Source organism: Rhizobium sp. 05N430 (genome assembly GCF_056396985.1).
Genome location: NZ_JBFTMO010000003.1, coordinates 55095 through 500622, shown reverse-complemented (window position 1 = coordinate 500622; position 445528 = coordinate 55095). Strand labels below are relative to the sequence as shown.

General features: G+C 61.4%; 439 protein-coding genes, 6 tRNA genes and 1 pseudogene (2 of these 446 only partly in view). 255 read left to right on the top strand and 191 right to left on the bottom strand.

All coding sequences use genetic code 11. From position 1 onward, the window contains the following. Positions 1-871: the 3' portion of a glycosyltransferase family 2 protein gene (locus AC1DJO_RS09900; RefSeq protein ID WP_477970183.1), read on the top strand. Its footprint begins 128 nt before the window's first position; only the last 871 of its 999 coding nucleotides appear in the window; its start codon lies off the left edge, out of view; the stop codon is at positions 869-871. A gap of 21 nt (positions 872-892) precedes the next feature. Here the strand turns inward: AC1DJO_RS09900 and AC1DJO_RS09895 are convergent, their stop codons facing one another. From AC1DJO_RS09895 to AC1DJO_RS09885, 3 genes are all read right to left on the bottom strand, one after another. After that, entirely contained in the window at positions 893-2638 is a 1746-nt protein-coding gene (locus tag AC1DJO_RS09895) for a glycosyltransferase family 2 protein (RefSeq protein WP_477970181.1), read from the bottom strand. A gap of 36 nt (positions 2639-2674) precedes the next feature. Next, positions 2675-3535, bottom strand: coding sequence for a class I SAM-dependent methyltransferase (locus AC1DJO_RS09890; RefSeq protein WP_477970179.1), 861 nt, complete (start codon positions 3533-3535; stop codon positions 2675-2677). Positions 3536-3826: 291 nt separating this feature from the next. Then, positions 3827-5167, bottom strand: a complete 1341-nt coding sequence (locus AC1DJO_RS09885) for an ABC transporter ATP-binding protein (protein WP_477970177.1) — start codon at positions 5165-5167, stop codon at positions 3827-3829. A gap of 331 nt (positions 5168-5498) precedes the next feature. Between AC1DJO_RS09885 and AC1DJO_RS09880 the strand changes: the two genes are divergently transcribed. The 3 genes from AC1DJO_RS09880 (at position 5499) to AC1DJO_RS09870 (ending at position 6832) form a co-directional block, all read left to right on the top strand. Next, the gene (locus tag AC1DJO_RS09880) at positions 5499-5990 is read left to right on the top strand and encodes a hypothetical protein (protein WP_477970175.1); all 492 of its coding nucleotides are present in this window, start codon (positions 5499-5501) and stop codon (positions 5988-5990) included. Positions 5991-6125: 135 nt separating this feature from the next. Further along, complete coding sequence (locus AC1DJO_RS09875) at positions 6126-6455, top strand: hypothetical protein (RefSeq protein WP_477970173.1); 330 nt, start codon at positions 6126-6128, stop codon at positions 6453-6455. 188 nt (positions 6456-6643) lie between these two features. After that, complete coding sequence (locus AC1DJO_RS09870; RefSeq protein ID WP_477970171.1) at positions 6644-6832, top strand: hypothetical protein; 189 nt, start codon at positions 6644-6646, stop codon at positions 6830-6832. A 390-nt stretch (positions 6833-7222) separates the two neighbouring features. Here AC1DJO_RS09870 and AC1DJO_RS09865 read toward each other — a convergent pair whose 3' ends face one another. Next, the gene (locus AC1DJO_RS09865) at positions 7223-9241 is read right to left on the bottom strand and encodes a methyl-accepting chemotaxis protein (protein ID WP_477970169.1); all 2019 of its coding nucleotides are present in this window, start codon (positions 9239-9241) and stop codon (positions 7223-7225) included. A gap of 270 nt (positions 9242-9511) precedes the next feature. After that, positions 9512-11413, bottom strand: a complete 1902-nt coding sequence (locus tag AC1DJO_RS09860; protein WP_477970167.1) for a glycosyltransferase family 2 protein — start codon at positions 11411-11413, stop codon at positions 9512-9514. A gap of 61 nt (positions 11414-11474) precedes the next feature. On the opposite strand from AC1DJO_RS09860, the gene AC1DJO_RS09855 reads away from it, so the two are divergent. Continuing rightward, entirely contained in the window at positions 11475-12347 is an 873-nt protein-coding gene (locus tag AC1DJO_RS09855; protein ID WP_112387496.1) for a transporter substrate-binding domain-containing protein, read from the top strand. Here the strand turns inward: AC1DJO_RS09855 and AC1DJO_RS09850 are convergent. The 5 genes from AC1DJO_RS09850 to AC1DJO_RS09830 form a co-directional block, all read right to left on the bottom strand. Then, on the bottom strand, positions 12344-12757 hold the full coding sequence (locus AC1DJO_RS09850) for a tellurite resistance TerB family protein (RefSeq protein WP_112387497.1): 414 nt from the start codon (positions 12755-12757) through the stop codon (positions 12344-12346). The two genes, AC1DJO_RS09855 and AC1DJO_RS09850, sit on opposite strands and share 4 nt — an antisense overlap. A 61-nt stretch (positions 12758-12818) precedes the next feature. Beyond that, on the bottom strand, positions 12819-13568 hold the full coding sequence (locus AC1DJO_RS09845) for a thermonuclease family protein (protein WP_477970165.1): 750 nt from the start codon (positions 13566-13568) through the stop codon (positions 12819-12821). 11 nt (positions 13569-13579) lie between these two features. After that, a complete protein-coding gene (locus AC1DJO_RS09840; protein WP_477970163.1) occupies positions 13580-14245 on the bottom strand; it encodes a S24 family peptidase in 666 nt (221 codons plus the stop codon). 104 nt (positions 14246-14349) lie between these two features. Beyond that, the gene (locus AC1DJO_RS09835; RefSeq protein ID WP_112387500.1) at positions 14350-14997 is read right to left on the bottom strand and encodes a response regulator transcription factor; all 648 of its coding nucleotides are present in this window, start codon (positions 14995-14997) and stop codon (positions 14350-14352) included. 89 nt (positions 14998-15086) lie between these two features. Continuing rightward, positions 15087-15485, bottom strand: coding sequence for a hypothetical protein (locus AC1DJO_RS09830; RefSeq protein ID WP_477970161.1), 399 nt, complete (start codon positions 15483-15485; stop codon positions 15087-15089). A gap of 116 nt (positions 15486-15601) precedes the next feature. Here AC1DJO_RS09830 and AC1DJO_RS09825 point away from each other — a divergent pair, with 116 nt between their 5' ends. Both AC1DJO_RS09825 and AC1DJO_RS09820 read left to right on the top strand, forming a co-directional pair. Next, complete coding sequence (locus AC1DJO_RS09825) at positions 15602-15952, top strand: DUF952 domain-containing protein (protein ID WP_477970159.1); 351 nt, start codon at positions 15602-15604, stop codon at positions 15950-15952. Further along, positions 15952-17040 carry a quinone-dependent dihydroorotate dehydrogenase gene (locus AC1DJO_RS09820; RefSeq protein WP_477970157.1) on the top strand — a complete coding sequence of 363 codons (1089 nt, stop codon included), beginning with the start codon at positions 15952-15954 and terminating at the stop codon, positions 17038-17040. Before AC1DJO_RS09825 ends, AC1DJO_RS09820 begins: the two co-directional genes overlap by 1 nt. Here the strand turns inward: AC1DJO_RS09820 and AC1DJO_RS09815 are convergent. The 3 genes from AC1DJO_RS09815 to AC1DJO_RS09805 are packed head-to-tail and all read right to left on the bottom strand — an operon-like array spanning position 17016 to position 19159. Next, on the bottom strand, positions 17016-18362 hold the full coding sequence (locus tag AC1DJO_RS09815; protein ID WP_477970155.1) for an MATE family efflux transporter: 1347 nt from the start codon (positions 18360-18362) through the stop codon (positions 17016-17018). The two genes, AC1DJO_RS09820 and AC1DJO_RS09815, sit on opposite strands and share 25 nt — an antisense overlap. A gap of 30 nt (positions 18363-18392) precedes the next feature. Then, positions 18393-18890: a CAP domain-containing protein gene (locus AC1DJO_RS09810; RefSeq protein ID WP_477970153.1), complete on the bottom strand. Its 498-nt coding sequence runs from the start codon at positions 18888-18890 to the stop codon at positions 18393-18395. Positions 18891-18892: 2 nt separating this feature from the next. Further along, positions 18893-19159, bottom strand: coding sequence for a DUF6460 domain-containing protein (locus tag AC1DJO_RS09805; protein WP_477970151.1), 267 nt, complete (start codon positions 19157-19159; stop codon positions 18893-18895). Positions 19160-19301: 142 nt separating this feature from the next. Between AC1DJO_RS09805 and AC1DJO_RS09800 the strand changes: the two genes are divergently transcribed. From AC1DJO_RS09800 to AC1DJO_RS09790, 3 genes are all read left to right on the top strand, one after another. Then, positions 19302-20234, top strand: coding sequence for a class I SAM-dependent DNA methyltransferase (locus AC1DJO_RS09800; RefSeq protein ID WP_477970149.1), 933 nt, complete (start codon positions 19302-19304; stop codon positions 20232-20234). 208 nt (positions 20235-20442) lie between these two features. Further along, the gene (locus tag AC1DJO_RS09795; RefSeq protein WP_112387507.1) at positions 20443-21078 is read left to right on the top strand and encodes a YitT family protein; all 636 of its coding nucleotides are present in this window, start codon (positions 20443-20445) and stop codon (positions 21076-21078) included. A gap of 82 nt (positions 21079-21160) precedes the next feature. After that, positions 21161-21316 (top strand): hypothetical protein, encoded by a 156-nt coding sequence (locus tag AC1DJO_RS09790; RefSeq protein WP_310293121.1) that lies wholly within the window; start codon positions 21161-21163, stop codon positions 21314-21316. 43 nt (positions 21317-21359) lie between these two features. On the opposite strand, the gene AC1DJO_RS09785 is transcribed toward AC1DJO_RS09790, so the two are convergent. The 3 genes from AC1DJO_RS09785 to AC1DJO_RS09775 all read right to left on the bottom strand — a co-directional run bounded on the left by AC1DJO_RS09785 (position 21360) and on the right by AC1DJO_RS09775 (position 23362). After that, on the bottom strand, positions 21360-21821 hold the full coding sequence (locus AC1DJO_RS09785) for a carboxymuconolactone decarboxylase family protein (protein ID WP_112387508.1): 462 nt from the start codon (positions 21819-21821) through the stop codon (positions 21360-21362). A gap of 25 nt (positions 21822-21846) precedes the next feature. Beyond that, positions 21847-22347 (bottom strand): RrF2 family transcriptional regulator, encoded by a 501-nt coding sequence (locus AC1DJO_RS09780; RefSeq protein ID WP_477970147.1) that lies wholly within the window; start codon positions 22345-22347, stop codon positions 21847-21849. Positions 22348-22429: 82 nt separating this feature from the next. Then, entirely contained in the window at positions 22430-23362 is a 933-nt protein-coding gene (locus tag AC1DJO_RS09775; protein WP_477970145.1) for an alpha/beta hydrolase, read from the bottom strand. Between the two features lie 129 nt (positions 23363-23491). Between AC1DJO_RS09775 and AC1DJO_RS09770 the strand changes: the two genes are divergently transcribed. The 3 genes from AC1DJO_RS09770 to pdeM are packed head-to-tail and all read left to right on the top strand — an operon-like array spanning position 23492 to position 27418. After that, on the top strand, positions 23492-24115 hold the full coding sequence (locus AC1DJO_RS09770; RefSeq protein WP_477970143.1) for a YitT family protein: 624 nt from the start codon (positions 23492-23494) through the stop codon (positions 24113-24115). A 44-nt stretch (positions 24116-24159) separates the two neighbouring features. Further along, entirely contained in the window at positions 24160-26670 is a 2511-nt protein-coding gene (locus AC1DJO_RS09765) for a ligase-associated DNA damage response DEXH box helicase (protein WP_477970141.1), read from the top strand. Positions 26671-26692: 22 nt separating this feature from the next. Next, positions 26693-27418, top strand: a complete 726-nt coding sequence (gene pdeM, locus AC1DJO_RS09760; RefSeq protein WP_477970139.1) for a ligase-associated DNA damage response endonuclease PdeM — start codon at positions 26693-26695, stop codon at positions 27416-27418. A 9-nt stretch (positions 27419-27427) separates the two neighbouring features. Here pdeM and AC1DJO_RS09755 read toward each other — a convergent pair whose 3' ends face one another. Next, positions 27428-28009, bottom strand: a complete 582-nt coding sequence (locus tag AC1DJO_RS09755; RefSeq protein ID WP_477970137.1) for a transglycosylase SLT domain-containing protein — start codon at positions 28007-28009, stop codon at positions 27428-27430. A 290-nt stretch (positions 28010-28299) separates the two neighbouring features. Beyond that, positions 28300-28860 (bottom strand): dihydrofolate reductase family protein, encoded by a 561-nt coding sequence (locus tag AC1DJO_RS09750; protein ID WP_477970135.1) that lies wholly within the window; start codon positions 28858-28860, stop codon positions 28300-28302. A gap of 117 nt (positions 28861-28977) precedes the next feature. On the opposite strand from AC1DJO_RS09750, the gene AC1DJO_RS09745 reads away from it, so the two are divergent. Continuing rightward, positions 28978-29481, top strand: a complete 504-nt coding sequence (locus AC1DJO_RS09745; protein WP_477970133.1) for a winged helix-turn-helix transcriptional regulator — start codon at positions 28978-28980, stop codon at positions 29479-29481. Here AC1DJO_RS09745 and AC1DJO_RS09740 read toward each other — a convergent pair whose 3' ends face one another. The 6 genes from AC1DJO_RS09740 to AC1DJO_RS09715 all read right to left on the bottom strand — a co-directional run bounded on the left by AC1DJO_RS09740 (position 29482) and on the right by AC1DJO_RS09715 (position 37757). Continuing rightward, entirely contained in the window at positions 29482-30288 is an 807-nt protein-coding gene (locus tag AC1DJO_RS09740; protein WP_112538581.1) for a TIGR02186 family protein, read from the bottom strand. Further along, complete coding sequence (locus AC1DJO_RS09735; RefSeq protein WP_112387518.1) at positions 30288-31208, bottom strand: sulfite exporter TauE/SafE family protein; 921 nt, start codon at positions 31206-31208, stop codon at positions 30288-30290. Before AC1DJO_RS09735 ends, AC1DJO_RS09740 begins: the two co-directional genes overlap by 1 nt. Positions 31209-31448: 240 nt before the next feature. Further along, positions 31449-32516 (bottom strand): D-alanine--D-alanine ligase family protein, encoded by a 1068-nt coding sequence (locus tag AC1DJO_RS09730; protein ID WP_477970131.1) that lies wholly within the window; start codon positions 32514-32516, stop codon positions 31449-31451. A gap of 33 nt (positions 32517-32549) precedes the next feature. Then, positions 32550-33164 carry a C39 family peptidase gene (locus tag AC1DJO_RS09725; protein ID WP_477970327.1) on the bottom strand — a complete coding sequence of 205 codons (615 nt, stop codon included), beginning with the start codon at positions 33162-33164 and terminating at the stop codon, positions 32550-32552. 114 nt (positions 33165-33278) lie between these two features. Next, positions 33279-37043 (bottom strand): peptidoglycan-binding protein, encoded by a 3765-nt coding sequence (locus tag AC1DJO_RS09720; RefSeq protein ID WP_477970129.1) that lies wholly within the window; start codon positions 37041-37043, stop codon positions 33279-33281. A 255-nt stretch (positions 37044-37298) separates the two neighbouring features. Beyond that, positions 37299-37757 carry an Lrp/AsnC family transcriptional regulator gene (locus AC1DJO_RS09715; protein WP_112387521.1) on the bottom strand — a complete coding sequence of 153 codons (459 nt, stop codon included), beginning with the start codon at positions 37755-37757 and terminating at the stop codon, positions 37299-37301. A 125-nt stretch (positions 37758-37882) separates the two neighbouring features. Between AC1DJO_RS09715 and AC1DJO_RS09710 the strand changes: the two genes are divergently transcribed. Beyond that, positions 37883-39166: a cystathionine gamma-synthase family protein gene (locus tag AC1DJO_RS09710; RefSeq protein WP_477970127.1), complete on the top strand. Its 1284-nt coding sequence runs from the start codon at positions 37883-37885 to the stop codon at positions 39164-39166. A 12-nt stretch (positions 39167-39178) separates the two neighbouring features. Here AC1DJO_RS09710 and AC1DJO_RS09705 read toward each other — a convergent pair whose 3' ends face one another. Together AC1DJO_RS09705 and AC1DJO_RS09700 are read right to left on the bottom strand one after the other, a co-directional pair. Then, positions 39179-39550: a hypothetical protein gene (locus AC1DJO_RS09705; RefSeq protein ID WP_112387523.1), complete on the bottom strand. Its 372-nt coding sequence runs from the start codon at positions 39548-39550 to the stop codon at positions 39179-39181. 76 nt (positions 39551-39626) lie between these two features. Next, positions 39627-40046, bottom strand: a complete 420-nt coding sequence (locus tag AC1DJO_RS09700) for a hypothetical protein (protein WP_112514003.1) — start codon at positions 40044-40046, stop codon at positions 39627-39629. Positions 40047-40218: 172 nt separating this feature from the next. On the opposite strand from AC1DJO_RS09700, the gene AC1DJO_RS09695 reads away from it, so the two are divergent. Further along, on the top strand, positions 40219-41247 hold the full coding sequence (locus AC1DJO_RS09695; RefSeq protein WP_477970125.1) for a diguanylate cyclase domain-containing protein: 1029 nt from the start codon (positions 40219-40221) through the stop codon (positions 41245-41247). On the opposite strand, the gene AC1DJO_RS09690 is transcribed toward AC1DJO_RS09695, so the two are convergent. Further along, entirely contained in the window at positions 41226-42671 is a 1446-nt protein-coding gene (locus tag AC1DJO_RS09690; protein ID WP_477970123.1) for an aminotransferase-like domain-containing protein, read from the bottom strand. The two genes, AC1DJO_RS09695 and AC1DJO_RS09690, sit on opposite strands and share 22 nt — an antisense overlap. Positions 42672-42754: 83 nt before the next feature. On the opposite strand from AC1DJO_RS09690, the gene AC1DJO_RS09685 reads away from it, so the two are divergent. The 6 genes from AC1DJO_RS09685 (at position 42755) to AC1DJO_RS09660 (ending at position 49914) form a co-directional block, all read left to right on the top strand. Beyond that, a complete protein-coding gene (locus AC1DJO_RS09685) occupies positions 42755-43654 on the top strand; it encodes a DMT family transporter (protein WP_477970121.1) in 900 nt (299 codons plus the stop codon). Positions 43655-43792: 138 nt separating this feature from the next. Next, on the top strand, positions 43793-43981 hold the full coding sequence (locus AC1DJO_RS09680) for a hypothetical protein (protein ID WP_112387526.1): 189 nt from the start codon (positions 43793-43795) through the stop codon (positions 43979-43981). 46 nt (positions 43982-44027) lie between these two features. Continuing rightward, positions 44028-44345, top strand: a complete 318-nt coding sequence (locus AC1DJO_RS09675) for a hypothetical protein (protein WP_477970119.1) — start codon at positions 44028-44030, stop codon at positions 44343-44345. Between the two features lie 154 nt (positions 44346-44499). Further along, the gene (locus AC1DJO_RS09670) at positions 44500-46296 is read left to right on the top strand and encodes an acyl-CoA dehydrogenase C-terminal domain-containing protein (RefSeq protein ID WP_477970117.1); all 1797 of its coding nucleotides are present in this window, start codon (positions 44500-44502) and stop codon (positions 46294-46296) included. Positions 46297-46478: 182 nt separating this feature from the next. Beyond that, positions 46479-47687 carry an acetyl-CoA C-acetyltransferase gene (locus AC1DJO_RS09665; RefSeq protein WP_477970115.1) on the top strand — a complete coding sequence of 403 codons (1209 nt, stop codon included), beginning with the start codon at positions 46479-46481 and terminating at the stop codon, positions 47685-47687. A 13-nt stretch (positions 47688-47700) separates the two neighbouring features. Continuing rightward, positions 47701-49914, top strand: coding sequence for a 3-hydroxyacyl-CoA dehydrogenase NAD-binding domain-containing protein (locus AC1DJO_RS09660; protein ID WP_477970113.1), 2214 nt, complete (start codon positions 47701-47703; stop codon positions 49912-49914). A gap of 155 nt (positions 49915-50069) precedes the next feature. Here AC1DJO_RS09660 and greA read toward each other — a convergent pair whose 3' ends face one another. From greA to AC1DJO_RS09630, 6 genes are all read right to left on the bottom strand, one after another. After that, on the bottom strand, positions 50070-50552 hold the full coding sequence (gene greA, locus AC1DJO_RS09655; RefSeq protein WP_477970111.1) for a transcription elongation factor GreA: 483 nt from the start codon (positions 50550-50552) through the stop codon (positions 50070-50072). A 68-nt stretch (positions 50553-50620) separates the two neighbouring features. After that, positions 50621-51976, bottom strand: a complete 1356-nt coding sequence (locus AC1DJO_RS09650; protein WP_477970109.1) for a peptidoglycan L,D-endopeptidase MepK — start codon at positions 51974-51976, stop codon at positions 50621-50623. Between the two features lie 119 nt (positions 51977-52095). Next, positions 52096-53025 (bottom strand): hypothetical protein, encoded by a 930-nt coding sequence (locus tag AC1DJO_RS09645; protein WP_477970107.1) that lies wholly within the window; start codon positions 53023-53025, stop codon positions 52096-52098. Between the two features lie 347 nt (positions 53026-53372). Next, positions 53373-54347, bottom strand: a complete 975-nt coding sequence (locus tag AC1DJO_RS09640) for an NAD-dependent epimerase/dehydratase family protein (protein WP_477970105.1) — start codon at positions 54345-54347, stop codon at positions 53373-53375. An 8-nt stretch (positions 54348-54355) separates the two neighbouring features. Further along, positions 54356-55567 (bottom strand): glycosyltransferase family 4 protein, encoded by a 1212-nt coding sequence (locus AC1DJO_RS09635; RefSeq protein ID WP_477970103.1) that lies wholly within the window; start codon positions 55565-55567, stop codon positions 54356-54358. Between the two features lie 221 nt (positions 55568-55788). Beyond that, positions 55789-59286, bottom strand: coding sequence for a hybrid sensor histidine kinase/response regulator (locus AC1DJO_RS09630; RefSeq protein ID WP_477970101.1), 3498 nt, complete (start codon positions 59284-59286; stop codon positions 55789-55791). A gap of 211 nt (positions 59287-59497) precedes the next feature. On the opposite strand from AC1DJO_RS09630, the gene mscL reads away from it, so the two are divergent. The 5 genes from mscL (at position 59498) to AC1DJO_RS09605 (ending at position 65666) form a co-directional block, all read left to right on the top strand. Beyond that, positions 59498-59929 carry a large conductance mechanosensitive channel protein MscL gene (gene mscL / locus AC1DJO_RS09625; RefSeq protein ID WP_112387538.1) on the top strand — a complete coding sequence of 144 codons (432 nt, stop codon included), beginning with the start codon at positions 59498-59500 and terminating at the stop codon, positions 59927-59929. 127 nt (positions 59930-60056) lie between these two features. Then, complete coding sequence (locus AC1DJO_RS09620; RefSeq protein ID WP_477970099.1) at positions 60057-61223, top strand: pyridoxal phosphate-dependent aminotransferase; 1167 nt, start codon at positions 60057-60059, stop codon at positions 61221-61223. Positions 61224-61425: 202 nt separating this feature from the next. Beyond that, positions 61426-62460, top strand: a complete 1035-nt coding sequence (galE, locus tag AC1DJO_RS09615; RefSeq protein WP_477970097.1) for a UDP-glucose 4-epimerase GalE — start codon at positions 61426-61428, stop codon at positions 62458-62460. Positions 62461-62571: 111 nt separating this feature from the next. Then, positions 62572-64545 carry a putative bifunctional diguanylate cyclase/phosphodiesterase gene (locus AC1DJO_RS09610; RefSeq protein ID WP_477970095.1) on the top strand — a complete coding sequence of 658 codons (1974 nt, stop codon included), beginning with the start codon at positions 62572-62574 and terminating at the stop codon, positions 64543-64545. Positions 64546-64607: 62 nt separating this feature from the next. Next, on the top strand, positions 64608-65666 hold the full coding sequence (locus tag AC1DJO_RS09605; protein ID WP_477970093.1) for an enoyl-CoA hydratase/isomerase family protein: 1059 nt from the start codon (positions 64608-64610) through the stop codon (positions 65664-65666). On the opposite strand, the gene AC1DJO_RS09600 is transcribed toward AC1DJO_RS09605, so the two are convergent. From AC1DJO_RS09600 to AC1DJO_RS09590, 3 genes are all read right to left on the bottom strand, one after another. After that, positions 65663-67723 (bottom strand): ATP-dependent helicase, encoded by a 2061-nt coding sequence (locus AC1DJO_RS09600; protein ID WP_477970091.1) that lies wholly within the window; start codon positions 67721-67723, stop codon positions 65663-65665. The two genes, AC1DJO_RS09605 and AC1DJO_RS09600, sit on opposite strands and share 4 nt — an antisense overlap. 93 nt (positions 67724-67816) lie before the next feature. After that, the gene (locus AC1DJO_RS09595; protein ID WP_477831509.1) at positions 67817-68050 is read right to left on the bottom strand and encodes a hypothetical protein; all 234 of its coding nucleotides are present in this window, start codon (positions 68048-68050) and stop codon (positions 67817-67819) included. Between the two features lie 133 nt (positions 68051-68183). Further along, positions 68184-68321: a hypothetical protein gene (locus AC1DJO_RS09590; RefSeq protein ID WP_162698714.1), complete on the bottom strand. Its 138-nt coding sequence runs from the start codon at positions 68319-68321 to the stop codon at positions 68184-68186. A gap of 162 nt (positions 68322-68483) precedes the next feature. Between AC1DJO_RS09590 and AC1DJO_RS09585 the strand changes: the two genes are divergently transcribed. Continuing rightward, the gene (locus AC1DJO_RS09585; protein ID WP_477970089.1) at positions 68484-68750 is read left to right on the top strand and encodes a hypothetical protein; all 267 of its coding nucleotides are present in this window, start codon (positions 68484-68486) and stop codon (positions 68748-68750) included. A gap of 252 nt (positions 68751-69002) precedes the next feature. On the opposite strand, the gene AC1DJO_RS09580 is transcribed toward AC1DJO_RS09585, so the two are convergent. The 3 genes from AC1DJO_RS09580 to AC1DJO_RS09570 all read right to left on the bottom strand — a co-directional run bounded on the left by AC1DJO_RS09580 (position 69003) and on the right by AC1DJO_RS09570 (position 69915). Then, on the bottom strand, positions 69003-69245 hold the full coding sequence (locus AC1DJO_RS09580) for a DUF982 domain-containing protein (RefSeq protein WP_112387545.1): 243 nt from the start codon (positions 69243-69245) through the stop codon (positions 69003-69005). Between the two features lie 226 nt (positions 69246-69471). Beyond that, the gene (locus AC1DJO_RS09575) at positions 69472-69639 is read right to left on the bottom strand and encodes a Thivi_2564 family membrane protein (protein WP_112387546.1); all 168 of its coding nucleotides are present in this window, start codon (positions 69637-69639) and stop codon (positions 69472-69474) included. Between the two features lie 201 nt (positions 69640-69840). Further along, positions 69841-69915: transfer RNA gene (locus tag AC1DJO_RS09570), tRNA-Thr, on the bottom strand. Between the two features lie 154 nt (positions 69916-70069). Here AC1DJO_RS09570 and AC1DJO_RS09565 point away from each other — a divergent pair. From AC1DJO_RS09565 to AC1DJO_RS09515, 11 genes are all read left to right on the top strand, one after another. After that, positions 70070-70264 carry a hypothetical protein gene (locus AC1DJO_RS09565; RefSeq protein WP_477970087.1) on the top strand — a complete coding sequence of 65 codons (195 nt, stop codon included), beginning with the start codon at positions 70070-70072 and terminating at the stop codon, positions 70262-70264. 106 nt (positions 70265-70370) lie between these two features. Continuing rightward, entirely contained in the window at positions 70371-71663 is a 1293-nt protein-coding gene (gene murA / locus AC1DJO_RS09560) for a UDP-N-acetylglucosamine 1-carboxyvinyltransferase (protein WP_477939131.1), read from the top strand. A gap of 143 nt (positions 71664-71806) precedes the next feature. Continuing rightward, on the top strand, positions 71807-72244 hold the full coding sequence (locus AC1DJO_RS09555) for a DUF2948 family protein (protein ID WP_112387549.1): 438 nt from the start codon (positions 71807-71809) through the stop codon (positions 72242-72244). A gap of 53 nt (positions 72245-72297) precedes the next feature. Next, positions 72298-73596, top strand: a complete 1299-nt coding sequence (hisD, locus tag AC1DJO_RS09550) for a histidinol dehydrogenase (protein ID WP_477970085.1) — start codon at positions 72298-72300, stop codon at positions 73594-73596. A 3-nt stretch (positions 73597-73599) separates the two neighbouring features. Beyond that, positions 73600-74073, top strand: coding sequence for a UPF0262 family protein (locus tag AC1DJO_RS09545; RefSeq protein WP_112387551.1), 474 nt, complete (start codon positions 73600-73602; stop codon positions 74071-74073). Beyond that, positions 74070-74555: an arsenate-mycothiol transferase ArsC gene (locus AC1DJO_RS09540; RefSeq protein WP_477970083.1), complete on the top strand. Its 486-nt coding sequence runs from the start codon at positions 74070-74072 to the stop codon at positions 74553-74555. The genes AC1DJO_RS09545 and AC1DJO_RS09540 overlap by 4 nt, the downstream gene beginning before the upstream one ends. Positions 74556-74675: 120 nt before the next feature. Beyond that, on the top strand, positions 74676-74894 hold the full coding sequence (infA, locus tag AC1DJO_RS09535; RefSeq protein WP_003545338.1) for a translation initiation factor IF-1: 219 nt from the start codon (positions 74676-74678) through the stop codon (positions 74892-74894). 45 nt (positions 74895-74939) lie between these two features. After that, positions 74940-75560, top strand: coding sequence for a Maf-like protein (locus tag AC1DJO_RS09530; RefSeq protein WP_112387553.1), 621 nt, complete (start codon positions 74940-74942; stop codon positions 75558-75560). Positions 75561-75575: 15 nt separating this feature from the next. Further along, entirely contained in the window at positions 75576-75788 is a 213-nt protein-coding gene (yacG, locus tag AC1DJO_RS09525) for a DNA gyrase inhibitor YacG (protein WP_477950970.1), read from the top strand. A 182-nt stretch (positions 75789-75970) separates the two neighbouring features. Next, positions 75971-76046 (top strand) — tRNA-Phe (locus AC1DJO_RS09520). A gap of 125 nt (positions 76047-76171) precedes the next feature. Beyond that, positions 76172-76528, top strand: coding sequence for a VanZ family protein (locus AC1DJO_RS09515; RefSeq protein ID WP_310293019.1), 357 nt, complete (start codon positions 76172-76174; stop codon positions 76526-76528). A gap of 13 nt (positions 76529-76541) precedes the next feature. Here the strand turns inward: AC1DJO_RS09515 and AC1DJO_RS09510 are convergent, their stop codons facing one another. Beyond that, entirely contained in the window at positions 76542-77753 is a 1212-nt protein-coding gene (locus AC1DJO_RS09510; protein ID WP_477950972.1) for a TIGR03862 family flavoprotein, read from the bottom strand. Positions 77754-77869: 116 nt separating this feature from the next. Between AC1DJO_RS09510 and AC1DJO_RS09505 the strand changes: the two genes are divergently transcribed. Both AC1DJO_RS09505 and AC1DJO_RS09500 read left to right on the top strand, forming a co-directional pair. Continuing rightward, the gene (locus AC1DJO_RS09505) at positions 77870-78298 is read left to right on the top strand and encodes an OsmC family protein (RefSeq protein ID WP_477950973.1); all 429 of its coding nucleotides are present in this window, start codon (positions 77870-77872) and stop codon (positions 78296-78298) included. A gap of 109 nt (positions 78299-78407) precedes the next feature. After that, positions 78408-79301 carry a DMT family transporter gene (locus AC1DJO_RS09500; protein WP_112514335.1) on the top strand — a complete coding sequence of 298 codons (894 nt, stop codon included), beginning with the start codon at positions 78408-78410 and terminating at the stop codon, positions 79299-79301. Positions 79302-79304: 3 nt separating this feature from the next. On the opposite strand, the gene AC1DJO_RS09495 is transcribed toward AC1DJO_RS09500, so the two are convergent. The 7 genes from AC1DJO_RS09495 to AC1DJO_RS09465 form a co-directional block, all read right to left on the bottom strand. Next, complete coding sequence (locus AC1DJO_RS09495) at positions 79305-80330, bottom strand: polysaccharide pyruvyl transferase family protein (protein ID WP_477950975.1); 1026 nt, start codon at positions 80328-80330, stop codon at positions 79305-79307. Between the two features lie 39 nt (positions 80331-80369). Further along, positions 80370-81860, bottom strand: a complete 1491-nt coding sequence (locus AC1DJO_RS09490) for a lipopolysaccharide biosynthesis protein (protein ID WP_477970080.1) — start codon at positions 81858-81860, stop codon at positions 80370-80372. A 59-nt stretch (positions 81861-81919) separates the two neighbouring features. Next, positions 81920-82849 carry a glycosyltransferase family 2 protein gene (locus AC1DJO_RS09485; protein WP_477970078.1) on the bottom strand — a complete coding sequence of 310 codons (930 nt, stop codon included), beginning with the start codon at positions 82847-82849 and terminating at the stop codon, positions 81920-81922. Positions 82850-83363: 514 nt separating this feature from the next. Continuing rightward, positions 83364-84923, bottom strand: coding sequence for a VOC family protein (locus AC1DJO_RS09480; protein ID WP_477970076.1), 1560 nt, complete (start codon positions 84921-84923; stop codon positions 83364-83366). A gap of 62 nt (positions 84924-84985) precedes the next feature. Then, on the bottom strand, positions 84986-86608 hold the full coding sequence (locus AC1DJO_RS09475) for a response regulator (RefSeq protein WP_112387562.1): 1623 nt from the start codon (positions 86606-86608) through the stop codon (positions 84986-84988). 4 nt (positions 86609-86612) lie between these two features. After that, a complete protein-coding gene (locus AC1DJO_RS09470) occupies positions 86613-87038 on the bottom strand; it encodes a response regulator (RefSeq protein WP_112387563.1) in 426 nt (141 codons plus the stop codon). After that, complete coding sequence (locus AC1DJO_RS09465) at positions 87025-89166, bottom strand: sensor histidine kinase (protein ID WP_477970074.1); 2142 nt, start codon at positions 89164-89166, stop codon at positions 87025-87027. The genes AC1DJO_RS09470 and AC1DJO_RS09465 overlap by 14 nt, the downstream gene beginning before the upstream one ends. 188 nt (positions 89167-89354) lie before the next feature. Between AC1DJO_RS09465 and AC1DJO_RS09460 the strand changes: the two genes are divergently transcribed. The 3 genes from AC1DJO_RS09460 (at position 89355) to AC1DJO_RS09450 (ending at position 91348) form a co-directional block, all read left to right on the top strand. Beyond that, entirely contained in the window at positions 89355-89732 is a 378-nt protein-coding gene (locus AC1DJO_RS09460; protein ID WP_310292991.1) for a response regulator, read from the top strand. Between the two features lie 459 nt (positions 89733-90191). Then, on the top strand, positions 90192-90896 hold the full coding sequence (locus AC1DJO_RS09455; protein WP_112387566.1) for a response regulator transcription factor: 705 nt from the start codon (positions 90192-90194) through the stop codon (positions 90894-90896). A gap of 14 nt (positions 90897-90910) precedes the next feature. After that, a complete protein-coding gene (locus tag AC1DJO_RS09450; protein WP_477939149.1) occupies positions 90911-91348 on the top strand; it encodes a response regulator in 438 nt (145 codons plus the stop codon). Between the two features lie 4 nt (positions 91349-91352). Here the strand turns inward: AC1DJO_RS09450 and AC1DJO_RS09445 are convergent, their stop codons facing one another. From AC1DJO_RS09445 to ybaL, 4 genes are all read right to left on the bottom strand, one after another. Beyond that, on the bottom strand, positions 91353-92054 hold the full coding sequence (locus AC1DJO_RS09445; RefSeq protein WP_477970072.1) for a sensor histidine kinase: 702 nt from the start codon (positions 92052-92054) through the stop codon (positions 91353-91355). Between the two features lie 94 nt (positions 92055-92148). Further along, positions 92149-94704 (bottom strand): protein translocase subunit SecD, encoded by a 2556-nt coding sequence (gene secD / locus AC1DJO_RS09440; RefSeq protein WP_477970070.1) that lies wholly within the window; start codon positions 94702-94704, stop codon positions 92149-92151. An 86-nt stretch (positions 94705-94790) separates the two neighbouring features. Then, positions 94791-95168 (bottom strand): hypothetical protein, encoded by a 378-nt coding sequence (locus tag AC1DJO_RS09435; RefSeq protein WP_477970068.1) that lies wholly within the window; start codon positions 95166-95168, stop codon positions 94791-94793. A 57-nt stretch (positions 95169-95225) separates the two neighbouring features. Further along, positions 95226-97022: a YbaL family putative K(+) efflux transporter gene (gene ybaL, locus AC1DJO_RS09430; protein WP_477970066.1), complete on the bottom strand. Its 1797-nt coding sequence runs from the start codon at positions 97020-97022 to the stop codon at positions 95226-95228. Positions 97023-97101: 79 nt separating this feature from the next. Between ybaL and AC1DJO_RS09425 the strand changes: the two genes are divergently transcribed. Further along, positions 97102-97365 carry a helix-turn-helix transcriptional regulator gene (locus AC1DJO_RS09425; protein ID WP_112513973.1) on the top strand — a complete coding sequence of 88 codons (264 nt, stop codon included), beginning with the start codon at positions 97102-97104 and terminating at the stop codon, positions 97363-97365. Between the two features lie 8 nt (positions 97366-97373). Here the strand turns inward: AC1DJO_RS09425 and AC1DJO_RS09420 are convergent, their stop codons facing one another. Next, the gene (locus AC1DJO_RS09420; protein WP_477970064.1) at positions 97374-98804 is read right to left on the bottom strand and encodes an ArnT family glycosyltransferase; all 1431 of its coding nucleotides are present in this window, start codon (positions 98802-98804) and stop codon (positions 97374-97376) included. Between the two features lie 643 nt (positions 98805-99447). Here AC1DJO_RS09420 and AC1DJO_RS09415 point away from each other — a divergent pair. The 13 genes from AC1DJO_RS09415 to visR all read left to right on the top strand — a co-directional run bounded on the left by AC1DJO_RS09415 (position 99448) and on the right by visR (position 111763). After that, a complete protein-coding gene (locus tag AC1DJO_RS09415; RefSeq protein WP_112387574.1) occupies positions 99448-101079 on the top strand; it encodes a globin-coupled sensor protein in 1632 nt (543 codons plus the stop codon). Positions 101080-101142: 63 nt separating this feature from the next. After that, positions 101143-101439, top strand: a complete 297-nt coding sequence (locus AC1DJO_RS09410; protein WP_112387575.1) for an STAS domain-containing protein — start codon at positions 101143-101145, stop codon at positions 101437-101439. Further along, on the top strand, positions 101436-101801 hold the full coding sequence (cheY1, locus tag AC1DJO_RS09405; RefSeq protein ID WP_003570362.1) for a chemotaxis response regulator CheY1: 366 nt from the start codon (positions 101436-101438) through the stop codon (positions 101799-101801). Before AC1DJO_RS09410 ends, cheY1 begins: the two co-directional genes overlap by 4 nt. A 17-nt stretch (positions 101802-101818) precedes the next feature. Continuing rightward, the gene (locus AC1DJO_RS09400) at positions 101819-104107 is read left to right on the top strand and encodes a chemotaxis protein CheA (protein ID WP_477970062.1); all 2289 of its coding nucleotides are present in this window, start codon (positions 101819-101821) and stop codon (positions 104105-104107) included. Between the two features lie 4 nt (positions 104108-104111). After that, the gene (locus AC1DJO_RS09395) at positions 104112-104579 is read left to right on the top strand and encodes a chemotaxis protein CheW (RefSeq protein ID WP_112387577.1); all 468 of its coding nucleotides are present in this window, start codon (positions 104112-104114) and stop codon (positions 104577-104579) included. Beyond that, a complete protein-coding gene (gene cheR, locus AC1DJO_RS09390; RefSeq protein WP_477970060.1) occupies positions 104576-105487 on the top strand; it encodes a protein-glutamate O-methyltransferase CheR in 912 nt (303 codons plus the stop codon). Before AC1DJO_RS09395 ends, cheR begins: the two co-directional genes overlap by 4 nt. Continuing rightward, a complete protein-coding gene (cheB, locus tag AC1DJO_RS09385) occupies positions 105484-106530 on the top strand; it encodes a protein-glutamate O-methylesterase CheB (RefSeq protein ID WP_477970058.1) in 1047 nt (348 codons plus the stop codon). The genes cheR and cheB overlap by 4 nt, the downstream gene beginning before the upstream one ends. Then, a complete protein-coding gene (locus tag AC1DJO_RS09380) occupies positions 106530-106919 on the top strand; it encodes a response regulator (RefSeq protein WP_112387580.1) in 390 nt (129 codons plus the stop codon). The genes cheB and AC1DJO_RS09380 overlap by 1 nt, the downstream gene beginning before the upstream one ends. Continuing rightward, positions 106916-107470, top strand: a complete 555-nt coding sequence (cheD, locus tag AC1DJO_RS09375) for a chemoreceptor glutamine deamidase CheD (RefSeq protein WP_112387581.1) — start codon at positions 106916-106918, stop codon at positions 107468-107470. Before AC1DJO_RS09380 ends, cheD begins: the two co-directional genes overlap by 4 nt. Before the next feature lie 16 nt (positions 107471-107486). Continuing rightward, a complete protein-coding gene (cheT, locus tag AC1DJO_RS09370; RefSeq protein WP_477970056.1) occupies positions 107487-107876 on the top strand; it encodes a chemotaxis protein CheT in 390 nt (129 codons plus the stop codon). A 109-nt stretch (positions 107877-107985) separates the two neighbouring features. After that, the gene (fliF, locus tag AC1DJO_RS09365; protein ID WP_112513969.1) at positions 107986-109680 is read left to right on the top strand and encodes a flagellar basal-body MS-ring/collar protein FliF; all 1695 of its coding nucleotides are present in this window, start codon (positions 107986-107988) and stop codon (positions 109678-109680) included. 583 nt (positions 109681-110263) lie between these two features. Next, positions 110264-111010 (top strand): transcriptional regulator VisN, encoded by a 747-nt coding sequence (gene visN, locus AC1DJO_RS09360; RefSeq protein ID WP_112387584.1) that lies wholly within the window; start codon positions 110264-110266, stop codon positions 111008-111010. A 9-nt stretch (positions 111011-111019) separates the two neighbouring features. Beyond that, positions 111020-111763 carry a transcriptional regulator VisR gene (gene visR / locus AC1DJO_RS09355; protein ID WP_112387585.1) on the top strand — a complete coding sequence of 248 codons (744 nt, stop codon included), beginning with the start codon at positions 111020-111022 and terminating at the stop codon, positions 111761-111763. A 57-nt stretch (positions 111764-111820) separates the two neighbouring features. Here the strand turns inward: visR and AC1DJO_RS09350 are convergent, their stop codons facing one another. The 6 genes from AC1DJO_RS09350 to motA all read right to left on the bottom strand — a co-directional run bounded on the left by AC1DJO_RS09350 (position 111821) and on the right by motA (position 117004). After that, positions 111821-112264: a hypothetical protein gene (locus AC1DJO_RS09350; protein ID WP_112513968.1), complete on the bottom strand. Its 444-nt coding sequence runs from the start codon at positions 112262-112264 to the stop codon at positions 111821-111823. A gap of 5 nt (positions 112265-112269) precedes the next feature. Then, on the bottom strand, positions 112270-113352 hold the full coding sequence (gene flhB / locus AC1DJO_RS09345; protein WP_112513967.1) for a flagellar biosynthesis protein FlhB: 1083 nt from the start codon (positions 113350-113352) through the stop codon (positions 112270-112272). A gap of 129 nt (positions 113353-113481) precedes the next feature. After that, complete coding sequence (fliG, locus tag AC1DJO_RS09340) at positions 113482-114522, bottom strand: flagellar motor switch protein FliG (RefSeq protein ID WP_112387588.1); 1041 nt, start codon at positions 114520-114522, stop codon at positions 113482-113484. A gap of 30 nt (positions 114523-114552) precedes the next feature. Then, positions 114553-115119, bottom strand: a complete 567-nt coding sequence (fliN, locus tag AC1DJO_RS09335; protein WP_477970053.1) for a flagellar motor switch protein FliN — start codon at positions 115117-115119, stop codon at positions 114553-114555. Positions 115120-115183: 64 nt separating this feature from the next. After that, complete coding sequence (locus tag AC1DJO_RS09330; RefSeq protein WP_112387590.1) at positions 115184-116125, bottom strand: FliM/FliN family flagellar motor switch protein; 942 nt, start codon at positions 116123-116125, stop codon at positions 115184-115186. A gap of 6 nt (positions 116126-116131) precedes the next feature. Next, positions 116132-117004, bottom strand: a complete 873-nt coding sequence (motA, locus tag AC1DJO_RS09325) for a flagellar motor stator protein MotA (protein ID WP_112387591.1) — start codon at positions 117002-117004, stop codon at positions 116132-116134. Between the two features lie 247 nt (positions 117005-117251). Here motA and flgF point away from each other — a divergent pair, with 247 nt between their 5' ends. The 13 genes from flgF (at position 117252) to fliP (ending at position 126207) form a co-directional block, all read left to right on the top strand. Next, positions 117252-117986: a flagellar basal-body rod protein FlgF gene (gene flgF, locus AC1DJO_RS09320; protein WP_112387592.1), complete on the top strand. Its 735-nt coding sequence runs from the start codon at positions 117252-117254 to the stop codon at positions 117984-117986. A gap of 16 nt (positions 117987-118002) precedes the next feature. Then, complete coding sequence (fliI, locus tag AC1DJO_RS09315) at positions 118003-119400, top strand: flagellar protein export ATPase FliI (RefSeq protein WP_112538621.1); 1398 nt, start codon at positions 118003-118005, stop codon at positions 119398-119400. A gap of 68 nt (positions 119401-119468) precedes the next feature. Beyond that, a complete protein-coding gene (locus AC1DJO_RS09310; RefSeq protein ID WP_442207998.1) occupies positions 119469-119951 on the top strand; it encodes a flagellar protein in 483 nt (160 codons plus the stop codon). A gap of 166 nt (positions 119952-120117) precedes the next feature. Beyond that, positions 120118-120510: a flagellar basal body rod protein FlgB gene (gene flgB, locus AC1DJO_RS09305; protein ID WP_112387594.1), complete on the top strand. Its 393-nt coding sequence runs from the start codon at positions 120118-120120 to the stop codon at positions 120508-120510. A gap of 4 nt (positions 120511-120514) precedes the next feature. Next, on the top strand, positions 120515-120931 hold the full coding sequence (flgC, locus tag AC1DJO_RS09300; protein ID WP_477970051.1) for a flagellar basal body rod protein FlgC: 417 nt from the start codon (positions 120515-120517) through the stop codon (positions 120929-120931). Next, positions 120931-121263, top strand: coding sequence for a flagellar hook-basal body complex protein FliE (fliE, locus tag AC1DJO_RS09295; RefSeq protein WP_112387596.1), 333 nt, complete (start codon positions 120931-120933; stop codon positions 121261-121263). Before flgC ends, fliE begins: the two co-directional genes overlap by 1 nt. Positions 121264-121281: 18 nt before the next feature. Beyond that, complete coding sequence (gene flgG, locus AC1DJO_RS09290) at positions 121282-122070, top strand: flagellar basal-body rod protein FlgG (protein WP_112387597.1); 789 nt, start codon at positions 121282-121284, stop codon at positions 122068-122070. Positions 122071-122088: 18 nt separating this feature from the next. Further along, positions 122089-122571 carry a flagellar basal body P-ring formation chaperone FlgA gene (flgA, locus tag AC1DJO_RS09285; protein WP_477970049.1) on the top strand — a complete coding sequence of 161 codons (483 nt, stop codon included), beginning with the start codon at positions 122089-122091 and terminating at the stop codon, positions 122569-122571. Next, on the top strand, positions 122568-123689 hold the full coding sequence (locus AC1DJO_RS09280; RefSeq protein WP_112513962.1) for a flagellar basal body P-ring protein FlgI: 1122 nt from the start codon (positions 122568-122570) through the stop codon (positions 123687-123689). The genes flgA and AC1DJO_RS09280 overlap by 4 nt, the downstream gene beginning before the upstream one ends. Continuing rightward, positions 123686-124228, top strand: coding sequence for a MotE family protein (locus AC1DJO_RS09275; protein WP_112513961.1), 543 nt, complete (start codon positions 123686-123688; stop codon positions 124226-124228). Before AC1DJO_RS09280 ends, AC1DJO_RS09275 begins: the two co-directional genes overlap by 4 nt. Continuing rightward, positions 124225-124941, top strand: coding sequence for a flagellar basal body L-ring protein FlgH (gene flgH / locus AC1DJO_RS09270; RefSeq protein ID WP_112387601.1), 717 nt, complete (start codon positions 124225-124227; stop codon positions 124939-124941). The genes AC1DJO_RS09275 and flgH overlap by 4 nt, the downstream gene beginning before the upstream one ends. A 10-nt stretch (positions 124942-124951) precedes the next feature. Then, complete coding sequence (locus AC1DJO_RS09265) at positions 124952-125473, top strand: flagellar basal body-associated FliL family protein (RefSeq protein WP_477970047.1); 522 nt, start codon at positions 124952-124954, stop codon at positions 125471-125473. Beyond that, positions 125470-126207 carry a flagellar type III secretion system pore protein FliP gene (fliP, locus tag AC1DJO_RS09260; protein WP_112387603.1) on the top strand — a complete coding sequence of 246 codons (738 nt, stop codon included), beginning with the start codon at positions 125470-125472 and terminating at the stop codon, positions 126205-126207. Before AC1DJO_RS09265 ends, fliP begins: the two co-directional genes overlap by 4 nt. A gap of 90 nt (positions 126208-126297) precedes the next feature. Here fliP and AC1DJO_RS09255 read toward each other — a convergent pair whose 3' ends face one another. Continuing rightward, positions 126298-128169, bottom strand: coding sequence for an O-linked N-acetylglucosamine transferase, SPINDLY family protein (locus AC1DJO_RS09255; RefSeq protein WP_477970325.1), 1872 nt, complete (start codon positions 128167-128169; stop codon positions 126298-126300). Between the two features lie 439 nt (positions 128170-128608). Between AC1DJO_RS09255 and AC1DJO_RS09250 the strand changes: the two genes are divergently transcribed. From AC1DJO_RS09250 to folD, 26 genes are all read left to right on the top strand, one after another. Beyond that, complete coding sequence (locus tag AC1DJO_RS09250; RefSeq protein ID WP_112387606.1) at positions 128609-129505, top strand: flagellin N-terminal helical domain-containing protein; 897 nt, start codon at positions 128609-128611, stop codon at positions 129503-129505. Between the two features lie 269 nt (positions 129506-129774). Next, positions 129775-130674, top strand: a complete 900-nt coding sequence (locus AC1DJO_RS09245) for a flagellin N-terminal helical domain-containing protein (RefSeq protein WP_112387607.1) — start codon at positions 129775-129777, stop codon at positions 130672-130674. A gap of 247 nt (positions 130675-130921) precedes the next feature. Continuing rightward, the gene (locus AC1DJO_RS09240) at positions 130922-131827 is read left to right on the top strand and encodes a flagellin N-terminal helical domain-containing protein (RefSeq protein WP_112387608.1); all 906 of its coding nucleotides are present in this window, start codon (positions 130922-130924) and stop codon (positions 131825-131827) included. Positions 131828-132126: 299 nt separating this feature from the next. Next, positions 132127-133074, top strand: a complete 948-nt coding sequence (locus tag AC1DJO_RS09235; protein ID WP_112538203.1) for a flagellin N-terminal helical domain-containing protein — start codon at positions 132127-132129, stop codon at positions 133072-133074. A gap of 164 nt (positions 133075-133238) precedes the next feature. Next, a complete protein-coding gene (locus AC1DJO_RS09230) occupies positions 133239-133877 on the top strand; it encodes a hypothetical protein (protein WP_477970045.1) in 639 nt (212 codons plus the stop codon). Next, positions 133874-135142, top strand: a complete 1269-nt coding sequence (locus tag AC1DJO_RS09225) for a MotB family protein (protein ID WP_477970043.1) — start codon at positions 133874-133876, stop codon at positions 135140-135142. The genes AC1DJO_RS09230 and AC1DJO_RS09225 overlap by 4 nt, the downstream gene beginning before the upstream one ends. 3 nt (positions 135143-135145) lie before the next feature. After that, positions 135146-136456: a chemotaxis protein MotC gene (motC, locus tag AC1DJO_RS09220; RefSeq protein WP_310292894.1), complete on the top strand. Its 1311-nt coding sequence runs from the start codon at positions 135146-135148 to the stop codon at positions 136454-136456. A gap of 1 nt (position 136457) precedes the next feature. Continuing rightward, positions 136458-137867: a flagellar hook-length control protein FliK gene (fliK, locus tag AC1DJO_RS09215; protein WP_477970041.1), complete on the top strand. Its 1410-nt coding sequence runs from the start codon at positions 136458-136460 to the stop codon at positions 137865-137867. Further along, positions 137788-138372, top strand: a complete 585-nt coding sequence (locus AC1DJO_RS09210; protein ID WP_112513952.1) for a transglycosylase SLT domain-containing protein — start codon at positions 137788-137790, stop codon at positions 138370-138372. The genes fliK and AC1DJO_RS09210 overlap by 80 nt, the downstream gene beginning before the upstream one ends. A gap of 281 nt (positions 138373-138653) precedes the next feature. Continuing rightward, a complete protein-coding gene (rem, locus tag AC1DJO_RS09205) occupies positions 138654-139325 on the top strand; it encodes a transcriptional activator Rem (protein WP_112387615.1) in 672 nt (223 codons plus the stop codon). Positions 139326-139451: 126 nt separating this feature from the next. Further along, positions 139452-140813, top strand: coding sequence for a flagellar hook protein FlgE (locus AC1DJO_RS09200; RefSeq protein WP_477970040.1), 1362 nt, complete (start codon positions 139452-139454; stop codon positions 140811-140813). A 21-nt stretch (positions 140814-140834) separates the two neighbouring features. Beyond that, positions 140835-142382: a flagellar hook-associated protein FlgK gene (gene flgK / locus AC1DJO_RS09195; protein ID WP_112387617.1), complete on the top strand. Its 1548-nt coding sequence runs from the start codon at positions 140835-140837 to the stop codon at positions 142380-142382. 3 nt (positions 142383-142385) lie between these two features. Then, positions 142386-143513: a flagellar hook-associated family protein gene (locus tag AC1DJO_RS09190; protein WP_112387618.1), complete on the top strand. Its 1128-nt coding sequence runs from the start codon at positions 142386-142388 to the stop codon at positions 143511-143513. Between the two features lie 36 nt (positions 143514-143549). Then, the gene (gene flaF / locus AC1DJO_RS09185; RefSeq protein ID WP_112387619.1) at positions 143550-143897 is read left to right on the top strand and encodes a flagellar biosynthesis regulator FlaF; all 348 of its coding nucleotides are present in this window, start codon (positions 143550-143552) and stop codon (positions 143895-143897) included. Next, positions 143894-144343: a flagellar biosynthesis repressor FlbT gene (flbT, locus tag AC1DJO_RS09180; protein ID WP_112387620.1), complete on the top strand. Its 450-nt coding sequence runs from the start codon at positions 143894-143896 to the stop codon at positions 144341-144343. Before flaF ends, flbT begins: the two co-directional genes overlap by 4 nt. Next, a complete protein-coding gene (flgD, locus tag AC1DJO_RS09175; protein WP_477970039.1) occupies positions 144334-144780 on the top strand; it encodes a flagellar hook assembly protein FlgD in 447 nt (148 codons plus the stop codon). Before flbT ends, flgD begins: the two co-directional genes overlap by 10 nt. Before the next feature lie 78 nt (positions 144781-144858). Then, positions 144859-145125 carry a flagellar biosynthesis protein FliQ gene (gene fliQ, locus AC1DJO_RS09170; protein ID WP_112387622.1) on the top strand — a complete coding sequence of 89 codons (267 nt, stop codon included), beginning with the start codon at positions 144859-144861 and terminating at the stop codon, positions 145123-145125. A 92-nt stretch (positions 145126-145217) separates the two neighbouring features. Next, a complete protein-coding gene (gene flhA, locus AC1DJO_RS09165; RefSeq protein ID WP_112387623.1) occupies positions 145218-147305 on the top strand; it encodes a flagellar biosynthesis protein FlhA in 2088 nt (695 codons plus the stop codon). After that, positions 147302-148054: a flagellar biosynthetic protein FliR gene (locus AC1DJO_RS09160; RefSeq protein ID WP_477970037.1), complete on the top strand. Its 753-nt coding sequence runs from the start codon at positions 147302-147304 to the stop codon at positions 148052-148054. The genes flhA and AC1DJO_RS09160 overlap by 4 nt, the downstream gene beginning before the upstream one ends. Before the next feature lie 4 nt (positions 148055-148058). Further along, positions 148059-148469 (top strand): hypothetical protein, encoded by a 411-nt coding sequence (locus AC1DJO_RS09155; protein ID WP_112387625.1) that lies wholly within the window; start codon positions 148059-148061, stop codon positions 148467-148469. A gap of 35 nt (positions 148470-148504) precedes the next feature. Beyond that, a complete protein-coding gene (locus tag AC1DJO_RS09150) occupies positions 148505-149068 on the top strand; it encodes a rod-binding protein (protein WP_477939183.1) in 564 nt (187 codons plus the stop codon). 11 nt (positions 149069-149079) lie between these two features. Beyond that, the gene (locus tag AC1DJO_RS09145) at positions 149080-149445 is read left to right on the top strand and encodes a hypothetical protein (protein WP_112387627.1); all 366 of its coding nucleotides are present in this window, start codon (positions 149080-149082) and stop codon (positions 149443-149445) included. Continuing rightward, positions 149445-149984, top strand: a complete 540-nt coding sequence (locus AC1DJO_RS09140) for a hypothetical protein (protein WP_112387628.1) — start codon at positions 149445-149447, stop codon at positions 149982-149984. The genes AC1DJO_RS09145 and AC1DJO_RS09140 overlap by 1 nt, the downstream gene beginning before the upstream one ends. Before the next feature lie 283 nt (positions 149985-150267). Then, entirely contained in the window at positions 150268-151107 is an 840-nt protein-coding gene (locus tag AC1DJO_RS09135) for a WecB/TagA/CpsF family glycosyltransferase (protein WP_477970035.1), read from the top strand. A 115-nt stretch (positions 151108-151222) separates the two neighbouring features. Further along, complete coding sequence (locus AC1DJO_RS09130) at positions 151223-152953, top strand: succinoglycan biosynthesis protein exop (protein WP_477970033.1); 1731 nt, start codon at positions 151223-151225, stop codon at positions 152951-152953. 136 nt (positions 152954-153089) lie between these two features. Further along, on the top strand, positions 153090-153989 hold the full coding sequence (folD, locus tag AC1DJO_RS09125; protein WP_477970031.1) for a bifunctional methylenetetrahydrofolate dehydrogenase/methenyltetrahydrofolate cyclohydrolase FolD: 900 nt from the start codon (positions 153090-153092) through the stop codon (positions 153987-153989). Here the strand turns inward: folD and AC1DJO_RS09120 are convergent, their stop codons facing one another. After that, the gene (locus tag AC1DJO_RS09120; RefSeq protein WP_477970029.1) at positions 153990-155015 is read right to left on the bottom strand and encodes a LacI family DNA-binding transcriptional regulator; all 1026 of its coding nucleotides are present in this window, start codon (positions 155013-155015) and stop codon (positions 153990-153992) included. A gap of 284 nt (positions 155016-155299) precedes the next feature. Here AC1DJO_RS09120 and AC1DJO_RS09115 point away from each other — a divergent pair, with 284 nt between their 5' ends. From AC1DJO_RS09115 to AC1DJO_RS09090, 6 genes are all read left to right on the top strand, one after another. Next, positions 155300-156661, top strand: a complete 1362-nt coding sequence (locus tag AC1DJO_RS09115) for an ABC transporter substrate-binding protein (protein WP_477970027.1) — start codon at positions 155300-155302, stop codon at positions 156659-156661. A 165-nt stretch (positions 156662-156826) separates the two neighbouring features. Further along, positions 156827-157840, top strand: a complete 1014-nt coding sequence (locus tag AC1DJO_RS09110) for a carbohydrate ABC transporter permease (protein WP_112387634.1) — start codon at positions 156827-156829, stop codon at positions 157838-157840. 1 nt (position 157841) lies between these two features. Further along, positions 157842-159008, top strand: coding sequence for a carbohydrate ABC transporter permease (locus AC1DJO_RS09105; protein WP_112387635.1), 1167 nt, complete (start codon positions 157842-157844; stop codon positions 159006-159008). A 36-nt stretch (positions 159009-159044) separates the two neighbouring features. After that, positions 159045-160697: a beta-galactosidase BglA gene (bglA, locus tag AC1DJO_RS09100; protein ID WP_112513940.1), complete on the top strand. Its 1653-nt coding sequence runs from the start codon at positions 159045-159047 to the stop codon at positions 160695-160697. A 19-nt stretch (positions 160698-160716) separates the two neighbouring features. Continuing rightward, complete coding sequence (locus AC1DJO_RS09095; RefSeq protein ID WP_477970024.1) at positions 160717-161805, top strand: ABC transporter ATP-binding protein; 1089 nt, start codon at positions 160717-160719, stop codon at positions 161803-161805. Between the two features lie 168 nt (positions 161806-161973). Continuing rightward, on the top strand, positions 161974-162327 hold the full coding sequence (locus tag AC1DJO_RS09090; RefSeq protein WP_112514332.1) for a hypothetical protein: 354 nt from the start codon (positions 161974-161976) through the stop codon (positions 162325-162327). A 56-nt stretch (positions 162328-162383) separates the two neighbouring features. On the opposite strand, the gene edd is transcribed toward AC1DJO_RS09090, so the two are convergent. The 5 genes from edd to AC1DJO_RS09065 form a co-directional block, all read right to left on the bottom strand. Further along, positions 162384-164204, bottom strand: a complete 1821-nt coding sequence (gene edd, locus AC1DJO_RS09085; protein ID WP_310292853.1) for a phosphogluconate dehydratase — start codon at positions 164202-164204, stop codon at positions 162384-162386. Between the two features lie 64 nt (positions 164205-164268). Beyond that, on the bottom strand, positions 164269-164967 hold the full coding sequence (gene pgl / locus AC1DJO_RS09080) for a 6-phosphogluconolactonase (RefSeq protein WP_477970022.1): 699 nt from the start codon (positions 164965-164967) through the stop codon (positions 164269-164271). Positions 164968-164978: 11 nt separating this feature from the next. After that, positions 164979-166454 carry a glucose-6-phosphate dehydrogenase gene (gene zwf / locus AC1DJO_RS09075; protein ID WP_112387641.1) on the bottom strand — a complete coding sequence of 492 codons (1476 nt, stop codon included), beginning with the start codon at positions 166452-166454 and terminating at the stop codon, positions 164979-164981. Between the two features lie 135 nt (positions 166455-166589). After that, the gene (locus AC1DJO_RS09070) at positions 166590-167888 is read right to left on the bottom strand and encodes an NAD(P)/FAD-dependent oxidoreductase (RefSeq protein ID WP_477970020.1); all 1299 of its coding nucleotides are present in this window, start codon (positions 167886-167888) and stop codon (positions 166590-166592) included. A 13-nt stretch (positions 167889-167901) separates the two neighbouring features. Further along, the gene (locus tag AC1DJO_RS09065) at positions 167902-169338 is read right to left on the bottom strand and encodes a glutamine synthetase family protein (protein WP_112387643.1); all 1437 of its coding nucleotides are present in this window, start codon (positions 169336-169338) and stop codon (positions 167902-167904) included. Positions 169339-169512: 174 nt separating this feature from the next. Between AC1DJO_RS09065 and AC1DJO_RS09060 the strand changes: the two genes are divergently transcribed. The 4 genes from AC1DJO_RS09060 to AC1DJO_RS09045 all read left to right on the top strand — a co-directional run bounded on the left by AC1DJO_RS09060 (position 169513) and on the right by AC1DJO_RS09045 (position 175860). After that, positions 169513-170646, top strand: coding sequence for a BaiN/RdsA family NAD(P)/FAD-dependent oxidoreductase (locus AC1DJO_RS09060; protein ID WP_477970323.1), 1134 nt, complete (start codon positions 169513-169515; stop codon positions 170644-170646). 152 nt (positions 170647-170798) lie between these two features. Then, positions 170799-170942 (top strand): hypothetical protein, encoded by a 144-nt coding sequence (locus AC1DJO_RS09055; protein ID WP_477970018.1) that lies wholly within the window; start codon positions 170799-170801, stop codon positions 170940-170942. A gap of 285 nt (positions 170943-171227) precedes the next feature. Continuing rightward, on the top strand, positions 171228-173756 hold the full coding sequence (locus tag AC1DJO_RS09050) for a methyl-accepting chemotaxis protein (RefSeq protein WP_477970016.1): 2529 nt from the start codon (positions 171228-171230) through the stop codon (positions 173754-173756). A 259-nt stretch (positions 173757-174015) separates the two neighbouring features. Then, positions 174016-175860: a methyl-accepting chemotaxis protein gene (locus tag AC1DJO_RS09045; RefSeq protein ID WP_477970014.1), complete on the top strand. Its 1845-nt coding sequence runs from the start codon at positions 174016-174018 to the stop codon at positions 175858-175860. On the opposite strand, the gene AC1DJO_RS09040 is transcribed toward AC1DJO_RS09045, so the two are convergent. Then, the gene (locus AC1DJO_RS09040; RefSeq protein WP_477970012.1) at positions 175833-176066 is read right to left on the bottom strand and encodes a hypothetical protein; all 234 of its coding nucleotides are present in this window, start codon (positions 176064-176066) and stop codon (positions 175833-175835) included. The two genes, AC1DJO_RS09045 and AC1DJO_RS09040, sit on opposite strands and share 28 nt — an antisense overlap. Positions 176067-176156: 90 nt before the next feature. Between AC1DJO_RS09040 and AC1DJO_RS09035 the strand changes: the two genes are divergently transcribed. After that, on the top strand, positions 176157-177026 hold the full coding sequence (locus AC1DJO_RS09035; protein WP_477970010.1) for a LysR family transcriptional regulator: 870 nt from the start codon (positions 176157-176159) through the stop codon (positions 177024-177026). 2 nt (positions 177027-177028) lie between these two features. Here the strand turns inward: AC1DJO_RS09035 and AC1DJO_RS09030 are convergent, their stop codons facing one another. From AC1DJO_RS09030 to aceA, 3 genes are all read right to left on the bottom strand, one after another. Next, the gene (locus AC1DJO_RS09030; protein ID WP_477970008.1) at positions 177029-178105 is read right to left on the bottom strand and encodes a helix-turn-helix transcriptional regulator; all 1077 of its coding nucleotides are present in this window, start codon (positions 178103-178105) and stop codon (positions 177029-177031) included. 106 nt (positions 178106-178211) lie between these two features. Next, positions 178212-178448, bottom strand: a complete 237-nt coding sequence (locus tag AC1DJO_RS09025) for an SMc00767 family acetate metabolism repressor (RefSeq protein ID WP_112387649.1) — start codon at positions 178446-178448, stop codon at positions 178212-178214. Positions 178449-178471: 23 nt separating this feature from the next. Then, positions 178472-179788, bottom strand: coding sequence for an isocitrate lyase (gene aceA, locus AC1DJO_RS09020; RefSeq protein WP_477970006.1), 1317 nt, complete (start codon positions 179786-179788; stop codon positions 178472-178474). Between the two features lie 133 nt (positions 179789-179921). Here aceA and AC1DJO_RS09015 point away from each other — a divergent pair, with 133 nt between their 5' ends. From AC1DJO_RS09015 to AC1DJO_RS08995, 5 genes are all read left to right on the top strand, one after another. Beyond that, positions 179922-181331, top strand: coding sequence for a helix-turn-helix domain-containing protein (locus AC1DJO_RS09015; protein ID WP_477970004.1), 1410 nt, complete (start codon positions 179922-179924; stop codon positions 181329-181331). Between the two features lie 135 nt (positions 181332-181466). Then, positions 181467-182564: a polyamine ABC transporter substrate-binding protein gene (locus AC1DJO_RS09010; protein ID WP_477939207.1), complete on the top strand. Its 1098-nt coding sequence runs from the start codon at positions 181467-181469 to the stop codon at positions 182562-182564. A gap of 97 nt (positions 182565-182661) precedes the next feature. Continuing rightward, positions 182662-183804 carry an ABC transporter ATP-binding protein gene (locus AC1DJO_RS09005; RefSeq protein WP_112513926.1) on the top strand — a complete coding sequence of 381 codons (1143 nt, stop codon included), beginning with the start codon at positions 182662-182664 and terminating at the stop codon, positions 183802-183804. Positions 183805-183806: 2 nt separating this feature from the next. Then, positions 183807-184718, top strand: coding sequence for an ABC transporter permease subunit (locus tag AC1DJO_RS09000; protein WP_112387654.1), 912 nt, complete (start codon positions 183807-183809; stop codon positions 184716-184718). Positions 184719-184721: 3 nt separating this feature from the next. After that, positions 184722-185540, top strand: coding sequence for an ABC transporter permease (locus AC1DJO_RS08995; protein WP_112387655.1), 819 nt, complete (start codon positions 184722-184724; stop codon positions 185538-185540). Here AC1DJO_RS08995 and AC1DJO_RS08990 read toward each other — a convergent pair whose 3' ends face one another. Continuing rightward, positions 185541-187430, bottom strand: coding sequence for an AsmA family protein (locus AC1DJO_RS08990; RefSeq protein WP_477970002.1), 1890 nt, complete (start codon positions 187428-187430; stop codon positions 185541-185543). Between the two features lie 163 nt (positions 187431-187593). Here AC1DJO_RS08990 and AC1DJO_RS08985 point away from each other — a divergent pair, with 163 nt between their 5' ends. Beyond that, on the top strand, positions 187594-189546 hold the full coding sequence (locus AC1DJO_RS08985; protein WP_477970000.1) for an acetoacetate--CoA ligase: 1953 nt from the start codon (positions 187594-187596) through the stop codon (positions 189544-189546). A 255-nt stretch (positions 189547-189801) separates the two neighbouring features. Here the strand turns inward: AC1DJO_RS08985 and AC1DJO_RS08980 are convergent, their stop codons facing one another. Continuing rightward, positions 189802-193464 (bottom strand): PAS domain-containing sensor histidine kinase, encoded by a 3663-nt coding sequence (locus tag AC1DJO_RS08980; protein WP_477969998.1) that lies wholly within the window; start codon positions 193462-193464, stop codon positions 189802-189804. 212 nt (positions 193465-193676) lie between these two features. Here AC1DJO_RS08980 and AC1DJO_RS08975 point away from each other — a divergent pair, with 212 nt between their 5' ends. The 5 genes from AC1DJO_RS08975 (at position 193677) to AC1DJO_RS08955 (ending at position 195535) form a co-directional block, all read left to right on the top strand. Beyond that, positions 193677-194126 carry a phasin gene (locus AC1DJO_RS08975; RefSeq protein ID WP_112387659.1) on the top strand — a complete coding sequence of 150 codons (450 nt, stop codon included), beginning with the start codon at positions 193677-193679 and terminating at the stop codon, positions 194124-194126. A gap of 130 nt (positions 194127-194256) precedes the next feature. Next, positions 194257-194333, top strand: a tRNA-His gene (locus AC1DJO_RS08970). 205 nt (positions 194334-194538) lie between these two features. After that, a complete protein-coding gene (locus AC1DJO_RS08965; protein WP_112444522.1) occupies positions 194539-194784 on the top strand; it encodes a helix-turn-helix domain-containing protein in 246 nt (81 codons plus the stop codon). A 127-nt stretch (positions 194785-194911) separates the two neighbouring features. Beyond that, positions 194912-195349, top strand: coding sequence for a DUF4174 domain-containing protein (locus tag AC1DJO_RS08960; protein ID WP_477969996.1), 438 nt, complete (start codon positions 194912-194914; stop codon positions 195347-195349). A 27-nt stretch (positions 195350-195376) separates the two neighbouring features. Then, positions 195377-195535: a hypothetical protein gene (locus tag AC1DJO_RS08955; protein ID WP_310292806.1), complete on the top strand. Its 159-nt coding sequence runs from the start codon at positions 195377-195379 to the stop codon at positions 195533-195535. On the opposite strand, the gene AC1DJO_RS08950 is transcribed toward AC1DJO_RS08955, so the two are convergent. Continuing rightward, positions 195530-196411 carry a LysR family transcriptional regulator gene (locus AC1DJO_RS08950; RefSeq protein ID WP_477969994.1) on the bottom strand — a complete coding sequence of 294 codons (882 nt, stop codon included), beginning with the start codon at positions 196409-196411 and terminating at the stop codon, positions 195530-195532. The genes AC1DJO_RS08955 and AC1DJO_RS08950 overlap by 6 nt on opposite strands. Next, on the bottom strand, positions 196408-196722 hold the full coding sequence (locus AC1DJO_RS08945) for a putative quinol monooxygenase (protein WP_477969992.1): 315 nt from the start codon (positions 196720-196722) through the stop codon (positions 196408-196410). Before AC1DJO_RS08945 ends, AC1DJO_RS08950 begins: the two co-directional genes overlap by 4 nt. Before the next feature lie 184 nt (positions 196723-196906). On the opposite strand from AC1DJO_RS08945, the gene AC1DJO_RS08940 reads away from it, so the two are divergent. From AC1DJO_RS08940 to AC1DJO_RS08905, 8 genes are all read left to right on the top strand, one after another. Further along, a complete protein-coding gene (locus tag AC1DJO_RS08940; RefSeq protein ID WP_112387707.1) occupies positions 196907-198403 on the top strand; it encodes a CoA-acylating methylmalonate-semialdehyde dehydrogenase in 1497 nt (498 codons plus the stop codon). A 173-nt stretch (positions 198404-198576) separates the two neighbouring features. After that, on the top strand, positions 198577-199056 hold the full coding sequence (rirA, locus tag AC1DJO_RS08935; RefSeq protein ID WP_112387664.1) for an iron-responsive transcriptional regulator RirA: 480 nt from the start codon (positions 198577-198579) through the stop codon (positions 199054-199056). 348 nt (positions 199057-199404) lie between these two features. Beyond that, positions 199405-201000 (top strand): ABC transporter substrate-binding protein, encoded by a 1596-nt coding sequence (locus AC1DJO_RS08930; RefSeq protein ID WP_112387665.1) that lies wholly within the window; start codon positions 199405-199407, stop codon positions 200998-201000. Between the two features lie 87 nt (positions 201001-201087). Next, complete coding sequence (locus AC1DJO_RS08925; RefSeq protein WP_112387666.1) at positions 201088-202092, top strand: ABC transporter permease subunit; 1005 nt, start codon at positions 201088-201090, stop codon at positions 202090-202092. A 9-nt stretch (positions 202093-202101) separates the two neighbouring features. Further along, positions 202102-202992: an ABC transporter permease subunit gene (locus AC1DJO_RS08920; RefSeq protein WP_477969990.1), complete on the top strand. Its 891-nt coding sequence runs from the start codon at positions 202102-202104 to the stop codon at positions 202990-202992. A gap of 1 nt (position 202993) precedes the next feature. Further along, complete coding sequence (locus tag AC1DJO_RS08915; RefSeq protein WP_112387668.1) at positions 202994-203833, top strand: ABC transporter ATP-binding protein; 840 nt, start codon at positions 202994-202996, stop codon at positions 203831-203833. Further along, on the top strand, positions 203830-204663 hold the full coding sequence (locus tag AC1DJO_RS08910) for a dipeptide ABC transporter ATP-binding protein (RefSeq protein ID WP_112387669.1): 834 nt from the start codon (positions 203830-203832) through the stop codon (positions 204661-204663). Before AC1DJO_RS08915 ends, AC1DJO_RS08910 begins: the two co-directional genes overlap by 4 nt. 34 nt (positions 204664-204697) lie before the next feature. Next, positions 204698-205231, top strand: a complete 534-nt coding sequence (locus AC1DJO_RS08905; RefSeq protein ID WP_477969988.1) for a gluconokinase — start codon at positions 204698-204700, stop codon at positions 205229-205231. Here AC1DJO_RS08905 and AC1DJO_RS08900 read toward each other — a convergent pair. From AC1DJO_RS08900 to AC1DJO_RS08885, 4 genes are all read right to left on the bottom strand, one after another. Further along, the gene (locus AC1DJO_RS08900; protein ID WP_477969986.1) at positions 205228-206448 is read right to left on the bottom strand and encodes a YeeE/YedE family protein; all 1221 of its coding nucleotides are present in this window, start codon (positions 206446-206448) and stop codon (positions 205228-205230) included. The genes AC1DJO_RS08905 and AC1DJO_RS08900 overlap by 4 nt on opposite strands. A 124-nt stretch (positions 206449-206572) precedes the next feature. Further along, positions 206573-207820 carry an NAD(P)/FAD-dependent oxidoreductase gene (locus AC1DJO_RS08895; RefSeq protein ID WP_477969984.1) on the bottom strand — a complete coding sequence of 416 codons (1248 nt, stop codon included), beginning with the start codon at positions 207818-207820 and terminating at the stop codon, positions 206573-206575. 88 nt (positions 207821-207908) lie between these two features. Further along, positions 207909-208397 carry an isoprenylcysteine carboxyl methyltransferase family protein gene (locus tag AC1DJO_RS08890; RefSeq protein ID WP_477969982.1) on the bottom strand — a complete coding sequence of 163 codons (489 nt, stop codon included), beginning with the start codon at positions 208395-208397 and terminating at the stop codon, positions 207909-207911. Then, positions 208397-209449 carry a type III polyketide synthase gene (locus AC1DJO_RS08885; RefSeq protein ID WP_477969980.1) on the bottom strand — a complete coding sequence of 351 codons (1053 nt, stop codon included), beginning with the start codon at positions 209447-209449 and terminating at the stop codon, positions 208397-208399. The genes AC1DJO_RS08890 and AC1DJO_RS08885 overlap by 1 nt, the downstream gene beginning before the upstream one ends. 167 nt (positions 209450-209616) lie before the next feature. Here AC1DJO_RS08885 and AC1DJO_RS08880 point away from each other — a divergent pair, with 167 nt between their 5' ends. The 6 genes from AC1DJO_RS08880 (at position 209617) to AC1DJO_RS08855 (ending at position 213716) form a co-directional block, all read left to right on the top strand. Continuing rightward, the gene (locus tag AC1DJO_RS08880; RefSeq protein WP_310292771.1) at positions 209617-210153 is read left to right on the top strand and encodes a tetratricopeptide repeat protein; all 537 of its coding nucleotides are present in this window, start codon (positions 209617-209619) and stop codon (positions 210151-210153) included. Between the two features lie 42 nt (positions 210154-210195). Then, complete coding sequence (locus AC1DJO_RS08875; protein WP_477969978.1) at positions 210196-210801, top strand: RNA polymerase sigma factor; 606 nt, start codon at positions 210196-210198, stop codon at positions 210799-210801. Beyond that, positions 210798-211598, top strand: coding sequence for an anti-sigma factor family protein (locus AC1DJO_RS08870; protein ID WP_477969976.1), 801 nt, complete (start codon positions 210798-210800; stop codon positions 211596-211598). Before AC1DJO_RS08875 ends, AC1DJO_RS08870 begins: the two co-directional genes overlap by 4 nt. Positions 211599-211653: 55 nt before the next feature. Further along, positions 211654-212193 (top strand): hypothetical protein, encoded by a 540-nt coding sequence (locus AC1DJO_RS08865; RefSeq protein ID WP_477969974.1) that lies wholly within the window; start codon positions 211654-211656, stop codon positions 212191-212193. A gap of 94 nt (positions 212194-212287) precedes the next feature. Next, positions 212288-212449, top strand: a complete 162-nt coding sequence (locus tag AC1DJO_RS08860; RefSeq protein WP_112387679.1) for a DUF1328 domain-containing protein — start codon at positions 212288-212290, stop codon at positions 212447-212449. A 220-nt stretch (positions 212450-212669) separates the two neighbouring features. Beyond that, complete coding sequence (locus AC1DJO_RS08855; protein WP_477969972.1) at positions 212670-213716, top strand: glycoside hydrolase family 25 protein; 1047 nt, start codon at positions 212670-212672, stop codon at positions 213714-213716. A 154-nt stretch (positions 213717-213870) separates the two neighbouring features. Here AC1DJO_RS08855 and AC1DJO_RS08850 read toward each other — a convergent pair whose 3' ends face one another. Together AC1DJO_RS08850 and AC1DJO_RS08845 are read right to left on the bottom strand one after the other, a co-directional pair. After that, positions 213871-214497: a hypothetical protein gene (locus AC1DJO_RS08850; protein ID WP_477969970.1), complete on the bottom strand. Its 627-nt coding sequence runs from the start codon at positions 214495-214497 to the stop codon at positions 213871-213873. Positions 214498-214800: 303 nt separating this feature from the next. After that, a tRNA-Gln gene (locus AC1DJO_RS08845) sits at positions 214801-214874 on the bottom strand. Between the two features lie 245 nt (positions 214875-215119). Between AC1DJO_RS08845 and AC1DJO_RS08840 the strand changes: the two genes are divergently transcribed. The 3 genes from AC1DJO_RS08840 to AC1DJO_RS08830 are packed head-to-tail and all read left to right on the top strand — an operon-like array spanning position 215120 to position 217827. Beyond that, the gene (locus tag AC1DJO_RS08840; RefSeq protein WP_477969968.1) at positions 215120-216658 is read left to right on the top strand and encodes a Ppx/GppA phosphatase family protein; all 1539 of its coding nucleotides are present in this window, start codon (positions 215120-215122) and stop codon (positions 216656-216658) included. Positions 216659-216665: 7 nt separating this feature from the next. Further along, positions 216666-217385, top strand: a complete 720-nt coding sequence (locus tag AC1DJO_RS08835) for an RlmE family RNA methyltransferase (protein WP_477969966.1) — start codon at positions 216666-216668, stop codon at positions 217383-217385. Between the two features lie 58 nt (positions 217386-217443). After that, positions 217444-217827: a VOC family protein gene (locus AC1DJO_RS08830; protein ID WP_477969964.1), complete on the top strand. Its 384-nt coding sequence runs from the start codon at positions 217444-217446 to the stop codon at positions 217825-217827. Position 217828: 1 nt separating this feature from the next. On the opposite strand, the gene AC1DJO_RS08825 is transcribed toward AC1DJO_RS08830, so the two are convergent. Beyond that, positions 217829-219253, bottom strand: coding sequence for a DHA2 family efflux MFS transporter permease subunit (locus AC1DJO_RS08825; protein ID WP_477969962.1), 1425 nt, complete (start codon positions 219251-219253; stop codon positions 217829-217831). Positions 219254-219488: 235 nt separating this feature from the next. On the opposite strand from AC1DJO_RS08825, the gene AC1DJO_RS08820 reads away from it, so the two are divergent. Beyond that, entirely contained in the window at positions 219489-220478 is a 990-nt protein-coding gene (locus AC1DJO_RS08820) for an MBL fold metallo-hydrolase (RefSeq protein ID WP_477969960.1), read from the top strand. Positions 220479-220521: 43 nt separating this feature from the next. On the opposite strand, the gene AC1DJO_RS08815 is transcribed toward AC1DJO_RS08820, so the two are convergent. Further along, the gene (locus AC1DJO_RS08815) at positions 220522-221121 is read right to left on the bottom strand and encodes a class I SAM-dependent methyltransferase (protein WP_477970321.1); all 600 of its coding nucleotides are present in this window, start codon (positions 221119-221121) and stop codon (positions 220522-220524) included. A 297-nt stretch (positions 221122-221418) separates the two neighbouring features. On the opposite strand from AC1DJO_RS08815, the gene guaB reads away from it, so the two are divergent. Then, complete coding sequence (guaB, locus tag AC1DJO_RS08810; RefSeq protein WP_112513905.1) at positions 221419-222903, top strand: IMP dehydrogenase; 1485 nt, start codon at positions 221419-221421, stop codon at positions 222901-222903. Between the two features lie 2 nt (positions 222904-222905). Continuing rightward, positions 222906-223460 (top strand): hypothetical protein, encoded by a 555-nt coding sequence (locus tag AC1DJO_RS08805; protein WP_477969958.1) that lies wholly within the window; start codon positions 222906-222908, stop codon positions 223458-223460. On the opposite strand, the gene AC1DJO_RS08800 is transcribed toward AC1DJO_RS08805, so the two are convergent. Further along, a complete protein-coding gene (locus AC1DJO_RS08800) occupies positions 223457-224371 on the bottom strand; it encodes a LysR family transcriptional regulator (RefSeq protein WP_477969956.1) in 915 nt (304 codons plus the stop codon). The two genes, AC1DJO_RS08805 and AC1DJO_RS08800, sit on opposite strands and share 4 nt — an antisense overlap. 98 nt (positions 224372-224469) lie before the next feature. Between AC1DJO_RS08800 and AC1DJO_RS08795 the strand changes: the two genes are divergently transcribed. The 4 genes from AC1DJO_RS08795 to AC1DJO_RS08780 all read left to right on the top strand — a co-directional run bounded on the left by AC1DJO_RS08795 (position 224470) and on the right by AC1DJO_RS08780 (position 227538). After that, a complete protein-coding gene (locus AC1DJO_RS08795) occupies positions 224470-225225 on the top strand; it encodes an SDR family oxidoreductase (protein WP_477969954.1) in 756 nt (251 codons plus the stop codon). Between the two features lie 107 nt (positions 225226-225332). Continuing rightward, on the top strand, positions 225333-225752 hold the full coding sequence (locus AC1DJO_RS08790) for an MAPEG family protein (RefSeq protein WP_112513902.1): 420 nt from the start codon (positions 225333-225335) through the stop codon (positions 225750-225752). An 80-nt stretch (positions 225753-225832) separates the two neighbouring features. Continuing rightward, the gene (locus AC1DJO_RS08785; protein ID WP_477969951.1) at positions 225833-226708 is read left to right on the top strand and encodes a dienelactone hydrolase family protein; all 876 of its coding nucleotides are present in this window, start codon (positions 225833-225835) and stop codon (positions 226706-226708) included. A 200-nt stretch (positions 226709-226908) separates the two neighbouring features. Continuing rightward, positions 226909-227538, top strand: a complete 630-nt coding sequence (locus AC1DJO_RS08780) for a TetR/AcrR family transcriptional regulator (RefSeq protein WP_477969949.1) — start codon at positions 226909-226911, stop codon at positions 227536-227538. A 3-nt stretch (positions 227539-227541) separates the two neighbouring features. Here AC1DJO_RS08780 and AC1DJO_RS08775 read toward each other — a convergent pair whose 3' ends face one another. Further along, on the bottom strand, positions 227542-228498 hold the full coding sequence (locus AC1DJO_RS08775; RefSeq protein ID WP_112387692.1) for a LysR substrate-binding domain-containing protein: 957 nt from the start codon (positions 228496-228498) through the stop codon (positions 227542-227544). A 203-nt stretch (positions 228499-228701) separates the two neighbouring features. Between AC1DJO_RS08775 and AC1DJO_RS08770 the strand changes: the two genes are divergently transcribed. Further along, a complete protein-coding gene (locus AC1DJO_RS08770) occupies positions 228702-229001 on the top strand; it encodes a DUF1127 domain-containing protein (protein ID WP_112513899.1) in 300 nt (99 codons plus the stop codon). An 88-nt stretch (positions 229002-229089) separates the two neighbouring features. On the opposite strand, the gene AC1DJO_RS08765 is transcribed toward AC1DJO_RS08770, so the two are convergent. From AC1DJO_RS08765 to AC1DJO_RS08745, 5 genes are all read right to left on the bottom strand, one after another. Further along, a complete protein-coding gene (locus AC1DJO_RS08765; RefSeq protein ID WP_477969947.1) occupies positions 229090-229953 on the bottom strand; it encodes a DUF937 domain-containing protein in 864 nt (287 codons plus the stop codon). Between the two features lie 84 nt (positions 229954-230037). Further along, positions 230038-231411, bottom strand: a complete 1374-nt coding sequence (locus tag AC1DJO_RS08760) for a glutamate--cysteine ligase (RefSeq protein WP_477969945.1) — start codon at positions 231409-231411, stop codon at positions 230038-230040. Between the two features lie 149 nt (positions 231412-231560). Then, positions 231561-232298: a 16S rRNA (uracil(1498)-N(3))-methyltransferase gene (locus AC1DJO_RS08755; protein WP_477969943.1), complete on the bottom strand. Its 738-nt coding sequence runs from the start codon at positions 232296-232298 to the stop codon at positions 231561-231563. A gap of 14 nt (positions 232299-232312) precedes the next feature. After that, positions 232313-233812 carry an inorganic phosphate transporter gene (locus AC1DJO_RS08750; protein WP_477969941.1) on the bottom strand — a complete coding sequence of 500 codons (1500 nt, stop codon included), beginning with the start codon at positions 233810-233812 and terminating at the stop codon, positions 232313-232315. Positions 233813-233875: 63 nt separating this feature from the next. Then, positions 233876-234388, bottom strand: a complete 513-nt coding sequence (locus AC1DJO_RS08745) for an NUDIX hydrolase (RefSeq protein ID WP_112538148.1) — start codon at positions 234386-234388, stop codon at positions 233876-233878. 260 nt (positions 234389-234648) lie between these two features. Here AC1DJO_RS08745 and AC1DJO_RS08740 point away from each other — a divergent pair, with 260 nt between their 5' ends. After that, positions 234649-235530: a LysR substrate-binding domain-containing protein gene (locus tag AC1DJO_RS08740; RefSeq protein WP_477970319.1), complete on the top strand. Its 882-nt coding sequence runs from the start codon at positions 234649-234651 to the stop codon at positions 235528-235530. A 35-nt stretch (positions 235531-235565) separates the two neighbouring features. Beyond that, a complete protein-coding gene (locus tag AC1DJO_RS08735; protein WP_477969939.1) occupies positions 235566-236777 on the top strand; it encodes an adenosylhomocysteinase in 1212 nt (403 codons plus the stop codon). A gap of 2 nt (positions 236778-236779) precedes the next feature. Here the strand turns inward: AC1DJO_RS08735 and AC1DJO_RS08730 are convergent, their stop codons facing one another. Both AC1DJO_RS08730 and AC1DJO_RS08725 read right to left on the bottom strand, forming a co-directional pair. After that, positions 236780-237691 carry an agmatinase gene (locus AC1DJO_RS08730; protein WP_477969937.1) on the bottom strand — a complete coding sequence of 304 codons (912 nt, stop codon included), beginning with the start codon at positions 237689-237691 and terminating at the stop codon, positions 236780-236782. A gap of 33 nt (positions 237692-237724) precedes the next feature. Beyond that, positions 237725-238621: a LysR family transcriptional regulator gene (locus AC1DJO_RS08725; protein WP_477969935.1), complete on the bottom strand. Its 897-nt coding sequence runs from the start codon at positions 238619-238621 to the stop codon at positions 237725-237727. A 132-nt stretch (positions 238622-238753) separates the two neighbouring features. Here AC1DJO_RS08725 and AC1DJO_RS08720 point away from each other — a divergent pair, with 132 nt between their 5' ends. The 4 genes from AC1DJO_RS08720 to AC1DJO_RS08705 all read left to right on the top strand — a co-directional run bounded on the left by AC1DJO_RS08720 (position 238754) and on the right by AC1DJO_RS08705 (position 243378). Then, entirely contained in the window at positions 238754-240193 is a 1440-nt protein-coding gene (locus AC1DJO_RS08720) for an FAD-linked oxidase C-terminal domain-containing protein (protein WP_477969932.1), read from the top strand. Next, the gene (locus tag AC1DJO_RS08715) at positions 240190-241392 is read left to right on the top strand and encodes an FAD-binding protein (protein WP_477969930.1); all 1203 of its coding nucleotides are present in this window, start codon (positions 240190-240192) and stop codon (positions 241390-241392) included. The genes AC1DJO_RS08720 and AC1DJO_RS08715 overlap by 4 nt, the downstream gene beginning before the upstream one ends. A gap of 205 nt (positions 241393-241597) precedes the next feature. Further along, positions 241598-242908 carry a glycolate oxidase subunit GlcF gene (gene glcF, locus AC1DJO_RS08710; protein ID WP_477969928.1) on the top strand — a complete coding sequence of 437 codons (1311 nt, stop codon included), beginning with the start codon at positions 241598-241600 and terminating at the stop codon, positions 242906-242908. A 38-nt stretch (positions 242909-242946) separates the two neighbouring features. Then, the gene (locus tag AC1DJO_RS08705; RefSeq protein WP_477969926.1) at positions 242947-243378 is read left to right on the top strand and encodes a hypothetical protein; all 432 of its coding nucleotides are present in this window, start codon (positions 242947-242949) and stop codon (positions 243376-243378) included. A gap of 9 nt (positions 243379-243387) precedes the next feature. On the opposite strand, the gene AC1DJO_RS08700 is transcribed toward AC1DJO_RS08705, so the two are convergent. From AC1DJO_RS08700 to AC1DJO_RS08690, 3 genes are all read right to left on the bottom strand, one after another. Next, complete coding sequence (locus AC1DJO_RS08700) at positions 243388-244050, bottom strand: outer membrane protein (RefSeq protein ID WP_477969924.1); 663 nt, start codon at positions 244048-244050, stop codon at positions 243388-243390. 280 nt (positions 244051-244330) lie between these two features. After that, a complete protein-coding gene (locus AC1DJO_RS08695) occupies positions 244331-244993 on the bottom strand; it encodes a L,D-transpeptidase (protein WP_310293759.1) in 663 nt (220 codons plus the stop codon). A 144-nt stretch (positions 244994-245137) separates the two neighbouring features. Further along, a complete protein-coding gene (locus AC1DJO_RS08690) occupies positions 245138-245896 on the bottom strand; it encodes a L,D-transpeptidase (RefSeq protein ID WP_477969922.1) in 759 nt (252 codons plus the stop codon). A gap of 211 nt (positions 245897-246107) precedes the next feature. On the opposite strand from AC1DJO_RS08690, the gene AC1DJO_RS08685 reads away from it, so the two are divergent. Further along, a complete protein-coding gene (locus AC1DJO_RS08685) occupies positions 246108-246737 on the top strand; it encodes a DNA-3-methyladenine glycosylase I (protein WP_310292685.1) in 630 nt (209 codons plus the stop codon). Further along, entirely contained in the window at positions 246734-247237 is a 504-nt protein-coding gene (locus AC1DJO_RS08680; RefSeq protein ID WP_477969920.1) for a hypothetical protein, read from the top strand. The genes AC1DJO_RS08685 and AC1DJO_RS08680 overlap by 4 nt, the downstream gene beginning before the upstream one ends. Position 247238: 1 nt before the next feature. Here the strand turns inward: AC1DJO_RS08680 and AC1DJO_RS08675 are convergent, their stop codons facing one another. After that, the gene (locus AC1DJO_RS08675) at positions 247239-247943 is read right to left on the bottom strand and encodes an HAD family hydrolase (RefSeq protein ID WP_477969918.1); all 705 of its coding nucleotides are present in this window, start codon (positions 247941-247943) and stop codon (positions 247239-247241) included. A 240-nt stretch (positions 247944-248183) separates the two neighbouring features. On the opposite strand from AC1DJO_RS08675, the gene AC1DJO_RS08670 reads away from it, so the two are divergent. Further along, a complete protein-coding gene (locus AC1DJO_RS08670) occupies positions 248184-249233 on the top strand; it encodes an aldo/keto reductase (RefSeq protein ID WP_112390598.1) in 1050 nt (349 codons plus the stop codon). A 7-nt stretch (positions 249234-249240) separates the two neighbouring features. Here AC1DJO_RS08670 and AC1DJO_RS08665 read toward each other — a convergent pair whose 3' ends face one another. From AC1DJO_RS08665 to relB, 9 genes are all read right to left on the bottom strand, one after another. Then, positions 249241-249762: a TadE/TadG family type IV pilus assembly protein gene (locus AC1DJO_RS08665; RefSeq protein ID WP_477969916.1), complete on the bottom strand. Its 522-nt coding sequence runs from the start codon at positions 249760-249762 to the stop codon at positions 249241-249243. A 2-nt stretch (positions 249763-249764) separates the two neighbouring features. Continuing rightward, the gene (locus AC1DJO_RS08660; RefSeq protein ID WP_477969914.1) at positions 249765-250283 is read right to left on the bottom strand and encodes a TadE/TadG family type IV pilus assembly protein; all 519 of its coding nucleotides are present in this window, start codon (positions 250281-250283) and stop codon (positions 249765-249767) included. Then, on the bottom strand, positions 250280-251584 hold the full coding sequence (locus AC1DJO_RS08655; protein WP_477969912.1) for a TadE/TadG family type IV pilus assembly protein: 1305 nt from the start codon (positions 251582-251584) through the stop codon (positions 250280-250282). The genes AC1DJO_RS08660 and AC1DJO_RS08655 overlap by 4 nt, the downstream gene beginning before the upstream one ends. Positions 251585-251768: 184 nt before the next feature. Next, entirely contained in the window at positions 251769-252125 is a 357-nt protein-coding gene (gene copM / locus AC1DJO_RS08650; protein WP_477969910.1) for a CopM family metallochaperone, read from the bottom strand. A 481-nt stretch (positions 252126-252606) separates the two neighbouring features. Continuing rightward, complete coding sequence (locus AC1DJO_RS08645; RefSeq protein WP_477969908.1) at positions 252607-252918, bottom strand: BrnA antitoxin family protein; 312 nt, start codon at positions 252916-252918, stop codon at positions 252607-252609. Further along, on the bottom strand, positions 252899-253162 hold the full coding sequence (locus tag AC1DJO_RS08640; RefSeq protein ID WP_477969906.1) for a BrnT family toxin: 264 nt from the start codon (positions 253160-253162) through the stop codon (positions 252899-252901). Before AC1DJO_RS08640 ends, AC1DJO_RS08645 begins: the two co-directional genes overlap by 20 nt. 66 nt (positions 253163-253228) lie before the next feature. Then, positions 253229-253990 (bottom strand): hypothetical protein, encoded by a 762-nt coding sequence (locus AC1DJO_RS08635; protein ID WP_477969904.1) that lies wholly within the window; start codon positions 253988-253990, stop codon positions 253229-253231. Between the two features lie 6 nt (positions 253991-253996). Beyond that, a complete protein-coding gene (locus tag AC1DJO_RS08630; RefSeq protein ID WP_477969902.1) occupies positions 253997-254266 on the bottom strand; it encodes a type II toxin-antitoxin system RelE family toxin in 270 nt (89 codons plus the stop codon). Next, positions 254250-254477: a type II toxin-antitoxin system RelB family antitoxin gene (gene relB / locus AC1DJO_RS08625; RefSeq protein WP_477969900.1), complete on the bottom strand. Its 228-nt coding sequence runs from the start codon at positions 254475-254477 to the stop codon at positions 254250-254252. Before relB ends, AC1DJO_RS08630 begins: the two co-directional genes overlap by 17 nt. A gap of 123 nt (positions 254478-254600) precedes the next feature. On the opposite strand from relB, the gene hisS reads away from it, so the two are divergent. From hisS to hisG, 3 genes are all read left to right on the top strand, one after another. Beyond that, on the top strand, positions 254601-256121 hold the full coding sequence (gene hisS, locus AC1DJO_RS08620) for a histidine--tRNA ligase (protein ID WP_477969898.1): 1521 nt from the start codon (positions 254601-254603) through the stop codon (positions 256119-256121). Between the two features lie 180 nt (positions 256122-256301). Then, positions 256302-257423, top strand: a complete 1122-nt coding sequence (locus tag AC1DJO_RS08615; protein WP_477970317.1) for an ATP phosphoribosyltransferase regulatory subunit — start codon at positions 256302-256304, stop codon at positions 257421-257423. Continuing rightward, positions 257420-258115 (top strand): ATP phosphoribosyltransferase, encoded by a 696-nt coding sequence (gene hisG / locus AC1DJO_RS08610; RefSeq protein ID WP_477969896.1) that lies wholly within the window; start codon positions 257420-257422, stop codon positions 258113-258115. The genes AC1DJO_RS08615 and hisG overlap by 4 nt, the downstream gene beginning before the upstream one ends. Before the next feature lie 79 nt (positions 258116-258194). On the opposite strand, the gene AC1DJO_RS08605 is transcribed toward hisG, so the two are convergent. Next, entirely contained in the window at positions 258195-258641 is a 447-nt protein-coding gene (locus AC1DJO_RS08605) for a DoxX family protein (RefSeq protein WP_112390586.1), read from the bottom strand. Between the two features lie 197 nt (positions 258642-258838). Between AC1DJO_RS08605 and AC1DJO_RS08600 the strand changes: the two genes are divergently transcribed. Continuing rightward, positions 258839-259549, top strand: a complete 711-nt coding sequence (locus tag AC1DJO_RS08600; RefSeq protein WP_442207944.1) for a glutathione binding-like protein — start codon at positions 258839-258841, stop codon at positions 259547-259549. 57 nt (positions 259550-259606) lie between these two features. Here AC1DJO_RS08600 and AC1DJO_RS08595 read toward each other — a convergent pair whose 3' ends face one another. Next, on the bottom strand, positions 259607-260053 hold the full coding sequence (locus AC1DJO_RS08595; protein WP_112390584.1) for a hypothetical protein: 447 nt from the start codon (positions 260051-260053) through the stop codon (positions 259607-259609). A gap of 82 nt (positions 260054-260135) precedes the next feature. Between AC1DJO_RS08595 and AC1DJO_RS08590 the strand changes: the two genes are divergently transcribed. Continuing rightward, positions 260136-260507, top strand: a complete 372-nt coding sequence (locus tag AC1DJO_RS08590; protein WP_477969894.1) for a hypothetical protein — start codon at positions 260136-260138, stop codon at positions 260505-260507. Positions 260508-260816: 309 nt separating this feature from the next. Here the strand turns inward: AC1DJO_RS08590 and groL are convergent, their stop codons facing one another. Both groL and groES read right to left on the bottom strand, forming a co-directional pair. Beyond that, positions 260817-262457: a chaperonin GroEL gene (gene groL / locus AC1DJO_RS08585; protein ID WP_112390583.1), complete on the bottom strand. Its 1641-nt coding sequence runs from the start codon at positions 262455-262457 to the stop codon at positions 260817-260819. 56 nt (positions 262458-262513) lie between these two features. Next, positions 262514-262810 (bottom strand): co-chaperone GroES, encoded by a 297-nt coding sequence (groES, locus tag AC1DJO_RS08580; RefSeq protein WP_004675403.1) that lies wholly within the window; start codon positions 262808-262810, stop codon positions 262514-262516. Between the two features lie 168 nt (positions 262811-262978). Here groES and chrA point away from each other — a divergent pair, with 168 nt between their 5' ends. The 3 genes from chrA to AC1DJO_RS08565 all read left to right on the top strand — a co-directional run bounded on the left by chrA (position 262979) and on the right by AC1DJO_RS08565 (position 266334). Next, positions 262979-264388, top strand: a complete 1410-nt coding sequence (chrA, locus tag AC1DJO_RS08575) for a chromate efflux transporter (RefSeq protein WP_477969892.1) — start codon at positions 262979-262981, stop codon at positions 264386-264388. A gap of 99 nt (positions 264389-264487) precedes the next feature. Continuing rightward, complete coding sequence (locus tag AC1DJO_RS08570; protein ID WP_477969890.1) at positions 264488-265336, top strand: TIGR01459 family HAD-type hydrolase; 849 nt, start codon at positions 264488-264490, stop codon at positions 265334-265336. Positions 265337-265350: 14 nt separating this feature from the next. Further along, complete coding sequence (locus AC1DJO_RS08565) at positions 265351-266334, top strand: bifunctional riboflavin kinase/FAD synthetase (protein WP_477969888.1); 984 nt, start codon at positions 265351-265353, stop codon at positions 266332-266334. Positions 266335-266436: 102 nt separating this feature from the next. On the opposite strand, the gene AC1DJO_RS08560 is transcribed toward AC1DJO_RS08565, so the two are convergent. The 3 genes from AC1DJO_RS08560 to AC1DJO_RS08550 all read right to left on the bottom strand — a co-directional run bounded on the left by AC1DJO_RS08560 (position 266437) and on the right by AC1DJO_RS08550 (position 268504). After that, positions 266437-267648, bottom strand: coding sequence for an MFS transporter (locus AC1DJO_RS08560; protein WP_477969886.1), 1212 nt, complete (start codon positions 267646-267648; stop codon positions 266437-266439). Between the two features lie 146 nt (positions 267649-267794). After that, complete coding sequence (locus AC1DJO_RS08555) at positions 267795-268253, bottom strand: PIN domain-containing protein (protein ID WP_477969884.1); 459 nt, start codon at positions 268251-268253, stop codon at positions 267795-267797. Continuing rightward, a complete protein-coding gene (locus AC1DJO_RS08550) occupies positions 268250-268504 on the bottom strand; it encodes a type II toxin-antitoxin system prevent-host-death family antitoxin (protein WP_477969882.1) in 255 nt (84 codons plus the stop codon). The genes AC1DJO_RS08555 and AC1DJO_RS08550 overlap by 4 nt, the downstream gene beginning before the upstream one ends. Before the next feature lie 306 nt (positions 268505-268810). Here AC1DJO_RS08550 and ileS point away from each other — a divergent pair, with 306 nt between their 5' ends. Together ileS and AC1DJO_RS08540 are read left to right on the top strand one after the other, a co-directional pair. Further along, positions 268811-271717, top strand: a complete 2907-nt coding sequence (gene ileS / locus AC1DJO_RS08545; RefSeq protein WP_112518426.1) for an isoleucine--tRNA ligase — start codon at positions 268811-268813, stop codon at positions 271715-271717. 140 nt (positions 271718-271857) lie between these two features. After that, positions 271858-272487: a hypothetical protein gene (locus tag AC1DJO_RS08540; RefSeq protein ID WP_112390577.1), complete on the top strand. Its 630-nt coding sequence runs from the start codon at positions 271858-271860 to the stop codon at positions 272485-272487. Positions 272488-272495: 8 nt separating this feature from the next. Here the strand turns inward: AC1DJO_RS08540 and AC1DJO_RS08535 are convergent, their stop codons facing one another. Both AC1DJO_RS08535 and AC1DJO_RS08530 read right to left on the bottom strand, forming a co-directional pair. Further along, positions 272496-272789: a hypothetical protein gene (locus AC1DJO_RS08535; RefSeq protein WP_112518427.1), complete on the bottom strand. Its 294-nt coding sequence runs from the start codon at positions 272787-272789 to the stop codon at positions 272496-272498. Then, positions 272786-273223, bottom strand: a complete 438-nt coding sequence (locus AC1DJO_RS08530) for a nucleoside deaminase (RefSeq protein ID WP_112518428.1) — start codon at positions 273221-273223, stop codon at positions 272786-272788. Before AC1DJO_RS08530 ends, AC1DJO_RS08535 begins: the two co-directional genes overlap by 4 nt. A gap of 91 nt (positions 273224-273314) precedes the next feature. Between AC1DJO_RS08530 and AC1DJO_RS08525 the strand changes: the two genes are divergently transcribed. The 3 genes from AC1DJO_RS08525 (at position 273315) to AC1DJO_RS08515 (ending at position 276807) form a co-directional block, all read left to right on the top strand. After that, positions 273315-275354 carry a pseudouridine synthase gene (locus AC1DJO_RS08525; RefSeq protein WP_477969879.1) on the top strand — a complete coding sequence of 680 codons (2040 nt, stop codon included), beginning with the start codon at positions 273315-273317 and terminating at the stop codon, positions 275352-275354. Beyond that, positions 275335-275895: a 16S rRNA (guanine(966)-N(2))-methyltransferase RsmD gene (gene rsmD / locus AC1DJO_RS08520; protein ID WP_112390573.1), complete on the top strand. Its 561-nt coding sequence runs from the start codon at positions 275335-275337 to the stop codon at positions 275893-275895. Before AC1DJO_RS08525 ends, rsmD begins: the two co-directional genes overlap by 20 nt. Before the next feature lie 78 nt (positions 275896-275973). Then, complete coding sequence (locus AC1DJO_RS08515) at positions 275974-276807, top strand: patatin-like phospholipase family protein (RefSeq protein ID WP_477831433.1); 834 nt, start codon at positions 275974-275976, stop codon at positions 276805-276807. Here AC1DJO_RS08515 and AC1DJO_RS08510 read toward each other — a convergent pair. After that, on the bottom strand, positions 276804-278615 hold the full coding sequence (locus AC1DJO_RS08510) for a monovalent cation:proton antiporter-2 (CPA2) family protein (RefSeq protein WP_477969877.1): 1812 nt from the start codon (positions 278613-278615) through the stop codon (positions 276804-276806). The two genes, AC1DJO_RS08515 and AC1DJO_RS08510, sit on opposite strands and share 4 nt — an antisense overlap. A 119-nt stretch (positions 278616-278734) precedes the next feature. On the opposite strand from AC1DJO_RS08510, the gene AC1DJO_RS08505 reads away from it, so the two are divergent. The 6 genes from AC1DJO_RS08505 (at position 278735) to lpxK (ending at position 284581) form a co-directional block, all read left to right on the top strand. Continuing rightward, a complete protein-coding gene (locus AC1DJO_RS08505; protein ID WP_477969875.1) occupies positions 278735-280081 on the top strand; it encodes a TldD/PmbA family protein in 1347 nt (448 codons plus the stop codon). Positions 280082-280096: 15 nt separating this feature from the next. Then, positions 280097-280906, top strand: a complete 810-nt coding sequence (locus AC1DJO_RS08500) for a 3'(2'),5'-bisphosphate nucleotidase CysQ (RefSeq protein WP_477969873.1) — start codon at positions 280097-280099, stop codon at positions 280904-280906. Positions 280907-280967: 61 nt separating this feature from the next. After that, positions 280968-281216, top strand: coding sequence for a DUF4170 domain-containing protein (locus AC1DJO_RS08495; RefSeq protein ID WP_112390568.1), 249 nt, complete (start codon positions 280968-280970; stop codon positions 281214-281216). A gap of 175 nt (positions 281217-281391) precedes the next feature. Further along, complete coding sequence (gene waaA / locus AC1DJO_RS08490; protein ID WP_310292482.1) at positions 281392-282708, top strand: lipid IV(A) 3-deoxy-D-manno-octulosonic acid transferase; 1317 nt, start codon at positions 281392-281394, stop codon at positions 282706-282708. Positions 282709-282716: 8 nt separating this feature from the next. After that, the gene (locus tag AC1DJO_RS08485; RefSeq protein WP_477969870.1) at positions 282717-283436 is read left to right on the top strand and encodes an HAD family hydrolase; all 720 of its coding nucleotides are present in this window, start codon (positions 282717-282719) and stop codon (positions 283434-283436) included. Positions 283437-283540: 104 nt separating this feature from the next. Continuing rightward, positions 283541-284581, top strand: a complete 1041-nt coding sequence (gene lpxK, locus AC1DJO_RS08480; RefSeq protein ID WP_477969868.1) for a tetraacyldisaccharide 4'-kinase — start codon at positions 283541-283543, stop codon at positions 284579-284581. A gap of 3 nt (positions 284582-284584) precedes the next feature. Here the strand turns inward: lpxK and AC1DJO_RS08475 are convergent, their stop codons facing one another. Next, the gene (locus AC1DJO_RS08475; protein ID WP_112390564.1) at positions 284585-284815 is read right to left on the bottom strand and encodes a DUF2093 domain-containing protein; all 231 of its coding nucleotides are present in this window, start codon (positions 284813-284815) and stop codon (positions 284585-284587) included. Between the two features lie 79 nt (positions 284816-284894). Further along, complete coding sequence (gene mutL / locus AC1DJO_RS08470) at positions 284895-286724, bottom strand: DNA mismatch repair endonuclease MutL (protein WP_477969866.1); 1830 nt, start codon at positions 286722-286724, stop codon at positions 284895-284897. A 182-nt stretch (positions 286725-286906) separates the two neighbouring features. Here mutL and AC1DJO_RS08465 point away from each other — a divergent pair, with 182 nt between their 5' ends. Both AC1DJO_RS08465 and AC1DJO_RS08460 read left to right on the top strand, forming a co-directional pair. Further along, complete coding sequence (locus AC1DJO_RS08465; RefSeq protein WP_477969864.1) at positions 286907-288628, top strand: response regulator; 1722 nt, start codon at positions 286907-286909, stop codon at positions 288626-288628. A 124-nt stretch (positions 288629-288752) separates the two neighbouring features. Continuing rightward, entirely contained in the window at positions 288753-290114 is a 1362-nt protein-coding gene (locus AC1DJO_RS08460) for a putative bifunctional diguanylate cyclase/phosphodiesterase (protein WP_477969862.1), read from the top strand. A gap of 63 nt (positions 290115-290177) precedes the next feature. Here AC1DJO_RS08460 and AC1DJO_RS08455 read toward each other — a convergent pair whose 3' ends face one another. From AC1DJO_RS08455 to AC1DJO_RS08435, 5 genes are all read right to left on the bottom strand, one after another. Beyond that, complete coding sequence (locus tag AC1DJO_RS08455) at positions 290178-290792, bottom strand: PRC-barrel domain-containing protein (protein ID WP_477969860.1); 615 nt, start codon at positions 290790-290792, stop codon at positions 290178-290180. A gap of 244 nt (positions 290793-291036) precedes the next feature. Beyond that, positions 291037-291927 (bottom strand): SMP-30/gluconolactonase/LRE family protein, encoded by an 891-nt coding sequence (locus AC1DJO_RS08450; RefSeq protein WP_477969858.1) that lies wholly within the window; start codon positions 291925-291927, stop codon positions 291037-291039. Positions 291928-291932: 5 nt separating this feature from the next. Further along, the gene (locus AC1DJO_RS08445) at positions 291933-292565 is read right to left on the bottom strand and encodes a 2-dehydro-3-deoxy-6-phosphogalactonate aldolase (RefSeq protein WP_112518439.1); all 633 of its coding nucleotides are present in this window, start codon (positions 292563-292565) and stop codon (positions 291933-291935) included. A gap of 14 nt (positions 292566-292579) precedes the next feature. After that, positions 292580-293497: a 2-dehydro-3-deoxygalactonokinase gene (locus AC1DJO_RS08440; RefSeq protein WP_477969856.1), complete on the bottom strand. Its 918-nt coding sequence runs from the start codon at positions 293495-293497 to the stop codon at positions 292580-292582. Further along, entirely contained in the window at positions 293497-294267 is a 771-nt protein-coding gene (locus AC1DJO_RS08435; protein WP_477969854.1) for an SDR family NAD(P)-dependent oxidoreductase, read from the bottom strand. Before AC1DJO_RS08435 ends, AC1DJO_RS08440 begins: the two co-directional genes overlap by 1 nt. 111 nt (positions 294268-294378) lie before the next feature. Here AC1DJO_RS08435 and AC1DJO_RS08430 point away from each other — a divergent pair, with 111 nt between their 5' ends. Together AC1DJO_RS08430 and AC1DJO_RS08425 are read left to right on the top strand one after the other, a co-directional pair. Further along, positions 294379-295173 (top strand): IclR family transcriptional regulator, encoded by a 795-nt coding sequence (locus AC1DJO_RS08430; RefSeq protein ID WP_477969852.1) that lies wholly within the window; start codon positions 294379-294381, stop codon positions 295171-295173. Positions 295174-295400: 227 nt separating this feature from the next. Then, positions 295401-296129 (top strand): helix-turn-helix transcriptional regulator, encoded by a 729-nt coding sequence (locus tag AC1DJO_RS08425; RefSeq protein WP_112390554.1) that lies wholly within the window; start codon positions 295401-295403, stop codon positions 296127-296129. 45 nt (positions 296130-296174) lie between these two features. Here the strand turns inward: AC1DJO_RS08425 and AC1DJO_RS08420 are convergent, their stop codons facing one another. Continuing rightward, positions 296175-297149: a small ribosomal subunit Rsm22 family protein gene (locus AC1DJO_RS08420; protein WP_477939315.1), complete on the bottom strand. Its 975-nt coding sequence runs from the start codon at positions 297147-297149 to the stop codon at positions 296175-296177. Between the two features lie 475 nt (positions 297150-297624). Here AC1DJO_RS08420 and apbC point away from each other — a divergent pair, with 475 nt between their 5' ends. From apbC to AC1DJO_RS08375, 9 genes are all read left to right on the top strand, one after another. Then, complete coding sequence (apbC, locus tag AC1DJO_RS08415) at positions 297625-298791, top strand: iron-sulfur cluster carrier protein ApbC (protein ID WP_477939317.1); 1167 nt, start codon at positions 297625-297627, stop codon at positions 298789-298791. Positions 298792-299214: 423 nt separating this feature from the next. After that, positions 299215-300192, top strand: coding sequence for a magnesium transporter CorA family protein (locus AC1DJO_RS08410; RefSeq protein WP_112538102.1), 978 nt, complete (start codon positions 299215-299217; stop codon positions 300190-300192). Between the two features lie 18 nt (positions 300193-300210). Further along, positions 300211-302109, top strand: a complete 1899-nt coding sequence (locus AC1DJO_RS08405) for a potassium transporter Kup (RefSeq protein WP_477969850.1) — start codon at positions 300211-300213, stop codon at positions 302107-302109. A gap of 172 nt (positions 302110-302281) precedes the next feature. After that, positions 302282-303463: a cell wall hydrolase gene (locus AC1DJO_RS08400; RefSeq protein WP_477969848.1), complete on the top strand. Its 1182-nt coding sequence runs from the start codon at positions 302282-302284 to the stop codon at positions 303461-303463. 281 nt (positions 303464-303744) lie between these two features. Further along, on the top strand, positions 303745-304086 hold the full coding sequence (locus tag AC1DJO_RS08395) for an AtpZ/AtpI family protein (RefSeq protein WP_112390548.1): 342 nt from the start codon (positions 303745-303747) through the stop codon (positions 304084-304086). 71 nt (positions 304087-304157) lie between these two features. Then, positions 304158-304910 (top strand): F0F1 ATP synthase subunit A, encoded by a 753-nt coding sequence (locus AC1DJO_RS08390; protein WP_112390547.1) that lies wholly within the window; start codon positions 304158-304160, stop codon positions 304908-304910. Positions 304911-304976: 66 nt separating this feature from the next. Beyond that, entirely contained in the window at positions 304977-305204 is a 228-nt protein-coding gene (locus AC1DJO_RS08385; RefSeq protein ID WP_003588243.1) for a F0F1 ATP synthase subunit C, read from the top strand. Positions 305205-305282: 78 nt separating this feature from the next. Continuing rightward, positions 305283-305924: a F0F1 ATP synthase subunit B gene (locus AC1DJO_RS08380; protein ID WP_112390546.1), complete on the top strand. Its 642-nt coding sequence runs from the start codon at positions 305283-305285 to the stop codon at positions 305922-305924. 3 nt (positions 305925-305927) lie between these two features. Further along, positions 305928-306419, top strand: coding sequence for a F0F1 ATP synthase subunit B (locus AC1DJO_RS08375; protein ID WP_112390545.1), 492 nt, complete (start codon positions 305928-305930; stop codon positions 306417-306419). A 325-nt stretch (positions 306420-306744) separates the two neighbouring features. Here the strand turns inward: AC1DJO_RS08375 and AC1DJO_RS08370 are convergent, their stop codons facing one another. Further along, positions 306745-307437 carry a ribonuclease HII gene (locus AC1DJO_RS08370; protein WP_477969846.1) on the bottom strand — a complete coding sequence of 231 codons (693 nt, stop codon included), beginning with the start codon at positions 307435-307437 and terminating at the stop codon, positions 306745-306747. Positions 307438-307655: 218 nt separating this feature from the next. Further along, complete coding sequence (locus tag AC1DJO_RS08365; RefSeq protein ID WP_477969844.1) at positions 307656-308813, bottom strand: PA0069 family radical SAM protein; 1158 nt, start codon at positions 308811-308813, stop codon at positions 307656-307658. 138 nt (positions 308814-308951) lie between these two features. Here AC1DJO_RS08365 and AC1DJO_RS08360 point away from each other — a divergent pair, with 138 nt between their 5' ends. Then, positions 308952-309470 (top strand): glycosyltransferase family 2 protein, encoded by a 519-nt coding sequence (locus AC1DJO_RS08360; protein WP_112390542.1) that lies wholly within the window; start codon positions 308952-308954, stop codon positions 309468-309470. Positions 309471-309472: 2 nt separating this feature from the next. Here AC1DJO_RS08360 and moaB read toward each other — a convergent pair whose 3' ends face one another. From moaB to AC1DJO_RS08340, 4 genes are all read right to left on the bottom strand, one after another. Next, a complete protein-coding gene (gene moaB, locus AC1DJO_RS08355; protein ID WP_477969842.1) occupies positions 309473-310018 on the bottom strand; it encodes a molybdenum cofactor biosynthesis protein B in 546 nt (181 codons plus the stop codon). A gap of 1 nt (position 310019) precedes the next feature. Beyond that, positions 310020-310901, bottom strand: coding sequence for a 4-(cytidine 5'-diphospho)-2-C-methyl-D-erythritol kinase (locus AC1DJO_RS08350; RefSeq protein ID WP_477969840.1), 882 nt, complete (start codon positions 310899-310901; stop codon positions 310020-310022). Between the two features lie 6 nt (positions 310902-310907). Beyond that, entirely contained in the window at positions 310908-312740 is a 1833-nt protein-coding gene (locus AC1DJO_RS08345) for a tetratricopeptide repeat protein (protein WP_477969838.1), read from the bottom strand. Between the two features lie 130 nt (positions 312741-312870). Beyond that, positions 312871-313887 (bottom strand): polyprenyl synthetase family protein, encoded by a 1017-nt coding sequence (locus tag AC1DJO_RS08340; protein WP_112390538.1) that lies wholly within the window; start codon positions 313885-313887, stop codon positions 312871-312873. Between the two features lie 108 nt (positions 313888-313995). Here AC1DJO_RS08340 and AC1DJO_RS08335 point away from each other — a divergent pair, with 108 nt between their 5' ends. Both AC1DJO_RS08335 and AC1DJO_RS08330 read left to right on the top strand, forming a co-directional pair. Continuing rightward, positions 313996-314223, top strand: coding sequence for a putative signal transducing protein (locus AC1DJO_RS08335; protein WP_112390537.1), 228 nt, complete (start codon positions 313996-313998; stop codon positions 314221-314223). 4 nt (positions 314224-314227) lie between these two features. Continuing rightward, positions 314228-315004, top strand: coding sequence for a tRNA1(Val) (adenine(37)-N6)-methyltransferase (locus AC1DJO_RS08330; RefSeq protein WP_477969836.1), 777 nt, complete (start codon positions 314228-314230; stop codon positions 315002-315004). On the opposite strand, the gene AC1DJO_RS08325 is transcribed toward AC1DJO_RS08330, so the two are convergent. After that, positions 315001-316341, bottom strand: a complete 1341-nt coding sequence (locus AC1DJO_RS08325; RefSeq protein WP_477969834.1) for an Nramp family divalent metal transporter — start codon at positions 316339-316341, stop codon at positions 315001-315003. The two genes, AC1DJO_RS08330 and AC1DJO_RS08325, sit on opposite strands and share 4 nt — an antisense overlap. A gap of 187 nt (positions 316342-316528) precedes the next feature. Here AC1DJO_RS08325 and AC1DJO_RS08320 point away from each other — a divergent pair, with 187 nt between their 5' ends. Continuing rightward, positions 316529-317389: a S49 family peptidase gene (locus AC1DJO_RS08320; RefSeq protein WP_112538088.1), complete on the top strand. Its 861-nt coding sequence runs from the start codon at positions 316529-316531 to the stop codon at positions 317387-317389. Positions 317390-317410: 21 nt separating this feature from the next. Continuing rightward, positions 317411-317602 carry a hypothetical protein gene (locus AC1DJO_RS08315; RefSeq protein ID WP_112390532.1) on the top strand — a complete coding sequence of 64 codons (192 nt, stop codon included), beginning with the start codon at positions 317411-317413 and terminating at the stop codon, positions 317600-317602. Between the two features lie 64 nt (positions 317603-317666). On the opposite strand, the gene AC1DJO_RS08310 is transcribed toward AC1DJO_RS08315, so the two are convergent. Beyond that, complete coding sequence (locus AC1DJO_RS08310) at positions 317667-317927, bottom strand: type II toxin-antitoxin system RelE/ParE family toxin (RefSeq protein ID WP_477969831.1); 261 nt, start codon at positions 317925-317927, stop codon at positions 317667-317669. After that, positions 317924-318196, bottom strand: a complete 273-nt coding sequence (locus AC1DJO_RS08305; protein WP_477969829.1) for a ribbon-helix-helix domain-containing protein — start codon at positions 318194-318196, stop codon at positions 317924-317926. Before AC1DJO_RS08305 ends, AC1DJO_RS08310 begins: the two co-directional genes overlap by 4 nt. Before the next feature lie 102 nt (positions 318197-318298). Here AC1DJO_RS08305 and AC1DJO_RS08300 point away from each other — a divergent pair, with 102 nt between their 5' ends. From AC1DJO_RS08300 to AC1DJO_RS08285, 4 genes are all read left to right on the top strand, one after another. Continuing rightward, entirely contained in the window at positions 318299-319258 is a 960-nt protein-coding gene (locus AC1DJO_RS08300; protein WP_112390529.1) for a glycine--tRNA ligase subunit alpha, read from the top strand. Between the two features lie 106 nt (positions 319259-319364). Further along, positions 319365-319916 (top strand): LemA family protein, encoded by a 552-nt coding sequence (locus tag AC1DJO_RS08295; protein WP_477969827.1) that lies wholly within the window; start codon positions 319365-319367, stop codon positions 319914-319916. Positions 319917-319990: 74 nt separating this feature from the next. Next, a complete protein-coding gene (gene aroA / locus AC1DJO_RS08290; RefSeq protein ID WP_477969825.1) occupies positions 319991-321253 on the top strand; it encodes a 3-phosphoshikimate 1-carboxyvinyltransferase in 1263 nt (420 codons plus the stop codon). Positions 321254-321293: 40 nt separating this feature from the next. Further along, positions 321294-323228 (top strand): DUF2207 domain-containing protein, encoded by a 1935-nt coding sequence (locus AC1DJO_RS08285; RefSeq protein ID WP_477969823.1) that lies wholly within the window; start codon positions 321294-321296, stop codon positions 323226-323228. Between the two features lie 22 nt (positions 323229-323250). Here AC1DJO_RS08285 and AC1DJO_RS08280 read toward each other — a convergent pair. Next, positions 323251-323367, bottom strand: a pseudogene (locus AC1DJO_RS08280) (endonuclease domain-containing protein); the annotation flags it as partial. Between the two features lie 95 nt (positions 323368-323462). On the opposite strand from AC1DJO_RS08280, the gene purD reads away from it, so the two are divergent. From purD to AC1DJO_RS08260, 4 genes are all read left to right on the top strand, one after another. Further along, the gene (gene purD, locus AC1DJO_RS08275) at positions 323463-324734 is read left to right on the top strand and encodes a phosphoribosylamine--glycine ligase (protein ID WP_477969821.1); all 1272 of its coding nucleotides are present in this window, start codon (positions 323463-323465) and stop codon (positions 324732-324734) included. A gap of 108 nt (positions 324735-324842) precedes the next feature. Continuing rightward, positions 324843-325310 (top strand): plant virulence effector HPE1-like domain-containing protein, encoded by a 468-nt coding sequence (locus tag AC1DJO_RS08270; protein WP_112386505.1) that lies wholly within the window; start codon positions 324843-324845, stop codon positions 325308-325310. A 345-nt stretch (positions 325311-325655) separates the two neighbouring features. Continuing rightward, positions 325656-327473 carry a methyl-accepting chemotaxis protein gene (locus tag AC1DJO_RS08265; protein WP_112537125.1) on the top strand — a complete coding sequence of 606 codons (1818 nt, stop codon included), beginning with the start codon at positions 325656-325658 and terminating at the stop codon, positions 327471-327473. Positions 327474-327740: 267 nt separating this feature from the next. Continuing rightward, positions 327741-329564, top strand: coding sequence for a methyl-accepting chemotaxis protein (locus tag AC1DJO_RS08260; protein WP_477969819.1), 1824 nt, complete (start codon positions 327741-327743; stop codon positions 329562-329564). 84 nt (positions 329565-329648) lie between these two features. On the opposite strand, the gene AC1DJO_RS08255 is transcribed toward AC1DJO_RS08260, so the two are convergent. Next, a complete protein-coding gene (locus AC1DJO_RS08255; protein ID WP_477969817.1) occupies positions 329649-330563 on the bottom strand; it encodes a LysR family transcriptional regulator in 915 nt (304 codons plus the stop codon). 96 nt (positions 330564-330659) lie between these two features. Between AC1DJO_RS08255 and AC1DJO_RS08250 the strand changes: the two genes are divergently transcribed. Next, positions 330660-330872 carry a tautomerase family protein gene (locus AC1DJO_RS08250; protein WP_477969815.1) on the top strand — a complete coding sequence of 71 codons (213 nt, stop codon included), beginning with the start codon at positions 330660-330662 and terminating at the stop codon, positions 330870-330872. 37 nt (positions 330873-330909) lie between these two features. Here AC1DJO_RS08250 and AC1DJO_RS08245 read toward each other — a convergent pair whose 3' ends face one another. The 3 genes from AC1DJO_RS08245 to glyS all read right to left on the bottom strand — a co-directional run bounded on the left by AC1DJO_RS08245 (position 330910) and on the right by glyS (position 334570). Then, positions 330910-331287: a cupin domain-containing protein gene (locus AC1DJO_RS08245; RefSeq protein WP_477969813.1), complete on the bottom strand. Its 378-nt coding sequence runs from the start codon at positions 331285-331287 to the stop codon at positions 330910-330912. Between the two features lie 70 nt (positions 331288-331357). Continuing rightward, positions 331358-332263 carry a hypothetical protein gene (locus AC1DJO_RS08240; RefSeq protein ID WP_477969811.1) on the bottom strand — a complete coding sequence of 302 codons (906 nt, stop codon included), beginning with the start codon at positions 332261-332263 and terminating at the stop codon, positions 331358-331360. Positions 332264-332374: 111 nt separating this feature from the next. Further along, the gene (gene glyS / locus AC1DJO_RS08235) at positions 332375-334570 is read right to left on the bottom strand and encodes a glycine--tRNA ligase subunit beta (protein ID WP_477969809.1); all 2196 of its coding nucleotides are present in this window, start codon (positions 334568-334570) and stop codon (positions 332375-332377) included. A gap of 389 nt (positions 334571-334959) precedes the next feature. Between glyS and AC1DJO_RS08230 the strand changes: the two genes are divergently transcribed. The 4 genes from AC1DJO_RS08230 (at position 334960) to ubiA (ending at position 340317) form a co-directional block, all read left to right on the top strand. Then, positions 334960-337266 (top strand): Tex family protein, encoded by a 2307-nt coding sequence (locus tag AC1DJO_RS08230; RefSeq protein WP_477969807.1) that lies wholly within the window; start codon positions 334960-334962, stop codon positions 337264-337266. Between the two features lie 134 nt (positions 337267-337400). Further along, positions 337401-338660 (top strand): SAM-dependent methyltransferase, encoded by a 1260-nt coding sequence (locus AC1DJO_RS08225; RefSeq protein WP_112386496.1) that lies wholly within the window; start codon positions 337401-337403, stop codon positions 338658-338660. Between the two features lie 53 nt (positions 338661-338713). Continuing rightward, positions 338714-339295, top strand: coding sequence for a histidine phosphatase family protein (locus AC1DJO_RS08220; protein WP_477969805.1), 582 nt, complete (start codon positions 338714-338716; stop codon positions 339293-339295). Positions 339296-339357: 62 nt separating this feature from the next. Next, positions 339358-340317: a 4-hydroxybenzoate octaprenyltransferase gene (gene ubiA / locus AC1DJO_RS08215; protein ID WP_477969803.1), complete on the top strand. Its 960-nt coding sequence runs from the start codon at positions 339358-339360 to the stop codon at positions 340315-340317. Between the two features lie 57 nt (positions 340318-340374). Here the strand turns inward: ubiA and AC1DJO_RS08210 are convergent, their stop codons facing one another. Further along, positions 340375-340941: a DUF6101 family protein gene (locus AC1DJO_RS08210; RefSeq protein WP_112386520.1), complete on the bottom strand. Its 567-nt coding sequence runs from the start codon at positions 340939-340941 to the stop codon at positions 340375-340377. Between the two features lie 313 nt (positions 340942-341254). Between AC1DJO_RS08210 and AC1DJO_RS08205 the strand changes: the two genes are divergently transcribed. Beyond that, a complete protein-coding gene (locus AC1DJO_RS08205) occupies positions 341255-344083 on the top strand; it encodes a DUF1217 domain-containing protein (protein WP_477969801.1) in 2829 nt (942 codons plus the stop codon). Here the strand turns inward: AC1DJO_RS08205 and AC1DJO_RS08200 are convergent. Genes AC1DJO_RS08200 through AC1DJO_RS08190 form a run of 3 tightly spaced genes read right to left on the bottom strand, consistent with a single transcriptional unit; the run spans position 344080 to position 347156 of the window. Continuing rightward, on the bottom strand, positions 344080-345504 hold the full coding sequence (locus tag AC1DJO_RS08200; RefSeq protein WP_477969799.1) for an FAD-binding oxidoreductase: 1425 nt from the start codon (positions 345502-345504) through the stop codon (positions 344080-344082). The genes AC1DJO_RS08205 and AC1DJO_RS08200 overlap by 4 nt on opposite strands. Positions 345505-345520: 16 nt before the next feature. Continuing rightward, a complete protein-coding gene (locus AC1DJO_RS08195; RefSeq protein ID WP_477969797.1) occupies positions 345521-346495 on the bottom strand; it encodes an L-threonylcarbamoyladenylate synthase in 975 nt (324 codons plus the stop codon). Between the two features lie 55 nt (positions 346496-346550). Next, entirely contained in the window at positions 346551-347156 is a 606-nt protein-coding gene (locus tag AC1DJO_RS08190; protein ID WP_477969795.1) for a DUF6656 family protein, read from the bottom strand. Between the two features lie 395 nt (positions 347157-347551). On the opposite strand from AC1DJO_RS08190, the gene AC1DJO_RS08185 reads away from it, so the two are divergent. Both AC1DJO_RS08185 and AC1DJO_RS08180 read left to right on the top strand, forming a co-directional pair. Continuing rightward, positions 347552-348796 (top strand): aromatic ring-hydroxylating oxygenase subunit alpha, encoded by a 1245-nt coding sequence (locus AC1DJO_RS08185; RefSeq protein WP_477969793.1) that lies wholly within the window; start codon positions 347552-347554, stop codon positions 348794-348796. A gap of 160 nt (positions 348797-348956) precedes the next feature. Further along, positions 348957-349418, top strand: coding sequence for a BA14K family protein (locus tag AC1DJO_RS08180; RefSeq protein WP_112386488.1), 462 nt, complete (start codon positions 348957-348959; stop codon positions 349416-349418). A gap of 54 nt (positions 349419-349472) precedes the next feature. Here AC1DJO_RS08180 and AC1DJO_RS08175 read toward each other — a convergent pair whose 3' ends face one another. Then, positions 349473-350468: a transporter gene (locus AC1DJO_RS08175; RefSeq protein WP_112386487.1), complete on the bottom strand. Its 996-nt coding sequence runs from the start codon at positions 350466-350468 to the stop codon at positions 349473-349475. Between the two features lie 226 nt (positions 350469-350694). On the opposite strand from AC1DJO_RS08175, the gene AC1DJO_RS08170 reads away from it, so the two are divergent. The 3 genes from AC1DJO_RS08170 to mcpU all read left to right on the top strand — a co-directional run bounded on the left by AC1DJO_RS08170 (position 350695) and on the right by mcpU (position 355521). Continuing rightward, the gene (locus tag AC1DJO_RS08170) at positions 350695-352473 is read left to right on the top strand and encodes an acyl-CoA dehydrogenase (protein WP_477969791.1); all 1779 of its coding nucleotides are present in this window, start codon (positions 350695-350697) and stop codon (positions 352471-352473) included. Positions 352474-352481: 8 nt separating this feature from the next. Continuing rightward, positions 352482-353234, top strand: coding sequence for a crotonase/enoyl-CoA hydratase family protein (locus AC1DJO_RS08165; protein WP_477969789.1), 753 nt, complete (start codon positions 352482-352484; stop codon positions 353232-353234). A gap of 217 nt (positions 353235-353451) precedes the next feature. Beyond that, complete coding sequence (mcpU, locus tag AC1DJO_RS08160; RefSeq protein ID WP_477969787.1) at positions 353452-355521, top strand: methyl-accepting chemotaxis protein McpU; 2070 nt, start codon at positions 353452-353454, stop codon at positions 355519-355521. Between the two features lie 230 nt (positions 355522-355751). Here mcpU and AC1DJO_RS08155 read toward each other — a convergent pair whose 3' ends face one another. After that, positions 355752-357002, bottom strand: a complete 1251-nt coding sequence (locus AC1DJO_RS08155) for a class I SAM-dependent RNA methyltransferase (RefSeq protein WP_477969785.1) — start codon at positions 357000-357002, stop codon at positions 355752-355754. After that, positions 356999-357748 (bottom strand): TlyA family RNA methyltransferase, encoded by a 750-nt coding sequence (locus tag AC1DJO_RS08150; RefSeq protein ID WP_477969783.1) that lies wholly within the window; start codon positions 357746-357748, stop codon positions 356999-357001. Before AC1DJO_RS08150 ends, AC1DJO_RS08155 begins: the two co-directional genes overlap by 4 nt. A gap of 128 nt (positions 357749-357876) precedes the next feature. On the opposite strand from AC1DJO_RS08150, the gene AC1DJO_RS08145 reads away from it, so the two are divergent. Both AC1DJO_RS08145 and AC1DJO_RS08140 read left to right on the top strand, forming a co-directional pair. After that, positions 357877-358878 (top strand): DUF4424 domain-containing protein, encoded by a 1002-nt coding sequence (locus tag AC1DJO_RS08145; RefSeq protein ID WP_477970315.1) that lies wholly within the window; start codon positions 357877-357879, stop codon positions 358876-358878. 214 nt (positions 358879-359092) lie between these two features. Then, entirely contained in the window at positions 359093-361036 is a 1944-nt protein-coding gene (locus AC1DJO_RS08140) for a methyl-accepting chemotaxis protein (RefSeq protein ID WP_477969781.1), read from the top strand. A 252-nt stretch (positions 361037-361288) separates the two neighbouring features. On the opposite strand, the gene dxs is transcribed toward AC1DJO_RS08140, so the two are convergent. Together dxs and AC1DJO_RS08130 are read right to left on the bottom strand one after the other, a co-directional pair. Then, positions 361289-363205: a 1-deoxy-D-xylulose-5-phosphate synthase gene (dxs, locus tag AC1DJO_RS08135; RefSeq protein ID WP_477969779.1), complete on the bottom strand. Its 1917-nt coding sequence runs from the start codon at positions 363203-363205 to the stop codon at positions 361289-361291. A gap of 104 nt (positions 363206-363309) precedes the next feature. Then, positions 363310-364233, bottom strand: a complete 924-nt coding sequence (locus tag AC1DJO_RS08130; protein ID WP_477969777.1) for a pirin family protein — start codon at positions 364231-364233, stop codon at positions 363310-363312. Positions 364234-364341: 108 nt separating this feature from the next. Here AC1DJO_RS08130 and AC1DJO_RS08125 point away from each other — a divergent pair, with 108 nt between their 5' ends. Continuing rightward, entirely contained in the window at positions 364342-364632 is a 291-nt protein-coding gene (locus tag AC1DJO_RS08125; RefSeq protein WP_477969775.1) for a toxin-antitoxin system TumE family protein, read from the top strand. After that, on the top strand, positions 364629-364979 hold the full coding sequence (locus AC1DJO_RS08120; protein ID WP_477969773.1) for an HVO_A0114 family putative DNA-binding protein: 351 nt from the start codon (positions 364629-364631) through the stop codon (positions 364977-364979). Before AC1DJO_RS08125 ends, AC1DJO_RS08120 begins: the two co-directional genes overlap by 4 nt. Positions 364980-364982: 3 nt before the next feature. Here the strand turns inward: AC1DJO_RS08120 and AC1DJO_RS08115 are convergent, their stop codons facing one another. Beyond that, entirely contained in the window at positions 364983-365234 is a 252-nt protein-coding gene (locus AC1DJO_RS08115) for an exodeoxyribonuclease VII small subunit (RefSeq protein ID WP_003545921.1), read from the bottom strand. Positions 365235-365236: 2 nt separating this feature from the next. After that, positions 365237-366172, bottom strand: a complete 936-nt coding sequence (locus AC1DJO_RS08110; RefSeq protein ID WP_477969771.1) for a histone deacetylase family protein — start codon at positions 366170-366172, stop codon at positions 365237-365239. 160 nt (positions 366173-366332) lie between these two features. On the opposite strand from AC1DJO_RS08110, the gene AC1DJO_RS08105 reads away from it, so the two are divergent. Further along, on the top strand, positions 366333-366734 hold the full coding sequence (locus AC1DJO_RS08105) for an acyl-CoA thioesterase (protein WP_477969769.1): 402 nt from the start codon (positions 366333-366335) through the stop codon (positions 366732-366734). Here the strand turns inward: AC1DJO_RS08105 and AC1DJO_RS08100 are convergent. From AC1DJO_RS08100 to AC1DJO_RS08090, 3 genes are read right to left on the bottom strand one after another with little or no spacing between them, the layout of a single operon-like run. Further along, a complete protein-coding gene (locus AC1DJO_RS08100; RefSeq protein WP_477949074.1) occupies positions 366731-367294 on the bottom strand; it encodes a biotin transporter BioY in 564 nt (187 codons plus the stop codon). The two genes, AC1DJO_RS08105 and AC1DJO_RS08100, sit on opposite strands and share 4 nt — an antisense overlap. A 24-nt stretch (positions 367295-367318) precedes the next feature. Beyond that, positions 367319-367927: an energy-coupling factor transporter transmembrane component T family protein gene (locus tag AC1DJO_RS08095; protein WP_477969767.1), complete on the bottom strand. Its 609-nt coding sequence runs from the start codon at positions 367925-367927 to the stop codon at positions 367319-367321. Beyond that, positions 367927-368601, bottom strand: a complete 675-nt coding sequence (locus AC1DJO_RS08090; RefSeq protein WP_477969765.1) for an energy-coupling factor ABC transporter ATP-binding protein — start codon at positions 368599-368601, stop codon at positions 367927-367929. Before AC1DJO_RS08090 ends, AC1DJO_RS08095 begins: the two co-directional genes overlap by 1 nt. Positions 368602-368699: 98 nt before the next feature. On the opposite strand from AC1DJO_RS08090, the gene AC1DJO_RS08085 reads away from it, so the two are divergent. Both AC1DJO_RS08085 and AC1DJO_RS08080 read left to right on the top strand, forming a co-directional pair. Next, positions 368700-369890, top strand: a complete 1191-nt coding sequence (locus AC1DJO_RS08085; RefSeq protein ID WP_477969763.1) for a winged helix-turn-helix domain-containing protein — start codon at positions 368700-368702, stop codon at positions 369888-369890. A gap of 118 nt (positions 369891-370008) precedes the next feature. Then, on the top strand, positions 370009-370359 hold the full coding sequence (locus AC1DJO_RS08080) for a KTSC domain-containing protein (RefSeq protein ID WP_477969761.1): 351 nt from the start codon (positions 370009-370011) through the stop codon (positions 370357-370359). Between the two features lie 21 nt (positions 370360-370380). Here AC1DJO_RS08080 and ribB read toward each other — a convergent pair whose 3' ends face one another. The 3 genes from ribB to AC1DJO_RS08065 form a co-directional block, all read right to left on the bottom strand. Then, entirely contained in the window at positions 370381-371484 is a 1104-nt protein-coding gene (gene ribB, locus AC1DJO_RS08075; protein WP_477969760.1) for a 3,4-dihydroxy-2-butanone-4-phosphate synthase, read from the bottom strand. Between the two features lie 10 nt (positions 371485-371494). Then, positions 371495-372592: a chorismate synthase gene (aroC, locus tag AC1DJO_RS08070; protein ID WP_477969759.1), complete on the bottom strand. Its 1098-nt coding sequence runs from the start codon at positions 372590-372592 to the stop codon at positions 371495-371497. A 164-nt stretch (positions 372593-372756) separates the two neighbouring features. Further along, positions 372757-375933, bottom strand: coding sequence for a bifunctional diguanylate cyclase/phosphodiesterase (locus AC1DJO_RS08065; protein WP_477969757.1), 3177 nt, complete (start codon positions 375931-375933; stop codon positions 372757-372759). Between the two features lie 245 nt (positions 375934-376178). On the opposite strand from AC1DJO_RS08065, the gene AC1DJO_RS08060 reads away from it, so the two are divergent. Then, positions 376179-376439 (top strand): DUF1344 domain-containing protein, encoded by a 261-nt coding sequence (locus AC1DJO_RS08060; protein WP_112386465.1) that lies wholly within the window; start codon positions 376179-376181, stop codon positions 376437-376439. Between the two features lie 6 nt (positions 376440-376445). On the opposite strand, the gene AC1DJO_RS08055 is transcribed toward AC1DJO_RS08060, so the two are convergent. The 4 genes from AC1DJO_RS08055 to AC1DJO_RS08040 all read right to left on the bottom strand — a co-directional run bounded on the left by AC1DJO_RS08055 (position 376446) and on the right by AC1DJO_RS08040 (position 379885). Beyond that, positions 376446-377036, bottom strand: coding sequence for a histidine phosphatase family protein (locus tag AC1DJO_RS08055; RefSeq protein WP_477969755.1), 591 nt, complete (start codon positions 377034-377036; stop codon positions 376446-376448). Positions 377037-377062: 26 nt separating this feature from the next. Beyond that, positions 377063-377881, bottom strand: coding sequence for an enoyl-ACP reductase FabI (gene fabI, locus AC1DJO_RS08050; RefSeq protein ID WP_112386463.1), 819 nt, complete (start codon positions 377879-377881; stop codon positions 377063-377065). Between the two features lie 122 nt (positions 377882-378003). Continuing rightward, positions 378004-379185, bottom strand: coding sequence for a DnaJ C-terminal domain-containing protein (locus AC1DJO_RS08045; protein WP_477969753.1), 1182 nt, complete (start codon positions 379183-379185; stop codon positions 378004-378006). A 241-nt stretch (positions 379186-379426) separates the two neighbouring features. Next, the gene (locus tag AC1DJO_RS08040) at positions 379427-379885 is read right to left on the bottom strand and encodes an RT0821/Lpp0805 family surface protein (protein WP_112518182.1); all 459 of its coding nucleotides are present in this window, start codon (positions 379883-379885) and stop codon (positions 379427-379429) included. A 66-nt stretch (positions 379886-379951) separates the two neighbouring features. On the opposite strand from AC1DJO_RS08040, the gene pdxH reads away from it, so the two are divergent. Next, a complete protein-coding gene (gene pdxH, locus AC1DJO_RS08035) occupies positions 379952-380572 on the top strand; it encodes a pyridoxamine 5'-phosphate oxidase (RefSeq protein WP_112386460.1) in 621 nt (206 codons plus the stop codon). Positions 380573-380576: 4 nt separating this feature from the next. Here the strand turns inward: pdxH and AC1DJO_RS08030 are convergent, their stop codons facing one another. Beyond that, positions 380577-381623: a polysaccharide deacetylase family protein gene (locus AC1DJO_RS08030; RefSeq protein WP_477969751.1), complete on the bottom strand. Its 1047-nt coding sequence runs from the start codon at positions 381621-381623 to the stop codon at positions 380577-380579. A gap of 221 nt (positions 381624-381844) precedes the next feature. On the opposite strand from AC1DJO_RS08030, the gene AC1DJO_RS08025 reads away from it, so the two are divergent. Both AC1DJO_RS08025 and AC1DJO_RS08020 read left to right on the top strand, forming a co-directional pair. Beyond that, positions 381845-383122 (top strand): D-alanyl-D-alanine carboxypeptidase family protein, encoded by a 1278-nt coding sequence (locus AC1DJO_RS08025; protein ID WP_477969749.1) that lies wholly within the window; start codon positions 381845-381847, stop codon positions 383120-383122. Positions 383123-383183: 61 nt separating this feature from the next. Further along, positions 383184-383483 carry a pyrophosphohydrolase domain-containing protein gene (locus tag AC1DJO_RS08020; protein WP_477969747.1) on the top strand — a complete coding sequence of 100 codons (300 nt, stop codon included), beginning with the start codon at positions 383184-383186 and terminating at the stop codon, positions 383481-383483. Between the two features lie 10 nt (positions 383484-383493). Here the strand turns inward: AC1DJO_RS08020 and AC1DJO_RS08015 are convergent, their stop codons facing one another. The 3 genes from AC1DJO_RS08015 to AC1DJO_RS08005 form a co-directional block, all read right to left on the bottom strand. Further along, entirely contained in the window at positions 383494-383988 is a 495-nt protein-coding gene (locus tag AC1DJO_RS08015; protein WP_442207957.1) for a GNAT family N-acetyltransferase, read from the bottom strand. A gap of 18 nt (positions 383989-384006) precedes the next feature. After that, positions 384007-385422 carry a metalloprotease TldD gene (tldD, locus tag AC1DJO_RS08010; protein WP_112537164.1) on the bottom strand — a complete coding sequence of 472 codons (1416 nt, stop codon included), beginning with the start codon at positions 385420-385422 and terminating at the stop codon, positions 384007-384009. 86 nt (positions 385423-385508) lie between these two features. Further along, the gene (locus tag AC1DJO_RS08005; RefSeq protein WP_477969744.1) at positions 385509-386114 is read right to left on the bottom strand and encodes an invasion associated locus B family protein; all 606 of its coding nucleotides are present in this window, start codon (positions 386112-386114) and stop codon (positions 385509-385511) included. 340 nt (positions 386115-386454) lie between these two features. On the opposite strand from AC1DJO_RS08005, the gene coxB reads away from it, so the two are divergent. The 6 genes from coxB (at position 386455) to AC1DJO_RS07975 (ending at position 391773) form a co-directional block, all read left to right on the top strand. Next, on the top strand, positions 386455-387342 hold the full coding sequence (gene coxB / locus AC1DJO_RS08000; RefSeq protein ID WP_112386453.1) for a cytochrome c oxidase subunit II: 888 nt from the start codon (positions 386455-386457) through the stop codon (positions 387340-387342). Positions 387343-387362: 20 nt separating this feature from the next. Then, complete coding sequence (ctaD, locus tag AC1DJO_RS07995; RefSeq protein ID WP_112386452.1) at positions 387363-389063, top strand: cytochrome c oxidase subunit I; 1701 nt, start codon at positions 387363-387365, stop codon at positions 389061-389063. A 66-nt stretch (positions 389064-389129) separates the two neighbouring features. Beyond that, positions 389130-390086, top strand: a complete 957-nt coding sequence (locus AC1DJO_RS07990) for a heme o synthase (protein ID WP_477939420.1) — start codon at positions 389130-389132, stop codon at positions 390084-390086. After that, positions 390083-390223: a hypothetical protein gene (locus AC1DJO_RS07985; protein WP_162698648.1), complete on the top strand. Its 141-nt coding sequence runs from the start codon at positions 390083-390085 to the stop codon at positions 390221-390223. Before AC1DJO_RS07990 ends, AC1DJO_RS07985 begins: the two co-directional genes overlap by 4 nt. 4 nt (positions 390224-390227) lie before the next feature. Then, positions 390228-390836 (top strand): cytochrome c oxidase assembly protein, encoded by a 609-nt coding sequence (locus AC1DJO_RS07980; RefSeq protein WP_477939421.1) that lies wholly within the window; start codon positions 390228-390230, stop codon positions 390834-390836. 58 nt (positions 390837-390894) lie between these two features. Beyond that, entirely contained in the window at positions 390895-391773 is an 879-nt protein-coding gene (locus tag AC1DJO_RS07975; RefSeq protein ID WP_112386518.1) for a cytochrome c oxidase subunit 3, read from the top strand. A gap of 61 nt (positions 391774-391834) precedes the next feature. Here the strand turns inward: AC1DJO_RS07975 and AC1DJO_RS07970 are convergent, their stop codons facing one another. After that, the gene (locus AC1DJO_RS07970; protein WP_112386449.1) at positions 391835-392476 is read right to left on the bottom strand and encodes a chloramphenicol phosphotransferase CPT family protein; all 642 of its coding nucleotides are present in this window, start codon (positions 392474-392476) and stop codon (positions 391835-391837) included. Between the two features lie 128 nt (positions 392477-392604). On the opposite strand from AC1DJO_RS07970, the gene AC1DJO_RS07965 reads away from it, so the two are divergent. The 6 genes from AC1DJO_RS07965 (at position 392605) to AC1DJO_RS07940 (ending at position 397523) form a co-directional block, all read left to right on the top strand. Continuing rightward, entirely contained in the window at positions 392605-392985 is a 381-nt protein-coding gene (locus AC1DJO_RS07965) for a DUF983 domain-containing protein (RefSeq protein WP_112386517.1), read from the top strand. Between the two features lies 1 nt (position 392986). Then, positions 392987-393736, top strand: coding sequence for an SURF1 family protein (locus tag AC1DJO_RS07960; RefSeq protein WP_477970313.1), 750 nt, complete (start codon positions 392987-392989; stop codon positions 393734-393736). 332 nt (positions 393737-394068) lie between these two features. Next, positions 394069-395070: a 4-hydroxy-3-methylbut-2-enyl diphosphate reductase gene (gene ispH, locus AC1DJO_RS07955; protein WP_477969742.1), complete on the top strand. Its 1002-nt coding sequence runs from the start codon at positions 394069-394071 to the stop codon at positions 395068-395070. A 222-nt stretch (positions 395071-395292) separates the two neighbouring features. Continuing rightward, positions 395293-396258 (top strand): homoserine kinase, encoded by a 966-nt coding sequence (locus AC1DJO_RS07950; protein ID WP_477969740.1) that lies wholly within the window; start codon positions 395293-395295, stop codon positions 396256-396258. After that, positions 396255-396695 (top strand): ribonuclease HI, encoded by a 441-nt coding sequence (gene rnhA, locus AC1DJO_RS07945; protein ID WP_112386446.1) that lies wholly within the window; start codon positions 396255-396257, stop codon positions 396693-396695. Before AC1DJO_RS07950 ends, rnhA begins: the two co-directional genes overlap by 4 nt. Positions 396696-396719: 24 nt before the next feature. Then, entirely contained in the window at positions 396720-397523 is an 804-nt protein-coding gene (locus AC1DJO_RS07940) for an endonuclease/exonuclease/phosphatase family protein (protein WP_477969738.1), read from the top strand. On the opposite strand, the gene AC1DJO_RS07935 is transcribed toward AC1DJO_RS07940, so the two are convergent. Then, a complete protein-coding gene (locus tag AC1DJO_RS07935) occupies positions 397520-399415 on the bottom strand; it encodes a diguanylate cyclase (RefSeq protein WP_477969736.1) in 1896 nt (631 codons plus the stop codon). The two genes, AC1DJO_RS07940 and AC1DJO_RS07935, sit on opposite strands and share 4 nt — an antisense overlap. A 198-nt stretch (positions 399416-399613) precedes the next feature. On the opposite strand from AC1DJO_RS07935, the gene AC1DJO_RS07930 reads away from it, so the two are divergent. After that, complete coding sequence (locus tag AC1DJO_RS07930) at positions 399614-400051, top strand: DoxX family protein (RefSeq protein ID WP_477969734.1); 438 nt, start codon at positions 399614-399616, stop codon at positions 400049-400051. 60 nt (positions 400052-400111) lie between these two features. Here AC1DJO_RS07930 and AC1DJO_RS07925 read toward each other — a convergent pair whose 3' ends face one another. Then, positions 400112-401554 carry an FAD-binding oxidoreductase gene (locus AC1DJO_RS07925; RefSeq protein WP_477969732.1) on the bottom strand — a complete coding sequence of 481 codons (1443 nt, stop codon included), beginning with the start codon at positions 401552-401554 and terminating at the stop codon, positions 400112-400114. A gap of 248 nt (positions 401555-401802) precedes the next feature. On the opposite strand from AC1DJO_RS07925, the gene AC1DJO_RS07920 reads away from it, so the two are divergent. Beyond that, the gene (locus tag AC1DJO_RS07920; RefSeq protein WP_112518169.1) at positions 401803-402111 is read left to right on the top strand and encodes a Dabb family protein; all 309 of its coding nucleotides are present in this window, start codon (positions 401803-401805) and stop codon (positions 402109-402111) included. A 37-nt stretch (positions 402112-402148) separates the two neighbouring features. Here AC1DJO_RS07920 and AC1DJO_RS07915 read toward each other — a convergent pair whose 3' ends face one another. The 3 genes from AC1DJO_RS07915 to AC1DJO_RS07905 are packed head-to-tail and all read right to left on the bottom strand — an operon-like array spanning position 402149 to position 404673. Next, positions 402149-403048 carry a metal ABC transporter solute-binding protein, Zn/Mn family gene (locus tag AC1DJO_RS07915; RefSeq protein WP_477969730.1) on the bottom strand — a complete coding sequence of 300 codons (900 nt, stop codon included), beginning with the start codon at positions 403046-403048 and terminating at the stop codon, positions 402149-402151. 15 nt (positions 403049-403063) lie between these two features. Continuing rightward, positions 403064-403936 carry a metal ABC transporter permease gene (locus tag AC1DJO_RS07910; RefSeq protein WP_112386439.1) on the bottom strand — a complete coding sequence of 291 codons (873 nt, stop codon included), beginning with the start codon at positions 403934-403936 and terminating at the stop codon, positions 403064-403066. Next, positions 403933-404673, bottom strand: a complete 741-nt coding sequence (locus tag AC1DJO_RS07905) for a metal ABC transporter ATP-binding protein (RefSeq protein ID WP_477969728.1) — start codon at positions 404671-404673, stop codon at positions 403933-403935. Before AC1DJO_RS07905 ends, AC1DJO_RS07910 begins: the two co-directional genes overlap by 4 nt. Before the next feature lie 243 nt (positions 404674-404916). Here AC1DJO_RS07905 and AC1DJO_RS07900 point away from each other — a divergent pair, with 243 nt between their 5' ends. Beyond that, entirely contained in the window at positions 404917-405159 is a 243-nt protein-coding gene (locus tag AC1DJO_RS07900) for a type II toxin-antitoxin system ParD family antitoxin (RefSeq protein WP_477969726.1), read from the top strand. A gap of 358 nt (positions 405160-405517) precedes the next feature. Here the strand turns inward: AC1DJO_RS07900 and AC1DJO_RS07895 are convergent, their stop codons facing one another. After that, the gene (locus tag AC1DJO_RS07895) at positions 405518-406003 is read right to left on the bottom strand and encodes a redoxin family protein (protein WP_477969724.1); all 486 of its coding nucleotides are present in this window, start codon (positions 406001-406003) and stop codon (positions 405518-405520) included. Between the two features lie 66 nt (positions 406004-406069). After that, positions 406070-406906 carry a protein-disulfide reductase DsbD domain-containing protein gene (locus tag AC1DJO_RS07890; RefSeq protein ID WP_477969722.1) on the bottom strand — a complete coding sequence of 279 codons (837 nt, stop codon included), beginning with the start codon at positions 406904-406906 and terminating at the stop codon, positions 406070-406072. A 142-nt stretch (positions 406907-407048) separates the two neighbouring features. Here AC1DJO_RS07890 and AC1DJO_RS07885 point away from each other — a divergent pair, with 142 nt between their 5' ends. The 3 genes from AC1DJO_RS07885 (at position 407049) to AC1DJO_RS07875 (ending at position 409104) form a co-directional block, all read left to right on the top strand. Further along, positions 407049-407654: a YqgE/AlgH family protein gene (locus AC1DJO_RS07885; RefSeq protein ID WP_112386436.1), complete on the top strand. Its 606-nt coding sequence runs from the start codon at positions 407049-407051 to the stop codon at positions 407652-407654. A gap of 87 nt (positions 407655-407741) precedes the next feature. Continuing rightward, positions 407742-407933, top strand: a complete 192-nt coding sequence (locus tag AC1DJO_RS07880; protein ID WP_112386435.1) for a CsbD family protein — start codon at positions 407742-407744, stop codon at positions 407931-407933. An 85-nt stretch (positions 407934-408018) separates the two neighbouring features. Continuing rightward, positions 408019-409104, top strand: a complete 1086-nt coding sequence (locus tag AC1DJO_RS07875; RefSeq protein WP_477969720.1) for a zinc-binding metallopeptidase family protein — start codon at positions 408019-408021, stop codon at positions 409102-409104. On the opposite strand, the gene AC1DJO_RS07870 is transcribed toward AC1DJO_RS07875, so the two are convergent. Beyond that, a complete protein-coding gene (locus AC1DJO_RS07870) occupies positions 409101-409694 on the bottom strand; it encodes a TetR/AcrR family transcriptional regulator (RefSeq protein WP_477969718.1) in 594 nt (197 codons plus the stop codon). The two genes, AC1DJO_RS07875 and AC1DJO_RS07870, sit on opposite strands and share 4 nt — an antisense overlap. A gap of 196 nt (positions 409695-409890) precedes the next feature. Between AC1DJO_RS07870 and AC1DJO_RS07865 the strand changes: the two genes are divergently transcribed. After that, entirely contained in the window at positions 409891-410289 is a 399-nt protein-coding gene (locus AC1DJO_RS07865) for a RidA family protein (protein WP_477969716.1), read from the top strand. A 68-nt stretch (positions 410290-410357) separates the two neighbouring features. Here AC1DJO_RS07865 and AC1DJO_RS07860 read toward each other — a convergent pair whose 3' ends face one another. The 5 genes from AC1DJO_RS07860 to thrC form a co-directional block, all read right to left on the bottom strand. After that, positions 410358-411458: a porin gene (locus tag AC1DJO_RS07860; protein WP_477969714.1), complete on the bottom strand. Its 1101-nt coding sequence runs from the start codon at positions 411456-411458 to the stop codon at positions 410358-410360. A gap of 278 nt (positions 411459-411736) precedes the next feature. Beyond that, positions 411737-414649: an EAL domain-containing protein gene (locus AC1DJO_RS07855; RefSeq protein WP_477969712.1), complete on the bottom strand. Its 2913-nt coding sequence runs from the start codon at positions 414647-414649 to the stop codon at positions 411737-411739. After that, a complete protein-coding gene (locus tag AC1DJO_RS07850) occupies positions 414646-415260 on the bottom strand; it encodes a GNAT family N-acetyltransferase (RefSeq protein WP_477969710.1) in 615 nt (204 codons plus the stop codon). The genes AC1DJO_RS07855 and AC1DJO_RS07850 overlap by 4 nt, the downstream gene beginning before the upstream one ends. Positions 415261-415288: 28 nt before the next feature. Beyond that, positions 415289-416587 carry a M16 family metallopeptidase gene (locus AC1DJO_RS07845; RefSeq protein WP_112537179.1) on the bottom strand — a complete coding sequence of 433 codons (1299 nt, stop codon included), beginning with the start codon at positions 416585-416587 and terminating at the stop codon, positions 415289-415291. Between the two features lie 24 nt (positions 416588-416611). Beyond that, complete coding sequence (gene thrC / locus AC1DJO_RS07840) at positions 416612-418012, bottom strand: threonine synthase (RefSeq protein WP_477948926.1); 1401 nt, start codon at positions 418010-418012, stop codon at positions 416612-416614. A 198-nt stretch (positions 418013-418210) separates the two neighbouring features. On the opposite strand from thrC, the gene AC1DJO_RS07835 reads away from it, so the two are divergent. Further along, complete coding sequence (locus AC1DJO_RS07835; RefSeq protein WP_477970311.1) at positions 418211-418909, top strand: hypothetical protein; 699 nt, start codon at positions 418211-418213, stop codon at positions 418907-418909. Between the two features lie 60 nt (positions 418910-418969). After that, positions 418970-419887, top strand: coding sequence for a diacylglycerol/lipid kinase family protein (locus AC1DJO_RS07830; protein ID WP_477969708.1), 918 nt, complete (start codon positions 418970-418972; stop codon positions 419885-419887). Here AC1DJO_RS07830 and AC1DJO_RS07825 read toward each other — a convergent pair whose 3' ends face one another. After that, positions 419888-420577 (bottom strand): HAD family hydrolase, encoded by a 690-nt coding sequence (locus tag AC1DJO_RS07825; RefSeq protein WP_112386425.1) that lies wholly within the window; start codon positions 420575-420577, stop codon positions 419888-419890. Between the two features lie 180 nt (positions 420578-420757). Between AC1DJO_RS07825 and AC1DJO_RS07820 the strand changes: the two genes are divergently transcribed. Continuing rightward, a complete protein-coding gene (locus AC1DJO_RS07820) occupies positions 420758-421423 on the top strand; it encodes a GntR family transcriptional regulator (protein WP_477969706.1) in 666 nt (221 codons plus the stop codon). 5 nt (positions 421424-421428) lie between these two features. Here the strand turns inward: AC1DJO_RS07820 and AC1DJO_RS07815 are convergent, their stop codons facing one another. Beyond that, the gene (locus tag AC1DJO_RS07815; RefSeq protein ID WP_112386423.1) at positions 421429-422115 is read right to left on the bottom strand and encodes an ArsR/SmtB family transcription factor; all 687 of its coding nucleotides are present in this window, start codon (positions 422113-422115) and stop codon (positions 421429-421431) included. 71 nt (positions 422116-422186) lie between these two features. Here AC1DJO_RS07815 and AC1DJO_RS07810 point away from each other — a divergent pair, with 71 nt between their 5' ends. The 5 genes from AC1DJO_RS07810 (at position 422187) to AC1DJO_RS07790 (ending at position 426365) form a co-directional block, all read left to right on the top strand. Beyond that, complete coding sequence (locus tag AC1DJO_RS07810; protein ID WP_112386422.1) at positions 422187-422516, top strand: NIPSNAP family protein; 330 nt, start codon at positions 422187-422189, stop codon at positions 422514-422516. Further along, positions 422513-422869: an antibiotic biosynthesis monooxygenase family protein gene (locus AC1DJO_RS07805; RefSeq protein WP_477969704.1), complete on the top strand. Its 357-nt coding sequence runs from the start codon at positions 422513-422515 to the stop codon at positions 422867-422869. The genes AC1DJO_RS07810 and AC1DJO_RS07805 overlap by 4 nt, the downstream gene beginning before the upstream one ends. A 203-nt stretch (positions 422870-423072) precedes the next feature. Further along, positions 423073-424446, top strand: coding sequence for a pilus assembly protein TadG-related protein (locus tag AC1DJO_RS07800; protein ID WP_477969702.1), 1374 nt, complete (start codon positions 423073-423075; stop codon positions 424444-424446). A gap of 148 nt (positions 424447-424594) precedes the next feature. Beyond that, positions 424595-425725 carry a site-specific DNA-methyltransferase gene (locus AC1DJO_RS07795; RefSeq protein WP_112386419.1) on the top strand — a complete coding sequence of 377 codons (1131 nt, stop codon included), beginning with the start codon at positions 424595-424597 and terminating at the stop codon, positions 425723-425725. A gap of 169 nt (positions 425726-425894) precedes the next feature. After that, positions 425895-426365 carry a DUF6790 family protein gene (locus AC1DJO_RS07790; RefSeq protein ID WP_477969700.1) on the top strand — a complete coding sequence of 157 codons (471 nt, stop codon included), beginning with the start codon at positions 425895-425897 and terminating at the stop codon, positions 426363-426365. Between the two features lie 75 nt (positions 426366-426440). On the opposite strand, the gene AC1DJO_RS07785 is transcribed toward AC1DJO_RS07790, so the two are convergent. From AC1DJO_RS07785 to mutY, 4 genes are all read right to left on the bottom strand, one after another. Continuing rightward, a complete protein-coding gene (locus tag AC1DJO_RS07785; protein ID WP_477969698.1) occupies positions 426441-427361 on the bottom strand; it encodes a hypothetical protein in 921 nt (306 codons plus the stop codon). A gap of 254 nt (positions 427362-427615) precedes the next feature. After that, on the bottom strand, positions 427616-427981 hold the full coding sequence (locus tag AC1DJO_RS07780) for a nuclear transport factor 2 family protein (RefSeq protein WP_477969696.1): 366 nt from the start codon (positions 427979-427981) through the stop codon (positions 427616-427618). A gap of 2 nt (positions 427982-427983) precedes the next feature. Beyond that, positions 427984-428592: an HAD family hydrolase gene (locus AC1DJO_RS07775; RefSeq protein WP_477969694.1), complete on the bottom strand. Its 609-nt coding sequence runs from the start codon at positions 428590-428592 to the stop codon at positions 427984-427986. A gap of 3 nt (positions 428593-428595) precedes the next feature. Further along, complete coding sequence (gene mutY / locus AC1DJO_RS07770) at positions 428596-429687, bottom strand: A/G-specific adenine glycosylase (RefSeq protein ID WP_477969692.1); 1092 nt, start codon at positions 429685-429687, stop codon at positions 428596-428598. 95 nt (positions 429688-429782) lie between these two features. Here mutY and AC1DJO_RS07765 point away from each other — a divergent pair, with 95 nt between their 5' ends. Beyond that, on the top strand, positions 429783-430268 hold the full coding sequence (locus AC1DJO_RS07765) for a DUF721 domain-containing protein (RefSeq protein ID WP_477969690.1): 486 nt from the start codon (positions 429783-429785) through the stop codon (positions 430266-430268). 5 nt (positions 430269-430273) lie between these two features. Here the strand turns inward: AC1DJO_RS07765 and AC1DJO_RS07760 are convergent, their stop codons facing one another. After that, positions 430274-430693, bottom strand: coding sequence for a PIN domain-containing protein (locus tag AC1DJO_RS07760; protein ID WP_477969688.1), 420 nt, complete (start codon positions 430691-430693; stop codon positions 430274-430276). Then, positions 430690-430929, bottom strand: a complete 240-nt coding sequence (locus AC1DJO_RS07755) for a FitA-like ribbon-helix-helix domain-containing protein (protein WP_477969686.1) — start codon at positions 430927-430929, stop codon at positions 430690-430692. Before AC1DJO_RS07755 ends, AC1DJO_RS07760 begins: the two co-directional genes overlap by 4 nt. A gap of 209 nt (positions 430930-431138) precedes the next feature. On the opposite strand from AC1DJO_RS07755, the gene AC1DJO_RS07750 reads away from it, so the two are divergent. From AC1DJO_RS07750 to ppdK, 3 genes are all read left to right on the top strand, one after another. Beyond that, positions 431139-431831, top strand: coding sequence for a DsbA family protein (locus AC1DJO_RS07750; protein WP_112518146.1), 693 nt, complete (start codon positions 431139-431141; stop codon positions 431829-431831). A gap of 90 nt (positions 431832-431921) precedes the next feature. Then, the gene (locus AC1DJO_RS07745) at positions 431922-435383 is read left to right on the top strand and encodes a chromosome segregation SMC family protein (RefSeq protein ID WP_477969684.1); all 3462 of its coding nucleotides are present in this window, start codon (positions 431922-431924) and stop codon (positions 435381-435383) included. A gap of 414 nt (positions 435384-435797) precedes the next feature. Next, on the top strand, positions 435798-438464 hold the full coding sequence (gene ppdK / locus AC1DJO_RS07740; RefSeq protein ID WP_477969682.1) for a pyruvate, phosphate dikinase: 2667 nt from the start codon (positions 435798-435800) through the stop codon (positions 438462-438464). A gap of 8 nt (positions 438465-438472) precedes the next feature. Here the strand turns inward: ppdK and AC1DJO_RS07735 are convergent, their stop codons facing one another. Together AC1DJO_RS07735 and AC1DJO_RS07730 are read right to left on the bottom strand one after the other, a co-directional pair. Beyond that, positions 438473-438748: a hypothetical protein gene (locus tag AC1DJO_RS07735; protein ID WP_112537192.1), complete on the bottom strand. Its 276-nt coding sequence runs from the start codon at positions 438746-438748 to the stop codon at positions 438473-438475. Between the two features lie 99 nt (positions 438749-438847). Then, positions 438848-439237 carry a hypothetical protein gene (locus AC1DJO_RS07730; RefSeq protein WP_112386409.1) on the bottom strand — a complete coding sequence of 130 codons (390 nt, stop codon included), beginning with the start codon at positions 439235-439237 and terminating at the stop codon, positions 438848-438850. Positions 439238-439496: 259 nt separating this feature from the next. On the opposite strand from AC1DJO_RS07730, the gene AC1DJO_RS07725 reads away from it, so the two are divergent. Beyond that, positions 439497-440405: a DUF1499 domain-containing protein gene (locus tag AC1DJO_RS07725; RefSeq protein WP_112386408.1), complete on the top strand. Its 909-nt coding sequence runs from the start codon at positions 439497-439499 to the stop codon at positions 440403-440405. On the opposite strand, the gene AC1DJO_RS07720 is transcribed toward AC1DJO_RS07725, so the two are convergent. From AC1DJO_RS07720 to AC1DJO_RS07705, 4 genes are read right to left on the bottom strand one after another with little or no spacing between them, the layout of a single operon-like run. Further along, positions 440357-442090, bottom strand: coding sequence for an SDR family oxidoreductase (locus AC1DJO_RS07720; protein ID WP_477969680.1), 1734 nt, complete (start codon positions 442088-442090; stop codon positions 440357-440359). The genes AC1DJO_RS07725 and AC1DJO_RS07720 overlap by 49 nt on opposite strands. Beyond that, on the bottom strand, positions 442087-442545 hold the full coding sequence (locus tag AC1DJO_RS07715) for a thiol-disulfide oxidoreductase DCC family protein (RefSeq protein ID WP_477969679.1): 459 nt from the start codon (positions 442543-442545) through the stop codon (positions 442087-442089). The genes AC1DJO_RS07720 and AC1DJO_RS07715 overlap by 4 nt, the downstream gene beginning before the upstream one ends. Further along, positions 442545-443459 carry an MBL fold metallo-hydrolase gene (locus AC1DJO_RS07710; protein ID WP_477969677.1) on the bottom strand — a complete coding sequence of 305 codons (915 nt, stop codon included), beginning with the start codon at positions 443457-443459 and terminating at the stop codon, positions 442545-442547. Before AC1DJO_RS07710 ends, AC1DJO_RS07715 begins: the two co-directional genes overlap by 1 nt. A gap of 3 nt (positions 443460-443462) precedes the next feature. Beyond that, entirely contained in the window at positions 443463-443759 is a 297-nt protein-coding gene (locus AC1DJO_RS07705; protein WP_112386405.1) for a cupin domain-containing protein, read from the bottom strand. A 161-nt stretch (positions 443760-443920) separates the two neighbouring features. On the opposite strand from AC1DJO_RS07705, the gene AC1DJO_RS07700 reads away from it, so the two are divergent. Further along, a tRNA-Gln gene (locus tag AC1DJO_RS07700) sits at positions 443921-443995 on the top strand. Here AC1DJO_RS07700 and AC1DJO_RS07695 read toward each other — a convergent pair. The 3 genes from AC1DJO_RS07695 to AC1DJO_RS07685 form a co-directional block, all read right to left on the bottom strand. Continuing rightward, the gene (locus AC1DJO_RS07695) at positions 443996-444253 is read right to left on the bottom strand and encodes a BrnA antitoxin family protein (RefSeq protein WP_477948961.1); all 258 of its coding nucleotides are present in this window, start codon (positions 444251-444253) and stop codon (positions 443996-443998) included. Then, complete coding sequence (locus AC1DJO_RS07690; RefSeq protein WP_477969675.1) at positions 444219-444506, bottom strand: BrnT family toxin; 288 nt, start codon at positions 444504-444506, stop codon at positions 444219-444221. Before AC1DJO_RS07690 ends, AC1DJO_RS07695 begins: the two co-directional genes overlap by 35 nt. A gap of 105 nt (positions 444507-444611) precedes the next feature. Beyond that, complete coding sequence (locus tag AC1DJO_RS07685) at positions 444612-445025, bottom strand: hypothetical protein (protein WP_112386511.1); 414 nt, start codon at positions 445023-445025, stop codon at positions 444612-444614. A gap of 271 nt (positions 445026-445296) precedes the next feature. Here AC1DJO_RS07685 and AC1DJO_RS07680 point away from each other — a divergent pair. Together AC1DJO_RS07680 and AC1DJO_RS07675 are read left to right on the top strand one after the other, a co-directional pair. Beyond that, positions 445297-445373: transfer RNA gene (locus AC1DJO_RS07680), tRNA-Pro, on the top strand. Positions 445374-445431: 58 nt separating this feature from the next. Next, positions 445432-445528 carry the start of a hypothetical protein gene (locus AC1DJO_RS07675; RefSeq protein ID WP_477969673.1) on the top strand. The gene runs 146 nt beyond the window's last position, so 97 of the gene's 243 nt are visible here — the first part of the coding sequence; its start codon is at positions 445432-445434; its stop codon lies beyond the right edge, outside the window.

The following is a 445528-nucleotide window of genomic DNA, read 5'->3' as shown; positions in this document are numbered from 1 at the left end:
CGACACGTTGGCTGTCTTGGCGACAATTGAGGATAAACGCCTTCGCGTATACCCTAGTGTTAACATCGGGAGATCAAGCGCACGAAACATGGCCCTGAGTTTCGCCACAGGCGAGTTCATTGCTTTCAACGATAGTGACGATCTCTATTTGCCGGGCAAGCTGGAGATGCAAGTCAAGTACATGCGGGAGAATCCGAAGGTTGCAATGATCTACACCGCGGCAACCCACATCGATGACAACGGCAACCAACTGCCTGGTCGATACGACGCGAGGGCGTCTGGTGACATTTACTACAAAGTCGCCTTTTTTCGTCCGATAACGATCGCTTTGCCGACCGTATTGGTTCGGGCTGAAACCGTGCGGGACGTCGGGGGATTTGATAGAGATCAGACCCGCTTCGAGGACACGGATTTGTGGCGCCGCATATCAAGGGATTACCGAGTGGATGGTATCGACACCGAGACCTGCGCGATAAGGACACACGGCGGTAACGCCCTGCGAGGCTTGGATCCTGACGACATTTGGACACAACTAATTTATTACGTTGTCAAGATAAAAGCAGAAGATAGGGATCACCGTAGGTTCACGCGCTTGGGGATTTCCAGATTATACATGTACTACTCAAACGCGTTCGCGACTGTGCCTGAGTGGGGAAATCGATGGGAAAAGCTGTTCAACGATAGCTGGCGAGAGATTCCGTTTGGCCGCTATATTTTGCCGATCGCGATGTACAGGCGCAAAAATCGAGACTTTTTCCCTATCATAGTCGCAAGAGTGCTTTACTATTTATACGCCAGAAAGATGCACTTTCTGAACTTCGCTTACCAGCACTTTGCCAAACTGCGAAACCGGCTGCGCTCGCTCAGGTAGGTTTGCAGCCAGCGTTCAAAATCAGGCGACAAGTCTGCGAAGCTTCCTGACATAGGGTCTGATAGTGACGACCAAGCGGTGCAATATCGTGACCTTAGCAAGCTTTCCCCGCACATAGCCCCACACAATGACCTTCAACTTCGGCTTGGGTAGTATCAGTCGCTCGAGTTTGGGATCAAGTTTGACCGCAGCCGCGAGTATGATGCCTTTGAGGTTTTCAGCATTCTTACCGTGGTCGTCGTGGGCGGCGACATAGGACGCGATGTTGAGATGCCCCAACACAGCTTTTGCCTGGCTTACTGACGCACTGGTCGGCATGACGCGAATGCGGGAGAGCGGCGCGTCAAGTCCAAGAACCTCTGTCTCAGCTGCGATGTCTATCCAGGTGCAGATGTCCTCACCATACGAGATGGTGGATGGAAATGGATGTCGGGCCAATAACTCCTTGGTGGCCATCACGGTAGGCATCGCAATCGGGCATTGATCGATAATCTTCGGGTAGACGTTACCGGAGAAGCGGCCCGAGGGCGCAATATCAGTATTGGCCACACCGCTCTCACACATCGTTGAATACGATGTGTGAGAGAAACGAACGCCTTTTTGCAACATCGCCCCAAGCTGTTGTTGCACCTTCTCAGGAACAAAGACGTCATCAGAGTCGAGAAACGCCACGTAGGCAGCGGTAGCCTCCGCCACGCCTCGGTTTCTAGCAGCGCCGGCTCCACTATTTGGCGTGAAAACGTATCGGACTCGCTGGTCCTCAGATGCAGCGGCTTTCAAGTCGGTAACGTCGTCGGTCGATCCGTCGTCGATCAACAATATCTCGATGTTCTGATGTGTCTGTGCCCGAGCGCTGGCAAGGGCTTCTTTTGTCCATTCGATCCGGTTGAAGAACGGGATGACGATCGACACCTTGACTGTGGTCAAAATCTCATCGGCTAGAGAGGTGCAGAAACGCTCCGCGTCAGTGAGGTTGGCACCCTTCATGATATCGGCAGTGTTGCGGTAGAAACGGAACGGACTATCGTCTACCCCGATTGCCTCGTCGGGCGAAACGGACCGCACCATATCGATCCAGAGTTCATTCGCCTCGTCGTTGCGGCTGGGTATTGAGGTCGTACCCTGGTTTGGATGAACGCGACTCTTGATCAAAATCTCTGGCTCATATGAGAACCGGCAGCAACGGGCCATCTTGAACCAGAGGGCATAGTCCTGCGTCGTCTTCAGAGTCGGATCGAAAGGCCCGACGCGTTCGAAGCACTCTTTCGCAATCAGCATGGCGCAGCCGTTCAGTAGTCCACGAAGGACCGGGAACAGCGGCGTATTCAGCTTCTTGATTCCCGCGACATTATGAGGCAAAACCTGCGTCATCGGCTTGCCATTCTCTTTGATGAGTTGGTAGCCGCCATAGACGATTGTGGTCTTGTCATCTATCTTCGCAAGGTGGGCCACTTGGTGCTCCACTTTGTTCGGCAAGTAGAGATCATCGTGACTAAGCCAGGAGAAGTATTCACCTCGCATGTGCGAGATTCCGGTATTCAAAGCGGCGCCGCACCCGCCGTTTTCCTGCGCGATATAGCGGATCTTATTCCCGTATCGGTGCGCTACAGCTTCTGTCTTTCCGCCATCCGTCGACCCGTCGTTTACAACGATGATTTCAAGGTTCTGGTAGGTCTGCGCGAGAGCAGAGTCGATGGCCTCGGCAAGGAAATTTGACCCGTTATAGACAGGGATCACAATCGAGACGAGCGGATTGAAGTCGGTCACATCGATGCCTTTAAAGTTCTGCTTTTAAAAGCCGCATTATTTGAAATTGGAGAGAAATGCAGCGAGTTTTAGTGCTGCTTTAACAGATCTGCGGTCGAGAAGAAGCTGGTGTTGCTCTTTCAATGCATCGTATTGGAGTTGGAGCGCATCGTAATTTTCAGCCGCTTCTTCCTTTACCTTAGCAATTTCAATGTCAAAACGCAGGCCGATCTGCTCGAGCCTGTTGGGAGCCCACGGTTCGAATGGGAGCTGTATCAACGATGAGATGGGCGGGAGATCCGATGCGTTGGAAACGCAGATAATCGAATTCGCACTCTCCGGATCAATCTTCGTCTGTCCCGCCAAGTCCTCGTAAAAAAACTCCCGGTGAGGGTAAGCTGCAAAATCCTTCTCGGAGATGTCGTTCAGCTCGTGGTGAGGATTGGTCTCGCGATCATCCTCGTCATGTGCGGGCTCGAGATACGGGACGTTTACGATCAGCCGGCTGGAAAATCTGAACTGAAGGGCGAGTGAAAGCCCACCGGGGATATGCTCGAGCGCGTGACGAGAAACGATGTAGTCAAAAGCCTCGCCGGCTTTTTGATACTCTTGAGCCGTCGCCGCGTAGAAGCTGATATTAGGAGCGGAGTAATTCAGCTGCGCATAGTCGATTGCGTCAGCACTGGCATCGATACCAACGACCTGGCAATCAGGTATTTCAGCCAGAGTTCGGCTGCCATGGCCCACACCGCAGCCTAGGTCAAGAATTCGTAACTGCCTGCTTCCCACGCGCGCTACGTCGGCCTCGATAATCGCCTTGAAGAAGCGGTAACTGCTCTTGTGCCTGATCGTTTCTTTGGTGTCGTGGGATTCGCCTGGGACCAAGCGCTCGCCGTGGTTATCGAGAGGTGTTGTCAAAAGAAACTCCGGTCAATTCTTCGATGTGCTCGGCGGCATAGCCGCGCTGGCAACGGCCAAGCCGATCATCCGTTGCAGTTCATTCGCCAAAGACAAAGGCATTGCTATCTGGACGGTGGAAGGCTTGGTTTTGCCCTTTCCGGACGTCTGCGGAGATGAGCTGTTGTAGTCGAGTTTCAGGACAACTGTATTTGGTCCAGTCGCGACGACTCCGACCCCTGCAATGATGTCGAGCCGAAGTCTCCCGTCTTCGGTGCGCCCCCCATCCCTCCGTCGATTGCGGTTCTGCTTTCATACGTGGGTGCCTCCGGTGACGAGTTCTATTGTGGTATTGACGCCCAACATCCCCAAAATCGGCTTGTCGGGAGCGCAGTGGATCGGTAGGAATGTGTCGTACCACCTCAACTGCACATGCTTCGGCAGGTCTCCAAGAGCAATAGCCACGCTGAGATAATACTGACCTTCTGCAAGCGAAGGCATCACAAATTCGAAGCGGAGCGTTGTGCCGTCCCGCTCTCTGCTGTCGATCCGCAAATCCTTGTCGAACCCGTTCAAGCCGAAAATATAGATACCCTTCGTATTTGCCAGTGAGATCCCTAGAGTGATGTTTGGCTCAACACCATCTGACTCGACTATCTTGGCGACGGCTTCTCGGTCCCACTTGAAGTCGGCGATGGCAGTTATTTTGGATCCGCCCACGAGATTGCCGTGGGCGTCAGCGCCGATGATGCGCAAATGTGCCAGTGACGCGCCACCGAGCCCAAATGTCTTTGTTGCGTAACGCGTAATGTCACTGACGACGATATCCCCGTTCTCATCAAGAGCCTCCGAATGATCGATCGACGGCTGATGTTGAGATCCACCGAAGGTGCCCATATGCTCCTCGGGAAAAATCGTTTCAAGATACTTAATCGTGGCCGACTTCACGTCACCGAGAAAAACGACCTTGCCAGCTTCGAGTACCAAAGCGTTGTCGCACAGCGATCGAATCTGCTCAGTGGAGTGAGACACGAACAGGATCGTCGTTCCGTTCTTCTTCAATTGCTCGATGCGACGGAAGCATTTCAACTGAAATAGGGCGTCACCTACGGCCAGGGCTTCGTCAACAATCAGGATATCGGGGTTCACGGCCACCTGCACGGCGAATGCTAGTCGAAGCATCATACCGCTAGAGTACGTTTTCACGGGCAGGTTCACATGTTCGCCGATTTCCGCAAAGTCAATAATGGCAGGTAGCTTAGCTTCGATCTCTTTCTTGGATAGACCGAGCATCGCTGCATTCAGTTGCACGTTCTCGATCCCGGTGAACTCCGGATTGAACCCGGATCCAAGCTCGAGTAGCGCAGCAATGCGACCGTTGACTTCAACGCCACCTGCGTTCGGGGTGAGTATGCCTGCTAGAACCTGCAGCAGCGTGCTTTTGCCGCTGCCGTTGCGGCCCATAACGCCGAAGGTAGTGCCGCGAGGAACATCGAATGAAATACCTTCAAGCGCGACAAATTCGTTTTTTCCCTTACCGGCTGCGACAGGCAGCAGGTAATGCGCCATTTGCTTCGCGGGAGAAGTTAACATCGGGAACGATTTAGAAACGCCGTTCACACGGATGGCGATGTCTGAACTGGCCTTGGACAATGAAACCTCTCAACTGCGGGCCATGCCCCTAGCAGCTGCGAGTAATACGTAAACGGCTGCTCGCCAGCAAGCGCCGAATTGCGTCAACCACAGGGGCTCGCTTCTGCGGGCCATTTTTTCATATCAGGACATCCCATGAAACTCATCCCCAACTGGCGCCGGGTGCTTTCGCGCGCCTGGCCGCTGCGGTCCATCGAGCTCGTGGCGCCGGCCCGACCTTGGGTTAATTAAGCCAAGGACACCGCGAAGTAGTGCGAAATGACAACCGCATGGCAGCAACCCCCTGCGGTGCTGACGCGCCCTACACGCGAAATACGCAGTCGAGACTAGCTTGACGCCTGACTACCATCAACATTGGACATATCTCATGAATGTGCAGGTAACTGCGCAGCAGCTTCGTGCTGCGGCAAAAGGCCATGTCAATGCCCAGAATATGAGCTCGGTTTTGGTTGCCGTTGACCGCTATGCTGCGGATCTCGGTATGGACCGGCCCCATCGAGCGGTCCAGTTCTATGCCCAGATCATGCATGAGAGCGGCGACTTCCGCTTCGATCGCGAGATCTGGAGACCAACGCCACAGCAGGCCCGTTACGATACGTGCACCGATCTCGGGAACAGCCCGGCGGCCGATGGCGACGGCAAGCTCCGTACGGCGATGCAGCTGACCGGCAAGGCGAACTATCTGGCGTTCGAGGACTGGTGTGTGGAGCGCGGCTTCAATCCTCCGGATTTCATCAAGCACCCCGACCTGGTCAACACCGATCCATGGGAGGGCCTCGTCCCTCTGGTATTGGAGCAGCCGCAGCCTCAATCGCTGGGCTGATCAGGGGACATCGAGACCATCACCAAGAAAGTCAACGGCGGCATCAACGGGCTTGCAGATCGGATTGACCACTATGTCCGCCTGGCTCTCGCTGTTCTCGGCTACGCGCCTGACGCGGTCAGGCAGTTTCAGGCAATGGCGGGCCTCGATGCCGATGGCGATCGGGGACCGAAGACGCGCGCGGCCTTACACAAGGCACTCCTCGCGCTCTCCGGAGCGACGACGCAAAAGCAGGTCGTGCCTCAAGCTGTGGAGGCGACCGTGAAGAAGAAGTTCAATCTACTTGGCTGGGTGTCTGGCGCCTTTGGCGGCGGCGGGTTCGGCATTGCAGCGCTCGCTGGTTTCGACTGGCGCGCTCTCATCGTCATCATCGGTTTCGCCGCGGTCCTGACGATCGGCGTCCTTATCGCCCGCAAATGGGTGATCAGCGCGATCAAGGATATCCGCCTAGCGGTTGAGAATTGAACGCCGATGAGCATCGCAGATGCAATCAAGGTTGGTCTGGGAGCGTTTTGTGGCGCTCTCCTGATTTGCCCATCTACGGGACGCTGAACGCTCTCGTGTGGCTTGCCCAGGCCGAACCGCGCGGCCGCGATCTGGAGTCGTAGGAAATCCCACCGCCGCCACCAACAAAGCAATCGGAGAATTGAGCAATGCAGCGGATCAAGCTCGCGTTCGTCGTCGCCTGTGCTCTGAACGTGGCGGCGTGTTCGACTTCGCAGAAAGTCAGTGCATCGAAGCAAAGCCTGTCGGCAACGACTAGGGCGATCGTTGGCACCCCGCTGATCGGAGCGAAAGGCGCGACGCCAAAAGACCAGGACGCGATAGATATGCGTCGTTAGCTCCGATCTCGTCAACCAACTGCCTGTTTGCGAGCAGCGCGTCTTCCATTTTCATTTTATTGCCTGTCCCCTTACACACTGCTGATTTCATAAATCAAAAAGCTTATGACATACAAGATGCAGCGGTCTTCCCTGGTAAAGCCAAGGTATGATTTCAAATCGTTGTGCTTAAGGGGGCGTTAAAGCCCGATCTGGCGTTTCAAACCCTCGCCAGACATGTTAGGCGAGGGCCGGTAGTAGTGAAACGCCGCTTTGATTTCGCTTAATGTTCTCGAATCTTCCCAAGCTGAATACGAGGGTTCGATTCCCTTCAGCCGCTCCAGTTTTCCCTACATTGAAAATGAAATGAGCGGCCGGAGCCGCTCATTTGACGTTTTGATTTCCGGTTGCTCAGAACTCCGTCCAGTCGGCTTCCTTGCTTTCCGCCGCCGGGCTGCTCTTGCCAAAGGCGCTGGCGAGTTTCTGGCCGAGTGCACGCGCCGGTGATGCGGCGGGCCTTGCGGTTCCTTCGTTGGCGACGCGGATCGAGGCCGGGCGCGGGTTGGCTGCGCGGGCCGGTGCTGGGCGGGGTGCTGCGGCCGGGCGGGGAGCGGAATGTGAGGCGGGCGCAGCGGCGGCGAAGCCACCGGTTCCGGTCAGCCTGAACTCTGAAAGAAGGTTGTTCAGCGATGCCGCTTCGGTTGCCAGGCTGTGGCTGGCGGCGGTGCTTTCCTCGACCATCGCGGCATTCTGCTGCGTGCCCTGGTCCATGGTGTTCACGGCCGTGTTGATCTCCTGCAAGCCGGTCGATTGCTCGCGCGCGGCCTCGGCGATCGCGTGGACGTGCTGGTTGATCTCCTGCACTTCCTGGACGATCGCATCCAGCGCCTTCCCGGTCTCGCCAACAAGCGCCACACCGGTCTGCACATGCGTGCCGGAATTGGTGATCAGCGCCTTGATTTCCTTGGCAGCATTGGCGGAACGCTGGGCGAGTTCACGGACTTCCTGGGCAACGACCGCAAAGCCCTTGCCGGCTTCCCCGGCACGCGCCGCCTCGACACCTGCATTGAGGGCCAGCAGGTTGGTCTGGAAGGCGATGTCGTCGATGACGCCGATGATGTTGCCGATTTCCACCGACGACTGCTCGATCTGCTGCATTGCGCCGACCGCCTTTTGCACGATGGCGCCGGATTTTTCGGCGCCGCTGCGCATGCGGGTCACCAGTTCGCTGGCTTCCTGCGCGCGGCGGGCGGCATCTCTCACCGTCGTGGTGATCTGCTCGAGCGCTGCGGCCGTCTGTTCGACGGAGGCCGCCTGCTGTTCGGTGCGGCGCGACAGCTCGTCGGCCGAGGAGCGGATTTCGTTGGCACCGGCGCCGATGGCGCGGGCATTGGCGCCGACGGCATTCATCGTGCCGTTGAGCTTGCTGACCGAGCTGTTGAAATCGGCGCGCAGGCCTTCGAGATGTTCCGGGAAAGGAGTCTCGATATGGGCGACGAGATCGCCTGATGACAGGCGCTTCAGGCCATTTGCCAATTCGTCCACGGTGCGGGCGAGTTCGTTGGCTTCGCGGATCTTTTCGGCTTCGCGCTGGCGGCGCTCGTTGTCGCTGAGATTGCGCTCGCTCTCGGCGTGCGCCTCGATCTGCTTGCGCTCGAGGGCGTTGTCGCGGAAGACCGCAAGTGCTGCGGCCATCTGGCCGACTTCGTCGCTGCGGTCGAGGCCGGGCACGTCACGCTCCGTCTCTCCTTCGGCAAGCATTGTCATGCGCTCGCGCAGCTGCACCATCGGCCCGGCAATACCTGCCTGGGCGATGTAGAAGCCCAGCGCCATCGCACCGGCGATCGATGCGGCAATGACGGCGAGGCAGATGTTGATCCGCGTGCGAACGGCAACGGAGAGCGCATCGCCGCCGTCGTTGAGCATCGACATCATCGCGTCGTTGTTGGCGGTCATTTTCGGTGTCAGGGCGTTCAGCTTTGTCGTCATCATGACAGCTGCCAATTGGGCGCTGGTCATGTCGCCGGATTTTCCAGCTTCGACGACTTTCGCCGACAGGGCTTCGATTTCGTCGATACCCTTCAGGAGCTCATCGATCGCGCTCTTGCGCGCTGGAACCAGATCGGAGGCCTGCTGCAGACGGTCGCGGGCCTGCGGGATCTTGCTGGGCACCGACAGAGCCGTCTTGAAGGCAGGCGTATCCGGCTTCATGTTCGAGAGCGTAGTTGTCTGAAGCACAGAGGAAATCAGCGAGGCGCTTGCGCGCGAGCCCTGCATGGCCGCCAGTGCCTCATGATCGATGAAGGCACTGTAATTGGCGTCGGCGCGGAGGAATTCGGAGATGATATATCCCACGCCGGCGACGGTGATCACGCCGAGAAGCGCAATGACGGAAAGGATCTTGGTCCGGATTTTCAGATGTTTGAGCATGGAAAAAGCCCGTTGCGTTCGGCGCGGCCTGTTGCTTGCCGCAGCGCGTTTGAAATCAATGTGTGAAACTCAGCGAAATCTGCTGCGGTTCTTGCGGCATTCCGAAATACCTCGGAGAGGCTCGACAGCGCGCATCATGCAAGCGGCGGGAGGGGGCCGGTGTCGTCGCCGGCGATAAGAATCCAGATTGCTTAATGCTGCCCTAACGCCGCGGGGCAAACCACAGAAAAGATGGCAAGCAATGCGCGGCGGGCAAATGGCCCGGGCGGTCTATGCAGGTTTCCGGCAGGGCACGTGCGGGGTTTTGTCCCAGAAAAACGGATTGCTGCGAAGCTGCCAGACGGCACGCCACGCAGCCGCCGAGAGCATCAGCCAATAAAGCGGCAATGCCAGCCAGCGCATCCTGAGCGCCCGGCGCTCCCAGCGCGTCATTGCCTTGCGCCCAAGCAGGACGAAAAGCACGTAGCTAGCGATGACATTGCAACTATCGACGGCAAGCAGGATCCAGTGGACCAGATCTTTCTCGCTGTTTCGTTCGGCGAGGTCGAGCAAAGCCGCGCTTATGAAGAACAGCATCCACGGATGCGCGAGCGCAGACAAAAGCATTCCGGCGATCAGCAACTGAAACACCGCAAAGCCCGCGGGGCCCATCTCCCGCATAAGCAGCGCGGGATCGCGCATCAACACCAGCCACGTCTGCAGCCAGCCCTTGAACCAGCGGGTGCGCTGGTGAAGCCAGGTCGCGGCAGTGACAGGCGAGTCTTCCAGCGTCTGGGAACTCAGCACGCCGCAGCGATATCCCCTGCGGTAAAGCCGCATGCCGAGGTCGGCATCCTCGGTCACATTGTGCGGATCCCAGCCACCTGTTTCTTTGAGGATGCTGGTCTTGAAGTGGTTTGAGGTGCCGCCGAGCGGCATCGGCAGGCGCATCAGGGCCAGCATCGGCAACAGCATGCGGAAGAGCGCGGAATATTCGAGCGCAAACGCAGCCGATATCCAGGAGTCGCGGGCATTGGCGATGATCAGCGGCGCCTGCAGGCAGACGACGTCATCAGGGGAAGCCCGGAAGGTCGCATAGGCCTCGCGCAGCTGGTCCGGATGCGGCCGGTCTTCGGCATCGTAAACGGCGAGCAGCTCGCCGCGTGCAGAAGCGAGCGCATAGTTCAGCGCCTTTGGCTTCGTTCGCGGCCGGGCAGGCGGAACCTCTATGATTTCGAATTGCGTGCCGAGTGCCTGCGCCTTCAGCGCTGCAATCGTCTCGCTATCGTCAGCCTCGCAGACGAGCTTGATATCGAGTTTCGAGACCGGCCAATTCAGCCGCTTGAGACAGGTGATCAGCTGCTCGGCGACCGCCGCCTCACGGTAGAGACCGACCATGACCGTATAGACAGGCAGCGGATCACCATCTGCTGTTCGGAGATTGAAACGCGGCACCGGTTTCTTGAGTGCCATGAAGCGGATCAGCATCGATGCCAGATAGAATAGCGAAACGAAGATATGCGCTACGAGCAAGACATTTGCATTCGCCAGAATTCCAGCAGCAAGGGCCGTCACGGCTACACCGGCAATGAAACCCTGCTTTCCAAGCAGCACGATACGCGCGCTCACATCCGGGTCGCGCTCGAAAAGCGTATTAACGCTCTGCTTTACCCGTCGCTGGGCGCCACGTTCCCAGATCGCCCGGCGCATCTCCGCCGGGGTCGTAATCAGCAGCTGCTCGCGCAAATCCGGGCGGGCGGCCAGCCGCGCCTGCAGGGCTGGAATCTGCCGGGCTTGCGGCACAATCGCATGGGCATGCTGCGGCAGGTATTGGAGCTTGAGAACCTTGGTCTCGATAAGCTGCGTATCGAGGACATCACTGTCGTGAATGAGTTCCGGATTTAGCCGGTCGATAAATTCCAGCCGGAGCAACCGCGCCAATCCGGCATAATAGTTCTCGGCAAGAATCCAGCCGCTGGACAGCAGTTCTTGCTCGATCGTCGTCCCGTTTTGCCGCGCCAGTCCGGCGGCCTCAGCGATCATCGGTTTCCCGATGCCAAGTTCCTGCAGCACGCGAGCCTCTGTGCGGAAAAGCTCATCGTCCTCAATCTCAAGGACGACCCGGTCATTCTGGCTGTGATTTGTTCGCAGGCGGTCGATGGCGCCGCCCGGCGCATATTCCCCGATACGCATGACTCTGATACACCTTCACCGAAGCGGCGACACCCTGCCCCTGATCCGAGGCTGGATAGTAATGACACAATCCTCAATTGCATCCCTAGCTTTTAAGGGATTGTTAACTTTTTGGTTGTCGCTGGTTGTATTTTTTCCTGTGACGGCCGGGGCGCAGCAGGCCTCGCCCTCTCTGCCGCTACTTTTCGATTCCCGCGAGCGCCTTGCCAAGCCGGACCTCTCATCGCTGGTGCGGCTGCGATTCCTGACATCCGTGGATTTTCCACCGTTCAACTTTACCGATCAAAACGGAAAGCTGTCGGGTTTTAATGTCGATCTGGCACGCGATATCTGCAATGAACTCGAGATTGCGGATAAATGCGAAATCCAGGCCTTGCCCTTCGCCGATCTTGCGGAGGCGCTTGCAGCGTCGCAGGGCGACGCGGTTATCGCAGGCCTGGCGGTGACGCCGGATCTGCGCGGCAAGTTCACATTTTCACGGCCCTATCTGATGCTTCCGGCCCGCTTTGCCCGAAACGGCAAGGCAGAGATCAAGGGCGATACGGCAGCGGCATTGGCGGGCAAGCCAGTCGGCGTCGTCAAGTCGACTGTCCATGAAGCGATGCTCGCCGCCTATTTCCCGGCCATCAAGGCGGTGCCGTTCGACAACAAGGAAGCGCTGCTGACGGCGCTGAAAGACGGCAAGGTAGATGCTGCCTTCGCCGACGCGCTGCAGCTTTCCTTCTGGGTGTCGTCACAGGCATCGGCAAAATGCTGCTCGCTGTTCGACGGCCCCTATCCGTCGGAGCAGTTCCTGGGCGAGGGGATGACGATCATGCTGCGCCGGAACGATGCTATCCTGACGGCTGCACTCGATCACGCTCTCGCGGCACTGTCGCGCAACGGCCGCCTGCAGGAAATCTACCTGCGTTATTTCCCGAATGGTCTCTATTAGCCCTTGCGGAAGCGGGCGATCGCGCTGCGCTCGATGGCAGCGCAGGTGAGCTTGTCGAGACCCAGTCGGTCGCGCAGCATGCTGAGAAGGCGCAATTCCTCGGCCTTGACCGAAAGGTCGGCCGACGCCACTTCGACGGCCAGCGCATAGGCGGTGTCGTAGAGCTTTGCTGGCAGCGTATCCTTGACCGTCTCCAGCACCACATCGAGTCCCTCGGGGCCGGAAAGCAGCGAAGCGCAGTCGCGGGCGATCGGGATCAGCTTGTCATCATCGAAATCCCGGAAGACCGGCAGAAAGCCGATCAGCTGGCCGATACGCTCCATCTCCCGGTCGTTCATCGTGCTGTCGACGGCGGAGGCCATCACCATCACGTAGATCAGGGCGTCATGGGCGGAAAGCGGCTTGTTCATTCGGTCATTCCCTCTGTTCTCCCGAAGTTTAGGAATTGGTCTGTGTCATTACAAGGGATCGTCAGGTCGGATCGAGGGGATTGTCGTCAGGCGGCGGATCGGCTGGCGGTGCGATCGGCGCACCCTTGCGCGGGTCGTCGCCGAAGATGCCTTTCTTGTCCGCCCTGGCCGTCTCGGAGACTGCAGCAAAGGCGGAGCCCGGCGCTGCTTCCGCCCAGCCGTTTTCGGCGAGCCATTCCGAAAGATCCTGCGTGCCGATCTTGCAGCTGGCCGTCGCCGTGCCCTTCCAGTTGGCGTCGTCGAGATCGCAGGTCACCGAGCGCAGGCGAAGGAACAGCCGAAAATTCGTCTTCGCAAGCATGCCGCATGGCCAATCGCTGCCATCGTCATCCTTGCAGCTCTTGTCATCAGGCGTCGGCAGGATACCGGCAAGCGCCAGCTTCCGGTCGCCGAAGGCAAGCATGCCGGCGCTTTCGGCAACCGGCCGCGGCAGCACGGCACCCTTTTTCGGTTCGGGTTTCGGCTTTTCCGGCTCGGGCGCCGCAACGCGTTCCAAGGGCTTTCCGTCGACCGCTGCCGGATAGAACTGGCTGCCGTTGTCAACAGGTCTGGCATTCATGCTGACTTCGGGGGCAGGCGGCTTCTGAGCAGGCGGCGGTGCAGCACTTGCGGCCTCTGAGGTAGCCGGAGCGGGCGCTTCGCTTTCTACTGCCGCGGCATCATCCCCGGAAAACCGCTCCCGCCCGGCTGCCAGCATGCCCGCAACAATGGCGATCCCCGCAACAGCTGTCAGAAGTGCCGCAGGCCGCATGGAAGATTTTCCTATTGGCTGGCCCAGATGATGCGGGCAATCCAATCCACATCGGAGAGCTCGAATATCCGGTTCGGGTGCTCGGGGTTGAGCGACATCAGCTCGATCGACCGCGGGCTCTGGCGCAAGAGCACTTTTGCCATCACCTCACCCTCGCGCGTCTTGACGACGACGCGGTCATTGCGGCGCACCTGTGCGCCGGGCTCGACAATCAGCACATCGCCATCCCGGTAGAGCGGCATCATGCTGTCGCCCTGGACTTCGAGCGCGTAGACACCGGCCTTTTGTGAGGCAGCAGCCGGGAATTCCACGACGTCCCAGCCTTGACCGGCCGGAAAGCCGCCATCGTCGAAAAAGCCGCCTGCGCCCGCCTGTGCGAAGCCGAGAAGCGGTATCGAACTGCCCTGAGCCGGAAAGGCGCCCTCGGGAATGCCGGAAAAGCCGGTGGCCGGGCGCATGAAGGTCAGGAACTGCTCCATGGTCGCGCCGGTCGCATCCAGCACCTTGGCGATGGATTCGGTCGAAGGCCAGCGCATCCTGCCGTCAGTGGAAAGCCTTTTGGACTTGTTGAAGGAGGTGGGGTCGAGCCCCGCACGGCGGGCAAGACCCGAGGGCGTCAGGTCGTGCCGTTCGGCAAGCCTGTCGATCGCTCCCCAAATCTGCTCGTGTGACAGCATCGTGCATGATCCTGCGCGCTGAGCGCTACTCTCCAGTCGGCGCAAAGATTAACGCCAACAGTAAGGAGAGTAAAGAGCAAAGAGGAATAAAATCCTGTTTTGGATCAGGCGACCATCGCCATGTTGATCTTGCCGAGCTGGATCACCGCCTGGGTGCGGCTGTCGACATTGAGTTTCAGCAGGATAGCCGAAACATGCGCCTTGATCGTCGCTTCGGAGACGCCGAGTTCATAGGCGATCTGCTTGTTGAGCAGGCCTTCGCCCAGCATGGTGAGAACGCGGCTCTGCTGCGGCGTCAGCGTATGCAGGCGGTGGATGAGATCGGCAACGTCAGGGTCCTGCTCCTGCCCGTCGCGATAATTCTCAGGCGTGGCGATATCGCCGGCTAGCACCGTCTGGATGCCGCGCCGGATATCCTCGATACCGGATGATTTCGAAATGAAGCCCGAAGCGCCGAGTTCCAGCGCCCGGCGGATCGTCGTCGCGTCGTCTGTTGCCGAGATGATGACGATCGGCAGGCTGGCGAACTCCGAACGCAGCGACATCAGGCCGGAAAACCCGCTGACCCCTGGCATGGCCAGATCGAGCAGCATCAGGTCGGCATCAGGATGATCGCCGGCGGCAGCACGCGCCGCGCTGAAATCACCGGCCTCGATAATCGATTGCTGTCCGTCCATGCCGGATACGGCCTGACGCAGCGCATCCCGGAAAAGCGGGTGATCGTCTGCAATGATGATCGTCTGTTCCTGCATCGATCACTCCCTCCCAAGAGCCGATCCCGTCCTCCCACATGCGGCGGCGCGCGCCACACATGTCTCCATTCTTATATGACTATATCAAATCAGGTCTTTTGCGGAAGGGGCGCCGTCTTCTCATCCTCCTGGAATTGCTTCACGACGCCCATGAAGCTCTTCATCATCTTTTCCATGATGCTGATCGAGCGGTCGATCTCGGCATCCGAGGGCAGGGCCTTGTTGACGATGCTCTTGTTCTCGAGCGCGCCGACGCGCTCCGAGAGCCGGTCGAGCTCATCCTCGTAGGCGGCCCGCTCATCGGCTGCCATACGGCAGACCAGCGATCCCTCTTTCTCCTCGCAAAGCGACATCGCGCCGGTCTGCTTGTCGAGACGGATGAAGTGGTCGCCGCTGCGCTCCAGCTGAAAGCGCGCCGCGTCAGCTTCGGCGGCAGAAAGAGTGGCGGGGATAAGCAAGGCTGCAAGTCCGATTGCGATCGTCTTCATAAGATCATCCTCCGGATTTTGGGTGCGGCTGTCGTTTTTCGCCTGCGGGCCGTGGACATCGCCGTCTCTTTGCGGCAAAGCGCTGGCAACCAGGATCAGCCATTCGTGAGGTTATCATGACCGTGACACCGGCCGTTTACAAGATCGTGACGGAAACGCTCTGGCAGCAGGCGCGGGAAGCAGGCGTCTTCCTCGGCGCCGGTATCGATCTCAACGATGGTTTCATTCACCTCTCGACCGCCGCCCAGGCGCGCCAGACGGCAGCGTTCTATTTCGCAGGGCAGACGGGGCTGATGCTCGTTGCGATCGACGGCGCAAGGCTCGGCGACAAGCTGATCTTCGAGGCCTCGCGCGGCGGCGATCTCTTCCCGCATCTCTATGGCGAGCTGCCGCTTTCGGCGGTGATCTCGGAAAAGCCGCTGCTGCTCGATGAGGCAGGCAATCACATCTTTCCGGAGCTTATCTGATGCTGGACCTTTTCAAGCAGGCCACCCGTAAGGGCCTCTTCCTCTTCGATCCGGAAACGGCGCATGGCATGTCGATCGCCGGGCTGAAATCGGGCCTCGTACCGGCTTGCCGCATTCCTGCCGATCCGCGGCTTGCGCAAACGGTCGCCGGCCTGACATTCGCCAATCCGCTCGGCATGGCAGCCGGATATGACAAGAATGCCGAGGTTCCGGAAGCGCTTCTGCGGCTCGGCTTCGGCTTCACGGAAATCGGCACGGTGACGCCCAAGCCGCAATCCGGCAATCCGCGCCCGCGCATATTCCGCCTGGTCGAAGACAACGCCGTCATCAACCGGCTCGGCTTCAACAACGAAGGCCACGAGGCGGCCTTCCAGCGCCTCTCGGCGATCCGAGGCGATGGCATTATCGGCGTCAACATCGGCGCCAACAAGGATAGCGAAGACCGGATCGGCGATTACGTCACCGGCATCCGCCGCTTCTATTCCGTCGCCCGCTATTTCACCGCCAATATCTCCTCGCCCAACACGCCCGGCCTGCGCGATCTGCAGGCGCGCGAAAGCCTTGCGGCCCTTCTGTCCGCCGTTCTCGCCGCCCGCGACGAGGAAGCGAAGAAGGCTGGCCGCCGCGTGCCGGTTTTCCTGAAGATCGCGCCTGATCTGACGGAAGAAGGCATGGACGATATCGCCGCCGAAGCCCTGGCGCATGCGCTGGATGGTCTGATCGTTTCCAACACCACGCTCGCCCGCGATGGCCTGAAGGATCAGCGGCAGGCGAAGGAGGCCGGCGGGCTTTCCGGCGCACCGCTGTTTGCCAAATCGACGGCGGTTCTGGCGCGGATGCGCAAGCGCGTCGGTCCGTCCCTGCCGATCATCGGCGTCGGCGGCGTCTCCTCGGCTGAAACCGCGCTGGAGAAGATCAAGGCCGGCGCGGACCTCGTGCAGCTCTATTCCTGCATGGTCTATGAAGGCCCGGGGCTAGCTGGCGACATCATCCGCGGTCTCTCGAAGCTTGTTGACCGCGAGAAGGTCTCATCGATCCGCGAGCTGCGCGACAGCAGGCTCGATCACTGGGCTGCCGCGAAGGTCTGATCGGCGCGCGGCTTGACCAGCATCGCCAGGAAGATGCCGCGAAACAGCAGGAAGGCGTTCATCGCCAGCCAGAGGCCGTGATTGCCGAACAGCGGCACGAAGATCGCCAGCGCTGCCAGATATCCGGCAAAGGACATCAGCATGCGATTGCGCATGTCTGAAGACCACGTCGCGCCGATGAAGACCCCGTCCATCAGGAAGGCGAGAGCTCCGGTCAGCCCGGTGATCGCTGCCCAGGGCATGTAGGTGTTCGCGGCCTCGCGGACATCGGGCGATGTGGTCAGCACCGAGATCAGCCACGGGCCGGCCGCAAAGAAGAAGGCCGAAACGGCGGCCGCAAGTCCGAACGACCAGATCGCCGTCAGCTTCAGGCCGCGATCGAAAGCCGGACGGTGGGCAGCGCCGATTGCCCGGCCGGTGATCTGCTCGGCAGCGTTGGCAAGGCCATCGAGATAATAACCGGACAGCAGAAAGAAGTTCATCAGCACCGCATTGGCCGCCAGCGTCACGGCGCCGAAGCTGGTGCCGATTCGGGTCATGATGGCGAAGGAGCCAATCAGCACAAAGGTGCGGATCAGGATATCGCGGTTCAGCGCGAAAAGCTCTGCAAGCCGGTGCCGCGACAGAATTTCGGCGCGTTGCGGCCGTTGACTTCCTCTGAAGCTGCGCAACACGATTGCCAGACCGGCGAGCGCACCGACCGTTTCGCCGACCATCGTGCCCCAGGCGACGCCTGCGACACCCCATTCAAGCTCCAGACCGAGATAGATGGCGAGCACGATGTTGATGCCGTTGATGAGGATTTGCAGCGAAAGCCCGATCGTGCCCTGGCCGCGTCCGAGGACGAAGCCGAGAATGGCATAATTTGCGAGTGCGGCGGGCGCCGCCAGGATGCGGATCGAGAAATAGGTGCTGGTCGCCTGCGCCACGGCCGCTTCCGGTCCCATCAGCTTCAGCCCCGCTGCCAGAAGCAGCGGGGACAGACAGAGCAACAATACGCCGCAGCCGATCGCCGAAATCATCGCCCGCCAGAACACGCCCTGCTGCTCCCGCAGATCACGCCGGCCAAGCGCCTGCGCCGTCAGGCCGGTCGTCGAGGCTCTTAGAAAGTTGAAGCTGCCGAGGAGGAGGTCGAACAGCATGGCGCCGATGGCAAGACCGGCAAGCGCGTCGGGTTGGCCCATATGGCCGACGACGCCGGTATCGACAAGGCCGAGCAACGGCGTCGTCATGAAGCCAAGGGTCATCGGGATGGCAATCGACAGCACCAGCCGGTGCGTCACGTCGAATGCCAATGGGGCGTGGTCTTCAGTCCTGCTCATGCCTGCCTCGAAACGGGAGGCAGAATCGCCTCAGTTCGAGAGCACCATGGCCCAATAGGGCCAGTTGTTGGAAGATGCATTATGCGCGACGGCAACGCCGACGCCGCTATAGCGGCCGAGCATGTTTTCCAGATGATGCGGCGAGTTGATCCACGCCTGAACGATGCCATCGACAGACTTCTGGCCGACGCCGATATTCTCGGCGGCAGGAAGCTGTACCCCGCTCGCCTTCACGCGGGCGCCGAAGCTGTCGGACATGCCTATGAGATGCGCCATCTTGCCGGCGCTCGCCATGCGCTTCGCCTGGAAGATTGCCGCCGCACTTGCCGCCGGATCGATGCTGAGCGGCGGCAGGCCGTTCTTGGCACGCAGCTGATTGACGAGCGGCAGGGCCGCCGCTGTCTCATCCTGACCGTCCGAGGGCGTCGACGACATCTTCGGTGTGGTGGTGCAGCTTGCAACGCCCGCGACAAGTGCAAGGCCGGAAAGGCGCAGCAACCCGCGCCGGGAGACGATTGTGACGGTCATGATCAGCGGCGATACTTGAAGAGACGGATGATGACGAAGATCGGAATGACGATCGTGGCGCCGAGCAGCAGATAATCGCCGACGCGGCCGAGGGCCGAGAAGCCGCGATACCAGATTTCCCGGATGAAATCGCGAATGCCGTAGACGATCTCATACGGCGTCCAGCCGAAGATCGTCATGACGAAGCCGACGATCAGCGAAACCACCAAGAGCTTCACCAAAGTTCGGCCGAGCGAGTCGCCGAGAAACTTGTTCACCTGATCGGACATTCACATCTCCTGTTTGCCCTGAGATACGGTCGCGAATCATTGCTCGCAAGCCTTTTCCAGAGCTGTCCGCCCCGCCTCTGAAATAGGACTTGAGTTTTTTTGTGGCCACCGCCAAATGCGCGAGCATTCAACAGGGCCCATCATGCAGCAGAGCCAGCTCTCTTCAGGCGACGTCATTGCCGACCGCCGCGCCGATTACGCCAAGATGCTCGATGAGGGCGGCGAGCCGGAGGCGGCGGCGGAACTCATGGAACAGGCCCTGGAACTGACGCCATCCTGGGCGGCCGGTTGGTACCGGCTGGCGACCTACCGGGAAAAGGCCGGCAACACGGCTGGCGCAGCCGATGGCTACAGGCAGACCGTCGCGCTCGACCCCGAGGATGTCTTCGGCGCGGGTCTCAAGCTCGCGCTGCTCGGCGAAGCGGCCACACCGGACCAGCCGCCGAGCCGCTATGTCGAGCGTCTCTTCGACGATTATGCCGGGCGCTTCGAGACATCGCTTGTCGAAAAGCTCGACTATTCAGTCCCGCAGAAGCTGGCGGCCCTCGTGGCATCCACCGGCCGCCGCTATACGCTGGCCGTCGATCTCGGCTGCGGCACAGGCCTCCTCGGGCCGGAAATCCGCGACACCGTCGATGTGCTTGAGGGCTATGATCTCTCGCAGAACATGCTGGCCAAGGCGGAAGAGAAGGCGATCTACGATCATCTGGCCCAGGCCGATCTCTCGCGCTCTCCCGAAAGCTCCGGCATCTTTTCAGGCAGAAGCGAAACCCGCGCTGACCTGATCACCGCTGCCGACGTCCTGATGTATCTCGGCAATCTCGAAAGCGTCTTCGTGATCGCCGAACAGCTTGCGGTGCCGGGCGGCGATTTCGCCTTCTCTGTCGAGGATGCAGGCGAGGGCGATAGCTTTCATCTGGCGCCTTCGCTGCGATATGCCCACACGGAAACCTATGTCCGAGCCCTCTCCGCTCGCCACGGCTTCGATGTGCTGAAAATCGAGAAAACCACCATTCGCAAAGATGGCGGAAAACCGGTTTCCGGTATTTTGTTCCTTACGCGCCGGGGCAAGTGAACGCACAAATCTTGCGAATTTGAAATAGGTCAGCATTGCTTACATATTTCACTTGCTCGCAAGTGCGAAAAGCCCAATAATTCCCCCATAAGCCGACCGGCGCCGCGATCGAAAGCAGGAACGCCCCGGCTCTCTCATCATCGAAAATCCATCGCGCAGGAGTGTCTCCGGCGCTCTTGAACTCGTCTGCCGTTTGGAGATTAGCGACATGACCCAGCTCATCAGTGCCCTCGGTTTCTGGAACACCAGCGCCACGCGTCACACGGCAGTCGAGGATGTCCAGGGCATCTTCACCGGCAGCCTCGTCTCCGCGCTCGGCCTTTATGTTCTCGCCAGCGCCGGCCTCCTGACCGGCAGTACCGCGGGTATCGCCTTCCTGCTCCACTATGCGTTCGGCATCAATTTCGGTCTGGCCTTCTTCTTTCTGAACGTGCCGTTCTTCTATCTCTCCTGGAAGCGTCTCGGCATCGCCTTCACGCTGAAGACCTTCATCGCCATCGGCCTCACCTCGGCGCTGACAAGCCTGCAGCCGAAGGTCATGGCGATCGCCACGATCCAGCCGGCATGGGCGGCCCTTCTCGGCGGCCTGCTGCTCGGCTTCGGCCTTCTGGCGCTTTACCGCCACCGCGCCAGCCTCGGCGGCGTCGGCATTCTCGGCATCTATATGCAGGAGCGTTTCGGCATCCGCGCCGGTCTTGTTCAGCTCGCCATCGATATGTGCGTGCTGGCGGCAGCCTTCTTCGTCACCACGCCGCCGGTTGTCTTCTATTCGGTGCTGGGCGCGGTGGTGCTCAATCTGTTTTTGACGATCAACCATCGCGCCGATCGCTACATCGCGCTGTGAGCGCGCGTGAACAAATCGTAACTTGCCTCATCCATGCTGCAGCGCGAAAATGACCTCGCGCCGGAAATGATGAGGTGACGATATGTCAGAACTGGAAAAGCTTGTCAGACGCCGCATGAAGGAAGAATACGCGAAGGGTGCCTCAGCCGAGGAAATCTCCCAGACCCTCCGCCAGGTCTTCAACAGCGTCGATCCCTCCGCCGAACGGCCGGTCCAGACCGCACCCAAGACGAATTGATGAATGAACCCCTCTCCCCGTTTGGAGAGAGGGGCTCGTAGCCTCAGGCAGCCTTTGCCGGCTGGTCGATCGGGTGCTGTGCCCGGAAGCCTACGGCGAGGCGGTTCCAGACATTGATCGCGCCGATCGCCACGGTAATCTTGGTGATTTCTTCTTCGCCGAAATGCGCCTTCAGCGCTTCGTAATCGGCATCCGGAGCGCCGGTCGAAGCGATGTTCGTGACAGCATCGACCCAGCCGAGCAGCGCACGTTCCCTGGCATCATAGACCGGCGATTCACGCCAGACGCACATCAGGTTGATCCACTGTTCCGAGAGACCGTCGTGGCGCGATTCCTTCACATGCATGTCGACGCAGTAAGCGCAGCCGTTGATCTGCGAGGCACGCAGCTTGATCAGGTGGATGAAGCGGCGCTCGAGACCTGAGGTCTGGACATACTGCTCCAATGCAGCGACGGCCTTGTAAGCATCAGGGGCAGCCTTGGCGAAATTGAAACGGGGTTGCATCGTCATTCTCCTTTGGGGGTAAGGCTCATCGAGCCGCTTTGCGTTCGTTCAAGTCCATGAAGGCGCAACCGCGGGCGGCGATGCCTCCGTCATCATCGGCGGCAAGGTCCGCCAGAATGTCTGAGATCTTTGTCTTGGCGAGTTCGGCGCGATAGGCGCGCTCGGCTTTCAGCATCGCCGCCGTGACCTGGCACGGCTTGGTGAAGTAGCGCTGCGGCAGCGGGTTTGGCCCGCGCTGACGAATTTCGCTGCAGCGGAAGGCGGGCGCCGGGCCCTCGACGGCAAGCACGATATCGAGCAGCGAAATAGCATCGGGTCTCTTCGCCAGCCGGTACCCGCCTTTCGGCCCCGGCACAGTTTTGACGAGACCAGCCCCCGAAAGAGCCTGCAGATGCTTCAGGAGATAACTCGTCGAAACACCGTGAAATTCGGCGAGTGCGGCGGCCGAGAGCACGCCTTCGGCAGAAAGGCCGGCAAGCACCGCGACGCAATGAATGGCCTGCTCGACACCATCGCTGAGTTTCATCGAAGTCACCTCCTCAATTCGTGGATAAAAAATATCCATGATTATCGCGGGAGTCAAGCGTGTTGTGAAAAAGGAGGAAATTTCAGCCGCGAGGCGGGATTTTCTTGTCGAGCCAGGTGGCAAAATAGTCCGGCCATGCGCCCGTATCAGTGCCCGGCACGCCCATGCCGAAGCCATGGCCGCCACTCGCCAGCCGGTGCAGCTCGACCGGCACACCCGCCTTCTCGCAGGCGGCTTGCATGATCAGCGTATTCTGCGGATCGGAAATCGGATCGTCTTGCGCCTGCACGAGGAAAACCGCCGGGCAACGCGCCTTCACATGATCTTCCACCGACCACTCCGAACTGAGGGCCGGGCTCGGATGGCTGCCGATCAGCACCTTTCGCGTCGAGGTATGATCGAAGGGCGGTTTCAGGGTGATGACGGGATAGATCAATGCCGCAAGATCCGGCCGCGCCGAAAGCCTGTCGGCCGCATCGATCGGCTCATAGGAAGCGAAAGCCGATCGCGTCGCCGCCAGGCCAAGAAGATGGCCGCCGGCGGAAAAGCCGAGGACTCCAAGGCGGTCAGGATTGATTTGGAAGGTTCCGGCATTTGCCCGGATCAGCCGCAGCGCACGCTGCGCGTCCTGCAGCGGCGCCAGTGGCCCGGCCTCCCAACCTTCGGCCGGAAGCCGGTAGGAAAGCACGAAGGCGGTGATCCCGCGATCGTTCAGCCATTGCGCGGCCGGTAGCGCCTCGCTCCGCATCTCGATGCGCTTGTAGCCGCCGCCCGCCGCGATCAGGAAGGCCGTTCCATTGGGACTTTGCGGCGCAAAGACATCGATCTTAGGAATGCCGATGTTGCTCACCGCCCCCTTGGAATTCTGCCGCACATCGCCCGACGGACCACCACCGCCCGGAGGAGAGCCTGGCCAAAGCGTCAGGCTGGCGGGCGCCGCGGCTGCCGCTCTCGATATCCGGGGAAGAAGGGCGAGTGCGCCGATGGCAGCAAGGATCGAGCGGCGTGTCGGCATCTTCTGTCTCTCTTCTGTGTCAGCCGTCAGGCCGCTCCAGCAATGCGGCGAAAATGCAGATCGCTGACTGGGACATCTTGCCAAGCGGCTCCGTCAGGATAGAAAGAGCCAAACCGGGAGGGGGGAATAATGGCATTCACAGGCGTCTTGAATTCTTCGGCAGACCGCCACTCGCTCCTGGACGATGCCCAGGGCCTGGTTGCCGGAAGCATGCTTGCGGTGCTCGGCGTCTCGCTGCTTTCAGGCGCTGGCCTTCTGACGGGCGGCACGGCCGGCATGGCCTTCCTGTTGCATTACGCCACCGGCTGGAGCTTCGGCCTCTGCTTCTTCGCCGTAAACCTGCCCTTCTATTATCTCGCCTTTCGCCGCCTCGGGCCTGCCTTCACGGTCAAGACCTTTATTGCGATCGCCATGACCTCGGCACTGTCCGAGGTTGCGCCTCGCTTCATCAGTCTTTCGCATGTCGATCCGATCGTCGGTGCCCTCTTCGGCGGCCTGGTCATCGGCGCGGGCATGCTGGCGCTCTTCCGCCATCGCGCCAGCCTGGGCGGCGTCGGTATTCTGGCGCTCTATATCCAGGATCGTTTCGGCTGGCGGGCAGGCCTCGTCCAGCTCGGCTTCGACGGCATCATTCTGGCGCTGTCCTTCTTTGTCGCCAGCCCGTTCATCATCGCCTGCTCGGTGCTTGGCGCAGTGGTCCTGAACCTCACGCTCGCCATCAATCACCGCAAGGACCGCTATATCGCGATGTGAGATCGCGCTCTTCTCTTTCGCCCTGATTTCACTACCTTTATGGCGTGGACCAAGTCGATGCCGATACCAGCCTTGCCCTGCCTGCCCCTTTTCTCCGCTGGTTTGCGGAAAAGGGCTGGCGGCCGCGCACGCATCAGCTGGAATTGCTGGCTCGCGCCGAAACCGGCGAGAGCACGCTGCTGATCGCACCAACGGGCGCCGGCAAGACGCTGGCCGGTTTTCTGCCGGCGCTGATCGATCTGACCCGCCGCGGCAAGATCCCGCCGGGCTCGGCCTTCACCGGCATCCACACGCTCTATGTCTCGCCGCTGAAGGCGCTCGCCGTCGATATCGAGCGCAATCTGACCAAGCCTGTGGAAGAGATGGGCCTGCCCGTCAGCATCGAAAACCGCACCGGCGACACGCCGAATGCCAAGCGCCAGCGCCAGAAGCTCAACCCGCCCGATATCCTGCTGACGACGCCGGAGCAGGTGGCATTGCTGCTCGCCAATGGCGAGGCCGAGCGCTTCTTCAAGGACCTGAAGTATATCGTGCTGGACGAGCTTCACTCGCTTGTGACGTCCAAGCGCGGCCACATGCTCTCCCTCGGCATCGCCAGACTTCGCATGCTCGCTCCCGATCTGCAGACCATTGGCCTTTCCGCCACCGTCGCCGAGCCGATGGACCTGCAAAAATGGCTGGTGGCCCAGGAAGAGGGCGAGGAGAGACATGCCGGTCTCGTCACCGTCGAAGGCGGCGCGAAGCCGGATATCTCGATCCTGAAAACCGAGGAACGCATTCCCTGGTCGGGTCACTCCGCCAAATACGCCATTCCTGATGTCTACAAACAGCTTCTCGATCACCAGACGACGCTGCTCTTCGTCAACACCCGCTCGCAGGCGGAAATGCTCTTCCAGGAACTCTGGACGATCAACGAGGACAATCTGCCGATCGCCCTGCATCACGGTTCGCTCGATGTCAGCCAGCGGCGCAAGGTGGAAGCGGCGATGGCCGCCAACAAGCTGCGCGCCGTCGTCGCCACCTCGACGCTCGATCTCGGTATCGACTGGGGCGACGTCGACCTCGTCATCCATGTCGGCGCGCCCAAGGGTGCTTCGCGTCTCGCCCAGCGCATCGGCCGTGCAAACCACCGAATGGACGAACCGTCGAAGGCGATCCTCGTGCCCGCCAACCGCTTCGAGGTGATGGAATGCCAGGCGGCGCTCGATGCGAATTACATCGGTGCGCAGGACACCCCGCCGGTTGGCCGTGGCGCGCTGGATGTGCTGGCCCAGCACGTGCTCGGCATGGCCTGCGCCGAACCGTTCGATATGCTGCAGCTCTATGACGAGATCCGGACCGCGTCCCCCTATGCCGATCTCGCCTGGAAAACTTTCGAGCAGATCGTCGATTTCGTCGCCACCGGCGGCTATGCGCTGCGCACCTACGAGCGCTACGCCCGCATCCGCAAAACCAGCGACGGTCTCTGGCGCGTCTCCAATCCACAGGTGGCCCAGCAATACCGGCTCAATCTCGGCACCATCGTCGAAAGCCCGATGCTGAACCTGAAGATGGTCAAGCGTGGCGAGGGCGGGCGTATCGGCCGCGGCGGCGCGGTGCTCGGCAAGATGGAGGAGTATTTCTTCGAGCAGCTGTCTCCGGGCGATACCTTCATCTTCTCCGGCAAGGTGCTGCGCTTCGAGGGCATCCGCGAGAACGAGGCGCTCGCCTCGCAGGCATTCTCGCTCGACCCCAAGATCCCATCCTATGCCGGCGGCAAGTTTCCGCTCTCGACCTATCTCGCCGATCAAGTCCGCTCGATGATCGCCGATCCTGACCGTTGGGACCATCTGCCGGATCAGGTGCGCGACTGGCTGTCGCTGCAGAAGGACAAGTCGATGCTGCCGAAGCGCGACGAGCTGCTAATCGAAACGTTCCCGCGCGGCAGCCGCTGCTACATGGTCGCCTATCCCTTCGAAGGGCGGCTCGCCCATCAGACGCTCGGCATGCTGCTGACACGGCGGCTGGAGCGGGCAGGTGCCAAGCCGCTCGGCTTCGTCTGTACCGATTATTCGCTCGGCATCTGGGGCTTGGAGGATATGGGCCAGATGATCTCAAGTGGCCGCCTCAGCCTTGCCGATCTCTTCGATGAGGACATGCTCGGTGACGACCTTGAATCCTGGCTCGACGAATCCTTCCTTTTGAAGCGCACCTTCCGCAATTGCGCCGTGATTGCAGGTTTGATCGAGCGCCGTCACCCGGGCAAGGAAAAGAGCGGCAGACAGGTCACCGTTTCCGCGGATCTGATCTATGACGTGCTGCGCAGCCACGAGCCTGATCACATCCTGCTGCAGGCGACCAGGCAGGATGCGGGCACCGGGCTTTTGGATATTTCCCGGCTTGGCGATATGCTGAGACGAATCAAGGGTCACATCACGCATCGTGCGCTGGACCATATTTCGCCGCTCGCCGTGCCCGTCATGCTCGAGATCGGCAAGGAGGCGGTGCCGGGCGTAGCCCATGATGCGCTGCTGGCCGAAGCGGCAGACGACCTCATCGCCGAGGCGATGAGCTGAAGATTTAGGATAGAAGACCGCAATGAACCGCCTGGCGCTGGCGCGCGAACTCAACGGATTGGTCCCGATGCCCGGCGTGGAAACGTCGGTCGCAGGCATTGCTGCGGTCTGCGATCCCCTGGGCGCCCTCTACCTGCCTGAAACAGGTATGCTCGTCGTCTCCGACCTGCATCTGGAGAAGGGCGCCGCCTTCGCCCGCCGCGGCATGATGCTGCCGCCCTATGACACACTGGCGACGCTCACCGTTCTCTCGGCCGTCATTGCCCGCTACGATCCGAAGATCGTCGTCTCGCTCGGCGATAATTTTCATGACCGCGTCGGTTCGCAGCACCTGCCGGAACCCTTCCGCATGCTGATTGCGGACATGGCCCGCGGCCGTGAATGGATATGGATCAACGGCAACCATGACCCTGACGGCACCGTCGATCTGCCCGGCATCTGCGCCGACGAGATCCACTATGGCGGCCTCACCTTCCGCCACGAGCCGAAGGGCGGATTGCAGCAGGGCGAAATCGCCGGTCACCTGCACCCAGCCGCCACCGTCCGCCGCCGCGAAAAATCGATCCGCCGTCCCTGCTTTGCCACGGATGGTTCCCGCCTGCTGATGCCTGCCTTCGGCGTGATGAGCGGCGGCCTCGATCTCGGCCACAAGGCGATGAAGGGCCTGTTCGATCACGCATCGCTCGTCGCCCATCTCCTGGGCCGCGACCGCATCTATTCCGTCAGGTTCGGAAACCTGCGCGGTTAAGCTCGCGCCTCAATCGCATCCATTCAGCTGCTGCTGATAGGTTGCGGCCATGTTCGCAAACTTCTGCGCCGTCTTCTGCAGCTGGCCGTTCGAGCGCCAGTCGCCGCGCTTGTAGCCGGTCGGGCCGGAATAATAGGCGAGGTAGAGATTGTAGGCATCGTTGCGCTGGATGCCGGTCGCCTGACTGTTGCTGTAGTGGTACCAGGCGATGAAATCGATCGCGTCGGCGAAGTTGGTGCGGCGGCCGGTCCAGTTTCCTGTTTCGGACTGGTAATGATCCCAGGTGCCGTCAAGCGCCTGGGAATATCCATAGGCGGTCGATTGCCGCGTCCAGGGAATGAAGCCGAAGAGTTTCGTGCGCGGCGGACGGGCGTTCGGCTGGAAGCCCGATTCCACATACATCGTCGCCATCAGGATCGGCACGGGAATGCCGTATTTCTTTTCGGCGCGCTCGGCCTCGCGCTGCCAGTTGGTAAACAGGCCGTCGCGCTGGTCGAAGACCGCGCAGATATTTCGTGTCTGACGGGGCGCCGTCGCACAGCCGGCAACAAGTGCCAGCAGCACCAGGGCGAGAAGTGTACGGATACGCAAAACTGAACCTCTCGTTTCGAGAGATTACTAACTCGTAAATCTTAAAGAGCCGTTTTTATTCAAAGGCGAAGTTGTGTCCCTCAAAAGGCGGGATGTGGACGCACTGGCGCGGCCAGGGATTGGCGCCATCTCTCAGCCACAGAACCGTCTCCAGCCAGAAGCCGGCTGCGTGGCGGGAGTGAAACAGGCTGAAATGGCCGATTCTATCGAAGCACAGATCGGCAGGCGTAAGAGTCAGCTGTTCGGCTGCTTGACGACGCCCGCCTTCTTGGCCGCACTTTCGACGAAACTTAAGCCGCTTTCGGCACCGCGTAGCGCAGAATGACGCCGCCGTTCTTGGTGGTTGTGCTCTCGATAAGCGTCAGGGCGCGCTGTTCGCTGGCGGGCTTGAAATGGGGATTGCCGCTGCCGAGGATGACCGGCACGAGGCAGATGCGGATCTCATCGACCAGCCCGGCCTTCAGCATCCCATCGGCGAGTTCGGCGCTGCCGAAGATGAAGATCGTCTTGCCATCCTGCCGTTTCAGCTTCGTGAGCTCTGCGACGGGATCGCTGACGACGCGCGTGTTGTTCCAGGTCGCCTCGGTCAGGGTGCGGGAAACGGCGATCTTGGCGATGCTGTTCATATAGGGCTTGATATTGTCTTCGTCCTCGGTGGTCGTCCAATAGGCCGCCATCCCCTCATAGGTCTTGCGGCCGAAGATCAGCAGATCGCCCTCCTTGCCGAACTGCTCGGAATAGGCTTCCAGTTCCGGCCCCCAGACCAGCGTATGAAATCCGATGTCCCAAGGCTTCGTGCCCTCGAAATAGCCATCAAGCGTCATCAGATTCCAGACAACGAGCTTGCGCATTTGCATTTCCTCCCTTTGAACGTCTAAATCTATCATAGTCAAAACCGATTGCGAAAAGCAATCGGTTGAGCACGGGGTAAACCACCGGCAAAATGCAATCGGTTTTGGGGGCTGGGAATGAATGAGTTGCACCGCTCGGGTTGCCCGATCAATCTGACGCTCGAGGTCCTCGGCGACAGATGGAGCCTGATCGTTATCCGAGACATCATGTTCGGCAATCGCCGCCATTTTCGCGAGCTGCTGCAGAATTCGGTGGAGGGGATCGCCTCCAACATCCTGGCAGACCGCCTTCGCCGTCTCGTCGACAAAGGGTTGCTTACCAAGGAAGACGATCCGAGCCACAAGCAGAAGTCGGTCTATAGCCTCACCGAAATATCGATCGATCTCGTGCCCTTGTTGGCGCAGATGGGCGCCTGGGGGCGAAAGCACATGCCTGTTTCAGAGGAGCTGGCGATCCGCGCCGAACTGCTGGAAAATGGTGGAGCGCAGCTGTGGAACGATTTCATGGATGAGCTGCGCGCCAAGCATCTCGGCATGGAGCTTCCACCGGGAACGCCTTCGGTCCTCGGGCGGCTGACGGAAGCCTATCTTGAGGTCGTCGCGCGGAAGAAAAGCGCCTGATCAGTCCTTGCGGAAGACGATGCTGGCCAGCCAGCCTGTGATCAGCGCCAGGAACACCGAGAAGGCACCGTAAAGGATCGGCTTCTCGTGCGCTGCATCGGTGATCATCTGCTCGATGCCGGTTTTGATGACGCGCAGCGGCACGGATTTCTGCGTCACCAGCTTTCCGCTCTTGAACAGGTAGGCGCGCACCGTATGCACGCCGTTCGGAATATTGGCTGGAAGCCGCAGGCTCGCCTTGAAGAGGTTGGAGCTGACGAAGCGGACCCCCGAGGGATCACGCTCATAAAGGCCGCCGCTCTGCTGCAGCCGACGGAAGGACTCGCGGAATTCGCCGAGACTGCTGCCGTCGCCGACATAGCCGACCGGCGTCAGCGGAATATGGTCGATGCCGATCCCCTCGTCGGTGAGGTCGAGCGGCGTCGTGACGTCATCGATCGCCCGTGAGCTCGACATCGAATAGGAATGCGGCACCGCCTCGAAGGTCATCGAGCTGGTGTTGATCCAGATGCCGAAGACGCGTTGCTTCTTGCGCACCGTGGCGTTCTCGCGCGGACCCTCCAGAACGACGACCACGTCATATTGCCCTACGGCCAACAGCAGCTGGTCGGTCTCGGTGACGGCGCCGAAGATCGTCAGGTCCGCGCCGCGGAAATCGGAGGTGATGGCGATTTCGCTGGTCGAGGTGCCGATCTCCAGGCCTTCGCGGGAGCTCTCGGAATTCTGCCCGGGCAGTAGCATCTGTGCCGATGCGAGGCCGGGCAGGAGGAGGGCGAGCGACAGCGCGAAGGCCGGAAGGCAGCGCATCAATTGCCTCCCATCACGATCGAGTAGATATCGGCAGGCGTGACGACCAGCGAAATCGCCAGACGAATGCCGACCGCAAGAACCAGTAGGCCGAGAAGGGCGCGCAGCTGCTCGCCGCGCAGCTTCTGGCCGACCCGCACGCCATATTGCGCGCCGATCACGCCTGCGACCATCAGGATGAAGGCCAGTACGATATCGACGGAAAAGTTCGTCGCGGCCTGCACGATCGTCGTGTAGGCGGTGACGAAGATGATCTGGAACAGCGAGGTGCCGACGACGACATTCGTGGGGATACGCAGCAGGTAGATCATCGCCGGAACCATGATGAAGCCGCCGCCGACACCCATGACGGATGTCAGGATGCCGATCCCGAAGCCGAGCGCGATCACCGGGATGACGCTGAGATAGATCTTCGATTTCTTGAAGCGCACCTTGAAGGGCAGGCGATGCACCCAGTGGTGATGCCCGGGCTTTCGCGGCGCCGGCGCCTCGTTCTTTGCCGCGCGGCGCATCGCGTTGACGCTTTCGAGCAGCATCAGCCCGCCGACGGTGCCGAGGAACACAACGTAAAGCAGCGAGATGAACAAGTCGAGCTGACCGAGACGGCGCAAGAGCGAGAAGATCCAGATACCGACGGTCGCGCCGGAAAGGCCGCCGATCAGCAGCACCGATCCCAGTTTGACGTCGAGCGTGCCGCGCCGGAAATGCGTGATCGCGCCGGAGATGGACGATGCCACGACCTGATTGGCACCGGTGGCGACGGCAACGACGGGCGGTATGTTGTAGAAGATCAGGAGTGGCGTGATCAGGAAGCCGCCGCCAACGCCAAACATGCCCGACAGGAAGCCGACCGCGGCGCCCATGCCAAGAATGATGAAGATGTTCACCGACAACTCTGCGATGGGCAGATAAATTGCCACAACCGACCCCGATTACTCACTGCCCCCGCCGGGCAGACGCGCTTGTCCTATTCGAATGGCGCATCATACTTGGAAATCGTTGCCAGAGGCTTTCGAGAAACGACATCCGTTCCGCACATTCCGCGGCGATAACTCCCGAATAATCCGGCTTTTTTCAGGATTTATGACAGGCCTTCGCGAAGTCCCGATGTTTTCTTGCCCGGCACCGGTCTGTGGCGTCGGGCAAGGACCATCTCTTGCCTAGATACCGGCCCGTGCCAGCCCATGTTCGACAAGCCGGTCGATGACCTCGGGATAGCTGACGCCGCTTGCCGCCATCGCCTTCGAATACATGCTGATATCGGTAAATCCGGGGATGGTGTTCACTTCGTTGATCAGGAAGCGCATGTCTTCTGTCAGGAAGAAATCGACGCGAGCCATGCCGTCGCAGCCAAGCGCGCGGAAGGCGAGTGCCGCGGTCTCGCGGATCTTTGCCTCGATCTCCGGCGGCAGCTCCGCAGGAACTTTCAGCGCCGCGCCGTCCTCGTCGATATATTTGGCATCGTAGCTGTAGAAGCCATGGCTTTCGGCCGGGATGATCTCGCCGGGGCGCGAAACGAATAGCCCGCCCTTGGTGTCTTCAAGCACGCTGCATTCGATCTCGCGTGCGCGAATGAATTCTTCGGCGAGCAGTTTCCGGTCATGCTTGAAGCCTTCGGCAAGCGCGGGGCCGAATTCTTGGCTGCCGGAAACCTTGCGGACACCGACCGACGAACCCTGCCGCGCCGGCTTGATGAACAGCGGCAGGCCGAGTTCATTTTCGAGGGCGTCGAATGTGGGTGCCTTTCCCTCATGGATGGTCACTGCGCGGGCAACCGGCAGGCCGGCTGCGCGCAGCAGCTGCTTGGCGATATCCTTGTCGAGCGCTGTTGCCGAGCCAAGGATGCCGCAGCCCACCAGCGGCACGCGGGCGACCTCGGCCAGTCCCTGTACCGATCCGTCCTCGCCATGGATCCCGTGCAGCACCGGAAACAGGATGTCGATCTTGCCGGCATCGCTCATCTTGCCTGCGTCGATCGCGATCATCCGTCCAAATCCGCCCGGCACAAGCGCTAGCTCGGTGCCGCTGAGAGGCTTGGTCAGGTTTCCATTCTCGAAACGGCTGAGCAGCCACTGACCCTCGCGGGTGACGAACACCGGAACCGCTTCGTATTTCGAAGGCTCCAGCGCCCGCATCACGTTCGTTGCCGATAGCACCGAAACGTCATGTTCCGCCGAGCGGCCGCCGAAGAGTACGGCGATGCGCAGCTTGCTGCGGGAAGATGTCATGAGAACCTCCGGAATGATCTGGTGTTGAAATCGTCAGAAGCCGACGGCGATGCCGCGATTGGCGAAGAAGCGGTCGAAGACGGCAAGCGGCATCATCACGTCGGCCTGACTCGCAGCATCGTGGCCGGATGGATTGTGGAAGCGGATCGTCTCCGGCGAGGCAGCCGTGACCAGAACCAGATGTCCGCCCTTCGACGGCGGCATGCGGTCCGGCCAGCGAATGCCGCTATTGACCGAGGCGATGAAGAACGGTCGCTCCACCAGAAGTGCCGGGATAGCTGATGTCTGGACGCCGGTCATTGTCTCGGCGGCAAGTCCGAAATGCTCGCGCACATAGGTTACGAAGGGCGCATAGATCAGCCCCTTGATCGAGGCGTCGAGCTCGTTGACGACATAGCCGCCATAGGCGGTGCAGGCCCGCGCTAATGCCAGCGTCGGATGGATCTCGCCGCGGGCGGCAAGCACCATCTTCAGGCAGGCCATGCCGCAGACGTTGACGGCCCAGCGCGCGTATTCCTCTACGGTCTCCGCGCCCGACCGCTGCCAGAGCGGATCGCGCAATAGCGCCGCGGAGCCCTCGGCAAGTACGGGCAACGTCATGTCAGCCGTTTCCCACTGGCTGAAATAGGGCACGTTGTCCAGCTGAATGCTCACGAATCCCCCGGCTGACAATCAATCACGGTGGCGAAACTCCAAAAGCAAAACGACCCTTTTGCGGCGAAGGCAAAAGGGCCGTTCCGATTTCACGCTTTTACGCCGGCGTTATGCCTTGGTGGCGTTCTTGGCGTTGCGCTCCAGCAGAGCCTTGACGGTGTCGTCGTTGATCTTGCCGGAGGGATCCTGGCCGATCGACTTCTGGAAGCTCTTGATCGCCGAGACGGTCTTGGCGCCCATCTCGCCGTCAGGCGTACCGGCGTCGAAGCCGTTATTGTTCAGGATCGCCTGAATGTTGCGGATCGCCTTCTTCATGTCGACGCTGGAGGTGCTGGTGCCCTTGCCGGTCCAGGCGTCGGGCACGTCGATGCCGTTGGCCTTGTTGTCGAGCTGCTGCGGTTTCCAGGCATCGGTGGTGGCGCGCGCCTTGTCGAGATCGGCAGGCTTCATCGCCTTGGCCACTTCGTCGCGCTTGGCACCAGCGTCCTTGTCGCCACCCTTGGCGGCGATCGCGAACCACTTGTAGCTCTCGCCGAGATCCTGCGTCACGCCATTGCCGCGGGCGCAGAGGATGGCGAGGTTGAACTGGCTGTCGGTGATGCCGAGATTGGCAGCCTTGGTAAACCAGTTCGCCGCCGTCGCATAATCCTGCTGGCCGAGCGCGCCGGAGGCGTAGAGCACGGCAAGATTGTGCATGGCGCTGGCATTGCCCTGGTTGGCCGCCTGCTCGTAATAGTCCTTGGCCTTGTTGATGTCGCGTGCGACACCGGTGCCCTTTTCGTAGATGCTGCCGAGGCGGTACTGCGCCGGGGCAAAGCCCTTGTCCGCAGAAAGCTGGTACCACTTGACGGCATCGGCTTCGCTGACCGTCACGCCGTTGCGGCCTTCGCTGTAACGGGCAGCGATTTCGAACAGGGCGAGTGCATCGCCAGCGCGCGCAGCGTCGGCAAGGGCCGCCGGCTGGATCACGTCAGGAATGGTCAGGCCCGGCTGGGCCGGTGCCGCGTTGGTCGAGGCCGGGGCATCCTTCGGCGCGAAGGCCGTGGCGTCCTGCGTCGGGGCGCCCGGCGTCAGGGTCGCAGCGCCTTCGCCGTCGAGCGGCGCCGCATCGGTCAGGTGCTCGGTTGGTGCAGCTGGCGGAACGGCGGTCTGAGCCGCAGCTTCGGGAGCAGCCGGTGCTTCATTCTGGGCGGCTACAGGTGCATCGGCCTGCGGAGCGGCCGAGGTGTCGGCCGTTGCCGGGGTCTGCGTGGCATCGCTCAGCACGGCCACTTCGGCCGGCGGTGCGCTTTGGCCGGATGTCAGCGTCCGGGCAAGCGGGAACGCCATGATCGCCAGAAGAACGGCGCCGACGGCGAGAAGCAGCGGACGGCGGAAGCGCGAGAACGAGCTCGCGCCACCGGCAGGCTTCGGAGCCTTCGCCTTCTTCTCACCCTTGACCGGCTGTGCCTTCGGGTCGGATTCGATTGCGGCAGCCTGTGCCGCGCGGCGGGCGGCCGCGATATAGTCGGCGCGATCGTTTTCGGTCGCGGGCTTTGGATTGGCACGCGCTGCACTCTGGCTGGCGCGAACCCGCTCCAGGATCTTCTTGACGTCAGGGGCGCCGGAGCCCGGCTCCAGCAGCTCGTTGGCCTCTTCGGACGGCACGACATCGACAGGATCGATCGACGGGACCGGATCGATGATGGTGCGCTCGCCAGCCTGGGCCTTCGGCGCCTTCTTGCCCGGCATCAGCTTCTTGCCGAGCGCCAGGAACAGGCTCTTGCTCTGCTTGGCGTCAGCGGCGGGCTTGGTAGCGGCCTCGATGGCGATTGCGCTGGTGTGGCTGACGGCAGGCTGCATCGGCTGTGGCGCAGCCGGTTCGCTGACGGCGCGGGCAGCGGGTGCGGCAGCGGCAGTCTTCGTTCCAAACACTGCAGGCCTTTCGGCCTCAGCGCCGGCCGGGATCAGCGAATAGGGATCGACTTCGAAATCGGCATTGGCGGCCGGCATCCGTGCAGCCGGCCTGCTGTTGCGCGTTTCCATGTCGTCAAGCCGGTCGGCAATGTGGACGAGCGTTTCATGCAGGGCCTGGAACGTCTTGTGGGTGCGTTCCTCGCCGCTGCGGCTCAGATCCTCGAGTTGGCGAAGATCGGCGGCAAGGGCGTTCAGCGCCGACATGTCGGCGGCCGGGACGGAGCCGGCCTGCAGGTTGCCATTGCGGGAATAGGCATCGACCACCGCTTCTGCGGCCTGGCGTGCGGCTTCGATGATATATTCGTCGCTCGTTGCCATGTAATCTTCGATCGCGCCCATGCGACGGTCGAGATCGATCGACAGGCCCTCGTTGCCGCGCGGTTCGTGCAGCAGCGCCGAAAGATTGGCGATCTGGTCCTCGAGGCTCTTCAGCGCGCGCGAGTCGGTTGCCGGTGCCGCCGTGCTTTCTTCCAGCCGGGCGGCGATGTCGCTAAGGCGGCCCTCGATGCGGCGGAAGGCGCTGTCATCGACAGGCGCCTGGGCCACCGGCGCAGGCTGCATTTCCATTTGGTCGATACGGCGGGCGAAATAATCGAGACGCTCGGCCAGAACATCGTTGACCGCACCGATTTCGAGCGCATCGATCTTGCGGGAAATATCGGCCAGCGCGCCGTTCAACTCAGGCTGGGCAGCGGCCTTGTGGGTTCGCTCCAGCATGTAGGACAGCTGTTCCAGCCGTTCGTCCAGGCGCGAGCTTGCCTTGGTGTTTGCCAGTTCCTCGACGCGGCGCGTCAGCATTTCCAGCCGGTCGGCCATGCCATCGGCAGGGTTCGAGCGGCTCTCCACGCTGCGGCCCATCAGGTCGATCTGTTCGGCCAGCGCGTTCAGGCGGCCTTCGAGGCGGTGCATCAGCGCCGGATCGCCGCTGGTGGCATTGCGGCTGCTGGCGGCGATCGCCCGGCTGATTTCGTCGAGGCGCGTATCCATTGCCGCGAACTGCTCTGACATTGCCCGGTCATGCGGCTGGATCATGCTGCCGAACTGTTCCATCGCGCTGGCAATGGAGATCAGCTTGTCTTCGAGTGCCCGCACGGCCGGGCTTTCGCCCATGCCGCCGATGTGGCGCTTGATATCGTCAAGGCGGTAGGCGAGCGTCACCAGCTCTTCCTGCAGGCCCGCCGTGTCGAGCGCGTGCAGCTGGTTTTCGAAACCATCCCAGCGGCTTTCCATGTGACGCACGGAATCTTCGCGGGCGAGGCCGTCCATCAGCGAGCGCAGTTCGTCGAATTCGCTGCGCAGTCCCGCGGCTTCCGGACCGGCAGAGCGGTGCGACAGCTGGTCGATGCTCTCGGCCAGGCGGCCCATGTCTTCGCGGATGTCGTCGGCAAAGCGGCGATCTTGCGCCGATGACTTGAGGTCGCGAAGCTCGCTCCGCAGCGCACTCATTTCGCGGGTTACACCTTCGGAAATATCGCGCTTGAGATCCTGGCGCAGGTTGACGAGCGCCTGGGCGATCTCGGTCATCGTATCGCTGGAGGCGCCATAGGCGGGAGCCGGTGCTGCGGCCGGCGCCGGAGCGCGGATCGTCGGCGCCGGTTCGCGATAGGCGGCAGCAGCTGCCGCGCGTTCGGCGGCGGCGCGTTCTCGTCCCTGTTCCAGCATGCGCTGGCGCTGGCGGATTTCGGCGAGCGGATCGGGACGTGCTGCTGCGGGAGCGGCGTAGGCCGGTCGCGGCTGCTCGTAGGATCGCACATAGGCGTCACGCTCCGGCGGCGCGTTGCGGGGCGCAACGTCGCGCGGGCCATTGCCGCCCATCAGTCCTTCGATGCGCGCCTCCAGGCCTTCGATCGTGCGATTAAGCGCGTCGAGAGACGACCTTTCGGGGCTCCGGGGAGAATTTGATCGCGATCCGTTCATCTTCTTGCTCGCTTCGTCTGCCTCAACCCTCGTCAGGGTTCGGCTATTGGCTTGAGAGACCGTACATCCGAGTTTAGTTTTTTAGACTTTCCTCAAGCTGGACGGCGTAGCGGCATTCCGAAGAAACGCGAGACTTGAAAACGGAATGCGGATTACCACTGCTCACCGCGCACCTTTCACGAAACGTGGTAAACAACCCGTTAACTTGCGTGAGAATTTTTTAACGTTTGGATCTTTGCTGCGCTTTTCTGGGGCTTAGGAGCGCCGCGCCTTGATCGTGTTCATCACGAAGCTGGTCTCGATCGTATCGACGCATTTGAGCTTGGCGATCTTGTCCTTGATGAAACGTTCGTACTGTTCGAGCCCGGCACTCATCACCTTCAGCACATAGTCTTTCGAGCCGGTTACCAGATGGCACTCCAATACTTCGTCCCAGCCGCGTACTGCATTCTCGAACATCTGGATCTCATCCTCGTGCTGGCGGCTGAGCCGGATCGAGGCGATCGCCGTCATCGTCCAGCCCTCGACGGCGGGATCGATCAGCGCCGTGTAACCCTTGATCACACCGGTCTCCTCCAGCCGCCGCAACCGCCTCAGGCAGGCGGAAGCCGATAGCCCGACGCGCTCGGCCAGCTCGTTGTTGGTGATACGTGCATCGGCTGCCAACTCCCGGAGGATGCGGCGATCGATCTCGTCGGCAATTTTCTGCGTCATGCTGATGAAACTCCGCAATAAGTTGCTCTGTGGAACATCATACCGCGCGAAATAGCAAGAAAGTGCCGCCGCATTTGATATAATTTGCGGTGCGAAAACCGTGACATCGATCGAGGAGACATCCGATGACTGCGCCACACCCTTCGAGAACCCATATCGGCAATCATGCCCTGCATCCGGAAACCCAGATGCTGAACTATGGCTATGATCCCGAACTCTCCGAAGGCGCCGTCAAGCCGCCGGTCTTCCTAACCTCCACCTTCGTCTTCAAGTCCGCCGAAGATGGCCGCGACTTCTTCGACTACGTCTCCGGTCGGAAGGAGCCGCCGGAAGGCAAGGGAGCTGGTCTCGTCTATTCGCGCTTCAACCACCCGAACAGCGAGATCGTCGAGGATCGTCTTGCCGTCTATGAGCGGACGGAAAGCTGCGTGCTGTTTTCATCGGGCATGTCGGCGATCGCCACGACGCTGCTGGCCTTCGTTCGCCCCGGCGATACAGTGCTCCACTCCCAGCCGCTCTACGGCGGCACCGAAACGCTGCTCGCAAGGACCTTCCTCAATCTCGGCGTCTCGGCTGTTGGTTTTGCCGATGGTGTCAGCGAAACCTCGGTCGAGGCGGCAGCCGAAGAGGCCATGGCCAAAGGCCGTGTTTCGGTCATTCTGATCGAAACGCCGGCCAATCCGACCAACAGCCTGGTCGATGTCGCGATGATCCGCCGCGTCGCCGATGCGATCGGCAGGAAGCAGGGTCACACCCCGATCGTCGCCTGCGACAACACGCTGCTCGGCCCGGTCTTCCAGCGGCCGATCGAGCATGGCGCCGACATCTCGCTCTATTCGTTGACCAAATATGTCGGCGGGCACTCGGACCTGATCGCCGGTGCCGCCCTTGGCCGCAAGGCTGTGATGAAGCAGGTGAAGGCGCTGCGCGGTGCCATCGGCACGCAGCTCGATCCGCATTCCTGCTGGATGCTCGGGCGGTCGCTGGAAACGCTGCAGATCCGCATGGAGCGGGCAAACAGCAATGCCGAGGCGGTTGCCGGTTTCCTGCGCGATCACCCGAAGGTCGAGCGGATTCACTATCTGCCCTACAATGACGCGCAGTCGCCGGTTGGGCAGACATTCGCCGCGCAATGCAGCGGCGCGGGTTCGACCTTCTCTTTCGACATCAAGGGCGGCCAGCCGGCCTCGTTCAAATTCCTGAACGCCTTGAAGATCTTCAAGCTCGCCGTCAGCCTCGGCGGAACGGAATCCCTGGCCTCTCACCCGGCAACGATGACGCATTCGGGCGTTCCTGCGGATGTGCGCCAGCGCATCGGCGTACTGGAATCGACGATCCGGCTGTCGATCGGCATAGAGCATCCCGACGACCTGATCGCCGATCTGGCATTGGCGCTCGACGAAGCGTGAGGGCGGGCGGCCTCAGGCCGCCGCTACCTCCCTGACGTCATCGAGGAGAAAATGCACGACGACATATTTCGTCGTGTAGTGCCTGCCGCTATCCGACGTCAGGTCGGCGCTGCCGCCGTCGGCCGGATGCCAGGCATGATAATGGGGGTTGGTGGTGATAAGGGTAATCGCCTTGCCGGCAAATCGGCCGTCGAGGCGATAACGGGCCTCGGCCAGAGGCCAGATCCGCTCGTAGTCTTCCTGTGGAATACGAACCTTCAGCGCGTTGCGACGGGTTGCGGCGCCATGCGTCCCATCCTCGTGGGTCACCGCTGGAAGGTCCAGCACCACTTCCTCCGCATCCTTGAGAACGAAATTGAATTCCTCAGGCCACATGCGTCTCATGAAATCGCTCCTCCCAAGCTCATTCTTCGGTTAGCCAGCGAAATGTAACGCGTCTGTCGGCGGAAGCAACAGCCGGTTATGAAAGCCAGTCCGGAAAGTCCTCGCCGGCGGGGACCCGGTCCCATGCCTGGGCGGCAATCTTCCAGCCGTCACTGCCCTTCACCAGCAGCATCATCTCGACATTGTTGCTGCGATCCCGTCCATTCTCGATCGCCTCGCAACTGGCAACGGCGACGGCGATATTGCCGAAAACCAGGATCTTGCTTGCAGGACAGCGCTCGGCAAAGGCCCGAAGGGAGGTCTGCGACAGGCCTTCCATGCGCTCGAGAAACTTGGCTGCCGTCTGCGCTCTTGCCGGGCGCGCCGATGCGAATAGCTGGGCATCCGGATGGAAGTCCTCCATGAAGCCATCGGCTTCAGGCCCAGCACCGTAAGTCCAGCTCAGATGGGCAAACTGGCGTGCGATGAGATCTGCAATGGCGCGATGGTCGTCCATGCGCTCCTCCGGTTGCAAGTGCAGTTCAAGTTTACCAGCTTTCCGGGCCAATGTCCGCTGTCGGAGATTGCTGCCAGCAAGGCATTGTTAATATTCGTGGAACTTCAGCACTTGCGTTCGCGAATCATGGCATCATGTTTAAGCAGTTCGTGACTGACGACGGAGGTTTGGAATGGGACAGGTTGTCCGGCTCCCCGCCAATGAAGCTGAAAGATTGCTCGCTGTTCGCGCCTTGAATGCTGCGAGCCGCAGTCCGACGCCGGAACTTGCCGCCCTGGCCGAGCTCGCCCGCGGCGTCTTCGGCACGCCGTTTGCCGCCATCAACATCATCGACGAGGATTGGCAGCGGATCGCCGGCCAGGCCGGAATGCAGCTCGCCGAGTGCTCGCGCGATCTCTCCATCTGCACCCGCGTCGTCTACGCCAACGATCTCGTCATCGTCCCCGACCTGCAGCGCCATCCGGAATTGTCGCGCATGCCCTATGTCGAGGGTCATCCGCATTTTCGCTTCTACGCCGGCGCGCCGATCGAAACCGAGGACAGCCTCGCTGTCGGCGCCTTCTGCATTCTCGATACGAGGCCGCGGGATCTCTCGGAAGTCGAAATCGACAGCCTCCGCCGCTTCGCGCTGGTCGCAAGCGCCCTGCTCCGCCTGCAGAAGGCCAACATGATCATGGGCCTCGCCGAAACCAGTCTAAGGGCTGCGGCGATGACCGATCCGCTCACCGGCTTCTACAATCGCTCGGCTCTCGCGGCGCTGGTCGATGGCGAACTCGACAGATCGCTTGCGGCAGGCCAGACCTTCGGCGCTCTCTATCTCGATATGGATGGCTTCAAGGGCATCAACGACCGTCTCGGCCACCATGCTGGCGACGAAGTGCTGCGCGAAGCCGCAAACCGCATCCGCGCCGTCGTCCGGGCAGGTGATATCGCGGTGCGCATGGGCGGCGACGAATTTGCGCTCTTCGTTCCCAATCCGCCGAATGCAGCCGCTCTATCCTCGGTCGCCGACCGGCTGGTGGCGGCGTTCCGCCAGCCTTTCGAGGTCGAGGGCCAGACAGTTTTTGCCCGCCTCAGCATCGGTGGGGCCTTGGCACCGCAGGCCGGGACGAACCGTATCGATCTTCTCAAGGTCGTCGATACCGCGCTCTACCAAGCGAAGGCTGCGGGCCGTGACCGCTACCTGATCGCGGGCATCTGACGGGCCGCTTTCAGCGCTCTTTCCAGCGAGTGGTAGATGCGCGGATCATCGCATTGCGCGGCGTTGAAGCGCAGGTAGCTGTTGGATGTCTGCGAGAGGCTGAAGGCGTTGCCGGGCGCCAGCACAACATTATCGGCAAGGCAGGCCTGCGCGATGTCTCCGGCATTGATCCCATCAGGCAGCCGGCACCACAGGAAAATCCCGGATCGTGGCCGGATCCATGGCTCGATGCCGAGCCCGGCTAATCGGCCGATCGTGTCGTCCATGGCCTTGGAAAGCCGGACCTTCAGCGTATCGAGATGCTTGCGGTAGCTGCCGTCGGTCAGAAGCAGCAGTATGAGTTCGGCATTGAGCCTGCCGCCGCCAATGCTCGTCACCAGCTTGAGATCAATCAGCGGTTCGACCCATTCCGGCTTTGCCGCGATGAACCCGCAACGCACCGAAGTCGAAATTGTCTTCGAGAAGCTGCCGACATGCACGACCCGCTCCAAACCATCGAAAGCAGCCAGCCGCGGCGAGGGTTCATGCTCCAGATCGGCGAAGATATCGTCCTCGATGATTGTCATGTTGGCCCGCTCGGCCAGCTTCAGCAGCTTGTGCGCGACAACGGCGGAGCAGGTGGCGCCGGTTGGGTTGTGGATGGCCGAGTTGGTGATGTAGAGCCGCGGCCGGTGCTGTTCGATCGCCTGCTCGAAGGCTTCGATATCGGGGCCATGCGGTGTCATCGGCACCGCGACGGCCCTAGCGCGATTGGCTCGCAGCAGCGCATGAAAGTTGAAGTAACAGGGATCGTCGACGATCACTGTATCGCCCGGCTCGATCAGGAACCGGCAGACCAGATCGATCGCCTGGGTGCCGGATTCCGTCAGGATGATTTGATCAGGCGAGGCCGGGATGCCGCGTTCGTTCATCCGCCGGGACAGCAGTTGCCGCAGTGGAAGCTGGCCGAGCGGCGTTCCGTAATTGGCAAGAACGGCATCCTCGCCGCGGGCAATGGTCCGCAGCGCCTTTCGCATCGCATCGACGGGCATCCAGCTTTCCGGCAGCCACCCGCATCCGGGCTTCAGCAGGGCCGGGCTGTCTTCCAGCGATTGCCGGTAGACCCAGAGCGGATCGATCGCCCGGTCGAGTTTCGGCCCGATATCGGACAGCGTCAGCGGTGCTGGTGGGCTGGATGCGTAAAAGCCCGATCCCGGGCGTGAGCGAATAAGGCCTTCGGCCGCCAACCGCTCGTAGGCCTCGACCACGGTCGAGGCGGAGACATGCATGGTCTTGGCGAAGGCCCGCACCGAAGGCAGCCGTGAACCCGCCACCAGTTCCCGCCCGGATATCCGCCTGCGTATCTCCGTCATCACGGCGCCGATGCGCTTGCCGCTCTCCGGATTCTTGATCGTCTGATCCATCTGTACTGCATCTGTGTCCATAACAGTTTGTGCGAACTGTACCGCACTGTTGCTGGCAATGCCATGCCCTCGGGTTCATAGCAGGCGAGAACAGGAGCATGCAGATGGACAGAACGGCAGCCGGTTGGCTCAGTGGCTTTGTGGGGATCCTCATTTTCAGCGGCTCGCTGCCTGCGACACGTGTTGCCGTGGCGAGTTTCGACCCAGTGTTCCTCACTGTGGCGCGCGGCGCGATCGCCGGCATCCTGGCCGGCGGGCTTCTGCTTCTGTTTCGCGAGAAGCGCCCGCAGCGTGGTGATCTGCTGCCGCTCGTCGTCGTTGCCCTCGGCGTTGTCGTTGGCTTTCCGCTGTTGACGGCGCTGGCGCTGAAACACATCACCTCCGCACATTCCACCGTCTTTATCGGCCTGTTGCCGCTCTCGACGGCGATCTTCGGCGTGCTGCGCGGTGGCGAGCGGCCGCAGCCGGTCTTCTGGCTTTTCTCCTCCCTGGGCAGTGCCATCGTTGCCGGTTTTGCCCTGATCCAGAGCGACGGCGCAATATCGCCAAGCGATCTCTTGATGCTTGCCGCGATCATCGTCTGCGGTCTCGGCTATGCCGAGGGCGCGCGCCTTTCCCGCAAGCTCGGCGGCTGGCAGGTGATTTCCTGGGCACTGGTCCTCTCTCTGCCGCTCATGCTGGTGCTCTCGGTCGTGGCCATGCCTGAAACGCTACCCTCTATAAGCAACCCATCCTGGCTTGGTCTCGCCTATGTCTCGCTGTTCAGCATGCTGATCGGCTTCATCTTCTGGTATCACGGCCTGGCGCTCGGCGGCATTGCCGGGGTCGGCCAGCTGCAGCTGTTGCAGCCGTTCTTCAGCCTGGTGCTCGCTGCAACTCTGCTCGGGGAAAGTGTCAGCTGGGGCATGCTGGCGGCAACCCTTGCCGTCGTTGCCTGTGTTGCCGGCGCGAAGAAATTTGCCAAGGCCGCACCGCCGCTGGCGCAACCCGCGCTCAGCGCCTGAAGGCTCGCCTCGAGCGGCGTGATCACACATTTCGCCGCCGCTTTGCCTGCGTCAGAATAGCGCTCAAAAACTCCTGTCCAGCAGGAACTCCGGCGCCGCCTTCCGCGTTGATATGACGCCTTGAAGGAGGGCATTCTCATGAGCTCGCATATCGACCCCAAGATCACCTCGCTGCTCGATGCCAGAAAAGTGTGGAGCGTCAGCGATTTCGCCCGCAAACAGGGGTTGGACAAGAAGCAGGAGCGCGAGCTCGTTCAGCTCTTCGGGCACTTCGCGACGAAGCAGGAACTGATGGCAAATTGCCTGCGCCCGCGGCTCACACGATAGCGTTACAAAAGCCGGATATGGTGAGCCAGCTCACGGGGACCATTTCTTGTTTACAGACCTGATGTCCGAAATCCGGCATGCGCAGAAAAACATCGTCAACATGCATCGCTGGCAGCGCCGCTGGCTGATCCGCAAGATCGTCGATGAGCTTCATACGCTCCGCGACGACGATCTCTGCGACGGCGTCTTCGATCGCAACGACAATCTCGACAAGTTGATCTTCAACGCCTGCACCTCCGTCAGCGCTCTGGCGGAGACCGACGACGCCTATTTCGGTCTGGTGCTCGAGGAGTTTTCCACTCTTCTGAAAGCCATGAGCGACGTGATCCGCAGGCAGTCCGCCCTCTCGGCCGAGCTTCACTGACGTATTGGTGCTTTCAGGTTGAAGCCGGATCGCCTCGGGCTCTTCACAAATTCGCGCGAATGCAGAATTTGACGTTTACGCAAACGTCAATATTTTGTAAGACACTCCCATGTGCCGGTCTCTGTCCGGTCTGCGAATTGGAGGAATTCGAACGATGCCAGTCTACAAGGCCCCGGTTAACGACACGCTCTTCGTGCTGAACGACGTGCTGGGTCTGGAACGCTACAATAACCTCCCGGGCTTCGCCGACGCCACGCCTGACATGATCGAGGCCATTCTCGGCGAGGCGGCAAAGGTCGCCGAGGAAGTGCTTTTCCCGCTGAATTATTCGGGCGATCAGGAAGGCTGCAAGCGCGGAGACGATGGCTCGGTCACCGTCCCCAAGGGCTTCAAGGAAGCTTACGACGCCTATTGCCAGGGCGGCTGGACCGGCCTTGCCGTGCCGGAAGAGTTCGGCGGCCAGGGCCTGCCTTACACACTGCACGCCGCCGTCGGCGAATATACCTCCGCCGCCAACATGTCGCTGATGATGTATCCCGGCCTGACCCAGGGCGCGATCGCCGCGATCCTCGTTCATGGCTCCGACGAGCAGAAACAGACCTATCTGCCGAAAATGGTTTCCGGCGAATGGTCCGGCACCATGAACCTCACGGAGCCGCATTGCGGCACCGATCTCGGCCTGCTGCGCACCAAGGCCGTGCCGCAGGGTGACGGCAGCTACAAGATTTCAGGCCAGAAAATCTTCATCTCTGCCGGCGAACACGGCATGACCGGCAATATCGTCCATCTCGTGCTCGCCCGCATCGAGGGCGCCCCTGAAGGCACCAAGGGCATCTCGCTCTTCATCGTCCCGAAATTCATCGTCAAGGATGACGGCACGCCGGGTGACCGCAACGCCGTTTCCTGCGGCGCCATCGAGCACAAGATGGGCATCCACGGCAACGCGACCTGCGTCATGAATTATGACGAGGCGACCGGCTATCTGATCGGCGCGGAAAACCGCGGCCTCAATGCCATGTTCGTGATGATGAACGAGGCCCGCCTCGGCGTCGGCCTGCAGGGCCTGTCGATCTCCGAAATCGCCTATCAGAACGCCGTCAATTATGCCCGCGAGCGCATCCAGGGCCGTTCACTCTCGGGCCCGAAAGCGCCCGACAAAAAGGCCGACCCGATCATCGTTCACCCGGATATCCGCCGCTCGCTGATGACGATCCGCGCCTTCAATGAGGCCGGCCGCGCCTTCCTGCTCTGGACCGCGCTGAAATCCGATATCGCCCACCGCTCGGCGGACGACAAGGAACGGCAGACGGCCGACGATATCCTCGGTCTCGTCACCCCGATACTTAAGGGTGTCTTGACCGACAAGGGCTTCGACCACGCCGTCATGGCCCAGCAGGTCTTCGGTGGGCACGGCTATATCGAAGAACACGGCATGAGCCAGTATGTCCGCGATGCCCGCATCGCCATGATCTATGAAGGTGCCAACGGCATCCAGGCACTCGATCTCGTCGGCCGCAAGCTCGGCCTCAACGGCGGCCGCGCGGTCATGGCGCTGTTCAAGGAGATCGGTGATTTCTGCGAGGAAAACCGCAACGACGAGAAGCTCGCCTTCTTCACCAAGCATCTGAAGAAGGGCTTGGACGACGTCCAGGCGGCAACCATGTGGTTCATGCAGAATGCCATGGCCAAGCCCGACAATGCCGGTGCCGGCTCGACCGACTACATGCACCTCTTCGGCCTCGTGGTCCTGGGCTACATGTGGGCGAAGATGGCCAAGGCCGCCGAAGACGCGCTTGCGAATGGCGATAGCGCCCGTGCCGATTACCTGAAGAACAAGCTCGTCACCGGCAGGTTCTACATGGAGCGTATCATGCCCGAGACGGCGCTGCGCAAGGCCCGCATCGAAACCGGCGCCGAAACGATGATGGAACTCGCCGCCGAGGCGTTTTGATAGGCGTTCCTTCTCCCCAGCGGGGAGAAGATGTCCGAAGGACAGATGAGGGGGTGAGCGCGAACGGCCGACAGGCCGAGCCCTGGCCCCCTCATCCGACCCCTTCGGGGCCACCTTCTCCCCGCTGGGGAGAAAGGAAAAGGACAGATTTTCCGGCTAAGGGCCGCGAGGGAGATGAGACGATGACCGAGGTATTCATTTACGACCACGTGCGCACGCCGCGCGGCCGCGGCAAGAAGGATGGCTCGCTGCATGAAGTGCCGTCCGTGCGCCTTGCCGCCAAGACGCTGGAAGCGATCCGCGACCGCAACGGCCTCGATACCAACACCGTCGATGACATCATCATGGGCTGCGTCGATCCGGTCATGGATGCCGGCGCCGTCATACCGAAGGCCGCCGCCTTCGAGGCCGGTTATTCCACCCGGGCGCCCGGCATGCAGATCTCGCGCTTCTGCGCCTCCGGCCTTGATGCCGTGAACTTCGCGGCCGGCAAGATCGCCCAGGGCGCCGATGACATCGTCATCGCCGGTGGCGTCGAGAGCATGTCGCGCGTCGGCCTCGGCATGTCCGGCGGCGCCTGGTTCATGGATCCTTCGGTCAACTTCCCGGCCTATTTCATGCCGCAGGGCGTCTCCGCCGATCTGATCGCCACCAAATATGGTTTCAGCCGCGACGACGTCGATGCTTATGCCGTCGAAAGCCAGAAGCGCGCCGCAAACGCCTGGGAAAAGGGCTACTTCAAGAACTCAGTCATCCCGGTTAAGGACCAGAATGGGCTGACGATCCTGGCTCATGACGAGCACATGCGCCCCGGCACCGACATGCAGGCGCTGGCCTCGCTGAACCCCTCCTTCCAGATGCCGGGCGAAATGGGCGGCTTTGAAGCCGTCGGCATCCAGGCCCATCCCGAGGTCGAGCGGATCAACTACGTCCACCACGCCGGCAATTCCTCCGGCATCGTCGATGGCGCAGCCGCCGTCCTGCTCGGCTCCAAGGCCGGTGGCGAGAGCCTCGGCAAGAAGCCGCGCGGCCGCATCAAGGCCTTCGCCAATATCGGCTCCGACCCGGCGCTGATGCTGACCGGCCCCGTCGACGTCACCGAGAAGCTTTTGAAGCGCACCGGCATGTCGCTTGCCGATATCGACCTCTTCGAACTCAACGAAGCCTTCGCCGCCGTCGTGCTGCGCTACATGCAGGCTTTCGACATTGCCCACGACAAGATCAACGTCAACGGCGGCGCCATCGCCATGGGCCATCCGCTCGGCGCCACCGGTGCGATGATTCTCGGTACCGTGCTGGACGAGCTGGAACGCCGCGACCTGAACACCGCGCTCGTCACGCTCTGCATCGGCGCCGGCATGGGCACGGCCACCGTCATTGAACGCGTCTGAGGGAGGAAAGACCATGACCTACAAGAATTTCACCCTCGCGACCGATGCCGATGGCATCGCCCTCGTCACCTGGGACATGCCCGGCAAGTCGATGAACGTCTTCACCACCGAGGTGATGGAAGAGCTGAACGCCATCGTCGACGCCACCGTCGCAGACAGCGCTGTGAAGGGCGTGGTCATCACCTCGGGCAAGTCGTCCTTCTCGGGCGGCGCCGATCTGTCGATGATCAAGGCGATGTTCACCTTCTACAACGACGAGAAGGCCGCCAATCCCGATACCGCCGCGCAAAAACTGTTCGATCTCGTCGGCCGCATGACCGGTCTGTTCCGCAAGCTCGAAACATGTGGCAAGCCGTGGGTCTCGGCGATCAACGGCACTTGCATGGGTGGCGCACTCGAAATGTCGCTCGCCTGCCACGGCCGCGTCGCCTCGAATGCCAAGTCGGTGAAGATCGCACTTCCCGAGGTCAAGGTCGGCATCTTCCCGGGCGCAGGCGGCACGCAGCGTGTCGCGCGCCTTGCCGATGCGCAGTCCGCCCTGCAGATGATGACGACGGGTCAGTCGCTGACCGCCTCGCGCGCCAAGGCGATGAACCTCGTGCATCAGGTGGTCGAGGCGGACCAGCTGATCCCGGCCGCCAAGCAGATGATCAAGGATGGCCTGAAGCCGGTTGCCCCCTGGGACGAGAAGGGCTTCAAGGTTCCGGGCGGCGGCATCTGGACGCCGGCCTCCGCGCAGCTCTGGCCCGCAGCCCCGGCAATCCTGCGCCGCGAGACGGCAGGCAATTATCCGGGCGCGCTTGCGATACTGAAATGCGTCTATGAAGGCCTGCAGGTGCCCTTCGATACGGCGCTGAAGATCGAGCAGCGCTATTTCACCCAGGTGCTGCAGACCACCGAAGCCTTCTCGATGATCCGCTCGCTGTTCGTCTCGATGCAGGAACTCGGCAAGGGCGCGCGCCGCCCCGCCGGTCAGCCGAAGACCGAACTGAAGAAGATCGGCGTCGTCGGCGCCGGCTTCATGGGCGCCTCGATCGCCTATGTCTCGGCCGCCGCCGGTCTCGAGGTCACGCTCATCGACCGCGACATCGACGCTGCGAACAAGGGCAAGGCGACAGGCGAGGGCCTCGCGAAGGATTCCGTCGGCAAGGGCCGGCTGACGCAGGATGAAGCGGCCGCGATCCTCGCCCGCATCACGCCCTCCGCCGATTACGCCGATCTCAAGGATGCCAGCCTTGTCATCGAAGCCGTCTTCGAGGACCGGGATGTCAAGAAAGCGGTCATCGAGGCGGTTGAGGAAGTGCTGGCCGAAGGCGCCATCTTCGCCTCCAATACCTCGACGCTGCCGATCTCGGGTCTCGCCAAGAACTCCAAGCGCCCCGCCGATTTCATCGGCATCCATTTCTTCTCCCCCGTGGAGAAGATGATGCTGACCGAAGTGATCCTCGGCAAGGAAACCGGCGACAAGGCGCTCGCCGTGGCGCTCGATTATGTCGCCGCGATCAAGAAGACGCCGATCGTCGTCAACGATACCCGCGGCTTCTTCGTCAACCGCTGCGTCCTGCGCTACATGTCGGAAAGCTACGACATGCTGATCGAGGGCGTGCCGCCGGCGATGATCGAGAATGCCGCCAAGATGGCGGGCATGCCGGTCGGCCCGCTGGCGCTGAACGACGAAGTGGCGATCGACCTGTCGCTCAAGATCCTCAAGGCCACCGTTGCCGATCTGGGCGACAAGGCCATCGATCCGCGCCACATGGAGCTCGTCTCCCGCATGGTCGAGAAGGAAGGCCGCTTCGGCCGCAAGAATTCGAAGGGCTTCTACGACTACCCGCCGAAGCCCGCCAAGAAGTCGCTCTGGCCTGAATTGAAGACCTTCTATCCGCAGAAGAAGGCCGATGATCTCGATGTCGAAGTGCTGAAGCAGCGCTTCCTCGTCACCATCGCGCTGGAAGCGGCCCGCACGGTCGAAGAAGGCATCGTCACCGATCCGCGCGAGGCCGATGTCGGCTCCATCCTCGGCTTTGGTTTCGCGCCCTATACCGGTGGTGCGCTGAGCTATATCGACGGCATGGGCGCCAAGGCCTTCGTCGAACTGGCGGAAAAGCTGGCGGCGAGCTACGGCCCGCATTTTAAGCCGACGCCGCTCCTAAAGGACATGGCCGCCAAGGGCGAGACCTTCTACGGCCGCTTCGATCCCTATCGTGGAGAGAAGGAGGCGGCCTAAGCCGCCTCTGACAGGGTGCCCGCACTAAGCAGCCACCCACTACGCCGTCATGCTCGGGCTTGTCCCGAGTATCCACAACGGCAGGCACGGCGTAAGAAGGTTGCGTAGATCCTCGGCCCAAGGCCGAGGATGACGTCCCTCTCTGGAGGCGCCCCTCAAGCGATCGCCGTAATCTCCAGCTCCTGATCGCCCACCATCGCGAGATCGCCAACACCCTTGCCCATCAGCCCTCGCGCCACAGGCGAAACAAAAGAAATCGACCCCGCCTTCGGATCCGCCTCATCCTCGCCGACGATCCGGTATGTCTGCACTCTGCCGTCATCGCGGCTGAAGGTCACCTTGCTGCCGAAGGCGACGATGTCATCAGAGGCGGGCGCCGGCATCACCTGCGCGGTGCGCACGCGCTCGGCAAAATAGCGGAAATCGCGCAGCGGAATGGCCGTCTGCCGCCGCTTTTCGTTGACGTCCTCGATCCCCGCGGCGGCTTCCACGCCGTCGCGTGCCTGCTGCAGCTGCTCTTCCAGCGCCTTCAGGCCGGCTTCGGTGACGAGGTTCGGATGTGGCGAGATCGGGCGGTCGGGCAGATGGGTTTCCGCAGCCGTTTCCGCGCTCTCTTCCTTGACGAAAGCGGTACTCAATTCTCAAACTCCATTCAGGCTGGCGCCGTCATCGGGCGCAGGCGGGCGCTTGATCCGCGCCCATCCCCTCAGCCTGCCTGATCGGACCCGAAGCGGTCAACATCGAACTCGGCTTCGTCACCTTCCTCTTCGTCATCCATGACCTCGTAGGCCATGCTGTGATCGGCAAGGATCGCCCGGCGGATGATCCGCGGCGCGCTCATGCCGAGCTCGCGGCCATTGACATGCAGCGCCCAGCCGATCAGTGCCTCGTCGGAGATGGCGGAAACGCCGCCATCGAGGTCAGGCGATTTCGCCATCGGCAATGCCGCCATCAGCTCGGCCCGGGCGCCGGGCATCGAGCTCGGCTTCAGCGAGGCGAGTGCGCTGGCGCCGAAGGAGGGCACGGAAGGCCGGATCTCGGGCCGGATGGCAACGGGATCGATCGACGCCGTCTGGACCGGATCGACCGGTGCCGCGGCGTTCTCACTGCCCGGCCGGAAGGCCGGCAGCGGCACGCTCAGCGAAGCCAGATTGGTGAAGGTTTCAGGAGCAGGCTTTTCCGGCACAGGCGCCGCTGCCAGCATCGGGATCTCGCGCCGGACGCTGCGCGGCGTCGGCACCATCGCCGTCGCCAGCTTGCTCGGAAGCGTCGCGCTGCTGCCCGTATCCTCGTCGTCCTCGGCCGAGGCGATCTCGACGGTCTTCACGCTGCCGCGCTTCTTGTATTCGGCCACCGCCTGGTTGTAGCCCGGCAGCGGCCGTCCGTCGGCCGGCACATGCATGGTTCTGCCGCTTGGGAAGATGCGCGCCAGCTCCTGGCGCGACATGCGCGGCCAGGCGCGTACCCGGCCGACATCGAGATGCACGAAGGGCGAGCCGGATTTCGGATAATAGCCGACGCCGCCGCCCTGCATCTGCATGGCGATGCCGCGCAGCTTGGAAAGCTGTACACCCGGAATATAGAAATCCATCGCCTTGCCCAGCATGTGCTGGCTGTTCTTGGCAACACCGGTTAGCCGCGAGCGGGTGCGCAGCATGTTGTTGGTGGCGGGCGAACGGTAGGCGGAAACGATATGGATGTAATCGCGCCCGCCGGCCTTCTGATAGACCTCCCAGACGAGATCGAGCAGCCGCGGATCCATCCGCGCCGGCTCGTTGCGGCGCCAGTCGCGCAGGAAACGGTTGATCTGCGTCAGCCCGCGCTGATCGAACTTGCCGTTGCGTTTGAAGGTGATTGTAGCCTTCTCGCCGGTATGGGTGAAATAGAGCTTCAGCGCCCGGTCTTCGGCAGCCGCGCCAACCTCGGAGCCAAGAAAGGCAGGCACCGCCAGAAACGCAGCCACAAGAGCCCGGGCCGCACGCCGCGCCAGCGCCGAAAGGAAGCCAAGCCCCTCGCGCTCCCCAACCGCCCGCGTTTCCGCCGCATATTCCATCATGACCATCTCCGTCTTACGCGGGAACAAAGGCAGCAGAGGTCCGGTGAACGCCTACAATACCGCGCCTGAAGCGGTGATTATGGTCAATAAAGGTTTAACAAGGGGTTGATGGGTGGCGTGATGCTTCAATCATCCACGTCGCGCTCCACGGCAGAAACATCGACTGTAGTATCAGCACGTTTCCTGTTGGTGGTGTTTTTTCGTTCGTGATGCTGAATAACTTTCAGAGTTTCAGCGAGATCCCAATTTATCCGATTCATGAACAGGTCAAAATCGACCGATTGGATAATCTCTTCAAGGAATATATCCAGCCAAGAGTAATACTGCCAGCCTCCTTGAGACAGCATCCAAAATGGGCGAAATTTTATACTTATATCAATTGTGGTTTTTTGGAGATGAAGATCTTTGTGATTCTTATTCAGGTAAAAGTGAGAAAATGAAGGCGGAACTATTGTTGAGTAAGGCGTCATATGACATGATATATCGATGCTAAATCTTTTCATCGCAAGGCGAATACTCCCGTCGTCCGTACGGGTTACGTGAGCGCCGAAAGGAAGCGTAAGTTCAAAATTATCATAAATTTGGCCGTCTTTGCCCACTGCATATACTATTTTTCCGTTTTGGTCTTTTATTTGCATGTCGAAATCGTCTCTCTCGTCGAGGGGGCGAGAGAAGAGTTCAACGAATCTATTGCTCAATAGAACCTGAGGGATGTCTTTTCTTGTTAAATTTACAATCCTATTTTTATCATGATCCGCGTGATTGAAGTAATCAATAAGTTTTGTGGATAAAATAGAAAGAACAAAGTATTCTATAGACTCAGATAAAAGCTTTCCTTTTGGTGTTATTTCAAAGTTTCCGTCCTTCTCTTCGAAGGATTTTTTCTCCGACAGGGTTTTTCCTAGTGATTTGTTCTGGGCAGATATGGCCTTTATGCTGTCGAATATTTTCTCACTAAATTCATATCTGTAAACAGATATCGGTTTATTATCTTTTCCGCAGAAAAAGATTCCATCGATCTTTATGGATTTATTGCTGCTATAGCTGATGCGCATCAGAAGGAGAAGTATGCCCCCAGGACAATTATTGCTCCTATCAACAGCTGTGTAAGGGAGTTCGACCCCAAATAAGTCGTTATTCCTGTCGAGAAGATTCCCGCTCCCACGGCAACCATAATGGCTACCAGAAGAATTTCATGGAGATTTGATCGTGCGTCGAACAACGACTGTAAGTGCTTGGTATTTTTGAGTTCTGTCATATAAGTAGAAGTTATCGAATCTAAATTCTATGATCTGCAAGTAAGGATATCAATTCGTATTGCTTTTGCAACGCGACGTTACAAGGGAAATGCAACGAGGTCGGTAGCTTTGAGTTATGAGCTTCGCGATCGTAGCGCCTTGTCCTAAGCCATCACCTCCATCTCCCGATGAAACTCCAGCGACCGGCGGATCCCCTCTTCAAGGCTCACCTTCGGCGCCAGCCCGAGCCCCCGCTGCAGCGCCGTATCCCCACACCGGTAGAACACGCCTTCCGGGCGGCTCGCGGTGCCGCTCACCTTCGGTGACCAGCCGAGCTGACGGCTGATGCGTTCGGCGAGTTCGATGAAGGAGGTGGCGTCTCCGGTCGAGAGGTTCAGGGTCGCGCCTGAGGTCATGGCGTCCATCGTCTCGATGACGAAGCCGACGCAGTCGGAGATGTGGATGAAGTCGCGGCACTGGTGGCCGCTGCCCCAGACGGCGACTTCGGGGGCGCCGCGTTCGCGGAGCAGGCGGCGGCAGATGGCGGGGAAGGGATAGGCGAGGTCCTGGTCTTCGCCATAGCCGCTGAACGGGCGGTAGGCGACGGCGCGGCCGTCATAGCGCTCGACATAGAGCTTCATCAGATATTCGCCGGTCAGCTTCGTCCAGCCATAGCTGAGATCAGGCACGCCGATCGGCCGGTCGAAGGAGATCATCTCTTCGGAAAGGATGGTCTGTGCCTCGAAGGTCTGCAACGAGACGGGGTAGGCGGCACTCGAGCTGAAATAGACGACATTGCCGGGCCGGTTTTCGCCCGCCCAGCGCCAGAGTGCTGCATCGACGGCCAGATCCTCGGCAACGAGCAGCGTCTGGTTCTCCAGCGTCATCCGCCCGCCGACGAGGGCGGCGAGATGGAAGACATAGTCGAAATGCTCGCGGCTACGGTCGAAATAGCTGCGGCAATCCTCCTGCAGGAAGGTCAAATGGCGGTTGGACAGCTGCTTTTGCGATGGCGCAAGCGCGCCCGTCCCCGGTTTCAGGAGATCGACGGAGACGACGTCCATTCCTTCGGCAAGCAGCCGCTCGCTCAGATGCCGGCCGACAAAGCCGCATCCCCCAGTCACCAATGCACGTGCCATGATCCCTCCTAGGCCGCAAGAAAGGCATTTTCCCCCGTGTAGATCGCGATCATCTTCCGGTCCCATTCCTGGCGGGAGGGCGCGATCTTCTTTCCGAAGGCGCGGGCGCCCTCGGTGAGCTTTTCGACAAGACTGTCGTTCTTCACCTTGCCGAGTGCGTCGGCGAGCGAGGCGGCATCGCCGCTCTTGAACACCAGCCCGGCGCCATTCGCTGCGATCTCTTCGGAGATCAGCGCATTGCTGCTGACGATCAGCGGTATCCCGCTCATGATCGCCTCGGCGGCAACAAGCCCATAGGGCTCCGGCATGCGCGACGGCATGATGAAAACGCGCGCCTCGCCGGCAAGCCTGGCGACGGTCGCATCATCCAGCCAGCCGGGAACCCAGCAATGCGGCAGGGTCTTCTGCATCTCCTCGAGCAGCGGCCCGCGACCGATCAGCGTCGCGGCCTGGCCGGTCATCCTGAGCGCCTCGCCGAGCGTGCGCACGCCTTTCTCCCAGGTCATGCGGCCGAGAAACATGATGCGCTCGCGAAGCCACGGTTCGGTCGGCTGGCGGGTCAGCGGTTCGGTTGGCGTTCGCAGTGTCTGAAAATGCTTGAGCGGCCCGGGCGTCAGATAGACTTCCATGTTCTCATGCGCGAGGATTACCTCGATCCGCTCCCAGAAGGCCTCGCCGACACCGGCCTGCGCCAGCGTTCGGCGGAAGCGCCAGAGCTTGTGCAGATAGTTGCGCTTGTCGCAATTGGTGGTCAGGCAGCCGAAAGACATCGGCGTCACGCCGCAAATCTCGCCGCTCTTGTAGTTCAACAGGCCGCCATTCGGGCAGTTGAGGAAGAAGTCATGGGCGGTGATGATGACGCGCGCATTGCTCTGCGACAGCGCATGGAAGATCGAGGGCGAGAGGATCTGGTTCCAGCCGTGAACATGAACCACCGTCTCGTCGGTGGATTCCTTGAGCAGCCCTGAGAGCGCCTCATAGGCCCGCTTGTTGAAATGCCGGTCGAAGATATTGGCGATCGCAGGGCCGTCGCGCAGCGGCTTCTCGCCGAGCGCGATGGTGCGCACATCAAGCCCGTATTCCTTCAGCCCCGCCCCGTCGTCGCCGACGAAGAAGGTGCAGTTGACCCCGGCATCGACACAGGCTTCCAGGCATTGGATGGCAACCTTGGTGGCGCCACCCCGGACAACGGAAACGTCATTGACGACAATCAGGCGCATATGTGGAACCAAAGCTTTGCCAGGGCCCAGGGCGGACCCGTGTCGATGAGGTGGAGAAGATTGCCCGGCTCAATGAGGCGATGGATCGCACGCTATTGCAATTCAGCCTTTTGCATTAGCCTACCATTGCGGGCACCGGCGGTGATCTTTTGTACAACCGCCGCGCTTGCGTTTTCGCGCATGGCAACGGCGGTCCGGCAGGCAGGTTCTCTGGGGAGACTTTATTCCGCGGCTGCCCGCTTCTGGCCCGAAATCTGCGTGATGAAGGCGCGCAGTGCCGCCGGGCGTACCGGCTTGTGCTGCACGGCAATCCCGTGGCGTTCGGCTTCAGCCCGGATTTCGAGTGTCCGGTCGGCTGTCAGAAGCAGTGCCGGAAGCTCGGCGCCGAAGCGCTGGCGCAGATCGAGGATCGCGGCAATGCCGGTCCCGTCGTCGAGGTGATAGTCGGCGATAACAAGGTCCGGCGCCGGCGCATGGAAGTCCGCCACTTCGGCGAGTGAAGCCAGCGATTGCACCTCACAGCCCCAGCCGGAAATCAGAAGGCGCATGCCCTCGATAATATTCGGTTCGTTGTCGATGCAGAGGATCTTCAGGCCACGGAGCGTCTGCGCCTGACGTTCAGTGCTGACGGCCGCAACCTGCGCTGCCCCGAGCTTCGTCGTGTCGAGCGGCATGGCGATGCGGAAATCGGTTCCCTTGCCATGCGTCGAGTGCAGTTCCACCGGATGGTTCAGAACGCGGGCGATGCGATCGACGATCGAAAGCCCAAGCCCCAGCCCGGTTGCCGTCTTGGCGCCTTCGTCGAGGCGGGCGAATTCCTTGAAGACGGTGCGGAATTTCGAGGGCGGAATGCCGATGCCCGAATCCATCACCTGGATCACCACCTTGTCGCCGCGCCGGCGCACGCCGACGAGCACTTTGCCGGTCAGCGTATACTTGATGGCGTTGGAGACGAGGTTCTGCACCAGGCGGCGCAACAGGTTCGGGTCGGAGCGCACCTTGAGCGTGGTCGGCATCACCACCAGCTTCAGCTTCTTCTCGCGGGCGATCGGCGCGAAATCGGTCTCGATCCGCTGGAGAAGATCCGACAACGGCACCGTCGTCAGCCGCGGCCGCATGGCGCCGGTATCGAGCCGCGAGATATCGAGTACGGCGCCGAGAATGGTCTCGACGGATTCAAGCGCCGAGTCGATGTTGCGGACGATCGGCCCGTTGTCGGATTGCGCCATGCGCTCGACCAGCGCCGATGAATAGAGCCGCGCGGCATTCAGCGGCTGCAGGATGTCGTGGCCGGCTGCGGCAAAGAACCGGGTCTTGCCGATATTGGCCTCGTCGGCCGAAGCACGCGCTTCGCCGAGCTCGTGGTTCACCCGCGTCAGCTCGGCGGTGCGTTCGGCAACGCGCTGCTCCAGCGTTTCGTTCGCCTGCTTCAGCGCCCTGTCGGCCTCGACGCGCTGGGTAATGTCTGTGAAGGTGGCGACGATGCCCTTGTCAGGCATGGCGTTGGAGCGCACTTCGATGATGCTGTCGCCGCCGCCGAGCACCAGCGAGAACGGCTTGTCGAGCGTCTGGAAGTGGCGGACCGTCTGCGCCAGATCGGCGGCCGGAATATCGCCGCGCTGGCCGAGAATGGCGACGATCTCGGATAGCGGAAATCCGACGCGGCCGACATCTTCAGGCAGGTCGAGCAACTGGCGGAAGCGCCGGTTCCAGATCGTCAGCCGGTTGGAACTGTCGAAGACGGCGATGCCCTGGTCCATCTGCGACAACGCCGTCTGCAGCATGTCCTGGTTATATTGCAGCGCCTCGCTGGCCTGATCGAGCAGCCAGGCCGTATCCGACGACGCATCCTCGATCTTCTGAAGGATCAGCGACAGCACCAGCCTTGCCGAAGACGAGCCGATGGCGCTGCCGAGCAGCTGTTCGCTGAAATGGATCAGCGCCATGTCGGCCGGCTGGTCGTCTTCCAGCTTGCGGCCGGAGCTTTGCTCGTAGGTGGCAAGCGAGCGTTGCATCCGTTCCTCGCCGAGATAGCGGGCGATGGCGGCCTTCAGATCGCCGACGCTGATCCGCGTTTTCCAGCCGCGCGTCGCAAACTGCGAGCGCGACTGCCGCTTGACGAAGATGCCCGCTTGGATGCGCTCCAGCGGCCGGGCATTGCGCGTCATAGAGCCGACGATGAAGAAAGCCGTGTTGACCAGCAGGCTCATCGTGGTTGCGTTGACGAGAGGGTCGGCATCCGGTGCGGTGAAAACGGTCGTTCCGGGAAACAGGAAACCCAGGAAGCCGCTGGCGATATAGGAATAATCAGGCCCGCCGAGCGACGGCAGGAACAGCAGATAGAACCAGATGACGAAGCCGGAGGTCAGCCCGAGGATCGCGCCGCGGGCATTTGCCCGCCGCCACACGAGGCCGCCGAAGAGCGCCGGCGCGATCTGTCCGATCGCCGCAAAAGAGAGCAGGCCGATCGAGGCGAGGCCCGCCGTACTGTCGGTCGAGCGGTAATAGGCATAGCCGAGCAGCAGGACGGCGAAGATGGCGCTGCGGCGGATGTTGAGCAGTGTCTTGGCAAAGTCGTCGCGCTGGTTGGCGCGCCCGGCGAGCTTCCGGCGCAGGAAGATCGGCATGATGATGTCGTTCGACACCATGATCGACAGCGCCACGGAATCGACGATCACCATCGCGGTCGCCGCCGAAAAGCCGCCGATGAAGGTGATCAGCGAGACCACGGGCATCTGCCCGGCAAGCGGCAGCGAGAGCACATAGAGGTCGGCATTGCCGGCGCCGCCGAAGGTCAGCAGCCCGCCGATCGCCACCGGCAGGACGAAGAGATTGATAGCGACGAGATAGAGCGGGAACAGATAGCCCGCGAGCCTCAGCTGCTTGGCCGTCCTGTTCTCGACGACGGTCACATGGAACTGCCGCGGCAGCATGATGATCGCAAAGGCTGAGAGCAGCGTCAGCACGATCCAGCGGCTGATCGGCGTCTGGTAATCCAGCGCTGCTGTGACCAAGGGGTTCGCCGCACTTTTCTCCCAGAGGTCCATTGGCCCGTCGAACAGGAACCAGATGACGCAGATGCCGGCTGTGAGAAAGGCGATGAGCTTGACGACGGATTCCATCGAGACGGCGAGGATCAGCCCGTCTTGATGCTCGGTCGCATCCGTGTGGCGGGTGCCGAACATCACCGCGAAACAGGCAAGCATGAGGGTGACGATCAGCGGCAGATCGAGGAAGTAGAGATTGCCGCTGCCGATGCCGTAATCCCGCGGGTTCACGACAACAGAAACGGTGCTGGAAATCGCCTTCAGCTGCAGCGCGATATAGGGAATGACGCCGACCAGCGAGATCAGTGCCACGATCGTCGCGACGGTCGAATTTTTCCCGTAGCGCGCCGCGATGAAGTCGGCGACCGACGTCAGCTTCTCGGCTTTGGCAAGCTCGATGATCCGCCGCAGGAACGGCATGCCGAGCGTGAAGACCAGGATCGGTCCGATATAGATCCCGGCAAATTCGAGACCGTGCTGGGAGGCAAGGCCGACGCCGCCGAAATAGGTCCAGGACGTGCAATAGATCGCCAGGCTGAGCGCATAGACAACCGGCCAGCCGCCCTCCTGCGTGCCGAGCCGGCGGCTTTTGCGATCGCCATAGCTCGCGACGGCAAACAGCAGCAGCATGTAGCCGAAGGCAGACGCGATTATGACCCAGCCAGGAAGCATCGATCCTCCACCGGCGAACTGTTCGCCGGGCCCCTTGAGTTTCAAAGATTAGGGGAAATGCCCGCCTTTGGAAATCGGGGCGGTCTAGACCTTAAGTCCAAGACGCCGGAAGAAGTGGTTATTCAAAATTAACAATTGAATAATTATGGCGGACATGTAGCTAATAAAGCACGGACTGTCAGTGAGTGCGCATCAGAGGGAGACAGATCGGATGCTCAACGAATTCAAAGCGTTTATTGCCCGCGGTAACGTCATGGACCTGGCGGTCGGTGTCATTATCGGCGGCGCTTTCGGCGGTATCGTCAAGTCGCTTGTCGACGACATCATCATGCCGATCGTCGGTGCTATCTTCGGCGGCTTCGACTTCTCGAACTATTTCATTGGTCTCTCATCGGCCGTCAACGCACCGACGCTGGCTGCCGCCCGCGCGCAGGGCGCCGTCTTTGCCTATGGCAATTTCATCACCGTCCTCATCAACTTCCTCATCCTCGCATGGATCATCTTCCTGATGGTCAAGGCCGTAAACATGCTGCGTAAGCAGATCGAGCGTAACGAGGAGAAGGCTGCGGAAGACGCGCCGCCGCCGGCAGACGTGGCGCTGCTGACGGAAATCCGCGATCTTCTGGCCAAGCGTCCGGCCTGATTTCAGTGCCTTTGAGCCCTGCCATCAGGCAGGGCTCGATCCATCACGAAAATCGATGTGACATCACGCTTTCTCATTGGGATTTGCGCCGGGTTTTGTTCTATGAAGTCCAAAACCGGAGTCCTTCATGTCGATCGTCAATAGCCTCAGCCCGCGCGCCATCACGGCACCCGAAAGCGGGATCGTCGAAGTCGTCAATTACGCCCGCGGCCGCGAAGGTCTGCTGCCCCTTTGGGTCGGTGAGGGCGATCTTCCGACCCCTGATTTTATCAGCAAGGCGGCGATGGATGCACTGGCGGCCGGGGAAACCTTCTACACCTGGCAGCGCGGCATACCAGAGCTTCGCCAGGCACTCTCCGATTACTACGCCCGCCATTTCGGCGTGACGCTCTCGCCGGAACATTTCTACGTCACCGGCTCCGGCATGCAGGCGATCCAGATCGCCGTGCAGGCGATGACCTCGCCGGGCGACGAGATCGCCTATCTGACGCCCGCCTGGCCGAATATCGCAGCCGCACTCGAAATCGCCGGCGCCCGTTCGGTGGGCGTCGAGCTTCAGTTCGAAGGCGGCAAATGGGCGGTTGATCTCGACCGCATCGAAGCCGCGATCACGCCGAAGACCAAGGGCCTCTTCGTTAACACGCCGTCGAACCCGACGGGCTGGACGGCGACGAAGCAGGATCTGACACAGATTCTCGAGATTGCCCGCAAGCACGGCCTATGGATCATGGCCGACGAGATCTATGCGCGCTACTTCTACGCCGGCGGCCGCGCGCCCTCGTTCTTCGACGTCATGGAACCGGGCGACAAGATCTTCTTCGTCAATTCCTTCTCGAAGAACTGGTCGATGACCGGCTGGCGCGTCGGCTGGATCGTTGGTCCGCCGGAAACCGGACAGGTGCTGGAAAACCTGATCCAATATTCGACCTCGGGCGTTGCGCAGTTCATGCAGAAGGGCGCCGTCGCAGCGCTCAACCACGGCGACGATTTCGTCGCCGCCAACGTTCGCAAGGCCACCGAAGCCCGCGATATCCTCTGCGACGCCCTGATTGCCACCAATCGCGTCGAGACGCTGAAGCCCGATGGCGCTCTCTATGCCTTCCTCAAGATTGACGGCGTCACCGACAGCCGCAAGGCGGCGTTGGATATCGTCGACAAGACCGGTGTCGGCCTGGCGCCGGGTGCGGCTTTCGGCGCGGGCGGCGAGCTCTTCCTGCGCGCCTGTTTCCTGCGCGATCCGGCCCAGGTTCGCACCGCCGCCGAGCGCCTTTGCGACTACATCATGACCCGCTGAGATCGGAATGCCCGGCGCCATCAGCCGGGCATCTGCCCCGTATTTGGCCGGTTCGATAAAATTGTAGCGAAAGCCGAAATCGGCCTCTAACCACAGCCGCAAACTTACCCGCCGGAACGGCCCAAAACGGGCCTTTGATAAGAGAATCCGAAAGGTAAAATCCGTCTGATGCCCCTGTGCGACAAAACAGGGAATGCGGGACATGGCAATCTTGGTGACGGGCGGCGCTGGCTATATCGGCAGCCATATGGTCTGGACACTGCTTGAGGCGGGTGAAGAGGTGGTCGTGCTCGATCGCCTATCCACCGGCTTCCGTTGGGCCGTGGCGCCTGCCGCCCGCTTCTATCTCGGCGACGTCGCGGACCCCGAAATCCTCCGCACCATCTTCATCGAAAACGATATCGAGGCGATCATCCATTTCGCCGGTTCCGCTGTCGTGCCGGTGTCGGTTTCAGATCCGCTCTCCTATTACGACAACAATTCCGGCAAGACGCGCGCGTTGCTCAGCGCGTCTATCGAAGCCGGCGTGCGCCATTTCGTCTTCTCATCGACCGCTGCGGTTTATGGACCGCAGCCGAGTTCCGATCCGGTCAAGGAGACCGCCAGCCTCAGTCCGGAAAACCCTTACGGCCAGTCGAAGCTGATGACCGAGTTCATGCTGCGCGATGCGGCTGCAGCCTATGACTTCGACTACGTGGCCCTACGCTATTTCAACGTTGCGGGTGCCGATCCCGAGGGTCGCGCCGGTCAGTCCGCCAATGGCGCAACACATCTGATCAAAGTCGCCTGCGAGGCGGCACTCGGCAAGCGCGACAGCGTCGCCGTCTATGGCGTCGACTATCCAACGCATGATGGCACCGGTGTGCGCGACTACATCCATGTGACCGATCTCGCCGAGGCGCATCTGAAGGCGCTGCAGCACCTCCGCAAGGGCAAGGGTTCGCTGGTCGCCAATTGTGGTTATGGTTCAGGCTATTCGGTTCTCGATGTGCTGAACATGGTCACCCGCGTCCACGGCCACTCGTTCAAGATCCACATGGCGCCACGCCGCCCGGGCGATTCCGCCAGCGTCGTTGCCGATGCAACGCTGGCGCGACGCTTGCTCGATTGGGCTCCGAAGCATGACTCGCTGGAAACCATCGTTCGCAGCGCGCTTGATTGGGAATTGGAACTGACCCAGCGCCGCGTCGGCGATCTCCAGGGCATCTACCGCGAACTCGCCGCCGCATCGTTCTGATCGCGCTAACATGGTGTTTACCATCTGTCTGAGGATAGAGGGCTAGCGCTGGCGTAAATAAGAAAAAATCAAGCTTTCTCTGGCTGTTTTATGGTCAAGGGAAAAGGGACAATGAAAAGCTTCATCGCTTCGCTACGGCTGCAAAAAGACAACCCGAAGTTCTTGATGGCACAGTTTCAGGCTCTGTCGACACAGATCCCGATTCTCTATGTCCTGCTGATCATCAATTCGCTGGCTGTCGCGATCACCCACATCAAGACCGCGCCGCTCTGGCTGTCGCTCTATATCCCGACCGGCCTCAGTGTCGCCTGTCTGTTCCGCCTCTGCTGGTGGGAGATCAACGGCAAGGAAAACGTCACGCCTGAACGCGCCTACAAGGTGATGCGCGTGACGATCGCCGGCTCCTGCATTCTCACCATCGCCTTCGGCGCCTGGGCCGTTGCGCTCTACAGCTACGGCGATGCCTACCAGCAGGGCCAGATCGCCTACTTCCTCGTTGTGACAGGTATCTCCTGCGTCTTCTGTCTCATGCACCTGCCGGTCGCGGCGATGATCACCACGGTCATCACCTTCACGGCCATGGTGCTGACCTTCCTGTCGTCAGGAAATCCTGTCTTCATCGCCACCGCCGTCAGCGGTCTGTTCCTGATCCTTCCGTTCCTGCGGGTGATCAACAGCTACTTCCAGAATTTCGCCGGTCTCGTGCAGATGACCGAGGAGCTGGAGAAGAAGCAGGCCGAAGCCCATGAGCTGAACCTCGTCAACAGCCGCAACGCGCTTCAGGATCAATTGACCGGCCTTGCCAATCGCCGCAGCTTCTTCCTGTCGCTGGAGCGCATTCTGCAAGAGCAGCCAAAGGAGCCGCCGGTTATCGGCATCATCGACCTCGACGGCTTCAAGCCCGTCAACGATATCTTCGGCCATTCGGCGGGCGATCTCGTGCTTAAGGAAACCGCGCGCCGCTTCACCGCGCTTGCCGGCAGCGAGGCTGTCGTTTCCCGTCTCGGCGGCGATGAGTTCGGCATTATTTTCCCGCAAGGCATCAGCCGCAGAGCGACTGCCGATCTCGGCCAGGCCCTCTGCGCCTCCGTTCACGAGGCCTTCGAAATCCCCGACGGCTCGGTGCGCGTCTCGGGATCCTGCGGCATCGTCTATCCCGAGGGTGGCGATCTCTCGGCCGAAGACCTCTACGAAAAGGCCGACTTCGCGCTCTATCAGGTGAAGAGCAAGCGCCGCGGCGGCGTCGAATTCTTCTCGGCTGAACACGAGAAAATCCTGACCCAGCGCTATCTCATCGAGCTTGAGCTGCAGGCCAACGATTTCGCCAGCGAATTGTCGCTTGAATACCAGCCGATCATCGAGCTCAAGAGCGGCCGCGTCGTCGGCTACGAGGCCTTGGCGCGCTGGGACAGTGCCCGCTTCGGCCGCATCAGCCCGGATGCCTTCATTCCAGCCGCCGAGCGTACGGCCGTCATCGGCCGGATGACCCGTGTGCTGTTTGGTCAGGCGCTCGACGCGCTGAAGCAGATCCCCGATCATCTGCGCCTGTCGTTCAACCTTTCGGCCCGCGATATCTGCGACCACGAGACATCGATGGCTCTCCTGGCGATGATCCATCGCTCCGGCGTTGATCCCAAGCGTATCGAGTTCGAGATCACCGAGACGGCGCTGCTTTCCGATTTCGACACGGCCGACCAAGTGATCGGCGTCCTGCGCGCCGCCGGCATTTCGATTGCGCTCGACGATTTCGGCACCGGCTTTTCCAGCCTCAGCCACATCCATCGTCTCGCCTTCGACAAGCTGAAAATCGACAAGGCCTTCGTGATGAATTTCGATCGCGACATCCGTTCGATGAACATCACCCGCTCCGTCGCCAATCTCTGCCAGAACCTCGGCATCGCATCGGTTGCCGAAGGCGTGGAGAGCGAAGAGGTTGCCGACGGTCTTCGGGCGATGGGCGTGCGGCTGGCGCAGGGCTACCATTTCTCGCGACCGCTGAAGCTCGATGCGGCGATCGACTATGCGCTGCAGCGCGACGGCCTGATGATCGGCCAGGAACCTCTGCACGCGATGCTGCCTTACTGATCCCACTGGAACGAAGTGCCGCGCCTGTCTATTGATATCTGATCAACAAAGGCGTGGCGACCATGCATAAAACATCCGACCGGGAAGTCTTCATCGAACGGCGCGGCAGCGCGGGTATCATCCGCCTCAACCGTCCCAAGGCGCTGAATAGCCTGACGCTGACCATGGTGCGCATGCTGGACACGGCGCTCGACGAGTTTGAGGCCGATCCTTCGGTTGCGAGCATCGTCGTCACAGGCGAGGGCGAGCGCGGCTTCTGCGCCGGCGGCGATATCCGTGCCCTCCACCAGAGCGGCCTTGCGGGCTCAGAGGAGGCTGAAACCTTCTGGCGTGAGGAATTCGCGCTCAACCATCGCATCGCCCATTTCCCCAAACCCTATATCGCCGTCATGGACGGTATCACCATGGGCGGCGGCGTCGGTCTCTCGGCGCATGGCCGCCACCGGGTTGTGACCGAGCGCACGCGGCTTGCGATGCCCGAAACCGGGATCGGCTATTTTCCGGATGTCGGCGCCACATGGCTGCTGCCGCGCATGCCCGGCGAAACCGGCACCTGGGCAGGGCTGACCGGTCTGGAAATGAATGCCACGGATGCGCTCTATGTCGGGCTTGCCGACGTCAAGATTGCTTCTGGCCGCTTGCCCGAGATGATCGATGCTTTGGCCCGCATGCCGATCAGATCGTCTTCGACCGCGGTCGATGCGCTGCTGAAACATCTCGCCATCCATCCGCATGCCGGCCGCCTGCAGCATCATCGTGAGGTCATCGACCGGACCTTCGGCTTCGACAGCGTCGAGGAGATCGTTGCGGCACTGGAGGCGGAGGAGGACGATTTCGCTGCCGAGACGCGCGCCACCATCCTCAAGCGCTCGCCGACCAGTCTGAAGGTCACGCTGAGGCTCCTGCGCGCTGGCAAGGTCAGCGCCGATCTAGCCGAATGTCTGAACCGGGAACTGGCTGCCTGCATGCAGATCCTGAAGACGCCCGACTTCTATGAGGGCGTTCGCGCCGCCGTCATCGACAAGGATCGCAATCCGAAATGGAAACCGGCGGATGTCTCGGCGGTCGGCCCTGAAGCCCTCGCGCCGTTTTTCGGCCGCGTCGAGCCCTTGGTCTTTTAGCGCCACATGCCGCGCATGCGTGCGCCGACATCGATCCGCACCTGGCGCGCCTGCTGGCTGGCCGCCGTTTCGGCCTTCGCTTGCTGCCAGCCGCAGACCTCGAAGAATTGCAGCAGCGTTGCCGGGATGAAGCGGGTGCGGGAGGCATAGACATGCCGGTCGCCTTGCGCATTCTGTCCGTGGGTGAAGAAGCGCTGCGGCACGACGAGATCGAGATTGTCCTTGGCCCGTGTCATCGCGACGTAAAGCAGGCGGCGCTCTTCCTCGATCTCCGCGCTGCTGCCGACCGCGAGGTCGGAGGGAATGCAGCCATCCACCACGTTCAGCATGAACACCTTGGTCCATTCCTGCCCCTTGGCCGAATGGATGGTGGAGAGGATCAGGTAATCCTCGTCGAGCAGCGGCACACCCGCCTGATCGCTGGTCGCGTCCGGCGGATCGAGCGTCAGTTCCGTCAGGAAGCGCTCGCGGGACGGATAGCCCGCGGCGATCTGCTCAAGCTGCAGCAGATCGGCCTGACGCGTCGAGGCATCCTCGTGCAGCCGCTCTAGATGCGGCTGATACCATTCGCGCACCAGCCCGATCTCGGCCGGCCACCCGGCCTTGCCAGTCTTCAGCTCCTGCATCACGGAAACGAAAGCCGTCCAATCGTCGCCCGAGCGCGGCGGTGCGGCCAGTTCGGCAAGCGCCTGGATCGGGCTCGGATCGGCGGCCATGTGATCAAGCGTCTTTTGCGCCGTCGAGGGGCCGACGCCCGGCAGGATCTGCATCAGCCGGAACCCGGCGACACGGTCGCGCGGATTGAGCGCAAAGCGCAATGCCGCCAGCATGTCCTTGACATGCGCGCTATCCAAAAACTTCAGCCCGCCGAACTTGACGAAGGGAATGTTGCGCCGAGTGAGTTCCACCTCCAGCGCACCGCTGTGATGCGAGGCGCGAAACAGCACCGCTTGGCTCTTCAGCTTGACGCCTTCCTCGCGGTTCTCCAGCACCTTGTCGGCGACGAAGCGCGCCTGATCGGCCTCGTCGCGAACGGTCACCAGGCGCGGCCGCTCGGCCGATTGCCGCTCCGTCCAGAGGTTCTTGGTGAAACGCTCGGAGGCAAGGTCGATGACGGCATTGGCGGCTGCCAGGATCGGCTGCGTCGAGCGGTAATTGCGGTCGAGCGTGACGATATTGGCGGCAGGCGTAAACGAGGCCGGGAAGTCGAGAATGTTGCGCACCGTCGCGGCGCGGAAGGAATAGATCGACTGCGCATCGTCGCCGACGACGGTCAGGCCCTGTCCGCCTGGTTTCAGCGCCAGCAGAATAGAGGACTGCAGCCGGTTGGTGTCCTGATATTCGTCGACCAGCACATGATCGAAGCGGCTGCCGATATCCTCGGCAATCATTGGCTCTGCCACCATCTGCGCCCAGTAGAGCAGCAGATCGTCGTAATCGAGCACGTTCTGCGCCTGCTTGGCTTCGACATAGGCGCCGAAGAGATCGCGCAGCTGGTTCTCCCAGGTGGCGCACCAGGGAAAGGCATCGCGCAGCACCAGCGGCAGCTCACCCTCCGAATTGACGACGCGGGAATAGATCGCGAGGCACGTCCCCTTGGTCGGGAAGCGGTTCTCGGTTTTCGAGAAGCCGAAATCGTGCCGGATGATGTTCATCAGGTCGGCGCTGTCTTCCCGATCGTGGATGGTGAAGGCAGGATCGACACCGATCTGCTCGGCATAGTCGCGCAACAGCCGCGCGCCGATACCGTGAAACGTGCCGCTCCAGGCGAGCGCATCGGCCATGATGCCGGAATTGGCGCCGAGAACTTCGGCGCAGATTCGCTCGACGCGCCGCGCCATCTCGGAGGCCGCCCGCCGTGAAAAGGTCATCAGCAGGATGCGGCGCGGATCCGCACCCTTGACGATCAGATGCGCGACACGGTGCGCCAGCGTGTTCGTCTTGCCGGAACCGGCACCGGCAATGACCAGCAGCGGTCCCGCGACATGGCTGCCCTCGGTGAGCGTTCCATGCTCCACGGCCATGCGCTGTTGCGGGTTGAGCTTCTCGAGATACATCCAGCCGTCCGGTTGGCGCCCGCGCGGCAGAGCGGCACGGACAAATAAGACGTTCCTTGAATGTTCTTGATAGTGATTCCTGTCAAGCGCGCGTCAGTAGACGAAGTCGGAAACCACTTCCTGGCGCGTCAGTTTCAGTGTCCTGTCCGGCTGCAGGATATAGGTCTCCTGCACCTTCTGGCCGCTCGAATTGTAGAAGCTGTTATAGACATAGCTGCCTGGTGGCGATTTCGTCAGCTTGGAGCGGGCAGGGCCGCCATAGGTGAGGCTGCCCGGGATAGGCGTCGGCCCGGCGCCGCTATCGGCAGCGCTGCAGGCCACCAGCATGGCGGCGGCGGTGAAAACCGGAACGATGACCTTGAACATGACAGTTGCCCCTTCAGCCCCTTCATTGATATGGCGCCAGAGATCCGCTTCGCCAAGTAGAGAGCGTTGAAATTTGCGGGGGCAGAATGGTGCGCTACTTTGGCTCCGGCTGCTGGATCGTTTTCGGCGGCGTGTCATCGTTGCTGCCGCCCTGCTCGAAGGGCTTGATGACGAGAATACTGAGAACGGATGCCACCATGAGCGCGACGATGATCAGCATCAGTGTTTTCATGATTAATTGTACTTCGTCCGGTCACGTTGTTCTCAACCCTATTGAACAGACCGGCTGCCCGAAAAGTTCCGGCAAGTGCGCGTGAAATCGTGCGAAGAAAAGCGGGGAACCAAAGCCGCCCTTCAAGGGTTGATTGGGCGGATTTCAACGCTGGAGATAGTCATGAGGACCTGCATCCGTCTGGGGGTTCCAGCCCTGTTTATTGCATGCGCCGCATTTGCCATTCCCGCATCCGCCTCTCTCGAAACCGATGTCGATTATTACTCGGCCCTGCCGCAGGATCAGATGGCGCTGAACGAATATACCAGCACCGTCGCCTGCCAGCCGGCAGAGGCGCATTACGTGCCGTCCTTCATCCGCGCGCCTGATGGCACGATCATGGGCGTCGGCTATGTGGAAGTCGAAAGCCGGAGCGATACCGGCTGTTGAAAGTGTGAAATATCCGAAGTATTTCCGCAAATTATCTCTGTTCGAGGCTCGTCTGCATAAGCAGAGGGTGACGAGCCTCTGACCATCATCATGATGGCTGTCGATGTTTTATTGTCGGCCTGCGCCGGCGCGCAACGGCAATACTTGGGCTATCCAGCCCGTCCTTCACCGTTGGTTAAATGAAAATAAACAGCCGTCCCGTTCCGGCACGCAGCCGTCAGGGTCGCTGTTTAGGGCCGAAGCTGTCGCCGGTCAGTGAAGCCTAAGCTTCGCCTCTTCGGCCGCCGCCACGAACTCCAGCCGCGCCTCTTCCGCCGTCTTCCGGCCGTCAAGCGCTGCGCGGCAGGTGCTGCGGGCTTTCAGATAACGCAGACCGCGCGCCGCGGGCCAGAGATCGGCAAGGCACTTCAATGCATCGAACGGACCGTTGACGGTACGGGCATCGGTATCCTCGAAGCCGACCTTGACCGGACTATCCCATCTGTCAGTTGCCATAGGCGTATTCCTCCAGTGTTTACGCCAAACGCGCACAACGCCCCTCGTGTTCCTCCCGAAGGGCTCGTGTTGAGGGTATATTAGCGGGTTATTCATTGGTCGCAATGGGGGATTTGAACTGAACTTGGACAGATCGGCCACCTCACATTGGAGGAGATGCCGAGGGCGAAAGTGTGGCCGTGCCCCGTGCGGGAATTGTGGCCCGGCAAAAGCCGGGCCCCAGATCCTAGAAGACAGCTAGGTATTTCAGCAGCGACACGATACCGATGATGATCACGATAATCTGCACGATCTGCCGTGTGCGGCCATCGATCGGCAGGCGTTGAACCAAGTACAATACGAGAATGATGACGAGAAACGTGATCAGAATACCGATCAGTATCGAAGCACCCATTTATCCCCACTCCTATCCAAAAAGCCTTTCGGCGACAGGGATTTAACTATGGGGCAACAAGTCAAAGAAAAGGGGGAGGTCTGAAACTTGATAAATTGCTCTGTTGGAGCGGTACCGCCATTCATGTTGGCGACGGCACATTCCAGGTAACTGTGCAGGATCGGCGTAAGCCGGGGGTGCGTGGATTATCTGAAGAAAAACTGGTGCTGCCGAGTGGGATTGAACCACCGACCTCACCCTTACCAAGGGTGTGCTCTACCACTGAGCTACGGCAGCAGGACCAGGAACGCTTCGAGCCATCAGGCTGTGTTGCGTGGACGGGGCGCCTATTGCCACAGGTTCCGGACAAGCGCAAGCCGCAATTTCCAACTTCGCGTGGATTAACGAGGAAGGCCTTTTGGCGGGAGCGGGAATCCGCTAAGCAGAATGCATGGAAGACAATAGCGACAAGCCTGTAAATGGCCGCAAGGCGGCAATCGAGGAGCAGGCGCGGCTGCGGCGCGAGCGGGCTGCGGAAAAACTCCGGGAAAATCTTTCGAAGCGCAAGCAGCAGGTCCGGGCGCGCCGTTCCGGGCAGGCAGACGAGACGATTGGCCTGCCTGCCGCAAAAATGGACGAATCGTAATGTTGGCTCCGCGGCGAATTGAAGCGTCGCGGGAATTCGTCTAAAGACCCCCATCCCTTTTAAAGGCAGAACTTTCAGGAAAGGCGGGCGCAGCCCGTAAGCCCCCATGGATCGTATCAGAATTGTCGGCGGGAATGAGCTTAACGGCATCATCCCGATTTCCGGCGCCAAGAATGCAGCACTGCCGCTGATGATCGCGTCTCTGCTGACCAGCGACACGCTGACGCTCGAAAACGTGCCGCATCTGGCCGATGTCGAGCTGCTCATGCGCATCCTCGGCAATCACGGCGTCGACGTTGCCGTCAACGGCCGCCGCGAGCGCCAGGACGACGCCTACTCGCGCACCATCCATTTCACCTGCCGCACCATCGTCGATACGACCGCCCCTTACGAGCTGGTCTCGAAGATGCGCGCCTCCTTCTGGGTCATCGGTCCGCTTTTGGCGCGCGAGGGACAGTGCCGCGTTTCGCTGCCGGGCGGTTGCGCCATCGGCACGCGTCCTGTCGATCTCTTCCTCGAAGGCCTGACGGCGCTCGGCGCCAACCTGGAAATCGACAGCGGCTATATCAACGCCACGGCGCCGAAGGGCGGCCTGATCGGTGCCAAGTACACTTTCCCGAAGGTCTCGGTCGGCGCCACCCATGTGATGATGATGGCGGCAACGCTTGCCCGCGGCACGACTGTCATCGGCAATGCCGCCCGCGAGCCTGAAGTCGTCGATCTCGCCAACTGCCTGATCGCCATGGGCGCCAAGATATCAGGTGCCGGCACGCCGACCATCACCATCGAAGGCGTGCAGTCGCTCTCCGGCGCCCGCCACCGCGTTCTGCCGGACCGTATCGAGACTGGCACCTATGCCATGGCCGTTGCCATGACCGGCGGTGACGTCGTTCTCGAAAACACCGACATGGCACTGCTCGAAACCGCATTCGAAACGCTGCGCCGCGCCGGTGCCGATGTTTCCGCGACCAACAGCGGCGTGCGCATCAAGCGCAACGGCGCCGGCATCAAGCCCGTCGATGTGGTCACCGATCCCTTCCCGGGCTTCCCGACCGACCTGCAGGCACAGTTCATGGCGCTGATGACCCGTTCGTCCGGCGTCTCGCATGTCACCGAAACCATCTTCGAAAACCGCTTCATGCATGTGCAGGAGCTGGCCCGCCTCGGCGCCAAGATTTCTCTGTCCGGCCAGACGGCGAAAATCGAAGGCGTTCAGCGGCTGAAGGGTGCGCCTGTGATGGCAACCGATCTGCGTGCCTCCGTCTCGCTCGTCATCGCCGGTCTTGCCGCTGAAGGCGAGACCATGGTGTCGCGCGTCTATCACCTCGATCGCGGCTTCGAGCGGCTGGAAGAAAAGCTCACCCGCTGCGGCGCCATCGTCGAACGCGTCAGCGAATAAGGGAAGGGCGGTTTCCGCCCTTTGCTTTCCCCTGCGGGCATTGCCGCATAGCTGTTGCGCATTGCCCTCAGGCGTCCTATTTCCCTTGTCTAACGCATCGCCATACCGGCGATGCGGCATCATCGACCGGGGGTACAGCCTGCATGACCGATCTGAAGCTTCTTGCACTCGACAGTGAAGACCTTGCTGTGGTCTCCGCGCATCTGCAGGACGCCGTTTTCAAGATCGGCGACATCGCTTGGTCCCCCAAGGACGGCCAGTTCGCCTTTGCCGCGAACCGCTTCGTCTGGGAAGAGGCTGGCGGCAAGCGCAAGGGCTTCGAGCGCCGCCGCGCCGCTCTCGTTTTCAAGCGCGTTCTCGCCGTCCGCTCCACCGGCATAGACCGCAAGCGCCGCGACGAAGTGCTTTCACTGCTGTCGGTCGTTTTCGAGCCGAAGGGCGAGGGGCCAGAGGGCACGATCGAAATCACGCTGTCGGGTGCGGCCGAGATCGTTCTCGATGTCGAATGCATCGAAGTTCAGCTTGCAGATATCGGCGGAGCATGGGAAACCGCCTCCAAGCCGCGCCATCCGGGCGCTTGACGATCGTCTCTGCGCGGTTTGATGTTTAGCGTTGGTTTGGAAGGAAATTGAGCGTGGCAATCTGGCTGGATCAGGCATCGGATGGTTTCGAGCAGCGTTTCGCCGCTTTTCTGACCACCAAGCGCGAGGTCTCCGAAGACGTCAACATCGCGGTGCGCGCCATCATCGATGACGTGCGCGCCCGTGGCGATGTGGCCCTTGCTGAATATTCGAAGAAATTCGACGGCATCGATTATGCCAAGGTGCCGATGCGCGTCACTGAGGCCGAGATTGACGCTGCCGTCGAGGCAGTCCCGGCCGAAGTGCTGGGCGCGCTGAAGGTCGCCGCCGTTCGCATCGAATCCCATCACGCCCGCCAGCTGCCGAAAGACGATATTTACGAAGACGCCATGGGCGTCGGCCTCGGTTCGCGCTGGACGGCGATCGAAGCCGTCGGCCTTTATGTTCCAGGCGGTACGGCGAGCTACCCCAGTTCGGTGCTGATGAACGCCGTTCCGGCCAAAGTCGCCGGCGTCGATCGCATCGTCATCGCCGTTCCGGCAACCGGGGGCGTCGTCAATCCGGCCGTGTTGGCTGCGGCGAAGCTCGCAGGCGTCTCCGAAATCTACCGTGTCGGCGGCGCACAGGCGATCGCCGCACTTGCCTATGGCACGGAGACCATCGCACCCGTTGCCAAGATCACCGGCCCCGGCAATGCCTATGTCGCCGCCGCCAAGCGCCACGTGTTCGGTACTGTCGGCATCGATATGATCGCCGGACCCTCTGAAGTGCTGGTCATTGCCGACAAGGACAACAATCCGGATTGGATCGCTGCCGATCTTCTGGCCCAGGCCGAACATGACGCGAGCTCGCAGGCGATCCTCGCCACCGATGATGCTGGCTTCGCCAAGGCTGTCGAGGCCGCCGTCGAGCGCCAGTTGAAGACGCTGAACCGCGCCGAGACCGCTGCCGCCAGCTGGCGCGATTTCGGCGCCATCATCCTCGTCAAGGATCTGAAGGACGCCATCCCGCTCGCAAACCGCATCGCGCCGGAGCATCTGGAGTTGGCGGTCGTCGATCCGGATGCGCTTCTCCCGGGCATCCGCAATGCCGGCGCGATCTTCATGGGCGCGCATACGCCTGAAGTGATCGGCGATTATGTCGGCGGCTCTAACCACGTGCTGCCGACGGCGCGTTCGGCGCGCTTCTCGTCCGGCCTTGGAGTGCTCGATTTCGTCAAGCGCACATCGATCCTGCGCCTCGGCCCGCAGCAGCTGCGCGAGCTTGGCCCGGCGGCGATCGCCTTGGCGGTGTCCGAAGGCCTCGACGCTCATGCGCGATCGGTCGCGATCCGCCTCAATCTCGAAAGGTGAGGCATGGCGAAGGGCGACTTCCGGCTTTCTGATGTCGTCCTCGACGACACGATCGGCCGTTCGACGCCCGATGTCGAGCACGAGCGCGCCGTCGCCATCTTCGATCTGATCGAGGAAAATACCTTCGAGCCCGCCGGTCATCCGGGCGGGCCCTACAAGCTCAACATCTCGCTCGTCGACAGCAAGCTGGTCTTCGTTATCAGGACGGAGGAGGGCGGTGATGTTGCCACCCATATCCTGTCGCTGACGCCGTTCCGCCGCATCGTGAAAGACTATTTCATGATCTGCGAAAGCTATTACGAAGCGATCCGTTCGGCCTCGCCAAGCCGCATCGAAGCGATCGACATGGGCCGCCGCGGCATCCACAATGAGGGTTCGCAGACGCTGAAGGACAGGCTGAAGGGCAAGATCGACGTTGATTTCGACACCGCGCGGCGCATCTTCACGCTGGTCTGCGTGCTCTACTGGCGCGGATGACCGGGATGGAGCCGGCTCCGCTCACCGCAGAAGGCAAGGCGCCGGGCGCGATCCTCTTCATGTGCGGCATGAACGCCATCCGCTCGCCGATGGCCGAGGCAATCGCCCGGAGCATGCTGCCCGCCAATACCTATATACGCTCGGCAGGCGTTCGCGCCGGCGAGCGTGATCCCTTCGTCGATGCCGTACTTGAGGAGATCGGCCTGTCGCTCGGCCGCCACCTCCCGAAGACGCTTGAGGAACTCGAGGACGACTATTTCGACCTGATCATCACGCTGTCGCCGCAGGCTCATCACGCAGCGCTGGAACTGACGCGTGCCAACGCCGTTGAAGTGGTGTATTGGCCGACCATGGATCCGACCGGCGAAACCGGCAGCCGCGACCAGATTCTCGATGCCTACAGAGAGGTGCGGGATCACATTGCAGCGCTGATCGAGAGCCGGCTACTCAGACGAAACGGCATTGCCGCGCAATCGGCCTAAAACAAAAGGAAGAAAGCCCGATCAACAAGGTTCACAAATGACCGTTGATTGTGTAGTTTCCGCCCAAATTTTAAGGTGGCGCAAGTCCGCCATCTCAACCGACAGGAAGAAAAGCCTTATATGCCTAAAGAAGAAGTCCTTGAATTTCCGGGTATCGTGACCGAACTTCTGCCGAACGCGACTTTTCGCGTGAAGCTTGAAAACGAGCACGAAATCATCGCCCACACGGCCGGCCGCATGCGCAAGAACCGCATCCGCGTTCTGGCGGGCGACAAGGTTCTTGTGGAAATGACCCCCTACGACCTCACCAAGGGCCGTATCACCTACCGTTTCAAGTAAGCTTGGGCCGCAAGCCCTCGAGGCTTCCTTTCCGGTCGAGGTTCCATGGCGCTCACATACAAGCTCATCCTGGCTTCCGGTTCTCCGCGACGTGTCGACCTGCTCAATCAGGCAGGCATCGAACCGTCGCGCCTGATGCCGATGGATATCGACGAGGCGCCGAAGAAATCGGAGCATCCGCGCTCGCTGGCCCGCAGGCTCTCGACCGAGAAGGCCGAGGCGGCGCTGTCGGCGATCAAAGGCGATCTGGCCTGGAAGGGCAGCTATATCCTCGCGGCCGATACGGTCGTCGCCGTCGGCCGCCGCATTCTGGGGAAGGCCGAGTTTGCGGATGAGGCTTCCGCCTCGCTCAATCTGCTCTCCGGCCGCAGCCACTGGGTTTATACCGGTGTCTGCCTGGTAACGCCCGATCGCAAGGTCCGCCAGAAGATCGTCGAAACCAAGGTGCGCTTCAAGCGCCTCTCCGGCTTCGAGATCGAAAGCTATCTGGCCTCGGGCCAGTGGCGCGGCAAGGCGGGTGCCTATGGCATCCAGGGTCTTGCCGGCAGCTTCGTCCAGAAAATGGTCGGCTCCTACACCAATGTGGTGGGCCTGCCGCTTTATGAAACTATCCTCCTGCTGACCGGCGAAGGCTTCGATGTGCACAGCCGGTGGCCTGAGGGCTAAGCCGGGGGCATCGTCATGTCCGAAGACGAGAATAGAACCACCGCCAAGGTCGAGCCGCTTCGCAAGACGCGGCCCTGCCCGGAATGCGGCAAGCCATCGCATCGCGAACATTATCCGTTCTGCTCGAACCGTTGCCGCGAGGTCGATCTCTCACGCTGGCTGACAGGCGCTTACGCCATCCCCGTTGCCGAAGATGAGAAGAAAGCCGAGTATGACGACGAGGAATAGCCTTTAAAACCACAGGCGAAGTCCTTAAATTCACTCGGGAATTTGGAAAAATTCCACAAGCCTCAAAAAACTGTCATTTGACGCTTGCCATGTCCCGACAAGATGCTATAACCCCGCTCGCTTCCGGGGCACACCAAACCCTCCGGTTCTTTCTTTGAAAGAATGCAGGCCGAAGCAGGAATGCCCAGATAGCTCAGTTGGTAGAGCAGCGGATTGAAAATCCGCGTGTCCGTGGTTCAAATCCGCGTCTGGGCACCACTCTTTCTCCTTAAGAAAAGCTCGATCAGTCGCCTCGCGTTTCGTGGCAGTTGCATGTCGCGGATTAGCCCATTTTGTACTTTTGGCTGAATTGCGCCTGCCCGCCATCGGCCTACCCTTCGCCCATGAACAAGATGCTTCTCGTGAGAGTGGCCGCCTGGCTGTCGCTGGCCGCCGTTATCTTTGTAACTGTATGCCCGATCGAGTACCGGCCGCACGATATCATCGACGTCGATGTCGATCGCGCCATGGCGTTCATGGTGATGGGCATATTGTTCGTCACCGGTTATCCGCGGCGGGTCGTTCTGTGTGCGGTGCTGCTGGTCATCGGTGCCTTCGCGCTGGAGACGCTGCAGTTCCTGTCTCCGACGCGTCATGCGCATTTCGAGGATGCGGCGACGAAGAGCATGGGCGCGCTATTTGGCGTCTTCCTGGCGGAGGTCGTCAACCGCATTAGGGGTATCCGGCACAAGGCGGGATAAGCGCGGGCCGTGTTCAGTCGCGGTCCAGCCACGCAAGCATGCCCTGCGCTGCCGCCTTGCCTGTTGCCATGCATGCCGTCAGCAGATAGCCGCCGGTTGGCGCTTCCCAATCCAGCATTTCGCCGGCGGCGAAGATACCGGGCATGGCCTTCAGCATATAACCGTCATCGATCGCGTCCAGCGCTATGCCTCCGGCCGAGGATATGGCTTCGGCAATCGGCCGGGTTGCAGTGAGCGGGATCGCCAGCGCCTTGATCCTCGCAGCAAGGTGCTGAGGGTCCTTCAGCACGTCGTCGCCCGCAAGCTCCCGGAGCAGCCCAGCCTTGGCGGGGTCGAGACCGGCGCCCTTGCGCAGCCGGTTGGAGAGGCTTGCTTTCCGATCCTGTCTGGCAAGGTCGGCCGCCAGCCGCTCGACGGATCGCCCTGGCGCGAGATCGACAAGCAGCGAGACGGTGCCATCGCGCTCCAGATCGTCGCGAAGGGCGGCTGCATGAGCATAGACAAGGCTGCCCTCGATCCCATGCTCCGAAATCACGAATTCACCGGGAAATGTCCCGGCCGCCGAGGTGGCTGTCACCGCCTTCAACGGCGCCCCGGCAAAGCGCTCGCGAAACACTCCGCTCCAGTTGACATCGAAGCCGCAATTGGCCGGGCGGAAAGGCGCGATATCGACGCCTCGCTCATGCAGCCATGGCACCCATGCAGCATCGGAGCCGAGCTTCGGCCAGCTTGCGCCGCCGAGTGCCAGCAATGCCGCGTCCGGGTGGATGACCTTCCGGCCTTCCTGGGTTTCAAGCACCAAGCCACCGTCAGTAAAGCCGATCCAGCGGTGGCGTTTTGCGATCACCACGCCTTGCGTCTCCAGACGGGCGAGCCAGGCGCGAAGCAGCGGCGAGGCCTTCATGACCGTCGGGAAGACGCGCCCCGATGACCCCACGAATGTCTCGGTGCCGAGTTCGCCCGCCCAGCGGCGGATATCGTCGGGCGTCAGCGCGTCAAGCGCCGGGCGGAGGCGATCGGAAGCGCCGCCGAAGCGGGTGGCGAACCGCTCGTAATCCTCGGAGTGCGTTATGTTCAGCCCGGATTTCCCTGCCAGCAGAAACTTCCGCGCCACCGTCGGCATGGCGTCGTAGACGGTGATCGCGTGGCCGGATCCCGCCAGCGTTTCCGCCGCCATCAGGCCCGCCGGGCCGCCGCCGATGATCGCGATCTGTTTTTTCTTCATGGGCTGCCTGATACAGCATTCAAATGCGTCCGTCTCCGGATTTGAGAGAAGCCGTTTCGTTGCGTGTTGCGGCCAAACTCACTATCTCAATCCCATCTCAAATGGAGTGTCGCGGCATGGCCGATCTCAAAGCAAGACCCAGACCCACAGGCGCCAAGGCTGTCCTCGGCCGGACCGGATTTCCGCATGTCACCTCGGCGACGAAGGGCGAGATCGATATTGTCACCAGCCCGTCTCAGCCCGGCTTCAATCCGCTCGATCTTCTCTATTCGTCGCTCTCGGCCTGCCTCGTGCTGAGCGCCCGCATCGCCGCCAGCAATCTCGGCGTCCTCGACAGGATCACCGAGATCACCGCTGACGTGACCGGCGAGAAGGCTGCCGAAGGCCTGTCGCGGGTCCAGAAGTTCAACATCGCCTTTTCGATAAAGGGGGATATCGACGACGAAACGCGGCAGAGGATCGCGCATCTGGCCGAAGACGAGATCTGCACGGTCAGCAACACGATCCGCGGCAACCCGGAATTCTCGACGGTTATTTCCGGTTGAGCTTTTGTGTCGCGGGTGTCGTTCCCGCGCTATCCTCTTTCGGTTCGATCTGATAACTCGCATCCCGGCTGGCGTCTCAATCATGGCTGGCCGGGAAAGCATAGAGATCATGTCGCAGGCCGCCGCCCCCTCCACAGAAGCTGCTCCTTCACAACGTTTCGCGCTGACGGCGCTCATCCTTGGCGGCGCCGCCATCGGTGGTTCGCCGATCTTCGTGCGGCTCTCCGAAGTGGGGCCGATGGCAACGGCCTTCTGGCGCGTCGCGCTGGCGCTGATCCCGATCTTCATCTTCTCGCTGATCAAGAAGGATTCGGGCCCGAAGCCTGAAAAACTCTCCGATTATGCCATGCTGATCCTGCCGGGCGTCATCCTCGCAGCCGATCTCGCGGCCTGGCACCTGTCGATCACCATGACCTCGGTTGCCAATGCGACGCTGCTCGCCAACCTCGCGCCCGTCTTCGTCACCGTCATCGGCTTCGTCGCCTTCCGCGCGCCCGTCTCCCGCATTTTCGTGCTGGGACTGGCATTGGCGCTGGCGGGCGTGGTGATCCTCAAGGGCGGACCGGCGGCGCTCGGCAACGGCGATCTGCGCGGCGATGGCGTGGCGATCGTCGCGGCGATCTTCTATGCAGGCTACATCCTGGCAATCGGCCAGCTGCGCAGCCGTTTCGATACGATCCGCATCATGCTGTGGAGCACGGCATCGGCCGCCATTTGCGTCTTCCCGCTGGGCTTCTTCTTCGAGGCGCATATGCTGCCTCCGACGGCCTATGGCTGGGCGATCGTCTTCGGCCTTGCCTTCATCAGCCATGCCAGCGGCCAGGTGGCGATCGCCTTTGCGCTTGCCTATCTGCCGGCCGCCTTCTCGTCGCTGACACTGCTCCTGCAGCCCGTCGTTGCGGCCATCCTTGCTTGGGTGCTGCTAAATGAGGGGATCGGCCCGATGCAGGCCATCGGCGGCCTGGTGGTGCTCGCCGGGATCATGATCGCCCGGCGAGGCTAAGCGTCAGGCGACGGCCGCCGGCTGCATGCGCCGCGCATCGAGAATACCGAGCGCTTCATCGACGGTCGCCGCAATCGCAGCCTTTTCCGCATTGTTGCAGGTGCCCCACGCCTCGATGAAGCTGCTGGTCTTGCCGTAGCTGTTGTCGAGCACGCAGTGATCGGCGCCGATCAGCACGCACATGATGTGGCCGTGCATGCGGTCGGTGATCACCTGGCGGGCAGAGCCCAGCAGCGCCACGCCGCGGTCGAAGCGCTGCTGCGCCCGCTCGCGATAGGCAAGCTCGGTCATCCTGGCGCGTCCGCCGATGCGGCCGGAGAGCAGCCCCTTCAGGATCGCGGCACGCTTCGTCTGCTTCTGGAAATCGGCAGGCTCATCCGGCCAGTCTGATTTCACCGTGCCCGGGCGGCTGGTCGCCGCCGTCAGGTCTTGCGGCGCACCCACTTCCTGGTCCTCGCGCAGATTGAGCAGCAACTCGTGCTGCGGGGCCGGGCGAGTGACCGGGCCGATGCAGAAGGCCATGTCGGGGCAAAGCCTGACATCGCACTGGAACCACCGCTTGGCGAATTCGAAGCTCTTGTGGTCGCGTACCAGCAGCGTGAAATTGCCGTGCTTCTCGATCGCGCGGGCGGTGCTGTCGATCCCGGCCTGTTCCTTGAAGTGGATGGTCTGCGGCATTTGGACGATCGGCCGGCCCTTGTATTTCGTCAGCATGTCCTCGCGGAACTGCCGGTAGCCCGCCCAGATATCCCCGAAATTGCCGCCGCCATGCAGGAAGATGCGGCCATCGCCGATCGCCGCCAGCATGCGCTCGTCGTCGTAGGTGGGGATTTCGGTCACATAGGCTGGCCGCGTCTTGCGGCGGTCGAAATAGGCAAGCTCCCCGAGCCAGATGGCGCTGTCACCGATATTGTAGTGGTTCGGGAAATCGAGCAGCGCGAAGCGCTCGGCCGGATCGACGAGGTCGGAAAGGCAATTTGCGATCAGCCCTTGAAGTCGGTTGATGATCGTAATGTTGGTTTCCTGCATGTAAGGCTCCTGTTGAAGAGTCTGGCCCAGCCCCGGCGGCTAGGCCTCGGCCCGCTTTCCGAACGGCAGCAAAGACTTGCCGAGCGCGATGTAAGGGCGGATGGCGGATCTGCCGAAGAGCGGCAGAAAGGCGAGATAGATGACGGCGCCGAGACCGATGCTGAGACCAAGCGAAAGCCAGCGGCTCTGCAGGTGTTCGGCGATGACGGGATGTGCAAACCAGACGCAGACAGCCATGACAGCGCTGCCGCAGAAGGGCAGGGCGACCGACTTGAAGGTGCCGAGCGAGTCGATGCCGGCATAGCGATGCAGCACATATTGCTGATAGGGCATGGTCAGCCAGGCGCGCAGCACGTAGCCGGCGGCAACAGCGAGGATGCCGTAGGGCACCAGCAGCCAGGTCAGCAGCAGGGTCGCGGCAAACTGCAGCGCCGCGACCGAAAGGATCGATTCTGCGCGATTGACTGCCGATAGCGCCGAAGAGGCGAAGAAGTTGGTCACGAACGGCACCGACATCAGCACCAGCACGGTGGCGATATCGCCGGCATTGCCCCACTTGTCGCCGAACAGCAGCGCGATCATGTCGTTGGACAGCGCCCCGAAGCCGAAGAGCAGCGGAATCGTGCCAAGCGCGGCGGCGCCGACGATCTTGTTATAGGCGTTGCGGAAAGCGACGCGATCGTTCTGCAGGCGTGACAGGGTGACCAGCGAGACGCTGCCGATCGGCGCCAGAACGGCCTGGCCGATCAGCTCGATCAGCCGCCAGGCGATACGGTAGCGGCCGACTTCGACGGCGCCATACCAGCGGGAGATGAAGATGTCCTGGACGCGGGCCAGCAGCATCCACATCAGCTGGGTGACGACGAGGCTGACGCTGAACAGGAAGACCGAGCGGAATTTCGCAACATTGAACCGCAGGCGCGGCATCCAGGGATAGGCGACCCAGCCGAGAACGACGGTGACCGCGGCATTGACGGCGGTCTGGGCGACCAGTGCCCAGATGCCCCAGCCGAGATAGGCGCAGACGACGGCGGTGATGCCGGAGAGCAGGCTGGCCGCGATGCTCTGCGCCGCAAGGTTCTTGTGGCCGAATTCGCGGGCGAGACGCGCATTGTGGATGACAGCCAGCGACGAAATGGGCAACAGCGGCGCGAGCCAGCGGAGAATGCCAGACACGGATTCGTCGCGCACCAGCTCGCCGTAATAGGGCGCGAACACGAAGACCACGGCGGCAATGATGGCGCTGAACGCAACTGTGGCCCAGAAGCAGGTATCGGCAAGCTCCTCATCGAGATCCAACTGCCGGGTGATGGCATCGCCGAGCCCGGCATAGGCAAGCACGCGGCCGATTTCGACGAACAGGCTGGCGAGCGCGAAAGTGCCGAAATCGCCGGGGCCGAGAATGCGCGCCAGAATGACGAAGATGATGAAGGTCGCAATCGTGCTCCAGGCCACACGGACAACCGACCAGAGGACGGATAGTGCTGTCTTCTTCTTCAGATCGGCATGCGCAACTGCATGTTCTGCCATTCATCATCCTATCGATTGCAGCCGAAGCTTGGGTCGTCGGCGCAAAGAGTGTGCGGGTGTCAGGTGCGGACTGCGGTGGGCGACTTACGGCGGGTGCTCTGCCAGTAGGCGATCATTCCCGTCAGATTGTCCCGGAGCTGCCGGCGATAGGTCAGACCCATCTCCTTGCTCATCGGCTGGCCGCCGATCGCTTCGCGGACAGCCTGGCGGATATCCCAGCGCAGCATGCCGCGCATGTTCGAGCGCTTGTCGAACAGGTATTTCGCATAGAGCGCACCGTTGCCGAAGGCATAGCCGGCGTGCAGGCGATGGATATCTTCGATCTTGCGGCGGCCGTGGAAATGCTTGACCACCAGCTCGGGCACATACTCAACCCGGATACCGGCGTTGAAGGCGCGGTGAATGTAATCGGTATCCTCGCCGGAGCGGAACGTGGCACCGGCGCCGAAGCGCGGATCGAAATCGCCGACGCAATCGACCAGCGCGCGCGGGAAAACCATGTTGCAGCCATGAATGAAGCCGCCGGCATGCAGTTCGTTGTTCAGTACCGCCGGTTCCAACTCGGTCTTGATGGTAACGGGAAGGTCGCGGGCATCGCCGAGCTCGACCCTGCCGCCGCGCATGACGATCGCATCGTCGGCGGCAAACAGAGCCGCAATGGTGGTGAAGTAGTCCGCAAACACCTCGCAGTCGTCATCCGTGAAGGCCAGCAGACGGCCGGTCGCCGCCGCGATGCCGGAATTGCGGGCATTGGCCAGCCCCGGCAGCGCTTCATGGACAAGATTGGTGTGAAGAGGCGCGACAGCCGCCCACCGGCGAAAGACCTCGGATGTATCGTCCGTCGAGCCATTGTCGACAAACACGAGCTCCAATTGTAAATCGCCCGCCTGCCGGGCTGCATTCGCAATGGCATCCAGGCAGTTCAACAGGCCGCCAGCCCGATTTCTCGATGAGATAATCAGGCTGATATCAACGGGCCGAGGAGGCATGCAATTTCCCCTTCTGCGATCGATGTCCGGGCCAAGATAGGTCTGATATCAGAACTCGGCAAGGACTTTTTGCAATGCAGCAAAATAGAACAGGCGCAGAAGAAACAGAAAGAATGAGGTAATTTATAGGCGAGTGAATTTTTGATAATTAAATTCACGAATGTATTGTCAAATTATTGTAATAAATCGTGATAACTATGGTTACAATTGCTGATTTGATATTTTCGCTATCGTTAGCCATTGAAATTATCGTGTAAGTACGCAGAAATTCTGCTGTGATATAAATAGAAATATGAGAATTTTACATAGCGAGAATGCCGTAAAATATCTCCCTTTCTTCGATGCCGCTTTGCGCTGCACAATAGAGAGTTGCAGCCGGTGAAGGCCGAAGATTTAGCGCATGGCGCGCAGTGTAAGCCAAGCTTTCCGGCGGTGATCGCACCGGAAAAGCTTCCGCAAGAGTAGGGATGAAAGAACAAATTCCGTCATCGCAAGTCTTTCGCGCCGCGGCTTGCTACTGGCTTTCCTTCAACAGCCACTGCTGAATGATCGGCACGTCGGCATCGCCGAGATCGTGACCGCCGGGGATGACGTCCGAATCGACGGTCGCGCCCGAGGTTTTCAACCGTCCCTCGAGATCGTTGGCATATTTTCCGTAGGCGTCGGTCTTGCCGCTGATGACCAGCAGGTCGGTGCCCTTGAGATCGGCATGCGGATAATTCGTTAGAACCGGCATGGAGCGCAGCAGAACCGCCTTATGGATCAGCGACGGGTGCAGGTAGATCAGCGAGTTCAAAAGATTCGCGCCGTTGGAATAGCCAACGAAGACGATCTTCTTCGGATCCAGCCCATACGACTTCACGGCGCCATCGATGAAGGCGGCAAAGGCTTCGGCTTCGCTCTTGATGTCGTCTTGGTCGAAGGAGAAAGGCGTGATCCGCTTGTACCAGCGCGGAAAACCTTCCTCTGTCGCCCGGCCGCGCACGCCGAGCAGCGTTGCCCGCGGCGCCACCTTGTGCAGCAGCGGCATCAGCGTCGTCTCGTTCCCGCCGGAGCCGTGGAGGAGCACGAATACGCTGCCATCGGGATCCGGTGGCGTATAGAAGCGGTGCACGAAGGGTAGATCGCGGTAGTTGACCCTCGGCTCGCCGGGCATCGAAAATTGCGGCAGCACGACCTTTAGATCCTTCAGATCCTTGATCGAATCCTTCGGCGGCAGGAACAGCTTGGTTCCGAGCGTCGGCGCCGGCTCGTCCACCAGCATTCCCGGCTTGTCGGTTGCAAGCTCGATCAGCGTGCCGCCCGGCTCGCGGACATAGAGCGATTTGAAATATTTCCGGTCATGCATGTTGGTTGCCGAGTCCGTCGACGTGGCAAGCGCATCATGAACAGATGTCAGCTCGGCCTCATCCGCGGCGCGGAAAGCAACGTGATCGATCGTCCCCGTGCCCGGCGCACCGGACCAGAAGCCCTTCGCGTTGCGCACATCCATGACATCGCCGGAATCGGAGACCAGCCTGTCGATGGCGCCCTTGTTTGCCTGGAAACGATAGCCGAAGTGGCTCTCGATGAAGGCGCGGCTGGCATCGGGCGTTTCGGTCAGCATCGTCGCGCCGCGGATCCGCTGTACCGCATGTTCGATCGGAACCGGTCCGTCCGCCCAGGCCGCAGCGCTTTTGAGCTCCTTGCTGCCGGCAAGCTTCAGGATGATGTTGTCGGGATCCTTCAAGCGGAGCACCGGCTCGCCAAATTCGTCGGCCGGGCCTTCCATGCGAATCCCGAAGCTCATGGCTCGCGTCAGCCAGTAGCCGATACTCGTCGGATCGATCGCCAGCGCGATCTCGCTGATCTGGCCGAAACCGGCGCGTCCCTGCGAGCCATCCTCCCATGCAAGGAAAGTCACCAGCGAGCCGGGCGTACCCTCTCCATCGCCATAGAAGAGATGCAGTTGGGTTTCGTCCTCGAAACCGGCGGTCTGCTTGACGAGCCGCATGCCGAGAAAACCGGCATAGAAATCCACATTCGCCTGCACTTTGCGGGTGATGGCGGTGATGTGATGTATGCCAGAAATCATCGAAAGCAGTCCGTATTGCTGGGGAGTGGCGAGAAGCGCCAGAACTAATGCGGATACTAAAGTCATACCAGTGCCGTTGGAGATTGCCTCGATTGTTCTACACAAAGAACTAGGGCATCGCCGCGCGGCTGCAATTCCAAACTGTCGACATCTGCCAGCGCCTGCTCCAGCTGCTGCAGCGTCGGCGGCTTGATCATGTAGGCAAGAGCGCCGAGTTCCTTGGCCCTCTGCATGTCGCTTTCGTCGCTGGATGTGCTGAGGATGCAGACCGGTATCTGCTTCAGCCGGATATCGGCCGAAAGCGCGTTCAGCACCTCAAAACCGTCCATGATCGGCATGTTGATATCGAGCAGCATCAGGTCCATCGGCGGCTGGCTGAGATCGATCGCCCGCTCCTCCAGAAGCCGCATGGCCTCACGCCCGTTGGTCGCCACATGCAGGTTGAAGCTCACTTTCTCCCGTCGCATCAACTTGAGCTTCAGAAGCTGGATGTCGGCGGGGCTATCTTCGACGAGAAGCACTTCGGCAAGACGGCCCTTGGCTTCTTGAGGCTGTTCGATTGCCCGGACCGCCTGCGGCCCCGTCTGCGCTGCAGCCTCGGCGGACATGCTGTTTGCGAGCGGCAATTCGAGCACAAAGGTCGCGCCGCGTCCCGTCTTCGCCTCGCACCAGATCGCGCCGCCATGCAGCTGCGCAATGCGGCGGCAGATCGCAAGGCCAAGCCCCGTTCCTTCGATGCCGCGTCCGACCAGACGCTTGAAGGGCTGGAAGATCAGCTCCCGGTGGTCGGGATCGATGCCCGGTCCGTTATCGCTGACCAGCAGACGGCAGAGCCCTCCGCCGGCAGCCGCGGCACTGACGCGCACCTGAGGGCGCTGGTCTTCGCAATAGCGGATCGCATTGGAGATCAGGTTTTGCATCAGCTGGATCAGCAGCGTCCCGTCGCCCATCACCTCCGGCAGATCGCCGCTGACGATGGTTGCCTGCCTGCTCTCCATCTGTTGGTGTAGATTGTCCTCGACCTGCCCGAGAACGGCGGCGAGCGACACAGGTTTCAGTTCCAGTTCCCCGGAGACATCAAGCTTGGTGAAGCCCGAGACCTTGACGATCAGGTCTTCCATATGGTCTGCGGCACTCAGGATATAATCGAGAAGCTCGCGGTCTTCGGCCGGCAGCGAAGCCGAGCCGTGCAGGATCTTGCTGAAGGACTTGATGGTGCGTAGCGGCTCCTTGAGGTCGTGCGCCATCGCTCGGGTGAAGATCTCGAGCGATTGCCGCTTCTGCTCCAGCTTCTTCTCCAGCGCGCCATGCATAACGGCATTCTGGACGCAGCGGTGCAGCGTCTCGGGCGACAGCGCATCCTTGGTCAGGTAGTCGCGTGCCCCGTTCTTCATCACCTCGACGGCGACAGTCTCGTTGCCCTGTCCCGTCAGCATGATCACATTGGCGGTCGGATCGAGCTTCAGGATTTCGGCAAGCACCCCAAGTCCGTCGCGGCCGGGCAGCGAATAGTCGAGCAGGATGCAGCTTGGCCGCTTGCTGGCGGCAAGCTCCAATCCTTGGTCGCCGGTCTCGGCCTCGGCTACCACGTAGTTCGTTCCGGCGACGCGCGACAGCATTCGACGGTAGACTTCGCGGTCGTCGATATTGTCGTCGATGATCAGTACCAGGCAGTCTTCCGCCAATCGTTCAATCCTCGTGCGGCAGGATGGCAATCTCGAACCAGTATTCCTTCAGCCGCTGGATCGCGGAGAACAGTCCGTCGAGATCGACAGGTTTCTGCACATAAGTATTGGCGCCGAGTGCATAGCAGCCTTCGATGTCACGCTCGTCGTCCGATGTCGTCAGAATGACTACCGGGATCTTGCGCCACTGCGGGTTGGATTTGATCGCCTCAAGCGTCTTGCGGCCATCGAGGCCCGGCATGTTGAGATCGAGCAGGATCAGGCCGGGGCGCGGGTTCATGCCGGCAAGCTCATCGAGCGCTTCCTGGCCAGAAGCGGCCCAGCGGATCGGGTTGCGCAGGTTGGTGCGCTTGAAGGCACGCATCGTCGCCTCGAAGTCGTCCTCGCTGTCTTCGACAATCAGGATCGGCTGCATATCACGCGGCTGCATTGTGGCCCTCTCTGTTGCTTCCCAGCGTAAAGTAGAATGTGGTGCCTGCACCCATCTCGGACTCCAGCCATATCTCGCCATTGTGGCGGCCAATGATCTTTCGCACGAAGGTCAGTCCGGCCCCGGTTCCATCATCCGAATCCTGCGATTTTTCAAGCCGTTTGAAAATCCGGAAAATGTCCTCGTAGAATTCCGTCGCGATGCCCTTGCCGTTGTCCCTGACGAAAAACACGCCGCGCGCGGCCGCGCCATCCTTGCCGGTGTAGTGCTCCAGATAGCCGATGGTGACCAACGGCTCCGGCTTGTCGTTATATTTGACGGCGTTGGTCACCAGGTTCCGGAATACCTCGGTCAGCCGCGTCGCGTCGCAGACAACCTCGGGAAGCTCGCCGTCCACCACGACCCGCGCGTGCCGCTCCTCCAGAAACACTTCCAGCGTCGCCACCACGTCCTTGATGACGAGATTGATGTCGGTACGCTTGACGGCCAGCTGCTGGCGTCCGATGCGGGAGAAATAGAGAAGATCGTTGACGAGCTTCTCCATCCGCTGGCTGAGCCGCACCAGCCGGTTGAGACGGCGCACGCCGTCCTCGTCGAGCTGGTTCTCGTAGTCTTCGAGCAGGAAGCGCGAGTGATTGTGCAGCCCGCGCAGCGGCTCTTTCAGATCGTGCGAGGCGATGTAGGCGAACTCGTCGAGGTCCTGGTTGCTGCGTTCCAGATCGGCCGTATAGGCTTCGAGCTGCGCCAGCGTCGTCTTCAGCCGCTCCTGCTGCTGCACCCTGTCGCTGATGTCGCGCACGATGCCGACGAATGTCCGCGCGCCGCTTGTCGGAACCACGCTGACGGACAGATCGAGCGGAAACACCACGCCATTCTTGCGGCGGCCGGACACCATGCGCGTCGTTCCGATGATCCGTTCCTCGCCGGTCTCATGGTAGTGCTGCAGGTAATGGTCATGCTCGGAGTGATAGGGCTCCGGCATCAGCATGTTGATGTTCTTGCCGAGCGTTTCGGATGGCAGATAGCCGAACATCTGCTCGGCCGCCGGATTGAAGCTGGAGATAACGCCGCGCTGGTCCATGGTGATCACGGCATCCGGCGTGTTGCGCACCAGTGAGCTGAAGCGGATGCGCTCGGTCTCCAGGCTGGCGCTGTTGCGCATGTAATTGTGAACGAGATAGCCGATCAGCCACAGCAGGCCGATAGTGATCGCGCGGTTGGCAGCCTCGGGCCAGACGACCGTGTCGCTATGGTTGACGGCGAAAAAGCCGAGAAGGATCAGGACCGTGCAGGCGAACGCCAGGTAGAGCGGCGCGTTGCGATTGCCGAACCAGAGGGCGGTCAAAATCAGCGGCACATAAAGAATGCCGTTCGCCACCCCGAGCGGCGTATAGAGGTCGGCGAGCAGTCCGGTGAAACAGACGACGCCCGGGATCCACAGCGGCACGCTGGCGCTGCCCTGCGGCTGGCGCCACCAGGCGGCGGCCAACAATCCGCCGCCGAAGAACGTCACCCCGATCGACGTATGCAGCGCCATCGCCGCATAGGGACCCCAGCGATAACCCTCCTCGGCGCTGGTGACGTAAGCAGCGAAGGCGACCATGCCGAGCGTGATGATCACATAGCCCGTCAATTCCTGGAGGAGGGGAGCCCTGTCATCCTTCCAGTTCCGGCCGGCAAGCAGCGCAAGATTGCCGATCAGGAAGCAGAGCGTCGTGTTCGGTCCCATGCCGCCGCCGATCAGGTCGGAAAATTCCCGTGAGACGAGGAGGTTGGTCAGCACGCGATCGACCATATGCGAGGTGCGACCGAGCGAGATGATCTCAGCAAACCGCGTCACGGTGATTGCCGCCACACACAGCGAGATCAGGGACGCCGCCATGTTCAGACGCTGCAGCTTCGATACCGATCCCGCCAATGCCAGACCGGAGAGCACGAAGCAGAGCGCCGTATTGAACGCCATCGCCGGAAATTCCGGCACGACGGAGACGATGACCTCGACTTCCAACAGCCAGCCGGTGATCGCGCAGATGCCGAGAAGCGTGATGAGCGTTCCGATGGCGATCGCGGCCACGCGGTAGCGGCCCTTCTTCTGCGCTTCGTCCCTCAAGCTGGCGGCATTCCACACGCGGTCGATCCTCCTGAATTCGGGTCATCTTTTCCGAAATGACCGAATACACAATAGGAAACGTAAGGTTGTGTACGTCTTTCCTCTGCCGATTCGGGGGAGGTTGATAACGATTCTTAGCGAAGTATCTTTATTGTCGCATCGCGAAACAGGCGGGACATCGCCGGTGGCGACCGGGTGAAGCAGCTATGCCTTTGATATTCTACATCGATGATAGCAAGGATGACCTCTTCTATCTCGATTACATGCACCGGAAGGGCGCCTTCACCGCCGAGCTTGTGTCGTTTTCCCAGGCGCAGCCGGTTTGGGAGATGCTGGAGGCGCGTCATGCCACGGGCGAGCCGCTTCCCGATCTGCTGATCGCCGATCTCTACATGCCTCTCGACGACGGCCTTGCTTTGGTGCGCAAGGTCAGCCTCGATCCTCGCTTCGCATCGGTGAAGCTTGGCATATGCAGCGGTTCGGATGCCGATGAGGACCGGGAGCGTTCGCTGGAAGCCGGCGCCCATATCTACCTGCAGAAGCCTTTGAATTTGAACGATAGTCTTCTCAATCAACTGGTGTAGGCGCCAGGTGCCCGAACACGCGGCAGCGCACTGAAACGCCAATTGACAAGGCTTGTTCAGCGTCCCAAGATACAACCAAGAGGAAGAGGAGTGATTTGAGCGCTGAGAGAGCCGACTGACCCATATTCGCCGCCACGAACTTCAGCCAACCCCTTAGCTGAATGGATCTATCGGCTCTCTCGCGCTTACTTCCGGCACTTTTCCCGCTACTCATGAGATCATGAACAACGAAAAATGCGATACCTAGGTAAGACTACGATTTCAGTATATCTGCCTTTGCATCACTTGCGGTTGAGAAATTGATGGGCTTGTTTGCCTTGGGATACTGGGAAGTCCCCGTCCCGTTATCCCCATCAACTGTCTCGGTTTTTTTGTAACTGTTCGCGTTTAGGACGTATATCCCAAGATTTCGGGATGGTGTGGAGTGACTTCTGGAAGTTTCGAGGTAAGGTTGCCGGAATGACCAATGCTGCGGCTGTTCCTTTTCATACTGGGCCCGAGCTGAACCGGGCCATCAACCGGACCGACTTCTTCCGCTTGTTCAAGGCGGCGGCACACCACTACCATTTCGACAATTTCGTTCTGGCAAAGATTTCCGAGGCGGCAGCGCCGTTCGGAGAGCGTGAAATCGTCATCACCAACGTGGCGGAGCGGCGTGCGACGCTGTTTATCCGGACACTGAAGGAGGCGCTGGGGGCGATCAAGGCGAAATCCGCGCAGTTCCTCACGTCACCGGTTTTCGGCAAGAGCGCACAGCTGGAAGGCTATCCCGCCGATCTGGTGTTCAACGAATTCAACGGCAACACGTTTCTGTTGATTCCGCTCTTTACGCCAGAGGGGCGGCGATACTGTCTGGTGCTCAGCGGCGTTCGCCAGGAGCCGGACCAGAGCGAGATCGCCGACGTCCTGCTTGACGTCATGCGTATCTTCGACAAGCTGTACGAGGAAATCTTGACCCAGGAAATGTCTGGACGTCTGACGCAGCGCGAAGCCGAGATCGTCAAATGGACGAGCGAAGGCAAGACCTCTGCTGAGATCGCCATCATTCTCGGTTTGTCGGAGCATACGGTGAATTCGCATATTACGGCGGCAGTCAGAAAGCTCGACGCGGTCAACCGCGTACACATGGTAGCCATAGCGCTCCGGAACGGGCTCGTTTCGTGACCGGAGGGGATGGTATGGCAGCCGATACAAGCGCCGGGCGGACCGTTAAGGTCCTGTTCGTGGACGACGAGTTCATTGAATTCCGTTCACTGAAGAAGAAGATCGGCAGCCTGTCGGAGCCGGCCGTCGATGTCGAATACGCCCAGTCGATCGGTGACGCCCTCGAGAAGATCAAGGCTGCGCGCTATGATCTGATCCTGCTCGACAACCGTCTGCTTCCGAATGCCGATTTCCGCGAGACGGTGCCGGAACTGCGCGGTATCGGCTATACCGGGCCCATCGGCGTGATCTCGACCGATATATCGGACGGGTACTTCCAGCAGTTCCCGGATTACGGCGTCGATTTCCGCATCGGCAAGGATGAGATGGATGCGCGGACGCTGCAATATATCATCCGCGAATACGTGACCTACGACGTCCCGGATTTCTGGAAGGACGACTACACGATCTGACGGCTCAGGCGGGCAGACGGACTTCGAACCGGCTGCCGCTGGCGGATGATGCTGCAAGCGTCACCGTGCCGCCAAGCGCCGCGGCCAGCTCACGGCAAACCGTCAAGCCAAGTCCCGGCCCGGGAACTGTTCCGGCTTTTGGCAGCTTCCAGAACGCCTCGAAAATGCGTGCCTGATGCGCGGGATCGATGCCCCGGCCGTTATCGGCGACGGAAATGACAAGCTCTTCGCCATCGCGCACAGCCCCGACTTCCACCCGAAGGTCCTCTCGCTCGCCATGGGCAATCGCGTTGACGAAGAGCTGCTTCAGCACGGCCGTCAGCAAGGTGGGGTCGGTTCGCAGTTCCGGCAGCCCGTGGTGAGCCAGCACGGCTTTGGTCTCTGGAAACTCCGCGGTGGCTTCAGACCACGCGGTCTCAGAAGCGATGGTCAGATCCACATTCTCGCGTGCGGCCTGTGGGGTGCCCGATGCAAAAGTCATCAGTGCCTTGGTCAGCTTCTGCGCCGTCTGCACCTTTTCGAGAATGGTCGTCAGGCTTTGCTTCTCGTCGGCGCTGATCCGGCCTTCGAGATCCTCCAGCAGGATTTCCGAATACATCGCGATGTGACGGAGCGGAGACTGCAGGTCGTGAGAGGCCACGGCCAGGAAGCGGCGGATCCGCTCCTCGGTGCTTTTGGTCTCTTCCGGCGTCGTGCTGGATGACATGGCGGTATCTCCCCTCGACCTCGGGAGCACCATAGAAAGCGGGCGCCGGTTCTGCAACCGGCGCCCGCCTCAAGCTTTTGTTAGCAACCGGTTTTTAGCCGATCGACTTGCGCGGCTCTGCCGGTGCCGGAGGAATGATCTCGGCTTCCGGCTTGGCATCCGCTGCCGGCTTGGCGTGGCGGCGGCGCCAGTCGCCAAGGAACAGCAGGATCGGGGCCGCGATGAAGATCGACGACGCGCCGGCAACGAGAATGCCGAACACCATCGGGATCGCGAAACTTTCGACGGCACTGCCGCCCCAGATTGCCATCGGCAGCAGCGCGAGGAAAGCCGTCGCGTTGGTGTAGAGGCTTCGGGCCAGCGTCTCGTTGATCGAGCGGTCGATGATCTCGCGCAGCGGCATCGACTTGTAGAGACGCATGTTTTCGCGCATGCGGTCGTAAACGACGACCTTGTCGTTCACCGAGTAGCCGACCAGCGTCAGGATCGCCGCGATGGCGGTCAGGTTGAAGTCCAGTCCGGTCAGCGCGAAGAAGCCGATCGCCTTGGTCACGTCGAGAATGAGCGTAACGATGGCGCCGACCGCAAACGGCCATTCGAAGCGTGCCCAGATATAGGCGAGCATCGCCAGGCTGGCGATGACAACGGACAGGATGCCGGCCCATGCGAGTTCGCCGCTGACCTTCGGTCCGATGACGTCGGTGCCGGTCACGGTCGCCGACGGATCGATCTTGACGATCTCGTTCTTCAGCTTCTCGACAGCAACGGTCTGGGCTTCCTCGCCACCGTCCTGGCGCTGTGCGCGCACGGCCATGGTGTTGTTGTCACCATAGGACTGCAGGGAGACTTCGCCGAGGCCAAGGCTGTTCAGGCCTTCGCGGAACTTGCCGAGATCGGCGGCCTCGGTCGTCTTCACCGACATCTGGATACCACCACGGAAGTCGACGCCGTAGTTGAGGCCCGGATGAATGAAGAGGATAACGGATGCGATCGACAGCAGCGCCGAGACGCTGACGCCGAAGAAGCGTGCCTTCATGAACTGGATGTGGCGGCCGTAGGGGTTGAACATCATCGGCAGCAGCGGCTTGATGTTCAGAACCTTGAGCTTCTGGCGGCGGGTGATCTCGATCATCGTCACGCGAACGAAGGCGACCGAGGTGAACATCGAGATGATCAGGCCGAGAGCCATGGTAACGGCGAAGCCGCGGACCGGGCCGGAGCCGAACCAGAACAGGATGGCGGCGGCAATCAGCGCCGTCATGTTGCCGTCGATAATCGTGGAGTAGGCGCGGCGGAAGCCGGTGTCGATAGCAGCAAAGGCGCTCTTGCCCTTACGTGTTTCTTCGCGGATGCGCTCGTTGATCAGAACGTTCGCGTCAACGGCCAGACCGATGCCGAGCACGATACCGGCAATACCCGGCAGTGTCAGCGTCGCGCCGACCAGCGTCAGGGCCGAGAAGGTCAGGATCGTGTGGATCAGCAGGGCGAAGTTCGCGAGGAAGCCCCACTTGCCGTAGAGGACGAAGATGAAGAGGGCGACGAGGACGAAGCCGACGATGCCCGAATAGATACCCATGCGGATCGCATCGGCGCCGAGGTCTGCACCGACGGTGCGTTCTTCGATGACGGTCAGCTTGGCGGGCAGGGCGCCGGCGCGCAGCATGGCTGCAAGCGTCGTTGCGGTATCCGCCGAGAAGCTGCCGGAAATCTGGCCGGAGCCGCCGGTGATCGGTTCGCGGATGACCGGCGCGCTCAGCACCTTGTCGTCGAGAACGATGGCGAAGGGATTGCCGACATTCTGGCGGGTGATATCGGCAAAGCGGGTTGCGCCGGCGCTGTCGAAGCGGAAGCTGACGATCGGCTCATGCGTATTCGGGTCGAAGCCGACGCGGGCATCCGAGAGGCGGTCGCCGGAGATTTCGACACGGTCGAGAACCGGATAGCTCTCGCCCTTGTCGTCCTTCAGCATGGTCACACCAGGACCCGGCTGGTTGTTCGGGGCAAGCATGTGGAATGACATCTTGGCGGTCGAGCCGAGGAGCTGGCGCAGACGCGACGGATCCTGCGCGCCCGGCAGCTGCACGAGAACGCGGTTTGCACCGATGCGCTGGATCGTCGGTTCGGCAACGCCAACCTGGTCGACGCGCTGGCGGATGACTTCAAGGCTCTGCTGAACGGCGGAATCGACATGGCTTGCGAGACCGGCCGGCGAGAAGGCGACGATCACGTTGCCGCCGTTGGTCGTGACCGAGAGATCAGACTGACCGGCGCTGAGGCCCGTGCTGATCGGGTTGCCGAGCGTCTGCAGCTGGGTAACGGCTGCGCCGCTCTGCTCCGGATCAACAGGTGTGACGACGATCTGGTTGTTGTTGAGAACGATCGACTTGGTCTGGATGCTCTTCTCGCGCAGAACGCGGCGGGCGTCCTGCAGCAGGGTCTGCAGCCGTTCCTTGGTGAGGTCGGCTTCATCGACTTCGAGAACGAGGTGCGAGCCGCCGCGAAGGTCGAGGCCGAGGGAGACCTGGCTATGCGGCAGCCAGGCCGGCAGCTTGCTGAGGGTGCTTTGCGACAGCACGTTCGGCAGCGCGATGATGAGGCCGAGCACGATGATCACCGAATAGATGAACACCAGCCATGGTGAATTGCGCATTCTATCTGATCCTTGAATAAAAGTAGGCCGGCGCAAGGCGCTGGCTGTGTCTCTGCATGTTCTTGAAGCGCGAGTGGCGCGGAAAATCAGGCGAGCGGCGGTGCGCGAGGCTGATGGGCCGCCGTGGCGGCGGGCCGAGTGGCCGTATCGGTGACGCCCGCAGTCACGGGTGCCGGCCATACGGCGAATTCGAGATGCGGAAGAAGCGGCAGCGCGGCTGCATCGGAATCGTGCAGCGTCTGCTTCGGCGCGATCTTGCGGTCGGTAGCAAGCAGCCCGCGAACGGCTTCACGCGCCGTCAGCTGCAGCGGCTGTGTTTCCTTGCCCGGAGCGCTCAGCGCGTTGTTGGATTGGGAATCGGGTCCGAGAATGAGGTTGCCGCCAAGCAGCAGGCCGAGATAGGCAAAGATTGCAAGCACGAGGGAAACGGCGATGCGAGCGCTCAGGCGGCGCGCATCTGGCATTCCCTCATCATTCCTTGCGATCTCGCTCTCAAACCGGCTCAAAAGCGCAAAAACCCGTCATTCTTTCGCTGGCGGCTCTGTGACCGCTGGCGGAATTGTATCAGTCTCCGGCCCATCTTCATAGGCTGGACTGTCATGATGCACTTGAGCCAGCCGGTCAACCATTCCCATGGCGATTTCTCGTTCGCCCATGATCACGGTATCGGCGCCATACTGCTTCAACGCCTCGACCTCTGCATCCGAATGGGCGCGCGCGACGATGAGGATGGACGGGTTGACCGCGCGGCCAAGCTCGGCGACGTGGCATGCCTCAAAGGCGTTCGGAATGGCGATGACAAGGCTGCGGGCGCCCGTCAGGTTGGCAAGATCGAGCACTTCGCGGGCGGCGGCATTGCCCATTACTGTTTCCACGCCCTGTGCCTTCAGCTCCTCGATCCGCTTTTCCGCATCCTCGATGACAAGGAAAGGCGTGCCCGAGGATTTGAGGTTCTGGCCGACGATGCTGCCGACGCGGCCATAACCGACGAGGATAGCGTGGCCGGACAGTGCCGTTGGAAGGACCTCGTCTTCGGGCTCGGCGGGTTCGGCCGGTGCAGCCTCTACAGGTGCTTCCTCGCGTTTCGGCCGCTCCAGCATTGGCTTGATGCGATCGCAGAGATAGAAAAGCGCCGGATTGAGGATGATCGAGATGATCGCACCTGCAAGGATCAGGTCGCGGCCCTCTTCTGGCAGCAGGCCGAGATCGACGCCGAGAGCCGCCAGAATGAAGGAGAATTCGCCGATCTGACCAAGGCTTGCGGAAATCGTCAGCGCGGTGCTCACGGATTTCCGGAACAGCAGCACGATCAACAAGGCCGCCACCGATTTTCCGATAACGATGATGAAGACGGTGGCCAGAACCGGCAGCGGCTTTTCGATCAGGATGTTCGGATCGAACAGCATGCCGACGGAAACGAAGAACAGAACCGCGAAAGCGTCGCGCAACGGCAGGCTTTCCTGGGCGGCGCGGTGGCTGAGCTCGCTTTCGGCGAGAACCATGCCGGCGAAGAACGCGCCGAGCGCCAGCGAAACGCCAAACATCTTCGAGGCGCCGAAGGCCACGCCGAGCGCGATCGCCAGAACCCCGAGGCGAAAGAGCTCGCGCGAGCCGGTGTGGGCGATGCGATGCATCGTCCAAGGGATCAGCTTTCGCCCGAAGATCAGCATCAGCGCCACGAACAGCGCTACCTTAACCAGCGTCATGCCGATGATGCCACCAATGCCGAGGTCGAGCCCGAGCAACCGGTTGAGACCAGCAGACAGTGGCTCGACCGTCGCATGCTCGCCGCCGCCGATACTGGCGGCAGCCGGGATGAGGACGAGCGCCAGAACCATCGCAAGATCTTCGACGATCAGCCAGCCGACGGCGATCTTGCCGCGCTCCGTCTCGACCAGCCGCCGCTCCTGCAATGCTTTGAGAAGGACGACCGTCGAGGCGACGGAGAGAGCGAGACCGAAGACCAGACTGCCGCCAGTCGGCCATCCCATCAGCCAGCCCAGACCCCAGCCGAGTAGTGTCGCAAAGGCAATCTGCACGATCGCGCCGGGAACCGCGATGCCGCGAACGGAGAGGAGGTCTTTCAGCGAGAAATGCAGACCGACGCCGAACATCAGCAGGATAACGCCGATTTCGGCAAGTTCGGGCGCGAGATTCTGGTCAGCCACATAGCCAGGCGTGTGCGGGCCAACGAGGATACCGGCGAGCAGGTAACCCACGAGCGGCGGCAATTTCAGCCTGTTGGCGATGGCGCCGAAGATAAACGCCAGCACGAGACCCCCGACAATTGTCGAAATCAAAGGTGTATCGTGCGGCATCGCAATCTCCCGATCTGGCATTCCCGTTCAAAACATGACATATATGGCTTATGTTGACCAATATGGGTGACTTAAAATCATGGGTCAAGGCGCGAAAGAAACAATTCTGACGCCTGCTTTATGCCGCGCAGCACGTGGCCTGCTCGATTGGACGCAGAGCGACCTTGCAGACAAGGCCGCGGTCTCGCGCAGCACGATACGCGACTACGAGGGACGGCACCACGAAATCCATAGGGCGACCGAGGCACAGCTGCGCCTCGCCTTCGAGGATGGCGGCGTGAAATTCGTCGATGTCGAGGGGGCGGGGACCGGCCTATGCCTGCCCCCGCGAAATGCCGGTTAAGCTATCTGCTACGATTGCTTGTCAAAGCAGGTGCCCGGCGTCTTGTAGGCATAGATAGTCTTGCCGCGATAGTAGCCATTGGCGGGCTGCCAGCTCTTCACGAGCTCAGCGGTGCCGCCATTGGTGCAGGTGAATTCGTAACGGCTGACGAACAGCACGGGCTCCTGAGATCCCGCGGGCAGTGCAAAATTCTGCTCGTAGTAGCTCTTCGGGAAATCGGCCGGCGGCCGGGCGTAGATCTTCACTGGATCGGCGCGCAGCGTGTGGAACATGTCGGCGATGAAATCACGGTTGTCGGTGACGATTGCCGCGGCGCCCGCCTGCTTCGCCAGCTCGGCGGCCTCGCGGCTGATATCGGCACGGCCGAGATAGCGTTTCATGATCTCATTGCCGCCGGGCAGCACCAGTTGATGCGCGAAGATCGTTGCCAGCGGGAAGACGATGCTCGCAAATGCGCCGATGCCGAGCGAGATCTTGAGGCCCTTCGGCCATAGCTGCGCAAGGATGGAGACGGCAAGCACGGTGCCAGCGACATAGGCCGTGACGCCCCAGTTCGCCTCGGCCTTGGCGACGAAAGCCTGCAGCGTGATCAGGAAGACGACCGGCAGCGAAAACCAGACGAGCAGTTTTTCGGTTTCGCTGCTTCTGCCTCTGATCATCCGCCACGCCGCCCAGAGCATCGCGAAGAAGATGATCGGTCCGACGACGCCGAATTGTGCGGCGAAGAACTCGCCGGCTCCGGCGAAGTCGAGCTTCATCTGGTCCCATTTGGCGATGTCTTCGGTGTGGCGAACGGTGGTCGCATCATGCGTGAAGTTCCACCAGAGGTTCGGCGCCGCAAAAACAAGCGCCGTCACCACGGAAATGAAGAAGTCGCGCCAGGCGATACGAGCGGCCGGCACGAAAAGCAGGGCGATGAGTCCACCTGGAACGACGAAAAGGATCGCGTATTTGGATAGGAACGAGCATCCGAACGCAGCCCCCATCAAAAGCGCCAGGCCGACCGACGGCTTTTTCGTCAGGCCCGCATAGGCCAAGAGGCCGATCGTCATGAAGAACAGCAGCACGACGTCGGTGGAGAAGAACACGGAAGACAGCGCCACCGCAGGCATCGTCACATAGATCGCGCCCGTCCAGCCTTCGATCTCGGGACCGGCGAAGCGCTTGGCAAGCTTCATCAGCAAAACGGCGGTTGCCGCATGCACAATCGGGCCGCCGACACGCACCCAGAAGATATCGCTCGACCCGCCGAGAGCAGTGAAGGCGCGGATGAACCAGGCGATCATTGGCGGCTTCGAGTAGTAACCGAAATCGAGATTTTGCGACCAGAACCAGTATTGCGCCTCGTCGACGAAGAAATCCGTCGTGTCGAAATGCAACGTCACAATGCGCCACAGGGTGACGGCAAGAATGATGAAAAGGCCGGTTCTGGCTGACATATGGTACTTCCGCTGGTTAAGGCGCCTGCCATACATCAGCCGGGCAGGGCTGCCAACAAGGGCAGCTCAGAAAGCCGCACTATGCCGCAGCGAAAGGCTTTTCAGAGAACGCGCAGATCGCTTGAGCCGCGGCGTGCTTCGATTTGATCGAGCAGGGCAACGGCGGCCAGCGTAGCGATTGCGATGAGGCAGGATCCCAGTCCGAGAACAATCATTGCTCTATCCTTAACGACATCATGTCATGTCTTAAGGGTGGGATATAACACAAAGCTTGCGCAGGACTTGTAGCATGCCTGCAACTCCTTGGGACTATTTCGTTTGTAGGCTCAGGAATGCTTTTAAAAGCTTGGCTGATTAAAATCCGCATTAACCTTCAAGCAAGGAATTAACCATAAACATTGCGATACACGTCGGAATGGGAAATGTTGCTCGTTCCCACCAGGCATGACGCCGTCCCGCCGTACCGGCTCGATCCGGTATCCATCTCTTTTCCGAAACAGATTTCTGTTGATGGGAGACGCCTGTTCTCCGGCCATATGCCGGTGACAAGGGCCTCCCTGCATTGTGCTCGTCGGATGGAGCAAAACGGTTTTTTCACCGGACAAGGTCCGGATGTTGTTGGGGACAGGCATTGCGGCAGGATATGCCATCAGATCAGGCCAAGGGCGCACAGGCAGGCAGCCTCCGCGACCGCCTGCGCTTTGCCGGCCTCGATGCCGAGCAATGCGAGCTTGTCCGCCGTCACCGCCCGCTGCTCGAAGGCCAGCTGAAGAGCGGCCTGCGCGATCTCTTTCAGCGCTTCCAGGCTTTCCCTGATGCGGCAGAGAATTTTCAGAACGACCGCCAGCTCGACCGGCTGCACGACCTGCAATCGTCGCACTGGGATGTGCTGACCGATGCCCGGTTCGACAGTCTCTATGCCGAGCGCGTCAAGGTCCTGTCCGATACCGAAAGCAAGATGGGCCTCGACCCGCGCTGGCACGTCGCCGGTCACGGCGTCATGCTGGAACATCTGATCTCGGGCCTCGCGGGCGATCTTGCCGGCAAGCCGCTGCTTCCAGGTGCAAAGCGTCGCGCCAGGGAAATCACCGGGATGATGACCGCGATCATCCGCCTGGTCATGGTCGATGTCGAAATCGCCGTGTCGCTTCGCTTCAATGCTTTGCGTGCATCGCAGGCACACCTGCTCTCGGAACAACGAGCCAAGGACAAGCAAGACGTCGCCCGCATTTTCGCCGATGTCATCGACGGTCTCGTCGCCCGCGATCTCACGGTGCGCGCACCTGTCGAGACTGACGGCGCTCATGCCGAAATTGCCGCCGCTCTCAATGGTGCGCTCGACACCCTGCAGGCAGAATTCACGCAAATCTCCGACCGGACACAGAGAGCAGAGCTATCGACGCGCTCGCTCTCCGATGTCTCGAAGGGGTTTGCTGGACGCGCTGCCGGGCAAGCTGACGAGCTGCAGTCGTCGGCCGCTGCACTGCAGGCCATCGCCGAAAGCGTCCGCCAGGGTGCAGCGGGAAGCCGCGCTGCCGAACAGGCCGCAGCCTCGACGCGTGTTGCCGCCGAGGAAAGTGGAGCTGTCGTCGGCCGGGCGATATCCGCCATGGCCGATATCGAGCAGTCGGCGGAAAAGATCGGCCAGATCATCGGCACGATCGACGAGATTGCCTTCCAGACCAACCTTCTGGCGCTCAATGCCGGTATCGAAGCGGCGCGTGCCGGTGACTCCGGCCGCGGCTTTGCCGTCGTCGCTCAGGAAGTCCGGGCTCTGGCGCAACGTTCGGCGGAAGCAGCCCGTGAAATCAAGACGCTGGTCTCTACCACCAAGGCGCAGGTCGATGCCGGCGTACAGATGGTCGGCCGCACGCAGGATTCGATCGGCAGCATCGTCCGCCAGGTCACCGGCATCAACGAGGCGATCACCACGATTGCAGCAAACACAGGTGAGCATGCGGCGAGCCTCGATGCGCTGACCGGTGACGTGAAAAGCCTCGGGGCCGATGTTGCGGCAAGCGCAGGCGTTGCCCGCAATTCGGCCGATGGCGCCGACCATCTGCATACCGTCATCCTGGAGCTCGGCCAGACGATCCGCGAATTCCGTATCGCTCGCGAAAATGCGCAGCCGGTGCGCCAGCAGATCGCCCGTCCGGCGGTCCAGCCGCGTGTCGAGATCGCCGCCCGGCCGGTGACGCTCGACGAGCAATACGACAACGAAGATTTCGGTTTTTCCCGCCAGGTTTCAGGCCTCGGAGGGCGGAATGTTTACTAACCTATCTGAATATGAGGGCCGCTCGCATTCGAGAGCGGGACACAAGGAAACAAGGACAGGCTGATGGCAGCGAAGAAGAGCGGCAAGACGCTTAATCTTGCAGCGATACTCGACCTCAATGAAGCGGCGCCCCTGCGCGACAAGCTTCTTGCGATGCGCGGCAGCGACATCGTTATCGATGCGTCCAGCGTCGAGCGGGTCGGCGGTCTGTGCACGCAGGTATTGCTGGCAGCAGAGAAGACCTGGGATCAGGACAAGCTGTCGTTCAGCTTCTCGAAGATGTCTGATGCATTCGAAAAAACCATGCAGCTGGTCGGCGTCGATGTAGACCACCTGCTTGCCAAGGAGATCCGGCAATGAAGAAAAAAGTGCTTACCGTGGATGACTCACGGACGATCCGAAACATGCTTCTCGTGACGCTCAACAATGCGGGCTTCGAGACGATCCAGGCGGAAGACGGCGTCGAGGGCCTCGAAGTCCTCGAAGAATCCAACCCTGACGTCATCGTCACCGACATCAACATGCCGCGTCTCGACGGTTTTGGCTTCATCGAAGGCGTTCGCCGCAACGAAAAGTACCGTGCGATTCCGATCCTGGTGCTGACCACCGAAAGCGACGCTGAAAAGAAGAACCGTGCCCGCCAGGCCGGTGCGACAGGCTGGATCGTCAAGCCTTTCGACCCTGCCAAGTTGATCGATGCCATTGAGCGTGTAACCGCTTAAACCCAGGAACTTCTCCTATGGATATGAACGAAATCAAAGAGATCTTTTTTCAGGAGTGCGAGGAACAGCTCGCCGAACTGGAATCCGGTCTGCTGAAACTGAATGATGGCGATCGCGATCCGGAAACCGTCAACGCGGTGTTCCGTGCCGTCCACTCGATCAAGGGCGGCGCTGGCGCCTTCGGTCTGGACGATCTCGTCGCCTTCGCCCATGTGTTCGAGACTACACTTGATTGCGTTCGTTCCAACAAGCTTGAGCCTAACCAGGACGTCCTGAAGGTCATGCTGAAGTCGGCCGACGTTCTGGCGGATCTGACCAACGCTGCCCGCGACGGCGGCAGCGTCGATGAAACGCGCAGCCGCGGCCTGGTGAAGGAACTTGAAGCGCTGGCGCACGGCGAAATGCCGTCGGCCGCCGCCGCTGCCGAAGCCCCGGCCCCGAAGCCTGCCGCAAAGCCGGCTCCGGCACCGGTTGCTGCAGCGCCCGTACCGACCGACGACAGCGGCTTTCAGCCGATCCCGTTCTCCTTCGGCGATTTCGGCGATGAAGAAGAAACCGGTTCCGATCTGCCGGCCTACGAGATCGTCTTCAAGCCGCGCTCGGATCTCTACTCGAAGGGTAACGACGCCACTCTTCTGCTGCGCGATCTTTCCCGCCTCGGCGAGATGAGCATCTACTGCAACACGGACGCTCTCGTCGGCATCGACGAGATCGACCCGGAAGCTGCCTACTTCTTCTGGAACGTTACGCTCCGCACGGACAAGGGTGAAGACGCCATCCGTACCGTCTTCGAATTTGCCGAGTGGGATTGCGATCTGACGATCACCCCTGTCGAAGACGCCAAGGCCGCCGAAGCTTCCAACGACGAACTGCCGATGGTGCCGGTTCCCTTCGATCTCTCCGTTCTCGACGAAGGCGCTGAAGCACCTGCCGAAACGGCAAAGTCGGATGCCGCTGCTGCTGTTGCCGCCGCCGAGACGGCTTCCAACGTCACGCAAATGGCTGCTGCCGCTTCCCGCGTCGAGAAGAAGGAATCGGCCGCCGCTGCCAGCGCTGCTGCCGCAGCCGCTGCCCAGAACAACGCCGCTGCCGCCAGCGCCGGCCAGACGATCCGCGTCGATCTCGATCGCGTCGATCGCCTGATCAACCTCGTCGGCGAGCTCGTCATCAATCAGGCGATGCTCTCGCAGAGTGTCATCGAAAACGACGCGACCGGTACGTCTGCCGTCAACATGGGCCTCGAGGAGCTGCAGCAGCTCACCCGCGAGATCCAGGACTCGGTCATGGCGATCCGCGCGCAGCCGGTAAAGCCAGTCTTCCAGCGCATGTCGCGTATCGTCCGCGAAATCGCCGACATGACCGGCAAGTCGATCCGCCTGATCACCGAAGGTGAAAACACCGAAGTCGACAAGACGGTCATCGACAAGCTTGCCGAACCGCTGACGCACATGATCCGTAACGCAGTCGACCACGGTGTCGAAAGCCCGGAGAAGCGCACCGCGCTCGGAAAGAATCCGGAGGGCACGGTTCGCCTGACGGCAAAGCATCGTTCGGGCCGCATCCTGATCGAACTCGCCGACGACGGCGCCGGCATCAACCGCGAAAAGGTCAAGCAGAAGGCAATCGCCAACGAGCTGATCCCGACCGATGCCAACCTGTCGGATGAAGAAATCGACAACCTGATCTTCCTGCCGGGCTTCTCCACGGCCGACAAGATCTCCGATATCTCCGGCCGCGGGGTCGGCATGGACGTCGTCAAGCGCTCGATCCAGGCGCTCGGTGGCCGCATCAACATCACCTCGAAGCCGGGCCATGGATCGGTCTTCACGATGAGCCTGCCGCTGACGCTCGCCGTCCTCGACGGCATGGTGGTCACGGTCGCCGGCCAGACGCTGGTCGTGCCGCTGACGGCAATCGTCGAGACATTGCAGCCGGAAGCGGCTGCGATCCACTCCTTCGGTGCGAGCCATCGCCTGATCTCGATCCGCAACTCCTTCTGCCCGCTGGTGGATGTCGGCCGGATCCTCAACTTCCGTGCCACCCAGGCAAACCCTGTCGAAGGTGTTGCCCTGCTGGTGGAATCCGAAGGTGGCGGTCAGCGCGCTCTGATGGTCGATGCCATTCAGGGTCAGCGCCAGGTCGTCATCAAGAGCCTGGAAGCCAACTATACCCACGTTCCGGGTATCGCGGCTGCAACGATCCTCGGAGATGGCCGCGTGGCGCTCATCCTCGACGTCGATGCGGTGGTCGGCGCATCGCGCGGCCAGGCCCTGAAGCAAGAAATCTCCTTGGCGGCGGCAGGTTAAGACAATGTCCTACGGCGTAAAAAATCTGAACCAAGGGGATAGCGAACTCATCGCCTTCCGCATCGGTGACCAGGAATTTTGCGTGAATATCATGTCGGTCCGCGAAATTCGCGGATGGACGCCTGCGACAGAAATGCCGCATGCGCCCGGCTACATGAAGGGTGTCATCAATCTTCGTGGCGCGGTCCTGCCGATCATCGATCTGTCGGCTCGCCTCGGAATGAGGGCGACCGTACCGTCGGCCCGCCACGTCATTATCGTGGCGCAGGTCAAGCGGAAGGTCGTCGGTCTGCTGGTCGATGCCGTGTCCGACATTCTGACGGTGACGGATGAAAACATTCAGCCGACGCCGGAAATCTCATCCGATATCCAGCGTCAGTTTGCCCGTGGCATCCTGGCGATCGACAAGCGGATGATCTGCCTTATCGAACTTGAAGCCCTCTTCCCGGAAGCCGAAAGCGAAGCCGCATGACCGTAATGAGTGCAAAAGATGTGCGGCAGGGAAGTCCTGACGAGGTTCTGGCGAGCGGCGAATATCCGCTGACCCGCCGCGACCTCTCGGAGATCGCCGCCATGATCTACTCGGACGCGGGGATCTTTCTCAACGAAACGAAGGCGTCGCTCGTCTATTCGCGCCTGTCAAAGCATATCCGCAGCCTTGGCCTGTCGGGTTTCCGTGAATACTGTTCTCTGGTGGCTTCGCCTTCGGGTGCTGCGCCGCGCCGTGAAATGCTGTCGCATCTGACGACCAATTTCACGCGTTTCTTCCGCGAGAACCATCACTTCGATCATCTCCGCGACAATGTCCTGCCGGAGCTCCTGCATCGCGCCAAGATGGGCGGTCGCGTCCGCATCTGGTCGGCTGCTTCGTCCGATGGTCAGGAGCCCTATTCGATCGCGCTGACGGTTCTGGCGATGATACCCAATATCGCCGACTACGACTTCAAGATCCTGGCGACCGATATCGATCCGAAGATCCTGGCGATTGCCCGCCAGGGCGCCTACGACGAGAGCGCGCTGGAAACGGTGTCTCCCGCCATGCGAAAGCAGTGGTTCTCGGAAGTCGATATCCAGGGCCGCCGCAAATTCCAGGTCGATGACCGCGTCAAGCGCCTCATCACCTACAATGAATTGAACCTGATGGCGCAGTGGCCCTTCAAGGGCAAGTTCGACGTCATCTTCTGCCGCAACGTGGTGATCTATTTCGATGAGCCGACGCAGATGAAGATCTGGTCCCGTTTCGCCGAGCTTCTGCCGGAGGGTGGCCATCTCTACATCGGCCATTCCGAGCGCGTGTCCGGTGACGCCAAGAATGTCTTCGACAATATCGGTATCACCACCTACCGCTACACCACGAAGGGTGTTGGGAGGAAGGCATGAGTGCTCCTGCAAGGGTCCTCGTCGTCGATGATTCACCGACCATGCGCGGCCTGATTACGGCTGTACTGAGCGCCGATCCGGATGTCAGCGTCATCGGCCAGGCCGGCGACGCATTGGAAGCCCGCGAAGCGATCAAGAAGCTTAATCCCGATGTCGTAACGCTCGACATCGAAATGCCGAACATGAACGGCCTCGACTTCCTCGAGAAAATCATGCGCCTGCGGCCGATGCCGGTGATCATGGTATCGACGCTGACGCATCGCGGTGCCGAGGCGAGCCTTGCAGCGCTTGAGATCGGTGCTTTCGACTGTATCGGAAAGCCGGCACCCGGCGATCTGCGCCCGTTCGGCGATCTCGCCGAAAAGGTCAAGGCTGCGGCCCTCACCCAGCGCCAGTTCACCCAGCGCCCGGCCGCGGCTCCCGTCGCGCCGCCCGCAGTTGCCGATTTCCGCGTCGGCCGCAAAATCGTCGCGATCGGCTCATCGACCGGCGGTGTCGAGGCTCTGATCGCGGTTCTGCAGAAGTTCCCTGCCAATTGCCCGCCGACCGTCATCACCCAGCACATGCCGCCGACTTTCACCAAAAGCTTCGCGGAACGGCTGAACCGCCTCTGCGCGCCTGTGGTCGAAGAGGCGACGGACGGCGCCCGTTTGGAAATTGGCAAGATTTATCTGGCACCAGGAGGTGAACGACACCTGCAGGTCGCCAATGTCTCGGCGCCGCACTGCCGGCTCGTCGAACGCGACCCTGTCAATGGCCATCGCCCTTCTGTCGATGTGCTGTTCGATTCCGTCGCAGAACTTGCCGGCCGTAACTCGGTCGGCGTGATCCTGACAGGCATGGGCCGCGATGGCGCGGCTGGCCTGCTGAAAATGCGCCATGCCGGCGCGCGCACCATCGGTCAGAACGAAAAGACCTGCGTGGTCTACGGAATGCCCCGTGTTGCCTATGAGCTTGGCGCCGTTGAGCATCAGCTGCCACTGAATGCGATCGGCGAAGAAATACTGAAAATGACAGCCGCCCGGAAGGAAGGGACAGAATAATGTCGATAGCGGAGAAAATTAAGGTTCTGATCGTTGACGATCAGGTCACCAGCCGCCTGCTGCTCAGTGATGCGCTGACCCAGCTCGGTTTCAAGCAGATCACCTCTGCAGGTGACGGCGAACAGGGCATGAAGATCATGGCCCAGCAGCCGCACCACCTGGTCATCTCGGACTTTAACATGCCGAAGATGGATGGTCTCGGCCTGCTGCAGGCCGTGCGCACCAACCCGGCCACCAAGAAGGCTGCATTCATCATCCTGACGGCGCAGGGCGACCGCGCGCTGGTCACGAAGGCCGCAGCCCTCGGAGCCAACAACGTGCTGGCAAAGCCGTTCACCATCGAAAAGATGAAAGCGGCCATTGAAGCCGTGTTCGGAGCACTGAAATGACAGTCGAGGCAGCAGCCCGCCGTGTCCACATTATCCAAGGCGAATGGAAAGTCTTGAATGATCCGAACGCGGTTCTGACGACCATTCTTGGCTCGTGCGTGGCTGCTTGCCTGCGGGATCCAGTGGCAGGAGTGGGCGGTATGAACCATTTCCTTCTGCCGGGGACCGGAAATACGCCGATGACCGGCGGGGATGCGACGCGCTACGGCGTGCATCTGATGGAATTGCTGATCAACGGCCTTCTGAAGCAGGGCGCGCGCCGCGACCGCCTTGAGGCCAAGATCTTTGGAGGGGCGAAGACCATTTCGACCTTCTCCAATGTCGGCGAGCAGAATGCCGCTTTTGCCGCGCAGTTCCTGAGGGACGAAGGAATCCCCGTGGTCGGTTCCAGCACCGGCGGCGACCATGGCCGCAAACTGGAATTCTGGCCGGTTTCCGGCCGTGCCCGTCAATACCCGCTGACTGGTGCTGAAACGCAAAAGACTGTGGCTCTCGAACAGCGTCCTGCTGCTCCGCCGAAACCGGTTGAAACTAGTATCGAGTTTTTCTGATACCGAGGATTTTTATATGACTTTTAGCGCCCCCATTGAACCGCCCTCGCCATTGGAGGCGTTGCCGGACCTTCTCATGCGCATCGTTTCTGAGCTGCATGATGTTGCCTATCTCATTGAACGTATCGAGCCGCAGCTCCTCGAAATCGGCGGCGCAGACATATTGAACGCCCCTGACAGCATGAAGGTGATGCAGGGCATCGATCTCGCTGTCCAGAAGACCCGCGGCCTTGCCGAATTCATCGACACGATCACCGGAGAAATCCCGCAGAACTGGACCGTCGATGTTGCGACGGCACTCAGCCTCGTGAAGCTTGCAGAGATGCAGAAGGCACTCGGTGGCGRCACGCGCCACGGCCATTCTCAGCCTCTCAGCAAGGCAGCAGGCGACTTCGACTTTTTCTAGTCTCTGCCTTCCAAGCATGCCCTGACGAAACGCTCGCACAAGTTTCGGTCTCTATCAAGGAATGAGGCAATAAGCCTGTTTTGTCTTTGACGGATCGTGCGAGAACAGAATGAATCTGTTAAATCAATTAGTTCAGGTCATGAAGAACCTCGGTTCGCTAGGCCGGACCCGCTTGCTGGCGCTTGCGGGTGTAGGTGTTCTTTCAATAGCAATTGTTTTGGCTGCGGCTCTTTTTGTTAATAAGCCTGCCCAGGAAACCCTTTACGTAGGTCTCGACAGCCCCGATCTCAATCAGATCAGCATGGCGCTGGCCGAAAACAACATGTCTTTCGAAGTCGGCACCGACGGCTCGAGCATCACCGTTCCGGCTGGTATGACGGGCAAGGCCCGTCTGTTGCTGGCCGAACGTGGTCTGCCGAACAGCGCCAATGCCGGCTATGAGCTGTTCGACAAGGTCGGCTCGCTCGGCCTGACGTCGTTCATGCAGGAAGTCACCCGCGTTCGCGCCCTTGAAGGTGAAATCGGTCGCACCATCCAGTCGATCTCGGGCATCAATGCCGCGCGCGTCCACATCGTCATGCCCGAGGTTGGAAACTTCCGCAAAGCAGAGCAGAAGCCGACGGCTTCCGTTATGATCCGTGCAAGCGCTACGGCCGGTCGAAGCGCTGCGAGCTCTATCCGTCACCTCGTCGCCTCGGCCGTGCCGGGGCTCGACGTCGATGACGTCACTATTCTCGATTCCACCGGACAGCTGCTGGCGTCCGGCGACGAGGCCGGCAACAACTCGCTTAATCGTTCTCTCGGGATCGTCCAGAACGTTCAGCAGGAAGTCGAATCCAACATCGATAAGGCGCTCGCACCCTTCCTCGGCATGGACAACTTCCGCTCCAGCGTCACGGCAAGCCTGAACACCGACGCGCAGCAGATCCAGGAAACCACCTACGATCCGGAATCCAAGGTCGAGCGCTCCGTCCGCACCACCAAGGAAGCCAACCAGTCTTCCCAGAAGCAGTCCGATAACGCGACGACGGTCGAGCAGAACGTTCCGCAGGCGGCACCCGAGGCTGGCGGTACCGCAGGTCCGCAGTCGGAAGACAAGTCGGACAAGAAGGAAGAGCAGACCAACTACGAAATCAACAGTAAGACCACGGCCACGACCCGCAACAGCTATAAGATGGAGAAGCTGTCCATCGCTGTTGTCGTCAACAAGGGCCGCATTGCAAAGATGGTCGGCGAGCCCGCTGACCAGGCCAAGATCGACGCCTATCTCGCTGAAATGAAGAGCATTGTCTCGTCTGCGGCCGGTATCGACGCGAACCGCGGCGATGTCGTCACTGTGACGGCAATGGACTTCCTCGAAAACCAGCTTCTGGATGATGGTACCTCCGGCGGTGTCCGCGTGCTCGACATGCTGAGCCGCAACCTCGCGACGATCATCAATTCGTTGGCCTTCCTGGGTGTCGCCTTTATCGTGGTCTGGATGGGCATGCGTCCGCTGGCTCGCACGATCGGTGTCGGTGGGGCAGGGGTCATCGGCGACAGCTCGCCGGAATCGGCCGGTCTCGAACTGCCCGACTTCGCACCAGCCGGTGCAGCCGGCGGCGGAGGGGCCCTCATGGACGGCTTTGGCTCGGACTTCGGCTTCGACAGCACTGAGGATCTTCTCAGCCTCGGCGACGACGACGGCAACTTCAATCGCCGCGTCAAGGAAGGCCCGGAGCGCAAGCTGTCGCGAATGGTCGAGATCAACGAGGAGCGCGCCGCGAAAATCCTCAGAAAATGGGCGGTCGACAACGCCGCGTAAGATCAAAGGCCGGGCAACCGGCCTTTTTCTTTGTCTGCAGGATGCGCTGGTCGTCCCATGCCGGTCCGTCAGCTTGACTGACCTTTTTTGGGGGAATACGTCCGTGACGCAAGCAGAACACATTTTGTCCGATTGTGGCAAAATGGCCTTAATCCCCAGGCAAAGCATATACTCTTGATTGCGTGATATGCGGAAATACACAAGAATATCGAAAGAGTTAATCTGGAGATATTTCAAGTATGTTTAGAGTTGTTATTGGAATTTTTGCTGATGATTATACGTTTCAACGGATATACATTATATATTGGTACGATATTTGGTCTTTTCTTCGCTCGCGTAAGGCGTGAATTGTGTTGCGGCAAGGGGAGAATCAATTTAGCTTTACTAGAAATTAATCGAGCGATCACTGCCTGCGAATCAGCGCATGGAATGCGGCAAGAGTAAATCCCCAGAACTCGGAGATGGCGGTTTAGAGCGCTTCGCCTAGGCTTGAGTGATTCGTGTAAGGGTTGCCGTGGGCCGGCGTTGGACCTGCGCAGTTAGTGCATTTGCAGAGATTGGTTTCAGCCGCAGGACGCTGCCTATGGATATGCATATATTGCAGTCGCTTAAGGGCGAAAATCAGACGGCGAATTTCATTGGCCTTCAGGCCTCTAGCCTGTGTTCGCGCGACGAGCTGATCAAACAGCTCGGCGAGATCGCAGAAACCGGCCGGATGCAACCTGCGATGCGCACGCTGACCGATTATGTCGGCGCCTCCCACTATCTGCTTGCCCGCTCTGACCTTGTGCAGGAAGAGGGCCTGGATTTTATCGTCTCCTCCGATTGGCCCTTCGATCTCGTCAAGGATCTGGCCAGCGCCATCGTCGGCGGTTACTCGCGCACGACCGAGCTCGAGAAGTCGATGCAGCTTTTCCAGCCGAGTTTCGCTCTGCTGCCTGACAGTGCCGATGTGCCTGATGGCGCCAGCCGGCAGTATTGCTCGCTCTCCTTCAATGTCGGGCGTTCACGCCTGTCGCTGATGTTCCTGTTCGACGACGGCTTCATCCTGTCGCCCGAGCGTCTTCGCGACGTTGGTCTGCTGGCCGGATACTTCGCAAGCTTCCTGCGCTGCGGCGGCACCAAAGCCGACCGCGATTTCGAATTGACCGAACGCGAGCTCGAATGCCTGTTCTGGATTGCCGAGGGCAAGACCAGCGACGAGATCGCGATGATCCTCGGCATCTCGCGCAACACGATCAACAACTACATCACAAGCGTGATGCGTAAGACCGCCACCAAGACGCGGTCCGAAGCGATTGCATTTGCGGTCAGGAACAGTCTGGTCTGAGAGGGATACATGGGGCAGACGTCAACCAGAACGATGGGAAATGCAGAGCAGATAAGATCGATGCGGATGAGCAGGGTATCCAGCCGTTCGGATCTGTTTCCGCGCCTGGTCGCCATGCAGAAGATGGCCGACGCACAGAATTTCGGCGTCTACCGCGTCAGCGGATCGGGCGTACCGGCCAAGCAGCGGCTCGTCTGCGAGCTTGAGAACTGGGGACCATCCAGCGGGGCCGCGAAGGCCTTCGTCGATGCCTACGGTGATGTCCTGCTCGAACATATCGACAAGTCTCTGTTACCGCTGACATGGGCCGGTGGGCACGACCGCGCCGCTCCAGGCCCCGCAGCCTTCGCGCCGTTCATGACACGCCTGAAGGACGGCTTGCTGCCGTTCTCGGGCATGGCCTTCCCGGTGCGCCTTGGCGCCAACGGCAACGGCTACGTGGTCTTCGTCGGCGACTACATGGAGCCCGGCAGCGATACGATCATCGAGCTCCACGGCCGCAGCAGCCATATCATGATGGACCTGCTGTCGCTGGACGAGCGGCGCGCGGCAGTCGCCGAAGCGTTGAGCGAACGCGAGATCGCCTGCCTGCAGCTCGCCGGTGACGGCCGCATCAGCGAAGAGATCGCCGACAAGCTTGGTCTGTCGGTTCACACCGTCAACGCCTATCTCGGCTCGGCAACGATCAAGCTGGATTCGGTCAACCGCATCCAGGCGATCGCCAAGGCGATCCGCCTCGGCTACATCAGCTGAGAAAGAAGTGCCCGGCGTGAACATACCGGCCGGGCTGCGTTTGGATGAGATGAAGGACTAGCCTGCGAGAGCGCGAAGCGCCGGTCGCACATTGTAGCGCGACTCGTTGAGGCTGCGCTCCAGATACGCCGTGTTCTCGTCCGGATCGGCAGACGGATCCTGGAAGGCGATGTGGTTGATCTCGATGCCGGCATGGTCTTCGGCAAGCGTCAGCTGTGCGTAGACAGTGACACCGCGCGGCTTGATCTCCAGATCGAGCACGACTTCGGGCTTGCCGCCCCATTCCAACGTGTAGTTGCCGCCAAGGCCGAAATTCACCGTGCCTGGATGGAAAAACAGCTCGGCAGCAGACGCCACCAGATCGGCGAGATTGCCGTAATACTCGAATCGCAGCAGCGAAATCAGATCGGAGGCGTCAAGAAGCCGAAGCTCCGTTGCAACCGGGCTGATCGCCTCAGCAAGAATTCTTTCACGCTGCGAGGAGTAAGGGCATTTCTTCATTCGACTTATCTGACCCGCTTGTTCTTGGCTTGTGCGGCATACACCCGGTGGATGAGCTCCGCGACGGCCTTGTAGAAGACTGACGGGATGACACTATCTATCGAGACTTGCGCAAACATGGAGCGTGCAAGCGGCGGATCTTCGAAAACCGGGATTCCGTTCTTCTCGGCTATCTCTCTGATTTTCAACGCAATGAGGTCTTGACCCTTGGCAATGACGACAGGCGCGTCGTTTTCTTCGCGCACATAGCGCAGCGCCACGGCAAAGTGGGTCGGGTTGGCGATCACCATCGTCGCGCGCTCCACATTGGCGATCATGCGGCGGCGGGCGCGGTCACGCATCAGCGAGCGCTGGCGTCCCTTGACGAAGGGGTCACCCTGCGACTGCTTGTTTTCTTCCTTCACTTCGTGGCGCGTCATCTTCAATTCGCTGAACCAGTGATGGCGCGTCCAGAAGAAGTCGGCGATGGCAACGAAGGCGGTTGCAAAGAGCACGATCAGCACGATCTTGCGCATGATCGTCATGGCCCGATCGAAGAACGTCTGCGGGTCCGAGAACATCGAGTCGATCGAGCTGAAATATTCGCTCTTCAGCACGAAGAACATGACGATGCCGACGATGACGACCTTGAACAGGGATTTGCCGAATTCGATCAGGCCCGGCAGGCTGAACATACGCGACAGGCCCTTGGCCGGCGACAAACGCGAGAACTGCGGACGAATGCGCTCGAGAACCAGGCTCGGAAGGTTCTGGCTGAGCGAGGCGATCAGGCCGAACGACATGAAAAGCAGCATGGCCGGCGTCAACAATACGGCGCTCACCCAGCCAAGATGGACGAAAAGCGACAGCGCATCCGGCCCGGTCTCGATCTTCCACTGGTCCGGTTGCTCGAAAATATCGCGTAACTGCTCGCTGACCGTACTGATGCCCTCCGGCAGGTAGAACGTCAGATAAACATAGGTTGCGAGAACAGTCGCAAAGATCGGCACCTCTCGCGAGAAAGGCGTATTGCCTTTCTCGGCCGCGTCCGACAGCTTTTTGCCTGTTGGGGCTTCTGTTTTGCTGTCCTTGTCGTCATCGTCAGCCAAGTCAGCCGCACTCCCTGAACGCAAAAGGCCGCGACAGATCGCGGCCTGATGTTCGAAGGGTAGTCCCCCCGGGCATGGCGATCAACCGCACAGCGCCGGGAGCAGAGATTTGTCAACAGCTCCGATGGCTTAGGCCGCCGCCGAGGCCTCGCCCTCGGTTTCCTTGAGCTGAATCTGGCCGGAATTGGCCAAACGAATCGCTTCCTGGGCAACGGCGCGACGGGCAATCGCGATTTCGCGCGGATTGATGCCGGCTGTGCCGCTCTGCAGGTCCGATTCGATCATGCGGCGCTGGCGCGGGCTGATCGAAGCGAGAACCGATTCGCGGATCTCCGGAGGAGCGCCGCGCAGAGCCATCGTCAGAATGTCTGCCGAGATGTCGTTGAGCAGCATGACGCGGCTGCGCTGTGGCATGTAGAGCAGATCCTCGAAGAGGAAGATCTTCGGACGAACCTTGTTGACCGCTTCGCGGTTGATCGATTCGAGCGAGGTGAGCAGCGTATCGACCTGCGGCTTGTCCATCTCGTTCATCAGCTCGGCGACCTTGTTGGAGCCGCTCGAATTCTTCTCGGCGTCGATCTCGGCCAGCAGCGTCATGACCTGCTTTTCGATGATCTGCGCCGCCTTGGGGCTGACGGTCTTGAGATTGACGGTACGGTTCATGATGTCGGCGCGGCGGCTGTCGGGAAGCTGCATCAGCACCTTGGCGCCAAAAGACGATGGCATCATGGAGAGGATATAGGCGATGGTCTGCGGATGTTCGCGCAGCAGGAACTTGCCGATGAAGGCCGGGTCGCCTTCGCCGAGCCTGTCCCAGATCGACGTCTCATAGGCCTGGAACGCCGTGCGGCGTCCGAGCAGGCTGTCGACTTCGTCAGGGGTGAGGCCTTCTTCAAGAATGCTCTCGATTGCCTTGGCATTGTCCATCAGGCCTGCGCCTTCGGTGAACAAGTCCTCAAATTCGGCAACGAGGCCAAGCAGTTCATCCGGCGGAATCGCGCGAAGCGCCTGCGCCGAAGAGATGATCGTCTGTAACTCAGCCTGCGTGAAATATTTTAACAGCCGGCCAGCGACGCCCTTTCCCATTGCGAGAAGAACAGCCGCTGCCTTTTCAGCCTGGGTCAACGGTTTCCCGGCAATGGCGCCGCTGAAATCGTCAAAGTCCATCATGGTCTAACCTCTCCGTCCCTAAAACCGGGATCAGGCTTTTTTGGTACTTAAAACTTCTATCAGTTTAACGCCGAAACGCGTGTCGTCATTCTCAAGAACGGTGATCTCGCCACGTGCAATCTTGCGGCCATTCACCATGATATCAACCGGCTCGCCGATCCTCTTGTCGAGCGCGATCGTTGCGCCCTCGTTGAGGTTCATCAGGCCGGAAACCTGCATTCGGCTGCTTCCGAGCATGATCTGGACATCGATCGGAATGTCCATGATCAGTTCGAAATTCGAAGACAGCGCGCTGCCAAGTGGAGCAGGTTCGCCGCTCGATGCCGAGAAACCGGTATCACCGAAATCCGAGTCGCCGCCGAAATCACCGCCGCCAAATGCCGGAGCTGCTTCGTCTTCGCCACCGAAGTCGCCAAATGCCRAAAGATCCGTGCCGGTGCTGAACGCGTCGGCGTCGCCGCCGAAATCAGCAAGGCCGCCGTCGGAATCCTGCTTCAGGACCCCGCGAAGATCATCGATCGCCTGATCGAGGTCAGCCTCGTTGCCCGGAAGCTCCAATGACAGATCGTCGTTCTGCTGTGTTTTCTTCGTAGCCATGAAATCACTATTCCAGTTGAAACTTGCCTCAAGCTGCCGTGGCAGCCAAAATGGCGGGAACCGATTAATTCATTAAGTGGCGGATGAGCTCGTCGTCGGAGCTCATCGTATCCTTCACCCGGACGGTATAATTCTCGCCGGAACGCCCGAACTCGCACACATACAATTCCTTGCTGTTCGCGCTGACTTCGACGCGGACATCCTGCTCGTCGCGGAACGGAATGACATCGCCGGCGGCAAGCTTGGAAATCGTGCGCAGCGTCAGATCCTGAAGGCGGATCTTGGCTTCGAGCGTCACATGCGAGCGGCGGACCTGGTGGCCGATCTGCTCGGCCCATTCCGAGGACTTCGACGACTGGCTCTTCGCCTTCGGCGCCGAAATCTGCGTCTTGAGCAGCGCCGACTGCAGCACGATCAGCGAAAATTCCGACGTCATCCCGGCAAGCGTGATCGACATGTTGATCGCCGCCGCAAATTCGTCTGGCTTGTCTTCGGAAGGCTTTGCGCGGTTTTCCAGTGCATGCGGCAGTTCCAACATCGGCTCGAAGCCGCCAGGCGCGTTGACTGCGGAACGCAGCACGCTGGCGATCTTGTCGAACACCATGACGCCTAGTTCCAGCTCGATCACCGAAAGCAGACGGTCGGCTGGCTGCTCGATCGTTTCGGGTGCGGCACCCAGCAGGCTTTCCATCAGTGTGATGATGAAGCCGTTGCCGCAGGAAAGCGTGATATCCTGTGACCAGTTGCGCAGCGTTGCATCGACGAGTGTCGAGTTGGCGCCGAGATCGGCAATCAGGTCGTTCTTGTAGCCGGAATCGCAGCCGAGATAGCCGATCGTCACTTCGAGGCCCGTCTCGCTCTTGAAGATGTCGGGCATGAATTCGATGTAGACGTCCGCAAAGGCGGCACAGAGTTTGTCGATGGTCGCCTTGTCGCCGAGACGGCCAGTAAGCTTGGCCAACAGTGCGGCATTCATTGCCGGTTTCTCTAGTGCAACGTTGTTCATGGTCGCTTAGGCCGCCTTGTTCTCGCCACCCGGGTTCATCATTTCCTGTTCGACTGCATCGATCGACGGACGCTCGTAAGCCGAGATCGTCTTGCGGCCGTATTCCAGAGCAACCTGCGGCACCGAGCCGTTCATGTAGGCGAGCAGCGTCTGCTTCACGATGACGTAGAGACGATGCTGCTTGGAGCGAACGATCTTGATCTGCGAGCAGATCGGCGAGCAGACGCAGTAAGAGAGAAGAATACCAAGGAAGGTACCGACGAGCGCCGAACCGATCAGGTGACCGAGAACTTCGGGCGAGTCGTTGATGTGCGCCATGGCCTTGATAACGCCGAGAACGGCCGCGACGATACCGATAGCCGGGAACGCGTCACCCATGGTCTGGATCGCGTGATAGGGCTTCAGCTTGTCGTGCAGGATGGTGTTGATTTCTTCGTCCATCAGCGCCTCGATCTCGTGAGAGCGGGCATTGCCGATGATGATCAGGCGGACGTAGTCACAGATGAACGCCGTCAGCTCCTTGTTCTTCAACACCGTCGGGGCGGTCTGGAAGATCGAGGATTCGGCCGGGTTGTCGATATGCGCTTCGATTTCGTTGCGCGACTTGGTGCGCAGGTCGCGCATCAACGAGTAGAGCACACCGAGCGTATCGAGATAATTGCGTTCCTTCGGAACCGTATGCTTGAAGGCTTCACCGAGCGCCTTGCCCGAATCCTTCACGACTTTCATGGGGTTACCCATGATGAAACTGCCGAGACCGGCGCCGCCGATGATAACAAGCTCGAACGGCTGAAATAGCGCTTCGAGATGGCCACCCATGGCCATGAAGCTGCCGATGATGCAGCCGATCGTAATCACAAATCCGATAATGATATTCATCGTCAGTCACACCTGATCGTTATTTTCAGCTGATGGGATAGGGTTGCTGGCTTGCGTGAGGCTGATGGTTGTCCCCGCTGACAGGATTTTCGCGTGCCAGTTTCGCACAAGGAACTGCTGTCAGATTGGAGATGACGAATGGGCGAACTACGCCCGTTTCTGAGATGCCGCCTCAGCGGAAATCGGGTCGCACACCAGGGAACCCGATCTTCGTACCGTTCATCGCTAATGCCAGGAGCTTACCCCGATGCAATCCGGTCTTTATGTTTCTCTGTCATCACAGATGGCACTCGAAAAGCGTTTGACGACCATCGCGGACAACATGGCAAACGTGAACACGACGGGCTTCCGCGGGACGGAAGTGAAATTCAACCAGATCCTCAGCAACACTGACAACAAGCTGAATGCCAAGGTTGCCTTCGTTTCGCAGGGTAATGACTATCTTTCCGGCGATACCGGCGAGCTGCAGCACACCGGCAACATGCTGGATTTCGCCATCAAGGGCGACGCCTGGTTCTCACTCGATACGCCGGCCGGTCAGGTTCTGACCAAAGACGGCCGCTTCACGATGAAGGACACCGGCGAGCTGGTTTCGATCCGTGGCTATCCCGTTCTCGATGCCGGCGGCGCGCCGATCATCCTCAACACGGCCGGCGGCGAGCCGAAGGTCGGCGCCGACGGCGGTATCTATCAAGGCAACCGCCAGGTTGGCTCTATCGGTCTGTTTGAGGCCGATATCTCCAAGGGTTACCTGCGCTATGAGAACAGCGGCGTCATGACCACGGAAACGCCGCGCGCCGTTACCGACCGCTTCAACGTCGGCGTCGAGCAAGGTTATCTGGAGAATTCCAACGTCAACGCGATGCGCGAGATCACCCAGTTGATCGAGGTCAACCGCGCCTTCGAAAGCATCGCATCGCTGACGACCGATAGCGAAAACTCGTTCAACGAGGCGATCAAGACGCTTGGTGGCAGCCGCTAAGCGGAAGGTCTGAGACATGAACACCGTGCCGCTGACAAAAGAAGCGCTTTCGCCCAAGCTTGAGCATCTCGCCGCTCTCGCCGCCCGTTATACGAAGCCGGAATTTTCCGTGGCCCATGGCGGCCATGTGCAGACCATCGCGGCAGGCCACTACACGGTTACCGGTCTTTCCAGGCACGTGCGCCTCGGCGAATTCGTGGCGCACAAGTCGGCAACCGGCATTCATCTCGGCGAGGTTGTCCGCGTCGAACCGGATCTCGCCTATGTCTGCCCGATCGAGCCGGGCGAGCCGATCGGCATCCACGATACCGTGATCCGCAAGGGTGCATTCCGCATCGCTCCCTCCGACAGCTGGTGCGGCCGGACCATCAATTCGCTCTGCGAGCCGATCGATGGTCTGGGTCCGATCACCGAAGGGCTCGATCGCCGTTCCATCTCCAATACCGCGCCGCCGTCGATGACCCGAAAGCGCGTCGACAAGGGCTTCAAGACCGGCGTACGCGCCGTCGATATCTTCTCACCGCTTTGCCATGGCCAGCGCCTCGGCATCTTCGCCGGTTCTGGCGTCGGCAAGTCGACACTTCTCTCGATGCTCGCCATGGCCGATGCCTTCGACAAGGTTGTCATCGCGCTGGTCGGCGAACGCGGCCGCGAAGTGCGCGAATTCATCGAGGATACGCTCGGCGAAAACATGAAGAAGTCGATCGCCGTCGTGGCAACCAGCGACGAGAGCCCGATGCTGCGCAAGATGGCGCCGCTGACGGCGGTAACGATCGCCGAGTATTTCCGCGACCAGGGCCAGAACGTCCTCCTGATCGTCGACAGCGTCACCCGTTTCGCTCACGCGATCCGCGAAGTGGCGACCGCATCGGGTGAGCCGCCGATCGCTCGCGGCTATCCGGCCTCGGTCTTCACCGAACTGCCCCGGCTTCTGGAGCGCGCCGGCCCGGGACCTGAAGGAACCGGCACGATCACCGCGATCATCTCGATCCTCGTCGATGGCGACAATCACAACGATCCGATCGCCGACTCGACCCGCGGCATTCTCGATGGCCACCTCGTCCTGCAGCGTAGCCTGGCTGAAGAAGGCCGTTATCCGCCGATCGATCCGCTCGCCTCGATCTCGCGTCTCGCCCGCAAGGCCTGGACACCGGACCAGGAGAAACTGGTCTCGCGTCTGAAGTCGCTGATCCACCGTTTCGAAGAGACGCGGGACCTGCGTCTGATCGGCGGCTACCGTCCGGGCGCTGACCCGGATTTGGACATGGCGGTCAAGCAAGTACCAATTATTTACGATGTTTTGAAACAGTCGCCGGGCGATTCGGCGTCGCCAGACGCCTTCGCCGATCTGGCCACTGCCCTTAAGGCGGCAGCCGGAATGCCGAACCAGCCAGGGGCTCCGAGAAGAGGTTGAACGTGACCGGGTTTGAAGACGACGACGAGCGCATTGCTCCGCTGAAGTCGAATGAGAAGCGGCAGTCGATGATGCTCGACCGCCTGCTGACCGTGACAGGTCTCGCGCTCGCGGGCGCCGCCGCGATTTTCCCCTGGTATGTCTTCTTCAACGAGGACAAGTTCAGCATCAATGTTGCCCAGGGCGATCGCACGCGGGATCTTCCTGACTGGCCGGCACGCAACGTTTTCAGCGTCTCGCCGCTTGCCATGGTCAACAAGAATGAAGTCCAGAACAAGCCGGAGCCGCTCGACCAGCTGACCACTGCAACGGTCTCCAGCGTCGGCAAGGAAGTCGAAAAGGGCCTGGTGCCGGAAGACCAGCCGTTCCCGGCGAGCTCCGGATTCAAGCTTCTGCATGTGGCAAACGGCAGGGCGCTGATCGAGGATACGACGGGAATGTATGTCGTGCGCGTCGGATCGGTTCTGCCGGACGAAAGCCGCCTCGCGACGATCGAGCAGCGCGACGGCAAATGGGTGATCGTCACCTCCAAGGGCGACATCTACCGCTAATTCCAGACTGCAAAGCTCAGAGCATGCAGAAAAGCCCCGGCTGTACCTGGGGCTTTTTTGTTGATGCCCGAGGCATAACGGACACGCAGGCCGAAAGCCGCGTTCTCCGTAAGTCTGACGCAAGATTACCGCCCTAGGGTCCTCTTAGTAAAAACGGAGAGTTCCCATGCAACCGATTCAACTGTTCGACTTGGCCTCGCGGCAGGCGGAATGGCTGACAGTCCGTCAGGAGGTTGTGGCCGGCAACATCGCGAACGCGAACACCCCGAAGTACCGTGCGAAGGACGTCTCGCCCTTCCAGTCGGTCCTCGAAAACGCTGATGTTTCCATGGCGCGCACCAATCCTGCGCATTTCAGCGGCAACGATTTCAGCACCAGCGGCAGCATCGACGTCAAGGAAGCCGCACTCGATCAGGAGATCGGCGTGCAGGAATCCGGCAATACTGTCGGTCTCGCTGAAGAACTCTCCAAGTCAGGCGAAATCAAGCGCCAGTACGAGCTGAACACCTCGCTGGTCGGCTCTTTCAATAGAATGATGTTGATGACTGTAAGGAAGTAAAATCGTGGATCCTTTATCAGCAGCCATGAAGATTGCTGGGTCGGGGCTTGAGGCTCAATCGACTCGCCTGCGCATTGTCTCGGAAAACATCGCCAACTCGCGTTCGACTGGCGATACGCCGGGCGCCGATCCTTACCGCCGCAAGACGGTAACCTTCGGTGAGCAAGTCGATCGCGCCGGGGGCGTCACAACAGTTGGCGTCAAGAAGCTCGGTGTCGACGACACGGAATTCACCACCGAATATGATCCGAGCAATCCTGCAGCGGATGAGCGTGGCGTGGTGAAGATGCCAAACGTCAACATGCTGGTCGAAATGGCCGACATGCGCGAAGCGAACCGGTCCTATGACGCCAATCTGCAGACCATCAAGCAGACGCGCGATTTGATCTCCTCCACCATCGACCTTCTGAAGAGCCAATAATGATCAGCAACGTACAGAGCATCGGTTCGCTTTCCGGCACACGTGGCCTTGGAAGCATCACGGACGAAAATTCATCGTCGCAGGTCACTTCGGCCGCAGAAAGCGCAAAGGCCGGCCAGAGCTTCTCCTCGATGCTCGGCAACATGGCGACCCAGGCCATGGATTCGGTCAAGGGCGCGGAATCCATGTCTTTCGCCGGCATCAAGGGCACGGCAACGACCCGTGAAGTCGTCGATTCCATGCTGCAAGCCGAGCAGACACTTCAAACGGCAATCGCCATCCGGGACAAGGTTGTATCGGCCTTCCTCGACGTCACCAAGATGCAGATGTAACCGGATAAGGACGAACAGATGAGAGCGCTTGCCATTGCGGCTACGGGCATGGATGCCCAGCAGACCAATCTCGAAGTCATCGCGAACAACATCGCGAACATCAACACGACAGGTTTCAAGCGCGCCCGCGCCGAATTCACCGACCTGCTGTACCAGACCGAACGCGCCAAGGGTGTCGCAAACCGCGCCAACCAGGCAATCGTTCCTGAAGGTGCAAATATCGGTCTCGGCGTTCAGACGGCCGCTGTTCGCAACCTGCATATCCAGGGCGAACTCAGCCAGACCGGCAACGACCTCGACGTCGCGCTCGTCGGCCGCGGGTTCTTCCAGGTCCAGACACCTGACGGCACGACGCTCTATAGCCGCGCCGGTGCGTTCAACAAGAATGAAACCGGCCAGCTGGTCACCACCGACGGCTATACGGTCGTCCCCGGGATCACCATTCCGACCGGTTCGACACAGCTGACGATCAGCCGCTCCGGCGAAGTGTCGGCGGTGCTCGCCGGCCAGACCGATCCGACCACTCTTGGCCAGCTGACGATTGCCGATTTCGTCAACGAAGCCGGCCTGACACCAATGGGCGACAACCTCTTCCAGCAGACGCCGGCCTCCGGCGAAGCTGTCGTCGGCACCCCCGACGAAGAGGGCTACGGCTACATGAAGCAGGGTTACCTGGAATCGTCGAACGTCGACCCGGTGAAGGAAATCACCGAGCTGATCTCTGCGCAGCGCGCCTATGAAATGAACTCGAAGGTCATCACCACTGCCGACGAAATGGCCTCCATCGTCAGCAAGAACCTGAAGTAATCAAGGAAAGGGCCGAACATGATGTTTCGCCGGGCGAGAAATACCGTCGCTCTGACGGCACTGGCTGCGATCGCATATGGCGGTGTCCTTGTGACATCGTCGGCAAGCGCAGGCATGGGTTACGCGGTCGTCCCGACCGCGACGATCTATCCCGGAGAAACGATCAGCGCCGGCCAGCTTCAGGAAGTCGAAGTCACCAACCCCAACCTCTCAGGCGACTACGCAAAGTCGATCGACGAGGTCCGGGGAATGATCTCGAAGCGCACACTTCTTCCCGGCCGGACCATCAATGTCTCGGCGCTGCGCGAAGCCTACACGGTGACGCGCGGCTCGCAGATCCGGCTGGTATTCAATCTTGGCCCGATGACCATTTCCGCGGCCGGTTCGCCGCTCGAAGATGGCTCGACCGGCCAGGTCATCCGCGCCCGCAACATGGATTCGGGCGTCATCATCAGCGGCACCGTGCTGGCTGACGGCACCATCCACGTGGCGGCAAAATGAAGATCGTCTCTCGCATCCTCGCCGCGCTCGCGGCTCTTTCCATGTGCATGACCACCGTGACGCCTGCCGTCGCGATGTCGTCGCGTATCAAGGATATCGCTTCGCTGCAGGCTGGCCGCGATAACCAGCTGATCGGCTATGGCTTGATCGTCGGCCTGCAGGGAACGGGTGACGGCTTCCGTGCCTCGCCGTTCACCGAACAGTCTATGCGCGCCATGCTGCAGAATCTCGGCATCTCGACGCAGGGCGGCGAATCCAACGCCAAGAACACCGCAGCGGTCATGGTCACCGCCAATCTTCCGCCGTTCGCCAGCCCCGGCAGCCGCATCGACGTCAATGTCAGCTCGCTGGGCGATGCCTCGTCGCTGCGCGGCGGCACACTCGTCATGACCTCGCTGTCGGGCGCCGATGGCCAGATCTATGCCGTTGCCCAGGGCTCCGTCGTGGTATCAGGCTTTCAGGCGCAGGGTGCTGCGGCAACCGTTACAGAAGGCGTGACCACCGCCGGCCGCGTTCCCGGCGGTGCGATCATCGAACGCGAACTGCCATCGCGCTTCAAGGATTCCGTCAATCTCGTCCTGCAGCTTCGCAACCCGGACTTCTCGACCGCCGTGCGTATCTCCGATGTCGTCAACGGCTATGCGTCGTCGCGCTTCGGCGGCCCCGTTGCCGAAGCCAAGGACGCCCAGGAAGTCATCGTACAGAAGCCGCGTGAAGCCGACCTGACGCGCCTGATGGCCGATATCGAAAACCTCGTCGTCGAGACCGATACGCCCGCCAAGGTGGTGGTCAACGAGCGAACGGGCACCATCGTCATCGGCGCTGACGTCCGGGTGTCACCGGTTGCTGTCAGCTATGGTACGCTGACGGTCCAGGTCACCGAGACGCCGCAGGTCATCCAGCCCGAACCCTTCTCCAAGGGTCAGACGGCCATACAGCCGCAGACCGATATCGCCGCGCAGAAATCCGGCGGCCGGGTGGCAATGCTTGATGGTCCCGATCTGCGCACCCTCGTTGCCGGTCTCAATAATATCGGCGTGAAACCGGACGGCATCATCGCCATCCTACAAGGCATCAAATCTGCAGGTGCGCTGCAGGCGGAGCTTGTGCTGCAATGATCAGGCTGAACAAGGACATGACGGTTGCCGAACTGTTGCGGCGCTCGGCGCTGCCGGCGGCAGCCGTGCTGCTGCTTTCCATTCCTGGCGCCTTCGCACAGGAAGCGCAGAAGCCGGAGGGCGACATCACCTCCGAGGACGAAATCAAGCAGTTCTGCACCAACATCGCCGATCCGGCCCGCGACCAGCGTTATCTCCTGCAAAAGCAGGAGCTCGAGAAGCTGCGCGCCGACATCGATACGCGCGTCGCCGAAATGGATAAGCGCAAGGCCGAATACCAGGACTGGCTGAAGCGCCGTGATGTCTTCCTCAAGCAGGCCGAAGCCGGCCTGACGGACATCTACAAGAACATGAAGCCGGATGCTGCTGCACTGCAGCTCGAGAAGGCCAAGACCGAGATTGCGGCCGCCGTGATCATGCGGCTTGGCCCGCGTCAGTCGAGCCTGATCCTCAACGAGATGGACCCTGAGAAGGCCGCCGTCATCGCCAACATCATCGCCAGTGCATCCGATCCCAATACGTCGAAGGATCCCTCATGAACAAGCGTTTCCCGGCTGCCATTGCCGCCGTCGCCCTTCTCGCCGGCTGCCAGTCGCCGCAGTCCGTGAGGGAGATCGGCCGGGCGCCCGCCATGAGCCCGATCGGCAGCGGCCTGGCCTACGGCCAGACGCCGCAGATGGCGCTTTATCCGAAGCAGCCGCGCCAGGTCGCGCAGGGCTACTCGCTCTGGAGCGATAGCCAAGCGGCTCTGTTCAAGGACGCACGCGCATTGAATGTCGGCGACATCCTGACGGTCAATATCCAGATCAACGACAAGGCGAAGTTCGAGAACGACACCAGCCGCAGCCGCACCAATTCCAGCGGCATGAACTGGGACGTCAATGCCAATATTCTCGGCTGGAATCCGGCTTCGAAGACGGACCTGACCTACGGCTCCGACACGAGCACCGACGGCAAGGGCAAGATCGACCGGTCCGAGACGCTGAAGCTCATGGTCGCCGCCGTCGTCACCGGTATTCTCGAGAACGGCAACCTTGTTATCAGCGGTTCACAGGAAGTTCGCGTCAACCAGGAAATCCGCATCCTCAACGTCGCCGGTATCGTGCGGCCGCAGGATGTCAATTCCGACAACCAGATCTCGTATGAGAAGATCGCCGAAGCCCGCATCTCCTACGGTGGCCGTGGCCGCCTGATGGAAATGCAGCAGCCGCCGCGCGGCCAGCAGGCCGTCGATCTCTTCTCACCGCTTTAAGGCCGGAACCATGGCAGACGAAGAAGCAGGCGAAGCCAAACCGAAGAAGAAATCGGCAGCGATGATGACGATCGTCGGCGTCGCCATCCTGACACTTCTCGGCGCCGGCGGCGGCTGGGCCGTAGGCACGATGATCGCCCCGAACGTCAAGAGCGCCGAGCAGGCGAATGAGGCGGCTGCCGAACCGAAGCCCGCCGGCGGCGAGAAGAAGGAAGGCGAAACCGGCCTCCCGCATGTCTCGACAGAGGCGAACAACGTCGTCCAGCTCGAGCCGATCACCTCCAACCTCGCTTACCCCTCCGAAAACTGGGTGAGGCTAGAGGTCGCACTGCTCTTCAACGGGCCGCCTGACGTGAAGGTCGCTGAAGATATCCATCAGGATATAATGGCTTACATCAGAACGGTTTCGCTGCAGCAGATCGAAGGTCCGCGCGGCTTTCAATATCTACGGGATGACATCCAGGAACGTGTTGACCTGCGCTCTCAGGGGCGCGTATCCAAGGTCATGTTCAGGACCTTTGTCATCGAATGATTCGATTCATAATTTTCTTGGCCGCCATGATGGCGGTACCGGAATTGGCGGTGGCTCAGCAGCTGCCGACAAATCTGTTAAATCTTCCTGTCGATGGCTCGGTCGCTGCCTGGATCATCCGCACATTCGGCCTTCTGACCGTTCTTTCGGTCGCGCCGGGCATCCTGATCATGGTGACGAGTTTTCCTCGCTTCATCATCGCTTTCTCGATCCTTCGCACCGGCCTCGGCCTCTCGTCCACGCCATCCAACATGATCCTGCTGTCGCTGTCGCTGTTCATGACCTTCTACGTCATGGCGCCGACTTTCGATAAGGCATGGCAGGACGGCGTTCAGCCGCTTCTCGCCAACCAAATCCAGGAGCAGGAAGCCGTCCAGCGCATCGCTGAGCCTTTCCGCACCTTCATGGCAGCCAATACCCGCGACAAGGATCTGGCGCTCTTCGTCGATCTGGCCCGCGAGCGTGGGCAGAACGTTCAGACCGGCGCGCTCATCGACTACCGCGTCCTGCTCCCGGCCTTCATGATTTCCGAAATCCGCCGCGGTTTCGAAATCGGCTTCCTGGTCGTCCTGCCGTTCCTGGTCATCGACCTGATTGTCGCCACCATCACTATGGCCATGGGTATGATGATGCTGCCGCCGACGTCGATCTCGCTGCCCTTCAAGATCCTGTTCTTCGTGCTGATCGACGGCTGGAATCTTCTGGTTGGCAGCCTGGTCCGCTCCTTCAGCTGATACGCTCACGATCTTTCATTCGTCCGCATAAAGAAAACCCGCCGGGAGCAACTCCGGCGTGTTTTGCGTGTCTCCGGTCTCGGGCCGCTATTATGCGGCCGGGAACGGTTCGGTCCGTGCCGGCAGGGCAGGGACGTCGAAGTGATCGGGTGCTTCGCCTTGCTTGGCGCGTTCGGCCATCGTCTCGTAAGCCTGTTCCAGATGGCGGCAGAAGCGCTCGGCGTCGAAGAGTGGGGCGATGTAGCGCTGTTCGGCAAGATGCGCCTTGTAACCGGCGATCTTTTCCGGCTGCGCCGCCAGTTCGACTGCGAGATCTTCGTAGCCCTGCAGGTCCGCACCGACGAGTTCAGGCAGTCCGATGGCATTCAGCAGGCTCTCGCTGACGCGTGAGGCGAAGTTGGTGCCCTTCATGGTGAGAACCGGCAGACCGCCCCAGAGCTGCTCCGACGTCGTCGTATGGCCGTTGACGGGGAAGGTGTCGATGCCGATATCGGCAGCCTGCAGACGGCTGATATGTTCCTCATAGGCGCTGCGCTTGCAGAAGACGATCCTGTCGGTGGGCACGCCCTCTGCCTGGAAGGCCTTCCGCAGGTTGCCCTCGTTGCGCGGCGAGGTCGTCATCAGCCACAGCACGCTGTTTGGCGCACGCTTCAGGATGCGGGCCCAGCTCGCAATCGCTTCCGGGGTGATCTTGCGATTGCCGTTGAAGGAGGCAAACACGAAGGCGTCTTCCGGAAGACCGAACTGGTCGCGGGTGACCGGACGCGGCTGCGGACGGTTCGCAGGGTCGTTCGGCTGGTAGCTCTCCGGCATCCGGCAGAACTTCTCGTGATAGAACGGCTTGGCGACGTCAGGCAGCACGAAGTGGTCGCCGATGACATAGTCGAGATCGATGCCGAGGGTGCTTCCGGGGAAGCCGAGCCAGGCGACATGCACTGGCGCCAGCGGCATGTTGAATGTGTGGGCGCGGCTGTCGGCCGTGTGTCCCTTGAGGTCAACCATGATGTCGATGTTGTGGTCGCGAACGACCTGCAGCACGTCCTTGTCGGCGATGCTGTGAATATCGACGACGGTACCCCATTTGCTGCGGTCCGTCTTGTTGGTCTGCAGCGCCAGCGGTCCGCTGTGGTCGAACAGCACGATCTCGAACTTGTCGCGGTCGTGGAGTTCGAGCACGCGTTGCATCAGCTTCATGGTCGCGTGGTTGTCCCAGAAGTCCGAGGACATGTAGCCGACGCGGATCTTGCCGGCCCAGGCATGCGGCAGACTGCGGCGAAGTGCGATCTTTTCGGGATCGAGTTTCGGCACGCCGACCGTCGGGTAGCGATTGTGGTCTTCGTTGCCGCACCAGTGAAGGTGATAGAATGGGTGATCCTTCTGCAGGACCTCCGGCCGTCCGCCGGCAACCAAGTCGTCGACGACCTTCTGGTGCTTCTGCGCCTCTTCGTAATCGTTGAATTCGCGCAGGAAGATCAGATAGAGGAAGCGTGCCGAATAATCCTTCGGGAAGCGCTTGAAGATATTGCGGGCGAGAAGCTCGTTGGAAGCGTCGCTGAGATCGTTGGAAACCAGCTTGGCAGCGGCGGCAAGGTGCTCGCGGTTGCTGCTCTCGGAAAGGACGTTCTTCAGCGGCTGGATCAGATCGCGCTGCTGGCGGCCGAGGAATACGGAGACGAGAATAAATGCGAGGTCGGGGTCGCGCTGCGCCTTTTCGAAGTTGCGCATGCAGATCACCAGAGCCTCGTCCTCCTCGCCGCATTCGAAATGCAGCCGCGCGGCGAGCTTGTGATACTCGTAGGAGTTCGGGCCTTCGGATTTGGCCGCAAGAGAATAGGATTTCGCCGCGTCCGACTTGAAACCAAGCTGAAGCAGGTTCTTGGCCAGCAGCGCGTAGGTCTTCGCATCTTTCTGGACGTCGATCAGCTGGTTCAGGGTTGCGAGAGACTTTGTGTAGCGCCCCATCTGGTATTCACGGGATGCCACCGAAAACGAGACTTTGCTGTTCAAAACCGAACTCCGTTTGGAAATGCTCTGATCAAAACGCCGATGCAGCCGCGGCACAGAAGACCGTCACCTCGAAATGGAACGAGTTCACCTGCTTCCCGGCTTTGCCATACTCGCACGCGAAGCCTGCTCGAAGCTGGTGGCGCAGGGGCGGCGGGCGCTCGGTGAGTGCAACCGAAAATATCTTGCGGAAGATTTAACTATACTTGGCATGGGTCCTGTCGGCCCCCGCACATTTAAGGAGTTGGCAAGCATTGGCTGCGAGATTGCCCTGGACATGACGGGTTTGGGGCCACACAGAAAAGGCGCCCAGTAGCATGAAGCGCATCCGCCATCGCCGGTAATCACAGTCCGGTATGTCCTCGTTTTTGTATCTAGTTTTCTAGGGGACAGACTTATGACAAGCATTAATACCAACACTTCCGCAATGGCAGCACTCCAGACGCTGCGTAACGTCAACCAGAACCTCGGCAAGACCCAGGATCACGTTTCGTCGGGTCTGCGCGTTGGCAAGGCTGCCGACAACGCAGCTTACTGGTCGATCGCAACGACGATGAAGTCGGACACGAAGGCCCTCGGCGCCGTATCTGACGCTCTCGGCATGGGCGCTGCCAAGGTTGACACGGCTTACACCGCTGTCGAAAGCTCCATCGACGTCGTTTCAGAAATCAAGTCGAAGCTCGTTGCTGCGACTGAAGACGGTGTCGACAAGTCGAAGGTTCAGGACGAAATCACCCAGCTCCAGGCGCAGCTGAAGAGCATTTCTTCTTCCGCTTCGTTCAACGGCGAAAACTGGGTTGCCAACTCCACCGGCGAAACGATGAGCGTTGTCTCCTCCTTCGTCCGCAGCAGCTCTGGTTCGGTATCGGTCACCACGTCCGAATACACGGCCGGTGCAACCGATCTGCTCTACACCGATGCGACTGCCGGTACCGGCGGTATTCTCGGCACGGCCGGCGCGTCTTCGGGCAAGTCGATCACCGAGTTCACGATCGACTCCTCCACGACCAAGGGCGGTATCGACAACCTGCTGAGCGACGTTGAAACCGCTCTGAAGGACATGACCTCGCTCGGTTCGAAGTTCGGTTCGATCTCCTCGCGTATCGACATGCAGTCGAACTTCGTCTCGTCGCTCAGCGACTCGATCGAATCGGGTGTTGGCCGCCTCGTCGACGCCGACATGGAAGAAGAGTCCTCGAAGCTGACCGCTCTGCAGACGCAGCAGCAGCTGGCTATCCAGTCGCTCTCGATTGCAAACTCCTCTTCGCAGAACATCCTGTCGCTCTTCCGTTAAGAGCTGGCAGCAAGTACCGAAAACTCGAAATGGCCGGTGTCTCACCGGCCATTTTTGTTATTAAAAATGGATTAACGAGATTTAACCTAAGTTACCGATTTTTAACGATTTTTTTTAACCGTGTTTAGCTTCTTTTAACGATGATGCTGTTTTCTAAGCACATCGAAACGGCGGTCGGTCAACAGACGATCGGCAGGCATGACGCTGAGCGCCGTTCCCGGTGAGACCGGAATGCCCTTCATCACGTAGCCAATTAGGGGCACATTTAAATGACCAGCATTCTTACCAACAATTCCGCAATGTCCGCTCTGCAGACCCTGCGCAACGTCAACCAGAACCTCGCCGACACCCAGAACCACGTTTCGTCGGGTCTGCGCGTTGGCAAGGCTGCCGACAACGCAGCTTACTGGTCGATCGCAACGACGATGAAGTCGGACAACAAGGCCCTCGGCGCCGTTTCTGACGCTCTCGGCATGGGTGCTGCCAAGGTTGACACGGCTTACACCGCTGTCGAAAGCTCCATCGACGTCGTTTCCGAAATCAAGTCGAAGCTCGTTGCTGCAACCGAAGACGGCGTTGACAAGTCGAAGGTTCAGGACGAAATCACCCAGCTCCAGGCGCAGCTGAAGAGCATTTCTTCTTCCGCTTCGTTCAACGGTGAGAACTGGGTTGCCAACAACGCCGGCGAAACGATGAGCGTTGTCTCCTCCTTCGTCCGCAGCAACACCGGCGCTGTATCTGTTACGGTCACCGAATACACTGCTTCCGACACCGATCTGCTGTACACCGATGCGACTGCCGGTACCGGCGGTATTCTCGGCACGGCCGGCGCGTCTTCGGGCAAGTCGATCACCGAGTTCACGATCGACTCCTCCACGACCAAGGGCGACATCGACGGCCTGCTGACCGACGTTGAAACCGCTCTGAAGGACATGACCTCGCTCGGTTCGAAGTTCGGTTCGATCTCCTCGCGTATCGACATGCAGTCGAACTTCGTTTCGTCGCTGAGCGACGCAATCGAATCGGGTGTTGGCCGCCTCGTCGACGCCGACATGGAAGAAGAGTCCTCGAAGCTGACCGCTCTGCAGACGCAGCAGCAGCTGGCCATCCAGTCGCTCTCGATCGCAAACTCCTCGTCGCAGAACATCCTGTCGCTCTTCCGCGGCTAATAGGATTAGCGATACAAGCCCTCCGGCATTGTCCGGTCGGTCCAGGAAAACGGAACCGCGCCTTAACGGGCGCGGTTTTTTGCTGTCCGCGTTAACGTTTTGTTAACCATTTTGCCGTCTTCTGCGCTCAACGTAACGGTGAGTTAACCAAGTTTAATCCCAGGTTAACAGGCATGAGCGCTGGTTCCCGTTCCCGGTAGGCCGGAATGTCCCTTCTCGACGTATTGCCAATAAGGGGCACTTTTTCATGACGAGCATTTTGACGAACGTCGCAGCCATGGCTGCGCTTCAGACACTTCGTACGATTAACAACAGTCTCGAAACCACCCAGAATCACGTATCCTCCGGTTACCGTGTCGCCAAGGCTGCCGATAACGCCGCCTACTGGTCGATTGCGACGACCATGCGCTCCGACAACAAGGCGCTTTCCGCCGTGTCCGACGCGTTGGGTCTTGGCGCAGCAAAGGTCGACACCGCCTATTCGGCGATGGACAGCGCCATCGACGTCGTCACCGAAATCAAGTCCAAGCTTGTCGCCGCAACCGAAAAGGGCGTCGACCGCACGAAGATCCAGGAAGAAGTGAAGCAGCTTCAGTCTCAGCTTCTGAGCATTGCGCAGTCCGCATCGTTCTCCGGCGAAAACTGGGTGGCGGGCAACGAAACCAAGAGTGTGGTCTCGTCTTTCGTTCGCGACGGCAACGGCAACACTTCGGTCACCACCACCGAATATGTGCTGAACTCCGCTTCGACCGGCAACGTGCTGTTCGGCACTAGCAACGGATCGATCGATACCTCGACTGGCATCATCGGTAGCTCCAACGGCACGATCGGCTCGATTTTCTCGTTCGACATCTCCAACCTGTCGACGGATGACATCGGCCTCGCCCTGAATGCTGTGGAGGCAGGTCTTGAATCGATGACGAAGGCGGCTTCGCAGCTCGGTTCGATTTCGACACGCATTCAGTTGCAGGAGAATTTCGTCTCGTCGCTCAGCGACTCCATCGACTCGGGTGTCGGCCGTCTCGTCGATGCCAACATGGAAGAGGAATCGTCCAAACTGACTGCGCTTCAGACACAGCAGCAGCTGGCGATCCAGTCGCTGTCGATTGCGAATTCGAGCGCGCAGAACGTTCTGACGCTGTTCCGCAGCTAAGCCGGAAATTGAAGCTGGACCGAATCTTGCGGCGCTGTTTTCAATCCGTCAAAAACACTCAGAAATCGCGCTCGAAAGGCGCGATTTTCGTTTTAAAAACATGTACTTAAATGTGTTTTCAAGTTTCGGCGTCCCGAGGGGCCTCAACCCTTGAAACTATGCTTAAAGTTGGGTTAATTTCACCAACGAGTTGATTTGTTACTGCGACGCACCGGCCGTTTTGCCGGGGGCATGAAGCCATAATCTGTCGCTGCCGGTTACCGGTCTGTCCCTTTCCCATTCATTCAAGAGATCGACAGATGGCCTATACCATTCAAGACCCGGCTGCCCTGACCGCACTGAACATCATGCGGGGCCTCGGCAAGGACTCCGATAAAATTCAGCAGCAGATTTCATCGGAACTGCGGATCCAGACTGCTGCGGACGATGCCACATACTGGTCCTACGCGCAGACCCTGCGCACCGACGGCAGCTCGCTGAAGACGATCGATGATGCGCTTGGCCTTGGTGCGGCGAAAGTCGATACGACCTATACGACCATGGACTCGCTGATCGACCTGGTCAGCAATATCAAGGCTACGCTCGTTTCCGCCGCCGACCCGGCGAATGACCGTGACAAGCTGAACACCACACTGCAGCAGTATTTGTCGCAGCTCCAGTCGGGCGTTACTGGCACCAGCTTTTCAGGCGAGAACTGGCTCTACAACAACAACTCGGTCATTCCCGATACCCGCTCGGTGATCGGCGGCTATATCCGCGGCGCCAACGGTCAGTTCTACCCTCAAAACATCAGCTTTCCGTCATCGAGTCTGGTCATGATCGATACGCGCGATGCGTCAAAGGGTCTGCTGACCAAGGACATCGATCCGGGCACCGGCAGCGGCAACCAGTATTTCCTTCTGAACGCAAACTCGACGAACCCCGCGACCGGCAGCCAGATATCGCTTTCTGACAGCACGACACCGCAGAATCTGGCGGACATGCAGGCTGTCGTTGAAAAGGTCCTCTCCGGTCTGAACACCACAGCGGCCGGTCTCGGCATCATGAAGAACCAGGTCGATGCCCGGTCGGACTATGTGAACAAGATGATGGACTCGCTAGACACCACGGTGGGTGCGCTTGTCGATACCGATATGGATGAGGCATCGACTCGTCAGACAGCAATCCAGGCGCAGTTGAACATCGCGACCGAAGCGATGAACATTCTTAACAACTCGGCCGGCAACATCCTGATCCTGCTCGAATAGTAATCTGGCTCAGCTGGCGGGCAAGTGCCCGCCATTCATCCTCGCGCAAGTTTGACTTTCTAGGTTCCAGGCAAGGCTGCCTCAGTTCTGTGAAGCGGCGGTCAGAATTGGTTTGAACGGGGCGCAGGCATGCCGCAGCTTTTTGCAGATACCGGGTGTGGTCGATGAGCGCGATGCTATCCCGCTATCTCAAGGATTTCAGTGATATCAAGCCGGTCGCCCCGGCGCCCGAAGCGTCCGACTTTGCTGAAGAGGCGTTTGGGGGCTTCGCAGATTTTGCGGAAGAACCTGCAGTCGATCTCGAGGCTGAACGCCGCTCCGCCTATGCCGAGGGCCACGCCGCGGCAACGTCTGGTCTCTCCAAGACCCACGCGGACCAGCTGCAGGCTGCCGAGCTTGGCTATCAGCGGCAGCTCGATGAACTGAAAGAGAAGTACGAGCAGGAACTCGCGGTCCTTCTCGCTGCCAGATTGTCGGGCATCGCCTTCGAAGTGGCGGAACTTGTCAGCGCCGCCGCCGCCAAGGCGATCGCGCCCGTTGTGACGGAGGCTGTCGCGGAGCAGGCTGTCGCAGATCTTGCGGTGCTTCTGAAAGAGGCAATTCTCGATGGCGCGGCCGGCGTGGTGATCGTCAAGGGTCCCGCCAATCTTTTCGCATCGCTGGAGAAGGCGCTTGGAGAAAAGTCCGGCCTTCTGCGGCACATTGAGACGGATGACGTCGACCTCATTGTCGAGGTTGATGGCTCCGTTCTCGTCACACGTATTTCTGCCTGGTCTGCCAGCTTGAAGAAAGTTCTGGAATGAGTGAGAGCGAAAATCACCACCACGGCAAAAATGAAGTCATCATCATCAAGAAACATGGTGGTGGCGATCATGACGGCGCGCATGGCGGCGCCTGGAAGATCGCTTACGCCGACTTCATGACCGCCCTGATGGCGTTCTTCCTCGTCATGTGGCTGGTCAATGCTGCAAACGAGGAGACGAAAGCCTCCGTTGCGACCTATTTCAACCCGATCAAGCTTGCCGACGAAAAGCCCACAGAAAAGGGGTTGAAGAAGCCTGTCGATACGGCCGAAGGCGAGGAGACGAAGGACAAGTCGAAGCAGAAGGAAGAGCAGCAGACGCAGGGCGCTTCTGCCGCCAGCGGCGACGACCAGACCTCAACGTCAGGCGACCAGACGAACTACTCCGAAGCCGACTTCTTCGAGAATCCCTATTCCGTTCTGGCCGAAATCGCCCAGGAAGTCGGACAGCAGGCTAACGTCAGCGCCAAGGGCGAGGGCGGTGCGGCCGATTCCGGCCCTGCGACCGGTGCCGACGGCGGCGAGGCCTATCGCGATCCTTTCGATCCGGATTTCTGGACCAAGCAGGTCGAGGTGACGCGCGCCGACAATCCTGGCAAGACGCCGGCGACCAAGGACGCCAAGGAGCAGCCGGATGCTGCAGAGCTTGCTAAGCTCGAGGAGCAGAAGCCTGAAGACCATTCTGCCGATGCCAAGCCTGCCGATCAGCCTCACGAAAAGGCGGCCGACAAGCACTCCGATCAGAAGCCGGCAGATACCGCGGCCGACAAGCAGCAGGATGCGCAAAAGCAGGCCGAAGAGCAGAAGCAGGCCGATGAGCTGAAGCAGGAAATTGCCAAGCAGATCAGCGGCGTCGGCGGCAAGCTCGCCGAAGGCCTGACGGTAACCCCGTCCGAAGGCGGATTGCTCGTCAGCCTTTCCGACCAGGGCAATGACTCGATGTTCAACGTCGGCTCGGCCGTTCCCCGCAAGGAAATGGTGCAGGTCATGGAAAAGCTGGGCGAGATCCTAAAGGCGCGCCAGGGCGCGGTGGTGATCCGTGGCCATACCGATGGCCGTCAGTATAAGGGCGCAGACAACGAAAACTGGCGCCTGTCGATGGATCGTGCTCAGGCGGCCTATTACATGCTCGTGCGTGGCGGCTTGGGCGAGCAGCGCGTCTCGCAGGTGTCCGGCTTCGCCGATCGCAAGCTCAAGCTTCCTGATGATCCATTGAACGCCGCAAACCGCCGTATCGAAATCCTCGTTCAGGCGGACCAGGGATAAACCATGGCGCGCAGCAAGCCCCATCATCTTCTCTCCCTCATGCTCGGACTGGCGCTTACAGCGCCGGCCGTAGCCGTTGCGGATGAGCAGGAAGATCTGGCGCCCTACAAGATGCTGCGCTCGCTGCAATTCGTGCAGGATTCCGTGGTTCTTGGTGATCACTCCGCTGCCGAAATGCAGCGCTTCATGCTGGGCACGATCGATCAGCGTCTGCGCTCGGTCGATGCCTCGGTCTATGACGATGATCGCAACGTTGATGCGGCGCTCGTCTACGCGATGAGCGGCGGCAATCCGGCGACGCTGGAGTACCTGGTGTCGCGCGACGTCAACGGCTATTTCGACAATCGTGTCACCGACGTGTTGCGGAAGTATCTGAGCGGCAAGGGACTGCTGGTTGCCAAGACACTGGTCGAAACGGCCAACGAATACCGCGACAAGAAAATCGGTCCCTATCTGTCGCTGGTTGGCGGCAATGTCATGGTGGCGCGCAGCCCGCTCGAGGCACTAAAGCTCTACGATCAGGCGCGGCTGTCTGCACCCGGCACTATTGTCGAGGAGGCGGCCTTGCGCCGCTCGGTGGCGATCAGCGTCGAGGCCGGATTGGTCGATAAGGGCATGGCCTATTCGCAGCGCTATGTTCGCCGCTTCCTGCATTCTCCCTATGCGAGCCAGTTTGCCGACCTGTTCGTCAAGCTGATCGTCGATCACGAGCATGACGTGAAGCCGGAGGACGTCGTCAGCATTCTCGGTTTCATGGATGATGCGCGTCAGCGCGAGGTTTATCTGCGTATCGCCCGTGCGGCCGGTATCGCCGGCAAGGTGGAACTCGCCAAGACCGCGGCCGAGCACGCACAGACTCTGTCTGGGGGCGACACCGATCCGCTTGGCGCCCTGGCAAGCTTCTACGGCAACATGGCGTCGGTCTCGACGCCGGATGTCGATTCGGCCGCCCAGCATATCGGCAAGGTCGCAGACGGCGATCTCTCGGATCGCGACAAGGCTCTGCGAGCTGCAGCCCGCTCGGTAGCCGAACAAGTATTGAAAGCGCCTGACCCTGCAAGCTTGACGCAAGCCAAGGATTCTACTTCTTCTAATGAAGAGAATACTTCAGAACAGGCAGCTGTTACTACGGACGCCGAATCGCAGTCGCCGACCGCCCCTTCGGAGGTGGTGGACGATGGCGCGGCGCAGGCACTCCCGGCAGACAGCAGCCAGGGTCAGCAGAATGCCGATCCTGCCTACAAATCCTTTATGGCTGCGAGCCGGTCCAAACTTGACGATATCGACAAGTTGTTGAGCCAAGAAAGCAATTGAGATGATGGATATCAGCGTTTCGGGGGGAGCGGCACCGGTTGAGGCGCCGTCAGCGAAATCCAATCGCCCGGTTGGGAAAGACGACGACGGCCGCAAGGGCGGCGGCTTTTCCGACGTGCTTTCGAAGGCCGGCGACAACGGGCAGAATCCGAATGATGCCAACGCTGCGTCGAATGCAGGTGGGCCTAGTGAGGCCGATGCTGCCGCACTTGCCCGCTCTCGGCCCCATGCCAAGCCTGTTATCGATCTCAGCGACGCGTCGCTGAAGGAGCAGGCGGCGGTGAAACCGGAAACGGTCGCGATGGGCAAGTCGCTGAAGGATCAGGTCAAGGACGCGATCGAACAGGCCAAGGACGCCATCAAGAAGGATGCGCCGGAGACGCTCGCCGACGACGCGCTGCCGCATGCGACGAAGAGCGCCAAGCCTGCAAAGGGCGACGACACAAAGAAGACGGATAAGGGTGACGGCGGGGACGCCGCAAGCGATGCGCTCGATCTCCTGCAGAAAGACGGCCCGCAGGTGCCCATCGTTATCGCTGCGGCCGCGCAGGGATCATCCGTGAAGACCAAGGATGACGGCGCCGTCGCCAAGGACAAGAAGGCCGATGCCATCGATGCTGGCGGCAAGGCCGCATCGCATGTCAGCGACGCGCTGGCTGCGGTGGGTGTTTCCAAGGCAGCCGACGATGCCGTTCCCGGTACCGAGGGTACCGAGGCCTCTGATGGCAAGACATTCCGCCTGAGCCGCGCCGATGGCCGCGGGCAGTCGATGGATATCCACATCGGCACCGAAGATCATGGCGAGCAGGGCGTGAAGAGCAAGGGCGATGTCGAGAACGTCACCGTGCTTGAATCGCGCCGCTATATCGGGTTGGCGCAGAATTCCGCTTCCGTCACCGCGGCAATCAGCGGCGACAAGGAGTGGGCGCAGGCCATGCAGCCGGGTTCGGCGCTGTCAAATGCAGCCGAATGGACCAGCACGGGCAAGGTCGTCAACACGCTGAAAATCCAGATGACGCCGATTGACCTCGGCCTGGTAACGGCGACGATGCGCCTATCGGGCGATGCGTTGAATGTCGATCTCAAGGTCGAATCGGGTGCTGCTTACCGCCAGCTCAAGGAGGATCACAGCAAGATCCTCGAGTCGCTGCGCAGCCAGGGCTATACGGTCGACAACGTGACGATCAGCATGGCGCCAGTCGAAAAGGCCGATACCGGCACTCAGGCAAACGCACAGAGCCAGTCGGGTCAGCAGTCCCTGCAGCACGGCCAGGGCGGCGAGGCGCGTGAGCGCCAGTCGCAGACAGCACAGCGAGGGAATGGAGGCTTCGATGGCGCAACTGAGACCGGTGTGGAAGACGTTGCTTCTGGCGCCGCTGGCAGCGGCAGCTCTGGCAGCGTTTACCTCTGAGGCGGCCGCCTATAACGGCGCCTGCGAGAAGGAAATCCAGTCGGCCGCGGCCAAGTACGGTATCCCCGAAGGCATTCTCTATTCGGTGGGTCTGACGGAGACGGGACGGAAGGGATCGTTGTATCCCTTCGCTCTCAATATCGAGGGCAAGGCGGTGTTTCCGCCTTCCGAAGAAGACGCCATGCGGCAGTATTATTCGGCCACCAAAGCGGGCGCCAAACTCATCGATATCGGCTGCATGCAGATCAACCATTACTTTCATGGTGAGAACTTCCGCTCCGCTGAAGAGATGTTCGACCCGCACACCAATGTCGAATACGCAGCGAAGTTCCTCCGCAACCTTCACGATCGTCATGAGACCTGGACGATGGCGGTAGCCAGATACCACGCCGGACCGAACAATGACCCCGCGCAGAAGCAGTATGTGTGCCGGGTCATCGCCAATCTGGTCGCCACCGGCTACGGCAAGTGGACTCCTAATGCGAGCAACTTCTGCCAGAATTGATGCAATCAAAAATAGCAAAAAGAGAACAAAGCGGAATCGTGTCAAAATGTGGCAGGAATCCGCCAGAATCTGGCCACGCAAGACCTAATTTACCGGTCGTTAACTTTTCCACGAAATTTTTGTGTGCATAACTGGTGTGGCCTACTATATGTAGAGCAAATCGGGACACAAAAGTTAATCAACTATTAATTCCCGCCATTAACTTCCAACACCTTGTTCCAGATTCACGCGATTCGTACCCATAGATCATTGAAGTGCCACACTGATTCGGAGGCGGACGAATGATCGTCGTGGTTGATGAGCGAGAGCTCGTTAAAGATGGATATACATCTCTATTTGGCCGGGAAGGCATCCCTTCGACCGGTTTTGATCCAAGCGAATTTGGTGAGTGGGTACAGACGGCGGCGGATTCGGATATCCAGGCCGTCGAGGCGTTTCTGATTGGCCAGGGCCAGCAAACCTTCGAGTTGCCGCGGGCCATCCGCGACCGTTCGCAGGCGCCGGTGATTGCAGTCAGCGATCAGCCTTCGCTTGAAACGACGCTTGCACTTTTTGATTGTGGCGTCGATGACGTGGTGCGCAAGCCCGTCCATCCCCGTGAAATTCTCGCCCGGGCCGCGGCTATCCGCCGCCGCCTGAAAGCGATTGCAAGCCACACCGATATCGGCGGCATCCGCGTCTTCTCGGACGGCCGCGATCCCGAGATCCACGGTGAGGTCTTTGCGTTGCCGCGCCGCGAGCGCCGCATCCTCGAGTATTTGATCGCAAACCGCGGCCGCCGCGTTACGAAGACTCAGATCTTCAACGCCATCTACGGCATCTTCGACGAGGAAGTCGAAGAGAACGTCGTCGAAAGCCACATCTCGAAGCTGCGCAAGAAGCTGCGCAAGAAGCTCGGTGTCGATCCCGTCGATTCCAAGCGCTTCCTCGGTTACTGCATCGACTGGAACTGATTTCAGCGACGGGCCTCGCCGCGCGGCAGCGGTGCTTAAGATTTCCAAAGCACCGCCCGCACCAGACAGCTTCACGCAAGGCCCGCCAAATACTCTCCGGACTATCAAGGAAAACGAGGTTTTCAGATGAGCATTTTTGGCAGCATGAAGACGGCAGTGTCCGGCATGAACGCCCAGGCGAACCGCCTGAGCACCGTCGCCGACAACATCGCGAACGCAAACACCACGGGCTACAAGTCGGTATCGACGGCATTTTCGTCGCTCGTCCTGCCCTCCACGGCCGGCAACTACAATTCCGGTGGTGTTCAGACGTCCGTCCGCCAGTCCGTGACTGCCCAGGGTGACCTCTCCTACACGACTTCAGGCACCGACCTCGCCATTTCGGGCGACGGCTTCTTCATCGTGCAGAGCCCGGACGGAACCTCGGTTCTGACCCGCGCCGGCGATTTCACCAAGGACAAGAACGGCAACCTGGTCAACGCCGCCGGCTTCACGCTGATGGGTTACCCCTACACCGCGGGCCCGCCGGCAGTCGTCGTCAACGGCTTCGATGGTCTGGTTCCTGTCAACGTCAACCAGACAGGTCTGACCGCGATCGAATCCACGTTGGCAACGTTCTCTGGCAATCTGAATTCGGACATGCCCGTCGTTGCTGCAACCGATCTGCCAAGCTTGAACAAAGATCCGGGCGCGACAGCAGCCGGCGTATCCAATACCTTCAAGACCTCGATGGTTGTCTTCGACAAGCTCGGTGGCAAGGTTCAGTACGACTTCTACTTCACGAAGTCTGCCGACGCGACGGCCGCTGACAACACGACACTTCCGCCGACATCGGCGACGTCAGGCACATGGGACGTTGCTATCTATCGCAAGGATGGCGCAGCGACATCGGGCACGAGTTCGTTCCCCTATTTGCCGATGCCCGATTCGCTGGTCGCTTCCGGCACGATGGCCTTCAACTCGACCGGCGGTCTGATCACCGATCCTGCGGACCCTGCTTCGGGTACGATCACCGGCAACCTCGCGATCGCCGATACAAAGAGCGATCTCAATATCGATCTCGACCTCTCGAAGTACACGCAGAAGGCTGCTGCCAGCAGCGGCACCGGCTCGCCGAATGGCCAGGCTGCCAGCGAAGTGACTGGTGTCACCATCGACAAGGACGGTACCGTCTACGCGAACTACAAGGAAGGCGACCCGAAGCCGGTTTTCCGCATTCCTCTCGCAACCGTTGCAAGCCCGGACGAGCTGACGCTGCTTAGCGGCAACGTCTACCAGGCGAACGGCCGCTCTGGCGTCACTGTCACCGGCTTCCCGCAGACCAACGGTCTCGGCACCCTCCAGGCCGGCGCGCTCGAGGGCTCGAACGTCGACCTCGCCGGCGAGCTGACCGAAATGATCGAGTCGCAGCGCAGCTACACGGCCAATTCCAAGGTCTTTCAGACGGGTTCGGACATCATGGACGTCCTCGTCAACCTCAAGCGATAAAATCAGGGTAACCGGTAAGCCATGTCGCTCACGTCAGCACTTAATACGGCACAAAGCATCTTCAACAACACGGGCACGCAGAGCGCGACCGTGTCGGGGAACATCGCCAATGCCGGCAACAAGGACTATGTGCGCCGGCAGGCGATGATCACCACGTCGTTGAACGGCGCATCGGTGGTCAAGATTGATCGGGCGCAGGAGGATGCTCTCCTAAAGCAGTACCTCGCCAGCAATTCGCAAGACAGCGCCCAGCAGACTCTGCTGAATGGCCTGGAGGATGTGAAAAGCGTCCTCGGCGGCAACGACTACGAGACCTCTCCGTCTGAATATCTCAGCGCCTTCCAGAAGAAGCTGGCCGCATTTCAGACGTCGCCGAACAACGTCGTCGCCGCGCAGGGTGCGATCAATGCGGCACAGGATCTCGCCAACTCGTTGAATAACGCAACGGCTTCCGTCCAAAACACCCGGGCCGCGGCCGACAAGTCGATTGCGACCCAGGTCGACACGCTGAACTCGTTGCTATCGCAGTTCGAGACGGCCAATAACGCCGTCAAGAACGCGGTCAACACCAATTCCGATCCGTCGGACGCGCTCGATCAGCGCGACAAGCTGCTGAAGCAGATTTCCAGCATTGTCAGCGTCAAGCCGGTATCGCGCAATGGCAGCGACATGGCACTCTACACCTCCGATGGTGTCGTTCTTTTCGATACCATTCCCCGCGAGGTAAAATTCACGGCGACCCCGACCTATCAGGCGAGCGACAAGGGCAACGGCGTCTATATCGACGGCGTGGCGCTGGCCATGGGCCAGGGCGGCACGACCTCCGGCCAGGGAAGCCTCCAGGCGCTGCTGCAGATCCGTGACGATGTCGCGCCGAAATTCCAGAGCCAGCTCGACGAGATCGCCAAGGGACTCGTCAACATGTTCGCCGAAACGAAGACCGACGGCAGCTCGACGACGCCGGGACTATTCGTCTGGACGCAGTCTCCGAGTGGTGCCGCGGGCGGAATGCCGACCGTCGACCCGGTCACGGGGCAGTACGCTATCATCAATGGGATGGCGGGATCGATCAAGGTAAACTCGGCAGTCATCACCTCTCAGGGTGGCGATCCGATGAAGCTGCGCGACGGTTCGATCAACGATCCGGACCCGATGCCGGCGATTCCTCCTTACGTCCCCTACAGCACCAATCTTTCGGGCAACGGCGGTTATACGGATCAGCTCGACAAGTACTACAACGCCATGGGCGCCAAGATAGATTTCGATCCTGGCACAGGTGTCTCTGGCTTCAACACGGGCTCGGGTCTCGATTCTAACGTCAGCATTATGGATTTCGCCGCCAACTCCATCGGTTGGCTCGAGCAGTACCGCAGCAGTGCCAGCGATGCGTCCGAAAACACTTCTGCTGCCCTGGCGCGCTCCGATCAGGCCTATTCCAACGAGACGGGCGTCAACCTCGACGAAGAGCTGACTCTGATGCTCGACATCGAGCAGTCCTACAAGGCGGCAACGAAGATTTTGAATGCCGTCGACGAAATGCTGAAGTCATTGCTGGATATTGCGAGTTAAAAAATGAAAAGCTCTTTTATTTCTAGTTCAGCCATTCAAAACGCTATGCGGCTGACGATCCGTCAGTCGCAGAACCAGATGGTGCAGTCGGCGGTTGAGGCCAGCACGAAGATGTACGCCGATGTCGGTGTTGCGCTCGGCGTGAATACGGCCAAGAGCGTCGATTTCAACCGCGAGATCGACCGCATCAAGTCGATCAAGGATAGCAATTCGGTCGTCAACCTTCGTCTGGAGATGTCGCAGAACGGTCTCGACGCGATGAACGGCGCCGCCGATGACCTTGTTGCCAAACTGACGGCCTTGAAGGGAAGCCAGAGCGCAGACACGATCACCGTCACGCTGCAGCAGGCATCCAGCGCGTTCTCGCAGCTGATGGATACCGGCAACTCGCTGACGAACGGCGAATATCTGTTCTCGGGCATCAACACCGATGTCGCGCCGCTGACCGACCAGAGTGCTGCGGCAATGTCGGCGATGCAAACCAATCTGAAGGCCTATGCCAGCGGGCTGACCGATCCGGTGACCGGCAATCCCAAGACCGTTGCCGACCTCGATGCCACGGACATGAAGAACTTCACCACCATGTTCGTCGAGCCGATGTTCATGCAGGATACTTTGCCTACAGGATATCCCGTTGGTGCTCCCGCTCCAACAGGTGGCCTGACCTACGATACGACGCCGCCGGCTTGGGGCAACTGGTCGTCGGCATCCAACCAGAACATGACGAGCCGCATCAGCAACTCGGAAGTCGTCACGTCTTCGACCAATGCCAATTCGGACGGTATGCGCTATTTCGCCATGGCGACGGTCATGACCAAGGCGCTGACCAATCAGGGATTGGGTACGGCAGGCATGTCGGGTCTCTCTGATGCCGCCATCGACTACGCCGGCCGCGCGACCACCGGTATCACCGGCCAGCAGAGCCAGCTCGGCCTGTCGCAGGAGCGCGTGACCAAGTCGAACGCCGCACTCGACGCGCAGTCCAGCATTCTGCAGGGCAAGCTTATCGATCTGACAGGCGTCGACCCGGTTGAAGCCACCACGATCGTCAAGAATATGGAGACGCAGCTTCAGACCTCTTACACGATCATCTCGAAGATCCAGCAGTTGAGCCTTGTAAATTACCTTTGATGATCAAAGGCGCGCATTACAAAGAAGGATGCATGAATGTATCAGTTCTCTTATGCCGAGGTCATGCAAGACTCGGTGACCGATGCGAAAGAGAGAGAGCGGCAAGTTCTCGATCGGTCTATCGAAATGCTTGCTGCGGCGCGCGAGAAAACAAAATACGGCCGGGAAGCCATTGAGGCTCTGTTTTACACCCGCCGCGTTTGGGTGAGCTTTATCGAAGACCTGAAGCACCCCGACAATCAGCTTGAAGTCGAACTGCGTGCCAATCTCATCTCCATCGCGATCTGGATTCTCAAGGAATGCGACAGGATCAGGCGGCGTCAGTCCGATAACTACCAGGGCATTATCGACATTACCATCATCATCAGGGATGGACTTAAATGAAAAGTACACTTCGCATTTCGCTTAAAGCCGGAGAGAGAATCTTCATCAACGGCGCGGTCTTGCGCGTTGACCGCAAGGTCGCGCTGGAATTCCTGAATGATGTGACATTCCTTCTCGAAAACCACGTCCTGCAGCCTGAAGACGCGACGACGCCTCTGCGCCAGCTCTACTTCATTGCCCAGATGATTCTGATCAATCCTGAGGGCAAGGAGCAGTCGACGGTGATGTTCCGCAAGTCGATCACCATGCTGCTGAGCTGCTTCCGCAATGAAGAGATCTTGGCTGAGCTGAAGCGCATCGACGGTCTGGTCTCGACAGGCCGCGCGTTCGACGCTCTGAAGGCCATCCGCTCGATGTACACGCTTGAGGACAGCATCCTCAACAACCAGGAAATGGCGCCGGCGATGGTCGAACAGATTCGCAAGGAGATTGCACCATGGCGGTAGACGCACTCTCGGGCGTAGGCTCTTCCGCGTCGGGCAGCACATCTTCTGCACAGCAGAAGGCGACGTTGAACTACGACAACTTCCTGCAGTTGCTGATCGCGCAGATGAAGAACCAGGATCCGACGGATCCCGTCGATGCGAGCCAGCAGATGGCGCAGCTTGCCAGCTTCTCTCAGGTCGAGCAGACGATCCAGACGAACACCAAGCTCGACACGTTGCTGTCCAGCTCCAGCCTCACCCAGGCCGGCAGCTATATCGGCAAATATATGGAAAGCGCCGACGGCAGCGTCAAAGGTGTCGTATCGTCGGTCAAGGTTTATTCCGATGGCATCATTGCAACGACGAAGGATGGCGGTAAGATTCTGGTACAAACCGGTGTCACCATCTCTGATTCGGCACCAACGACGCCGAGTACTGATACCGGCAGCTCCACCTAGTCGAGCTCGCTTGAACAATGAAGACGTACAGTCCGGTTTGTGCCGGGCTGTTTCTCCAAGGCGATATGAGGTTGCCTGATGAATGAAGCTGACGCACTCGATCTGTTCCAGGCAGCCATCTGGACCGTGCTGGTTGCGGCTGGCCCGGCAGTTGCCGCTGCCATGGTCGTCGGTCTCGTCATCGCTCTTTTTCAGGCGCTCACGCAGATTCAGGAAGCGACACTGACCTTCGTCCCGAAGATTGTCGCCGTCCTGATTACCGTCGGCATCTCCGCGCCCTTCGTCGGCGCGCAGATTTCGATCTTTACCGACATGGTATTTTCGCGCATCCAGTCCGGCTTCTGAGCCACCCTCGCGCAAGCTTCGCCATTTAACTGTCGATCCGAATAGGGCGGGTCCCGGTATCCGCCTCCTCTCATGAAGAGACGGAACCAGCTATGGCGCAACCACCTGCACTACCCCTTCCGAAAGTCGCACCGAGTTTGCGCGATGTCGGTTTTGCCTTCGGCATCATCGTCATCATCTGCATACTCTTTCTGCCGATACCGCCATTTCTGATCGACCTCGGCCTGGCATTCTCGATCGCTTTCTCGGTGCTGATCCTCATGGTCGCGCTGTGGATCAAGAAGCCGCTGGAATTCTCGTCCTTCCCGACCATCCTGCTGATCGCGACGATGACGCGACTGGCGCTCAACATTGCGACCACGCGCGTCATTCTCTCGCACGGCAACGAAGGCCACGATGCAGCTGGTGGCGTCATCGCCGGCTTTGCCAGCCTCGTCATGTCCGGCGACTTCGTCATCGGTCTGATCGTCTTCCTGATCCTGATCACCATCAACTTCATCGTCATCACCAAGGGCGCGACGCGTATCGCGGAAGTCGGCGCGCGTTTCACCTTGGACGCCATCCCCGGCAAGCAGATGTCGATCGATGCCGATCTTTCGGCCGGTATCATCGACGAGCGCGAAGCGCAGCGCCGCCGTAAGGAGCTGGAAGAAGAAAGCTCCTTCTTCGGTGCTATGGACGGTGCGTCGAAATTCGTGCGCGGTGACGCGGTCGCTGGTCTTCTGATCACCGGCATCAACGTCTTCGGCGGCATCATCATCGGCTATTTCCGCCACGGCATGCCGATCGGCGAAGCAGCCGACGTCTTCGTGAAGCTGTCGGTCGGCGACGGTCTGGTCTCGCAGATGCCGGCGCTTATCGTCTCGCTGGCCGCCGGCCTTCTGGTCTCCCGCGGCGGCAATGTCGGCTCCACCGACGAAGCGGTTATCGGTCAGCTGTCCGGATATCCCCGCGCTCTCTCGGTCTCGGCGGCACTGATGTTCATTCTGGCCCTGATGCCTGGTCTGCCGACCATGCCCTTCACGCTGCTCGGCGGCCTGATGGCCTTCGGCGCATGGTTCATCCCGCGCCAGATCGAGGCGGAGAACAAGGTTCGCCGCGACCAGGAAGAAAAGAAGGTCGTCGCGAACAAGGAACTGGAGAAGGACTCGGTCAAGTCGGTCCTTCGCACCTCCGAGATCGAACTCGCGCTTGGCAAGATGGTCTCGACCCGTCTGCTCGGCGCCCACCAGGAGCTGGCTTTCCGCGTCGGCAAGATGCGCAAGAAGTTCGCGACGCAATACGGCTTTGTCGTCCCCGAAATCAAGGTTACCGACGACATCGCCATCGCCGAGAAGTCCTATCAGATCCGCATTCACGGAACGACGATCGCCGCCAACCAGCTGCGTGTGGGCGAAGTGCTCGTCGTCACCGGTTCCGGCCGCAAGCCGCGCATTCCGGGAGACGAGATTCGCGAACCCGCTTTCGGCATGCCGGCTGTTTCCGTTCTCGAAGCCTTTACCGAGGATCTGAAGCGCGAGGGCTTCCAGCCGATCGACAACGTCTCCGTCGTCCTGACGCATATGAGCGAAGTCATCCGCAACAACCTGCCGCAGCTTCTGTCCTACAAGGACGTCAAGGTGCTGATCGACCGGCTCGACCCGGAATACAAGAAGCTGGCGGACGAGATCTGCACCTCGCACATGTCCTATTCGGGTCTGCAGGCGGTCCTCAAGCTGCTGCTTGCCGAGCGCGTCTCGATCCGCAACCTGCACCTCATTCTCGAAGCCGTCGCCGAACTGGCGCCGCATGTCCGCAAGACCGAACAGATCGTCGAACACGTCCGCATCCGCATGGCGCAGCAGATCTGCGGCGACCTTGCCGACAACGGCGTGTTGCGCGTGCTGCGACTCGGCAGCAAGTGGGATCTGGCCTTCCACCAGGCTCTGAAACGCGACAACAAGGGCGAAGTCGTCGAGTTCGACATCGATCCGCGCGCGCTTGAAGAGTTCAGCGAGCAGGCGACGAAGGTTATCCGTGAATTCATGGACCGCGGTCTGCCTTTCTGCCTTGTCACATCGCCGGAAACGCGCTCCTATGTGCGCATGATCATCGAACGTCTGTTCGCGACGCTTCCGGTTCTGTCCCACGTCGAGTTGGCGAAGGGCATCGAGATAAAGATTTTGGGCTCGGTTTCATGATAACAGACCCGCAGGGCATCATCCTTGCGCTCTTTCTGATTTTTTGCCGGATGGGTGGCTGCGTCCTGGCAATGCCGGGTTTTTCCTCGGCGCGCGTGCCTGAAATCCTGCGGGTCTTTGTTGCTGCCGGTCTGTCGCTTGCCGTTCTGCCGCTGCTCTGGGATACGGTTTATCCTGCGGTCAGCGGTACCAGCGCCAGCTATATCGGGCTGATATTCAGCGAATCGCTGATCGGCGTCATGTACGGTCTCTTGGCGCGGCTCTATACGATGGGCTTCCAGTTTGCCGCCACCATCATTGCCATGATGGTCGGCTATACCTCGCCGGGCGGCCAGGATGTCGTGGAAGATACGCCGGAAACCAGCCTGTCCGGTTTTATCACTTTCGCCGGCATCATGATCCTGTTCCTGATGGACTTTCACCACATCGTCTTCAAGGCTCTGATCGATTCCTACACGACGATGCCTTTTGGTGGCTTGACCGATGTGCGCGCCAACCTCATCTCGCTGACGGACACGCTGGTCTCGACGACCTCCATCATGCTCAGGCTTTCGAGCCCGTTTCTGCTCTACAGCATGATGTTCAACGTCTCGATCGGCTTCATCAACAAGCTGGCGCCGCAGATCCCCGTCTACTTCATCTCGACGCCATATCTGATACTTGGCGGGTTGTTCCTGTTCTATTTCTCCGTGGCCGCGCTGATCAGTCAGTTTGCGGAATCCTTCCCGTCTGTCTTCATAGGCATGTAGCGAAATGGCGGAAAAATCCCGTTCGCAGAAACTCAAGCGCCTTGTGGCCGTTCAGCGCCACCTCGAGCAGATGGCCGAGTACGACCTTGCCGAAACCACACGGCAGCGCGCCGAAGTGAACGAATCGATGGATACGGTCATCACAGCACTTGGCTCGGTCGATCCGATCCACCGGGTATTCTCGCAGAATTACGCCGACCGTTTCGAGCGCCTCAGCACCAAGGACAAGCAGCTGACGGGTATCCAGCAGCTCCATGAGATGCGTCTGCAGCATGAGCGGGCTAAGGGAGACCGGCTGGAGGAGGGCATGAAAGAGGCCCAGGAATCCGAACGCCGCGAGGCGGATGACAATGCCGTCTACGATATCATCGATCAGAAGTTCGCAACGCCAGCCTCCAGCAAGCTTCAAAAATAATAATCGCCGCAACCTTACATTAGAGGATTGTGACGTTGGCTATTTCGCCCCCTAGTGATCTCGTCCTGGACGTTGTCAAAGCTGCGGACCCGACCGAGGTTCAGGCTGCCCAGGAAAAACTCATGGCGACGCGCGCCGCCTTCAGGGCAAATAGCCTTGCTGACGCCGGCAACGGCTTTTCGTCTAAGGTCGATGTTCTCGAAAACGCTGCCGCCAAGACCGGTCTCAACGACGTCAAGAATCGCACCAAGACCGAAGAGATCCCCGAGACCTATCGGAAGTTCGAATCGATGGTTCTGCAGAACTTCGTCAAGAACATGCTGCCGAGCGATAGCGAGCAGGTCTACGGCAAGGGCGCCACGGGCGATATCTGGAAGGGCATGATGGCCGAGCAGCTCGGCAACGTCATGTCCAAGGGCGATGGCATCGGTATCGCCAAGGAACTTTATCACGACGCTCTTCGCAAGAAGGAAGGCGCCATCGTCAACGCTAGCGCCGATCAGAACGACCGCAAGGTCGCCTTCAGCATGGTCGACGAGTTCCAGCGCAAGACATTTGGCACCCCGACTGCGGATGCCAAGACCAATAATGAAGCATAACCGAGGATAAAATGGAAATAATCTCAAACGAATATCGCATCAAGTCGGTCCTCGGCCGCCTGGAGATGATCATCGACAACGAGAACACGCGGATCGGCAACGACCCGCAGTTCGATCTCAAGGTCTCCAACGCGCACAAGAGCCGTTGCCTCTATGAGCTGTCGATGCTGTTCAGCGATACCGATCCGGCAGAGCTTGCCGCTTCGCATCTCGAGCAGTTGCATGGCCTGAAGAAGAAGCTGACGCTGAATGCGCGCCGTGTCGAGGCTCACCTCGAAGCCGTTCGTGCTGTCGCCGATATTCTGAAGAACGCCGTGCAGGATGCGGATGCCGACGGCACTTATTCCCAGGAACAATTCGTCGCGCGTGATGCCTGATGCTTAAACTCGTCTTCACAGGCGTCTGGGTCTGCGCGATCACGCTGGCTTCGGTCTATTTCTCGGTGAAAATGGCCACCGCGCCGGCACCGCCGCCGGATGATTCCAAGCAGGCGCAGCTCGAGCTTGTCAAAGGCGAGACCGTCACCATCCCGATCATCGGCGATGGCGCCGTCACCGGATATTTCATCGGCCAGCTCTCCTTCATGATGAACAAGGATGTCGTCAAGGGAGCCACTTTGCCGCTGACTGAGATGACCACCGATCAGCTCTTCACGCTGCTCGTCGGCAACAAGATGGTCGATATCAGCAAGGTCAAGTCTTTCGATCCGCAGGCGTTCCGCGATGCGATCAAGAAGGGCATGAACGAACGGCTGGGCGGCGAATACATTGCCGACGTTATGCTGCAGCAGCTCGACTATCTGTCCAAGGAAGATCAGAAGGCGGCGACATCGGGCCAGCAGCCGAAGATGGGCAAGCCGGTCAAGATCGTCGAAGCAGCACCTGCCGCCGATGCGGCGGCTGCGCCGGCGCACTGATCACATTGACAGTCAGGATCAAAATGGCGCCCTCGGGCGCCATTTGCGTTTGGGAGCTGATGGTTAACCGATGCTTTCTCTGGTTCCCGCAATGCAACGGATTTTCCTAAAGGTTGTTTGAAGTCAAGCTGATATACCCTCGGTTAGGCCAGTCTTGGTCGGTGCCCGGGATAGCGGGTATCGTCATGACAGCCACACGCCGGCGGGCAACTGCCGGTTCGGATATTTGTCGCTCGTTTTCCGGGATGCTGGGCGCATGAAGCACCCCTTGCAGGAGGTTGGGATGAATTTGATCGCGAATTTCGCGGTTATGGCCTCGCGCCGCACGATTTTCGACGTGCCGGTCTGCGATCTCGGATGGGACGATGCCCTCGTCTTCATCAACGAGCTGGCGTCACTGCCGGTTGGCCAGACGGTCATCTCCTTCGTCAACGCACACAACATGCTGATGACGCTGCGCGACCCCGAATATCGCGAGATCCTCGAACACAACCTCGTCCTGCCTGACGGTATCGGGCTCAACATCGCCTCGCAGGTCTCGCATGGTGGTCCGTTCCCGGCCAATCTCAATGGCACAGATTTCGTGCCAGCTCTACTGACGTTCATGGAAACGCCGCGGCGTGTCGGCCTGATCGGCGGCAAGCGCGATGTCGTCGAGCGAGCGGCCGAGAACTTTGCCAGACACGCGCCTTGGCACGAATTCATCGTCATTTCGGATGGCTATTTCGACAAGGATAACCCGGTCGATGTCATCAGCGAACTTGATGCCCAGCAAGTCGACATGCTGATCGTCGGCATGGGCACGCCCCTTCAGGAGAAGTGGGCGCATCGCCATATCCGTCCGGAGCATGCGCGTCTGGTGTTGACGGTCGGTGCTCTTTTCGACTTCGTCTCGGGCGAGATACCGCGCGCGCCTGATACCATCCGCATGATGCGCCTCGAATGGGCCTACCGGCTTGTTCAGGAGCCGTCGCGCCTGTGGCGCCGCTATGTCGTCGGTATCCCGGTCTTCCTGTTCCATGTACTGCAATACCGATTCAGTCGCCGGGAGCGGATCATGAAGCTGGAAGGCGACCGCAGCAGTCAGTTGCCGCTTCAGAAGCGCAGCAGCTCACAGCGCTGACCGCGACCTTGGTCTTCTGTTAACCATTTCTTTGCCATGAATCTTTAGGCTGGATTAATACTCGCGCGAGTGCGGGCAACCAGCCGGATCATCACGTGCATGAGAAATGGCATCCATGTATGACAACAAGGCATTGAACGGCAGACGAGCCAGCGCGCCGGATCTCCGCGCGGCACCGCATGTGCCGCATTTGGGCGCTGCCGTCCTTCCTTCGGAAGCCGAGCTTCTTCGTGTCATCGAAAAGGCACTCGACGAGCAGCGCCGTGCGCGGGCGGCGGCTGCAGCGCCGCTGACAAGCCGCATCGAAGCCATTCTCTCCCCCCGTTTCGAAGCCGCCAACGATGTCAAGACGCCGCCGCTAGCCGCGCCGGCTGTGATGCAGCCGGCATCGGTGCCGCACGAACCGGCCTTCATTCCTGCCAATACCAACGATATCGCCGCCCTTGAGATCGGCGACGCGCCGCGCCGCCTTCCGGTCAAGCCGGTGGCGTTCGCGATACTCGGCCTGATGCTGGGTGCCGCCTTTCCGCTGATGATGCCGCAGGCGCCGGTACGCTATGTGGCCGAAACGGCGTTGCGTGTTGCAGCCGATACCGCCACACGCCCGGCGCTGACATCGGCTGCAGCTAAGAAGCTCGTCTCGGCGCCGGCCATTGCCGCCACGGTCGCCGCCCTGAAACTTGACCGGGATCCCGAATTTGCAGGCGGCCAGCCAAATGCGGTTGGCATCGCTGTCGATCTGCTCTCTGGCAGCGGTGCTGCGGCAGACGCGGCATCCCGCGCAGAAACAGCCGTCGCCGCTGCGATCGACGCCGTGCCGGATGGCAGCACTGGTCTTGTGACGCTCAGGATCTCCACCTTGGGCGCCGAAAAATCCAGGCAGATCGCCAACCGGCTCTCGACAATCTTGACCGGCGCACCGGCAGGCAATGCCATTGAGGCCAATGCCACACTTCGCAACGCCTACGATCAGGCGCGCGCCGAACTTGATGCCTTCACGGCCAAGGCCGGGGAGGGCAATGTCAAAGTCGCCGCCGATCTTCAGCAGCGCATCAATCAGCGCGATGCCGATCTCAAGATCGCCGAGCAGCGTATCACCATCTCCAAGGAACGTGCCGATCGTCTTAAGACTGCAAAGGCAAACGACGTGATCAACGGCGTCTTGCCTGCGGAGATGATGTCACCGGTCCTGCTGGATGCACGCGACAGATATGCGGTCGAAAAGGCGTCGCTGTCGCAACTCTCCATCGATCTCGGCCCCCGCCATCCGAAGCTGCTTGCGCAACAGGCGATCGTCGATGGTCTGCGCGACAAGCTCACCCAGGAACTGTCGCTGCAAGCCAAGGATGCTACTGCGGATGCCAAGGCCGCCGTCGATGCGCGTCGCAAGCTCAGCGACGAGCGCAACGGCATGATCGCCCAGAGCCGTGACACCGGTGTCGATCTCGCCAAACTTACGGAACTGCGTGACAAGGCCGGTGCCGCCAAAGCTCGCCTCGACAATGCCTTGCCATCCGCGACAACGCCGTCTGCATCGGTTACGGTCCAGACCCCGCCGAAGGTGACTGCGGCGCAGGCTGGCTACGCAACGCCGGTGCGCTCGGCAATCGGCGGCGGAATCGGTCTGCTTGTCGGGCTTGCCACCTCGCTGGCATTGTCGCTCGTGCGCAGGCGCGACGAGGATGCATTCGATATTCCGGTTCTGCCGGAGACGGTAGAGCCTGTGGTGCTCCAGGAGCCCCAGGTCGAGGAAGCGGCGGCTGAGCCGGATGAGCTCGACCGCCTGCGTGCGGAGCTGGCAGAACTGCGCAGCAAGTTCCAGACCTATGCGGCAAGTGGCCGCTGACCTTCATCTTCTTGGCAACTGGCGGCATCATTGCCCTTGCATTTGCCGCTTTTAAACAGGATAGGGCGTTCTGAGGCAAACGGCGCTGCTGGCAAAGTCCTAGCTTTGCGCACGAACGCACAGGCGGGAGAGACGCGTGACGACAGTGATCGATGGCAAGCAGGTAGCCGCTTCGGTAATCGAAACCGTGAAGATGGCGGCGGGATCGCTTGAAAAGCAGAGTGGCGTGAAGACCGGTCTTGCCGTGGTGATCGTCGGCGACGATCCGGCCAGCCACGCCTATGTCAATTCCAAGAGCAAGATGGCCAAGGAATGCGGCTTCAAGTCGGTGCAGTACACGCTGCCGGCTGAAACGAAGCAGGAAGAACTCGCAGCCCTCGTCGCATCGCTCAATGCCGATCCGTCGATCCACGGCATCCTGGTGCAGCTGCCGCTGCCAAAACCGCTGAACAGCGAGCCGATCATCCAGTCGATCCTGCCGGAAAAGGATGTCGACGGCCTTCACGTCGTCAACGCCGGCAAGCTCGCCACCGGTGATCTTGAAACCGGCTTGGTCTCCTGCACACCCGCCGGCGCCATGGTTTTCGTCCGCCGCACCCATGGCGAGGACCTTTCCGGTCTCAACGCGGTCGTCATCGGCCGCTCCAACCTCTTCGGCAAGCCGATGGCGCAGCTGCTGCTCAATGCCAACGCGACGGTGACCATCGCTCATTCGCGCACCAAGGATTTGCCGGCCGTCTGCCGCAACGCAGATATCCTCGTCGCCGCAGTCGGCCGTCCCGAGATGGTCAAAGCTGACTGGGTCAAGCCCGGCGCGACTGTCATTGATGTCGGTATCAACCGCATTGCCGCACCTGAGAAGGGCGAAGGCAAGACCCGCCTTGTCGGCGATGTTGCATTCGCCGAGGCTGAGCAGGTGGCTGCGGTGATTACGCCCGTCCCGGGCGGCGTTGGTCCGATGACCATTGCCATGCTGATGGCGAATACCGTGATCGCAGCGCACCGCACCGCCGGCCAGAAGCCGCCGAAGTTCTGATCAGAGCTTCGGGGCAGGGCCCGTCGACCCCCTGACGATCAGCTCGGTCTTCCAGAGTTCCTGCTCCGGGAAACTCCCGGTCTGCTTGACCGTTCCGATCAGCCGCTGCGCAATGCGCGCGCCGGCGGATCGCAGCGACGAACGCGTCGTCGTCAGCGGCACCGAGAAATTCTCGGGCTTCAAGAGCGGCAGCACGTCGTCATGGGCGATCAGCGAAATATCCTCGCCGAGCTTCAGTCCAGCCTGATTGACGGCGCGGATGGCGCCGAGCGCCAGAACCGTACTGGAACACAGGATCGCGGTCGGGCGGCCAGGCAGCTGCAGGAACTGCTCCATCGCCACCAGTCCCTGCTCATCGGTCATCAGCGTATGGCTGATACAATCCTCGTTCAGATGCAGGCCGCGCTCGGCAAGCGCTGACTCCAGTCCCTGTTTCCGGCGGATCGCAAAATCCAGATGCTCGGGGCCGTTCATCAGCGCAAAGCGCTTGTGGCCGAGCTGGAGCATCAGCTTGGCGGCATCATAGAACGCCGCTTCATTGTCGATGTCGAGATAGGGATAATCTGGCTCCGTCCCATGCGAGCGACCATGGACGACGAAGGGCGTCGACAGCGATTTCAGCATCGGCAGGCGCGGATCGTGTCCACGCATGTAGGCAACGAACAGCGCGTCGACATTGCCACTGATCGCCAGACGCCTGAGTGCGGCAACCTCGTCGTCGGGATCGGCAGGCATGATCACGAAATGGAAATCGTGGCGCACAGCCTCTTCGCCGAGGCCGGCGAGAAACTCGCCGAAATGCACGTCGGACTGATGCCCTGGAGCGGTCGGCATCACCAGGCCGAGCGAGCCGGCCTTGCCGGTGGCCAGACGCTGCGCCGCCTTGTTCGGTCGGTAGCCGGTTTCCCGCACAGCTCGCAGCACGCGCTCGCGTGTCGCCTCGTTGACTTCGGGGTAGCCATTGAGGGCGCGGCTCACAGTCGTCTGTGAAAGACCAAGCAATTCCGATAGCTGTTTGAGATTCACGTGTTATGCTTCCTCCCGAGATCAGCGCACGCTGCGGTTTCTCCCAGACCGCCCAAAGCGCTTTCAAACTATGTAGCACCTGGCGTGCTTGACTCAAGAAAAATCGCTCCATATTCCCGTTTAAGCGTTGCTGCACCGCGATATTTGCGTCTCTTTTAGCGGTATTCGCGAAATGGCTTGACTCCTTTCACGCGAGAGTGAGATGAGTTGTTTGTCAAAGCGCTTTGAAGTCCTCCGGTGAGAGGTTGAAAGTGCCGTTGGGATTGTGATGGGAGGTTGATCACATGAAAAAGACTTTCTTGATGAGCGTCGCCGTGGCGGCGCTTTTTGCAGGTGGTGTTTCTGCCGCTGATTTGAAATTTGCTCCGGGCGAAGACGCCAAGTTCAATTGGAAGAGCTACGACGAATTCAAGGCCTCGCATGCCGACCTGAAGGGTCAGCCGCTGACCATTTTCGGACCGTGGCGCGGTGAGGACGAGGCCTTCTTCCGCAGTATACTTGCCTACTTCACCGAAGCGACCGGCATCGAAGCCACCTATTCGTCCTCCGAAAACTACGAGCAGCAGATCGTCATCGACACCCAGGCTGGTTCGCCGCCGAATGTCGCCATCCTGCCGCAGCCGGGCCTCTTCGCCGATCTGGCCAGCAAGGGCTTCCTGACGCCGCTCGGCGACGACACGGCCAAGTGGGTCAAGGACAATTACGGCGCCGGCGACAGCTGGGTCGGTTACGGCACCTACAAGGGCAAGGACGGCAAGGAAGGCTTCTACGCTTTCCCCTACAAGGCCGACGTGAAGTCGCTGGTCTGGTATGTGCCTGAAAACTTCAAGGAAGCCGGTTACAAGGTTCCGACCACCATGGAAGAACTCCATGCGCTGACGGACCAGATCGTCAAGGACGGCGGCGTTCCCTGGTGCATCGGTCTCGGTTCTGGCGGTGCGACCGGCTGGCCGGCAACCGACTGGATCGAAGACATCATGCTGCGCACGCAGAAGCCTGACGTCTACGACAAGTGGACCACCAACGAAGTGAAGTTCACCGATCCGGCCGTTGTTGCCGCGATCGACGAATTCGGCAAGTTCGCCAAGAACGAGAAGTATGTCGATGGCGGTGTCGCAGCCGTGGCTTCGACCGACTTCCGCGATAGCCCGAAGGGTCTCTTCGCCGTTCCGCCGAAGTGCTACCTGCACCACCAGGCTTCGTTCATTCCGTCCTTCTTCCCTGAGGGCACGAAGCTCGGCACCGATGCCGACTTCTTCTACATGCCGACCTATGCTGCGCATGCCGATCTCGGCAAGCCGGTTCTGGGTGCCGGCACGCTGGTGTCGATCACCAAGGACTCGAAGACGGCTCGCGCCTTCGTCGACTTCCTGAAGACGCCGATTGCACATGAAGTCTGGATGGCACAGTCGAGCTTCCTGACGCCTTACAAGGGTGTCAGCACCGCGGCTTACGCCAACGATCAGATGAAGCGCGAAGGCGAAATCCTGACGACGGCCACGACCTTCCGTTTCGACGGTTCGGACCTGATGCCCGGCAAGATCGGCGCTGGCGCCTTCTGGACCGGCATGGTCGATTTCGTCGGCGGCAAGTCTGCCGAAGACACTGGCAAGGAAATCCAGGCTGCCTGGGACGCCATCAAGTAATCATCCTTGAACGCTGCCGCGGGTTTCCCGCGGCCGCGCCGGAATGCAGGGCCGGATCCGTAAAGGGATCCGGCCGGCACCGGAACTGTGGTCAAACGCCGAGAAGAAGTTGACGCAGGCCGGTGTAAGCCCTTCAGATAGACTAGGGTAGCAGGGGAGGGACGAATGCTATCGCAGATAGTTTCCGCTTTGGGCGTGGTGGTCGTGGCGGTTTTCGCCTGCTCGGCCTATTTCTATTTTTCGAACAAGATTTTGGATCTGGCGCTGCCGGTCAGGGATGGTGATATCCATTCCGCCGCGCGCAATCTCAATCTTCGCGGCATGATCCGCCCCTGGCTGTTTCTCGGCCCGGCGCTCTTCCTGCTGATCGTCTATCTCGTCTACCCGGTGATCGCGACCTTCATTCTGTCCTTCTATGACAGATCAGGGTCGAATTTCGTCGGTTTCGCCAATTACACTTGGGCGCTCAGCGACCGCGAATTCCGCCAGTCGATCTTCAACAACATTCTCTGGCTCGCCGTCGTGCCGGCCGCCTGCACCTTCTTCGGTCTCGTCATCGCCGTGATGACCGACCGTATCTGGTGGGGCAATATCGCCAAAAGCATCGTCTTCATGCCGATGGCGATCTCGTTCGTCGGCGCTTCGGTCATCTGGAAGTTCATCTACGAATATCGCGGCGGCAACGACGTGCAGATCGGCCTCCTGAACGCCATCGTCCAGATGTTCGGCGGCACGCCCGAGGTCTGGATCTCGGTGCCCTTCTGGAACAACTTCTTCCTGATGGTCATCCTCATCTGGATCCAGACCGGCTTCGCCATGGTCATCCTGTCGGCTGCCCTTCGCGGTATTCCGGAAGAGACGATCGAGGCGGCTGTCATCGACGGCGCCAATGGCTGGCAGATCTTTTGGCGCATCATGGTGCCGCAGGTCTGGGGCACGATCGCCGTCGTCTGGACCACCATTACCATCCTCGTCCTCAAGGTCTTCGACATCGTGCTGACGATGACGAACGGCCAATGGCAGACCATGGTGCTTGCGAACCTGATGTTCGACTGGATGTTCCGCGGAGGCGGGGATTCCGGCAGAAGTGCGGTTATCGCGCTGATCATCATGCTGGCCGTGACGCCGATCATGGTCTGGAACGTCCGCCGCGCCAACCGCGAACTCGGAGGGCACTGAGATGACCTTGTCAGGAAGCTTCTTCAAGATCGGCCCGGCCCGTCTCTTCGTTCACGCCTGCGTTCTCCTGATCGTCATCATCTGGCTGATCCCGACCCTCGGCATCTTCGTCAGCGCGCTGCGCGACAAGGATCAGATCGTCGTGTCGGGCTGGTGGACGTCCTTCGTTGGCTCCACCCGCACGGTGGCCGCCCGCGTCGGCGCCGCTGCCGATCAGAAGCAGGAAGGCCCGCTCTACGTCATCGCCGGAAATGTGCTGCAGGGCGATCTGGCCGGTCGCGCCATCAGCGCCTTCGGAACGCGCATCCAGCAGCCGTCGGCCTACAAGGTCGGCGAGAACGCCGATCTCGGCGATGGCCTCAACCTGCAGGTCAACACCGACGGCACCTACCGCTATACCAAGACCGCAGCCTTCACCGATGACGATGCCGGCCGCCGTGTTTACGTCGCGATCTCGACCCCGCCGGAATTCACGCTTGATAACTACAAGACGGTTCTGACAGGCGAGGGCATCGGCCAGTCCTTCATCAATTCGCTGACGGTGACGATCCCGGCGACGATCATCCCGATCCTCATCGCGGCCTTTGCGGCCTATGCGCTGAGCTGGATGGAGTTTCCGGGTCGTGCGCTGATCATCGCGCTGGTGGTGGGCCTCATCGTCGTGCCGCTGCAGATGTCGCTGATCCCGCTGCTCCGGCTCTACAATATCGTCGGCGCGGCACTCGATGCGCCGTCCAAGACCTATCCCGGCATCTGGCTGGCGCATACCGCCTTCGGCATGCCGCTCGCCATCTATCTGCTCCGCGCCTATATCGCGGGGCTGCCCAAGGAGATCATCGAATCCGCCCGCGTCGATGGCGCGACCGATTTCGAGATTTTCGTCAAAATCGTTCTTCCCTTGTCCTTCCCGGCACTCGCGTCCTTCGCGATCTTCCAGTTCCTGTGGGTGTGGAACGACCTGCTCGTCGCCATGGTCTTCCTCGGCACCGACAGGCAGCATCTCGTGCTCACCGGCAGCCTCAATGCGCTGCTCGGTTCGCGCGGCGGCAACTGGGAAATCCTGACGGCCTCGGCCTTTGTCACCATCATCGTTCCGCTGCTCGTGTTCTTCGGGCTGCAGCGATATCTGGTGCGTGGCCTGCTGGCGGGTTCGGTAAAGGGCGGCTGATCCAATCCCAAGACCTGACTTCGCATAGGAAAAGACATGAGCGTGGCATCTCAACCCAATTTGGCTGACGACAAGGACTGGTGGCGTGGCGCGGTGATCTATCAGATCTATCCGCGCTCCTACCAGGACTCCAACGGTGACGGCATAGGCGACCTGAAGGGCATCACCGCCCGCTTGCCGCATGTCGCTGCTCTGGGCGCCGATGCGATTTGGATCTCGCCGTTCTTCACCTCGCCGATGCGCGATTTCGGCTATGACGTATCGGATTACGAAAACGTCGATACGATCTTCGGCACGCTCGTGGATTTCGACACCCTGATCGCCGAGGCCCACCGCCTCGGCATCAAGGTGATGATCGACCTCGTCATCTCGCATTCGTCGGACCAGCATCCCTGGTTCGTCGAAAGCCGGTCGAGCAAGACCAACGCCAAGGCTGACTGGTATGTCTGGGCCGATGCCAAGCCTGATGGCACGCCGCCCAACAACTGGCTGTCGATCTTCGGCGGTTCCGCCTGGGCGTGGGATCCGACGCGCATGCAGTATTACATGCACAACTTCCTGACCTCGCAGCCGGATATGAACCTTCACAATCCGGAGGTTCAGGACCGCCTGCTCGATGTCGTCCGTTTCTGGCTGAAGCGCGGTGTCGATGGCTTCCGTCTGGATACGATCAACTTCTACTTCCACGACAAGCAGCTGCGCGATAACCCGGCGCTGGCGCCCGAGCGCCGCAATGCGTCCACGGCACCGGCCGTGAACCCCTATAATTTCCAGGAACATCTCTACGACAAGAACCGCCCGGAGAATATCGACTTCCTGAAGCGCTTCCGCGCCGTGCTCGAAGAGTTTCCGGCAATCGCCGCCGTCGGCGAAGTCGGCGACAGCCAGCGCGGCCTTGAGATCGTGGGCGAATACACGTCCGGCAATGACAAGATGCACATGTGCTATGCCTTCGAGTTCCTGGCACCCGATCCGCTCTCGCCTGAGCGGGTCGAAGAGGTGATGAAGGATTTCGGCGCTGCGGCGCCCGATGGCTGGGCCTGCTGGGCTTTCTCCAACCACGACGTCATGCGCCATGTCAGCCGTTGGGGCTCGCTGGTGTCGGACCACGACGCCTTCGCCAAGCAATATGCATCGCTGCTGATGACGCTGCGCGGTTCCGTCTGCCTCTATCAGGGCGAAGAACTCGGGCTGACCGAGGCTGACCTTGCCTATCAGGATCTGCAGGATCCCTACGGCATCCAGTTCTGGCCGGAGTTCAAGGGCCGCGACGGTTGCCGCACCCCGATGGTCTGGGACAGCCAGGTCGCGCAGGGCGGTTTCTCCACCGTCAAGCCATGGCTGCCGGTTCCGGTTGAGCACATCCTGCGCGCCGTCAGCGTGCAGCAGGGCGACGAGAACTCGGTGCTCGAGCACTATCGGCGCTTCCTCGCCTTCCGCAAGCAGTTCCCTGCCTTCGCGAAGGGCGAGATCGCTTTCGAGGAGCCGCAGGGTGACGGCCTGATTTTCACGCGCGAATACGGCAACGAAAAAATGCTCTGCGTGTTCAACATGGGTGCTGCTGAAACGCTCATTACGTTGCCGGATGGTGACTGGCAGGCGTTGACGGGCCACGGCTTCACCAGCAATAACTATGGCGGAAAAATCGATATTCCGGCGTGGGGCGCTTATTTCGCCCGGCTCGCCTAAAAATCAGAGGGAGGCACTGATGACAGGACTGTCGCTTAAGGAAATTCGCAAGTCATATGGTTCCGTGGACGTTCTCCACGGCATCGACCTGGAGATCAAACAGGGCGAATTCATCGTCTTCGTCGGTCCCTCCGGCTGCGGCAAGTCCACGCTGCTGCGCATGATCGCTGGCCTCGAGAACATCACCGGCGGCGACATGTATATCGATGGCCAGCTGGTCAACGATGTGCCGCCGTCGAAGCGCGGTATCGCCATGGTGTTCCAGTCCTATGCGCTCTATCCGCATATGACCGTTTACGACAACATGGCCTTCGGCATGAAGATCGCCGGTGAGAACAAGCAGGAGATCGATCGCCGCGTCCGCGCTGCCGCCGATAGCCTGCAGCTCGGCAAGTATCTCGACCGTCTTCCGAAGGCTCTGTCCGGTGGCCAGCGCCAGCGTGTTGCCATCGGCCGTGCCATCTGCCGCAATCCGAAGGTCTTCCTCTTCGACGAGCCGCTGTCCAACCTCGACGCCGCGCTGCGTGTTGCCACGCGCATCGAGATCGCCCGGCTCAACGAGCAAATGGCCGATACGACGATGATCTACGTCACCCACGACCAGGTCGAGGCGATGACGCTGGCGGACCGCATCGTCGTGCTCTCGGCAGGTCATATCGAGCAGGTCGGGGCACCGCTGGAGCTCTACGAGCGTCCGGCAAACCTCTTCGTCGCCAAGTTCATCGGCTCTCCGGCCATGAACATCATCCCGGCAACCATCGCGGAAGCCGGTAGCACGACGACGGTCACGCTCACCGGCGGCAAATCGGTCACTCTCGACATCCCGACCGCCGCTTCCGAAAAGGGCAAGTCCGCCAGCTTCGGCGTCCGCCCTGAGGATCTCGCGATCGCCAGCGGCGATGCCTACCTCTTCGAAGGCGAAGTCTCGATCGTCGAAGCGCTCGGCGAAGTGACGCTGCTTTACATCGAAGGCTTGGTTCCGGGCGAGCCGATCATCGTCAAGCTGCCCGGCACGATCGACATCAAGAAGGGCCAGAAAATGCGCTTCTCGGCCGATCGCCAGAAGCTGCATCTCTTCGATGCCGAAGGCCGCACCTACCGTCGCTGACAGCCAAAATTGGGGGCTTTTTCACGAAGCCCCCGAAGCCCTCCGTTCGACACTTTCTGTTAAGTCGGCGCTGCTAGCATTTCCCCATTGTATCGAGTGGGGAATAAGGTCGTGGGTGTATCAAATCCATCGCCATCAGGGCATTTTTTGAACAAGGAAGAATCCTTCATGTATGACCGCGAACAGCGGTTCAAAATGGAGGACACGATGAACGCGGCGCGTCTCGAATATACCGAGAAGGGCGTCATGCACATGGCCTCGCGCCGTTGCGATATCGTTCGCATCTCGATGAGTTCGGCGGTTCTCGCCATCCTGACGCAGTTCAATCTGCCCAAGCAGTTCTATCTGGACATCCCGGATGCACGCATCACCAAGGTCGGCTGCATGCTGATGCGGGTGAATGCCAACAATACTGTGGAAGTCCGCTTCCTGCGTCTGCTGACGCAGAAGGAACTCAACAAGATCTTCGTCTACAGCACGCATCCGGCGCATCGCGACTACGTCCTCGACGTTCGCGGCTGATCGAGCTGCAGGACCTGAAAAGAAAAAAGCCCGCGAGTTGATCGCGGGCTTTTCGTTTAGTGGAAGAGGACGCTCGCTCCGTGATCGGAGGCGCCGACCGCGCGGCGGAACGGCGCGAAGAGCTCGCGGCCCATGCCCCATTCGTTTTCCGAAAGATCGGCCGTCACCGGCTCGCGTTCGGCCATGGTTGCGGCATCGACGAGCACCTCAAGCGTGCCGCGGATGGCGTCGAGACGAATGATGTCGCCATCCTGGATGCGGGCGATCGGACCGCCTTCGACGGCCTCCGGCGTCACATGGATCGCTGCCGGAACCTTGCCCGATGCGCCGGACATGCGCCCGTCGGTCAGAAGCGCGACGCGGAAGCCGCGGTCCTGCAGCACGCCGAGCGGCGGCGTCAGCTTGTGCAGCTCCGGCATGCCGTTGGCCTTCGGACCCTGGAAGCGCACGACAGCGACGAAATCGCGGTTGAGCTTGCCTTCCTTGAAGGCGTCCTGCAGCTCCTGCTGGCTGTGGAAGACGATTGCCGGGGCCTCTATGATATGGCGATCCGGCTTTACCGCCGAGATCTTGATGACCGCCTTGCCGAGATTGCCGCGCAGCATCTTCAAGCCACCATTCGCCTGGAAGGGCGTCTCGATGCTGGCAAGCACCTTCGGATCATGGCTCTTCTCGGGGGAGGGCTCGCGGACGACGGTGTTGTTGTCGCCGAGGCGGGCGTCGATCGTGTAGGCTTCGAGGCCCTGACCGGCGACCGTGCGCACGTCGCCATGCAGCATGCCCTGCTTCAGGAGCTCCTTGATCAGGAAGCCCATGCCGCCCGCAGCGTGGAAGTGGTTTACGTCGGCGAGGCCGTTCGGATAGACGCGGGCAAGCAGCGGGATTTCTTCCGAGAGCTCGGCGATATCCTGCCACGTCAGCTGGATACCGGCCGCGCGCGCCATGGCGACGAGATGCAGCGTGTGGTTCGTGGAACCACCCGTCGCATGCAGGCCGACAACGCCGTTCACCACCGACCGCTCGTCGATCATCTCGCCTGCCGGCGTGAATTGGTTGCCGAGCGCCGTGATGGCGAGCGCCCGCTTGGCGGCTTCACGCGTCAGCGCTTCGCGCAGCGGCGTGCCGGGATTGATGAAGGAGGAGCCGGGCATATGGAAGCCCATGATCTCCATCAGCATCTGGTTGGAATTGGCAGTGCCGTAGAAGGTGCAGGTGCCCGGGCCGTGATAGGACTTGGATTCGGCTTCCAGCAGTTCTGCGCGGCCGACCTTGCCTTCGGCATAGAGTTGGCGCACGCGCGACTTCTCGTCGTTCGGCAGTCCCGTCGTCATCGGCCCGGCGGGCACGAAGATTGACGGCAGGTGGCCGAAGGAGAGAGCGGCGATGACAAGCCCGGGAACGATCTTGTCGCAGACACCGAGGAAGAGCGCCGCATCGAACATGTTGTGCGACAGGCCCACACCTGCAGACATGGCGATCAGATCACGCGAGAAGAGCGAAAGCTCCATGCCCGGCTGGCCCTGGGTCACGCCATCGCACATGGCAGGCACGCCGCCTGCGACCTGCGCAATGCCGCCAGCCTCGGCAGCCGCCTCACGGATGATTGCCGGGTAGGTCTCGAACGGCTGGTGGGCCGAGAGCATGTCGTTATAGGCGGTGATGATACCGAGGTTCGGAACGCGGTCGCCGGCGAGCGCATCCTTCTCGGCGGGGGAACAGACCGCAAAGCCGTGCGCAAGGTTTGCGCAGCCGAGGATAGACCGGACGGCACCCTTCGATGCCGCGCCGCGCAGGCGCTCCAGATATCGCTCGCGTGTCGGCTTCGATCGCTCGACGATGCGGGAGGTAATCGCAGAAATGCGTGCGTTAGCGGACATGGGAGTTATCCTGCCTTGGTTGCTGTTCAAATTGTCTGTTCGCGGCTCGCCCGAAGGCTTGGTCTTACGGAGCCCAGTAGATATCGACAGGCGTTGCCGCCCGCCGCAGCACGGCCCGGATCGGCATCTCTGCCTCGTCTCCGGCGCCTTCAGCCTTCGTCAGCACGTCCTTCTTGCCCTGGCCTTCGATATGAAGCACCAGGAGCTTGGCATCCTGAAGGCTGGAGAAGGTGAAGGTCAGGCGCGGCTCGCCGGCATCCTGCGCTTCCATGGTGATGATACCGCGCGGCGTATTGGGATCGAGCGCGACCGCAAGATTGTTGCCGCCCGGGAAAAACGAAGCCGTATGGCCATCGCCCCCCATGCCGAGGATGACGATATCGAACGGATTGCCGACCGATGCCGTCTCCGCGGATGCAAGCTTCGCGGCACTTTCCGCGGAGCCCGTGTCGTGGAAGAGCGGCAGGAACCGCGCTGCCTTTGCCTTGTTCTGCAGCAGGTTGCTGGCAACCAGCAGATGGTTCGAGCGGTCGCTGGTTTCAGGCACGAAGCGCTCGTCGACGAGCGTGATCGTTACCTTCGGCCAGTCGAGGTCGCGCGTCGAAAGCGCCTGGAAGAAGGCTTTCGGCGTGGAACCGCCGGAAACGGCGATAGTCGCCGTTCCCTTCGCTGCGATCGCCTTGGAAAGCGTGTCCGCAACCTTGTCTGCAAGGTTGGCGGCCAGTTCCGCGGCATTGGCAAAAGCATGCATGGTCGCTGCCATCGCTCTCAATCCTAGATGTTGTCGTGCCAGGTGCGGCCGTCGCGCTCGATCAGCGCGATAGCCTGGCTCGGGCCCCAGGTGCCTGCAGTGTAACCCTGAACCAGCTGGCCGGTGGATTCCCAGCCCTTCAGGATCGGGTCGACCCAGTCCCATGCCGCCTCGACTTCGTCGCGGCGCATGAACAGCGTCTGGTTGGAACGGATGACGTCCATCAGCAGACGTTCGTAGGCGTCCGGGTTACGGACATGGAACGCTTCCGCAAAGCTCATGTCGAGCGAAACGTTGCGCAGGCGCATGCCGCCCGGACCCGGATCCTTGATCATCAGTGACTGCTTGACGCCTTCGTCAGGCTGCAGGCGGATGATCAGCTGGTTCTGGCTGATGCGGCCGGCCGACTGGTCGAACACCGAGTGCGGGATCGGCTTGAAGGTTATGACGATCTCCGACATGCGGCCGGCAAGACGCTTGCCGGTGCGGATGAAGAAGGGAACGCCGGCCCAGCGCCAGTTGTTGATCTCGGCCTTGATGGCGACGAAGGTTTCCGTATTGGAAACGCCGCCTTCAAGCTCTTCAAGATAGCCCTTGACCGGACCGGTGCCGGAAGCGCCGGCGCGGTACTGGCCGCGAACGGTCATCTGCTCGACATTCGAGGCGTTGATCGGCTTCAGGGCGCGCAGCACCTTAAGCTTCTCGTCGCGCACGGCTTCGGAATCCATCGAGGAGGGAACTTCCATCGCGGTCAGGCAAAGCAGCTGCAGGATATGGTTCTGCACCATATCGCGCAGCGCGCCCGCCGTGTCGTAGTAACCGGCGCGGCCTTCAAGGCCGACGGCTTCTGCAACCGTGATCTGTACGTGGTCGATGTAGTTGGCGTTCCACAGCGGTTCGTAGAGGGCATTGGCAAAGCGCAGCGCCATCAGGTTCTGCACTGTTTCCTTGCCGAGATAGTGGTCGATGCGGAAGATCTGCTCTTCCTTGAAGGCCTTGCCGATGCTGTCGTTCAACGACAGCGCCGATGCGAGGTCGCGGCCGATCGGCTTTTCAACGACGATGCGGGTCGACTTGGTGATCAGCTTGTGTTCGTGGATCTTCTGCGAGATGTCGCCGAAGATGCCAGGCGCAACCGCGAGGTAGAAGGCGCGAACGCGATCCTTGCCATCGTCCAGCAGCTTCTTCAGCTTGTCCCAGCCGGCGTCCGAACGGGCGTCGACCGATACGTAATGCAGACGCTTGCAGAACTTTTCGACTTCCGCTTCGTCATATTCGCCCTTCTTCAGGTGCTCCTTGAGAGCGTCCTGGGCGAACTTGCGGTATTCTTCGTCGGTCAGCGGGCTGCGCGAAGCGCCGATGATGCGCGTCGGTTCGGTGAACTGTCCCTCGATCTGGCGGTGGTAGAGGGCGGGCAGGAGCTTGCGCTCGGCAAGGTCGCCGCTGCCGCCGAAGACGACATAATCAAAGGGTTCAACGGGAATGATCTGGCTGCTCATGAGCTTTTCTCTCAATCAGTCTGGTTGGCGGCCGTTTTAATCTAATCGATTTAAAAAAGCCAGTGTGCGATGCAATGAATCTCTCGGGTCCCGGTTTTAAAGCGAATTGACCCGAGAGGAAATCCCGCAATCGCCCTAAAACTTGTCGCGCAGCGCGAACCAGGACAAGGCTAGGAAAAGCAGCGGTGCCCGCATGGCTGGTCCGCCGGGAAAGGCCGGGATATCGAGCCCTTTGAAGAGGTCGAGTTCCCCTGATTTTCCAAGAACCGTTTCTGCATAAAGTTTGCCGCAGTAATTTGACAGCATCACGCCGTGGCCGGAATAACCGCCGATCGATGTCACATTCGGCATGACTTCGCGCACGAAGGGCTGCCGCGGCAGGGTGATGCCGACCGAGCCGCCCCAGGCATGGGTGATCTCGACGTCTTTCAGCACCGGATAAATCTCGGCGATCTGGCGGCGGATATGCTCCGTGATGTCGCGCGGGTTGTCGGAGGTATAGGCCTCGCGTCCGCCAAACAGCAGCCGCCCGTCCTTCGACTTGCGGAAATAGCGCACGACGAAGCGCGAGTCGGCAACCGCTTCGCCGCCCGGCAGTACCGACGGGAAGTTCTCCAGCGGCGCGGTGGCGCCGATGAAGGAGCGGATCGGCATGACGTGGCTTGCCGTCACCGGCTCCAGATTGCCGATGTAACCGTTGCAGGCAATCAGCGCCTTGTCGGCGGTGATCGTACCTCTCGGCGTATCGATCTTCACCTTGCCGCCGTCATTGCGGACGGCGGTTGCCGGCGTCATCTCGAAGAGCTGAGCGCCGGCATTGGCGGCGACGCGGGCAAGCCCGACCAGCAGTTTCAGCGGGTGGATATGTCCGGTGCCGGTGTCGCGCACGCCACAATGATAGCGCTTCGACCCCAGCCGCTCCTGCGTCTCTTCCCTGTCCATGAAACGCACATGCGGATAATCGTAGCGCGAGGCTGCGATCTCGGCATTTTCGGCATAGGAGCGCTTGTAGCTCTCCTTGTGCGCCACGTTCATCTGCCCGGGCATGAACTCGATGTCGATCTGATGTTCGTTGGCGAAATCGAGCAGGTGCTTCTTTGCGCCTTCCGCCAGGTCGAACAGCGCCTTGGAACGCTCGTAGCCGATCTTCTCTTCGAGTTCTTCCGGCCACCAGCGCTGGCCGGTGCCGAGCTGGCCGCCGTTGCGGCCGGATGCACCGTCGCCGAAGCGGTTGGCATCGATGAGCACGACCGATACCCCCGCCTTGGCGAGATTGTAGGCCGCCTGCAGCCCGGTATAGCCGCCGCCGACAATGGCGACGTCACAGGTTCTGGATCCGTCGAGCTCCGGATAGGTCGGCCGCTCGCCCGCCGTTGCCTGATACCAGGAAACGCCGGGCGCGATCGGGCTTTGCCAGTCTTGCTTCACCGCCATGAGGAATGCCTCCTCACACGTTGAGCAGCAGGAACTCGCGCTCCCAGGGGCTGATAACTTCCATGAAGGTCTCGAACTCGCCGCGCTTGACGCCGGCATAGAGCCCGATGAACTCCGCGCCGAACACCTCTTCGAAGGCCGGCTCGTCTTCCATCAGCGCCACGGCTTCCAGCAATCCGCGCGGCAGGTCGATCGAGCCTTCGTTGGCGGCATCTTCCGTCGGTGCAGTCGGCTCGATTTCCTTCATGATCCCCAGCAGACCTGAAGCCAGCGAAGCCGCCAGCGCCAGATAGGGATTGGCATCCGAGCTCGGCAGCCGGTTCTCGACGCGGCGCGCCTGCGGATCGGAAACCGGAACGCGGAAGGCCGTCGTGCGGTTGTCGTAGCCCCAGGCGTTGTTGACGGGGCATGACATGTTCGGCGCCAGGCGACGGTAGGAGTTGACGTAGGGCGCCAGCATCGCCAGCGCACTCGGCACGTATTTCTGCATGCCGCCGATGAAGTGGAAGAACTCCTTCGAGGGTGAGCCATCCGGATTGGAGAAGACATTCTTCCCCGTCTCTTCGTTGACCACCGACTGGTGGATATGCATCGCCGAACCCGGCTGCCCCTGCATCGGCTTGGCCATGAAGGTCGCGAAGATGCCATGCTTCAGCGCCGCCTCGCGGATCGTCCGCTTGAACATGAACACCTGGTCGGCGAGCTCGATCGGATTGCCGTGGCGCAGGTTGATTTCGAGCTGCGCCGGACCTTCTTCGTGGATCAGCGTATCGATCTCGAGACCCTGCTTTTCCGAGAAATGGTAGATGTCGTCGATCAGCTCGTCGAACTCGTTGATCCCGGCGATCGAATAGCCCTGTCCGCCGAGGATCGAACGGCCCGAGCGTCCTTTCGGCGGATGCAGCGGGTAGTCGGGGTCATCGTTGGTGGCGACCAGATAGAACTCGATTTCAGGCGCGACAACCGGCTTCCACCCGCGGGCACTGTAAAGGCCCATGATCCGCTTCAGCACGTTGCGCGGCGTATAGGACACTTCGCCGCCATCGGAATTGACGATATCGCAGATCACCTGCGCCGTCGGGTCGGTTTCCCATGGCACGACGGAGAGCGTCGAAAGATCGGGAACGAGCTTGAGGTCGCTGTCGCGCGGCTCATAGCGGAAGCTTTCCGTCTCTTCGGGATAGGCGCCCGAGATCGTGTGGCGGTAGATCGCCGAAGGCAGTGCGAGCGAGGTGTTCGAGGTGAATTTCGATGTCGGCATCATCTTGCCGCGCGGAACGCCGGCGAGGTCGGGGGTGATGCATTCGATGTCTTCGATGCCGCGTGCCCGTAGCCACTGTGCCGCTTCCTTCCAATTCGCTACGCCGCGCGACGACCCAGGGTCAGGGGGAGTCTTGATCGTGGGGCTAACGTTCTTGGCAGGCTTAAGCGTTGTCTTTTTTGGAGACATGACACACCGGTTACGTTGATCGGAAGGCCATAATAGCCAGAGTTTGGCAATTGGCGAGGGGGGTAGAGGCGTTGACTTTCGCCATTTGATAGAAAAAGAAGGCACACTTTACGGAAGGAAACCGGCTTGAGACGGAAGAGCGATGTGATCGTCATCGGCGCGGGCGCCGCCGGCATGATGTGTGCCATCCGCGCCGGCCAGCGCGGCCGCTCCGTTCTGGTTCTCGATCATGCCAAGACCCCCGGCGAGAAGATCCGTATCTCCGGCGGCGGGCGCTGCAATTTCACCAATATCCATGCCGGGCCGAAGAATTTTCTCTCCGCCAACCCGCATTTCTGCAAGTCGGCGCTGGCCCGCTTCACGCCTGCCGATTTCGTCGCGATGGTCGACAAGCACAAGATCGCCTGGCACGAAAAGACCCTCGGCCAGTTGTTCTGCGACGACAGCGCCAAGGACATCATCCATATGCTGCTCGACGAGATGCGGGCGGCCGGTGCCGAGTGGCAGTTGCGCACGGAAATCCTCGGTGTCGAGAAGACCGACGAAGGTTTTCGCGTCGATACCTCGGAAGGCGCCTACGAGTGCGCCTCGCTGGTAATCGCCACCGGCGGCAAGTCGATCCCGAAAATGGGCGCGACCGGCTTTGCCTATCGCATCGCCGAGCAGTTCGGGCTTCCGATGACCGAGACCCGCCCAGGCCTGGTACCGCTGACGCTTGATCCGGTCCTGCTGGAAGCGATTGCACCGCTCTCGGGCATCGCCGCCCCGGCAGAAATCCGCCACGGCAAGACGGCGTTCCGGGAAGCGCTGCTTTTCACCCACCGTGGCCTCAGCGGCCCGGCGATCCTGCAGATCTCGTCCTACTGGCGCGAAGGCGAGGGGATCACCGTCGATATCGAACCCGATGTCGATCTGCTCCAGCATCTGAAGAAAGCCAAGCAAACGAACGGCCGCCAGTCGGCGCAGACGGCGCTGGCGGACATCCTGCCAAAGCGGCTTGCCCAATATCTGACCGAGCGCGAAGGCATTTCCGGCAACATGGCCGACCTCTCCGACAAGGCGCTGGCGAGGCTTGCCGATGCCGCCCAGAACTGGACGGTCAAGCCGTCGGGCTCCGAAGGATACCGCACCGCGGAAGTGACGCTCGGTGGCATCGATACATCAGCGCTGGACTCGAAGACGATGGAAGCGAAGGCCGTTCCTGGCCTCTATTTCATCGGCGAATGCGTCGATGTCACGGGCTGGCTCGGCGGCTATAACTTCCAGTGGGCCTGGGCCTCGGGTTTTGCTGCAGGTGAATCCTTATAGGCTCGAATCCGGGCAAATAGATTCAAGACTTCTTAAGCCGGGTGCGCCATCGTGTCTCAATGGCAACGATGGAACAAGCTTCCCATTTAAAGCTTTACCGCACAGCCATTTTGATGGATTGTTACAGTATTGAGAAAAGTGAGGTCCTTTAGATGAATAGGAACACACGCCGCGCCCGCGCCATCGCAATCGCCCAGGCAAAGCCTGACACGAAACTCGCGACGCTCCGCTTTCTCATGCTCGCCACCGGCGCAACCACTGCGATTATCGCATTGGTGATCGCGCACGCCGTCTGACCTTTCCGAATTATCATATAATTTGCGGTCTGCCCTTGGCGTGCAGCCGCATGGCCTTGATCGGAAAGGCCATTTCAAACGATTTGGCTTATCCGAAAATTAATATCTCTTCTGTCACACTTGCTGAAACTATGGGCATCCCGTTTCGCGCGGCGATGACTTGGCAATGATTGCCGCCTGAGCCCTCGGGTTTCCCATTATTCCAAAAAAGTCAGCTCGATGCACTCGACCGGCGCCGCAACAGCAGCCGGTGGGAGGAGTGGTGTATGGAAGGCCGGTATAGCCATGTTCATTGATAAGATCCTGTCGCGCTTCAAGATCAAGACGAAGGTCCTGATCTTCGTTCTGCCTTTCGTCGTCGCCATCTCGGCGGTCGGCCTCACCGGCCTTTATGCCTCCGGCATGCTCCAAGGGCGCATGGAAATTTCGAACAGCATCCTTCAGTCGCTGAGCGGCTTCAAGGATCTCTACGGCTCCATGGATGACTTCCTGCAGAACACCAACGAGCAGGCTCGCGACAAGCTCTACGCGGATATCAAGACACAGGGCGAAACTTTGAACGCCACCCTGTCTCAGATCGGCGAGAATGCCGGCCGCGACAATCTGCAGGCTGCGATGGACGGCACCAGCGCCATTTCGGGCACCGTTGGCAAGCTCTGGACGCTGCATGACCAGGAAGTCGCGCTGCGCAAGCAGATCGACGACGCCCAGAAGGTGATGATCACCAACCGCTTCAACGTCAGCTATGACGCGCGCCAACTCGAAGAGAGCGTGCGCACCGACGAAGGCAACGCGACCGCAACCCTGCGCGCCGCCGATCGTCTGCTGAAGGGCGGCGATACGCTCGCGACCACGATGAACGACTTCAACAAGGCGCAGCTTCCTGCCGACAAGCTGAAGGTCGTGACGACGGCGCTGCCGACGATCATCAAGGCTCAGCGCATGATCGAAATATCGGTCCCGCAGAACCAGAAGAGCATGACGCAGTCGATGGCCCAGACCATCAGCGATCTGAAGACGCAGGCCGCCGCGCCCGATGCCGGCTCCGATGACGGCGTTGCCAATCTCGGCCGTCTCGTCTCCCGCTTCCGCCAGATGTCCACCTACACCCAGCTGACCGCCACGCAGATGATGCGCGAAGCGACGACCACCTTCGTTCAGCTCGATAGCCGTATCGCGCAGACCAACTCGGTTCTGGAAGACACCCGCCGTCTTGAGACGTCGATCTATTCGCTGCAGCTCGTGCTCGGCGATTTCAGCGCCAAGCCGACCAAGGAGAACCGGGTTCGCCTGAACCAGGAAATCTCGACCCTCAACACCATGCTGAACACCCTGCAGGCCAGCGCCAAGGGTATGGATTTCGCCGGTGACATCATCTCGGCGATTACTCCTGCGCTCGTCTCGATGGACAAGGACGCGCAGAGCCTCGTTGATGTCATCAATCAGCGCATCAGCGATTACGCCGCTGCCCGCCAGGAACTCGACAGCGTCTGGGGTCAGCTGACCAGCTTCGCCGAACTGCAGAAGCAGACGGCTGGCGCCGAGCGCGAGCAGGCGAACAGCATCTCCGTCGGCACCACCGGCCTCGGTATCCTGGTTTCGATCATCGGCGGCATCGCCCTGGTTCTGACCCTGCAGCGCCCGATCGGCCAGATCACCGCTGCGATGCGCCGCATCGCCGATGGTGCGCTCGACACCAATATCTCCGGTGAACAGCGCTACGACGAAATCGGCGACATCGCCCGCGCCCTCGGCATCTTCAAGGAGAATGCGATCTCCAAGATCCGCATCGAGGAGCAGAGCGACGAGGAGCGTCAGGCTGCCGAGCACGAGCGCCAGCGCAACGATGCCGAGAAGCGCGAGATGGACCGTCAGATCGAATATGCGGTCAACGAACTCGCCGCCGGTCTGCAGCGCATGTCGCAGGGCGATATCTCCACGACGATCGACACGCCGTTCATCGGCCGCCTCGAACAGCTGCGTGAAGACTTCAACGGCTCGATGTTCCGCCTCCAGGAGACCATGAGCCAGATCCGCGATAACGTGCAGATGATCCAGGGCAACGGCAACCAGATGGCCCAGTCGGCCGAGGATCTCGCCAAGCGTACGGAGCAGCAGGCTGCCTCGCTCGAAGAGACTGCTGCTGCCGTCGACGAGATCACCGTTACCGTCCGCTCGTCTGCCGAGCGCGCCAAGGATGCCGACCAGATCGTCCGCCAGGCCAAGCGCAGCGCCGATGACTCGGCAACCGTCGTCGGCAAGGCGATTGATGCCATGGGCCGTATTGAGGATGCGTCGCGCCAGATCGAGCAGATCATCGGCGTCATTGACGAGATCGCCTTCCAGACCAACCTGCTGGCGCTGAACGCCGGTATCGAAGCTGCGCGCGCCGGTGAGGCGGGCAAGGGCTTTGCCGTCGTCGCGATGGAAGTCCGCGAGCTTGCCCAGCGCTCCGCCGCTGCCGCGCAGGAGATCAAGGGCCTGATCAACAAGTCGACGACGGAAGTCAGCTCCGGTTCGCAGTCGGTGCAGGAAACCGGTACCGTACTGGCGAAGATCAGCGCGCAGATCGTCACCATCAGCCAGCATGTCGAAATGATCGCCCGCGCCAGCCACGATCAGTCGGGCGCACTGCAGGAAGTCAACGCCACCGTCAACTCGATGGACCAGATGACCCAGCAGAACGCCGCCATGGTGGAAGAGACGACGGCGGCAAGCCGCGAACTCGCTTCCCAGGCAGACAGCCTGCTTACTCTCGTGCAGCAGTTTAAGATCGAAGGCGAATCGCACACGGCCTATTACCGCGCTGCCTGATCCCAGCCGAAAACCAGATGAAGAAAACGGCGCCGCGAGGCGCCGTTTTCTGTTTGTCGAACAACGTCAATGACTTGGAAAATGTCCGCCATGGTTGTGTTCTGCTCGCGACAGGCCACATTTTCTACCGATGTGGGAAAAGACATAGGTAAATTATCATACTTATGAAATTTATTGCATTTTTTCAGGTAATTAGAGGAAAATTTTCTTTAACGTTTAACGCATAGACTATCTGCAATTCATCTTGCAGAGGGCCCTCATGCTGCGCTTTTTCTCGACATCCATCGTCCGCCAGGCGGTCGCGATCACACTCGGTCTGCTTGTGGTCAGCACCGGCGCGATCGTTGCCGTGACCTATTACGACCTCAGCCGCTATGTGATGGACAACGCCGTCTCAGATGCCAGGGATGCAAACCGCACCATGGCCATCCTCTATGGCGCAGGCGATCAGAGCGCCACGATCACGGTCACGGATTCGGAGCTCGCTACCGTCACCGAAGAAAAGATCCCCGCATTCACCGACCACTCGCTGGTCGATCGTACGGCTCAGGCGATCGCCGGCGTCGCGACGATCTTCGACAAGCAGGGCAGCGACTATGTGCGCGTCTCAACCAATGTGAAGAAGGAAGACGGCAGCCGCGCCGTCGGAACCAAGCTCGCTGCCGATCATCCGGCGCAGACGGTGCTTGCCAAGGGCGACGCTTACTACGGCCCGGCTGTCCTGTTCGGCAAGAACTACATGACCGGCTATTTCCCTGTGAAAAATGCCGCCGGCGCCAATACCGGCATCCTCTTCATCGGCATTCCGATGGAGGTTTATTTCGCCCGGCTGCAGCATCTGCAGGTCCTCGTCATCGGCGCAGGTGCCGCCGTCATGCTGGCCGTCAGCCTGCTGGCCTTCTTCGCCATCCGCCGGACGGTCAGCCCGCTCCAGGCGCTGACGAAGACGGTGCATGCGATCTCCTCGGGCAATCTCTCCGGCGCCATTCCCTGCGTCGACAAGCGCAACGAATTCGGCGAGATCGGCCGCGCCCTGGAAGCGTTCCGCGACAGCGCGAAGGCACGCCAGGATCTGGAAACCCAGGCTGCCGAACAGCGCGCGCTGACGGAAGCCGAGCGCACCCGCAACGACGCCGACAAGCGTACCCTCGATGGTCAGATTGACTTCGCCGTCAACCAGCTCGCCGCCGGTCTCGGCCGTCTGGCGCAGGGCGATGTTTCGGAAACCATCGAAACGCCTTTCGTCGGCCGTCTCGAGCAGCTGCGCGTCGATTTCAACAGCTCGCTGCTGCGTCTGCAGGACACGCTGTCGAGCATTCGCGACAATGCCAACGCCATCCAGCGCAACAGCGGCGCAATGCTGGCCTCTGCCGGCGAGCTCTCGAAGCGCACCGAGGCCCAGGCCGCCAATCTTGAAGAGACGGCTGCAGCCGTCGAGGAAATCACCGTTACCGTCCGCTCTTCCGCGGAACGGGCCCGGGAGGCCAACAACACCGTGGCGCTGACCAAGAAGACCGCCGACAGCTCCGGCGCCGTGGTCGGCGATGCCGTGGCTGCCATGGGCCGTATCGAGGAAGCGTCGCAGAAGATCGAACAGATCATCGAAGTCATCGACGACATCGCCTTCCAGACCAATCTCTTGGCGCTGAATGCCGGTATCGAAGCGGCCCGTGCGGGTGAAGCGGGCAAGGGCTTTGCCGTTGTCGCGCAGGAAGTGCGCGAGCTGGCGCAGCGCTCGGCCGATGCCGCCCGCGAGATCAAGGGTCTGATCGAGAAGTCGACCCGCGAGGTTACGGCTGGTTCGGAGCTGGTGCAGAAGACCGGCAATGTCCTGGCTTCGATCAGCCAGGAGATCATCGTCATCAGCAAGCATGTCGAGACGATTGCCACGGCCAGCCAGGATCAGTCGGCGGCCCTTCAGGAGGTCAACGGTTCGGTCAATGCCATGGACCAGATGACCCAGAAGAACGCTTCGATGGTCGAGGAGACGACGCAGGCAAGCCGCCAGCTCGCCGACGAAGCCGACGCCCTGATGGGCCTGCTCCAGCAGTTCCGCATCGGCAATGTTTCAGTCGCTCACCGTCCGGCAAGGCAGGCAGCCTGATCCAGCCGTTTTGCAGACATGCTTCCGGGCCGCGCCTCATCAGCGCGGCCTTTGTTTTTGAGGCCGATATCCGTCAGCCACGCGATGGCCCGTACAATCCGCGAGTTGCCATATTGCTCGTAGAATTCGTCCTCCGACGTCTGGCGGCAAATACGCCCGCCCTGCGACAGTCCGATCATGTTGGCGATGGCGATCTGGTCGATCATGATGATGTCCTCCGTTTGACGAGACATCACTTCAGATACACAGCAAAAATCGCTTCTTAAACAGGTGAAATCGGCATACGATTTTCACCGATGAAAAACACGACCTGGGATTCCTATCAGCTTTTCCTGCAGGTGGCGCGCCTCGGCGGGCTGACGGGCGCGAGCGGTGTCAGCGGACTCAGCCCGGCAACCGTCGGCCGCCGCATGCTCGAACTCGAACAGGACACCGGCCGGACTCTGTTTATCCGCAGCCAGACCGGTTATCGCCTGACCCCGGATGGACAGGCATTGCTCGACCATCTGCAGGAAATGGAAGCCGCTGCCCGCAAGATAGATGCCTGGCGGCAGTCGGGCGAGGGTGGGGCAACGGTCAGGGTGGCAGCCGGAACCTGGGTGGCCTGGCTGCTGACCGAGAATTTTTCAGCGATCCGCATGCCTGGCGATCCGTTCTCCGTCTCGCTGACAATCGGCGAAACGCGGGCCAATCTCTCCTACCGCGAAAGCGATATCGGCATCCGCGCCTTCGAGCCAGAGGAGGCGAATCTCGCCGCCCGCCTGCTCGGCGAGGTCGCCTATGCCGTCTATGTCAGGCGCAATGCCGCCGAGGCCGCCGAGCAGTGGGTGGCCGTTGCCGAAGACGAAGCGATCTCCGGCTATCTGCGCTGGCCTTATCGAAACGCATCCGGCCCGATCGCCGCCACCGTCAACCGGCCGCGATCGCTGCCGGATCTGGTGCGGGCGGGTGCGGGCAGGGCGGTCCTGCCCTGTTTCGTCGGCGATCTCGATCCCGAGCTACAGCGTCTCGGCGCCGAAATCCCGGAGTTGCGGCATCGCCAGTGGATCGTCATGAACAATGAAGACCGCCACCGGCCGGAAATCCGCGCGGTTGCCGATCGCATGACGAAGCTGTTGAAGAGCTATTCCGACCTCTTCGCCGGAAAGCGCGCCAGCCGCAGCTAGCGTTAGGGGATCAGCCGCCGCACCAGCGCCACCTGGCTGTTGACGCCAAGCTTGGAGAAGATGTTCTTCAGGTGCGAGCGCGCCGTCTCGTAGCTGATGTCGTTGAGCTTGGCGGTATCGCGCAGCGACAGGCCGCTGGCGATGGAGGAGGCAATGCGCAGTTCGGCGGCAGTCAGGTGCTCGTTGCCGTTCAGCCTGTCGTTCAAATGGGCGCAGGTGCCGCCGGAGCGTTCGATGATCAGCGCCGATGTCGGCTCCTGCAGGAACTCGCTCATGAAATCGGATTGCAGCCGAACCAGCGTATACTTCACATTGCCGATGCGCCCGCTGCAAACCGGCTGCAGCGGCTCGCTGGAATGGCCGGTCGCGCGCAGCTGCTCGTTGATACCGGCGTCGTTGACATTGAGCCGCCCGGTCGGCGTGACGCTGATGCCGCAGCCTTCGGTGAGCAGCCTTTGTGCGGCAGCGTTCATCGAGCGCACCTTGCGCTCCTCGCCGAGATAGATCAGCCCGACGCCGATCGCATCGAGCAGCGGCTTGCCGCCTGCCTCGTTGCTTCGCTCGCGGCGCAGGTAGTCGAAAGCCCGCCGAAGATGCGGGGCAAGCTCGGTCAGCACCTGCGCATTGGTGCGGTTATAGCCGGTGTCGGTGCTTGAAGTCAGCGTCGAGAGATTGAAGGACCGGCCCTTCTCCCGCATGATCGTCACGCCGATGCTGCTGCGGCAATCGATGCTGCGAAGATAGTCGTTGTAGAACTCCGTCTTCAGCAGTTCCTCATGCGGCAGCATCTGATCGGCGATGACGCCGAGCCCGACTGGGCGCACGGCTGCCTTCGCCATCCAAGGGTTCACGGTGCTGAAATGCGTGTTGTAGGCTTCGGCAGCCGAGCCATCGAGTCCCGACGAAAGCGACAGTCCGCCGGAGCCGAGAACGGCATCGTGGAAAAACAGCGTCGATTTTCCATCCGGCATGCGCGTGTTCAGCGTATCCAGAAAATCCTGCCAGCTGGTTTCCCCGAGCAGTGCCCCATAGACCAAGTCGGTCAGGGACTGCACGTCCGCGCGTATCATTGCAGGCATATGATGTCCCATAAGAGCTTGAAGACATTATGCTCGCCTTTGGCGGGACTGACAATTGCGTCAAATGACGCAGAAGGCGCCGGTCTTTCCGGCGCCTTCTGCTCCTTTAGGCGCGGTTGGCAACGACAACTGGGATCATCAGATCGCCCCAGTTGCCGTCGCCCCCGTGATGGCGGGCGGACCGGACAAGCTCTACGGAAACTCCGGACTCGACCGCCTTCATGACCGACGCGTTGAGCCGGTGCAGATCGTTGGCGAGCATGCGGATCATGCTCTGCTGGTCCGGCGTCATCGTCGATGCCTGCTCTTCCGCGCGTTCGCGGACACGTGAGATTGAAGCCATTGTCTTCTCCTCTTGTTGCGCGGTCATTCCGCTGCGGGTTTGAATTGTGCGTGTTCGGTCGATTCTCGCATCGCTGTCGTCGAGGACAGGCCGCCGGTGATGGCGAGCGATACGGCATCGAAGTAACCGGTGCCGACCTCCCGCTGATGCTTCGTCGCCGTATAGCCATTGGCCTCGGCGGCGAATTCCGCCTGCTGCAGCTCGGAATAGGCCGACATCTGCCGGTCCTTGTAGCCGCGCGCCAGCTCGTACATGCCGAAATTCAGCTGGTGGAAGCCGGCAAGGGTGATGAACTGGAACTTGTAGCCCATGGCGCCGAGCTCGCGCTGGAACCGGGCGATCGTCGCTTCGTCGAGGTTCTTGCGCCAGTTGAAGGACGGTGAGCAGTTATAGGCGAGCATCTTGCCCGGATGAACCTTGTGCACGCCCTCGGCAAAGCGCCGCGCCTGATCCAGATCCGGCTTCGACGTCTCGCACCAGATGAGATCGCAATAGGGCGCATAGGCGACGGCGCGGGCGATGCAGGGCTCCAGGCCGTTGCGCACCTGATAGAAGCCCTCGACCGTGCGTCCGGCATCGTAATCGACGAAAGGCTGGTCGCGCTCGTCGATATCCGAGGTCAAAAGCTTCGCGGCCTCGGCGTCAGTGCGGGCAATCACCAGTGTCGGGACGCCCATGACGTCGGCTGCCAGACGCGCCGCATTGAGGTTACGGATATGGGCCGCCGTCGGGATCAGAACCTTGCCGCCCAGATGGCCGCATTTCTTTTCCGATGCCAGCTGATCCTCGAAATGGACGCCGGCCGCACCCGCCTCGATATAGGCCTTCATGATCTCGAAGGCGTTCAGCGGCCCGCCGAAGCCGGCCTCGGCATCGGCAACGATGGGGGCGAACCAGCTCTCGACCGACAATCCCTTGTTTTCCGAGGTCTCGATCTGGTCGGCGCGCTGAAGCGTGCGGTTGATGCGCTTGGCAAGCTCGGGGCCGGCATTGGCCGGATAGAGCGATTGGTCCGGATACATCGCGGACGCCGTGTTGGCATCAGCCGCCACCTGCCAGCCGGAAAGATAGATCGCCTTCAGCCCGGCGCGCACCATCTGCATCGCCTGATTGCCCGACAGGGCGCCGAGCGCATTGACGAAATCATCGCGGCGCAAGAGCTCCCAGAGCCTGTTGGCGCCGATCTCCGCCAGCGAATGGCTGATCGCCACGGAACCACGCAGACGCCGGACGTCCTCTGCGGAATAGGGGCGCTCGATACCGTCGAAACGGCCAGCCGGTACGTTGCGGATCAGCTTGTCAAACTCAGTCACAGTATCCTCCTTTGGCGTCGTTTGCATGTGTGACAGAATTTACAAATCACGCGAGAATGGCCAGAAAATACTTGATTATTGGGAATGGAAAGAGGTTATATTGCCTCGGGTTTTACAAGGTCGCTCTGTCAAATTGTAAAGATTTGTAAAAGGCTGGCATATGGAACGGAAGATCTTCGCGGGGCCGAAAGTCAGGCGTATCCGCAACGGCCTGGGCGTCACGCAAACGGCGATGGCCGAGGCGCTCGGCATCTCGCCCTCCTATCTGAACCTGATCGAGCGCAATCAGCGGCCGCTGACGGTCCAGCTACTGCTGAAGCTCGCCTCGGTCTACAAGGTCGATCTCGACGATCTCCAAAGCGAACCCGGCAACAATCTCGCCGGATTGCGCGAAGTCTTTGCCGATGCGCTGTTATCGGGCGAGCTGCCGGGCGATCAGGAACTCGTCGAAATCGCCGAGGCGGCACCGAACGCGGCAAGCGGCATGGTGAAGCTCTACCGCGCCTACCGCGAACAGGCGGCGCGGCTGTCGGATCTGAGCGCCCTCATGGCCGGCGACGCCCATGTCCCGGCCGCCGGCGCCAGGCTTCCGGCAGACGAAGTCCGCGATGTGCTGGAGCGGCGCCCGGCCTATTTTGCCATGATCGAGGATGCCGCCGAGCAATTCTTCATGTCGCTGCCGTCGGGCGATCTGCAACAGGTGCTGAAGGACTGGCTGCAGAAGGGGCGCGGCATCACCGTGCGCATCATGCCGGTTCATGTCATGCCGGACCTGCGCCGCCGTTTCGACCGGCATTCGATGCGCCTTTTCATCTCCGAGCGGTTATCCGCATCCGATCAGCTGCAGGAAATTGCCATCGAGGTGGCAACGCTGGCCCTGCGTACGGCCATCGGCAAGGAGCTCGATGGTCTCGGCCTTTCCACGCCAGAGGCCCAGCGCATTGCCCGCTTCGAGCTGGCGCGCTCGGCGGCGCTGGCGATCATGATGCCCTATGAGGCCTTTCTCGCTGGTGCGAAATCGGTGCGCTACGATCTCGACCTGCTGCGCAGCCGCTACGGCTGTTCGTTCGGGCAGGCCGCCGCCCGGCTGATCATGCTGCAGCGTCCCGGCAATGCCGCCGTTCCGTTTTTCCTGATGGAGGTCGATGCCGCGGGAAACCGTCTGCGCCGGGCAGGTGCTGCCGGTTTCCCGCATGCCCGCTTTGGCGGCGGCTGTCCGAAGCTCGGCATACACGCCGCTCTGCTGCAGCCGGGACAGATTATCGCGGAAACGGCCGAAACGCCCGATGGCTCCGGTTTTCTCACGGTGTCGAGAACGCTCGAAGGCCCTGCCGCGCCCTTCGGTGAGCGGATCAGACGCACCGCCGTGCTCGTCGGCTGCGACGCGCAGTTCCGGGATGCGACCGTCTACAGCCAGGCCACGTCATCTTCGCCACATGCAGTTGCAATCGGCCCAGCCTGCCGCCTTTGTGAGCGAAAAGGCTGTCTTGCCCGCGCCGAGCCGCCGGTCACTCGCCCGCTTGGGCTAGACGAGATGGTGACCGGCCTCAGCGCCTTCGATTTCCAGTGACCGGTGAAATCATTGCGAGCACCCGGATTTAGCGCTTGTCGCCTCCCAAATTCCTTTCTAGTCTAGCCAAAAATCCAGAGGGAATGGGTGTCCGGGGGCGTGATACCTAATAATTATAAAGGCACAGGAGAGATTATGAGGTCAGTCATCGCAAAGCTCGCGGCAACAGCCGCCGTGGCTATTTTTGCAGCAGCGCCATCCTACGCCCAGGAGCGTGTCGTCAATGTCTACAACTGGTCCGATTATATCGACAGCTCGATCCTAGAGGACTTCACCAAGGAAACCGGCATCAAGGTTGTCTACGACACCTTCGATTCCAACGAGACGCTGGAAACCAAGCTCCTGGCAGGTGGCACCGGCTATGACGTGGTCGTTCCGACGGTTTCCTTCATGCAGCGCCAGATCGCTGCAGGCGTCTATCAGAAGCTCGACAAGTCGAAGCTCCCGAACCTGTCGAACATGTGGGACGTCGTCATGAAGGGCGTCGCCACCTTCGATCCGGGCAACGAATACAGCGTCGACTACATGTGGGGCACCACCGGCATCGGCTACAATGTCGATAAGGTGAAGGCCGCCCTCGGTACCGACGAGAAGCCGAACTGGGATGCGCTCTTCGATCCGGCAAAGGCTGCGAAGCTCAAGGATTGCGGCATCTACATGCTGGATTCGCCGACCGACGTCATTCCGTCTGTTCTTGCCTATCTCGGCCTCGACCCGAACAGCAAGAAGCAGGCCGATCTCGACAAGGCGCAGGAAGTGCTGCTCGCGGTCCGTCCGTTCGTGCGCAAGTTCCACTCGTCCGAATATATCAGCGCGCTCGCCAACGGCGATATCTGCATCGCGCTCGGCTATTCCGGCGATATGTTCCAGGCGCGTGACCGCGCGGCGGAAGCCAAGGCCGGTGTCACCATCGACTATTCGGTTCCGAACCAGGGTGCGCAGATCTTCTTCGACGTCTTCGGTATCCCGAAGGATGCACCGCATGTCGAAGAGGCACATGCTTTCATCAACTACATGATGAAGCCTGAAGTCGCCGCCAAGGCATCGAACTTCGTCTATTACGCCAACGGCAACAAGGCGTCGCAGCAGTTCCTCGACAAGGCCGTCATCGACGACACGGCGATCTACCCGACGCCGGAAGTCATGGCCAAACTGTTCACGGTGCCGCCGCTCGATCCGAAGACGCAGCGCATCGTCACACGAATCTGGACAAAGGTCGTTACCGGCCAGTAATCGAGACTTCGGCCCGGACGGCAACGCCCGGGCCTTTTATTGACGTGCCGGCCGTCGGGGGAGCGCCGGTTTTCAAATCATAATTTCGGGGAAAACCATGAAGTCTCTTGGCAATATTCGCCGCTCCTTCGCGCCGTGGACCGATCCGGCAGCAAAACCCTTTATCTCCTTCAAGAACGTCACCAAGCGCTTCGGCGATTTCACCGCCGTCGATGATCTCAGTCTGAATATCTATCACCGCGAATTCTTCGCGCTGCTCGGTGCATCCGGCTGCGGCAAGTCCACGTTGCTGCGTATGCTGGCCGGCTTCGAACAGCCGACGGCGGGTGAAATCATTCTGGATGGCACCGACATGGCCGGCACGCCACCCTACAAGCGCCCGGTCAACATGATGTTCCAGAGCTACGCGCTCTTCCCGCATATGACGGTCGAAAAGAACATCGCCTTTGGTCTCCGCCAGGACGGCATGTCGAAGGACGCGATCGGCGAGCGCGTGTCGCAGATGCTGAAAATGGTGAAGCTCGAGCAGTTCGCTTCCCGTAAGCCCAACCAGCTTTCCGGCGGCCAGCGCCAGCGCGTCGCTCTCGCCCGCTCTCTCGCCAAGCGCCCGAAGGTGCTGCTGCTCGACGAGCCGCTTGGCGCGCTCGACAAGAAGCTGCGCGAGGAAACCCAGTTCGAGCTGATGGACCTGCAGCAGAATCTCGGCCTCACCTTCGTCGTCGTCACCCACGACCAGGAAGAGGCGATGACCATGGCCGACCGCATCGCGGTCATGAGCCATGGCAAGGTCGTTCAGGTCGCGACGCCGGCCGAAATCTACGAAGCGCCCAACTGCCGCTTCGTGGCCGACTTCATCGGCGATGTGAATATCTTCGACGGCAAGGTGGTTTCCGCCGATGGCACGAGCGTCGAGCTCGCCGTCGATGCTGGTCTGACGATCAAGGTCGCAACATCGGATATGCCCCCCAAGGGCAGCAGCGCCGGTTTCGCGATCCGTCCCGAGAAGCTCAGGGTCACCCGCCAGCCGCCCGCAAACCCCACGGTTAACGCTTCCTCGGGCGAGCTTTGGGACATTGCCTATCTCGGCGATATGACCGTCTTTCACGTCAAGCTGAAGAACGGCCAGGTGGTCAAGGCGTCGTCGCTGAACGCGCAGCGCGCCGTCGATGATCCCTTCACCTACGATCAGGACGTCTGGGTCACCTTTGCCGAAGATGCCGGCGTGCTGTTGAAGGATTGATCATGGGCAAGCTCGGTTCAGCCGTTTACAATCGCCTGGTGATGATCATCCCCTATGCGTGGCTTCTGATCTTCTTCCTGGCGCCGTTCTTCATCGTCTTCCGCATATCGCTGTCTGCAACGGCGATTGCCATGCCGCCCTACGAGCCGTCCTTCTCGTTTGCCGACGGCTGGAGCGGCATCCTCGACAAGATGTCGACCTTCTCCTTCGACAATTACAGCTACCTGATCGACGATCCGCTTTATTTCAACGCCTATATCTCGAGCCTTGTCATTGCCGGGATCTCGACCTTCCTGACGCTGCTGATCGCCTATCCGATCGCCTATGGCATGGCGCAGGCGCCGCGCAGCATCCGTCCGACGCTGTTGATGCTGGTCATCCTGCCGTTCTGGACGAGCTTCCTGATCCGCGTCTACGCCTGGATCGCCATTCTCAAGCCGGAAGGGCTGCTGAACCAGGTGCTGATTGGAACGGGGATCATCGATACGCCGCTGATCATCCTGAACACCAACATCGCCGTCTATATCGGCATCGTCTATTCCTACCTGCCGTTCATGGTTCTGCCGCTCTATTCCTCGCTGGAAAAGATGGACGGCACGCTGATAGAGGCGGCGCAGGATCTCGGCTGCACGCCGATCCGGGCCTTCTGGCGCGTCACCTTCCCGCTGTCGCTGCCCGGCGTCGTCGCCGGCTGCATGCTGGTCTTCATTCCCGCCGTCGGCGAGTTCGTCATCCCCGATCTGCTCGGCGGATCGCAGACGCTGATGATCGGCAAGACGCTGTGGAACGAGTTCAATTCGAACCGCGACTGGCCGGTCTCCTCGGCGGTGGCGACCATCCTTCTCTTGATCCTCGTGGTGCCGATCGTGTTCTTCCAGAATGCCCAGGCCAAAGCCGACGAGCAGGGGAGATAAGCGATGCTACGCTGGACACGCTTTAACATCATCTCCGTCACGCTCGGCTTCGCTTTCCTCTATCTGCCGATCGTGCTCCTTGTCATCTTCTCCTTCAACGAGTCCAAACTCGTCACCGTCTGGGGTGGTTTCTCGACCAAGTGGTACGTGTCGTTGATGCATAACGACGCCCTGCTGGATGCCGCCTGGGTGACGGTCCGCGTCGGTGTCCTGTCGGCGACGGCGGCAACCATTCTAGGTACGTTGGCTGCTATCACGCTGGTGCGGCACACGCGCTTCCGCGGCCGCATGCTGTTTTCGGGCATGGTCTATGCGCCGCTCGTCATGCCTGAGGTCATCACCGGCCTGTCGCTGCTGCTGCTCTTCGTGGCAATAGGTCTCGACCGCGGCTTCTGGACGATCACGCTGGCGCACACGACGCTGACCATGTGCTTTGTGGCGGTTGTCGTTCAGTCCCGCCTGATGACCTTCGATCAGTCGATCGAGGAAGCGGCGCAGGATCTCGGCGCCCCGCCGGTCCGCACCTTCTTCGAGGTCACGCTGCCGATCATCGCACCCGCCGTCTTTTCCGGCTGGATCCTCGCCTTCACCCTGTCGCTCGACGATCTCGTCATCGCCAGCTTCACCTCCGGTCCGGGGGCGACGACGCTGCCGATGCGGATTTACAGCCAAGTGCGATTGGGCGTGACGCCGGAGATCAACGCGGTCTGCACCCTGCTGATTGCCGTCGTCGCTGTCGGGGTTATCGCAGCTTCGGTGATCACCAAGCGCCGCGAAGTGCAGCGGGAGCGCGACGAACGCGCTGCCGCCAATGCGCCCTGATTACTGCGCGTTCGGTGCCGGCTGGGCAACCACCGGCACCGGCGAAATCACCGGATTGGGCCAGGAGCCGCCGATGAAGAAGGGCAGCAGTGGAAGCTCCGCTGCCCGCGTATCGTCGGTCGCCTGCAGCGAGCCGGAAAGCGCGAGCCCGCTGGATTGCAGAGGAATGAGACCCGACAGGCTGAGCGTTTCGACCGTGCCCTGAACCCGCACGTTCTCAAGATCGGCGGATCCGGCGGAGAGGTTTGCCGTCAGTTCGGCCCGCGTGAATGGGAAGGAGTGGTCACCGGCAGCATTGAGCGGAAAGAACCTCTGCTGCGCCGCCTGATTGCGGATCGCCTCCACATCGAAGTTGGCAATCGACCCGGCCCCTGCCTGAAATGCGACCTGTCCGTTCACATCCTCAAGCCCGGCTGTCCAGAGCGGCTTTGCGGTTTTCAGCGAAACGTCAAGCGAACCCGTGGTCAGCGGCAGCGGACCTTTCAGCTGCAGCCGCTCGACCAGCGCTCCGAAATCCGCGCCGCGGATCGACATCTGCAGCTTGCCGCCACCGTCGAAGTCGCCACGCGTTGCTTCCAGATGCGCGGACATCTCGCCGCCCTCGAACTGGCTGTCGCCGATATCGAACTTCGCCTCGTTGCTGGATACGATGATGCTGGCGCCGACATTCGATAGGGCGAATGGCTGAAGCTGCATTTCCTTGGCCGAGAACCGCAGGTCGAGATCCAGCCGCTGCAGCGGCCCGCCATCGGGCGTCGCGCCCTCTTCGCCCGCTGCAAGCCGCAGCGCGAAAGCGTCGAAGAAGGGCTTGAGGTTCATCGTGTCGAAGGCAAGCGTGCCGCCAAGCTTTGCCCGGTTGTTACGGACGTTCGAGACATCCATCACGCCGCTTGCGGTAGAGCCGTTGAGCCCGAGCGTGACGTTGTTGAAACGAAGCCCATTCGCCGCCGAAATCACGTCGCTGCTGATCGAAAAGGACTTGAGGCTCTCGGTGCCCGGGATCGACTTGCCCGACCATGCCAATAGGGCAGGGACATCGGCAATATTGGCCGTGACATTCCCTGACAGGCCGTCGAGCCTTGATATGCTTCCGAGTCCGGAGAATGCCGCCGTCATCAGGCCTGATGTCAGCGACGCTTTGATCTCGGCGGTCTTGCCATCGAACACCAGCAGCGGCGTGCGCGACGAGAAGTCGATCTTCAGGTCCTGGCCGCTGGTACGCGCGATCAGCACGGCCGACATTCCGCTCGACAGTCTTGGCCAGTTGATATCGGCAGTCACGCCATCGAAATGGTAGGTCTTGGCCGTCGAGAGATCGGCGATATTGAATGTGCCGTCCTCGACGGTAATCGCGCCGACCTCCGCATCAAGCTTCGGATCGAGAAGCTCGGCATTGCCATCCTGGTGGGCGCCATCGATCGCTTTGGCAAGCTGGCCGGCATAGGTCCAGTCGATCAGGCCCTGCTGGTCGCGGGTCAGCGACAGGTTGGGCCGCAGTAGATGGAATTCGTGGAAGCTTGCCCGGCCGCGCAGCGCATCGATCAGGCTGAAATCAGCCGAAAGGCTCTCGATCGTGCCGAGCAGTTTGTTGCCCGCGTTTGGCGGTTGCCGGATGGTGATCTGGTTCAGCGTGATGCGCGGCGTCGGCCAGAATTCGAGCCCCGGGCTGCCCTTGATCTCCGCTTTGTAGCCGGTCCAGCGCGACAGCGCATCTTCGATGCCGGAGCGCACCATGCCGGTCGAGACGAGGAAAGGTGCGGCAACGCGCAGGGAGACAAAGATGACGGCGGAAACAAGCAAGAGCATCGTCACCAGACGTGCGATACCCGGTAGCCAGCGCGAAACGGGGGCCATATTTCTACGCCACTTCGGTTGTCTTGACGTACTCATCAGCTCCGCCAGTCTTTTCAGTCGCTTACCGGTTACGCGCTGAGTTTGCCGGATATATGAAATACGCGCCATATGCAATTCGGCTGGCCGTGCAGTTGGCGCAATGCACGCTTTATAATGCAGTGCAGCATGTTATATAGCGAATAAACGGGAGGAAAATGCGATGAACGACATTGGGCCGCTCTGGACGCCGTCACGGGAATTCATTGAAGCAAGCCCGATGTATGCCTTCATGCAGCATTGCAACGCCGGCTTCGGACTGGCGCTTGACGACTACGCCGGCCTGCATGCCTGGTCGATTGCCGAGCGCGAGAAATTCTGGGCAGCTCTCTGGGATTTCTGCGGCGTTCGCGGCGACCGGGGCGATCGTGTGCTTGCCGATGGCGATCTCATGCTGAAGGCACGCTTCTTTCCCGATGCCAGGCTGAACTTCGCGGAAAACCTGCTGTCGACCGAGGGCGAAGGCGATGCGTTGATCTTTCGCGGCGAGGATAAGGTCGAGGATCGCTGGTCGTGGAACCGTCTCCATGAGACGGTCTCGAAGCTGCAGCAGGCCTATCGTGCACTCGGCATCGGCGAAGGCGATCGCATCGCCGCGATGATGCCCAACATGCCGGAGACCATCGCCTGCATGCTGGCGGCTGCCTCGATCGGGGCCATCTGGTCCTCTTGCTCCCCCGATTTCGGCGAACAGGGTGTGCTCGATCGCTTCGGCCAGATTGGCCCGAAGCTGTTCATTGCCTGCGATGCCTATTGGTATTCAGGCAAGCTGCAAGATATCTCCGCCAAGATCTTTGCCGTCGCCGCCAAGCTGCAGGCGCCGTCGATGATCGTTCACTATGCCGGTGATGCTGAGGCCGTGGCGAGAGCGACACCCGGCGCCAAGACCTTCGCCGAAATCCTTTCGCCCTATCAGGCAAAGCCGGTCGAGTTCACGCCGCTGCCATTCTCCCATCCGCTCTATATCCTCTTCTCGTCGGGCACCACGGGGGTGCCGAAATGCATCGTCCATTCGGCGGGCGGCACGCTGTTGCAGCACCTGAAGGAGCACCGCCTGCATTGCGGCATCAAGCCCGGCGACCGGCTCTTTTATTTCACCACCTGCGGCTGGATGATGTGGAACTGGCTGGCAAGCGGCTTGGCCGCTGGCGCCACGCTCTGCCTCTTCGACGGGTCGCCTTTCGCGCCTGACGGCAACGTGCTCTTCGATTACGCTGAGGCGGAGAAATTCGCGGTCTTCGGCACCTCGGCGAAATATATCGATGCCGTGCGCAAGAGCGGCCTGACGCCGCGCACCAGCCACGACCTTTCGAGCCTCCGGCTGATGACCTCGACCGGCTCACCGTTGTCACCCGAAGGCTTCACCTTCGTTTACGAAGGTATCAAGGAAGACATCCAGCTCGCTTCGATCTCGGGCGGCACGGATATCGTCTCCTGCTTCGTCCTCGGCAATCCGCTGCAGCCGGTCTGGCGCGGCGAGATCCAGGGTGCAGGCCTCGGCCTCGCCGTCGATGTCTGGGACGACGAAGGCAAGCCGGTGCGCCAGGAAAAGGGCGAACTCGTTTGCTCCAAGGCCTTTCCGTCTATGCCTGCCGGCTTCTGGAACGACCCTGACGGTGCCAAATATCGCGCTGCCTATTTCGAACGCTTCGACAATGTCTGGTGTCACGGCGACTTCGCCGAATGGACGCAGCATGGCGGTCTGGTCATCCACGGCCGGTCCGACGCAACACTCAATCCGGGTGGCGTGCGCATCGGCACCGCCGAGATCTACAATCAGGTCGAGCAGATGGAACAGGTGGCCGAAGCGCTGTGCATCGGCCAGGATTGGGATGACGACGTCCGCGTCGTGCTGTTCGTCCGTCTCGCGCCGGGGGTGTCGCTGAGCGAAGATCTGGTGAAGACGATCAAGACTCGCATCCGCACCGGTGCATCGCCGCGCCACGTACCGGCCAAGATCATCGCCGTCACAGATATTCCCCGCACAAAGTCTGGCAAGATCGTCGAACTCGCGGTGCGCGAGGTCGTCCACGGCCGGCCGGTCAAGAACAAAGAGGCGCTTGCAAACCCGGAAGCGCTGGAGCTTTTCGCCGGATTGGCTGAATTAAACGGCTAATTTCAATAAAAGGCGCCCGAAACTACAAGCTTTCACCTTTGATAGCTTCCCAGCCGCGGCAACCCTTCGTTAAGAAAGGTTGGTCAAAGGTGAAGCAACTTGGAGCTGTGGATGATAGGCAGCTAGGAGCCCTTGGCTCCCCTGACATGACGTTAAGCGACTAAGCCCTTGTTGAACAGCACCAAACTCCAGGCAGCCTAGACCTCGGGCTGCCTTTTTTCGTTTTCGAGCAGTTCAATCCGACCGGGATACGTCTCAGCCCGCCAGCACCCGTTGCGATGGGAAGGTGATCTCCACCAGCGTGCCTTCGTTCGGCGCCGAATTGATTGCAAAAATTGCCCGGTTGGCGTCGACCATCGCCTTGGTCAGCGGCAGGCCGAGGCCGGTACCGTCGCCGCGGTGGCGCGACTGCGCCGAAACCTGACGGAACGGCTTCATCGCCTGATCGAGCTCGCTGCGTGTCATGCCGATGCCGGTGTCACGGACGCGCAGGACGACGCTTCCATTGCTTTCGTACGAGGTCGAAACGACGATCTGCCCGCCTGAGGGTGTGAAGCGGATGGCATTCGACAGGATGTTCAGGGCGATCTGCTTCACCGAGCGCAGATCGGCAACGACATTGGGCACCGAATTCGACAGCGCCGTGCGGATGATCACCCGCTGGCCGTTGGCCTGCGGCTGCACCAGCGCCACGGCCTCCGAAATCGCATCGTTGAGTCCGACGGAGGCGAAGTCGAGATCCATCTCGCCGGCTTCGATCTTCGAGATGTCGAGCAGATCGTTGACGATATCGAGCACGTGGCGGCCGGAGCGGCCGATATCGTTGGCATATTCGATATAGCGCGGGTGGCCGATAGGCCCGAAACGCTCGCCGGCCATCATGTCGGAGAAGCCGATGATGGCGTTGAGCGGCGTGCGGATCTCGTGGCTGATGCGGGCCAGAAAGTCGGTTTTGTGGGCATTGGCCGTTTCGGCGGCGCCCTTGGCGTTGCGCAGCTCGTCTTCGGTGCGCTTCCATTGGGTAATGTCGCGGATGACGGCGCAGTAGCCGCTGGAGGACGTCAGCCGTCCCATCGTCATGAATAGCGGCACGAAACCGCCGGCGGCTTCGCGGGCGATCACTTCGCGTCCATCGTTCAGCACGCTGGCAACGCCGTGGCCGGAAAGGCCGTTCAGATAGTCCAGAACAGCCTTCTGGCTCTCATGCGCAAACAGCATGACAAAGGGTTTGCCGCGCGTTTCCTCTTCGTCGTAGTTGAAGAGCGCGCTTGCCGAACGGTTCATCGAGCGAATGTCGCCCTCGGCGCCGATGACGACCACACCGTCAGTCGCCGTTTCCAGGATCGAGCGGAGTTCTTCGACTTCGACCTGCAGCTTCGCAACCTTCTCGACCATCCGGTCGGAGCGGTTGTCGTGGCGCGCATCTTCGGCCTTCCCGGCCGGAGCTTCCTTGTTCTCGACCGGCATCAGCGCCAGCATCAGTGCGCTGGCGTCTTCCCAGCGAACCGACTGCAGGCGGGCGGTGACAGGCACCACGCGGTCATCGGCGGTGACAAGCATCATCGCGCCAGGGCGGCCGGCATTCTCGTCCAGCTCGTGCCGCTGCAGCAATGCATCCAGGCCACCAACCTCGTTCAGCTCGCTGAGAGACGTGTAGCCGGTCAGTCGCATGAATTCGGGATTGGCATGGATCAGCGCGTCGCCGGCATGGATCAGCACGGCGACCGGCAGCTGATCGACTGTCGCCGAGGAAAGCCCATCGACCATCTTCACACGCGGCGGGATGACGGTGCTCAGCATTTCCATCGGGCTGAAGGATGTTTCCGGCAGTCCTTCGGTGGCGTCGTCATCGCTGTCGCCGTCCGCTGCCGCCGCCGTAGGCTGTTCGCCGTCGCTGGCAGCTTCGGCGATCTCCGCTTCCGCAGGCTCGGCGGGTTCTTCGGCCACCACGGCGATCTCTTCGTCCGGCGGTACGGAATCATTCGCCGCGACCGGAATTTCTTCGACCGGCGTCACCGCTTGGACCGCGTCAGCACCTGCGGGCTCGTCTTCTGCAGAGCCGTCTTCACGCACGCCGAAGGCCTCGAGCCGCTTGGCGATCTCGCGGAAGTTGGCCTGTTCGGACGCGCTCAGTCCCGGGCCGGCATTGTGCAGTTGCACGATCTTGTCGGTCAGGCGGCGGCTTGGTGTTTCGGCAAGGCGCAGCGCCGGAGGCTCTTCGCGCGGCGCAGGCAATTCAGCTGGGGCAGGCTCTTCTTCAACGGCCGTCGCCGTTACGTCCTCGACGGGCGAGGGCGCCTCGGCATGAACGTCTTCCAATGGCTGGTCGAGACTTGCTGCATCGCGTCCGATACCCTCCGGCCCGAGCGTCAGCCCAAGGGCCAGCGGATCTTCAGCTGCATCTGAAAGGCGCACGACACCGAACCCGCGGAAACCGTCGAACTCGCGGTGGCGCGTATAGGTCGGCAGCGCGGCGAGATCGACCGGCACGACGAGGCTTGTGCCTTCGATCGGCCAATTTATCGTCTTGCCGGACCAGGTATCGCGGCGCTCCAGCGCCTCGGCGATCTTGCCTTCCGGATCGAGATTGAAGAGCGCGGAGATATCGCTGAAGGCGACGCCGATTATGTTGGCGGCGTTCGGGCCGACGGCCTCGGCAAACTCGTTCGATACCTCGCTGAAGCAACCCTGCGCATCGATCTTCCAGACGAAACGCGTTGCCCGGCTGTTCGGCTGGAACCTGAAGGCGGCGGCAGGTTTCTGTTCGCCGGCGACGGCTTCCGCTGCAGCCGGAGCATCGGCTACCGGTTCGTCTGCAAGCTCTGCAGCGGCGGCGTCGATCAGCGGCGTTTCCACGGTCTCCTCTGTCGGCGCGTCATCTTCAACGGCTTCGTCGGCCTCGTTATGAAGCACGACATTCGGCTGCGGTTCGATCGTAACGAGCTCTGCTTCTACGGACGGCTCCGGCAGCTCATCGGGTGTCTCGTCAGTCACATGCTCGGCGGCGGCCTGCTGTTCTGGCTCGTCCGCTGCTGTTTCGCTCTGCGGTTCGCTATCGACAAATTCCTCGACGCGCGGTTCTTCGGCGGGCGCCTCTTCAGGGTCGCCAACGCTTTCCAGCGTCTCCTCGACCTCTTCGATCCCGGCGACAGCGCTCAGCGCCTCGTCGAATTTCGCGGGAGGGATATGGTTAACGGCGGCTGTGGATAAGACTTCTTCCGGGGCCGCGGGGTCGATCGGATCGAGATGCCCGAGCACGGTCTCTACGGCAAAAAGCAGATTGAGCACCGGTTCGTCGCTCAGCTTTCCGACGGCGGCCGGGAGATATCCCTTGCCGGTGGCGACCGGCCGCTTGACGAGGCGATCGGGATGGCTGGATGCGAGTGCCGTCAGGGTCTTTGCCGTCTGCTGGGTGATGCCGAGCGAGGCGTATCCGGGCGACGAGGCGATGACCTCGCCGTCGGCGCCGATGACGGCCATGTGCGTGTCCGGATCGTCGAGACCTTGTAGCATCTGCGCAGCCGAGGCGGCCGGGCTCAACGCCTTGCCGGCGACGGGGACCGAAAACAGGATAGCGCGCTCGCCGCTCGAAAGCCCGATCAGCTCGGCATTTGCCTGAACCGGAACACGCTGGAAGCCTTTGACGATGCGGATCATCAGGCTGCGGCTGTCGCCGGTCGCGCTCAGTTGCCGCGCCGTCGTCTCCAACTGCCGGAAGGTGATGTCGCCGCTGCCGACGCCCTGGTCGAGCAGGTCATAGACGGCCGAATGGCCGAAGAGCTCGGCACCCGCGCCATTTGCCCAGAGCAGGCGGCTCAGGTCGGCGGAAAAAAGCACCAAGGCTTCGCCACGCGAAAAACGCTCCCGCACCCGCTGATGCACTGCAATGTCGATGAACGGGTACTGGACAGCGGGCATGGGGAACCTTGTTGCCTTAGGTCTCTTTTAATTAACGGTCTATTAATAACGATGCGCCGGAAAAGGGTCCAGCTTCAGGCCGCCTTTTCGGGCGGAAAGGTTAACGCCTTGTGCGTCGCACAATTATGTTGCAATGCACAATAAGTTGGTCTATATAAGCTCTATCCAAACTAAAGGGCGTCAAACGCCCGGACTCAAGGAGCTCGCATCCAATGGCTACCATAAAGACCGACGACGTTTTTTCAATGGCCGCGTTCGACCCGTCCAAGTTCGCAGAATCGTTCCGTGATTTTGCTGAAAAGGGCGCTCAGCAGTCGCGCGAAGCCTATAGCAAGATCAAGTCCGCTGGCGAAGACGCCGGCAAGACGCTTGAAGCCACCGTTCAGACGGCACAGGCCGGCAGCGTTGAGATCGGCCTCAAGGCTATCGATGCGCTCCGCACCAATGCCGAAAACTCTCTCTCGCACATGGAAGCGCTTCTTGGCGTCAAGTCGGTTGCCGAGTTCTTCGAACTCCAGACCACCTTCTTCCGCAAGCAGGCAGAGCTGACCGTCGAGCAGGCGAAGTCGATGCAGGAAACCTCCAAGCAGGTTGCCGAAAAGCTCGCAAAGCCTTCCAAGGAAGCCGCCGAAAAGGTCATGGCGTCCTTCAAGGCTGCCTGATCGATTTCGGGCACATAGAACAAAAGGCTGGACGCTTCGTCCGGCCTTTTTGTACATTGAGGGGAGATAGGGCTTGAATTAATTTTCAAGTCCTCGTATGTGACCCCCGTCGCGCCGAGCGCGGCATTGTGCGGTTGTAGCTCAGTTGGTTAGAGCGCAGGTTTGTGGCACCTGAGGTCGGAGGTTCGAGACCCCCCAACCGTACCATTCTTCCTTCCATATATGATCCCGAAGCGGACCCTGAAGCACAGCAGGGACCATCACATTCTACCGGTCTTGCCGTCCGGGCCCGCCTGCCTATCTACTCGTACCGGCACAGGTAAACTTTCTCTTATATTGCGTTGCAAAATGTGAGCGGCAGTGCCATTTTGTGCCGGGGGTTACTTCAGAGCTGCTTATCGAAGGAGACTTCATGTCCATTTCTCTCAACAATCTGGATGAATCCAAGGCGACTGTGGTGTCTGCGATCAACGTCGCGGCCGAGGTCAAGACTGCGCGCGAAGCCGTCGGCTACAGCATCGACGATCTGGCGGTGACCTGTGGTCTCGTGCCGAGTGAAATTACGGAAATTGAAAATGGGGAAAACGCCGACCCCGCAAAGCTCAAGCGCATTGCCGCTGCCTTGCAGGTCCCGTTGTCTGCCTTCGTTCCGATGTAACTAACGCAGGAACGAACTAAAAAGCCGGTCGATCTGACCGGCTTTTTTCATTTCAGGGGCATGGCTCCATTGCCGATGGAACTGTCCGATCCTCCCAGCCGTTCTATCAACGGACGGGAGAACGGGAATGTCGAAGACGCTTCTATATGGTGCGACCAAGGTCGATGAGACGAACGCCGCCTATGCGGCAATCGAGTGCCTCTCGCAATTTCAGTGGAAGAATCGCGTTCTGGTGATCTTCTCAGACAGCGACAACAGCCGCGCCGCCCGCCAGGAACACCAGCTGCTCGCGGACCGGGCGGCGCTTGAGGAGCGCGACATGATCGTCCTCAAGGTGTCGGGCAGTGCAGTCCGGGCCGTCTTCGGTTCAGCGGAGCCGGTCGATGTCGGCGCATTGCGCCAAGCGCTCGACGCACCTGATACCGGCACCTTTCACGCGGCGCTGATCGGCAAGGATGGTACGGTGAAGCTCAAGGTCAGCGAGCCTGTGAGCAATGGCGAGCTATTCGCCATCATAGACAGCATGCCGATGCGCGCTGCCGAGTCTACGAAACCGGAAAATTGAAACCAACAGAGACGGAAGGAGCAGGATATGTCCGTACCCAACGAACCTATCCCCGATCAGCCGCCGATGCCGGGACCCGGCTGGATGCCGGAGCCGCCGATAAAGGAACCGGAACCCGACAGGCTTCCCGACGAGGCCCCGAACCCCAATCCGGATGAGAACGAAGAGCCGGCGAAACATCTATAGAAAGATGTGCCGCTCGGCATTGACTAGTTCCTGCAGGAAATCCGAGACGGTGCGCACGCGAACGAGTTCGCGGGCGCTTTCGTGGAATGTCGTCCAATAGGCACGGCGGATGGACGTGCCGGGCAGGATACGGACGAGTTCAGCATGCTGCCGGGCGATATAGTCGTGCAGGATGCCAATCCCCGCGCCAGAAAGCACCGCCTCCGTCTGACCCGTCGCCGAGGAGATCTCAAAGGCGGCATCCCAGTTGCGCATCACTTCGCCGGTGAAGTTCAGCGACTGCGAAAACAGCAGATCTTCGACATAGCCGATCCGCCTGTGCTGCTTCAAAGCCTCGGCGTCGGCGGGCAGGCCGTTTTGCGCCGCGTAGCTTTTCGATGCGTAGAGGCCAAGCGTGTAGTCGGTCAATTTCGCGGAAATCAGCCGGCCCTGTTCCGGCCGCTCAAGCGTGATGGCGATATCCGCCTCGCGCTGCGACAGCGAGAAGGACCGGGGCACCGGCACCAGCTGGATCTTCAGTTCCGGATGCCGTTCGATCAGCCGCCCCATGCGCGGCGCCAGAAACGAGACGCCGAAACCATCGGGCGCCCCGACGCGCACAGTACCGGCGATCGCCGTATCGGTCCGGCCAAGATTGGCCTGCGCTGCCAGCATCTCGGTTTCCATCCGCTCCGCCGACGACAGGAAGATTTCGCCCTCCGCAGTCAGTTCGCAGCCATTGGTGCGGCGAATGAAGAGGCGCGTCTTCAAAGCTTCCTCCAGCGAGGTCAGCCGCCTGGACAGCGTTGCGTGGTTCAGCCCCAGCCGCTTCGACGCGGCAAGGATCTGCCCGGTGCGGGCGACGGCGAGGAAGATGCGGACGTCGTCCCAGTTCATGGCTTGCTGCACATCATGATCGGATCGGCCTCCAGCAACGTCAGCGATGTCACCATTCCTGCCGTCCCGGTCTTGTATTTCAGGAAATGCGGCGCCCGAAGATGAGCTTCATAGGCTTCCTGGCTGGCATAGACCTCGAGTATGCGGATTTTGTTCGGGCTGCCCTTGATCGCCACCGCATTCAGCGACAGGACACCCTCTTCGGCGGCAACCGATGCCGCAATCTCCTGGGCGAGCAATGCGCGGTAGGTCTCGAGATGCTCGGGATCGACCTCGATCTCGGCCATTCTGACGATGCGATTTTCGCTCATCGCTCACTCGCCTCCTCTGGGATGCCGGTTGCCAATGCAGAAGCGGACCTATCTATCGTTCACAAGGCCGCTTTCCAGTCTTGTAACTTCAATTTGCGCACAACGGTTGCTTATCCCAGCTCATTGATTTGTGCAAATTGAAGTGCGATTGTTAGCCATCGAGAAAATACAGGAGGAGCACTTCATGCGTCAGATCGGACATTTCATCGGCGGCAAGCAGGTCGCGGGTACCAGCGGCCGCACCAGCAACGTCTACAACCCGGCAACCGGCGAAGTGCAGGCGACCGTCGCGCTCGCCAGCGATGCCGAACTGGACGCAGCGGTTCAGAACGCCAAGGCTGCCCAGCCGAAGTGGGCTGCCACCAACCCGCAGCGCCGCGCCCGCGTGTTCATGAAGTTCGTGCAGCTTCTCAACGAGAACATGAACGAGCTCGCCGAACTGCTCTCCAAGGAACATGGCAAGACGATCGAAGACTCCAAGGGCGATCTCATTCGCGGCCTCGAAGTCTGCGAGTTCGTTATCGGCATTCCGCACCTTGCCAAGAGCGAGTTCACCGAAGGCGCCGGCCCGAATATCGACATGTATTCGATCCGCCAGGCTGTCGGCATCGGCGCCGGCATCACCCCATTCAACTTCCCGGCCATGATCCCGATGTGGATGTTTGCCCCGGCGATCGCCTGCGGCAACGCCTTCATCTTGAAGCCGTCGGAGCGTGATCCGTCCGTGCCGATCCGTCTTGCCGAACTGATGATCGAAGCAGGCCTGCCTGCCGGCATCCTCAACGTCGTCAACGGCGACAAGGGCGCGGTCGACGCGATCCTGACGCATCCGGATATCTCGGCCGTTTCCTTCGTCGGCTCCACGCCGATCGCCCGATACGTCTATGGCACGGCTGCCCAGAACGGCAAGCGCGCCCAGTGCTTCGGCGGCGCCAAGAACCACATGATCATCATGCCCGATGCCGATCTCGATCAGGCCGCCAACGCGCTGATGGGCGCGGGCTACGGCTCAGCCGGCGAGCGCTGCATGGCGATCTCCGTTGCCGTTCCGGTCGGCGAGGAAACCGCCAACCGTCTTATCGCCAAGCTGACCCCGATGGTCGAATCCTTGCGCATCGGCCCTTACACAGATGATAAGGCCGATCTCGGCCCCGTCGTTACCAAGGAAGCCCAGGCGCGCATCATGGGTCTGATCAACAAGGGTGTCGACGAAGGCGCAAAGCTCGTCGTCGATGGCCGCAACTTCAAGCTCCAGGGCTACGAAGACGGCTATTTCGTCGGCGGCTGCCTGTTCGACAACGTCACGCCCGACATGGATATCTACAAGACCGAAATCTTCGGACCGGTCCTGTCGGTTGTCCGCGCCAAGAACTACGAGGAAGCCCTCGACCTGCCGATGAAGCATGAATACGGCAACGGCGTTGCGATCTACACCCGTGATGGCGATGCGGCCCGCGACTTCGCCTCACGCATCAACATCGGCATGGTCGGCGTCAACGTTCCGATCCCGGTTCCGCTCGCCTATCATTCCTTCGGTGGCTGGAAGTCGTCCTCCTTCGGCGATCTCAACCAGCATGGTACCGACTCGATCAAGTTCTGGACCCGCACCAAGACGGTCACCAGCCGCTGGCCGTCGGGCATCAAGGACGGTGCCGAGTTCGTCATGCCGACGATGAAGTAAGCGCATCATCCTGGAAGACTTGGAAAACGGGCTCCTCGGCGGGCCCGTTTTTCGTTTGAGACGATGCGGCGAGGGGCCGCATAAACGTGACTCCGATTTTCATATTTTGGAATTGTTCAAAACTATCTTACCCACTATATAGGCTTCAGCCCCATTCGAGTCAGGAGACCGGCATGCGATTGACGAAGCAGACCAACTATGCGGTTCGCATGTTGATGTATTGCGCTGCCAATGACGGACACTTGAGCCGGATTCCGGAAATCGCCAGAGCCTATGGTGTGTCCGAGCTCTTCCTTTTCAAGATTCTGCAGCCGCTCAACAAGGCCGGCCTGGTCGAAACCGTTCGCGGCCGCAATGGCGGCGTGCGTCTCGGCAAGCCGGCAGCTGACATCAGCCTGTTCGACGTGGTCCGCGTCACTGAAGACAGCTTCGCCATGGCCGAATGCTTTGAGGACGGCGCCGTCGAGTGCCCGCTGGTCGATAGCTGCGGTCTCAATTCCGCGCTTCGCAAGGCGCTGAATGCCTTCTTCGACGTGTTGACCGAATACTCGATCGACGACCTCGTCAAAGCGCGTCCGCAGATCAATTTCCTGCTCGGCATCACCGGCGAGCAGCCTTATCGCAAGGCGGCGATACCCGCTCCGGCTGCTTAATATTTGAATAGTCGAAAGTCATCATGAAGCCACGGCTACCCTCGGTAGCCGTGGCTTTTTAGTTCCGGCTCACGCAGTGTTGATATATCACAGCGCATTGAAACCGCTTCCAATGCCGTCCACAGACGCGAATTTATACCAAATGCGACAGAATCGCGGTCGAATGTGCCTCAATCTTGCAAATTCAGGCCTATTTTTGACCGAAAATTTCTAAAGTTGGTTTTCTGGAAAAATTTTCTGCCTACGCCGTTGCTTTCAGCAAATAAATATCGTTCCATCGGCCCGCTGATCGGGATAACTAGCGCCGATCTCCAAAGATCAAAAAGAACAAACCTGGGAAACAACATCATGAAAAAGTTCTCTGTCCTGCTGGCAGCGACTGCCCTGGCTTCCGTCATGGCCACCGCCGCCTACTCCAAGACGCTTGTCTATTGCTCTGAGGGATCGCCGGAAGGCTTCGATCCGAGCCTCTACACCGCAGGCACGACCTTTGACGCTTCCTCGCGTACGGTTTACAGCCGTCTCGTCGAGTTCAAGCATGGCGGTACGGAGATCGAGCCGGGCGTCGCCGACAGCTGGACCGTCTCTGACGACGGCAAGGAATACACCTTCAAGCTGCATCCGGGCGTCAAGTTCCAGACCACCGACTTCTTCACCCCGACCCGCGACCTGAACGCCGACGACGTCGTCTTCTCGTTCGAGCGCCAGCTGCGCGCTGACAATCCGTGGAACAAGTATGTCGAAGGCGGTTCCTACGAATACGCTGCCGGCATGGGCTTCCCGGATCTCGTCAAGTCGATCGAAAAGGTTGACGACCTGACCGTCAAGTTCACCCTGAACCGTCCGGAAGCGCCGTTCCTTGCCGACCTGGCCATGGACTTCGCATCGATCGTTTCCAAGGAATATGCCGACAAGCTCGCTGCTGATGGCAAGATGGCTCAGCTGAACCAGCAGCCGCTCGGCACCGGTCCGTTCACCTTCGTTGCCTACCAGCCGGATGCCGTCATCCGCTACAAGGCCAACGAAACCTACTTCAAGGGCAAGGAAAAGATCGACGATCTCGTGTTCGCGATTACCACGGACGCTTCGGTTCGCGCTCAGAAGCTGAAGGCCGGCGAATGCCACATCCTTCCTTACCCGAACGCAGCTGACGTTTCCGAGCTGAAGAAGGACGAGAACCTGACCGTTCTCGAACAGCCGGGCCTGAACATCGGCTTCCTCGCCTACAACACGCAGATGGCCCCGTTCGACAAGCCGGAAGTTCGCCGCGCTCTGAACATGGCGATCAACAAGCAGGCGATCGTTGACGCCGTCTTCCAGGGCGCCGCAACCGTTGCCAAGAACCCGATCCCGCCGACGATGTGGTCGTACAATGATGCCGTCGTTGACGATAAGTACGATCCGGAAGGCTCGAAGAAGGCTCTCGAAGCCGCAGGCGTCAAGGATCTATCCATGAAGATCTGGGCAATGCCGGTTTCGCGTCCTTACATGCTGAACGCACGCCGCGCAGCTGAACTGATGCAGGCCGACTTCGCCAAGGCTGGCGTCAAGGTCGAAATCGTCACCCATGAATGGGCCGAATACCTGAAGCTCTCCTCCGACGTGAAGCGCGATGGCGCCGTCATCCTCGGCTGGACCGGCGACAACGGTGACCCGGACAACTTCATGGACACGCTGCTCGGCTGCACCGCTGTTGGCGGCAACAACCGTGCTCAGTGGTGCAACAAGGACTACGACGATCTGATGAAGAAGGCCAAGCAGACGGCCGACGTCGCAGAACGCACGAAGCTCTATGAGCAGGCTCAGCTGATCTTCAAGAAGGAAGCTCCTTGGGCAACGATCGACCACTCGGTCGTCTTCGTTCCGATGAGCAAGAAGGTCACGGGCTTCCACATGGACCCGCTCGGCATCCACCGCTTCGACGGCGTGGACATTTCCGAATAATAGAAAATCTGTAAACTGTCCGGTGAAAGCCGGGCTTGGCCGGCGGTCGGGATCATCCTGACCGCCGGAAACTATTGGACACCTGCCATGTTACGTTTCTTCATCGGCCGCCTTGCGGTGCTGATCCCAACGTTCCTCGGCGTTTCGCTCATCGCCTTTTCGTTTATCCGCCTGCTGCCGGGCGACCCCGTCATGCTGTTGTCGGGCGAACGAGTCATGGCGCCTGAACGTCACGCCCAGATCATGCATGATCTCGGCTTCGACAGGCCGATGTATGTGCAGTATTTCGATTATCTCGGTAAGGTCTTGCACGGCGATCTCGGAACCTCGATCGTCACCAAGCGCCCGGTTCTCGGCGAATTCTTCACACTGTTCCCTGCTACGCTCGAGCTGTCGCTTTGCGCCATCATTCTGGCGGCCGCGCTCGGCATTCCCGCTGGTGTCTTCGCCGCGGTTAAACGAGGGACGTGGTTCGACCAGAGCGTGATGGGCGTCGCCCTCATCGGCTATTCGATGCCGATCTTCTGGTGGGGCCTGCTGCTCGTCATCTTCTTCTCCGGTTATCTCGGCTGGACGCCCGTTTCGGGCCGCATCTCGCTGATGTATTTCTTCAAGCCGGTCACCGGCTTCATGCTGATCGACAGTCTGCTGTCCGGCCAGGCCGGCGCCTTCAAGTCCGCCGTCAGCTATCTCATCCTGCCGACCATCGTTCTCGCCACGATCCCGCTTGCGGTCATCGCGCGCCAGACGCGTTCGGCAATGCTTGAAGTGCTTGGCGAAGACTATGTGCGCACGGCTCGCTCCAAGGGCCTCAAGCCTTTGCGCGTCGTCGGCGTTCATGCGCTGCGCAACGCCATGATCCCCGTTATCACCACGATCGGCCTGCAGGTCGGCGTGCTCCTGGCAGGCGCGATCCTCACCGAGACGATCTTCTCCTGGCCGGGTATCGGCAAGTGGATGGTCGATGCGGTCTTCAAGCGTGACTATGCGGTCGTCCAGGGTGGTCTGCTGCTGATTGCCGGCATCATCATGCTGGTCAATCTGCTTGTCGATGTCACCTATGGCTTTATCAACCCGCGTATTCGTCATTAGGAGCGGCTCATGAGCACGGTAAGCACAAAAACCGGCCAGCCATCCGTCCTTGCGGAGTTCTGGTACTATTTCTCGCGAAACAAGGGCGCCGTCATCGGCCTCTTCATCTTCCTCTTCATCCTGGTCATCGCCATCGGCGCACCGATCGTCGCGCCGCATGCCCCTGATGAGCAGAACCGCCAGCTGCTGCTGTCGGTGCCGTTCTGGATGGACGGCGGCAGCTTCACCTATCCGCTCGGCACTGATGCCGTCGGCCGTGATATCCTGTCGCGTCTGATCTATGGCGCACGTTTCTCGCTGTTCATCGGCGTCGTCGTCGTCACCCTGTCGGTTGTCGCCGGCGTGCTGATCGGCCTTATTGCTGGCTATTTCCGTGGCCGCGTCGATATCGTCATCATGCGCCTGATGGACATCATCCTGGCCTTCCCGTCGCTGCTGCTCGCCCTCGTGCTGGTCGCGGTCCTCGGTCCCGGCCTGACCAACGCGATGATCGCCATCTCGATCGTCAACCAGCCGCATTTCGTTCGCCTGACGCGTGCCGCCGTCATGAGCGAGCGCGAGAAGGAATATGTCGTGGCTTCCCGCGTTGCCGGTGCCGGCACGCTGCGCCTGATGTTCAAGACCATCCTGCCGAACTGCCTGGCTTCGCTGATCGTTCAGGCAACGCTCGCCTTCTCGGCGGCGATCCTCGACGCAGCCGCCCTCGGCTTCCTCGGCATGGGCGCACAGCCGCCGACACCCGAATGGGGCACGATGCTTGCCGAAGCGCGCGAATTCATTCAGCGCGCCTGGTGGGTGGTCACTTTCCCGGGTCTGGCGATCCTCATCACCGTCGTTGCCATCAACCTCATGGGTGACGGCCTGCGTGATGCGCTCGACCCCAAGCTGAAGAGGTCCTGATATGGCACTTCTCGAAATCGAAAATCTCGTCGTCGAGTTTCAGACGTCGACAGGCGCGTTCCGCGCGGTGGACGGCGTCTCGCTGAAGGTCGATCCGGGCGAAGTTCTCGCCATCGTCGGCGAATCCGGTTCCGGCAAGTCGGTCTCGATGCTGGCTGCCATGGGCCTTCTGCCCTGGACCGCCAAGGTCACAGCCGACAAGATGGTCTTCGACGGCCAGAACCTGCTCGGCATGTCCGGCGCCCAGCGCCGCCAGATCATCGGCAAGGATATGTCGATGATCTTCCAGGAACCGATCGCCAGCCTCAATCCGTGCTTCACGGTCGGCTTCCAGATCGAGGAAGTCCTGAAGATCCACCTCGGCCTCGACAAGGCCGCGCGCCGCAAGCGTGCGATCGAACTGTTCGAAGCTGTCGGCATCCCGAACCCGGCGGAGCGCCTCAACCACTTCCCGCACCAGATGTCGGGCGGCCAGTGCCAGCGCGTGATGATCGCCATCGCGATCGCCTGCAATCCGAAGCTCCTGATCGCTGACGAGCCGACCACCGCGCTCGACGTGACGATCCAGAAACAGATCCTTGATCTCCTGATGCGTCTGCAGCGTGAGCACGGCATGGGCCTGATCATGATCACCCACAACATGGGCGTGGTCGCTGAGACGGCCGATCGTGTCATCGTTCAGTACAAGGGCCGCAAGATGGAAGAGGCCGACGTCCTGTCGCTCTTCGAAGCGCCGAAGAGCGATTATACCCGCGCTCTGCTCGCCGCTCTTCCAGACAACGCCACCGGTGATCGCCTGCCGACCATCGGCGAGCTTTTCAATCAGGGAGCGGCACAATGACGCCAGTCCTCGAAGCCAAGAATATCGTCCGCGACTACTATCTCCCGGGCGGCCTCTTCAAGCAGGCAAAGACCGTTCATGCCGTCAAGGGCGTGAGCTTCAAGGTCGAGCAGGGCAAGACGCTGGCAATCGTCGGCGAAAGCGGCTGCGGCAAGTCCACGCTTGCCCGTATCGTCACGATGATCGACCCTGCCACGGCGGGCGAACTGATGATCGACGGCAAGAAGGTCGATATCGCCGCCGGCGATCTGACGCCGGAAATCCGCCGCAAGGTGCAGATCGTTTTTCAGAACCCTTACGGTTCGCTGAACCCGCGCAAGAAGATCGGCGACATCCTGATGGAGCCGCTGATCATCAACACCAAGACGCCCGCTGCCGAACGGCAGGAACTGGCGATGGCGATGCTGAAGAAGGTCGGTCTCCAGGAAATCCACTTCAACCGCTATCCGCACATGTTCTCCGGCGGCCAGCGCCAGCGTATCGCCATCGCGCGTGCGTTGATGCTGAACCCGCGGCTTCTGGTTCTCGACGAGCCGGTCTCGGCCCTCGACCTCTCAGTCCAGGCACAGGTGCTGAACCTGCTCGCCGATCTTCAGGATGAGCTGAACCTCACCTATGTCTTCATCAGCCACGACCTCTCGGTCGTTCGCTACATGGCAGACGACGTGATGGTGATGTATTTCGGTGAAGCCGTCGAATACGGTAGCCGCGATCAGGTCTTCAGCGATCCGCAGCACAGCTATACCAAGACGCTGTTTGCCGCGACGCCGCGGGCCGATGTCGAAACCATCCGGGCGCGTCTGGCCCGCAAGGCTGCTGCTGCCTCCTGAGGCATGGAAATAGCCGGAACAAAGAGGATCAGAGATGCCGGAGAATGACCGCAAGCCCCATGCCATCATCGTCATGGGCGTCAGCGGCTCCGGCAAATCCTCGATCGGCGAGAAACTGGCGGAGGCGTTGAGCCTCCGTTTTGTTGAAGGCGATGCACTGCATCCGCGCTCCAATGTCGAGAAGATGTCGAAAGGCATCCCGCTCACCGACGAGGACCGCATGCCCTGGCTGGACGTGATCGGTCAGACGATCACGTCAGCGCTTTCCGAAGGCGATGGCGTCATCGTTTCCTGCTCGGCGCTGAAGCGCATCTACCGCGAACGGCTTCGCAGTGCCGCCGGCGGCAATCTCTTTTTCGTTTATCTGGAAGGTTCGAAGGAACTGCTGATGGACCGCATGGGTCATCGCACCGGCCACTTCATGCCGGCATCGCTGCTGGAAAGCCAGCTTGCAACGCTTGAGGTTCCAACCGGCGAGCCCGGCGTGGTCACGGTCGATATCGACGGCACCATCGACGCGATTGCGGAAGCGGCGCGAATGAAGCTCGCGCCGCTCGGTATTTCCTAGCCGTCGATGCGGCGCAGGTTCTTCTTCTCCAGGAAGAAGAACGGACGGAACTTTACGCCGACGATATTCCCCGCAAAGGCTGACAGCGCCCAGAGATAGCCATGCAGGCTGCCCGAAGCGATCCCGGAGAAATAGGCGCCGATATTGCAGCCATAGGCGATGCGCGCCCCATAACCCAGCAGCAGGCCGCCGACGACGGCGGCGACGATCGAGCGCAGCGGAATATCCCAGCTCGGAGAGAAACGTCCCGCAAGCGAGGAGGCCAGCATGGCGCCGGCGATGATGCCGAAATCCATGACCGAGGTGATATCGGCAAAGACGCTGTCGGAGAGCGCCTTGGCATTGGCAGGCGTCTGCCAATAGGCCCAGGCGGTCGGATCGATGCCGAGCAGCAAAGCGCCCTTGGCACCCCAGAGCGCAAAGGCCGAGGTGATACCCCACGGACGGCCAGCGATGACCAGCGTCAGGAAGTTCAGAAGCGCCAGTGCCACCGCACCGAGGACGAGCGGCCAGGGACCACGCAGGAAGCGCGAGAGGCCCTGGCGCGGCGAGGGGGCCGGTTGCTCGAGCGAGCCATGCCAGCGCTTCTCGACGATGACGCTGATCCAGGCGACGGCGGCGAAGATCGCCAGCGATACGGCGATACCACCCACCGCGCCGAAGCTCTGCACCAGAGATGTCGGCGGCAGCGACGGCAGGCTCACCCACCAGTCGAAATTGACGGTGCCAAGCACCGAGCCGATGATGAAGAACAGCAGCGTGATCAGCATGCGCGCATTGCCGCCACCGGCGGTGAACAGCGTACCGGACGCGCATCCGCCGCCGAGCTGCATGCCGATGCCGAACATGAAGGAGCCGACGATGACGCCGAGACCGGCCGGCGAGACGGACCCCTTCACCTCATGGCCGAACAGCGTGCCGCTTGCCAGGAACGGGAAGAACAGCACGACGGCGATCGCAAGCAGGATCATCTGCACCCGCAAGCCCCGGCCGCGCCCATCGAGGATCAGCACGCGCCAGGCGGAGGTGAAGCCGAAGGCGGCATGGTAGAGCGCGATACCGAGAGCGCCGCCAACGAGGAAGAGGGCGCCTTGCGCCGGGCCGTAGAAATAACCGAGCAGCAGGGTGCCAAGAACGAGCACGATGATCGAGCCGAGCCCCGGCGTGCCGAGCGACGGCTCCTTGATGCCGGGGATGCTGGGTGAAGCGATAGACATGGGATTCTCCTGAAATTCTAGCGCAATACTAGAACTTCAGGTGCTGGTTTTGGAGGAATCCTGTTTCCTGAAAAGCCCCTGATGCGGATTCATCTGGCGGAAAAAGGCCAGTCTGCGCAAGTGCTTAAGGATTGAAACGCTGCGGCGAGTAGGCTGAGATATCGATAAACGGCTTTTCGCCGGTCATCAGCTCCGCCAGCACTCTGCCGGTGACCGGTCCGAGTGTCAGCCCGTGATGCGCATGGCCGAAGGCAAACCACAATCCACTATGCCGTGGCGCCTTGCCGATGATGGGCATCATGTCAGGTGTGCAGGGGCGCGCGCCCATCCAGGGTTCGGGGTCCAGCCGCTCGCCGAGCGGGAAGATCGTGCGCGCTACCCTCTCGGCGCGGTCAAGCTGCACCGGCGTTTTAGGGGCGTCGAGCGTCGCAAATTCCGCACCCGTCGTCAGGCGGATGCCCTTGTTCATCGGCGCCAGGAAATAGCCGCGCTCGGCATCCAGCGTCCAGTTGTTGAGAACGGCATTGCCCTGAGCAGCGTAATGCATGTGATAGCCGCGCTTGACGCCGAGCGGGAAGGAATAGCCAAGCCGCTTGGTTGCCACTTCGGCCCAAGGGCCGAGCGCCAGAACCGCATCATCGGCATCGAGCGGACCTTCTGCCGTGGAAATCCGCCAGCCGGAACCTGTCTGGCCGAGAGATGCCGCATCGCCGCTGACGAAGCGGCCGCCGATGCTCTCGAAATAGGCGCAGTAAGCCGCCGTCAGTGCATGCGGATCGAGAACCGACCACGGATCCCGCCAGCGCAGACCGCCGGTGAAATTCTGGATCAGACCCGGCTCGATGCGCGCCACGTCGGCTGAACTCAGCTTGTCGTATTCGACGCCGAATTCCCTCTCCCAGAGTGCGGCTTCAGCAATCGCCTGGTCGTATTTCTCGGCGGTGCGAAACACCCGCATCCAGCCATCCTTGCGGATCAGCGCTTCGGCATGCGACGCCTCGATCAGGTCCTTGTGTTCAAGCACCGAATTTTCGATCAGCGGCGCATAGGCGCGGGTGATGGCGTCGTGCCGGCGGGCATTGGAATTCCACCAGTAGCGGGCGAGGAACGCCACCTGCTTCGGCAGCGTCTTCAGGTGATAATGCGCATCGATGCGGTTGTTCAGCGCGTAGCGCAGCAACAGCCCGACCTGCTGCGGGAAACCGTAGGGAACGACGCCCTCGCGCTGGATGAGGCCGGCATTGCCGAACGACGTTTCGTTACCCGGTGCCTTGCGATCAACCAGCACCGCCTGCCAGCCGCGGCGTTGCAGGTGGATGGCTGTCGAAACGCCGATGATGCCGGCACCAAGCACGATTGCAGTCTTTGTCATTTTTCCTTGCAACCCAATGAGTTCCCAAGCCCGAAAATGCCCTTAGGCTGGCGATGGTGCAAATGAAAAATCGCGTTTCATTTCAATTTCATTGCCCTCTCAATGCGGCATTTTCAACGCGGATGCGAACGGCAAGCATCATGGCGTTCAAAACCGAGAACAGGATCGCGTAGGCGGGCATGCCGAAGGCAAGCGGCAGGGTGGCAATCTCGCCCGCGACGATCACATAGTTCGGATGGTTGAGGAGCTTGTAGGGACCGGCTCTGACCAGCGTCTCGCCGGGCAGAATGATGATCCGCGTCGTCCAGCGTCCCCTCAGCGTGAAGAGCACCCAGATCCGCAAGGCCTGCAGCACCAGGAAGAGTGCAAGCCAACCCGCTTGAACCGGCTTGCCGGGCGCAAGCAGCCAAAGGCCGCCAAGCCATGCCGCATGCAGGGCGACCATGTAGGCATAATGATCCGCCCCGGCCTCCCGTGCGCCGCGGGCAAACAGGGCAAGCGTGTTCCGCTTCGCAATCACCAGCTCTGCCAGCCGCTGCAGGGTGACGAAAGCAAGAAGCAGCAAAGAAGCGTCCATCAGCCGATCCTCCGCAACGTCACGCAGCTTGCCGAAAAGCCCGGCCCCATGGCGATCATCGCCGCGCGCTCCGGCAGACCGTCGGCAATCGCGCGCTCCAGCACGAAAAGTACCGTTGGCGAGGACATGTTGCCGTATTCCGAAAGCACGGCGCGCTCATGGTCGAGCGAACCCTGTTTGAGCCCAAGCGTCGCTTCCATAGCACCCAGAACCTTCGTGCCGCCCGGGTGGCAGATGAACCGGCCGATGTCCGCGCGTGTCAGCCCGTTGCGGGCGAGAATGCCGTCGATCGCAGGCCCCAGTTCGCGCTCGGCGAATGGCGGCAGCGATTGCGCAAGGATGATGCCGAAGCCGGTATCGTCGATCTTCCAGCCCATGATGTCGAGCGTATCGGGAAATAGGTGCTCGCCTGACGATTCGATGTCGGCGATGCCGCCGTCTCCGCTCCGGAGCACGCAGGCCGCAGCGCCATCGGCAAAAAGCGCGGTGGCGATAATGTTCGGCCGTGTCAGCTCGTCCAGCCGGAAGGCCAGCGTGCAGAGTTCGATGGCGACGAAGAGCACTGTCTTGCCGGGCCGCACCGCCGCCAGCCGCGCCGCGATGCCAAGCCCGGAAACGCCGGCCGCACAGCCAAGACCGAAGACCGGAACACGTTCGATATCGGCGCGAAATCCGAGCTGCCGTGCCAGCCGCGCATCGAGGCTCGGGGTGACGATCCCCGTCGAGGAGACGGTGACGACGCAATCAATGTCGCCTGCCTCCAGCCCAGCGCCGGCGAGAGCCTTCGCTGCCGCTTCAGCAAAGAGCTGACCGGCAACCTCCGCATACGCGGCCATCCTGTCCGGCCAGCCGTGATTGTCCTCGAACCAGGAAAGCGGCCGGGCCGCATGGCGCTTATTGATCCCGGCATTCTCGAAAACCCCGGCGAGATGCCTGAAATCCTTGAACCGGTGCGCAAAAAGGCGCGCCGACGTCGCCGCCGCCTCGCTTTGCGTGATGATGGCTTCAGGCACGGCAGTCGCAACGCTAAGCAATGTCACCCGTTCGTTCACGGAGTTCTCCTTTATGCACCCGGCGCTGGAGAACACTACTTAGAGCCGCTTTATTCAGGCTCCCGCCGTCACGAAAAGGTGATGCGAAAAAATGAATGACCCCGCCGAATAAAATCCCGATGACCGGTGTTCTCGGTGTGCAACGTCATTTTCCTGGAGATGTTCCCATGACGACCACAACTGTCCGTATCGCTTCTCTCGTCCTCGGCGGCTTTATCGCCGCGGCAGCACTTTCCGTCCCGGTCTTCGCCGCAGGCGACGACAGCGAGACCATGCCGGTCTGCAAGAAGGGCGAGGTCTACGATAAGAAGGCCAAGAAGTGCGTGAAGCAGAGCAGCGCCAACATCACCGATGAAAACCGCACCGACTATGCCTATTCGCTGGCAAAAAGCGGCCGCTTCGATGAGGCGCTCGCGATGCTCGACACTGTCAAGGATCAGAACAACGCCGAAGTCCTGAACTACCGCGGCTATGCCACCCGCAAGCTCGGCCGCACCGACGAGGGCATTTCTTATTACCTGCAGTCGGTGAAGCTCGATCCGCAATATGCCAAGGTCCGCGAATATCTCGGCGAAGCCTATGTCATCAAGGGCCAGCTCGACATGGCCAAGGACCAGCTGGCAACGATCAAGACGATCTGCGGCACGGATTGCGAAGAATACCAGGATCTGAACGCCGCGATCATTGACCCCTCGAAAATCTGAGGATCGGCAAATGGGCGAAGCCGGCTGCAAAGGATTGCTCTGATGGCGGTCGCACACGCCCCGTTTCTTGCCTATAGTCGCGAAAAATCGGAGTCGCCGGTCATCCCGGCGGCGCCGCCGAAAACAGCAGGCGCGGAGGCGGCCATCGCGAGCGAAGCGGATATCAGGACGGGCCTGACGGAGCACCTCTCCCGGCTCTGGCGTTACGGTCTCGTGCTGTCGCGCAAGCGGGATGTCGCAGAGGATTTGGTGCAGCAGACCTGCGTGCGGGCGCTGGAACGCGCCAGTCAGTTCGAGCCGGGCACCCGGCTGGACCGCTGGCTGTTTTCCATTCTCCATTCCATCTGGCTGAACGAGATCAGGGCCAGCAAGGTGCGGCAGGGCCAAGGCTTTGCCGATGCCGAGGAAACCCTGGTTTTCGATGGGGCAGAGGCGACCGAAACGCATGTCGCCGCCGCCCAGTTGCTGCGCAAGGTCGATGCCTTGCCGGAGGCCCAGCGCAGCGCCGTCTTCCTGGCCTATGTCGAAGGGCTCGCCTATCGTGAGGTCGCAGAAATCTTGAACATACCGATCGGAACCGTGATGAGCCGCCTTGCCGCTGCCCGCGCCAGGCTCTCCGCCGAAACAGCCGAAGGAGGGCGTCCATGACCAGCAATATCCGCATGCCTTCCGACGAAGAGCTGACCGCCTTTCTTGACGGCGAACTGCCGCAGCCGGAGATGGCGCGCATCGAAGCCCTGGCCAATGAAGACGAGGAAGTGGCTGCCCGTATCGAGTTTCTGGCCAATGGCAGCATGCCGTTCAGCGAAGCTTTCGCGCCGCTGCTCGACGAGGCGCCGAAGCAGAGGCTCGAGGCGATGCTTGCCGCGATCCCGGCTCCCGCCGCTGCGGCTGCGAGCGCGGAGCGCTCCACCATCACCCGCCGCGGGCTCTTCGGCGCGCTCGCCGCATCGCTTGCTGTCGGCATCATCGCCGACCGTGCCTATCTCGGTATTGGCCGCAGTATTGGCAGGGACGAGGGCAGCGAGTGGCGCAGTGTCGTTGCCGAATATATCGCGCTTTATACGCCGGATACGCTGGCCGGTCCGGTGCCGCCAGCCGACGTCCAGACTGCACAGCTTGCCCGCGTCGATGGCAAGCTTGGGCTGAACCTCTCGCCTGAAACGGTGGCCCTGCCGGGCGTCGATTTCAAGCGCGCCCAGCTGCTCGAATATGACGATCATCCCCTGGCGCAGATCGCCTATCTCGATCCCGAGAGCGGGCCGATGGCGCTCTGCATCATCCGCTCCGACAAGGGGGCGAAGCAGCCCGATATCGAGGGGCGCAAGGGCATGAACGTCATCTATTGGTCGACGGCGACCCATGCCTTTATGCTGATCGGCCACGCGCCGGTCGATCGGATGCGCGAAATTGCCGATGCGGTGAGGCCAAAACTGACGGCCTGAAGCTGTCTCGCCATCTTCATGCCGATTTTGCGTGGTTTTGCCTGAGCCTCTCCTAATGAAGGGGCGCATCAGCGTGAACTGGATCAATCGTTATATCGACGAGCCGTTGCTGGACGGCGCGGCGACCATCCTCAGGGCATGGCATATCCGCACCGGCCAGGCGCCGGAACGGCTGGAGCCGGTCTGGAATCTCATCGTCATCTCGCTTCTGACGGCAGGCTGCTGGTATGGGCTTGCGGACATGCCGCTGGCGCTTAGCCTCGCCGCTCTCCTGGCGCTCGCTCTGCCATCGCTGCGCAAGCTTCTGCGGCTGAAGAAATCCAACCCCTATGACGCCCGCCAATACAAGTCGGCCCGCGCCCGCGCCGTTTCCAAGCGCGAAGCCGAATGGTCGCTGCGCATGACGGTGCTTTCGGTATCGGGCGGCCTGCCGTTTCTCGCCGGCAGCGACGATCCCGTCGGCCACGCCTTCATGGCCGGCGCCTGCGTCTGGTTTGTGATGACGGCGCCGGTCAAGTTCTATCTGGATGCCGCCGAGCCGCCGGCGCCCGATCAGGGCGACCGCGCCGAACGCGCGCTCTTTAATTTCGGCTGACAGCTCACGCGAAATCTCATTCTGAAGCGGCCGCCCATGGAACTAAGTCCTTGGGCGGCCGTTATTATGTCAGTCCAACGCATAGGAGATCGCCATGCTGTATTACGCTCTGGTATTCCTCGTCGTGGCACTGATTGCCGGCGTGCTCGGCTTCGGCGGCATTGCAGGCGCTTCGGCGTCCATCGCGCAGGTTCTTTTCTTCATATTCCTGGTTCTCTTCGTCGTCTCGCTCGTCATGCGCTTGATGCGTCGCTGACGGCAGCGAACGAACAGGATCGCATCCCGGCCCGGCGGTGAAACGCCGGGTTTTCTGTATCTTTAACAAGCGCTTGCGTGCGAAAATGACACGCCCGCCCGGAAAATTCCGGCGTAAAGATTGGATTCAACATTTCCCGGTAAACTGCCGTTAGCCATTCATCCGGCCCCGTTCGGGCCTGATGAAGCCAATGTCGTTTTCTGTGTTGTGTACGGGTTCCATGCGTTTTTCGGCTGTTCCTGCGATCTTTCTTGCCTGCCTGACTGTGTCGGGCTGCGCATCGAGCACGACCCACGAGGGTCTGGTTTCCGGTGTGGTGTCGAAGGAAACGACGAGCTCGGTTTCCCCGCCGCCAGCGCCCGTTCCGGCCGCGCCCGTCTATGCGCAGGCCGCGCCGTCAGCCCCCATGCCGCATCAGGAAGAGCTGGCCTGGGCAGGCCAGGTGCCGCAGCCGCAGGCCTTCGAGCCGGTCAATCGCGTGGTCGGCGCGCCGGTTCCGGCCGAGCGCCCGGAAGCGCTGATGGCGGCACCCGAGCCGATGGCCGAACCCGCATTCGCCCCGCGCACCCGCTCGCGCATTTATGCCCACCAGTTCCGTGATGCCAAGCCGATCAATTTCGGCCGCGCCTCGCCGCGCAAGCTCGCCGTCCACGGCGTCGATGTCTCGCGCTGGCAGGGCAATATCGACTGGGCGACGCTCAGAACCCAGGGCGCCAACTTCGCCTATATCAAGGCCACCGACGGCGGCGACCATCTCGACCCGATGTTCCGCACCAACTGGCAGCGCGCCAAGGCCGCCGGCATGAAGCGCGGCGCCTATCACTTCTTCTACTGGTGCCGCACCGCCGGTGAACAGGCCGATTGGTTCATGCGCAACGTGCCGCGCGATCCCGACGCCCTGCCGCCTGTCATCGACGTCGAGTGGAACGGTGAATCCAGCTGCAAGCGCCGCCCGTCCCCGGAGCGCGTCGTCGAAAAGATGCAGGTCTTCATGGACAAGCTGGAGCGCTACTACGGCAAGCGCCCAATTATCTACACGGCGCCCGATTTCTACCGCGACAACCTCCGCGGCCAGTTCCCAAGCCACCCCTTCTGGCTCCGCTCCGTCGCCGCCCACCCGGCCCAAGTCTATCCCGGCCGCCGCTGGATGCTCTGGCAATATTCGGGCTCGGGGCTATCGCAGGGCGTTCAGGGGAAGATCGATTTGAATGTGTTCCATGGGTCCGAAGCGGAATGGCATGAGTTCGCGGCGCCGCGAGAGGGGTGAGGAGGCCGCCTTGTTAAAGGTCGTCCGAATGCAAGCGATAATCTTTACCGCCCTCAAGATCTTCGCTTCGGCAGGCCACACCGAGAAAAACGTAGGACTGCGAGAATTGAGCGATGAAGGCGAACATCTGTTTGTCCTCTGAGCCATACCAAACCTATGTGAATTGATCGCCTAGATTGGTGTTCTGTCGGGTCGTCCTGATCGTGTTCGGAAACATCGGCGCAATTGTCCTGATAAGCGTCTCAGAATTGCGGGCGATAACCTGGGTTCGGAAAGTTCTGATCATGTGTGTCGTTGGCATGACCTCTTTCATATGCTTGTAGTAGAGTGCGCAGGTCAGCCGACGTTCGAAAGCTTCAAAAGCTTTCCGATTTTCATTCGGCATCTCGGCGATCGGCGCTGACGCGGCGGGCTCGTCTGGGGGGTGCGAGAAATTATAGAGTGGCAGCGCGCGCTTCTTGGCGTTTGCCGTAACGTCGAGTCTCGGCAGATACTCCGGGTTATTGTTTCGAACACCCGACAGGAGCTTCAAAAACTGGTCGCTAGGTGTAGTGCCCGAGTGATCGCCAAGTTTCATGTAGAGCGCAGCAACTTGCTCAAGCGGGCCAGCTTTATTGTTACAAGCTTTGCAGGCCGGGAAGACATAACCCTCTGGCCACACTCGATTTATGAAGCACTCGCGAGAGGGTACATGGTCTTCCGTCTCAGATGCTGACCCGCAGAAAAAGCACAACGGATGCTTTAAAAGGAATAGCTCTTTTCTGCGTTTGCTGGCACCCATCGGTAGCTTCCAATCATGCGCCTGTCATCCTCCTTGCTACGAGCTAGATGATCGGAGACGTGATCACCTTGACGTCTGAGCGCGAGGGCGTTGATTCGCGTAGTTTGGGCATCTTTGAGCGTCTTGTCGAACAGGCTGCAGCTCGTTCCATCGATTTTCAGGCGGCAAGCCTAGGCAGAAACTTTCCTCCGCGGTAGCTTGGCCCGATACAACTATAGCGCGTCCCATCGATACGCGTGCGCGGACTGAAAATGTCCGACTCCGCTATATGGCCGAGTTATGATCTTAATGAAGAGAAAAATTTGGCTGGGGAACCTGGACTCGAACCAAGATTAACGGAGTCAGAGTCCGTCGTTCTACCATTGAACTATTCCCCAGCAGGAGCGGCGCGTCGGCCGCTTCGCTGTCGTGCGGGGCTTATAACCAAATCGCGGCGGAATGCAAATAGCTGTTTTGAAAAAATTTCAGGGCATGTGGATGATGCGTTTCAGGGGCTTCTAAAACTGATTTCAAAAAGAATTTGGTGATTTTGGCATGCGCTGGTATTCTTGCGGCAACGCAAAAATCTAATGAGCGCCAGCAGCATACCGTTCAGGCCTTGCGCGGCGCGTGGAAAAACAACGTGGAAGACCCCGAAGGCGGCGCCAAGCCGCAATTTGACGGGGCGCCAGCGGCACAGCGCAAGGACGGCAAAAAGTCCAGGCGCCGCAAGGGAAAACGTGGCGGCCAGAACCGCAACGCGCCCCAGACCGCTTCGCAGACCGCCTCCGGACCCTCTGGAGACGCTGCGCGCCCAACGGAAAACACCGCAGGGAATCCGTCCCGCAAGCGCAAGCGTCGCCGCCGTGGCAGTGCTGCGCCGCAAACCGGCGCGGCGCCGCAGGCCGCCGTTCAGCATCAGAAGGTTGCCGATGGTGCGGCGAATCCATCTGGCGATTCGGAGCATGCCTCGCGCCGCAACCGGCGCAAGCATCGCGGCAAGCGCGGCCTGCAGGGCCGTCCGCTGACGCCGGAGAAGACCGCTTCTCAGCCATCGTCTGCTGCAAATCAGCCGTCCGCCCGGGCGAACAGTCATGCCGATGCGCGAAGCGGCGACCAGCCACGCCCGCATCGCGCCGGCGAACGCGAGCATCACGGCTTCGAACATCCCTGGCCGGACGAGCTCTATGCAGCGCTCGACCTCGGTACCAACAATTGCCGCCTGCTGATTGCCCAGCCGACACGCCCCGGCCAGTTCCGCGTCGTCGATGCCTTCTCGCGTATCGTCCGCCTCGGCGAGGGGCTGGCGGCCAGCGGCCGTCTCTCCGACGAGGCGATGGATCGCGCCGTCGATGCGCTTCGCGTCTGCGCCGGCAAATTGAAAAACCGCGAAATCCGCCGTATGCGGCTGATCGCCACCGAAGCCTGCCGCCAGGCATCGAACGGCGAAGCGTTCCTCGAGCGCGTCGTTGCCGAAACCGGTCTGGATCTCGAAATCATCGACCGCGAAACCGAAGCCCGGCTTGCGGTCTCCGGATGCTCGTCGCTTGTCGGGCGTGAAACCCGCTCCGTCGTTCTGTTCGATATCGGCGGCGGTTCGTCCGAGATCGCGGTCATCCGCATCGGCGAAAATCGCTTCAGCCGCCTGGCGAATCACATCACCCACTGGACCTCGCTGCCGGTCGGCGTCGTCACGCTGTCCGAGCGCCACGGCGGCCGGGATGTGACGCCCGATGTTTTCGAAGGCATGGTCAGCGAAGTCGCGGGCATGCTCTCCGGTTTCGATTGCCCCGATATCGAGGTTGCCCAGTCGACCGATTTCCATCTGATCGGCACATCGGGCACGGTGACGACGCTTGCCGGCGTGCATCTCGATCTGCCACGATATGACCGCCGCAAGGTGGATGGTATCTGGCTGTCGGACGATGAGGTTTCGGCCATGCAGGCGAAGCTCCTGTCGTGGGATTTTGCAAGCCGCGCCGCCAACCCGTGCATCGGCCCCGACCGTGCCGATCTGGTTCTGGCCGGTTGCGCCATTTTGGAAGCCATCCGCCGCCGCTGGCCGAGCCCGCGCATGCGCGTTGCCGATCGCGGCTTGAGGGAAGGCCTGTTGACCGACATGATGGCGGATGATGGCGTCTGGCGCCGTCACCGCAATCGCCGCGGCCAGCGTGGAAGGTAAGAGAACAATGACCAAGGCACCCATCGCGGGCAACCGCACCGGCCGCAAGCTCGGCCAGCGCGTCAAGAACAAGAAGATGAAGGCGTCGTCGCGCCAGTGGCTGCAGCGCCATATCAACGATCCCTATGTGCAGCGCGCGCAGCTCGAGGGCTATCGCGCCCGCGCGGCCTTCAAGCTGCTGGAAATCGACGAGAAGTACAACATCCTCAAGGGCGCCCGCCGCATCATCGATCTCGGCGCTGCGCCGGGCAGCTGGTCGCAGATCGCCGCCAAGGTCACCGGCTCGACCGACGAGGATATCCGCGTCGCGGCCATCGACTTCCTGGAAATGACGCAGCTTCCTGGTGTCAAGGTTCTGCAGCTCGACTTCCTGGATCCATCAGCACCGGAAGCGCTGCTGGAAGCTGTCGGCGGCACGCCCGATCTCGTCATCTCCGACATGGCGGCGCCGACCACCGGCCATCACCGCACCGACCATCTGCGCACCATGCATCTCTGCGAGGTCGCGGCGCATTTCGCCATCGAGGTGCTGGGTGAAGGCGGTCACTTCCTGACCAAGACCTTCCAGGGCGGCACCGAGCGCGAGCTGCTGACCATGCTGAAGCAGCATTTCAAGCAGGTCGTCCACGTCAAGCCGGCATCGTCGCGCGCCGAATCAGTCGAGATGTTCCTGCTCGCCAAGGGCTTTAAGGGCCGCCAAAAGCAGGTTGACGCTACGGAAGCTTGATCTTTCCTGTGAACTGGGGCGATTATGACAGTCCCAAGACTTGGAATATCACAGACCCATGCTTCTCTATCTGACCCTCGGAACCAACGACATCGAGCGGGCACGGCATTTCTATGATGCCATCATGCCGCCGCTCGGCTATCGCTGCCAGCGCTATTCGGAAGAAGAAATCGGCTATTCGGCCGACGGCGACACCCGCTGCCGGCTTTGGGTGGTCACGCCGTTCAACCGGCGCCGCGCGTCGAATGGCAATGGTACGATGGCCGCACTGTCTGCTGCCACCCGCGCCGATGTCGATGCCTTCTACGCGGCGGCGATCGCCGCTGGCGGCAAGGACGAAGGCGAACTGGGCCTTCGCCCATTCCACGAGAGTTTCTACGCCGCTTACATTCGCGATCCCGACGGCAACAAGCTCAGCGCTGTCTGCGAGTTGCCGGAATAGGCTATTTCACCGCCTGCTGCTCGGCCTCGATGGCGGCAGGCGTGATCGGCTTGCCGCGATGGCCTGAGACCACGGCCCCGGCATTCCTGTCCATGCGGATGAACGGGATCATCGCGATGAGCGTCAGCGCCGCGATGACGTAGAAGGCGACGTGGAAATCGGCCACCTGCAGCGCTTCGCCGCGGAAATAGATGCAGGTTTCCAGGATCATGGCGGCAACCGAAACGCCGAGCGCCAGGCTGATCTGCTGCATCACCGAACTCATCGACGTCGCCTGGCTGGCCTCAGAATCCTTGATGTCGGCAAAGGCCAGCGCATTGATGCCGGTGAAGATAAAGGATCGCGAGAAGCCGCCGATCAGCAGAATGACGACGATCGCCAGATGCGGGGTCTCCGGTGTGAAGAAGCCGGTCGCAGCGGTGACGACGGTCGTCACGCAGGCGGCCGTCAGCAGCGTCGAGCGGAAACCGGCGGCGGCGAAAACGCGGCGCGCCATGAACTTGGTAGTGATCGCCCCGATCGCACCCGAGAAGGTGATGAGGCCGGATTGAAACGGCGTCAGGCCGAAGCCGAGCTGCAGCATCAGCGGCGTCAGGAACGGCATGGCGCCGACGCAGATGCGAAACAGCGTGCCGCCTGTGGTCGAGGCGCGGAAGGTGGCGTTCTTGAAGAGGTCGAGGTTCAGGATCGGCGCCGGGTGGCTCCTGGCGTGGCGGACGTAAAGCCAGCCGCAGATGAGACCGACGATTGTCGCCGTGATGCCGATGACCGGCGGCAGCGCAGGCAGGCTGACGACCGAGAGGCCGAAGACGACGCCAGCCGCGGAAACGGATGTCAGGACAAACCCGATGACATCGAGTTTCGGCGGCCGCGTCGCCTCCACATGCGGCAGGAAGATCGTCGCCAGCCAGACGCCGATCACGCCGACAGGAACGTTGATCAGGAAGATCCAGTGCCAGCTGAAATAGGTGGTGATGAAACCGCCGAGCGGCGGTCCCGCCAACGGGCCCACCAGTGCCGGAATGGTGAGCAGCGCCATGGCGGAGACGAGGTCGCTTCGCTGCGTCGTTCGAACCAGAACCAGGCGCCCGACCGGGGTCATCATCGAGCCGCCGATCCCCTGCAGGAAACGGGCGAAGACGAATTCGACGAGATTGGACGAACTGGCGCAGAAGATCGAGCCGACGACGAAGACGCAGATGGCCAGGCGGAAGATATTCTTGGCGCCGAACCTGTCGGCCATCCAGCCACTGATCGGAATGAAGACGGCGAGCGACACCATGTAGGAGGTCAGCGCCAGCTTCAGGGTGATCGGGTTGACATGCAGGTCATTGGCGATCGCCGGCAGTGCGGTGGCGATAACGGTAGAATCCATCTGCTCCATGAAGAGCGCGACGGCAAGGATCAGCGGAACGATGCGGTTCATAGGCGAAAGCCTTGAATGGTCTTGGGGGCGGCTGCTGTTTAGTCCCGGGCTCGGTCTCTGCCAATCCCGGAAACGCTGAAGTCTACACATCCGCTTCACGTCTGCGTGAGACGGCTTGTTCGACAACTTCTCCTTTCAACATTGACATATGCTTACGCCGCCGCGGCCAGAAATGCCCGGCAAGCACGTGGGGATGAGTGCGAACAGAGATCGCACGTTGCCGGAGGATGGATATATGGCAGTTTCATTGGGGATGAAGCGGCGCACGCTTTTTGCCGCAGGTCTTGGCCTGCTGGCGGCGCCCGCCATTTTGAGAATACCGGCCCAGGCGGCCGAGACCGGAGATAAAGCAAAGATGACGACAGCATTGCCAGAGATCAATCAATTCAAGCTCGGTTCCTTCAAGATCACCGCCGTCCGCGACGGCAGCAACGTGCTGGAGAAGCCGTTCGAAACCTTCGGCACCAATCAGGATCCGGAAGCAGTGAAGACGCTGCTCACCGAAAACTTCCTGCCTGCCGACAAGTTCGTGAACAGCTATTCGCCCGCAATCATCGATACCGGTTCCGATGTGATCCTCGTCGATACAGGCTTCGGCGCCGGTGCCCGCGAGCGTGGCATGGGCAAGTTGCAGGATGGCCTGAAGGCTGCCGGCTACAGCGTCGATGACGTCACCGTCGTGGCACTGACCCACATGCACGGCGACCATATCGGCGGCATGATGGAAAACGGCGCGCCGGCCTTCAAGAATGCTCGCTATGTCGCCGGTCAGGCGGAATACGATTTCTGGACCGACAAGGCCCGCGAGGGGACGCCGGCCGAAGGCGGCCACAAGGCGGTTCTCGCCAATGTCGTGCCCTTTGCCGAAAAGACCACCTTCATCAAGGAAGGCGATTCCGTCGTCAGCGGCATCACCGCGATGCTGGCGCCAGGCCATACGCCCGGCCACATGGTCTTCCATGCACAGTCCGACAACAAGCAGCTGGTTTTCACCGGCGATACGGCAAACCATTACATCCTGTCTCTGCTGCATCCGGAATGGGAAGTGCGCTTCGACATGAACAAGGCCGAGGCCGCCGCTTCGCGCAAGAAGGTGTTCGACCTGATCGCCACCGACAAGATCGCCTTCCTCGGCTATCACATGCCGTTCCCGGCGGTCGGCTTCGTCGAAAAGCAGGGCGCCGGCTACCGCTTCGTCCCCAAGAGCTATCAGTTCGATATCTGACATGAGGCGAGAGCGGCCCACACCGCTCCCGTTTTTTCAACGCTCAGTCGCCCTGCCAGAAGGGCAGGGTGGTCCGCTTCGAGATACGGTACACGGCAGCCGGCGGGAAATTCTGGATCGTCCGTCCCAGGAACACCGCTTTCAGGCCCAGCCTGTCGAGGATCGGGCGTGGCACCGGGCAGCGCGGGCCGTAGGTGAACTGATAGAATTTCCCTTGCTTGTCGAGATGCCTGAAGGCACCGGCCAGGATCGCCATCACCTGGCGCGGCGGCATGGAGAGCAGCGGCAGGCCGCTGACGACGGCGCCCGCCGGGCCGCCAATATCGAGCTGTCCGATCTTCGCCGCATCGCTTTCGACAATCGCCGCCTGCGGAAAACGTGCCGCCAGCATGCCGGTGAATTCGCGTCCTTTCTCGATCAGCACCAGGTCGCTCTCGGCAACGCCGCGGCCGATTAGTGCGCGCGTGAAGACGCCGGTGCCCGGCCCGAGTTCGATGACGCGGCCGGCTGCCGGGTCGATCTCCCGGGTAATCAGCTGGGCCAGCGAGTGGCCGGAAGGAATGGCGGAGGCGACGCGCAGCGGATTTCGCAGCCAGGCGCGCAGAAATAGAAACGTGTCGGAGGATGTGCAGGTGGTGTTCACGGCTTGCAGCTCCAGTGCCCGTTGGAATTGGCGCATGGTGTCGTCTTGAAGGCAATGCGGTCCAGCCCGTGGACACATGGGAAACGGACATGCCGGAAACAAGGCTGCGTGGCCTGGGAATGCGCCACATCGTCCTATTCCCTGGACGCGCAGCAGGCATTCGCGTTTTGCTATTCCCAACCTGTCATAGACGTGTTACCAGCCCTCGCCAACTTCCAAAGCAACCCTTGCACACCGCCGGTGCGGACGATTCGTTCCGGGTGGGGTCGCATTTTTCTTATTTGAAGGAAATTGGCCATGGCTCGCATCATTGAAACGCCGACCGGTTTGGACGCACTCACGTTTGACGACGTGCTGCTGCAGCCCGGTCATTCCGAAGTTCTGCCGGGCCAGACCAGCGTCGCGACACGGATCGCAACCGACTTCGAACTGAATATCCCGATCATTTCGTCTGCCATGGACACCGTCACCGAAAGCCGTCTGGCGATCGCCATGGCCCAGGCCGGCGGCCTCGGCGTCATCCACAAGAACCTGACGCCGGTCGAGCAGGCCGAGCAGGTTCGCCAGGTCAAGAAGTTCGAAAGCGGCATGGTCGTTAACCCTGTCACCATCGGCCCCGATGCGACGCTCGCTGATGCGCTGGGCCTGATGAAAATGTACTCGATCTCCGGTATCCCGGTCGTTGAGAAGTCCGGCCGCCTCGTCGGTATCCTCACGAACCGCGACGTTCGCTTCGCCTCCGATCCTTCGCAGAAGATCTACGAGCTGATGACCCGCGAAGGCCTCATCACCGTCAAGGAAAATGTCGATCAGCAGGAAGCCAAGCGCCTTCTGCACGCGCACCGCATCGAAAAGCTGCTGGTCGTCGATGGTGAGGGCCGTTGCGTTGGTCTGATCACCGTCAAGGATATCGAGAAGTCACAGCTGAACCCGAACGCTTCGAAGGATGCGCAGGGCCGTCTTCGCGCCGCCGCTGCCGTCGGCGTCGGTGATGACGGTTTCGAGCGTGCCGAGCGCCTGATCGAAGCCGGCGTCGACCTTCTGGTCGTCGATACCGCCCATGGTCATTCGCAGGGCGTTCTCAATGCCGTGGCGCGCGTCAAGAAGCTCTCCAACTCGGTTCGCGTCATGGCGGGCAACGTCGCCACCTCTGATGGCACCAAGGCGCTGATCGATGCCGGTGCGGATGCAGTCAAGGTCGGTATCGGTCCGGGCTCGATCTGCACGACGCGCATCGTCGCCGGTGTCGGCGTCCCGCAGCTCGCGGCCATCATGTCGGCTGTCGAAGCAGCGCAGGCGCAGGACGTCCCTGTGATCGCCGATGGCGGCATCAAGTTCTCCGGCGACGTTGCTAAGGCGATCGCCTCGGGCGCATCGGCCGTGATGATCGGCTCGCTGCTCGCAGGTACTGACGAAAGCCCGGGCGAAGTTTACCTCTATCAGGGCCGTTCCTTCAAAGCCTATCGCGGCATGGGCTCCGTCGGTGCCATGGCCCGCGGCTCTGCTGACCGCTACTTCCAGGCCGAAGTCCGCGACACGCTCAAGCTCGTGCCGGAGGGTATTGAAGGCCAGGTTCCCTACAAGGGACCGGTATCGGGCGTGCTGCACCAGCTCGCAGGCGGCCTGAAGGCTGCCATGGGTTATGTCGGCGGCAAGGACCTCAAGGAGTTCCAGGAACGCGCCACCTTCGTGCGCATTTCCGGCGCCGGTCTGCGCGAAAGCCATCCGCATGATGTGACGATCACCCGCGAAAGCCCGAACTATCCGGGCTCCGGCGTCTGATCATGACAGCGGGCAGCCGGATACCACTCCGCATCATCGGGCTGCTCGCCATTCTCTGCATTGCGGCTTCTGGCTGGGCGCTCTTCGGTTTCGTCTTACCCTTTCAGCACGAAACCGGCCGCGCCATGCTCGATACCTATGTCGCAGGCTATGACGAGGCGACTGTCGCGGCCATGCAGTCCTTGCTGAAGGACAATGCCGCCGCCTATGGAGTTCTCCGTTCCATGTATCTCGGCCCCGAGCTGGTGTTGCCCGCCTTGCTGGCGATGCTACTCCTGAGCCTCATCCTCAAGCTCGAGACCACAGGGCGATACTTTGGCAAGCCGGTTCACCCGGCCCTTGTAAAAGCCGTCCTGGCATTGCCGCTCATCTATGCGTTTTCCGATTATGCCGAAAACATATCCAGCCTGATTGCCTTCGGCGGCAGCCCGTCTTCGGCCACCGCGGTCACCATCCTGCCCTGGCTGACCAAGCTGAAATTCGCCTCGCTCGCCGTCACCGTGATCGCCATCATCCGCTTCGCGCTGATCCGTTTCGGGCCGAAGGACGAAGCCTAGCGCGGCCAGCGCCAGCGCGGGTTAGAAAGCCGCGCAATCATGAATTCCGACAGTGCCTCGATCTTCGCCGGGCGTGCCCGCGCCGATGGCGTGACGAAATAGAGCGCCCCGCTCGGCAGCGTCCAGTCCGGCAGGATCGCCTTCAGCCGCCCGTCCGCCAGATATTCGCTGGCCAGGAACTCCGGAAGTTCGCAGATTCCGAGACCGCGCAGCGCAAGCGGCACCAGTGCTTCGGAATTGGTCGCTCTCAACGGCCCGCTGGGCGTCACATATTCCTCATCGCCCTGCCGGTTCTTCAGGCGCCAAACATCCTGCTTCGGCCGGTAGGAGTAGCCGAGCAGATGATGGGCGGCGAGATCGCGTGGATGGTCGGGGCAGCCGTATTTCTCAAGGTAGGCGGGTGCGGCCAGAATGAACGGCGCAACCGGCGCCAGCCGCCGCGCGACCAGCGATGAGTCGGGCAGCACGGCGATCCTGAGCGCCGCATCGAAGCCGTCGCCGACGAGATCGACGCTGGCATCGCTCATATGCAGGTCGATGCTGATGTCAGGGTATTGTTCGAAGAAATCGGGCAGGATCGGCGCCACCCAGCGCAGGCCAAAGGACATCGGCACAGCCAGCCGGATCAGCCCGCGCGGACGGCTGGAGAGTTCGCGGGCGGCATTCTCCATCTCTTCCGCTTCGCAATAGATGCGCGTTGCCCGGTCGGCGAGCCGGGCGCCGAACTCGGTCAGCGACAGCTGCCGGGAAGTGCGGTTGAAAAGCCGCGCCCCGAGCCTTTCTTCCAGCCTGGCGACACCGCGCGAGACGGTGGCAACCGAGACGCCGAGCGTCTTTGCCGCGCGGGCGAAGGAGCGTTCCTCCGCCACCTTGGCAAACATTGCTAGACCTTCGAAATCGGGCAATTTCATTGTTTCAAATCTGCAATGATGACTTTCATTTCTTTCTATTCCGAAATGATCTGGTCGTCCATATCTCAGCATCAGTCGAACACAAGGAGACGACTGATATGACCCAGAGACTGAATGGAAAGATTGCCGTCATCACCGGCGCCACCTCGGGCATCGGCCTTGCCACCGCCAAACGTTTCGCCGCCGAAGGCGCACGCGTCTTTATCACCGGCCGCCGTGCCGATGTGCTGCAGAAGGCCGTCGCCGAAATCGGGGGCAATGTCACCGGTATTCAGGCCGACTCGGCAAAGCTTGCCGATCTCGACAGGCTCTACGCGCAGGTGAAGGCTGAGGCCGGCCGCATCGATGTGCTGTTCGTCAATGCCGGCGGCGGCTCTTTCGCACCGATCGGCGAAATCACCGAGGAGCAGTATGACGATACCTTCGGCCGCAATGTGAAGGGCGTGCTCTTCACCGTGCAGAAGGCGCTGCCGCTGCTCGCCAAAGGCTCCTCCGTTATCCTCACCGGCTCGACGGCGGGCTCGACCGGCACGCCCGCCTTCAGCGTCTATGCCGCTTCCAAGGCTGCTATCCGCAACTTCTCGCGCAACTGGATCCTCGACCTCAAGGATCGCGGCATCCGCATCAATACGCTGAGCCCCGGCCCGACCGAGACCACCGGTCTCGTCGAACTTGCCGGTCAGGACAAGGCGCAGCAGCAGGGCTTGCTCGATCTGCTGGCCGGTCAGGTTCCGATGGGCCGCGTCGGCCGCGCTGAAGAGATTGCCGCCGCCGCGCTCTTTCTCGCCTCCGATGACTCGAGCTTCGTCACCGGTGCCGAGCTCTTTGCCGACGGCGGTATCGCCCAGGTCTGAATCTCATGCCCGCTGCGTCTTTTCGCGGCGGGCATTCCTCTGGCAAGCGCTTTCCTTTTCCTTTACTGCTCTGAAAAATTTGAATGAAGCGGAAAGGAAATGCCCATATGACCGGTTTCGAGATCTTCTGGCCGATCGTCGGCCAAGTCGTCCTGGTCTTCATCCTTTACGGCCTGCTCGGCTACCGCCGCCGCCGGATGGTGAGACAGGGCAAGATCAGGATTTCCGAGTACCGCGAAAACCGCGATGAGCCGCCGGAGAGCCTTTTCGTCAAGAACAGCATCGCCAATCAGTTCGAGCTGCCGGTTCTCTTCTATGTCTGCTGTGTGCTTCTCTACATCACCGAGGCCGACAATCTTCCGTCGCTCGTGCTCGCCTGGCTCTTCGTCGTGCTGCGCTACGCACACGCCTATGTTCACGTGACCAGCAACAACATGCGCATCCGCAGCCCGCTCTTTGCGCTCGGCTGTGCCGCTCTGCTTGGCATGTGGGGCTGGCTGATCGGCTGGATGGCCTTCAGCGGGTAACGCATATTTGTACACCGCTTGTTTTGCGCTGACCTATCTTCGTGCTCGGGCATGGCCCGGGTAGGGAAGAGGAGATCGATATGGACAAGCCGGAAATCACACAGGCGATGATCAGCGCCTATGATGAATACACACATCTGACATTGGACCGCCGCGGCTTCATGGACAAGCTGACGAAGCTTGCCGGATCCGCAGGCGCCGCCGCCGTCATCGCCCCGATGCTGGCGGCAAACAAGGCCGCAGCCGAAATGGTGCCGGCCGGCGACGAGCGGCTGACGGCAAAAGACGTCACCTATCCGGGTGGTAGCGGCGAGATGAAGGGGTATCTCGTTGAGCCGAAGGCCGCATCCGGCAAGCTCGGCAGCGTCATCGTCATTCACGAGAACCGCGGCCTCAACCCGCATATCCGCGATGTCGCCCGCCGCATGGCGCTGGAAGGCTTCATCGCGCTGGCGCCAGACTTCCTGTCGCCGCTCGGCGGCACGCCTGAAAACGAGGATCAGGCCCGCGAGCTCTTCGGCAAGCTCGGTGCCGCAGCCACGGCGGCTAATGCCGAAGCGACGCTGAAATATCTGCAAACGCTGCCGAATGCGAATGGCAATGTCGGCGCCATCGGTTTCTGCTGGGGCGGCGGCACGGTCAACAACTTCGCCACCAAATCGCCGGAGCTCAAGGCGGGTGTCGCCTATTATGGCGCCCAGCCGAAGGCGGATCAGGTGCCCGGTATCAAGGCGGCGCTAATGCTGCACTATGCCGGTCTCGACGATCGCATCAATGCCGGCATCGATGCCTACAAGAAGGAGCTGGAGGCCAACGGCAAGAATTTCCAGATCTTCGTCTATGATGGCGTCAATCACGCGTTCAACAACGATACGTCGTCTGCGCGATATGACAAGAAGGCTGCTGATTTGGCCTGGAGCCGCACCGTGGATTTCCTCAAGAAGAACCTGGCCTGATCTTTCGGCTGCCAAGTCATCCACAGGGTTAGACATGAAAAATCGGGGCATTTTGCTCCGATTTTTGTCGAGTTTGACAGTTCGATAAAATGCGAAGTTTTCCCTTCACGGCGCATGAAGACCTGCATGCCATATCGCTCGGATGCGCCGGTTTGAGACAGCTGCCGCCGCTCAAGAATAAGCTGTGGGGGCGGGTCGGCATGAGCATAGACAATGTGGATCGCATCGGCCTGCGCCGGAAGCCGAAGCAGGAACGCAGCATCCAGCGCTTCGACCTCATCCTCTCGGCCGCCGCCGAGCTCATCGCCGAAAAAGGTGTAAGTGCCATGCGCATGACCGAACTTGCGGTCGCCGCCAAGGTGCCGATCGGCTCGGTCTATCAGTACTTTCCCGAAAAGGCGGCGATCGTCAAAGCGCTGTTCGATCGTCATGCCAGCGAGGTACAGGCCAAGACCGCGCAGGTCTTCGCCAATGTCCACTCGCTGGACGATGCCCTTCATCTCATCGAGGGGATGATCGACTGGTACTACGATGCCTATCGCAACGACCCGACCTATCTCGGCGTCTGGATGGGCACCGAAACCGATCAGGATCTGCTGCGCCTGAACATCGATCACAGCAATCGGGTTGCCGATATCTTCTACGAAGCCGTCAAGCGCGTAGCGCCGGAACTCGAAGCGATCGACATGCAGGCGCGCACCTATCTCTTCAGCCACTTGATTGGCGCCTCGATCCGTCTTGCGGTCAAGAGCGAGGAAGAACTGGCGCTGCGCATGCTTAGCGAGTGGAAGCGCGTGATCCGCGCTTCGCTCTTCTCCAAGGCAAGCTGAAACTTACCAGCTCGGCACCATGTTAGCAGCCTTCAGCCGCGGGTAGTTCCGCGCATAGGCGGTCTTCAGATCGGCTTCCAGATTGTCGTCGACGACAGCAGGCGTGATGTTGTCGAGGCAGGCCGTGATATGGGCGGTAATCGCATTCATCAGCGAGATCGAAACGCCGGGGCGCTTCATGATGCCGATCTGGACCGGGGGCAGGGCGGGGAAGCCGTCTGCCTGGCTGAGCACCTTCATGCCGGTTCTCAGCGCCGATTCCGGCATGACCGAGACGGCCATGCCCGCCAGCACGGCAGCGGCAACAACAGTGCAGGACCAGCTGGTGAACAGGATCTGATGCTCACGCCCAACGGCATCGAGCGCCGAGCAGGCAAGCTGGCGCCACTGGCAGTCGCGGCGGCCGACGGCAAGCGGCACCGGCGCGTCGTCACGGATCGGATGGTTGGCCGAGCCGACCCAGCAGAGCGGTTCGGTTCTGACGACATCCGACATGCGTTCGCGCGGGTTATGGGTGACGAGCGCGATATCGAGCTCGCCCTTGTGCATGCGCTCGGCAAGATCCACCGACGGCTCGCAGACGATATAGAGCTCGACATTCGGATGCGTCTTCGCGAAGCGGCCGATGATCTCAGGCATGTAACGGTCGGCATAGTCGTCAGGCGTGCCGATGCGCAGCATGCCTTCGAGACGGTTGTCGTCGAAGGCCGCCATCGCCTCGTTATTCAGGCGGATGATCCGCCGCGCATAGTTGAGCAGCTTCTCGCCCTCGGCCGTCAGCCGGTTGCCGCGGCCGTCCTTGATGAACAGCTGCTTGCCGATCCGTTCCTCCAGCCGCCGCATCTGCATCGAGACCGCCGACTGCGTCTTGTAGACGCGATCCGCCGCCTTGGTGAAGCTGCCGGAATCGACGATGGCGATGAAGGTCTGCAACTGGTCAATATCAAGAGGCGCTGACATGGGCTCACCTATAACGATCTCTGATAATAACCATTAGAAACATTCGTTGGACTGATCAATAGGCCTTTGGCATCTTCTGGCTGCAAATCAAGCAAAGTGAAGGACAGAGACCCTTCTGTCCGCCTTGAGTTCCAGCCCGCATGCCTTCCCGCTCGACCTCGCGGGAGGGGTGGGTTGTTGCGCCCGAAAGAAAGGAGAGTTCGATGCGCATGATTGACCAGACTTTAGAACTCGACTGTGCCAAGCAGCCTGTGAGCGTGTCCGCACGTCTTGCCGGCATCCTTGCGCCGCTCGCTGCTCTCTTTCGCGGCTACCGCAATCGCAGAGCAATCAACGGTCTTACGGAGCTTGACGACTATCAGTTGCGGGATATCGGCCTGACCCGCGCCGATATCGCCTCCGCCCTGCTGACATCGACCTTCTTCGAGGACCCGTCACCGCAGCTGACCGACTCCGCCCGCCGCCGCTGGCGCCTGTCGATCTTCCGCTCCTATATCGATTAGGAGCGGACCCTTTTTCCCCGCAGGGTGATAGCCAATAGCCCTGCCTCTTAACCCGGTGATCGCTTTCCCAAGCCGTCTCCGGGTTTTTTTATGGTTTGGCGGTGGGGGAAGATGCTTTCGGGCGGTAGGCGTCGAAGATCGATTCCAGGTTCTTCTGATAGTTCTTCTGCACTTCCAGGCCGCTGTCAAACATGGTGTTCAGCATATCCATGTAACCCGCCGTCTGCTCCTTCGCCTGGTCTTTCGGAGGCTCCGGCGCCTTGGTCGGTTGCTGCGGCTGGTTCATCCCCGCCATCATGTCCTGGAATGCCTTGGCGAAGGGATTGTCGAGAAATGGATTGGCTGTGGCCTTCTCCGGTTCAGGCTTCGGCACGCTGAACATCAGCTGCATCGCCTGCGTGAAGGGATTGTCGAAGATGCTGGGCTCGGGTGCGGCCTTCTGCTTCGGCGCAAAACCGGTGCTCTCCAGCCATGTCTGGATCGTCTCGCCCATCGCCGTGTTGACGAAGGGATTGACCGGCGATGACATCTGACCCATCGACTGCTTGAACAGCCCGCCCATTAGCGTGCTGGCGATCACAGGCAGCATCTGCTTGTAGATCTCCTGGCCGATGCCGGTCATCTGTGCCGCCTGAGCCGCAACGGCGCGGGAGACCTCTTGAGAGCCGAACAGTTGTGCAAGGACATTGTTGCCGTCGGTCACGCCCTGCGGCGTGAAGGCCTTGCTCATGTCCTCGAAATACTTGCCGTAATTTCCCGAGGAGACCGATTGCATCAGCCCCATGAAATCATAGGGGTTGCTTGTGCTGCGTTTCAGTCCGGCGGAGAAGGCCGGCATCAGCGCCGCCATCGCCTTGGTCGCCTGTTCCTGCGCAAGGTTGAACTGCTTGGCGATGGCATCCATCGCCGCGCCATTCTGCGCCTGCATCATCATGTCGAAGAGTGGCAGCATGGGCAGTCCTTCCGCTGTTTAGTGCGTTTGAATCGCTACTATAAACAGAAATAGGAATGCGCAAACGGCTTTTTGCCGGAGACCTTAGTACTGATATTCCTCGAAGACAGGTTCGACCGAGCCATTCCAACGGCCGTTGAAGCGGGCGAGCAGGTCTTCCGCGAGCGTCGCCTTCTTGGCCATCACCTCATCGAGCGGCGACAGGAAGATCGTCTCGTCCTGGCCTTCCTTGTTAAGGCGATTACGCGACTTGAGGCCGGCCTTGGAAATGGCGAGCACATCCTTCGCGGCGTCGAACAAGGCATGACCACGGAACGAAGCCTTCAGGCCCTCGGCCGGCACGGCATTGCGCAGTGCGACGACCTCTTCGAACGTCCAGTCCTTGGTAAACTGGTCGGCAGCTTCGAGTGCCGCATCGTCGTAGAGCAGGCCGACCCAGAAAGCGGGCAGCGCACAGATCCGGCGCCACGGGCCGCCATCGGCGCCGCGCATCTCGAGGAAGCGCTTCAACCGCACATCGGGGAACAGCGTCGAGAGATGGTTGGTCCAGTCGCCCATCGTCGGCTCCCAGTCCTTGATCTCGCTCTTCAGCGCGCCGTTCATGAACTGGCGGAAGGTGACGTGGGTACAGTCCTTGTAGCGGCCGTCACGGACGATGAAATACATCGGCACGTCGAGCGCCCACTCGGCATAGTCCTTGAAGCCGAAATCGTCGCGGAAGGTGAAATCAAGCGGGCCCGAGCGGCGGTTATCTGTATCGGTCCAGATGTCGCCGCGCCAGGAGAGCAGGCCGTTCGGCTTGTTTTCGGTAAACGGCGAGGAGGCAAACAGCGCTGTCGCGAACGACTGCAGCTTCATCGAAACGCGCATCTTCTTGCGCATGTCGGCCTCGGAAGAGAAGTCGAGGTTCACCTGGATCGTGCAGGTCCGGTACATCATGTCGAGACCCTTGCTGCCGACCTTCGGCATGTAGCGGGTCATGATGTCGTAACGGGATTTCGGCATGCGCGGCGTTTCCGCCAGCGTCCATTTCGGGCTGCCGCCGATGCCGAGGAAGCGGATGCCCATCGGCTCGGCGATCTCGCGCAGAACGGCGAGATGCTGGTTGGATTCCCTGCAGGTCTCGTGGATGGTTTCGAGCGGGGCACCCGACAGTTCGAACTGGCCGCCCGGCTCGATCGAGATCGCGCCCATGCCGTGCTGTTCGCCAAGGCCGATGATATTCTCACCGTCCATGATCGGCTCCCAGCCGGAACGTTCCTGCAGGCCCTTCAACAGCGCGGAAATGCTGGCATCGCCGGCGTAGGAAACGGGGCTGTTGTCGGCGCGGAAGAAGGCGAACTTCTCATGCTCGGTGCCGATGCGGAATTTTTCCGTCGGCTTGTTCCCCGCAGCAAGATAATCGGTCAGCTCCTGAACCGAAGAGAGCGGTGTCTGGTCGGTGGTGTCGCGAGCCATGCAAATCTAACCTGTATTCTGGGGGAACGCCTTTTGGGCGCGGCAATGGAAGGGTGATTAGGACCGCTCTCAGGTATGTTGCAAGTGAAATTCTTTCAACGCCGGTTCAAAAAAATAGCATCCTGTATCTTGAGTGAATAGGCGCAAGGTTAATTCCAGTCGCCGAGCGCTGCCTGAATGACCGCCATTGCCGCTACAGCAGCCGTATCCGCACGCAGGATTCTCGGGCCGAGTGGGATGGCGGTGACGAAATTGAGGTTGCGCAGCCGGGTGCGCTCCTCTTCCGAAAACCCGCCTTCCGGGCCGACCAGAAGCGCCAGCTTCCTTTCGGCAATCGCCGAGAGCAGCGGCAGCGGATTTTGCTCGGCATCGCCCTCGTCGCAGTAGATGATCCGCCGGTCGGATGGCCAGCCGTCCAGAAGATCGAAAAGTCTCACGGGTTCGGCGACATCGGGAATGCCGAGAATGCCGCATTGCTCTGCCGCCTCGATGACGTTTGCCTTGAGCTTGTCGAGATTGGTGATCTTGCCCTGCACATGCTGTGTCATGACCGGCTGCAGAACGCCGGCGCCCATCTCCACCGCCTTCTGCACCAGATAATCCAGCCGCCCCACTTTCAGCGGCGCGAAGAGATAGTGAAGATCGGATGGCGCCGGCTGAGGCCGCGTCTGTTGGACCGGTGTCAGCAGGATGCGCTTGCGGGTCGGGAAGGCGAGGGTGGCTTTCCATTCCCCATCGCGGCCGTTGAAAACGAGAATCTCCGCGCCGTCGGTCAGGCGCAGCACATTCGCCAGGTAATTATACTGGTCAGAGCTGGCTTCGACGGCGGCATTGGCGGCAAGCGGTGCGTCGATGAACAGCCGCTGCATGCGGAAATTGGCGCGCATTCTAGATTTCCCGGTCAAACGAAGAGGGCGAACATAACCCAATAGAGCAGCGCTGCAAGCGCGCCCGAGGCCGGAACGGTGATCACCCAGGCGGCGATGATCGTCATGAAATGCGACCGGCGCACCAGATAGCGGCGGCGGGTTTCATGGACGTTCGGATCGGCCGGTTCGTCGATCGCCCAGCTCTCCGCCTTATGGCGCATATAGGCGATGCGGCGCTTCGAGTTGCGGGTGTACCATTCGCGGAAGAACCCGACGCCGAAGACCGAGCCGACTGCGATATGCGTCGTGCTGACCGGAAGGCCGAACCAGGAGGCGAGGATGACGGTAAAGGCGGTCGACAGCGCCACGCAATAGGCGCGCATCGGATTGAGCTTGGTGATCTGTTCGCCGACGAGACGGATCAGGCGCGGGCCGAACAGCAGCAGACCGACCGAAATGCCGAGAGCGCCGATCAGCATCACCCAGAGCGGCGGGGCGATCTCCCCGTGAACAGGCAGAAGCGTCGTCGAGCGCACGATTGCCGAAAGCGGGCCGACCGCGTTCGAAACGTCGTTCGCACCATGGGCGAAGGAGAGCAGGGCGGCAGAGCCGATCAGCGGATATTTGAAGAGGATACGCAACGAGCTGTTGCGGTTCTCGAGCCCCTCGGATTGGCGGCGTACGATCGGCCGGGCGATGAGCCAGCAGACAACGGTTGTTGTCAGCCCATAGGCCAGCACCGTCGTTGCCGGGAAACGGTCCGGTGTCGTGAGTTGCAGGATCATATAGGCCGTAAATGCGCCGGCCATTGCCGCGATCAGCACAGGCACCCAGCGCCGGGCCGCCGCGATCTTGTCGTTGCGATAAATGACGAAGGTCTTGACGAGGAACAGCAGACCGGCGGCGATCACCCCGCCGATGATCGGCGACGTCACCCAGCTCGACGAGATTTCCGCCATCACCCGCCAGTTGACGGGCTCCGGGCCGACGGCAGCGATGCCGGCGCCGATGACCGCGCCGACGATCGCATGGGTGGTGGAAACAGGCGCGTTGAGCCAGGTCGCGAGATTGATCCACAACGCGGCCGCCATCAGCGCCGCCATCATAATCCAGGCAAGCAATCCTTCCGGAACCTGCACGGCATCGACGATGCTGGACGAAATGGTCTTCACCACTTCGCCGCCCGCGATCGTAGCACCCAGGATCTCGAAGATCGCGGCAATCACCAGCGCTTGCGCCATCGTCATTGCGCGTGCACCGACGGCGGCGCCGACATTGTTCGTCACGTCGTTCGCGCCGATATTCATTGCCATGTAGGCGGCAAGCGCGGCAGCGGCGATGATCAGCACCGCACTCGGCCGGTCGAAGACGTAGACCCCGGCAAACAGCATCGCGAGACCGAGGAACACCAGGCCGATGCCCGGCGCGATCAGCTTGCGCGCAACGAACTTCGAGGCATCCTCGACATGGCTATATTTGTCGAGGTCCTTGTCGAGCGTGCGTTTTTTAAGGACAGGTGTCTTCTCGGCCATGCTCTTTCCTGGAAGGAATCCTGCTTTAACGCTGTCATTCCTAACAGCGCAAGATGGCAGGAATCATTCCGCCGGAATCTGCTTGGCGCGGCTTGCCTGAAGATGTTCGTCGATGCGGCGCTTAAACTGCAGGAACAGGTCACGAAGCTCCGGCTCGCGGACCCGCTTGCAGGCCTCGTCGCAGGAAACCCACTCGATCGTGCGTTCGCCCTTTTCCTTGAAGTTCTTGGCAAGCTCGGAAACCTCGAGCGCATAGACCTGCACCTTGCAGCTCACCTTCAGTCCATCCTTCAGGACCTTCGGATAGCTGTAGGCGCCGAGCGTCTCGTGCTCGACGCTGCCGCGCACGCCTGCTTCTTCATAGGCCTCGCGGGCGGCGACCTCATAAGAGCACTTGCCGTTCATCGGCCAGCCCTTGGGGATGACCCAGCGGCCGGTATCACGGCTGGTCATCAGGAGAACCTCGACCTCGGTGCCCTTCTTCTTCATCCGGTAGCACAGCGCAGCATACTGCTGTCTCGGCGGACGCCGGAACATCAGCTGCATGTCGGAGGCTAGGCGGGAGAGAAGAGTCAACTGTCGGGTCACCTTTCGAGTCGTTTCAAAGAATCATTAATATTAGCATGTGCTGGAAAGCTTGCGCGATCCATGCGCCATTTAACGGTGCATAACGCGGCTATGGTTTTTAATAGGCAAATCTCACGCCGCAGCGGGTCGAAATTCCGGCAAAACCTGTTCTGTTTCCGCCTTTGCACAGGTGTTCAATATGGGGCCTTCTTGCCTTTCGTTCAATGCCCATATCAATCTGGGGATATCGTTTCCTGTTGATGACCGCCATGCGCCTTCCGCCACTCAATTCAATCAGAGCTTTCGAAGCCGTCTGCCGTAAGGGCAGCGTGCTCAGGGCTGCCGAGGAGCTCGGTGTCGTGCGCGGCGCGGTGCGTCTGCAGATCGCGGCGCTCGAGAATTATTTCGGCGAGAAGCTCTTCACCCGTGAAGGTCGCCGCCTCGTGCCGACAGACCGGGCCAGGGCGTTTGCCGAAGCGGCAACGGCGGCCTTCTCCCTGTTGCAGCATGCCGCCGGTGACCTGCAGAAGGACGATAGCCGCAGGCTTCGCCTCGGCGTTCCCTCCGCCTTCGGCATCTGGTGGCTGATGCCGCGCATCGGCAGCCTGCAACGGGCGCTTGGCGATGCCGAGATCGATATCGTGCCGATGGCGGTCGCCGAGCCGCTGCTGCAGCATCCGGAGCTCGATGCCGTCATCATGGGTGGCGAATACCGCCCCTCGGCCGGTGTCGCCGCCATCCGCTTCATGGAAGACGAGTTCGGTCCGGTGGCAGCACCCCAACTTGCCGCCACCTTCGACAGCGATCCCGCCGGGATGGCTACGGCTGCAATGCTCGTCAGCCGCAGCGTGCCGAAGCTTTGGGACGAATGGTTTGCCGAAAGCGGCACGCCGGCAGTCAGCTTCGCCCGCCGTCAGGAATTCGAGGATCTGCTGCTGGCGCTCGGTGCCGCCCGATCCGGGCTCGGTGTGGCGCTCGCCCCGCGCGCATCGATCGAGGATGATCTGGCGCGCAATATTCTGACTGCTCCCTTCGGCTTCATCCGCCGCCCGGCAGGCTATAGCCTCTGTTGCCGCACGACCGATCTCCGAAAGCCGCATTTCACCGCATTGCGCGACTGGCTGGTCAAGGCTGGCGAGGGAACCGAATAGGGCAGATTTACTGCCGTATCGGCAGTGGATTATCCATGCCGCGCGGTCGCGGTGGGCGTTATGACGGTCGCCAGCGACAGGAGAACATCATGGAAAATACCGCCACCCGCATCGACTGGATCGGAAACAGCTGCCGTTTGCTGAAGGCAACGGCCGCCGAGTTCGAAAGCACGCGCCCCTTCGAAGGCCTGACGATCGGCACCGGTATCCATCTGGAGCCGAAGACGGTGGCGCTCCTGACGACGCTGCGTGCCGGCGGCGCCAAGCTCGTCTGCACCGGAAATCTGAACAGCACCCAGCCATCGACGGTCGACTATCTCCGCTCCCAGGGCATCACCGTTTTCGCAACGCAGACGACCGATCCCGCCGAGCATCACCGCAGCCTCGAAGCCGTTGTCGATGCCAAGCCCGACCTGCTGCTCGATAACGGCGGCGATCTTTTCGCCATCGCCGCGGAACGCCCCTATGCCAACCTGCTCGGCGGTACGGAGGAGACGACCTCCGGCCGCACGCGCCTGCTGCCGATGCGTGAAAAGCTGAACATGCCGATCCTAGTCATCAACGACAGCCCGATCAAGCAATTCGCCGAAAACAAGCATGCTGTCGGCCAGAGCCTGTTCGAAAGCTACATGCGCTTCACGAACCGCTCGACCAACGGCAAGCGCGTCACCGTCTTCGGCTACGGCGCCTGCGGCAAGGGAACGGCCGCCAGCTTCCGCAACGCCTTCTCCACCGTCAGCGTCGTTGATATCGACCCGGTCACGGCGCTGGAGGCGCATCTCGACGGCTTCGTCACGCCGCTGCGCGAGGCTGCGATCCGTTCCGCCGACATCCTCGTCACCGTCACCGGTTTCCCGGGTATCGTCACGGTGGCCGACCTGCCGCTGATCAAGGACGGCGCCATCCTGCTGAATGGCGGCCATTTCCCGCTGGAGATCGACGTATCGGGCTTCCGCGCCCATCCTGACGTTGTCGCCATCGACCGCTACGAGGCCGATGTCATGGAAACCCTGCATCTCAAGGACGGCCGCTCGATCCACATCCTCGGCGGCGGCCATATGGCCAATCTCGCCGGACCACGCCCCCTCGGCAATTCCGTCGAATCCATGGACCTCGGCTTCACCCTGCAGGCCCGCTGCCTGGAACGCGTCGCCAAGCGCGGTGCCGGCCCGGAATCCTGCATCGTGCCGGTGCCCAGCGATATCGATGCGACGGTCGCGAGTGCCTATCTCGACCTCGCGCGCTAGCCTCAATCCTGGCGGGCGATCGTCCCGATTGCGTTGACGAGCAGCCGCGCTGCCGTCAGCGCCGAAATCCCGTCGATATCGGCAGGCGGATAGAGTTCGACGAGGTCGAAGCCAACGATCCTGCCACGGCGGCCCACGCCGGCGATCAGGTCGATGACCTGTGTATAGGTCAGCCCACCGGGCGTGCGGGCCGCGACCCCGGGCATGATGCTGGGGTCGAGCCCGTCGCAGTCGAGCGTGATCACCACCTGCGCACCTTCAGGAATATGCCGCAGCGCCGCCTCGACGCCCTGCGCATGAATTTCCCGCGCGGTGACGAGATGGCTCCCATAGCGCTCGGCGGCCTCGACCTCCGCGCGGCGCGCACTGCCGACTCCACGGATACCGGCCTGCACCATGCCTGCGACATGCGCCATTTCGCTCGCCCGCCGCATCGGGTTGGAATAGCCTTGGCGCTCGCCATGCAGCTCGTCGCGCCAGTCGATATGGGCATCGATCTGCAGGATCCAGATCGGGCCGTGACCGGCGAAACCGGCAAGGAAGGGGATCGGCACGGAATCGTCGCCGCCAAGCAGGATCGGCACTGCAGACATCGCCAGCACCTCCCGCGTCTTCGCCTCGATCAGCGCCCGGTTTCCGGCATTGTCCCGGGCGTCGGTCGGCAAATCTCCGGCATCGACGCAGCAGATCGGCTTGCCGTCGAACAGCGGCCCGCCGAGATCGAAATCCCAATGCCCGATAAGCCCGGCATCCTCCTGGCTGGCCGCGCGGATGGCGTTGGCCGAGCCCGCATAGCCGCTGCTGTCCTTGCCGGGATAGGTCGTGCCGTGACCGGCGCCGAAGATCACCATACGCGGCGTTCCGCCATCATCGAGACGGTCGGGCAGGCCGAGGAAGCGAGGCGAAGCAGTCATGTCAGTCTCCAGATGTGATCTGCGGCGGAGGCGTCAGAGCTCCCAGTAGGGAACAGGCCCATAAAGCTCCGCCAGATAATCGATGAACAGCCGCACCTTCGCCGGCAGGAACTGGCGGCTGGGATAGACTGCCGAGAGCGCCACATTCCGCGAGCCCTCATATTCCGGCAGCACCTGTACCAGCTTGCCGCTCTTCAACTCCTCGCCGATATCCCAGGTGGAGCGCAGCGCGATGCCGAGACCTGCGATCACCGTCTCGCGGATCACCTCGCTGGAATTGGTGATCAGCATCCCCTCCGGCCGCAGCGTCATCGCGCCATCAGGCCCCTCCAGCCGCCACACGTCATTATTATGCGCCGGCAGGCAGCGATGGTTCTTGAGATCGTCGAGGGTCGCGGGCATCCCATGCGCCTCGATGTAGGGCGGCGCGGCGCAGAGCAGGCGGCGCACCGGCGCCAGACGCTTGGCAACCAGGCTGGAATCGGTGAGCTCGGCAATGCGGATCGCCAGATCGAAACCGCCGCCGACGATATCACTGAACTCGTCCGTCAGCACCAGATTGATCGCCAGCTCCGGATGCTCCTCCATGAAACGCTTAAGATGCGGAGCGATATGCATGCGACCGAAAGAGGTCGGCGCCGAGATTTTCAACGTGCCATGCATCTGCGCCGAGCGGCCGGAAATATAATACTCGGCTTCCTCGAGCCCCGCCAGAATGCCGAGCACCCGGTCATAAAAACCCTGGCCTGCCTCGGTCAGCGAAATCTGCCGTGTCGTGCGCTGCAGGAGACGTGTGCCGAGCCGGTCTTCCAGCCGCTTGATGCGCTTCGAGATAACGGCAGGGGAAAAGCCGAGCGCCCGCCCGGCAAGCGACATGCTGCCGGTCGAAACGACCTTGGCAAATATCTCGAGATCACCCAGATTGGTCATGGTGCGGCACTGTTTCTCCTTTAGGCATAAGTGCTTAGCATTTGCGCCGGTTTCGGGAAAGTGTTAAGCCGAACATGCCGGTATCCGTGGAGGACGAGCCGGTCCTGCCGCCATCTTCGAAGGAAGCGCGCCATGTCCGACACCATTTCGTTCCTTGCTCCGCGCGCCGATGTGCTTGCCCGCCGCAGCCAGATCGTCAGCGATCTCATCGATCTCCTGCCGCCGGAATGTCTGGTTCATGAGTCGCGCGAACTGGTGCCCTTCGAGACTGATGCCTTCGTCTCCTATCGCCGCCTGCCGCTCGCCGTCGCCCTGCCGCGCTCGACGGCCGAGGTGGCTGCCGTGATGAAATATTGCCATCGCTACGGCATCCCGGTCGTGCCGCGCGGTGCCGGCACCTCGCTCTCGGGCGGCGCCATCCCGCAGGAGGATGCCGTCGTCATCGGTCTGTCGAAGATGAACAGCATCCTGGAAATCGACCTCGCCAATCGCGTCGCTGTCGTCCAGGCGGGCGTAACCAATCTCAATATTTCTGAATCCGTCTCCGTGGACGGTTTTTTCTATGCGCCCGATCCGAGTTCGCAGCTCGCCTGCACGATCGGCGGCAATATCGGCATGAATTCGGGCGGCGCCCACTGTCTGAAATACGGCGTGACGACCAACAATCTGCTGGGCGTCAAGATGGTGCTGACCGACGGCACGGTGATCGAGCTCGGCGGCAAGGCACTGGACGCCGGCGGCTATGACCTGCTTGGCCTCGTCTGCGGCCACGAGGGCCAGCTCGGCATCGTCACCGAAGCGACGGTCCGCCTGATCGCCAAGCCCGAAGGCGCCCGCCCGGTGCTTTTCGGTTTCGATACGTCGGAAGATGCCGGTTCCTGCGTTGCCGATGTCATTGCCTCGGGCATCATCCCCGTCGCCATCGAGTTCATGGACAAGCCGGCAATCGAGATCTGCGAGGCCTTCGCCCATGCCGGCTACCCGCTCGATGTCGGCGCTCTTCTGATTGTCGAGGTCGAGGGGTCGGAAGCTGAAATGGACGACATGCTGAAAAGCATCGTCGAGATCGCCCATAGGCATCGGGTGAAAACCGTGCGCGAATGCCAGTCGGCGACCGAGGCCGCGCTGATCTGGAAGGGCCGCAAATCCGCCTTCGGCGCCACCGGCCGCATCGCCGACTACATCTGCATGGATGGCACGGTGCCGCTCAGCCAGCTCTCCTATGTCCTGAAGAAGACCTCCGAGATCGTCGATCACTACGGCCTGCGCGTCGCCAATGTCTTCCACGCGGGAGACGGCAACATGCACCCGCTGATCCTCTTCAATGCCAACGACCCCGAGGATGCCGCCCGCGCCGAAGCCGCGGGCAACGATATCCTGAAACTCTGCGTCGATGCCGGCGGCTGCCTGACTGGCGAGCACGGCGTCGGCATCGAAAAGCGCGACCTGATGCGCCATCAATATTCCGAGGTCGATCTCGTGCAGCAGATGTCCGTCCGGGCCGCCTTTGATCCCGGCTGGATCCTCAATCCGTCAAAAGTCTTCCCGCTCGATGGACGGCCGGCCGCATGAGCGAATTTTTCCCCGGGAGCGAAGACGAAGCCGCAGGGCTGATCCGCGAACGCGCTGCATCCGGCCGGCCACTCGCCATCTCCGGCCGCGGCACCCGCGCCGGGTTCGGTAATCGTGTCGCGGCTGAAGACACGCTGCGCTCTACCGCCATGTCGGGCATCGTCGCCTATAACCCCGGCGAAATGGTCATGACCGCGCGTGCCGGAACACCTGTCGCCGAGATCGAGGCGGCTCTTGCCGAAAACGGCCAGATGATGGCCTTCGAGCCGATGGATCACCGCGGCGTCATGGGCACCTCGGGCGAGCCGACGATTGGCGGGGTCTTTGCCGCCAATGTCTCCGGCCCCCGTCGCTTGATTGCGGGTGCGGCGCGCGACAGCCTGCTCGGCATCCGCTTCGTCAATGGCCGTGGCGAGATCGTCAGGAATGGCGGCCGGGTGATGAAGAATGTCACCGGTCTCGATCTAGTGAAGCTGCTGGCGGGTTCGCACGGCACGCTCGGTTTCCTCACCGAAGTCACCTTCCGCGTTCCCCCGCGCCCGAAGGCCGAGGAGACCATCGTCGTCTCCGGCCTCAACGATGCCGAAGCCGCCAACGCCATGGCTGCGGCCATGGCGTTGGCGGTCGAGGTCTCAGGCGCGGCGCATCTGCCGATGACGGTCACCTGGCGCTTTGCAGGCGGCACGCTGCCCGAAGGCGAGGCAACCGTACTTCGTCTTGAGGGGCTGCCGGGTTCCGTCGAGGTGCGCGCCGAAAAGCTCGCCAAGGCGATGGCCGCTTTCGGCCCGGTCACCAAGCTCGATCAGCAGGCGAGCCGCAGCCTCTGGCGCGAAATCCGCGATGTCTTTCCCTATGCCGATGGCACGATGCGACCCGTCTGGCGCGTCTCCGTCGCGCCGTCCGCTGGTCACCAGCTCGTTGCCGCGCTCCGTCTCGAAGCCGGTGTCGACGCCTATTACGACTGGCAGGGCGGTCTCATCTGGATGCGCATGGAGGCCGATCCCGAAGCCGGCCTGCTACGCCGCTTCATCAAGGCGCTCGGCGGCGGGCATGCAACGCTGATGCGTGCTTCGGAAGTGATGCGTGCTGACGTGGCGGCTTTCCAGCCGCAGCCGGAAGGAGTGGCAATGCTCTCGGCCCGCGTGAAGGAAAAGTTCGATCCGGCCGGGATTTTCAATCCGGGGAAGATGGGGTGGTGATGGCTAGCTTTGAGTGTGTGTCACACCCCCCTCTGTCCTGCCGGACATCTCCCCCTCAAGGGGGGAGATTGGCCAGAGGCACCCGCTCGCCCCGTCAATTATCGCTGAGGGGGTGCTCCCAGCGGATCTCCCCCCTTGAGGGGGAGATGCCCGGCAGGGCAGAGGGGGGTACCCCCACCCACAACCCCTCGACGGAACATCCCTGATGCAGACCAATTTCACCGCCGAGCAACTGACCGATCCCCACGTCGCCGAATCCGAAAAGATCCTGCGCAAATGCGTCCATTGCGGCTTCTGCACCGCCACCTGTCCGACCTATGTGACGCTCGGAAACGAGCTCGATAGCCCGCGCGGCCGCATCTATCTGATCAAGGATATGCTCGAAAACGATCGGCCTGCCGATGCCGAGGTGGTCACGCATATCGACCGCTGTCTCTCCTGCCTCGCCTGTGTCACCACCTGTCCGTCGGGCGTCGATTACATGCATCTCGTCGATCACGCCCGCGCCCATATCGAAAAGACCTACAAGCGGCCGTTCATGAACCGGCTGACGCGCGGCATCCTTGCTGCCGTCCTGCCCTATCCCGGCCGCTTCCGTCTGGCGTTGCGGCTTGCCCGTCTCGGCCGTCCGTTCCGCAGCCTGATGTGCGCCCCGGCGCTGAAACCCTTCGCCGCGATGCTGGCGCTTGCGCCGCGCACCGTGCCGGCACCGTCGGTCTATTCACGTCCCGGCAGCCATCCGGCCGAGGGGGCGAGGAAGGCGCGAGTGGCGATCCTCACCGGCTGCGCCCAGCCAGTGCTTGATCCCGGCATCAACGAGGCGGCGATCCGGCTTCTGACCCGCCTCGGCATCGAGGTCGTGGCGCCCGCGGGCGAAGTCTGCTGCGGCTCGCTGGTCCATCACATGGGCCGCGAGGAGCAGGCACTGGCCAGCGCCCGCGCCAATGTCGATGTCTGGACGCGGGAGATCGAAAACGGCGGTCTCGATGCGATCATCATCACCGCCTCCGGCTGCGGCACGACGATCAAGGATTACGGCCACATGCTGCGCCTCGATCCGGCCTATGCCGAAAAGGCGGCCATCGTCTCCGGCCTGGCGAAGGACATTACCGAATATCTGGCAACGCTCGATCTGCCCTCGCATATGCCGAAGGGCGTCACCGTCGCCTATCACTCGGCCTGCTCGATGCAGCACGGCCAGAAGATCACCCTGGCGCCCAAACAGCTCTTGAAGGCTGCCGGCTTCACCGTGCGCGATCCGGCCGAGGGCCACCTCTGCTGTGGCTCGGCCGGCACCTACAACATCATGCAGCCGGATATCTCAGCTGCGCTGAAGGCCCGCAAGGTCAAGAATATCGAGGCAACGAAGGCGGATGTGATCGCCACCGGCAATATCGGCTGCATCACCCAGATTGCCTCAGACACCGGTATCCCGATCGTCCATACCGTAGAATTGATCGATTGGGCCTACGGTGGTCCTGTACCTCAAAAATTAATGGATTTGCATATAGCCTGAGTTCGGCCGGTTGTCGGCCGGTCATGGGATTCAGCGCTATGCGGCGTACACTTCTTTTGCTCTCTGTCTTTTTCGGTGCCGCAGGCACCGCGCATGCCGATAGCCGTTATTTCTGCTCGGCCGACGATGCAGCCACCCGCTTCACCGTAGAGATCGGCTTCAAGGCGGACGGCGGCCATGTGCTGAACCACTTCCGCGGCGGTCTGATGATCAAGGACGGCTCTGTGCCCGACCAGTTCAAGAAGCGCGTCTTCAATTCCAGCCACCTGACGAACCGGTGGTCGAACGGTGGCGAGCTGCGCATGGAAATCTATGATGACGGCGGTGACGATACATCCGGCCAGGCGCTGAACATGGTGGTCATGGCCGAAGGTGACGGCAAGGTCTTCAGCGGCACCTACGGGATGACCGTAACAGGCGGTTCCAAGCCGTTCACCGCAAGCGGCAAGGTCAGCTGCGGCTCGAAGTAGGCCTCTTGCTTACCAGTGGAACGAAACGCCGAGATTGACGGCGTTGGTGAAGATATCGGTCTTCAGCCGGTCGCCGCTGTCGATCGGCACATCCACCTTGGAATAGGTGCCCTTGTATTCCACGAAGGTCGACCAGTGCTCGGTGATACGGAAATCGACACCGGCCTGCGCCTGCAGCGTCACACCGCCGAATTCGTAGTCGAAGGTCGTGCCGGATGGGCGCGTCACCTCGACATGCGGAATGTTCACCCCGACGCCGGCGCCGAGATAGGGCGTCCATCGCCCGCCGTCCTGTGGGAAACGGTAGAGCGCGTTCGCCGTCAGAAGGTTCAGCCCGTCGGTGAATTCGAAATGCGACCAGCCTGACGTCGCCAGCGTCTTGTCGTCGGCATAGACCTTGTCATGCGTATAGTCGATCGACAGGCCGAGATTGGGATGGCCCAAATCCTCCAGCCACCACGTCACCCGCGCGCCGTAATAAGGCGGCGAGCCGAAGGACTTGCCCTCCCAGCCTGCGGTGAAATGCGTCCCGTCCAACAGATCGACGCCGCTATGGGGTGCCGTCTGGTAGCCGCCATAGACGGAGAATTGCAGATCCTCGGCAAGGACAGGCGAGGCGAGACAGGCAAGGGCGGCAAGTCCAAACACGGACAGGCGAACGGCGCGGCGCATGGATTATCCCCGGATGGCAATACCGCTCATCTATCCCGCGTTTTGTAACAGGCTTATTGCAAGGGCGGTGAGGGATGAAAAATGGCGGGCGTCTGCCGGGTGTGCCCCCTCATCCGCCCTTCGGGCACCTTCTCCCCGCTGGGGCGAAGGGAATACGCGAGCCGAAGCGCCGACATCCCCTGGGGGAGAGGGCAAGGTGAGGGGGCTCCGGGCGCAGCATCAATGAAACAAAAAAGGGCGCCAGAAAGCGCCCTCTTCAATTCCATCAACCTGACAGTTTTCACCCGCCAAACAGCGTCCTGAGAACATCGATGCCGCGGTCCTGGAAGGCGACGTTGCCCTGTTTGTTGCCGGGACCGACGACGATCACCTTGGTGCCGACGGGGACGCGCTCGTAGAGATCCTGCACGTCGTTGTTGACCATGCGGATGCAGCCCGAAGACAGGTTGAGGCCGATCGTCCAGGGCTGGTTGGTGCCGTGGATGCGGAAGGCCGTGTCGTGGCCGCCCTGGTAGAGATACATGGCGCGGGCGCCGAGTGGATTGTCCGGGCCGCCGGGCTGGAAGGCAGGCAGCTTGTGGCCGGCCTTGGCTTCGCGGGCGCGCATTTCTGGCGGCGGCGTCCAGCCGGGCCATTCCGCCTTGCGGCCGACTTTCACCACACCGGACCAGCCGAAGCCTTCGCGGCCGACGCCGATGCCATAGCGGGTTGCGCGGTTGTTGCCCTCGACGAGGTAAAGAAACTTGTTGGTCGTATCGACGATCACGGTGCCAGGCGCTTCGTCGGTGACGAGGCGGACGACGCGCTTCTTGAACTGCGGCTTGACGGTCTTCACCTGCTTGACGCCGCGAACCGCGTCTGTTGCCGTCAACTGAGGCTCGGCATGGGCGAGGCTCATTGTGCAGGCCAGCGCAATCGCAGAGGCGGCCGCGAGCCGTATGATATGCTTCATTCTCAATTCCCCTCTATCCAGGATGACCGCCAAGCTAGCCAATTTGCCCCGGATTTCAAGCTTCAGAGGGGTTTGCGCGTGTTTTTGTGCCGCGGCGCGCCGTTCTTGCAACGGCCCGCCGCGGCCCTGCGATCTTTAGATCACGATCACGCGGGTGCCGACATTGACGCGCTCGTAAAGGTCAGTCACGTCCTCGTTGCGCATGCGGATGCAGCCCGACGATACGGCATTGCCGATCGTCCAGGGCGCATTGGTGCCGTGGATGCGATAGAGCGTCGAGCCGAGATACATGGCGCGGGCGCCAAGCGGATTTTCCGGGCCGCCATCCATGCGGGCGGGCAGGTAATGGCCCTTGGCCGCTTCACGGCTGATCATTTCGGAAGGCGGGGTCCAATCCGGCCACTCGGCCTTGCGGGTGATCTTGTGCTCGCCGGCCCATTCGAAGCCCGGCTTGCCGACGCCGACGCCGTAGCGGCGGGCCTTGCCATTCGCCATCACGAGGTAGAGGAAGCGATTGTTGGTATCGATGACGATCGTGCCGGGCCTTTCCTTGGTGTCGTAATCGACCATCTGCGGCAGGAACTGCGGATCGAACTGCTCGCGGACAACAGGAATTGCGCCGGGGCGCACGACCGCAACCTGCTGAATACCGGCAGGGGCTGCACGGCGCACGATGCGCTGCTGATACTGGAACAGCCCGCGGCGCTGCGGCTGAATGACCGGGCGCTGATAGACGACAGGGCGCGCGTTGCTGCCGCCCAGCTGGTTGAGCCAGGGCGCGGTCAGATCGGGGCTGAGGACGACGGGCGGGCGGGTCGCATAGCGATCGTCACCAAGGGCAGGCGAGGCAAGCAGGCCAATCAGGCTTGCGGCAATCAAAACGGATTTCATCATCGGACGGAACTCTCTACATATGACCGAAAATGCTGGGGCGGGCATTTCCGCCTGGCCGGATGCTGCCACCGCTCCGGCCAGCGAATGGTAAAGATCGATTCATTAAACTGCGAAGCACCGGATAAACTTTTCGTCAGGGTTACTGTTCGGTTTGGAAACGGGGTTTCTAAATGGTAAAGCCGCAATTGAAGCGTAAAATCAGTGGGGAAGCATGAGCGATACGGGCATCACGACCGGTGACGACGGAAAGAGCCGCTGCCACTGGCACGCCAATCTTCCTGACTATATGCGCTATCACGACGAGGAATGGGGCCGCCCGGTTACCGACGATATCAGGCTGTTCGAGAAGATCTGCCTCGAAGGCTTTCAATCGGGCCTCTCCTGGCTGACGATCCTGCGAAAGCGGGAGAATTTCCGCGCCGCTTTTGCCGGTTTCGATTTCGAGAAGGTCGCGCTCTTCGACGACGCGGATATCGAGCGCTGCGTCGCCGATGCCGGCATCATCCGCCATCGCGGCAAGATCGTTTCGACGATCAACAATGCCAGGCGCGCCATCGCACTGAAACAGGAATTCGGCTCGCTTGCCCGTTATTTCTGGAGCTATGAGCCGGGCACTGGCGATCGTCCCGGTATGGTTGATCGCGCCTACATCGCCGCCAACCCGACGACGCCGGTTTCCGTCCGCATTTCCAAGGATTTGAAGAAGCGCGGCTGGACCTTTGTCGGCCCGACCACAGTTTATGCTTTCATGCAGGCGATGGGGCTCGTCAACGATCACGTCGAGGGCTGCTTCTGCCGCTCAGAGGTGGAAGCGATACGGAAGGCACTGGTGCGTCCATGAGAAAACTGCTTGCGACGGGCGCTCTGATGGTTCTTTCAGCGCTTCCCGCCTTCGCCCAAGCGCCGCAGCTCGATCCCGGCGAGAAGCTGGAGAAGCTTCAGTTTCCGGCCGTGACCATGCAGATCAAAGGCTGGACGAAGTTCGGCAACAGCCATGTCTTTACGCTGCCTGTCAAAGCCGGCCAGCATGTAAAGATCAGCTTCACGACACGCAGCCAGTTTGCGTTTCTGGCGATCTTCGATCTGTCGAAGGGCGATGACGAGGCATTCTTCGGCACGGATGAGGACGGTTCTGTCCTCGATACCATTGCCAAGGAAGACACGACCTGGATGCTGCGGGCCTATTATTCGAAGGTCTCTCCCCGGCGTGGCCTCGGTGCTCCCTATACACTGATGATCGAGCCCCAGGCGCCCGGCACCGCGCCGCCTGCGGCCAAGCCTGAAGAGCCGCAGCGGCCGTCGCTGTTTCCGCCGAAATCGGGCGCGGACGAAGAGGAATAGGTCAGTCCAACTGTTCGAGAAGCCCGCGCAACTCGCCAAGATTGGCGATCTTGCGGAAGCGCGGCGCGTCCGACGGCTCCTCCACATGCTCCAGCACCCAGGTCAGCTCATCCGGCACGAAGACGCCGTAGCTCCCGGCGGCAATGGCAGGCACGATGTCCGATTTCAGCGAGTTGCCGACCATCATCGCCCGTTCCGGCCCGTCGCCCACCTTCGAGAAAATCCGCCGGTAGGTGACCGCCGTCTTGTCCGAGACGATCTCGACGGCATCGAAGAAATCGCCGAGGCCGGATTGCGCCAGCTTGCGCTCCTGGTCGAACAGGTCGCCCTTGGTGATCAGCACCAGCAGGTAGTTGCCGGCCAACGCCTCCAGCGTGTCCTGCACATGCGGCATGGTTTCGACCGGATGGGAAAGCAGATCGCGCCCGATATCGAGGATCTGTGCGATGACACCAGCCGGGACGCTACCATCCGTTATCTCGATCGCCGTCTCGATCATCGACAGCGTGAAGCCTTTGATGCCGAAGCCGTAATGGGCGAGGTTGCGCTTCTCGGCTTCCAGCAGCCGTTCCGAAATCTTCGGTCCCTCGGCAAAATCGGCCAGCAACTCGGTGAAGTGCGCTTCCGTTAGCCGGTAATATTGCTCGTTCTGCCAGAGCGTATCATCAGCATCGAAGCCGATCGTCGTCAGCGCGTGCTTGCTCATCCGGTGCTCCTGCAATTCCCTCGCCCTGAATCTATCGGCGTGGCCGTTCGAGACAAGGGCTTTGTTTTTTGACGGACGGGATGCCGCATGCTGTTGAAATGCGGCCGGGCGCGCTTACGTAAAAAGTGCCTCATCAGCAGCCAGCCCCGGCTGTGCCTGCCATGCAGGCCAATAATCAAAAGATTGCGTTCAGCGGTCCATGGGCACCCCCGCCTGTGGCAGTCACAAGGAAATTTCCTCATGAAATACAATCAACTTGGAAATACCGGCCTTTTCGTTTCCGAAATCTGCCTGGGAACGATGACCTTCGGTGAAGCCAATGAAGGCAGCCCCTGGGGCGCCATCGCCGATGTCGATCAGGCCGCCGCCGACAAGATCGTCGAGCGCTCGCTGGCCGCAGGCGTCAATTTCATCGACACCGCCGACGTCTATTCCTTCGGCGAATCCGAACGGCTCCTCGGCCAGGCGTTGAAGAACCTCAATGTCCCCCGCAAGGACGTCGTCATCGCCACCAAGGTCTACGGCGTAATGGGCAGCAAGCCCAACGACCGCGGCGCCTCGCGCGGCCACATCATGGATTCGGTCGAAGCCAGTCTGAAGCGGCTGCAGACCGATCACATCGACCTCTACCAAATCCACGCGACGGATACCGTCACCCCGATCGACGAAACCCTGCGCGCCTTCGACGATCTCGTCGCCCAGGGCAAGGTGCGCTATGTCGGTGTCTCCAACTGGCAGGCATGGCGGATCGCCAAGGCGCTCGGCATTTCCGAACGCCGCGGCTTCGCCCGCTTCGAGACGATCCAGGCCTATTACTCGATCGCCGGCCGTGATCTCGAGCGCGAGATCGTGCCGCTGATGAATGAGGAGAAGCTCGGCCTCATGGTCTGGTCGCCGCTCGCGGGCGGTCTGCTCTCCGGCAAGTACGGTCCGGGCGCCCCCGGCAACGGTGAGGGCCGCCGCGCCACCTTCGACTTCCCGCCTGTCGACAAGGACCGCGCCTGGGCCTGCGTCGCTGTGATGCGCGAAGTCGCAGAGAAGCATGGCGTCAGCGTCGCCACCGTGGCGCTTGCCTACGTGCTGGCCAAGCCCTTCGTCACGACGGTTATCATCGGTGCCAAGCGGATCGAGCAGCTCGATCAGAACCTTGCGGCGACAGGCCTAAAACTCGATGCCGACGACCTGAAGAAGCTCGACGACGTCAGCGCGCTGGCGCCGGAATATCCCGGCTGGATGGTTGCCCGTCAGGGCGCCGGCCGGCGCCCCGAACCGTTCGAGCCGAAGGCTTGAGTCTTCGCTAGTTGAAGGCGACCGCGCTGATGAAGCGCGGTCGCGTGAAGGCTCGCTCTGCGAAAGTCATCTGCCCGAAGCCGAGGATGTTGGAGAGCATCGTGTAGGTCGTGGCACCCTCGACATAGATGATCGAGTCGCCGTCGGTGATCTGCGGCAAGGTCGAGCTGTCGAGCACCTGCGCCTTCAACAGGCTGATGGTGCCACTCTCCTTTTTCCAGTCCAGCTTGTAGACACCAGCAGTCTTCTTGATGCTGGAAATCCTGAGCGCGCTAGGCGCCGTGCTGTTCTGCTGCAGGTTGGTGAAGACGCCATAGATGTTGGAAACGAAGGTCGCGTCGATTGAGGTCTGGCGCGAGATCACGTCGGCCACAACGCCATTGGCCTCGACGATGTTCTGATAGGTCCGGAACATGTCGAACACGGCGACGCTGCCGATGAAGAAGAAGATCATCACCGGCGCGACGAAGGAAAACTCGATCGCCGAGGCGCCGGAGCGGTTCTGCAGGAAATTCTTGAAAATGCGCATTGTCAGCCCGGCTCGTTCACGAAGGCGAAGCGCGAGGTGAGCCGCACGCCGCCAGTATTGTCCTTCGGCATCGCTAGGCCGTAGCCAAGCCCCGGCACGATCGGATCGACCACATAGCAGGCACGCGCGAAAACGATTTGCGAGCGCTGCCCGCCGGTATAGGTGGTGACAGGATCGATATTGACGCTGCGGTCGACGCAGGATGTCTCCGATGTCGGAAAGTCGGTCGATTTGCTGATCGGCGTGAATTCGATGCGGATCGACTTGAGGCAATTGGTCAGAATGATCGCCTCGTCGCAGACCTTTTTCTTGAAATCATCATAGGTGAAGTTCGAACCCGCCACCTGCAGCGCACGCGAACCGCGGCTGACGGCGCGGTCGAGCATGATCGACTGCGTCATGATCCATCCCGCTTCGAAAGTAGAGAAGACGAGCGAGAAGACGATCGGCGCCAGGATGGCGAATTCGATCCCGGCGGCGCCGCCGCGGTCACGTCTGAGACGATTGACAAGAGAGGTCACTGTGTCAGCCTCAGCTTCTTGATCGAGGTCGAGATCGACTTGAACGCATCGCCGATGCCGGAGCCCGACGCCGGATAGTAATGGCCGGGGCTGGTGGCGCAGTTGGTCATCTGCGTCGTCGCATTGCCACTCACTTCGAAGCCGATGGTGAAGACGGTGATGCCGTTTGTTTTGGCCGCGGTGCAGACCGAAGACAGCATCTTAGCCGTATCCGTCGAGTTGATGATCTGCTTGTTGTCAGGCGCCTGCGAGACCGGGCGGCTGTAATCCTTCGGGCGGTACTGCTCGGTGATCGCACCATCCGTCATCAGCACGATGACCTTCATCGTATCCGGGTCGCCGAAGGCTGCGGGCCTGTTGGCGAATTTCGCATCCATCATCTTGGCGTCGATGGCTGCATTGACGATGGTCTTGGCACCCGGATTGAGCAGCATGTAGCCCCACTGCATGGCATTTTGCGTGCCGGTGCCATCATGCAGCTCAAGCTGCGTGATGCGGTTTTTCAGATAGGTCGCATCGTTGGAAAAATAGGTGATCGCCGTCGATTCCACCGGGCACCACCAAGGCTTCAGATCAGTGCGTCCGTAGTTCCACTGGGTGAAATGCGGAACCTGGCCCGCATCCTTGAAGCTCGGTACGCCGCCGCCGAAACCGGTGGTGCTGAGCTCGACACAGGACGAGTTCGAGTGGTCGCGCTTGGCGGCGAGCTTGTCGAAAACAGCCGCGCCGATATTCACGTGCCCGGCATAGGGCACGATGGTGATCGTCGTATAATCCTTGGTCTCGTCGGTCAGCACCTGATCGATGAACTGCTGGGCCGCCTTCTTCAGGTTCTTGATGCGGTTGCCGTTCATCGAGCCGGACATATCCAGCATCAGCGACATTTCGATATTCTGCTTGGCTTCCTCTGCCGTGGAGACGGCGGCGACACTCAGCTGACGGACGCCGACAAGGTGGATGAAGGTGGTGTTCATCACATAGGCGGCGCTGGCATTGATCTTGCGCGAATTCAGGCCCTTCGTCTCGGTGAAGTTGAGGGCGATGTCCTGCGCGTAGTCGAGGTTCTTCATGAAGCTGCGTAGCGTCTCCTCGGGCTTCTCCTTCTGGGAAAGCGAGGCCGCCGCCAGCACGCCGCGATCAAGGCCATCCTGCATTTCGACGCGGATCGCTTCATAGCGCGCCAGATCGATGCCGGCGCCGCCCATGGCAATCAGCGGAACGAGCAGCAGGGCGAAGACCATGGCGACATTGCCGTTGGTCTCGCGGGCGAGCCTGCGCGCTTTCGAAAGAAGATGTCTCATCGATTTCCCTAAGTTGATGAGACGATTTGTATTTTAGATAAATTAGAATTTCGTAATCAAAACATTACTAAGTCGTTCTAAATAAAACGCAATAATAGCATCTTGATTGCGGAAGTATCGCTAAGCGCGAAATCTATACGGCTAAGGCGCCAGTTTTAGAACTGGCGCCTCGCTTCATGATTGATTACTTGGCATTTTTACTCAACCATGCGTTCATCTCAGCAATTTCAGCTTCCTGAGCCTTGATGATGGCTTCGGCCAGTTTGCGGATTTCCGGATCCTTGCCGTATTGCAGTTCGATCTTCGCCATGTCGATCGCACCCTGATGATGTGGGATCATGCCACGGACGAAATCGACATCGGCATTGCCAGTCATCTCGATCATCATGTCCTTGTGTATCTTGGCATTGGCCTCGGCAAAGGCATGGCTGGAGGCGCCGTGGTTGCCCATCGGCTTGCTCATGTCCATCTGCATATCCTCGGCGCAGGCCGGAGCGGCAAAGGCGAGAGTGGAGATCAGAGCGATGATTTTCATAGACATGCGAGTTCCTTCCTCTGTCTGACAAAAGGGATTGCACGATCATGTTCGTGCGGCCGTATCGCGAGATTGTCACATGAAACGGGGAGGGGGCGCCTGCGGGGCGGGACGCAGATCGGCAAGCGCCTTTGCTGCCGCTGGTGCGGGATACGCAAAGACATGCTTTCCGCCATCACTGATCATCACGGCGGCAGGCGTCACTACGCAGTAGGAGCAAATCGACATATGGCTTGCATTGCCCGGCGCGCACGGGTCCTTAGACATCTCGTGACCACTGTGCTCCGCCACCAAGTCAGGCATATCGGCCATACCATGCATGCCATGCTGCATCTCTGATGCCGATGGCTGGCTCATCGCTGCGCACATAGGACAGCCCGCCCAGGCGGACGCGCTGAAGGTCAGCCAGCCGAATATCATCGCTATGATCGAAACGAGACGCATGAGTTGAAGATAGGCGAGGGCGCCTGCTTCGCCAAGAGGCGGCTCAGAGCTTTGCGGCCTTGCGCAACACGTCGTTGATCCGTCCCTGCCAACCCTTGCCGGTGGCCTTGAAGGCATCGATGACATCGGGATCGAGCCGCAGCGAAATCTGCCGCTTCGGCTTCTCCATCACCGGCCGGCCACGCGCCCGGCGAATGCTCTCGGCAAGTTCGGGAAACACTTCCGCGAAAGGCCGCGCATTCTTGAAGTCTTCCTCGGTCCATTCGGGGTTGTCGCTAACGTCGTCCCAATCGGCCTTGCTATACCCGCGCCCTTCCTTGAACTCGGACTGCAATTCAATTTTCTTGGCTGTCATTGAAGAACCGCCTTTCCGTTGCCTTGGCCGGGCGCATTGAAATCACTGATAGTGCTTCGATACCCAGTCTCGCAAAGATCACCACGATGGTTCCGTCCGCAAACCGCCCGATCGCCATCACGCGCCGGCCGCGGGCGGGTTGCAGAACGGCGGACAGGAAAAATCCCAGATCGAGATCAGCAAAATCCAATCCGTGCTTGTCGAGATTTGCAAGCCGCTTCGGCTCATCCCAAACAATCTTCACCGCAATGATATCCGATATTAAAAGTGATACAATAAATCCTGGATTGCAGTCAGAATAATCTGCATCTCAATAGACGGCAATCACCTGATGAACGATCTGGTAGTCGTTGCTTTCCTCGCCGAGCGGGGCCACCGGCCAGGCCCAGGCTGCCTTGGTCTCAGTTGGCGGCTGAACGCCCTGCAGCAGATCGGCCGTCTCATGGGTCTTTCCGGTCCGGTCATTCACCGCATAGGAAATATCGGTCACCAGGCAGGTGGCGCAGGGAAGCGCTTTCAATCCATCGATATGCGCCGCGATCAGCCGCTGGGCGGTATCCTCTGGCATGGCGCCGTCTTGCTCCGCCTCGAAGCGCCGCTTCACGCCGCGGCCGATCTGCGACAGCAGGTTCGCCGAAACCACGAAGTCCAGGTAGGGTACGCCGCGCAGAAAGCCGAGCGGCTCGGCATGGCCCGCCGTCTGCAACTCCTCATAGCCCGAAAGATCGCGCTCGATCAGGCGGACATTCCGGTACCCTTTCGCCTTCAGCCAGAAACGGACGGAGGCAAGGTGAACCAGATCGACAAGCACGACGGTATCGAAGGTCTTCGCAAGCGCCTCAATCGGCACGTCGCGCAGCAGGCCGGAGCCGAGCACTAATGCCGTGCGCTTCTGGCGGAGGCCGGATGCTGCTGCCAGTATCGCCGCCCGGCTCTTTTCCTCGTGCTCCGCCCATTGGCCGCTGCAGCGCCTCGCGCGGGACCAGAGGTTGACGGAATAGCGGATAAACTTGCGGTGCGGCTTTGCCGTCACCGGCACCGTTGCGAGATAGAAAAGGGCTTCGAGTATCATGAAGGTCTAACGATAGATTTGGCGGCGATGACCGATCTCGATCACCAGGATGACGAGCCGGTTGTCCTGGATATCGCAGATAATGCGAAAGTCGCCGACGCGATAGCGCCAATATTGCCGGAGCCTGTCGCCCTGAAGGGCCGCGCCCAGCTGGCGCGGGTCGTCGAGTGCAGCAAGCCTCACGTCAAGAAACGCACGGATACGGTCCCGGTCTTGTTTGCTGAATTTTTTTAGGCTCTTCTGCGTGGCGCGCAGATATTCAATCGTCCATGCCACGCCAGAACTCCTCAGCGCTGACGATTTCTTCTTCACCGCGTTCGATACGCTCCATCGCCGCATCCGCTGCGGCAATGTCGTGAAGGTCTTCGAGATGCTGCTCGATCACTTCGAGAACATAGGCATCCGTCGCCGCGCCGGCCTTGGCGGCGTGCTCGGCGATCAGCCGATGAATTTCATCCGGCATTTCAATGGTGACGCGCTTGTTCATCGCTCGATCCTCAATCGGCCAATATATAACAGTTCGCCATAGGCTTCGCCACCCTTCGCCCTTGCCGCTCCCCGCCCAATCCGCTAGGAAACCGCCACTGTCACACTGTGGAAATCCCCTGAAATGAACGACACCAAGAAGAAACCGCAAAAGCTCAAGGCCCGCCTGCCGCGCGGCTTCGTTGACCGCTCGGCTGCCGATATCCGCGCCGTCAACGAAATGACCGCGAAGATCCGCGAAGTCTATGAGCATTATGGTTTCGATCCTGTCGAAACGCCGCTGTTCGAATATACCGATGCGCTCGGCAAGTTCCTGCCGGATGCCGACCGTCCAAACGAAGGCGTCTTCTCGCTTCAGGACGACGACGAGCAGTGGATGAGCCTGCGCTACGACCTGACGGCACCGCTCGCCCGCCATGTCGCCGAAAATTTCAACGACATCCAGCTGCCCTACCGCACCTATCGCGCCGGCTACGTCTTCCGCAATGAGAAGCCAGGCCCGGGCCGCTTCCGCCAGTTCATGCAGTTCGATGCCGATACGGTCGGCGCGCCCGGCGTCCAGGCCGATGCTGAAATGTGCATGATGATGGCCGATACGCTTGAAGCCCTCGGCATCAAGCGCGGCGATTACGTCATCCGTGTCAATAACCGCAAGGTTCTCGACGGTGTTCTCGAAGCCATCGGCCTCGGCGGTGATGACAAGGTTGCCCAGCGCCTCAACGTGCTGCGCGCCATCGACAAGCTCGACAAGTTCGGCCCCGAAGGTGTCGCCCTCCTGCTCGGTCCGGGCCGCAAGGATGAATCCGGTGACTTCACCAAGGGCGCCGGCCTCGACCAGAGCCAGATCGACAAGGTGCTCTTCTTCGTCGGTATCAAGGACTATGCCGAAAGTGCTGCCCAGCTTGCAGAACTCGTTGCGGGGACCTCGAATGGCGGGGAAGGCGTCGAGGAACTCAATTTCATCGGCAGCCTCGTCACCAGCGCCGGTTACGACAGCACCCGCATCAAGATCGACCCCTCGGTCGTCCGTGGCCTCGAATATTACACCGGCCCGGTCTACGAAGCCGAGTTGCTCTTCGACGTCACCAACGAGAAGGGCGAAAAGGTCGTCTTCGGCTCTGTCGGCGGCGGTGGCCGTTATGACGGCCTCGTTTCGCGCTTCATGGGCCAGCCCGTTCCGGCAACCGGCTTCTCGATCGGCGTCTCGCGCCTGATGACGGCGTTGAAGAACCTCGGAAAGCTTGGCCAGAGCGAGGTGATCGAACCGGTTCTCGTCACCGTCATGGACGGCGATGTCGATGCCATGGGCCGCTACCAGCGCATCACCCAGGAGCTGCGCGCTGCCGGTATCCGCGCCGAGATGTATCAGGGCAACTGGAAGAAGTTCGGCAACCAGCTGAAATATGCCGATCGCCGCGGCTGCCCCGTCGCCATCATCCAGGGCGGCGACGAGCGCGCCACCGGCGTGGTGCAGATCAAGGACCTGATCGAGGGCAAGCGCCTGTCCGGCGAGATCGAGGGCAATGCCAGCTGGCGCGAAGCGCGCGTGGCGCAGGAAACCGTGCCGGAAGCCGATCTCGTCGCCAAGGTAAAGGAAATCCTGGCGGCGCAGGCGGAAGATCGGAAGCGGGCGTCGGATGCCTGAGCGGGGCGCACCCCCCTCTGGCCTGCCGGCCATCTCCCCCCCAAGGGGGGAGATCGACTCGTGGTTGGGTCTGAGCCAAATAGTCAATGTGGAGCGGGCGTATGAGCCCAGCCGATCTCCCCCCTTGAGGGGGAGATGTCCGGCAGGACAGAGGGGGGCATCCCCGGAGACTTCGACGCCATGCCTCTGACAAACCTCCCGGCCTTCTCCACCGATCTCCTCGCCGAGTTCGCCGCCCGCAAGACCGAGCGCATCGACACGCCCGTCATCCAGCCGGCCGAACCCTTCCTCGATATCGCCGGCGAGGACCTCCGCCGCCGTATCTTCATGACGGAAAGCGAGACCGGCGCCAGCCTCTGCCTGCGCCCGGAATTCACCATTCCCGTCTGCCTGCGCCACATCGAAACGGCGACCGGTACGCCGAAGCGCTATTCCTATCTCGGCGAGGTCTTCCGCCAGCGGCGTGATGGCAGCAACGAGTTCTATCAGGCGGGGATCGAGGATCTCGGCGAGACCGATACGGCGAGCGCCGATGCGCGCGCCATCGGCGATGCCATCGCCATCCTGCAGCGGCTGATCCCGGGAAAGACGGTCTCGACGGTTCTGGGCGACCAGGCGGTGTTCGAGGCTGTGGTCCAGGCGCTCGGCCTGCCGCTCGGCTGGCAGAAGCGGCTGATCCATGCCTTCGGCAACATGACGCAAATCGAGGCGCTGCTGGCCAGCCTCGTCAGCCCGCAATTCGTCACCGGCCTCGATGACGACATCGCCAGGCTCGTGGCATCCGGCGACGACAAGGCGCTGATTGCCTATCTCGATCAGACGATGGAAGCGACCGGCTATTCGACCAATGCCAGCCGCTCGCCTGCCGATATCGCCCGCCGCCTCAGGGAAAAGCTGGTGCTGTCGGAAACGAGACTCGATGACGATGCCTTCCGCGTGCTGGAAGAGTTCCTGTCGCTCAACGTGCCGCTGGCCGATGCATCCTCGGCGCTTGCAGGCTTTGCCGATGCCGCTGGGCTGAAGATCGGCACGGCGCTGTCGCATTTCGACAGCCGTCTGGCCGCGCTTTCGAATGCTGGCCTTGATCTCTCGTCGATGGATTACCGCGCCGCCTTCGGCCGCCCGCTGGATTATTACACCGGTCTCGTCTTCGAGGTGAGCGTTGAAGGCTCGTCGGCAGTGCTTGCCGGTGGCGGGCGCTTCGACAAGCTGTTGAACTTCCTCGGCGCCCGGGAGCGCATCCCCGCCGTCGGCTTCTCGCTCTGGCTCGATCGCATCGAAACGGAAAGGGCAACGGCATGACTGTGACCATCGCACTGCCCTCCAAGGGCCGCATGAAGGACGATGCCTTGGCGATCTTCGAGCGCGCCGGCATGAAGATCACCGCCGTCGGCAACGACCGCTCCTATCGTGGCCGCGTCGAAGGCTGGGATGATGTCGAGGTCGCCTTCCTGTCGGCGTCGGAAATCTCCCGCGAGCTCGGCAACGGCTCGATCGATTTCGGCGTCACCGGCGAAGATCTGGTGCGCGAAGGCCTGGCCGAAACCGACAAGCGCGTCGAATTCTGCGCCCGGCTCGGCTTCGGTCATGCCGATGTCGTCGTGGCCGTCCCGGAGATCTGGCTCGATGTCGATACCATGGCCGATCTCGGCGATGTCGCGGCTGAGTTCCGCGCCCGCCATGGCCGCCGTCTGACGATCGCCACCAAATACTGGCGCCTGACGCAGCAGTTCTTCTCCAGCCAGCACGGTATCCAGCTCTATCGCATCGTCGAGAGCCTGGGCGCCACCGAGGGCGCACCGGCCTCTGGTTCGGCGGATGTTATCGTCGATATCACCTCGACCGGCTCGACGCTCAGGGCAAACCACCTGCGCGTCCTCAATGACGGCGTCATCCTGCGCTCGGAGGCCTGCCTCGTTCGCGCCCGCAAGGAAAGCCATGCGGCCGAACCGTCGGTGGCGAAGATTGTCGCGGCAGTGCGCGGCGCACTCTGATTTCTTCCGGATTTCGGAAACGAAAAAACCCGCCGTCTCGCGACGGCGGGTTTCTTTATGCTTGGGAGGCCGATTTCGCTTATGCAGCGACCGGATATGCGCCGCGGCGTGCATCGATCGAGTAAGCTCCAGCGCCGACGGTGGCGAGCAGGATGTAGGCGCCGGCCAGCGTGAAGTTCTTCATGACCATGATCTGGTTCAGAGCGTTGATCCAGCCGTTTGCGCCAGCCGGGAAATCAGGAACGTTGACGGCAGGCAGGTGGAAGACTACGGCCGTGAAGATACAAAAGGCAGCCAGCAGCCAGCCGACGATGCGAACCTGGAAGCCGACGAGAACGGCAAGGCCGGTCACGAGCTCGAAGAGGCCTGCGAGATAGGTGAGGGCGGTGGAGGCGGGAAGGCCAGCGCCTGCGATCATGCCGGCGGTGCCAGCCGGGTCGGTGAGCTTGCCGAAGCCGGCAAGGATGAACATGAAGGACAGAAGAATGCGGGCGACGAGAACGATGATGTTGGTCGTATTCGACATGGAAGTAATCTCCGTTTGAATCACTGTGAGATCGGCTGATCTCGTTGACCCACTTGTCGCGCATTTTGTCGCAGCTGGAAAGATAAACGAAAGGGGACGGTTCGTTCAGTATTTTGAAACGATGATCCGTCTCCCGCCGCTTGTCTTGGCGCCGCCCGCCTGTCTATGGTCAGGGTCCAAACCCCATGGAGATTTCAATGGCAGACCTTTCAAGCTTCCCGATCACCAAGCGCTGGCCAGCAAAAAATCCCGATGTCATCCAGCTTTATTCGCTGCAGACGCCGAACGGCGTGAAGATTTCGGTGGCACTGGAAGAACTCGGCCTGCCCTACGAGCCGCACTATGTCGGCTTCGCTAACAACGACCAGAAGTCGCCGGAATTCGTTTCCCTCAATCCGAACGGCCGTATCCCTGCGATCATCGATCCGAACGGTCCTGACGGGAAGCCGATCGGTATCTTCGAATCCGGCGCCATCCTGCTTTATCTCGCCGAGAAGACCGGCAAGCTGATCCCCGCCGATGCGGCTGGCCGCTACGAAACCATTCAGTGGGTGTTCTTCCAGATGTCGGGCCTTGGCCCGATGCTTGGCCAGTTCGGCCACTTCTACAAGTTTGCGGCCGATAAGGTCGCCAACAATTCCTATCCGATGGAGCGCTATCGCGACGAGGCCAAGCGTCTGCTGGGCATCCTGGAAGGCCGTCTGCAGGGCCGCCAGTGGATCATGGGCGATGAATACACGATCGCCGATATCACGACGTTCCCATGGATCCGTGGCGCCGATCTGTTCTATGGCGGTGGCGAGGTTCTGGAATATGAGAAGTTCCCGGCCGTTCGGGCATGGCTGGAGCGCTGCATTGCCCGCCCGGCCAGCGCCAAGGGGCTCAACGTTCCGGTGAAACCGGAGTAGTAGCGCAAACAAAAAGGCCGGTCGCGAGACCGGCCTTTTTCATAGGGCTTTGCCGCTTTACTGGCGGCTGGCGGCCTGACTGGTGTTTTCAAGCTTGAAGCGCGGGAAGATGAAGACGCCGACCATGCTGCCGGCGTATTTCTCCTCAAGTCCGGCGGACTCGCCCATGCAGAACAGCGGCTGGCGGAAGCCGTTCGGCATGACGATGGTCGTCGAGAAACAGAAGGACGAGGAGAGCGTTGCTGCTTGTTCGAACAGCGCCAGGATATGGGCACGGTCCTTGACGTCATAACAGCGCATAAGGCTCAGCAGCCCGCATTCCTGGCCGGCCAGACCGTGAAGCATCGAGCTCCATTCGCCGAGCCGGATGATGCCGCTCGAAAAGTCACCGTTCCAGGCCTCGGAGACGGAAAACTGCGCCAGCATTTCCTGATTGTGATGGGTCAGATCAAAGGAGCCAGGCGTGAGCGGGGCGGCAACATTGGCTTTGGCGATCTTGAACAAATGGGGTTCCCCGTGTCGGGCGCAGTTCAATGCAGCGCACTCGTGCGGTGTGACGAAAACATCTTCATGCGCACCGGTCATCATGTCCGGCCGTGAGCAGAATTGCGGCGCCGCCGGTGCGGAACCCCTTTCATGCTCTTCTCAAAAATTCTGGCGCGGAATGCTCTGCAGCCGGTGTCATTTGCAAAATACGGTCTTCCGCTGGCGGGCGGAAAAATATCGTCATGCACTGCAATTCGCAGCGCGGATTTATAGGCAGTTTTTGAGAGGCGGCAAATGCTTTTTCGGGGGTAATCCGCAACGCGAAGGATGCGATATATTGCATGCTTCTATAAAAGGTAGCAGAAATCAAAGTAAAAAGTTGCCCGTTTCGCGAGATGTAAACGGTTACGCTTTGCAAAATTTTCACATTACCGCAGTGAAACCAATTTCAATAAGAAATATCAGCGGCTGATAAAAAACACAGCTTGGTAAGGCTCGCGAAAGCTTGGGAGTCTGATTTCGGTGCGGAATAGACGCTTAAACGTTTTATCAGTTCCGTCGTTGAGACTCTAAAAATTGGTAAGGCCGAATCGCTATCCGCCAAATGAAAAGGGCGGCCCGAAGACCGCCCTTCCGTAACTGAACCGGTTGACTCAGATGTCAGACCCGAAGGTCTTACATCATGTCCATGCCGCCTCTTCAGCGCGCTTGACGCGCTGAAGCACTTTACATGTATGGGCGGGTTTCACGGACAGTGCTGCAATCAGACCTTATGGTCTGATCACATCATGTCCATACCGCCCATGCCGCCCATGCCGCCAGGCATGCCACCAGGAGCGTCCTTCTTCGGCAGCTCGGCAATCATGGCTTCCGTGGTGATCAGCAGCGAAGCAACCGAAGCTGCGTTCTGCAGAGCCGTACGGACAACCTTGACCGGGTCGACGATGCCCATGGCAATCATGTCGCCATATTCAGACGTCTGGGCGTTGTAGCCGTAGTTGTCTTCGTTCTTGTCGAGAACCTTGCCGACAACGATCGAAGCTTCATCGCCAGCGTTCTCAGCGATCTGGCGAACCAGCGACTGCAGAGCCTTGCGGACGATGTTGACGCCAGCTTCCTGGTCGTCGTTCACGCCCTTGGCAGTGATCTTCGTCGAGGAACGGAGCAGAGCGATACCGCCGCCGGGGACGATACCTTCCTGAACAGCCGCGCGCGTCGCGTTCAGAGCGTCGTCGATGCGGTCCTTCTTTTCCTTGACTTCGATTTCCGTGGAGCCGCCAACGCGGATGACGGCAACGCCGCCAGCGAGCTTGGCAAGGCGTTCCTGCAGCTTTTCGCGGTCATAATCGGAAGAGGTTTCTTCGATCTGAGCCTTGATCTGCGCAACGCGGCCTTCGATGTCGGACTTGGCGCCAGCGCCGTCGACGATCGTGGTGTTTTCCTTGGAGATCGAAACCTTCTTCGAACGGCCGAGCATGTCGAGCGTTACGGATTCGAGCTTGATGCCCAGGTCTTCGGAGATGACAGTGCCGCCCGTGAGGATAGCGATGTCCTCCAGCATGGCCTTGCGGCGGTCGCCGAAGCCAGGAGCCTTGACGGCAGCGATCTTCAGGCCGCCACGCAGCTTGTTGACGACGAGCGTAGCAAGAGCTTCGCCTTCGACGTCTTCAGCGATGATGAGGAGCGGCTTGCCGGTCTGAACGACGGCTTCGAGAACCGGGAGCATCGCCTGCAGGTTCGAGAGCTTCTTCTCGTGGAGGAGAATGTAAGCGTCGTCGAGGTCGGCGATCATCTTTTCCGGGTTGGTCACGAAGTACGGGCTGAGGTAGCCGCGGTCGAACTGCATGCCTTCGACGACTTCGAGTTCGGTTTCAGCGGTCTTGGCTTCTTCGACGGTGATGACACCTTCGTTGCCGACCTTCTGCATGGCTTCAGCGATGTCTTCGCCAACCTGCTTGTCGCCGTTTGCGGAGATCGTGCCGACCTGGGCAACTTCAGCCGAGGTGGAGATCTTCTTGGCCTTCGCCTGCAGGTCCTTGACGACTTCTGCAACAGCGAGGTCGATACCGCGCTTCAGGTCCATCGGGTTCATGCCGGCTGCAACAGCCTTTGCGCCTTCGCGAACGATAGCGCGGGCCAGAACGGTTGCCGTCGTGGTGCCGTCGCCGGCGATGTCGTTGGTCTTCGAAGCAACTTCGCGGACCATCTGGGCGCCCATGTTTTCGAACTTGTCTTCGAGTTCGATTTCCTTGGCGACCGAAACACCGTCCTTGGTGATGCGCGGAGCGCCGAAGGACTTGTCGATAACAACGTTACGGCCCTTCGGACCGAGGGTGACCTGCACTGCGTCAGCGAGGATATCGACGCCGCGCAGCATCTTTTCGCGCGCAGAGCGGCCGAACTTTACTTCTTTAGCTGCCATTTTGAGAACTCCTGAAAAGGGGTGTCAGCGATAATCTGAACGGGATAACCGGCTGATTAGCCGATGATGCCCATGATGTCGGCTTCCTTCATGATCAGAAGGTCTTCGCCGTTGATCTTGACTTCGGTGCCCGACCACTTGCCGAACAGAACGCGGTCGCCAGCCTTGACGTCGAGAGCGACGACCTTGCCGGACTCGTCACGAGCGCCCGAACCGACGGCGACGATTTCGCCTTCCTGCGGCTTTTCCTTGGCGGTGTCCGGGATGATGATGCCACCCTTGGTCTTTTCTTCGGACTCAACGCGGCGAACAACGACGCGATCGTGAAGGGGGCGGAAGTTGGTGCTTGCCATTGTCTAATCCCTCGATCAAATGACATTCGCGGACCGGGGTCCACATGGATGAGTGTTAGCACTCTCCGTTGAGGAGTGCTAGCGACGTGCATTTAGGGATGGCTCCAGAAAGAGTCAAGGAAACCATTCACGGATTTTTGCGCCGGAATTGTGGAGAGGTGAGGGGATTTGTCTGACGTGGTTGCCGAGCCCCTGCCACGGCCCGCTTTTTCCGAGGCATTTGCCGTCTGGGCGCGTATCGGCTGTCTGAGCTTCGGCGGTCCTGCCGGGCAGATCGCCCTGATGCACAAAACCGTGGTCGAGGAAAAGCGCTGGATTTCCGAGGACCGTTTTCTGCATGCCTTGAACTATTGCATGCTGTTGCCGGGCCCCGAGGCCCAGCAGCTTGCCACCTATATCGGCTGGCTGATGCATGGCGTGCGTGGCGGCATCGTCGCCGGCCTGCTCTTCATCCTGCCAGGCTTTCTGGTCATCCTGGTCCTCTCCGGTCTCTATGCCTATTTCCAGAATGCCGAGTGGCTGCTCGCTCTGTTCTTCGGCCTCAAAGCGGCCGTGCTCGCCGTCGTCATCGAGGCGCTGATGCGCGTCGCCGGCCGGGCGCTGAAATCGCGCTTTCACTATTATGTGGCTGCTGCCTCTTTCGTGGCGCTCTTCCTGCTCAATCTGCCGTTCCCGCTCGTCGTCCTTGCTGCAGGCATTGCCGGCTTCCTCGTCGAGCGCCGCAGGAGAAAGGTGGAGGGAGTGGCGCCAGCCGAAGCCTCGAAGCCCGCCAAGGAAATGCTGTCAGGGCTGACCAGCCGAAATATCGCCAGGCCGTTCCTGATCCTCGCTTTCTGGGTGATCGTCTGGCAGTTTCCGCTGCTGATCGTCCGCGAGATTCATGGTCCGCAGGATCTGATTGCCGAGGCGCTGAGCGGCGAGACCAATGTCTTCGCCGCCGTCTTTGTCTTCTTCTCCAAGATGGCGGTCGTCACCTTCGGCGGCGCTTATGCTGTGCTCTCCTATGTCGCGCAGGTAGCGGTGGAGCATTATGCCTGGCTGCGCCCCGGCGAGATGCTGGATGGTCTTGCGCTGGCCGAGACGACGCCGGGTCCGCTGGTGCTTGTCCTCTGTTTCGTCGGCTTCATGGCCGGTTTCCGCAATGCGCTCGGCATCGACCCGCTGTTCGGCGGCGTGATCGGCGCCAGCCTCGCCGCCTGGGCAACCTTCGTGCCGAGCTTCATCTGGATCTTCGCCGGTGCGCCCTATGTGGAGAAGCTCCGCCAGAACAAGATACTGTCGGCGGCCCTGTCGGCGATCACTGCTGCCGTCGTCGGCGTCATCCTCAATCTGGCGCTCTGGTTTGGCCTGCATGTTCTCTTTGCCGATGTCGGCAATATCGCGCTTCTCTCTCGCGCCACCGGCCTGCCGCTCGTCAGCCTCGCCTGGCCGGTCTGGAGCAGTTTGAACATTGCCGCGGCGCTGATCTTCGTGGCTGCCTGCATCATGCTTTTCCGCTTCAAGCTCGGCATCGTCAGCATTCTCGGCTTCGCGGCTACAGCCGGGCTGGCCGTGCGCGGCGTCGAGTTGCTTCTCTAGCGCGCCCGGCTGTTTTTGCGGCGCCGGGCCGAAAAAACCTTGCCATCCCGCCGGGCCTTTGCAATGTCACGCCTGACTGAACGCAAATGGGATATCGGAATGGCCAAGCGCATCGGAAGTTTTGCAGAGATCACCAGCCAGTATGACGCGGTGTTCTGCGATGTCTGGGGCGTCCTGCACAATGGCGTCGATCCCTTCCCCAAGGCGGCTGCCGCCCTCGAAGCCGCCCGCGGCGAAGGCCTGACGGTCGTTCTCATCACCAATTCGCCGCGTATCGCGCCTCTGGTCGTCGATCAGCTCCGCCATATCGGCATCCAGGACGGCGCCTATGACCGGATCATCACCTCCGGCGACGTCACCCGCGGCCTGATCGCCGAAGGCCCGAAGAAGGTCTTCCTGCTCGGCCCCGAACGCGACATCGCCATCATCGAAGGCCTGGGCGTCGAGCGCGTCGATGCGACGGAAGCGGAATCCGTCGTCTGCACCGGCTTCTTCGATGACGAGCAGGAAGTGCCGGAAGACTACACCGAGATGCTGAAAGAGTTTCAGTCGCGAAACGTGCCGATGATCTGCGCCAATCCGGATCTCGTCGTCGAGCGCGGCCACAAGATGATCCCCTGCGCCGGCGCTATGGCTGCCTATTATAACCAGCTCGGCGGCGCCACCCGCATTGCCGGCAAACCGCATACGCCGATCTATGAAGCCGTGCTGGAAACCGCGAAAGAGCTTCGCGGCGACTTCCCGAAGAGCCGCATCCTCGCCATCGGCGATGGCATGCCGACGGATGTGCGCGGCGCTCTCGATTACGGCCTCGATCTTCTCTATATCAGCGGCGGCATCCACGCCAAGGAATACACGCTGAACGGCGAGACGGACGAGGCAATCCTGCACGCCTATCTCGAGCGTGAAAAGGCAACGCCCAAGTGGTGGATGCCGCGCCTCGCATAAGAAGAAGCCCGCCGATGACCGTCTTTCACCGCAACGAAACCCGTGAACCGCTGCCAGCCCATCTGAAGGGCGGGGTGATCGCCATCGGCAATTTCGATGGCCTGCATCGCGGCCATCAATCGGTGCTGACGCGGGCATTGGAGATTGCGCGGGCGCGTGGTGTTCCGGCCCTGGTGCTGACCTTCGAGCCGCATCCGCGCACCGTCTTCCGGCCCGAGAGCCCGGTCTTCCGCATCACGCCCGCGCCTTTGAAGGCTCGCATCCTCGAAGCTCTCGGCTTCAGCGCCGTCATCGAATACCCCTTCGACCGCGAATTCTCGCAGCGTTCGCCTGATGATTTCATCCACGGCATCCTCAAGGATTGGCTGGGTGCCTCGGAAGTCGTCACCGGCGTCGATTTCCATTTCGGCAAGGGCCGCGAGGGCGGTCCGGCCTTCCTCATGGATGCCGGCCAGAAATACGGTTTCGGTGTCACGCTGATAGACGCCTACCGCGATGAGAATGCCGACGTCGTCTCGTCGAGCCGCATCCGGGCGCAGCTGAAGAATGGCGAAGTCAGCGAGGCGGCGGCCCAGCTCGGCTATCACTACACCGTCGAGGCGGAGATTATCGGCGGCGAAAAGCTTGGCCGCCAGCTGGGTTTTCCGACAGCCAACATGCAGCTGCCGCCCGAAGTCGAACTCGCTTCCGGCATTTATGCCGTCCGCTTCCGCCTGCAGAACGGCACGCTCCACGACGCCGTCGCCAGCTACGGCCGCCGCCCGACGGTGACGGAAAACGGCGCGCCGCTGCTCGAAACCTACGTCTTCGATTTCAGCGGCGATCTCTATGGCCAGGTCTGTTCAGTCTCCTTCTTCGGCTATCTCCGTCCCGAGCTGAAATTCGACGGGCTCGACCCGCTCGTCGTGCAGATCAAGCGCGACGAGGAAGAGGCGAGGGCGCTGCTTTCGGGCGTGCAGCCGCTCGGCGAACTCGACCACTTGCTCTGCTTCAGCTGACGTTCTGCCGTGTAGCCCCCTCATCTGCCTGCCGGCCTCTTCTCCCCGCTGGGGAGAAGGTGGCCGAAGGCCGGATGAGGGGGCCAAGCCCGCTACATTGGCTTAGGCAGCACCCAATGCAGGCGCCTGCTTCCCCCGCGCCAGCGGCGGAAAGGCAAGCGCGATCGCTGCCGCACCGAGCCCCACCAGCGCCGAGCCGATGAACAGCCACGAATAGTTCTGGTAGGTATCGAATATCCAGCCGCCGATCAGCGGCCCGAAGGCCATGCCGATGCTCGACAGCATCGTCGCCGCGCCGAATACGGTGCCGATCACTTTCGGCCCGAAATATTCGCGCGCCAGCACCGCATAGAGCGGCATCACCCCGCCATAGGCGCTGCCGAAGATCACCGCGAGCGCATAGAACTGCCCGAGTTCGCTGACCGCAAGATAGGCCGCCAGCGCTGCCGCCTGCACCAGCAGCCCGGCGACCAGAACCGGCTTGACGCCGAACCTGTCCGCAAGGCTGCCATAGAGCAGCCGCCCGCCGAGACCGGCAAGTCCCTCGACGCTGTAGATGCTGACCGACGCCATCGGCGCCACGCCGCAGATCGTCGCGTAGCTCACCATATGAAAGATCGGCCCGGAATGGGCCGCGCAGCAGGCAAAGAAGGTGCCGCCCAGAACCAGGAACTGCGGCGACCGGAAGATCTTGCCGAGCGAGGGCCGCTCGCCGCTTGTGGTTTCCACCGTGCCGGGATCGCTTGCCGGAGACGGCGCGCGGCGGATGAGGAGGGCTGCCGGGATCAGAAGGATCCAGGCGCCGATGCCGATCATCAGCATTGCGGTGCGCCAGTCATAGGCGGAGATCAGCGCCCGGGCGAGCGGCGAAATCGTCATCGGCGCAACGCCCATCCCGGCTGAAACCAGCGACACGGCCAATCCACGGTTCTCGTCGAACCATTCGGTGGTCGCCGCGATCATCGGCGCGAAGAAGGCGCTGGCCGAAATGCCGACGAGAACGCCGTAGGTCAGCTGGAACTGCATCAGCGATCCGGCGCGGCTCGCCAGAACCAGCGCCAGCCCGAGAAGCACGGCGCCGATCATCACCACCGGCCGGGGTCCGAAACGGTCGCTCAAAGCGCCCCACATGAAGCCGCCGATCCCCATGACGATGAAGTTCAACGTCATGGCGCTGGCAATGCCGGTATGCGACCAGCCGGTCTCGGTGGCGATCGGTGTCTGGAAGATGGCGAGAGAAAACATCGCGCCGAGCGCAACGCATGTCATCAGGGCGCCGGCGGCGACGATGACCCAACGATAGGAACTGCTCATATCCACTTCACTCCCTGTGGACCCGAGAAACGCGGGCGCCCGAGCGGCGGCTCGCATTCCAAGGACGGCCGAGACGCCGCCATTTCGACATTGCCACGATAATTTTTCTTTGTCTTCGGGGGGAGGCGCGGCCGGAGCGGCCAGTTTCATTTCTGCCTGAGCGGAAAGCGGTCGGGCGTGTCATTCCACGGGTCGAAGATCGCCGCGCCCGAGAGGGCAACGTCCTTGGTGTTTCGCGTCACCAGATAAAGTTCGTGTTCAATCGCCGTCGCGGCAAGCATCGTGTCGATGACAGGCGGCGCATGCCCGGATTGTAACTTCATGCGGCCCGAAATTTCGCCCCAACGACGAACGCTGGCATCATCGAGCGACAGAACGCGGTTTGAAAAGCGCAGTTCCAACGCATCGCGTGAAGCAGCGTAACGGTGCCGGTTTTCGTCGTCGGCGGGCAGGTTTGCGATCCCTTTGTCGTATTCCGCCAATGACAGCACGCTGATGAACATCCGCGCTTCATCCGTCTGCGCCGCCCAGCTTTTTACTGACGGCGCACCGTTCCGGTTGATCAAAGCCGCGATAACGTTGGTGTCCAGAAGCCAGCCTCTCACAAAGACAAATCCCGGCCACGATCCCCTTCGCGCTCAAGCGTCAAGTCGTCGAGAGCAAGGCTTTCCATGAAATCCACGAAGGGTTCGAGCGTCTCCCGTCCGGTCAGCCGTTCAAGCTCTTCAATGCTGATGACCGCCACGCTTTCCTTTCCGCGTACGGTGACCCGCTGCGGTCCTTCGCTATGCGCAAGCCGCACGACTTCGCTGAAACGTGCCTTGGCTTCCTCCAGCTTCCAAATTTGACGTGGCATGCTAGCTCCATCTGGTCAGATAGTCAGACTATAGTTCAGCCAGCTCAAAACCGCCACTGCTTTCCATTCGCTATGGAAGCGTCCGATCCCCAAATCCCTCTTCCTTTTCCCGCCAAAAGCGCCTATGAACCGGCCCGATGACAAAATTCCGGCTGGCGATTGCGATACGAATTATCGGCCCGGCCTTCCGCGCGCGCTGAGCGGCCGGAAGGTCCGGGTTTTCAGCGCTTGCCGAGCAAGCGCTTCCGTCACCAACAATTCCACATCCGTTGCGCCTTCTGAGGCCGCCAGAAACGATTGCCAGACATGACCGACACAGCCGAAAAGATCGATTATTCGAAGACCCTCAATCTGCCCGAAACCGAATTCCCGATGCGCGCCGGCCTGCCGCAGAAGGAGCCGGAAATCGTTGCCCGCTGGCAGCAGATGGGTCTCTACAAGAAGCTGCGCGCCTCGGCCGCCGGGCGCGAAAAGTTCGTGCTGCACGACGGCCCGCCCTATGCCAACGGCAACATCCATATCGGCCACGCGCTGAACAAGATCCTCAAGGACGTCATCAACCGCTCGTTCCAGATGCGCGGCTTCGACGCCAATTACGTTCCCGGCTGGGATTGCCACGGCCTGCCGATCGAATGGAAGATCGAGGAAAAGTACCGCGAGAAGGGCAAGAACAAGGACGAGGTTCCGGTCAACGAGTTCCGTAGGGAATGCCGTGAATTCGCGTCCGGCTGGATCAAGACCCAGGCCGACGAGTTCAAGCGCCTCGGCATCGAGGGTGACTTCGACAATCCCTACACGACGATGGCCTTCCACGCCGAAAGCCGCATCGCCGGTGAACTGCTGAAGATCGCCAAGTCGGGCCAGCTCTACCGCGGCTCCAAGCCGATCATGTGGTCGGTCGTCGAACGCACGGCGCTTGCCGAAGCCGAAGTCGAGTACCACGACATCGAAAGCGACATGATCTGGGTGAAATTCCCGGTCCGCATGGTGTTTCGCCAAGACGAGCATGCAAATGCCGATTTGCTGTCTGCCTTCGTAGTTATCTGGACGACAACCCCTTGGACGATCCCCGGCAACCGGGCGATCGCCTATTCGTCGCGCGTTTCCTACGGTCTCTATGAAATCACTGAAGCCGCCAATGATTTTGGTCCGCGTCCAGGTGAGAAGCTGATCTTGGCAGACAAGCTTGCTGAGGAATCTTTCGGCAAGGCAAAACTTCAATATCGCCGCCTGCGCGATGTCAGCGCTGAGCAACTTGCCGGGATCTCTTGCGACCACCCCCTTAACGGCCTCGGTAACGGCTACGAATTCATCGTCCCGCTGCTCGATGGCGACCATGTCACCGACGATGCCGGTACCGGTTTCGTGCACACGGCACCCAGCCACGGCCGCGAAGACTTTGACGCCTGGATGTCCGCCGCCCGCCAGCTGGAAGCCCGTGGCATCTCGACCAAGATCCCGTTCACCGTCGATGACGGCGGCTTCTACACATCGGATGCCCCCGGCTTCGAAGGCGCACGCGTCATCGACGACAACGGCAAAAAGGGTGATGCCAACGATCGCGTCATCAAGGAGCTGATCGCCCGCAACGCGCTCTTCGCCCGCGGCCGCCTGAAGCATTCCTATCCGCATTCCTGGCGCTCCAAGAAGCCTGTCATCTTCCGCAACACGCCGCAGTGGTTCGTCTATATGGACAAGGAACTGGCCGACGGCACGACGCTGCGTTCGCGCGCGCTGGGCGCGATCGACGACACGCGCTTCGTCCCCGCCGCTGGTCAGAACCGCCTGCGCGCCATGATCGAGGGACGCCCGGACTGGGTGCTTTCGCGTCAGCGCGCCTGGGGCGTCCCGATCGCCGTCTTCGCCGACGAGCAGGGCGAAGTCCTGGTCGATGAAGCCGTCAACCAGCGGATCCTCGACGCCTTCGAACGCGAAGGCGCCGACGCCTGGTTCGCCGAGGGTGCAAAGGAGCGCTTCCTCGGCAATGACCACGACCACGCCAAGTGGAAGCAGGTCATGGATATCCTCGACGTCTGGTTCGACTCGGGCTCGACCCACACCTTCACACTGGAAGACCGCCCGGACCTGAAATGGCCGGCCGATCTCTATCTCGAAGGTTCCGACCAGCATCGCGGCTGGTTCCACTCGTCGCTCTTGGAATCGGCTGCCACCCGTGGCCGCGCGCCTTACAATGCCGTCCTCACCCATGGTTTTACCATGGACGAGAAGGGCGAGAAGATGTCGAAGTCCAAGGGCAACGTCACGTCTCCGCAGGAAATCATGAAGGATGCCGGCGCCGACATCCTGCGCCTCTGGGTCATGACCTCGGACTATGCTGATGACCTGCGTGTCGGCAAGACGATCATTCAGACCAATGTTGATGCCTACAGAAAGCTGCGCAACACCATCCGCTGGATGCTCGGTACGCTGGCGCATGACAAGGGCGAGGTCATCGCGCTTGCCGAACTGCCGGAACTGGAGCAGCTGATGCTGCACCGCCTGGCCGAGCTCAACGAGCTGGTGCGCGAAAATTACGATGCCTTCGACTTCAAGAAGATCGCCCGCGCGCTGATCGACTTCGCCAATGTCGAGCTATCGGCCTTCTATTTCGACATCCGCAAGGACGCGCTTTACTGCGACGCCCGGTCGAGCCTGCGCCGCCGTTCGGCACTCCATGTCATCCGCAATATCTTCGATTGCATGGTGACCTGGCTTGCGCCGATGCTGCCCTTCACCACCGAAGAGGCATGGCTGTCGCGCAATCCTGAAGCCGTTTCGGTTCACCTCGAACAGTTCCCGGCGATCCCGGCGGATTGGAAGAACGAGGCGCTGGCAGAGAAGTGGAAAAGCGTTCGCGCCATCCGCTCTGTCGTCACGGGCGCCCTCGAAGTCGAGCGCAAGGACAAGCGGATCGGTTCGTCGCTCGAAGCCGCCCCCACCGTGCACATCGCTGATGCGGCTCTGAAGGCAGCGCTCGATGGTCTCGACTTCTCCGAGATCTGCATTACCTCGGATATCGCAATCGACGCGGGCGAGGGCTCTGCTGAGGCGTTCCGTCTTCCCGAGGTTCCCGGTGTCTCCGTCGAGCCGACGCTTGCCGAAGGTACCAAGTGCGCCCGTTCCTGGCGGATCACCAAGGATGTCGGGTCCGACCCTGAATATCCCGATGTTTCGGCGCGCGATGCTGTCGCTTTGCGTGAGCTCGGACTGTAAATCCTCAAGAAAGTTACCGGGTGAATTGCTCTTTAGTGGTTCATCCGGTAAAAGCTGCCTGAAAATGGCCGGATTTTTACGTCAGGGGGACGGACGTCCGGTTGGGCGATAATTGCACCGGCATGGCTGGAAGGGTTTTCATGTTAGCGACGCGTTGGTTCCGTGTAGGCGCTTGCCTGACGGTTGTTATGGCGGCAGGCTCGATGGCCACCAGCTGCACGAGCCCGACCTACGGTACCGGCACGAGCGCAATGGCCCAGCTTGGCGACGATATCGGCCAGTCCGTGTCGCTCGCGCCGCAGGAGCCCAAGAACAAGGGCGTCAGGTACCAGCCGCGTCCGACGCTTGTTCTCCCGGCTGACGCCTCCAAGGAAACGCTGGTCGAGCCGCAGCAGACGGTTGCCAGCAAGGACAATCCGGAATGGGTCGAGTCTCCCGAAGAGACCCGCGCCCGTCTCGTCCAGGAAGCTGACGACAACGAAGACAAGTCCCGGTATGTTTCGCCACTGGCCAAGAATGGCATCGAAGGCGGCCGCAAGACCGCAGCCGAACAGGCCCAGGCGTTCAGGGAAGCCCGCGCCGCGCAGAAGGGCGCCGGCGCCGTGACCGAGCGCCGCTCGATCTCCGATCCGCCGACGGAGTACCGCCAGGCAGACGACCCGTCCAAGCTTGATGATCTCGGCGAGCCGGAGCTCAAGAAGCAGAAGCAGCGTAAGAAAGATGCCGCGGTTGCCGGTACCGGCAAGCAGTGGTGGAACTTGCTGCAGTAAGCGCTTGCTTACATCTGCTGCGCCGCTGCCCAGCGGCGCACGAGCAGAATATGCATGATCTGGCAGATCAGAAGACCTGAGCCGGTGATCGCGAAAATCGCGGTCATCCCCCTGGCCGCGAAGATCGCGCAGATCGCGATCGCGAGACCCGGCAAGGCGCTGAAAGCAGCCGCCCGCGGCGCCGACCAGTTGATCTCTCCCCGCAAGGACCATTGCATCGGTATGCCGGAAACGCCGGGCGCGACGCGCAGATACGCGAATACGCCGATGGCGATCATCGCTGCAAGAATGGCGAGGCTCATGGCATCTCCCTCTTTCCTGCAAAGAACGTCCTGAGGATATCCGCAGCCTCCGTTTCGTTCAGACCGGAATAGACCTCGGGCGCATGATGGCAGGTCGGTTGCGCATAGAAGCGCACGCCGCTCTCGACCGCGCCGCCCTTCGGATCCTCGGCGCCGTAATAGAGCCGGCGGATGCGGGCAAACGAGATCGCCGCTGCGCACATCGTACAGGGCTCCAGCGAAACATAGAGATCGGCGCCCGTCAGCCGTTCCTGTCCCAGCGCTTCGCAGGCCATGCGGATGGCGGCGACTTCGGCATGGGCGGTCACGTCGTTGAGCTCGCGGGTACGGTTTCCGGAACGCCCAACCACCGTGCCGTCGAGCACCACGATTGCCCCGATCGGCACTTCGCCGCGTCCACCGGCCGCCCGCGCCTCTTCGAGCGCCATCTCCATAAACCGATTTGTCTTCACGATCCGGCAAATTCCCACTTAACCGCAGGGGCGCGACCTGATAGAGAAGCCCCAAAAGGCAGGCAAACAACAAATGACATTCAAAGACAAGCCAAAACGGCCGGGCGGCAAGCCCGCAGGGCGCGACACGCGACCGAAAACCGATGACAAGCCGGTCCGCAGCGCTGCGCCGAAGGCTGCAGCGGCCGAAACCGCAGGCGACGGCAAGGCGGAACGCATCTCGAAGGTCATGGCACGCGCAGGCGTTGCCTCGCGCCGCGATATCGAGCGCATGATCATGGACGGCCGCGTCACGCTGAACGGCAAGCCGCTCGAGACGCCCGTCGTTAACGTCACGCTGACCGACAAGATCGAAGTCGATGGTATCCCGATCCGCGGCATCGAGCGCACGCGTCTCTGGCTCTATCACAAGCCGGCCGGCCTGGTGACCACCAATGCCGATCCCGAGGGTCGCCCGACAGTCTTCGACAATCTGCCGGACGAACTGCCGCGCGTCATGTCGATCGGCCGCCTCGATATCAACACCGAAGGCCTGCTGCTGCTCACCAACGATGGCGGCCTTGCCCGCTCGCTGGAGCTGCCGACGACCGGCTGGCTGCGCCGCTACCGCGTGCGCGCCCATGGCGAGATCGATCAGGACGCGCTCGACAAGCTGAAGGAAGGCATTGCTGTCGATGGCGTGCTCTACGGCTCGATCGACGCGACGCTCGACCGCACCCAGGGATCCAACGTCTGGATCACCATGGGCCTGCGCGAAGGCAAGAACCGCGAAATCAAGAATGTGATGGGTGCGCTTGGCCTCGACGTCAACCGCCTGATCCGTATCTCATATGGTCCGTTCCAGCTGGGTGACCTGCCGGAAGGCCACGTCATCGAAGTGCGCGGCCGCACGCTGCGCGATCAGCTCGGCCCGCGTCTCATCGAAGACTCCAACGCCAATTTCGATGCGCCGCTCTACAACGCTCCGGCCGTTGCCGCAGCCGAGGAAGAAGAGCAGGCCAAGCCGGAACGGCGCGAACAGCGCGCATGGAAGTCTGAAGAAAAGCGCGAGCGCCCGCGTGGCAGCCTCGACACCAAGCGCGATGACCGTCGCAACGATCGCCGCGATGACCGTAAGGATGATCGCCGGGACGGTGGCCGCGATGGCGGACGCAAGGATGACGACCGTCCGAAGCGCCCGGCGCTCGGCAGCCGCCGCAACGCCAATGTCTGGATGGCGCCCGGCGCCCGTCCGCTCGGCGAAAAGGCAGCCGCAAAGGCCGAGAAGAATGCCCAGACGGCGCTGAAGCGCGGCGAGAAGCCCGGCCGTTCCAAGCCGCAGCCGGTGAGCTACGACGAAGGCCCGCGTGTCCAGATCAACCGTGCCCGCGATGAAGAGGGCGAATGGATCCGTTCCAGCGAAGTCAGCAATGACGACGGCGGCCGCAAGCGCTCCGGCGATCGTCCGGGTGGCGATCGCGGCGGCCGCGGCGACGGGCCTTTCGGTGACCGCCCCCGCGGCGAAGGTCGCGGTGAACGCTCCGGTGGTGATCGCACCGCCCGCGGTGACAGACCCTATGGCGACCGCCCGCCGCGTGGCGACCGCCCGGCAGGGGATCGTCCTGCCCGTGGAGACCGCCCGTTCGGCGACAAGCCGCGCGGCGAGCGCAAGCCCCGCGAAGACGGCGATCGTCCGCGTTCCTACGGCGACCGTCCGGCCCGCAGCGACCGACCCTATGGTGATCGCCCCTCCCGCAGCGAACGCCCGTCCGGCGATCGTCCGGCGCGTGGTGACCGTCCCTTCGGCGACAAGCCGCGGCGTCCGCGCGAAGAGGGTGACGAGCGTCTCCGGTCCTATGGCGACCGTCCGCGCGCTGCCCGCAGCGCTCCGGGCGAAGGCCGCTCCGAACGTCCGCGTGGCGAACGCTCCTTTGGCGACAAGCCGCAGGGCGACCGTCCGCAGGGTGACAAGCCGCGCGGCAAGAGCTTCGGCGCCAAGCCCGGCGTTGCCAAGAATTTCTCCGGCAAGCCGAGAGGCGACCGGCCCGATGGCGGAGGCAAACCTTCGGGCGGGCCGTCGCGTGGTGGACCAAAAGGAAAGGGAATGACGCGCGGTGCGGATCGTCGGCGGTGAGTTTCGCGGACGGTCGCTCGCCGTACCTAAATCCAACGACATCCGGCCGACTGCCGACCGGACGCGTGAGAGCCTTTTCAATATTCTGAGCCATGCCTATCCGGAATGCGTCGATGGCACCCGGATACTCGATCTTTTTGCCGGCACCGGCGCGGTCGGCCTCGAAGCCGTCTCGCGCGGCTGCCGTCATGCGCTGTTCGTCGAAAACAGCGTCGAGGGCAGGGGCCTGCTCTGGGAAAACATCGATGCGCTCGGCCTGCATGGCCGCACGCGTATCCTGCGGCGTGACGCTACGGATCTCGGTTCGGTCGGCAATCTCGAGCCCTTCAACATGCTCTTCGCCGATCCGCCCTACGGCAAGGGTCTGGGCGAGAAGGCCATGGCTGCGGCTGCCAAGGGTGGCTGGCTGGTGCCGGGCGCGATCGCCGTGCTCGAAGAGCGCTCGGATGTTGCCGTTTCGGTCGATCCTTCCTATCTGTTCCTCGAAGACAGGATCTTTGGCGACACCAAGGTCCATTTCTTCCGCTATCAGCCGGTCTAGGCGGGGCGAAGCCACCGGGAGCGTTCAGTGCAGCAGGCAGGTATTGTGAATAGCGTCATACCTGCCACCGGCGGCACTATGCCCACCGTTGCGGTCGCCTTCGGCGGCGGCGGCGCGCGCGGCCTGGCGCATATCCATGTCATTGAAGCATTGGACGAACTCGGCATCCGCCCGGTGGCGATATCGGGCTCGTCGATCGGCGCCATCATGGGCGCCGGTATGGCCGCCGGCATGAGCGGCGAGGCAATCCGCGAACACGCGCTGATGACCGTCGGCAACAAGACCGCCGTCGTCAGCCGCATCTGGGGCATGCGCCCCCAAACGGTGCGCGATGCCGTCGCCAAGGGTATCCGCATCGGCCAGTTCAACCTGGAGCGGATCCTGAAGGCCTTTCTGCCTGCCGACCTGCCGGATCGCTTCGCCGATCTTCTCGTGCCGATGCAGGTCATCACCACCGATTATTACGGCCAGAACGAAGTGATCATCACGGAAGGCCAGCTCTTTCCCGCACTTGCCGCGTCCTCCTCGATCCCCGCCGTCTTCATGCCGGTGCGCATGAACGACCGCGTGATGATCGACGGCGGCATCAGCAATCCGGTGCCCTACGAATGCCTGATGGATATTGCCGACATCGTGATCGGCATCGATGTCGTCGGCGCGCCTGAGGGTGACGGCACCCATATTCCGAACCGCATGGAAAGCATCTTCGGCTCCGGTCAGTTGATGATGCAGACGGCGATCACCCTGAAGCTGAAGATCCAGCCGCCGCATATCTTCCTGCGCCCGGCGGTCGGCCGCACCGGCGTCATGGACTTTCTGAAGGCCCGCGAAGTGCTCGCCATGTCCGCAGGCGTCAAGGACGACCTGAAGCGCGAGCTGGACCGCCAGTTCGAAGCCCGGCTGAAGGCCTAGGCGTCGGCCGTCACATCCGCCGGACCTGCCAAGGGATCGGCATCCATCTCCATCGAGCGCTTCGGCTTGACCAGCGGCTCCGGCCGGACCGGATGCGAAAACAGCATGTCGCGTCCGGCCTGCAGCCCTTCGGAAACCTGCAGCACCAGCCGCTCCTCGTCGCGGCGGCGGATATCCTCGCCGATCTCGTAGGCCTCCGCCTCGCCGACACCCAGCGCCTGCAAGGTCCGGCGGCCGAAGAGCAAACCTGACTCCAGCGTCTCGCGCAGCTCGTAATCGACATTCAGATTGCGCAGCGCGATCGAGTGGATGCGGTCATAGGAGCGTACGAAGAGCTTGGCATGCGGATAGTCGGCTTGCACCAGCTCCACCACCTTGTCGGTGATCTCGCGCTTCTGCGTACAGACGACGACGATCTTCGCCTTGTCGATGCCGGCCGAGCGCAGCACGTCCTTGCGAGTGCCGTCGCCGAAATAGATGCGGAAGCCGAAGGACGAGGCCTGGCGGATGCGATCGGCGGAAAAGTCGATGACGGTGACGTCGCGGCCGCCGGCAAGCAGGATTTGCGCGGCGATCTGCCCGAAACGCGAGAAGCCGACCATCAGCACGTCGGCATTTGCGCCTGCAAAATCCTCGTCCAGCTCCTCATGCTCATCGCCTGTGAGCAGTCGTCTCGACAGCGCCGAACCAATCGGGGTCAGCGCCATCGTCAGCGTCACGATGGCGACCAGCAGGGATGCGGTGCTGGATGGCATCAGCCCCGCGGTCGCCGCAGCGGTAAAGAGCACGAAGCCGAACTCCCCGCCCTGCGGCAGCAGGAAGGCGATGCGGATCGCGTCGTTATGCGGAGAGCCGGAAGCCCGGCAAAGCGCATAGATGACCGCAGCCTTTACCGCCATGATGATCGGCACGGCGGCAACGATGAACAGCGCGTTGTCGACGAGGACCTGCAGCTGCAGCGACAGGCCGACGGCGATGAAGAAGATAGCGAGCAGCACACCGCGGAATGGCTCGATATCCGCTTCAAGCTCGTGCCGGTAGGAGGACTCCGCCAGCATGATGCCGGAGAGAAACGCGCCCATCGCCATCGACAGACCGGCAAACTGCATCAGCGTCGCCGATCCCATGACCACGAACAGCGCCGCCGCAATCATCGCCTCGCGGGCGCCGGTGCGGGCAATTACCTGGAAAAGCGGCGTCAGCAGATAGCGCCCCATGACGATCATCGCCACGACTGCGCCGATCGCAATCGCGAAATCGAGAAACGGTTGATCGCCGCCCTCGCCGCCGCCGCCAAGGACCGTGATCAGCGCCAGCAGCGGAACGATCGCCAGATCCTGCAACAGCAACACCGAGAACGAGCGCTGGCCGTATTTGGTGTTCACTTCGCCGGTGCCTTCCAGGATCTGCATGGCGAAGGCGGTGGAGGACAAGGCAAGGCCGAAACCTGCGACGATGCTGCCGCGCCAGTCGAGAATGCCGCAGATATAGCCGAGCGCCGTCAGCGCCAGACCCGTGACGACCACCTGCGCCGTGCCGAGCCCGAAGATATCGCGGCGCATCTGCCAGAGTCGCGACGGTTTCAGCTCCAGGCCGATGATGAACAGCAGGAAGACGACGCCGAGTTCGGCAACGCCGAGGATCTGCTCGCCATCGGTAATCCCATGGAAGACAGGCCCGATGACGACGCCCGCGGCCAGGTAGCCGAGCACGGTACCAAGCCCCAGCTTCTTGAAAATCGGCGCAGCAACGACCGCGCCGCCAAGCAGCAGGATCGTCTCGGAAAAGAAGGCATTGGGGGCGGACATGCGTCGGAGTTTCTTTCAATGGCAGGAGGCGCGCAAGCGGCGGGAAAAAGAATCGCAGGCCGCGGCCTTGATGCTTTCCGAACTGCACAATAAATGGAAGCCGAAGGAAAGGCCAAATCATGTCCTCAGAAATTGATTCCTCGACACTTCTTTCCCGTGCCAGCCAGCTGATCGATCTTGCCAGGAAAGCCGGTGCCGATGCCGCCGATGCGGTGGTCGTCCGTTCCCGCTCGCAATCCGTCAGCGTTCGCCTCGGCAAGGTCGAAGGCACGGAGTCGTCGGAAAGCGACGATTTCTCGCTCCGCGTCTTCGTCGGCAAGAAGGTTGCCAGCGTTTCGGCCAATCCGGGTTTCGATCTCACCGCACTTGCCGAGCGGGCCGTCGCCATGGCCAAGGTCTCGCCGGAAGATCCCTTCGCCTGCCTGGCGGACGAAGCCAATCTGGCAAAGTCCTATCCCGATCTCGAGCTTCTCGACCGCACGGAAGTGACCTCCGAGATGCTGCGCGAGGCAGCGCTCGCAACCGAAGCCGCGGCTCTTGAGGTCAAGGGCGTCACGAATTCCTCCGGTGGCGGCGCCTCCGGTGGCATGGGCGGTCTCGTCCTCGTCACCTCGCATGGCTTCGAAGGCAGCTATATGGGCTCGCGCTTCGGCCGCTCGGTCAGCGTCATCGCCGGCGAAGGCACCGGCATGGAGCGCGACTACGACTACGACAGCCGGATTTATTACAACGAGCTCGACGATCCCGCCGATATCGGCCGCCGCGCCGGCGAGCGCACCGTCAAGCGCGTCAATCCGCGCCAGGTGCCGACAGGCAAGGATGTCACCGTCGTCTTCGACCCACGTATCGCCCGCGGCTTCATCGGCCATATAGCCGGTGCGATCAACGGCGCGTCGGTGGCGCGCAAGACCAGCTTCCTGCGCGACAAGATGGGCCAGCAGGTCTTGAAATCCGGGCTGTCGATCACCGACGATCCGCTGATCGTCCGCGGTCCGTCCTCGCGTCCCTTTGATGGCGAAGGCGTTTCCGGCGAAAAGCTTGTGATGATCGAGGACGGCGTGCTGAAGCACTGGTTCCTCTCCACATCGACCGGCCGCGAGATCGGCATGGAAACCAACGGCCGCGGCGTGCGCGGCGGCAATTCGGTGACGCCGGCTTCCACCAACCTGGCGCTGAACCCCGGCGACGTCTCGCCCGAAGAGCTGATCCGCAGCGTCGGTAACGGCTTCTACGTCACCGAGCTGATCGGCCAGGGCGTCAACATGATCACCGGCGAATACAGCCGCGGCGCCACCGGTTTCTGGATCGAGAACGGCGAACTCACCTTCGCGGTCTCCGAGGTCACCATCGCATCGAACCTCAAGGAGATGTTCATGCGGGTGACCCCTGCAAACGACATCGACTACAAATACGGCGTCGCCGCCCCGACACTCGCCATCGAGGGCATGACGCTCGCCGGGCGCTGAAGATTGGATTGAAGAATGAGTGACGACAGAAGCGCCCGCTGGCAGAGCGATCTCGCATTGATCGCCGATGCCGCCCAGCAGGCGGGCCGCGTCGCGCTCAGCTATTTCAACCAGTCGCCCGAGGTCTGGTGGAAGAACGAAGGCCGCTCGCCGGTCAGCGCCGCCGATTTCGCCGCCAACGAAACGCTCGAAAAAATCCTGCGCGCCGCCCGCCCTACCTATGGCTGGATGTCCGAAGAGAGCGAGGACAGCGCGGCTCGCCTCGCGAGCGACACGGTCTTCATCATCGATCCGATCGATGGCACACGGGCGTTTCTCGGTGGCCAGAACCTCTGGTGCGTCAGCGTCGCTGTCGTCCATCGCGGCCGCCCGGTTGCGGGTGTGCTCTATGCGCCGGCGCTTGAGGAGCTGTTCGAAGCTGTCGAAGGCGGCACGGCGCTTAAGAACGGCCAACCGATCGCGGTTTCGGCAAGCGGCCCGGGAACGGTCAGCCGGTTTGCCATCGCCGAGGACGTGCTGAAATCCTTCCCCGCTCCGTTCCGCGAGGGCATCGAGCGGGTCAAGCATGTTCCCTCGCTCGCCTACCGTGTCGCCATGGTGGCCGATGGCCGCCTCGAAGGCACCTTCGTCAAGCCGAACTCTCATGACTGGGATCTCGCCGCCGCCGATCTGATCCTCGAACGGGCAGGGGGGCAGCTGACCGGTCTCGACGGAAAGCCCGTCATTTATAACCGCGCTGCCGTCAGCCACGGTGCGCTCTGCGGCGCTGCGGCACCCCGCCTGCTCGAGTTTCTGGAGGGGCTGGCTTCGATACGAAGCAGTTGACGTTTCCGTCAAAATCCCGCAGATGAAGGCGCGGAGGAGACCAGAAAAGAAAGAGAAGAAAATGACGGAATCCGGTGGCAAGAAGCAGCTGCTGCACCTCGTATTTGGCGGCGAACTGGAAAGTCTCGATGACGTTCAGTTCCGCGATCTGAAGGATCTCGACATCGTCGGTATTTTTCCCGATTACGCATCCGCACTGACGGCGTGGAAGGGCAAGGCACAGTCGACTGTGGACAACGCACATATGCGTTACTTCATCGTCCACATGCACCGCCTGCTTGATCCGCAAGACAAGACCGGCAGCAACTGATTTTATAGGCTTTTCAGCAGGGTAGCCGCCTTCGTGGCGGCGCCGTCTCCTGCCGGGGCGTTACGCCCCACACCGTCGAATGACGCATTCTGAACAAATTAATCGGCCATTGCCGCCGCAACAATAATTGGGGAATGGGTTTGATGTCGATCATTGTCGATCGGAGACGTTTTAGATGAGTTCGCCAGGAGCGCGGTTCGCGCTGGGCGTCTACAGGACCGCAGGCATCGTGGCGACGCCGCTGGTCGGCGCCTATCTCGCCTATCGCACCGCCAAGGGCAAGGAAGAGCGCGCCCGCCGGACGGAACGTTTCGGCTATGCGAGCGCCAACCGTCCGCAGGGTCCGCTGGTCTGGTTTCATGCCGCCAGCGTCGGCGAAACCAATGCTGTCATTCCGCTGATCCGCGAAATCCGCCGCCGTGATATTCACGTCATCCTGACCACGGGCACGATCACCTCGGCCAAGGTCGCCGCCGACCGGCTCGGCAGCGAGGCGATCCATCAATATGTGCCGCTCGACCTGAAGCCGGCCGTCAGCCGCTTCCTCGAATATTGGCAGCCCGATTGCGCCATCATCGCCGAGTCCGAAATCTGGCCGGCGACGATGATGGAGCTCGGCCGCCGCCGCATTCCGCAGATCCTCGTCAATGCCCGCATGTCGGACCGCTCCTTTGCCCGCTGGCAGCGCCGGCCGTCGATCGCCGAGGCATTGTTCGAGAACCTGGCGCTGGTGATCGCCCAGTCCGATCTCGATTCCGAACGCTTCCGTGATCTCGGTGCCCGCCATGTCATGACCTCGGGCAACCTGAAGGTCGATACCGACGCGCCGCCCTATGACGCTGCCATCTTTGCCCGCTACAAGCAGCAGATCGGCGACCGCAAGACCTGGGCTGCCATCTCGACCTTCGACGGCGAGGAGAATGCCGCCGCCGTCGTCCACCGGACGCTGAAGGAGCGCAACAACCAGCTGACGATCATCGTGCCGCGCCATCCGGAGCGATCCGACGAGATCGAGCAGATGCTCGTCGCTCAGGGACTGAAGGTCGCGCGGCGCACCCGCAACGATATCATCACGCCTGACATCGATATCTTCCTCGGCGATACGATCGGCGAGATGGGTCTCTATCTCAGGCTCACCGAAGTGGTCTTCGTCGGCCGCTCGCTTTATGCCGAAGGCGGCCAGAATCCGCTGGAACCGGCCATGCTCGGCTGTGCGGTTCTCTCGGGCAGCAACGTCCAGAATTTCCGCGAGGCCTATCAGAAGCTCGCCCGCCGCGGCAGCGCCCGCATGGTGCGCGACACCGAGATGCTGGCCAAGGGCGTGCATTATCTGCTCATCAACGACGACGCACGCCGCAATATGATCGAGGCCGGCATCGCCGCCGTGCAAGAAATGCGCGGAGCACTGACGGCGACGGTGAAGGCGCTCGAGCCCTACATCAATCCGCTGACTGTGAAGGCAAGGCTGCTGCCGAAATCGGCGCAAGGCTGAGGGTAACAATGGCACTCGAGGGTATCAGGGGCATTCTCTTCGACAAGGACGGCACGCTCCTCGATTACGACGAGAGCTGGCTGCCTGTTAACCGCGAACTCGCCCGCATCGCATCAGAAGACGATGCCGCACTCGCCGATCACCTGCTGCGCGAAACCGGCATGGATCCGGTGAGCGGCCATATCGTTCCCGACAGCCTGCTGGCCGCCGGCAATACCCGCCAGATCGCAGAGGGTCTCGTCGCCGCCGGTTCGAAGGTGGAGGTCACCGAGCTCACCATCAAGCTCGATACGCTGTTTTCCAACGCTGCCGAATTCTCCGTGCCGGTCACAGATCTCGCCGGTTTCTTCGCCCGCCTGCATGCCCGCGGCTTCAAGCTCGGTATCGCCTCCAGCGACAACGAACGCTCGATCCGCCAGACCGCCCAGCGCTTCGGCTTTGCCCAATATGTCGATTATATCGCCGGCTACGATAGCGGCTTCGGTAGCAAGCCGGAAGCCGGAATGGTGCTCGGCTTCTGCAAGGCGACAGGTCTCGAGCCGTCCCAGGTCGCCGTCGTCGGCGACAACAATCACGACCTGCATATGGGCCACAACGCCAATGCCGGCCTCAAGGTCGCGGTGCTCACCGGCACCGGCTCGCGTGAATCGCTGTCCGCCGCATCCGACTACTGCCTCAACGACATCACCGAGCTCGAGCCGCTGCTGCTGGGGCTTCAACCGGCGTAGTCTAGGCAAAGGCTTGCTTTTTCTTCGGTTTTGCCCTTTCTTTGCCGCCAGTCGAAGGGGATAGCCGGTTGCCGTGGGTGCCGGAAGCACAGGGCAGGCACATCATGGTATCCGAAGCGCCGCCATTCTGGTGGACGAAAGCCGACTGGCGGGCCTGGACGCTATCGCCCATTTCGCTGATCTACGGCGCGGTTGCCGGCTATCGCATGAAGCATGCGCGCCGCGCCTCCGTGCCTGTCCCCGTCATCTGCATCGGCAACTTCACGGTCGGCGGCGCCGGCAAGACCCCGACCGCGCTCGCCATCGCCCGGGCCGCCAAGGCCAAGGGCCTGAAACCCGGCTTTCTCAGCCGCGGCTATGGCGGTTCGCTCGATGTCACGACGGTCGTCGATGCTGCCCATCACCGGGCGATGGCTGTCGGCGACGAACCGCTGCTGCTCGCCCGCGAGGCGCTGACGGTGATTTCGCGCCGCCGCGTCGAAGGGGCGGAACGGCTCGTCAAGGAAGGCGCCGACCTGATCATCATGGACGACGGTTTCCAAAGCGCCCGGTTGGCGCTGGATTATGCGCTGCTGGTCATCGACGCGACCCGCGGCCTCGGCAATGGTCACACCGTTCCAGGCGGCCCGGTCCGCGCGCCGGTCCCGGTGCAGATGCGCCACGCCACGGCACTTCTGAAAGTCGGCAACGGCAACGCCGCCGATGCGATCGTCCGCATGGCGGCGCGGGCCGGAAAGCCCTATTTCACCGCGTCACTGAAAACCGTCGGCATGAACGAGCTTTCAGGCCGCCGCGTGCTCGCCTTCGCCGGCATCGCCGATCCCGGAAAATTCTTCCGCACGGTTGAAACGCTGGGTGCCGAGATCGCGGTCGCCAAATCCTTCGGTGACCATGAACATCTGAGCGACGACGAGATCGGCAACCTGATCGAAATCGCCGCCCGCGAAGATCTGCAGATCGTCACCACATCGAAGGATTTCGTCCGCCTCGCAGGTCATCACGGCCGGGCGCAGGAGCTGGCGGAGAAATCGAGGGTGATCGAGGTAGAAATGGCCTTCGAAGACCCGCAGGCGCCGGGTCTCATCATCGACAGAGCCATCGAGGCCTGCCGCGCCCGCCGTTTGCGGGAAGCAAAGCAGAGCTAGCGTTCAGCGCCTCTGGTTGGGCAGAACGCCGGCGCGCTTGTCGGCTTCGAAGGAGGAGATCACGTCGGCATAAGGCTCCTGGCGTGCAACGCTCCAGTAGCGCAGCTCGTCGAGCGGGATGTGCTTGCCGGTCATGGCGCAGACGACGTAGGAGCCCGGCGACAGGATCTGGAAATCGGCGTCGAGATAGCGGATTTTCGCCTCGCGGTTTCCGTGACCTTCAAACAAGTTCATCCTGCTCCATTCCTGCGGCTCTGATCGTCCTGCCATAACGCGCGGGACGGCCGATTGCCAGTGTTTTCAACCCGGGCCGTCAGCTTCGGCCGAACAGCCGTTCGATGTCGGAAAGTTTCAGCTCGATATAGGTCGGCCGGCCGTGATTGCATTGGCCGGAGCCCGGCGTCACTTCCATCTGCCTCAGCAGCGCATTCATCTCCTCCGGCCGCATGCGCCGGCCGGAGCGCACCGAGCCGTGGCAGGCCATGGTGGCGGCGACATATTCGAGCTTCTGCGACAGGCCTGAGGCGGTGTCCCATTCGGCGATCTCGTCGGCAAGCTGCCGGATCAGGCCGTTGGCATCCACTTCGCCGAGCAGTGCCGGGGTCTCGCGAACCGCGATCGCCCCCGGCCCGAAACGCTCGATCGCCAGGCCAAGCTCGCCGAGCCCTTCGGCATGCACCATCAGCCGGTCGCAATCCTCTTCCGGCAGGTCGATGATTTCAGGGATCAAGAGCACCTGCGACGGCAGCCGTTTCGAATGCAGCGCCTTGCGCATCGCCTCGAAGACCAGCCGCTCATGGGCGGCATGCTGATCGACGATGACCAGACCATCCTCGGTCTGGGCGACGATATAGTTCTCGTGGATCTGCGCCCGGGCAGCGCCCAGCGGGAAGCGCTGCGGCGCTTCCTCGCGCGGCGTTGCTGCCAGCTGCTGCCAGCTCGGCGGCTGCGGCTCGGAACGCGCCGTCGGCGTCACCAGCCCGTCGAAGGAGGCCTGCGGCCGTTCGGCAAAGCCTGTATTGGCAGCCTGATAGGGACGGGAAGGAGAGGTGTCCGCCGACCAGGGTGCCTGCGGCTGCGGCCGCTGATAGGCATTCGGCTGGAAACCCGGGCGGAAGGAGCGCAGCATGCCGTCGGCCCCTGTTGTCGCGGCACGGCTGCCGTCGCGGGCAAGCGCCTCGCGCACCGCACCGATGATCAGGCCGCGGATCAGTCCGGGATCGCGGAAGCGCACGTCCGATTTCGCCGGATGCACGTTGACATCGACAAGCGCCGGATCGAGCCTGAAGGAGAGGACGGCAACCGGATAGCGGCCGGAGGGGATGGTCTCGGCATAGGCGCCGCGGATTGCCGACAGGATCAGCTTGTCCTGCACCGGCCGGCCATTGACGAAGGCATATTGGTGGCCGGAATTGCCGCGGTTGAAGGTCGGCACCCCGGCAAAGCCCGTCAGGCCCACATCCTCGCGCTCGGCGTCGATCTCGATGGCGTTGTCGCGGAAATCCTTGCCGAGGATCTGCGCCATGCGCGCCAGATGGTCGTCACCGGTGGCAGGCAGTTCCAGCGTGCTGCGGTCGGTGCCCGAGAGAACGAAGCGCACGCCCGGAAAGGCGATCGCCATGCGCTTGACGACTTCGGTGATCGCGGCTGCTTCGGCCTTTTCCGTCTTCAGGAATTTCAGCCGCGCCGGTGTCGCGAAGAACAGGTCGCGGACCTCGACGATCGTCCCGGGGTTCGAGGCGGAAGGCCTCAGATGCAGGAACTTGCCGCCGGAAACCGCGATCTCGCTGCCGCCGGCGCTGTCCTTACGGCGGCTGGAGATACTGAGCTTGGCGACCGAGCCGATCGAGGGCAGGGCCTCGCCGCGGAAGCCGAGCGTGCGGATATCGTCGAGCGTGTCCGAAATCTTCGACGTGCAATGCCGTTTGACCGCGAGTTCGAGATCGGCGGCATCCATGCCGGCGCCATTGTCGCTGACGCGAAGCAGGCCCTTGCCGCCGCCTGAGGTTGCGATTTCGATGCGGGTCGCGCCGGCGTCGAGCGCGTTCTCGATCAATTCCTTGGCCGCACTCGCCGGGCGTTCGATGACTTCGCCGGCGGCGATCTGGTTGATGAGCGTTTCGGAGAGCTGTCTGATGGCCATGCGCCATTTTCGTGGATTCGGCCGCCCGATGGAAGGGCAAAAAGCGCTCGTCCAAGAGCCGCGCTTCCGACCCCCATATTTGGGGTGGCTTAATGTTAAGCCGCCGTTAGGAGAAAGCTGGCATTTTAATCGCATACCACCAAATAGCGCTATTAAATCGGATAGATGTGGGATTTTAGGGCATGAGTGCCGGCTTCGAAAAGACGGACGCATCATCCGTGAGCGACGAATTGCCGGTCGAACCCGATCTCCAGGCATCACTTTTCGATGCCGTCTCCGATGGCCTCTCTGCCGCACTTATTGTCTACGACAAGAACGATCAGATGATTTTCGCGAGCCGCCAGGTTCTCGACTTCTTCCCGATCGCGCCTTCGATGCTGAAAGCCGGTACCCGGCTGCGCGATTTTCTCGGCGCGGTCTTCGACACAGGAGTGCGCCAGCAATATTCCGCCAAACAACCGGGCGGTGTGCTCGGGCGCGAGGACTGGCTGTCGCAGAAGATCGCCTCGCATTGGCGCGAACGTTTCGAAATCATCGAGCGCCATGGTCCCGATCGCTGGATCCGGCTGATCAAGCGCCGCCTGCCGAGCGGCTACTGCGTCTCGATGATCTCCAACATTTCTGAGGAGCGGAAGCGCGAGGAACAGTGGCGTGCCGATCTGGAGCGCGTGCAGCTGACCGAGGATATCCTCGACAATCTGCCGTTCCCGCTGTTCGTCAAGGACCGCAATCTCAATTACGTCGCCGTCAACGTCGCCTTCTGCGAGAAATTCCAGACGACACCCGACGAGGTGTTGGGGCGCAAGAGCGGCGACCTGTTCTCCGCCGAGATCGCCAGCCGCTTCGAGGAGAGCGATCGCCATGTGCTGGAGACCGGCGAGATGTCGATTTCCCGCCAGCGCCAGGTTTCGCGCGACGGTTCGGAACGCGATATCGTTAGCCGCAAGCACCGCATCGGCAAGCCGGGCCGCTACTTCCTGGTTTCGACCATGCAGGATCTGCCGCGCGATGGCGCCGATCTCGACGAGTTCGACCGCGCCACTTCGGTCACCACCTCCAGCCACCAGTCCTATCGCCGGGCCTATGTGCCGCTGAACGGCGAGGCGACGCGGCGCGAGCCGGCCGCCATGGAAGCAATCGTTCCGGAGAATTTTTCCGGCCGCAAGATTCTCGTCGTCACCGGCGATCTCGCCGCCGAGACCGCAGCATTGCGCACCCTTGCCAAATACGGCTTCGAAGCCTGCGCCATCCGCGGCGAGGATGAGGAGGAGCATTTCCTGGAGATCGCTGCGTCTGCCGGAATCGATCTCGATCTGATCATCATCGACAACCAGATGGGCATGCGCTGCCTGGAGCTCGCAAACCAGCACGGCATTCCGGCGCTGATCATGGACGGCTTCCAGCTTGCCAACGAGCTTACCTTCCAGGTTGCCCGTCATTTCAACCGCAACAATCGCGCGGTCAGCGAGCCCGAAGCCGACTGGGAAATCTCCACTTCCGCAGATGGCGACGCCCTGCAGGTTCTGGTCGCGGAAGACAACGACATCAACCAGATCGTCTTCTCGCAAATCCTCGAAGGCCTAGGCTACCGCTACATGATCGCCTCCAGCGGCGACGAGGCCGTCAGGCTCTGGACCGAACACAAGCCGCAGATCGTGCTGATGGACATTTCGCTGCCCGGCCTTAACGGTTTCGAGGCCGCGCGCATGATCCGCGGCATCGAAGAGGGCGGCATGGACAAGACCCCGATCATCGGCGTCCTGACCCAGGCCTTCGAGCGCGACCGCGCCGAATGCGCCAAGGCCGGCATGGACGATGTCATCATGAAGCCGGTCAGCCCGGATATACTGGAGACGATCTTCCAGAAACACTTGCAGCCCGAGCAGGTACGGGCTCTCGGCTGAACGAAAAGCTTGGTCAACTCCCTAGATTTTGGGGCATCTGCAACCCGAAACATCGCCTTTCCACTATCGGTTTATTAAGACTTGGCCGCCATTCTCCCCGGAGGGAGTGAATTTCTCAGGTCAAATGATGAAGCCGGCGGACTTACCCTTTTTGCCCGTGAGCCAGAACGAGCTCCAGGCCATGGCTTACACCGATCCGTTGACCGGACTTGGTAATCGTCACCGCATGCGCGATCGGGTGACGCAGATCTCCGCCGAGCGCGCCAGCGATCCTGCGCCCTTTACCATCGGCATCGCCAATCTCGATTCCTTCAAGCCGATCAACGATCTGTTCGGTTCGGCCGCGGGCGACGAAATTCTGTGCCAAGTGGCTCACCGCCTGAAAGCCTGCATTCCTGACGGCGCACTTGTGACGCGCCATGATGGCGACGAGTTCGCCTTCGTGCTGCCACTGATTTTCGAACGCGCCAGTGCCGAAAAATTCGGCCAGATGATCCGCGAAGTGCTGTCGGCGCCCTATGATCTCGGTGACCGTAACGTACGCTTGTCCGCGTCCTTCGGCTTTGCCATCTATCCGTTTGCCGGCGAGGAATTCGACGAACTGCTGAAGAGCGCCGAAACCGCGCTCTACCGCTCCAAGCGCCGCGGCCGTAGCCAGATCACCGTCTATTCGCGCGAGATCGCGCAGGAAATGAAGCGCGCCACGCAGCTGGAACAGGCGCTTCGAAACGCCATCATCTCCGATGCGATCGACGTGCATTTCCAGCCGATCGTCTCGCTTGCTAACAATCAGGTCGTCGGCTTTGAAGCGCTGGCCCGCTGGAACGATCCGGATCTCGGTTTCGTCTCGCCGGGTGTCTTCGTGCCGCTCGCCGAAGAGCGCGGCTTTATCGATGCGCTCTCTGAAACGTTGCTGCGCAAGGCTGCAGAGGCAGCGCTCTCCTGGCCGCGCGAGCTTTTCCTGTCGTTCAATCTTTCGTCGGCGCAGCTGATGGACCCGGGCACCAGCGCCAATGTGCTATCGATCCTTGGCCGCGTCGGTTTCGATCCGCATCGCCTGGAGCTCGAGATTACCGAAACGGCGGTCATGAGTTCGGCCGATACCGCCCACCGCATCATCTCCGATCTGCGTCAGGCAGGCGTTCGCGTCTCGCTCGACGATTTCGGCACCGGTCAGTCCAGCCTCGGGCGCCTGCGCGACTTCATCTTCGACAAGGTCAAGATCGACCGCGCCTTCGTCTCGCGCATCAATAATGACCGCGCCTCCGAGCATATCATCAAAGCGATCCTGACCATGTGCGAAGGCCTGGACCTCGAGGTCGTCGCCGAAGGCATCGAAGACTATTCGGAGGCCGTCAAGCTCCGTGCCCTCGGCTGCGGCATGGGGCAGGGCTATCATTTCGGCAAACCGGCCGACAGCATCGCGACGCTGCGCTACCTGCACGAAAACTACGATTCCGCCAGCGCCGAACGCGTTTCCGCCTGATCCCCATAAAAATAGCGGCGCCCCTGAGGACGCCGCCATCTACGCTATACTCACCGCGCGGTGTTACTTGGCCGTGGTCGAGCCGGTTGCCGTGCTATCCGTCGGCATTGTACCCGTTGCGGCCGGAGCCTTCTCGGCTGCCTGCATCTGCAGCGTCTTGAACTCCGGCGCAGCCTTCAGGCTATCGGCCGTTTCCGTGGTCGTCAGCTTGACGCTGCCGTCCTGGGTGTTCTGGGCAACGGTGATCTTGTCCATCGGCACTGCGACGTTCTTCTGGCCGATGCCAAGGAAGCCGCCGACCCCGACCACAGCAGCAACGAGGCCGCCATCCTTCTTCATGATCAGGTCGGTGACGTTACCGATGCTTTCGTTCTGACCGGTATAGACCGACTGGCCGATATAGGTGTTGGCGCTGATCTGGTCTGCACCCTGTTCGGTCAGATAGGTGCCGCCAGCGGCCTGTGCCGTGTCAGTCGATGCAGCCGGAGCGGGCGCCTGTGCGGCATCACCAGCCGGTGCCGTCACTTCGGGCATCTTCGGTGCGGTGGCATCCGCCGGGGCGGACTGGGTCGCATCGGGGGCCGCAGGCTGCGGAGCCGTCTGCGAGAAAGCTACCGGTGCGAAAGCCGTGGCAAACAGGGCGCCAGCGGCAACGGTCGTCAGGAGTTTGCGTGTCATTTCGTACCTACCTTTTTTATTCCCTAGTGTGATCTCTAGCGCGGCGGACACCTCGTTTTCTGGCGTCCATGCCGTGCCGGTTCGAAGGGGAAAATGGGTGGGCAGGTTATTGGTTCCGCTGAAAAACTTGGAAAAACTCGCGATTTTTCGGGAACTTTTACCGCAAAGGCTGCAGATTTCCTGTCGCGGAACGAGAAAAGGGGCATTCCGGAAGGAATGCCCCTGTCATCAATTCTGACCCGTTTCAGACCACGAAGGCCGGGTCGAAGACTCCCCTGACGGTGACGCCGAGTTCGAGAAGCGCACCGGCCTGCGGCTGCGAGGAGCGGGCCGTCTCGTCGAGACCTTCCCATGCCGTCGTCACCGCCAGGCGGTCGGCATCCTTGCCGATGAAGGCCGGGCAGGAGGGCTGGGCGGCGGGCACCTTGTAGCGGGCGATCCGCAATCCGTCCGGGCTGTAGCGATCGACCACGCCGGCACCCCAGCGGGCGTTCCAGATATAGCCGTCGGCATCGCAGACCGAACCGTCGATGCCACCCGGATCCTCCATGCTATCGACCATGACGATCGGCTCGCCGGCGGGCAGGCCAGTCTGCGGATCGACCATCACCCGCATCAGGCGGCTGATCCGCGTGTCGGTGTAATAACCGATCGTGCCATCGGGCGAGAAGCAGATGGAGTTCGGAATGCTGATGCCGCTGAAGATCTTGGTGACGACGCCGCCCTTGGCGACGTGGTAGATCGAGCCCGCCTGGTTTTCCGCCCGCTTGCTCATCGTGCCGATCCACAGCGCGCCGGACTGATGCGTGCGGCCGTCGTTGGAGCGGTTTTCCGGCTGGTCGTTTTCGAGCGCCGCGTAGAAGGTCAGCTTGCCGTCGGCGACATCGCGGACGAACAGGCCCTCTTCGGTCGCCAGCAGCTGCCGCTTGTCGTCGATACGGGCAAGCACGCTTGCCATGAACGGCAGCTCGTGAACGTTCTTCTTGCCGCTTGAAAGCGTCAGCTCATGCAGTTCCTTGCCGAGAATGTTGAACCACCACACGGTATCGGTGGACGGATCATAGGTCGGGCCCTCACCGAGTACGGAATTGGTGTCGCAAAGTGTTTTGCCTTCAAATTCATGAATAGCGGTCATAATGCCTATGCTCCTACGGCTGCGTCATAGGCTAAAATGGTCGCCTTGGCGCGCTCGGCAACCTCTGCAACGGTCATTCCCGGCTTGTAGATGCTGGTGCCGAGACCGAAGGCCTTGATCCCCGCATTGGTGTATTCGGCAAAATTCTTGTCCGAGACGCCGCCGACAGCCGCAATGACGAGTTCCGGCGGCAGGATGGCGCGGATCGCCGTGATGCCGGACGGGCCGAGCACGCTTGCCGGGAAGAACTTGAGACCGGTGGCGCCGGCGCGCGCTGCCGAAAGCGCTTCCGTCGGCGTGAAGACGCCCGGCATCGAAACCATGCCGTAGCCATGGGCGCGGATGATCACGTCAGGCTCGACATTCGGCGTCACCAGCAGCTTGCCGCCGGCATTGTGCATGTTGTCGACCGCCTCGACCGTCAGCACCGTGCCGCCGCCGATCAGCACGTCTGATGGCGCCATCTTGGCGGCGATCTCGATCGACTTGAAGGGTTCCGGCGAGTTCAGCGGGATCTCGATGGCCGTCAGGCCGTTTTCGATCAGCGCACCGACGACGCCCGCCGTCTCCTCGGGCTTGATGCCGCGCAGGATGGCGATGAGAGGACGCTTCATGGAGGGGAAAGGAATACGGTTCATGGCTTTTGACTTTCTTATTTTGGCCAGATGGCGGCAGCAGCTGCGGAGAGGCCGCGAAGCACTGCCGTATCGGCATCTATCGTCGCGAATTTAAGGGACAGGGATTTGAAGGCGGTTTCGTAGAGCGTCTGAAGGCGGCCGGAGGCGACGAGCGCGATCGGCGTATCGTTGGCGGCATCCGACAGCGCCCCGGCAATCTCGAGACCGATCAGCGTGCCTGAGATCTTCGCCTGCGCGCCAGCAGCCGTCAGCCCATGCAGCAGCTGGCCGGAGCGGGCGGTGAACAGCAGGTTGGTCGCCATCGCCGGCTGGTGGAACGCAGCCGTCACCGATGCCTTGAAGGCCGAGTTGTCGGCTGGAGACTGGTCGGCGCCGGCAACGGCATGCGACAGGATCGTATTCTTAGTGATCGCGTCGAAGAGTTCGCCGGTCATGAAGGTCGAGAAACCGATGACTTCGCCGTCCTGCACATGCACCCATTTGGAATGCGTGCCGGGCATGCAGACCGCCTGCGCGCCGGTGCTCTCCGCGCCGAGCGCGCCCAGCAGCTGCGTTTCCTCGCCGCGGATGACATCGGGCGATGCCTTGTCGCGCTGCGCGAGGCCCGGAAGGATTCGGATATCACGGCTCTGGCCGGGAACGGAGACCGCACCCGTCAGGATCGAGGAAAGCGTTGCCGGAACGTCGGTATAACCGGCCTCGACCCAGCCCTGCTTGGCCCCGACCATGCCGCAGGCGATGACGGGCAGATCGGCCGGTGCCGAGACCTTGTCGAGATGCGCGGCGAGCACCTCGGCAAAGCCGGTTTTCGCCGCCACCGTCATGCCCTCGCTGCCGCGGCTTTCGCCGAGCACGCTGCCATCCTCGGCGATCAGCCAGAGCCGGAAACTGCTCGTGCCCCAGTCAACCGCGACGTAAGCGGGATTTGCCATCAGAAAATGCCTCCATCGACAATCATGGACTGCGCGGTCACTGCGGCCGCGCAATCGGATGCTAGAAATAATGTGGGACCGACGATCGCGTCGGCGTTCAGCACCCTTTTCAGGCACTGCCGCTCGACGGTCCTGGCGATCCCCTCTTCGGTGAGCCAGAGCTTCATCTGCCGCTCGGTGACGATCATGCCCGGCAGGATGCAGTTGACGCGGATATTGTCTGGCCCGAGCTTTCCGGCCAGGCTCTTGGTCAACCCGATGACGGCGGCCTTGGCGGTGGAATAGGCCGGAAAGTCCGGCATGTTCAAAAGGAAGGCGATCGACGACATGTTGATGATCGCCCCGCCGCCGGCTCCCCGCATCGACGGCGCCACGGCCTGCGCGGTGAAGAACACATGGCGCAGATTGGTCGCCTGGTTGTTGTCCCAGTATTCGGGGGTCACCGCATCGAAATCATGCCGGTCGTCGCGGGCGGCATTGTTGACGAGAACAGTGATCGGACCGGACTGAGCGACAACCGCATCGACTGTCTGCCTGACAGCCTCGATATCGCGCAGATCTGCCTTGAAGAAATGCACCGGGTGCTCGCTGTCACGGGACAGGCCCAAGGAAAGCGCGCGGCTCTCGTCCTCGGCGATGTCGATGAAGGAGACCTTGGCGCCCTGACGCGCGAAACCCTCGACGATGGCCGCGCCGATGCCCGATCCGCCGCCGGTCACCAGAACCGTCCGATCCCTGAATTCCGGAAACCGTGCCGATACACCCGTCACCGCATTCCTCCCGTAGTTCCATTATTCGGAACTCAATTTGACTATGTGGAATTATCGATTTACGTTGGCCTCTCTGTCAAGACCACAGGCGGTCACAACGGTAGGCGATCGATGGTCTCGCGAAAAGGCACCGAAGGCGAAAACGACACCGGAACGCTCGGCAAACTCATGGTTCTGCTCGATCTGGTGACCCATGCCGAAAGGCCGCTGCGCTTCACGGACATATTGGCGCAGGCCGGCCAGCCGCGCGGCACGCTGCATCGCCAGCTCGGGCATCTGGTGGAGGAGGGGCTGCTGGAGCTCGATGCCGACGGCCGCTACTCGCCGGGACTGCGCCTGCTCGATCTTGCCGCCCGCAGCTGGGCGAAGAATGAATTCCGCCTGATCGCCGAGCCGCATCTGCGCGCCTTGCAGGCAATGAGCGGCGAGACCGTCCATCTCGGCGTTCTCCGCGGCACCTCGATCATCTATCTCGACAAGGTCGAGGGCCAGCAATCCGTCCGCATGTATTCGCAAATCGGCAATGCCTCGCCGGTCTATTGCACCGGCGTTGGCAAGGCGGCGCTTTCCGTCCTGCCGGAGGCCACGCTCCCGGAGCTCGTCGCAAACCTGGCCTTCCATCGCTTCACGCCAAGCACGCTGGTCACTGCGGTTACATTGCTGGCCGAGGTCGAGGACATCAGGAAACGCGGTTACGCTTTCGACCGGGAAGAACACGAGCAGGGTATCCGCTGCATCGCCGCGCCGATCTGGACGCCCGATCGCAGTCTGGTCGGCGGCGTCTCGATCACCGGCCCCGCCTACCGGCTGACGATGGAGCGGCTGACGGAATGGGCAGAGCCCGTGCGCGAGGCAGCCGGAAGCATCATGGAAGGCATGCGTGTCAGGCTTGGTCCACGCCGGTAACGCGGGCGTGATGGTTTCATCGGGTGGACGCAAAAGAAGAGCATGCTTATGATGAGGACCATATTGAGATTTGCCGGCGAATCACACCAACTGCGATAGTTCGTCAAATAGTTACAAGTTTCGACCGGCCGCGCATTTTAAGGCCGGGAACCATATTTTTCTTTTTAGGTTTAGCAATTTAGCAGCGCAGTTGATCTGAACCGCAAGCTCGGGAAGATGAAGAATAGATGGCTTTGTCACAAGCGTCCGATCAGACGGACGGGTATGTCCAGGAGATAGCGGGTCTGAAGACCCAGTTCGATATCTTCCGCTTCATGAAGCGGGTAACGGACGCCTTCGGCAGCCGTGCCTTCATGGTTCTCAACCTGCCGCCGATCACGTCCTTCGAACTGCAGAGCACCACCGTCATCACCAGCTGGCCGGCAGAACTCCTGTCGCTCTACGATCAGGAAGGGCTGATGATGAACAGCCCTGTGCTGCGCCGGTTACGCACCTCGTCCATACCGTTCTTCCATGACACGTCAAAAGGCTGGGTGCGCGACGACGGCAAGTCGGCGATGGTCGCCGGGCTGTTCGAGCGCTTCCGGATGGTGCGTTGCGCCTATTTCCCGACGCATGAGCCTTCGGGTCTGCGCGGTGCGGTTTCCTTCGCTGGCGATCGCGAGCCCTATACGCCGGAGGAGATGCGCAATCTCTCCTATATCGCCATCCATGTCTTCGACCGGCTGGCTGAGATCCGCAATCTCGACAACCGCCTGACCGATACGCTGACCGACCGGGAGGTCGACTGCCTCAATTGGACGGCTGCCGGCAAGACCAGCGCCGAAATCGCCGATATCCTCGGCCTCTCCGAGCATACTGTGAACCACTATCTGAACCGCGCGACGAAGAAGCTCGACACCGTCAACCGCACGCAGGCGGTCGCCAAAGCGCTGCGCATCGGGCTGATCAAATAGCCTGCCGAAAAAATCATCACTGCGCTTCAAAGATGGGCAGCGGAATCAGCCGCTGTCCTTTTCGCGGGCATCGCCCCAATCGGCCCGCCGCGCCCATTTGAAAGCGGCCCCATCTCTTTTCGATAATGTCTGTTCCGCTGCACGTCCGTCGTCCTGGCAGAGTTTCAGTCTGATGACGCTGCCGGAGCCCTGTGGCGGGGCAATCACCCGTGCGTCGGGCAGCGCGACGGGGAAGCGGCTGGCGGCGATGAAGATGTATTTCTCATCCTCCCACGGCACCTCCGCATCCTTCACCAGCCGGTGGATCTTCGAGCGCGAAACGCGCCGGGAGAAGTGGCACCAGTCCGGTGCGGCGATCGGACAGTCGAGGGCGTGCGTGCAGGGCGCAACGATATGTGCGCCCTTGGAAAGCAGAACGTCGCGAGCCGCCAGGATCCTGTCCCAACCGGCCGGCGTGCCGGGCTCGATGATAACCAGCGTGTCGCCGGTCAAGGCCCAGAGCTTGCCGATCGATGGAGCGATCTGGTGCGGCTCGATCTCGTCGAGAACATAGGCAAGCGTGACGAGATCGGCAGGCGGCAGTGAGGGCAACTCCTTGAGAAGATTGCCATCTACCCAGTTTGCCGGGAAATCGAGCCCCTCTGAAAGGCTCTGTCCCGTCTGCCGGATCGCGGCGCTGGCTTCCACCATCGTCGCCTCGCCGATCCCAGTCCAGCAATCGGCCGCGGCCCATAGCGCCGAGCCCGGACCGGCGCCGACATCGATAAATCGCTGCGGCTCGAAATCAGGCCGCACCCCGGCGATCATCTCGAAGGCAGCGCGTATCGCCGCGTAGGTGGCGGGCAGCCGTGCCGCGAGGTAGGCATGGGCCGCCAGCTGGTCGCTGATATGAAAGCTGCCATCCCGCAGCTCCTGCCGATAGCGGCTGGAAAGGCGTGCCGAGGCACGCTTCAGCGCATCCAGCGGCTGACCCTCCAGCATCGCTTCCACCCGTTCACGCAAGATCTTCGGCAGTTCCATCGTCGTCGCCCATTCTGGTCACCCACGCCATACAGCCGGGCTCGCGCAATGCCAAGCGCAGCACTTGGCATGCACCTTGCTTGTTATTTGGCAGAGGTCCAGAGGGGACTTTGAAAAGAGCGCCAAGAATGGCGCCGTTTCGGCCAGCCGCCGCCCACGATTGTAGATGCGTTTCTATTGCATCCGGTCGCTGGCGGCGGTTGTTGCTTTTATGTGACGGCGCCTTCGCCATCGTGCCCACCCCCCAATTATTAGTGTGATTTTGTCTCTGGTCATTTTTGGCCATTGCGCTAGGTCGGTCTGATCGCGCCGGTTCTCGGGGAGACCGTTGCGGCCATCGAGGCGAAAGCCTGGCGGACCAGATGGCCGCAACGGAATTCGATCGCGCGTTTTCCGTTCCTCATTGCCGATTTCGTTTGGCGAAGGCGCAGCCCTCCACTATCTACGTGTCTGCAAAGATACGCGTGAGGAATGCATGACTGAGGTCACCAAGGAACAGGTTCTTGAAACGCTGAAGACCGTGCGCGGTCCCGATCTCGAACACAATATTGTCGAGCTCGGCATGGTGTCCGACGTCTTCATTTCCGATGCCAAGGTCTATTTCTCCATCACCGTGCCTGCCGAACGGGCAAGGGAACTCGAGCCGCTGCGCCAGGCCGCCGAGCGCGTCATCAAGGAAATGCCGGGCGTCAAGGGCGCGCTGGTCACGCTGACCGCCGACAAGAAGGCCGCTTCGCAGTCCGCTCCCGCCGCCCGTCCCGCCGCATCCCATGCCGGCCACGATCACCACGGCCATTCCCATTCTCACGCCCCGCAGCCGCAGCAGCAGCGCAGCGGCAAGATCGGCGTGCCCGGCATCGGCGCGATCATCGCTGTCGCCTCCGGCAAGGGCGGCGTCGGCAAGTCGACCACCGCAGTCAATCTGGCGCTCGGTCTTCTGGCCAACGGCCTCAAGGTCGGCATCCTCGATGCCGATATTTACGGCCCGTCGATGCCGCGCCTCCTGAAGATCTCCGGCCGTCCGACGCAGATCGACGGCCGCATCATCAACCCGATGGAAAATTACGGCCTCAAGGTCATGTCGATGGGCTTCCTCGTCGATGAGGAGACCGCGATGATCTGGCGCGGCCCGATGGTTCAGTCGGCACTGATGCAGATGCTGCGCGAAGTCGCCTGGGGCGAACTCGATGTTCTCGTCGTCGACATGCCGCCCGGCACCGGTGATGCGCAGCTGACCATGGCCCAGCAGGTGCCGCTCGCCGGTGCCGTCATCGTCTCGACGCCGCAGGATCTGGCGCTGATCGATGCCCGCAAGGGTCTCAACATGTTCAAGAAGGTTGAAGTTCCGGTTCTCGGCATCGTTGAGAACATGAGCTATTTCATCGCGCCCGATACCGGCACCCGTTACGACATCTTCGGCCATGGCGGCGCCCGCAAGGAAGCCGAGCGCATCGGCGTGCCATTCCTCGGCGAAGTGCCGCTGACGATCAACATCCGCGAAACGTCGGACGCCGGGACACCGCTGGTGGCTTCCGAGCCGAACGGCATCGTGGCCGGGATCTATAAGGACATCGCTGCCAAGGTCTGGGCAGAGGTCGGCGGACAGCCGCAGCGTCCGGCCCCTGCAATTGTCTTCGAATAGGACAGACGCCGGATTCGGGCTGTGCCGCATACCCCAAATTGCGGGGGAAATGTGGTGAAAACGCGCAGTTCACGTAACACGTCTTGATTATTTCGCCGCTTTCCGTCATATGCCCCGCCGTCGCCATGAGGGCGGTTTCTGCAGATGCTCGATGACGGCCGCCTTTGCCCCAGGGTTCCCGGCCAGCCTGCATGTTCGGAGTTGACTTGTCGGTTGAAGGATTGGTGACTGCGATGCGGTTGAGCACAATGCGCACCCGGCAAATGGCCGGACGCAGCCGGAGTTGTATGAACTTTTTTTATCCGTTTCCGTTAGTCTCCAAGGCTTGCAGCCTCAGCGCTGCCTTCTTGGCAGCCGCGTGATGGAAGGGCGTTCGATGATGGCGATGATGGCATGGCGCGAGCGCGGCTGGAGACAGGCCCGTTGATCACCGCCTATTGCTCCAATTGCAAGTCCGTCGAGATTCGTGATCTGTCGAAGATGGACGAGTTTCCGGATGACGTCGTGTGGATCGATCTGATCGAGCCGACGCGCGAAGAGGAGCTCTATGTCGAAAAAGTGATCGGCATCGAAGTGCCAACCCGCGACGACCTCAAGGACATCGAACCCTCCGCACGCCTCTACACCGAAGGCGATGCCGTGTTCATGACCGCCTCGCTGGTCTGGCAGGCCGAAACCGCGTCTCCGACGCTGACGGATGTTGCCTTCATTCTGTCGGGCAACCGGCTGATCACCATCCGCTACGCCCATCCGAAATCCTTCAAGCTGTTCATCGCAGCGCTCCATCGCGTGCCGGAACAGTGGCGCAATGGCGCAGCCCTGCTCGCCAAGTTGCTCGAAACGATCGTTGACCGCACCGCCGAGATCCTCGAACTGTCCGTTGCCCGCATCGACATTCTCTCGACCCATGTCTTCGGCGAACGCGCCAAGAAGGTGCGCAAGCCGTCGAACTATCTGGAAGAAAAGCTGCGCGACATCGCTGCTCACCACCGGCTGGTCTCCAAGGTGCGCGATAGCCTCGCATCGCTCTCCCGGCTTTCAAGCTTCTTTTATACCGTGCCTGCCGTTCAGCACGATCAGAACACCAAGGAACTCTGCCGCACGGTGTCGCGCGATATCCAGTCGCTCAACGAACATGCCTCGTTCATCGCCGGCAACATCACCTTCTTGCTCGATGCTTCGCTCGGCCTGATCAACATCGAGCAGAACTCGATCATCAAGATCTTCTCGATCGCATCCGTGGTCTTCTTGCCGCCGACCCTCGTCGCATCCATTTATGGTATGAACTTCGAATTCATGCCGGAACTGCACTTGGCCGCGGGTTATCCCTATTCGCTGGGCCTGATGGTCGTATCCGCCATCATTCCGTTTTTCTTTTTCCGATGGAAAGGCTGGCTCTGAGGAGCCTGTTGTAACTTCATGTCCGACGAAAGCCATTCGCACGATCGCCACATGACGCCGCGCAAACTCTTTTATCTTGCGCTCGGCTCCGTTGGCGTCGTCTATGGAGACATCGGTACCAGCCCGCTTTACGCATTCCGCGAAGCGCTGAAGCCGGTCGCCCAGGATGGTCTCACCCGTTTCGAAGTCATCAGCCTGATATCGCTGATGATTTGGGCGCTGACCATTATCGTCACCCTCAAATACGTGCTGCTTTTGCTGCGCGCCGACAACGAAGGCGAAGGCGGCACGCTGTCGCTGCTCGCATTGCTGATGAAAACGGCGAATGGTCATACGGCGATTCTCGTCGCGCTCGGACTCACTGGCGCCGCGCTCTTTCTCGGCGACGCGATGATCACCCCAGCACTGTCGGTTCTGTCGGCGGTCGAAGGTATCAAGCTCGTGGCGCCGAATGCCTCGCCCTATATCGTGCCGATCTCGGTGGCGATCCTTGTCGGGCTGTTCGCCTTCCAATCGCGCGGCACCGGCACGATGGCCCGCTTCTTCGGGCCGATCACCGCGATCTGGTTCATCGTCATGGCGCTGGTCGGCATCTCGCACATCTCGGATGACTACGGCATCCTTGCCGCCTTCAACCCATACTATGCCGTCAGCTTCCTGCTGAATGAAGGCTTCTACGGCATCGTCGTGCTGGGCGCTGTGTTCCTGACGATCACCGGTGCAGAAGCGCTTTACGCCGACCTTGGCCATTTCGGCCGCCGTCCGATCCAGTGGGCCTGGTTCGCGCTGGTCTTCCCGTCACTGACGCTGAACTATCTCGGGCAAGGCGCTCTCGTTCTCGGCAATCCGCTGGCGATGTCGGATCCCTTCTATCTGATGTTCCCGAAGTGGGCGGTGCCGTTCGGCGTCGTGCTCGCCACCTGCGCCACCATCATCGCCAGCCAGGCCGTCATCACCGGTGCCTTCTCGCTGGTCCGTCAGGCGATCAACCTCGGCTTCCTGCCGCGAATGGAAATCCTCTTCACCTCGGAAACCAATACCGGTCAGATCTTCCTGCCGTCGGTCAACGCCGTCCTCTTCCTCGGCGTCATGTTCCTGGTCATCACCTTCAAGACCTCGGATGCGCTGGCAACGGCCTATGGTATCTCGGTCACCGGCGCGATGGTCGTCACCTCGATCATGGCTTTCGAGTTCGTCCGCACCCGCTGGAACTGGTCGATCCCGGTAGCGGCGATCGTTCTGCTGCCGCTGCTTGCGCTCGAGCTGATCTTCCTCGGCGCCAACCTGCTGAAGATCCACGACGGCGGCTATATCCCGATCCTGATCGCCACCGCGTTCATCGTCATCATGTGGACCTGGCGCCGTGGCACTGCAATCCTCACCGAAAAGACCCGCCACACGGATATTCCGCTGGCCTCCTTCGTCAGCTCGATCGAGCGCAAGAGCGATCATTCGCCGGCCCATGTTCCGGGCACCGCGATCTTCCTGACCAGCGATCCGGAATCGGCGCCCGCGGCATTGCTTCACAATCTGAAGCACAATCACGTTCTGCACGACAAGAACGTCATCCTGACGATCCGTACCGTCAACAAGCCGCGCGTTCCGAGCGTCGACCGCTACAAGGTCGAGCCGATTTCCGAGCGCTTCTCGCGCGTCGAACTCCAGTTTGGCTTCATGGAAACTCAGAACGTCTCGCAGGCGCTGGCGACGCTGCGAAAGACCGGGCTGAAGTTCGACATCATGTCGACGTCCTTCTATCTCGGCCGCCGCAAGCTGGTGCCGGATGCGAAGTCGGGCATGCCTTACTGGCAGGACCGCCTCTACATTGCGCTCGCCAATGCGGCCGCCAATCCATCCGACTATTTCCGCCTGCCGGCCAACCGCGTGGTCGAGCTCGGATCGCACGTCATCATCTGACCTCGCGCCAGATCGCAATTCAGGGAACCCGGCCTTCGCGCCGGGTTCTTGCGTTTCGCTATATGAAAAAATGCTCACGGATAGATTCCGGGACGGCGAATTAACCAAGCATCAAGGTTAATGAGAGATTTTCAATGCAGTGTTCATGCGTCCCGTGTTCCGGAGTCTGGCGTTGCGTCGACAGAGCGTTTTAAGCAGCAAGCTGCGTTATCTGCCCAAAAACTGGATCTCACCCGCGATCTTCGGTATCTGCGGGTGGCTCGCGTTCCCCAGCATCGTTTCGCATGCGGACCTTGCCGCCATGCTTGCCGGCCTTGATGAGAGCCGCGAAAACTGGCGCATGGTGATGACCAATTCGCCGGCCGGCTCCATCCATCAGGCGGAACTCACCTTCGCCGATCCAATCGTTACCGGCACGGTCGCAGCCGGCGCCGGCATGGTTCTGCCCGATGGCCGCAAGATCGCCTTCGTCGCCGAAGGGAAGGGGCATGAGGACACCACCGATGAAGAACGCGTCAATCGCAGCCTGAAGAAGGGCCGCGTCGTCGCCGTCGAGAAGATGCAGCCACCGAAGGATTTTTCCGCCGGCTCCATCCTCCAGCGCACCAAGCTGCTGTTCGAACCCAGCTTCAATCTCAAGGACAAGTCGGCTTTCGTGAAGCCGAAGATCAAGGGCAAGGAAATCGAGATCGCCACCGCCTTCTATAAGAAGGAGCCGGTCAAGCCGGAAACCGTGGTGCCGACCTTCCTCGCCGACCTCGTCAACAACAACAAGCCGGATGTGCTGGCAACCGCCTATGCGCCGGCAGCACCCGACTATTCGCGCCAGTCGCCCTTCGATTCGATCCTCACCGACAAGAGCGCCAATGACGGCCGCTTCGTGCCGCAGATCGGCGCCAGGGATCATGCCTGGGCCGCCAGCATTCTTCCGCCGGCGGTGTTTTCGGCCGCCGAGCAGCAGTGCCTGGCTTCCGGCATCTATTTCGAAGCGCGCGGCGAATCGGTGAAGGGGCAGGCGGCCGTTGCCCAGGTGATCCTCAACCGCGTCCGCAATCCCGCCTATCCGAAAACCATCTGCGGCGTCGTCTATCAGAACGAAGACTGGCGAAACCGCTGCCAGTTCTCCTTTGCCTGCGACAATATCAAGGACCGCGTGAACTCGCAATATCACTGGCGCATGGCCCGCGAAGTGGCGATGGCGGTGACAGCAGGCAAGATCTGGCTGCCGCAGGTTGGCTCCGCCACGCACTACCATGCCGTCTATGTCCGTCCGAAATGGGCAAAGACCATGGAGAAGGTCGGCCGCATCGGTCTGCATGTCTTCTATCGCACCTATGGCGGCGGCTGGAGCTGACTGGAAGCTGCCTAAGCTGTGGATTCTCTGCAGCTTGCAGCGCCTATAAAGCGGATTCTCCCGCTCGAATTTTGCCAGGCCGCCTAAATTGAGATCAAGTATTTGATCTCACTCGATTATTTTATGTCTGAGCGCAGGCGCCCTATGCCTTGACTATACCAATCCCTAAAACTATGTTGCGCGCGACTTCAGAACGGGCCGAAAGGTTCTATATTCCATGTCTCTGACGTCCACAGGACCGGGGTAGCGGGATTGGGGATAGAGGCATAGGAGGAGGAACCATGTCGGATGACCGGGAAGAAAGTCTGGACAGGCGCCGCGCGCAGCTGGGAGCAGAGCTCAAGGCAAAGCGTGTAGAGGCGAGAGAGGAACAGGCGAGCGAGGCCCGCGCCGAGGAAAGCCGTAAAGGCTATGCCCAGGCGATGAAGCTTTCGAGCGAATTCATCTCCGCTATCATTGTCGGTGCTCTGCTTGGCTATCTCCTCGACCGTTTTGTCGGCACGGCGCCTTGGGGGTTGATTATTCTTCTGCTTCTCGGATTTTGTGCCGGTGTTTTGAATGTTCTCCGTGCCGCAGGCAAGGTTGCAAAACCCGAGCCCGGAAACGGAAACGGCAGCAAATAGGGCAGGGCGCGCCAGCGCTCCGCTCATTATGATGATCCCGCGCCCGCGGGCCAAAGAAGAGAGAACAAGCGGTGTCTAACGATCCGACTCATCAGTTCCTGATCCAGAAGATTGTGCCGATCGAAGTCGGCGGGATTGATTTCTCGTTCACCAATGCCTCGCTCTTTATGGTGGCCTCGGCAGCTGTTGCTGCGGGCTTCCTGTATTTCTCGACGTCGAACCGCGCCATCGTTCCTGGCCGCTCGCAGTCCGTCGCGGAAATGTCCTACGAATTCATCGCTTCGATGCTGAAGGAAGGCGCCGGAACCAAGGGAATGAAGTTCTTCCCGCTGGTCTTCTCGCTGTTCATGTTCGTGCTGACGGCAAACCTGCTCGGCATGTTCCCATACTTCTTCACCATTACCAGCCAGATCATCGTCACCTTCGCGCTGGCGCTTCTCGTCATCGGCACGGTCCTGGTCTACGGCTTCTATAAGCACGGCTTTGGCTTTCTTAATGTCTTCGTGCCTCAAGGCGTCCCCGGCATTCTTCTGCCGCTGGTCGTGACGATCGAAATCATCTCGTTCCTGTCTCGTCCGATTTCGCTCTCGGTTCGTCTCTTCGCCAACATGCTCGCTGGCCATATCACGCTCAAGGTGTTCGCAGGCTTCGTCGCCTCGCTCGGAGCCCTTGGTGCACTCGGTATCGGCGGTGCCATTCTTCCTCTCATCATGACCGTCGCCCTGACCGGTCTCGAGTTCCTCGTCGCCTTCCTCCAGGCTTACGTCTTCGCGGTACTGACTTGCATGTACCTCAACGACGCGATCCATCCCGGCGGGCACTAAGGATAACGACATCGACGTCAAAGGGCGTCAGTCATTCGCCGCAACAACCATCTCAAGGAGTTCAACATGGAAGCGGAAGCAGCAAAGTTCATCGGTGCAGGCCTGGCTTGCTTTGGTATGGCCGGTACGGCTCTCGGCCTCGGCAACATCTTCGGCAGCTACCTGTCCGGCGCTCTGCGCAACCCGTCTGCCGCTGACAGCCAGTTCGGCCGTCTGGTTTTCGGCTTCGCCGTTACGGAAGCTCTGGGCATCTTCTCGCTGCTCGTCGCTCTCCTCCTGCTCTTCGCCGTTTAATTTCGGTGGATTGAAGGATCACGGCCTGCAGACCGCAAGCCGTGATCCTTTGCATTTGCAGTACACCTGGAGGTGAGCATGTTTTTTGTGACCCCGGCCTATGCTGAAGAAGCTCCGGCGGGAACGGCAGAAACGGGTGCAGCCACCGGTACGGATCCGCACGCCGCTCCGGCTGCTGGCGAGGTCCATACCGAAACCGGCGTTGCCGGTGGCGAGCATCATGGCGGCGTTTTCCCGCCGTTCGATACGTCGACCTACGCATCCCAGCTGCTTTGGCTGGTGATTACGTTCGCTGTTTTCTTCGTGCTCATGCAAAAGGTCATCGCACCGCGCATCGGCGGCATCCTCGAGCAGCGCCATAACCGGCTTGCGCAGGATCTGGACGAGGCAGCACGCCTCAAGTCCGAAGCCGACGCAGCGGTCGCAACCTATGAAGGCGAACTCGCCGCAGCCCGCTCCAAGGCCAATCAGATCGGCACCGCCGCTCGCGATGCCGCTAAGCTCAAGGCTGAAGCCGACCGCCGCGCTGTCGAAGCAAGCCTTGCCGAAAAGCTGAAGGCTGCCGAAGGCCGCATCGCCGATATCAAGGCGAAGGCATTTGCAGACGTCGGCACGATCGCTGAGGAAACGGCTGTCGCCGTCGTTCAGCAGCTGATCGGTGGCACCGCTGCCAAGGCTGATGTTGCAGCGGCTGTCGCAGCCGCCAAGAAGGAGGGTTGATCGATGGAATTTGCTCTTGATGCAACTTTCTTCGCCTTTGTCGGCCTCGTTCTCTTCATCCTGCTGGTCGTCTACCTGAAGGTTCCGGGCATGATGGCAAAGTCGCTCGACGACCGCGCCGATCAGATCCGCAACGAACTGGCGGAAGCCAAGCGTCTGCGCGAAGAGGCCCAGCACCTGCTGGCCGAGTACCAGCGCAAGCGCAAGGAAGCCGAAGCCGAAGCTGCGAACATCGTCGCTGCCGCCGAACGCGAAGCAGAGATGCTGACCGCTGAAGCCAAGAAGAAGACCGAAGAGTTCGTTGCCAACCGCACCGCGCTTTCCGAGCAGAAGATCAAGCAGGCAGAAGTCGAAGCGATGAAGGCTGTCCGTTCAGCCGCCGTCGATCTCGCCATCTCCGCTGCCGAGACCGTGCTGGCCCAGAAGGCCGAAGGCAAGGTCCAGGCCGATCTCTTCAAGACTGCCGTCGGCGAAGTGAAGACCCGCCTGAACTAAGGTTCGGTCGATAGGATTTGAAAAGCCCCGCTATCGTGCGGGGCTTTTTGTTTTTTGGGTGGTGGTCGGGCGGTGATTGCCGCGAAATGGTGGATAACTGTGCCCCTAGCCCCCTCATCCGGCCCTTCGGGCCACCTTCTCCCCGAGGGGAGAAGGGACGGGAGCCGCAGCGTCCACTTCCACTCTCCCCTCGGGGAGAGGGTAGGGTGAGGGGGCCAGTTCGCAGATGGAATCGAACCTTGGTAGCTACGTCGAGCGTTGAACTTGGGCTGGTTTGCGGAAGCAAAATGCAACGGGTGGTGTAAACTCAGTCCGCACCGCACCCTCAATCCCCAAGCATCTCCTGCGTCACCGCAAGCTCCGCCCCATCCTTCCTGAGCGGCCTGAACGTCATCCGGTGCAGCGAACACGGGCCGTGCTGCTCGATCCCCGCGCGGTGCTGGGCCGTGCCGTAGCCGGCATGGGCGGCAAAGCCGTAGTCGGGGAAGACGAGGTGGGCGCGGGTCATCATCCGGTCGCGGGTGACCTTGGCGACGATCGAGGCGGCGGCGATCGAGACGGAGCGCGCGTCGCCCTTGACCACCGCCTGGCCAGGGCAGTCGAGCCCCTGGGGCACGTCGAGACCATCGGTCAGCACATAGGCGGCGGGAATGGAAAGGCCGCAGATGGCCCGGCGCATCGCGTCGAGGCTCGCCTTGCGGATATCGGTACCGTCGATGCGGGTGGCGCTCGACGAGGCGATCGAGACCGTCGCCGTCGCCAGGATCTGCACGAACAGCTCCTCGCGTTTGGCCGCCGAGAGCTGCTTGGAATCGTTCAGCCCCGCGGGGATGCGTTTGGGATCGAGGATGACGGCGGCAGCCACCACCGGACCAGCCAGAGGCCCGCGGCCGGCCTCATCGGCGCCGGCAACAGGCCAGTGACCGGCCTTGCGGGCCTTCTGCTCCAGCTTGAAATCCGGAGTGAGCGGGACGTCTTCGAAAAGCAGAGGAGAATCGGGTGGCGTGCGACGTTTCATGCGGCTGAACCTCGCACGCCAACCCGATTTCCTGCAAGCCCCCGGAACAGGGCGGCGGGCCGGGGGCTAGGACCGCGAAGGGGCAGGGGACCCATTCGCGGCGTGCAAGAGACCAGGGCGGCGGTCTCCTGCGGTAATTCCTCAGCAGGCATCGTCTGCCTGCTGTTCGAAACGGACGCGCCGTTTCTCCTCGCGCCCGTGCCAGCGGGCGGGAAGTCTCAGAGCAGCGACAGCTGCACGCCGCTACCATCGGGCGGCACGAAGAGATCGTCGCGCAGCGGCATGCTGCGCCTGACCATGCCGAGCCGCTTGGTGGTCATCTCGAAGCGCCGGGCAATCTGCCAGGCATAGGGGCCGGCACCCTTCATGCGCTTGCCGAAATCGGCGTCGTAATCCTTGCCGCCGCGCATCGAGCGCACCAGCGACATGACGTGGCGGTAGCGATCCGGGTAATGCTGCAGCAGCCAGTCGCGAAACAGCGGCGAGACCTCCAGCGGCAGCCGCAGGATGACGTAGCCCGCCTCGCGCGCGCCGGCGGCATGCGCGGCATCGAGAATGCGTTCGATCTCGTGGTCGTTCAGCGCCGGGATCACAGGCGCCGCCATGACGGAGGTCGGGATGCCGGCCTCGCTCAGAGCATGGATCGCTTCCAGCCGCCGCGGCGGAGTCGAGGCGCGCGGCTCCATGGTCCGGGCAAGCTTTCGGTCAAGCGTCGTCACCGAAAGCGAGGCGCGCACCAGACCGCGTTCCGCCATGCTCTTCAGGATATCGATATCGCGCATGATCATCGCCGACTTGGTGACGATCGAGACAGGATGATTGGCCTTGTCGAGCACCTCGAGGATCTGCCGCATGATGCGCCATTCCTTCTCGATCGGTTGATAGGGATCGGTATTGGTGCCGATCGCGATCACCCGTGGCTTGTAGCCCGGCTTGGCGAGTTCGCGCTCCAGAAGCTTGGCGGCATCCGGCTTGGCAAACAGTTTGGCCTCGAAATCAAGCCCCGCCGAGAGCCCCATATAGGCGTGGCTCGGCCGGGCGAAGCAATAGATGCAGCCATGCTCGCAGCCGCGATAGGGGTTGATCGACCGGTCGAAGGGAATGTCGGGCGACTCGTTGCGGGTGATCGCCGTGCGCGGCTTTTCGATCTGCACTTCGGTCTTGAAAGGCGGCAGTTCTTCCAGCGTCTGCCAGCCGTCGTCGAAGGCCTCGCGGCTCTGCGGCTCGAACCGACCGCCGGGATTGAGCCCGGCACCGCGTCCGCGGCGGCGTTCGGCATCCACGCGCAGGCCAGACTGGGCGATCAGCGCTTCGGCAATATCTGCCGTGTTGGCAGGCGCGAATGCGGCCTGCCCTGCAAGGGACTGTTCGTTCATCGGATTCTCCCGCAGCGGAGGCGTTGCCTTCGCCCGTTCTTGATGATTAAATTCCTAATCAGAAAATGAGAACAATGCAAGAACAAAATGAGGAACGTCGCGCTGGCAAAGTTTTGTGCGGCGCATTATAAATAGGCAATGTTGACAGTTGTTCTCGAGTGCCAGGATCAGGAACCGGAGCTGGCGCAGACGTTATCGGTCCTGGTCGCAGGCGCGGTCGAAGGCCTCGTTAGCGATGTCGTGGTGCTCGACCATGGCTCGCGCGACGGTACCTCGCGGGTGGCGGACGCGGCCGGTTGCCGCTTTCATTCTGAGTGGGATATCAATGACATATTGCGCTCGGCGCGTGGCGAATGGCTGCTCTTCGTCGAGCCCGGCGCGCGCCCGCAGGCGGGCTGGATCGACGAGATCGCCGAGTATGTGGCGCTGAACAGATTGCCCGCCCGCTTCACCGCCTCGCGCGCCTATCGCCGTCCGCTGCTGCAGCGTCTCGGCCGCTCGGTGCCACCGCTGGAGCTTGCCTATCTTGTCCCCAAGAACCAGGCGATCGCCTCGGCAAAGAGCGGCATGCGGCTGTCGGAATTTCCCAAGGGACAGAAGCTCAGGCAGCTCTCCAGTGAATTGATTCCTTCCTGGGTGGCGCGGGCCGCTCGCTAGAATCAGCCGCCGCGTTTCAGATGCTCGTCGAGCCGCGGCATGATCTCCACGAAATTGCAGGGCATGTGCCGGTAGTCGAGCTGCGCCTTCAATATCCCGTCCCAGGCATCCTTGCAGGCGCCGGGAGAGCCCGGCAGCACGAAGATGAAGGTGGCATTGGCAACGCCTGCGGTGGCGCGTGACTGGATCGTCGAGGTGCCGATCTTGTCGTAGGAGATGCGGTGGAAAACTTCCGAGAAGCCGTCCATGCGCTTCTCGAACAGAGGCTCCAGCGCCTCGGGCGTCACGTCGCGGCCGGTAAAGCCGGTACCGCCGGTGGTGATGACGACGTCGATCCCATCCGTCTCCGTCCAGGCCTTTACGCGCGCTGCGATCGCCTGTCTGTCATCCTGCACGATGGCGCGGTCGATGAGCTTGTGACCAGCCTCGGCGACGCGGGCGGCGAGCGTATCGCCCGACTTGTCGTTCTCTAGGCTGCGGGTATCCGAGACGGTCAGCACGGCGATGCCGACGGGGATGAACGGGCGGTTTTCGTCTATGCCAGGCATGTCACTCTCCCGCGGCTGTTTCCGTTGCCTGGAAATACCAGTCCGGCCGCAGCCTGTGAAGCTGCTGGGCCGCCGTCTCTGCCGCCTGAAAGGACGGGAAGATGCCAAAGCAGGTGGCACCCGACCCCGACATCCGCACGAGCCCTGCGCCGCTCTCCGCAAGCAGCGCGGAGATCTCGGCGATTTCAGGCGTCAGGCTGCGTGCCGGCGGCTCCAGATCGTTGCGGTTGGCGGCAATCGCCGCCATCCAGTCTCCGGCCGCAAGATCGAGCGGCCGATTGTTCTTCTCGGTCAGCAGCCGGAAGATCTGAGGCGTCGAGACGGCCTTCAGCGGATTGGCCAATACCAGGAACAGCCTGGGGAGGGCGACGCGCTCGATCTCCTCGCCGATGCCGCGGGCAATCAGCGGTCGGCTTTCCAGGCACATCGGCACATCGGCACCAAGCTGAAGGGCGAGCGCCGAAAGGATATCGGGTGGCACGCGCACATTCCAGAAGCGCTGCAAGCCGCGCAGTGCCGCAGCCGCATCCGCAGAGCCGCCGCCGATCCCCGAGGCGATAGGCAGGTTCTTCTCGAGATGGATGGAAACCGCAGGCGCGTGGCCACCCCGGGCGAAAGCCGCCTGGCGCAGGAGGTCGCGCGCCCTCAGTACCAGATTGCTGCCCGGCTCGCCGCCGAGGTCAGCGGCAAAGCGCCCGCCCAAGGTAAAGCCGTCTCTATCGGCAGAAGTAAAGCTGAGCCGGTCGCCGTGCGCCGTGAAGGTCACCAGCATGTCGAGCAGATGGTAGCCATCGTCTCTCTGGCCCGTCACATGCAGGGCCAGATTGATTTTCGCAGGCGCGTCTTCAGTCACCGCGCAACGGCGGCTCTCCGCATCCGGCATCCGTTATCAGGACTTCTTATCGACGGGCGGCGGGGTCACCGGCGCCGGGTCAGGCTGCTTCTTGTCGGCAGACTTGGCGTCGTCGTTCTCGGGCTTCAGGCCGTTGGCGATCTTGTCCTTGATCTTGGGGATCTCGGCTTCCTCGGGCTGCGAGTTCAGCGCCCGGTTCCACTGATAGACGGCCTCAAGCTTGCGGCCGACATGCCAGTAGGCATCACCAAGGTGATCGTTGATCGTCGCGTCGCCAGCCTTGATTTCAGCGGCCTTCTCCAGCTCACCAACGGCGTCGTCGAAACGGTTGAGGCGGTAGTAGGCCCAGCCGAGCGAGTCGATGATGTAGCCGTCGTCAGGGCGCAGATCGACGGCCTTCTTGATCATCGTCAGGCCTTCGTCGAGGTTCTTGTTCATGTCGATCCAGGAATAGCCCAGATAGTTCAGAACCTGCGGCTGGTCCGGATTGAGTTCCAGCGCCTTGCGGAAATTCGGCTCGGCCTGATCCCACTTCTTCAGCCGCTCATAGGCGATGCCGCGCTGGAAGAACACGGTCCAGTCGGAGCGGCCCGGCAGCGCGCCGATTGCCTCGACGGCCTTGTCGTAATTGGCTGCCATCGCCGGATAGTCCTTGGCGTCCGAAAGCACGCTGCCATAGGCGAGGTAGCTGCGGATATCGCTCGGGTCGGAGGTGATCAGCTGCTGCAGATGCTTGCGGGCCTCGTCGACCTTGCCGCCCTGGGCGAGCGCCAGGCCGAGCTGCAGTTCCGAGATGCGGCGCATCGGCGAATCCGCCGGAACCTTCTGGTAGAACTCGATGGCGCGGTCCATCTGTTCCTGCTTCTCTGCAATGCCGCCGAGCAGAACCAGCGTATCGGGGCTGTCGGGATCAAGCGCATTGGCGGTCTGCAGGTAGAGCGAAACGATGTCTTCGGCGCCATCGCGGTTCAATGCAGCGCCGACGGAGAAGAGCACGGCGGCAGCACCCTGTGCAGCGTTCTCGACCTGCTGCTTCGGCTTTTCGCCGCTTTCGATGCTCTGGCGCAGCGCCTTCAGCGGCGCGTAGTTCGGCAGCAAATTGTCGCCGACGGAAATGGCGTCCAGTGCCTTCTGCTTGTTGCCCTGCGATGCCTCAAGGCGGGCCAGCGCCATGATCGAGCGCATGAAGGTATCGGGCGCCGTGGCGCCGCCATCCTTGTCGAGCACTGCGTCGTTCAGATGCTTGCGAGCGGAGGCGATATTGCCGTTGACGATGGCGATCGCGCCGGCATGGTAGTTCTGGAAGATGCGGAACCAGTCCGGTCCCTTCATCTTCTCGACCATCGCCAGCGCTTCCTTGCCGCGTCCGGCGCCAAGGCGCGACCAGGCCGACAGCAGGTCGTTCATCATCCGGTCCAGATCGTTCGGACCATCATATTTCAGGATCGCTTCGGCGCCCTTGTAGTCGCCGCGGCTGACGGCATCCATGCTGCGCACGACGGTGGTCACGCGCTCGATGCTCGGGTCGAGCTTCAGCTCGTTGGCGTATTTGACGCCTTCCTTGAAGTCGCCGCTGAGCAGCAGCGAGATCATCAGCCGCTGGCGGATCTCCGGATTGCCCGGCTCGATCTGCAGCGCCTTCTTATAGAGCTCGATTGCCGTCTTGTAGTCGTGATCGACATCGGCGGTGCGGGCAGCAAGGAAGGCACCGGAGAAGGTGGAAACCGTATCCGGATCGAACATCACGGTCGGGCTGGCTTCTTCCGTCTTCGCCGCGTCTTCGGCATGCGCGCCACTCAATGCGCCGAGCGAAAGGACAGCTACAAGGGCTGCGCTCGAAAGAAGACGGATGGCAAATCTCTGCCGCATTAGAAAACCTCTCTTCAATGCAGCCGGCAAAGCTCCGGCCGCGAAATCAGTGGCAATGACTGATTCACAACAGGATGGCTTTTTTGAAGCGGCCCTGCAACAAAATCAGCCCGCGATCAAAGACCTTTGATTAGTTGACGCGCTCGATGCAGAAGTCGATGACTTCCATCATGGCCGATTTCCATGGCGTATCCGGAAGCGGCGCCAAGGCGTCGCGCGCGATCGTGCCATAGTGGACCGCCCGGGCGATCGTATCGTTCAGCGTGCCATATTTGGTGATCAGGCCGAGTGCCTTTTCGAGGTTCGCATCGGTGCTGTTGCCGCCCTCGATCGCATCGCGCCAGAAGGCGCGCTCTTCCTGCGTGCCGCGGCGGTAGGCGAGGATAACAGGGAGGGTGATCTTGCCCTCGCGGAAATCGTCACCGACATTCTTGCCGAGATCGGCAGCCTTGCCGCCGTAATCCAGCGCGTCATCGACCAGCTGGAAGGCGAGGCCGAGATTCATGCCGTAGGACTTCATCGCGTTGCGGCCGGACTTGCCGGCTTCGGCCACGATCGGGCCGACTTCGGCGGCAGCGGCAAAGAGAGCCGCCGTCTTGGCGCGGATGACCGAGAGATAGTCGTCCTCGGTGGTTTCCATGTTCTTGGCGACGGAAAGCTGCAGCACTTCGCCCTCGGCGATGACGCAGGCAGCCGAGGAGAGAACGTCGAGCGCATCGAGCGAGCCGACATCGACCATCATGCGGAAAGCCTGGCCGAGCAGGAAGTCGCCGACCAGAACGCTGGCTTGGTTGCCCCAGATGGTGCGGGCCGTGGACTTGCCGCGGCGCAGATCGCTTTCGTCCACCACGTCGTCATGCAAGAGCGTTGCCGTGTGCATGAATTCGACCGAGGTCGCGAGCTTGATGTGGTTTTCGCCCTTGTAGCCGAACAGGCAGGACGATGCGAGCGTCAGCATCGGGCGCAGACGCTTGCCGCCGGAGGAGATCAGGTGGTTGGCAACCTCCGGGATCATCTGTACGTCGGAACCGGCCTTCGAAAGGATAAGCTGATTCACCCGATCCATATCCGCCTTTGTCAAATCGACCAGCGGCTTGACGGATGCCAGTTTGTTTTTGCTTTCTTCAAGCGGTATGACCACGCCCAACGACCCGGACTCCTGTTCACTCATTGAGTTCGACAATAGAAAGGGGCGGGAGAAGCGGCAAGGGGTGAATTGTCGCGTAGCGCAAATTTGAAACGGAATTGACCGCAAATGCATGAACTTATCCGCGCCAACGATCCCGTCCTGCTCTCTTTTGCGGAGAGCCTGTTAAAGGACGCCGGAATTCACTGCTTCGTGGCCGATCAGGGCATGAGCATTCTGGAAGGTTCGCTCGGCATGCTGCCGCGCCGCCTGCTGGTTGACGACGAGCGCGCCGCCCAGGCCCGCCGCATCCTCACCGATGCCGGTCTGGCCGACGAGCTGCGCGCGGAAAAGTGAGCCGATGACGCCAGCGGTTTCCGAAACGATCGATGCCTTCCATCGCGGCGGCTTCCATATCGTCCAGCCGAAGGGCCGGGGGCACCGCTCGGGCATGGATGCCATGCTGCTCGCCGCTCTGGTTGCCGACGACAGGATTATCAAGGTCGCCGATCTCGGCGCGGGCGCCGGTGCGGCCGGTCTTGCGGTTGCGTCGAGACTGCCGAAGGCGCAAGCCGTGCTGTTCGAGCGTTCGTCCGAGATGGCCGATTATGCGAGGCGCAGCATGGCGCTGCCCGACAATGCCCATATGGCGGGCCGTGTCTCTGTGGTCGAAGCCGATGTGACGCTGACCGCCAAGGCCCGCAACGACGCCGGGCTGCTCGACGAGGTCTTTCACCACGTCATCATGAACCCGCCCTTCAACGATGCAGGCGACCGCAAGACGCCGGATGCCCTGAAGGCGGAAGCGCATGCGATGACATCAGGCCTGTTCGAAAGCTGGATCCGCACCGCCGGCGCCATCATGATCCCCGGCGGCCAGTTGTCGCTGATCGCCCGCCCGGAATCGATCGCCGAGATCATCGCCGCCTGCGGCCGCCGCTTCGGCGGCATCGAGATCACCGCCATCCATCCGCGCCAGGGCGAAAACGCGGTCCGCATCCTGGTGACCGCGATCAAGGGTTCGCGGGCGCGGCTGTCGCTGCGCGCGCCGCTCATCATGCACGAACAGGGGAGCCACAAGTTCTCCCCTCTCGTCGATGATTTCAACAATGGCCGCGCGGCCTATGAGCGGCTTTAGGCGATCACGAAGTCCAGCAGCAGCTTGACGTTCAGCCCGGCGATGACGACGGCGATCAGATAGGCGATCGCCGAGAGCCAGCGGGGCGCCACGAGTTCGCCCATCTTCGCCTTGCTGGCGGTGAACATCACCAACGGGAAGACAGCGAAGGAGAGCTGCAGGCTGAGCACCACCTGCGTCAGGATCAGCAGTTCCGCCGTCCCCGCATCGCCGTACCAGATGGTGACGAAGGCGGCCGGGATGATGGCGATCGCCCGGGTGATGAGACGGCGCACCCATGGCTGCACCTTCATCTTGATGAAGCCTTCCATGACGATCTGGCCCGCAAGCGTTGCCGTCACCGTCGAATTCAGGCCGCAGCAGAGCAGGGCGATACCGAACAGCGTCGGGGCAATCGCAAGACCGAGCAGCGGCGCGAGCAGCGAATGCGCTTCGCCGAGTTCCACCACGTCAGTCTGCCCGTTGGCATTGAAGGCGGCGGCGGCCAGGATCAGGATCGAGGCATTGATCAGCAGCGCGAAACACAGCGCAACTGTCGAGTCGATCGTTGCGAAGGTCAGCGCCTCGCGCTTCTCCGGCAGCGTGTGGCCGAAGTCGCGGGTCTGCACGATGCCGGAATGCAGGTAGAGATTATGCGGCATCACCGTGGCGCCGAGAATGCCGAGCGCCAGATAGAGCATCTCCGGATTGGTGACGATCTCGGTGGTGGGGAAGAAGCCGGTCAGCACGGCGCCCCACTGCGGATCGGCGAGCAGGATCTGTACGCCGAAGCAGACGGCAATGACGCCGAGCAGGGTGATGATGAAGGCCTCGACCCAGCGGAAGCCCATTTTCTGCAGATAGAGAATGAGGAAGACGTCGAGCGCGGTGATCAGCACGCCGAGTTCCAGCGGCACGCCGAAGATCAGGTTGAGGCCGATCGCTGTGCCGATCACCTCGGCAATATCGGTGGCGATGATGGCGATTTCCGCGAATGCCCAGAGTGGAATGGAAACCCACTTCGGAAACGCATCGCGGCAGGCCTGCGCCAGATCGCGGCCGGAAGCGATGGCAAGACGCGCGCAAAGCGATTGCAGCACGATCGCCATCAGGTTCGACAGCAGCGCCACCGTCAGCAGCGCATAGCCGAACTTTGAGCCGCCGGCGAGCGACGTCGCCCAGTTGCCGGGGTCCATATAGCCGACCGCGACCATGTAGCCCGGACCGGCGAAGGCGGCGATCCTGCGGAGTTTCGATCCGTCGCGTCTCGTGTTGACGCTGCGATAGACGTCGGAGAGCGAAGCCTCCTCGCGGTCGAACCGCCAGCCGCCTTTTCTCTGCGGATTCAAAACATCCATGTCATTTCCACCTGTTTCCTATTCTCGCACTATGACCGATTAGAATGATAATGCAAGTCATTCGCAACAGGAAATCGCAACAACGGTCATTCGCCTGCATTCCGGGTCTTTTCGGAACGCACCCATTGCGTTTGCCGTTCCGCTGCATACATGGATTGCGACGCCGAAACGCGAAGAAGGATTTGAAATGGCCGGATTTTTGAGAAAGCTGATGCCGAAGCGCTTCCGAAAGGAAGGGGTGGTTATTCCCGTCGTCAGGCTCCAGGGCGCCATCATGAGCGGCGGCAATCAGTTCCGCCCGGCACTCAATCTGGCCTCGGTCGCGCCGATGCTGGAAAAGGCTTTCTCCGTCAAGGATGCACCGGCTGTCGCGATCTCGATCAATTCGCCGGGCGGCTCGCCGGTCCAGTCGCGTCTCATCTTCACCCGCATCCGCGAGCTCGCCCGCGAGAAGCAGAAGAAGGTGCTTGTTTTCGTCGAGGATGTCGCGGCCTCCGGCGGCTACATGATCGCGCTGGCGGGTGACGAGATCATCGCCGACCCGACCTCCATCGTCGGCTCGATCGGCGTCGTCTCCGGTGGTTTCGGCTTTCCGGAACTCCTGAAGAAGATCGGTGTCGAGCGCCGCGTCTATACCGCCGGCGAGAACAAGGTGATCCTCGATCCCTTCCAGCCGGAGAAGGAAAAGGACATCGAGTACCTGAAGACCCTGCAGCTCGAGATCCATCAGGTCTTCATCGCGATGGTGCGAGAGCGCCGCGCCGGCAAGCTGAAGGATGACGAGACCGTCTTTTCCGGCCTGTTCTGGACCGGCACGCGCGGCCTCGAACTCGGTCTGATCGACGGCCTTGGTGACATGCGGCAGGAGCTGAAGAAGCGCTACGGCCACAAGACCAAGCTGGAACTCGTCACCGCCGCCCGCGGTCTCTTCGGCCGCCGCGTTCCCGGCATCTCCAGCATGTCGCTCGATGGTGCGGCATCCGGTCTCGCGACGGGACTTGTCGAAGCAGCCGAAGAAAAGGCATTGTGGAGCCGGTTCGGACTATAAGAAGGGGCGAACGAGGGGGCAATGGCGCAGCTTTTTACTATTATCATCCTGATATGCGCCGGCTGGTGGCTCTACCGCCGCTTTATTTCCGACGCCCAGCGCCTGCAGGAAAAATCCCGCCGGGCGGAAAAGGAACGCCAGACGGGCGCTGTCGGCACGCTGGTGAAGGACCCGGTGACGGGAGAATACCGGGTGAAGCGGGAGGAGGAGTAGGCGCGCTAGCGTCTCTCTTTGACGCGTGCGGCCCAATCCGAGCCGGCATAGCCGACTGCCAGGATCAAGACGGACTTGTCCGCATCGTCAACCGTAAAGCAGATGACCGCCTTTTCGGCAGCGGGAAAACGCGAAGGCCGGGCTGCACTTCGTCTCGCGGCGAGGCCTTGTGCGGGAAGTCGGTCAGTCCCTTGGTCACCCGCTCGATTTCAGAAAGCTTGCGGTTCGCAATCTGCGTTCCAGCATAGTCCTCGATCAGTGTGAAAATATTGAAGAGGTCGTCGCTCGCGCCTGGATGATACCGCAGGCGGTAACGCTCGCTCATCGCGCAGGCCTGGAGTTGAGACGCTTGCGGACGCGCTCGAAAAGATCGTCGTCCTCCATGTTGATAAACTGATCCCGCGGCAATTCCATCCGCCGCCGGATCTCATCCGCCATCCCGGCAACCGGATCGCTGTCGCTCTCCTCCAGCCGCAGCCGGGCGAGCCCTTCGCCGATCACATCCGAGACGCTCGGAAAGCGTCCCGCTTCCACGAGTTCTTCTGCAAAGCGAAGGTCTTCATCCGATAGCGTCACGGTCGTCTTGACGTTCATGGCCTGCATCCGTTCGAAACCATTGCGATCATACGTTATCTATTGACCCTTGTCCCCCGCCGTGGCACCTGTCCCGGCAAAATAAGCAACCGGTGACTTCTAATGTCTGCATCGATCCCCGACCATATGAACCCCAAGCGCTCCTTCCAGGCGCTGATCCTCACCCTGCATAATTACTGGGCGGACAAGGGTTGTGCGGTCTTGCAGCCCTACGACATGGAAGTCGGCGCCGGTACCTTCCATCCGGCAACCACGCTGCGCGCGCTCGGCCCGAAGCCGTGGAAGGCCGCCTATGTGCAGCCGTCGCGCCGCCCGTCCGATGGCCGCTACGGTGAAAACCCGAACCGCCTGCAGCACTACTACCAGTATCAGGTCATCCTGAAGCCGAACCCGCCGAACCTGCAGGAGCTTTATCTCGGCTCGCTGGCCGCGATCGGCCTCGATCCGCTGCTGCACGATATCCGTTTCGTCGAGGACGACTGGGAAAGCCCGACGCTGGGCGCCTGGGGTCTCGGCTGGGAGTGCTGGTGCGACGGCATGGAAGTCTCGCAGTTCACCTATTTCCAGCAGGTTTGCGGCCTCGAATGCTCGCCGGTCGCGGGCGAGCTGACCTATGGTCTCGAACGTCTCGCCATGTATGTCCAAGGCGTCGACAACGTCTACGACCTGAACTTCAACGGCCGCGATGGCGACGAGAAGATCAGCTATGGCGACGTCTTCCTGCAGGCCGAGCAGGAATATTCCCGCCACAATTTCGAATTCGCCAATACCGAGATGCTGCATCGCCACTTCATCGATGCCGAAAAGGAATGCCAGGCGCTTCTCGCCGCCGGCGCGCCCGGCGACAGCGACAATCACCGCCTCCACAAATGCGTCTTCCCGGCCTACGATCAGTGCATCAAGGCGTCTCACGTCTTCAACCTGCTCGACGCCCGCGGCGTGATCTCGGTCACCGAACGCCAAGGCTACATCCTGCGCGTCCGCACGCTGGCCAAGGCCTGCGGCGAGGCGTTTCTGCTGACGGATGCCGGTGGCGTGAACCTAGCGAAAGACGCCGCGTAAATCACCGCTTTGGGGAGCTCACGATCGCGCGTGAGTTCCCGGATGACAATTCTTCGCAACATGCATAGTCTCCCCGCAACTCTATTTCCGTTGCGGGGGATTCTTGATGTACATAATACTTGGCCTGATCGTCCTGATCGCCCTCTATGCCATTTTCATCTATAATGGCCTCGTCCGCGCCCGGCAGATGGCCGAAGAAGCTTGGTCCGGCATCGATGTGCAACTGAAGCGCCGTGCCGATCTGATCCCGAACCTGATCGAGACGGTCAAGGGCTACGCCACCCACGAAAAGAGCACGCTGGAAGAGGTCGTCGCGCTGCGTAACAAGGCGCAGGCGGTTCCCGCAGGCGATGTCGCCGGCAGGGCGCAGGCGGAAGGGTTGCTCGGGGCAGCGCTCGGCCGGGTTATCGCGCTTGCCGAAGCCTATCCGGATCTGGAGGCGAACACGAATTTCGCCGAGCTGCAGACCTCGCTGGAGACGATGGAAAGCGAAATCCAGATGGCCCGCCGCTACTATAACGGTGCCGCGCGTGATCTGAACGTCAAGGTCGAGAGCTTCCCCTCCAATCTGGTTGCCGGTCAGTTCGGTTTCCAGAAGAAGGAATACTTCGAGATCACCAACGAGGCCGATCGCGCCGTCCCGACGGTCAAATTCTGACGTTTGTCTTTGCGCAAAAGCTGCTATGAGCAGGCCGGTCACGGCTTAAGCGTAATGGACGGAATACAATCGTCATGGGTACAGACAAGAAACTCACCATCATCCCGGTCAAGGCGCCGCTCGAAGGCCGCGCGGTGCCTCCCGGTTCCAAGTCGATCACCAACCGGGCGCTGCTGCTTGCCGGTCTTGCCAAGGGTACCAGCCGGCTGACCGGCGCGCTGAAAAGCGACGATACCCGTTATATGGCCGAAGCCCTGCGCGCCATGGGTGTTCAGATCGACGAGCCCGATGACACCAGCTTCGTCGTCACTGGCAACGGCAAGCTGCTGGCGCCGAAGGAACCGCTGTTTCTCGGCAACGCCGGAACCGCCACCCGCTTTCTGACGGCTGCCGCCGCGCTCGTCGATGGCACTGTTGTCGTCGATGGCGACCAGCACATGCGCAAGCGGCCGATCGGCCCGCTGGTCGATGCGCTGCGCACGCTCGGCATCGATGCCAGCACGGCAACGGGTTGCCCGCCGGTGACCGTCAACGGCACCGGCACGTTCGATGCTACCCGCATCGAGATCGATGGCGGTCTGTCCAGCCAGTATGTCTCGGCCCTCTTGATGATGGCGGCGGGCGGCGACAAGCCCGTCACGATCGAGCTGCTCGGCGAGGATATCGGCGCCGTTGGCTATATCGACCTCACGACCTCGGCCATGCGCGCCTTCGGCGCCAAGGTCGAGAAGACCAGCGACGTCACCTGGCACGTCGAGCCGACCGGCTACACCGCCGCCGACTACGTCATCGAGCCGGACGCCTCGGCCGCGACCTATTTCTGGGCCGCCGAAGTGCTGACCTCGGGCAAGATCGATCTCGGCGTTCCCAATGCCGCCTTCACGCAGCCGGATGCCAAGGCCTACGACGTGATCGCAACGTTCCCGAACCTGCCGGCCGAGATCGACGGCTCGCAGATGCAGGATGCGGTGCCGACGCTCGCCGTTCTCGCGGCCTTCAACAATACGCCGGTCCGCTTCGTCGGCATCGCCAATCTGCGCGTCAAGGAATGCGATCGTATCCGCGCGCTATCGACCGGTCTGACGCAGATCCGAGCCGGTCTGGCACGCGAGGAAGGCGACGACCTGATCGTCAATGCCGATCCGAAGCTTGCCGGTCAGCACCTGCCGGCGTCGATCGATACCTTCGCCGATCATCGCATCGCCATGAGCTTCGCGCTGGCCGGGCTGAAGATCGACGGCATCACCATTCTGGATCCGGATTGCGTCGGCAAGACGGTTCCCGCCTATTGGCGCATGCTGGCAGCACTCGGCGTTACCTACGCCAACGAAAGTTGAGATAGCAAAGCGGCATCCGCCGCGATCGGGGAGGGGTGGAATGATCCTGCGGTCTTTGGGCGTGTGCCTGGCGTTGTTGATGGCGCTGACGGTGCGCACGGCACTCGGCGCGGAGATCATCTCCTCCTTCAATTCCGATATCCGGCTCGAAAAGAGCGGGGCGATGACGGTGGCCGAGACCATCACCGTCAATGCCGAAGGCAATCGCATCCGCCGCGGCATCTTCCGCGATTTCCCGCTGACCTTCACCGATGAGAATGGCCGCCTCCGTAGCGTCGATTTCGACGTCGTCTCGGTGACCCGTGACGGCAATGACGAGCCCTGGAAGACCGAATCGATCTCCGGCGGCATCCGCATCTATGCCGGTTCGGAAGACGTGATGCTTTCGCCCGGCCGCCATCAATATGTCTTCACGTACCGCACGAACCGGCAGATCCGCTATTTCGCCGATCATGACGAACTCTATTGGAACGTCACCGGTAACGGCTGGATCTTTCCGATCATGGCCGCCACCGCGACGGTCAATCTGCCTGATGGCGTCAGCGCCACCGATACAAATGTTTTCACCGGCCCGCTCGGCGCCAAGGACAAGAATGCTCGCGTCTCCGGCACCAGCAGGCGCCCGGTCTTTTCCACGACGCAGCCGCTGAACGCCGAGGAGGGACTGACGATCGCCGTCAAGTTTCCCAAGGGCGCCATCGATCCGCCGAGCGAATCCGATCAGAACATGTGGTGGCTGAAGGATAACCGCGATTACTTCATCGGCTTCGGCGGCCTCATCCTGGTCTTCCTCTATTACACCCGCTCCTGGCTGAGGGTCGGGCGCGATCCGGCCCGCGGTGTCGTCGTGCCGCGCTGGGATGCGCCTGACAATATCTCGCCTGCGTTGGTGAACTACATCGATAACAAGGGCTTCTCCGGCCAGGGCTGGACGGCGCTGTCGGCGAGTGCGTTGAACCTTGCGGTGCGCGGCTTCGTCGTGCTTGAGGATCTCAAGCAATCGATCGTCATCCGTCGCACCGACAAGCCTAATGTCGGCCAAAAATTCGAGGCGGGCGAGGCGAGCCTGCTGAACGCCGTCGGCAGCCGCGGATCGCTCACCATCGACAAGGCCAATGGCGAGCGGGTGAAATCCGTCGGCCAGAATTTCCGCTCGGCGATCGAGCGCGAACATCGCGGTAAATATTACAACGCCAATACCGGTTACGTGACGGGCGGCGTCGTGCTCAGCGTCGCGGTACTGATCATCCTCTTCGTCTTCGGCTCGCTGCAGCCGGATACGATCGCGCTGATGATCATCCCGATCGCCGTCGTCGCCTTCCTCTCGCTCTTCGTCGCCGGTTTCGCAAAATCTTTCCGGCGCGGCCATTCGCTCGGCTCGAAGATCATGTCGGTCGTGGCGATCGGCATCGGCGGTTTCATCGGCTTCAGCATCGTTTCGTCGTTGGCGCTGGCTCTCTTCTCGTCGCTGATGGAGCTTCACGAAACGCCGATGCTCTTCGCCGTCGGCGGCATCGTCTTCCTCAACATGCTCTACGTCTTCATTATGGGCGCCCCGACCATGCTCGGCGCCAAGATGATGGATGGCATCGATGGTCTCCGGCAGTATCTGACGCTCGCCGAGAAAGACCGGATGAACATGGCGGGCGTGCCGGAAATGTCGCCGCAGCATTTCGAAAAGCTCTTGCCCTATGCGGTGGCGCTCGGGGTCGAAAAGCCCTGGAGCCGGACCTTCGAGACCTGGCTGGCCGCCGCCGCAGCCGGTGCTGCCGCCGCCTATGCGCCCACCTGGTATTCCGGCAATTTCAACAGCGGCAGTTTTTCGGATCGCATCGGCGGCTTCTCGTCGTCGATGGCCTCCACCATTGCCTCGACCATCCCGAGCCCACCGCCTTCGAGCTCGTCCTCGGGCTTCTCCGGCGGTGGCGGCTCGTCCGGTGGCGGCGGAGGCGGCGGTGGTGGGGGAGGGTGGTAGAGTCGTTTAGGTTCTACCGCGTGGCCCCCTCATCCGCCCTTCGGGCACCTTCTCCCCGAGGGGAGAAGGGATCGGCAACGTTGCGGCAACTCCCCTTCTCCCCAGCGGGGAGAAGGTGCCCGAAGGGCGGATGAGGGGGCTACACGGCACATAGGAGCCTATTAATCACCCCAACACTTGACCTTTCGCCCCGCTCCGCTTAACCGCCAAGCGGAAAACGGAAAGGGATCGCGCATGAAGGTTCTGTTGATCGGTTCGGGCGGCCGCGAGCATGCTCTCGCCTGGAAGCTGGCGCAATCGCCACTGCTGACGGAACTCCATGCGGCACCCGGCAATCCCGGCATTGCCGAGCACGCGGTCCTCGCTCCCATCAATACCGAAGACCAGGACGCGGTCATCGCCTTCTGCCGCGACAAGGCGATCGATTTCGTCGTCGTTGGCCCCGAAGCACCCCTGGTCGCCGGATTGGCCGATACGCTCCGCGCTGCCGGTTTCAAGGTTTTCGGCCCGTCCGGGGCGGCTGCGCAGCTCGAGGGTTCCAAGGGTTTCACCAAGGATATCTGCGCCCGCTACGATATACCGACCGGCGCCTATCAGCGCTTCAACAATGCGCCCAAGGCCAAGGCCTATATCCGTGAGCAGGGCGCCCCGATCGTCGTCAAGGCCGATGGTCTGGCGGCAGGCAAGGGCGTTACCGTGGCGATGACCGTCGATGAGGCGCTTGCCGCCGTCGACGACTGTTTCGAAGGTGCTTTCGGTGCTGCCGGTGCCGAAGTCGTAGTTGAGGCCTATCTCGATGGCGAGGAAGCCAGCTTCTTCTGCCTCTCGGATGGCAAGCATGCGCTGGCGCTGGCAACGGCACAGGATCACAAGCGCGTCGGCGAGGGCGATACCGGCATCAATACCGGCGGCATGGGTGCCTATTCTCCGGCACCTGTGATGACCGAAGAGATGGTCGAGCGCACGATGAAGGAAATCATCGAGCCAACCATGCGCGGCATGGCCGAAAGCGGCTATCCGTTCCAGGGCGTCTTCTTCGCCGGCCTGATGATCACCGCCAAGGGCCCGGAATTGATCGAATACAACGTCCGTTTCGGCGATCCGGAATGCCAGGTGCTGATGATGCGCCTGAAGAGCGATCTGCTGCCGTTGCTGCTGGCCTGCGCCGACGGCACGCTGGATCAGGCAAGTGCCGAATGGAGCGACGATCCGGCGCTCACGGTTGTGATGGCCTCGAAGGGCTATCCGGGTTCCTATGACAAGAACACGCCGATCGCCTCAATCCCGGAAGCGGGCGAGGGGGCCAAGGTCTTCCATGCCGGCACGGCGCTGAAGGACGGCCAGCTGGTTGCCACCGGTGGCCGCGTACTCAACGTCACGGCAACGGGCACCAGCGTCAGCGATGCCAAGCGCCATGCCTATGCGCTGCTCGATCAGGTCGAGTGGGACAATGGTTTTTGCCGCCGTGATATCGGCTGGCGCGCAGTCGAGCGCGAAAATACTTAAGAGCTGGCCCGAAATCGGGTCAGTTCGCTAAATTTTTACCCTTTCCCCTGACCGGATGGAAATAAAGACGCGCTATTCTCCTGTTCATAGTCAGACGGAGTAGCGTTCATGCGTCAGTTCATCCTCGGTGCGGCAATCGCGCTTATCGCCGGTTCGGCAATGGCATCGTCCATCGATGTCATCAAGCCAACCGCGCCTGAAGGCAATGGCAGCATTCTCAAGGAAACCTGCACCAGCTGCCCGCCGCTTGCCGTCACCGAACGCAAGAAGGATTACACCGTTCCGACCCTGGCGTCCGGTTCGCTGCAGGCCAGTGAACTGCGCGATGTCGGCGGCGAAAAGAAGCTCTACCGCACCGAAGGCTGGATGGGCGGATCGCCCGTGGTCTTCGTCACCAAGGCAACGCCCGAAGTCCTGCAGGCTTTCGACAAGAGTGCCACGCCCGCAGAAGGCATCGATCCTACCGCCACGACCTCGGTCATCGGCCTCGACGCCAAGCCAGCCACGGCAGGTATGACGGCAGAGACGGAACAAACCGCGCCGTTGGACATTTCCTCCTTCAAGCTGCGCATGTAGCAGCAAAAAGTTCCCTGCCCCTGACCCGGTCAAGGTTTGATCGCTGGGGTCCGCTTAGCGCGGATTGAATGCGCTCCTGAGAGAAGCAGGGGCGCATTCTTTATTTTGATTGAATGATAAATTACGCATACAACGCATGCGCTTATGCGAAAAAACGGGACTCATAATTGACCGTTCCGCGCGCCGATATCGTTAAGGCATCGTTTAACCATTCACCATAATTCTAGCCACCGGAGGCCGGAGCGAGCATGATTGCGCTTGCTGAAAGTGCGTGGTGACACGTGCAAAGGACGGGAGTTTCCCGATCCGGTGTTTTATAAATTTCACCACTTTCGCGAGACAATTATGAAAAAGCTTAAAATTGCCCATCAGCTTTTTGCTCTTGTCGGTGTCCTCATGGCGGCCTTTGCGGTTGCCACCTATTTCCAGATCCGCACAACGTCGCAATCCATCTACGAAGACCGCTTCGATCTGCTGCGTACGCAGGTCGAGTCTGGCATCTCCATCCTGAACACCTATTATGAGCGTGAGAAGGCAGGCGAGATGACGCATGAGGCCGCCCAGGCCGAGGCGTTCAAGGTTCTCTCCAAGGTCAAGTTCGACCCGAACGGCTATCTCTTCGGCTTCGACTACAACGTCTTCCAGCGCTTCCATCCAAGCCCGGTCAATATCGGCAAGGACATGAGCGGCCAGGTCGACAAGCGCGGCACCCATTTCAGCAAGGAAATGGTCGAAAAGGGCAAGGCCGGCGGCGGCGAGACGATCTATTTCTGGAGCAAGCCCGGGCAGCCCGAGACGGAAGTGTTCCTGAAGGGCGCCTATTCCAAGGCCTTCGATCCCTGGCAGCTGGTCGTCGGCTGCGGCGTCTATTTCGATGACCTGCAGGCGCAGATCGACGCGACGCTGTGGAAGGCCTTCATTGCCTGCGGCATCGTCTTCCTGGCCGGCATCGGCGCCGCGTTCTACTTCATCCGCGGCATTTCCAGGCCGCTCAAGGATGTCCACGAAGCACTTGAGGCCGTTGCCAACGAGCGCGTCGATGCAAAGATCCCGCATACCGAACTCAACAACGAAGTCGGCATGATGGCCCGCGCCACACGGTCACTGCAGGAAAAGGTTCGCGAACGTCATGCCATGACAGAGCGCGAAGCGGTTCAGCAGCTTGAGCTCGAGAGTGAGCGCGAAAGCAACCAGCGCAGCCAGCGCGATGAAGCTCTCGCACAGACCCGTGTCGTCACCACCATCGGCCAGGCGCTGGAACAGATCGCTCAGGGTGACCTGACCGTTCGTTGCGGCGACATCGGCCAGAAATACGCAGCCCTGCGCGACAACTTCAACGAGGCTCTCTCGCACCTCGAGGCGGCCATGGCCAAGGTCAGTGCCAAGGGCGGCGATATCGGCATGGCGAAGGAAGAAATCCGCCGTGCATCCGGTGAACTGTCGCAGCGCACTGAGCGTCAGGCTGCCAGCCTGGAAGAAACCTCGGCTGCTCTCGACGAGCTCACGGTCGCTGTCCGCCAGACGGCGGAAGGCGCGCATGAAGCCAGCAAGCGGGTTCACGCTGTCAGCACCGAAGCCAGCCGCAGCGACGCGGTTGTCACCGAAGCGATCAGCGCCATGAGCGGCATCGAAAAGTCTTCCGACGAAATCGGCAAGATCATCGGCGTCATCGACGAAATCGCCTTCCAGACCAACCTGCTGGCTCTGAACGCCGGTGTCGAAGCGGCACGCGCCGGTGAATCCGGTAAGGGCTTTGCGGTCGTCGCTCAGGAAGTCCGCGAACTGGCCCAGCGCTCTGCCGCTGCAGCCAAGGAGATCAAGGATCAGATCGCCCGCTCCTCCAGCCAGGTCGACCAGGGCGTCCGTCTGGTCGGCGAGGCAGGTGAAGCCCTGAAGCGCATCTCCGATCAGATCAAGTCGGCCAACGAAATCGTCGCCAAGATCGCTCACAGCGCTTCCGAACAGGACTCCACGCTGCGCTCGATCTCCTCCTCGATGAACCAGCTCGATGCTGCAACGCAGCAGAACGCAGCGATGGCCGAAGAGACCACCGCTTCGGCTGAAACACTCGCTGCCGATACCGACGAACTGCTCGGCCTGATCCGTGGCTTCCGCATCGGAAATAGCCAGCAGGACATGGTCCGCACACGCCGCGCGGCCTGATTTCCCGCGCTCCAAAACACGCGATAACAGATGATCTGAAATCACCGGGCATTTGCCCGGTGATTTTGCATAACTATATGATTTTAAATGATTTTATTGTTAGGTCGGCTTACTTTTTAAGGCTTTTTTAGTCGTTTTTATGCCATTGTCCTCTTGCCGGCCGCAGCATGTTCTTAAGCAGCGGTATAAGCGGTCTTCACGGACTCGCTCGCACAAGCGGTATCAGACCGCGCCGGAACCCTTTCGTCCTTTCCGCTGTGGGGCACCATGAAAAAGCTGAAGATTTCAAAACAACTGATTTTGCTGGTTACCGGATTGATGGTCGCCTTTGCGATCGCAACCACTCTGCAGGTCCGGTCCTCGGTCAATGCGATTTACAAGGAGCGTTATGACATGCTCCGGTCGGAGGTCCAGTCGGGCGTTTCCGTCCTCAAACAATACCAGGCGAAGGTCGATGCCGGCGAGATGAAGCTGGAAGACGCCCAGAAGCAGGCTTACGCCACGCTCAACGCCATGAAATACGATCCGGATGGCTATTTCTTCGGCTATAGCTACGACATCCAGATGATGTTCCACTACGACGCCTCGAAGGTTGGGCAGATCAACAAGGGTCAGCCGGACAGCAAGGGCAAGCTCTATCGCGAAGAGCTGGTAAAGCTCGGCCAGCAGGGCGGCGGCCTTGTCGAATACTATTCGACCGCCAAGCCCGGTCAGCCGGCAGGCGATTTCCGCAAGACGGCCTATGCGCTGGCTTTCGATCCCTGGAAGGTGGTGGTCGTCACCGGCGTCTATATGGATGACCTCGACGCCCAGGTGAATGACAAGATCCTCAGCGCTCTCTCCGGCAGCCTGATCCTTTCGCTTCTCGCCATCGTTGCGGCCTATCTGGTCATCCGCGGCATTTCGCTGCCGCTGAAGGATGTCCATCAGGCTCTTGAGGCCGTTGCCAACGAGAATGTGTCGATTGCCATTCCGCACACCGGCATGAATAACGAGATCGGCATGATGGCCAAGGCGACGCAGTCGCTGCAGGAAAAGGTGCGCGAACGTCATGCCATGGCCGAACGCGAAGCGGTTCAGGCACTGGCGCTCGAAACGGAGCGCGAGACCAACCTGCGCGGTCAGCAGGACGAAGCGTCGGTTCAGGCCCGCGTCGTCACCACCATCGGCCAAGCGCTGGAACAGATCGCCCGTGGCGACCTGACCGTCCGTTGCGCCGATATCGGCCAGAAATACGCAGCCCTGCGCGACAATTTCAACGACGCCCTGTCACACCTCGAAGCCGCCATGGCGAAGGTCAGCACCAAGGGCAGCGACATCGGTGTCAGCAAGGAAGAAATCCGCCGCGCATCGAACGAACTGTCGCAGCGCACCGAGCGTCAGGCAGCCAGCCTGGAAGAAACCTCGGCTGCTCTCGACGAGCTCACCGTTGCCGTCCGCCAGACGGCCGAGGGCGCCCACGAAGCCAGCCAGCGCGTCCGCGAAGTCAGCACCGAAGCCTCGCGCAGCGATGCCGTGGTCACCGAAGCGATCACCGCCATGAGCGGCATCGAGAAGTCGTCGGATGAAATCGGCAAGATCATCGGCGTCATCGACGAGATCGCCTTCCAGACCAACCTGCTGGCTCTCAACGCCGGTGTTGAAGCGGCACGCGCCGGTGAATCCGGTAAGGGCTTTGCGGTCGTCGCTCAGGAAGTTCGCGAACTGGCCCAACGTTCCGCCGCTGCCGCCAAGGAGATCAAGGATCAGATCGCCCGCTCCTCCAGTCAGGTCGACCAGGGCGTCCGCCTTGTCGGCGAAGCAGGCGAAGCCCTGAAGCGCATCTCCGATCAGATCAAGGCCGCAAACGAAATCGTCGCCAAGATCGCCCACAGCGCCTCCGAACAGGATACCACGCTGCGCTCGATCTCGTCCTCGATGAACCAGCTGGATGCGGCAACGCAGCAGAACGCAGCGATGGCGGAAGAGACTACAGCATCGGCTGAAACGCTGGCCGCCGACACCGACGAGTTGCTCGATCTGATCCGCGGCTTCCGCGTCGGCAATGTCGCGCACGCCGCACCGGCGGTTCACCACCGCCGCGCAGCCTGAGTTTTTATTACAGACCTTTTCATCAAGACCAGCATTAGCGGCCGCCGGAGCAATCCGGTGGCCGTGCTCGTTCTCTCGCTACGATCAGCTGCCAGCCGCAACGGGCAGGGCGGCAATGACCGCGCGAAACCAGCGCTGCGCCGGATGCGTGTCATTTCGCCGGTGCCAGGACATGACGAAGGGCACGGGCGCCAGATCGAGAGGCGGCCCCCGGGCGATCAGATTGTCCGCCTGGCCGGAGGCATCGACGACACCTTCCATCAATGTCGCGATCATGTCCGACCGGGCGACCAGCAGCGGCGCCGCATACATATGCGGCAGGGTCAGTGCCAAGCGCCGCTTCAGACCCTGCTTGGCGAGAGCCATATCGACATGACCGAAACGGTCGTTCTCAGGCGACACCAGCAGGTGCCCTAGGCTCAGGAAGGTCTCGAGATCGAGCGGCGCCTTCGCCAGCGGATGATCCTTGCGCAATATGCAGACGAACCGCTCTTCGAAAAGCGGCTGTGTCAGGATCCGCCCTGCCGATGCCGAGGGAACGCCGATGGTCACATCCGCTTCCCCGGAATCCAGCATGTCCACCGCATCATCGCGGGCGCTGAAATTCCTGACCTGCAGCGTGATGCCGGGCGCGCTTGCGGTAAGCTGCTGCATCAATTGCGGTAGGAGGACGAACGCCGGGTGATCGGAGAGCCCGAGCGTGAAGGTCAGCGTCGATGCCGCAGGTTCGAAGCTCTGGGTGAAATCAAGCGTCTTCTGGATTTCCGCCAGCGCCTGCTGCAGTGGCCCCGCCAGATCGGCCGCCCGCGGGGTCGGCTGCAGCCCGTCCGGCCCGCGCACGAACAGCTCATCCTGAAACAGCGCTCTCAGACGCGAGAGCGCCGCGCTCATTGCCGGCTGCGTCCGCCCGATGCGGATGCCTGCCTTGGTGACGCTGCGTTCCTGTATCAGCGCGTCGAAGGCGACAAGCAGGTTGAGATCGATGCCGTGTAAATCCATGCCATGGATGAATGCATATATCGACTATCGATTTCAAGTATGGCGGCACCCGGCATAGCCTCTGGTCATTCCAACCACCCAATCAGAGAGACGACCATGCCATTCGCCAATTTCAAGGTCCCGCAGGGCACCATGAGCGCCGAGCAGAAGGAAGACCTCATCCACAAAACCACAGCCATTTTCGTCGGATATTTCGGCGAAGGCGTCCGTGCCTATACGATGGTTCTCGTCGATGAAGTTGTCGACGGCGGCTACGGCCGCGCCGACGAAACCTTCACCATCGCCAAGATGCAGAAGGAGCGGCAGTAGCGCAGCGAGGCTGGCGGGTTGCCGCCAGCCACCCTTCTCAAATCCAGAGGTCGCTCTTCGCCGTCCGCTCGCCGCCTTCCTCGCCGGTGTTCAGCGTGCCGCGCGGCTCGATCAGCAGCATCTTCACCTCGGAAGCGGCATAGGGCTTATGCTTGATGCCCTTCGGCACGACATACATCTCGCCGGGGCCGATCGACACCGCGCCATCGGGAAAATCGATCCGGAGAACGCCCTCAAGCACGATGAACGCCTCGTCGGTCGTCGGATGATCGTGCCAGATGAAATCACCCTCGATGCGGACGATCTTGAACTGGTAGTCGTTGAGTTCCGCAATCACCCGCGGCTGCCATTGGTCGCTGAATTTCGTGAGCTTCTCGGCGAAATTGATAGCGGTGTATGTCTTGGTCTCGGCCATTTCGATCTCCATCTTGCCGGGCAGTGGTAGATCGGGGCGGTGGCGCGGTCTTGAACGTTTGTGCCGGCGTTTACTGCGCCCAGTCGAATGTCAGCGTCTGCAGGTCGAGCCAGGCATTGCCGCCACCGAAATTGAAGCCGCCGAGATATTCTTCGAACTCGATGTAATAAGGGCTGATATCGGGGATGTTCTGCGCCGGGCGCATCGAGCCGCCGATGTGATCGGGCAGGTGATCCGCCGCCCAGGCATGCTCGCGGTAATTCTCTTCCTCGACCTCGTCGCCTTCCCAGTAATAGAAGGCTTGGTATCCCGTTTCGGCCGCCGCCCACTCGTCGCGCGGCGCGATACCGGCATTCGGGTCTTCGCCGCGCGGCGTGATGTCGAGGGCACGATTATAGGCGAGGTCGGCATGCTCGGTGTCGCCGAGCATCTGCAGCAGCCCGTAATTCTCCGTCTGATCGTCGAGATAGACCGCAGCAGTGCCGCGCTGCAGCCATTCGGGGCGCCGGATGCGGTCACGGTATGCGTTGGGCCGGAGACGCGGCGGCTGGCAGAAGGGCGCGTTGAATTCCGCTTCGGTCAGCAGGATCACCGCATGCGAGCGCCCGAGGAAATCCGCCATCCGGTGAAGGCGCGGATGGCGAAGCCGCTCGCTCATCCAGAAGGGATAGAGATCGCTATCGCTAGGCTCGCCGGCATCAGGATCGGCAATCAGCGCCGCGATCTCGGCGATACGCCCCTCGTCTTCGTCATGGGCGCTGCCGAAGAAGGAGAGGGCAACGATATCGGCCCCGAAGCCGCGATATTCAGGCGGCAGCAGCAGCGTGAAGCCATGCTGCAGCGGATAGCCGGTATTGGCATCCAGCGGCCACTGTTCCTCGACGATTCCAGGCGGCAGGCCGAAACACCAGCCACCGCCGCGCGGCCCTTCCTCCGAAACCGATTGCGGGAGGACTTCGATATTGTAGGCCTTCACCCGTCTCTCCCAACGTCATCCTCGGGCTTGTCCCGAGGATCTGCAGTTTCACGATCCGGTTCGCTCGGTAGATCATCGGGACAGGCCCGAGGATGACGGCTCGATACCTGGCTATCCGGCAATCTTCGAGAAATCGGCCACGGTGCCGGTCGCCTCGCGGATCAGGCGCAGCAGCGCCAGACGGTTGGCGCGGACCGCCGCGTCCTCGTCGTTAACAAGCACGTCCTCGAAGAACCGGTCGACAGGGGCGCGCAGCTTCGACAGCGCGGCCATCGCCGAGCGGAAGTCCTCGTTGACGATCGCAGCCGAAGCCTCGGCGGAGGCATGGGCGACGGCCGCATGGAGTTCCTTCTCGGCATCGAGCTTCAAGAGCGCTTCCGAGACACCGTCGGCAACGACGGTGCCCTTCTTCTCTTCGGCGGCGAGCAGCTGGGTAGCGCGTTTGGTGCCGGCCAAGAGGTTCTTGCCGTCCTCGGAGGTGATGAAGGCGGTCAGCGCCTCGACGCGGCGGGCAACCATCAACATGTCGTCCGTCTCCGGCGTCAGCACGGCATCGATCAGGTCATAACGCGCGCCCTGATCGCGCAGATAGACCTTGAGGCGATCGTGGAAGAACGACAGCAGGTCGAGCTGACGCGACAGGTCCACGCCTTGCTCAGCCCTCGGTACGCCGGCCTTGTCGGCGATGTCGTCATCGATCCGGCCCATATGGCTGACGATGCGCGGCAGCAGCGTCAGGCGGACGTTCCGCTCCAGAATGATGCGGATGACGCCGAGTGCGGCGCGGCGCAGCGCGAACGGGTCCTTGGAGCCGGTCGGCTTCTCATCGACCGCCCAGAAGCCGATCAGCGTGTCGAGCTTGTCGGCCAGCGCCACGCTGATGGCGATCTTGTCTTCAGGCACACGGTCGGACGGGCCCTGCGGCTTGTAGTGGTCCTCGATAGCGGTCGAAACAGCGCTGTCTTCGCCCTGCAGCACCGCATATTTGCGGCCCATGACGCCCTGCAGTTCCGGGAACTCGCCGACGGCTTCGGTGCGCAGATCCGCCTTGGCGAGCACGACTGCCCGGTCGACGAGCTTGTGGTCGGCGCTGAGCGGAAAGGCGATCTTCGCAGCCATCGCCCGCATGCGCTGCACCCGCTCGCCCTGCGTCCCAAGCTTTGCCTGGAAGGTGACGTTGAGTGCATCGAGCTTCGCCATGCGCTGGTCGAGCGGCTTCTTCAGGTCGAGGCCAAACGCCTTGGCCGAGGCTTCCAGCGTTTCTAGATCGGGCAGGTTGCCCTGGTCGCGCTTCCAGAAATGCAGCGCATCGGAGAGGCGGGCACGCACGACCTTGCCGTTGCCGTGGATGATTTCCTTGCCGCCGTCGGTCGCCTGGATGTTCGAGATGAGGATGAACTTGTTCGAAAGCGTCTCCTCACCCTGTTTGCGGGTGACGAAACACTTCTGGTTCGTCTTGATCGTCAGGCGAATGATCTCGGAGGGGATCGACAGATAGTCTTCCTCGAAGGCGCCCATCAGCACCTGCGGCCATTCGACGAGGCCGGAAACCTCTTCCAGTAGGCTTTCATCCTCGACCAGCTCAAGACCACTGGCAAAGGCCAGATTGTCGGCATCCGACGCGATGATCTCCTTGCGGCGCTCGGCATCGAGAATGACCTTGGCCTTCTCCAGATTGGCGACGTAATCGTCGAAGCGCCGGACGGTGATGGCCTCAGGCGCATGGAAGCGGTGGCCATAGGTGATGTTCGAAGCGACGATGCCTTCGATCTCGAAGGGGATGACCGTGGTTTCTTCGTGCTCGGTGCCGAAGGTGCAGACGATCGACTGCAGCGGGCGCACCCAGCGCAGCGAGCCGGGCTTGGCCGACGCCTTGCCCCAGCGCATCGGCTTCGGCCAGGGGAAGTCGCGGATGATGCCGGGCATCACGCCGGCGATGATCTCTTCGGCGTCGCGGCCCGGGCGCGAAATGACGGCAACGTAGAAATCGCCCTTCTTCGGATCGTTCTGCACCTGCGCCTCGGAAATCGAGGATAGCCCGGCGCTGCGCAAAAAGCCTTCGATAGCCTTTTCATTGGCGTCGGTGCGCGGGCCCTTCTTCTCCTCGCGCACATCGGCCGAGCGCGCCGTCAGGCCGCGGATATCGAGCGTCAGGCGGCGCGGCGTCCAGTATTCGCGCGCACCTTCATAGGAAAGACCGGCTTCGACAAGCGCATCGGTAACGAGCTTCTTCAGGTCGCCGGCAGCCTTGCGCTGCAGACGGGCCGGAATTTCCTCGGAGCGGAGTTCTAGAAGCAGATCAGGCATGTCACTTTTCCTTGCGTCACCGGGTCCGGGACGGTCCAAAACGGTCGCCTCTGCTACCAAAGAATGCCGCATCTGCACAACCGCAAAAACGCCGCGTGGTGGGGCATTTCGCTACGTTGTGCCGTGGATGCCCCCCTCTGCCCTGCCGGGCATCTCCCCCACAGGTGGGGAGATTGGCTGGGCGCGCCCGCTCGTTCCGACCTTGATTGTTTGGGGAGATGCGCGCAACGAGTCGATCTCCCTCCTTGTGGGGGAGATGCCCGGCAGGGCAGAGGGGGTGGCCACAAACGCTGACGTCGCCTTTCCGCTGTGGAAACCGCCCTCGGGCATTGCCTTGCCGTTTTTCGCCGCTATGGTCCGCCAACTTTTGTCAACGATCAGGGAATCCCATGGCCGCAGACCTTCGCTCGCTCTCCGCCGTCATCGCCTCGGAAATCAACGCCCGGCCGGATCAGGCCAAGGCGGCGATCGAGTTGCTGGACGAGGGCGCGACGGTTCCGTTCATCGCCCGCTACCGCAAGGAAGTGACCGGCGGCCTCGACGATACCCAGCTCAGAAACCTCGCCGAACGCCTGGTTTACCTGCGCGAGCTGGAGGCGCGGCGCGACACCATCGTCGAATCCATCAACTCGCAGGGCAAAATGACCGACGAGCTGATGGGCAAGCTTTCGGGTGCCGCAACCAAGGCCGAGCTCGAAGATCTCTATCTGCCCTACAAGCCGAAGCGCCGAACCCGCGCCGAGATTGCCCGCGAGCGTGGCCTCGGGCCGCTCGCCGAAGCGATCCTCGCCGATCGAACCAGGGAACCGGCAACGCTCGCCGAAGCCTATATCACCGCCGATGTGCCCGATGTGAAGACGGCGCTCGAAGGCGCCCGCGATATCGTTGCCGAAGGCATTGCCGAAAATGCCGACCTGCTCGGCAAGCTGCGCGCCCATATGCGCAGCGCAGCCCTGCTGAAAGCCAAGGTCGTGGATGGCAAGCAGGCCGCTGGCGAGAAATTCTCCGACTATTTCGACCATTCCGAACGCTGGGCAACCGCCCCCGGCCACCGCGCGCTCGCCATGCTGCGCGGCTGGAACGAGGAGGTGCTGACCCTGACGATCGAGGCCGATGCCGAGACAGCATCGCCGAACAAGCCGGTCGAGCGGATGATCGCTGCCGCCTACGAGATCGGCAATTCCCGCCCCGGCGACCGCTGGCTGCTCGATGTCGCTAGCTGGACCTGGCGCGTCAAACTCTCCATGTCGCTATCGCTCGATCTGATGCGCGAGCTGCGCGAACGCGCCGAGGAAGAGGCGATCCACGTCTTCGCCCGCAATCTAAAGGACCTGCTGTTGGCCGCCCCCGCCGGCTCGCGCGCCACGATGGGCCTCGACCCGGGCATCCGCACCGGCGTCAAGGTCGCCGTCGTCGATGGCACCGGCAAGGTGGTTGCGACGTCCACCGTCTATCCGTTCCAGCCGAGAAACGATGTGCGCGGCGCGCAGGTCGAGCTCGCATCGCTGATCCGCAAGCACAATGTCGAGCTGATCTCGATCGGTAACGGCACCGGCAGCCGCGAGACCGAAAAGCTGGTAGCCGACATGCTGGCCGAGCTTCCAGGCACCAAGCCCACCAAGGTCATCGTCTCCGAAGCCGGCGCCTCCGTCTATTCGGCATCGGCGACCGCCGCCGCCGAATTCCCGGATCTCGACGTCTCCTTGCGCGGCGCCGTCTCTATCGCGCGCCGCCTCCAGGATCCGCTTGCCGAACTCGTCAAGATCGAGCCGAAGTCGATCGGCGTCGGCCAGTACCAGCACGATGTCGATCAGGGCAAGCTCTCCCGGTCGCTTGATGCCGTCGTCGAAGATGCCGTAAACGCCGTCGGCGTCGATCTGAATACCGCCTCTGCGCCGCTGCTGTCGCGCGTGTCCGGCCTCAGCCGCTCGATCGCCGATTCCATCGTCGTCCACCGCGATCAGAACGGCCCTTTCGCGAGCCGCAAGGATCTCCTGAAGGTCGCCCGCCTCGGCAACCGCACCTTTGAACAGGCCGCCGGCTTCCTGCGCATTCCTGATGGCAAGGAGCCGCTGGACGCCTCGTCGGTGCACCCGGAAGCCTATGGCGTCGCCAAGAAGATCGTTGCCGCCTGCGGCCGCGACCTGCGCTCGTTGATGGGTGACAGCGCCCTGTTGAAGGGTCTCGATTTGCGCAAGTTCATCGACGAGCAGTTCGGCCTGCCGACCGTCAAGGACATCATCTCGGAGCTCGAAAAGCCCGGCCGCGACCCGCGCCCGAGCTTCAAGACCGCGACCTTCGCCGAAGGCGTCAACGAGATCTCCGACCTGAAGCCCGGCATGATGCTCGAGGGCACGGTCACCAATGTCGCGGCCTTCGGCGCCTTCGTCGATATCGGCGTGCATCAGGATGGCCTTGTCCACGTTTCGCAGCTCGCCGACCGTTTCGTGAAGGATCCGCATGAGGTCGTCAAAGCCGGCGATGTCGTGAAGGTCCGCGTCGTCGAGGTCGATGCCAAGCGCAAACGCATCGCTCTTTCGATGCGCAAGGACGATGGCACAGCACCCCCGCCACGAGGCGAGCAGCGCACGAACAACGCGCCCCGGTCGCAGAATTCTTCGCGCTCCACGCCGCCAAAACAGGAAAGCCAGGGCGCTTTTGGCGCCGCGCTCGCCGAAGCCATGAAGCGAAAATAAGCACTTAGGGCTGATAATTGCAAAAATGTCACAGTTTGGCAGCGTTGTTGCCAAAGTGCTAAACTGTGCGCTTGTCAGAGACGAGAGAGCTATTAAGTTGATGTGACCGTCCTGTCACATTGCGAGGCCTCATCATGGCGTCGGGATTCCTGTCGATTGTCCAGAAAATCATCCGCAAGGGTAACTTGAAGCTTACACTCGCCAACGGCGAGACACATACGGTCGGTGATGGCAGCGGCGATCTGGTCGCCGTCCGCATCGCCGATGAAGAGGCGGAAAAGCTGATCCGCCGCGACCCCACCCTCAAGCTCGGCGAAATGTATATGGATGGCCGGTTCATTCTTGAACACGGCAACATCTACGACTTCCTCGCCATGGTGAAGCAGAACACCACCAACGAGATCTTTGACATTCCGATGGCGGCGCTTCTCATCGGCCGCATCGCCCTGCAGCAGCTGAAGAGCCGTCTGCCGGTCAATCACAACAAGCGCAACGTCGCCCATCACTATGATCTGTCGGAGCGGCTGTTCGAGCTGTTCCTGGATGAGGACTGGCAATATTCCTGCGCCTATTTCGATCCGCCGGGCATCAGCCTGGAGGAAGCGCAGGTCGCCAAGAAGCGCCATATCGCCGCCAAGATGCTGCTGCAGCCGAACCAGCGCGTGCTGGAGATCGGCTCCGGCTGGGGCGGCATGGGCCTCTATATCGCCGAGGCGACACCGGGTCTCGATCATACCGGCATCACGCTGAGCGAAGAGCAGCTGAAGATCTCGCGCGACCGCGCCGAAAAGCGCGGCCTTGCCGATCGCGTCCGCTTCGAGCTGCAGGACTACCGGACGATGCGGGCACAGCCCTTCGACCGCATCGTCTCCGTCGGCATGTTCGAGCATGTCGGCATCGGCAATTTCGCCAATTATTTCCGTAAAGTGCATGAACTTCTGGCCGATGACGGCGTCATGGTCCTGCATTCGATCGCCCGCCCGAAACCGAGTTTCGCCACCAACGCCTTCATCGAGAAATACATCTTCCCGCAGGGCTATATCCCCTCGATCGGCGAAACCATTCCGGCGATCGAGAAAGCAGGGCTGCTGGTCCGCGATGTCGAAGTCCTGCCGCTGCATTACGCCTACACGCTGCGCCACTGGCGCGACCGCTTCGTTGCCCGCAAGGCCGAGGCAGTGGCGCTCTATGACGAACGCTTCTTCCGCATGTGGGAGTTCTATCTCGCCGGCTCCGAGATCGGCTTCCGCTGGGACGAGCTGTTCATCATGCAAATCCAGATCACCAAGAACCAGTATTCGACGCCTGATAACCGCAATTACATTCCGGCGGCGGAAACCAAGCTGAAGGAATTCGAGGCGGTGCGTCCGCCTTTGGAAAAGATTAGCTTCTGACAATCGAGCGCGGCCATCGAGCCGCGCTTTTCGCTTCAAGGATCATTGTTGTCATGGCCAGCGCCCATCCCGAAATAACCCTCGTCCGCCACGGCGAAACCGAATGGAGCCTGTCCGGCCAGCATACCGGCCGCAGCGACATACCGTTGACCGCAAAGGGAGAGGAGGCCGCCCGCGGCCTCGCCGCCCGTCTCCAGGGCGTTCCGGCATCCGCCGTCTGGTCAAGCCCGTCGCAACGCGCCCGCAACACCTGCAGCCTCGCAGGCTTCGGCGCCAACGCCGTCATCAAGGATGATCTCGCCGAATGGGACTACGGCGCCTATGAAGGCATCACCACCAAGGAAATCCTGAAAACCCGCCCAGGCTGGCAGCTCTTCCGCGACGGCTGCCCTGACGGCGAAACCGCCGCCGATACCGGCACCCGCGCCGACCGCATCATCGCCGGACTGCGCGCGCTGAACGCCCCCGTCCTGATCTTCTCCAGCTCCCATTTCCTGCGCGTACTCGCCGCCCGCTGGCTCGACCTGCCGCCGGAAGACGGATCGAAATTCGTGCTGGATACGGCGAGCATCAGCGTGCTGGGTTATGAGCACGACCTGACCGAGCCGGTGATCCGGCGATGGAATGGGAAGTAAGCCAATCACCCGCGTCCCCATGCCCGCTTGACCCGCCGCGCTCACCGTCGCTAGATGGCCGCATGCAACAGATCGACGGACTGAACGGGCGAGTCGCCGACGCGCCTTCGGACAATTGGGTTTACCGGATCCTGCCACCCTGGCTGTGGCCCTATGCGCAGCTGGCGCGCTGGGACCGGCCGATCGGCTGGCAGTTGCTGATGTGGCCGTGCTTCTGGTCGGTGGCGCTTGCCGCCAATGCAGCCGCTGCCGCCGGCAGTTTTTCCGGCGGGCGCACGGTGTATCATCTGATCCTCTATTTCATCGGCGCCGTCGCCATGCGCGGCGCGGGCTGCGCTTACAATGATCTCGTCGACCACAAGATCGACATGGAGGTGGCCCGCACGCGCTCGCGTCCGCTGCCATCGGGCCGCGTCACCCGCACACAGACGAAAATCTTCATCGTTCTCCAAGCCCTCGTTGGCCTGATCGTCCTTCTGCAGTTCAATTGGTTTGCCGTCATCCTCGGCATCCTGTCGCTCGGCATCGTGGCGCTCTACCCCTTCGCCAAGCGCTTCACCGACTGGCCGCAATTCTTCCTCGGCCTGGCATTCTCCTGGGGCGCGCTGATGGGCTGGGCCGGAACCTTCGGCGCGCTCTCACTCGCCGCCGTCTCGCTCTATATCGCCTCCGTCGTCTGGACGATCGGCTACGACACGATTTATGCGCATCAGGACAAGGAAGACGACGAGTTGATCGGTGTCCGCTCCACAGCGCGGCTGTTCGGTGATCGCACCCGCCAGTGGCTGATCGGTCTCTACGGGGCGACGCTGGCGTTGATGCTGCTTGCCTTCTGGCTGGCAGGCGTCGGCCCTGTCGCCTATCTTGGCCTCGCGATCGCTGCAGGCATGTTTGCCTGGCAGATCGTCAAGCTGGATATCAACGACGGCGACCAGTGCCTCTATCTCTTCAAGTCGAACAACCGGGTCGGCCTGATCATCTTTGCCGGGCTATTCGTCTCGCTGCTTTTGACGCTGCCCTGATCAAAACAGAAAACCCGGCGCAAGGCCGGGTTTTCTGTTTGAGCTTTCTCGCCGTGATCAATTGCGGGCGATGATTTCCTTGCCTTCGATCTTCATCGAAACGCCAAGCTTGCCGGTCGTGCGGCGCACCAGGAAGCGCGGGCGGCGGTTGGCGAAATAGGAGTGGCGGCGGCGCGGCTTCATGTGGCTGGTGCGCAGATCGCCGAGATGTTCTTCCAGCGGGCGGGCAACGCCATCGGCCTCGACCATCAGCATCGGAATGCGGAAGGCTTCCGACCAGCCGCGCCAGTCGGCGGCGATATCGCCGAGATCGTGTGCGACGAGGAGCGGCACGCAGAGATCGGGATCTTCGTGGTGGAGTTCCAGGGTCACGGTCACTTCGCCGTCACCATGGTCGATCGCCCGGGCTGCAACACCCTTGAAGGCGCGCTTCGGCAGGGCGATAGAGAGCGGCAGGCCGCTGGAGGGGAGAACCTTGCGCAGGATGGCGCCACGTTCGTCGATCGTTATGTTGACGTCACCGGAGGCGTCATGGATGGCGTAGCTGACCTGCTGGGGAAAGCGCGACGGATCGAGGCGCAGTGTCGTACCAGCCCATGCGGGCTTCATAACGGTGTTGTTCATGTTCATTTCTACCCTTGTCTTACCTGAGAGCCGGTTTCCGGTCTTCTCCTCGGGGCTTTTTCGCCCTCTATGGCTCGACAATAGGCGCGGCCTCTTCCGGACCGCTTAAAATTTGCGGTTAAGAAAACGCTGCCTTTCCTGATGGTTATCAAAATCGAATGTGGCAGGGTTTCTGGAATGTGAACGTTGTCTCATAAGGGCGTGTGCCATAACGGCACCCGCGCCGGTAAGCCTCAAGTAAGCTTTAAGTGGCAAAATCGAGACAGGATATCCCGTTATTCTTTTAGGTATTTTCCCGAAAAGGGCGCTCTCGATGATTTCATCTTCCGTTGCTTACGCGATATTGTCGAAAGATATGAAGACGAGCCTCGATCGCGTCGCATCCCAGTCGACCGTCAAGAGCAATGCCGATTACTATGCGGCGAACATCAACAAGGTCAAAGACGTAGACGATTTTCTCGGCAACTATAAGCTCTATAGCTATGCCATGGACGCCTACGGTCTCAGCGACATGACCTATGCCAAGGCCTTCATGAAAAAGGTGTTGGAGAGCGATCTGACCGACGCCAACAGCTTCGCCAACAAGCTGGCTGATTCCCGTTACAAGACATTCGCCGCCGCCTTTAATTTTCACACGGCAGCGCCACAGGCCCAGACCTCCTCTCAGGAGGACGACATGATCGGCCTCTATACGCAGTCGTATCAGGATAGCGGCAAGGACGCCGCGACCGAGTCTGCCTATTTCAAATCGGCGATGCGCGATGTGACGAGTGTCGATGATCTGGTCGGCGATCCGCGTCTCAAGGACTTTGTGTTCAAGACCTTCGGCATCGACGGTACCTATGTGTCGAACAGCTTCCTGAAGAATGTTCTGACGAGCGACGTCAGCGATCCGAACAGCTTCGTCAATACGCAGGCCAACGCCAAGTATCAGGATATGGCCAGCTACTTCAATTTCGCGGCCGACGGCACGACCGGTGCGACACCGCAGCCGCCGCAGACGGCCGCACAGCAGACCGATCTGGTCAGCCGCGCCAATGCCAACGGCAAGGATTATTTCCAGTCGGCGATCGGCAGCATTGCCAATGTCGATCAGTTGCTGTCGGACCAGAAGCTCAACAATTTCGTCCGCGCGGTCTACAATGTCGGCAGCACCGTTTCGGATGCCGACCTGAAGACTTATCTGACCGATCCGACGGAAGCCGCGGCGAAGGGCTACACGACGCTCAATTCGGCCTTCAGCTTCAACGCCGATGGCAGTGTTAATGGCAGCGCGCAGACCGCCGCGCAGACGGTGACCGCCGCTACCCGCTTTGATCAGTCGACGGCTTACTACAAGCGGATCATGGAAACCGTGACCGGCGCCGACGATATCGTCGCCGATCCCGGCCTATCCTCCTATGTCAAGGTCGCTTTCGGCGTGCCGATGTCGATGACCGATGAGAATGTCACGAAGCTGCTGACCGATCCTGCCTACGCGGCCTCGGTGGGCGCGCCCGATGCGCCCTCGGCTTTCAATTTCAATGCGGATGGTTCGACGGTCGGCGCAGCGCAGACGACCGATCAGAAGAACGGCATCCTCGAGAAGTACACACTGAACTCTCTGCAGAAGGTCGTGGACTACGACGACGCACCAGGCGAACCTGACGACGTCTATTACGTCACGCCAGCGGCGGCGGCCTTCAACAAGTCCTATTTCGAAAAGACGATCAAGACGATCACCAACGTCGATCAGCTGATGGCCGACGACCGCATGACGTCTTACATAAAGGCGGCCTACAGCCTTGGCAGGCATGGCTATGGTAGCGGTCTTGTCGACGGGCTTGATAATACCGGCCTGCGCCAGGTGTTGGTCAATTCGGGCCTCGCCGGCCAGCTTGGCCTCACCGAGCTTCACGACGCCTTTAACTTCAATACGGACGGAACGGTCACGTCGCCCGATGGTGCCCAGAGCGCTGCAGCTACCACGCAGACCTCGACGCAGTACATGAAGCGCTACGACGATGAAGCCAACGACTTCATGGATGACATCACCACAAACTACAAGAACCTCATTACCTCGAGCGTCGGCACAGGAACGTTCTCGGACGTCAAGAATATCAACGACTTCCTGCGCGACAACAAGCAGATCGACTTCAGCAAGAGAAACGACGACCTTCCCGACATGTATCATGTCGCGCTGCAGGCCTTTGGCTTGACGGAAGCGGACCTCCCGAAGTCGATGGCCCGCAAGGTGCTGACGAGCGATGCCTACGATCCGAAGGGCTATGTCGCTTCCTTGAAGGATGAGCGCATCACCAATTTCGCCCGCGCCTTCAACTTCGGCAGCGATGGCAAGATCGGTCAGCATCTGGCGCCGCTCTCCGACGCGTCGATGGCGAAATACGCGACCAATTACAAGTCGCACCTGCTGATGTTCATGGCTGACGGTCCGGCCAAGGACAAGGCATCGAAGGATGCGGCGAAGGACGTCGATGCGTTCGCCAAGGGCATGGACGATGTGAAGTCGCTGGACGACTTGCTGGGCAACAGCAAGCTCACCGACTTCATCCTCAAGTCCGTCGGTCTCGACCCGAAGGACTACAAGAAGGATACGCTGAAGAAGATCTTCACCTCTGATCCCGCCGATCCGAAGAGCTATCTGAACACCAAGGCCGATACCAAGTTCAAGGACATCGTCGCCGACTTCAACTTCGACAAGGACGGCAATCTGACGCGCTCCAAGCTCGGCGCGGTCCAGGACCAGGGTGCGCTCGACCGTACGCAGCAGGGCTATCTGGCGCAGACGCTGGAAACGCAGCAGGGGCAGAACAACGACGGCACCCGTCTTGCGCTCTACTTCACCCGCCAGGCGCCGAACATTACGTCGCTCTACACGATCCTTGGCGACAAGGCGCTGTTCCAGGTCGTCCAGACGGCCTTCAACCTGCCGAGCCAGGTTTCCAGCATGGATGTCGACAAGCAGGTGGCGATGCTGCAGAAGTTCATGGATCTGAAGGATCTCGGCGATCCCAAGAAGGTCGACAAGCTGGTGAAGCGCTTCACGGCGATGTACGACATCCAGAACAGCACCACCCAGGCGCCCGCCTTGCAGATCCTGACGAATGGCGGAACCACCAAGGCGGCCGGCGTCCTCGGTTAATCGAGGTTGACGACCTTGCCGGGGTTCATGATGCCGGCGGGGTCGAAGGCGCGCTTGATGCGGCGCATCAGATCCATCTCGATCTCGGAGCGGATCGCGGCCAACTCGTCGCGCTTCAGCTGACCGATACCATGCTCGGCCGAGATCGAGCCGCCATGGGCGCGCACGATTCCATGCACGATCCCGTTCATTTCATGCCATCGGGCAATGAAGGCGTTCTTGTCGGCGCCGATGGGCTGCGAGATGTTGTAGTGGATGTTGCCGTCGCCCATATGGCCGAAGGCGCAGATGCGCGCGCCAGGCATCACCGCCATCACGGCCTCGGCCGCTTCCGCCATGAAATGCGGGATCCGCGAAACCGGCACCGAGACATCGTGCTTGATCGAACCGCCCTCGGGCTTCTGCGCCTCCGACATGCTTTCGCGCATGTGCCAGAGTGCCTGCTGCTGGGCGACCGACGAGGCGATGGTAGCGTCTTGCACCAACCCCTCCTCAAAACCTTTTTCCAGAAGCGCGTTCATCATCCGCTCGGCGGTTTCGGCCGAATCCGAGGTCGAGATGTCGATCAGCACATACCAGGGGTGCGGGCTTTCCAGCGGATCGCGCACGCCGTCGATATGTTTGCTGGTGATCTCGACGCCGAAGCGCGGCATCAGCTCGAAGCCGGTCAGCGAGGTGCCGCAAAGGCTGCCTGCCAGATTGAAGAGCGCCAGCGCGTCCTCGACGCTGCCGATCCCGGCAAAGGCCACCTGCTTGCCGAGCGGCTGCGGGAAGAGCTTCAGTACCGCGCCGGTAATGATCCCGAGGGTTCCTTCGGCGCCGATGAAGAGGTCGCGCAGGTCGTATCCGGTATTGTCCTTCTTCAGCCGCCGCAGTCCGTCCCATATCTCGCCGGTCGGCAGCACCACCTCGAGGCCGAGGCAGAGCTGGCGCATATTGCCATAGGCCAGCACCGCCGTACCGCCGGCATTGGTCGACAGGTTGCCGCCGATGCGGCAGGAGCCCTCGGAACCGAGCGACAGCGGAAACAGCCGTCCACGCGCCTCGGCCGCCCTCTGCACTTCGGCCAGAATGGCGCCGCCGTCAGCAACCAGAACGTTGGCGACCGGATCGACGTGGCGAATCTTGTTCATGCGCTCCAGCGAGATGATGATGTCGGACTTGCCTTCGCGTGGCGTCTGCCCGCCGACCAGCCCGGTATTGCCCGTCTGCGGCACGACTGCGGTGCCGGTCTCGGTGGCAAGCTTCAGGATCGCTGAGACTTCACCGGCATTGGCAGGCTTCAGGAGGAGAGGGGAGGAGCCGTGATAGAGGCCGCGGTTCTCGACCAGGTGCGGTGCAAGTTCGGCCTCGCTACGCAGTGCATATTTTTCGCCGACGATGGCGGTGAAGCGGTCGAGAAGTTCCGGGGATACGCTCATCGGGGCTCGGTCCTTGTTATTCGCGCGGTGCGGCAGCGCGCCTCAAGCGGTCGTTGATCGCCTCGCCAAGTCCCTCATCGGGGATTGGTGAAAACGCGATCGTCGCCGCGCCGCTGGCATCGGCTTTCTTCATGTAGTCGAACAGGTTGGTGGCTGCCTCGGCAAGGTCGCCTGCGGGGCTGAGGTTCAGCTGGATTGCTGCATCTGCAATGCCGCGGATTTCAGGTCGCCCGAACAGGATCACCGCCTCGCCAGGCAGGACGGCATCGGCATCGAGCCGCACGGCGGCACCCGGCGCATAATGCGAGGCGAGCATGCCCGGCGCTTCGATCGCGGCTGAGGCCTTCTTCCTGCGACGCAGGCGCTTGCCCGCAACGCGCTCGATGTCCGTGGCTGCCAGCCCTCCGGGCCTCAGTAGCGTCATCTCGCCGTTCTCGACTTTGACGATCGTCGACTCGACGCCGACGTCACTTGATCCCGCGTCGAGGATCAAACGGATCTTGCCGCCGAGATCATCGGCGACGTGGTCTGCGCTGGTGGCGCTGATCTTGCCGGATGTATTGGCGCTGGGGGCGGCAAGCGGCTTTCCGAAGGTGCGGATCAGTTCGCCGGCAAAACCCTTCGGAATCCGGATCCCGACGGTGTCGAGCCCAGCGGTTGCCAGGGCATGAATGCCGCTCTGCTCTTTCAGCGGCAGCACCAGGGACAGCGGCCCGGGCCAGAAGGCCTCCGCCAGAAGCCGCGAGAGCGGATCGAAGAACGCATATTCCTCCGCCATCGCAAGGTCGGCCATATGGCAGATCAGCGGATTGAACTGCGGGCGGCCCTTGGTCTCATAGATCCGGGCAATGGCGGCGGGGTTGGTGGCATCGGCCGCAAGCCCGTAAACGGTCTCGGTCGGGATTGCCACCGGATAGCCTTCGCCAAGCACGGCAGACGCTGCGCTGAGCGCTTCCTCCCGGCTTGCGGTAATGTCGATGATACGTGCCATGAACTGCCTATAATCTCAGGCAGTCCCTTATGCTCTTGAGCGCCTGCGATCAATATCAGAGCTGGCGAATGATTTCCCGGAGCTGTTCGTTGCGCGCGCCAAGCAGCAGCACGTTGCGGATCGCCGCCTGAGGATCGTCGGTGCGGAAGAGCACGCCGTTGCCGCGCACCGACCGGTCGATCGTCATCTTCTCGGCCGTATGCTCGCCGGGCTTGATCGCCACGGCGAAATACATGCGCGAATATTGCATGTTGATCTTGTGGAAGAAGTTGTCGTTGTCGCCGATATCGGCATAGAAATTGGCGATATAGAAAGCCCAGCTGACTTCCTCGTAGTGCGCAAATTTGGTGCGCGACGCCGTCACATGACAGTAGCCGAGATGCGGGCTGTCGCTGAGCGTCCGGTGAAATACCATCTTGGGGAACTGGATGGCCCGATGAAAGCCGTTGATCTGCTGATGTGCCTGGTTTCCGGCCGATTGCAGTTTACGGCCGGTCTTCTCGGCAACTTCGTCATGCGTCAGGTAGCGGCGCTCTTCCGCCAGCCAGTGAGCGCGGTCACGGGTGATCTTTCCAGTCCGCAGAAACTCGGAATGGGGCGCCGCAGGAGCCTCCTCCGGTCTGGTTTCGTCCTTGGCGTCGAAATAGCGAAGTTTCGCCATGATCCGCATTCCCGCGTTTGTCTCTGCCACAAGAATAGGAGTTCATGCTTAATGCGCCCTTAAGGCCGCCAATGGCATCGACCCCCGAAAACTTGCAGTGCCATCGTGTCGTATCTGGGATAATATTGCCTTTGGGAAAGCGGAAAGCGGGCGGCGGCAGTTCTTCTTGTGATGTCGCAATCGAATGAAAAGAGTGGAAAATCCATCGGGGCTCCGATTTTCGCAGCCGCTCGTCATCCTGTCGTCAATTTCGAAGCCGATGTCGCTTTACAACCAAGAACCGGGGATGCCCGGTGCTTAAATGCCCCCATGACCAATGCTCCCGGAAGGGAGGGAAGCGATCGCTTCCAAAGCCATGCCTTTGATGGCTGAGCCGATTGCACGAGGATATGCAAATGGACATTCGAAGCAACGTTTTGCGGCAGCTCAAAAACCGGCGCGAAGGCTTCAGCCTTGAGCAGCCTTTCTATATCGACGAGGATTATTTCAAGCTCGATATGGAAATGATCTATTACCGCGACTGGCTCTTCATGGGCCATGATTGCGAACTGCCAAAGGCGGGTGCCTATTTCACGGTGCAGATCGGCCAGTATCCCGTCGTCATCGTCCGCGGCCGCGACAATGTCATTCGCGCCTTCCACAATTCCTGCCGCCACCGCGGCTCGCGCGTCTGCACCAAGGAGCACGGCTCCTCTGTCCGGCTCGTCTGTCCCTATCACCAGTGGGCCTACGATCTCGATGGCAAGCTCGCCTTCGCCCGCCACATGGGCGACGATTTCGACAAGAGCGGTTTCAGCCTGAAGCCGATCCATTGCGAAAGCTTCGGCGGCTATATCTTCATCTGCCTCGCCGACAAGGCGCCGGACTTCCAGCCGGTTCGCGACATGGTGACGCCTTACATGCTGCCGCATCGCCTCAGCGAAGGGAAGATCGCCTTCCAGAGCACCATCATCGAGAAGGGCAACTGGAAGCTCGTCTGGGAAAACAACCGCGAGTGCTATCACTGCGCCGCAAACCACCCGGAACTCTGCCGCACCTATCCGGAAGCGCCGAGCGTCACCGGTACCGATGGCGGCGCCGATGATCCTGAAATCGCCGGCCACTGGGCACGCTGCGAGGCCGCCGGCCTGCCGAGCAAGTTCCAGATTTCTCCTGACGGCCAGTTCCGCACGGCGCGCATGCCGCTGATCGAGGACGCCGAAAGCTACACCATGTCGGGCCGTCCGGCGGTCAAGCGCAAGCTGTCCGAGGACGTCACCATCGACCGCATCGGCACGATGCTGCTGTTCCACTATCCGACCACGTGGAACCATCTGCTTGGCGACCACGCGATCTCCTTCCGCGTGATCCCGCTCAGCGCCAACGAGACGGCGGTGACGACCAAGTGGATCGTTCACAAGGATGCCGTCGAAGGCGTCGATTACGATCTCGAAGAACTGACGCATGTCTGGACCGAGACCAACGACCAGGACCGCCGCATCGTCGAAGAGAACGCTTTCGGCATTCACTCGCCGGCCTATGAGCCCGGTCCCTATTCGATGCTCCACGAGGGCGGCGTCATGCAGTTCCTCGAATGGTACTCGAACTTCATGGTCAATCGCCTGCAGGGCGATCAGGCGAAGCTCTCAGTCGTCGCCTGACATTTGCGTGATCTTGCCAGCGCCGATGAGCCGGTTAATCTCCGGTTCATCGGCGCTTTCGTAACTTCAACCCGTGCTTGAAGAAAACGGTGCCGGGAACATTTCCCCTCCCTGCGCGTTTGCTGACAGGCAAATTCCGCTCTTGGGATGGAGAACGACAATGATTGGTCTCAGTAAGAAGATTTCGGCCGCTGTGCTGTCCGCCGCTGTTGTCCTGACGAGCTTCCTGCCGTCTGAGGCCATGCCGCTGGCAGCGGCGCCGAAGGTCATTCAGCAGCAGGAACAGGCTTCCAGCATTCAGGACGTCCAGTATCGCCGCTATTATCCGCGCCGCGGCCCCGGCTGGTATGGCGGCTATCGTGGCTATCCGTATTATCGCAACGGCTACCGCCACTATAACGGCTACTGGTATCCGTTGGCTGCCTTCGGTGCCGGTGCGATCATCGGTGGTGCCATCGCTTCGCAGCCGCGCTACTATGCGCCGCCGCCCCGCTACGCCGCACCGCGCCTGACGGCCGCCCATGTGTCGTGGTGCGAGAACCGCTACCGCTCGTATCGTGTCTACGACAACACCTTCCAGCCGTATAACGGCCCGCGCCAGCAGTGCTACTCGCCCTACTGATACAAAGCGCATCAAGATGATCGAGGCCCGGCAGAAATGCCGGGCTTTTTGCTGTCAGAGAATGTTGACGCGTTTCAGCAGCCACCAGGCAAATACGATCGAGGCGAGGATCAGCGCCACCGCATATTCCGTTCCGCCCGACCCCTGGGCGAAGGGCAGGTTGGCGGTGTTCATGCCGAAGAAGCCTGTGACCAGCGTCGGTGGCAACAGGAAGGCGGTCATGATCGACAGGATGTAGAGGTGCCGGTTGGTTTCCGATGACAGCTTCGAGTCGATTTCTTCGTGCAGCAGCCGGGCGCGTTCCTGCAGCGCGTAGATGTCGTGATCGACCGTCTCCAGCCGGCTGGTCAGCCGCCCGGCGATGTCGTCGAAACCGAAGGGCATCTCGTCCTCGTCGGATGCCGAAGCCCGGCGCATCAGCGCCAGCACGTTTCTGAGGTGGCGGTGGAGGCGCACGACCGTGCGGCGCACCGGCGCCAGTCGCCGCCGCTCGTCGCGCGGCGTGTTGTCGTAGACGAAGTCCTCGATCAGGTTCAGCTCTTCCGTGAGTTCCATGACGACGGAGATCAGCGTGCGCTGGAATTCGATCACCAGCAGCTCAAAGATATCGACCGGCCGTTCGAACTTTGCCGGGTTCTTTTCGATCATGATCCGCGCCCGGTCGGCGCTGCGCAGCGGCTGCAGCCGGGTGGTGACGATGAAGCGGCCGGAGATCGCAAAATGCAGCCAGCCGAGATCGGCGGTATCCTGGTCGAATTCGCGCTGGCAGTCGATGAGCGTGCCGTAGAGCATCTGCTCGTCGACGGTGAGCGCCGCATGGGTATCGCGCGTCGTCAGCGCCGACTTGGCATCCTCGGTCAGGCCTTCAAGCGTGTCCAGCAGCGCCGGGACGCGCGCATCGGCCAGGTTCAGATGCAGCCAGTAGAAACCGTCTCCGGCCGTCAGCTCCGCCGCCATCGCGCTGTTGTCAAGCCGGATCGCGGTCTTCGAACCTGCCGGGAAGCGGTATGCCCAGATGAGGCCGGGGATATTGGCAGGCAGTGTATCCATCAGTCGCCGGTCCTTCGCAAAGCCGTCATTCTCTTTTCGGCATTCCGCTCTAGAGATTCTCCATGACGTTTGTTTGCACAACGCTGCGAATAAGCAAGAGGCGAGACAACGTGGCGCAGCCCTGACACGCTTCAAAATCGAAATTGACGTTTACGTAAAAATCAATTAGCCCTGAGGCTGGAGGATGGCCGGTACCGATCACTGGCCGGATATGCGAGGAGACACCATGTACAAGGCGCCCGTCGAAGAGATCGCTTTCACGCTGAAGCATGTCGCCGGCCTGAAGGACGCGTTGGACAAGGGCCTGTTCGGCGATCTTGGCGAAGATCTCGTCGATGCGATCCTGACGGAAGCCGGTCGCTTCGCCACTGATGAGGTCGCGCCGCTCGGAGAGATCGGCGATACGCAAGGGTCGCGGCTGATCGATGGCGCGGTCAAGACGCCGGATGGCTGGGCGAAGCTCTATCAGGACTGGATCGCCGGCGGCTGGAACGGCCTGACCGGACCGGAGGAATTCGGCGGGCAGGGGCTCCCTGTTCTCCTCAATGTCGCCGCCCTCGAAATGTGGAATTCCGGCGCCACGGCTTTCGCACTCTGCCCGACATTGACCATGGGCGCCGTCGAGGCGTTGGTCGCGCATGGCTCCGAAAACCTGAAGCAGACCTACCTGCCGAAACTCGTCTCCGGCGAGTGGACCGGCACGATGAACCTCACCGAGCCGCAGGCAGGCTCCGATGTCGGCGCGCTCAAGAGCCGCGCCGAGCGCCGTGACGATGGCACCTACCGCATCTTCGGTCAGAAGATCTTCATCACCTGGGGCGAGCACGACGCCACCGACAATATCATCCACCTCGTCCTCGCCCGCCTGCCGGATGCGCCTGCCGGAACGCGCGGCATCTCGCTGTTCCTGGTGCCGAAATTCCTCGTCAATGCCGACGGCTCGCTCGGCGCCCGCAACGACGTCTTCGTCCATTCGCTCGAGCACAAGATGGGCATCCACGGCTCGCCGACCTGCACGATGATCTATGGCGACGGCAAGTTCGGGAGTGAGAAGGGCGCGATCGGCTGGCTGATCGGCGAGGAGAACAAGGGCCTCAACTGCATGTTCACGATGATGAACAATGCCCGCCTGACGGTCGGCATGCAGGGCGTGGCGATTGCAGAAGCCGCCACCCAGAAGGCCGTTGCCTTCGCCAAAGAACGCACACAAGGCAAGGCGCCCGGCTGGACCGGCGTAGGCATGAGCCCGATCATCGAGCACCCTGACGTCATAAGGATGCTGCTGACCATGAAGGCGCTGACCCAGGGCTCGCGGGCCATCTCCTATGCCTGCGCCCACGCCATCGACATGTCGCATCACGCCGGCAGCGATACGAAACACTGGCAGGAGCGCGCCGCTCTCCTGACCCCGATCGCCAAGTCCTTCTCGACCGATGCAGGTGTCGATGTCGCCTCGCTCGGCATCCAGGTGCATGGCGGCATGGGCTTCATCGAGGAGACCGGTGCCGCCCGTTTCCTGCGCGATGCCCGCATCGCCCCGATCTACGAAGGCACCAACGGCATCCAGGCGATCGACCTCGTCACCCGCAAGCTGCCGCTCTCGAATGGTGAGCATGTGAAAGGCTTCATCGCCGAGCTGAGCGATATCGCCGACGCCGTGCGCGGTTCGAACCTCTCCGGCTTCGGCGAAACCGCCACCCGCCTCGATGCGGCCATCGCCGATCTGACCGAGGCGACGGAGTGGCTGATGAAAGCACAAGCCGATGGCAGGATCGCCGAAGCGCTCTCGGGCGCCACACCCTATCAGCGCCTCTTCGGCCTGGTGCTGACCAGCGCCTATCTCGCCAAGGGCGGCCTCGCCAAGACCGGCGACGGTGCTGAAGAGAGCCGCATCGCGCTCTGCCGCTTTGCCGCCGAAAACCTGCTGTCCGAAACCGCTGCCCTGAAGGACCGCGCCGTCAATGGTGCCGCGAGCCTTGCCGCAGCCCGCGCCATCCTGGCCTGAGGATCACCATGACCGACCATATCATCGTCGAGCAGTCCGCCGAACACCCAGGCGTCCAGATCATCCGCTTCAACCGGCCGGACAAGAAGAATGCCATCACCCGCGCCATGTATGTGCGAATGACCGAAGCGCTGAAGACCGCCGATGCCGATGAGGCGATCCGTGCCACCGCCTTCCTCGGCACCGAAGGCGCGTTTTCGGCGGGCAACGACATCGCCGATTTCCTGGCCGCAGCGATGGGCGGCAGCCTCGGCCACGAGCTTCTCGATTTCCTCTATGCTCTGGTCAATGCGCAGAAGCCGCTGATCTCGGGCGTCGACGGCCTAGCGATCGGCATCGGCACCACCATGCACATGCATTGCGATCTGACCATCGCCTCCCTCCGCAGCCAGTTCCGCACCCCCTTCGTCGATCTGGCGCTGGTTCCGGAAGCCGCCTCCAGCCTGCTCGCGCCACGCATCATGGGCCACCAGCGCGCCTTCGCGCTGCTGGCCGCAGGCGAAGCTTTCACGGCTGCCGAGGCACGCGATGCCGGATTGATCTGGAAGGTTTGCGCTCCAGGCGAGGTGGAGCATCTGACGCTGTCAACGGCCGCCAAGCTTGCGGCCAAGCCCGCCAAGGCGCTGAAGATCGCCCGCGATCTTGTCCGCGGTCCGCGCGAAGAGATTACCGCACGTATAGATGAAGAAGCACACCACTTCGCCGCACAGTTGAAAAGCGACGAGGCAAGAAAAGCCTTCGAAGCTTTCATGCGGCGCTAATATAAAAACATAGGGTTTTAGCTAAATTTTAAGTGTGTTTTAATGCGACCCTACTAATCAGGAAGTGACGAATTGCCCGTTCGTCCAGGCGCATGACGCGCCTTGTGCAGCTTTGCCCCCAAGCCCCATCCGCCCGATCCGTTCCGCCGCGCAGTCCATCCGCGCAAACGGCAAGGTGGTAGACTTCGAAAGAACGCACTTGAAGAAGACGAATTTGATGACGCGCATTCTCGTCGCCGCGTCCGCAGTTGTCCTGGCGGCCTTTGCCGCCTTCTCCTTTTACATCAACTCCGTCCAGCGCGACGTTACCACCGCCTCGATCGAAGCCAATATCCAGTCCTCCGGCGAGCAGGCTGCTCACAGCCTCGCCAACTGGATGAATGGCCGCGTGACGCTGACCGCCATGGTCGCGAACGCCATCGGCCGCGCGTCCGACCAGGCCGGTATCGAAACCGTGCTGCAGAACGACGTTCTCACCAGCCAGTTCGTCAGCACCTATTTCGGTGACGAACAAGGCGTCTTCACCATGTGGCCGAAGCTGCCGATGCCCGATGGCTACGACCCGCGCAAGCGCCCCTGGTATCAGGACGCCGTCAAGGCCAATGCCAGCGTCATGACCGAGCCCTATGTCGACGCATCGAGCGGCGATCTCATCATCAGCGCTGCCGTCCCGGTCAGCCATGACGGCAAGCTTGCCGGCGTCGTCGGCTCCGACTTCTCGCTCGAAACCATGGTCAAGATGATCAAGGAGATCGATCTCGGCGGCCAGGGCACGGCTTTCCTCGTCAACAAGAGCGGCCAGATCCTCATCCATCCGGATGCCAAGCTGGTCACCAAGACGCTGGCCGACGCCTTCCCGAAAGACACCCCGAAGATCGGCACCGGCCTTGTCGCCACCGAATTCGCAGGCAAGCCGGTTCTCGTCAGCTTCATGCCGGTCGCAGGTCTTCCGACCGTCGAATGGTCACTCGGCTTCGTCGTCGATAGCGACAAGGCCTTTGCTGCACTCAACGAGTTCCGTATTGCCGCCACCATCGCCACGCTTCTCGCCGTTGGCCTGATGATCGCAGCCATGGCCTGGCTGCTGCACGGCCTCGTCGTCCAGCCGGTCACGGCGATGACCGCCGCGATGCAGAAGCTTGCTGCAGGCGATCTCTCGGCCGCCATTCCCGGCCAGGAGCGCCGTGACCAGATCGGCTCGATGGCCGAGGCCGTTGCGGTCTTCAAGTCGAACGCGATCGACCGCCAGCGTCTCGAAGGCGAGGCCGAAGAAGGCCGCTCGCTGACCGAGCGCGAGCGTCAGGAGCGTGAGGCACAGAAGGCCCGCGAAGCCGCCGAAATCCGCACTGCCGTCGATGCCCTTGGCGGGGCGCTCGGTGCTCTCTCGGACGGCAACCTCGCGCACCGCATCGAGACGCCCTTTGCCGCCCATCTCGACCGCCTGCGCAATGACTACAACAGCGCTGTCGGCAAGCTGCATGGCGCTCTCCAGACCGTCGGCAGCAATGCCAATGCGATCGATGCCGGTGCAACCGAAATCCGCACTGCCGCCGATGGCCTTGCCCGCCGCACCGAGCAGCAGGCCGCTTCCGTCGAGGAAACCGCAGCGGCGCTGGAAGAGATCACTACCACGGTCAAGGATACCGCCCGCCGCGCCGAGGAAGCCGGCAACCTGGTTTCCAACACCCGCAGCGGCGCCGAGAAATCCGGCCAGATCGTCCGCAAGGCTGTCGATGCCATGACCGGCATCGAGCAGTCCTCGGAGCAGATCTCCAGCATCATCAGCGTCATCGACGACATCGCCTTCCAGACCAACCTTCTGGCGCTGAATGCCGGCGTCGAAGCAGCGCGTGCCGGTGAAGCGGGCAAGGGTTTTGCCGTCGTCGCCCAGGAAGTCCGCGAACTCGCCCAGCGTTCAGCAAAGGCCGCGAAAGAAATCGAAGCGCTGATCACCACCTCGAACGCCCAGGTCCGCTCCGGCGTCACCCTGGTCGGCGAAACCGGCAAGGCGCTGGAAGCCATCGTCACGCAGGTCCAAGAGATCAGCCGCCACGTCGGCGCGATCGTCACCGCCACCCGCGAACAGTCGACCGGCCTGCACGAGATCAACACGGCTGTTAACACCATGGACCAGGGCACGCAGCAGAACGCCGCCATGGTCGAGGAACAGACTGCCGCCAGCCACGGCCTCGCCGCCGAGGCCGCCAAGTTGATGCAACTCCTGTCGCAGTTCAATCTCGGCAGCGGCCAGTCCGGCGCTTCGTCGGGTCACCGCCGCGTCGCTTGATAAGGCCTGCTGTGAACTGAAAATGCCCGCGGAGACGCGGGCATTTTTGTTTTGGGAGTCTCCCTCATTCCTGTGCTTGTCACAGGAATCCAGCCGGCCCAAGTCTTTGGGCCGAAAGGACTCTTCCCACCACGCAGACGCGTGGTGACTGGATTCCTGTGACAAGCACAGGAATGAGGGACGGAGAGCGCCCGATTCACAGAAAGATACGCGGCCCGACCAGCTGCGGCCTACTTCTCCAGCGTCGCTACCACTTCCACATGCGCCGTCCAGAGGAACTGGTCGATCGGCGTGACGCTGGTGAGGCGATAGCCACCGGCAATGAGAATGGCGAGATCGCGCGCCAGTGTCAGCGGATTGCAGCTGACGGCGACGACCTTCTTGACCGCGGAGCGCGCCAGCTCCTGGCTCTGGAATTCCGCACCGGCGCGCGGCGGATCGAAGACCACAGCATCGTAATGCTTGAACTCGGCGGTCATCAGCGGGCGGCGGAAGAGGTCGCGCTTTTCGATGCTGACGGGCTTCAGCCCCTGCGCCTTGCGTGCCGCCTGGTCGAGCGCGGCGAGCGCCTTGTCTTCACCTTCGACGGCGTGCACCCGGCCGATGCGGGCAAGCCTGAGCGAGAAGGTGCCCGATCCGGCAAAAAGATCGGCGATGCGCTTGGCCTTGCCCACATGGGCGACGACCAGCTCGGCCATTGCGTCTTCCGCCGGCTTGGTCGCCTGCGTGAAGCCGCCGGCCGGTGGGGAAACCTGGACGCCGCCGAAATCGACGACTGGCTTGGCAGGCTCTACCAGGATCTCACCATTCAGCGAAACGCGGGCGATGCCGCGCATGCCGAGCACGGTTTCCACCGCCTTGCGGCGCTGCTGGTCGGAAAGCTTCTTGATGCCATCGACGGCAAGGTCGAGCCCGGACGCCGTCTCCAGCACGGAGATGCGGAAGGCCTCGGCATTGGCCGCAATGGAGGCGCCGATGGCCTTGATCGCCGGCAGCCGGGCCATGATCCCCGCCGACGAGATGGGACATTCCTCGATATCGACGATGTGGTGGCTTTCGGCCTGATTGAAGCCGATGAGCATGTCCTTCTCGGTCTTGCGCGCCGCAAAGACCACGCGGCGGCGCTCGCCGGGATGGGCCGCGACCAGCTCGCCGACCTCGGCCGCGATACCCTGAGACTTCAGCGCGTTGACCACCAGCTGCCGCTTGAAGGCGCGGTAGGGCGCATCCGCAAGATGCTGCAGCGTGCAGCCGCCGCAGGTGCCGTTGACGCCATCGGGGCCAAAGTGGCGGCAGGCGGGCTCCTGCCGGTCCGCCGACGCCTTGGCGATCGACATGATCGTGCCCTGGTTCTTGACGCGGGCGATCGCCACCTCTTCGCCGGGCAGCGCAAACGGCACATAGATCGGGCCGTCCTTGCCACTGGCAATGCCGTCGCCCTGTCCGCCGAGTTTCTGGATGGTGACTGTTTCGGTGCTCACGGCTTTGTTCCTGCGAGTAGATATTCCTGGTTGCCATCGCCGCCGGCAATGGGAGAGGCGATGAGCCCAAGGCTCTTCCAGCCCATCTCCTCGACAAACCAGCGTTCCAGCGCGGCAGCCACATCGGGCGCCGAGGCGGGATCCTTGAGCATGCCACCCTTGCCGATCGCCTCGCGCCCGGCCTCGAATTGCGGCTTGACGAGCAGCACCGCGGTCGCACCGCTTTCGGCGATCTCGAGGGACGGCGCCAGCGCCAGCCGCAGCGAAATGAACGACACGTCGGAAACGATGAAGGTCACGTCATGGCCGACATCGTCAGCCGTCAGGTTGCGGGCGTTGAAGCCTTCGATATTGGCGACACGCGGATCGGCGGCAATGCGCGGATGCATCTGCCCATGCCCGACGTCGATCGCCGTGACATGCGTCGCGCCGCGCTCCAGCAGCACCTCGGTGAAGCCGCCGGTCGAGGCGCCGATATCGAGACAGTGGTGTCCCGCGGGATCGAGAGAGAAATGGTCGAGTGCCGCCGTCAGCTTCAGGGCTGCGCGCGAGACATAATCCTGCGCCGGATCGTCGATTTCGATCGCGGCGTCTTCGCCAAAGAGCGCTCCGGCCTTGGTGACGACCTTGCCGCCCACCTTCACCGTCCCGCGGTTGACGGCATCGCGCGCCCGCGAGCGGCTGGCGAAAAGGCCGAGGCTGACGAGAAGCTGGTCGAGGCGCTGTGTACTGTTCTGTTCGGACATGGCCTGTCCATGACTGGCAAAGCCCGCGCTTGCAAGCCTTTTGTTTGCGCCGCTGCCGTTGACGCCTCTTCGCGTTCGGCGATAATTCTGCCCTTGGTCATGGGGTAGGGGAGCGAAGTGGCATGGCAATTTCGAGAAGCTTGGCCATTGTTGCCGCTGCAGCCTTTGCCGCCCCGGCGCTCGCCAACGATACGATGGCCGAGTTGAAGACCGGCGGCCTCACCTTTATCGAATCCCCCGATGTCAGCATGGAAAGCGAGGCGCTTTTCATTTCGGAGAAGGAGGTTCGCGTCGACTATGTCTTCGAAAACAGCGCGGACAAGGATGTCGAGACGCTCGTCGCCTTCCCCATGCCGGATCTTCCCGGCCATGTCGAAGGCGATATCGCCATTGCCAATTCCGGCAGCGACAACTTCCTCGATTTCACCGTGACGCAGGATGGCAAGCCGATCGCCCCGGCGCTGCAGCAGCGGGCGATCGCCGCCAGCATCGACGTGACGGACGACCTGAAAGCCCGCAACATCCCGCCGCTTCCCTTTGCCGATGGCACCTATGCCGCGCTGGAAAAGCTGCCCGACGATGTCAAGCAGGACTGGCTTTCCCGCGGCCTGCTCTACGACGATGTCTATGACAACGATGGCAACGGCATGAAGCACCACATGACGCCACTCTGGACGCTGCGCTCGACCTATTGGTGGAAAACCGTCTTTCCGGCCAAGGCGAAAGTAACGGTCTCGCACCGCTATACGCCGAGCGTCGGCGGCACGGTGGCGATCAGCTTCCTGGAAGAAGGCGAGGCCAAGGGCGATCGCTATGCTGACTATGTCAGGCGCTACTGCATGGACCAAGGCTTCGTTAAGGCCGCGCAGAAGCTCGCCAAGGGGCAGGAAAATGGCGGTCCGAACTACACCGAAAGCTGGATTTCCTACATCCTCAAGACCGGCGCCAACTGGAACGGCCCGATCAAGAATTTCAAGCTGACGCTGGACAAGGGCAAGGCCAAAAACCTCATCAGCTTCTGCGGCACCGGTGTGAAGAAGACCGGCCCCACCACTTTCGAGATGACGGCGACCGATTTCTGGCCGGAACAGGACCTCGATATTCTGATCCTCAATGCACCGGATGAATAGCACACCTAATATTTGTGCGGTGCAAACTTAAACAATTTTAAAGCCCCGCCCAATAGGTTCGGGACGATTGCAGCGGTTCGCTTGAATCGCTTTCGCCATGATGGCACGCATTTCCCTGCCCGCAGTTCATGTTCCTTCCGATTTTCCGTCTGCCGCCGCTGCCCATCGGCGGCCCGTCCTTTGCCGCGCCGATTATTTGCCAGGAGAATTACCGGTGTTCGCCAATATCTCACTCAAGGGGAAGCTCGCGGCGACGTTCGCAGCCCTCATCGTCATTTTCGTTGCCGTCTCGTCCTATGTTTACGTCAAGGCCGGCGCTTCATCTGCCGCCGCCGCCCAGCAGGAGAAATCCGAGCTGCTCGTCAACCAGATCGACGACGCGCTGCAGGCCATGCTCGAGCAGGCCGTCAATCTGCGCGGCTTCATTCTGTTCCGCTCCGACAGCACCTATGGCGATATTTTCGCCAACCGTGAGCGCATGCTGAAGGCGATCGCCTCGGCCAAGGAAAGTGCGGCAGACGAACCCGCCGTTCTCGATATGATCGACGGCATGCAGAAGGCTGCTGACCTCTATTTCCACGAACTCGCCGAGCCGCAGGCCAAGGCCCGCAAGGAAACCGAAACCCCGATCGCCGACGTCGTCAAGATCGGCGTCAACGCCACCAAGGGCCAGCTCGACGGTTTCCGTCAGGCCTCCGCCAAGATCAAGGCCGCCGCTCGCGACAAGTCTGCTTCGCTCGCCGCCATCCAGGCCGATGCCGATAGCGATCTGAACAACACGCTGCTCTTCGGCGGCATCGGTGCCTCGCTGGCCGCCGCCGTTCTCGCATGGCTGCTGTCGCGCGCGATCGTTCAGCCGATCATCGGCATGACATCGGCCATGGACCGCCTCGCAAGCGGCCACCACGACGTGGACGTTCCGGCCCTCGACCGCCGCGACGAAGTCGGCCGCATGGCCCAGTCGGTTCTGGTCTTCAAGGAAGCTGCCGCCGAAAAGCTGCGCCTGTCGGGCGAAACCGACCGTATGCGCAGCGAAGCCGAACGTCAGCGCCTGCTGTCCGATGAGGACAAGGCCCGCGAAGCGGCCGAAATACGTTCGGCGATCGAAGGTCTCGCAACAGGCCTCTCGAACCTCGCCAATGGCGATGTCGCCAGCCGCATCACCACGCCGTTCTCTCAACAGTTCGACGGCCTGCGCACCGACTTCAACAATGCCGCGGGCAAGCTGCAGGCAACGCTGCAGTCGGTCGGCCGCAACGCCTCGGCGATCAATGCCGGTGCCGGTGAAATCCGCTCGGCAGCGGACGATCTCGCCCGCCGCACTGAGCAGCAGGCCGCAGCCGTCGAAGAGACCGCCGCAGCCCTCGAAGAGGTCACGACCACTGTTCGCGACAGCGCCAAGCGCGCCGAAGATGTTGGCCATCTGGTCGAGCGTGCCCGTGTGGGCGCCGAGCGCTCCGGCGACGTCGTCCGCAAGGCCGTCACCGCCATGGAGCAGATCGAAAAGTCTTCGGGCGAGATCAGCAACATCATCGGCGTTATCGACGATATCGCCTTCCAGACCAACCTCCTGGCGCTGAACGCCGGTGTCGAAGCGGCGCGTGCCGGTGAAGCCGGCAAGGGCTTTGCGGTTGTCGCTCAGGAAGTCCGTGAGCTTGCCCAGCGCTCGGCCCAGGCCGCCAAGGAAATCAAGGCGCTGATCAACACCTCGGGCGAACAGGTCAATACCGGTGTCTCGCTCGTCGATCAGACCGGCAAGGCGCTGGCCGAAATCGTCAACGAGGTCCAGGAGATCAACCGCCACGTCGGCGCGATCGTCACCGCCACCCGCGAACAGTCGATCGGCCTGCAGGAGATCAACACGGCCGTCAACAACATGGACCAGGGCACGCAGCAGAACGCCGCAATGGTCGAGGAACAGACGGCTGCCAGTCATTCGCTGGCGCAGGAAGCCGCATCCCTCGACGCTCTCCTGCATCAGTTCAAGCTCGGTGCCGCCGCAGCCGTTGCCGTCGCCCCGCGCGCGGCAGTCGCCCAGCCGGCCTCACGCCCGGTCGCCTCTCCGGCCCGGGCTCTGAACAACCGCGTCGCCTCCGCATTCGGCGGCAGGACTGCAACGGCCGCTGCGGCCGTGCAGGAAGATTGGGAAGAGTTTTGAGACCAACCTGATCGTCTGACACAGGGCCTCCGAGGGAAACTTCGGGGGCCTTTTTGTTTTTGGGCGCTTGCGGGTGTGGCCCCCTCATCCCCGATGCAACGAGTTGCACCTGAAACCTTCGGGCACCTAGGGAGTGTGACACTCGCTCGCCCTGTCAGCGAGTGAGAACGAAAGGCCTGCTCCAAACTGGAGCTTCCCCTCTGCCCTCGGGGAGAGGGTAGGGTGAGGGCTCCGGGTCAGGCGTTTTGAGATTTACCCCGCAACCCCAACCGCAGCACTGCGGCCGAGCGCCCGGAATACCGTCGAGACAATCCCGCCGCGATCGAGCCCTGCATGGGCATTCATCGCCTCGGGCTTTGCCTGCTCCATCCAGATGTCAGGCATCACCAGCGAGCGGACCTTGAGCCCGTTATCAAGCAGGCCTTCCATCGCCAGGAACTGCATGACGTGGCTGCCGAAGCCGCCGACGGAGCCTTCCTCGATGGTGATCAGGATTTCGTGGTGGGCGGCGAGCTGGCGGATCAGCTCGTGGTCGAGCGGCTTGGCAAAGCGCGCATCGGCAACGGTGGTGGAAAGACCGGCCGCATCGAGATCTTCGGCGGCAAGCAGGCTGTCGGCCAAGCGGGTGCCGAAGGAGAGCAGCGCCACCTTGGTGCCTTCCTTGACGATCCGGCCCTTGCCGATCTGCAGGATTTCACCGCGCACCGGCATTTCGATGCCGACACCTTCGCCGCGTGGATAGCGGAACGAGATCGGGCCGGCATCATAGGCAGCAGCGGTGCGCACCATATGCTTCAGTTCCGCCTCGTCGGCGGCAGCCATCACCACGAAGCCCGGCAGAGCGGCGAGGAAGGTCGTGTCGAAGGAACCGGCATGCGTCGGGCCATCGGCGCCGACGAAACCGGCACGGTCGATCGGGAAACGGACGGGCAGGCCCTGAATGGCGACGTCATGGACGACCTGGTCGTAGGCGCGTTGCAGGAAAGTCGAATAGAGCGCGGCAAAAGGCTTGTAGCCTTCGGCGGCAAGACCGGCGGCAAAGGTCACCGCATGCTGCTCGGCGATGCCGACATCGAAACAGCGGGCCGGGTAGAGGCTCGCCAGCTTGTCCAGGCCGGTGCCGTTCGGCATCGCCGCGGTGATGCCGACGATCTTGTCGTCGAGCTCGGCTTCCTGCACCAGCGCTTCGGCGAAGACGCTCGTATAGCTCGGCGCATTCGGCTTCACCTTCGCCTGGGCGCCGGTGATGACGTCGAACTTGTTGACGCCGTGATACTTGTCGGCGGCAGCTTCTGCCGGAGGATAGCCCTTGCCCTTCTGGGTCACGACATGGATCAGAACCGGACCTTCGGCATGGTCGCGTACATTGCGCAGAACCGGCAGAAGGTGCTCGAAGGAATGACCGTCGATCGGGCCGATATGATAGAAGCCCATCTCCTCGAACATCGTCCCGCCGGTCACATAGCCGCGGGCATGCTCGACGGCGCGGGTGATGGCGCGGTCGACCTTCTTGCCGAGATAGGCTGTCAGTTTCTTGCCGAAATCACGGAAGCCCATATAGGTGCGGCCGGAAGCGAGGCGCGCCAGATAGGCGCTCATCGCGCCGGTCGGCGGGGCGATCGACATGTCGTTGTCGTTGAGGATGACGATCAGCCGGGCGTCGAGCGCACCGGCATTGTTCAGCGCCTCATAGGCCATGCCGGCCGACATCGCGCCGTCGCCGATCACCGCGATCACCCGCTTGTCGGTCTTGTCGAGTTCGGCGGCGACAGCCATGCCGAGACCTGCGGAGATCGAGGTCGAGGAATGGGCGGCGCCAAAGGGATCGTATTCGCTCTCGGCGCGGCGCGTGAAGCCGGACAGACCGTTTTCCTGGCGCAGCGTGCGGATACGGTCGCGGCGGCCGGTCAGGATCTTGTGCGGATAACACTGGTGGCCGACGTCAAAGATCAGCCGGTCGTCGGGCGTGTTGAAGACGCTGTGGATGGCGATCGTCAGCTCGACGACACCGAGGCCGGCACCCAGATGTCCACCCGTTCGCGAGACAGCGTCGATCATCTCGTCGCGGACCTCGCGCGCAAGCTGCGGCAGCTCGCGATCATCGAGCTTGCGCAGGTCAGCGGGATAGGTGACCTGATCAAGCAGCGGTGTCTTCAGCAGGTTTGTCACGGGCGGGCGCTCTTTCTTGTCATTCTAGGCTTATGCTTATTCCGATTAAATTGCGGCAAAACAAGTGCGTTTCAAGAACCGCAACCCCTCCATTCTAGAGAAGTTCAGCCCTCAGGCAAAGGCACGAATTCCTCTTCATCCCCTGGAACGATGTCGAAACGGCCGGTGCGCCATTCTTCCTTGGCCTTCTCGATGCGCTCTTTCGAGGAGGAGACGAAATTCCACCATATGTAGCGCTTGGAATTCAGGGCCGCGCCCCCGAAGAGCATCAGGTGACAGCCTTCGCTTCCTGCCTCCAGCGTGATCGGATCGCCCGGCCGGAAAACCAGCAGCTGATCGGCCGCAAACCGGTCTCCCGCGATAACGACCTCGCCCGAGAGCACATAGACCGCACGCTCTTCATGGGCCGCAGCAAACGGAAACTTGGCGCCGGACTGGATGTTGATGTCGGCATAGAGCGTATCGGAGAAAACCTTGACCGGCGATTTCAGGCCCTCGAACGAACCGATAACGACGCGGCCGCGAATGCCGGTATCCTCGATGAGCGGCATCTCGCTCTTTTCGGTATGCGCAAAGGCCGGATCGATCTCTTCCTTGTCGTCAGGCAGCGCCAGCCATGTCTGCAAACCGGACATCAGCAACGGATGACCGCGCAGATTGTCGGGCGTGCGCTCCGAATGCACGATACCGCGCCCGGCCGTCATCAGGTTGATATCTCCGGGGCGGATCACCTTCTCGGTGCCGAGGCTGTCGAGATGGCGGATTTCGCCGTCGAAGAGATAAGTAACCGTCGAAAGCCCGATATGCGGATGCGGCTTCACATCCAGCGCCTCATCCGGCTTCAGGATCGCCGGTCCCATGCGGTCGAAGAAGATGAACGGCCCGACCAGCCGCCGCTGCCGCGTCGGCAGCGCGCGCCGCACCTGGAAACCGCCGATATCGCTGGTCCGCGGAATGATCAGATTCTCGATCGCATCACAGGCGAAGGCATCGCCGGGCAGGGGGTCTTTACCGGGGAAGAAGGACATGGGTTGTCTCCAAACTGAGGCGCCAAGTTAGCCGCATAAGGCGGCGAGTGATAGCAAAAGTTCCTATGTCACTTGACGACATATGGCGCATGAAGACATAGTGCCTATATGAAAGCGGAACTCGTCATTCGTGAACGCATCGTTTTCGGTGACGGCGCGATAATTGAGATAAGGATCTGGCGTGTTCCGGTGCAGGTGCCGGGTTCGACGCACTGGCTGAAATACTCGCTTTTCTACGGAAGACCCGGTTCGCGCCTGATAGGTTACGACAACGAGCGCGGAAAAGGCGACCATCGGCATTATGGCGATCGCGAGGAACGCTACACGTTTGTGTCGATCGAACAAATACTCGAAGATTTCGGAAGTGATGTCGAGAAGCTGAGAGGAGAACGGATATGAGCAAGGATATCGAACTGCATATCGGCGGCTCCTTTGCCGACACCGCGAAGCGCGTTGCCGATGCCTGGCACAGGGCAGAAGCGGGTGAAAGCGTATCGGAAGATCATCTGACCTTCGTCGGCTGGGACGCTTTTTCTCGTGCCATGACGGCCAAACGTCTGGAGCTGCTGCGCCACCTCCACCGCCATCCTCAGACCAGCATCTCGGCGCTGGCGAAAAGCCTCAAGCGCGATTATCGGCGGGTGCACGAAGACGTCGAGATTCTTTCCGAAGCCGGTCTCATAGAGCGCGACGGCAGTGGTTTGCGCGCTGGATACGACGAAATCAGGACGGTCATCGCCCTCTAGCAATCAAGCCCCGTCGAGCGGCTCCACGCCCTGCGGCTTGCCGGCGCGGTCGAGACGGATCTTCTCGATACGGTTTTCGGCTGCGGAAAGCAGCGTCTCGCAATGCTTCTTCAGCGCTTCGCCGCGCTCGTAAATCTCGATCGATTCGTCCAGCGCCACGTCGCCGCGTTCCAGGCGGGCAACGATGCTTTCGAGTTCGGCCACGGCCTTTTCGAAGGAAAGACCTGAAACTTCAGGCTTGGCGCTGTCAGTCATACTCAACCCTTCATCAATCGAAGCACATGCAGCCCAGCCGATTCGGCCAGACCTTCGAGATCATATCCGCCTTCCAGCAGGCTGACGACCCGGTTGGAGGCGCTTTTGTCGGCTATCTCCAGCAATCTTCCCGTCGCCCAATCGAAATCCTCGCCGACCAGATTGATCTGCGCCAGCGGATCGCGGTGATGCGCGTCGAAGCCGGCGGAGATGATGATCAGGTCCGGGCGGAAGTCGTTGAGCGCCGGCAGCACGCGGGACTTGAAGGCCTCGCGAAAGTGGTCACTGCCGACATTCGGCGACAGCGGCGCATTGACCATCGTGCCGTGCTTGCCAGTTTCGTCCTTGGCGCCGGATCCCGGATAGAGCGGCATCTGGTGCGTCGAGCAGAACAGCACCGAGGGATCGTCCCAGAAAATGTCCTGCGTGCCGTTGCCGTGGTGCACGTCCCAGTCGACGATCGCTACACGTTCGGCGCCATAGCGCTTCTGCGCATGGCGGGCGGCGATCGCGGCGTTGTTGAAGAAGCAGAAGCCCATCGCCTTGCTCTTCTCGGCATGGTGGCCAGGCGGTCGCGCTGCTACGAACACGTTATCCGCCTTGCCGGTGAACACGTCGTCGACGGCAGCCATGGCGCCGCCGACGCCCGTCAGCACGGCCTGCAGCGTCTTTGCGCTCGCATAGGTGTCGGCTTCCAGCTGGTTGATCTCGCCTTCTTCCTCGGGAATCTGCCGCATGACGGCGATCAGATGCTCTTCCGGATGGGCGAGCAGAACCGCGTCCTCGTTGGCCTGGGGTGCCTCCTTGCGGTCCAGCCGCTCGAAGTTCGGATGGCCGAGCGCGACGTTGATCGCGCGCATCCGGTCCGGCCGTTCGGGATGGCCTTCAGGCGTGACATGCTCAAGAAAGATCGGGTGTTCGTAAAGGCGGGTGCTCATGGCGACACTCTTATCCTCTGGCCCTGTCATGATCCACAGCAGATGGTGCCGGGCATGGCTATTTCAACAGGCCTGCACCGTCGCGTGCCTATCATCGCGAACGTTTACTTCATCTCTGGCGGCGCCTAGTGTCCGCGCGGGGCAGGGGGAAGACAATTCGATGGCAAAGCCGAAACGCAGCAATGTGGCGCAGATACGAATACCATTCCGGGATGTGGACATGAACGGTCAGATGTTCCTCGCGTCCTATATCTCCCACGCCGAAGCGGTGCTTGCAGGCTTCTGGTCGATGCGGCCGGAGCTTGATGACGAACCGCTCTATGTGGCCGCCAAAGTATCCTGCACGCTTCACCGCCCGCTTGCCTATGACGAGGAGGCGACGTTTACCGCGACCGTCGACAAGATCGGCCTTCGCTCCATCGGCTTCATCATTTCTGTCGATGCCAAGGCAGAGCGGGCCGCCGAAGTGGAGCTGACCTGGCAGGCGCGCGGGCGCGAAAGTGGCGAGCCGGTCGCGCTGCCGGAAGAGACGCGCGACTGGCTCTACAGTTTTCTCGATTAGGCGCGCACCGGCAGCAGCGGATAGCCGACCATCACGGCGCGGCCGACCAGCGCTGCGACGAAGGCCTTGGCGACGTCACCGGGCACAAACGCCATGGAGCCGACGAAAGCCTGCTCGAGGTTGACGCCACTGACCAGCGCCAGATAGCCGATACCGAAGGCATAGAGCACGATAATCCCGCCGATCATCGCCGACAGGAAGAAGCCGACCGTCTGCACGAGGCCGGATTGCTCGGCCTTGACGAGGCGCTCGCTGAGATAGCCGGTCGTGAAGGCGGCAAATAGCCAGCCGATCAGGAAGCCCGTCGTCGGCGCGGCAAAGGCGGCAAGTCCGCCGCGGCCGCCCGAGAGAACCGGCAGGCCGATGGCAACGAGCACCCAGACGATTAGCACGGCAACCACGCCACGGCGCGCGCCAAGCACGACGCCAGCCATCATCACGCCCATCGATTGCGCGGTGATCGGCACCGGAATGAAGCCGAGCGTGATCGGCGGCAGAATGCCGAGCGCCACGATGATGGCGGCAAAAAGGGCAGAAAGGACTAGGTCGCGGGTGCTCATCATGGGCTCCGTGTTTACGATCGGTTAACTGACATGCCGCCGAATGCCGCGCGCGTCAATTGCCGCGGCAATGTTATCCGCATCTCTCAGCGTCAGGATGATCAGCGGCGCCAGCATCGTCACCGGGCGCACCTTTATGCCGCGCGCCGCATGCGCTTCCTTGATCGCCTGATAGCGTCCGAGAATCTCGGGCACGAAGCGGACGACGAGCCCGACCGCCAGCCCGACATCGTTGGCCTTCACCAGCCCCAGCCGCTCGAGCGGGCGGGCAAGCAGGGTGATCTCGTCGATGAATTCGGCGATCGCCGTCGTCGCCGTCACGGCGGCGGCAAAGAACATCAGCGACGTCAGCCTGAGAAGCGCGACGACGGCGCCGTGCCAGGGATTTAAGGCAAGACTGAACAGCGCAACGATGGCGATCGTCAGCAGCACCGGTTTCAGCCGGTTCAGCGCCTGGCCAAAGGGAATGCCGAGCCGGAAATAAAGCGCGGCACTTGCCAGCACGCCGAGTGAGAGCAGCGGAATATCGCGCGTGGTGAAAAGAATGACGCCGAGGATAGCCAGCACGAGCAGCTTGGCGCGCGCCGGCAGCCGGTGCATGAGGCTGTTACCCTCGACATAAAGCGATTGCATCAGCCAGCGATCTCCCGGTAGCGGGCGATCGCCTCTGCCGCCGGCGCGTCGGCTGCAAGCGCCCCCTCATGGAAAACCAGCACGCGGCCGAAACCGGCGATCAGCTCCAGGTCATGGGTGATGACGATCGCATTCTCGGGCAGCCCCTCGATCAGCCGCTGCACCAGGACGCGGTTCTTCAGATCCAGCTGGTTGGTCGGCTCGTCGAGGATCAGGATATCGGGCCCGGTGACCAGCACCGAGGCGAGCGCTGCGATCTGCAGCTCGCCGCCGGAAAGCTCGTGCGCCCGCCGGCTACCGAGATGGGCGGCGCCGAAACGCGCCAGGACCGCTTCGACCTTTGCCTCGATCTCGGATTTCGGCACGCCGCGGCTCTTCAGGCCGAAAGCAATATCATCCTTCACGATCGGCAGGATGATCTGGTTCTGCGGCTGCTGGAAGATGAAGCCGACATCGCCAAGCGCGCGCCGCTCATTGGCCGTATCGCGCCCGTTGACGAGCACGCGTCCGGCCGTCGGCTTGGCAAGTCCGTTGATCAGCCGCGCGAAGGTCGTCTTGCCGGAGCCGTTCAGCCCGATCACGCCGATGCGGTTTTCGTCAAGCTGCAACGTCAGCGGCTGCAGTGCCTGGCGCGCGCCGTAGCTGACCGCAGCGCCTTCGAAACGGATGTCCAAATTCAGTCCCTCATAGATCAGGCGCAAGCTTCTACAGCGGCGGCGCGGAAAGTGCAAAAGCGGGTGGCTAGGAAGATTTTCCGGCATATGATGAGGCCATGACGAATCTGCTCTCGAATGCCGATGCCCGCCGCGTCTTCATTGCCAAGCAGGGGCTGAGCGCACCGCCGAACCGCGCCTTGACCAAGGACGGGCTCCTGCAGCTCATCCACGATCTCGGCTTCGTGCAGGTCGACAGCATCCAGACGGTCGAGCGCGCCCATCACCAGATCCTGTTCTCCCGCAACCAGACCTACCGGCGCGAACACCTGACCTCGCTGCTGGAAAAGGACGGCGCGCTGTTCGAACACTGGACGCACGATGCCTCGATCCTGCCGAGCGCTTTCTTCAAATACTGGAAGCACAAGTTCGTCCATCAGGAGGAAGTGCTGGTCGAGCGCTGGCGCAAATGGCGCGGCGAGGGTTTTGAGGATGCCTTCGAGGAAACCTACGACCGCGTCGTCGCTAACGGCGCCATTCTGGCCCGTGATATCAAGGCGGATGGCCATGTCTCCGGCGGCTGGTGGAACTGGCATCCGAATAAAACCGCGCTCGAATATTTCTGGCATACGGGCAAGTTCGCCATCGCCGGGCGCTCGAACTTCCAGAAGATCTACGACCTCGTGGAAAGGGTTATCCCGGACGAGTTCCGTGAGCCCGAAGTCGATCGAGAAGAGTTCATCGACTGGGCCTGCCGCAGCGCGCTGACGCGTCTCGGCTTTGCCACATCAGGCGAGATCGCCGCCTTCTGGAACCTGATTTCCCCCGACGCCGCCAAAGCCTGGGTTGTCTCCCATCGCGAGGAGCTCACCGAAGTGATCATCGAACCGGCGCTCGGCGGCAAACCGCGTCCGTCCTGGGCGCTTGCCGAATTCCCGGCCACGATAGACGGCTACCCGGATGCGCCGCCCCGCATCCGCGTGCTGAGCCCCTTCGACCCGATGATCCGCGACCGCAACCGCACCGAACGCTTGTTCGGCTTCTTCTACCGCATCGAAATCTTCGTGCCCGAGCCGAAACGCGAATACGGCTACTACGTCTTCCCGCTGCTGGAAGGTGACAAGCTCATCGGCCGCATCGACATGAAGGCTGACCGGAAGAAGGGGACGCTGGATGTCAAGCGCCTGTGGCTCGAGCCGGGCGTGCGGCCCTCCGCCGGACGTCTCGACAGGCTCGCTGCGGAGCTAGACCGCGTCGCCCGCTTTGCCGGCGTGGAGCGCGTGATCCTTGCCGATGGCTGGCTCGGATAGTTGATGCCAGTCGTTTGAATTTTAAGCGGTTTTTTCGAAATTACCCGGCGTTAATCTTGACGCCGGTTTACCATGCCCGTGTCGAACTTGTTAAACACCGTTCCCCTACGGTTGGCGCATGAAAACGCACCCCATCAGATACGCCGCATGGTTGGCTTGGAACGACCTGGGCCGCAGGGTCAGGACTCTGATCCGCAACCGCCGCGACGCCCGTGCCGCGGCGGCCACAACGCTCTCGCCGGGCGAGCAGCGAGAGCCGATGAAGCCGGTCGCGGTAAAGTCTGCGCTGATCGACGCGGTTTATTTCAGCCAGCAGGATGGCCGGCTTCGGGTCTGCCTCAGCAATGGCGAGGACCGGACCTTCGAGGGCGTCAACGAGGCGCATGTGATTGCCATGGTCACCTCGCAGTCGCCGGGCAAATATTACATGCGCAACGTCCGCCCCCGCTTCAAGCGTATCGCCGCCTGAGCGCGGGCGCATTTGCTGTGATCAGCCGAGTTCAGTCTTGGTGATCTTGATCCCAAAACCCTCAAGCCCGACATAGTGCCGCTCGCGGCTGGTCAGAAGCTTGATCGAGGTCACGCCGAGATCCTTCAGGATCTGTGCGCCGAGACCGATTTCCAGCCATTCGCTTTCGCGCGTTGCCGCCTCGGCATGGGCCTCGCGGCCCTGGTTGCGAGCCTTGCGGCCGTTGTCGATATGGCCGACACCGACGGAGCCTTCGCGCAAATAGACGATGATGCCGCGGCCTTCCTCGGCGATCTTCTGCATGTAGTGGTCGACCGGGCTCTTCTTGCCGAACAGATCTTCGGCGACATTCTCCGGATGCAGGCGCACCGGAATGTCGATGCCGTCGCGGATGTCGCCGAAGACGACGGCGAGATGCTGCATCGGATCCCAGGGAAGCGAATAGGTATGGGCCTTGGCCTTGCCGAACGGGGTTTCGATCTCGAAGCTAGCGCCGAGCTCGATCAGCGTTTCCTTGCGCTGGCGATAGGCGATCAGATCGGCAACCGATACCTGCTTGAGGCCGTGTTCTTCGGCAAAGCTGCTCACCTGCGGACCGCGCATGACGGTGCCGTTGTCGTTGACGAGCTCGCTGATCACGCCGATCAGCGGCAGGCCGGCAAGCCTGCAGAGATCGACGGCTGCTTCCGTATGGCCGGAGCGCATCAGCACGCCGCCCTCGCGGGCAACCAGCGGGAAAATGTGGCCCGGCCGGACGAAATCGGCAGCACCCACATTCGGGTTGGCAAGATTGCGCACTGTCAGCGTCCGGTCGTCGGCGGAAATGCCCGTTGTCGTGCCGTGCTTGAAATCAACCGAGACCGTGAAGGCCGTCGTGTGCGCCGAGTCGTTTTCGGCAACCATTGCATTGAGGTTCAGGCGCTTGGCCTCTTCCTTCGGCATCGGCGTGCAGACGATGCCCGAGGTGTGGCGCACGATGAAGGCCATTTTCTCCGGCGTACAGTGGACGGCGGCGACGATCAGGTCGCCTTCGTTCTCACGGTCGTCGTCATCCATGACAACGACGATTTCGCCGGCTTCGAAGGCCCGGATGGCATCGACGACGCGCTTCTGGTCATAAGGCATGGAGCAATTCCTATTTCAGCCGGCCGGTCTGGCCACGATCGCGGAGGTAATGATCTGCAATGGCGCAGGCAACCATCGCCTCGCCGATCGGCACGGCACGGATACCCACGCAGGGGTCGTGACGGCCCTTGGTGCGGATATCGACATTCTTGCCGTCGGCATCGATCGATTGGCGCTCGGTCAGGATCGAGGAGGTTGGCTTGATGGCGAAGCGGGCAATCACCGGCTGGCCGGTGGAAATGCCGCCTAGGATCCCGCCGGCGTGATTGGACAGGAACAACGGATTGCCGTCATTGCCCATCCGCATCTCGTCAGCGTTCTCCTCGCCGGTGATTTCGGCCGCACCGAAGCCGTTGCCGATCTCGACGCCCTTGACGGCATTGATCGACATCAGCAGCGAGGCGATGTCCTGATCGAGCTTGGCATAGATTGGTGCGCCGAGACCGGCCGGAACGCCTTCGGCAATGACCTCGACCACCGCACCGACGGATGAGCCGCTCTTGCGGATGCCATCGAGATACTCTTCCCAGACGGGCACGATTGCTGCATCGGGCGCGAAGAACGGGTTCTGGTCGACCTGAGCCCAATCCCAGTTCTGCCAGTTGATCTTGTGCTTGCCGATCTGGATCAGCGCGGCGCGCACCTTCATCTCGGGAACGACGAGGCGGGCAATACCGCCGGCGGCCACACGGGCCGCAGTCTCGCGTGCCGAGGAGCGCCCGCCGCCGCGATAGTCGCGGATGCCGTATTTCACGTCATAGGTATAGTCGGCATGGCCCGGGCGGTACTGGCGGGCGATCTCGCCGTAGTCTTTCGAGCGCTGGTCGGTATTCTCGATCAGCATCGAGATCGGCGTGCCGGTGGTGATCATCGTCTCGCCATCGGCATCCAGCATCACGCCGGAGAGAACCTTGACCAGATCGTCCTCGCGGCGCTGCGTCACGAACCGCGACTGGCCGGGCTTGCGCTTGTCTAGCCAGACCTGAATGTCCTCGAGCTTGAAGCGCAGGCCGGGCGGCGTGCCATCGACGACGCAGCCGAGTGCCGGACCGTGGCTTTCGCCCCAGGTCGTGACGCGGAAAAGATGACCGAATGTGTTGTGCGACATGTGTTACCGACCAATGGGCGCCGCCTAGGCCGTCGCCGGCAGCGCCAGACTTCCAGAAATTCGCGGTCACTCATAGGCCAAAAAGCAAAGCGGGCAAACGCCTTTCTTTGCCGAAAAGCGGCGCAATCTGAGAATGATGTTTCTGCAATTTGGAAACGATGGGCTTACGAGGCGAGGCGCCAGGCGGTGCCGAGTGCAGCCTGCGTGAATTCTTCGAAGGCGAGCGGCCGCGAGAAGGCATAGCCCTGCAGGATATCGCAGCCGAGATCGCGCAGCATGTCGGCATGGTCGATGCTCTCGACGCCTTCTGCCACAGTCTCGACGCCGAGTGAGCGGGCGATGTCGATGATCGAGCGCACCAGCGTGCGTTCCTGCGAGGAGTGAAGGATCGGCTGGACTAGCTGGCGGTCGATCTTCAGCCGCTTCGGCTTCAGCTTCAGCAGCGAGACGATCGAGGTGTGGCCGGTGCCGAAATCGTCGATCTCGATATCGATGCCGAGCGCCTTGATCCGGTCGAGGTTCTGGGCGGCGACGTCTTCGCTCTCGTCGAGGAAGATCGATTCCACCAGCTCGAAGGAGAGTTCGCCCGGGCGGATATGCAGGTGGCTGAGCGACTCGAAGAGGCTGCCGTCATGCAGGCGCCGCGCCGAGACGTTGACCGAGACCTGCGGCACCAGGAGACCGTGGGCCGCCCAGCGCATCTTGTCCTTCAGCGCGGTTTCCAGAACGATGCTGTCAAGCGTCTGCACCACGTTGATCTCGTCGGCAATCCGCAGGAACTTGTCCGGCGTCAGCACGCCGCGGGTCGGATGGTGCCAGCGCACCAGCGCTTCGACGCCGGTCAGCTTCATCGAGCGGGCGCAGAACTGCGGCTGATACCAGGCGGTGAACTCGTTGTTGTCGATACCGGCGAGGATCTCGTCGGCCGTGCGCTTGTTGTTGATGATGTCGGCCTGGAGGTTCTGATTGAAGAACTCGTAGCGGTTCCGGCCCATGCTCTTGGCACGGTAGAGCGCGATATCGGCATTGATCAGCATCTTGCGCGCATCGACATGGATGCCGTTGGCAAGCGCAATGCCGATCGAGACGCCGCAGCGGCACGAAAAGCCCTGGAAGTCGATCGGCTGGCGCATTTCCTCGATGACGCGGCCCGCAAGCTCGGCCATGTCGACGTCGCTGACATCATGCGCCAGGATCACGAACTCGTCGCCACCGATGCGCGCCACGAGATCGCTGCCGCGCACATTCTTCGACAGCACCTTGGAAGCGTGCACCAGCATCGCATCGCCGGCGGCGTGGCCGAGCGTGTCGTTGATTTCCTTGAAGCGGTCGAGGTCGATATGCAGGATCGCGAATTTCTGGCGCTGCGAGCGCGCGTCGATCGTCAGGCTTTCCAGCGCGATATCGATCTTGCGGCGGTTGGCGAGGCCGGTTAGCGGGTCATGCAGCGAATTGTGCTCGATGCGGTTCTTGGCAAGTTCAAGCTCGATATTCTTGGCAACCGCCTCGTCCTTGGCGGCCTTGAGCTCGGCCGTCAGCAGCGCGTCCTCGGTGACGTCGAAGGCAACGCCGATGACCTTGGTGGCGCCCGAGGGCGTCTGGTGCACCTTGCCGGTGGAGCGGACGTAGCGCACGCCGCCGTCGGGGCAGGGGACGCGGCAAATCAGCGTATGGGTGTCGCCCGGCTGGTTGAAGAAGCGCGACGCCTCGACCGCAGCCGCGCGATCGTCCGGATGGATGCAGGAGAGCCAGAGATCTTCGGTGACGAAGCCGTTGCGCGGAGCCAGGCCGTAGAGCTCGTGCATGCGCTCGTCCCAGAGCGAACCCTGGTTGCCGACCGTGGCATCCCAGATGCCGCACTGATAGGCATCGAGCGCCAGATCCAGCTTGCCGGACACTTCGGTCAACTCGGCCTCGCGGCGTGAAATCTCGTCGAGCGCCAGCTCCAGCTCGGCATTCTTGATGTCGCTGGTGTTCTTTGCCCGGCGCAGCGTGTCGGCCGCTTCCGCATCGGCGGTCACATCGGCGACGATGCCGATCGTCCGGCCAACACCGCCGGCGTCGGTGTAGAACGAGCCGACTGAGCGCAGATGGCGGACCGTGCCGTCTGCGAGGAAGATGCGGTACTGCGCGGTGCAGGAAGTGCCCGCCACGCTGCAATTGAAGAAATGCGCCTCGGCGATCGGCCGGTCTTCGGCCGCGATCTTCGAAAGCCAGCTTTCCAGCGGGTGGCTTCCTTCGCCGGTCCCTTCGCCGTGCAGCGCCGAAGCGCGGCCGTCCCAATAGAGACTGTGGCCGCCGTCCTCGAGTTCCCAGATGCCGATATTGGAGGAATCGAGCGCCAGATTGAGGCGCTGCGAAAGCTCGAGCAGCTTCACCTCGCGGCGTTCCAGCTGCGAGATGTTGCGGTTGCGCTCGCCGAGCAGCAGGGTTGCGAAGAAGATCGGGATGATGATCACGCAGCCGGCGGTGATGATGATGACCCTGAGCTGCGACTGGTTCGGCGGCGCCTCTTCCCAGCCGGTCATCGGCACGGCCGACAGCTCCCAACGTCCGCCGGCAAAGGCGATCTTGCGGCGCAGCGGCTGCTTGTCGAAAACATCGGTGTCGCCGAAGAAGGGCGCTGCCGAATCGGCCGCTGCCGTCCCAAGATCACGCACCGCGATCGCCAGGTGATCGAGATGCGGATAGCGCTCCTGGTTCTCGCTGTTGCGCGCCGGCTTCAGGCCGGTGTTCTCATAGAACATGTCGCGGTCGATGGTGACCTCGACAGCGCCCCAGATCTTCCGCTGCCCATCTTCCTTGACGAAGATCGGGAAGAAGATCGCAAACGCATCCTTGCCTTCGGATGTCTTGATCGGACCGTAGAAGCGCGCCTGCTGGTCGCCGGTATTGCGGGCGACCGATTGCATGCCCGAAAGCACTTCGCGCACATCCTTGCCAATCCGCGACTTGTTGGATTGCGGCGGGTAGACGTTGCTGACGATAAAGCCGGGGGCGACGGCGACGTTGATGAAATGCGGGTTCTGGATCAGCAGCCAGTTGATCTGCCGCTCCATCTCCTCGGCATTCGTGCGGGCGCTCAGCGAAATCATGTTCGAGAGGTCACGGACGATGGTGATGTCCATGTTGATCTGTGCAGCCATGCGGGCGCGAATCAGATTAGTCTCGTTTTCCGTGCGGATCTGCAACTCGCGCAGATGCGCGGCAGTATTGGCGCGATCAAGGGTGATGCCGACAGCAACGATCATGAACGCTACAAAGCCGGAGACCAGCAGCGAAAGCCATGTATTCTTGAAAATTCGCCGCAGTTGCCTGTTGCCGCCCAGCCGGAAAAGCAAAATCAGTCTCCCTTGTTTAACGGCAACTGTAAGAGGAACTTGTTAATTTACGATTTCCTGCAATTTTATATTTCGGACGCCAAAAGAACCCGGGGATAATGGTTAATCACTGCTGCTGATTATTGTTAAAATGCTATTCATCAATTGGGCGGCGAAAGCCATTGTTCCGGGCAATTTTTGCCATATTCAGAGGGTTATCTGTGTTCCATAAGATTTTTGAGTCGAGTGTGAAGAGGGTCGCTGCGATGCGTTTTTTTGTTGCCACGCTGTTGGCCACCGCCAGTTTCCTGTCGCCGATCAGCGGTTTTGCTGAAAGCGCTGACGTCGAGGCGACGATCAAGAAGGTTGATACGGCCAATCTCAGCCTGACGCTCGACGACGGCAAGACCTATCAGGCGCCGGAAGAATTCAATTTCGATGGTCTGAAGGCTGGCGTGAAGGTCGTGATCTTCTATACTGAGGTCGACGGCAAGCGCGTCATCAACGACCTCGATATCGTCCAGTAACCGGAATCAGATCCAGCCGATCAGCCGTTCCGCCCTGTTGATCTTCAAGATCCGGTCCTGCGGAATGTCGCCTTCGGCGGCTTCGTGCTTCGGCACATCGGCAATCATCTTGAAAAGACTGCGAATGACGCCGCCATGCGTCACGCAAACTGTTGGTTTATCAACCGAATTCAGCCACGACGCAATCCGCCACGACATGATCTCGTAGCTCTCGGCGTCGTCGCCGGGCGGAATGAAATCCCATTTGTTGAGGTTGCGCTCGGTGACGCGATCACGCTGCGTCGCCTTCAGTTCCTTGATCGTCGAGCCTTCCCAGTCACCAAAGGAAACCTCCACCAGCCGCTCGTCGGTGCGGTAGGCCTTGGGATCGACGCCCATGGCCTCGCGGATGATCTCCATCGTCTGGCGGGTGCGGGTCAACGGGCTGGCAACGAAGTCGAAGGCAATGCCTTCGACCTTCAGAATCTCTGCGAGATCGATGCCGTTCAGCCGCGCTTGTTCGCGGCCGATGGGGTTCAGCGGAATGTCCTTCTGTCCCTGGAGACGGCGTTCGGCATTCCAATCGGTCTGGCCGTGTCGGACCACATAGATAAGCACGGCATGTCCCGTTTCTTGGAGTTCGGTCAGTCCTTGATAACCGAAATATCGGGCGCGTCCACAGCCTTCATGCCGATGACATGGTAGCCGCTGTCGGCGTGGTGAACTTCACCGGTGACCGAACGCGACAGGTCGGACAGCATGTAGAGGCCGACGTCGCCGACTTCTTCGATGGTCACGGTGCGGCGCAGCGGAGCGTTGTATTCGTTCCACTTCAGGATGTAGCGGAAGTCGCCGATGCCGGATGCTGCGAGCGTCTTGATCGGGCCTGCGGAGATCGCGTTGACGCGGATGTTCTTCGGTCCGAGGTCGACGGCCAGATACTTGACGCTGGCTTCGAGAGCGGCCTTGGCAACGCCCATGACGTTATAGTTCGGCATCACCTTCTCGGCACCGTAATAGGTGAGGGTGAGCAGCGAACCGCCATCCGTCATCAGCTTCTCGGCGCGGCGCGCGACCGAGGTGAAGGAGAAGACGGAGATCTGCATCGTCTTGTTGAAGTTGTCGGCAGAGGTATCGACATAGCGGCCGGTCAGCTCGTCCTTGTCGGAGAAGCCGATGGCGTGAACGACGAAATCGATCTTGCCCCACATCTTTTCGACATTGGCGAAGACTTCATCGATGGTGGATTCGTCGGAGACATCACAGTGGCCGGCCAGAACGCCGCCGAGTTCGGCAGCCAGCGGCTCGACGCGCTTCTTCAGCGCTTCGCCCTGATAGGTAAAGGCGATTTCGCCGCCCTGTGCATGAATGGCCTTCGCAATGCCCCACGCGATCGAGCGATTGTTCGCAACGCCCATGATGACGCCGCGCTTGCCTGACATGAGGCCTGTTGCTTGAGCCATATTTTGCCCCCTAATGAACCAATTCAAACGTGCCTATGGCATAGGCAGCTAATCGGTTCAAGATTGCGAGCAATCATCAACTGTTAGGGATCGTAACAAAGGGTGCTCTTGTCACGAAAATTTCACAGGAAAAGCCCTTCGCGCATGCTTCTCATCAGGTCGGTGACCTTATCGTCTGGTTTTTCCCACAGAATAATGCGCAACTCGACGACGAGATCGCCCTTCGCACCGTTGCCGTCAGGCAGTCCCTGGTTCTGGACGCGGATCGATTTGTCCGAACCGGACCAGGCCGGAACGCTGACCGGGACCTTGCCGTCGGGACCATCGATCTCGGCTTCCGTGCCTAGCACGGCGTTCTCGATAGTGAGCGGTAGAACGGTGTGCAGGTCGTAGCCGTGCACAGTAAACTTCGGGTCGGATGCGATGCGCACGCTGATCACGGCGTCGCCGCGCTGCATGTTCGGCAGTTTCAGCCCCTGTCCCTTAAGGCGAACCTGCTGTCCGTCTGTTGTCCCTGAGGAAAGCATGAAGCTCGCCTCCTGGGCTTCGCCCAGCGGAACGGTGATACGGTTACCTTTCAGGATGTCTTCGATCGTCACCGTCGCCTGGGCAAACTGGTCCGGCGCCTTTTCGGGTGCCGGGGCAGCGCCGGTGAACCGGCGCACCAGCGATGTCAGAATGCTGAAAGGCTGCAATATGTTGGCTGCTGCTGCAGCGGCATTCGCGTCGGCATTGTCGCCATCGGGCTTGGCCGCGTCCGGCTCGCTCTTGGCAGCCTCGGGTTCGGCAGGTTTTGCCTTTGCCTGCGATTGTGCCTGCTGCTGGGCCTGGCCCGTTGCGCCGGCGCCCGCAGTCTTGGCCTGCGCGTTCGCGCCGAAAATGCGCTCGACGACGTCTTCTGCACTTTCGGAGCCGGCTGCCTTCTGCTTCTGCGCTTCCTCCGCCGCTGCTTTCGCCGCTTTCTGGGCGTTGGCGCGCGCGAGTTCTTCCATCACGCGCTCGGCATTCTCCTGCGCCTGCTTGGCACGTATAGCCGCTTCGCGCGCGGCCTGGCGCTGCTGCATGATGGTTTCGCCGCTGACCTTTGCCGCCGCCATGCGCGCAGCCGTGTCGAAGAGGCTGCGCTTCTTAGGATCCTTCAGCGTCTCATAGGCGCGGCCGACCTCGGCGAAACGCGCCGTGGCGTTCGGGTCGCTCTGATTGTGGTCAGGATGGACCGCCTTGGCCATATTACGCCAAGCAGCCTTGATTTCGTCAGCTCCTGCGTCCCTCTGGACGCCCAAAACCTTATATGGATCGCGCATAGTAATCCGCCGGTGTCCGATCCGGCTGCCACCCTTTGGCAGCCGAAAGCCCAATAACAACTCTTTGCGCGCCATCCGGTTCAACCGGACCTCGCGCTTATGGGCTGGATCGTGCGGGAGAGTTGCTAATCACTTGTTATTTTCGCCGCCGGTGTCGGTGGCTTTCGCGGCAAATGGTTATCGTTCTGCTAAGCATGGTCATGCCGCCGCCGCGCGCATTAAGCATTCCTGTGGAAAAGGTTCAGCCTTCCGGCTGGAAGCTCAGAAGCTGCCAGTTGCCGCCGCCGACCAGGCAGGTCTTGCCCATGAACTTGGCGATGCCGTCATAGGAATGACGGGTGGTGCGGAACTGCCGGCAGACCTGGCCGGAATCGTTGTTCTCGACGATCGTGTCGATCACGCCCGCACTGCCGGTCGAGGCATTGGCCCAGGCCAGCGGTTGCGCGCCGACCTTGCCGACATCGGCAGAGGTCACGGCGTTGCGCACGGTCATTTCGTCTGAAAGCGTATCGGTGCTCGGCGGATTCTGCGGCACGGTACCGGTCGAGACGGAGCGGTCGACCTTGGAATCGCTGAGGAAGTCAAAACCACCGGTCATGCAGCCTGACAGCGAGAGTGTCGCCATGCCGATGAGAAGGAGCGAACCACTGCGGCGCAGGAAGCCCTTTGTATGGTGAGTTGACTTTGCTATGACTTCCACCCTGTGTCCTGTCCAGTCGTGAATAGCTGGGCATTTAACCTGATAACCCGGGGCATTTGAGCTAATATGTCGGCAAATGAGTTAACAAGCAGTGACTTTACCGAACGCGGCGAACCATTCAAGCTTTTCGCGGAATGGCTGAAGGAAGCCGAGGCTTCGGAGGTCAACGATCCCAATGCCGTCGCGCTGGCAACCGTCGATGAGGCTGGTCTTCCCAATGTCCGCATGGTCCTCCTGAAGGGATTCGATACCGCAGGCTTCGTGTTCTACACCAATTTCGAGAGCCAGAAAGGTCGCGAAATCTTGGGACAGCAAAAGGCGGCCATGTGCTTCCATTGGAAGACGCTGCGCCGCCAGGTGCGTTTGCGTGGTCCGGTGGAAGTCGTAACCGACGAAGAGGCCGACGTCTATTTTAAATCGCGCGCCCGCGGCAGCCGCATTGGTGCCTGGGCCTCGAAACAGTCCCGTCCGCTCGAAAGCCGTTTCGCACTCGAGAAGTCGGTTGCCGAATATACCGCCCGCTATGCGATCGGTGAAATTCCCCGCCCGTCCTACTGGTCCGGTTTCCGCATCAAGCCCGTCAGCATCGAGTTCTGGAAAGACCAGAATTTCCGTCTCCACGACCGCATCGAGTTCCGCCGTGCGGAGCCTGAGGGCGATTGGGAAAAGGTCCGGATGTATCCGTAACCTCTTATTTCCCCATCAGTTTCAGGGGAATGCCTGAGGCCAGCGCCGAAACATAGCGCGGCTTCTGGTAGAGGCCGTTCAGCGACAGACGCGGCAGGTAATGGGTGCCGCCGGATAGCCCGGTCTTTATAACGCCGGGCTGCGTCGTCACGGACACCGTGAAGCCGAGGCCGGCGGCAATTGCCGCCTCGCGTTGCGTTGCCGCCTCCCGGGTGCCGTAGGGAAAAGCGATCGTCACGGGCCGATGGCCGGTAACCACTTCTACGTGATCGGCCGAAATCAGCATCTCCTCACGGGCGTCGGCTTCGGGCAGCCGGGCGAGCGCCCGGTGGCTGATCGTATGCGCGCCGAGCGAAGCGAGGGGGCTCGCTTCCAGCAGATTGAGCTCGGCCTCGCCCATCACCAGATCGTCGACGATGCCGAGCGGATCGATCTCGTGCTGCCGCGCCAGGGCGTCGAGCCGCGCGATCGCCGCCGTTTCGTCTGTGCTATGGAGAAAGGCGGCAAATCTCGCGAATGCCGCGTATTGATCGGCCGGATTTTCAAGCTTGAGTACCTCGTCGCCGCTGCCGAAATCGAAATGCAGCAGATCGGCGCGGCGCAACAGCAGCGTCAGCGTTTCCCACCAGATACTGTGCGTGCGCTCGGTCAGCCCCTTGGCCACGAAGATCGTGAACGGCGCCTCGTGCCTTTCGAAAATCGGATAGGCGTGGACGAGATTGTTGCGATAACCGTCGTCGAGTGTGAAGGCGGCAAACGGCGCATCGCCTGCCGGTGCAGAGAGCAGGGCAGGGACGTCCGAAAGCGCCACGAAGCGATATCCGTCCTTCGTTAGCCGCGACAGCGCCGCATCGAGGAATTCCGGCGTAATTTCGAGATGCGCATTGGGTTCGAAGTCATGCGCCTCGTAAGGGCGGACATGGTGCAGGGTGAAGATTGCGCCACGGCCGCGCGCGCCGCGCATCAGCCGCGTAGCGCTGATCAGATGCGCCGCTTCAAGGCCGGCGGTGATGGCGGCCTTTTTCGCCCTTTTTTTCCACAATCCCTGCATATCAGCTCCGTGAAAGGTCCGGACCCTACCAATTCTGGTGTTAAACCTTGCTGAAGATTGCTTTTCGGACTGAAATCTTTACGTTTCCTTCACCACGGGTGGAAAAAACTCAGAGAACCAGTGTTCGTTGCCTCAAAGTCGCGCCAAAGTGCGGGCTTCTGTCACAGAACGGGACACATTTTGGCAATGCTGCGCGCGCGTGGCACCTAGAGGGGAAATCCATGAACAGGCTGTTGGCCACACTCTTGACTGCGACGCTTGCCTTTTCGGCACCCGTTGCGGCGATCGCCGGCAACGCCTCTTTCATCCTTGATGCCCGCACCGGCAAGGTTCTCGCCTCTGAAAATGCCGACGTGCTGAACCACCCGGCATCGCTGACCAAGATGATGACCCTCTATCTCGCCTTCGAAGCGATCAATCGCGGCAAGCTCAGCTGGGATAGCCAGATCGTCATGTCCAAATATGCAGCCAGCCGCCCGCCGACGAAACTCGGTGTCCGCCCCGGCGGCACGATCACCGTGCGCGAAGCGGTCTATGGCATGATCGTCAAGTCGGCCAACGACGCTGCCGCTGCCATGGGCGAGAAGCTTGGCGGTTCGGAAAGCAACTTTGCCCGGATGATGACGCAGAAGGCACGTCAGCTCGGCATGAGCCGCACCACCTTCTACAACGCCTCGGGCCTTCCCGACGCTCGCCAAGTAACGACGGCCCGCGACATGTCGACCCTCGGCGTGGCGCTGATCCGCAATTTCCCGAAGGAATACCAGCTCTTCTCGGTAGCCTCCTTCAATTTCCGCGGCAAGACGATCCGCGGCCACAACAATCTCATGTACCGCTACGAAGGCATGGACGGTATCAAGACCGGCTATACCAATGCCTCTGGCTTCAACCTCGTCAGCGCCGTGCGCGATGGCAACCGCCGCGTTGTCGGCGTCGTTCTTGGCGGCCGCACGGCCCGCAGCCGCGATGCCCAGATGGCAGCTTTGCTCGACAAGTATCTCGACCGCGCATCGGGTGGCGCCAAGCTGGTTGCCAGTGCCGGCGGCAAGCCGCAGCCGGCAGCTCCGGTTGAAGTCGCTTCCGCTGCGGATGACGGCGATCTGCCGGTTCCGGTGAACGCACCGCGCGCCCAGGGCGATGCCGAGGCAATCCCCTTTGCACTCGGCTACAGCGGCACCACAGTTCCGCTCGACCGTCCGGCCGCGCTCGACAAGATGGGCAAGGGCGGCAAGCTGCAGGCGTCGGCCAGCGGCTGGCAGATCCAGATCTCCGCGGCACCAAGCGCCGAGGCCGCACAGGCACTGCTCGCGCAGGCCAAGACTGAAGGCGGCGCGGCATTGAAATCCGCCTCGCCGCTGACCCAGGCCGTCGGCTCCGGCGCGAGCGCCGTCTACCGCGCCCGCTTCACCGGTTTCGGTAGCCGCGATGCCGCCGCCGCTGCCTGCGATGCCCTGAAGAAGCGCTCCTATGACTGCGTGATGGTCGGCGGCAACGGCTGATCTAGACTGGACAACAGCCAGGAATCACGGTTCTCCTTCGTGAGTACGGAAGGAGAACGAAATGCTGTCAGATCTTGCCGAAAAATTCGAGGCGGCCTCTAAGGCCTATGCCGCGGCAAACGGCGTGGAGCGCGATCCCGACTGGTTTCTGCTCAAGCTTCAGGAAGAGATGGGTGAACTCACCCAGGCCTGGAACCGCCTGACGGGGAGGGGACGCGCCAAGGGCCGGACATCCGCCGAGATGAAGCAGGACCTCGCCGACGAGACCGCCGATCTCTTCGGCCACATCCTCCTCTTTGCCCACCACAACGGCATCGACCTCGCACCCTCCGTCGAGCGGAAATGGCTGTTTAGGCCGTGAATACGCGGAGTTACTTGCCGAGTGCCCGCCGGTAGAACTTGCTGTCGACGCCCATGACAGGGAAGGCGCGGGGGAGGTCGTTCCGGCTGATCTCGCTGAACCCGTTCTTTTCGTAGAACCGGTGGGCGGCAAGGAACCGGTCAGTGGTGCCGAGGAAGATATCGGTGATCTCATGCTCCCCGGCATGCGCAAGGAGCGCGTCGAGCAGGCGGGCGGCGACATTGTGTTCGCGGCCGCGCACATGGGCCGCCACGAACATCTTGCGCAACGCCGTCTGGTTATTGCCGATATCCTTGAGGCCGAGCGTCCCGACGATCGTTCCGTCGAGTTCGGCGACCCAGAACTGCCCCTTGCGGGCCTGGTAGAAGTCGGGGATCACCGCCAGATCCGGCTGGTCGTCGGCGGTGATGGCGATGCCGAATTCATCCCGCTGGATCGGCAGGATCACCGAGAAGACGCCGTCGATGTCGGCGATGGCAAAGGGCCGTATCAGGATCTCGCGCATCGCCGTCTCCTGAGGTTGTTAGGTTTGCGTACCGCCAACAGTAACCTGGTCCATGCGCAGGTGCGGCTGGCCGACGCCGACGGGCACCCATTGTCCGGCCTTGCCGCAATTGCCGATGCCGGTATCGAGCTTCATGTCGTTGCCGACCATGGAGATGCGCTTCATCGCGTCAGGGCCGTTGCCGATCAGCATCGCGCCCTTGATCGGCGCGCCGATCTTGCCGTTTTCGATCAGGTAGGCCTCGGTGCAGCCGAAAACGAACTTGCCCGAGGTGATATCCACCTGGCCGCCGCCGAAGGAAACGGCATAGATGCCCTTCTTGACCGACGAAATGATCTCCTCAGGCGTCTTGTCGCCGCCGAGCATATAGGTGTTGGTCATGCGCGGCATGGGAACATGGGCATAGCCCTGGCGGCGCCCGTTGCCAGTCGCCTTCATGCCCATCAGCCGTGCATTCTGCCGGTCCTGCATGTAGCCGACCAGCTTGCCGTTCTCGATCAGCACGTTATAGGCCGAAGGCGTGCCTTCGTCGTCGATGGTGATCGAGCCGCGGCGGTTGTCGATCGTGCCGTCGTCCACGACGGTGACGCCTGGAGCGGCGACCATCTGGCCGAGCAGGCCGGCAAAGGCCGAGGTCTTCTTCCTGTTGAAATCGCCTTCCAGCCCGTGGCCGACAGCCTCATGCAGCATGACGCCGGGCCAGCCGGAGCCGAGCACCACATCCATCGTGCCTGCGGGCGCTTCGATGGCTTCGAGATTGACCAGCGCCTGGCGCAGCGCCTCGTCGGCGCCGGTCTGCCAGCTGCCCTCGGTGATGAAGTCGCCGAAGCCGATGCGCCCGCCGGATCCGTAGGAGCCGCTCTCCTGCCGGTCGCCTTCGCCCACCATGACCGAGATGTTGATGCGGGTCATCGGCCGGATGTCGCGGACGCGGTGGCCGTCGGCACGCAGGATGTCGACGACCTGCCAGCTGGCGGCGACGGAAGCCGTCACCTGCCGCACCTTGTCGTCCTTGCCGCGCAGATAGGCGTCGATATCGGTCAGCACCTTCACCTTCTCTTCGAAGGAGGGCGAGCCGATCGGGTTTTCGTCGTTGTAGAATTTCTTGTTGGTGCCCTGGGGGGCGGCGGCGTAGCTGCCGGAATAGCCGCGGGTAACGGCGCCGACGGCATCGGCGGCGCGCTTCAGCGCCGAAACCGAGAGGTCGCCGGCATGAGCATAACCAACCGCTTCGCCAGCCACGGCGCGCAGGCCAAAACCCTGCTCGGTATTGAAGCTGCCGCCCTTGAGGCGGCCGTTGTCGAACATCAGCGATTCCGCCTGCGCATGCTCGATATAGAGCTCGCCGTCATCGGAGCCGGAAAGCGCTTCGGCCACGAGCTTGCGCATCGTCGCTTCGTCGGCATCGAAGAGCGTCAGGAGGTCGGTATTCATGATGGTATGCTCCGCTTCAAAGCTGCAATGCTTCAAGCCGATGTAGGTCCGGACGGGTGTTCGAGCAAGCCCCAATCGGGCCCTTATCAGGGTAGCGCGTCGTAGCCTTCGGCAAAGCCCTTCAGATCGACCGGAATGCCGATGCCTTCTTCCGGTGTCTGGAAGACGATGAAGGTGGCGCTGGTGCCGCTGCGGAAGGTCTTGAGCAGCTCGTCCTCGAGCACGACTTCGGCATAGCAGCCATCGGCGAAGCAACGGACGAAATAGGCGCGGCCGATATCCTTGCCGTCGACATTGAGGCCGAGGCCGTTCGGCAGCAGCACGCCGAGAGGGGCGAGTACGCGCAGGATCTTCGACTTGCGGTCGGCGGTCTTCAGCACGACGACCGAGAGGCCGACTTCAGGACGGTCTTCGGCTATCACGTTCTGCATCAGCGCGCACTGCTCGGCTGAAGCGCCGGCTGGCTTGTCGCAGACGACGGACCAGGCGCCGTGGTTGGATTTCACCGTGCCCGGCGCCTGCGGCTGGCTCTGGCCGGGAACGGCCTGCTGCTGTCCGGGTGCCGGGGGCGCGGGTTCAGCCTGTGCAGGCGGCTTGGCGGCCGGCTGCTGCTGCGCGAAGACGGGGGCGGCCGCTGCTGCTGCAAGTATGGTGGTCACGGCAAGCGACCGCGCAAGGGAACGGAAACCCATAAAAACCTCTGGATTCGAATCGGTAACGGTATTGTTGAAGGCCGTCGCCGAAAATGAAAAGACCTGCCCCGTGAAAACCGGGGGACTACGGCAGAAATAGGACCTTTCGGCAAGAATGTTGGGGCTTTGGATTGGCCCGCGTAAGGCTTTTCCGTATGATGGTGCAAATCGGCGGTAATGTTTTGTGCCTGCTTGCGAATTTGTCGTTACGCAAAAATGCCGCATAGACAATTGCTTTGGCCAGTTGCGGTCCATGGCAAACTGTGGTTTGAAGCGCAGAAGATGGCAAGGATTCTGCGTTCGATTTATGGCAGGTCAAGCGCTCGAGGGAGATACTAAGGTGATTAAGAAGGCTTATGCAGCTCTGACCGCGCTGGTCTGTCTGCTTTTTGCTTCCGGCACATATGCCGATCAGCCGATGCCGTGGCAGGCAACGCTGCAGCCGGCGGCGACGCCGATTATGCGGGAAATCCGCTGGTTCGAACAATATACGCTGTGGTTCATCGTACCGATCACGCTCTTCGTTCTGATCCTGCTCATCGTCGTCTGTTGGAAGTTCCGCGCCAGCGCCAATCCGGTGCCGTCGAAGACCAGCCACAACACGGTTATCGAAGTCATCTGGACCGTGGGGCCGGTTCTGATCCTTCTCTTCCTCGCCGTTCCGTCGTTCAACCTTCTGACCGCCCAGCTGACGCTGCCGGAAAATCCGGATGTGACGCTGAAGGCGACCGCCACACAGTGGCAGTGGAATTACGAATATGAAGGCACCGGCGACAATCCGCTGGCCTTCGATTCCTACCTGCTGAAGGATCCGGATCGTGCCGCTGCCGGCAAGACCGACCTCTCCACCTATCCGCGCCTGCTCGCTGTCGACAACGAAGTCGTCCTGCCTGTCGGCAAGACCGTCCGCGTTCTGGTGACGGCCGCACCGACCGACGTCATCCACGCTTTCGCGATGCCGTCCTTCGGCGTCAAGATCGATGCTGTTCCGGGCCGTCTCAACGAAACCTGGTTCAAGACCGAGCGCGAAGGCCTGTTCTACGGCCAGTGTTCCGAGCTCTGCGGCAAGGACCATGCGTTCATGCCGATCGCGATCCGTGTCGTTTCCGAAGACAAGTACAAGCAGTGGCTGACGGCTGCCGCTTCCGATCTTCCCGGGGCCTACAAAAGCCTCATGGCAGCAACCGATGGTCCGAAGACCGTCGATGTCGCCGAAAACGCTCAGTAATCTAGAAGGGACTCGGGACAATGGCTGGACCTTCCGCTCACGATCATTCTCATGATCAGCATGGCCATGACGCGCATGCGCATGACGACCATCACAATCACTCGCATACGCCGAGCTTCGTCAATCGCTGGTTCTTCTCGACGAACCACAAGGACATCGGCACGCTCTACCTGATCTTCGCGATCTTCGCCGGCATCATCGGCGGCGCGCTCTCCGTCGCCATGCGCATGGAGCTTCAGGAGCCTGGCATCCAGATCTTCCACGGTCTGGCTTCGATGGTTTACGGCTTCGAAGGCGACGCCGCGATCGACGGCGCCAAGCATATGTTCAACGTCTTCACCACCGCTCACGCCCTGATCATGATCTTCTTCATGGTCATGCCGGCGATGATCGGCGGTTTCGCCAACTGGATGGTGCCGATCATGATCGGTGCGCCTGACATGGCGTTCCCGCGTCTGAACAACATCTCGTTCTGGCTGATCGTTCCGGCCTTCCTGCTGCTCGTGCTGTCGATGTTCGTCGAAGGCCCGGCCGGCGCTTACGGTGCTGGTGGTGGCTGGACGATGTATCCGCCGCTCGCAACCGCAGGCCAGCCTGGCCCGGCCGTCGATCTGGCGATCTTCTCGCTGCATATCGCCGGTGCGTCGTCGATCCTCGGCGCGATCAACTTCATCACCACGATCCTGAACATGCGCGCTCCGGGCATGACGCTGCACAAGATGCCGCTTTTCGCCTGGGCCGTTCTGATCACCGCCTTCCTGCTGCTGCTCTCGCTGCCGGTTCTGGCAGGCGGCATCACCATGCTGCTCACCGACCGCAACTTCGGCACGTCCTTCTTCGCACCTGAAGGCGGCGGCGACCCGATCCTCTACCAGCACCTGTTCTGGTTCTTCGGTCACCCGGAAGTGTACATCCTGATCCTGCCGGGCTTCGGCATCGTCAGCCACATCATCTCGACCTTCTCGAAGAAGCCGGTTTTCGGTTACCTCGGCATGGCCTACGCCATGGTCGCCATCGGTGCCGTCGGCTTCGTCGTCTGGGCGCACCACATGTACACGGTCGGCCTGTCGCTCGATGCACAGCGCTACTTCGTGTTCGCAACGATGGTCATCGCCGTTCCGACGGGCGTGAAGATCTTCTCCTGGATCGCAACGATGTGGGGCGGCTCGATCAGCTTCCGCACGCCGATGATCTGGGCAATCGGCTTCATCTTCCTGTTCACGGTCGGTGGCGTCACCGGCGTTCAGCTGGCAAATGCCGGTCTCGACCGCTCGCTGCATGACACCTATTACGTCGTGGCTCACTTCCACTACGTTCTGTCGCTCGGCGCCGTGTTCGCCATCTTCGCTGCCTGGTACTACTGGTTCCCGAAGATGTCGGGCTACATGTACAGCGAGTGGATCGGCAACCTGCACTTCTGGGTCATGTTCATCGGCGTAAACCTGGTGTTCTTCCCGCAGCATTTCCTCGGCCTCGCCGGCATGCCGCGCCGCTACATCGACTATCCGGATGCCTTCGCCGGCTGGAACTACGTGTCCTCCATCGGCTCCTACATCTCGGCCTTTGCGGTTCTGATCTTCCTCTTCGGTGTCTTCGAAGCTTTCGCCAAGAAGCGCCTGGCTGGTGACAATCCGTGGGGTGAGGGTGCAACGACGCTCGAATGGCAGCTGCCTTCGCCGCCGCCGTACCACCAGTGGGAACAGCTTCCGCGCATCAAGTAAGATGCTGGAATGCCGGACGCCGCACCAAGATGCGGCGTCCGGCCTTAATGTAAGCAGGACGGAATAATGACGGTCATCGACAATCACGAGGCACTTGCGAACGAAGGCGAATTTCGCCTGTCGGAAGCAGGCGCACGCGATTATTTCGAGCTTCTGAAGCCCCGTGTCATGTCGCTGGTGGTCTTCACGGCCTTTGCCGGCCTCGTGCTGGCACCCGGACATATCAATCCGATCCTCGGCCTCATCTCGATCCTTTGCATTGCTGTCGGCGCAGGCGCGTCGGGCGCGCTGAACATGTGGTATGACGCCGATATCGACGCTGTCATGACCCGCACCGCGCAGCGCCCGATCCCGGCCGGCCGCATCCAGCCGCGCGAAGCGCTGGCTTTCGGCCTCGTTCTTTCAGGCTTCTCGGTCTCCATCCTCGGCCTCGCCGTCAACTGGCTTTCTGCCGGGATCCTGGCCTTCACCATTTTCTTCTACGCGGTCGTCTATACGATGTGGCTGAAGCGCTCGACGCCGCAGAACATCGTCATCGGCGGCGCGGCAGGCGCCTTCCCACCGATGATCGGCTGGGCCTGCGTGACCAATTCGGTCACCATCGAAAGCACTGTCCTCTTCCTGATCATCTTCCTGTGGACGCCTGCGCATTTCTGGGCTCTCGCGCTCTTCAAGATGCACGATTACGAATCCGTCGGCGTGCCGATGCTGCCGAACGTATCAGGCGAGCGCACCACCAAGCATCAGATCGTTGCCTATGCGGTGCTGACGGCCATCTGCGGCGTCGTCCCGTCCTTGCTCGGCTTTGCCAGCTTCGGCTACGGCCTCGTCGCGACGCTGCTCGGCGCAATCTTCATAAGCTGTTCCATCGCCGTCTGGCGGATGCCGGATGGCGATCTGAAGATGATCCCGGCAAAGAAGCTGTTCGCTTTCTCGATCTTCTATCTGTTTGCCATCTTCTCTGCTCTCATGTTCGATCGCGTGGCCTCTATCCTGGTGTTCCACGCAGGAGGTTTGATTTGATCGAAACCGTCAAATTGACCGAAGCGCAGCGCAAGTCGCGCCGCAATCGCAACGTCGCGCTCGGCCTCGTGCTGGCAGGCCTTTGCGTGCTGTTCTATGCGATCACCATCGTCAAGTTCACCGGACACGGAGGCTGAGCGAATGAGCGAGACCGTGGACACGCCGAAGAAGAAGGGCCGCAATAACGGCGCCGTCGTCATGATGTGCCTGAGCTTCGTCGTTGGCATGGGCGCGATGAGCTATGCCGCCGTTCCGCTCTACCGCATGTTCTGCCAGATCACCGGCTATAATGGCACGACGCAGCGCGTCGAGCAGGCCTCGACCGTGATCCTCGACCGCAAGATGCGCGTCACCTTCGATGCCAATGTCGCTCCCGGCCTGTTCTGGGAATTCAAGCCGGTGCAGCGCGAAGTCAATCCGCGCATTGGCGAGACGATCCAGGTCAATTTCGTTGCCGAAAATCGCTCGAACGAGACCCAGCGCGGCCAGGCGGTGTTCAACGTCACGCCGGGCGAAGCCGGGGCCTATTTCAACAAGGTTCAGTGCTTCTGCTTCACCGAGACGGATCTGAAGCCGGGCGAAAAGCTTGAAATGCCGGTGGTGTTCTACATCGATCCGGAAATTACCAAGGCCGTGGAATCGAAAGACATTCACACGGTAACGCTATCCTATACGTTCTACCCGAAAGAGGGACCGAAGCCGGTGGCTTCGAATGAGGGTGGAGCGGAGAAGGTTGAAAAGAAACTTTGATTGAGGTCCGTTTCCGGCTATGCCGGGAACGAGCGAGGAAGAGATCCGGGGATACAAGATGGCCGACGCGCATCAGAAAAACCACGACTACCATATTATTGATCCGAGCCCGTGGCCGCTGCTCGCCTCGATCGGCGCGTTCATCATCACCTTCGGTGGCGTCGGATTCATGCGCTACATCAACGGCGGATCGCTGCACCTGTTCGGTATCGAATGGGCGCATCCGTGGCTGTTCTTCATCGGTCTCGCGCTGATCCTCTACGTCATGTATGGCTGGTGGGCCGATACCGTGAAGGAAGCTCATGAGGGCGCGCATACCCGCGTCGTCTCGCTGCACCTTCGCTACGGCATGATCATGTTCATCGCTTCCGAAGTGATGTTCTTCGTTGCCTGGTTCTGGGCCTATTTCGACGCCAGCCTCTATCCGCATGAAGCCATTCAGGCCTCGCGCCTTGCCTTCACCGGTGGCGTATGGCCGCCGAAGGGCATCGAGGTTCTCGATCCCTGGCACCTGCCGATCTACAACACCGTCATCCTGCTTCTCTCGGGCACGACGGTCACCTGGGCACACCACGCCCTGCTGCACAACGACCGCAAGGGCCTCATCCAGGGCCTGACGCTCACCGTTCTGCTCGGCATCCTGTTCTCCTGCGTCCAGGCCTACGAATACGCTCACGCTCCGTTCGCCTTCAAGGCGTCGATCTACGGCGCGACCTTCTTCATGGCGACCGGCTTCCACGGCTTCCACGTTCTGGTCGGCACGATCTTCCTGATCGTCTGCCTGATCCGCGCCATCCGCGGCGACTTCACGCCGAAGCAGCATTTCGGCTTCGAGGCGGCTGCCTGGTATTGGCACTTCGTCGACGTCGTCTGGCTGTTCCTGTTCTTCTCCATCTACATCTGGGGTGGATGGGGCGCACCGGTCGCCCACGGCTGATCCGGTCGAAAGGCTGATATTGAAAAGGCGGGTGCCACTGGCGCCCGCCTTTTTCTTTGCTTTATCGCAGCCCGGCGATCCGCTCGAAGGCGGAAGGTTCGGGAATGCCGATATCGAGCTGATGACGGATCGCCTCGGCGCACTCATAGGGCGTCAGCACCGAGGTATCGAGCTCGAGATCGTAGATGCCGGGCTTGTGGACCTCGTCCTGCCAGCGGCGCACCGCTTCCGGAACCGCTGTTTCGGCCGTCGCCTTGGCATAGAGTTCTTCGCGGCCGGGCTCGTCGATCTCCCGCCGCTTCATGATGACGTCGAGCGGACAGCGCACGCCGACGAACAGTACCGGAAAGCCTTCGAGACGCCTGGCGCAATCGGCCAGGATGCCGAGCGGCTGCGAGTACGCGTCGTGATGGCCGAGATCGGCGACGACATTGAGCCCGAGCCCGGCATGGATGGCAATCGATTCGTAGAGCGCCGCGTAAAAGAACGGCACCAGTTCCTCGAGATCGGGACGCTCGCCGCCGGGCCTGAGGCCGATGCCCGGCAGATACTCGGCCGGCGTCATCGCATTGTAGCCGTCGACCCCGAGATTCATCCAGGGGCCGTCGAATTGTTGCTGGATCGCCCTCGCGATCGTGGTTTTGCCGCTGCGCGGCGCGCCGTTCAAAATGACGATCTGCGCGGCGGTGTTGTCGTTGTCCATGCGTCTTCTTCTTCTGTTTGGCGCGAATCGCTGAGGCGAAATCGCGCAGGTATTTCCCTTCGTCCTGCGGATACTCTATGGGAGAGTTAAGGCGGCTTTAGGTGAGATCGCCGCTATCGGGAATGGGTATGAAAGAAGACACAGCTCTTTTTCCACCGGTCGATCCGGTCAAGACCGGCATCAAGGGCTGCTGCCCGCGCTGCGGCAACGGCAAGCTGTTCGATGGCATGCTGTCGCTGAAGCCGCGATGCGCCGCCTGCGGCCTCGATTATGCCTTTGCTGATTCGGGTGATGGTCCGGCCGTCTTCGTCATCCTCATCGTCGGCTTTATCGTCATCGGCTCGGTGCTCTGGCTGGAGGTCAACTACTCGCCGCCGATCTGGCTGCATATCCTGCTCTTCGGTCCGTTGACGATCATCCTGTCGCTGCTGACCCTGCGCTGGTGCAAGGGCATCCTGATCGCCATGCAGTACCGCCACAATGCCCGCGAAGGACGCCTGAGTGACTGACATGAACATTCCGGCGACGCGCCGCAAGCTGCCTGTTTTCACCGGCATCGTGGTGCTGATTGCGCTCGCCATCCTGATTTCGCTCGGCACCTGGCAGGTCGAGCGGCTGCACTGGAAGGAAGGCCTTCTCGCCGACATCGCTTCGCGCCGAACCTCGGCCCCCGTCGAGCTCTCCGCCATCGAAGCGATGCACGCCGGTGGCACCGATATCGAATACCGTCCGGTCACCGTCACCGGCCGCTACGTCAACAACAAGGAACGGCACTTCTTCGCCACCTGGCGCGGCCAGACCGGCTTCTACGTCTATACCCCGCTGGAATTGGCCGACGGGCGCTATCTCTTCGTCAATCGCGGCTTCGTTCCCTATGAGAACAAGGAGCCGGAGATGCGTATGCAGGGCCAGCTGACAGGCCAGCAGACCGTCACCGGCCTTGCCCGCAATCGCTTGCCCGGCAAGCCGTCCTGGGTCGTGCCCGAAAACGATCTCGCCAAGAATGTCTTCTACTGGAAGGACATCGACGCGATGACGTCGAGCGACGGTTTCGATCCGGCGAAAGTCGTGCCCTTCTTCGTCGATGCGGACTCGACGCCGAACCCGAAGGGCATGCCGATCGGCGGCGTCACCGAAATCGACTTGCCGAACAACCACCTCGAATATGCCTTCACCTGGTATGGCCTGGCGGCAGTGCTCGTCGGCATCGTCGGCGTTTCCTGGTTCCGCAAGCGCGGCGGCAACGCACCGGCGCAATAGTATCGCTTCAATTCCTTCCTATATTGGGCTAGAGCGTTTCCTAGCTATATTGAAGCATTCTGCCGGAGCAGGTTTTCGACAGGGCAAAGGCGATTGGCGAAGGGCATACCCAAAGGTACGGTCGAACCGATCGCCTTTGATCCTGGCGGAAAGATGCCCGGCCCGAAGGGTTGGCTGAAACGGGCCGGCTGATCGACCGGCCGGCTTGGCCGTAGATCTGGCTACGACGCGCGCCTGCCGGTCGACCATCCGACTCCGTTTGAACCAACAGAATGCTTCAATATAGCCAGGAAACGCTCTAGACACCCGAGACGATGGATACCGGACGCAAGATGAACATAGCAGCGAAACCTCCTCTGACGATCAGGCTTTGCGGGCCGCGCGGCTTCTGCGCCGGCGTCGACCGTGCCATCCAGATCGTCGTTCTGGCGCTGAAATCCTACGGCGCGCCTGTCTATGTCCGCCACGAGATCGTTCATAACCGCTATGTCGTCGAGGGCTTGGAAGCCAAGGGCGCCGTCTTCGTCGAGGAGCTGAACGAGATCCCCGAAGAGCATCGCGCCCAGCCCGTGGTGTTTTCGGCGCATGGCGTTCCGAAGTCGGTCCCCGAGGATGCCAACAGCCGCAACCTCTTCTATCTCGATGCCACATGTCCGCTGGTCTCCAAGGTCCACAAGCAGGCGATGCGCCACAACCGCCTCGGCCGCCATGTCGTCCTCATCGGCCATGCCGGACACCCCGAGGTCATCGGCACGATGGGCCAGCTGCCCGAGGGCTCGGTCTCGCTGATCGAGACCGTCGAGGACGCCGATACCTACGAGCCCGCCGATCCCGATAATCTCGGCTACGTAACGCAGACGACGCTCTCGGTCGACGATACAGCTGGCGTCATCGCAAGGCTGCAGCAGCGCTTCCCGAACCTGACTGCACCTGCTGCCGATTCGATCTGCTACGCCACGACGAACCGCCAGGAAGTGGTGAAGCAGGCCGCCCCCGGCTGCGACCTCTTCATCATCGTCGGTGCGCCGAATTCCTCGAACTCCAAGCGCCTCGTCGAAGTGGCGCTGAGGGCAGGGGCGAAGAAGTCGATCCTCGTCCAGCGCGCCTCGGAACTCAACTGGAACGACATCGGCCACATCTCCACGCTCGGCCTCTCCGCCGGCGCTTCGGCCCCCGAAGTCATCGTCAACGAAATCATCGAGGCCTTCCGCGCCCGTTTCGATGCGCAGGTCGAGCTTGCCGAGACGGTACAGGAAAACGAGCATTTCCTCGTCAATCGCGAGCTGCGCAATATCGAGCTGACGTCGGCGGATATGGCGTTTGTGAATGGTTGAGCAAAGCGCTCCCTCATTCCTGTGCTTGTCACAGGAATCCAGTGCGCCGAAGTCCTTGGGCGCGAAAGACTCTTGATTAGCGCAGGTGTATCGCTTTATTCACGGCGCAGACGCGCCGTGGCTGGATTCCTGTGACAAGCACAGGAATGAGGGGCCTTGCAGGGCCGTCGAGACTCAATGCAAGACCGCCCATCCGCAGCGCCTGTAACGTGAGACCCCACCTTGGCCGTTTACACCGATATCTCCGAAGACGATCTGAAGTGGTTCCTGACGGAATATGATGCTGGCGAGCTGCTCTCCTACAAGGGGATCGCCGAGGGCGTCGAGAATTCGAATTTCCTGCTGCACACCACGAAGGATCCGTTGATCTTGACGCTCTATGAGAAGCGCGTCGAGAAGAACGATCTGCCGTTCTTCCTCGGGCTGATGCAGCATCTCTCCGCCGGCGGCCTGTCCTGCCCGCTGCCATTGCCGCGCAAGGATGGCGCGCTGCTTGGCCATCTGTCGGAGCGCCCCGCGGCGCTGATCTCCTTCCTCGAAGGCATGTGGCTGCGCAAGCCGGAAGCCAGGCACTGCCGCGAGGTCGGCAAGGCCCTGGCGCAGATGCACATCGCCGGCGAAGGCTTCGAGTTGAAGCGCCCGAATGCGTTGTCGATCGATGGCTGGAAGGTTCTCTGGGACAAGTCGGAAGCGCGCGCCGACGAGGTCGAGAAGGGGCTGTCGGACGAGGTGCGCGGCGAGATGGATTTCCTGTCGGCCAATTGGCCGAAAGAGCTGCCGTCAGGCATCATTCATGCAGATCTCTTCCCCGACAACGTCTTCTTCCTCGGCGATACCTTGTCGGGCGTCATCGACTTCTATTTCGCCTGCAACGATCTGCTTGCCTACGATATTTCGATCGGCCTGAACGCCTGGTGCTTCGAAAAGGACGGCGCCTACAACATCACCAAGGGGACGGCATTCCTCGATGGCTACCAGAGTGTGCGGCCGCTCGGCGAAGCTGAACGCGCCGCCCTGCCGATCCTGTCGCGCGGCTCGGCGCTGCGCTTCTTCCTAACCCGCCTCTACGACTGGCTGACGACGCCAGAGGGTGCCATGGTCACCAAGAAGGATCCGCTCGAATATCTGCGCAAGCTGCGCTTCCACCGCCAGATCACAACGGCCGCCGAATACGGGCTTTCCGCATGAAACATGTCGATATCTTCACTGATGGTGCCTGCTCGGGCAATCCCGGTCCCGGCGGCTGGGGCGCGATCCTGCGCTATGGCGAGGTCGAAAAGGAACTGTCGGGCGGCGAAGCCGAGACCACCAACAACCGTATGGAATTGCTGGCGGCGATCTCGGCGCTTTCGGCCCTCAACAGCGCCTGCGAAGTCGATCTCCACACCGACAGCAAATACGTCATGGACGGCATCTCCAAGTGGATCTTCGGCTGGAAGAAGAACGGCTGGAAGACCGCCGACAAGAAGCCGGTGAAGAACGGCGAGCTGTGGCAGGCACTCGATGCCGCCAACCAGCGCCACAAGGTCAAGTGGCACTGGGTCAAGGGCCATGCCGGCCACCCGGAAAACGAGCGCGCCGACGAACTGGCACGCATGGGCATGGCCCCCTACAAAAAGAAATAGGCCGGGCAGAGCGGGGGAGGCATCGTGCGGATCATCTCGTTGAATGCCTGGGGCGGCAAGATTTACCAGCCGCTGATTGAGTATCTCGCCACCGCGCATGCGGATGTGCTCTGCCTGCAGGAAATCACCCGCTCGTCAGGTGTCACGGCGGATTGGCTGGAATATCGCGACGGCAGCCATATCCTGCCGCAGCGTCCCAATCTCTTCGATGATCTGAAGGCCGTGCTGCCTGAGCATGACGGCTTTTTCGCCCCGTCAACGCGCGGCGAGCTGTTCGATGGCGATCGCGCCGTCACCTCGGAATTCGGCCTTGCCACCTTCATCCACCGCTCCCTGGCGATCACCGGCCAGGCAGCGGATTTCGTCCATGGCAGCTTCTCGCCGGACGGATACGGCGCCCATCCGCGTGCGCGCAACGCCCATGTCTTCAGGCTCTTCGACTATGCCACGGGCCGCACCGTGACCGTCGCCCAGCTTCACGGCCTGCGCGACATGGCGGGCAAGGGCGACACGCCTGAAAGGATCGCCCAGGCCGAAGCCCTGGTGGCGCTGATCGGCCGCATCCACCGGCAGGGCGATCCGCTCGTTGTCTGCGGCGACTTCAATGTCCTGCCCGAAAGCTCCACCTTCGAGATCCTCGGCAGGCTCGGCCTCACCGATCTCGTGACCTCCCGCGGCTTTCAGGGCACGCGAACGTCTCTCTATCCGAAAGAGGGGAAGTTTGCTGACTACATGCTGGTCTCGGCAGATGTCGAGGTCACCCGCTTCGAGGTCGTCAGGACGCCTGAGGTCTCCGATCACTGCGCCCTGATGCTGGAAATCGCCTAGCCGTTCACTGCCCGCGTGCTGCTCGCCTGCTCCCAGATCGATACCCGATCACGCCCGCCGCGCTTGGCGTCATACAGCGCCTCGTCGGCATGCTGCATGAATTCAGAGGGCGTCGTCGCCCGGCCGCGGCTCTGCTTGACGGCAACGCCGACGCTCGCCGTCACCCGGGTGAATTCGCTGCCGGTATGCGGCAGGTTCAGCGCGTGCAGCGCGTCGCGGAATTGTCCGGCGACACGGCAGGCATCGGCCTCGTCGGCCTCCGGCATCAGCACCACGAACTCTTCGCCGCCGAAACGGGCAACGATATCGGTGTCGCGCCGCGCCGCCTTGCGCAGGCAGTCGGTCACCGCCTTCAGGCATTCGTCCCCAGCAAGATGGCCATAGGTGTCGTTATAGGCCTTGAAGCGGTCGACATCGATCATCAGCAGGCTGAGCGGCGTGCGCTCGCGAACACTACGGGCGAGCGCCAGCGCCAGGGCTTCGTCGAAGGCGCGGCGGTTGACGATCCCCGTCAGGCCGTCGGTTTCGGCGAGGCTCTTCATCCGGTCGGCAACGGCACGCAGCGAATGCTCTGCCTGCTTCATGGCGGTCACGTCGGAGACGACGACAAGCGCCATGCCATCGGCCGTCATGCGCGTACGCAGGCTCAGCCAGCGGCCGTCATAGAGGTCGATTTCCTCGTCCTTGTCGCGATGCAGGTCGCGGGCTGCTGTCTCGATCCATTGCTCATCGACGGCAATGGGAAAGTTGCGGCGCTCCTGCGTCTCGATGGCCTTCCGCAGGATATCGCGGATATTGTAACCGGCGACGCGCACGACGCCTGAGAGCGGGAAGAGGTTGGAATATTGCGGGTTGGCATAAACAAGCTTGCCCTGCGGATCATACATCGCAAACCCGTCCGACATGCCGGACATCGCGTGCGACAACATGTTGCGGTTGTCGCGCAGCTCCCGCTCGATGCGGCGCTCCTCTGTAATGTCGCGGGTGACGCCGGCAAGCCCGATGATGACGCCGTCGCGGTCGCGCAGCGGCACTTTCGAGGTGCGGAACCAGTGTTCGCGCTCGCCCTGCATCAGGGATTCGATCTTGTTGATCTGCGCTTCGCCCCGGCGCATCAAGTCCTGCTCTTCGGCAAACAGCACTTCGGCGCGGCGTTGTGTGGCGATGTGGAAATCCGTGGTGCCAATCATCGCTTCCGGCGAGCTGAAATGGTGGTGCTCGGCGACATTGCGATTGACCACGACGAACACGCTATCGCGGTTCTTGACGTATTGGAAATCCGGCGTCTGCGTCAGCGCCGCGGTCAGCAGGTCACGGTCCTGCGCCATGTTCTCGAACTGCAGGAGCAGCGCTCCGGCAACGGCGATAGCACCGAAATTCAGCACGATGGCGGGAATGCCGACGAGCTGCAGCGTCATGGCGCTGACCTGATTGGGCAGGATCAGCATCGTCGCCAGCAGCGTCAGCGAGACGGTGGCACCAAGGATGAAGATATCGCTGAGCTTCGCCTTGCGGCGCTTCTGCAATATGCGCAACGTCAGCGAGACCGCACCGGCGCATGCAATGCTGATCACGCCGTCAACCGCGCCCGCCCCACCCATGTAGAGCCGGAAGGCGACGGCCATGGGGATCGTCAGAATGGCCGAAGGTGCGCCGCCAAACAGCGCCGATATCGCCACCAGCGAATAACGTAGGTCTATGAACACGCCGTTGCTCAGCGGCACCGACATCATCATCGAGGCCATCGTCCCGGCCCCCATGACGGCGCCGAAGGCGAGCTTGGTATTGAGGTCGCTGAGCTGACGGAATCGGAAATAGATGTGAGCCCAGACCGAGATCACCAATGCAACGATGGCAAGATTGCCCGTTAGTATTTGCCAGGTTGTATTCATACAGTACAAGTGAACCCAGACGCGCCAATCCCCGCATTTCTAAGGCTTTTTCCTTTCAACGGGTTTAACTTAGCGATGGCTACACAAGAAAATCATGCGTCAAACTTAAACGCCTGAAACGGCCGTGTTCCAAACGGACACATCCAGAAGCCGCCGGCCTTCGTATCGACCTTTATTGAGCGACGATCCGAGGATGAGATGGCTGTGCATGCAGGAACCTGGCTTGAGCCATCCCTGGAACCGAGACTTTGGTGGCGCGTCGCGCTGTCGGCGATCTATCTGATCGCCGGTATCCTGCACATGCTGCTGCCGGGGCCGTTTCTGCGGATCATGCCAGCCCTCGTGCCGTTTCCAGCCTCTGTGATTTTCGTGACGGGCGCGTGCGAGGTTGCGGGCGCCGCCGGCCTGCTGTCGTCGCCCTATCGCGCTGCCGCGGGCATTGCGCTCGCCGCCTACGCGGTCTGCGTCTACCCCGCCAATATCAAGCATGCGATCGATGGATTGTCGGCGGTGGACGCAAGCATCTACGCCTGGCTTTACCATGTGCCGAGGCTTGCCTTTCAGCCTGTCCTCGTCTGGTGGGCACTTTATGCCGGAGGTGTGATCGACTGGCCGCTTGCGCTACCCAAAGCTTAAGCGGCTGGCGGTTCGCGGCCGCCAGCCGTGTGTTTCGGGCGCACCTGCCGCCAGCGCGCCTCAGCTGGCCGCCCGCATCTCCGCCAGAGGTTTCACATTCTGGTTCATCCGGAAGAGATTCTGCGGATCATAGCGTCTCTTGATTTCCGCGAGGCGCCGGTAGTTCATGCCATAAGCCGCTTCCACGCGATCGGCCTCGTCTTCTGGCATGAAATTGATATAGGCCGTGCCGATCGCATGCGGCCTCGTTGCCTCGAACAGACCCTTTGCCCACCCGATACAGGTCTGGTCCATCGCCTTTTCCCGCCAGCGTGCGTGGACGTTCATCACGAAATGCGAGCTGCGCTGCGGGAAGGCCGTGGCCTCGTGGCCGATCCGTCCTGCCGCGCCGCCGACATGGCCGATGAAGATCTCGCATTCCGGCCCTGGCAGCTTGCGCACCGCATCGAGCAGCACGGAGATGGCGGGATCGGAAAGCCGCGCAAAATCCTGGCTCTTCCAATAATTGCGCGCTCCGGGCGTCAGAAGCGGATCGAAGGCCTGCTGCCAGGCGGCGAAAGGCGCCGGTCCGACGACATCGGCAATCGGCTTGCCGATCGACCGCAACCCGGCGGTCGCCGTCTCACCGGCCTGCAGATTGCCGCAATAGCACATGGCAAGCACCAGCACCTCCTTGCCATGCCACTCGGCAGGCAGGAACGGCAGCGGTGGCGCCTTGCGCATCACGGCCCAGCAGGTCAGCTCGTCAGGCGCGGTTTCCAACTGTTGGCGGTATTGCTTAAGCACCATGTCCGCATCGGCGAAAGGATGGACGACGAGCCCCGCCAGCACCTCTCCGGGCAGATCGTGCAGCCGGAATTCGAACGAGGTGACAACGCCGAAATTGCCGCCGCCTCCGCGCAGCGCCCAGAACAGCTCCGGCTCTTCCTTTTCGCTGACGCGTTTCAGTTCGCCTGCCGCGGTCACGACGTCCACCGAGATCAGATTGTCTAGCGTCAGCCCGAACTTCCGGGTCGTCCAGCCGAAACCGCCGCCGAGCGTCAGCCCGGCAATGCCTGTCGTGGAGTTGATGCCGGTCGGCAGAACAAGCCCGAAGGCCTGCGTCTCCGCATCGACATCGGCCAGTGTCGCACCGGGCTCCACCCGCATGCGCCGCGTCGCGGGATCGACCCAGACGGATCGCATCGCCGACAGGTCAATGACGACGCCGCCATCGCAGATCGCATTGCCGGCAATGTTGTGGCCGCCGCCGCGGATCGCCAGAAGCAGGCCGTTGTCACGCGCAAAACGCACTGCCTTGACGGCATCACCAGCACCGGCGCAGCGCACGATCATTGCCGGACGCCGGTCGATCATACTGTTCCAGATCGTCCGCGCCTCGTCGTAGTCGGCATCGTCCTTGGTAATCAGCCGCCCGCGCAATGCGGCGGCGAACGCCTCTATGGTACTGCCCTTCACCCTGGTTTGACCCCGTTGCAGGGTCGTGAGGTTCAAGTCGTCCATGATGTCCTCCCTGCGGCAGGAAGCCCCGTCCCCGCCGGGGCCGCATTTTGCGCCCCCCGGCCATGGTTAACAAGCTATCGCTAATAAATGTATCCAGCGATGGAGCGGGCCGGGTTGGCGCCCGCCTGGCGTGTTTTTATGCCGTTCATCTGCAAGCGGGGGACTATGGCTGGCCTTTGTGCCGCACGGGGTTGCCCTCGGTAGCTTTCCCACTATTCTGGCCGCAACGAAAACAGGGAGGCCACCATATGATCCTGCATTGCGTATTCTTGCGGCTGAAGGCCGCGATGACGGCCGAGGAGAAGCAGACGCTGTTCGACTCGGTCGTGGCGCTGAAGCAGGTCATTCCCGGGATCATCGACATCCAGCACGGGCCGAACGTCTCGCCCGAAGGGCTGCATGGCGGCTTTGTCGATGGCTTTGCCGTGACATTCGAGAGCCCGGAGGCGCGCGATGCCTATCTCGTCCATCCGGAGCATGTGACGGTCGGCCAGCGCATCGTCGAATCCGTTGACGGCGGCCTTGGCGGCCTGCTGGTCTTTGATCTGAATATCTGAAAGGAAAGGCCGCGGATTGCTCCGCGGCCCAAGCTGCTCAGCTCGACTTTGCGATCGCCGCGGTGATCTGGTCGACATTGTAGCGGAACATCTTCTCGTAGGTCGGAGCCGGTCCCTTGGCGTCAGAGAGAGACTCGACATAGAGCTCGCCGCCCGGCTCTGCGCCGGTTGCCTTGGCCACCTGCTTGACGAGACGCGGATCGTTGGAGTTCTCGAAGAAATACGTCTTCACATGCTCGGTCTTGATCTGTTCGATCAGCTTGGCAACGTCGGCGGCCGACGCTTCTGTTTCGGTGGAGACGCCGAGCGGTGCCAGGAAGCTCACCTTGTATTCGCGGCCGAAATAGCCGAAGGCGTCGTGGCTGGTCAGCACCTTGCGCCGGTCTTCAGGCATCGCGTCGAACTTCGCATGCGCATAGCTGTCCAGCTCGTCCAGCGTCTTGGTGTAGCGCTCGGCGTTGGCCTTGAAGGCTGCGGCATCGGCAGGATCGGCATCCGACAGCGCCTTTTCGATGTTCTTTACCCAGATCTTCACGTTGACCGGGCTGTTCCACACATGCGGATCGGTCACGGTCTTACCGTCCTCTTCCATGGTGCGGGTGTCGATACCCTCGGATACAGTAACGGGCGTGCCCTTGTAGCCGGACGCGGTGATCAGCCGGTCCATCCAGCCTTCCAGGCCCTCGCCGCTGACGAAGGTGACCTGCGCTGCCTTCAGGTGCTTGGCATCGGCAGGCGAGGGTTCGAACTCATGGGGGTCGCCGTTCGGGCCGACCAGGCTGGTGACTGTGACATGATCGCCGCCGACCTGTTTGACGACGTCGGCAAGCACAGTGAAGGAGGCAACGGTCTTCAGCGTTTCCGCCGAGGCCGGCATCGCCGAAGCGGCAATCAGCGCGGGCAATGCGGCAGACAGAAGCAGGATTTTGGATCTCATGATGGTCTCCTTGGTTCAGCCCTTGAGATGCGGGCGGGGAAAATAGCGCCGGGCAAGGCCGGACGGTGCGAAGAAGATCGAAAGCGCGTAGAAGCCCGCCGCCGTCATGATGATCGTCGGCCCGGAGGCGAGTTCGAGATGGTAGGAGGCGACAAGGCCGAGATAGCCGGATGCCGTGGCGCTGACCGCGGCAATGGTCATCATCCGGGGCAGGCTGCGCGACCAGAGCTGCGCGATCGCCGCCGGCAGCATCATCAGCCCGACTGCCATCAGCGTGCCGAGTGCCTGGAAGCTTGCAACGAGATTGAGCACCACAAGCAGCAGAAACAGGAAGTGATAGAGCAAGCCGCGCCCGCCGACGGCGCGCAGATAGCCGGGATCGAAACACTCGGCGACCAGTGGCCGGTAGATGATCGCAAGTGCCAGAAGCGTCACCGACGTGATCGCACCGATCTGCGTCAGGGCAGGGGTGTCTATCGCCAGGATCGTGCCGAACAGCACATGCAGCAGGTCGATATTCGAGCCGCGCAGCGAGACGATGAGGACGCCGAGCGCCAGCGAAATCAGGTAGAAGCTCGCAAAACTGGCATCCTCCTGCAGCACCGTCACGCGGCTGACGACGCCTGAAAGCAGCGCCACCGAAAGCCCGGCGACGAGCCCGCCGATTCCCATCGCCGTCAGCGACAGGGACCCCGCAACGAGATAGCCGATCGCCGCCCCCGGCAGCACCGCATGGCTCATCGCATCGCCGACAAGGCTCATGCGCCGGAGCATCAGGAACACGCCGATCGGCCCGGAGCCAAGCCCGAGGCAGAGGCAGGCGACCAGCGCACGGCGCATGAAACCGTAATCGGCGAAAGGCGCCAGAAAGATATCGTAGGCGGTCATGCGGCGGGCTCGCAGATCGCGGCGTCTTCGTCCCAGCGCTCGGCCATCGCCCGCGCCGTCATCAGATTCGCCGCCGACATCACCTCCGCCGTCGGCCCCCAGCCGATCAGCTCGCGGGCAATCAGCATTGTCTCGGGGAAATGTGCCCGGACCTGCTCGAAATCGTGCAGCACCGCGATCACCGTCCGCCCATCGCCATGCCAGCGCGCCACGATGTCGAGAAGGTCGCGGGTGGTGCGCGCGTCGATCGCCGTGAAAGGTTCGTCGAGCAGGATAACCTTGGCGTCCTGCAGCAGCAGCCGGGCAAACAGCACGCGCTGGAACTGCCCTGCCGACAGCGCGCCGATATGCCGGTTCTCGAAACCTTCGAGCCCGACGGCTGACAGCGCCTCGAGCGCCTTCTGCAGCTCGTTCGCGGCCACCCGTCCGAAGGCCCCGGCCCGCCGCCAGGCGCCCAGCATCACGGTATCCAGAACCGAGATCGGAAAGCGCCGGTTGATATCGGCAGCCTGCGGCAGATAGCCGAAGTCGAGCCGTGCCAGCCGGTGACGAATCTGCCCCGCCGCCGGCCTGATCTCGCCGATGAGCGCCTTCAGCAACGTCGATTTACCTGCCCCATTTGGCCCGGCAATCGCCGTCAGGCTGCCCTCGCGAAGGCTGCCGGACACATGATGCACCGCCGGATGCCGGTCGTAGCTGACTGTCAGGTTATCGAGCTCGATGAGAACGGCACTCACGGCAGGATCACCGCCCAATGGATCGCCAGCCACAGCGCAGCGATCATCAACAACACGAAACCGGCACGCACGGCAGCGGATTGCTGGAGCAGGTTGGGAAAGGGGCGGGGCATCGAAGCGCTTTCTAAAATGTAATAACATAACAGTTATGTTATAACGAATATGGCAAAAGCACGGCGGATGCAAGTGGGAGGGTGCGGCGCCAACGACTTTCTATTAGCCTGTCAGAAAGGGAGCTTCGCCATGAAGGTATCGATCGAAAAGCAGTGGGAAGATTTCGTCGAGAGATTGGTCGCCGAGGGACGCTACCACTCAGCTGGACAGGTCGTCAGCGCAGGATTGAGCCTCGTCGCTCAGAGGGAAGCGAAGCTGAACAAGCTGCGCGATGTCATCGAGGCTTCCATCGCAGCAGGTGGAGACATCGGCGACGAAGAGCTAGGTGTTGCGTTGGAAACTCGGATCGCCGACCTGAGGGCTCAAGGGTAACTCCTTCATTCCTGTGCTCGTCACAGGAATCCAGTCGCCGCGCGTCTGCGCGGCGGGAAGAGTCTTTTCAGCCCAAAGACTTGGGCTGGCTGGATCTCTGTGACAAGCACAGAGATGAGGGAAGAACTGTGCCAGCGGCCCCCTCATCCCCGGTGCAACGAGTTGCACCTGAAACCTTCGGGCCACCTTCTCCCAGAGTGGGAGAAGGGAAGGAGGGGCCGCTGCTCGTGCCGAAATCCCCTCTCCCCTCGGGGAGAGGGCGGGGTGAGGGGGACTCCACGCGCATCTGCCGACTACGTGTCCAGCACCGAGTCCAGAAAGAAAGCGGTGGAACCGGCCCGCCGCCAACTGAAATAGCTTACAGCTGCTCGATCATCGCAGCCGCGCCCGAGACCGTCGCCTGGCCGGGGTTTTCCTCGACGTTCAGCGACTTCACGACGCCATCCTCGACAAGCATCGAATAGCGCTTCGAGCGTACGCCGAGGCCGCCAGCCGAGAGGTCGGCTTCCAGGCCGAGTGCCTTGGTGAAACCCGCATCCCAGTCTGCAAGGAAGTGGATCTTGCCGAGGCCGCCGGATTGCTGCGCCCAGGCGCCCATCACGTGCCAGTCGTTGACGGCGACCACGGCGATATCGTCGACGCCCTTGCCGAGAATCGTATCGCGGTTTTCGAGATAGCCCGGCAGATGGTTCAGCGAGCAGGTGGGGGTGAAGGCGCCGGGAACGGCGAAGAGCACGACCCGCTTGCCCTTGAACAGCTGTTCGGTCGAGGTCTCGGCCGGGCCGTCCGATGTCTTTTCCTTGAAGGTGGCGGCCGGAAGGCTGTCGCCGATTGCGATGGTCATGAAACTCTCCTCGTTCGGATGATCAAGCGGCACAGGCCGCAGGCTGGCGGCGACTATAAAAGCCGCTCATTCAAAGGCAAGCGGTGTCTCCATGGCGCGATCGCCGTCGACGACGAGCGCACTCCAGCGCTTGCCCGAAATGCTGTAGTTCTTCGGCAGCTTGCCGATCGCCACGGAGGTCGAGAAGGTCTTGCCGTCGCGCTTGCTCATCAGTTGCTTGGTGAAGACATAGCCGCTTGGCCCGGTAACGATCACCGCCGGCGCCGTGTCGCCGCCGCCGGGCAGCGCGATGTCGAGCCAGAGTTCCTTCATGTCGGGCGAAAGCCTATGCGACACCACCTTGAAATCCGCGGATGCTGCTTCCGGCAGCGATGCCTCCGCCGTCTTCAGCAACGCTTCCTCCTCCGGCCGCGATTGCTTCGCACTCGACAGCGGCAGCGAAAACGCCGCCTGGAAGGGCACGCAAAGATCCTTGCAGATGCCGATGAAGGCTGTCGCCTTGATTTCCGCGGCTTGGTCTTCCGCCTTGAATGTCAGCGGCAGGATGACGGGCGCGTCATAGGCGATGTCGTCCACCTTGCCGTCATTGATATGCTTCGGCACCGGATAGCGCACCCCCGTCAGCGTCATAACGCTTCCGGGCGCGACGCTGATCTGCGGTGGAATGCCGCTGTTTCCGGGCTCCCGCCAATAGGTGATCCAGCCGGCTTTCGGCTCGATCTGCAGGCCGCCATGAACCGTTCCATCACGCTCCGGCGGCAGCGCGATCAGCCGCATGCGGCCGCCTTCGTTGTCGACCCAGGGGCTCATCTCCGCCCAGGCGGTGCCTGCCAGGCAGCCTGAGGCTGCGGCATAAAGACAGAGGAGCCGGGCGCTGCCGGATGCGAAAGAAATAATCGTCATGGAACAAAGGTTTATCGAAAACTGCACCAGCCTGCCACAAGGACAGCAGGTCTATTTCTTCATTTTCGGTTGATTGATTTGTGACATTGCCCCATGTTTCCACTGTCGGGGCCTTTTCACCGGTCTGGCAGCAGGAGGAATTATGTCCTTATCGACGCTGAAGAACAGACGGGAACGTGGCTTTTTCGACGGGCAGTTCCTCATTGCCATGCCTGGCATGGAAGACAGGAATTTTGCGCGCACGGTTGTCTATATCTGCGCCCATTCCGACGCCGGAGCCATGGGTTTCGTCATCAACAGGCCGCAGAGCCTGACATTTACTGATGTGCTGCTGCATCTCGACATGATCAAGGACAGCGATTCCATCGTGCTGCCCGATTTCGCGCGCGATTTCCCGATCCAGACCGGCGGACCGGTCGAGAGCGGCAGAGGGTTCGTTCTGCATTCCGACGATTATCTGAGCGATTCCAGCATCCCGGTCAGTGACGACATCTGCCTGACGGCAACGCTCGATATCGTTCGCGCCATCTCCAAGGGTGGCGGTCCGAAGCGGGCGACGATGCTGCTCGGCTATTCCTCCTGGGGCGCCGGACAGCTCGAAAGCGAAGTCGGAAATAATGGCTGGCTGACCTGCGCCGCGAACGAGACGCTGATCTTCGATCGCGGCCTCGATGACAAATATGAACGTGCTCTTGCGGGCATGGGTGTGACGGCGGCGATGCTTTCCGCAGATGCCGGCCACGCCTGAATTTCTTCGGAACGAAATCTGACAGGCGACGTTTCCTCTCCGCAAACCCGGGCAAACCTGCCCGGTGCGATTTAGGAGGCATCTCACATGGGTAGCACCAGCGACAAGATTTCCGGCAAGACCAACGAAATTGCAGGCAAGGCCAAGCAGGCGATCGGCAAGGCCACCGACGATCACAGCCTGCAGGCCAAGGGCGCCGTGCAGGAAGGCAAGGGCAAAGCCCAGGTCGCCGCAGGCAAGGCCAAGGACAAGCTGAAGGGCGCCGTCGATCGGCTCTGATCCTTCAACGATTTCAATGACAATGCCTGTTGCGCCTCCGCGCGGCAGGCATTTTTAGTCCGTCCGGTATGCTTGGGGTAGTGCCATGAGGCTTTTCGACTGCGACAATTGCGATCAGGTCGTCCATTTCGACAATCGCCAATGTGTTCGCTGCAATCACCGGCTGGGTTTCCTGCCCGGCGACATGACGATGCATGCGCTGGAGCCGCGTGACGAGACCGCCTGGCAGCTGGTGGCTCGGCCGGAGCGCATCGTCCGCTTCTGCGCCAATGCCGGCCTCGATATCTGCAACTGGCTTGTCGCATCCGACGATCAGAACCCGTTCTGCATCGCCTGCAGGCACAACCGGCTGGTACCGAACACCAACACCCAAGACGGCATCGACCGGTGGCGGCGCATCAGCCAGGCACAGCGCCACCTGTTCTATTCGCTGCTGCGTCTGAACCTGCCACATCCCGACCGCGAGCAGGATCCGCAGGGCGGCCTCGTCTTCGATTTCCTCGAAGATACGGTTCAGTTCGACGGCAATGTCGTTCCGGCGATGACCGGTCACGAGGAGGGGCTGATCGCCATCCGCGCCGCCGAGGCCGATGACGTGACGCGCGAACTCGCCCGCAGCGCCATGGACGAGAATTACCGGACGCTGCTCGGCCACTTCCGCCATGAGACCGGCCACTTCATCTGGAACAAGCTGCTGCGCGATCGCGGCGCCTTCGATACCTTCCGTGCCACCTTCGGCGACGAGCGTCAGGATTATAGTGCGGCGCTGCAGAACCACTATGCCAATGGCGCTCCTATCGGATGGCAGGAAAGCTATATCAGCGCTTACGCCGCCTCTCACCCATGGGAGGATTTCGCCGAGTGTTTTGCGCACTATCTCCACATCGTCGACACTCTGGAAACGGCGCGCGCCTTCGGCATCGCCATCGATCCGCGTGGTCATGAGGAAATGGCGGCGGAGGTGGACTTTCAGCCCTACCGTGCAAAGAGCGCCGGACAGCTGATCAGCGCCTGGATCCCGCTCAGCGTTGCCATCAATGCCATTCAGCGCAGCATGGGCCAGCCGGATGCCTATCCCTTCGTGCTGTCACCGCCGGTCGTTGCCAAGCTCGAATATCTCCACGCGCTCATCCAGAGCGCCACGGAAGCGTCGCAGCGCTTTGCCGCCTAGGCGGTTTTCAGCAACCCGCCGGTCAGCTGGCGGAAGGCATCGACGACATTGGCAAGCACAGTTTCCGGGTCATCCGCTGCGGCAATCCACAGGGCGGCATTGAGGGCGGCGCCGTTGACGAGCCGCGCCGCAGCCTCGGCATTCACGGGCTTCACCGTTCCGTCGTCGATCAGCGCCTGGATCGTCTGCGCGGTCGTGCGCAGGCAGGCATTCTGGTTTTCCCATTGCGAGGGATCGCCAAGAACGGCGGGGCCGTCGAGCAGCATGATGCGCTGGATCTCCGGCTCCAGCGACATCTCGATATAGGCGATGGACTCGGCCATGAACCCTTCCCAGGGAGTGGCCGCGGCGGCATGCGCCGCGCGCATCCGCACGAGGATGTCGGCATCCATCTGGTCGATCACCGCCTGCAGCAGGCCTTTCTTGTCACCGAAATTGTGATAGAGCGCGCCGCGCGTCAGCCCCGCTTCCGCGGTGAGATCATCCATCGACGATCCGGCGTAACCCTTTGCCGCGAAAGCCTTTCTGGCCGCCTGGATCAGCTTCGCCCGGGTCTCTTCCATCATTTCCGCACGGCGTTTTCCAGCCACGGCATTCTCCTCGAAATTGACATACGCCACGTATGCGTATTGACATACTAAATGTATGCCAAATATATAGACATACGGAGCGTATATCAATTGCGCCCCGCATTGTGAAGCGCGGGCCTCGCCGGAGAACACGGCAAATGGAACGGGCAGGCGATCGCGTCTGCCCGAGGGTCCGCTATTGTCATCAGGAGTGAACATGACCAAACGCGAAGCAATCTTCCCGGTCGGCCGCCACGCGCTCTACGCCGAACACCGCTACTCCGCAGCGATCCGCTCCGGTGATCTGCTGTTCGTCTCGGGGCAGGTGGGCAGCCGTGCCGACGGCTCGCCGGAGCCCGACTTCGCCCGCCAGGTAGAACTGGCCTTCGAAAACCTGAAGGCCGTCCTGAAGGCTGCGGGCGCGACGCTCGATGACGTCATCGACGTCACGACTTTCCACACCGACCCGCAAAATCAGTTCGAAACGATCATGGCGGTGCGCAACCGCATCATCGGCGAGGCGCCATATCCAAACTGGACTGCCGTCGGCGTCAACTGGCTGGCGGGCTTCGATTTTGAGATCAAGGTGATCGCAAGGGTTCCGCAGGCAGCCTGAGCAGGGGCCCCAAAGCAAGAGACCCGGCATTGTGCCGGGTCTCTCATTTCACATCGATGCGGACAGGCTCAGAAATCCCGCTCCAGCCGGACGAAGCCTTCGACATAATGCGAGTCGTCGGTGCCCGGGAAATCGTGATTTTCAGCCACATAGGTCGCAGCCGTATGCAGTGTCAGGTCGTCGACGATCTTGTAGTCGAACGTCACGCCGCCGCGCCACATGCTGCCATTGTGATATTCGTCGTCGGCCTCACGGATCCTGCCGCTATACTGCGCCTCCGGCGTTATGGTGAACTTGTCGTTGATCTTCAGCGCATATTGCGCGATCACCGACCATTCGCTGGCCTGGTAGTAGGTATTCGGGCCGCTCGAATAGATGCCGGCAAGCTCGAACAGACCGGGGCCGATTTCTGCTCCCATGCGGGCTGTGACGGAACCGTCCTGCATGGCCGCGTCATAGCCGCCATAGACCTGCCAGGTGAACCCGCCAGCCTTGCCGCCGACCATGGCGTCTATGCCGAGACCTCTCTCGGCTCCGTCGAAGTCCGCAGGGAGTTCATCCAGCGACAGGCCGGCATTGAAGCTGTCGCTGTCATATTCGTAGCGGATCGCATTCCATTTGGTGTCGTTACCGGTCATCAGATCGGATTCGCCGGAGAAGTCGTTATCCCACCAGCTTGCGAAACGGCCGGCGCGGACACCGGCAAGCTCCAGATAGGCCTCGTCGATGATCGTGTTATCGGTGCCATAGGCGGCGGCATTCGACCAGCCGACAAACTCGGTGGTACGCGTGGCGGGACCGCCGCCGCCATAATAGTTGGATTCGAGAACGATGCGGCTCGTCAGCGGGCCGTTTTCGGTGTCGCTCTTGGCATCGACGCTCACATGGGCGCGGGTGTGGCTTTCCCAGTCCTCGCCACCAGCGCCACCCGGCCCGTTGTTCTCATAACGGTCCCCAAAGCCGTAGCCGACTTCGAAGCGCAGATAGCCGCCGATCTTCAGGCAGGTCTCGGTGCCTGGAATGTAGAAGTAGCCTGTTCCGTACGCGTCGCAGACGCGGACATATTCCACGGATTCCGGCTCGGCGGCGACGATGGCGTCGGCAGCCTGAGCGCCGGAAACTGCTGCAAATGCAGCAGCGGAGCCGAGAAGAAGGCTCTTTATGTTCATGCTGTGTCTCCGTTTTGCAGACCGGCACTGTGGCTGGCCCGTATGTGGCGCGAGGCGTGCGGTGCCGCGAGGGGGACGCCGGAGAGGGAACGCGCCGATTGGCAACGGAAACAGTAAGCTCGCGGAGAACGGGCTCGTCAATTATATGCTAAACGCATATGTATAAAAAATTGGCAAAGCGCCGCAAACGTGACGCCTTTGCCACATCGTCCTGTCACAATCTGCAATCGGAAGGATGGCCTGCGCGGGATCGGTTCCCGCATAGGCAATGGAGCGGCTTACGCCCGCTTCGTCAGCGGAAACCGTTCCTTCAAGAGCCGCAGCACCGATTCTGCCGGCATTGGCGGGCCGAAGAGGTAGCTTTGGCCGTAGCTGCAGCCCATCTTGGCAAGCTCGATGGCGTCCTCGTTGGACTCGATGCCTTCGGCGACGACCTTCATGTCCAGTTCGCGGGCCATGTTGATCACCGAGCGCAGGATGGTGGCCTTCTTGTCGGTATTGTCGCGCACCAGCGCCTTGTCGAGCTTGATGGTGTCGAAGGGGAAGCGCGTCAGGTAGGAGAGGGAGGAATAGCCTGTGCCGAAGTCGTCGAGTGCCAGGCCGAGGCCCGCCTCTTTCAGCTTCTGCAGCACCAGGCGCGCCTGTTCCGGGTTCTCCATCACCATCGATTCCGTCAGCTCCAGCTTCAGGCGCGAGGGTTCGCAATGGGTCTTGGCTAGCACCGAGCGCACGTCGTCATAAAGCTCGTTGTTGAGCAGTTGCACGCTGGAGAGATTGATCGACACGAAGATCGGCAATTCGCCGGTCTGGTTCTGCCAACCCATCAGGTCGTTGGTCGCCTGTTCCAGCGCAAACAGTCCAAGCGGGCCGATGATGTCGGAGGCTTCCGCGATCGGGATGAACTCGGATGGCGGGATATTGCCGCGCTTCGGGTGCTCCCAGCGCATCAGCGCCTCGAAACCGGCGATCTCGACATCCTCGAGCCGGGCGATCGGCTGATAGACCATCGACAGTTCCTTGCGCTCGATGGCGCGGCGCAGATCCGATTCCAGCTGCAGCCGGTCGGCCCCGAAATCGCGGAATGCCGGGCGGAAAGGCTCGACGCGATTGCCGCCGGCGCGCTTGGCGCGGTACATGGCAAGCTCGGCGTCGCTCAGCATGCTGGCTGCATTTTCCTGCTGGTCGACCCAGGAGGAAAGGCCGATCGACGCGGTCAGGACGATCTCGCGATTGGCAAAGTTGATCGGCACCATGATCGCCTTGCTGATCGCATCGGCAAAATCGGCGATCTTCGCCGGATCGCGTTCGGAGACCAGGATCAGGCCGAACTGGTCGCCCGCCAGACGCGCCAGCGTGTCCTGCGTCTTCAGGAGACGGCGCAGGCGCCGGGTCAGCGCAATCAGGATATTGTCGCCCGCGGCAACGCCGAGTGCATCGTTGACCAGCTTGTAGCGGTCGATATCGATCACCATCACCGTTGGGCGCAGCGTATCGCCCGAAGGGGCCAGCGCCAGCACCGATTGCAGGCGGTCGATGAACAGCTGGCGGTTCGGCAGGCCCGTCAGGTTGTCGTGCAGCGCGTCGTGCAGCAGCCGCTCGATGGAATTCTTCTGTTCCGTCACATCGACGATCGTGCCGACGCAGCGGATGATTTCGCCGTTGGAGCCGAGCACAGGGCGGGCGCGGATCAGCAGCCAGTGGAAATGCCCGTCCTCGGCGCGGATGCGGAATTCGTGGTTCAGGCGGCCGCGGCGATGCTCAAGCAGCACGTCGAGCGTGGCGCGGAAACGGTCGCGGTCGTCAGGATGCAGCCGCGGCAGCCAGTTGCGCGCCGCGCCATGCATCGTCCCCGGCGACAGGCCGAGCTTCACGGAAACATCGGGAATGGTGACGACGCGGTCGCGCGCCACGTCCCAGTCCCAGACCATATCGCCGGAGCCGGTCAGCGCCAGCGACTGGCGTTCGAGATCGGAAAACAAACCCTGCTGGAACGCGCCGCCCGCAAAGGCGTGCTGCATCACGGTAAAGCCGATGAGCAGCACAATCAGAACTAGGCCGCCGCCGAGCGCCGGCTGGATGATGTCGTTGTCGAGCCGTCCGGTGATCGTCAGCCACGCCCCGAATATCCACACAAGGATCAGCGCCCAGGCGGGTACGAGCAGGATGGCGCGGTCATAGCGGTTGAGCCCGAGATAGACGATCAGCACCAGACCCATCGTCGCCGTCAGCGCGAAGGAGAGCCGGGCGATACCGGCAGCGATCGACGGGTCGTAGATCGCCACGCCGAAGAGCAGCGCGAGGCCGAGCACCCAGGCGAGCGTGGCGTAGCCGAGATGCGTATGCCAGCGGTTGAGGTTCAGGTAGGTGAACAGGAAGATGACGAAACTCGAGGCCAGCGCCACTTCCGCGCAGGCGCGCCATATTCGCTGGTCGGCCGAGGCGATGCTGATCAGCTTGCCGAGGAAGCCGAAATCGACGCAGATATAGCCGAGTACCGCCCAGGCGAGTGCTGCCGTTGCCGGCAGCATCGAGGTTCCCTTGACAACGAACAGGATGGTCAGGAACACGGCGAGCAGACCGGCAATGCCGAGCACGATGCCGCGGTAGAGCGTGAAGGCGTTGATCGTGTCCTTGTAGGCGTCCGGTTCCCAGAGATAGATCTGCGGCAGGTCGGGGCTTGCAAGCTCGGCGACGAAGGTGATGACGGCGCCGGGGTTCAGCGTGATGCGGAAGACGTCGGCCTCGTCGCTCGGCTGCCGGTCGAGCGCGAAGCCCTCGCTCGGCGTGATCGCCATGATACGCTGCGAGCCGAGGTCAGGCCAGAAAAGCTTGGAATTCACCAGGCGGAAATGCGGGGCGACGATGACGCGCTCCAGCTGCTCTTCCGAAACGTTGGCGAGCGCGAAAACCGCCCAGTCGCCCTGGTGGTTGTCGGAGCTGGCACGTACCTCAATACGCCGCCGGATGCCGTCGGCACCGGCTGCTGTGGACACCTGGAAGGCTTCGCCCTGGTTGGCGTAAATCTCGGTGGTCTTGGTGAGGTCGAGCGCGGTGTCGTCGCGCGAGATCTTCACCGGTTCAGCCGCATGTGCGGTACCGGCGGCCAGCGCAAGCGCCGATAGGAAGAGAGCTGCGATCACCGCGATCAATCGGCCGGACGGTGATGTGTGCAGCATGCGGTTCGTGGTCATCGGCTGTCGGTTTTCCTGCCTGTATCCGTATCGGTGGCGATCAGTGAAAACATCACATGGTCATGCCACTGACCGTTGATTTTCAAGTATCCGCGCAGATAGCCTTCCCGCTGAAACCCGGCTTTCTCAAGCAGGCGAATGCTCCGTGCGTTGTCTGGAATACAGGCTGCTTCGATACGGTGCAACTCAAGCCCTGCGAAGATATAGGGTATAACCAACTGAAGTGCGGCGAACATATGGCCCTGACCGGCGTGTTTCTCGCCCATCCAGTAGCCGATCATGCAGCTCTGCGCCGCCCCGCGGCGGATATAGCCGATGGTGATGCCGCCGAGCAAATCCATGTTCGGTTTGGAAAACAGAAAGAGCGGGATCGCCTGTCCGGAAGCATATTCCTGCTTGCCGCGGATGACGCGGGCGCGAAAGGCGCCCTCCGTCAGTTCGTCACGCCGCCAGGTCGGCTCCCAGGGTTCCAGGAACTTGCGGCTTTCCGAGCGCAGCTTGTGCCACTGGTTGAAATCCTGATAGCGCGGCAGCCGCAACGCATAGCGGCTGTTCTCCAGCTCGACTGCTTCCGGCTGCCGCGACAGGAACCGAAATACCGATTTGGGCATCGATCACTCCCGGCGGGCTGAAAGCGGTCTAGCGGCTTGCCTGTTTGGATTGCGGCACATGGGCGGACAGCGAAGCAGTGATGTCTTCCATCGGTGCAAGCTGCTCCAGCGGTCCGATCGCCGACAGCGTCGGAACGGTGTCGAAGAACAGCCGTCCGGCAAGGTCGGTCAGGCGCTCGACGGTGATGCCCTCTAGCCGCTCCATCATCTCCGGATTGGAGATCGGACGGCCATAGAGCATCATCTGCCGGGCAATCTGGCCGGCGCGGGCGGCCGGGCTTTCCTGACCCATCAAAAGCTGGGCGCGGATCTGGGCGCGGGCGCGCTCGATTTCCTTCTGCTCGATCGAGCCGGCAGACTTGTGCAGCTCGTCGATGATGACAGGCACCAGTTCCGGCAGGTTCTCACCGCCGGTCGCAGCATGGATGCCGAAGATGCCGGTGTCGGAAAAGCCCCAGTGGAAGGCATAGATCGAATAGCAGAGGCCGCGAATTTCGCGCACTTCCTGGAACAGCCGCGAAGACATGCCACCGCCGAGGATGTTGGCGAGGATCTGCGAACAGTAGAAGTCGCGGGCGTGATAGGCCTTGCCTTCGAAGCCGAGCAGGATCTGCGCATCCATGAGATCGCGGGTCTCGCGGATATTGCCGCCGATATAGCGCGCGGGCTCCATCACGGGCGTCGCGATCGGCGCTGTCGGCAGGCCGGCGAAACGCTGTTCCACCATCTTCACGAACTCGTCGTGATCGACGGCACCGGCTGCGACCACGAACATCCGGTCGGTCGTGTAGTTGCGGCCGAGATAGGTGCGGATCTGCTGCGGCGAGAATGAAACGACCGTCTCCGGCGTGCCGAGAATGGCGCGGCCGAGCGTCTGGTCCTTGTAGGCGGTCTCCGAAAACTTGTCGAAAACCACGTCATCGGGCGTGTCGTTGGCGGCATTGATTTCCTGCAGGATGACCTGCTTTTCGCGCTCCAGCTCATCTTCCTCGAAGGCCGATTCCGTCAGGATGTCGGCGAGGATATCGATGGCGAGCGGCACGTGGTCCTTGAGGACGCGGGCATAATAGGAGGTCGTTTCGGTCGAGGTTGCGGCGTTCACTTCGCCGCCGACATCCTCGATTTCCTCTGCGATATCGCGTGCCGAGCGGCGCGCGGTTCCCTTGAAAGCCATGTGTTCGAGCAGGTGGGCAATGCCATGCTCGTCTTCCGTTTCGTTGCGCGAACCTGATTTGATCCAGACCCCGAGTGCGGCACTTTCAAGGTGCGGCATGGTCTGTGTCACTACTGTCAGCCCGGATTTGAGCCGGGTGCACTCAACTGTCATTGGCTATCTTTCTGCGCTGCCGAATTACGTCCGGGCATGCTTGCCGATAAAGCTTTCAACGGCCTTAAGTTCCGGATCGATGACTTGGAAGCGCTCCTCCTTAAGCATCAGATCAGCAAGCCACGTCGGGAGCGCCGGGTCAATACCGGAGGCCGATTTTACGGCCGCCGGGAACTTAGCCGGGTGGGCGGTGGCAAGCGTCACCATCGGCGTATTCGGCTTCTCGTGCTTGGCGGCAACGAAGACGCCGATCGCCGAATGCGGATCGAGCAGATAGCCCGTCTCGGCAAGCGTTTCCTTGATCGTCTGGGCCACCTGCTTCTCGCTGGCGCGGCCGGCGCGGAAGTCCTTCTTTATGGCGGCGAGCGCCTTCGGAGCGATCTCGAAACCGTTCGATTGCTTCAGGCTATCCATGGCGTGGCGCACCTTGGAAGCGTCGCGGTCATAGGCCTCGAACAGCAGTCGTTCGAAGTTGGAGGAAATCTGGATATCCATGGACGGAGAGGTGGTCGCCTTGACCTCCTTCATGTCGTAGCGGCCGGTCTTCATCGTCCGCGCCAGGATGTCGTTCTCGTTGGTGGCGATCACCAGCTTGCCGATCGGCAGGCCCATCTTCTTGGCGGCATAGCCCGCGAAGATATCCCCGAAATTCCCCGTCGGTACGGTGAACGAAATCTTCCGGTCCGGTCCGCCGAGCGCCACCGAGGTGGTGAAGTAATAGACGATCTGAGCCATGATGCGGGCCCAGTTGATCGAGTTGACGCCCGATAGCTTGACCTTGTCGCGGAAGGCGCCGTCGTTGAACATCGCCTTCACCAGGTTCTGGCAGTCGTCGAAATTGCCGTTGACGGCCAGCGCATGCACGTTCGGCGACGTCGAGGTCGTCATCTGGCGCTGCTGCACCGGAGAAACCTTGCCATGCGGGAAGAGAATGAAGATGTCGGTGCGCTCGCGTCCGGCAAAGGCGTCGATCGCCGCACCGCCGGTATCACCGGACGTCGCGCCGACGATCGTCGCGCGCTCGCCGCGCTTCTCGAGCGCATAGTCCATCAGGCGGGCCAGCAACTGCATCGCCACGTCCTTGAAGGCCAGCGTCGTGCCGTGGAAGAGCTCCATCACGAAGCTGTTCGGGCCGGTCTGCACCAGCGGCGCGATCGCCGGATGGCGGAAGGTGCCATAGGCCTCGTCGATCATCGCCCGGAAGGTTTCGGCCGGAATTTCGCCATTGGTGAAGGGCGAGAGAATCGTGAACGCGATATCCTGATAGCTCTTGCCGCGCAGCGCCCGGATCTCCTTCTTGGAGAACTGCGGCCATTGACGCGGAACGTAGAGACCGCCGTCGCGGGCAAGACCCGTCAGAAGCGCATCGCAAAAGCCGAGAGAAGGGGCCTCGCCGCGGGTCGAGATATAGTCCACGTTCTTCATCCTTGACGTTATGGCCGGAAGCGATCCGGAGAAGGAAAGCAAGCGCCTGAAATGCTGCGAGCCGAAATGTGCATCAAAACAGTGCTTACCCAATCGATTTTTCTTTGCGCCGCTGATATAGACCATCGCAAACTGTGACGAAAGGCCTTGCAAACGCGACTTCGGGCCTGCCAAAAAACTTTGTAAGAGGGTGGAATAATCGTGTTCGGCAAAGTCCCGCGTCTCATCGCTTCCGCATCGTTGGCCGCTCTTCTCGCAGGCTGCAGCTCGCTTGGCATGGGCGGCGACAGCAAGCCGGCAGAGGCTTCCGCGCAGACCGGTGGCACCGCGCAGATCATGCCGATGGCACCGCAGAATCCATCTTCGACAGACAAGCCGATCGGCACCGCTACCAATGCGTCAGGCGCCGTACAGCCGGTCGTTCAGGGCGCTTGCCCGCAGATCTACATGCGCGATCAGGATGCGATTTTCCGCACCTATGCCAAGGGCGGCAAGAAGGCTGTCGTCAACAGCGCCGCCGGCCAGCAGGATGCGCAGCCGACTGATCAGATCGTCTATCAGGCCGCATTCGGCGACTATACGCGCCAGTGCACGCTCAACGACCAGAGCCTGACGATGACCATCGTTGCGCAGGTTCGCGTGCTCGCCGGTCCGGCAGGCGGCCCTGGTACCGTGTCGCTGCCGATTCGCATCAGCGCTGTCGACAGCCAGGGTGCAATCAACAGCGAGACCGTGCCCTTCACCGCGCAGATACCGGCTGGCCAGACGTCGACGCAGGTCCTGTTCCGCCATGACGGCTTCAAGCTGCCGGTTGGTTCGGGTTCACTGGTTCGCGTCAATATCGGCTTCGATCAGGGCAACGCCCCGAAGACCAAGAAGAAAGCCAAGAGCTCCTAATAGGCCGCTTGTTTCGGCCTCCCCGTCATGCTTCTGTCATGGCGGGAGAGATTTTTCGCGATGAAAATCGGCATCGTTCTCAATCCGGCGTCGGGAAGGCGGGGCAGGCGGGTGTTCTGGTCCGCGTTGCGGCGTGCGCTCGAAGCCCGCTCGGCCGATATCAGCCTGCGTGAAACCAAGGGTTTCGGCGACGCTAGGCGCCATGGTCGGGAACTCGCCGAAGACGGCTGCGATCTGGTGCTGGCCGTCGGTGGCGATGGCACGGTCGGCGAGGTCGCGGGCGGTATCCTTAGATCAAGGCGTCCGGGCGCTGTCTTCTCCTTCATTCCCACGGGCACCGGCTGCGATTTCGCCCGCAATTTCGCCATCCCCCGTGAACCCTCTAAGATTGCCGAACATCTGTTGACCGCACCGGTGCGCTCCGTCGACGCCGGGCTGCTGACCTGCGAAAACGACGACGGCGTGAGCTGCACCCGGCATTTTATCAATATCGCCAGCTTCGGCGTTTCGGGAAAAATCGTCAGCGCCGTCAACGAAGCGCGGCGGGGCAGGCGGTTACCCGGCCCGATGGTGTTCTTCTATCACAGCCTGATGCAGATCCTGCGCTACAAGCCCTGCAGTATCCGGCTGCGGCTCGATGGCGAGGATGTCTATGACGGCCCGATCACCGCCGTTGCGGTCGCCAACGGTGCCTGGTTCGGCGGCGGCATGAAGGTGGCGCCCGGCGCCGATGTTTCCGACGGGCTCTTCGATGTGGTGATCATCAGGGGTGCCGCGAGGCTGCGCGTGCTGACGCTGATGAACAGCATCTACAGCGGCAAGCACGTGAAAAGCCCGCTGGTCAGCATCCACCGGGCGCGTCTGGTCGAGGTCTGGCCGGCCGGCGAGGCGGCACCTGTCGATAGCGACGGCGAGGCGCCAGGCCATATCCCGGCACGTTTCGAGATACTGCCCGGCGCCGTCAACCTGCTCGTCTGATCAGAGCGCGCCTTCCCATTCGGAAAGTGCGGCAACGACACCCGGAAGATCGCTCATCCGCGAGATCACCGTTTCCGCACCCGCATCCGTAAGGTGGTCGGCATGCGAGGGATAGCTGTGCGACGCACCGGTAAAGCCGATGACGCGCATACCGGCGCTACGGGCCGCATGGACGCCATGAACGGAATCCTCGACGACAACGGTGCGCGACGGCGAAACGCCCATCTTCTCTGCGCCATGCAGGAAAATGTCCGGCTTCGGCTTGGTGCGGTCGGGCCCGAGATCCTTTGCCGAAAAGATGTTCGGCGCAAACAGCGGCTTGAGGCCGACCTTGCCGAGCATCATGTCGAGGCGCGCAGAGCTCGAATTGGAGCAGATGCAGCGCTGCAGATCGAGCTTGGCGATAGCAGCGGCGACACCGGCGATCGCCTCGACATCCTGCTGGAGCTTGAGGTCGAGCAGCTTCTCGGACTTGTCGAGCAGCGAGGCCGAAAGCGGGATACTGGCATCACGCTCGACCTGCAGAAGAATGTTCTTCCAGGTCAGGCCTGCAAAGCGCTCGGCCATCTCTTCCGGGCTGATCGGGTAACCGGCCTCGGTGAGAAGGGCGGATTCGACTTGCGCCGCGATGATTTCGGAATCGACCAGAACGCCGTCACAGTCGAAGATAATGAGGTCGAAGCCCTGCATGTTCGTCCAGCCTTGTTGGGGATGGCGGCGGTTTACACGATGGCGTTCCCAAGCTCAACGGGGGCGTTGACATGGCAGCGATGCGCGCTGTGGGCGGCTTGTCGCCGCCGAATGCCATTTGCGCCGGAAGGCACCGCAGGATAGCCTCGCCAAGCCGATTCCCGCGCATTACTGGACAGCATGGCCAAGGAACCCGAAGACACGATCGCAAGCCGCATCAGCCGCATCCTGGCGGAGCGTATCGTGCATGGTGAACTGGCCGCCGGCGTCAGGCTTCGGCAGGACCATATCGCCGAGGAATTCGGCACCAGCCATGTGCCGGTGCGCGAAGCCTTCCGCCGCCTCGAAGCGCAGGGGCTGGCGATCAGCGAGCCGCGCCGCGGTGTGCGCGTTGCCTCTTTCGATCTGGAAGAGGTGCGTGAAGTCGCCGAAATGCGCGCGGCGCTTGAGGTTCTGGCGCTCCGCCACGCCGCCAAGCATCTGACATCGGCGATCCTCGATGCCGCCGAGCAGGCGACCCGGGATGGCGATGCGGCAGCCGACGTGCATGCCTGGGAAGAGGCGAACCGCCGCTTCCACCGGCTGATCCTCGCGCCCTGCAACATGAACCGCCTATTGGCGGCGATCGACGATCTGCATGCGGCAAGCGCCCGGTTTCTGTTCTCGGCCTGGCGTTCCGGATGGGAAAAGCGCACCGACCACGATCACCGCGCCATCCTGCTGGCGCTACGCCAGGGCCGCATCGATCAGGCAGCCGTCATCCTGCAGAAGCATGTGCAATGGATCGGCCGTTCTCCCTCGGCGCGAAAGCCCGGCGAGCCGGAAGCCTTCGCCATCGTCGGCTGATTGGCTCAGGCCTCGACCGGAAAGAGCTGCAGAAACTGGCGCTCGCCTTCGGGCGAAAAGATCACCGAGCGGCTTTCTGCCGTGCGCCGCGCCCAGCCCTTGTCGAAGAAGTTGGAAAGCAGCGCCTTGCCGAGGCTGCCCGCCAGATGCGCGCGCCGCTCGCTCCAGTCGAGGCAGGAGCGGCAGAGCGGGCGGCGCGAGGATTTCAGGCCGTGCAGGTCTATGCCGATGCACTGGAACCGGTCCTCGCCCTTTGCCGTCACTGCCAGTCCATCGCCGATGGCGTCGATCGCCCCGGAGGCGACGAGGCTGTCCAGCATCCGCACGCCGTAATCGCCAGCCAGATGATCGTAGCAGATGCGTGCCTTGCGCAGCGCCGGTTCTTTCGGTCCCGGCTGGTGGCGCAGATGCCCGCGCCCGGCGGCAAAGCCCATGATGCTTTCGAGCAGCTTGCCGACGCCATCATCGGCAAGAGTGAAATAGCGGTGGCGCCCCTGCTTGCGTTGCGAAAGCAGGCTGCCGGCCTCAAGCTTGGCAAGATGCGTGCTTGCCGTCTGCAGTGTAATGCCGCCGGCAGCCGCAAGCTCCGTCGCCGTCAGCGCCTTGCCACCCATCAGCGCCGTCAGCATGTTGGCGCGGGCGGGATCGCCGATAAGCGAGCCGATCTGAGCGATATCTGGTCCTTCTTTCATACTTCGATCGTAACCGAAGCATGTCGGCGCCGCAACATGGCAATCTCGTCTCACAACAACAGGAGAAAGAGATGCTCACCTGCTTCATCCGCTACGAGATCGACCCGTTCAAGAAGGAAGCCTTCGCCGAATATGCCCGCACCTGGGGGCAGGCGATCCCGCAGAACGGCGCCGACCTGATCGGCTATTTCGCCCCGCACGAGGGCTCGCTGACGACGGCCTACGGTGTCTACAACATCGAAAGCCTTGCCGCCTACGAAGCCTACCGTGCGAGGCTCGCCGCCGATCCGCGCGGCCGCGAAAACTACGAATTTGCCAAGCGCGAGCGCTTCATCCTCAGGGAGGACCGGATCTTCCTGAAAAATGTCTCCGCACCCCATGCTAAGCTGGTGCTGCCATGATCGCCGTCATCTTCGAGGTCGTACCCTTCCTGGGCGAGCGCCACAAATATCTCGATCTGGCGGGAGAGCTGCGCGCCGAACTGGAGAGCATGGATGGCTTCGTCTCCATCGAGCGCTTCGAAAGCCTGACGATGCGCGGCAAGATCCTGTCGCTCTCCTTCTGGCGCGATGAGGAGGCCATCAAGGGCTGGCGCAACCGCGAGGCGCACCGCAATGCACAGGCGGCCGCCCGCAACGGCGTCTTTGCCGATTACCGCCTGCGTATCGGCCACATCGTCCGCGATTACGGCATGTTCGAGCGCGAAGAGGCGCCGGATGACAGCCGCAAGGTCCACGACACCGCCGGCGCTTGAAAGGGCCAAGACAACGAAGGCGTGCCGGCGAAAATTCCGGCATGCCACCAGTGATAGAATAAAATTGAAATATCACTTCTATCTAAAGTATTTATCGCCTTTCTATTTCAGTCACGAAGCCGTGAAAACGCTTCCATGCTTACTCTATATTATCGAATGGTGTGCATAACGGCACTATATTTTAGCTCCGAGGCATACTCAAAATGCGTTCTTTACGTCCCTTTCTCAAGGACCGGCGTGGCAATTTCGGTGTCATGACGGCAATCCTGATGGTGCCGCTGCTCGGCGCTGCAGGTCTTGCTGTCGACTACAGCGACCAGAGCGAGCTTCGGACCGAACTGATGGAGGCAGCCGATGCCGCAGCCCTCGGCGCCATCTCCCCGCAGTCGTCAGGCCACAAGGCGATCCAGTCGATGACCGGCGACGGTGAGGTCAGCATTGCCGAGCAGGATGCGCAACAGATGTTCATGGCACAGCGCTCAAGCGGCCTTAGCCAGACTGCCGGCTCGCTGCCTATCAACGTTTCGATCAAGGTCGCCAAGCAAAGCGGTGTCGTCACCTCCACCGTCAATTTCGGGACGCAGGCGCCGACCACGTTCATGAAGATCCTGGGCATCAATTCCATGCCTGTCAGCGGCACGGCGACCGCCTCCAGCGGCGGCATGTCAAGCGCCAGCTACACCGATTTTTACCTGCTGCTCGACAATACCCCGTCGATGGGCATCGGCGCGACGCAGGCCGATATCGACGCGCTTGTGAAGGCGACCGCAAATGCCCCGGATGCCGCGGGCCGCAACTGTGCCTTCGCCTGCCATATGGTCTGGGGCAGCGGCGTCGAAAACACGGACAGCAACTATCTCATCGCCCGCGCCAACGATATCACGCTGCGGATCGACGTGGTGACCGAGGCCGTCAAGGGGCTTATGGACGACGCGGCCGGGGAAACCCAGCCGAACCAGTACCGCTTCGCCGCCTATACGTTTGGCGCCGCGGCCTCTGAAACGGCGCCCTATTACGGCATCCAGCGGATCGCAACCCTGACCGGCGATCTCTCGACCATGCGCAACGCCATTGGCCAGATCAACCTGATGACGACGCAGCACCACCAGTTCAACGAGGATGCGCTGACGAGCTTCGACACGGCGTTGACCAGCATCGGCAAGGAAATCAAGACCGATGGCGGCACCGGCGCCAKCACCGGCGACCGCCAGGAAGTGGTGTTCTTCGTGACCGACGGCCTGGGCGACAGCCGCAAAAGCAGCTGCACCGGCGGCTCCTGGTGGTCCAACCCCGACCGCTGTCTGCAGCCGATCGACCCGAAGCTCTGCTCGGCGCTGAAGGATCGCGGCATCAAGGTCGCCGTGCTCTACACCACCTACCTGCCGATCCCCACCGATCCGATCTGGAACCAGGCGATCAATCCGGTCTTTGCCAAGAATATCGGACCGAACCTGAAAGCCTGCGCCACCGAGGGGCTGTTCTTTGAGGTCAAACCCACCGACGACATGGCCGCCTCGATGTCGGCCTTGTTCAGCAAGGCGGCGAGCGCCACGAGCGGCCTCAGGCTGACGAATTGAGGGGAGGCGGGCCAGGTGCCTGCCTTTTCATTTTCTGCGTGTATAGTTCGATAATTTCCCGAAATCGCTCACCGCTTCAGGCTTTGGTAACCAAACTGGGTAACCATAACGGTCAGTTAAAAGCGTAAGTGTATGAGCGAGTAACATAATGGCGTCTGTCTTTCCGCTTGCCGATCTTAAGACCTCCGTTAAGCCGGATTCCTGGATCGACACGATCATCAAGGGTGATTGTGTCGCGGCCCTCGAGGCCCTGCCGACCAATTCCGTCGATGTGATCTTTGCCGACCCGCCCTATAACCTGCAGCTCGGTGGCACGCTGCACCGTCCCGATCAGTCGCTGGTCGATGCCGTCGATGACGAGTGGGATCAGTTTGCTTCCTTCGAGGCCTACGATGCCTTCACACGCGCCTGGCTGCTGGCCTGCCGCCGCGTTCTGAAGCCGACAGGCACGATCTGGGTCATCGGCTCCTATCACAACATCTTCCGCGTCGGCGCCACACTGCAGGATCTCAATTTCTGGATCCTCAACGACATCGTCTGGCGCAAGACAAACCCGATGCCGAACTTCAAGGGCCGCCGGTTCCAGAACGCCCATGAGACGATGATCTGGGCGAGCCCGGACGCCAAGGCCAAGGGCTACACCTTCAATTACGATGCGCTGAAGGCATCGAACGACGACGTGCAGATGCGCTCCGATTGGCTGTTCCCGATCTGCAGCGGCGGTGAGCGTCTGAAGGGCGACGATGGCAAGAAGGTTCACCCGACCCAGAAGCCGGAAGCACTGCTCGCTCGCGTCATCATGGCGTCCTCGAAGCCGGGTGACGTGATCCTTGATCCGTTCTTCGGTTCGGGCACGACGGGCGCCGTCGCCAAGCGCCTCGGCCGCCACTTCGTTGGCATCGAGCGCGAGCAGGATTACATCGATGCGGCGTCCGCCCGCATCGCCGCCGTCGAGCCGCTCGGCAAGGCGGAGCTGACTGTCATGACCGGCAAGAAGCAGGAAGTGCGCGTCGCCTTCAACGTGTTGGTCGAAAGCGGCCTGATCAAGCCCGGCCAGGTGCTCTACGATGCACGCCGCCGCCACAGCGCGATCGTCCGCGCCGATGGCACCGTGGCCTCCGGCGGCGACGCCGGCTCCATTCATCGCCTGGGCGCAAAGGTTCAGGGTCTTGATGCATGCAACGGATGGACCTTCTGGCATTTCGAAGACGGGCAGACCCTGCGCCCGATCGACGATCTCCGGGCCGTCATCCGCAGTGATCTGGCGAAGGCCGAATAACGTAAGCCTTTACCGATCGAGACTACCTTCTTCCGGTGTTTGTACCTCCAGTTACGGAAGAAGGCTCATGGCGCCCGGGATCAACACCCCGGGCGCCTTTCTTTTGATCTTGCTAACTTGCCGCGTCCCATCGTTAACTGGCAGCCAATGCGTGATCTTGGGGGCTGTCATGTATTTCGCAACAGTGCTTTTGTTGATGCTGGTATTGCCCGTCGTTTCCGTGATTTCGGAAGCGGTCTTCGCCGGCAATGCCGATCTGCTTTTTCTCGTCGGCAAGTGGTTCGTGTTCTGGGGCGTCGGCCTGCGCCTTCTGCTCGCTGGTCTCAAGCAGGTCGCCCAGCCGTCCTTTACGGCCGAAAAGATCTTCGGCGTCACTGACGAGAAAGCATTTCCGCTGGTCCAGGAGATCGGCTTCGGCAATCTGTCGATCGGATTGCTGGGTGCAGCGAGCCTTTTCCAGCCGAACTGGGTAGTGCCGGCTGCACTGGTCGGCTGCATTTTCTTCGGTCTGGCTGGGCTGAAACACCTTACGCAGCCGTCGAGGAACAGAAACGAGACCGTCGCCATGCTCTCGGACATCGGCATCTCTACCGTGCTTGCCATCTATCTCGTCGCCCACGTCCTGACTTTCGCAGCGTAGAAACGCGTCGCGTCAGACAAACAGAAAGACGCCCGGAACGTATCCGGGCGTCTAGTTTGATCGCAGGTCGGGCTGTCAGCGCCTCAGAAGCGCCTCGCGCTCTTCATCGTCGTCCCGCTGGCGTCCACCGATCGCGGCCGACACACTGGCGATGAAGGCGCCGACGAGCAGCGACATGGCGCCGATCAGCGCAACACCCGATGCCGTCTTGCGGGCCGTATCGGCGGCCTTCTGCGCCGCTACCTTCGCATCATCGATACGCTTCAGCACACCATCGACGCGGGTTTTTGCATCGGCTTCGGAAAGCCCGGTGCGCGAGGCAACCACCTGGTCGAGATAGGCACGATCGTCGGCGGAGATTTCGCCCTGCGCCGAACCGCTGATCAGCACGCGGGAAATCTCAGCGCTCACGGCTTCATTGCTCTGGTTCTGCGGGGCGGTCCGGCCATCTGCCGGGCGCAGCAGCGCATCGGTGAAGTAGGATGTCGAGAAGCCGCCCGTATTGTCTGAACCGGACACTGCAGCCGCTGCTCCCGCGCCACCCACTGCCGCTGTTGCTCCAACCGCAGTCGCGGTCGCACTGGCACCGGCACTGACGAGCGAGGATACCGCCGAGCCCAGCAGGCCGATAACAACAAGCGTTGCCAGCGCCCAGGCCAGAAAGCCATGCGCCGTGTCGCGAAAGAATACCTCATAGGTGTGAACGCCGACCCACTTTGAGCGAAGCCGGCCGGTGATATAGCCGCCGAGCGCCGACGACGCCCATTGCACGACGATCAGCCACACGGCCGCCGTCGCCCCGATCGTCGCCAGCGAGCTGCTGCCGTTGGCGAAGGGCGAAATCATCGTCAGCCCAAGTCCGGAGCCGATCAGCATGAAGATCAGGGTAATCGCCGTTGCGGCCAGCGTGCCGGCGAGAATCGGTCCCCAGCTGACGGCCGAGGACGACGATTCCTGCGGAGCGCCGGTAACGACGCTCGATACGGGTTGCGACATCGTGATCTCCTAGTGCCAGAACAGAAGGATGATCAGGATCAGCGGAATCGGAACCCCGAGAAACCAAAGCAAAATACCTCTACCCATCCTATTCCTCCTGCCGGCTCTGCCGGGCTGCTGATTGATGCCTGCCGCAAGTGAAGCGGCTGAGATCAAAACAACCGGAAAAGAAGAATGTTCCTGAAGTCTTTCAGCTGGTTGTAAGATTTGCAGAGATTGTTGCGCAAAGGGCGGCATCGCTGCCGCCCTTCTGGTCAGAATGCCTGGTAATCGGTAACCTGCACATGCGTGACGCGGCCATCCTCGTTGAAGGTGATGGTTTCCTCGCCCTCGCGGATCAGCGGCTTGCCGGTGCCGCTATGCGTTGCCCGGACTGACCAGACCGCGCGCCCGGCACGCGGGCTGACCTTTTCCACCAGCGTGTCGATCGCCGTCTGATCCGGGTAATCGTCAAAATACTTGCGGAACGCCGTCATGATCTGCTCGCGCCCGGCAAGGCTGCCGACGCCGTTCGAGACATAGGTCGCGTCATCGGCGAAATAGTTCTCGATCGTCTGGAAATCGAGCGTATTGATCGCGCCATGGAAAAGCTTGATCTCTTCGACCGGATCGAATGCCATGATCAGATCTCCACACCATGCGCTCTGAGATCGGCGCGCAGCTTGTCGGCACCGGTAAAATGCACCGCCTGCCAACCGGCCTTCCGCGCACCTTCGACATTGACGACGGTGTCGTCGATGAAGATGGATGTCGCCGGATCGAGGCCGAAGCTGTCGGCATGCATCTCGTAGATCGCCACATCCGGCTTGATCAGCTTCACATCGCCTGAGACGGTAACGCCGCGCGTCTTCGTCAGGAAGGGATAGCGCACCTGCGCCTCGCGAAACGTGTCCGAAGCGAAATTCGTCAGCATCGTCACGTCATGGCCGCGCGCGATCAGCTCTTCCATCACCACGACGCTGTCGTCATAGGCATGCGGCACCATCTCGTGCCAGTATTTGCGGAAGTGCCGGATCTGCTCCTCGCGCTCCGGATGCGCGTCGATCAGCAGCGCCTCGGCTTCTTCCCAGGAGCGACCGCGGTCCTGCTCGATGTTCCAGTCATGGGTGCAGACATTGTCGAAGAACCACTTGCGCTCTCCGGCATCGGGGATCAGCCGCTGGTAGGGCAGGCTCGGATCGTAGTGGATCAGCACTTTACCGATATCGAAGACAATATGATTGATGGGCATCTATCATTCCTTGACTGATTTGAACGCGAGAGGAATAGCCGCTGCGATCGCTTTTTTCATGATCGTCGGCAGCGCCTGGGCTTCAAGATTTGTAACCGGTTCCCACCATCCGTCATTGATTTCAACGGGATCGGCGATCGCCACACGGTAGATCTGCAGCCTGAGTTCGAAATGGGTGAAGACGTGAATGACGGTGCCGCAGGGCGTCCATTCAGCCGGAAAGGGCGCGGCATCTGTCCCTGTCGCCCCGTCGATCCGCGCCGTCCACCCTGTTGTCGGAACCTCCGTCATTCCGCCGAGCAGCCCGCTTTCGATCCGCCGCCGCAGCAGGATCGCGCCCTCTCCGGTGACCGCGACGAATGCCGCACCCTGCCGCACCGGCTTCTCTTTCTTCGCAGCCTTCACCGGAAACAGCTCGGGATCGTGCAGCCGCAATGCCTCGCAGGAACCGTTGAACGGACAGAGCGAACAGGCAGGACGCTTCGGCGTGCAGATCGTCGCCCCCAGATCCATCATCGCTTGGGCGAAATCGCCGGGCCGGTCGGCGGGCGTCAGCACCACCACCTTCTGCTTCATCAGCGGCTTGCCTGCGGGCAGCGGCGTCGAAATGGCATAGAGCCTGGAAATCACCCGCTCGACATTGCCATCCATGACGGCCGCCTGCCGGTGGAAGGCGATCGCGGCAACGGCTGCCGCTGTATAGTCGCCGATCCCGGGCAGCGATTTCAGCCCCTCTTCGCTATCCGGAAAGATGCCGCCATGTTCGGCGGCCACGGCTTCGGCGCATTTCTTCAGATTGCGGGCACGGGCGTAATAGCCAAGGCCCGCCCAGGCCGCCATGACATCGTCGCTCGGCGCTGCCGCCAGATCGTTGACCGTTGGCCAGCGCGCCAGGAAATTGGCGAAATAGGGCTTTACCGCCTGCACCGTCGTCTGCTGCAGCATGACCTCCGACAGCCAGATGCGATAGGGATCGGCCTTGACGCCGCGCGCCGCCATCGGCGGCGAGATGCGCCAGGGCAGATCGCGATGGTGGCGGTCGTACCATTCGAGCAGGGGCTTTGCGCTGGGCGCGGTCAATGTCTTTGAAGTCATCGTTTACCGGAGGCAGGGGAGTGGCCTATAATTGGCGAAGCATTGCCGCGGATCAAGGCGGCCCTGCCGATTGGCGGCAGCATCAGAAGGTTTCGATGAGTTATCCACGCAAAGGTGAGAAGCAGATCTCCGAACTGGCCAACGGCCTGATCGATCCGGTGCTCGCCAAGCGCGCCGGCATCAACACCGCGCTGCTCGGCTCCTGGGACGAGATCGCCGGCGAGGACTTTGCCGATTGCACCCGGCCCGAAAAGATCGCCTGGGCCCGCGGCGGCGAGGACGGCACCTACAAGCCCGGCGTCTTGACGATCGCCTGCGAGGGTGCTCGCGCGCTCTTCCTCACCCACGCCCAGGGCGAACTGATCCAGCGCATCAACAGCTTCTTCGGCTTCTCCGCCGTCCACCAGATCCGCATCGTCCAGAAACCCGTCTCGCAGGCCAGCAAACGCTCCCGCACCCCGCCACCGCTGAAAGGCGAGGCTGCCCACAAGCTCGAGGGCATGCTGGAAGGCATCGAGGGCGACAAGCTGCGCGAGGCGGTGAAACGGCTGGGCACGGCGGTGCTGGGGAAGCGGCGGTAAGCGTCTCAAATTTCCCACGGATTGATGATCGGAACACCAGCGGCCTCGAATGGCGTTACATCCCGCGTGGCAACCGTAAAGCCACGGGTTTTGGCGATCGCTGCGATCTGCCCGTCGGCCATTGAAATAACGCGGCCTGTGCTACGCGCCCTGGCGATCAACGGCGCAAATTCTATCGCTGCCTGTTCGTCAAAGGGCAGGACACGTCCCTCGAAGAGACGGGACAGCAAGTCCAAAAGCTTCTGATGAAGTCCTGCCTTCCGTTTGCCATCAGGAAGAATTTCCAGCCCGGCCAGCAGTTCGGCGAGATTGACCGACGTGAGATAGAGCGTCTCGGCTGCCTGGTCGTCCAACCAGGCCAGAACCTTCGGGTCTCCGTCGGGCTTCATGGGTTCCGAAATCACGTCTGTATCGAGAATGATCATTCGAAATCCGCAGCGTCGACAGGCGTCTGATCACGTTCGAAATTGAGATCTGCATCGCCGATCTCTTTCGCAAAGGTGGCGAGTTCCGATCCGATCTTGAGCCGCTCGGCTGGCCGCACCGCTTCTTCCAGAATGCTGCGGATTTCCGCCTCCGTACTGCGCCCGTTCTTGGCCGCCCGCTGCTTCAGGGCGCGGTGCGTTTCTCCAGGCAGATTGCGAACAACGATAGCGGACATTTTCGCCTCCATAGCCCTGATGATATCATTCTTGATGTAATGATATCAATCAAGAATTTCTTGGCCAATCAGGTCAGATGAAGAACAATTCATCCCTTAGCCTTTGCAAGGTCACAATTCTTTGAAGAAAGTTGGCGAAGCGTGCCTTGTTCGCGGCCTTTAGCCGTTATATCGCACTTTCAGCCGCTACTCTTGCTTATGGGGAATCCATGCACATCTCTGAAATGCAAATGACAAAACGCCAGCTCCTGAGCGGTGTCGCCGCTGCAGGCGCGACTTTGGCGCTCTCCACGGCAGCACAGGCGGCGGTCGAAATTCCGCAGCCGGAAGGCGATGTCGACATGGAAGCGGTGCTGAAGCCCGGCGAACTGCCGGAAATGGCGCTCGGTCCGGAAGATGCCAAGGTCAAGATCGTCGAATATATGTCGATGACCTGCCCGCACTGCGCCCACTTCCACAACACCACCTTCGACGAGATCAAGAAGAAGTATGTCGAGACCGGCAAGGTCCGCTTCATCATCCGCGAATTCCCGTTCGATCCGGCCGCTGCCGCAGCCTTCATGCTGGCCCGCTGCAACGCTTCCGACCCGACGAAGCTCAGCACGCCGGAACAGTATTTCCCGATGGTCTCGATGCTCTTCAAGCAGCAGGAAACCTGGGCCGCAGCCGACGATCGCCGTGCCGCCCTTCTGCAGATGTCCAAACTTGCTGGATTTAGTGAGGATAGCTTTACGAAGTGCTTGACGAACCAGAAGCTTCTGGATGAAGTGAACGCCACGCGGGAAAGGGGCTCCAAGGAGTTCGGCGTCAACGCGACGCCTACTTTCCTGATCAACGGCAAGCGTTACGCTGGGGACATGACGGTTGACTCCATGTCGGCACTTATCGACAGCCTGCTCTGAACCGTACCGTTCTGATCTGACGGGCGGCCGTTTCGGGCTGCCCGTCTTTTATTTTGCGCCTCTTCTTTTCCCCGTCGGGGAGAGGGCCGCATGAAGTTCAACAAGCTGCGCCTTGTCGGCTTCAAATCCTTCGTCGAACCGGCGGAATTCATCATCGAGCGCGGGCTGACCGGCGTCGTCGGTCCGAATGGCTGCGGCAAGTCCAATCTCGTGGAAGCGCTCCGCTGGGTGATGGGCGAGAATTCCTACAAGAACATGCGTGCATCCGGCATGGATGACGTGATCTTCTCAGGCTCCGGCAACCGTCCGGCGCGCAACACCGCCGAAGTCGCGCTCTATCTCGACAATGCCGATCGCACCGCGCCTGCCGCCTTCAACGATAGCGACGAGATCCAGGTGACGCGCCGCATCGAGCGCGAGCAGGGGTCGGTCTACCGCATCAACGGCAAGGAAAGCCGCGCCAAGGACGTGCAGCTCTTGTTTGCCGATGCCTCCACCGGCGCCCGGTCGCCGTCGATGGTCGGGCAGGGCCGCATCGGCGAGCTGATCTCGGCAAAGCCCCAGGCCCGCCGCCAGCTGCTCGAAGAAGCCGCCGGTATCTCCGGCCTGCATTCCCGCCGCCACGAGGCCGAGCTTCGCCTGCGCGCCGCCGAAGGCAATCTTGAGCGTCTCGACGACGTCACCTCGCAGCTTGAAAGCCAGATCGAAAGCCTGAAGCGTCAGGCTCGCCAGGCCAACCGCTTCAAGACGCTGTCTGCCGATATTCGTGCCCGCGAGGCCATGCTTCTGCATATTCGCTGGGTGCAGGCCAAGGAGACCGAAGCCGAGGCCGACAGTGCGCTGAACCAGGCCACCGTCGTCGTCGCCGAAAAGGCGCAGATGCAGATGGAGGCGGCAAAGACGCAAGGGATCGCCAGCCTGAAACTGCCGGAACTGCGCGAAGGGGAAGCCCGGGTCGCCGCCGCGCTGCAGCGCCTGCAGATCGCCAAGACGCAGCTGGAAGAGGATGCCAACCGCATCCTGCGCCGCCGCGACGAGCTGACCCGCCGTCTGGCCCAGCTTGCCGAAGACATCCGCCGCGAAGAGCGGCTGGTCTCCGACAATGCCGAAATCCTCGCCCGGCTCGATGCCGAAGAGGCCGAGATCAACGATATCCTCGCCGATTCCGGCCGCCATGCCGAAGAGCTGCGCGAAGCCTTCGAGGAAGCGGCGGCCAAGCTTGCCGATAGCGAGCGTATCTTCACATCGGTAACCGCCGAGCGCGCCGAAGCAGCTGCCGGCCGCAATCAGCTGGAACGCGCCATCCGCGATCTCACGGATCGCAAGATGCGCCTGGAACGGCAGATGGACGAGGCGAACCGCGAACTGACGGCGATCGCCGAAAAGGTCTCCGCTCTGCCGGATCCGGAAGAGAAGCGCGCCATGGTCGAGGCAGGCGAGATCGCCCTTGCCGAAGCCGAGGCAGGCATCCAGGCCGTCGAGCAAGCGCTTGCCGAAGCCCGGCGTACGGAAGCCCTGTCGCGCGCGCCTGTCGATGAGGCGCGCTCTAAGCTGAACGGCCTGGAAACCGAGGCCCGCACCATCCAGCGGATGCTGGCAGCCGGTGCCGCCGCAGGCGAGTTTCCGCCTGTTGCCGAAGAGCTGCGGGTCGATCGTGGCTTCGAAACGGCGCTCGGCGCCGCGCTTGGCGACGATCTGGAATCCCCGCTCGATCCGAAGGCGCCGGCGCACTGGTCGGAGAACGGCGACGGATCGGCCGATCCGGCACTGCCGTCAGGCGCTGTCCCGCTGTTGAACCATGTGCGGGCGCCATCGGCGCTCACCCGCCGTCTGAAGCAGATCGGCCTTGTCGCCGCCGCCGATGCCCATCGTCTGGTGCGTGATCTGAAGCCCGGCCAGCGTCTCGTCACCCGCGAAGGTGCCGTCTATCGCTGGGATGGCCATGTCACCGGTGCCGATGCCCCGAGTGCGGCCGCACTGCGGCTCGCACAGAAAAACCGCCTGGCGGAGCTCGAAAACGAAGTCTCGATCGCCCGCGATGTGCTTGCCGAAGCTGAAGAGCAGCTTGTCGTTGCCGCTGAAGCGATCCGCGGCGAGGAGCGCCGGCTGAACGACGCCCGCGACATGAGCCGCCTGTCCGCCCGTCATCTGGCCGAAGCGCGCGAGGCGCTGGCCGCGGCCGAGCGGGCCTCCGGCGATCTCGTTCGCCGCCGTGACGTGGTGGCCGAGGCCGTCAGCCAGCTGCAGTCGCAGCAGGAAGACATCGCTATCCAGGAAGAGAATGCCCGCATCGAGCTCGAGGATGCGCCGGATCTGACGGCGATCGACGAGCGCCTGCGCCTGCAGCAGATGGAAGTCGCGACCGATCGCGGTCTCGCTGCCGAAGCCCGCGCCCGCCACGACAGCCTGAACCGTGAAAACGATGCCCGCCAGCGCCGCGTCGTCGCCATTAGCCAGGAGCGTGAGACCTGGCGCCAGCGCGCTTCAAGCGCCGAAGACCATATCGCCACACTGCGCGACCGCGAAGAGGAAGCGCGCGACGAAGCCTCCGAACTTGAAATGGCGCCGGACGAGTTCGACGACAAGCGCCGGGCACTGCTGACCGAACTGCAGAAGGCCGACGAGGCCCGCCGCGCCGCAGCCGATCTTCTGGCCGCCGCCGAGCTCGTCCAGCGCGACGCCGATCACAAGGCCGCCACCGCACTGTCCGAACTTGCCGAAAGCCGGGAACGCCGTGGCCGTGCCGAGGAGCGCCTGGTTTCCGCCCGCGAAAAGCGGCAGGAAAGCGAGGGCCGCATTCGCGAGGCGCTGAACGTCGCGCCCCACGAAGCCTTCCGCCTGACCGGCCTTCAGCCTATGCAGTCGATCCCCGATCCGCGCGAAGTCGAGCGTGACCTGGAACGGCTGAAGATCGAGCGCGAGCGCCTCGGCGCCGTCAACCTGCGCGCCGAGGAAGAGCAGAAGGAACTTAGCGACAAGCTGGAAGCGCTGATCAAGGAGCGCGACGACGTCATCGATGCGATTCGCAAGCTGCGCGGCGCGATCCAGAGCCTCAACCGCGAAGGCCGCGAACGCCTGATCGCCGCCTTCGATATCGTCAACGCCCAGTTCCAGCGGCTCTTCACCCATCTCTTCGGCGGCGGTACCGCCGAGCTGCAGCTGATCGAATCCGACGACCCCCTGGAAGCCGGCCTCGAAATCCTCGCTCGCCCGCCCGGCAAGAAGCCGCAGACCATGACGCTGCTCTCCGGCGGCGAGCAGGCGCTGACGGCGATGGCACTGATCTTTGCGGTCTTCCTCACCAATCCGGCGCCGATCTGTGTGCTCGACGAAGTGGACGCGCCGCTCGACGATCACAACGTCGAACGCTATTGCAACCTGATGGATGAAATGGCCGCTTCGACCGAAACTCGATTCGTGATCATCACTCACAATCCGATCACGATGGCCCGCATGAATCGCCTATTTGGTGTAACGATGGCCGAACAGGGTGTCTCGCAGCTTGTATCCGTCGACCTGCAGACGGCTGAGCGCCTGCGCGAAACCGCTTGAAAACAAAGGCGTTTCGAGAAAACCCCAAAAAAGTTAGGGTCTTGCTCATACGTTAACCCAATTGGGTGATGCTTTCCCCTTGTTTTTGCATTAGAAGTTGTCCTTAGCGAATGAGGAGATCGCCGAAAAACGATTTCTGTCGCGCATGTTGGATAATGCTGACAACTCCGGGACGAGGGCAAAACCGGGCTTGATGGCATAGGTGGACCCCCCGTCCAGTTTTCCTGGCTGGACGGAAATAAGGCTTTGCGGGACCGTTGTTGCAGTCCCGCAAAGCTTTTTTTATGCGTTCCCCACATTCAAACGGTTTGATGTACTGCATTGATTGTGCGGTGCAACATTTTGCCGTATTTGTCGATTTTCATTTCCGGACCAAGGGATTAAGGTGGTCCCGGAGAATGAGGCGGGGGAAATATGTCCAAGCTGGTCTATACGTTCGGAAACGGGCAGGCGGAAGGCCGTGCGCGTGATCGTGACGTGCTGGGCGGCAAGGGCGCCAACCTTGCCGAAATGTGCGCGTTGGGGCTGCCGGTCCCGCCCGGTCTGACGATCGTCGCCGATGCCTGCGCCACCTATTACAAGAATTCCCGCAAGCTCGACGATGATCTGAAGACACAGATCCGCGCCGGCGTGGAAGGCATTGAAAAGGCGACCGGCCGCCGTTTCGGCGCCACTGATCATCCTTTGCTTCTCTCCGTGCGCTCCGGCGCCCGCGTCTCGATGCCGGGCATGATGGACACTGTCCTCAACCTTGGCCTCAACGACGAGACGGTGCAGGCGCTCGGCCATGATGCCGGCGACGCCCGTTTTGCCTGGGATAGCTATCGCCGCTTCATCCAGATGTATGCCGATGTCGTCATGGGCCTCGACAACGAGGTCTTCGAGGAGATCCTCGAAGACGAGAAGGCGCGGCTCGGCCACGAATACGATACCGAGCTTTCGGCCGGCGACTGGCAGCATGTCGTCTCGCTCTACAAGGACATGATCGAGGAAGAGCTTGGCGAAGCCTTCCCGCAGGAGCCGGAAGTCCAGCTCTGGGGCGCTGTCGGCGCTGTCTTCGCCAGTTGGATGAGCGCCCGTGCCGTCACCTACCGCATGCTGCACAATATCCCCGAAGTCTGGGGCACGGCGATCAACATCCAGGCCATGGTCTTCGGCAATCTCGGCAATGCCTCGGCCACCGGCGTCGCCTTCACCCGCAATCCGTCGACAGGCGAGAAGTCCTTCTATGGCGAGTTCCTGGTCAATGCGCAGGGCGAGGATGTCGTCGCCGGCATCCGCACGCCGCAGAGCATCACCGAGGATGGGCGCCTGAACTCAGGCTCCGAGCGTCCGTCGCTCGAAAAGCTGATGCCGGAGGCTTTTGCTGAGCTCACCCGCATCTGTTCCGAGCTCGAAGCCCATTACCGCGACATGCAGGACATCGAGTTCACCATCGAGCGCGGCAAGCTCTGGATGCTGCAGACGCGGTCCGGCAAGCGCTCGACGCGCGCCGCCATGCGGATCGCCGTCGATATGGTCGATGAAAAGCTGATCACCGAGGAGGAAGCGGTGCTGCGCATTGAGCCCTCGACGCTCGACCAGCTGCTGCACCCGACGATCGATCCGCGCGTTCAGCGCCAGGTGATCGGCAGCGGCCTGCCGGCATCGCCGGGGGCTGCGACGGGGGCCATCGTCTTCACCGCCGAAGAGGCGGTGGCAGCCGAGGAGGAGGGGCGCAAGGTCATCCTGCTGCGCGTCGAGACCAGCCCCGAAGACATCCACGGCATGCACGCCGCCGAAGGCATCCTGACCACCCGCGGCGGCATGACCAGCCACGCGGCGGTCGTCGCCCGCGGCATGGGCATTCCCTGCGTCGTCGGCGCCGGCACCATGCGCATCGATCTGCGCAACGAACGCCTGATCGGCGTCGGCGTAACGCTGAAGAAGGGTGATATCATCACCATCGACGGTTCGGCCGGCCAGGTGCTGAAGGGTGAGGTGCCGATGATCCAGCCGGAACTCTCGGGCGATTTCGGCCGCATCATGGGTTGGGCCGACCGCGTTCGCCGCATGACCGTTCGAACCAATGCCGACACCCCGGCGGATGCCCGCGCCGCCCGTTCCTTCGGCGCCGAAGGCATAGGGCTCTGCCGTACCGAGCACATGTTCTTTGAGGGCGACCGCATCCATGTGATGCGCGAGATGATCCTCGCCGAAGACGAGAAGGGCCGCCGCCTCGCGCTCGACAAGCTTCTGCCGATGCAGCGGCTGGATTTCACCAGCCTGTTCAACGTCATGCACGGCCTGCCGGTCACCATCCGCCTGCTCGATCCGCCGCTGCACGAATTCCTGCCGAAGACGGATGAGGAAATCGCCGATGTGGCCGCGGCCATGGGCATGGAGCCCCTGGCGCTTCGCCAGCGCGTCGATGCGCTGCACGAGTTCAACCCGATGCTCGGCCATCGCGGCTGCCGCCTGGCCATCTCCTATCCTGAAATCGTCGAGATGCAGGCCCGCGCCATCTTCGAGGCGGCGATCGCTGCGGCCCACGAAACCGGCGCCGCCGTCGTTCCCGAAATCATGGTGCCGCTCGTCGGCCTCCGCTCGGAGCTCGACTACGTCAAGGAGCGGATTGATACGATCGCCAAGGCGGTCATGGCGGAAGCGGATATCAGGATCGACTACCTGGTCGGCACGATGATCGAACTACCGCGCGCGGCTCTACGGGCGCACACCATCGCCGAAGCCGCCGAATTCTTCTCCTTCGGCACCAACGACCTGACGCAGACCACCTTCGGCATCTCGCGCGACGACGCCTCGGCCTTTATCCCGACCTATCAGCGCAAGGGCATCATCGAACATGATCCCTTCATCTCGCTGGATTTTGATGGTGTCGGTGAACTGATCAGCATCGCCGCCGAGCGCGGCAGGCGCACCCGCAATGACATGAAGCTCGGCATCTGCGGCGAACATGGCGGCGATCCCGCCTCGATCCATTTCTGCGAACGGATCGGCCTCGACTATGTCTCCTGCTCGCCCTTCCGCGTGCCGATCGCCCGGCTGGCGGCAGCGCAGGCGGCCATCAACGGCGGCCGCTAAGACCGGTACTAGCGACGGTAATAGTAACGCGGATAGTAGCGCGGCCCGGCCATGAAGTTGTCGAAGTTTTCGTCGGCCTGGATACGGAAAGCGCGGGCATCGGCACGCCGGTCTAGATCGATGCGCTGCAGGCAGGTGGCAAAGCCGCTGGTGCCGGGTTTGAAACCGTAGCTCAGGCACTGCCGCTCATCGGCGGCGCGCCGCTCTTCAGGCGTCATCGTCTGGCAGGCCGAAAGGCCAATCGCCAGCGCTGCGAGCGTGAAGGGAAGGGCGGAAAAACGCATGGTACAGTCTCCGGTGCGGGAAGCGATGCTGCGGACATGAGGCGATTTGCCGGGCCGCGTCAACTCCACATCGATCCGCAGCGGAAAACGCGCGATTCGTCAGATTCGTTCCAGAACCTCGATGAAGGCATCGGCGAACCGCACCAAATGCACGGTCTCGTCGTCCGGCGCCTGCATGCGGATCTCGATGCCGTCGCGATCGAGAACGGCAAGCACCACCCGCATGTCCGACCCGGACGTCGGAACGCGCAGCACCGCGATACGGCGGCAATCGTCGATCAGCCCGGCAGCCGGAAGATCGAACAGGAATTCGCCGCCGGCCTTTCCGGCAGCCGTCCGCACCGCTTCGCAGAAGCCTGCCTCGCCGCCGGTATAGCCTTCCAGCGAGAGCTCCAGTTCCAGAAGCTCCATCGGCAGGAAGGGCTCGGATGTATCGACAGCACCCAGCGCCGGCGCCTTATGTCGCTCTGTCATTTCCGGTGAAAGCATGGCTCTTCTCCTGAAACGCGCATGCCTCGCTGACGAGAAACATGCCCCACAACCTCCCAATCGGCAGGAAAACCCGCCAGAATGGCCTTTTTACGGCATATCAGATATCGCTCATGCAGGCCATCTCCGCCTTTTGGTGGATTGAGGCCTCCCGCGAGAGACAACAGTTTCAAAATCTAGGCGAATCTTGCCATAAACAAGGTGCGGGTGCTTCGTGCCTCCGCGCCGGGCGTGTGCCCGCCTGTAACTGGTAAGTTTGATGGCCATCCGTTTCGACCGCCCCGTTTCCAGTTCGGCCCGCTTCGCGCGGCGCTTCGGGGCGTTTGCGCTGGTGCTTTGGGCTGCCGTGCTTCTGGCGCACCGCTTCGGCGGGCTGGCGACGCCCTATATGGTGCTGCTCGTTCTGGTGTCGACGGGATTTGCGCTGCTCGCCTTCCTGCTGGCCTTCGCGGGCTTGAGAAGCCTCTGGATATCGGGTGCCGAAGGCGGCCTCGATGCCATGAAGGCGATCATCTTCGCCGCCGCCCCGCTGGCTTTCGGCGCTCTGGCAGCCGAGCGCTACTTCACCCTGCCTGCCATCTACGACGTCTCGACCGATCTCGTCTCGGCGCCGGAATGGCTGTCTCCGCCGCATGCCGACCAGATCTGGATGAAGCGCAGCACGGAGATTGCCGGTACCGATCGCGAAAAGCAGCTGGAAGCCTATCCCGAACTGACCGGCCGCCGCTATGAGGGCGCCATCGACCGTGTTCTCGATGCGGTGAAGAAGGTTGCCCGCCAGAACGGCATCACCATCACCAAGAGCAAGGGCGAAAGCGAACCGGCCCGCGATCTGGAAGATGCCCCGGCCAAGCCGCCACAGCCGAATGGCGATGCCGTCGCCGAGGCCCCGGACCAAGTGCCCGTGCCGACACCGCGCCCCTTTGACGATGACGTCGCCAAACTGATCCGCGGCGCCAATGGCGTGACGCTGCAGGGCGAACGCCGCACGCTGATCCTCGGCCTGCGCTTCGACATCGTCATCCGGCTGCGCGAAGAAGCCGAGACCACCTTCGTCGATATCCGGGTCGCCTCGCGCTATGGCCAGAACGACCTCGGTTTCAGCGCCGGGATCGCCGATCAGTTTCTCGAAGCGCTCGATGTCGAGCTGCTCGGCATCGCCGGCTGATCCGGCTCGAGCCAGCCGGTATAGCGGACGATCAAACCCGTCAGCCGCCCGCCGATCTCTACGTGGAAATGGAAGCGCCCGTCGCGCTGCTCTTCGAACGTATTGCCGTCGGGCGCCAGAAACAGTGGTAGGGGCAGACCGAAGATCCGCCAGCCGCGGATGAGGAGCCGCAGCCGCTCGCCCTCGAGCACCAGCGCGATAAACACACGGACCGGCCCGAAATCCTCCGCCAGCAGATGCGCATGACGTCCAGCCGCTTCCGATTGACGGCTGCGGAAACGCCTGCCGCCGAAGTTCCGCGTCCACGTCTCCCGCCCATGCTCTGCCTTGAACGTCACGCTGACAGGGATATCGTCAGCGGCACGCGGAAAGCCGATGATTGCCGCGACGAGGCCGGCAAGCAGGCCGCTCCCGCGCTCCACTCGCGCCCGGCCGCAAACACGCAGCTCGCCATCGTTTGCCGCATGCATCGCCGCCACCGCCGGCGGTAGCATCCGCCATGCTTCATCGCCCAACACCCGCTGATAGAGCGAAAGGCGCCGATCGCCAGAACGCTGCCGCCGGATGCCTGTGCGGATCGCCAGGGGCCGAAACCCATCCTCGAAGGCGCCAAGCGGAAGCTCCGCTATCGCCGCCCGCGCCCCGCTGCCCGGCCGCTTCCCGTCTGCAAGCGCGCGCAACAGCACGGCTGCACCCATCGCCGGAATGAAGGGACCATCATCCCCTTCGGCAACCAGATGCCAGGTGGCGGCAAGCGCTTGCCTGTCGTGTCCCAATCCTTCCAGGCGCACGAACATGCCGCCGCGTGCTTCGCCGGATGCAAGGCTGCGGCTCGCGGCATGGATCAGCGGTGCAAATGGCGCAAGCGACGGCAGCAGCCGGTAGCGAACGAGGCGGGCGGCAAATGTCAGGAGTGACTGCAGCCATTGCGGCTCCGTACCAGCCCCCGTAAAGGCCTCCCGTAAATGGCGAAACCGCTGTGGCAGAAGCGAAAGATCCGGCGTATCGGCCAGCAGAAAGCGGCGCCAGCGCAGCGGAACGCAACCGGGCGGCGCGATCACCATGCCTGGTCCTCCGGCAAGCCCCATGCTCTCTGCCGGGATGCCGCCCCGCGTGACCTTGACCGGCTTTCCGGCATAGCTGGTGATCGCCCTGATAACGTTCAGCCCGATCGAGGCGCGCGGCGAGGGGGCAATTCCGCTGCTGACCTTGTGGACCTCGGCGAATTCGATCGCCAGCTTTTCGGCGGCCGCAAAGGAGAGCGCCGGAAAGCTGCTGAGCCCGGAAAGCACGAAGACGCCGCGCGCCTTCGCCTCGCCGTCGAGCGCATCGATACCGCTGACGAACTCGCGGCTGTCTGAAACATCGATGTAGTCGATCCCGAGCGCTATCGCCGCGCGGGCGACCCGATAGCGATCCTCGCCCATGTCCTGAAACGGTCCCGAGAGATCGGCGACGACCGCGGGCCTGAGCAACGCAAGCTGGGCCTGCACATCACTATTGCGGTCGAAGACCACGCCCTTTGCACGTCCCTCGAGCCCGGCGGCAAACGTCTCGGCCTTCTCCGCCGACCGCCCGCCGACAAGCAGATGGAAGCGCGGATCGCCGGCCAGCAAGCGTGCCAGTCGGCTGCCGAATGCGCCGTAGCCGCCGATGATCAGCACGCGAAGCCCGCTTGTACTCATCCGAGAAAGCGGCTCCTGACCTCTGGCGTCGGCACAAAGCAACTGTCGCTGCGGCCTGCGATCCGCAGCCGGTTGCGGGCGATGAATTCGTAGAGACGGTCGGCAAGCGGCCGCGGCAGGATGCGCAGTAGCGAGATGAGAGACCATGGGAAGCCAAGCCCGGCAATCATCCGGATTGATCCCTCGGACTTGAAATAGGCGCGTCCGCCGTCGATGAAGATGTTGGTCTCGTAGTCACGGGCATCGAGCCCATAGTGCCGGTAAAGCGCCTCGCCGAGTGGCGATTGTGCGGTCAGGAAGCGGTAGCGCCCGGTTCTGTCGTGTTTCAGTGCGAACTTCACCCAGCCGGAACAGAAGATGCATTCGCCGTCAAAGACGATGACAGGCGCGTCATCGGCAAAGGCCGGAACGCTGTCATCCATGCGGTAGCTGTAGGCTGCCTGCCCGTTTGTCATCATCCCGCCGCCCAATATTCGCCCATCAGTGCCGGTGGTCCGTGGGTCTTCACCTTGCCGCGCTCCACCAGATCCTCGATATGCGCCAGCACCGAAAGGCCGGCCGCTCCATGCAGCCGCGGATCGGTATCGCGGTAGATCGCCTTGACCATGTCGGGGATCCGCCGGTCGCCGCCCTTGATGCGCTCAAGGATCGCCCGCTCCCGCATCCGCCGGTGCGTTTTCAGCGCGCGCAGGAATGTCAGCGGATGCTTCACCGGCCCGCCATGGCCGGGCAGCAGCAGATGGTCGCGCCTTGCAATCAGCTTGTCGAGCGACGCCATGTAATCCCGCATCGAGCCGTCGGGCGGTGCAACGATCGACGTCGCCCATGCCATGACATGGTCGCCTGAAAACAGGATCTCCGTGCCCTCGAGCGCGAAGGCCGCATGGTTCGCGGCATGCCCGGGCGTCAGCAAGGCGCGGAGTGCAAATCCTTCGCCTTCGATCACATCGCCATCCGAAAGCGTGATATCGGGCACGAAGCCGGTATCCGAGCTCTCGGCAAAGGGATTGATCTCGCCGGCATGCAGCGGCCGCGAGGCACGGTGCGGGCCTTCGCCCGCCGTCAGTGCCCCGGTTGCGGCTTTCAGCCGGGCGGCAAGCGGCGAGTGGTCGCGATGTGTATGGGTGATCAGGATATGTGAGACGCGGCGCCCGGAAAGGGCAGACATCAGCGCCTCGAAATGCGCATCGCCCTCGGGCCCCGGATCGATGACGGCGACAGAGGATCCGGCGCCGACGATATAGCTGTTGGTGCCGTGAAATGTGAAGGGGCTCGGATTGTTCACCGTCAGCCGCTGGATGCCGGGCGCCACGGTCACCGGCACGCCATGGGAAGGCACGAATGTCAGGTCGAAACGCGGGCTCGGCATGGGTTACTTGTATTCGATCTCGATGAAGGACATCGGCTCGTCGCCGGCGTTGACGACGTTGTGTTCGGTGCCCGCTTCGCGCCGGTAGGCCGCACCCTTGGCAATATCGACGCGGCGGCTCTCGGCCCCTTCCTCGATCAGAAACCGGCAATCGGTCATCGGCACCACGACATAGCCGTAACCATGCGTGTGCACGCCGGTATCCGCACCCGGCTCGAAATCCCAGCGGGTGATCCGTACCACGGCGTCATCGAGCAGCAGCGTTGCGAGGGCAGGCGGGCGGGCACGGTACTGGCTCATCACTACTCCAGAAAGGCGTTCTCGTCTGATCAAAGACCTATCACGCCTCCCGCCGCATCGCACAGAAATATGCGGCTGCGCCGAACTTAGTGATTGTGACGAGGCGGCACCTTTGCTAATCAGGCCTCGCTTCGGCACAGCGGTTTCCGCTCAATGCCTGGTGGGGCGTCGCCAAGCGGTAAGGCACCGGTTTTTGGTACCGGCATTCCCAGGTTCGAATCCTGGCGCCCCAGCCACTATCTCTTCAGCGTCTTTGCATAGGATTCCAGAACCGCGTTCATCCGCGTCTGGTAGCCCTTGCCGAGCGATTTGTAGGCGTCAAGGACCGATTTCTTAACGCGGATGGTGACCGGTTGGGTGCGATCGGGTGCGGCAAGCTCGGCCTTCTCCCAAAAGGCATCGTCCAGCTCCGGAATGTCACTGAAGTCTATATCTTCGTCCGGCATCGCGGCCAGTTCTTCAGCGCTCAGTTCTTTTTTGTATTTCGTCGCCATATCGCTTCCTTTCGGATCGGCTTGCCGCCCGCGCGGAAATCAACCGTGTGATGCCATTTCGGTCGGTATGGACCACGGTCAAAACGGTAAGGTCGCCGACCTCGCCGATGCTAATGTCCCGGACTTCGCCATAGTCGAAGCGCTGGTCCCTGACGGTAAAGACGAAACCATCAAAAATCCGGCACGCGGTGTCGAAGCTGACGCCGTGCTTTTCGATATTCAGCCGGTTCTTGTCATCATCCCATTCAAACATGTCGAAATAATGTTATGACAATTTGTATGTACAGGCAATCCGGTTGCCTAAACGAAAACAGGCGGTCTCTCGATCGCCTGGCATAAATCTCGAATGCTGATCCGATCAGCCAGCCGGCTGGGCCGGGGCCAGGAATTCGGCGCAATAGGACTTGCCGCTTTCGCCCGGGATATCGTTGACCGTGCGGATGTTGCGGATTGTATAGTCGGAATTGGTGGTGATTTCTGCCTGGCAGCGCAGGTAGAGCGTGCGGGCAGGGGCCGTCTGCTTGCCGCGCTTGCCGTTTTCGCCTTCGGCATATTTCGCCGGAACGCGCACGGTCTTGTAGCCGCCCTTCCAGGTGTAGACGACGGAGGAGCCATTTTCGGCGTCGCTGAGCGGCGGGCCGTAGGCGGCAAAGAACTTGCCGGCCGACTGGCCGTTCCAGCGTGCGGAAACGGGATCGCCGGCAGAAGGAATGGTCGTGCAGCCGGCAAGCGCAATGGCAAGCCCGGCCGCGGCAAAGGTGCGGAGTTTCATATGTATCGTCCCTGAATTGTCGCGCATTCGACGGCGGGAATCGCTGCAATGGAGCGGTTTCCGCTTGTCCCGGAAAGCGCTTTAGCGCGGAACCCGGCAAAAGAAAATTGCCCCGCCTTCGCGTTTGCGAAATTTGCTGCAGGTGTGTCTTTTTGTTGCAGGTTCGCAAGGCCTTGCGGGCGCCGTGCAAGGTGCTGCTGAATGCGTCAGTTTTTTGAAATTTGGCGCTTGCGCAATAACAGGCGCCGTTCTATAGAGGCGCCGCTGGTCACGGAGTGTAGCGCAGTCTGGTAGCGCACCACGTTCGGGACGTGGGGGTCGCAAGTTCGAATCTTGCCACTCCGACCAGCCGAAAAGCCCGCGCAAGCGGGCTTTTTTCTTTTGCGGCATCGCAGGTGCATACACGATGAAAATGGATGGCGAGACATCGGTCGAGACGCTGGGCGAGCGCGCCTGCATCGACGGCAATGGTCTGCCGGTCAGGCTTTACGAGCGCCGCCATT

What these genes read in the sequence shown, in the direction of transcription:
- AC1DJO_RS09010 (WP_477939207.1), top strand. Translation starts at nt 181,467, where the DNA reads ATGAGGTCAGTCATCGCAAAGCTCGCGGCAACAGCCGCCGTGGCTATT.
- AC1DJO_RS08195 (WP_477969797.1), bottom strand. Translation starts at nt 346,495, where the DNA reads ATGGCACGTATCATCGACATTACCGCAAGCCGGGAGGAAGCGCTCAGC.
- groL (WP_112390583.1), bottom strand. Translation starts at nt 262,457, where the DNA reads ATGGCAGCTAAAGAAGTAAAGTTCGGCCGCTCTGCGCGCGAAAAGATG.
- AC1DJO_RS09055 (WP_477970018.1), top strand. Translation starts at nt 170,799, where the DNA reads ATGAATAGGAACACACGCCGCGCCCGCGCCATCGCAATCGCCCAGGCA.
- AC1DJO_RS08825 (WP_477969962.1), bottom strand. Translation starts at nt 219,253, where the DNA reads ATGAACCGCATCGTTCCGCTGATCCTTGCCGTCGCGCTCTTCATGGAG.
- AC1DJO_RS09110 (WP_112387634.1), top strand. Translation starts at nt 156,827, where the DNA reads ATGCTATCGCAGATAGTTTCCGCTTTGGGCGTGGTGGTCGTGGCGGTT.
- thrC (WP_477948926.1), bottom strand. Translation starts at nt 418,012, where the DNA reads ATGAAGAACGTGGACTATATCTCGACCCGCGGCGAGGCCCCTTCTCTC.
- AC1DJO_RS09025 (WP_112387649.1), bottom strand. Translation starts at nt 178,448, where the DNA reads ATGGCTTCAATCTCACGTGTCCGCGAACGCGCGGAAGAGCAGGCATCG.
- AC1DJO_RS09105 (WP_112387635.1), top strand. Translation starts at nt 157,842, where the DNA reads ATGACCTTGTCAGGAAGCTTCTTCAAGATCGGCCCGGCCCGTCTCTTC.
- flgB (WP_112387594.1), top strand. Translation starts at nt 120,118, where the DNA reads ATGCAACCGATTCAACTGTTCGACTTGGCCTCGCGGCAGGCGGAATGG.
- AC1DJO_RS08780 (WP_477969949.1), top strand. Translation starts at nt 226,909, where the DNA reads ATGAGCATAGACAATGTGGATCGCATCGGCCTGCGCCGGAAGCCGAAG.
- AC1DJO_RS09280 (WP_112513962.1), top strand. Translation starts at nt 122,568, where the DNA reads ATGAAGATCGTCTCTCGCATCCTCGCCGCGCTCGCGGCTCTTTCCATG.
- AC1DJO_RS08120 (WP_477969773.1), top strand. Translation starts at nt 364,629, where the DNA reads ATGAGCAAGGATATCGAACTGCATATCGGCGGCTCCTTTGCCGACACC.
- AC1DJO_RS08530 (WP_112518428.1), bottom strand. Translation starts at nt 273,223, where the DNA reads ATGGAGATGGCGCTCGAAGAGGCGCGGGCGGCCGGTGGACGCGGCGAA.
- glyS (WP_477969809.1), bottom strand. Translation starts at nt 334,570, where the DNA reads ATGCCTGATCTGCTTCTAGAACTCCGCTCCGAGGAAATTCCGGCCCGT.
- mutY (WP_477969692.1), bottom strand. Translation starts at nt 429,687, where the DNA reads ATGACTTCAAAGACATTGACCGCGCCCAGCGCAAAGCCCCTGCTCGAA.
- AC1DJO_RS08230 (WP_477969807.1), top strand. Translation starts at nt 334,960, where the DNA reads ATGGCCGCAGACCTTCGCTCGCTCTCCGCCGTCATCGCCTCGGAAATC.
- AC1DJO_RS09140 (WP_112387628.1), top strand. Translation starts at nt 149,445, where the DNA reads ATGCTTAAACTCGTCTTCACAGGCGTCTGGGTCTGCGCGATCACGCTG.
- AC1DJO_RS08475 (WP_112390564.1), bottom strand. Translation starts at nt 284,815, where the DNA reads ATGAACTTGTTTGAAGGTCACGGAAACCGCGAGGCGAAAATCCGCTAT.
- tldD (WP_112537164.1), bottom strand. Translation starts at nt 385,422, where the DNA reads ATGAATACCGACCTCCTGACGCTCTTCGATGCCGACGAAGCGACGATG.
- AC1DJO_RS09050 (WP_477970016.1), top strand. Translation starts at nt 171,228, where the DNA reads ATGTTCATTGATAAGATCCTGTCGCGCTTCAAGATCAAGACGAAGGTC.
- AC1DJO_RS08515 (WP_477831433.1), top strand. Translation starts at nt 275,974, where the DNA reads ATGCCCACCGTTGCGGTCGCCTTCGGCGGCGGCGGCGCGCGCGGCCTG.
- AC1DJO_RS08645 (WP_477969908.1), bottom strand. Translation starts at nt 252,918, where the DNA reads ATGACAGCCAAGAAAATTGAATTGCAGTCCGAGTTCAAGGAAGGGCGC.
- galE (WP_477970097.1), top strand. Translation starts at nt 61,426, where the DNA reads ATGGCAATCTTGGTGACGGGCGGCGCTGGCTATATCGGCAGCCATATG.
- visR (WP_112387585.1), top strand. Translation starts at nt 111,020, where the DNA reads ATGGGGCAGACGTCAACCAGAACGATGGGAAATGCAGAGCAGATAAGA.
- AC1DJO_RS08720 (WP_477969932.1), top strand. Translation starts at nt 238,754, where the DNA reads ATGTCCGACACCATTTCGTTCCTTGCTCCGCGCGCCGATGTGCTTGCC.
- AC1DJO_RS09380 (WP_112387580.1), top strand. Translation starts at nt 106,530, where the DNA reads ATGTCGATAGCGGAGAAAATTAAGGTTCTGATCGTTGACGATCAGGTC.
- AC1DJO_RS07720 (WP_477969680.1), bottom strand. Translation starts at nt 442,090, where the DNA reads ATGAGTACAAGCGGGCTTCGCGTGCTGATCATCGGCGGCTACGGCGCA.
- AC1DJO_RS08960 (WP_477969996.1), top strand. Translation starts at nt 194,912, where the DNA reads ATGTCGAAGACGCTTCTATATGGTGCGACCAAGGTCGATGAGACGAAC.
- AC1DJO_RS08295 (WP_477969827.1), top strand. Translation starts at nt 319,365, where the DNA reads ATGTACATAATACTTGGCCTGATCGTCCTGATCGCCCTCTATGCCATT.
- AC1DJO_RS08460 (WP_477969862.1), top strand. Translation starts at nt 288,753, where the DNA reads ATGATGAAGCCGGCGGACTTACCCTTTTTGCCCGTGAGCCAGAACGAG.
- AC1DJO_RS08790 (WP_112513902.1), top strand. Translation starts at nt 225,333, where the DNA reads ATGACCGGTTTCGAGATCTTCTGGCCGATCGTCGGCCAAGTCGTCCTG.
- AC1DJO_RS08855 (WP_477969972.1), top strand. Translation starts at nt 212,670, where the DNA reads ATGCGTTTTTCGGCTGTTCCTGCGATCTTTCTTGCCTGCCTGACTGTG.
- AC1DJO_RS09210 (WP_112513952.1), top strand. Translation starts at nt 137,788, where the DNA reads ATGGCGCAACTGAGACCGGTGTGGAAGACGTTGCTTCTGGCGCCGCTG.
- AC1DJO_RS08945 (WP_477969992.1), bottom strand. Translation starts at nt 196,722, where the DNA reads ATGAGCGAAAATCGCATCGTCAGAATGGCCGAGATCGAGGTCGATCCC.
- ribB (WP_477969760.1), bottom strand. Translation starts at nt 371,484, where the DNA reads ATGCCTTATGACCAGAAGCGCGTCGTCGATGCCATCCGGGCCTTCGAA.
- AC1DJO_RS09420 (WP_477970064.1), bottom strand. Translation starts at nt 98,804, where the DNA reads ATGTCAGCCAGAACCGGCCTTTTCATCATTCTTGCCGTCACCCTGTGG.
- AC1DJO_RS08270 (WP_112386505.1), top strand. Translation starts at nt 324,843, where the DNA reads ATGCGTCAGTTCATCCTCGGTGCGGCAATCGCGCTTATCGCCGGTTCG.
- AC1DJO_RS08405 (WP_477969850.1), top strand. Translation starts at nt 300,211, where the DNA reads ATGTCCGACGAAAGCCATTCGCACGATCGCCACATGACGCCGCGCAAA.
- AC1DJO_RS09225 (WP_477970043.1), top strand. Translation starts at nt 133,874, where the DNA reads ATGAGTGAGAGCGAAAATCACCACCACGGCAAAAATGAAGTCATCATC.
- AC1DJO_RS07725 (WP_112386408.1), top strand. Translation starts at nt 439,497, where the DNA reads ATGGCCATCCGTTTCGACCGCCCCGTTTCCAGTTCGGCCCGCTTCGCG.
- AC1DJO_RS09235 (WP_112538203.1), top strand. Translation starts at nt 132,127, where the DNA reads ATGGCCTATACCATTCAAGACCCGGCTGCCCTGACCGCACTGAACATC.
- AC1DJO_RS07710 (WP_477969677.1), bottom strand. Translation starts at nt 443,459, where the DNA reads ATGCCGAGCCCGCGTTTCGACCTGACATTCGTGCCTTCCCATGGCGTG.
- AC1DJO_RS07810 (WP_112386422.1), top strand. Translation starts at nt 422,187, where the DNA reads ATGCTCACCTGCTTCATCCGCTACGAGATCGACCCGTTCAAGAAGGAA.
- AC1DJO_RS08500 (WP_477969873.1), top strand. Translation starts at nt 280,097, where the DNA reads ATGAGTGACGACAGAAGCGCCCGCTGGCAGAGCGATCTCGCATTGATC.
- bglA (WP_112513940.1), top strand. Translation starts at nt 159,045, where the DNA reads ATGAGCGTGGCATCTCAACCCAATTTGGCTGACGACAAGGACTGGTGG.
- AC1DJO_RS09855 (WP_112387496.1), top strand. Translation starts at nt 11,475, where the DNA reads ATGACACAATCCTCAATTGCATCCCTAGCTTTTAAGGGATTGTTAACT.
- zwf (WP_112387641.1), bottom strand. Translation starts at nt 166,454, where the DNA reads ATGAGCAGCCAGATCATTCCCGTTGAACCCTTTGATTATGTCGTCTTC.
- AC1DJO_RS09275 (WP_112513961.1), top strand. Translation starts at nt 123,686, where the DNA reads ATGATCAGGCTGAACAAGGACATGACGGTTGCCGAACTGTTGCGGCGC.
- AC1DJO_RS07920 (WP_112518169.1), top strand. Translation starts at nt 401,803, where the DNA reads ATGATCCTGCATTGCGTATTCTTGCGGCTGAAGGCCGCGATGACGGCC.
- AC1DJO_RS09810 (WP_477970153.1), bottom strand. Translation starts at nt 18,890, where the DNA reads ATGACCGTCACAATCGTCTCCCGGCGCGGGTTGCTGCGCCTTTCCGGC.
- AC1DJO_RS08450 (WP_477969858.1), bottom strand. Translation starts at nt 291,927, where the DNA reads ATGACCGCTATTCATGAATTTGAAGGCAAAACACTTTGCGACACCAAT.
- AC1DJO_RS08485 (WP_477969870.1), top strand. Translation starts at nt 282,717, where the DNA reads ATGGCACTCGAGGGTATCAGGGGCATTCTCTTCGACAAGGACGGCACG.
- AC1DJO_RS09820 (WP_477970157.1), top strand. Translation starts at nt 15,952, where the DNA reads ATGCTGGACCTTTTCAAGCAGGCCACCCGTAAGGGCCTCTTCCTCTTC.
- AC1DJO_RS09830 (WP_477970161.1), bottom strand. Translation starts at nt 15,485, where the DNA reads ATGAAGACGATCGCAATCGGACTTGCAGCCTTGCTTATCCCCGCCACT.
- AC1DJO_RS08980 (WP_477969998.1), bottom strand. Translation starts at nt 193,464, where the DNA reads ATGCCCGCTGTCCAGTACCCGTTCATCGACATTGCAGTGCATCAGCGG.
- AC1DJO_RS08220 (WP_477969805.1), top strand. Translation starts at nt 338,714, where the DNA reads ATGGCCAGCGCCCATCCCGAAATAACCCTCGTCCGCCACGGCGAAACC.
- AC1DJO_RS08680 (WP_477969920.1), top strand. Translation starts at nt 246,734, where the DNA reads ATGAGAAAACTGCTTGCGACGGGCGCTCTGATGGTTCTTTCAGCGCTT.
- cheY1 (WP_003570362.1), top strand. Translation starts at nt 101,436, where the DNA reads ATGAAGAAAAAAGTGCTTACCGTGGATGACTCACGGACGATCCGAAAC.
- motA (WP_112387591.1), bottom strand. Translation starts at nt 117,004, where the DNA reads ATGAATATCATTATCGGATTTGTGATTACGATCGGCTGCATCATCGGC.
- AC1DJO_RS09415 (WP_112387574.1), top strand. Translation starts at nt 99,448, where the DNA reads ATGCCATCAGATCAGGCCAAGGGCGCACAGGCAGGCAGCCTCCGCGAC.
- AC1DJO_RS08245 (WP_477969813.1), bottom strand. Translation starts at nt 331,287, where the DNA reads ATGGCCGAGACCAAGACATACACCGCTATCAATTTCGCCGAGAAGCTC.
- AC1DJO_RS08565 (WP_477969888.1), top strand. Translation starts at nt 265,351, where the DNA reads ATGACCGTCTTTCACCGCAACGAAACCCGTGAACCGCTGCCAGCCCAT.
- AC1DJO_RS09145 (WP_112387627.1), top strand. Translation starts at nt 149,080, where the DNA reads ATGGAAATAATCTCAAACGAATATCGCATCAAGTCGGTCCTCGGCCGC.
- AC1DJO_RS07850 (WP_477969710.1), bottom strand. Translation starts at nt 415,260, where the DNA reads ATGCCCAAATCGGTATTTCGGTTCCTGTCGCGGCAGCCGGAAGCAGTC.
- AC1DJO_RS09575 (WP_112387546.1), bottom strand. Translation starts at nt 69,639, where the DNA reads ATGGGTGCTTCGATACTGATCGGTATTCTGATCACGTTTCTCGTCATC.
- AC1DJO_RS07790 (WP_477969700.1), top strand. Translation starts at nt 425,895, where the DNA reads ATGTATTTCGCAACAGTGCTTTTGTTGATGCTGGTATTGCCCGTCGTT.
- AC1DJO_RS09600 (WP_477970091.1), bottom strand. Translation starts at nt 67,723, where the DNA reads ATGTATCTCGAGAAGCTCAACCCGCAACAGCGCATGGCCGTGGAGCAT.
- AC1DJO_RS09565 (WP_477970087.1), top strand. Translation starts at nt 70,070, where the DNA reads ATGGAAGACAATAGCGACAAGCCTGTAAATGGCCGCAAGGCGGCAATC.
- AC1DJO_RS08200 (WP_477969799.1), bottom strand. Translation starts at nt 345,504, where the DNA reads ATGAGCGTATCCCCGGAACTTCTCGACCGCTTCACCGCCATCGTCGGC.
- apbC (WP_477939317.1), top strand. Translation starts at nt 297,625, where the DNA reads ATGACTGAGGTCACCAAGGAACAGGTTCTTGAAACGCTGAAGACCGTG.
- edd (WP_310292853.1), bottom strand. Translation starts at nt 164,204, where the DNA reads ATGTCCGCTAACGCACGCATTTCTGCGATTACCTCCCGCATCGTCGAG.
- AC1DJO_RS09095 (WP_477970024.1), top strand. Translation starts at nt 160,717, where the DNA reads ATGACAGGACTGTCGCTTAAGGAAATTCGCAAGTCATATGGTTCCGTG.
- purD (WP_477969821.1), top strand. Translation starts at nt 323,463, where the DNA reads ATGAAGGTTCTGTTGATCGGTTCGGGCGGCCGCGAGCATGCTCTCGCC.
- AC1DJO_RS08185 (WP_477969793.1), top strand. Translation starts at nt 347,552, where the DNA reads ATGGACATTCGAAGCAACGTTTTGCGGCAGCTCAAAAACCGGCGCGAA.
- ppdK (WP_477969682.1), top strand. Translation starts at nt 435,798, where the DNA reads ATGTCCAAGCTGGTCTATACGTTCGGAAACGGGCAGGCGGAAGGCCGT.
- AC1DJO_RS09455 (WP_112387566.1), top strand. Translation starts at nt 90,192, where the DNA reads ATGACCAATGCTGCGGCTGTTCCTTTTCATACTGGGCCCGAGCTGAAC.
- AC1DJO_RS07715 (WP_477969679.1), bottom strand. Translation starts at nt 442,545, where the DNA reads ATGACAAACGGGCAGGCAGCCTACAGCTACCGCATGGATGACAGCGTT.
- AC1DJO_RS07885 (WP_112386436.1), top strand. Translation starts at nt 407,049, where the DNA reads ATGTCCTTATCGACGCTGAAGAACAGACGGGAACGTGGCTTTTTCGAC.
- AC1DJO_RS08540 (WP_112390577.1), top strand. Translation starts at nt 271,858, where the DNA reads ATGTTAGCGACGCGTTGGTTCCGTGTAGGCGCTTGCCTGACGGTTGTT.
- pgl (WP_477970022.1), bottom strand. Translation starts at nt 164,967, where the DNA reads ATGGCAGCGACCATGCATGCTTTTGCCAATGCCGCGGAACTGGCCGCC.
- yacG (WP_477950970.1), top strand. Translation starts at nt 75,576, where the DNA reads ATGTCCGAAGACGAGAATAGAACCACCGCCAAGGTCGAGCCGCTTCGC.
- AC1DJO_RS07910 (WP_112386439.1), bottom strand. Translation starts at nt 403,936, where the DNA reads ATGACCGCCTACGATATCTTTCTGGCGCCTTTCGCCGATTACGGTTTC.
- AC1DJO_RS08990 (WP_477970002.1), bottom strand. Translation starts at nt 187,430, where the DNA reads ATGAGTACGTCAAGACAACCGAAGTGGCGTAGAAATATGGCCCCCGTT.
- AC1DJO_RS08775 (WP_112387692.1), bottom strand. Translation starts at nt 228,498, where the DNA reads ATGTCAGCGCCTCTTGATATTGACCAGTTGCAGACCTTCATCGCCATC.
- AC1DJO_RS09700 (WP_112514003.1), bottom strand. Translation starts at nt 40,046, where the DNA reads ATGGACGACCATCGCGCCATTGCAGATCTCATCGCACGCCAGTTTGCC.
- AC1DJO_RS08760 (WP_477969945.1), bottom strand. Translation starts at nt 231,411, where the DNA reads ATGGCTCGCGACACCACCGACCAGACACCGCTCTCTTCGGTTCAGGAG.
- AC1DJO_RS07935 (WP_477969736.1), bottom strand. Translation starts at nt 399,415, where the DNA reads ATGAATACAACCTGGCAAATACTAACGGGCAATCTTGCCATCGTTGCA.
- AC1DJO_RS08305 (WP_477969829.1), bottom strand. Translation starts at nt 318,196, where the DNA reads ATGAACGTCAAGACGACCGTGACGCTATCGGATGAAGACCTTCGCTTT.
- rnhA (WP_112386446.1), top strand. Translation starts at nt 396,255, where the DNA reads ATGAAACATGTCGATATCTTCACTGATGGTGCCTGCTCGGGCAATCCC.
- AC1DJO_RS08735 (WP_477969939.1), top strand. Translation starts at nt 235,566, where the DNA reads ATGCCGCGCGGTCGCGGTGGGCGTTATGACGGTCGCCAGCGACAGGAG.
- AC1DJO_RS09500 (WP_112514335.1), top strand. Translation starts at nt 78,408, where the DNA reads ATGTCGCAGGCCGCCGCCCCCTCCACAGAAGCTGCTCCTTCACAACGT.
- AC1DJO_RS09130 (WP_477970033.1), top strand. Translation starts at nt 151,223, where the DNA reads ATGTATGACAACAAGGCATTGAACGGCAGACGAGCCAGCGCGCCGGAT.
- AC1DJO_RS07825 (WP_112386425.1), bottom strand. Translation starts at nt 420,577, where the DNA reads ATGCAGGGCTTCGACCTCATTATCTTCGACTGTGACGGCGTTCTGGTC.
- AC1DJO_RS09400 (WP_477970062.1), top strand. Translation starts at nt 101,819, where the DNA reads ATGGATATGAACGAAATCAAAGAGATCTTTTTTCAGGAGTGCGAGGAA.
- AC1DJO_RS09840 (WP_477970163.1), bottom strand. Translation starts at nt 14,245, where the DNA reads ATGCTGTCACACGAGCAGATTTGGGGAGCGATCGACAGGCTTGCCGAA.
- AC1DJO_RS07690 (WP_477969675.1), bottom strand. Translation starts at nt 444,506, where the DNA reads ATGTTTGAATGGGATGATGACAAGAACCGGCTGAATATCGAAAAGCAC.
- AC1DJO_RS08770 (WP_112513899.1), top strand. Translation starts at nt 228,702, where the DNA reads ATGCGCATGATTGACCAGACTTTAGAACTCGACTGTGCCAAGCAGCCT.
- AC1DJO_RS07930 (WP_477969734.1), top strand. Translation starts at nt 399,614, where the DNA reads ATGGCTGTGCATGCAGGAACCTGGCTTGAGCCATCCCTGGAACCGAGA.
- AC1DJO_RS08675 (WP_477969918.1), bottom strand. Translation starts at nt 247,943, where the DNA reads ATGAGCAAGCACGCGCTGACGACGATCGGCTTCGATGCTGATGATACG.
- AC1DJO_RS07860 (WP_477969714.1), bottom strand. Translation starts at nt 411,458, where the DNA reads ATGAACATAAAGAGCCTTCTTCTCGGCTCCGCTGCTGCATTTGCAGCA.
- AC1DJO_RS08795 (WP_477969954.1), top strand. Translation starts at nt 224,470, where the DNA reads ATGACCCAGAGACTGAATGGAAAGATTGCCGTCATCACCGGCGCCACC.
- flgF (WP_112387592.1), top strand. Translation starts at nt 117,252, where the DNA reads ATGCAATCCGGTCTTTATGTTTCTCTGTCATCACAGATGGCACTCGAA.
- AC1DJO_RS08800 (WP_477969956.1), bottom strand. Translation starts at nt 224,371, where the DNA reads ATGAAATTGCCCGATTTCGAAGGTCTAGCAATGTTTGCCAAGGTGGCG.
- glcF (WP_477969928.1), top strand. Translation starts at nt 241,598, where the DNA reads ATGCAGACCAATTTCACCGCCGAGCAACTGACCGATCCCCACGTCGCC.
- AC1DJO_RS08225 (WP_112386496.1), top strand. Translation starts at nt 337,401, where the DNA reads ATGGCGTCGGGATTCCTGTCGATTGTCCAGAAAATCATCCGCAAGGGT.
- AC1DJO_RS08910 (WP_112387669.1), top strand. Translation starts at nt 203,830, where the DNA reads ATGACGCCAGTCCTCGAAGCCAAGAATATCGTCCGCGACTACTATCTC.
- AC1DJO_RS09815 (WP_477970155.1), bottom strand. Translation starts at nt 18,362, where the DNA reads ATGAGCAGGACTGAAGACCACGCCCCATTGGCATTCGACGTGACGCAC.
- AC1DJO_RS07900 (WP_477969726.1), top strand. Translation starts at nt 404,917, where the DNA reads ATGAAGGTATCGATCGAAAAGCAGTGGGAAGATTTCGTCGAGAGATTG.
- mcpU (WP_477969787.1), top strand. Translation starts at nt 353,452, where the DNA reads ATGACGCGCATTCTCGTCGCCGCGTCCGCAGTTGTCCTGGCGGCCTTT.
- AC1DJO_RS08350 (WP_477969840.1), bottom strand. Translation starts at nt 310,901, where the DNA reads ATGCCGGATGCGGAGAGCCGCCGTTGCGCGGTGACTGAAGACGCGCCT.
- AC1DJO_RS07925 (WP_477969732.1), bottom strand. Translation starts at nt 401,554, where the DNA reads ATGGACGACTTGAACCTCACGACCCTGCAACGGGGTCAAACCAGGGTG.
- AC1DJO_RS08930 (WP_112387665.1), top strand. Translation starts at nt 199,405, where the DNA reads ATGAAAAAGTTCTCTGTCCTGCTGGCAGCGACTGCCCTGGCTTCCGTC.
- AC1DJO_RS08315 (WP_112390532.1), top strand. Translation starts at nt 317,411, where the DNA reads ATGGCGCAGCTTTTTACTATTATCATCCTGATATGCGCCGGCTGGTGG.
- AC1DJO_RS09870 (WP_477970171.1), top strand. Translation starts at nt 6,644, where the DNA reads ATGCAGCGGATCAAGCTCGCGTTCGTCGTCGCCTGTGCTCTGAACGTG.
- AC1DJO_RS09695 (WP_477970125.1), top strand. Translation starts at nt 40,219, where the DNA reads ATGGGACAGGTTGTCCGGCTCCCCGCCAATGAAGCTGAAAGATTGCTC.
- AC1DJO_RS08430 (WP_477969852.1), top strand. Translation starts at nt 294,379, where the DNA reads ATGGTCTCGCGAAAAGGCACCGAAGGCGAAAACGACACCGGAACGCTC.
- AC1DJO_RS09710 (WP_477970127.1), top strand. Translation starts at nt 37,883, where the DNA reads ATGACTGCGCCACACCCTTCGAGAACCCATATCGGCAATCATGCCCTG.
- AC1DJO_RS09790 (WP_310293121.1), top strand. Translation starts at nt 21,161, where the DNA reads ATGTCAGAACTGGAAAAGCTTGTCAGACGCCGCATGAAGGAAGAATAC.
- AC1DJO_RS07780 (WP_477969696.1), bottom strand. Translation starts at nt 427,981, where the DNA reads ATGGCATTCGATCCGGTCGAAGAGATCAAGCTTTTCCATGGCGCGATC.
- AC1DJO_RS08875 (WP_477969978.1), top strand. Translation starts at nt 210,196, where the DNA reads ATGGCGGTCGCACACGCCCCGTTTCTTGCCTATAGTCGCGAAAAATCG.
- AC1DJO_RS07755 (WP_477969686.1), bottom strand. Translation starts at nt 430,929, where the DNA reads ATGTCCGCTATCGTTGTTCGCAATCTGCCTGGAGAAACGCACCGCGCC.
- ctaD (WP_112386452.1), top strand. Translation starts at nt 387,363, where the DNA reads ATGGCTGGACCTTCCGCTCACGATCATTCTCATGATCAGCATGGCCAT.
- AC1DJO_RS08890 (WP_477969982.1), bottom strand. Translation starts at nt 208,397, where the DNA reads ATGGACGCTTCTTTGCTGCTTCTTGCTTTCGTCACCCTGCAGCGGCTG.
- AC1DJO_RS08085 (WP_477969763.1), top strand. Translation starts at nt 368,700, where the DNA reads ATGACGAATCTGCTCTCGAATGCCGATGCCCGCCGCGTCTTCATTGCC.
- AC1DJO_RS07990 (WP_477939420.1), top strand. Translation starts at nt 389,130, where the DNA reads ATGACGGTCATCGACAATCACGAGGCACTTGCGAACGAAGGCGAATTT.
- AC1DJO_RS09230 (WP_477970045.1), top strand. Translation starts at nt 133,239, where the DNA reads ATGAGCGCGATGCTATCCCGCTATCTCAAGGATTTCAGTGATATCAAG.
- AC1DJO_RS08170 (WP_477969791.1), top strand. Translation starts at nt 350,695, where the DNA reads ATGTACAAGGCGCCCGTCGAAGAGATCGCTTTCACGCTGAAGCATGTC.
- AC1DJO_RS09265 (WP_477970047.1), top strand. Translation starts at nt 124,952, where the DNA reads ATGGCAGACGAAGAAGCAGGCGAAGCCAAACCGAAGAAGAAATCGGCA.
- AC1DJO_RS08715 (WP_477969930.1), top strand. Translation starts at nt 240,190, where the DNA reads ATGAGCGAATTTTTCCCCGGGAGCGAAGACGAAGCCGCAGGGCTGATC.
- AC1DJO_RS07760 (WP_477969688.1), bottom strand. Translation starts at nt 430,693, where the DNA reads ATGATCATTCTCGATACAGACGTGATTTCGGAACCCATGAAGCCCGAC.
- AC1DJO_RS08030 (WP_477969751.1), bottom strand. Translation starts at nt 381,623, where the DNA reads ATGCAGGGATTGTGGAAAAAAAGGGCGAAAAAGGCCGCCATCACCGCC.
- AC1DJO_RS08755 (WP_477969943.1), bottom strand. Translation starts at nt 232,298, where the DNA reads ATGCGCGCCAATTTCCGCATGCAGCGGCTGTTCATCGACGCACCGCTT.
- AC1DJO_RS09480 (WP_477970076.1), bottom strand. Translation starts at nt 84,923, where the DNA reads ATGATTTCTGGCATACATCACATCACCGCCATCACCCGCAAAGTGCAG.
- AC1DJO_RS07890 (WP_477969722.1), bottom strand. Translation starts at nt 406,906, where the DNA reads ATGACGATTATTTCTTTCGCATCCGGCAGCGCCCGGCTCCTCTGTCTT.
- flaF (WP_112387619.1), top strand. Translation starts at nt 143,550, where the DNA reads ATGTATCAGTTCTCTTATGCCGAGGTCATGCAAGACTCGGTGACCGAT.
- AC1DJO_RS09030 (WP_477970008.1), bottom strand. Translation starts at nt 178,105, where the DNA reads ATGCCTGCAATGATACGCGCGGACGTGCAGTCCCTGACCGACTTGGTC.
- AC1DJO_RS08920 (WP_477969990.1), top strand. Translation starts at nt 202,102, where the DNA reads ATGAGCACGGTAAGCACAAAAACCGGCCAGCCATCCGTCCTTGCGGAG.
- AC1DJO_RS08395 (WP_112390548.1), top strand. Translation starts at nt 303,745, where the DNA reads ATGTCGGATGACCGGGAAGAAAGTCTGGACAGGCGCCGCGCGCAGCTG.
- AC1DJO_RS09545 (WP_112387551.1), top strand. Translation starts at nt 73,600, where the DNA reads ATGGCGAAGGGCGACTTCCGGCTTTCTGATGTCGTCCTCGACGACACG.
- AC1DJO_RS08700 (WP_477969924.1), bottom strand. Translation starts at nt 244,050, where the DNA reads ATGCGCCGCGCCGTTCGCCTGTCCGTGTTTGGACTTGCCGCCCTTGCC.
- fliK (WP_477970041.1), top strand. Translation starts at nt 136,458, where the DNA reads ATGATGGATATCAGCGTTTCGGGGGGAGCGGCACCGGTTGAGGCGCCG.
- AC1DJO_RS09780 (WP_477970147.1), bottom strand. Translation starts at nt 22,347, where the DNA reads ATGAAACTCAGCGATGGTGTCGAGCAGGCCATTCATTGCGTCGCGGTG.
- AC1DJO_RS09580 (WP_112387545.1), bottom strand. Translation starts at nt 69,245, where the DNA reads ATGGCAACTGACAGATGGGATAGTCCGGTCAAGGTCGGCTTCGAGGAT.
- cheB (WP_477970058.1), top strand. Translation starts at nt 105,484, where the DNA reads ATGAGTGCTCCTGCAAGGGTCCTCGTCGTCGATGATTCACCGACCATG.
- AC1DJO_RS07980 (WP_477939421.1), top strand. Translation starts at nt 390,228, where the DNA reads ATGAGCGAGACCGTGGACACGCCGAAGAAGAAGGGCCGCAATAACGGC.
- AC1DJO_RS09460 (WP_310292991.1), top strand. Translation starts at nt 89,355, where the DNA reads ATGCCTTTGATATTCTACATCGATGATAGCAAGGATGACCTCTTCTAT.
- AC1DJO_RS09650 (WP_477970109.1), bottom strand. Translation starts at nt 51,976, where the DNA reads ATGGTCATGATGGAATATGCGGCGGAAACGCGGGCGGTTGGGGAGCGC.
- AC1DJO_RS08940 (WP_112387707.1), top strand. Translation starts at nt 196,907, where the DNA reads ATGCGTCAGATCGGACATTTCATCGGCGGCAAGCAGGTCGCGGGTACC.
- pdxH (WP_112386460.1), top strand. Translation starts at nt 379,952, where the DNA reads ATGTCGGCAAATGAGTTAACAAGCAGTGACTTTACCGAACGCGGCGAA.
- AC1DJO_RS08905 (WP_477969988.1), top strand. Translation starts at nt 204,698, where the DNA reads ATGCCGGAGAATGACCGCAAGCCCCATGCCATCATCGTCATGGGCGTC.
- AC1DJO_RS09805 (WP_477970151.1), bottom strand. Translation starts at nt 19,159, where the DNA reads ATGTCCGATCAGGTGAACAAGTTTCTCGGCGACTCGCTCGGCCGAACT.
- AC1DJO_RS08830 (WP_477969964.1), top strand. Translation starts at nt 217,444, where the DNA reads ATGCTTCTCTATCTGACCCTCGGAACCAACGACATCGAGCGGGCACGG.
- lpxK (WP_477969868.1), top strand. Translation starts at nt 283,541, where the DNA reads ATGGTATCCGAAGCGCCGCCATTCTGGTGGACGAAAGCCGACTGGCGG.
- mscL (WP_112387538.1), top strand. Translation starts at nt 59,498, where the DNA reads ATGCTCAACGAATTCAAAGCGTTTATTGCCCGCGGTAACGTCATGGAC.
- AC1DJO_RS09070 (WP_477970020.1), bottom strand. Translation starts at nt 167,888, where the DNA reads ATGGCGGTGAAGCAAGACTGGCAAAGCCCGATCGCGCCCGGCGTTTCC.
- AC1DJO_RS08320 (WP_112538088.1), top strand. Translation starts at nt 316,529, where the DNA reads ATGGCCGGATTTTTGAGAAAGCTGATGCCGAAGCGCTTCCGAAAGGAA.
- AC1DJO_RS09640 (WP_477970105.1), bottom strand. Translation starts at nt 54,347, where the DNA reads ATGGCACGTGCATTGGTGACTGGGGGATGCGGCTTTGTCGGCCGGCAT.
- AC1DJO_RS07960 (WP_477970313.1), top strand. Translation starts at nt 392,987, where the DNA reads ATGAACATTCCGGCGACGCGCCGCAAGCTGCCTGTTTTCACCGGCATC.
- AC1DJO_RS08115 (WP_003545921.1), bottom strand. Translation starts at nt 365,234, where the DNA reads ATGACTGACAGCGCCAAGCCTGAAGTTTCAGGTCTTTCCTTCGAAAAG.
- AC1DJO_RS09850 (WP_112387497.1), bottom strand. Translation starts at nt 12,757, where the DNA reads ATGAACAAGCCGCTTTCCGCCCATGACGCCCTGATCTACGTGATGGTG.
- AC1DJO_RS08590 (WP_477969894.1), top strand. Translation starts at nt 260,136, where the DNA reads ATGTCCGGCCGTGAGCAGAATTGCGGCGCCGCCGGTGCGGAACCCCTT.
- flgH (WP_112387601.1), top strand. Translation starts at nt 124,225, where the DNA reads ATGAACAAGCGTTTCCCGGCTGCCATTGCCGCCGTCGCCCTTCTCGCC.
- AC1DJO_RS09865 (WP_477970169.1), bottom strand. Translation starts at nt 9,241, where the DNA reads ATGCTCAAACATCTGAAAATCCGGACCAAGATCCTTTCCGTCATTGCG.
- AC1DJO_RS07895 (WP_477969724.1), bottom strand. Translation starts at nt 406,003, where the DNA reads ATGACCATCGCAATCGGCGACAGCCTTCCGGCCGCCACCTTCAAGGAA.
- rem (WP_112387615.1), top strand. Translation starts at nt 138,654, where the DNA reads ATGATCGTCGTGGTTGATGAGCGAGAGCTCGTTAAAGATGGATATACA.
- groES (WP_004675403.1), bottom strand. Translation starts at nt 262,810, where the DNA reads ATGGCAAGCACCAACTTCCGCCCCCTTCACGATCGCGTCGTTGTTCGC.
- AC1DJO_RS07745 (WP_477969684.1), top strand. Translation starts at nt 431,922, where the DNA reads ATGAAGTTCAACAAGCTGCGCCTTGTCGGCTTCAAATCCTTCGTCGAA.
- AC1DJO_RS08105 (WP_477969769.1), top strand. Translation starts at nt 366,333, where the DNA reads ATGGCAAAGCCGAAACGCAGCAATGTGGCGCAGATACGAATACCATTC.
- fliF (WP_112513969.1), top strand. Translation starts at nt 107,986, where the DNA reads ATGAATCTGTTAAATCAATTAGTTCAGGTCATGAAGAACCTCGGTTCG.
- AC1DJO_RS08330 (WP_477969836.1), top strand. Translation starts at nt 314,228, where the DNA reads ATGACGCCAGCGGTTTCCGAAACGATCGATGCCTTCCATCGCGGCGGC.
- aceA (WP_477970006.1), bottom strand. Translation starts at nt 179,788, where the DNA reads ATGCAAACGACGCCAAAGGAGGATACTGTGACTGAGTTTGACAAGCTG.
- AC1DJO_RS07875 (WP_477969720.1), top strand. Translation starts at nt 408,019, where the DNA reads ATGAGGCTTTTCGACTGCGACAATTGCGATCAGGTCGTCCATTTCGAC.
- AC1DJO_RS07855 (WP_477969712.1), bottom strand. Translation starts at nt 414,649, where the DNA reads ATGACCACGAACCGCATGCTGCACACATCACCGTCCGGCCGATTGATC.
- AC1DJO_RS09685 (WP_477970121.1), top strand. Translation starts at nt 42,755, where the DNA reads ATGGACAGAACGGCAGCCGGTTGGCTCAGTGGCTTTGTGGGGATCCTC.
- fabI (WP_112386463.1), bottom strand. Translation starts at nt 377,881, where the DNA reads ATGGCTCAAGCAACAGGCCTCATGTCAGGCAAGCGCGGCGTCATCATG.
- AC1DJO_RS09245 (WP_112387607.1), top strand. Translation starts at nt 129,775, where the DNA reads ATGACCAGCATTCTTACCAACAATTCCGCAATGTCCGCTCTGCAGACC.
- AC1DJO_RS09425 (WP_112513973.1), top strand. Translation starts at nt 97,102, where the DNA reads ATGGGTCAAGGCGCGAAAGAAACAATTCTGACGCCTGCTTTATGCCGC.
- AC1DJO_RS08860 (WP_112387679.1), top strand. Translation starts at nt 212,288, where the DNA reads ATGCTGTATTACGCTCTGGTATTCCTCGTCGTGGCACTGATTGCCGGC.
- AC1DJO_RS08425 (WP_112390554.1), top strand. Translation starts at nt 295,401, where the DNA reads ATGGCTTTGTCACAAGCGTCCGATCAGACGGACGGGTATGTCCAGGAG.
- AC1DJO_RS07865 (WP_477969716.1), top strand. Translation starts at nt 409,891, where the DNA reads ATGACCAAACGCGAAGCAATCTTCCCGGTCGGCCGCCACGCGCTCTAC.
- pdeM (WP_477970139.1), top strand. Translation starts at nt 26,693, where the DNA reads ATGAACCGCCTGGCGCTGGCGCGCGAACTCAACGGATTGGTCCCGATG.
- mutL (WP_477969866.1), bottom strand. Translation starts at nt 286,724, where the DNA reads ATGGCCATCAGACAGCTCTCCGAAACGCTCATCAACCAGATCGCCGCC.
- AC1DJO_RS08300 (WP_112390529.1), top strand. Translation starts at nt 318,299, where the DNA reads ATGTCTGCATCGATCCCCGACCATATGAACCCCAAGCGCTCCTTCCAG.
- AC1DJO_RS08995 (WP_112387655.1), top strand. Translation starts at nt 184,722, where the DNA reads ATGCTACGCTGGACACGCTTTAACATCATCTCCGTCACGCTCGGCTTC.
- AC1DJO_RS09605 (WP_477970093.1), top strand. Translation starts at nt 64,608, where the DNA reads ATGCATAAAACATCCGACCGGGAAGTCTTCATCGAACGGCGCGGCAGC.
- AC1DJO_RS09630 (WP_477970101.1), bottom strand. Translation starts at nt 59,286, where the DNA reads ATGCTTCCTGGCTGGGTCATAATCGCGTCTGCCTTCGGCTACATGCTG.
- AC1DJO_RS08210 (WP_112386520.1), bottom strand. Translation starts at nt 340,941, where the DNA reads ATGAACAACACCGTTATGAAGCCCGCATGGGCTGGTACGACACTGCGC.
- AC1DJO_RS08550 (WP_477969882.1), bottom strand. Translation starts at nt 268,504, where the DNA reads ATGCCACGTCAAATTTGGAAGCTGGAGGAAGCCAAGGCACGTTTCAGC.
- secD (WP_477970070.1), bottom strand. Translation starts at nt 94,704, where the DNA reads ATGCGCAATTCACCATGGCTGGTGTTCATCTATTCGGTGATCATCGTG.
- AC1DJO_RS09775 (WP_477970145.1), bottom strand. Translation starts at nt 23,362, where the DNA reads ATGCCGACACGCCGCTCGATCCTTGCTGCCATCGGCGCACTCGCCCTT.
- fliE (WP_112387596.1), top strand. Translation starts at nt 120,931, where the DNA reads ATGATCAGCAACGTACAGAGCATCGGTTCGCTTTCCGGCACACGTGGC.
- ileS (WP_112518426.1), top strand. Translation starts at nt 268,811, where the DNA reads ATGACCGACACAGCCGAAAAGATCGATTATTCGAAGACCCTCAATCTG.
- AC1DJO_RS09825 (WP_477970159.1), top strand. Translation starts at nt 15,602, where the DNA reads ATGACCGTGACACCGGCCGTTTACAAGATCGTGACGGAAACGCTCTGG.
- AC1DJO_RS07730 (WP_112386409.1), bottom strand. Translation starts at nt 439,237, where the DNA reads ATGCTTTCACCGGAAATGACAGAGCGACATAAGGCGCCGGCGCTGGGT.
- AC1DJO_RS09705 (WP_112387523.1), bottom strand. Translation starts at nt 39,550, where the DNA reads ATGAGACGCATGTGGCCTGAGGAATTCAATTTCGTTCTCAAGGATGCG.
- guaB (WP_112513905.1), top strand. Translation starts at nt 221,419, where the DNA reads ATGGCTCGCATCATTGAAACGCCGACCGGTTTGGACGCACTCACGTTT.
- AC1DJO_RS08570 (WP_477969890.1), top strand. Translation starts at nt 264,488, where the DNA reads ATGGCCAAGCGCATCGGAAGTTTTGCAGAGATCACCAGCCAGTATGAC.
- AC1DJO_RS08535 (WP_112518427.1), bottom strand. Translation starts at nt 272,789, where the DNA reads ATGAGCCTCGCCATTCTTGCAGCGATGATCGCCATCGGCGTATTCGCG.
- AC1DJO_RS08360 (WP_112390542.1), top strand. Translation starts at nt 308,952, where the DNA reads ATGTTGACAGTTGTTCTCGAGTGCCAGGATCAGGAACCGGAGCTGGCG.
- AC1DJO_RS08510 (WP_477969877.1), bottom strand. Translation starts at nt 278,615, where the DNA reads ATGTCCGCCCCCAATGCCTTCTTTTCCGAGACGATCCTGCTGCTTGGC.
- AC1DJO_RS07695 (WP_477948961.1), bottom strand. Translation starts at nt 444,253, where the DNA reads ATGGCGACGAAATACAAAAAAGAACTGAGCGCTGAAGAACTGGCCGCG.
- AC1DJO_RS09450 (WP_477939149.1), top strand. Translation starts at nt 90,911, where the DNA reads ATGGCAGCCGATACAAGCGCCGGGCGGACCGTTAAGGTCCTGTTCGTG.
- copM (WP_477969910.1), bottom strand. Translation starts at nt 252,125, where the DNA reads ATGTCTATGAAAATCATCGCTCTGATCTCCACTCTCGCCTTTGCCGCT.
- AC1DJO_RS07880 (WP_112386435.1), top strand. Translation starts at nt 407,742, where the DNA reads ATGGGTAGCACCAGCGACAAGATTTCCGGCAAGACCAACGAAATTGCA.
- AC1DJO_RS07975 (WP_112386518.1), top strand. Translation starts at nt 390,895, where the DNA reads ATGGCCGACGCGCATCAGAAAAACCACGACTACCATATTATTGATCCG.
- AC1DJO_RS09835 (WP_112387500.1), bottom strand. Translation starts at nt 14,997, where the DNA reads ATGCAGGAACAGACGATCATCATTGCAGACGATCACCCGCTTTTCCGG.
- AC1DJO_RS09540 (WP_477970083.1), top strand. Translation starts at nt 74,070, where the DNA reads ATGACCGGGATGGAGCCGGCTCCGCTCACCGCAGAAGGCAAGGCGCCG.
- AC1DJO_RS08820 (WP_477969960.1), top strand. Translation starts at nt 219,489, where the DNA reads ATGGCAGTTTCATTGGGGATGAAGCGGCGCACGCTTTTTGCCGCAGGT.
- AC1DJO_RS08895 (WP_477969984.1), bottom strand. Translation starts at nt 207,820, where the DNA reads ATGACAAAGACTGCAATCGTGCTTGGTGCCGGCATCATCGGCGTTTCG.
- AC1DJO_RS08150 (WP_477969783.1), bottom strand. Translation starts at nt 357,748, where the DNA reads ATGTCCGAACAGAACAGTACACAGCGCCTCGACCAGCTTCTCGTCAGC.
- AC1DJO_RS09000 (WP_112387654.1), top strand. Translation starts at nt 183,807, where the DNA reads ATGGGCAAGCTCGGTTCAGCCGTTTACAATCGCCTGGTGATGATCATC.
- AC1DJO_RS09490 (WP_477970080.1), bottom strand. Translation starts at nt 81,860, where the DNA reads ATGGCAGAACATGCAGTTGCGCATGCCGATCTGAAGAAGAAGACAGCA.
- rirA (WP_112387664.1), top strand. Translation starts at nt 198,577, where the DNA reads ATGCGATTGACGAAGCAGACCAACTATGCGGTTCGCATGTTGATGTAT.
- AC1DJO_RS08740 (WP_477970319.1), top strand. Translation starts at nt 234,649, where the DNA reads ATGCGCCTTCCGCCACTCAATTCAATCAGAGCTTTCGAAGCCGTCTGC.
- AC1DJO_RS09680 (WP_112387526.1), top strand. Translation starts at nt 43,793, where the DNA reads ATGAGCTCGCATATCGACCCCAAGATCACCTCGCTGCTCGATGCCAGA.
- AC1DJO_RS09620 (WP_477970099.1), top strand. Translation starts at nt 60,057, where the DNA reads ATGTCGATCGTCAATAGCCTCAGCCCGCGCGCCATCACGGCACCCGAA.
- AC1DJO_RS09200 (WP_477970040.1), top strand. Translation starts at nt 139,452, where the DNA reads ATGAGCATTTTTGGCAGCATGAAGACGGCAGTGTCCGGCATGAACGCC.
- AC1DJO_RS07735 (WP_112537192.1), bottom strand. Translation starts at nt 438,748, where the DNA reads ATGCGTTTTTCCGCCCTTCCCTTCACGCTCGCAGCGCTGGCGATTGGC.
- AC1DJO_RS08495 (WP_112390568.1), top strand. Translation starts at nt 280,968, where the DNA reads ATGACGGAATCCGGTGGCAAGAAGCAGCTGCTGCACCTCGTATTTGGC.
- AC1DJO_RS07765 (WP_477969690.1), top strand. Translation starts at nt 429,783, where the DNA reads ATGAGTTATCCACGCAAAGGTGAGAAGCAGATCTCCGAACTGGCCAAC.
- AC1DJO_RS07965 (WP_112386517.1), top strand. Translation starts at nt 392,605, where the DNA reads ATGAAAGAAGACACAGCTCTTTTTCCACCGGTCGATCCGGTCAAGACC.
- AC1DJO_RS09875 (WP_477970173.1), top strand. Translation starts at nt 6,126, where the DNA reads ATGGCGGGCCTCGATGCCGATGGCGATCGGGGACCGAAGACGCGCGCG.
- AC1DJO_RS07815 (WP_112386423.1), bottom strand. Translation starts at nt 422,115, where the DNA reads ATGAAAGAAGGACCAGATATCGCTCAGATCGGCTCGCTTATCGGCGAT.
- AC1DJO_RS08110 (WP_477969771.1), bottom strand. Translation starts at nt 366,172, where the DNA reads ATGAGCACCCGCCTTTACGAACACCCGATCTTTCTTGAGCATGTCACG.
- AC1DJO_RS08265 (WP_112537125.1), top strand. Translation starts at nt 325,656, where the DNA reads ATGAAAAAGCTTAAAATTGCCCATCAGCTTTTTGCTCTTGTCGGTGTC.
- AC1DJO_RS08020 (WP_477969747.1), top strand. Translation starts at nt 383,184, where the DNA reads ATGCTGTCAGATCTTGCCGAAAAATTCGAGGCGGCCTCTAAGGCCTAT.
- AC1DJO_RS07820 (WP_477969706.1), top strand. Translation starts at nt 420,758, where the DNA reads ATGGCCAAGGAACCCGAAGACACGATCGCAAGCCGCATCAGCCGCATC.
- AC1DJO_RS08440 (WP_477969856.1), bottom strand. Translation starts at nt 293,497, where the DNA reads ATGGCAAATCCCGCTTACGTCGCGGTTGACTGGGGCACGAGCAGTTTC.
- flgD (WP_477970039.1), top strand. Translation starts at nt 144,334, where the DNA reads ATGGCGGTAGACGCACTCTCGGGCGTAGGCTCTTCCGCGTCGGGCAGC.
- AC1DJO_RS08765 (WP_477969947.1), bottom strand. Translation starts at nt 229,953, where the DNA reads ATGCTGCCACTCTTCGACATGATGATGCAGGCGCAGAATGGCGCGGCG.
- AC1DJO_RS09635 (WP_477970103.1), bottom strand. Translation starts at nt 55,567, where the DNA reads ATGCGCCTGATTGTCGTCAATGACGTTTCCGTTGTCCGGGGTGGCGCC.
- AC1DJO_RS08655 (WP_477969912.1), bottom strand. Translation starts at nt 251,584, where the DNA reads ATGAGACATCTTCTTTCGAAAGCGCGCAGGCTCGCCCGCGAGACCAAC.
- AC1DJO_RS07845 (WP_112537179.1), bottom strand. Translation starts at nt 416,587, where the DNA reads ATGACAGTTGAGTGCACCCGGCTCAAATCCGGGCTGACAGTAGTGACA.
- AC1DJO_RS09670 (WP_477970117.1), top strand. Translation starts at nt 44,500, where the DNA reads ATGCCAGTCTACAAGGCCCCGGTTAACGACACGCTCTTCGTGCTGAAC.
- AC1DJO_RS08835 (WP_477969966.1), top strand. Translation starts at nt 216,666, where the DNA reads ATGACCAAGGCACCCATCGCGGGCAACCGCACCGGCCGCAAGCTCGGC.
- AC1DJO_RS08615 (WP_477970317.1), top strand. Translation starts at nt 256,302, where the DNA reads ATGCCTCTGACAAACCTCCCGGCCTTCTCCACCGATCTCCTCGCCGAG.
- AC1DJO_RS08465 (WP_477969864.1), top strand. Translation starts at nt 286,907, where the DNA reads ATGAGTGCCGGCTTCGAAAAGACGGACGCATCATCCGTGAGCGACGAA.
- AC1DJO_RS08335 (WP_112390537.1), top strand. Translation starts at nt 313,996, where the DNA reads ATGCATGAACTTATCCGCGCCAACGATCCCGTCCTGCTCTCTTTTGCG.
- ispH (WP_477969742.1), top strand. Translation starts at nt 394,069, where the DNA reads ATGAACATAGCAGCGAAACCTCCTCTGACGATCAGGCTTTGCGGGCCG.
- AC1DJO_RS08600 (WP_442207944.1), top strand. Translation starts at nt 258,839, where the DNA reads ATGGCAGACCTTTCAAGCTTCCCGATCACCAAGCGCTGGCCAGCAAAA.
- AC1DJO_RS09090 (WP_112514332.1), top strand. Translation starts at nt 161,974, where the DNA reads ATGTATGACCGCGAACAGCGGTTCAAAATGGAGGACACGATGAACGCG.
- AC1DJO_RS08785 (WP_477969951.1), top strand. Translation starts at nt 225,833, where the DNA reads ATGGACAAGCCGGAAATCACACAGGCGATGATCAGCGCCTATGATGAA.
- AC1DJO_RS08850 (WP_477969970.1), bottom strand. Translation starts at nt 214,497, where the DNA reads ATGGGTGCCAGCAAACGCAGAAAAGAGCTATTCCTTTTAAAGCATCCG.
- flgG (WP_112387597.1), top strand. Translation starts at nt 121,282, where the DNA reads ATGAGAGCGCTTGCCATTGCGGCTACGGGCATGGATGCCCAGCAGACC.
- AC1DJO_RS08370 (WP_477969846.1), bottom strand. Translation starts at nt 307,437, where the DNA reads ATGAAACGTCGCACGCCACCCGATTCTCCTCTGCTTTTCGAAGACGTC.
- AC1DJO_RS08750 (WP_477969941.1), bottom strand. Translation starts at nt 233,812, where the DNA reads ATGGCCGAGAAGACACCTGTCCTTAAAAAACGCACGCTCGACAAGGAC.
- AC1DJO_RS08950 (WP_477969994.1), bottom strand. Translation starts at nt 196,411, where the DNA reads ATGAACTGGGACGACGTCCGCATCTTCCTCGCCGTCGCCCGCACCGGG.
- AC1DJO_RS08100 (WP_477949074.1), bottom strand. Translation starts at nt 367,294, where the DNA reads ATGAGCACCCGCGACCTAGTCCTTTCTGCCCTTTTTGCCGCCATCATC.
- flbT (WP_112387620.1), top strand. Translation starts at nt 143,894, where the DNA reads ATGAAAAGTACACTTCGCATTTCGCTTAAAGCCGGAGAGAGAATCTTC.
- AC1DJO_RS08730 (WP_477969937.1), bottom strand. Translation starts at nt 237,691, where the DNA reads ATGACTGCTTCGCCTCGCTTCCTCGGCCTGCCCGACCGTCTCGATGAT.
- AC1DJO_RS08955 (WP_310292806.1), top strand. Translation starts at nt 195,377, where the DNA reads ATGTCCGTACCCAACGAACCTATCCCCGATCAGCCGCCGATGCCGGGA.
- AC1DJO_RS08865 (WP_477969974.1), top strand. Translation starts at nt 211,654, where the DNA reads ATGAAGGGGCGCATCAGCGTGAACTGGATCAATCGTTATATCGACGAG.
- AC1DJO_RS09485 (WP_477970078.1), bottom strand. Translation starts at nt 82,849, where the DNA reads ATGCCTCCTCGGCCCGTTGATATCAGCCTGATTATCTCATCGAGAAAT.
- AC1DJO_RS09015 (WP_477970004.1), top strand. Translation starts at nt 179,922, where the DNA reads ATGGAACGGAAGATCTTCGCGGGGCCGAAAGTCAGGCGTATCCGCAAC.
- AC1DJO_RS09045 (WP_477970014.1), top strand. Translation starts at nt 174,016, where the DNA reads ATGCTGCGCTTTTTCTCGACATCCATCGTCCGCCAGGCGGTCGCGATC.
- flgA (WP_477970049.1), top strand. Translation starts at nt 122,089, where the DNA reads ATGATGTTTCGCCGGGCGAGAAATACCGTCGCTCTGACGGCACTGGCT.
- AC1DJO_RS08060 (WP_112386465.1), top strand. Translation starts at nt 376,179, where the DNA reads ATGCGTTTTTTTGTTGCCACGCTGTTGGCCACCGCCAGTTTCCTGTCG.
- AC1DJO_RS08605 (WP_112390586.1), bottom strand. Translation starts at nt 258,641, where the DNA reads ATGTCGAATACGACCAACATCATCGTTCTCGTCGCCCGCATTCTTCTG.
- AC1DJO_RS08445 (WP_112518439.1), bottom strand. Translation starts at nt 292,565, where the DNA reads ATGAACCGTATTCCTTTCCCCTCCATGAAGCGTCCTCTCATCGCCATC.
- aroC (WP_477969759.1), bottom strand. Translation starts at nt 372,592, where the DNA reads ATGTCGCACAACACATTCGGTCATCTTTTCCGCGTCACGACCTGGGGC.
- AC1DJO_RS08260 (WP_477969819.1), top strand. Translation starts at nt 327,741, where the DNA reads ATGAAAAAGCTGAAGATTTCAAAACAACTGATTTTGCTGGTTACCGGA.
- AC1DJO_RS09730 (WP_477970131.1), bottom strand. Translation starts at nt 32,516, where the DNA reads ATGACATCTTCCCGCAGCAAGCTGCGCATCGCCGTACTCTTCGGCGGC.
- AC1DJO_RS08180 (WP_112386488.1), top strand. Translation starts at nt 348,957, where the DNA reads ATGATTGGTCTCAGTAAGAAGATTTCGGCCGCTGTGCTGTCCGCCGCT.
- AC1DJO_RS08250 (WP_477969815.1), top strand. Translation starts at nt 330,660, where the DNA reads ATGCCATTCGCCAATTTCAAGGTCCCGCAGGGCACCATGAGCGCCGAG.
- AC1DJO_RS08175 (WP_112386487.1), bottom strand. Translation starts at nt 350,468, where the DNA reads ATGGATACACTGCCTGCCAATATCCCCGGCCTCATCTGGGCATACCGC.
- AC1DJO_RS08725 (WP_477969935.1), bottom strand. Translation starts at nt 238,621, where the DNA reads ATGACCAATCTGGGTGATCTCGAGATATTTGCCAAGGTCGTTTCGACC.
- AC1DJO_RS08385 (WP_003588243.1), top strand. Translation starts at nt 304,977, where the DNA reads ATGGAAGCGGAAGCAGCAAAGTTCATCGGTGCAGGCCTGGCTTGCTTT.
- AC1DJO_RS09795 (WP_112387507.1), top strand. Translation starts at nt 20,443, where the DNA reads ATGACCCAGCTCATCAGTGCCCTCGGTTTCTGGAACACCAGCGCCACG.
- AC1DJO_RS09690 (WP_477970123.1), bottom strand. Translation starts at nt 42,671, where the DNA reads ATGGACACAGATGCAGTACAGATGGATCAGACGATCAAGAATCCGGAG.
- AC1DJO_RS07785 (WP_477969698.1), bottom strand. Translation starts at nt 427,361, where the DNA reads ATGTCGCAACCCGTATCGAGCGTCGTTACCGGCGCTCCGCAGGAATCG.
- AC1DJO_RS08705 (WP_477969926.1), top strand. Translation starts at nt 242,947, where the DNA reads ATGCGGCGTACACTTCTTTTGCTCTCTGTCTTTTTCGGTGCCGCAGGC.
- ybaL (WP_477970066.1), bottom strand. Translation starts at nt 97,022, where the DNA reads ATGCCGCACGATACACCTTTGATTTCGACAATTGTCGGGGGTCTCGTG.
- AC1DJO_RS07805 (WP_477969704.1), top strand. Translation starts at nt 422,513, where the DNA reads ATGATCGCCGTCATCTTCGAGGTCGTACCCTTCCTGGGCGAGCGCCAC.
- AC1DJO_RS08380 (WP_112390546.1), top strand. Translation starts at nt 305,283, where the DNA reads ATGTTTTTTGTGACCCCGGCCTATGCTGAAGAAGCTCCGGCGGGAACG.
- AC1DJO_RS09715 (WP_112387521.1), bottom strand. Translation starts at nt 37,757, where the DNA reads ATGACGCAGAAAATTGCCGACGAGATCGATCGCCGCATCCTCCGGGAG.
- AC1DJO_RS09750 (WP_477970135.1), bottom strand. Translation starts at nt 28,860, where the DNA reads ATGCGCAAGCTCGTTGTCTGGAATCTGATGACGCTTGATGGCTATTTC.
- AC1DJO_RS09845 (WP_477970165.1), bottom strand. Translation starts at nt 13,568, where the DNA reads ATGCGGCCTGCGGCACTTCTGACAGCTGTTGCGGGGATCGCCATTGTT.
- AC1DJO_RS08325 (WP_477969834.1), bottom strand. Translation starts at nt 316,341, where the DNA reads ATGGATGTTTTGAATCCGCAGAGAAAAGGCGGCTGGCGGTTCGACCGC.
- infA (WP_003545338.1), top strand. Translation starts at nt 74,676, where the DNA reads ATGCCTAAAGAAGAAGTCCTTGAATTTCCGGGTATCGTGACCGAACTT.
- AC1DJO_RS09595 (WP_477831509.1), bottom strand. Translation starts at nt 68,050, where the DNA reads ATGCTGGTGGCCTGCAGCGCTGCCGATAGCGGCGCCGGGCCGACGCCT.
- AC1DJO_RS08900 (WP_477969986.1), bottom strand. Translation starts at nt 206,448, where the DNA reads ATGTCTATCGCTTCACCCAGCATCCCCGGCATCAAGGAGCCGTCGCTC.
- AC1DJO_RS09255 (WP_477970325.1), bottom strand. Translation starts at nt 128,169, where the DNA reads ATGGGGCGCTACACAAAGTCTCTCGCAACCCTGAACCAGCTGATCGAC.
- AC1DJO_RS08455 (WP_477969860.1), bottom strand. Translation starts at nt 290,792, where the DNA reads ATGACACGCAAACTCCTGACGACCGTTGCCGCTGGCGCCCTGTTTGCC.
- fliP (WP_112387603.1), top strand. Translation starts at nt 125,470, where the DNA reads ATGATTCGATTCATAATTTTCTTGGCCGCCATGATGGCGGTACCGGAA.
- AC1DJO_RS08420 (WP_477939315.1), bottom strand. Translation starts at nt 297,149, where the DNA reads ATGGAACTGCCGAAGATCTTGCGTGAACGGGTGGAAGCGATGCTGGAG.
- ubiA (WP_477969803.1), top strand. Translation starts at nt 339,358, where the DNA reads ATGCAACAGATCGACGGACTGAACGGGCGAGTCGCCGACGCGCCTTCG.
- AC1DJO_RS08975 (WP_112387659.1), top strand. Translation starts at nt 193,677, where the DNA reads ATGGCTACCATAAAGACCGACGACGTTTTTTCAATGGCCGCGTTCGAC.
- AC1DJO_RS09115 (WP_477970027.1), top strand. Translation starts at nt 155,300, where the DNA reads ATGAAAAAGACTTTCTTGATGAGCGTCGCCGTGGCGGCGCTTTTTGCA.
- AC1DJO_RS08080 (WP_477969761.1), top strand. Translation starts at nt 370,009, where the DNA reads ATGAAAACGCACCCCATCAGATACGCCGCATGGTTGGCTTGGAACGAC.
- AC1DJO_RS09160 (WP_477970037.1), top strand. Translation starts at nt 147,302, where the DNA reads ATGATAACAGACCCGCAGGGCATCATCCTTGCGCTCTTTCTGATTTTT.
- AC1DJO_RS09530 (WP_112387553.1), top strand. Translation starts at nt 74,940, where the DNA reads ATGGCGCTCACATACAAGCTCATCCTGGCTTCCGGTTCTCCGCGACGT.
- AC1DJO_RS09800 (WP_477970149.1), top strand. Translation starts at nt 19,302, where the DNA reads ATGCAGCAGAGCCAGCTCTCTTCAGGCGACGTCATTGCCGACCGCCGC.
- cheR (WP_477970060.1), top strand. Translation starts at nt 104,576, where the DNA reads ATGACCGTAATGAGTGCAAAAGATGTGCGGCAGGGAAGTCCTGACGAG.
- AC1DJO_RS07830 (WP_477969708.1), top strand. Translation starts at nt 418,970, where the DNA reads ATGAAAATCGGCATCGTTCTCAATCCGGCGTCGGGAAGGCGGGGCAGG.
- AC1DJO_RS08670 (WP_112390598.1), top strand. Translation starts at nt 248,184, where the DNA reads ATGAAATACAATCAACTTGGAAATACCGGCCTTTTCGTTTCCGAAATC.
- AC1DJO_RS07915 (WP_477969730.1), bottom strand. Translation starts at nt 403,048, where the DNA reads ATGAGATCCAAAATCCTGCTTCTGTCTGCCGCATTGCCCGCGCTGATT.
- aroA (WP_477969825.1), top strand. Translation starts at nt 319,991, where the DNA reads ATGGGTACAGACAAGAAACTCACCATCATCCCGGTCAAGGCGCCGCTC.
- AC1DJO_RS09350 (WP_112513968.1), bottom strand. Translation starts at nt 112,264, where the DNA reads ATGAAGAAATGCCCTTACTCCTCGCAGCGTGAAAGAATTCTTGCTGAG.
- AC1DJO_RS09610 (WP_477970095.1), top strand. Translation starts at nt 62,572, where the DNA reads ATGAAAAGCTTCATCGCTTCGCTACGGCTGCAAAAAGACAACCCGAAG.
- AC1DJO_RS09060 (WP_477970323.1), top strand. Translation starts at nt 169,513, where the DNA reads ATGATGTGTGCCATCCGCGCCGGCCAGCGCGGCCGCTCCGTTCTGGTT.
- AC1DJO_RS09435 (WP_477970068.1), bottom strand. Translation starts at nt 95,168, where the DNA reads ATGCCAGATGCGCGCCGCCTGAGCGCTCGCATCGCCGTTTCCCTCGTG.
- AC1DJO_RS08690 (WP_477969922.1), bottom strand. Translation starts at nt 245,896, where the DNA reads ATGATGAAATCCGTTTTGATTGCCGCAAGCCTGATTGGCCTGCTTGCC.
- AC1DJO_RS09785 (WP_112387508.1), bottom strand. Translation starts at nt 21,821, where the DNA reads ATGCAACCCCGTTTCAATTTCGCCAAGGCTGCCCCTGATGCTTACAAG.
- AC1DJO_RS08665 (WP_477969916.1), bottom strand. Translation starts at nt 249,762, where the DNA reads ATGCGCATTTTCAAGAATTTCCTGCAGAACCGCTCCGGCGCCTCGGCG.
- AC1DJO_RS08310 (WP_477969831.1), bottom strand. Translation starts at nt 317,927, where the DNA reads ATGAGCGAGCGTTACCGCCTGCGGTATCATCCAGGCGCGAGCGACGAC.
- AC1DJO_RS08165 (WP_477969789.1), top strand. Translation starts at nt 352,482, where the DNA reads ATGACCGACCATATCATCGTCGAGCAGTCCGCCGAACACCCAGGCGTC.
- AC1DJO_RS08525 (WP_477969879.1), top strand. Translation starts at nt 273,315, where the DNA reads ATGACATTCAAAGACAAGCCAAAACGGCCGGGCGGCAAGCCCGCAGGG.
- AC1DJO_RS09720 (WP_477970129.1), bottom strand. Translation starts at nt 37,043, where the DNA reads ATGAACGGATCGCGATCAAATTCTCCCCGGAGCCCCGAAAGGTCGTCT.
- AC1DJO_RS09555 (WP_112387549.1), top strand. Translation starts at nt 71,807, where the DNA reads ATGACCGATCTGAAGCTTCTTGCACTCGACAGTGAAGACCTTGCTGTG.
- AC1DJO_RS08025 (WP_477969749.1), top strand. Translation starts at nt 381,845, where the DNA reads ATGAACAGGCTGTTGGCCACACTCTTGACTGCGACGCTTGCCTTTTCG.
- AC1DJO_RS09190 (WP_112387618.1), top strand. Translation starts at nt 142,386, where the DNA reads ATGAAAAGCTCTTTTATTTCTAGTTCAGCCATTCAAAACGCTATGCGG.
- motC (WP_310292894.1), top strand. Translation starts at nt 135,146, where the DNA reads ATGGCGCGCAGCAAGCCCCATCATCTTCTCTCCCTCATGCTCGGACTG.
- AC1DJO_RS08095 (WP_477969767.1), bottom strand. Translation starts at nt 367,927, where the DNA reads ATGCAATCGCTTTATGTCGAGGGTAACAGCCTCATGCACCGGCTGCCG.
- murA (WP_477939131.1), top strand. Translation starts at nt 70,371, where the DNA reads ATGGATCGTATCAGAATTGTCGGCGGGAATGAGCTTAACGGCATCATC.
- fliI (WP_112538621.1), top strand. Translation starts at nt 118,003, where the DNA reads ATGAACACCGTGCCGCTGACAAAAGAAGCGCTTTCGCCCAAGCTTGAG.
- AC1DJO_RS08125 (WP_477969775.1), top strand. Translation starts at nt 364,342, where the DNA reads ATGAAAGCGGAACTCGTCATTCGTGAACGCATCGTTTTCGGTGACGGC.
- visN (WP_112387584.1), top strand. Translation starts at nt 110,264, where the DNA reads ATGGATATGCATATATTGCAGTCGCTTAAGGGCGAAAATCAGACGGCG.
- AC1DJO_RS09445 (WP_477970072.1), bottom strand. Translation starts at nt 92,054, where the DNA reads ATGTCATCCAGCACGACGCCGGAAGAGACCAAAAGCACCGAGGAGCGG.
- AC1DJO_RS08015 (WP_442207957.1), bottom strand. Translation starts at nt 383,988, where the DNA reads ATGCGCGAGATCCTGATACGGCCCTTTGCCATCGCCGACATCGACGGC.
- AC1DJO_RS09495 (WP_477950975.1), bottom strand. Translation starts at nt 80,330, where the DNA reads ATGCAGGAAACCAACATTACGATCATCAACCGACTTCAAGGGCTGATC.
- AC1DJO_RS08505 (WP_477969875.1), top strand. Translation starts at nt 278,735, where the DNA reads ATGTCCTCAGAAATTGATTCCTCGACACTTCTTTCCCGTGCCAGCCAG.
- AC1DJO_RS09240 (WP_112387608.1), top strand. Translation starts at nt 130,922, where the DNA reads ATGACGAGCATTTTGACGAACGTCGCAGCCATGGCTGCGCTTCAGACA.
- AC1DJO_RS09770 (WP_477970143.1), top strand. Translation starts at nt 23,492, where the DNA reads ATGGCATTCACAGGCGTCTTGAATTCTTCGGCAGACCGCCACTCGCTC.
- waaA (WP_310292482.1), top strand. Translation starts at nt 281,392, where the DNA reads ATGAGTTCGCCAGGAGCGCGGTTCGCGCTGGGCGTCTACAGGACCGCA.
- AC1DJO_RS08130 (WP_477969777.1), bottom strand. Translation starts at nt 364,233, where the DNA reads ATGTCCTTCTTCCCCGGTAAAGACCCCCTGCCCGGCGATGCCTTCGCC.
- AC1DJO_RS08005 (WP_477969744.1), bottom strand. Translation starts at nt 386,114, where the DNA reads ATGGGTTTCCGTTCCCTTGCGCGGTCGCTTGCCGTGACCACCATACTT.
- AC1DJO_RS08560 (WP_477969886.1), bottom strand. Translation starts at nt 267,648, where the DNA reads ATGAGCAGTTCCTATCGTTGGGTCATCGTCGCCGCCGGCGCCCTGATG.
- AC1DJO_RS08925 (WP_112387666.1), top strand. Translation starts at nt 201,088, where the DNA reads ATGTTACGTTTCTTCATCGGCCGCCTTGCGGTGCTGATCCCAACGTTC.
- AC1DJO_RS07705 (WP_112386405.1), bottom strand. Translation starts at nt 443,759, where the DNA reads ATGAGCCAGTACCGTGCCCGCCCGCCTGCCCTCGCAACGCTGCTGCTC.
- AC1DJO_RS09645 (WP_477970107.1), bottom strand. Translation starts at nt 53,025, where the DNA reads ATGCGCATCAGCTATAGCAGCAATAAATCCATAAAGATCGATGGAATC.
- AC1DJO_RS09515 (WP_310293019.1), top strand. Translation starts at nt 76,172, where the DNA reads ATGAACAAGATGCTTCTCGTGAGAGTGGCCGCCTGGCTGTCGCTGGCC.
- AC1DJO_RS08375 (WP_112390545.1), top strand. Translation starts at nt 305,928, where the DNA reads ATGGAATTTGCTCTTGATGCAACTTTCTTCGCCTTTGTCGGCCTCGTT.
- hisS (WP_477969898.1), top strand. Translation starts at nt 254,601, where the DNA reads ATGAACGACACCAAGAAGAAACCGCAAAAGCTCAAGGCCCGCCTGCCG.
- AC1DJO_RS08205 (WP_477969801.1), top strand. Translation starts at nt 341,255, where the DNA reads ATGATTTCATCTTCCGTTGCTTACGCGATATTGTCGAAAGATATGAAG.
- AC1DJO_RS09860 (WP_477970167.1), bottom strand. Translation starts at nt 11,413, where the DNA reads ATGCGTATCGGGGAATATGCGCCGGGCGGCGCCATCGACCGCCTGCGA.
- AC1DJO_RS08880 (WP_310292771.1), top strand. Translation starts at nt 209,617, where the DNA reads ATGACGACCACAACTGTCCGTATCGCTTCTCTCGTCCTCGGCGGCTTT.
- fliG (WP_112387588.1), bottom strand. Translation starts at nt 114,522, where the DNA reads ATGATGGACTTTGACGATTTCAGCGGCGCCATTGCCGGGAAACCGTTG.
- AC1DJO_RS08365 (WP_477969844.1), bottom strand. Translation starts at nt 308,813, where the DNA reads ATGAACGAACAGTCCCTTGCAGGGCAGGCCGCATTCGCGCCTGCCAAC.
- AC1DJO_RS08870 (WP_477969976.1), top strand. Translation starts at nt 210,798, where the DNA reads ATGACCAGCAATATCCGCATGCCTTCCGACGAAGAGCTGACCGCCTTT.
- AC1DJO_RS09065 (WP_112387643.1), bottom strand. Translation starts at nt 169,338, where the DNA reads ATGTCTCCAAAAAAGACAACGCTTAAGCCTGCCAAGAACGTTAGCCCC.
- AC1DJO_RS09585 (WP_477970089.1), top strand. Translation starts at nt 68,484, where the DNA reads ATGAGGACCTGCATCCGTCTGGGGGTTCCAGCCCTGTTTATTGCATGC.
- AC1DJO_RS08685 (WP_310292685.1), top strand. Translation starts at nt 246,108, where the DNA reads ATGAGCGATACGGGCATCACGACCGGTGACGACGGAAAGAGCCGCTGC.
- AC1DJO_RS09155 (WP_112387625.1), top strand. Translation starts at nt 148,059, where the DNA reads ATGGCGGAAAAATCCCGTTCGCAGAAACTCAAGCGCCTTGTGGCCGTT.
- AC1DJO_RS09135 (WP_477970035.1), top strand. Translation starts at nt 150,268, where the DNA reads ATGAATTTGATCGCGAATTTCGCGGTTATGGCCTCGCGCCGCACGATT.
- AC1DJO_RS09395 (WP_112387577.1), top strand. Translation starts at nt 104,112, where the DNA reads ATGTCCTACGGCGTAAAAAATCTGAACCAAGGGGATAGCGAACTCATC.
- AC1DJO_RS09040 (WP_477970012.1), bottom strand. Translation starts at nt 176,066, where the DNA reads ATGATCGACCAGATCGCCATCGCCAACATGATCGGACTGTCGCAGGGC.
- AC1DJO_RS09665 (WP_477970115.1), top strand. Translation starts at nt 46,479, where the DNA reads ATGACCGAGGTATTCATTTACGACCACGTGCGCACGCCGCGCGGCCGC.
- AC1DJO_RS08985 (WP_477970000.1), top strand. Translation starts at nt 187,594, where the DNA reads ATGAACGACATTGGGCCGCTCTGGACGCCGTCACGGGAATTCATTGAA.
- AC1DJO_RS09330 (WP_112387590.1), bottom strand. Translation starts at nt 116,125, where the DNA reads ATGAACAACGTTGCACTAGAGAAACCGGCAATGAATGCCGCACTGTTG.
- AC1DJO_RS09745 (WP_477970133.1), top strand. Translation starts at nt 28,978, where the DNA reads ATGAATGAGTTGCACCGCTCGGGTTGCCCGATCAATCTGACGCTCGAG.
- AC1DJO_RS09250 (WP_112387606.1), top strand. Translation starts at nt 128,609, where the DNA reads ATGACAAGCATTAATACCAACACTTCCGCAATGGCAGCACTCCAGACG.
- cheD (WP_112387581.1), top strand. Translation starts at nt 106,916, where the DNA reads ATGACAGTCGAGGCAGCAGCCCGCCGTGTCCACATTATCCAAGGCGAA.
- AC1DJO_RS08805 (WP_477969958.1), top strand. Translation starts at nt 222,906, where the DNA reads ATGACAGCGGGCAGCCGGATACCACTCCGCATCATCGGGCTGCTCGCC.
- AC1DJO_RS07795 (WP_112386419.1), top strand. Translation starts at nt 424,595, where the DNA reads ATGGCGTCTGTCTTTCCGCTTGCCGATCTTAAGACCTCCGTTAAGCCG.
- AC1DJO_RS08190 (WP_477969795.1), bottom strand. Translation starts at nt 347,156, where the DNA reads ATGGCGAAACTTCGCTATTTCGACGCCAAGGACGAAACCAGACCGGAG.
- AC1DJO_RS08915 (WP_112387668.1), top strand. Translation starts at nt 202,994, where the DNA reads ATGGCACTTCTCGAAATCGAAAATCTCGTCGTCGAGTTTCAGACGTCG.
- AC1DJO_RS07685 (WP_112386511.1), bottom strand. Translation starts at nt 445,025, where the DNA reads ATGAAACTCCGCACCTTTGCCGCGGCCGGGCTTGCCATTGCGCTTGCC.
- AC1DJO_RS09590 (WP_162698714.1), bottom strand. Translation starts at nt 68,321, where the DNA reads ATGAAAACACTGATGCTGATCATCGTCGCGCTCATGGTGGCATCCGTT.
- moaB (WP_477969842.1), bottom strand. Translation starts at nt 310,018, where the DNA reads ATGCCTGGCATAGACGAAAACCGCCCGTTCATCCCCGTCGGCATCGCC.
- AC1DJO_RS08255 (WP_477969817.1), bottom strand. Translation starts at nt 330,563, where the DNA reads ATGGATTTACACGGCATCGATCTCAACCTGCTTGTCGCCTTCGACGCG.
- fliQ (WP_112387622.1), top strand. Translation starts at nt 144,859, where the DNA reads ATGAATGAAGCTGACGCACTCGATCTGTTCCAGGCAGCCATCTGGACC.
- AC1DJO_RS07970 (WP_112386449.1), bottom strand. Translation starts at nt 392,476, where the DNA reads ATGGACAACGACAACACCGCCGCGCAGATCGTCATTTTGAACGGCGCG.
- flgK (WP_112387617.1), top strand. Translation starts at nt 140,835, where the DNA reads ATGTCGCTCACGTCAGCACTTAATACGGCACAAAGCATCTTCAACAAC.
- AC1DJO_RS09005 (WP_112513926.1), top strand. Translation starts at nt 182,662, where the DNA reads ATGAAGTCTCTTGGCAATATTCGCCGCTCCTTCGCGCCGTGGACCGAT.
- AC1DJO_RS09505 (WP_477950973.1), top strand. Translation starts at nt 77,870, where the DNA reads ATGGCCGATCTCAAAGCAAGACCCAGACCCACAGGCGCCAAGGCTGTC.
- AC1DJO_RS08285 (WP_477969823.1), top strand. Translation starts at nt 321,294, where the DNA reads ATGATCCTGCGGTCTTTGGGCGTGTGCCTGGCGTTGTTGATGGCGCTG.
- AC1DJO_RS09470 (WP_112387563.1), bottom strand. Translation starts at nt 87,038, where the DNA reads ATGCAGCCGCGTGATATGCAGCCGATCCTGATTGTCGAAGACAGCGAG.
- AC1DJO_RS07775 (WP_477969694.1), bottom strand. Translation starts at nt 428,592, where the DNA reads ATGCCCATCAATCATATTGTCTTCGATATCGGTAAAGTGCTGATCCAC.
- AC1DJO_RS09410 (WP_112387575.1), top strand. Translation starts at nt 101,143, where the DNA reads ATGGCAGCGAAGAAGAGCGGCAAGACGCTTAATCTTGCAGCGATACTC.
- AC1DJO_RS08045 (WP_477969753.1), bottom strand. Translation starts at nt 379,185, where the DNA reads ATGCGCGATCCATATAAGGTTTTGGGCGTCCAGAGGGACGCAGGAGCT.
- flhA (WP_112387623.1), top strand. Translation starts at nt 145,218, where the DNA reads ATGGCGCAACCACCTGCACTACCCCTTCCGAAAGTCGCACCGAGTTTG.
- AC1DJO_RS08345 (WP_477969838.1), bottom strand. Translation starts at nt 312,740, where the DNA reads ATGCGGCAGAGATTTGCCATCCGTCTTCTTTCGAGCGCAGCCCTTGTA.
- hisG (WP_477969896.1), top strand. Translation starts at nt 257,420, where the DNA reads ATGACTGTGACCATCGCACTGCCCTCCAAGGGCCGCATGAAGGACGAT.
- AC1DJO_RS09035 (WP_477970010.1), top strand. Translation starts at nt 176,157, where the DNA reads ATGAAAAACACGACCTGGGATTCCTATCAGCTTTTCCTGCAGGTGGCG.
- AC1DJO_RS09510 (WP_477950972.1), bottom strand. Translation starts at nt 77,753, where the DNA reads ATGAAGAAAAAACAGATCGCGATCATCGGCGGCGGCCCGGCGGGCCTG.
- relB (WP_477969900.1), bottom strand. Translation starts at nt 254,477, where the DNA reads ATGAACAAGCGCGTCACCATTGAAATGCCGGATGAAATTCATCGGCTG.
- AC1DJO_RS09740 (WP_112538581.1), bottom strand. Translation starts at nt 30,288, where the DNA reads ATGCGCTGCCTTCCGGCCTTCGCGCTGTCGCTCGCCCTCCTCCTGCCC.
- AC1DJO_RS08635 (WP_477969904.1), bottom strand. Translation starts at nt 253,990, where the DNA reads ATGATACTCGAAGCCCTTTTCTATCTCGCAACGGTGCCGGTGACGGCA.
- AC1DJO_RS09310 (WP_442207998.1), top strand. Translation starts at nt 119,469, where the DNA reads ATGATGCTCGACCGCCTGCTGACCGTGACAGGTCTCGCGCTCGCGGGC.
- AC1DJO_RS07750 (WP_112518146.1), top strand. Translation starts at nt 431,139, where the DNA reads ATGCACATCTCTGAAATGCAAATGACAAAACGCCAGCTCCTGAGCGGT.
- AC1DJO_RS08965 (WP_112444522.1), top strand. Translation starts at nt 194,539, where the DNA reads ATGTCCATTTCTCTCAACAATCTGGATGAATCCAAGGCGACTGTGGTG.
- AC1DJO_RS09660 (WP_477970113.1), top strand. Translation starts at nt 47,701, where the DNA reads ATGACCTACAAGAATTTCACCCTCGCGACCGATGCCGATGGCATCGCC.